Source organism: Neorickettsia findlayensis, assembly GCF_009856525.1.
GTDB lineage: Bacteria > Pseudomonadota > Alphaproteobacteria > Rickettsiales > Anaplasmataceae > Neorickettsia > Neorickettsia findlayensis.
Genome location: NZ_CP047224.1, coordinates 286,473 through 747,845 on the forward strand (window position 1 = coordinate 286,473; position 461,373 = coordinate 747,845).

The window sequence follows — 461,373 nt, forward strand, 5'->3', positions numbered from 1 at the left end:
GGTATCATGCTCTTGTTTTGAATCTACGTCACGATTATTAAGCTCTTCTTCTGACATAAAAAATGCATTCCCTTACACGATATATGGGTGCTAGAATTTTGTATTCAAGCTCACAGACGGTCATTATACAAATTAATTCCTGCAATACCAACTTTTTGCCCAGCTTCTCTCAGTTTCCATATATTCGCTTTTGTTATGCCCCCTAATGCAAAAACATTAATTTTTCTTGTGAAAGCTTGGTATTTAATGAATTTTACAGCTCCCATTGCATTGGAGTTAGTTTTCTTGCTGTGAAAAACTGGTGAGAAAAGTGCCGCATCAAAACCAGCTGCTTGTATTTTTAGATTTTGTTTTACACTGTGTGATGCACAACTTATAAACCACTGCTTTTTGAAGTACCGCCACTTTCTCATCTTGCTAAAACTTGACTCCCTTACATGTACTCCTGATGCACGTGTTAGAAGTGCGACAAATGGATCGCCAGCAACGAGAAAGGTCAAACGCAACTTCCTACACATTCTTGAAAGCCAGTGTGCCAAGCTTTTTCTTTGTAAATGTTCGTAACACCGCAGCACAACAAAACTTCCCAGAGGCAGCTGTTTCAAGATAAACGCAACTTCAGACAGCGAATGTGCCGCCTCGATCACGAATAACCATCTAAAAAGGTGTGCGTAGCGCTTGAAGAACATTAAAATGGTTTTGTCACTGCAAGTATAACAACTGCAATAAAAGCAATTGTGACTCCCTCATTTGCAAACTTAAAAAATGTGCTTGAGTATTTATTACACCCTCTACTAAAAGCGACGGAACATCGCCAAAAGAATATGTGCAAAGACACAAGTGCAGCCACAAATAGTAATTTTAGATGTAGCCATGCACTTAGAATGTGACCTGTATCCACTGCCAACAGCAAGCCAAGCGTAATACTTACTACCATAGCGGGTGTCATAATATAGCAGAGGAGACGTTTTTCCATCACACGAAAAACAGAATCGGTTTCAGTGCCAACATCAACGTCAGCATGATAGACCATGATTCTGGGTAGGTAAAAAAGGCCCGCCATCCACATTGTCACAACAATGATATGAAGCGCCTCCATCCAATCGGTTCCAATACTCATACGATTCTAGACGTTATAGTACTTTATAAATTCAATTGGCACGGGATGTTTTGATAACTCCTCGTAGTCATCACGTAGAAGCCCTACATAGGTATCAAGCTGATCATTCGTGAACACACCACCCTCTGTCAAGAATTGTCGATCGGTTTCGAGTGCAAAAAACGCCTCTTCTAAAGACTTAGACAGAGAAACCTCCGAGGATTTTTCGAGTTCCAAAGCATCTCCCGGGAGTAGTTTTTCCTGTATACCTGCTATACCTGCCATAATTAAAGCAGCGGTTCCGATGTATGGATTAGTACCTGCATCAGGAAAGTTAACCTCTATTCTCTTTCCGGAAGAATCACTTTCCCTACAGTGCGGAATCCTCACTGTTGCTAGACGATTTCCAAGCAAACAATTCGGCCCGTAAGCGGCATCATCGATGTTTGCCAGGCGTTTGTAGCTATTAGTTAGCGGGTTCAAAATGGCATTTAGCGCTTTTCTATGCTTTATTATTCCGCCAATGTAGTATTTGCATAATTGTGAAACTTCCTCTCCTGGACCCTGCGGTACAAACAAATTTTGCTCATTTTCCCAGAGCGATATGTGAAAGTGCATCCCGCTGCCATTGTAGTCCTTGAACGGCTTAGGCATGAAAGTAGCCGATTTTCCATAAGAACTAGCTACGTTACGTGTAATGTACTTGCATTTTTGCACATTGTCAGAAGTCTCTAAAGCTTCTCCGTGGTAAAAGCCTATTCTGCATTGCGACGATGCAGCTTCATGATGGTGCATCAATGGTTTTACTTTTACCTCTCTGAGTGTTTCCAGAATTTCTGCCCTTATGTCGTTTAGAGAATCTGAAGGCTGACTTGTTAGATAGCAGTTTCTGCTGCCTTCCCTGTGAGCGTGATTATTATACTCGTACCGTCTACCAGAATTGTAGATTCCCTCTGATGAATCTAGCTCAAAAAAGGCACCGTTTTCTTTGACGGCAAACCTCGCATCATCCAGTACGAAAAATTCCATTTCGAGACCAAAAAAAGCCCTATTAGCTATTCCGGTGCTGCGTAAAAATTCCATCGCTCTTTTCGTTGTTGCGCGTGGACTATGTTCATAAGAACTACATCCACGTGGTTCCACGATGTCACAAATAACGCACAATGTCGGCTGTGCAGCAAAGGGGTCTAAGAAAGAACTGCCCGACTCAAGATCTGGTACGAGCACCACATCGGACTTATGCATGTCATTCCAGCCCTGAATCAGCGAGCTGTCGCACGAAATACCATGTGTAAGAACGTCTGTAGTAACACTATCGCTGTGACGCGTGATGTGCAAAAATTTCCCGGTGATCGAAGTAAATCTGAAATCAATAAGCCTAATCTCATTTTTAGCAGCGAACTCCAATATAGAGGCAGCCCTGTTATTTGTCACTTGTGTAGTAAAAAAACCAACGGTAATTGTATTATTCGTTCATTGATTGTGCAATCTGTTTAGGAGTTTCTTCTAAGGTGCTTTTGAGAAAAGCATTTGGTTAATAACATAAGCTATTTGATTGATAACGCAAGTGATCCTATCGAAATTGTCTTTACCTTATTTGGGTAAATCTGTATTCTATGCGATTAGCTCTTAGAGCTGATCGTTTTTAATAGTCGCGCAAGAGTTCATTTTACATTTTCCATTCGATTTATATGAAATGTCCATTCTGTGGTAATCGAGATACTAATGTCAGAGACTCACGTTCTGTGAATAAAGGTGCCTTCATAAAAAGAAGGCGTTTTTGTGGTGAATGTGGTGCTAAGTTTACTACTTCTGAAACTATACAACTTAAAGAAATAAAGGTTATTAAAAAGAACGGTAGTTGTGAAAGTTTCGACAGAGAAAAAGCGGTGCGTTCGGTGGAAATCGCATTACGTAAAAGACCTGTTACACGGGAAAGAGTAGATGAATTAATGAATTGCGTCATTTACAAGATTGAACGCATTCATGATACAAAGATCACTGCAAAGCTTATTGGGGAACTGATTATGGAGCAGCTTGCTACTCTCGACAAAGTTGCTTTTATTCGGTTTGCGTCTGTTTATATGAACTTTGAGAACGAAGAAGATTTTATTCGGGTAATAGGCAGTATCACTTCCTAGCTATGTGGCTTTGGCATGTGAAGAAAACAATTGCAATGCTTTTTCGTATTTACCTAAAAATGGGGATTTTTACCATTTGGAATTGTGAAAAGCGTTTCTGATTTGTTCATGACTTTTTCCTGCATTGGGCAATACGTTGGGATATTAAGTCTTGCACCCAAGTAGGAAGGTGGTGGTCTGCTTTTTATGCTTGCTGGGTGCAGGGTTTATCTTTGGCCAGGGTATAAATTCACTTCTGCCTACCTGCGAACTGAGCTGTTATTTTATTTTTCTGCTAACTCTAATATGAATCTCGATTTTACAGTGTTTTGCCAAGAGTTTCTTATTAGCCTTCGATTAGCGCTCGTTATTGTCAAAAACCTCTTAGCCCTTGTTATTCCCACATAGGCTAAACGACGCTCTTCCTCAATTTGCTCAGTACTAAATAGTGATCTTGCATGCGGAAACGTTCCATCTTCCCAGCCTGGAAGAAATACTTGTTCAAATTCTAGTCCTTTAGAAGCATGCAAGGTCATCACATTGACAGCATCGCTATTATTTGTTTGTGTATCGCTTTCTGTCAAAAGTGACACATGTTGTAAAAAATCTGTGGCATTGTCGAATTCCTGGATTACCCTGAAAAGTTCGTCAACGTTTTCAATCCTGCTCTCGTCCTGCTCCTTTAATGCGGATATGTACCCGGATTCCAGTGTAATTTTTTTTAGCAAGTCATGCAAACTGTGATTAAGAGAGTCTTCTTGCCATTTTTTAACTTGTTTCACAAATGTCAGAAGCGCTGTGCTTTTAAGTTTTTCGTTTTCCTCAAGTTTTCTAGCTGCTTCAAACATCGAGCAACCTTGTTCAAGTGAGTAGTTATATATCTTGTTCATGGATGCTTGCCCTAGACCCCTTTTTGGAGTGTTTATTATTCTTTCAAAGGCTAGGTTATCATTTGGATTGGTAACGAGTCTTAAATAAGCAATAATATCTCTTACTTCTTTTCTCTCGTAGAACTTTAGTCCTCCCACGACGCGGTAGGGAACGTTTTCGTGAATGGCTGCTTCCTCGAAGGCTCTCGTCTGAAAACCTGCCCTAACAAGGATTGCCGTATCGCTGTAGGGACACACTAATTTTCTTTCCTTTATCTTTCTGATAATTGCTCTTGCTTCCTGTTCGCTGTCTATGTAAGTAACAATCTGTATTTCCTCACCACTCGGGTATGCTGTCCAAAGCTTTTTTGTTAGTCTGGACTGATTATTTTTTATGATATTGTGCGCGGCAGTGAGAATTTTATTCGTCGAGCGATAATTTTGTTCCAGCTTGATAACTTTTGCTCCTTCAAAATCTTTTGCGAACCTCAGGATGTTACCTACTTCTGCGCCGCGCCACCCATAAATTGATTGATCATCGTCCCCAACGCAACAGATGTTTGAGTGCTTCTGTGCTAATAGCCTCAGCCATAGATATTGACATAAATTCGTATCTTGATACTCATCCACCATGATGTATCTGAATTTTTCTTTGTATTTTTCTAAAGTTTCCGCGTCTTTGTTGAAAAGGGTAACGTTGTGCATGAGCAAATCCCCAAAGTCCATGCTATTGTTTTCCTTTAGTTTTTCTTGGTAAGCATCGTATATAGAGAGTGCTTGCTTTTCAAACCATGTGTTTGCCGCATTGTTGAATCTCACCCTACTTGGAGTGAAGGCTTTATCTTTCCATGCCGAGATCAGGCTTAGGTACTTCTTGAGTAGAGCTTTATCTGTTTCGATTTTCTTTTCTTGTGCAACTTTCTGAAGCATTCTGACTTGGTCATCTACGTCTAGTATTGTAAAGTCAGGTTTAAAACCAAGTTTTTCCGCTTCTATTCTTAGGATCTTAGCTGCTGCTGCATGAAATGTTCCAATCCAGTGGAACTTCATTTCTCCAACGATCTCGTTGATGCGCTGGATCATTTCATTTGCAGCTTTATTCGCGAAGGTAACGGCCATAATTTGATTTGGGTGCGCATACCCTGACTTAATCAAGTGGGCTATTCTATGTACCAACGTCTTTGTCTTGCCTGTTCCAGCACCAGCAAGTATCAAGACAGGACCATTTACGGTTTCTACGGCAAGTCTTTGCTCATAGTTCAGATTCATAATTGTCGGTTGTACAATGTGCCCAGATCGTACCACATATTCTTTTCTTCTACATGTTTTTTAGTGGTATTGCACCTTGTTTGCCTAAGTGTCTCTTCAAATGAGGTGCTACTCCGAGTGATGCCTCAAGCAGCATATCATGTTGGTCGAACGATCTTTGGAAATGCCCTGAGGAAATTCTCCATTAGCTTTGTCGACAATTCCTCACTTTCAATGCCTCTAAGTTTGCTTATGTACTTCAGTACGTGCACAACATACGAGGGATAGTTTGTTTTGCCTCTAAACGGGACAGGAGAAAGATACGGTGCATCGGTTTCTATGAGCATCCTCTCTAGTGGTACTTCAGAGGCTATTTTTTGTACTTCTGTAGCGTTTTTAAATGTTACGATTCCAGAAAATGATACGTACCAAGAATTTCTTATTGCCGCTTCGAAAAGTTCTCTAGATGAAGCGAAACTGTGCAGGATTACTGATGTTTTACTATTGCTCAACTCAGTTTCCAGTATATGTGCTGTATCAGTTTCAGCATTTCTCGAATGCACTATCAGTGGTAGGTTTGATTCCAATGCTGCCCTTATATGCTCTCTAAATGATTCCTGCTGAGCCTCTTTGGTAGTGTAGTCGTAATGGTAATCTAATCCTGTTTCACCTATGCTTATCACTTTTTCGTGTTTTGCCAATGATATGAGTGTTTCTCTTAGGGATTCACATTCTGCGACGTGATTTGGGTGTACACCTACTGAGCAGTAGACATTGGAGAGTTGGTCAGAAAGTGAAAGCAGATCTTCAACTTCACTTAACTTGGTTGCGATATTATGCAAGACTCCTATGCCGTTTCTTTTTGCCTCTTCGACGATATCTTTTATTTCTTCTTTTTTGTAGAAAAGGAGATGGCAATGCGAATCAAAAATCATTTGGCAATCTGATTTAGAAAATGGATCTAAAAGCTTCAGGTATCATGACCGAGAGAGTAGGGTGAGTAAGGCATAAGATGAAACTTAGAGGCAAAATCGTTCATGAGATACACATCAAACTTCAACTATAAGGCAGACGAAAGGCGTGCAAAGAAAGTAAGGAAGAGCAGTGTATACCATCTTTTAGCGCACCGCTATGCGAATCTGCACCCAGCACAATTGGAACGAAAGAACATATCAAAATGTGTGGAAGCAGAACGCAAACTCGGAAAAAGAGTTAACTCTTTTGACTCTCAGCGTATTTTTGAGCAAAGTTTATAGGTGCAAGCATTAGAGGTGGAAAACCTGCATCAGTTGTCGCTGTAGCTATGATTCTTCTTGCAAACGGGAAAAGCAACGTAGGTGCCTCGACAAGTAATGTCTGCCTCAGTTGTTCCTGAGTGAGATTCTTTATCGTAAAGACACCGCAGTACTTCAACTTACAAACGAACGCAACCCGTGCTTCATCTGAAGAGTCCTTATCTTTTATGCGCGCTTCAGTTTTTAAATCAAGGACCACCTCATATATATCGTTTCTCTCATCTATTGTTCTGCTGTCTATATTGCACTGCACATCGACTTCCGGAGGATTTTTCATGATACTAAACACTTCCGGAGAGTTAGGTGTATCGAGAGCTATTGACTTCATGAATTGACCCTCAGGTCGTGCTAATGGGAGGTTTTCTTCGTGATCAGATTGCACATCGTCGTTGGTAATTTCGTCTTTGTTGGGCATTTTTGTATTCTTTACAAATATAAGTGATACTGTAGATGTAGCTTAGAGTAAGTGTGGCCTTTTGTCCACCTGTTTCATGTTTTGGTTTAGTAGTACTATTTTTTTGTTAGTCTCTTTGGTGGTTTATGGAGTTGATATTGTACGCGATATTGGTTTTTTTTATCTTTAACAGGCTTTATGCATCTTTTGGTAGGATCTCTGTCGAACGCGAGCTTGGTTTTAGGGCCGCGGAAGTAAAAGAAATTCTCGAAAAAAAGGTTAAGACGGTCGATCAATTTACTTATGTTGCTCCAAGTGATCTTCAGGATATTGTGTCTGCGAAAAAAGAGATCGAATCTTTATGGAAACAAGATTTTTCAACAGATCGATTTATGGAAGGAGCTGAGCGTGCTTTTGAAATGTTCACGAAGGCTTTTGCTGATTGCGACCTAAAGGTTTTATCAAAGTTGCTTTCCAAAAAAGCCTTTAGCGTTGTCTCCGAGAAAGTAGCACAGCGCAAGATCCGTGGTAATACTCTTGAGAGGACTTTAGTTGCTTTGCGGTCGAAGAATTTGATTAAGCTTAATGTGATAAAAGGTGTTTTGTACGCGACCGTACGGTTTGTTTCCGAGCAAATTAATGTTGTACGCGATGATACTGGGCACATACTGTCTGGGGACCGCGACACAATAGAAGTAATAGAGGATAAATGGGTATTTGAAAGATCATTGAAGTCGCCCCACAATAGCTGGGTTGTATGCGAGTTTTCCTAGATCATAATCGGATTATTCATTTGTTTTGCTACCATGGTATTTGCTTAGCTTGATTTTTGTTTGAGTGTTTGATGTGCTCTGTTTCTACAGTGATTTTTTTTCGTTGTAGATAGAAAAAGTGTCTGCTGTGCAATTTTATCGTCTGTGTGTCCTGCACACTCTACAGGAAGGAGTCAAATTTGTTAAAGTTAACTTTTTCCTACGAATTCTAAAGACGCGTCGCTTTCTTGAAGTTAGTTTATATCCGCTATACAAGAAAGCTTGGAAAGTTGCTCGGGGTTAAGTTCTTCTATTCTCATTTCAGGACTAGCTCCTACTTGCGCTAGCGCTGAATGTAATGCTCCGGGATCTTTAAAAACTCTCGATAGGCTTTTTTTGATCATTTTCCTTCGTTGAGAAAAACATTCTATCAGGATCTTTTCTAAAACAGATTTATTTTGGGGCCATTTTTCTTCTAGTGGCGTAAGCTTCATAACGGTAGATGTTACCTTTGGTGGTGGTGTAAAAATTTCTGGCGCAAGCGTAAATTGTGGTTCTACTTTGCATTTGAGTTGCACCAAAACAGACAGAGCGCCATAGTTTTTGTTTTTAGGTTGCGCACAGATACGGTCTGCCACTTCTTTTTGAAACATTAGTACCATCTCACGGACGTACTCTACTTCATTTATCCAGCTTAGCAATAGATGTGTCGCAATGTTGTACGGCAAATTTGCAATTATGGTGACCTTTTCTTGTTTATACAAATCGCTTAGTCGAATGAGTAAAGCATCACCTAAAGTGTATTTATAGTTCTTATACTGTTTCATTAGGGAAGATAGTGGCTCTGCAAATCTCTTATCTTTCTCGACTGATATGAGTGAAGCTGGTTCTCTAAGAAGTATTGCGGCAGACAATGTCCCTAGTCCAGCACCTACTTCGAAGATGTATTCACCCTTTACTGAGGTTGCCGTGTCGACTATTTTGTCGAGCAATTTCTTGTCGTAGATAAAGTGCTGTCCAAGCAGTTTGTTGTATCGTCGCACCTTTTTTACTTGTTCTGATAAATGAGTTTGCTATTCACAGTATAGCCGGAGTACTTTGTACGAAGCAAAACACGATTTCTGTTTGCTTGCCTATTTTTTTGCAAATCTCCTTTCTTGATTGTTGGGTGAATTGACGCGTAATCTCAACTTTCTTTTTTGATAGGCCAAGGATTATTTTTGGATAAATGTGGAATTCTATTAAATATGCAACTTACTACTTGCAAATTTTTATATAAAATCATTCTAGTTTGAGGATTTATATTATTTTCTGCTATTATCTTGCAGTTGATCATGCCAGACTACATTGCAAATACCATCTTTTTCACTGTATAGCGGCCTCTATTTAATCCTAAGTGCTATTTTTTGCGTTGTAATCTTTTCTTTATCACGTGAGGCGGTTGAGGCGTCCCGGGTACAGGTTGTAATGGAAGGGTATGCAGCAAAAATGGAGGTCCTACTCAATCAATCCACTGAGTGGGCGTATCACAAAATCACAGACCTTTGTAATAAAATAATCAACAGTGACTTAGTGGAAAGGGAAATTGAGGATTTCAATCAAAAGAATGAGAAGATATATGTGTACTGGTCCAGGAGTGATAAAACTGAAAAAGTGACCAATCAAGTAGGAAGTGATTTGTTTCCTGCTATTTCAATAGGTAGATCACTGCTCCAAAGAGATTTTGGTTCTTCTAGAGGGGAACAAGTTTTGCCGATCACAGTTATCGTTAAGAGCCCTAAAAACACTGGGCGGTTATTGTTTTACTTGTCCCTTAATGACTTGCTTGCAGCAATGGAAGATTTGGTGAAAGGAGATCCACACATGCAAATAGCCATCTTAAAGGAGAATAATGAAGTGTTACTTTCTGTTAATCTTGATCGGAAGGTTGAATTTTACGATTTAAAAAATAAAAGGCTTTCCAATTTTCTCAATCTTATAAAGGGCAAGTATTCGTATGGTTTTATTAGGGCGAACGAAATGGCTCCAATTAGAATATGTTATTTTTATAGGAGTGATGTAAACATGTTTTCGATCATAAATTTTGGCGATTTTGCTCTTCTATTCTCTGCTTGGTTGTGTTTTTCGTTTTGCTGTTGTTTTTTTGTTTGGAAGGAGATCTCAAAATTATTGAATAGCATCGCAGGCAAAGATACGGTATATCATTTCTACACACGCGAACTCTGTGAAGTGTATGCTGGTATAAATTTTCTTTTGGGGGAAGTCGAAAAGGGCAAAAATAAGGTGGCACAATGTACGGACGAAAACAATAAGTTGAAAGAGTTAAACAGCATCTATGCCTTTGAAAGGGCAAATATGAATGCAACTATAGATGAATTGGCAGCGGAAAAAGAGATTTTGCTTATAGATAAGATGGTGTCGGAAGAGAAGATAGATTATCTAAAGCGAAAAGTGAAGGAAAATGAAAAGTAGATACATAGATGGTATCAAAAAGAACAAGTTAAACTTTGTCATCAGGTATCCGAGAAGATTTTTCTTAGTTTTCATTTTGATGTTACTGCAGTTTCTCTGCGGTGCCCCGATTATTTTTGGATTCAATTCGATAGGTCTGTTAGGTATTTGCGAAATTAAGGGGCTTGTTTATGTATTCGGGATTATTGTATTTCTTCTCCTTATTTACAACTTAAAGAAGCTTCACTTAGTACTTGCAGCAGCGGAATTTCAAAATATGTTCTACTCGAATGCTGCAAAGGCACTGACCGAATTCTATTTGATTATCACCAATGATGGTGAGGTGGTATACAGAGATGAGAGAACAAAGATAAAAAATCTACAATCTCTTTTAGGAGAAAAATATGCAAAGTTCATTTCTGATATCAAGGATGGGGTACTATATCACCATTTTCCTTGCGATGGTCAGGTGATAGAAATTATCCCTATGATTCGTCCAAAAGGGTATTTCATTGCTGCGGCCAGGAGAGTTGGTGAAAGGGAAATTTATGATGTACTTTTACAAGAAGCAGGGATTTCCTTGTATAGCGTTAAAGGTGACTCATTGAAGTGCAGAGGCGCTTGCTATTTCGAAGAAGTAAGTTACAGAAAAACTTTTCTCGAGGACGAGCTTTACGCACTAACAGAGGTTTATTTAACACAACGAAACCGTAAAGGTCTCTTCCTACAAAATTACAGAAGGTATTTCAACGACACACATTATGGAGTTTTAGTGCCAAAGTTGAAAGAAATTAGAGAACTAGCGGACAATGCATCCATTGGTATTGTTTTGATGAGCAATGACTTAGAGATAATTAGTGCAAACAATGCTTTTTTTGACATATTCGAGAAGGGAGATCAGATAAAGCAGTTTCTTCGCGATAGATTGAGTGATTTTAAATGTGGAGATAGGCCATCTATATTTAACTTCTCCATGGAGAACGGTGATAGTGCACGACTTTACCTTTCAAGTTATGGTACTCTTAATGCGGGTTTTCTTGTTGATCTAAGTGAGTTAAGTGACTTGCAGAAAAAATTTCAGCATTCTCAGAAGATAGTTTCTTTGGGTGAATTGAGTGGTGGTATAGCTCACGATTTTAATAATATTCTCACCGCTATAATGGGTTTTGCAGAGATTTTACTTGAAGATGTTCGACTGGAAAGTAAGTACTACTACAATATTGCTCAGATAAGATATAGCGCAAAAAAAGGTAGAGATTTGGTGAAGAAAATTTTGGCTTTTTCTCGAAAACAAACTCTACATCCCGAGGTTCTGAGTATGGCAGAAGTTGTGAAAAGTATGAGGCAGTTTATAGAAAGGCTTGTCCCAGAAAATATCAAACTGACTTTTGTCATTAGATCGGGTCTGAAAAATGTAAGGGTCGACAGGACAGAGATAGAGCAAAGTCTTGTCAATCTCATAGTCAATGCGCGTGATGCAATAGAAGCTTGTGGGGAAATTACTGTTGAAATTGCAGAAATTTTAGTAAACAGAAAATATGCAGTTCTTCGCGGTACTCAAAATGAGGAGGTTGTTTTAAAGGGAGAGTACATAAGCCTTGTAGTTCGAGACAATGGTTGTGGAATGAATGAGGAAATACTATCTAAAATTTTTAATCCTTTCTTTTCAACAAAAAGTGTAGATAAAGGCACAGGTTTAGGTCTCTCAACTGTTTATGGGATAATGAAACAGATGAAGGGTTACATAAATGTCGAAAGTACCGAAGGTAAGGGTTCTGCTTTTACACTGTTGATCCCAGTTTCATACGAAGATGTCAGTAGTGATGCAAGAAAGGTTGATGAAGATTTAATTCCTTCAGAGAAAAGTAGAGGTGCTAGGATAATTCTGGTTGAGGATGAAAAAATTGTCAGGAATTTTTTAGTTAAAGCTTTAAGTCGTCAGGGTTTTAGTGTCGTCGAATATGAAAGTAGTAAGTCAGCTCTTGAAAAATTTGAAGAAGAAAAAGATACCGCTGCTCTACTAATTACAGATGTCGTAATGCCAGGTATTGATGGTCCGGAAATGGTTAAGGAGATGAGAAAGCAGAAAGCGGACCTAAAAGTTCTTTTCATGTCTGGGTATACGCGTGACAAGTTGCATTTAGACAGTAAAAATCGTGATGAGGTTTTTATAGCGAAGCCTTTCGGGATTAATGAGTTGATTTCTAAGGTTATAAGCTTAACTGAAGGTAGGGGTTAGAATGCATGAAAAATAAAGTAAGAGTATCCGAGTACTATTTACCCCTTATGAAAAATGTGTCGAGTGAAGTTAAGTTGCGCTCGCACAAATATTCTTTGCGTGCTGGACTTGTAAAGCAGTGTGGGGCCGGTCTGTATAGTTGGCTACCTTTGGGTCTCAAGGTACTAAGAAATATCGAAAATATAATCAGGCAAGAGCTTGATTATATGGGAATGCATGAAATGCTAATGCCCTGCATTCAATTGGCTAAGCTCTGGGAAGAGTCCGGAAGGTATGCGGATTATGGTAAGGAGTTGTTGAAGTTTAAGGATAGACATGACAACGAGCTTCTTTTTGGTCCGACGAACGAAGAAGTTATTACAGCGATAGTTAGAGATGATCTTGCTAGCTATAAGCAATTGCCTAAGATTCTTTACCACATTCAGTGGAAATTTAGGGATGAGATCAGGCCAAGATTTGGCCTGATGCGTGCACGTGAGTTTCTTATGAAGGATGCCTATAGTTTTGATATAGATCAGCACTCTGCTAGAGTCTCTTACAACAAAGTATATCAGTCTTATTTGCGCATTTTTAAGCAGCTTGGGCTCAATCCAATTCCTTGTAGAGCAAATGCTGGAGTGATAGGTGGTAGTCTGAATCACGAATTTCACATTACTACGACTGAAGGGGGAGAAGGTAAAATTTTTTATCCGGAGGAGATGAAAGAGCTTGTAGATACGTTTTGCAAAATTGATCCTTCCGATGAACATGCAACATCTGTTATAATAGAGAGATTACAGAAACTGGATTGTTTTACTGAAGAGTGTAGCAGCTCTAGTGTAGAAAATGGTACTAGGATCTCTACAGCGCAAGGGATAGAGGTTGGGCATATTTTTCTATTCGGGGAAAAATACTCCGCTCCTATGCAGGCTCGCTTCTCTGATAGAGGTGGAAACAAAAAAAATTTTTATATGGGGTCCTACGGTATTGGAATTTCGAGATTACTTGCTGCGATAATTGAAGTACACTCGGACGACAAAGGCATTATTTGGCCGGAGTCTATAGCGCCATTTAAGGTTGGCCTCATTAATTTGCATGAGGAATCTTATGGTTTTGCTAGCGAGATTTTTTCTAAATTGGATAACGTCATATATGATGATACGAGTGATAGTCAAGGTGTGAAGTTTGCCAGGATGGACTTAATTGGAGTGCCTTTCCAAATAATTGTCGGTAAAAATGCTCTTGTCGATGGGACAGTTGAGTTGAAGTTTCGTCTTGATTCAAAGAGAGAAAACCGCAATTTTAATGAGCTTGTTTCGTTTTTTAGTCATATATAGATGTGCATATTTAATGGAGCAGTCGTGTGAATACATCTGAAAATGAACAAATGCGGCTTTTGCGAGTATCTGTCCACTTGTTAAAGAGTGAGAATGCGTACTTAAGAAAAAGAGCTGCTTTGAAAGAAATTACGTTACCGTTTCTTTTTTCAGGTGTTGCTGCTGCTATTGGTTTCTTTGTAAAAGTTGGTATTCCGGTAATATCACAAGAGTGGTTCTCTTATCAAAATGAATTGGCAGCAAGGGTGGTGATGTATGTGTTCGCTCTGTGTATAGTATTTCCAATTCTTGGTTGCGTACTTAGCAACAGCGTAAGAAATATAAGAGTGCTAAAGGCTTTGGATCTATCAAGGTATGAAGAGACAGAACCACTGCAAGGAGAAGGAAATGCTGTTCAGAGATGGTGGAAGAATTTCACAAGTCCAGAGAACTTTGTTGTAAACCTGTGTTACTATTCTATTTCTCTTTTAACTGCAGGCTTTCTTTGTTTTGTTCAATATATTGCAATTAAAGGAATAAGAGAGCTTTTCTCTGATATCGAACAGCATAGAACAGAAATTGTCGTTGGTATTTCGATAGTTATTGGTATACTAACCGCAACTTTGGGTATTATGTTTTCCGTTGCGCTCCAAAACCTGCTTTATCACAGGCAGGCAAGATTTTTTCCATCTACGTGTTTTTCTGTGGATAAAGTGAAGGATATTGAAAGTCAAAGTGATTTTTCTGTTATGCAAGACTTGCGTGTGTGAAAATTTTCCATAGTCTAAATCTCACTGGATATTGCATATGTTGCCTCTTGTTTTTAATATATGGGGGTGGCCTTTCCTATTGTCTTTCTAGGTGATTCTAGGACCTCCCGATGTCAGAGAAGCTTGTATATCATTTTTCCTCTTCTAATACGGACGGGGATGCCTCAATGTTGGATGTGCTCGGCGGCAAGGGTGCGAATCTTGCGCAGATGTGCAGCATGGGGTTGCCGGTGCCGCCAGGATTTACAATTTCTTCAGGTGCTTGTCAGCTTTATCACCACGATAAGGGTCTCTTCCGCAAGATTTTAGAAAAGGAAGTGCAAAAATCCTTGCGAGTACTTGAGGCTTCTACTGGTAAGGTATTTGGATCAAAAGTAAGACCGCTCTTGGTTTCAGTGCGCTCAGGTAGCAAGTTTTCTATGCCAGGGATGCTTGATACCATTCTTAATGTAGGGCTAAACAGTGAGATTGTTGGCTCTTGTGGTAGCAGGTTTATCCTTGATAGCTACAGAAGGCTCATTCAGATGTATGGGGATGTGGTTTTAAAGGTGGAGTCCTATCATTTTGAAGAGGCGCTGTACAACTACAAGAACGCCAAGGGTATCTTAAGCGATAACGATCTCAGCACAAGCGACTTGCACGAGCTAATAGAAGTTTTTCACGAAGTTGTAAAACGGAATTCTCATGCTTCTTTACCGGAGAATGTTTATGTACAGGTCATGGCTTGCATAGAGGCTGTTTTTCAGTCCTGGGGGAATGAGCGTGCAAAGACGTACAGGAGAATTCATGGTATTCCAGAGAGTGTGGGTACTGCGGTTAATATACAAAGTATGGTCTTTGGGAATTTCAATGAGAATTCTGGTTCTGGTGTTTTGTTTACAAGGAATCCTTCCAGTGGTCACAAAGTGATGTTCGGTGAGTACATGAAATGTGTACAAGGAGAAGATATTGTTTCCGGTGTTAGAACACCTAAACCTATTACCGAACTGAAGTCTGAGAATCCAAGATTGTATGAAAAGCTTGAAACAATTTGTCAAAGTTTGGAAAAGCACTATAGGGATGTGCAAGATATCGAATTTACTATTGAGAATGGTGCGTTATATATACTTCAAACGAGGAGTGCAAAGCGTTCTATAGAAGCGGCAATAAAGGTTGTTGTCGATATGGTAAATGAAGGATTGATAACAAAGGAAGAAGCTGTTCTCAGAATCAGCCCAAAATCGCTAGAGAGCTTACTTCATCCTAGAATTGATGATGAAGTAAATCATCAAATAATAGGTAGTGGTCTACCCGCATCACCAGGTGCTGCTTCCGGAAAAATAATTTTCTCCACTGAAGAGGCAGTAAAGCGAGCTCAAGGTGGCGAGAAGGTGATTCTCGTAAAAAGTGAGACCAGTCCAGAGGATATAGCAGGTATGCATGCTGCAGTTGCAATTCTTACGACTAGGGGTGGTATGACTTCGCATGCAGCCGTTGTTGCAAGAGGAATGGGCAAGCCTTGTATTTGTGCTCTTTCCGGCGGAAGCATTGACCAATACTCTCAGATTCTACGTATTACTCCAGGTGTTACTTTGAACAAAGGAGATGAAATTACAATTGACGGGGCGAGTGGTAATGTCATCTTAGGAAATGCAAGTACTTCTGAGTTTAGTTTTTCCGATGAATTTAGTGTTTTCATGGGTTGGGTTGATGAGTTTAGGCAAATATCTGTGAGGGCAAATGCTGAAACGAAAGAAGATGTCGAAGTGGCGTTAAAGTTTGGTGCGGATGGGATAGGGCTCTGCAGAACTGAGCATATGTTTTTCTCCGAGGATAGGATTCATATAGTCCGGGATATGATTGTTGCGGAGGATCCACGGCAGAGAAGTGTAGCTCTAAAAAAGTTGCTTCCTATTCAACAGGACTGTTTTACGGCAATCTTTCGTGAAATGCATGGTAAGTGCGTCACAGTGAGACTACTTGATCCACCGTTACATGAATTTTTGCCAGCTGATGAGGCAAGCTTAGAGAGTTTTAGGAGGCATTCTGCTCTTGAAGAGTCTTTCATACAGAGAAGGATAAAGGCGCTTAAAGAAGAGAATCCGATGCTTGGACATCGTGGGTGTAGGCTAGCGATATCTCATCCTGAGATATATGAGATGCAGCTTCATGCGATTTTTGGAGCGGCACAAGAAGTTGGTGGTGTAAAACTGGAGATTATGATCCCGTTTATCATGAACGCAGATGAGCTGTGTGCCATAAAACAGCTTGTAACGTCGGTTGCGCAGGGGTATTCGGCTGATTATTTATTAGGGAACATGATTGAGTTGCCTTCCGCTGCAATTCTTGCCGACAAGATAGCCGAGAATTCAGACTTTTTTAGTTTTGGAACTAATGATCTCACTCAAACAACTTTGGGCATTTCGAGAGATGATTGCGGAATGTTTATGAATATCTATAAGGAAAAGGGTTTGTTCAAGGAAGATCCGTTTATCTCTATTCAGGTTGAAAGTGTTGGTTTCTTGATCAGGGAAGCTATCAAAAAGGGTAAAAGTGCGAACAAAACACTAAAGGTAGGTATCTGTGGTGAACATGGTGGTGACCCATATTCTGTAGAGTTTTTTGCGTCTTCTGGTGTGGACTATGTTTCTTGTTCACCTTATAGGGTTCCGGTTGCGAAAGTCGCGGCTGCACAGCATTCCATCAAGACAAAGCAAAACAATTAGACTCTTTAGTTGGGTCTTACGGAAAATAGTGACTTTTCAATTTTGTTAATTACCACGCTTAGCACATAGAGGAGTGGAACTGACCTAGATTGCACGTTTCCTGGTCAACGCAATCCTTTCTTGCCAAGTGACTCTCGCTTTGAACGCGCCTTCCTTACCTAACGTTAATTTCTCAGTGTATATCCTTCTATATCTGAAACAGCTATGGATACAGCCTAGAAATTTTCCACTTTCCATCCGATTGAAGAAGATATAGGTACCTTTTGTTCAACCTATGTTCGCCGGCAAGAAAAAACTCCATAGTGTGAGGCTTTAAACGGAACCCTACCCAGTGTTTTGGTCGTCTTATCGGGTCACTTGAGTTTTCTAACTTTTCCACCTCACTAAGAAAGAGTGTTTCACTTACTAATTCTTGAGACTGCTTGGAAATTGTAGTGACAGCTCTACTTTTTCGGGGGCGATAGGCAAAGTTTGTGTCTGCTTCCTTTTCATCGACAAGGAAGATATCTCCACGCCCGATAACCTGTCTTTCGTTCCAGTAAAACACGATCGCTGCTTTTGGATTATCGAACAGGTTTTTACCTTTGGTGCTATTCGCGTTAGTGTAGAATGTAAATCCGTCTGCGCTAACATCCTTTACTAAAACCGTCCTTGCATAAGGAATATTATTCGTACATGTTGCAAGCACGGCAGCAGTTCTATCATAGGCATCAGCATCCTTTTGCCATAGCAAAAACTGTGTGATTGGATCTGCATCCATTAAAAAGCTTACCAAGCTCACTATACATCAATTGTGATGCAGGAATCATACATTACTTTTTCACGCAAGGAAATTTCCATAAAAAGAGGAAGTTGCAAACGCAACTGAGTCACTTATATACCTTGTGTTGATGGTAAAGGAGGGTTTATGGATTAAGACTTCTTTATCCGAACCGCAAAGATATATACAAACCAATGTCAATAGCTATGCGAGATAGGCTAAATCGTTCCATTGACATTTTTTGCAGGGTGACTTGATCTGTTTCCGTGTATATGATGGGCAATTCAATTTACGTGACATAACCGTCTTGTTTGGTACAGTCTATTCTTATGTTAGTTTAAGCTTATAATCTCGATATACATAAGTATATATAATCTATCTTAGATTTAGCCTTTTTTAAGTTCCTTATCTTAGCCTTGAGCTTACAATTGGAATTATCGGTTTATGCCGCGTGTCTTTAGTGGAAGGGAGAAGGGTAAGATTATTCAGTTTCTGGGTCATCCGAATCTGTTACAACTTTTCAGTGATTACATTTTCATTAAAGATGATGTGGTTGAGAAGTTAGCAATTGAAGAGAATGATGAGAGTATAAACGCGATTTTTCTCCTCCTTTTTGCCGATGTTTTTGTAAAGCAGAAAAATGGTATTTGTGATGTTTTCTCCATGACAGTGCTGAATTATGCAGGGCCCAAGAATGAGGGATTTTTTGTGGGGAAGGAGAAATATCTTTTTAAGGGTCTCCTTAAGCTTGTTGCCGAAGAATTTTTTCTTCCTCCTATGGGTGTGGTTCTGCATAAAAAAGTTCGTAGTTTTGCTGAGTTGTTTGATGTTGTCTTGGGAGATGACCCAACAAGCGCTGGTGCATCTAATGATAAAGAAGCTCCCGTGCAAATTTGTTTCAAGGTATTGAGTCAACTATCAAGATACCAAGATGCTGTTGATACCTCTGAAGGATTCGATTATACCGGTACGCTACACAACTTGACTAAGTTGTATGAAGCTATTAGGGAGGGATCCATATCTTTACAGGAATTCTATCTCTGTTACGAGAACGGCATGCTAAGTACGTTGCACAGTTCTACATTGCTCAGTGAAACAAAAAACTTTTTGCACAGAATCCCCGGTTCTAAGTTGTTTATGTATGGTGTCAAATATTTTACTAACTGGATTAAGAGTATTTGGTAATTTTCTTTGCTCTTCATCTAGTTATGAATAGAAGTAATGACTCATGTGGTGTACTTGTATTGGTGGTCTACTGAATGCGGTTATTCTTTTTATTTGCGTCATTGACACTTTTGATGGGGTGTAAGTTACTGTTGCGGTAGTTTGGTGGTACAGCAAGCTGAACGAAAGAACTCTTCCACCCTTTTGAGAAGTTTTTTTATGCATGTTTCTTGGCATATTTTTTGCCGGAATTCGGTGGAGTTTTTATAATTTGCGCTATACCAGAGAATATGCTTCCTTGCGATTCCTATACCTGTTTCAGTGCCATAGTGAGAGAATATTGAGTGAATATGTTTCAGTATTATCGGAAGTTTTTCCTGTGGTGTAGGTTCTTGTAATTTTTCGCTTGTCTTGAGAAAGTGCAACATATTTCTTATAGACCAAGGTTTTCCGTAGGCTCCGCGGCCGATCATAATGCCGTCTGCGCCCGACTCTGCCAAAGCTCTTTCTGCATCTTCATACGTTTTTATATCACCGTTTGCTATTACCGGGATTTTAACAGTATTTTTTACTGTCCGAATGAATTGCCAATCCGACTTTCCCTTATACATTTGTGCTCGCGTTCGTCCATGTATGGTGATCATTTTTATTCCAAGGTCCTCCGCGATTTTTGCTAATTTTGGAGCATTCCTATTATTTTCATCCCAACCGGTGCGCATTTTTAGTGTCACTGGTATTTTAACCGCATTTACCGTTGCTTCGAGGATTTTTGCTGCGTGACATTCATCTTTCATTAGGTAGGAACCAGCATATCCATTGACGACTTTTTTAACAGGACATCCGAAATTAATATCAATAATTTTGGCGCCCATATCTTCATTGATTTTTGCTGCTTCCGCCATTACTTCTGGTTCGAATCCGGCTAATTGGATAGCAGTGATATCTTCTCGAGGAGACAAAGAAATTTTTTTCATTGTATCTTTTGTTTGCAGTATCATAGCTCTGCTTGCAATCATCTCAGAAACCACAAGTCCCGCGCCAAAGCTTTTCACAAGATCCCTGTAGGGCATATCAGTTACGCCAGACATGGGTGCTAGAATTACGTTATCAATGCTTACGTTATTGGTCAGATTGAGTTTCATTGATTTTCCTTAAAATGATAAGATTAGCAAATTCACCAATTAATTTTGTATACAGCCGTTCAATTTGCCCTTTTATACTAAAGATGTCATTCTGGCGCTAACGTTCGAAAATGTAATAGAGAGACCTCGAACCCTCTTCTACCCTGAGTGTTCTTTATTACATTTTTCCACACGAAAAGTACTACGCGAAGCTAAGACGAACTATCAAGGAGCTTCAGTGCCGCATAGTTTGTGAGGTCGCAACCAACTGGGGTTACTGTCACGTAACCACTTTTGAGAAATTGGCAAAACTGCGGAGAAGATGTTGTTTCGATCGTAATATACTTTTCGTTACCTTCTTCATGTGGTCTAGTTTTAATTACAGATTCCTTTTTTTTTAGGACATCGATATTCATATATTGCGGCACGTGTTTTACGCCTATAACCTTGCACTCAGGAATGTTTATGTTCAGCACGCAATTTCTTAGGATGTCAACTTTTTCAAGCATTAAAAGTATGTATTTTTTTATGTGTTGACTGTCTATGTTCCAGGTCATAGTGTTGGGAGTCGAAGAATAAAACTGGCTAAAAGCAAATGCAGCTGTTCCAAATAGCATGCCCTGCATGGCCGCGGCTATCGTTCCTGAGTATAGAGTGTCTATTCCTAAGTTTGCACCAATATTCACACCAGAGAATACAACATCCGGTATACCACTTTTCGTAAGCCTGGGTTCATAGAAAGCTGTTATAACGCAATCTGCCGGGGTTCCATCAACCGAGAATACATTTTCAGCAATTTCTTCAATTTTCAGTTTTTTACCGAGGCTTACAGCATGACTAGACGCACTCCTATTTGTTCTGGGTACGACCGTGACGGTATCCAGGAAGCCAATGCCTAGGACAAATTCCCTGAGAAGTTTCAGTCCTGGTGAATCAAATCCATCATCGTTTGTTATAAGTGCACGCATTCTAGCAGTTTTAGTCGCTCCATGTGATTCCTAAGTGTATACAATTGTGTTAGTTCAGCAAATAGCTTTCATATCTTCATAGTCAAATTTTGCTGATCTTTCAGAAGCCCCCTCGCGAGTGATACCTGAATCCTATAATCACGCTCTTTTGTTGATTACTTGTGGATCAATGAATATTGCAAGTTAACTAATCTCCTTATACCGTGCTTTGTTTCAGGTATTGATAACTTTATTCAGTTAATATGTGCAGACACTATTTGTAAATGAGGTAATGGATTTCCTCAGTTGCCTGGACTACAATTTGAGCTTGATCGTTGTGTCTTTCGCACGTGGTTTATGACTCTCCATAGTTATCCAATTGTTGAACATGAATATGATGTTGTTGTTGTAGGAGCCGGTGGTTCTGGACTGAGAGCCACCTTGGGTATGGCAGGTCAAGGTTTGCAGGTTGCGTGTCTTTCCAAGGTTTTTCCAACTAGAAGTCACACTGTAGCAGCTCAAGGAGGAATCAGTGCTGCATTAGGGAATATCAGTGAAGACGATTGGAGATGGCATGCCTATGATACTGTCAAGGGTTCCGATTGGCTTGGTGACCAGGATGCAATTGAATACATGTGTAAAAATGCTTCCAACGCAGTAATAGAATTAGAGAATTTCGGTGTGCCATTTTCGCGGACATCCGAAGGTAAAATTTATCAACGTCCATTTGGTGGTATGACGACCCATTATGGGAAGGGTCGTGCTATCCGTACATGTGCTGCTGAGGATAAAACGGGCCACGCGATACTACACGCTCTCTATCAACAGTCTATAAAGCTGAATACGGAATTTTTTGTGGAATATATAGTCCTTGATTTACTCATGGATGATGAGGGTTGTAAGGGAGTTATTGCCTGGGACCTAAAAGATGGCTCATTACACAGGTTCAGGGCGCACATCGTAGTGATAGCAACCGGTGGCTACGGTCGTATTTACTTTTCGGCCACAGGTGCACATACCTGTACTGGTGATGGTAATGCATTTGTTCTTAGGGCAGGCCTGCCGCTCCAGGATATGGAATTTGTACAATTTCATCCAACTGGTATTTATGGGGCTGGTTGTTTGATAAGTGAGGCGGTTCGTGGTGAAGGAGGCTATCTGATAAATTCAGAAGGGGAAAGGTTTATGTCTAAGTATGCTCCTTCTGCGAAAGATCTTGCATCCAGAGATGTTGTGAGTCGTGCAATCGCTATGGAAATCCGTGCTGGTAAGGGTGTGGGTCCAAAGAAAGATCATGTCTACCTTCAAGTTTCACACTTAGGTTCCGAGGTTATAGAACAGCGGCTTCCCGGTATAAGTGAAACTGCACGCATCTTTGCCAACGTGGATGTAACGAAAGAACCTATTCCGGTACTTCCAACTGTTCACTATAACATGGGCGGGATCCCAACAAATTATCGTGGAGAGGTCCTTACTATAGATGCTGAGAATGTAGAGAAAGTTGTTCCGGGCTTGATGGCCATAGGTGAAGCTGCTTGTATCTCAGTGCATGGCGCGAATAGACTTGGCTCAAATTCTTTGTTGGATCTTATTGTTTTTGGTAGAACAGCTGCTATTAGGGCTAGAGAGATCATAAAGGCTGGCACAAAGCACTCTCCTATTGATGAGGAGTTAACAGAGCGTGTTCTAGCGCGCTTTGATAGGTTTCGTTATGCAAACGGGGGGCTTTCTACGGCCGTGTTAAGAAAAAAAATGCAGTTGATTATGCAGGAGCATGCCGCTGTTTTTAGAACTCAGGAGGTCCTAGATGAAGGGTGTAGAAAAATGCAGGAGCTCCTCCATGAAATGGATGAGATCAGTGTGACTGACCGTTCACTTATCTGGAATACTGATCTAGTCGAAACACTTGAGCTCGATAATATGGTGTGTCAGGCCATTGCAACAATAGAATCGGCTGCAAATAGGAAAGAAAGTAGAGGTAGTCACGCTAGAGAAGATTATCCCGAAAGAGATGATGAGAACTGGCTCTGTCACACGTTATTTTGGTTCTTACCGGAGAGTAACGAGGCAAAGTTTGCCTACAGGCCAGTATGTCTACAGCCAATGACTGATGAGATAAAGTCATTTCCTCCTGAAAAGAGGATCTATTAGGCTGTTTTCTGCTCACATGCGGGTTTTTATGGATAGTTTTGTTGAGTTAGGCGCCTCACCTGAATGTCGTTTCGTGTGTTTGCTATTTGCTAATTTAATAGGAAGAGGCTAAAGCTCTTTTGTAGTTAAAGCAATTCTTAGTAGGTATTTTTTTTCCACGTAAAGCTCCTCAGGTGTTGAGAGGACTTTGCTCATTTGCAACCATCTGTTGTGCCAGAAAATAGCCGATTGCCCTAATTTCTCTAATAGAATTTTTTCACCAAAGAAGCTTTCTTCTTCCAGAACTCCATGATGAAATTTGATGATCCGGTTGAATGTAAAACACAGTAATTTCTTTAATGACGCTTCAGGAAATTTTTCTGCTATCTGGAATTGTTTTATTGGACCCTGAATTAGTATGCAGTTGTTTTGAAAAGAACCTTTTGTTTCTTCCTCTATAGATTTTTCTAAGAGATTTCTATACTGTGCAATTAATTTCTCTATTTCCATGTTTTCTTTCAAGGGAGGAAAATAGATGTGAAAGCAACGCGAGCGGACTGTGGCTGCAATTTGCTGTAAGTGTCCGGTTATAAGCATGAGTGTTGCTGTCTGTCTTCCTTCCTCTAGTACTTTCAATAGGGCATTTGTTGCACCGTCTGTCATTATCTCGAAATGACTGATGATGATAATCTTCTGATTAGAGAAATTGCTGGTTAGATTCAGAAATTCATTTATTCTCTGTATGTGAGCAACTTTGATAGATTTTTCTTGAATGATCATTAAATCCCCAATCGCTTTGTCAGATTGAAGGATCCACTTTGCATATTTAACTGCGATCCCAAAGATGTTGTCTAAGCTGGGGCCGGTAAGAAGCCACGCACGAGACTTTTGGTACCCAGATAGTAGAACCTTTTTTTGAGCCTTGTACATGTGGGAACGGTAGTGGACTGAGGACTCGAGTTCTATACAACTATACAATATTGTTATTAGTTCATGCCTTGTCAAGGCAATTTGTCTAATCCAGTCTGAGATTGTGTTTAATGCTTTTGTACAATTTGAGAAGTTTAGATTTGTATATGAGGAATAAGTTAGTTGCTAAAAGTAGTATTTGTTCGTGTGGTACATACTTATTTGCTAGTAGTTTATTAAAGTATGCTGATGTAGAATCTCCTCAAAAATCTAGATGATTCTATGACAAAAGCGCTTCTTATAGAGAAGACAGGTGGTCCAGAGGTTTTTAAATCGGTGGACATCAATTTTAGGGTGCCCAGAAGTGATGAAGCTCTTATTAGACACACAGCTATTGGAATAAACTACATAGATATTGAACAAAGAAGTGGCTTTTACAATCTGCATGAGAATACTAGCAGACGGAAGTTGCCGGCGATTGTGGGATGTCAGGGAGTTGGTGTGATAAAGGAGTTGGGTGAGGGTGCGGTTGTGGATGTCCAGCCTGGGGATAGAGTCTGCTACGCCACGATACCATATGGTGCTTACTCTGAAGAACGTGTAATAAAGCTGAAATATCTTCATAAAATTCCAGATTTTCTTTCTGATATTGACGTGGCGGCATGCTTATACAGTGGGATGGTATCCTTCTATCTTACGTGTAGGGCCTATCTTGTGATGAATGATTTCACAGTGATGGTTCACGCTGTAGACACAGATATGGGAGATATGTTGTGCCAATGGATTAAGGCGCGGGCTCCTGGGTGCAAGATAATTGGTACTGTGGGTTCGATGAGAAAATTAGAATTACTTAAGGATATACGCTGTGAGTTGTTACTGAACTATTGTGAGGATCCAGAAGTTCTTAGGGAGAGAGTACATCAATTTACCCGTGGGTATGGTGTAAATGCCGTCTATGACTGCATTGGGAAGGATACCTATATGCTTTCCTTGAACTCTCTTGCACGATTTGGCATATATGTGCTCTATGAACAGAGATCTGGTGAGATTCCTCCTATATCTTGGAAGGCTTTTCGTGCGCGTTCTTTATTTTTTACGCATCCTTCTTTGTTTCATTATGCACGCAATCATGTAGATTCGGTGCTTGCAGTTGCTGAGGTTTTTCATTACATGCGAATCAAAAAAGTAGTACCTAATATTGCTCTTCGGTGCAGAGGCTTGGATGAGATACCAGAGGCCCACAGGCAGATTGAAGCTGGCAACGTAAGTGGCGCGTCTGTCGTTATCTTTTAAATAGTGTGGTTTTTAGTTTAGCTCACGTGACTCACTCAATCTAGAAAAAGCTGTTTTAGGGTCTTTTCTGTGTTGTCTTGAAAAAGAGCTTCCATATCACATGTCCCACCACTATTGTTCCGGTTAGACACCAATGTCGTAGGTCTACAAGTGCCGGCCTATTTGTATGGTATTCGTAGAAGGACGTACAATTTGTGAAATCTGTTGGTCTTATTGCGTTACCACAAGTTCAAATGGGTGTGTGTCTGCTATTTCATTTTATTTCACTGTCCACATTCGAACGCACAGGTTGGAGTTCTATTTGCTTTTATAGTATAAAATGAGTGTTGGTTTTACTGTAGTCTGAAATTTTGTCTATTACAAATAAACGAGCCGTAATATACAAACCCACCAGGGCTATTACTCAGTCTGGGTATAGTGACCAGAAGTGGGTGCTCAAGTTTTATTCTGATGAACCGAAATATGTAGAGCCATTAATGGGTTGGGTAGGTAGTCGTGATACAACCACCCAGTTGGTGCTCAAGTTTAGCAGTAGAGAAACGGCAGAGGCTTATGCTAAAAGAAATGGTATTGACTATACTGTTATTATGCCGCAACAGGTGAAAGTAAGACCAAAGTCCTACGCGGATAATTTTCAATGACTAAATTTTACGATTTTATAATTTCTGGTGCAGGTCTATCCGGAGTTTTGGCGGCGCATTTGTTGAAGAATCTTGGTTTATCTTATTATATCTTTGATAAAAGCAGCGAAGCCTGTGTTGACTTTAGAACTAGCGCTATTAGTTGTGAGTCCGTGCGTTTCTTTGAGACGCTTGGTCTATGGCAGATGATGGAGTCATTCGCTGTACCTATAAACGATATATACACTTTTCAGGAGAAAAGTGGGTCCTTTCTGCATTTTGAGGGTGACAATGCTGCTCTGGATTTCTCAATGAGTTATGTAGTACCAAATCTGGTGCTCCAGGATGTTTTATATAAAGGAATCGATATTAATTACGGTTGTACATATAAAAGTGTATGTCACTCCCATGATAGGGTGCGTGTGGATTTTCCAGATAAAGTGATTACAGGAAGGTACATGCTTGTTGCGGAAGGTAGATACTCTAATACCGCAGGACTACTGGGCTTCAAGATGATACGGTCGAGCTACAGACAGAGTTGTCTAATATGCAATTTGCGAAGCACTGGTAGAGAGCACTCCAATGTTGCGGTGGAGCTGTTCTTAGAAGGTGGTCCGTTTGCGTTGTTGCCGTTGCGCAAAGGTACTGAATTTTCTCTTATCTGGACGGTTAAGTTTCCTTTTGGTGATACACTTGCAAAAATTGATGAGAAGGAATTTCTTTCTGAGGTACGAAAAATCTCAGGTATTGAGTTCGAGAAAATTCTCACGCCGCGGATGGTTTATCCTATTGTGTTAAACTTTTGTATGAATCCACGTAAGGGGCCAGTTATGCTAATAGGCGATTCGGCACACGGGATACACCCAGTGGCCGGTCAAGGATTTAATTTGGCTATATATGATCTAAAAGATCTCCATGACGTGTTGAATAAGTATGGGCTAGACAATTTTGATGAGTTGGCTGACGCATATTTGAAAAGAAGAAAACGCAGTGCTCTTGCTATGGTTGCTTTCACTCATTTTCTTGTTAAATCTTTTTCTTGTGCTTCGCCTTCGTTACGTGCTGCTAGAAGCTTTGTATTGGATGTAATAGAATCGAGTACTCGGTTGAAACGTTTTTTCATGGAGCGTGCTGCCGGAAAAGGTCTGTAGTAATCGAGGGGATATGTTGTCTCTAAGAGTTGGGACGCGTTGTTCGCCATTGGCACTGGCTCAGGCACGTCTTGTCGAGAGAGCGCTTGCACCCTATTGTGCGAAAATCGATTTGGTTGGAGTGAGAACCTCTGGTGATATTGTCAGTGACGTTCCTTTAACTGAAGTGGGTGGTAAAGCTCTTTTTCTTAAGGAGCTGGAAGAAAGACTTCTCACAGGGGAAATAGACATAGCAGTCCATTCGATGAAAGATGTACCCGCGTTTTATCACGGTGATCTTGAAGTTGTTCCTGTACTAAAGAGGGCTATTCCTAACGACGTTTTTATCTCTTTCCGATACCCGAATATGTTATCTCTGCCGAATGGTGCAGTGATTGGAACTTGTGCTCCACGTAGGGTGATACAGCTAAATCAAAGATTTCGAGTTGTTCCTTTGAGGGGTAATATTGCTACCAGAATAGAAAAAGCTAAAAACTTAGACGGAATAATCCTTGCCTTCTGTGGTTTGGAAAGACTCGGTCTGCATAGCATGATTTCAGAGGTTATAGATCCAAGTGTTATGATCCCAGGTGTAGCTCAGGGTGCGCTTTGTGTTGAGTTTAGGAAAAAAGATCGTTTCCTTAGAGAATTGATTCTGAAAATTGCTGATAGAGAAACTATGATTTGTACCGCAGCTGAGCGGGCTTTTCTGGAAGAGATCAATGGTGATTGCAAAACTGCTTTAGGTGCACTCGCTGTAGTGAAAACCAATACTTTACATTTCACAGGGATGCTTGGTAGAGATAGAATACCGCGTTATTTTAGGACTTCTGGACCTTGTTTGCATGCGAGACAAATTGGTAGAAGCGCTGCTCTAGCGCTTTTGCGCATGTAAAATATTATCTTCGTATTTGTTTAGAGCTCATTCTTGCGAGTGTTGTCATTCTTATTGTTCTGAGTGATTTTCCGGGAGAATGTGTTTGTTTGTAAGAGCTATTCCTATTCGTCAAGTGATGCCAAGTGTTAATGCATGGAATAGATTTTTATACTACTTTGCGTGCAAATTTTGTTAAAAAATTATCAGATTTTGTAATTTTTGGAACGTTTTCGGTTATTTTTGTTGGTTGTTTTGTTAGAGCGCAGTCAATAACGGATGTTCATTTCGCAATCCTCTAAATAGCGAAGCAATTTTTTTAAACTCAATAAAAAATTTACTCTTGTAAATGAGAACTTATTGAACAAGCTACATGTATTTCAGAGTGAAAAGGTAACAAGCTCAATTTTCAAAAGAGAAGTATTTAAATTGTCTTGATATAGGAGCAAAGTTTCTCTTCGAGGCTAGTTATAGGAACATCAAACTCCTGTAAAGCGTTTTCATCTGAGACACTGCCGTACTTCAGCATCTTAACTTGCTCGCGTGTTATAATCGGTGCGGTTCTACCTGAGATAAACTTATTTATAGGTTTTAGTAAAAAGCATTCAAGAACTGCAGCTTCGCAGAGCGCCATCCAATAAGGAATTGGTACACATATCACAGTTATGCCAAGAAGCTTGCTAACCAGTGAGCAAATCTCCTTTAGTGTATATCTTTTTGGTCCGACTACTCGATAGGTCGCACCTTCTAATGTTTCGTTCTGCAATATTTTGGCGACAAGGAGGGCCAGGTCGCCAACATAGACTGGTTGTATTGATGCAGTTTTGCAGGCAGGTAGAAGCAAAATACGCAATTTTCTGCTCAGTTTAACGAAGAGATTTATGAAGCTGTCTTCCTCTCCGAAAACAACTCCTGGTCTAATTATTATGCTTTCTGGGAAAGCTGATCTTACCGCTTCTTCCCCATTGATCTTGCTTTTACCATACTCGGTTGCACCCTTACAACCTAGTAGTGCAGAAAAATGAATAAAACGCCGTACGCCACGTTCCGCAGCTATCTGCGCAACCCTCGCGCATGCTAAATGATTAATCGTATCAAAAGAAGTGCTTGGTGTTTCTTTTAGAATACCAACCATGTTTATCACGATCTCAGAATTTCCGATGCCTCTAATGATATCAGCGGTACACCTTATATCACCATATATCACTGAGATCTGGCCTAGATTTCCAGAGAGCTTCAGTTTTTTCTCGCACGAAAAGGAGCGGGAAACAACGGTAACCTGGTAGCCGGACTTTACCAATTCTCTTACTACATAGGAACCGATAAATCCACTGCCACCAAAAACAGTGATCTTTTTCATAACCAAACCAACCAAGGCCCAAACCACCGTTTTCGATATCTAGAAACTTGAGACCCGTTTGTACAGGTGGAGACAGCATTCATCCAAACTACGCCGAGTACGGACGTTTTAGCCTCCTTCAAGTTCTTCTGTAGCTCAAAGTTTTGATACCTTCTACGCATGGCCCAGGCCAAGGCTAGTTTTTCACAGGATAAGAGGAAAAGCAATACATGCATTTATCTCCAATTTTGGTGTTTTCCCTTTGTTAATTTAATCGATTCTACGCTTTACTCTGATTTGGAGTACGTACTTTGATAGTAAAAAAGCAGTCATATATTTCTGAGATTTCACTTTGGAATCAGCTTTCTATACAAATATGCACTCTGCTAAGTCACCGAGATTAATACGTATAATTAAAAGAGTCTATTGAGAGCCCTTTTACTAAGTAAGTTAAATAAACTGATCATAAAGTAAGGAAACTTCATTTCCTATTGTTCTTGTTATTTTTCCCTCTATTTCGAGTTCGACTATTGCCAACAGGAGAGTCTTTTCCGGGATTTTAAGCTCATATGCTAACTGATTTATCGGTACAGATGTACTATCAATTTTTTTGAGGATCTGAGCTTTTATATGGTTCATTTTGTCAGAGTCATAATTGAGTATGGAGAAGGGTATAAACTCTTTGTCTTCGACATCCAAAAGGGTCTTATAAGCAAAATCGTTACGTTTTTTCTTGTTAAGGCTTTGTATCACATCGAGGGCATTTTCGATCAGCATGGCACCCTGTTTTAGGAGTCTGTTACTTCCCGAAAATCTTTTGTCGTATGGTGCTCCAGGTGAGGCAAAAAGATACTTGCCTTGTGCCAATGCGTACTGGGCAGTAAGTAGAGAGCCAGAGTTCTCTGAGGCTTCGATAATGATAACGCACTCGGAAAGACCAGAAATTATTCTGTTCCTGCGTGCAAAATGAACAGATTGTCCTCTCTTACCGAAAGGAACTTCCGTAGCCACTAAGCCACCTCTTTCGATTATTTTTTCTTGTAACCTTTGATTTTCGGCAGGATAATACTGATCTATACCAGTTCCTATTATGGCGATGGTTGGTAGTGTGCTATCAGTGATTTTTAACGCTGCTGTGTCTACTCCTGTAGCCAAGCCTGAAATGATTGTATATCCTTCTTCCGCTAGTTCACGCGCAAGTGAGTAAGCAAAGTTGCAGCTATTAATTGTGGCATTCCTTGAACCTACTATTGCTATGGAAGGGGTGTTAAGTAGTTCTATATTTCCTTTTACTGTAAGTACTGGGGGCGGGTCCCTGATGACTCTTAGGGTCTTACTGTATTTGTTTTCGCAGGAGGAAAGAATACTGGCATTAAATTTTTCGGTTAGCTCAAGTTCTTTGAGTGCATCGGCCTTAGAAAGAGATCTTATCTTTTTCGTGCCTTTTTGAATAGCGGCAAGTTGTTCTAGAGCGTTTTCCGCCGTTCCATATAGCTGAATTAATGAGTGAAAAGTCACTTCTCCAACTGTTCTGGATAATTGTAGCCAGAACAGCAGTTCACTTTTAGATAAATTCTTAATTATCATAAGATATTTCTATTACATCGCGCCTGTGATGTAAACCGTGGATGTAATTTTGGTAGTTAGGCTCTTTTTAATTGCTATAGACTAAAACTAATATCTACCTGGGGGTAATATTGAATATGGAGCAGAATTTTGTAGAAAGGCGTATAATGGGTCAGTTGTGCGAGTATTGGAAAGGTATCCAAGGTGGAAATAAAGTTCCAAAGAAAGCTGATATAGATGTTGATGAGATAGCTCACATAATGCCTTATTGTGTGATTGTCGATGCAAATCAGGAGGATGGAAGAATTAAGTACACCCCCAGTTACGTTGGATTCAAAGTGAAACAGTTTGAAGAGAGTGGTATCTTTCATGAGACGTTTATCCAGTTTGTTTCTCCGAGCACGGATACTTTCCAGGAGTACATAGACGAAGTCTTTCAGACTAAGGAACCTCTTACGGATTCTGGTGAAGTCGTTAATGGTAATCAGGAAGAAGTCAGGTTTAGGCAGTGTGTTCTTCCTTTAAGTGAAGATGGAAAAGACGTGATTTCCGTGATTTGTGCCATAAACTGTAAAGTATACTAGGTAATGAGAGGGTGACACTCTTTCGTCGAAGGGCCATGTGATAATAGCTATCAAGGCCATCTATTTGAACACTCTCATGTGTAGTTCCGGGTGTACAAAGCAACAGACCTGCGCTGCGATGGGTTTCATGGATACAAAGACACCCATCTCAATCAAAAACACGAAAATGACTCCTACGGGAATCGAACCCGTGTTTCCACCGTGAAAGGGTGATGTCCTAGACCGCTAGACGAAGGAGCCTGAAAATGAAAGACACATGCTAGAGCTTAAGCTAGCGAATTTTTATTGTCAACGGCATTGGCAGAGGGTACTTGCTATTAGATAACGCTTCTTTTTATTACTCTGGTTTGTCAACGTATGAAAGTTAGGAGATGACGTTTAATATGTATGATGTTTCTTTGTTGTATTTTTGAAATCTGCATCTCTGGAAGGGCCTATCAAACGCACTGTTCATTATGAGTGGAAAGAGTGGCGGTTATTGAGCTCTTTCTTGGTTGTTTTTGCGTACTACTGGAGTTTTTTTCAGAAGTCGTATTATCTAACTGTGTGCATATATACTTGTTTAATAACATTGCCTTTCTTCTTTTTAGGGAATTTTAATACCATTAAAAGCATATATAAAAGGATAGCTTGTGAAAGAGCGTTTGCTCTGCTAGATCTAAGGCTTATTGTTTTCACTCTTTTTGCAAATGGCGTTACTTAAGTTGGTCATAGAACCTGACCCGATATTGCATGAAGTTTCAGAAACCGTGATTGGTGTATCAGATGAAAAGAGAGAGTTTCTTGGTGATATGCTAGAGACAATGTACCACTATGGTGGTATGGGATTAGCTGCAGTTCAAGTTGGTGTACTTGAGAGAATGATTGTTGTGGATGTTCCACGAGACAAAGAATGGAATTCAAGTCCTCTTAATCATGTAGGATATGAAAGCTCAGGAGGTCCACACTATTTTGTTAACCCCGAAATCATAGAGTTCTCACAAAACTTGGTTTTTGCTGATGAAGGGTGTCTTTCGCTTCCAGAACAGGATTATGAGGTAATGCGCCCGGATACAATAGTAGTTAAATATCTGGACTACAATGGACAAGAGTGCTTACTTAAGGCAAATGGCTGGCTGGCGCGCTGTATACAACATGAGGTGGATCACCTGAATGGAAAATTATATGTGTCGCACCTGTCGAAGCTAAAACGTGATCTTGCAACGAAAAAGGCAGCTAAAATAAAGAAGCGGAACTCCGCATCGTAGGCAAAACCACACCCAGGATTTGCTAGAGCAAAACCAAAAGAGCAACAGAGGAGAAAAGAAAATGGTGGGTAGTAACGGGCTCGAACCGCTGACCTCCTCGGTGTAAACGAGATGCTCTACCAACTGAGCTAACCACCCAACGGTCTACATTGTATATTTTTTCTTGAGTAGATGTAAAGAAGCTGCGATCCTACCTTTAAAAAATTGTATTTGATATTTAGTGGTAGTCACTTGTGTAATCAATCAGTTATAAGAAGTATTGTATTTACTGAGTCGTACAATACGCGAACTAATTTGAGCATCATTGCGTATGGTGGTAGTATTCCACTTGTAAATCCAAGGTATCAAGGATGCAATCTGGCTCTTTTGTCCGTCTTAGAAGGACTCGTGGAAATAAAATTATCCGAGACTTAGTTGCTGAAACTGCACTTTCCGCTTCGCAGCTTATATTACCACTCTTTGTTGTAAATGGTTCAAACATTGAGTTGCAAGTGGATGAGATGCCGAGTGTGTGTGCATATTCTATCGATGTATTGAAAAAAGTAGTAGAGAGCGCAATAACAGTTGGTGTCAGGAGTATCATGCTTTTTCCTCGGGATCCCGGTAAGAGAAGTTCTGAAGCAGAAGAAGCTTATAATCCAGAAAATTTGATCTGTCGCGCGGTTAGAGAACTCAAAAGAGATTTTGGAGGTGATCTTGTTGTAATTACTGATGTCGCAGCCGACCCGTATACGATTGATGGCCACGATGGGTTTTACAGAGACGGAAAAATTCTTAATGACGAAACATTAGAGCTCTTGATAAAGCAAGCCTTAGTTCAGGCTGCAGCTGGAAGCGATATGCTTGCTCCGTCGGATATGATGGACGGAAGAATTTTTGCAATCAGAAATGCTCTCGATCTCGCTGAATTTGGTGAAGTACCAATTATATCGTACTCTGCTAAATATGCTTCAAATTTCTACGCGCCTTTCCGAGACGCATTAGGTTCTACGAATATCATGTTGGACAAGCGATCCTATCAAATGGACTATAGGAATGCAAAAGAAGCCATGCGAGAAATAGAAGTCGATGTTAATGAGGGTGCTGACATCGTTATGATCAAGCCGGCTAATTTCTACCTTGACATAATAAGGATGGCAGTGGATCGGTTTTGTGTGCCTATTTTTGCATATCAGGTTAGTGGTGAATACAAAATGCTAGTTCAATATGGAGGACCTGAAGTGTTGTTGGAGTCGCTAATTGCAATGAGAAGGGCAGGTGCAACTGGGATAGTTACATATGCTGCTGTTGAGGTTGCAAAATATCTAGCATCGTAGCTATTCTTTCGGTCTGTTTCATTATTTTGCTAATCAAAGTGTGAATCGAGCCGGTGACACGATAGGTAAGAGCCTTCTTCTTGAGTCGTCTCTTACTTCACGTTGGTGCGGTCTTTGTAAGTAAAACCAAACTATCAGCAAGAAAATTATGTTGATATGTAACGGACAGGAATTCTCCAATTGAGAATAAAGATTTTCCTATTTCTGACTAATTCGTTTATTCAAAGCATTGATCTCTGCTCCATATATGAAACACAGATTGAGCAAGTAAAAATACAACATAACTACGATTATTCCTGCAATACTTCCATAAATTATGTTCATCTGTGCAAAAGAATGTAAGTAGAACGAAAACGCAATTGAGGTAAGAATCCACAGTGACACGACCATTATACTTCCAGGAATAACATCGCAAAATCCTTGCTTCTCTTTTGGGAAAAAAATATACAAAGCCGATACAAAACAAAAGACGCAGCAGGTCGTGATGGCGCTATATGGTAGCCAATTTGGTCTCTTAAGTGCGTGAAGGAAAGACACATTCTTTGTGAAGAGCGGATATATCGTCGGAAAAAGAAGAAAAGCAAGTATGATAACGGAAATTAAGAGAAATTGTATGACGCTGACAAAACGCCTGAGTATGTACTCTGAAACTAGAGCTTCAGTTCCGAAGTTGTATGCTTTGTTTACTGCTGCCTTTAGCCCTTCTACAATAGACGAAGCTGTCCATACTGCGCCGAGGATGGTAAGTGTGAGGAGGCCATGTGTAGGACCCTCAAGAATCTCCTTGATGTATGGCATTATACCTTCGATGATGTTTTCTGGCACGTTCTCTATGAAAAACGACAGCAGTTTTCTCGTTATTTCATACGAAGAAGCTCCTATTATGTTTGCTATTTGACCTGCGACAGCGGTGAAGAAAAATAAAAATGGAAAGATCGACAGAAGCAGTAAGAAAGATAGGTATCCGGCATACTCCGAGCCGCCATGATACAGCATGTTGTACAATGAGATTTTTAATACCGCGAAAATTCGCTTCATTTTTTACGAGCTTTGTAATTTCACAAGCGACAAGTATCAATACTAGCCATATTATTTGACATTTCTATAATTGTGAAAGAATATCCGATTGTAAGAGCTACCTCGTTATATGAGTCCTTTAAAACAGTTTGAGGTTTTTCCATTAATTCGACTCCCAGAATTTTTCGGTTGGGACGTCAGTTTCACTAACTCCTCATTATACATGGTACTTACAGTTGTATTTGCCTCTCTCTTTCTTTTTGCTGGTGTTTTCAGAGGTAAGGTGATACCAGGACCAATGCAGTCTTTTGTTGAGGTAGTGTGTAATTTTGTGTTGGGAATCATTAAGGGTAATTGTGGAAAGGCCGGTTCGGACTATTTCCCTTTGATTCTGTCAGTGTTCTTGTATGTCCTGTTTGCAAACCTTGTTGGAATGTTACCGCTTCCTATGAGCTTCACGGTCACAAGTCATATAGTTGTGACACTTGCACTTGCAATGGTCGTCTTCATTTTTGTGACCCTCATTGGATTAAAAAAGCAAGGCATGGGTTTCTTTGCCATGTTTCTTCCTGATGGAACTCCTAATTGGATAGCTCCACTGATGATATTTCTTGAGGTGTCTACCTATCTCTTTAGGCCAATTAGTCTTGCCATCCGACTGACTGCAAATATGATTGCCGGTCATACAATACTTAAGGTCATTGCTGGATTTGTATATCCGGTCTCTGTTTTGATAAGCCCTTTATCTTTTTTGTTTGTGGTGGTACTAATAGTGTTTGAGGTGTTCATAGCCATGTTGCAGGCTTATATTTTTGTCATGTTGACCTGTGTCTATTTGAATGACTCACTAGTGAAACACTAACGTGGTTATTTTGTAACGGTATATGGAGTTAGAAGGTCTGAAATTTTTGGGAATTGGTCTCTCTGTCGTTGGTATGTTAGGAGCTGCTATTGGCGTGAGTAATATATTCTCCATGATGCTTAATGGTATTGCTAGAAACCCTGAGTCCGAAGAAAAATTGAAGAAGTACGTCTATGCAGGTGCTGCTTTGACGGAAGCAATGGGGCTTTTCTCATTCGTTTTAGCATTGCTACTGATTTTTGTTGCGTAGATGCCTCAGTTTGATATATCTACCTATTTTGGGCAGGTATTTTGGTTTTCTATTTCCTTTCTGTTTTTATACTGCTTTGTCAGTTTTGTCTTTGTTCCTAAGTTCAATGCTTTGCTAAATGTGCGAGCGTCTGTGTTGAAAGAGAATCGCAAGCTAATAGCTAGAATGAAAGAGGACCTAGAGCGTTTAGAAAGCGTGTGGAATGCTGCTCTCTCAGATGCCCGCTTTGCTGCTGAAAATATCCTTCGTGATGCAGTTATCTCTGTTGAAGAGTTAAGAGGTGGTGTTGCCGAGCGCTTAGCTGTTTTAAATAGTGAGTTAAAAAAGGAAAATGAGGTCCTAATTGACGCTTTTTTTGCTCAGAAGTTGCATGAGCTTGAAGAATTGTTTGTAAAGTTAGTGGAAGACTATTACGTGGTAATCTATACTCCGTTTGTGGTTGGTTCTGGTGATGTTCATGTGGGATCTGTGCGTAAAAAAGCGCTAGAGGATTTTGCCTGTCTTTATGAGAGATTAAGGGGATGTCGGTAGAAAGTGTAGTCATAGGTTTCGCGTTTTTTACTGCGTTTGGTGTACTTGCTAAACCTGTTGTTGGCGCATTTATGCGCTCCCTTGAAGGTCATTCGGGTAAAATAGAGGATGAGATATCCTCGGTTGAAGAAGAGCTTTTGAGAACCAAAAGTTTGCTTGCGACCGCGATGAAGCGTAATTCATACCTTAATAATGAAGTAGAACGAATTATCGCTGATGCGAAAGCCCGTGCCGCAAAGGTATATGAAGAGGGTAAATGCAAAGCAGAAGAGGATTTGTCAGTTGCAGTTGATAGGGTACGCGCTCGTATTAAGAGAGATAACCAAGATCTCATGATGAAGGTAAAGCTCTCAGTATTGGATGGGGTGTTCGAATGTTTGGCTGGCTTTGGCGGAAAATCGCTTGAGAAAGCAGAGCATGAGGCATTGGTGTTATACATGGTTGAGAAGCTTTCCATGGATATTTCTTCTTGCAATGAACAATGAGGTTTCTTTTTCAAAGATTTCCGTACTTGTCTTGGATAGAATAGTAGAACTTGCCGGACAGTCTCCTCTCTGCGATGAATATGATTGCAACGAGGGAGTAGTTGAGTTGTTTCTTCGTCAGGGTGCGTTGTTGATTATTGAGAAAGCGGATCTTGGTGAGATATGGGTTTCTGGCTTATCTATAGGTGCTGAGCGTTTTTATTTAGACAGTGGGTGCTTTGTCAATAAAAGTGGCGAAGAGATAGTTAGCTGGATTGAGAAACTTCTTCAACTTTAGCGGTTCTGATATCTCTATGATTGCTGTTCTCTTGCAAGTCAGTACATCCTGAATTTTTAGCAAGGGATCCCGGCGAACGTATTGAGAGAATAAATCTAGTTCCTGCAATACTTATAGATCTTTATCTTCGAAGAAATCTTCTTCCAACAGTGTTGAGCTTCTTTCTTTTAACTTGATCATTGCCATGCAGGCATTTACAGCGGCAGTTCCATAAGAAACAGATCGCTCATTTGCTTGCTCCATGTTATTTGCCGTTATAACGCCAAAGCCTATGGCAAGGTTATTCTTGATTGCGACATCCATAATCCCGTGACAGACTGTGGATGAAACATAATCGAAATGTGGGGTAGCAGATTTAACGATGCATCCTAAGAGGACATAACCAGCAAAATCTTTAGAATGCAAAATATTAAGTGCAGTGGGCAACTCGAATGCGCCTGGTACGTAAACTGATTTACAAGCTATTTCTTGCTGTTTAAGGTGTTTTACCGCTGTTTGACATAACACCTTGCAGATGTCAGGGTTGACCTTGCTGCAAATTATTAAGATCTTTTTTTGCATTGTACAGTTAGTGATAAATCAAAAGACCGCGCGATTCTAGCATTGGCCAGCCAAAAATGAAAGCAAAGCAGATTCTGATATAGAGCCACAAGGCCAAAGATTAGAGATACCATGAGAAAAGTGATTTCATGACAAAAATGTGGTAAGAACCACATGTGTATTATGGAATCGTTTCCCTAACGTTAAACTTGCCTCAAGGAATGCTCTCTCGGGTTTCCGCTACAGCATTCAATTTTTTAGTAATTAGATATCTACCTATCATAAACTGTTGTATTAGCGAGAGAATATTGTTGAACACCCAGTAAAGCACTAAACCTGAAGGAAAGCTTGCAAATAATATCATAAAAACATATGGCATAGCCTTAATCATAAAAGCCTGTGTACCGTCCTCATAGTGTGAAGGGCTGAGCTTCTGTTGAATGACCATAGTTAATCCAAGTATTATAGGTAGTATTCCTATTGAGAGAAGATCCGGACAGTTCCAATTAATCAAGCCAAATAGAGTAAACAGGTTTGTAGGATCTGGCAGCGAGAGATCAGTAATCCATAGAAAAAACGGTGCCTGTCGCATTTCTATAGTTATAAAAATTACCTTGTAGAGCGCAAAAAACACTGGAACTTGCAACAGAGTTGGTAAACAGCCGGACATCGGTGTGACTCTGTGCTTTCTAAACAGCTCGACACTTGCTTTGTTTAGGGCATCCTTATCATTTTGGTATATTGATTTAATCTTCAAGATTTCAGGTTGCAACTCCTTGATTTTAAACATCGAGATGCCAGATTTAATTGATAATGGCAACATTAGCACCCTAATGAACAAGGTTAACAGTATGATTGCAACACCGAAATTCCCAACAAGTTGATAAAAAATCTGTAGTAATTTTGAAATGGGTTTTGTTATAAAATACAAAACACCAAAGTCTACAGCTCTATCAAAGAGGTAAATTCTCATATTTTGTGCATACTGTTCCAATAGGGATAGCTTTTTTGGCCCAGCGAAGAGCATAGTTTCCTTTGTAATAGAACCACCGCCACGCACTATTTTTTGTGTGTCAAAATTCGTAATGCGGAAGATGTCATCACTTTTGTCTTCGACGTGGCTGACGTAGACTTTTCCGTCCGATGAATTTTCGAAAATCTGAGATACAAACCAATACTTATCTGAAAAGCCAAACCATCCGCGTCGGTTCTGGGTTTCCTCATCGAGTGCTATACTCTTGTTCTTTTTTGTTATTTTTGAGTATTTGAGTTCTATTAGCCGATCTTTTATTACTCCTACAGGTCCTTCGTGCATTATAAGCATGCTCTTATTTGTTTCAGGAAGCCTCTTGGTAATTGTGAAATGTGAGCCAACACTGAGATCATTTTGTGACTTGTTCTCAACGATTTGCTTGAACGTAAACATATAGTTATCGTCGAGACTCATGACTACTTTAAAAAGCAGACCGGACTCGTTGTCCCAAGAAAAAGTGACCGGATTGTTAGGAGTCAAAATTTCAGAATCAGCCTTCCATTTTGTTTTGGAAGAGGGAATCTTAAGGCCAGAATCACCGGGTATTGTCCAGCCTGGATTAACGAAATATGTACCTTTTGTTTTGTTCGGATAAAGGAGTCGATACTGATTTTTTAAGTCATCAGATTCATAATCTTTTAGGACTAGATCATCGAGAGCAAGACCAGTTAATTGAATACTTCCCTCGAGCTTATTACTGCTAATTCTGATTCGTTCTGTATTCAAGGTGCTTTCTAAAGACTCATACACTTTAACACTTTCTCTTTCTTGGACTTCATGCAAACTTTCCCTTTGTGTGGGATTATAGAATACTAGGTTCCATCCGATGATTACGAGAAACGACAATAGAGTTGCTATGAAAACATTGTATGTTTGCTGCATTAAGGATGTTGATGAATGATGTTCAAGTAGTGATAATAACACAAAAACACTCGACATCTAGAAACTTTCTCGCTATATAATAAATGAGACTGTCCCTGAGAGGGTAGACTGAAGAAAATAAGCCTGCTTGTGTCCGTAGCTACTTCTATTAAGACTTCCGTTGGTATGAATATTCAAATTGGGGTTTTTGTTTGTGTGAGCGTATCCATGCTTTCTTTCTTCACTCTTGCTCTTTGAACTGTTCTATGCGCGGTGTTAGTTCTTGATGTCTGGTTTATTGCTTGCATTGCTTGCTGCACTGCTCTTCTTAGCTCTTCTTTTGTCCTGTGTATTTTCGGGTGGTGAGACCGCTATAACAGTGGTGAACCCAGCTAAGTTGATTCAACTTAGGGGTAAAAATGATAGAAGAGTTGCGCTATTGCTTGATCTACACAACGATAGGGAACGTGTCATCAGTACGATATTGTTATGTAACAATGTCGTAAACATACTAGCTTCATCCATATCAGCTTTGCTCGTGATCAATTTCTTTGGGAGCATTGGTATCTTAGTTTCCACTTTTGTCATGAGCATAATAATAGTGATTCTTGGTGAGATATTTCCAAAGACTTATGCAATTAACCACCCTGAAGCACTTGGAATGTATCTTGCCCCTTTCATGGTCATTCTGGTTAAGCTCTTTGGATCACTTGTAAAGTACGTGAACTTAGTAGTAGGTGTTTTAGTGAAGTGGTTTGCTCCATCGAGTGACTCAACTAAGGTTTTTTCTCCGTATGATGCTATTCGTGGTTTGATAATGTTGCACAAAAAATCGTATGTGCAGCAGAATACGCAAAAAAATTTGGAGGTCATTAATAACATGCTGGATCTTACAGAACTGCATGTTGATAAAATTATGACGCACCGTAGAGATGTCTACTCTTTGAACATAAATCTTCCAAAAGATGAGCTCATCCAGTCGGTACTGGGAACGACATATAGGTGGATACCTTTGTGGGAGGAAAGAGATGATAATTTTGTCAAAGTTCTTAATGCCGCCCAACTCAGGATTGCTTGTGCAAATGATCGGGAAATTAAGATAGAAGACTATTTGACTGGCCCTTCTTTCATTCCGGAAACAACCCTTGTAAGCGTTCAATTGCACAATTTTAAGGTGGACAAAGCAGATTTTTCGATTGTCATTGATGAATATGGCAACGCAATAGGAATAGTGACTTTCTTTGATATTATTGAGGAGATCATTGGCGAGGCGATTTATACCCATAATTATAAAGACATAAAAGACAGTGGAGATGGCGGATACATAATAAACGGAAGGATCCCAATAAGGGATCTTAATAAAAAGATGGGTTTCAATTTTCCAACAGACCACAACCGCACGTTTGCGGGAATGATAATTGATGAGATAGAACGCATTCCGAATGAGGGTGAGCTGTTTGAAATGTTTGGTTGCACGCTTGAAATTCTCAAAACGAGGAATAATAAACTCATTTCTGTGAAAGTGAGAAGAGTAAAAGACGTTTGAGAAAGTATGAGTGATGAAGGTTCGCACGTAAGTGTGAAATAAAAGTTTTGTAGTATCGATCTGTCCATTCTGTTGTCTTGATGATGTGTGAAAATAAATTTTGTGCGTGTTATAACTTTAAAACTGCCAGTAAAAGGATTTAGTTTAGAGCGTTATAAATTTATAGGGCTAGCAAATCTTAAGGAGGTTTATGGATAATCTTTGTGGAATTCTGGAAGAGATTCTAAACAGATACACGTACCTTGCAGATAGGTTACGCTATCCGGAAACTATAGCTTCTCAGGAGTTTTCAAAGCTTTCTAAGGAGTATGCAGAGCTTAAGCCAAAAGTTGAATTAATTGCTAGATACAAAAAGTTGAAGGAAGAACAGGTTTATCTAGAACTGTTAGTAAAAAATCCACTAGAGGATCAGGAGATACGCGAAATAGCGAAGTCCGATCTGCAAGCAATTCAAGATATCATCCCAAAGCTCGAGTTGGAAATAAGAAGGATGCTGCTTCCAAAGGATAAAGATGACGCTTTGAATGTCATGCTGGAAGTAAGGGCCGGTACCGGCGGTGATGAAGCCGCGCTTTTTGCGGCGAGTCTCTTCCATATGTACCAGAAATATGCAGAGCGTATGAAGTGGCGGTTCGAGATCATTAGTATTTCGCATAATGAGATAGGTGGATACAAAGAAGCGAATGCTAGCATTAGTGGGTCTGATGTCTTTGCAAAATTAAAGTTCGAGTCTGGTGTGCATAGGGTTCAGCGCGTTCCAGAAACGGAAAGTGCTGGACGTATACATACTTCAACAGCGACCGTTGCCGTGCTGCCAGAACCGGAAGATGTGGATATAAAAATCAACGATAAGGATTTACGTATCGATGTGTATCGTTCTAGTGGTCCTGGAGGACAGTCTGTTAACACAACTGACAGTGCAGTTCGTATTACGCATATTCCAACTGGTATAGTAGTGATACAACAAGATGAGAAGTCCCAACACAAGAACCGCGCTAAGGCAATGAAGGTGCTCAAAATAAGATTGTATGAAATAGAGCGTAATAAAGTTCAACGAGAGATTTCATCGATGAGAAAGTCACAGATTGGGTCGGGTGAACGGTCTGAAAAAACCAGGACATACAATTTCCCACAGGGTAGGATAACTGATCACAGGATCAATTTGACTACTTATAGGATCAATGAAACGGTAAAGGAAGGCGAACTGGAGCCAATCATTGATGCGCTTATGAGGGAAAATGAAGCTCGCATGTTAGCTGGTGTTGAGGCAGGTTTCAACGAAGATAAGTCTTGAGTGTCCTTAAAATCTGTCTTGCAATGGGTCTTGTTCCAGCGAATGTAGTTTTTCGGGTGGATCTTTTTTGTTGTTCGTTATGTGCTACGAAAAATGAGGAAGAATAATGGGAAATAAAGGTTTCTTTACTGCAGCAGTATACGTAGTTGTGAATTTTCTGTTTAATGTTTCCATTATTCTGTGGACCGCCTTATATGGTGTGGTCGTCCTACCTGCGCTTTTTTTGCCTCCAGAAGACATAATAGAAGTGCGTAGGGTGTGGATCAAGGGAATTTTTGTTCTACTGAGATTTTTTTTCAATATTGAGTTCGAGATAAGGGGCAGCGAGAATATACAACTACACAAACAGTTCATAGTTGCATCTAAACACCATTCTCCTTTGGACGTGGTTTTATTGGCTGATCTTTTTCAGAAGCCGGCCTTCGTACTGAAAAGAAGTCTCATCTTTATTCCAATCTTTGGGCTGTACATGATCGCGACAAAAATGATTACAGTTTCCTATTCAGGCAAGTCAAATGGTTTAGATGTACTGAGAAAAATGCTTAGGCAGGCTAAAGTGCTTTCTAAAAATAGGACAATAATTCTGTACCCGGAAGGAGGAAGAACTAAAGTTGGTGAGGAAGTGGAATACAAAAGAGGTATACTGGCTCTTTATAAACATCTAAATCTTCCTGTGTTGCCAATTGCGTTAAATGTTGGTCAAATTTGGCCAGTTGGCTATTTCAGCAATAAACGAAATGGCAAGGCTGTGGTCCAAATATTGCCTCCAATTATGCCAGGCCTGAGGGACGATGAGTTTCTGCAGATGCTACGAGATGCAATAGAAGACAATACAAAACGCCTTTTGAAAAGTGAGAACAAACACCTTCGGGCACTACAAAAGAATTAAGTGAAAAGGTTTCAGTTGCATATTTGGTTATTTCTCTTTGGAGTCTTTTGTATTATCATCAAGCTTTACCCTCCAGGAGCGAAGTAGTATACACTCAGCCATGAATAAACAGCAATTCTACATTACCACCAATAAAGCGTCTGAGAAAAGGTTTTACTCAGAGGTTCCTGATTACAATGAGGAAGATTTTACTACAGTTCTCGAAGAGCGGTTTTCGGATTCTCTGATAAAAGAGGGCGACATGGTTGAGGGCGTAGTGAAATCCATAAGTCCGCACTTTGTTTTAGTAAACCTAGGTCTTAAATCAGAGGGGAAAATTCCTGTTCAGCAGTTCCACGATTTATGTACACTAGAGGTGGGTTCTAAAATTGTTGTGTATGTTGAAAAGACCGAGACTGGTAGTGGTAACCTTGTCCTGAGTTATACTAAAGCACTAAAACAAAAGGTCTGGGACAGGCTTTACGAGATGTACCTCAGTGGCTCCGATGAAGATATAATGGGAGTTATCCTGTATACGATCAAAAGTGGTTGCATTGTTGAAGTTGAAGGGCTGAATGCTTTTTTACCAAACAGTCACCTAGATGTGAGACCGGTCTCTGATCCGGCAACTCTCGTGGGAGTGAAGTTGAAGTTTAGGATTCTGAAAATGGATCCGAAAACGGGAAAGATTTTTGTCTCTAGAAAAAAAGCGCTTGGTGCAGTACATGAAGCCGCTCGTTTAGAGTATATTTTGACAATCAAAGAAGGTGATATCATTGATGGCCGTGTTAAGAGCATTGCAAGTTATGGTGTTTTTGTACAGATACACGAGTCTGACAAAGTTGGTGTTGTTGATGGTCTTCTTTACGTGAACGATATTTCTTGGGCGCGTGTCACTCATCCGTCTTCGATCTACTCTGTTGGGCAAGAGGTGCGTGTGAAGGTGATTGCTGTAGATGCGGAAAAGGGTCGTATATCGCTTGGTGTGAAGCAACTTACGGAGAATCCATGGAAGGATATTTCTAAAAAATATACTCCGGGGAACGTGTATCCTGGAGTTGTTACTTCTGTTGAGGATTACGGTATTTTCGTTAGGTTAGAGGAGGGTGTAGAAGGATTGGTGCATAGTGGTGAAATCTCTTGGACTAGGGAAAAGCCGTTATTCTTACCCAACAGTAAGGTGAACGTTATGCTCCTCTCAGTTGATGAAGAGGGTCATAAGATTGCACTGAGCGTGAAGCAATGTAGTGAGAACCCGTGGAAGAAGTTCTTGGATGCATATGGCCTGGGCGTTGTCGTGAAATGTAAGGTTGTCGAGATAACTGATTCTGGAATAGTGCTGACACTTCTTGATTCTGGATACTCCTACGTTAGGGGATATGTGAGGCTTGCGAACATTAGTTGGTCACAAAATCCTAGAAAAGAATTGAAGCGGTTTACTATCGGCGATGAAGTGGACGCGAAGCTGGTACATGTAAATCCCGATCGTGGTCGTGTGATGTTTAACATCAAATATGTCGAGTACGATCCTTTTGAAGAGTTCGTCTCTAGGGTGAATGAAGGAGACATAATTAACGCAAAAGTAATACGAGTAGAGGATGATGGTATTTATATCGAGGTCAGGGAAGGTTTGGAGTTCTTCACGGCGCAGTCTGACGTGAGTCGTCTTACTGTTGGGCAGCACGTTTCCTTTGTCGTGTGTAGTAAAGATCGTTATTCGGTTAAGCTGGAGATCATCACAGATGAGAAGGCTAGTGGAGCTCCTTCTAGAGAAGAAGAGTGAGGTGTGGTCGTTAGTACATGAATTTTTTGGGTGATGCGTTTGTCGAGAATCTTAGCTTGAGGAAGAGGTTGACTTTTTGGAGGGTGATCACCTTTGTGGTGGTTGGTGTCCTTCTAGTTGTTCTAGGTTCTTCTTTCCGTGGTGGTTTTTTCGATAGTTTTTCTACTCCGTACATAGCAAGGGTAGTTTTTTCTGGGATTATCGATCAGGATACTGTAAGAAATAGCCAGTTTGCTTCTTTTGCAAGCAATCCTAAAATAAAAGCGGTGATCCTTCATATAGATAGTGGAGGTGGAGGGGCCGTTGCTTCTGAAGCACTTTACAACGTTGTTAAGAGTGTGTCTGAGCTCAAACCAGTTGTGGTTGTGGCAAACGGAATAATGGCCTCTGGTGCATACATGGTAGCAATGGGTGCTGAATACATCATTGCATATAATTCCAGCATTATTGGTTCAATCGGTATGATATTACAAGCCCCGAATTTTTATGAAGTCGGAAAAAAAATTGGGGTGAAAATGGACGTTGTTCGCTCTGGAAGGTTGAAAGCTTTCCCATCTGTTTTAGAAGAATTCACGAAAGAGGCGAGATCAGCCATGGAGCACTCTATCAGTGTCGCTAACGAACACTTTTTATCTATGGTACGGGAGCGTAGAAAGATTACAGATATGCGTGTGATGTCAGAGATTGCGACAGGGAAGATTTTTACTGGCAAGGAAGCGCTTGAGTTTGCGCTCATTGACGAGATAGGTGATGAGAGAAATGCAATAAGGTGGCTAAAGGAGAGAGGAATTACGGGAAAAATACGTGATCTTGGGTTTATCTCAAGTAGGGGTTTTCGTGTAAATGAGATTCCTCCCTCTTCTTATCTTTCTGTTTTAAATGAGTTTTTCCGTTACTTGTATTCCCCAGGGCTTCTTGCTGTTTTTTGGGGTGCCCACAGTTAGCTTGGTTTTTCTTTACCAACTTGCTTCCTACTTTTCTGTTTAAATATTGATTTTGTCGTTTCTACATTTCATTTGAGTTATGCATAGTGGTATTTTGTGGTTTCATTTGAAAAAAGCGGGTTTTCTGCTTTTTTTATCTTTCTTCATGGTTTTTGTATCTGGATGTGCTGCTCTTGGTTTAGGAAAGGTTATTGGGCATTTCGTTCAGCTTTTTGCAGTGGAGCAGGTCCCTAGTACGCTATCTCTTGGAGTTATCCTCTTTGCACTTTTTCTTTCTTTAACGGTTGCACTTCGTAGTATTTTTTCCGGGTTGCTTGGAATGAAAGTGGTACAGGGTGTGCTACTTGATTTATATGAAGCCCTCTTAGGGGCAAAGATTGAGACAATTAAATCTAATTCTGTCCAGATTCCAATCATTCTCAGTTCTGATATGACATTTTTGCAGAATTTTTTTGGTTCTGCAGCGCCGGTTTTACTAAGGAATCTAATTACTTTTCTTGGATCGCTCATTGCACTTTTTTATACAGAAAGGCAGCTTTTCATCTATCTCATTCTGGCTATTCCTGTTCTCCTAGTACCGCTCTTATTAGTTGGTATAAGAGCAAAGAAATTATCTTCTCTTTCCGCAGATAAAAGTGATAATTTTTATGCTGAGCTCAGAGAAAATATCACTAATATTCAAATGATAAAGTCCTTTTTAAAAGAAGCGTTCTTCTTGGAAAGATTGAAGAGTTTATCTAAGGGATGTTCAAGTAGCTTTATTCAATATGTGATCACACGTTCTTTCCTTGTAGGTATCGTTGTCGCGCTTGCCTTCCTAGGAACCGTATTTTTTATGAATTTTGGTCTAAGTTCCGTCTACGCAGGTGAAATAAACATTGTTACTCTTTCTGAGTTCGTTTTTTATGCGTTATTTGGATCTAGTTCCATAGGGAGGGTAATGGAGCTTTATCCGGATCTGCGACAGTTTTTGAATGTACGCACCAGGGTTGAGAATTTATATAGCACCATTCTTGCTTCAAGTGAGGAAGAGGAAGTTGGAAAGAAATTGAAGCGTTTTGAAAAGCTCGAATTTAAAGATGTGGGCTTTTCGTATACCGCTGATGGTACAGATGCTGTTTTTAAAGGACTTAATTTCACTATAAATCGCGGAGAAAAAGTAGCCGTTGTAGGTGCTTCTGGAAAAGGAAAAAGTACAATTTTTTCTCTTATTTTAAGGTTTTATACTGCTTGTAGTGGCAGCATACGTATTAATGATATTCCGGTTTCTGAATTATCTCTTGCTTCTGTGCGAGGACTTTTTGCATGGGTTCCACAAGAGTTAAGCATAGTTTCCGGAAGTCTCATGGAAAATATTTGTATGCAAACTTCAATAGAGCAGAAAGAAGAAGCCCGATATAAAGGTGTGTGTATGGCTGCAAATATCCATCAATTACCTAAAGATACACACGTTACAGACCTTTCTAGGGGACAAAGGCAGCGTATTAATATTGCTAGAGCACTGTTTGCTGACAGGCAGGTAATTTTACTTGACGAAGCAACATCTTCTTTAGATACACAAAATGAAAAGGCGATAGAAGCCGTAATTTCGAATACGTCGCGTGACAAGACAGTGATTATTGTCGCGCATAGATTCTCCAGTATTAAATGTGCGGATAAGATAGTTGTTATAGAAAATGGAAAGGCGACCGCTGTGGGAACACACGATGAGCTTCTAGCAAGCAGCCCGTTTTATAAGCAGATGGCGGAAGAGTAGCTCTTATGTGAGGAAATCATCTTCTTATAGATAGGATCCATAGCGTGAGCTATTGGCACGCTATGCAATCATCTGGTCCACCAACAGGAGAAGAACTGTCACTTTTATGTTTATATTCCTGTGATATTTTATATGTACGTTGTATGGACTTCGACCGGCAATAGTAGAGGCTTTTTAGGCCTTTTTTCCATCCGAGAAAGTGTAGATTACTTAGTTCTTTTTTGTGTATATCAGAGTGTAAAAAGAGATTTACCGATTGGGATTGGCATATGTAAGGTGTACGGTCAGCGGCGAGTTCGATAATCCACCGTTGATCCATTTCATATGCTGTTCGGAACACCATCTTTTCGTTCTCATCGAGAAAATCTAAGTGCTGTATAGAGCCCTCATTAGAAATAATAGAAGACCATACGCCATCCGTGTCCTTACCCTTGCGTCGGAGCAAGGCAACTAGATGCTTATTCTTGACAACGAAAGACCCGCTTAGAGTTTTTTGTGTGAAAACATTTGCTGCGTATGGTTCAATACCTGGAGAGGTATTGCCCGCAATGATCGAAATGGATGCAGTCGGTGCAACGGCTATCTTATGGACAAATCGCTCCATCACATCGCAATCCATTGCATCTTTGCAAGGCCCCTTCTCTAGCGCCATTTCCTTTGAAATCTTATCTGTTTCGTGTTTGATTTTTTTAAAAATTTTCAAGTTGACACTTTTTGCAATTGCCGATTCGAACGGAATACTCTTACTTTGTAGGAAGGAGTGAAATCCCATCACACCCAAGCCTATACTTCTTTCCCGCATAGCAGAATATTTTGCTCTGTGCATACAATCAGGCGCTTTTCTAATAAAGTCCTCAAGCACGTTGTCCAGGAAATGCATCACATCGCGTATGAACTGATCATCATGCTCCCATTCATCGAATTTTTCTAGATTTAGGGAAGAAAGACAACAAATAGCAGTTCTATGATTATCGAGGTGATCTTTACCAGTTGTAAGTGTTATCTCGCTGCACAGATTTGACATTTTGACGTCAAGATTAAGAGTTTTGTACACCTCAGGCCTTAGTTTTTGGACCGTGTCAATAAAGAGAATGTATGGCTCACCGGTTTCGAGACGGGCTGTGAGTATTCTTATCCATATACCCCTTGCTCCGACTGTTGCTATAACGGAACCATCCTTTGGACTGACAAGATTCCACTCTTTATCCTCAAGGACAGCTTTCATGAAATCGTCATTTATGACGACTGCATGATGCAAGTTAAGTGCTTTTCTATTCGGATCGCCACCTGTTGGCTTTCTAAGATCTATAAATTCAACGATTTCTGGATGGTCTATTGGTAAGTAAACGGCTGAACTTCCGCGTCTAAGTGAACCTTGCGATATCGCAAGAGTTAGTGCATTTTGTACAACAATAAATGGAATAATTCCCGAAGTCTTGCCACTACATTTCACTCTCTCTCCTATTGAGCGTAAGTTCCCCCAATAACTTCCAACCCCACCACCATGTGATGCAAGCCACACATTTTCATTCCAAAGCCCGACAATTCCCTCTAATGAGTCTTCAGTTTCATTGAGGAAGCATGAAACAGGGAGCCCACGACTTGTACCACCATTACTAAGAATAGGTGTAGCAGGCATGAACCATAAGTTGCTTATATAGTCATATAATCTACATGCATGTTTTTGGTCATCAGAGTAATATTGAGCTACTCTTGCAAAAAGGTCCTGATAACTTTCACCATTCTGTAAATACCTATCTTTGAGAACTGCTTTTCCGAAATCCGTAAGAAAAGAATCCCTTGAGGGCATTATACGGACTTTTTTCTCGTCTGGAGCACCATGACTACAACGAGAAAGTATAGAAGGATCTAACATTTTAACTTCTTTGTTCATACGAGGTGACATCATTTCCTCAGACCAGTTCCGTAACTACGTACATGGTCATAAAGTCTACATATAGTGAAAGGATTGACAGATCCTACCATATTTATAATGGAAATCAATATCGGGTAAGCATGAAAAATTAGTAGCATGAGAGTGTGTTTGTCATCTGAAGCGACGCACATGATAAAATTATTTTGGTTCTTTCTTCTATAAAGAGATTAGCAATTTGAGCTTAAATAAGCAGCGTGTCTAGAGGAAAATTGATTGATGTGCTACGTAAAAATTATCATTGAAGAATAGTTATTGCTGTTGACAATCTAATCACTTATGAGAGATAATCGCTGTAATGTCCACTATCGCGGAATGGAGCAGTTTGGTAGCTCGTCAGGCTCATAACCTGAAGGTCGCTGGTTCAAATCCAGCTTCCGCAACTTGTTTTCTTAGAAGTTTAGCTATTTTTTCCAAGCTAAATCGTTCCTCTCTTTCGTTTTAGGTATATGTACGATCAACAGAATGTTTTCGCGAAGATATTGCGTCGGGAGTTACCTTGCAGGGTTGTCTATGAAGATGATGAGGTTCTTGCTTTCTATGATGCCTTTCCTAAGGCTCCAATACATGTTCTTGTAATACCGAAAGGGGAGTTCATTTCTTTTGATGATTTTATATCGGCATCGCCAGTTGGGGTTGCTTCTTTTTTTTCGAAGGTTGCTCATGTTATCGACCTTTTAGGTGTGAAAGAAGCTGGATACAGACTTGTTACAAATCATGGTAAAGATGGCGGTCAAATAGTAAAACACTTTCATGTGCATATTTTAGCTGGCAAGCGAATGTCTGATGTAGCTTAGCTACTCATGATATGGAGCCACCAGAATTTTCTCAATCCGCATATTTCTCAGGTGCCGGGTTAGCCAAGTCTTTTAAGAAGATAGGGAGCTGCTTTTAGTAGCGTTGCCTAATTTGTTCTTGGTGATGTCATTTTCAATACTTGGGGTGATTGTAAAGCTTCAGGGTATAGTTTGCCGGATGGTAAACCGGTCCAGTTGCTGCGTTCGCAAGGCTCATGTACAATCTTGACTTTCTTTATCTCTTATTCTGCCTTTGAATATTCATAGGATACTGAAAGTTGCTACCTGGAATGTTAATTCCATAAGGCAACGTGCTGAGGCTGTTTCAGCCTTTCTTGTTTCAGAGAATCTCGACGTACTTTTTCTACAGGAGCTTAAGTGTCAGGAGAGTGATTTTCCATTACACATTTTTCACGATCTTTCCTATAACGTGATTTTAAAGTGTCAAAAGGGATATAACGGGGTTGCGATAGCGTCCAGATTACCAATTACCAAGGTCTCGGATGAGATTTATATGGATGGTGAAGCGCGATATATAGAAGGAGTGATAAGTTTTTTTGGTAAGTGTGTAAGGTTAATAAGTGTATATATACCTAATGCCCAAGCAGCAGGTTCACCGCGCTTCGAATACAAAATGCAATTCCACGATGCACTTGCTAGAAGGATCCACGGCTACCTTTTAGGTAATAGTGAGATCCTACTCTTAGGCGGTGACATGAATGCCGCACCAGAGGATATAGATGTGTATGATCATGTTAAGCTCGATGGATGTACAGGCTTCCATATTGAGGAGCGTAGCAAACTCAGGGAGTTACTCAATCTTGGACTATTTGATACGTTTAGAATGAAATACCCAACTAAACAAGAGTTTAGTTGGTGGGACTACAGAGGTGGTGGATTACAGAAAAATGAAGGAATGAGGATAGACCATATTCTTGCTTCTGCCGAAGGTATGGATCATCTTTTAGATTGCTATATATTGAAAGAACTGCGTCACATAGCAAGACCTTCCGATCATGTTCCTGTGGTGTGTGTCCTTGATGGGTTCTGAGAAATATGGCCAGAGCCATTTTTAGCATTGTTTTAGTGAATAGGGATTTATTTTTTTACAGACTGAATAAATGAAGTTTCTTCGCACTTTTTTATGGAGTTCTGCGCTTTTTTTTTATGTGGAGCAAGCGGGTGAACTTTTTGCTATCAAGGAATGATTTTTGTAGGGTAGTTGGAAACCCTATGTCCTTTAGATATTTCCTAACGCAGGATCGACCTCGCTATGGCAATAACTATTATTTTTCTGGGATTATATTGCAAAAGTGCCTCTGCACAACACGAAACTGTGGCACCCGTAGTTATAACGTCATCAAGTAAGATGATGGATGCATCCTTTAGTGCAGCATGGTTTCCTATTCTAAATGCGTCCTGTAGATTTGTTTTTCGTCGATATGTAGACAGGTTAAGTTGTGGTGGTGTGTTTTTTATTTTGTGGAGGATATCTAGTCGCACTTTTACGTGTATTAACTTTGCCAGTTGCATGGCGATCAATGCTGATTGATTGTACTGTCTTTGAAGCAATCTAACGCGGTGTATCGGTACCGGTATGATAAAATCACATTTTTCGAGATCTTCCTTAAAATGCCGCAGGATTATTTTTGCCAAAGATTTTGCTATAAATGTCCTATCATGAAATTTTATTTTTTGTATGAACACTGAAACGTAAGCATTATAGACAAATACAGCTTTTGCTTCGTCAAACTTAGGCTTCGATGCGGCACATGTGATGCATAAATTTGAAGTCTTCATCTTTCTACCGCAACAATAGCAGTGTAAGTGATTCTTCAAGAGATGGACTTTGTTTCTACAAGGTTTACACATACCATATTCTGCCAGTTCTTCTTTACTGGAACATATTATGCAGCAATCTGGGAAAAGAAATGTAAGAAAGCTTTTAAAAGTGGATTCTATTACTCTCAGGGCTTTTGTAAAGCTATTTTGTTTTAAGATAAATCGTTGGTTTTTGTATAGGTTGCTCAAGATAAGCAAAAACCGTTCACTAAAGAGTTTCATAGCTTATAACAGTAATATGAGTCTCTTAAAGCCTTCTTTTATTGTTTGAGAAACTATTATAAAGGCAAGAATCTACTTCAGCTGATTGCATTGAAGATAGTCTCACACATACAGCACTTAGGTCGCTATCTTTGTTTATGAAATGCTGACTTCTCCAACTTAATGCAGCGAGCTACGCAGAGTGCATTATATCTAAAATTACGAATTCTCATAAGCCACTCCACGTGCATTCTTTCCTAGAAGCGCTAGCGGCGCCGCAATGAAAATCGAGGAGTAAGTACCTATAGCTATACCAGCCAGTATTATCAAGGAAAAAACTTGTATATCTCCACTAGAGAGGAATGCTACCGGAGCTATTGCAAGCATTGTCGTTACAGATGTAAGGATTGTTCTAGAGAGTGTAGTATTGACGCTTACGTTAATGCGCTTGGCTATGTTTTTTATGCCAGTGTTCTCACGCAACTTATCGAAAATAACCACTGAGTCATTTATAGAATATCCAACTATTGCCAGCACTGCAGCCACCGAAGAAGTATTGAACTCCAATTCGTAAGCAGAATAGAGACATACAAGTAAAGCAATATCGTGCAATGTCGTCAGCACACCGGATAGCGCAAAAGCAGGGGTAAACCTAAAAAACAAATACACAAACATCGCAAGCACCGAGAATACAATTGCTATGCCACTCCTATATATTAAAGACTTGCTTATTTGTGGGCCTACACAATCTATTTTGTCGTAGCGAAAGTTATACGGTTTGAGAAAAGTTTTTATTTTCGCTAGGCCATCCTGAAAATCTTGCGACCGCACTTTTATCATTAAGTGATTTTGGTCTTCCAAATAATGTATAGATGCTGTAGGTAAACTATGATTCTTCGAGAAATCATCCCTGAGCTGTGTTATATCAATGCTTTTCTCGGAATATACCTCGAGAACCATCCCACCCGTGAAATCAATGCCAAAGCTCAAGCCTTTTGTTTCAAGAGATATGAACGTTGACACAAGCAGAATCGAACTTATAAGGAAGGCGACCTTCTTATACCTAGCAAAGTCAAAACTGCATTCATCTAAGAGGCTGCTTATGATGAATCTCACCTACGATACCCAAAAACAGAAATACTATTACCGATGTGTTCAAATTGCAAATTCACGCTCCATTAGGCGCACATAATGAAAATCTTGAATCACCCAAATCGAATTAGTGCTCTTCTTATTTGTGCTAATTCTAAGAATGTGATGAAACTTCTGGTTCAATACATATGTACAATTCTTTTTAAGATTTTGATTGAGACGTTGCGTTTTGCCTCACCTTTTTTTGCTTGTGTTCTCTCATTCATGTGACAATGCGTATCTGATTCAGTGTCTAAAAACAGATGCTTAGATTTTAGCCCGTTTTTAACTTCATATAATTTATCTTCGTATCCCAGCTTTTAGATGGAGCGGATATATAAAACAAGTTTTATCCGTGAAGTTAAATTTAACTTTTGATGCGACGGAGTTTTCTCTAGAGTATAGAGTAATTCTTAAGGTGAAAGATGCGTTCCATTTAGGTATACAGAACGCTTTCTTTATTCCAAGAGAATATCTTGTATGCTATAAATTGGTGTGATCTATGTACATTGAGCTATGGAAGAGGAAAGAGACGATCTTGGTATACAAGCGTTGCGGTATCACTCTAAGGGCAGGCCTGGTAAATTAGGGGTTCATGCCACAAAGCCTCTTCTTACGCAGGAAGATTTATCACTTGCTTACTCGCCTGGGGTGGCTTATCCATGTTTGGAGATAAAGAAAAATTCTCTGGATGCGTATAAGTACACTTCTAAGGGTAATTTGGTTGCAGTTGTTTCAAACGGGACGGCTGTTCTTGGTTTGGGAAATCTTGGAGCGATGGCCTCTAAACCCGTCATGGAGGGGAAGGCTGTACTATTCAAAAAGTTCGCTGATATAGACTCAATCGATATTGAGGTTGATACTCAGAATATAGAGGAGTTTATCCTTACAGTGAGGAACATAGCTTCCACTTTTGGTGGTATCAATCTTGAAGATATTAAGTCACCAGAATGTTTTGAAATAGAGGAGCGTCTAGCGGCAATGCTAGATGTTCCAGTTTTTCACGATGATCAGCACGGTACGGCAATTATCGTGTGCGCGGGTCTTATAAATGCTGCTGACGTTACAAAAAGAAAGGTGGAAGAGCTTAAGGTAGTCGTAAACGGCTGTGGCGCAGCAGGTATAGCATGCATCGAGTTAATGAGGAAGATCGGGGTTAGTGACATAGTGGTCTGTGACCAAAGTGGTGTTATTAAAAAGGGCAGAGATTTTCATGAAGGTGACCGAAAAGCTTTTTATGCTGTTGATGTAGATGCGAACACGCTTGAGGAGGCGCTGGTTGGTGCAGATGTATTCATTGGTTTATCCGCTGCGAACGTTCTGAAGCCGGAGTGGTTAACTGGGATGAATGTGGATCCGATAATTTTTGCTTTGGCTAATCCGGATCCCGAGATAAAGCCCGAGTTAGCAAAAAAGGCGCGTCCGGATGCAATAATAGCAACTGGCAGATCGGATTATGATAATCAAATTAATAACGTTATGTGTTTTCCATATCTGTTTAGGGGAGCGCTTGATGTTGGTGCGAGCAAATTCAATACTGAGATGAAGCTTGCTGCTGTGCATGCGATTGCTGCAATAGCGAAAAAGCCAATCTCGATGGAAGTGATGGATGCTTATGGGAATTCTCATATGCAGTACAGCAAGGAGTATATACTTCCAAAGCCTTTTGATCAGCGCCTTATTGCCGAAATTGCTCCGGCAGTTGCACGTGCAGCAGTTGAGACAGGTGTTGCAAAGAAACCAATTCATGATTTTGATGCGTACAGGGATGATTTAATCAGACGGTTAGCTTCGGGTGCAACGACCCTTTTCGGGGTTGTGAGTAGTGTGCTCAGGGAGAATAAAAAACGCGTCATTTTTGCAGAGGGTGAAGAACTTAAAAGTATTCGGGCTGCGCTTCAGTGGCGTGATATGGGGTATGGTACCCCTATTCTTGTCGGAAGAAGCAGTGTTATAGAAGCAAAAATGGATGAAATGAATCTTCGCAATCGTGAGGGTTTTGAAGTGATAAATGCAGTTGTTTCACAGAGAAGTGGTGAGTACGTGGAGTACATGTATAGCACCTTAAAAAGAAAAGGCTTTCCATATGAAAGATGTGTCAGTGATGTGAACACAAATAATGATGTGTTTGCCGCTTGTATGCTTGCGCTTGATGATGGAGATGCAATGATCACCGGCCTGACATCCAGTAATGCTGAGGATCGTCTTAAGGGTATTATGCCAATCGTTGGTGCTGCAGGTGTTGTTTTTGAAATGTCGATTATTGTCACTGATACAGGTACCCTTTTTATCTGCGATGCTGGTATTAATGATGCACCAAATGCAGAGGATATTGCGGAAGTAGCTATAAAGGCTGCCGAAATAGTTAAAAGTATGGGATGTGTTCCGAGGATTGCTGTGATTGCAAATTCGAATTTTGGGAGTGTAGATAGTACGAGTGCACTAATAGCACGTGAAGCAATTGAGATACTGGATGATTTTGGTGTTTCGTTTGAATACGAGGGTGAGATGGACCTGGATGTAGCTTTAAACGGAAAATCTAGAAAGCGTTATTCTTTTTCTAGGCTTACGGATCGCGCCAATGTTCTTATCGTTCAAAATGTGGAAGTTGTTGATGCAGTGTGTAAGTTCTCCAGGGGAGTTACTGGAACAAGTGTCATTGGGCCTCTATTATTTGGATTGAAAAGATCCGTGCAGATAGTGCGTTCATCTGATGATGCTACAGATATTCTAAATCTTGCTCTGATTGCTGCGAAGACAAGTTCCCTATAAGTCGATCTTTGTTTGTGGGTTTATAGAGTTGACTACGCATGACACGATCTCATCGCTTTCGGTTCTTCTTCGTGTTTTTTCTATGGTAAATGTCCGTCTCACCTTTAGGAGAATGGTTATTCGAGAGAATAGGTGAGACTTTTTTATCTAAATCAAATGTCCCATCTCTTTGAAAAATCTTAACTGAGCTACGGTTATATTTTCTGCCATGAGTATTGCGTACAATCTATAACCGCTTTTTAGTAAATGCTTCTCCCTTATTTGGTGAGCAAAAGCCCCTAAAAAGAAAGAGGGGATTCCTGTCAGAACAAAAGATGCTGATGGTTCCAGTACTGTTGAAATCTTGTACACTAACGCCTGGAATAACATGAAGATTGCCAGGAAACCCCACATCCGATGAAAAGCAAGCCAAAAATGTGAGAAAAAAAATGCTGAAAACGAAAACGATGAGCTCAGGTAGATAAACTCTCCCTTTTCCGGAGGCAAGTCTTCGGACTTTATTTTATGGTAAACGTAAAATGCCTTCATTCCTTGTTTTCAGTATCAAGATCTGACTCCAATTTTTCTAGTGTTTCCCTGTCTACTTTGTCATCTTCAACGTCTAATGAAGATTTAGAAACAACCTTTTTATCATCAGAAGCCTTTTTGAGGAATGGCTTCCCTTCAAGTAGGGTTGATAATTCCTCTCCTGTAAGGGTTTCATATTCAAGCAATGCTTTCGCTATCCGATGGAGTGAGTCTAAATTCTCATTGAGAAGTCTAGTAGCTTCTTTAAGGGCGTCTGTAATAAGTTGTTTAACCTCATTATCAATGAGATTAGACATCTCAATTGAAAGGATATGATTATTTGGATCATTCTGTTCACCATAAAGGAGTGGACCGACTTTTTCACTCATTCCCCACTTTGTAACCATTGACCTTGCTAGGTTAGTTGCTTGTTTTATATCTGAAGCAGCACCGCTGGTTGTTTTATCATCTCCAAAAATTATCTGTTCAGCAGCTCTTCCACCCATTGCAACAATTAAATCAGCGTGCATCTTTGCTCTGGTGAAGGAAATACGATCATGTTCAGGAAGTCGCATTACGAGTCCCAGAGCTCGTCCGCGAGGGATAATAGTTGCTTTGTGTATTGGATCTGATGCCTCAAGTTTCAAGCTAGTGACAGCATGTCCAGCTTCGTGATAGGCAGTCAATAACTTTTCTTCTTCTCTCATGACGAGAGATTTTCTCTCCATTCCCATGAGTATTTTATCTCTTGCGTACTCAAAGTCGTCATTGGTTACCACTTTCTTGTTCCTGCGAGCCGCGATAAGCGCCGACTCATTGACTAGATTTGCAAGATCCGCGCCAGAGAATCCAGGTGTACCTCGTGCTATAATTGAAACCTCAACATTTGGTGCGGTAGGAATCTTTTTTAAGTGAACTTCCAATATTTTTTGTCTTCCTGCTATATCAGGAATAGAAATTGTTATTTGTCTGTCGAATCTACCTGGGCGTAATAGAGCGGGGTCAAGCACATCTGGTCTATTTGTGGCAGCGATAATGATTACGCCTTCATTTGCTTCAAAACCATCCATTTCGACTAAGAGCTGATTCAGAGTTTGTTCGCGTTCATCATTGCCGCCACCGAATCCAACTCCGCGGTGACGTCCAACTGCATCAATCTCGTCTATGAATATCAGGCATGGGGCATTTTTTTTGCCCTGCTCGAACATATCTCTGACCCTACTTGCGCCAACACCGACAAACATCTCAACGAAATCTGAACCAGAGATGCTGAAAAACGGAACCTTCGCTTCTCCAGCAATTGCTTTGGCTAGCAATGTTTTTCCAGTACCTGGAGGTCCTATTAGCAGACATCCTTTAGGGATTTTTCCACCTAATTTTTGAAATTTCTTTGGTTCTCTTAAAAACTCAACAATCTCGGCTAGCTCTTCTTTCGCTTCGTCTATCCCTGCGACATCATGGAAAGTTACTTTGTTGCTCCTGTCACTCAGAAGTCTTGCCTTTGACTTTCCAAAAGTCATGGTCTTGTTACCTCCGGCTTGCATCTGCTTCATAAAAAAGATCCAAACACCGATTAGAAGAAGCATTGGAAACCAGGATATGAGAATGTTGAAGAGTAAACCCAAGAAGCTGTCTCCAGAAGCTACCTGAAAGTCAACATTATTTTTTCTTAGAAGTGGAATCAGTTCGGTGTACTGAGTAGCTTTAGTATAAAAACGCGTCCCACTTTTCAATACGCCCGATATGTCATAGCCCTCTATTACTATTTTTTCTACTTCTCCTTTCTCCACGAGGTCCAAAAATTCTGAAAACTGAATTTTCTCGTTTCTGACTCCAAAACCAAAGTTCAGTGCGACCTGTCCAAACAGAAGAGTTACAAGGATTATTATCCCCATCCAGAGAGAAAGGTTTTCTAAAAATTTTTTCATCGAGTTTTCGGCTTAAAAAGGAAGGCGTAACACTGATTATAAAATTTTTCTCTTATTTATCAATTGTGCTGGTGTCGTGGTTTTGATCGTAATCTCTGTAGTTATACATGCAAAGCAACTTTATCGATTTGGGTGATAGTGAATTTTGGTGTTATAGCAATTTCTCCATACAAAGAGGGCTACTTTTCAGATCGGTATGTCCAATGGAGTGATGTTTGACATAAAAAACTTTTCATAAATGTGTCAATATCATGCTATCTTAATAGTTCTATTATCCTTTCCCCTTTATGAAATTCACTTTTGGATGGTTATTAGAGCATCTAGATACAACACTTTCTTTAGAGCAAATTGTTGAAGCACTGATATCTTTGGGTTTTGAGGTGGAGAATTGTCATTCGATAGGGAGAGGTTTCATCGTAGCACAAGTTACTGAGTGTAATAAGCATCCAGGGGCAGATAGATTGAGTCTCTGTAAGGTTTTTGATGGTGTGCAAGAACTACAAATTGTTTGCGGTGCACCAAATGTGAGGGGTGATCTTAAAGTTGTACTTGCGCAGGTCGGTGCGATTCTGCCATCTAATATGATGAAAATTAAGAAGAGCAAAATCAGGGGATGCGAAAGTCTAGGAATGCTCTGTTCTCTTGGGGAGTTAGGACTTCCTGGCGAGGATAATGGAGGTATTATTGAGCTCTCTGATGATTACAGGGTGGGGGATACTTTCACAATTGATCCACTCATTGAAATTGCTGTTACACCTAATAGGGGCGATGTATTAAGCGTGCATGGCGTAGCAAGGGAATTAGCTGCAGGAGGATATGGCGTTCTCATTAACACGTGTAAAGCATCCTTTGACGACTTGTACACGGAATTTAACTATGAAAACGGGTGTCATGACTCTGGTAAGGTAATGGACGTTACAGCTGATCACGATAGGACCATGTCTCATTCTCGTATAGTTTATTCTCAGAGCAACGCAATGATTGACGAGTTAGCTAACAATCCCTTTGAGAAGAGTACGAATGCGGAAAGTAATGCAGATACTCTATTTAGCGTTTGTAACCCAGCTGCCTGCCGAAGATTTTCTGGATTAGTGATCAGAAATGTAACGAATTGTATCTCTCCAGAGTGGCTTAGGAGTAGGCTGGAAAGAATAGGTGTAAAATCGATTTCCGCCCTCGTAGATATAGCGAACTATATAATGATCTCATACGGGTTGCCACTGCACATTTACGATCTGGATAAAATTGCTGGTGAGATTTTACAGGTATCTGTATCAGATGAGGAATATCACTTTGCTGCCTTAAATGATAGGGAGTATCGAGTACCAGCTGGGTCGATAATCATTAGGGACCGAGATATGCAATTACATGCAGTTGCCGGAATCATAGGAAGTAAATTAAGCTCTTGTACATTATTGACACGCAATATTTTTATCGAAGCAGCTGTGTTTGATCCAGTAATGGTTGCTTCTACAAAAAGGGCTATGAAAATCAGTACAGAATCTGCTTATCGATTTGAACGTGGCGTGGATCCAGATTTTACGGAAAAAGCGCTAGGACTTGCCGCTCAGCTGATATCTGATGTTTGTGCCGGAAAACAAGGAAAAATAGAGAGTTTTTTCACTAAAGATGAGAGAAAATTCATAGATTTTTCTTTATCATTTTTTACCAAACTTACTGGTATAGAGATCGACTCAGATAAGGCAGTTCAGATTCTTAAAAGACTTGGATTTGCAGTACATATACTGGATCAGTGCGTGCAAAAAGAAGTGTATTATGAAAATCCTGATCTTAGAAATAAAAAAAGCTTAGCTACTGAAGACTCTGTGCACGACACCAATATGCCAACTGATCAGTTTGGGATTGGTTCAAAAGAGGATTTGCAGATTTTCAGAGTTGTTCCTCCCAGTTGGCGCAACGATATTACCACTCAGGCGTGTATAGTTGAAGAGCTTCTTAGAGTATATGGTTATGCTCAACTGCGCAGTGTCCCTCTGAAAAGTAAGATTCCAGTAATTTTTAATACTTCCAAGGAGGATAGAATTAGGGAATTATTGCTGAACAGAGGATTTTCTGAGGTGGTAACATGGCCGTTCATGGCAGAGAAGAAGTGTTCTGCTGATGAAAACCTCTTGCTTATTAAAAATCCGCTAGGTGCTGAGTTCAATGTTATGCGACCTAGTATCATTCCTAACTTGGTTGAAGTTGCGCAAAGAAATATCAAAAACGGGGTTCAGATCATCAAGATTTTTGAAATAGGTAAAATTTATTCAACTATCCGTGAAGAAATGATGGTTGCGGGTCTAGTCTGTGGTGACTCATTTCCGAGAAATATGCATGAAAAAGCTCATAAGATGGATTTTTTTGATGTAAAAGCCGATGTAGAAGCACTTCTAACTTCTTTAGATTTAGAGGGGAGATACTCTTTCGAAAAATGCGATGGGCCGTCCTTATATCATCCTGGGAAAGTGGCTAACGTAAAAATTAAAGATAGAGAAGTTGGTTTTGTGGGTGAATTGCATCCAAGAGTTGCTTCAAATAGGCAAATTATCGTGTTTGAGTTATTTTTAGCTAAACTTGCCTGCAGTCTTCAGTTGAAGGAAAACACTTTTAGCAGATTTCCAATTGTCGAAAGGGACTTTTCCTTCGTATTTGATCTAGACAAAGTGCCACTTTGGGGTGATATTGAGAGGGGTTTGCACTTGATCAGTGGTTCCATCAAAAATGTGACTCTCTTTGATAAGTATGAAGGTGATTTTAAGGGAAAACGGATGTTATCATTAGCCTTTCTCGTAAGTATGGAAAACCAAAGACATGGTTTATCCCAGGAAGAAATCAAAAATCTCAGTGATCAAATTATACGTTTTATAGGGGAAAACTTTTCGGGAACCTTGCGTTTGAGTTGTTGAATACCTCGAGCAGCCTAAGTGTAAAGTTAATTCAAATATGGTACCAGGGGTTCTGAGATAAATTTTATTAGAGTATGGAAATAAGATTGCAGTCATTGCACGATGGAGCGCGCTTTACGATTCTTGATTTGGGTAGTGATAGGCTTAAATGTGCGACGTTTAAGTTTACAAATTCCGGTGAGCTCGATTTGGTTGGTGCTGCCGAAGTACCTACGGTTGGTATAAGGGGAGGCGCTGTAATCAACATAGAAAAGGCGAAGCGCTCTATAACGGATGTTTTGGAGGCGGCTGAGAGAGTGTCAGATGAAGCAATAGATGGTGTGTATGTTATTACTTCTGACACCAGTATCGCTGGAAGGCACTATGGAGAAAAAATCGAAATCAAGGATAAGAAGATTTCTGTTGCAGATGTAGAGCTTATTAAGAAAAAAATTGCTGATAGAGTGAGTACTCCAATAATACACATGTCTCAACAAGAGTGCTTTATAGATGGAGTACAGAGTGTTTCTAATCCGGTTGGAATGTATGGCAGATGCTTAAGTGCGTCGTTTTATGTTGTGAGTGGCATTAAAACTATGATGCTCAATTTGGAGAATCTTATCTCTCAGTGCAACTTGAGATTTTTAGGGTGCTCATTTGCTCCATATTCAGGTGGTTATTCTGTGTTATCCAATGATGAGAAGGAAGTTGGTGCGCTTGTCGTCGATATGGGCGCAGTTTCAACAACGAGTGCTGTCTTCAAAGATGGTCGTGTGTGTCATGTTGCTGGAGTTCCTATTGGTGGATCACACGTTAGTAAGGATATAGCTTTTGGACTGAATATTGGTGTTTCAAGTGCGGACCTACTAAAAAAGGATCGAGCAGCTCTTTTTTTGGATAAAAATAATGAGAATAATCGCGTAGATCTTTCTCTTTTTTCTGATGTCTCACACCTTAAAGAAATTAGCATGCGTGAAATCGCAGATATGGTGATCCCACGTTTGGAGGAGACTTTTGAGCTGCTCAACGAGAAAGTTAAAGACGTTAACTTTTCTACAGTTGTGCTTACTGGAGGCGGTAGTAAAATAGGGAATATTAAGCATATAGCAGAAAAAGTTTTCTCAAAAAAGGTGCGTACTCATGGAAATACGAAAGCGCGTAATACACATTATGGGCCTGAATACAGTGCTATTTTTGGTTTGGCAACAATGATTCTTGATTTGCGCAAGGAAGCATTGGAAAAGAAATCGGTGGGTTACATAAGAAGAATTTTAAACGCTGTTTACATTAAGGGTGACTAGTAGTGGGTATTAAATTTTCCCGGTGCGAATTTGCGTGCGTCGGTTACGCTTAATGCTGTGATTCCACTTGATATAATTTAGTGCAAATTCATCTAGAGCTTACGCGTCGTGCGTTTAATGATGATCGGTATGTGGGATCATGAAATGTTGCTGTGTATATAAGTGTGGGAGTTTTTCCTGCATACGTTTGTCGCAAGAGGTTTTTAAATAGTGTAATTATCTGAATTGCCGCATATTTGGTGTATGGGTACCCGTCCCAGGGGTAGGCATTGTGTCTGCACGTGCACTGCTAAACTGCTCGAACCACCAAGCAGAGCTTACATCACCCACTTTGCAGGGAGGAAATAGCGTCTACGGCAGTAAAAAACTGCGTCCTGTTTCTTTTTCTCTCGAGAGAAGCAACTGGGAAAAACTAAATCCAAAAAGCGCAAGAACACTTCCGGCGACCAGCAAATGAAAATACTCCGAAAGACCGCTATAGGAGAGATAAACAATAGTGGTTGCAACAAGCATCTGGAAGGATGCCACTCTGCTTAGGAGTCCAAGGCCAACTAAAAGCGCTGATACAAAGTCGCTCGCTGTGCATAAGACCGCCCATAGAACACTTCCCAGCAGTGAAAATTTGTACTCACACAAAGCAAGCAGAAAGCAAGATAACAATCTTGACAATCTTGAGAGACCGCAATAGAAAAAAACCCCAACCATCCAGAGCCTTATAGTCAAAACCAGTAATGGGACAAAATACTCTTCGAGAACGACCGGTACGCATCTGAGGATGCTAAAAAGAAATCGCGTTTTGGAGTCCAATCTTAAGAAGCGAGAAGCATAAGACGAATGGCAAAAATTGTATACCTGTTTTTCCATTAAAGCAAGAGAGTTAAATTCTATCCACACTTTAGTGAGCATTGAAATTGTATTTTAATTGCCGTTACACAGCGTAAACTATATACTGTCTGGCCCTATTTATGCGCTTGCAAAGATGTTAGAATCCCTACTTGTTGGCGTAAGTAAGTTGATGATGGAAGGCTATATCTTCATTGGCCTCTTTTTTCTTGTAGCGTGCTTTATTAGCTGTGTGATGCTTATTTTGCCGGTTTTTATCGCACCTTCTTCGCATGAAAGGCACAAGGGCGATAGCTACGAGTGCGGCTTTGACAAATTAAGCTCCACTGGTGAGAGGTTTAATGTTCGATTTTATTTAGTGGGGATACTGTTTATTGTCTTTGATCTGGAGATAATTTTTCTTTTTCCATGGGCTGTAACTGCTAGAGAGCTCGGTCCTACGGCTTTTGTTTCAGTGGTAGTCTTTCTTGCTATTTTGACCGTTGGTTTTGTTTACGAGTTTATTTCGGGTGCACTAGATTGGAGGTAGATACTCTGGTTGAGAGATTTATTGTGTTGGTAGATCTTTTTATGTGCAGAGATTTTTTTTGTTCGTCTTGTGTAGTGCTTTGATGTTAGTAATTTTGCAGTGAGTAAGTATCGTTTTTGTCTTCCTGGTCGAGTTGCGTCAGTTTTAGTGGTTTGTGAAAGTAAGCTAGACTGTTTTTGCTTAATTACTTGATGGATTATGAACAATAGTTTGAGTGGTGTAGATACTCTCCCTAGTGGTGGCAATAGTGGTTATCTCGTTGCTAAACTTGATGACCTTATAAATTGGGCCAGATCCGGTTCTTTGTGGCCGATGACTTTTGGTTTGGCGTGCTGTGCGGTTGAGATGATGCATTTTACTGCTAGTCGATATGACATGGATAGATTCGGAATGATTTTCAGGCCGAGTCCGAGGCAGTCTGATGTCATGATCGTTGCTGGTACCCTAACTAATAAGATGGCACCAGCGCTTCGCAGGGTGTACGATCAAATGGCTGAGCCCAAGTATGTAATCTCAATGGGAAGTTGTGCTAATGGTGGAGGATACTATCATTACTCTTATTCTGTCGTGAGAGGTTGCGATAGGATTGTACCCGTCGATGTATATGTTCCTGGTTGTCCACCTACCGCAGAAGCGCTTTTGTATGGTGTTTTATGCCTTCAAAAAAAGATAAACCGTCAGAGAAACTTTATCAGGAGATAAACCGATTTACCGAATATGGCTATTGACACAAGTAAAGTTGATGCTCTAATTAATGCACCTGGGCAGTGTATTATTAATTCCTCCCTGGAGTCCCTGGTTGAGCTTATCTCTTATTTGTCTTCCTGTGGCTTTGAGCAGCTGGTTGATATTTTTGGGATAGATTACTTGGAGCGAGAAAAAAGAATTGAAGTTGTTTACCTTTTACTCGATTTAAAGAGTAACAGAAGGTGTTGCGTGAAGGTATGTGTGGATCCAGTCTCTGAGAAGGTACCTACATGTTGTGGTGTTTTTTCAGTCGCGAATTGGTTCGAAAGAGAGGTTTATGACATGTATGGTGTGGTTTTCGAAAGCCATCCCGATCTTCGTAGGATACTTACAGACTACGGTTTTGAAGGTTTTCCGATGTTGAAGGACTTTCCTCTTACAGGTTATAAAGAGGTAAGGTACGATCTCGAGTCGAAGGAAGTTGTTTATGAGAAGGTTGATCTTTCTCAGGATTATAGGTCGTTCGATTCTCTTACTCCATGGGAAGGGGTGGTGGGTCACTTAAGTCTCCCACTTGATGAGAAAAAAGAGTAGTTATGTGCCCTTGTGGCGGAACGGTAGACGCGGCAGACTCAAAATCTGCTATCCTCGTGGATGTGCTGGTTCAAATCCAGTCAAGGGTATTTAGAGTTTTTCAGGATTTTCTGGCTTTTTTATTTCGTGATTTTTTGCCTGGCTCTGTGATTTTATCCCTCAATTGAACAAATGAGAATAGCAATTAATGGTTTTGGTCGCATAGGTAGAGCGATTTTGAGGATATTAATAGGTTCTCCGTGCGGTGAATTGGAAATAGTAGCAGTAAACACGCCTAGCTCCATTGAGAATTGTCTACACCTTTTGAGATATGATTCTGTACACGGAAAATTTGAGTGTTCGATGTCTTTAGTTGGCGACAATGTGGCTATGTTAAATGGTGTACCAGTTCAATTTTCTAGAAAGACGGATATATCGCTTCTTGATTGGCGTGCTCTAGGTGTTGACATCGTTTTAGAATGTAGTGGGGTTTTTAATTCTCATGCTAAAGCGTCGGGTCATCTTCGAGCTGGTACGAAAGCTGTTTTAGTTTCTGCACCTGTTTCAGATGCAGATTCTATCATAATTTATGGGGTGAATCACCATTCTTTCACTCCTTCTGACAGAATAATTTCAGTCGGTTCGTGTACCACTAATTGTCTCGTACCGCTAATCGAAGTAGTACATAAAAATTTTGGTGTTGAAGCTGCTTTTATGACTACCATACACTCATATACGAACGACCAAAATGTTGTTGACAATAGTCACAGGGATTTGCGTCGTGGTAGGGCTTGTGCGACATCAATTATTCCGACTACAACGGGGGTGACAAAGATTATAGGGAAAATATTCCCTGATTTGGATGGAAAAATTGATGGCGTTGCAGTCAGGGTACCGACACCCAATGTTTCAATGGTGGATTTGACAGTTACTACTTCTAGAGCGGTTACTGTTGATGAAGTAAACAGTGCATTTATCAAAGCAGAATCTTCTTATTTAAGTGGTGTTCTCTCAACTTGTGCTGAACCACTAGTTTCAGTGGATTTCAATAAAGATTCTCATAGTGCGATAGTTGATCTTACTGGTACTTATGTCGTTGATGGTGGGTTGCTACGTTTGAGTGCCTGGTATGATAACGAGTGGGGTTTTTCTGCGCGTATGTTGGATGTAGCTAGATTTATTAGTACTAACTTATAAAGTTATTATATCTTTGTTCCAGCGATTCGCGAAATAGTATGAGTTTTACTGTACGCTGGTGTAGCAAAAAGATCTTTTTTATACGTCCAAGTACTTTGGTGTCTATATTTTTTATGTAGTTAGTTTGGATTGGAAAGTCACATACTGTATTACGGCGTCAAAATTCGTTATGTTTACGGGAACGGTTTGTGGTGTGATTGCATGGGTTGCTTTTCTTCAAGTCGAATATTGCAGTTGCATTGAGCACTGCAGATGTGACATGACTATCTGACGCAAAATAGTAATGAACGTTTTCAAGTTATCTGTAAATGATTGATATAGAAGATGTAAAAGACTGCAGAGTAGTTCTTCGGGTCGATTTTAATGTTCCGGTTAATCAAGAGGGTTCAATAATTGATTTTTCCAGGATTGCGGTAGTTTTGCCAACTATAAATCTACTTTTAAAAAATGGTTGCAGTATATTATTGGTCTCTCATTTTGGTAAACCAGCTGCTGCTATTAAGGAGAAATTCTCATTTGAGAAAATTATTGGACAGATTTGTCGGTTTACTGGCTTGAATATACGTATTGTATCGGATCCAAGTGATGAACTTCTGCTCAAACATGGGGAGATTGTACTCTTAGAAAACATAAGATTCTTTACTGGTGAGGTGGAGAACGATTCTAAATTTGCAATGCTCATTGCAAGACACGGTGATGTGTATGTAAATGATGCTTTTTCTGTTTCGCACAGGGAACACGCATCCATAGTGGGACTACCACAATTTCTTCCATCTGCTATGGGTTTGGCATTTTTACGGGAATATCAAGAGCTAGACAATGCAGCTACAAGGAGTACCGTCGCAGTGATTGGTGGTAGCAAAATTTCAACGAAGCTTCCATTAATACGAGGTCTTCTGAAAAAAGTAAAAATGGTAATATTGGGTGGTGCTCTAGTAAATATGATATTGCGTTCTAGGGGTTATAGCATAGGCAGATCCATGTGCGAGGATTGTCACTGTGATATTTCATTACCTGAACTTTTTATACCATTTGATTTCGTTACCTCACGTGGGGTTGAGGATCAAAATTTCCACCTTACTGATGCCAGGATGATCCCTCAAGATGAAATGATTTTGGATGTAGGGCCGGCATCGCTCATTGCAATGAAGAGCATTCTTTCAAAAGCAGAGAAGATTTTATGGAATGGTCCAATTGGTGCTTTTGAATTTGAGCCGTTTTGTGCTGGTACAAATGCGTTAGCTCAATTTATTTCTTTCCTAACAAAGAATGCGAATATCAAGAGCATAATAGGAGGAGGCGATACCTTAGCTGCAATTAAGTCACTCCAGGAGCCATGTTTTTCCTATATTTCTACATCTGGGGGTGCTTTTCTTAAATTTCAGGAGGATGGTACACTTCCTGGGATAAAAGCCATCAAGACGAGCCCTAACCTTGGTTAATTGGAAAGAGGGGCGTGTATAGGAAGCATGAAGTTGTATATGATAACGAAGGCGGGAGCGCTATAAATCAGATATGAGTTGAAGTTTCATCTCATTTCTCTATATATCCGGGAGCTTGAATTGTACCCTCTCTTTTTTGAATTTAAAGTCTGAAACTTCCGCAGAAGGAAATCTTTTTTTCAAAAATGACACGAGATCTTGCACAAGTATTTCTGGAGCTGAAGCGCCTGAGCTAATTCCGATTTTACCCACTCCTTTAAACCAATCGAGTTGGACTTCATTGTAATTATCTATGAGAAATGCTTTTTGGCATATTTTCGATGAAACACGCATTAGATTCCGTGAATTAGAACTGTTGGTAGAGCCAATTATCAACATTAGGTCTACTTTTTTTGCAAGTGCTTTTACAGTTTCTTGTCTGTTTTGAGTTGCGTAGCATACATCGGACTGCCCGACCACATTTGGGAATTTTTTCTTTATCTTGTTTGTCATTGTTGTCACGTACTCAAGCGCAAGTGTGCTCTGTGTGACGTATGCTAATTTTCCAGCTATTGTGGGGAGATTATCTATATCTTCGGGCTCTTGGACAACGTAAGTTTGTGCCCTGGTTCTTCCAACTGTTCCGATTATTTCAGCATGATTTCTGTTTCCTATGACTAGAATAGTAAAACCTTCTTTTTCAAATCTCTGGACCTCACGATGTATTTTTGAGACCAGAGGACAGGTTGCATTTACGAGTACTAAATCTAGTGACTTTGCGTATTTTTCAATTTCTTCAGAGACACCGTGCGCGCTGAAAATCAGTACTGACTCTGGTTCTACTTTAGTGATGTCTTCTATAAAAGCCACACCTTGTGCTTCGAAATTCTGGACAACACTGGAGTTATGAACTATTTCATGGTAGACAAAAATTTTTTTTCCTGGATACCTTCTTATTGCTATCTCCACTGTTTCTATTGCACGTTCAACACCTGCGCAGAAGCCTCTGGGGGAGGCAATAAATATTTGCATCTTAGTTTTTGTCTTTACAGTTGTGGCCTGTGTACCCGGTAGCACTCAGCAAGGAATTTGTCAATTCTGACAGGGTCTCTGTACATTGTAGTATTAGCATTATTATGCTCCAAGTAAAATTCTTTGACCGGCTTTGTGAATGTTTCAAACAGAGATATACTTGACTTGGATGCCTTTTTAGTCCTGTTAGCAGTGTATCTTTGAGGATTCTTCTATCAAATGAAAAAGTTTGGAACGGCGCTGTGTCAGTTTGATCGGGATTTGATTCTGCAATACGGCGGTGCTAGATTCCTTATCTATTATCATTGGGGGGAAATCATCGGTGAAGATGAGAGATTTAATGGTGTGACGGTCAGGCAAGTTTCATATAGCGGCATTGGGAATATTATTACAGTTCACGTGCGTGCGAGAAACTCCGGAAACGCAGTGAAACTTCGCCACTGCATCGAGGAATTGGAGGAACGCATAAAGTTATGTGCTAAAATTGACTGTGCAATCAAGATAGTGTTGTCGCTATGATCTTGATAACTAGGCCAGTCGAGGATGCGATATATCTACAGCAGCGGCTACGAAGTTTGAACATAGAAAGTCTTATGGAACCACTCTTTGTTCTCCAGCCGCTTTGGTTTGATGTTGCCGAGCTCATTGCTGCAAAGATTGTTGTTAGTAGTAAAAACGCGATTAGAGCGCTCACTTGGGCTAAGGCAAGTAGAGATTTACAATTGTATACGATGAGTGACAATATTGCTGAGTTTGCAATTTTCAGTAGATTTTCTAATGTTGTTTCCTGTGGTTGTGGTACAGCTAATGAACTAGAAGCTTATGTGCTTTCCCACTTTAGTAAAGATGAGAAAGTTATTTATCTTTCTGGAGCGGAGATAACGAGGGACATTGTTTCTTCATGTTTAGAAAGGGGTTTCAAATCAGTAGAGCGTCGAATCTGTTATATGATGTGCCCGGTGAAAGAGTTTTCTAGTAATGTCTATGCTGCGTTAATGAGAAGAAACATTAGTGGTGTAATCTTGCTTTCGGTTCAGGCTGCGGTTTTATGCAAATCACTATTTCTTAAATATGGCATAAGTCCAAATTTTTTTTCTTACTTTGTTATGAGTCCCAGGATAGCATCTACTTTGAGTTGTGATACAGTTTACGTATCTAGTGTGCCCACTTTGGATGCTCTTGTTGATGTAATAGAAAGGCATTACTATGTTGAGCGGAAAACTTAACTCACTAGAGTTATACTTACTATAGGTTTGTGAGATGGTGTGTGATCGATTGTCTTACTGTTTAGGCGTGTTGTGTTTAAAGGATTTTTGCAATGTTTGAGGGGTGTGACTATTTAGTAAAGAAAAAGATCTTGCAGTCTAAATCGGGTACTTTTCTTGTTGCGAAAATATCGAATCCTCTTTCTTACAGAGTTTTTTCTTATGATCAAAGGAAATGTGAGGGGTATCTGCTTGAGTTAGAAAAACGGATGCTTGCGGCTGGTTTAAATATCGTGGCATTTAAGCCACCAGTTATTCTGATTCTTGAGAGTAGTGCAAGTTCTGTGTGGAGCATATATGAAAAGATAACAGAGATTGCTTCTTCCATATTTCTCGAGTACGTGAGCTTTGCTGTAGGTTACTATGTTTTTTCGTTTGAGGCGCCAAGTGAAGTGATAAGAAAAGCCTTCGCGGCTGTTTCTTTTGGTGAAAAGGAGGGTAGTGGGGTTGTCGATTATGCAAGTTGTACTTCGCAGTTGCAAGAATTCTCGGATGCAGTTGCAAAAGCTACGGTGCTGCACAGCGCACTGAGAAACAACGAGTTACTAAACGTCTTTCAGCCAATTGTTGATATAGAGACTTCACGTGTAATTTTTAGTGAATTCCTATTGAGGGTTAAGGGCGAAGAAAGTATCAGGAGTTGTATAGTTGCAGCGGAAAAAACGCATTTGATTTCTGTAGTGGATAAATTTGTTTTCAAGCGCGTTGTTGAACTTCTTGAGCGTCATAGTGATTTAAGATTGTCATTTAATCTTTCCATGCTAAGTGCAAGTGACGAGTTACAGATAGAGGGATTTTTAAAATCCTTTGCTACACTGCAATTCGTTGCAAAAAGGCTAGTTGTAGAGATTACGGAGGGAATATTATTGTCTAATACAGACAAGATGTTTGACTTTATCTTTAAATTAAAATCTCTTGGATGTGGTATAGCTCTAGATGATTTCGGAAAGAATTTCTATCTCCCTTTCTCGCAGCTTGAGAAATTACCGATAGATTATCTTAAGCTTGATAGAGAGTTCGCTGGGGAAATTAAAACTAGTAAGAATGCTTCTATTTTTATTAAAAGTATTCTTGAAATTGCAAATAACTTGAACATTAAGGTAGTTGCGGAGTTTGTTGAAGACAAAAGTGTCTTTGATTTGTTCAAGGAATTAGGAATCAGATATATGCAGGGTAACTATCTATACGAGGCCAGTTCGGAGCTAAAAGATTCTGTAAGTGCATGAAGAAAATCTCCATTTTGGGTTCTACTGGTTCGGTTGGTTGTCAATCTGTTGATGTGGTCTCTCGTTTCTATAGAGATGCAATTAAGGTTGACGCACTGAGCTGTCATAGTAACCACGCATTGTTAATACAGCAGGCGCGTTTATTATCTCCACAAAAGGTTTTTGTTGCTGATGAGTCTTCTTATAGGGAAGTCAAAACTGCTTTATGTTCACAGAATATAGAAGTCATACTTGATCGAGAGATCGAAATAGGCAATGCACTTTGTGACAATGATATGCTTATTGTAAGCATTTCTGGAATTGCTGCCTTAAACCCGATATATAGCGCGATAAGTCGAGGGATTAAAGTTGCGACTTCCAATAAGGAAAGCCTTGTGTGTGGAGGTAGTCTACTCTTACCCTTTGTTGATAAGATCATTCCTTTGGACTCCGAGCATCATGCTGTAGCTAGGTTATTGCGTTCCAAACCTCCTGCGTTTGTCTCAGGAATTACTTTAACTGCTAGTGGTGGACCGTTTTTTCGGAAGAGAAAGAGAAATATTACGGTTGCTTGTGCTCTTGCTCATCCAATTTGGAAGATGGGTAAGAAAAATTCAGTGGATTCTGCCACTATGATGAATAAAGTGTTGGAGGTCATAGAAGCACACTACCTTTTCCGAATACCTAAAGAAAAAATTTCTGTTCTGATACATCCAGAAGCTCTAATACATGGAATGGTTGATTTTTTAGATGGTTCTCAGCACGCTTTTATATCCCTACCGGATATGAGAGTTGGGATAAATAATGCCCTTGCTGGATTGGTTGAAGGCGGTTATGAGAAGACCTATGCCTACGGTAAGGTTCCTTTGGCAACGAGAAAATTTACATTCTATGCCGCAAAAGAGGAGGAATTTCAAGCGCTAAAATTTCTTAAAACTGATCAAGAAATTGTGCTGAGTGCGGTAAATGATCTTGCTGTAGAAGATTTTCTTGCTGGGAAGCTAGATTTTCATAATATACCGGACTTCATTTCCTCTGGGTTGGACAAATTTCAGTACAATAAAGCTGATGTTAAGAACATTGGTGACGTCTTTTCTATTTATGATAAGGCTCAGTGTGTATGTAAGAGTGACAACAGTGGCTCATTTTTCAAGAAGTATCACCCGTTAGTATCAGGCGTGTAAACTTGTGTTGTAGATGTTTGTACCTACTGATTTTCCAACGTGTCTTTCTATTGCAGCGAAAACCGGTTGACCCTATTCTGTAAGTGCTGTCGAACACAGGATTAACTAACTTTTTTTTTGTGTGTAGAATGCTACGCTTTTTATCCTCTAACAGTCCACGCGAGGGCTCTAACAAGTTATTGCCTCGTATACTAAGGGCAGGAAAGCTATACTTTTAATGGGTCATACTTGCTAGGTGATTTGTTGTTCGATTTGTGAAGTTCAACAAGTTTTTGAGCAGCCTCCAGAGGAGACTCAATTTCCTGATCAGTACCTGTGTGCAATGTAAGCTTTCCGCTTCTTTCCTGAATATATTTGCACTTTTCTTGTACTTCATCTTTGGTAAGTAGATCGGACTTTGTAAGAAGAATAAAGTGCTCTTTTGTTTCTAGATTTTTACTATAGAGAGAGAGTTCCTTCAATAAGAGTGTATAAACCGAGTAAATATCTTTTTCTGTTCCGTCTACAAGATATATCAATGCCTTGCAGCGTTCTATATGTTTCAAAAATTTGAATCCCAATCCGAGGTTTTTATGAGCTCCTTGAATAATACCAGGAATATCCGCTATGACTATTTCACGGTTGTTTATTTCCGCTATTCCTACAATTGGCTCAAGCGTTGAAAAAGGATAGTCGGCGATTTTTGGTTTAGCGTTCGAACACCTAGACAAAAACGTAGATTTTCCTGCGTTCGGGAGCCCGACTAAGCCAATATCTGCTAATATTTTTAAATTCAAAATTACGATCTTTTCTTCGCCAGGTTCACCATAGGTAAACTCGGTTGCAGCGCGATTTAATGAATTTTTAAATGTTGCATTACCACGACCACCTTTTCCACCGAAAGCAGAAATGAAGCTTTGTTTAGGCTGTTCCAAATCAGATAAGAGTACTCCATCCTGTGTAAGTATCTGGGTACCTACAGGTACCTTACAAACCAGGTTAGAACCACTTTCACCACGTTTATTAGATTTTCTGCCGGGTTTTCCGTTTTTAGCTTTGAGGTGAGCCCTATGCCGGTAATCCAGTAATGTATTGAGATTCTCGTCTGTGACAAAGACCACGTCTCCTCCATTTCCTCCGCAACCACCATCCGGTCCACCAAACTCAACAAACTTCTCTCTTCGAAAGCTTGAACAGCCGTCTCCACCGTTTCCTGCCTTTAAAAAAACTTTTACTTCGTCTATGAATTTCAAATTTCACTCTCCATTTAAGGTGTGTTTTCTATACCAGTTGTATTTTGAAAATTGTCTTCTGTCAGGTTCATTGTATAGTAATTTTCGCTTTTACCTAAATATAGCTCAAAAAGGTAAATAGCGCTTTTTTTAGGTGTGTGAAGTGATAATTGCTGTCTATTTAAATGTTACAAAATTTATTTTACTGCCTAAGTACACAATGATTCCACCTATAGATGTAAACAAGGCTCGTTCATTTTATCTAATATATCTAATAAAGGGACTTCTCTTGATTGAGTAAGGATAAGTACAAAAAATTTTTACACAAAATAATGAGAATGAACTCTAATCCATGTAATGAGGTGACTTTTTTAGATTTGATAAGACAAATGGTATAGGTTTTAGAAGAACATTCTTTCTATAATTTTGCAAGGAATATGACTCAGGATTGAGGACCAGCATGGCTCTTATACATGTAATAGTCCATTGTACAAAGCCACGGTCCCTATTATAAGATCTTGTACGAGCTTTTTTTTGAAGAGACTTTTATGATGCAGGGAAAAATAGTCTTAGTAACTGGTGTGTGTAACAGGATCGGCGCATCTATAGCGCGAAGATTTGCTTCGGAAGGGGCTTCTCTCGTTTTGCCTGCAGCAGATCTATCGGATCTTGATGAGTTAAATCAAGATATAAAAAAATTGGGAGGAGAGTCAGTTCTTGTGCAAGCAGATGTGCTGGATGTTTTTCAGATGGAATCGCTTAAGGATGCTATCTCAGGTACCTCAAAAAAGTTAGACGTTCTCATCTCTGCGCATTTTTATACAAGTGAGCCCAATCTCCTAGTAGATTATGAAGTTGATGAGTGGAGAAGAATAGTAGAAGAAAATTTTTCTTTAAATTGGTATATGCTCAGAAATTTTGATGGGCTTTTGAAACGTTCTGAGCATGGTAGGGTAATTTTTCTTTCTCTTGAGAAAATTGTTGGCAAAAACCCTTTGTATTTTTCCCCGTATGTTGCAAGTAATGCAGCTCTTGCGCAGCTTATGAAAGGATATGCCAATGATGTTCTAAATTATGGTATGTGCGTAAACATGGTTGCCTTAGAAGGATACGAAGAGGGTATTGCTGTGGAACCTCAGCCTGAATGTGTGGAACTTTTTCTTCAGTTGAGTTCAGCACACTATAAGATCTCTGGTAGGAAACATTATGTTTCTTATAGTTAAATTGGAATACTAGTCTTACTCAAATTGAGCTTCTACTTAAAGCCTATTTGCTCTTTTTAAAAGTGTGTCAGTGCTGGAAGTTTTTTCTATGAATTGTGGAGTATAGAATTGATCCCTCGGTTTACGCCATTCTTGATGAGTGGACAAGATGGTTAGGTGGTGTAAAGTGCTTTTCTAGTAATACATTGGTTGCCTACAATAGGGATGCTATTGCTTTTTTGGATTTCCTTTCTACTTACAGAGGCGAATCTGTGTGTTGTGCTAGCCTGAAGTGCATAGATGATAAAGATTTACGCGCCTGGCTTGCTAGTAGAAGAAAAAATTCTATTTCTTTCCGCACAAATGCAAGAGCTTTGTCTTCAGTAAAGAGCTTTTTTAGATACCTTGCGAAACATAAGGAAGTTGTAAATGAAGATGTCTTAAGTGTTGTATTGAGGTTTAAGCCGAAGATGCTGCCACGTTCTTTAAGTTTTAAGGAAATAATAGAATTAATTGAAAAATTTTCTTCCTTGAAGATAAGTTGGATAGTAAAGAGGAACATTGCTCTATGCTATTTGTTGTATGGTTCTGGTTTGAGGATTAGTGAAGCGTTGAGTCTAAGAGTTGATGATCTTGCTCATAGTGAGATCAAAATAGTGGGTAAAGGTGGTAGGGAAAGAATGATTCGGTTGTTGCCTATAGTACGTGTTGCATTGGCAGATTATATTGCTTTGTGTCCATTCGAGTTGGATGAGGGAAGTTTTCTTTTTTTGGATCGGAACGGAAATAAGTTGTGTAGGACTGCTGTAGCAGGGGCTTTCCTCTCAATTCGTAGACAATTCAATCTTCCAGAGCATACTACGCCACACGCGCTTAGACACAGCTTTGCTACACATCTACTACAAGAGGGTGTTGGTGTTCGTAAAATACAGGAATTGTTAGGGCACGCCTCACTTGCGAGCACTGAGATCTATGCAAAACTGAATGCTGAGTCACTCATGGAAAAGTATAGGCAATTCTCTGTAAGAGATAGGGATGATTGAGCCCTATCTAAGAGGAGTTGAGTTGCCGTAGAGTTAGCAACAATGAGTGTGCTTCTATTCTAGTGTCCTACACTTTTGAGCTTGTATCAGGTTGATGTAGGGGAGTAAAAAGGTTTTTCGAGCGTGATAATATTGAAACATACGCCTCAGTCGTGGTTTAGCTGTGAGAGACGTAAAAGCGTGAAGAAAAGCCAATGCCTTAAAACACTGAGGCGCCGAAGCAACAAAACCGAGATAGCTAGGTTAACGAAAGTAATCGTACGCGTTTTTAAAAATTTGCATCCCAGGCCCATCTCTAGGGATTGGTACATTCTCTCTTCTGCACTTCTCTCGAACCATATAGTAGTCGTCAGTTTGTACGAGAGAAACCGCTCTCTCTGGATGGGGCATAGTAATCAGCATCTTTCCCTCATATGCAGTAACAGCAGCAATCCTGTCGTAAGAACCATTCACATCCTGGGTGTACCGCATGGCGACATCGACTTTCAAATTGCCCATATCTAGGGGTACTAATTTTCCCTCGCCATGAGCAATTGGTAAACGGATTCTATGAATACCCCTCATCCAAATAGAACCACTCTCAGGCACTTCAACGTCTTGCCACTCACATTGATACTGGTTCGAGGTATTTGCCTCAAAAGTGACCTCCAGATCTTTGATTAAACGTACAAGTATCTGTGCACCATTACATATGCCTATGACTAGTTTATCTTCTTCTAGGAAGTTCTCTACTTTTTCTAGCAAGGGAGCAGTTTTACACGCGAACGCGTTTCCCGCGCCTGTATTATCAGCAAAAGAGAAACCCCCAGGAATCGCAAGAACTTGGTAACTGCGAAGTTTGCCAGGGTTGCTGAGCAAATCATTTAGATGCAAGATGCTCCCTGTAAAACCGGAAAGCTCAAACGCACGAAGTGTCTCGTCCTCGCAGTTAAGCCCATACCCAGACAGCACAAGTACACTAGCCATCTTTTTTTCAAAACCTTAAATGTAGTGTAACACACTCACGTGTAAAATACATGTCGAAATATCCAATATCATTGTCCTCACTCCCTTTATCGGGAACCGCTTTGAATTTTAGTAACGCATGTATAGGCAATACAGGATATGAGTGCACCAGTTAGGATACTACCAACAGCTTGTAGTGCCACAGGCATATTTTCGAATCTTGGTATTAGGGGAATCAGCAGATAGATTATAGCTGCCAGCACCACGGCTGTAGCTACGGCAATGAACATGTTTTTCATACGTTCAGACAGTGCTTGTTCAGTTTTCTTTGGTGCTGCTGGACTTTTACCTCTGCTTCGCGCGAAAAACGAACTAACGTTCCTTGAGAATCTCTGTAACACTCCCGCTTCGCATTGCTCTACGGCAGTTTTATCTTCAGGTGCATCTTTTTTTGCAACAGGTTTGCTTGAGAGACTTTGCGAGGAATCCGGTTCAGGAACTTTTTCCTCTACGGTGACTTTTAATTCACATCTTATTTCCTCCACTAGTGCTTTAACTGTCTCACTCTTCTCAGTGAGTACTGATAATGGTAGTACTATTCCACTATCAAAGCAGAGCGTACCAGCTATCTGAGCGGGTTTTTGTAGTTTAGGTTTACACCCAGTTCCAATAAATTCTTCACCCCATGAAAGTTTTACCGCTGCTACAGGCGGACTATCTTCTTTCATCTGGAGAGTAGTTTGAGAGGGTGTTAAGATCGAGAGAGGATCTGTGTCTTTTGCTGTCAACGGTAATGCAGCCATGATTGCCTCGGTGACTGAGCGTACGTTTTCCTGAATTATTGGGAACCGAGTTGCTGCTCTTACTACACTGCGTAATCCTTCTTCTGTTACTTTTACAAGCTTGTCAGAAGCGATAATACAACTCGACTGTCCCTCTGTAATGTGACATCCCCTTGTGAAGATTGTCTGAGCTGGAAGTACACCTACGGTTTCTGCATTGAGTACCATTATTGCCACGGAGACTATGTATGTGCTGTCGGTTCCTATACTTACACTGCAGAATGATCCAAGATGCGGTTGGGTTACAGCACCTGGAGTGAGTTTACAACACTCATCTGAGCATTGGTATCTCTCCAGTGCTTCTTGTAAAACTTCCACCAGACGTGGGAGAAGGCGCTCCGGATGAGGCATGCAAATAGCCATGCTGCCTTTTCCCTCTGTGGCTGATTTGCATATTTTGTGGTAGCTGGGGTCACCGTAGACAGTTTCGTTTCTAGCGCAACGTTGGCTCTCTGGGGGAATCGTGTCCACTAAAGCGGCTGTAGCTTTTAAACTGCTGCAGAGATAGTGTACTAAGGTTCTACTCCAAGTGCCCTGAAGCAATTCAGTCGGACATTGAAGAAAGCATTGCCTTGATGTTAGATCGAATAATACTTTGAACTGTGGTGCTAGAGTACTTGATAAAGGTAAATCAGTAGTTTGCTCTATGATTGTCTTGAGTAAGTTATTGGCAGCTTTGAAGTATGGTGTACATTCCAGCGAAAGTGCGCATATTTCTTGAATGAAAGGGAAGCACGCACTTTGTCCGCCAGGGAAATGACGTAGCACTAGAAATGTACCATTATCATTCCCTTCTACTTCTATTTTTTGGTAAGGTATGCGTAATCTTGGGTCTACAATAGATGTCAAACTTGCGCAAAATGCACGCAAATCCTCTATTTGAGATTGTGTTAGGTTGCCTATCTTGTAGGTAAGTTGTGGCCCTGTTTTCTCATGTTTGTTTTTCTGAACAACCGATGACGCTGTAGCACCTTGCACTATGCTGGTTGTTTCTACGGAAAAACCAGCTATAGTGTTTCCCTCAAAAGTGGATGAAGATACCGGAATCACTGATGGAGTTGCTCCAGTAACGTTCATTATTGTTCTAGCTAGGATCTCTGTTGTCCATGGATTTGAAGCTCTTGCTGCAGCTAGCCATTCATGTACGGCTCTAAGAGTGCCGAATGTGATGCTATCTGTGGATATCTCCTCAGGTTTTGGTTTTCCTGGATCATTGAGATGGCTTAAAAAATCTGCAGTCCCATCCAAATAGTGTGCTTTGACAATTATTCCGCCTTCATCCCCATTTTCTTCATCCCCATTTGATGATGTGACATCCACGTTTCGCAACCCAAAGGCATCAGATATTTCTGATGCATACATGTTTGCCAGCTCCATGCCAGGCTGGACTTCCTCTTTGAGGGTTTTAGCTTCTTCAGCTTTTAGAAGCCTTAGTTGGAGTTCTTCTGTACTCTCTCCTGGAAGGATTTGGTCAAGTTTTTGAGTTACTCTCTTAATGCTTGCTTTGGCCTTTTTCTTTAGTGCACTACTGCTGGCTGTAAGAGTCTGTGACCAACGTTTCAACAGCTTTTTTCGTGTTCCTTGAGGCTGTTCTCCTTGTTGCTGTGAATCTGGTACACCCTGTTGAGTAGATGCATTTGACTGTGCGTCTCCTTGTTCTTGAGGCTGTTCTCCTTGTTGCTGTGAATCTGGTACACCCTGTTGAGTAGATGCATTTGACTGTGCGTCTCCTTGTTCTTGAGGCTGTTCTCCTTGTTGCTGTGAATCTGGTACACCCTGTTGAGTAGATGCATTTGACTGTGCGTCTCCTTGTTCTTGAGGCTGTTCTCCTTGTTGCTGTGAATCTGGTACACCCTGTTGAGTAGATGCATTTGACTGTGCGTCTCCTTGTTCTTGAGGCTGTTCTCCTTGTTGCTGTGAATCTGGTACACCCTGTTGAGTAGATGCATTTGACTGTGCGCCTTCCTGTTCTTGAGGCTGTTCTCCTTGTTGTGTGTCTTGCATTTCTAATCCATCTTTCTTATGTGGCAACATCGATATACTTCCCGTTCATCTAGATCACAACGAAAACCTACCAGCAGTACAAATCTCCTGGAGAGTGAAACAGTAAAATTACACTTTCTACAGTTTATCTGTAAATTTTTTTGCTTCTAGCATAACCTGGTTATTTTCACACGGTAGAGGAATTGTTGATTTTAGCTATTCCAATGAAAGTGTGATGCAGATCAGACTGAGGCAAACCATTTGTGCTAAATTTTAACATAGAATTTTGTTTCATGCTCACACAATAAAGTAAATTTTAAATTTTCTTTATAAATTAATTTTAAAGAAAATTTATCAAATTTTGACGCGCTAAAGGGAAAACCTTACTTTGGCAAAAGAATAAAGGTCCTGTAAAAAAGAAAATACGAATGATTGCAGTAGGATTTTCATTAAGATATATTTGTCCTGGATCTAGCGTTTTGTTTTAATGGAAGCAACACAGGAAAAATTTAGGAGGATCGTTCTTGAGCACACAGTTAAGGTCTCTGTTATGCGTGCTTTGAGCCTTTCGGATGAGAAGTATGACGAAATAAAGTTGGAAACAGACCTTGGCTCCGAGCTTGGTATAGATAGCCTCGATGCTGCTGAAATAATTATGCGTGTTGAAGAAGATCATGATCTTGAGGAGATTCCTGAAGATTATGCGAGGAAGGCAAATACGGTTAAACACATTTATGATTATGTGCTTGAACACTGTACTAAGCCGTTGGATAAGTTAATCGATTTCAGCAAAAAAGATGCTTTTTTTAATAGATTTTTGGCTAATACTTCTGAGGCGTTTAATTGTGAGCTTTCTACACTTGAGAATGTCTCCAGCATGAGTGATCTAGTCTCTGTGCTTACTTCCGCTTCAACAAAGTAGATGCAAAAGAGAGTTGTAGTAACCGGATTAGGGTTGCTTACTTGTCTGTCCAGCAATAGAGAGGGGTCTTGGGCCCTAATCCTTGAGTCAAGGTCTGGCGTGCGGACGCTTTCTACTGTGGAAACAGAGGGCCTTCCAGTTACTATAGGTGGGGAGGTGTTGGAGTGTGGAGAGGACGGCTTTGAATATAAAAAATTCGGTGATCCCCGAAAACACGATCGCTATATACTGTACGGTATAGCTGCGTCTAGAGAGGCAATACGACATTCGCAGTTACTGGAATATCCTTCCTTAGACAAGAGAAGGGTTGGTGTATCAATAGGTTCGGGCATAGGAGGGTTACCACTTATCGAGAAAAACTCAATTCTTCTCCGTGAAGAGGGCATACGAAAAGTAAGTCCGTTTTTTATTCCGGCGAGTTTAATCAATCTTACTTCAGGTAATGTTGCAATTGAAAATGGATTTACAGGGCCAAATGATGCATTGGTCACTGCATGTGCAACAGGTGCTCACGCAATAGTTAACTCTTGGCGCATAATTGCGAATGACGAAGCTGATGTTATGATAGCTGGCGCTTCTGAAGGGGCTTTATGTCGAGTCGGGATAGCTGGGTTTGCTAATATGAAAGCTCTTTCTAGACGTAATGATGAGCCAGAGAAGGCATCTAGGCCGTGGGACGTTGATAGGGACGGTTTCGTAATGAGTGATGGTGCTGGGGTTATGGTGCTCGAAGAATATGGCCATGCAAAAAAACGTGGAGCGCGAATTTATGCTGAATTAGTAGGTTTTGGTGTTTCTGGAGATGCTTACCATGTCGCCGCTCCTAATCCGAGTGGAGATGGTGCACTTGCTGCGATGACGTCTGCAATAAAAATGTCTGGAGTCGGACTAAACGAGATCGATTATATTAATGCGCATGGAACATCCACACCTAATGGTGATGCTGCTGAACTGAATGCTCTAAGGCGTTTGTTTGGTAATTCTTTGGGAATGGGTGTATCTTCAACGAAATCATCTATAGGTCATGCTTTGGGTGCCGCTGGTGGTATAGAAGCGGTTCTCTGTGTACTTGCTATGCGTGATTCGGTAATGCCCCCAACTATTAATTTGGATAAACCTGACGATTGTACTAGTGGATTTAATTTGGTGCCACACACGCCTCAAGAGAAAATTCTGCGGTATGTACTCTCAAATTCTTTTGGCTTCGGGGGAACTAATGTATCATTGTTGTTTGGACAATGTTCATAGTTGGAGGTCTGTGTGTTAAGTGAGAAAAAAGATATCGCAGCTGCCTGGTTTAGAGAGCTAAGAAATCGTATCAGGGATGAATTTGTTGCCATAGAAAAAGAGTTTGATCCGAATTTTCAGTCGGGCTTTACAGTGGAGTCTTGGGAGCGAGAAGATGGCGGGGGCGGCGAAATGAGCCTCATGTACGGTACTGTATTTGAGAAGATAGGTGTGAATATATCAACCGTGCATGGCCTCCTTAGTGAAGAGTTTGCATCCAAAATTCCTGGTGCCGCAGAAAGTGGAAGAAAGTTCTGGGCGAGTGGTATTTCACTGGTGGCGCATATGAGTTCCCCCCTTGTTCCTGCAGTGCACATGAATACGCGCATGATAGTTACCGATAAATACTGGTTTGGTGGTGGTGCAGACTTGACTCCTATGTATTACAACGAGGAGGACGCAAAGACCTTCCACGCCGAGTTTAAAGAGGTGTGTAATAAACATGATAGTAACTATTACGATAAATTCAGCAAATGGGCGGATGAATATTTTTACATAAAGCATAGAAATGAACCTAGAGGTATAGGGGGAATATTCTACGATTACTTAAGAACAGATGATTGGGAGAAGGATTTTTCTTTTACGAAAGATGTTGGTAAGTGCTTCCTTTCGGTATATCCAAAGATAGTGAGGAAAAATATGCACCTCTCTTATACAAATGAACAGAGGCAGTTTCAGCTTCTCAAGAGGGGTAGGTATGTTGAGTTTAATCTTCTATATGATAGAGGTACCGAGTTCGGTCTCAAGACGGGTGGTAATGTGAAGGCAATCCTAATGTCTTTACCTCCTGTGGTAGAGTGGAGAGATTTTTAAAGGTGCTTTATTATCCTTTCATGGGGTAGTTTGGTCTAATACATGGAGTTTGTTTACCTGCTTGTTATTCTCGCTGTTTTTTTCTTTATTTATCAGCGGACTTCAAGCAGGTTAGGTTCTGGTGGATTAGCAAGTCTCCTTGTTTGGGGCATTGTGATATGTGTGGTGGTCTCCATATACAATGCTGGGGACAGGATTTTTCAAAACAAGCTGCTTGGTGAGATCTATGAGAAAGTTCAAACTGGAATATCAAATGAGCAGGTTGGTTTTAGAAAAGCGAGAGATGGGCACTTTTATGTCGATATTATCGTTGGTGGTGTGAAGCTAAAGTGTCTGGTTGATACAGGTGCTTCGGATACGGTTCTATCACAAAAAGATGCTATGAAACTAGGGATCGATCCTGGTGTTCTCAACTACAGCAAAGAGTATAGCACCGCTAATGGAAAGATAAGGGCAGCTCCTGTGATCTTGCGAGATGTCTATCTAAGCAGTTATTACATTCCTCATCTAGAAGTAAGTGTTTCGGCAGTGAGAGAGCAGGAAAAGTCTTTATTGGGGATGTCATTCTTGAAGCATTTTGATTTTTTTATAAAAAAAGATATCTTGTTTTTGCTGCAAAAATAACTTTCTAATTATCTAGTAAAAATTAGAAAATTGTATTATTCTTGCTCCAGGATTATTTCTAATTTAGTGTAGATCTCTTTTAGGATTCCAATAAGATTCATTTATGCGTTAAGAGATTTGCTGAAAATTAAAACTTTCCTGAAAGAATGTGCGAAATTTCTTGTAGTGCCGTTATTGATGAAAAATTTCAGAAGTGTTTCTAAGGCAAGATTGTTGCTTTTCCTCTCTGGTTTTTGTTTTGCAGTTCCTACTCAGCTGAAAGCGTCGGATCTGAAAAATCATGGTGAAATCGTAACTGAGAATAGTTGCTTGAATGGGCGAGGTGTGTGTTACAAGAGGGTTAATACTACAGGGCTTTTGAACAGTATAAGTACGACTTTCAGTGAATTAAAAAATTCCAGGACTAGTAATGAGAAACGCTTTGTTAACAGAGAGGGTAATAATATTCGGTTTAATCGTGAAGCGCCTGACTTGGAAGGAGATTCTTTTCAATCAAAGGGCAAAGTAGACAGTTCACAAGGCGGGTTGTCAGAACTGATAAAGAACTTACCTAAAGCGGAAGGACTAAAGGTAAATACTCGAGCAAATGTCTTTGGGCTGGAAAAGGTAGCAACACAGAGTGGTCTAAGGAATAAAAGTCGTTATGCGGGTGGTGCGCGCTTCACACTTACTCACGAGTTTAGCGATTCCGGCAAGCAGGTTGTAAAGATGTCCGAGTTTGGTGCTCTTTTACCGCTATTATCTAGAGAAGATGGCCTTATTTACATTGATCTTAAATCGAAGCTGTACGATGCCAAAGCAAGTGAGATTAGTACGGGAGTTGTTTTTCGGAGAAAAATGTCTCCTTTCCTTACAGGAGGTATAAACCTCTTTACAGATGTACGCTTTTTACCTGAGGGTAATTATGGGTGGTATTCACTGGGTGGGGAGATATTTTTCAAATCTTTCTCTTTAAACGCTAACTATTACCGTTCAAATAAAAGAGGTAATCTTTCGCTTGTTAAGAAGCTGGATTTAAATCCTACAAGCTTAGGGAAGTCAACAGTTGTGCTTCATGAGAGGGTTGCCGGTAACGGTTGTGATTTAGGTTTTGGTTTAACTCTTAATGAATACATTCATGTTCGTGGTGGTGCGTTTTTATTCAATAGTCCTTATAACAAAGAAGAAAAGTTTTCGGGTTATAGGGCTGGAATAGATTTTTCTCTTTACCTGAACGATCGCTTCAGTGTATTAGTATCACCAGAATTTGTGACTGATAATAAGAAGAACTCATTCTCAATAAATGTTGGGTTTGATTTACCAGTTGGTAAGGATTACACAAAATTGTTGGGGCATGTCAGGAGAGACAAAGATATAGTACTGTTTGATACTGATAATTCGTATGATGTTAATGCGGTTTTCTTGAGTGGAGAGAAAGAGCATAAAGTTGAGGAGATAATTGAAGTTTCTAAGGGGAATGAAATCAAAACCGCTGAGAAGCCTACTACTGAAGAGCAAGTGCAAGCAAGCTCAGGTACTTCCCTTGCTAGTAGTAGTCCAGGTGCAAAGAATGTGGAAACTGTGCCGCTAAGAAAGTTGTACATTATCAAAGATGTTGAAAAGGAGAACGCCGAGGGGGAAAGTGCTGAAGGGGCTGCTGAAATAACTTTACCAAAAGAGCTTAAGTCTGTAATTGTTTCAGATGAAACCTTATTGAAGGTACACGTATCATACCCAGGTGGAGAAAAAATAGTAGATTATCTCATTCCTAGGAGTAAGAGGACGCTTAAATTCAGCCCTGATGCGGATGGAAGTATCTCGCATTCAATGATCAATGGTGCGACAGTGGATTTAGGTGATTCTAGCAAATATACTCTGACGGATGTTGTGTTCAATGCAAGCCTTATCAAAAGTGATAAAGAGCACCCGTTCCAGGATGATAAAAATGTGAGCATATTCAATTCTGAATTGGAATTCTCGCATGATAAATTGCAGTCTGCATTCTATTCAACAAAGAATGATGTTCGAGATGGAAAACCGGATGTAAGCTATTCTCTAAAAGATGTATATATAAAATTGCCTACAGTTGAGCATGATCCAAAGAATCCAGCTAAGGGTGATTTTAAAGCTCTCTTTGCTGGTGATCTAGATAAGACGGGCAAAATTGATGTCACACTTGCAGGTGAGATCAAAATAGATACGAAGCCGTCAATTGAGGCAAAACAAAAAGCAGAGAGAGCAAAAACTGCTTCTGAGACTCAAACTACTAGTTAAGTGTTACAACTACAAGTTAGGATAGGTCAGGTTTGTTCAGTGATGTACTAGAATAAAAGCCCAGCTTAGCATTCAAGGTGAATAAGATATACTAATCCAAGTGCCGTGAAGACCGCAGATCTAGGAAAGATTGATTGAGGTCTTTTTGTCTTGGTCATAAGATTTTGGTTTTCGAGTTTGCTTCTTGGATTAGTGATTCTTTGATTCCTAAGCTTTTATAAGATAAACGAATTCTGCGAAGCAAGTGCCGTGCTTGCTCCACTTTTAGGTCAGTTACCTTGCAAGTCCATCGTTTAATGAAAGTCTTTTATATGCCAAAGCTATTCCCGCAGCTGCAGGTGGATTGCGAATTAGGATTTTTTATAACAAATTTTTCTCCGACGAGTTCTCTTACATAGTCAAGTTGCGCAGAGCACATCAGTTCGAGTGATGTGTTATCTATCTCTAAGATAATTCTTCCGTTCCAGGTAACATAGTATTTTCCTTCTTTACTTGTGTGAATCATCTCATCTTGAGCAGCACCTGCAGAATTTTGGTCGGAGTGTGCTTCATTTTTGTGCTGAGAACAACTCATTATGCTCTGAGCTGCTTCCATACCATGTTTGGAGATAATGTTTTGCTCATGTGTTATGGGATCGAAAGTATTTAAAGTGCCATTCTCCTCGAGAATGTTCTGACTCGGGCATAACACTCTATTGTCGCATCTCTTGACCTCAAATTTATATTCAAAACCGTTACAACCGCCGGGCTCAACGGTTATGCTCAAGCACTCTGCATTTCCTGTAATCTCTAGTATTCTTTTCAGTGCTGCATCAGTGAGTGAAATTTTTTTTTCTGCTTTCACTGGAAGGATAGATCTACATTATTTGAAAGGTCTAAGTATAACATTTTTTTTGCTTGCAAGATGAAGATTATCTTATTCAGAGTTTTAAGCCAGAATTTTTTTTAAAGTGATAGTTTCAAGTAATTCGCACATGATTTTGCATGAGTCACAATGAGAGAAATTTATCAAATATATGAAGATTCCCTTATCTGGGTAGTTAATTTAGTTGGTGTGGTTCTATGGGCAGAATGTTATCTATTGAGAAGCAATATCTTTTGCTGTAGCTATATGAAGATTCCCTTAGCTGGGTAGTTCATTTAATTAGTGTGGTTCCATAGGCAGAATGTTATCTTCATATTCGTCATTTCCAGAAAGGTCTAAGGGAAGGTTATTTTTAGAAAAAGAAGATCCTCAACGAGATTGTTATCAGAGGGACAGGGATAGGGTGATACATTCTTCAGCTTTCAGGCGCTTGATGTATAAAACCCAGGTTTTCAGCTATTGTGGTGATGACCACTATAGGACCCGTCTTACCCATAGTCTTGAGGTGTCACAAATTGCGCGCTCCATGGCTAGGCTGCTTGGGATTAATGAAGATTTAACGGAGACCATCGCACTGGCTCATGATATAGGGCATCCACCATTTGCTCATGTAGGTGAAGAGGCTCTTCAGGAAGTTGCAGCTGAGCACTACAGATTTGAACATAATGCTCAGGTTCTGAGGATCTTAGGAGAATTCGAGCATCAGTACATGGATTTTAATGGGCTCAATCTCACCTGGGAAACGATAGAAGGTTTAGCAAAGCATAATGGTCCGATACAAAAGCCACACCAAATCATAAAAGAGTATGATGAATTGCTTAATCTAGAGCTTGAGAAGCAACCTTCTTTGGAGGCCCAAATAGTATCGTTAGCTGATGATATCGCTTATAGCTCGCATGATATAGACGACGGGCTTTTATCTGGTGTGATCACTTACCAAGATTTACGACATTTGCCCATCATCGGCGAGAATATTTTAAAATTCGAAAAGGCTTTTCCTGAAGCAAGTAAGAGTCAGGTGATGTATAAGGCCCGGAGACGAATGATAAGGTTTTTGATTCATGATGTGGTTGGTGTAGCACAGGAGAATATAAAACGTTATCTGCTAAAAAGTGTAGACGACATAAGAGAGTTAGGATTCCCGGCTGCGAACTTTTCAGAGAAAGTGTGCAACGAGATGAAGGAAATTAAAGCGTTTCTCTATAACAACCTCTACTTTTACTACAGTATAAGAAAGAGCAGGGTAAAACTTAAGAGAATAGTGAAAGAATTATTTGAAGTTTTTTTTCATGATCCTCAGTGCTTGCAGAAAGATTACTACGAAAGATTTCGTGTAGCTGACTCTATGAATAAAAAAGCTCAGTTGGTATGTGATTTTATTGCAAATTTAACTGATAGCTCTGCAATGAGAGAACACAAACAATTCTTCAGTACATGTGTCCTAGAGAGGGATTACTGATTTTTTTCGCTAAATAGGTAACAATTTCTAGTTAGTAGTGCGTTATAAATCAATGCAGTGGGAGAATGAAGGTATAGTTTTATCGAATAAAAGGCTCGTTGAAAACAAAGCCATAATGACTTTATTCACCAAGGACTATGGGTTAAAACGTGGTCTATGTAGCAGGAAAACAGCAGTTGATCTAGGGAACGTAGTTTACTGTAGATGGAGCGCTCGGTTGGAAGCACAGTTGGGATACTTCAGATTGGAGGCAAAAGAGATAATTTCGCCGTTTCTGTTCACCGATTACAAAAAGCTAAAGCTCCTTAATGCAGTTTTAAGTATTTTGCTTAGGGTTCTTCCGGAAAATGAACCACAAAGGGAAATTTATAAGATATTTATCCAATTGTTGCAGGCATTTAAGTCAAACACTCTTTGTTACTATAGGAGGTATATAGAAGTGGAGTTATCGATATTACGGCATTTGGGGTTTCAATTGGATTTGTCTCGTTGTGCGGTAACTGGAGAAACAAAAAATTTATTTTATATTTCGCCAAAGACTGGCAGAGCTGTTACGAAAGCGGTCGGTGAAGCATATAAAGACAAACTACTTCTCTTGCCACCATCACTATATAAGATTGCCAACGGCTTATCGATAGAAGATGAGATATCTCAGGAAGAGTTCTCGGATTGTATCAGAGTGACAACTTTTTTTCTTCGGACATTCTTGTTTTTCTTACTACATTTGGACCTTCCATATCATAGGAAGTCTGTCTTAGAATGTGTATGAACATTTTTTTCTGGCAGTTATGCAGAGTTGTGCATAGGGATGCGTAGGAATATAAACAAGGTGCGTTTTGTGATTGTAGGTGCTTCTCATGGAGGGATGTATCTTTAGTAAGAAGGGTTATTATCAGAGGAGCTCTGGTATACGATAAGGCAAAAGGTAACAGTTGAAGTTATTGTGTTTGTTTGGTACAATATACCGCGCGTTATTTTGCGCTATGACAATAAATGGTTTTTCGTAATAAGTATCTTGGACCCGAAGGCAGAATTCGGCACCTCCACCGTTTTGCGGGGGTGTATTAGTTTCGACAGGTATTAAAAGCTAAACTTTTGTTCGGTTGAGTGATCCCGTGATTCACGACACTTTTTATAAGTGCAAACGACAATTTTGAAGCTGGTTTTGCTGAAAATGCATTAGCTGCCTAGTTTATAGGTAGTACAGCGCGGCTTGGGGCGGCCGGTCAACAGAACGCCTCAGTTTTGTTTATGAAAGAGATTAAGTATAAAGCATTGGTAAACGCCGCGATGCTCGGTGTTGTTCGCTCTGTGATGAACGATGTCTCCGCTGGAGAAGCAGCAAATTTTTTTATTACTTTTTCTACACAAAATGCCTCCTTGTCGGATGGTCTGAAGAAAAAATACCCACGTGAGATGAGTATTATTTTGCAAAATCAATTTAGGAATTTGCAAGTTTCTCATGAGAAGTTCAGCGTGGTGCTCAGTTTTTCTGGTGTTGAAGAGTGTATTGCTATACCCTTTTCGTCAATTTTGTACTTCCTTGATAGGGAGTGCAATTTTGCTTTGGAATTTCATGATTTGGCCAGCGGGGGTGGTGTAGATGAAGTTGATTCTTGTGATGCTGGTGGTACTTATGTTTCTGGGACCGGTACTAAGTGGGAGCAACAGGGGAAGATAATAGATATTACTGGTATGTTGAAGAAAAAGTAGCTTCTGCGTAGATTTGTTGATTGTCAGTGCGTAGGACTATATACAGCCTCCATCAGGCTGTCTTCCATTTTGTGAGTGAGAAGATATGGGGTTGTGCGGCTTTTTGCTTTGTTTTGTTCATCCTTTCTGTATTCAGTCAGGCCTGTGTGGCTGAAATAAAAAATGAGTTGTCTTGTGTCGGTTGGATTTGGCTTTTAGATGAGCTGGGTGGCATGATTTGAAGTTGGTTTTGACTCTCTATGTACGACGTTATAATAGTTGGTGGCGGTCCGTCTGGGTATCCTGCAGCGGTTCGGGCGAGTAAGAGTGGTCTTAAGGTTGCGCTTGTTGAGAAAAATAAATTGGGGGGAGTGTGTCTTAATTATGGGTGCATTCCAACTAAAGCGCTTTTACACGTCGCGGAGAAGTATCACTTTATAAAAACTGGAGCGGCTGAACTAGGTATAAATGTTTCTGGTGTTTCTCTTACCTTTAGCAGTGTAATCGCATATGCTCAGGAGAGAATTAAAAAACTTGCTGCTGGCATTTCCTACCTTATGAAGAAACATAAAGTAGAGATTTTTTACTCCAGTGCGAGGATTTTGCCTGGTAAAAGGGTCGAGTTAGAGGATTTAGGCAGGACTATAAATGCAAAAAACATCATTCTTGCAACCGGGAGCACTCCAAGAGAGATTGCAGGTCTAGAATGTGATCATGAGCTAATTTGGAATTATAACGATGCAATAACGGCAAGTAAGATGCCTGAATCGTTGTTAGTAGTCGGAGCTGGTGCGATAGGTGTCGAGTTTGCATGTATTTACAATGCCTTTGGTAGTAAAGTGACTGTCATAGAAATGCAGAACCAAATTCTTCCATCTGAGGACGCTGAAATCAGTAATCTTGCTGAGGTTGCGTTTAAAGAGAGTGGAATCACTATACGGAAGGGTACCACTATTCAATCCTTAAAGAAGGATAAAGATAGGGTCCTTGTAACATTAAGTGATGGGACTAACCTAGTGGTTGAAAGAATTTTAGTTGCAGGGGGTGTAGAGGCGAACTCTCAGAACCTTGGTCTTGAACAGATTCCAACAATAAGTATGAATAAGGGCTTTGTTTCTGTTGATGAGTACTGCCAAACAGGTGAGGCTGGTGTATATGCGATTGGTGATTTAAGGGGTTTCCCTTGTGTCGCCCACAAGGCAATGTACGATGCGTATGTTTGTACAGCAAAAATAGCTGGAAAAGACCCCATTCCTTTGGAAAGAAATAGCATTCCTAGTTGTATTTATTCTTTTCCTTCAATTGCAAGTATTGGGTTAACAGAAGAAGCTGCTCTAAGAATGGGTTATAACGTGAAAATAGGCCGTGCAAGAGCTGAAGGAAACGGCAAGTCAGTTGTCCTTGGTAAGGATAAAGGCCTCGTCAAAACGGTCTTTGATAGCAAAACAGGAGAACTTTTAGGAGCCCATATAATTGGTTATGAAGCGACGGAAATGGTAAATGGTTATATTATTGCAAAAGCTTCGGAAGCAACTGTTGAAAGTTTGAAGGCTGTTATTTTTCCCCACCCGACTGTTTCTGAGATGATGTACGAGGCGGTACTAGCGGCAGATAATGAGGAAGTTCATTGATAAAAGGTAATTTTCTGTTTCCTGCAGTGAGTATATCAGTTCTCTTTTCAGAAAGTGGAATTTTTTTACATATAAAGTGAATGTTAAAAAGGTCGTGCCGTAGGTCATTAAATAATTTAGTGGGCCGTTTGGCGGAGATGATAGTGGCACTGCATCTCTCGATAAAGGGATATATGCTCTTGTGTAGGCGTTATAGGAATCCGCATTGTGAACTTGATTTAGTCTGTACCAAGCATGAAGTTCTACTTTTCGCAGAGGTGAAATTTCGGAGCTCGCTTCAGGCGGTTGAAACCACGGTTGATTACGCTCGTATGGAAAGGATGTATCCAGCTTCTGAGAGTTTTTGTAGTGAGTTTGAGTTGTACTACCGCTTTGAGAGAATCTTTAAAGTCTTCCTTATCACTCCGTCAGTGTTGCAAATTATAACGCTATAAGAGCTGTGTGTAGGTGCTAGCTTTTATTAATATTACGCGATTCCGAGTTGTTGTTAGTAGAGAATTTAAAAATTTTACAATTTCTTTAAGTAGGTGAGATGATTGTTGGAAATAGAGGGTTTGTAAAAATCGCACCACTCTGTTTTTTATTGAGACAAAGAAATACTCGCATTACTAATTAGACAAGGATAATGCTCGCAGTTGAAAGTAGCACTACAAATGCCAAAATATCCGTAAAGGAGCTAGTTATGATCGAAGACGAAAGAGCGGGGTCACCACCAAATTTCTCAATTATAAACGGAATTGCAGCACCAAAAGATGTGGCAAGCGCAAATACGAGGGTGATAGAGATAAGAAAAGTTGATTCTAAAGCCAGATTGTGAAAGCGTAAGGCTATTATTATTACCATTAGTGCTGACATTACAAGACCGTTGCACAGGCCTACAATCAACTCTTTTACAAAAAGACGAAGAGCATTACCTTGACAAAATCTCTTTGTAATTAGCGCTCTAACTGCGACCGTAGATGCTTGTATGCCTGCGTTGCCACCCATTGCGGCAATTATTGGCATAAGAATTGCGAGCTCCACGTGTTGTTGTAATGTTAGCTGGAAAAAGCCAATTATGTAAGAAGAAAAGTTAATACTTAAGAAAGTAACTAAGAGCCACTTAATTCTACGCATTACTGTGTTTGTAACATCCGAATTGATGTCTGATTCTGAGACCTTACCAGCATGTAATATATCTTCTTCTGCCTCTTCAGAGATTACGTCAACTACATCATCTATTGAGATTACACCGACAATTCTTTGATTTTTATCGACCACAGCGATTGAACGTAAGGAATAATCCCTAAAAAGGCGAGCTACTTCTTCTTGATCTTGACCTGTCTCTACAGTTTTTATATTGGTCTGCATCAGTATTCTTACCGAGGATCTGCTCTTTGCACATAAGATATCATTAAGAGAGATACTCCCTATTGGGTGGTTTTCCTCGTCTACAACAAAGATTTCGCTTATATATTTTGGCAGCTGTTTTTGAATACGAATAAACTGTAAAACTTGTTCTATGATCCAGTCTTTTGGGATAACGATGAAGTCCTTATGGATCAATCTTCCTGCACTTTCTTCAGGATAGGCGAGAATTTCTTTGATCACTTTTCCCAGTTTTGATGGGAAAAATCCAACGATTTTTTTTACTAAATCCTGCTCAATTTCCTCAAGTATATCAACTATTTCATCTACCGGAAGAGAGGTAATAATTTGTGCGAATCCTCGGACGCCAACTGTTTCGACTATTCTTCTCAATAACTCAGTTGGGATCTCCGCCAAAATATAAGTGTGATGAACTAAGTGCTTGTGCATGAAGTGTTCCTGAATCTCACTCCTTGCATTTATAAATGCATCTATGAGTTCTTTTTGATTCTGCACCCTATCTTGCTCAGATATTTCCTCAGTAAGCTTCTTTAGGATAAGAGGGATAGTATCAGTCATCTGCTTAACATTTACATCAGAATTCTCTAAAAAAGCTTATCTATTAACGAAGCTTAGAGCGCCCACACCTAGAGGAAAGTGTACACCAATACTATACTTGGTGTACACATCGAGTTTTGGTCCAATAAGATTCAGTTTCCGGTAAGATAGGTAGGATAGTCAAGTATTTAGTTAGGATTTCATTTCCAATAAAACGAAAGCCTTTGGGTTGATTACTTTTGCGCCAACCCTCTTAGTGATATAAAATGAAACATAGGGTTTTGCGGAATATGGATCTCTTAAAACACGCATTTCGCTTCTATCGACAATCTGATATCCGCGTTTAAAATCTCCAAAAATGATTGGATATTTCTTTGTCGAGCTCTGAGATTTATCAGATGTAGCTATTATGGGCATTTCTGAACATTCAATAACAGGTATTCCCATCAACGTGTCGGGTTGACCTATTGAAATTCCTGGTTGGAACATATAATTTCCCGTCTGTTCGTACTTTAGACCTCTTATTAACTGGATACTTGCACTGTGCATGAGAAATGTTCCATTGACGGAAAACTCTCTTTGTAGGGAATAATACAGATTCAGAATGTCTTCAGGGGTTATTCTGTTTTTTTCCTGGCTCGTGATCTTACAAATCTGGGTTCTATTAGAATCCGTATTATGTTGAAGTATTCCATGTGGTTTACCTTCTCCATTACCGGTAATGAAAGTTTCGTTTTCGAGTTGTGTAAATGCCAAAGCAGCCTGTTCAATTAACCACCTTTCTACATCTATAGACGGGTCATCAAGGACTTTTTGAGTAGTTCTTGGTTGTGTATAGAGTTCATAGGTATTTATCTCTGTTGTGATTACATGTTCTTTTGCATCACTGTTACTTATCTCATCCTCAGAAACCCATTGTGCCTCTAATGCATCGCCATTGCTGATATAGGTTATGCAGTCTGTTGAGATCGTATTAACAGATGCTATTTGCCTCATTGGAGAGAGCTTCTTCATTTCTTCATGGAGCAAATTAATCAAAGTATCTGTAAGTGGAAAGCCATTACTCTTTATCTCAATGGAGCTCGTCAATCCTTTTTTGAGATAACTATTGAGTTGCTTCTTATACAGGCAGTCTTCAGCTATTTTGCTTGAAGTAAAAGGTCGTTTTATAGCCAAGTCATAACCATCTTCTAGATTTTTCAACCTTTTTTCATAGTTCTCCAATCTCTCGCTTTCTTTTTCTTTAAAAGATTTTATTTCTGTTTCTAGGCTTAGAAGTAAATTATCTACTGTTGTATCCATTGAGTTATTTATGAATTAAAAATTCAGTTTATTTCGTTTAGCCACTTATGAGGAAGCAGAACATTATTACTACATAGGAATTGGATTCTCACAGTCAAAAGCAGGCTTATAAGTTAGAGAACTGATTGCAGCATTGGTGCTGTTTAAGAAGTCCTTCGGAAGATTTTTATGCCTATTTAAAGCCAAATTATTTCAGTGATTATATTTTTTTCTGGATAGATTGCTTGCATAGCTTCCTTATATAGACGCATTTGTTTTTCTATGCTGGAACTAACCCGCTTATCTTCTCCAGTTTTATAATCCCTAATTATTATTGTGTCTTTTCCGAACTCCACGTTATCCATTCTGAGTAGCTTGCCATCGAAATAGACCTCCACTTCGTTTTTGCCGCCCACTTTGCGATTTTTTTTAAGAAAAAGCAAAACCGTTCTTTTGATTTCATTTTTTTGCTCGTTTGATAATTCTGGGGAGTGTTCTTCGAGGAACAAATCTATCCATTTTTCAGTTTTTTCAATTTTCGAAATGTATTCGAGAATCTTGTGTATTAATTCACCGCGAATAATCTGAAACGTCCTCTCAGAGATTTTTGTCGCATAATCTTCTAGTATCATTTCCCCCAGTTTTTCCTTTTCTTCGTAATAAACTTCATTTGAGTTTTCTGAATTGGGTTGCTTATTTTTTCGTGCTTTTATGCTTCTCTCTGTGTCATTTTTTGTTCCTCTACTCAGCCTGTCATCTTTGTAGAATTTATTTACCCTTTCCTTTATCTCCATTCGATACGAGAGATCATCTGTATAGTAATATGATCCATCTTGATCTTGGGAGCCTATTTTTGCGATTCCATTACTGCATGCTTCATACCAGGAATTTTTTTTACTCTGTTTGCCGATACCCATGATATACAATTCATCCTCTGCACGTGTTAAGGCAACGTATAGCAGTCTCAGATGTTCATATCGAATCGATTCCTTCTTCACATTTCTAATTTCTTGCACGACCCTAACATGGTTTTCTGATGAGAGAAGTGGTATTCCATCTTCGGTAAAGAAGAAAATATCACGATTTTGTGGGACGTAATTACTATCCACTATAAACACGATGGGTGATTGTGTACCTTTGCTTCCATGAACGGTTGAGATAGTAACACCGTTTTCGTTGTTGCTTTTGATTTTTAGACTCGCGTCTTCCACAGAAAAAATATAAATAAAATTATGGATACGTTCGTGTTCGAGCGTGTTGTCTAAAAAGACGTCAATATAATACGGGGTTTCGCTTCCATAGTATTTGGCTAATGTAGTTATAGTCCTCGCATCAAGGATTTGTGAATATATCTCAAAAGTCGTGCCGTATAGTTTAAGCCATTTCTTGAGCACTTTTCCTGCATTTGTATCACAAATCTGTTCGAACATCCGTTCCTTTTTTTTCTCAGTTCTGAGTTTTAATAGAGCATTGTCACTCCAGGCAAAGATAGGAGATTTTAAAAGTGCAATCAGAGCTTCATCATCGTGTTTATAGATCAGAAACTTCCCCAGATTTATGAAAAGCTCAAACAGAGGGTTGTTCTTTACTGCTAATTTACCAGTAAAGTTGACTGGGATGTTAGCGGCGTTAAGTTGTGTGTAAATGTGATCCACTAAATTTGTTCTGTGCGCAACGAGGATCAGTATGTCACTTCCTTTTACGGGTCTGCCCTTTGCTTTAAGTATTCTGCCAGTTTGAAGCCAATTTTGTACAGTTTTCCTGATAGAAATTGCCAGCCGAAGTTCTGCATCAACTTCTTCTCCTTGTAGTAATGGTATCACTTCTATATAGCCTGGCGCTTCAGCCCTATTCGTAGTATGGCTAATTCTCTCATAGGATGTTGCGCAGAGGTGGACATTTTCAAAGACACTATCAACGAATTGTAGAATAGCTGCAGATGATCTATAGGACTTTGATGTCGTAATTTGGATAAGCTTATTTTGTGGATCTCTTTGTTTCAGTATGTCGTAAAACGCAAGATATATATCGGGACTCGCGCCCTGAAAGCCATAAATGGACTGTTTGTAGTCACCAACTACGAAAATGCTCTTGTTATTTGTTTCGTCTATAAGAAAATCCCTACAGAGATGAGAGATGATATACCACTGTTTTAGGTTGTTATCTTGTGCTTCATCGAGCAGGATGTGATTTATTTTTGTGGCAACTTCATAAGTATTCCATATTTCTATGTTTATTGCAGTTTCTATGATTCCGTTATGGGAAATATAATACCTTGGAATGTTTTGATTACTTTCCAAAAATTCAGCGAATGCCGATAATACATCTATGCTCTCCGTTGCTAATTGTTCAAGTGGATCATTCTTAAGTTTCTTGATAATTTGTCTGTAATCTAGGTGAAAGTTACTTAGCAATGATGCTAGCATTTCATACAATTTTCTCTCGGTTGTGTTTTCTGCAGTTTTTATGGAAAGTTGACATCTTTCCCAAATAAATTGTGCTAGCAGTCTGCAGAATGTGTGTTGGTTCTCCTCGTATATTTTTTTCGAAAGATGTTGTGGGTCACACATTTTGATTGATTGCCAGCAGAACGAGTGTAGTGTCTGTATTTGGATAAGTGTGTCAGCTGTGTATACTAGTTTCCGGACATAATCCCGATCTTTTACTGTTCTGTTAATCGTGGAAAGCAAATACTTGTCCATCTCTGCATCATTCATTACAGAGAGCTTTCCTAGTATGGCGAAAATGCGGTTGTGCATTTCCGCTGTTGCTACTTTTGTAAAGGTTATGCACAGTATATTCTTCTCTTTGTTAACCAATAATGATACAGCTCTCTTTACAAGCAACGCGGTTTTGCCACAACCGGCAGATGAGTTGATCCAGATTGAGAAGTGAGGATCAGTAACTTTTTCTATCATTTGTGATAGCTATGCAACCAATACGTTCAGATAATCGTGACAGGGCCTGGGGGAACATATCATAGCTAACAAACGATATAAAAAGAATCTTGATGCGAGATGCGATCATACAATCCAACCACCACCTAATACTTTACTTCCATGATACATAACGCAAGCCTGTCCAGGTGCTATAGCACATTGGGGTTCCTCAGCTAAGGCGACTTTTACTAGGTCACCACTTGGATAGAGACACCCTTTAACTGTATCGGTCCCAGAACGCAACTTCACCTCACATTCTAGTCCAGTTGTTAATTCCTTTGCATCAAGCCAATTTACTTCTTTCACGTAAAGTGAGCGTTGTTGCAGTTTATCACGTGTACCAACGATTATGATATTATTCCGAGCATCAATTTTTACGACGTATAGTGGCGTAGGAGAAGATAACTGCAAGCCGTGTCTTTGTCCAATGGTGTAATGAATTGTTCCATTATGTGTGCCAAGAACTTCTCCATTAGTTGAGAGTATTTTTCCTGGTTTCTGTGCATCTGGCCTGAATTTTTTTATCACATCCGCATAAGACTTTCCATTTACAAAACAAATGTCCTGACTTTCCGGTTTTTCGGAAATATCCACACTTAGTTTTCTGGCTAAGTCTCTTGTTTCGCTTTTTTTAAGATTTCCTAAAGGGAAACGGAGAAATTCCAATTGTTCACGTGTAGTGTTGAAAAGAAAATAGCTTTGATCTTTTATGGGATCAGCTCCTCTATGCAGTTCTAGACCATTTTCTGTTGATACTCGCCTTACATAGTGACCTGTTACAAGTGCATCGACAGAGAGATTTTTAGCAATTTTCATTAGGTCCCTAAACTTGACTGTCTGATTGCACTTTATGCATGGTATAGGAGTCTCTCCTCTAAGATATGAATATGCGAAGTCTTCTATTACTTCTTTTCTGAAAGTTTCCTCCATATTGACCACATAGTGTAAAAAGCCGAATTGTGCTGCCACCCGTTTTGCATCAAATATGTCCGAACCTGCGCAGCAAGTTTTTTTATTTGTTTGCGTGGAAGTAAAATTACTATGAAGTTGTAGTGTCACTCCTATGACCTTGTAGCCAGCTCTGTGCAGATAAGCTGCAACGGTTGAGCTATCCACACCACCCGACATAGCAACCATTACTTTTACGTCATTAGATGCCCTTCCTGGGATGATTTCTGCGAGGTCTTGCATTAAATTTTACAAATACTTAACAGGTCATTATAACAGGATCAGGATCTTGCTTAACAGCTGATTGATATGTTCTTGTTTTACAATTGAAATTCGTTCTTTATTGTATGTGCTGTAGCAATGATGAAATCATTTGTTATAAAAGAGAATTGAATATGGAGAAAATTATTCACTATACATCGAGCACTAGAGTTGCATGCCACGCAGAAGAGGATTCAATGCATCCACTTGTTTATCTAGATCTGCAAAGGGATGGACGCGTTACTTGCCCTTACTGTGGTGCTATATTCGTTCACAGAGGTACAGCTGATGACACAGAAACGTAAGATTATTCTAGATACTGAGACCACAGGTCTTGATATGAAGAATGGGGATCGTGTAATTGAAATTGGCTGTGTTGAGATGGTGGATTTTCGTCTTACGGGTGAAATCTTTCATATTTATCTGAATCCTGAGCGTGAGATTTCAAAAGAGGCAACTCGTGTACACGGTATCACTTTGGAACAACTTGCTGATAGTCCAAGGTTTATTGATATAGCAGACGATTTTCTGAAATTTATAGATTCATCAGATATAGTTGCTCACAATGCAAGTTTTGATATACGTTTTCTCAATTCTGAGTTAATGCGTGCAAGGCAAAGAAGATTGATCAAACCGGAAAATGTTATAGATACGCTTGCTATGGCAAGAAAGATATTTCCCGGTTCTCCGGCTTCGTTAGATGCATTATGCAAGAGATTTAAAATTTCACTAGAGCAACGTGAATTTCATGGAGCCTTGCTGGATGCACAGCTTTTAGCGCGTGTTTACATAGAATTGAGTAAGGGTAGTCAGGTTAGTATGAGCTTTTTAGAAGGATCTGGTACAGGTTCTGAGAAAAAAACGCTCAAAGAACGTGAGAAGCTCATCATTACCCTTGAAGAGTCGCTTGCACATGGTGAACTTATCAAGCGTCTTAAAAATCCTCTTTGGGACGAGATTTTGCTAGAAGAGTAAGACTCCTCTATAAAAGGGGCCTGCTGTAAGGAAGATTTCTTGACCATATATGCTACTTGTTTATCGGTACGGACCTTATCTGTTATTATCTTTTGGAAAATGGTCTAGAGTTATTTTTTTAACAAGACGGTATTAGTTTCTATGACGTGCATATCCAGGACTGGATGTTAATGCTAAAACACTTAGTTTAATTTTCTGTGATTAGTGTGATAACGCCCGAGGAAAAACTATCTGCTCTAAGGAGAATAATGAAAGATAACAGGATAGAAGCTCTTCTTATAACTGTTACTGATGAATTTTTACTTGAATCTCCTCTTCCTTGTAATAACCGCCTTAAATGGCTTACTGGATTCTGTGGATCATTTGCCCTAGCTCTTGTTACATCCGATAAGGCATATTTTTTTACTGATTCCAGGTATTTGATTCAGGTTAAGCTTGAAGTTTCTGAAATATATACGTGCCTACAATTTAGTTTAGGTGAAATTGAGCGCGTGATAAATAAAAATCGTATTCACAGAATTTATTACGATTCACGATCACTTAACCGTATTATGTTGAGGTTCTTCCCGAGTCAGATGGAGCCTTTGGATTGGAATCCAATTGATTTTCTCTGGGATAGAAAGACAGCGACTGTTGGAAAGGTTATGGCTCACCCGCTTTGTTATGCAGGGTTGTCTAGTCAAGAAAAGTGTAAACAAATTATTGAGGTAATAGGTGGCAATGACTATTTTTTTTCTAATTCAGAATCTGTGTGCTGGTTAGCAAATATACGTGGTTCGGATCTTGAATATACACCTGTAGTTTGTTGTAGAGCTATTCTTTATTCGAATGGGTTGCTTAGAATCTTTCTACGGGGCCCGGTAGACGATCTACCTTCGTTAGAAAGCCATATAGAAGTTTTCCGCTTAGAAGAATTAAAGTTTTACTTGACCCAGTTAAAATCGGTAGCTCTAGATGTGCAGAACGTAAACATTTACTATTTAAACTTAATGAGCGGTGTGCAAATTACTAATTTGCAGGATCCATCGATCATTATGAGAGCTTGTAAAAACGGCACGGAACTTGAAGGTAGTATAGCAGCTCATAAAAGAGATGGTTTGGCTCTAACAAACTTCTTAAACTGGCTAAAAGTAAACGACTCCTCAGATGAATTAACATCAGCAGAGGTATTGCTAAGTTTTAGAAAAGAGCAAGATCTGTTCTTTTCGCTCAGTTTTCCTACGATTTCTGCATTTGGTCCACACGGCGCAATAGTGCACTATACTCCTTCCAAAAAGAGCAATCTGCGGTTTGCGCCAGGCAACCTGTATTTAGTCGACTCCGGTGCTCAATACCTTGATGGTACCACGGACGTAACACGTACTATTGCAATAGGTGAGCCCACTGAAGAACAAAAGTTTCATTATACTCTTGTGCTAAAGGCGCATATTGGGCTTGCTAAATCTGTATTTCCAGCTGGAACTACTGGCAGACAGTTGGATGCACTGGCTAGATCTCACTTGTGGAGTTACAAGCTTGATTACGCTCATGGTACCGGTCATGGTGTTGGAAGCTTCCTAAATGTTCATGAAGGGCCTCATTCATTTGGAAGTGATGTTCCGCTAAAAGCAGGTATGATTATCTCAAATGAACCTGGTCTCTATTTCGAGGGGAAATATGGCATAAGGCTAGAGAATCTTATGTATGTAAAGAACGCTGGAGATGGGTTTTTAAGTTTCACTCCCCTTACCCTTGTTAATTTTGATGAGAAGCTAATACTGCTTGACATGCTCTCCGATTGTGAATCACAATGGCTGGAAGATTATTCAAATCTAGTGAGAAAGACGCATAACTCTTAGTTCTTTTTTCCGAAAAGGTCTCAGTACATCAGAAAAGAACAAGTTAGGCCCATGATGATGCGCGGCTTCCTATTTTTTGCTAATGGTACTTTTTTGAGGATGAAAAGAATTAGGCTTACGCATCTGAATTATCGCCTCCTCTAAAACAGCTAGGCTAACAGGGTCATTCATCCTATGGTCAGCACCACGAAGCAAGCGCACCTCCCCGTATGGAGCATCTAAGTGCTCAAGTAGCCTAATAGATTTCTGATATGAAACAATGTCATCAGCAAGACCGTGTAAAAGAATAACAGGACAAAAAATAGTTAATTCCTTGTCTAATATGAGATTTTTTTTACCATCCTCTAAAAATGCCCTTGTGACTAGGAGTTCCCTGCCAGTATCAAACGAAAAAATAAAATAACCTTGTTCTATGAGCTTCTGACGCGTTTCAGGGGTGAATTGCCTATCGAGATCTTCAGTAAAATCAGGTGCAGCAGCAACCCCAATTAGACCCTTGACTCTTTCAGGCAAGGACTTAGCCAATGCAAACATCATCCAACCACTCATGCTCGAGCCGATTAGAATCTGCTTACCAATGGTCACATTTTTTAGCACCTCAAGTGCGTTTTGAGTCCAGATACTTATGCTGCCATCTTGGAAGTCTCCATCTGATAGCCCGTGGCCAAAGTAATCAAATCTAGTAAAAGTAATTCCATTTTCTTTGCAAAAAAGTCTTAGATGTTCGGACTTAGTGCTTGTCATATCTGATGCACGACCGCACATGAAAAGAATTCCATCCTCAGAACGCCCTGCAAAGGTTTGGTAGGCTATTTTTCCAGTTGGTGTAGACAAATACTGTGTAGACATGAAATATCCGATCTGCAAGAATCGCGTAATTTTAACTTGTCTTTTGCAGAATGAAAACAACAGAATAGAAGAACTGCGACACTATCAACTTCTTGTTTCGAGTTCATGCATAGGAAATGCAAAAGGGCCCGAAAACACACTACTCAACCTTCAATAGCATAAAAATTCGGAAAGGACGTTTACTCTGGCAGCGGAACGGGCGAATCAGAGAGACTACGCAGGTACATTATTAAACTTGCTATATCCTGAGGGTTGGAAAGTCCTGCAAAAGACATTTTAGTCCCCTTGATGTACGAAGATGGTTTGTATAGTAGATATATCATTGAGCTATAATCCCAGGTACCACCTTTTTCTAGTAAAGCTTTAGAGTACTTAAATGCATCTCCCAAGTGAGCTTTATTTTTTCCCAAAATATCCCAAAGATTAGGACCAACTTTATTGTGCCCACCTTTTTCGAAGGTGTGACAGGCGACGCACTTTTTAGATAATTTTTTACCTTCTTCTAGATTCGCATCTTTGAAGAAGGTAGCCATATCAACGGTTGCTGGGTCAAATTTGTTTTTTTGTGGGTCTAGAGTTTCGGCATTCGCAACCACATATTGGTAATGCGCAACTTCTTTGGGGTGGTAGAGAACGTCCACTATGTTACTTACGGATAGAATTGTTATTCCAAATAGCAGTACAGATGCAAAAAGCTTATTAAATTCCAGATCTTTCATAAGGAAAAGTAATGACAACAGGCGTATCGCATGCGGAAATGATACACGAATTAACCACCTTTCTTCAATGGGTACAAAAACCAGGTTTTGTATTCTTTATGCAGACAATTTGTAGTTTTATTTCTTCATTTGCATTTCATTCTTGTAAAAAAATGAAGTCTGCCCGTATATTGTCAGTCAGCACCTTTTCAAGAGCAATCGGAAAGCATTTGTGCTCAGCTTTTAGTATTCTCTTGCTTAGTGAGTCGACGGTGTCATTTTTAAACACCGGAACAGCACCTTGGATAATTATCTTTCCTGCGTCAACCTCGGGTGTAACATAGTGTACGGTGCATCCAGTGATCTTTACTCCCGCTGCCAGTGCTTTTGCTTGGGCATTTAATCCTTTGAATGATGGTAGTAGAGAAGGGTGAATATTGATGATGTTACACCCAACGCTTGATATGAAATCCTTACTCAATATTTTCATGAACCCAGCAAGACATATAAGATCCACCTTTGTATATGACAATACAGTGAGTATCTCTTCTTCTGAGGTGCAAATTCGAGTTTCTATACCATAAGCATTGGCTATGCTTACGCCACCGGCATTTGACTTATTTGAAATTACAAGATCAACAGAGAAAATTTCCTTTCCTTCATTTTTCGAGAAATCCAGCAGGGATTTCATATTTGAACCCCTGCCTGAAATAAAAATGGCAACCTTCTTTTTCATTCAACCCTAAAAACACAGAGCTTTATTTTCCTTTGCGGGGATGTAGATAAAGCAAAGGTTCACTGAGAAGACTCTTTAGCTGATTCTGATATAAATTCGGTTAGGAGTCGTACACCAAATCCGGAAGCTCCAGTGGTAGAAAAATGAGAAGTACTGTTATTCCACGCAACGCCGGCAATATCCAGGTGAGCCCATTTTGTTCCGTCATTTATAAATCGTTTGAGGAACTGAGCTGCTGTTATGCTGTCTGCACCATGATTTTCTGTAGAGATGTTCTTCACGTCTGCGACTTCGGAATTCATGAGACCATCGTAGTTTTTTGACATAGGCATTCTCCACAGTTTCTCACCAACCTTTTTTCCGATATTTACGAGGTTTTCTGCAAGTACATCGTCATTCGAGAATAATCCAGCATGATCATGTCCTAAAGCAACGACTATTGCTCCTGTGAGTGTAGCTACGTCTATTACTTGGTTTGCTTTTAAGTGTTCTTGTGCATACCACAGTGCATCTGCGAGCACCAACCTACCTTCTGCGTCTGTGTTGAGTACCTCAATTGTTTTCCCAGAGGCTGACCTCACTATATCTCCTGGGCGTTGTGCAACTCCTGAAACTGCATTCTCAACAATTCCGAGTACAGCCGCAACATTGGCTTTTACACCTTTTTTTGCTACAGCATGAATTGCACCTAAAACTGTCGCAGAGCCAGCCATATCAGATATCATATGCCACATTCCCCGTGCTGGCTTAAGCGAAATACCACCACTGTCGAAGGTAACGCCTTTTCCAACAAGGGCAATGTAAGGAGCATCCTTATCTGCTGCGCCATTGTATTTCACCACCGCTAGTTTTGAGGGGTATGTGCTTCCTTGACCAACACCTAAAAGTGCATTCATGCCCAACTTCTGCATGATCTTTTCATCGAGGATTTCAACTTTTAAGTTTGGAGCCGTTTTAGTAATTTCTCTCACAGCATTAGCATAAGTTTCTGGATTGAGGTGGTTTGCGGGCTCGTTCACCAGATCCCTGGTTAACTTAATTGACTCGATTAGTGGCTCGACTTTGTCCCTGAAAACAGAAGAGATATGCTCATAGTTCTCAATTCCAATGACAAGTTGCTCCAGTGTTACGCTTTTATCATCGGATTTTTTCGTTTTATATTTCTCGAATGAGTAGTCCTTTACTTTTGCACCGAAAGCCAGATCCAAGGCATAGTCGTCTTTCAAACCGTCTAAGAGCACTGTCGAAGAAGAAATATGATTCTTCTTCATGAGCGAAGCAATCTGTGCACCAATTTTCTCTGCGGTTTGAGCATCAAACTCCTTTTGTTTACCAAGCCCAACGAGACACAGTTGTTGCAACTTTGGATAACCTTCAACAAGATCACTAAGAAAAATACAAACGTTCTCGCCGATTTTCCCAGTGAATGAACTCGCAGCAACGCTTTTGGAGATAAACGCTGAGCTTTGTTGATCTAAAATGGAAATTCTTCCAAAGAACTCAGAATTCTCATACAGTCCGCTAAATAGAACTGGCTCACTTTGCATTACCTCTACCGGACTCAAAAAAACTACTTCCATAAAAACTCCTAGAAAAAAGAAAAGCGCAGAGCTCCAAAAAAGGGCGGGCGAACGACCAGATTCGAACTGGCGACATCCAGTACCACAAACTGGCGCTCTACCAACTGAGCTACGTCCGCCTCAGTGCACGTCACGGCAAGTGAGGATTATACTTTAACATCTTTTGCATAGCAAACTGCATTTTCATATCACTTCGATGCCATGGGTGCCTGGAATCAAATGCACTGCAGCAGTGTATGCTTTGTGTATTGATGTCATTATCCAGGTGAGGGTCTCTTCTTCAACCGCAGAAGTATCACACAAACCTTGCCGGGATACGGCTTTGAGATTGAGTTTCATCAGGAAGAAGATATAATCTTCTAGGCTGTGCGTTGGTGGACAAAATAGAATATTTTTGTACTCGTGTAGGTATTTCAGTTCCTGCAGCAGGGGATGATAAGAGCCTTTCATATGGAGATTGGATTGCTGAAGTCAAGTTATAGAGATTGTGGAATTGGTGAAATATCAGAGAGCCATGTTGGCAAGGTTGTCAAGCTTGCTGGATGGGTTTTTAGAAGAAGGGATCATGGTGCGATTCTTTTCATTGATCTGAGGGACGTTTATGGTGTGATACAACTTGTTATCTCAGAAAGTATTGATGGATTTGAGCAGCTTAAATGTGTTTCCTGTGAAAGTGTGATCACGGTTCAGGGTGTGGTTTCGGCGAGATCGCCTGAAACGATAAATGATTCGCTTCAAAATGGTAAAATAGAGGTTATTGTTAGCTCTTGGAGTGTAAATTCTTATGCTGCTTCGTTACCGCTTCAAGTGGATTCTGAGTTTTCTTATCCCGAGGAAACACGCTTGAGGTACAGGTATCTAGATCTTAGGAGGGGTAAACTCAGGAAGAATATCATACTCCGTTCAAAGATTATTTCTGAAATACGAAGCTTCATGGAAGCTGAAGGTTTTACAGAATTTCAAACGCCAATACTTACTGCTACCTCACCGGAAGGGGCACGTGATTATATTGTGCCCAGTAGGATTCACAAAGGTAAGTTTTATGCTTTGCCTCAGGCACCGCAGCAATTTAAGCAGTTGCTTATGGTTGCTGGTTTTGATCGATACTTTCAGATAGCACCATGCTTTCGCGATGAAGATTCTCGAGCAGATAGGTCTCCCGGAGAGTTTTACCAATTGGATGTGGAGATGTCCTTCGTGGGACAAGAGGAAGTATTCGAATTGATGGAGCGTCTTTTAAAGCACATCTTCTCGAAATACTCAAACAAAAAAGTTTCTGAAACTTTCGAGCGTATTCCATATGGAGAGTCGATGCTTTTATATGGGACGGATAAGCCTGATCTTAGGAACCCAATCAAAATTGCTGATTTTACTTCTATCTTCAAGGAATCTGGACTTGCAATTTTTGTAGAGCAAATAAAAAAAGGAGCTGTTGTTCGTGGGATTCCCGCTCCAAATTGCGGAAATAAGGCAAGAAGGTTCTTTGATGAAATGATACAATATGCTACCAAAGAGGTCGGTGCTTGTGGGTTAGCATATATATGTTTTGATGAGGAAAATCCTAGGGGACCTATTGCGAAGTTTTTATCTTCTGCAGAAATAAGTGAGATTGCAAAAAAGGCTTGTCTTAGCAGAGGTGATGCAATTTTTTTCGTATGTGATGTTGCACAAGCAGCTACAAGAATTTCTGGTGCTATTAGGAAAAAACTTGGGCTAGAACTTTCTTTGGTTAATAATGAGGAGTACAGGTTTTGTTGGATTGTTGATTTTCCGTATTTTGAGCTGAATGAGACAACTGGGAAATTAGATTTTTCTCATAATCCTTTTTCTATGCCCAAAGGTGGTCTGGAAGCTCTGAATGGAGATCCGCTGAAAATTGTGTCACAGCAGTATGATATTGTCTGCAATGGTGTGGAATTATCAAGTGGTGCTGTGAGAAATCATAAGCCAGAGATAATGTACCGTGCTTTTGAGATGCTTGGCCTGGATAGGGAATATGTAAATCGTGTTTTCGGCGCTCTAATTGAATCGTTTCAGTATGGCGTGCCGCCACATGCTGGGATAGCACCTGGAATAGATAGGATGGTGATGCTTATTGCAGAAGAGGAGAATATAAGAGAGGTAATTGCATTCCCAATGAACCAGAGGTGTGAAGACCAACTCATGAGAGCTCCTTCTCCTGTAGAGACAGAAAGGTTACTTGAATGTGGGATCAAATTGGTAGAGTAGTGAGGTGGTAACACCCGGTATTTGAACCAGATATGGGAGTACAAGAATGGACTTTCTTTTTGATTTTTTTATTAAATCAGCTGGCTTGCTAGTTTTGCCTTTCTTGCTGTTTCAAAAGCGTTTTTGCGAGGCTGCCCGGATAAGAGTCCTGAAAAATAGCAATTGTGACTACATTGTTACAGTCACAAGATTCTCCTTATTAAAATCTCCTATTAATTCTTCTTTGTACTTCTATAAAAGAGAGTCCTCTATGTAAGGTCATTATCGATAGCACTTACTGGATCTACACCTGGGCAAGGTGAAATTGTTCCACTCTTTCAATATGTCCAGCAAGCTTTTTATGTACTTCTTTTCTCGTTTGTCTGGTTTTTGTTACAACAAAGAATTACATTTTTTGCTAGTATATGCCCTTTATGGAATCTATTAGAGCATGTAACTGGGTCGTAGTTTGTGTTTCCAGTGCCATTGAGATAGCAGGTATCTATTTCATCTATATGGCGGTCATATTGTTTCCAATTCACTTTTGGATTGAAAAACAGAGAGAGTATTATTTAGAACATTATGAGTAACCTTTACTTTTAAAGCCTTCATTACGCATATTGCAGGAAGTATAGCGCCTCTAAGATGTTGGCTAGAATCGGATAGTTTATATATTTTTTGTGACTTACCTATCTTCACTGCAGAAGTGTGATTTGAATAGTTAAGCAATCTGACATCGCAATTTTCCTTTCTCCCAAACGAGATGATTGTTGATTTGCTTTTTCTTGCTTCCTGGATGAGTAATTCGGTGTAAGAAGCATCAAAGTTAAGAACAGCTGTACACCCGTTTTGGAAAATTTTTGCTTTTTCTCTTATAGTGGAGCCTTTCAAGTCTATCGACCTAGCTGTGTGGCATCTGATGTCGGTTATTACTCCTACTTTTGGAAGTGTGATTTGATTAAACAGATCAACGTTTCCACTTTGAATTGTATCAACTTCCAAAACTAAAAACTTACATGGGAAATCTGCGTTTAATATACCTAAAGTAAAACCCGGAAAATCTCCAGCACCATCTTTGTTGTAGCAGGTTTTACCGTAGTTGTTGAGTAGTGCGACGACAAGGTTTTTTGTTAAAGTTTTGCCGCTACTGCCAGTGATGCCTATAACAATTGGTTGATAATTTCTTATTAGAATTGCAGCTAATTTTTCCATTGCTCGCAACGGGTCATCAACTTTAATGATAGGAATTGGAACTTTTGGGCATACGGCATCTTTTCTCGTAATTATTGCCAATGCTCCATTCAAATATGCGTTCTCTATAAGACGGTGGGTATCCTGGTTCTTTGTATCTGTCGCAATAAATATTTCATCCTTTCCAATTTTTTCATAATCCACTGAAAACTTGCTTCTTGAGATATCAATTTTTGCTTGGTATTCGCAAATCAGCTCTGCCTTTAGAATGCTTCTAATGAGATCCGCAGTTAGTAACATAAGCAGTACCTATTGGCCACGTACTGGTAGCAGATATTAGGTATTTTGCGATAAAAGTAAAGCAAAATAATTTATTTTTTTTATATTTAACATAATATTTGCACAACAAACTAACTTAAATATAGAATCAAAGGTATAATATGTAAATTTTACTAGGAATATTTATTTTATGTACTTTGGAAAGGTGGTATCACGTGTTTTTTATTGATTAAATTTGAGTTCATTTCGTTTGTAAAGCTATAATGGAAGTCCTAGAAAAATTTGTCTGTAATGAACATAAGTTACCTTCGTTTGAGGCTTAATACGCGTAGTTTTATCAACAAGTTTTTCTCATTTGTATGCGTTTTTTGCGCTTTTCTGCCAGTAGTTTTTCTCTTTGTACTCCTCTTTAATACTTTTTCCGGAGCGTACAAAGCTCTTCAGCAAACAAAGTTCGAAATTGACATGGAGAAGGTAGGCATTGCATATGGTGACTTGCGTTACGAGATACGGGAAAAGCTCGTAAGATATTTGAAAGAGCAGCTTCCATGGGAAGAAGACCCTTTTGTGGTAATGAATTTTTTTAGTAACTACGCGGTAGACGAAGTGCTAGGAGCATTGAATATTGGGGAAAAAAAGGTTTGGACGACAATTTCCGGTGAAGCGGACACAGTGCATAAATATGGACTTTCCGGTAGTCCGGGAATGAAAAAGGTTGTCCAGTATTTTTCTGAGCAGGGACTTTTAAAAAAGGTACTCAACTATAAACTTTTCATTAATCCTGATTCTAGAGACAGTAGCCAAGCTGGTATAGTAGGTGCGCTAATCGGGTCTTTGTATACCGTGTTCGTGAGCTTGGTGGTTTCTTTTCTTATTGGAGTTCTAACGGCTTTATGGCTTGGTGAATACAGTAGTAAAAGCAACATCACGAGAGTTCTTGAAGTGAGTATTAATAATCTTTCATCCACTCCACCGATTGTATTTGGTATACTTGGCCTAACATTTTACATAAATTTTCTTGGCTTGCCTCGATCTTCCTCTCTGGTTGGAGGACTGACATTAGCATTTATAATGTTTCCTATTATAGTGACTTCTTCTTTGCATGCGATCAGGAGCGTACCTGGTAATATAAAGCAAGCCGCGTTTGCTTTAGGTGCATCAAAAGTGCAAGTCATCCTACATCACGTGTTACCGCTTTCAATGCCAGGTATAATGACTGGAACCATCTTAGGAATTGCGAGAATTTTAGGTGAGTCCGCACCTTTATTGATGATAGGAATGGTTGCGTTTGTGGGTAGCATTCCAGAAAGTATCAGGGAGCCAGCAAATGTTTTTGCGGTGCAGATTTATATATGGGCAACTAGTCCTGATGTTTCAACTAACGAAAAGACTTCCATTATGGTGCTTGTGCTTTTACTTTTGCTTCTGATGCTGAACTTTATGGTTCACTTTATTAGAAAGGTATTTCATTACGATTTCCACTAAAATATTATGAGTTTGTCTCTGAAAGACATTTCGCATCGCTATGAGCATTTTTCCATAAAGAAAGTTTGTTTTGAATGTTCTAGAGGAAAAATCGTTTGTTTGGTCGGTGAATCAGGAAGTGGAAAGTCAACGCTTTTGCGGTTAATAGCTGGTCTGGAAAATCCTTCTTTTGGTGTCATAAAGATTTTAAACAGAACAGTCTTTGATCACGTGGGGAGAATTTCTGTCCCGACTGAGGATAGAAATATTGCAATGATTTTTCAACACTCTTCGCTTTTTCCGAATAAGACTGTACTTGAGAATGTTCGTTTTGCTTTAAAAAAGACGGGAAAGGGTAGGGTTGCTGAAGAAATGATTGAGTTAGTTGGAATGACAAGGTACAGTGGCGCATTGCCTTTTCAAATCTCAGGGGGACAGCAGCAACTTGTCACACTGGCTAGAGCTTTTGCACAGTTTCCTGACGTTCTTTTGTTGGACGAACCATTTTCGAATTTAGATACCACGCTACGGGCAAAAATAAGAGAAGATATGATTTCTCTAATCAGTAGCAAAAATCTTACCACCGTTATCGTGACGCATGATCCCTATGAAGCGTTAGAAATTTCTGACAGCATAGTTGTGATGGATGAAGGAAGGGTGGTTATGCAGGGTGTCGCTGAAGAAGTTTACAATAGTCCTACGGATAAAAAGACGGCTGAGTTCTTTGGTATCATCAATGTGGTAGAAGGGCAAATTATTAAGAATAAGTTTTGCTGTGATTTTGGAAGTTATCAATTAAAAGGAGAATTTCCTGATATTGAAAGAAAAAATGCTTATATAAGACCATGCGGTATAAGAGTGTGTTTGTCTGGAGAAGGGCGTGAGGCAACAGTCTGTAAAGTAAGAAGTTTTTCTAAAATGTTCAATGTTGAATTAGCTGGAAAAAATTACTGGGTACAGGGCTCCGTTGATATTTTGCCAAAAAAGTATGATAAAATCTTCCTCCAATTAGATCATAAAGGTCTAATTTTTTTTGATTGATAAGGAGGTTGTATGTCATTAGGGCCCTGGCAGATATTGCTTGTTTTTCTTATAATTCTTGTTCTTTTTGGAGCTGGAAAGTTGCCTCAGGTCATCTCAGACATAGGTAGAGGACTTAGGACACTAAGAGAAGAGCTTAAAGATTCTGAGAAAAAAGCGGAACGTTAGCGTCTTTGTTTTTATCCTGGTGGCAGGGCGACTTTTGCTTTGCCACCACGAAATACGTTTGGGCTTTTTGCGACCGGTACTTTTTATTGCTTGATTGGTTGCAGTTGGTTCTTTCATTCGGACCGTTTAGTTTGTTGATGCCGGTTAACGGGTTGTTCATTTTTCATTCGCTATAAAATTGCCTCTTCTAGCCTATCTAAGTAGCCAGGTTTTGAAAAAGCTTGTCTTAGATCTAATTTAGTTGATAATCTTGTGAAATCACTAAGTTAACTAAATTGATTTGAAATCCTAGCGTTTATGCTTGACCATTTAGAAATTGCGGGAAGAAGTTTCGCTTCTCGTTTGATCGTTGGTACTGGTAAGTACAAGAGCTTCAGTGAAACTGTTGAAGCAATAGAGGCTTCTGGTGCTGAAGTGGTCACGGTTGCTCTAAAAAGGGTGAACATTACTGATAGTAAACGTGAAAGTTTACAAGATCATCTCGACCCTAAAAAATATACTTATCTTCCTAATACCGCGTTCTGTTTTACGGCGGAAGAAGCACTTCGACATCTAGCTCTGGCAAGAGAAATAGGTGGCTGGAATCTTGTTAAAGTAGAGGTTTTTTCGGAGAAGGAGTTTCTTTATCCAGATATGCAGGAAACGCTAAAAGCGGTCAAAATTTTGGCTAGAGAAGGATTTCATGTTATGCCGTACTGTAATGATGATCCTATAATGTGTAAAAGGCTGGAAGAAAGTGGTGCGGTTGCGATTATGCCGCTTGCAGCGCCGATAGGCTCAGGTTTGGGGATACAGAATCTTTTTAATTTGAAAGTTATTGTAAGGCAATCTAATGTTCCAGTAATAGTCGATGCTGGGGTCGGTACGCCATCAGACGCTGTAATAGCAATGGAAGCTGGTTGTGATGGGGTTCTTATAAATACTTCAATAGCAAAAGCGCGTTTTCCAGTTCAGATGGCAAAGGCAATGAAATATGCTGTTCGTGCCGGCAGATTAGGTTACCTAGCTGGCAGGATACCGCTTCAACAATTTGCTTCTCCCTCATCAGACAGCTCAGCTGTAGTTTGAATTGTTTGTTGAATGTATTCCTTGTTATCCAGAAAAGGATTTAAGCTCCTTTGAATAGTGAGATTGGTACACTGTCCCTAAAAACGTTGCATGGAACGATCTACCGTCAAATTTCAATCCAGAGCATTACTGATTTTAATGTATTTCGCACTGCTATTTTTGAAAAATCAACGGCTCTTTCATTCCGGTACACCTTTTTTTTGAGCAGCTTTCCTCAGGCAAGGGTGTTTTAATGCAATGATTCAAAAAAAGTGCGAACGCAGCACGTGATGTTCTTTTACTAGGTGAACCCTTATGTATTCAACCTTTTTTGCAAACAAGATAGCAGATATAGGAAGTGTGAAATTCACACCAGGACACTGATCATTTAGGTACCTAACAAGTCTCTTATTTGAGTGACCAACAAAAATTGGCAAGACGAAACATCTTAGACTTTCTATATTCTTCACAATAGTATAGCACTGCTGATTCGTTTTCCCAAAACCTAAACCCGGGTCAAGTAGGATGCTTTTTCTTGGTATACCTATCGATTCTAAAAGTGCTAATTTTTCTTCAAACCATACTTTTAAAGTCTCAATGACATCCACATTATCTGGAAGGTTGAGATCCCTTTTTACTGGGATAGTTAATGCATGAGCCAGCACCAGTGGAAAATCTATCTTGTCCTTTTTAACAAGCAGTTTTGCTACTTCCTCTACGTTTTTCTGACTGTTGATAAATGTAACACCGTTTTCTACAGCAAATTCCACCGTTTCTGGATTGTAACTATCAATCGCTGCGACGGTACCATGCTTCTTACACAGCGCTACTACTTCCTGCAAAGTTCCGTCCAGACGGTTTATTTCTTCCCTCTGTGAAATTGGCTCTGCATCGGGTCTTGTTGACTCCGCACCCATCTCTATTATATCAGCACCATTTCTTATCATGTGCAGTGCATGCCTTACAGCGTCATCCTTCTTAAAAAATTTTCCTCCGTCAAAGAATGAATCCGGGGTAATGTTTAAAGTTCCAACGATTTTTGATCTCACCACTCCAAATTACAACACAAAAACCCTACTAAGAGTCCTAATTTTATATGTCCTGATCAAGTTGAATTAACAATTGTGCTTCGTCGAGCAAAAAAAAATCTATAGATTCGGATCAGACACAATTATAACTATATCTATGCTTATAGCATATTTCCTTTAGATGAAATATTTGGATCAGTGAAATGAACTACTATTGTGATAGTAAATCTGAAGGTTCAGGGGATATGACAACGTCATATATGCTAAAATTAATATTCTTTTAGCCGACATACAAACGTTGTATCTTCGATTCATAGACTAACATGATCTTAAGAAGTGAAATTCCTTCTAGTGGTTCTATTGTGATTAAGCAAAGCCTGCCTCACGTTTATTTTGTGGATCGGATGAAGCAGAAATGGAACTATTTCTGCTGCTGGTTTGAGCGTAAAGTAGCGATTCAGAATTTCTTTGTGTGGGATCCTGAGTTGCTTGTCGAGCAGTATAGCTTTGCCCCAAAACAAGATGTCTATATCTATAGTTCTTGGAGAATACTTACCTAATTTGATCCTTTTCATCTGCTTTTCTATCTTTTTGAGACGATTTAGTGTCTCGAATGGCCCGAAGAGTGCTCTTCCGATAACAACAGCATTATGATAATCCATGTTCCATTCTTTAGGGGCATTTTTTGTGAGAAGTGCTTTTGTTTTAATTATTGAAGAAAGTATTTTTCTTGTTACGGGCAATCTTTTTACTGCAGACAGGATGTTTTTTTTTGTATCCCCTATATTTGAACCTAGACCGAGTACCACTAAATTTCCCTGAAGTGTCATCAGTGGACCATGATGGAAAAGCGCAGAGCGGTATTGTATAATGCATCCTTGAAATATGAAAGATTTTTCTATATTTTTATGCACTTTGGGTTCAGATATTTTAGCAGTGAGGCGGTTTTACCTGGTCATCCTGATAAAATAGCTGACCAGATCTCAGATTTGGTTTTGGACACCTATCTTCAAAAAGATCCTTCGTCTAGGGTAGCAGCTGAGACAATGGTAACTCCGGATAAGATTATTGTAGCGGGTGAAGTGTCTGGTCCAGAAGTTACCGCCGTAGAACTGGAGGAAAAGATTCGCTTGTTTTTAAAAAATATAGGATACGAAAAACATTTGCTGGACTGGGAATCTTTGGAAATAGTCAACCTTTTACATGAACAGTCTCCTGAAATTTCTGCGGGTCTCCGACGTTCAGCTAAGTTAGGTGCTGGTGATCAGGGTATCATGTTTGGATACGCAACTGATGAGACATCAGTTGGTATGCCAGCCCCAGTGTATTATGCGAGAGAAATCGTTCGTGTTGTAAGAGAAAATCCCCTCTTTGGGCCAGATGGAAAAAGTCAGATTACTCTTGAATATGATTGTTATGGGAGACCGGTTGATGTTGCTAATGTGATTGTATCAGTACAGCATCCAGCAGGGATGTCAACAAAAGATGTTAGAAATATATTGTTGGAGAAAATAATTTCTACTTTACCTAAAGACTGGTCTTTATCAGCAGATAAGGTCATTATTAATCCTGCTGGTCCATTTACAATAGGTGGCCCTAAAGGCGATTGTGGCCTGACTGGAAGAAAAATAGTCGCGGACACTTATGGAGGTATAGTTCCGAACGGTGGTGGTGCATTTTCTGGTAAGGACGCAACAAAAGTTGATCGTTCTGCAGCTTATCTTGCACGCTACATTGCAAAAAATATAGTTTTTTCAGGTGCAGCAAGCAAATGTGTTGTACAGTTGTGTTACGCAATTGGTATGGACGCTCCATTAAATGCGCAAATTTCTATACCTGGAGTTACTACCCACGAAAAGGAACAGATTTTTTCTTTGGTCAGCGATAGAATAGATTTTTCTCCTTTAGGGATATCTATGCTTCTTCATTTAGATAGGCCGATATATTTAAAAACATCTGTAATGGGCCATTTTGGTCATTCGCATAGTCCTATGGATATGTCTTTTAAATGGGAAGATCTTGATTTAGTTCCTCTAATACAAGAGAGACTGAAAAAAGTAAAAGAAGAAGTAAGTTAATCTAATTTCCCGCCGATTGGCTTGCGTAACGTGACACAGATTAGTCCTTCACTGATGTGTGTGAGTATGACCTCTGTCTCGCTACCTAAGTCCGCACATACTATTTCTAGGTTGCTTCTTTCTGAAGCACCTGAGGTTTTCCTGGGAAAGTTCTTGCCAAATAATTCACTGAATTGATGAACCCACCGCATTATCGTTGGTGGAGACACTGAGAATATCCCTGCAACATAGTTCATTGAAACGCCAGAAAGATAAAGCTGCACAGCATGCATTTTTAGGCGCAGCTGTGCCCCGTATTTCTCATTCCTAGTAAACTGACACCCACAGTTCAAGCACTTATATCGCTGCTTTTCTTTTGTTCTACCGCTTTTGATAAATTTTATGCTATCGCACTTTGGGCAATGCACTGCTGCAATCTTGAAAAATTCAAAAAGGTGGCTTTTTCATATCGAAAGGCAGCGGAAAACCCTTGAGCAGATTCTCTTCAATAGATGTGTCATCTTTAGTAGCGATTTCTTTTGCGTGATTATACGCAACGATTATAAGCTCTGAGAGGATACACATATCTTCTTCCAGGTTTTCATCTATTATCACTTCTTTAAGGTCAAAGTGTCCATCGATTGTAACCTTGACCATCCCACCAGCAGACTCACCTGTGTAACGAGCATTATCTTTTTTTTCTTTGATATCGCTCATTTTTTTCTGCATTCCTTTGATCATTCCCTGAATATCCATGCAAATTACCCCGCAATAGTGATCACTCTTCCTCTGGGGCGATGGTAGCATTCATTTTTTAATTTTGCCAGCTTTGTGTTTTGTTTGAGAGTAATGCATTTGAAGCATGAATAAGGCTGCCTAATACAGGAGGACTATTGGCAAGTACCCTAGTTTTATTGTAGAGGTTCCTACTGGGAGAACAATCTATCCAATCAGTATACAAGCTGTAAAGAAAGCCGTTGCAAGTTTCCTGTCTTCATCATATTACTCTGTGATTGCCATACACATGCTTTTATCCATCTCCTCTAGAAGACTGTCCGGCTGATTTTTTCATAATTGTAGAGTATAGACGCTAATTTATTTACTCATATACTTGAGAGTTGCAGCTTCTATACCGTGTTATTAGTCTAACAATTTTGAACCATCAAACTCTTTGAGTATATAGCCGATCAACTCAGAGGGATTTGCATCGTTGCTTTTAGATATTCCAGAATCGGTGGATGCTGTTGTACATGTCTCATTTGAGAAAATCTTTACAATCTCCCCTGGAGAAGGTAAGTCAGCCATGTATGACATTCTGATCACAGCAAGCTCGGCAACATTATAATCGCAATTAAAAGATTTAACTTCCTCAATACTGGAAAGCATGCACTGCGCAAGTCTGCAAAAAAAGCTGGACCGACTATCATCTTTGGCGGTGAGTTTATCCTGGATCTTTTGATTTGTTAGTGCTAAGAGCTCCATAAAAATGGTAAGCACCTCGTGTCCTCTAGAGTACATATCATTTAATTTATCAAGCGAGGTTTTGCAGTTACCAGCGATGATGGAGTCCAATAAACTATTTATTTCAGATAGATCTGCGAGGCCCATTTTGTTTCTCAAAACGTGTATTGTGATTTTTTCTTCAGAGGGATGAAGGGCAACTTGTTCCAAAAGAGATAAAGCATCTCTAAGTGAGCCATCTGACTTTTCTGCAATGAATTTTACTGCATCTTGAGTGATTCCAATTTGTTCTTTCTCGGCAACTTGGGTGAGTCTTTCCGTGATTATGCTCATACTAAGCCTTGAAAGTCGATAATGTTGACATCTTGAGATAATAGTCGCAGGGATTTTTTGCAATTCTGTGGTTGCAAGAAAAAATTTTACATATTGTGGTGGTTCTTCAAGTAGCTTCAATAGTGCGTTAAAGGCACTTTGAGAAAGCATATGAACCTCATCAACTATATAACTCTTGCATTTCGAGAGAAGTGGTTTATAAAGTGCACCTTCTACTAACATTCGAATGTCTTCAACGCCTGTATTGCTTGCTGCATCAATTTCTAAAACGTCTGGATGGGATCCATTCATCACTGATACGCAAGAATCACATTTTAAACAAGGCAGAACATCTATCCGATTTAAGCACAGAAGAGAAAGCGTCACTGCTCTTGCGGTTGTTGTCTTCCCCGTTCCATAAGGCCCTGAAAGCAAAATAGCACCAGCAACTTCATCCTTCGCTATTGATGCGGAAAGGCACTTGACCAAAAAATCTTGTCCAACAATTTCATTCAGTAGGCGCGGCCTATATTTGTTTGCAAGTCCTATATAACCCATCTGAACAGCGAGATAGAGCCAGTACAAACAATATACGGAAAAACAACACCTATGCAACAATTGAAAGTCATTACCGGATGTGTTCAAAATTAGATTCAGCTGAACTACGGCAAAGAGGCAGAAACACTCATCTTGAGGAAAAAGTAACCAACACCACACCAAATCCAGATGCGGCAGTGCGTTTCCCTGGAGATGAAGAAGACCGCAAACTCAAACGTTCAGATGACCCCCTTTCAACCTTATTTCTTCCATCCCATCCAGGAATTTCCACAAAGCAGAAGCAAGCTCAAGAGCGCCTTTTCTTGCTGCTTCCCTTTCGTGTTCGTCCATTTCTTTGATGAGATTTTCACATTCTTGAGAGTGCCACTTATCAGCCTCTTCATGCACGGAGAAGAACTTCAGCGCCTTCTTATCATCCACAGAATGAAATTTCTTCAGACTGGCTATTTTTACACGAGCTACTTCTGGGATTTGTCTTTCATAAGCATACAAGGCACCTACACCTTCTGCTAAAGAGCTATTTGACAATCTGAAAAATGCCCTACTTAAGTTCTGGGTTGTCTCAAGTAACTTTGCATTTTTGACTTTTTCACTGTTCAATCCAATGAAGGAACAAAAATCTAACCATAATTTTGGATGATTTTCCTCTCCCTTTTCCTCATCAATCAAATTATCAAGCAATACTTGTCTAGTCTTTATATCAGAACATTTTGAGTGAAGAGTGCTGAGGTATCTAGGTGTCTCATTGACGTGATTAAAGTACTGGCAAGCGTATTCCTGTAGATCTCTTTTAGACAATTCACCCCTTTCCCAAGCTTGATAAAAAGAGTGTTTCAGCAGGGATTTAGATTCTAATTCTCTTGCAAACATTGGAGGACAGAAAAAGGTATAAGCAGAAGTAAAACATAATATTAAACTCTTTGAAAGTGCTTACCTAGCATCAGAGAAGGGATTAACATTCAACTATGTACGAATTAGATGAATAGCTGCATTTTCGAGTATACGGTTTGTGTAGCATAAAGATCCTCTGACTGCAAAAAATCTCAATAAATCTACTATCCCATAGTAAAGTGGTGCTGTATTGTAGTATAAGGCTTCCTTTATTGTCTTGTGTTTTTGATCCAATTTTTGAGCCAATGCTAACGTGTTTGGGATTGAAATTGTGAAATAAGACACTTATATCTTCTGCAGTAGACTTGGGACTTGATAGCTAACTCATGGAGAAAACAGAGCATAAGAACACTTATTCCTTTGGTGCGGACGCATCGAAGGTTTTAAATTTGGTCATACATTCTCTTTACAGGCATAAGGATGTTTTTCTTAGAGAGCTCATCTCCAATGCATCTGATGCTCTGAATAAACTGCGTGAAGCATCTTATTTCGACCAGGAATTACTTGAAGATAACCCTGAGCTTGAGATTCTTGTCTCTCTTGATAAAGAGAAAAAAATATTAGAGATCTCCGATAACGGGATCGGAATGGACGAAAAAGAACTTGTGGAAAACTTGGGGACGGTAGCTAGATCTGGGACTGAGAAGTTCTTGGCATCACTTAAAGATAAAAAAGTCGATTTGATAGGGCAGTTTGGGGTTGGATTTTATTCAGTCTTCATGGTGGCAGATAAGGTTGAAGTGGAGACAAGAAAGGCAGGTACAAAAAAAGGTTATATTTGGGGATCCCGTGGAAGAGACAGTTTCTATGTTGATGAACTTGGTGGGGAGGTTCCTAGGGGAACAAAAATCAGAATCTATCTTAAAGACAATTCTGAAGAATTCTTGGACAAGTTCAAGCTAGAGCACGTTATTGTAACAAATTCCAATCACATTGCCTTTCCAATATACCTGATTGATGAGAAGGGCGAGAAAGATCAGATTAATTCTGCGAGTGCTATATGGACGAAGAACAAAACTGACATTACTGATGAAGAACATCAAAACTTCTTCCGCGATGTTGCACATGTTGGAGGAAAGCCGTGGATGATCATCCATAATAAAAATGAGGGAAGCATTGAGTATATAAACTTGCTCTACGTACCGTCCATAAAGCCGTTTGATCTTTATAATCCCGATAGGAGAACTTCCGTAAAACTATACATAAAAAAGGTTTTCATAACCGAAGAGAATGTACAGTTAATTCCTCAATACTTGCGGTTTTTAAAGGGCGTGGTGGACTGTGCTGACCTCCCGCTCAATATAAGCAGGGAAACGCTTCAATATAATAATGCACTTATTAAGATAAAGAAGTCCTTGACCAATAGAGTGCTTAATGAGCTTAGAAAAAGAGCAGACAGTAATCCTGATGAGTATATCTCTGGGTTTTGGAACAATTTTGGCGCTGTTTTAAAGGAAGGCCTCTGCGAGGCTATGCCAACGGATGAAAGGGAGCGTTTATTTGCTTTGTGTCGTTTCTATTCCTTAAAGAAAGAGAAGCTTATCAGTTTAGATGAGTATATACAGGATATGCATCCGGAACAGAAAGAGATTTACTGTCTAGGTAGTACAAGCTTGGAGAGTGCTAAAAATAGCCCTCAGCTCGAAGGCTTTGTTAGTCGTGGGTTGGATGTGTTGTTTTTTACTGACCCGGTAGATGATTTTTGGGTAAGTGTTTCTCATGAGTATAAGTCGCATGATATTAAATCAATTACTAGATCTAGCATTGACCTTGATGCCTTTGCTGAACTCGAAAAAGCAGAACAGGAAGTCCAACAGCATCATGATAAAGAGATAGATCGTTTGATAGCAAAAATGCAAGAAGTCTTGAAAGATGAAGTTGAGTCTGTGAGAATTTCGAAAAGACTCACTGAGAGTCCTGTATGTCTTGCTGTTCCGGATGGTGCAATGGATATAAGAATGGAGAAATTTATGCTTGAGCAAAAGCAGCTTCATTCTAAGGCTAAGAAAATTTTGGAGATCAATACTTCTCACCCTGTGATTGCAAAAGTAATCGGGAAAGTCGATCTTCCTGAAGTAGAGGAATTAATATTTCTCCTCTATGATCAGGCATGTATTCTACAAGGTGAGGAGGTGAGTAGTCCCATGAGAATGTCTAAGGCCCTAAACAAGCTGCTTTTGCTGACCTGAAATGAGGTGGCCGCTTTGCGAGTATAGTCCAGTAGAAGCTGTTAGATACTGAGTTTTCTGGTAGCATTTTTTTAAGCTATTTTAAGTATAATGGCACTTTGTCTTCTGGGTTGCCGTTTCCTTCTGGAGAGAGACGTGTTTGGCTGATTTGGTGTTTTGTTTTTCGTATCCAGGCGATTTTTTTTGCTTTATGGTGAGCTATGCAGGGTCTATACAATAAACTTTTGGATGCTATCAGTGGTGGCAACTACTCTCTTTTTTCTCAACTCACTAAACGCGTTCAATTTGATTATTCGGGGGCTGCTTACGATGAGATGCCTCTTTTTAATGCAGTAATTTCTGCTATTTGTGTAGAAACTCCAAAAGACGAGAAAAGCATTACCGATTTGTCTGCTATACAGACACAAGAATCAGCCGCTGCGATTGCAGGATTAAGGGCAAGAATAGGCGGTAGACAAGAAATTTTTATGGATTTATGTAAACACCTTCGTGTGAATAGCCTAATAAATTTTGCAGATTTTAAAAGTGGCCTCACACCGGTGCAAATTGCTTTAGATGCTAATAATCCTTCTCTTATAAATCAATTATTCGCGAATGGTGCACTGAGGACTGCTAAGTGTGATATCGATGGAGTTCCTGGTTGTACTTTGTTCATGAAAGCGCTGAATTGCGCCCATACTGGGGATTCTGTGGAAATGTTGAAAGCAGTTGCTCGTGGTACAGCTGATCTTAAATGCTTGGCTACGACGGGTAAAAGAGATAAGCAGATAGTAGGTGACTTATGCAACTATTTCCGCTCTCTTGCACTAAACTATGAAGAAGCATTAGCAGTGTTGGTATCCTCAAACTGCAATGGGGAAAACATATATCATATGATGCTTCAAAAAAGTGATAGTGAGGCTTTGCAATGGTTAAATAATCTTCTTTTATCAGAGAAACCGCTCATTGAAGAGGCGCAGGAGCTTCTGAATGGTCTAAATCTTTCAAGTAAATACAAAACACAAATTTTGCAAAGTGCTCGTTATGCGAATGATAAGTTTGTTCGTAGAAGGAAAGCAGTGGGTGCAGCGGATGTGATATTCAATATGCCATGTGGGGGCCTTACTCCGATGGAATTTGTAGTGAGCAATATACCTTCTCAAAATGCTGAAGGGTTTGCTACGAATGCAATGATTAAAAGCAGTACAGGAAGTTCTTACGTCTCTCTTGCGGAAATAGTTGATGGTGGGGTGGATCCGTCTGGATTAATTAACCTCGCTGATGCAGTGTTACGTTGTGCTCCAGAGGCTATATGTGCGAAATTTTTTGATACTTGCTCTGGTCATGCTTTTTTGACAAAGCTTTGCGATTCTTATGAAAAACGTGATGGTGCTGTTACTGAAAAATCATTTATTGCTTTCTTAATCAAACATCGCTTTCCCTAGCTTCCTAAAATTTGTCGAAGAAGGTAGGCTCAGTGTTAAGGATGTCTTGCATGCGGTAGTTGAAAACCGTGATTCGAGCAAAATTACTGATTTTGTTAAGTACGTTCCGGTACAGCTTTGGGAGTCTGAAAATGGAGAGGGGTGTACTCCGTTGGAGGTCGCTATTGCAAATGATGACGCTGCTTGTGTTGCTGCGATTTGTCAAAGCTTAGAAGGTGCGTTAGCGTCTGCAAGCACTCAAGAGGAAATCGACGCCACCCAGGAGTGTATAGATAGGCTTCTTTCAAGGGTTAGTAAGCTATCTGGAGGAACGGTTTTGCACTTTGTTGCTGAAAAAGTTCCGCATCTGAGGGATGTAATTTTTAACTTGTCTTCCAATCTTGAGGCGTTGTTGAATATTAAGGATCGAAAGGGGCTCCTACCAGTTCACCATAACAAAAACCTTGGCGTTTTTTATGGACCTTTGTGTAAGCAGAAATACGGGGTGTCGGTTGCAGAACTAACAGCGAGTCAGATGAGTGATTTAGAAGAGAGTGTCGTACTTCACAGAAAAATCGCCGATGGAGATAAGTCTGTCCTAGAAAGGCTATTTTTAGAAGATGAATCCAATGTATACAAACGTATAGATACTGTTGATGGTGCGAAAAGCATTCTTGAAGTGGCTGCTGAAAGCGGTAATTCGGATTTAGTCAAGTTTATTCTTCTTGAACATAGGAAATTGCAGGAAAAAAGTAAAACTCAATGTGAAGAACTTAAGGCTGAAGTTGAAAAAATTACAGCTCTCCAGATTCCTGAAATGCAAGCAATGGTCAGTGATCTGGAAGCTAAAAGGGTCCTCCAAGAGGGGGTACAGCGTGCTAGATCTGATTCGATGTGTAGCCATGCTAATGCAACGGTATTGAGGGTGCTTAGTGTACAGGAACAGCAAGGTTGGCATCAAGATGTGCTAGATAGTGCTGATTTGCGTGAAGAAACGCTTGTTGCAGCACTTTTGGATAATGGTATAAATCCGCTAGTTACAGCTGTGCAAAGTGGTAACAGCGCGGTTGCACAGAAAATATTGTCAGAGACCAAAGGATGCGTGAATGATGACCTCAAGGACAAGCTTATCGAAAAGCAAGATGTTGCTGGACTTTTAAAGTATGGCTTTGGATCAGCTGTCCTATATGATGCTGAATATAGTCTAACTAGGGATCTTGGAAAGTATAAGGCAGAGTTTGATCCTTCAGCAGCAACTGTTGCGCTTGTACGTGAGGAAATGAATATTCTTAGAAAACAGGTTACCTCAAAGTTTGCAAATAAAGGTGCTCTGCTTACATATGCCCATGCTATCTCTATGGATACATCTGAAGCAGATAACATAAGAGATAAATTGAGTGGCTTTGAAGATGGAGACAAAGCGCTTGTTTCGGTATGTAGCCCAGATGGTCATAATATAGGCACCCTTATTGCTGCCTTTGGTAGCATTGCACAATGGCAGGCCTATGCAAACAAGTATAGCAAGCTAAAGGCTGCAGATAGTGGTGGTGTTTCTCCTGCAGTAAACGTGTCCGCTGAGGTGGGTAGTCCCCTACAGGTTGCGCTTCTGGCGAAGCACTTTGCAAATAGTGCCACGGAAAAAAGAAGGAGGGCATTTTTTTTTGATTATTTGGTGCAGCATTATTTAGATGATCTTTTTATTCCAAATGTGAATGGGGAGAATCTTTTGCACACGGCTGTTAGATGTAAGGATGCAGAGGCGATGGAGTCGATTCTGACGCATGCTGCTTCTGTAAGCACTCTTACTTTTTCCGCATTGAATCAACGTAATGGGGCTGGTAGGACTGTTTTAGAGCTTGCTGTTTATATGAATAATGCTTCAGTGATTAAAGCAATACTTGCTACTGTTTTGGCACACCACGGAGCAGATGCTGCTACTAGCCTACTTCTTCGATCTCGTCTTTTACACACTGCTGTGGCGATGAACAATGATGCGATGCTTAAGCTGATTGCAGGCATGCAAAAAATGCTTAATGCGATTACTGCTCCAGAGCAGGTGCTCTTACTAGAGAATCAAAAAGACTCACAAGATAGGGATCCGTTTGTTCTTGCTGTCGAAATGGGAAATCTTTCTGCTGTGAGAGTGATGCAAAATGCTGGACTGCAAATGAATGTAGAGAGTGTTAAAAAGGCAATTTTAGCTCTCCCGGCCAGCTTTGATCAGAATGAGTTAAAGGGATTCATTAAATGTCTCAAATTGAGTAAAGAAGATGCGGGTACGCTTCTTACTGAGCGTGAAAGACATTTAAGAGAAGCTCTTCCTTCGAAGTCAACTCCTGCTGTGGAAGTCAAAAGCGATAAAGAAAGAGAGGAGATTGTAGCTCAAGTGCGCCATTATGCAGAATCTGAATCCAAACTATTTAAAAAGCGGTCTTGTCACACGCATAATAGTGTTCTTTCCGAATTTCAACAAGGGTACAACGAGAGGGCTGCATCTTTAAAAGACGATATTACGAGTGGTAGGGTGGATGCTGCCATTGCTAGCGTGCGTTCACATCCGGGTCTTATAGACTCTTCAGATGAGAGAAATGAAATTGTAAATGCAATACTGAGATCCAAGAATGTGCAATTGGCTAAGATTGCCGTGCAGAGTTCGAATAAGTTCATAAGGAATTCTAATGGTGACAACTTGCTCGATTGTATTATAAAGGGAGCTAGTGATGAAACTTTAAGGGAATTGGTCACCGAATGTATGGTAACTGGTTATGGTATTGCTGAAGTTTCAGGTCAAGGTACAACTTCCTTTCAACTGCTGGAAGCGAGAAATCCTGTTCTTGCAGCGGAATTAAGAAGCACTTATGAGGAAGAAAATGCTAAAACAGGGGCTCTCATGCGTTGTTTGGAAGATGTTCTGCAATCCGCAAATGTCGGTGAGAAGTCGCGTGCAGCTTCCTTATTACTAGGGGAAATGAATTCTCTTCCCAAAGGTTATCATTTTCCTGTTTTTTCGCAGATGTTTTCACAAATATCTAGTGAAAGTGTGCCTGGTGAGCACTCTTTGCTTACAAAACGTTTTGGTTTGCTCTGCTATCTTTTGAAGGGGGTTTCATACTTTGGAGAGAGAAACCCAGAGAACGGGGATACAGTTTTGCACATGTTGTTTAAGGTGCTTAGAACCGCTCCCTCAGCTACCACCGAGGTGCATGATGCTCTTAGTGCCATCCTTGCTAATAAGCATTTCTCTCCCGAATTGTTACTGGAAAAGAATTATTACGGTGTTTCAGCTTTGGATGTATTAGCAGGCACGAAGGGATCCGGGCAACTTTTAACTATTATTAGGCAGGCCGTTCCAAGTTTTGCAGACAAAATTAGCTTTTCGAGAATGTTAATGCTTTCTGTGCTTGGGGCAGATTCAGTCGAAACTAGAGAGTTTTTGGAACATCATCAAGGTCCCCTACTAGATATTAATGCTGAGGATGAAGATGGTTATTCTAGCCTTGAGTGCGCCATCCTAAACAATAATATTCCTATGTGCAAGCTTCTCCTTGAATATGGTGCGGAAATCAATACCGTCGATTCTTGTGGTCGCAATTTTCTTGATAAGATACTCGATCGTTCTCTCGAGACAGGTAGTCGACCTAGTCCTGAGATGGTGTCTTTCCTTGTAAGTAGAGGTATAGATTTGATCCATTCTAGTGGAGGTTTGAGTACTTTAGAACGATTCGAGAAGTTTGAGCGAAAAAGAGATCTTTGCCGCGCTCGTTTAGCTGTTCTAATGAATAAGACTGACCTCTGTCAGAGCGATTATACCGAACTGCGCTTTCTAATGAATGCGCAATTGGAGAATAATTACTGTCAAACTCTTCTTCAGGCTGAACTCGAGCGGGAACGAGTTAATAAAGAGGTAAGCGAGCAGGTTGCGAGTGCTCTATATACCGCAAGTGACAATATCTTGATCCGGAATGTTAGGTCACTTGTAAGTGCTCCATTCAGATTATCGAAAGAAAAGAGTACTGCAAGCATTGTTGGAGGTCTGTTGTGTGTCAAGATTGATGGTAATGCTACCGTTGATACTGATCAACTTTTTTCTTCTGCAAAGTCCAACGGGATACGGTGCAGTAGTTTATCGTTCAATAATGGTAGGAATATCGTTAAGGTAGAAAGAAGAGCGGATGGTTTGACAAACTATATTCCTCAAAGTGGGTGTGTTGTTGTCTCGGTTGAGGCGGCAATAAAAGGGAGCTACAAAACAGTTGACATACTCATGAGTAGTGATGGTTCCGTTTCTTTTGGTTCTAAAAAAAATGCTGATAAGTATGCTTCTCTTTTAAGGGAGGGTAAGCTTGATCTTTCTTCTTCAGGTGTATACGTTAATGGTACGCCACTTGAAAAAGCCATTGGTTCAGCGTCTCAAAAACCTATAGCATCTCAAGGAATTCATGAGGCGGCAAAAGCTTTGAAAGAGGCCGGTGCTTCAAGTGCGGAAGATGTTCATGCCCATCAGGGACAGGTACCGACTGGTGGAACGCAGCACGCTGCTGAGCGTGGGAGCGATATATGAAAATGTCTAGGGTGGATAGTGTAGTATGTTGTGCATGGCAGGGCATGCAAGCCTTCTTACTCGAAAAGAGGAAGTGATATTTTTGACTGAGCATTGCCGTGTGGAACGAGCTTCTCGAGCCTGCTGAACTCGTTACTTTAAATAAGGTGGTAGAGTGTATAAGAACGGGGTTCTGTTTTAAGGGTCGTTGTTCGGGATTTCTGCTCCTTACATAATTGCCAAGATTGCGCTTTTATCTTATTTTTCCATCACGCTTTTAAAAATTATTGTTATCCGATCGTTTGCTGTAATTAAAAATCATAATTATCAAGAACAAAATCTAGTAAGGTTGTGGATGAGCGTACTATAAAGTGTCTTTTTTGGATGTTTTTTAGGTATCGCAATGTCTAGCACCCCTTCTGAGGAATAATCTATTTTTTCCAGTATTCTTCCATATGGGTCGATAACTGCGGAAATACCAGTAGTGGTTGATCTGACAAGTGGAAGTCCATATTCTATTGCTCTGATACGTGCCATTTGTAGATGTTGGTACCGTGCAGTGCTGTTTCCAAACCAACTATCATTTGTGAGGTTGACTATCCATTCAGCAGGCTTTTTTCGAGCAATAAAAGTGCTAAAAATACTTTCATAACAAAGTATTGGTGCTGCCTCGATGCTATCTAGCACTTTAGTATTATCGTGACCCGGAGTAAAACTGCTCATTCCATTAACAATCTTTTTTATTGGTATTATATTTTCAAGAGGTACGTACTCTCCAAATGGAATAAGTTTGACCTTATCGTAATACTCTGCGATGAGCCCGTTGCTAAGTACAAAAATTGAATTAAATAATGAATTATTATCTCTACGTGTTCCGGCAGCTATTAGAGGTTTTCCAAGAGCTTGGCTCACATAAAGCGTTATGTCTGTTTCAGGTCTCGAGAAAAGGAACGGCAATGATGATTCCGGCCACACGAAATAGGTGATTTTGATCGAAGGTCTAGACATACTTAATTGAAGGTACTTCTTGAGTACCATCTTTTGAAATTCGGTTGTCCAAACTTGCTGATGAGAGATATTTGCCTGTACTATCCTGACGATTTTTGATGAGTATTGTGTTGGGTAAGTGCTCAAACGTCTAAGACCAAAGCAAAAAACCGATATGAATAAAATAATTGAACAAATAAAGTAGAGTCTGGCTTTTTTTGAATCCTTGAAAAGAAGTTCCCCAATCGAGCCAGAAAGAAATGTTGTAAATGCTGTAAGTCCAAAAATACCAAAAAGTGATGCTAGCTGAAGAAACTCTATATGATCCCATGAATAACCGATTAAATTCCATGGAAAACCACTGAAACACACTTCTCTTAGGTATTCGGATCCTGTTATTATGAGAGAGAAGGTGAGTGGATTTTGTATTTTGATCGCCTTAAACAGCATAAAGGCGCAGGTAAAATAAAGAGAAAGAAAAATGGAGAGTACAATAGGAACTGGTATGATTAGCCACCATAAATTTTGTATATCTGTCGCTAATGCAAAAGCAATCCAATATAAAGAAGTCAGGAAAAAGGCACTTCCAAAATAGATAGAAAACAAGAAGGTTTGTCTTATAGAGGAAGACAGCCTTAGTTGTTTATATACAAGTGCAAGTACAAAAATAAGAACGAATGTCAAGTGAAAGGGTGCAAACCCAAGCGTCATACACACTCCAAGGAGTATTGGTAAGTATTTTTCTGATACCTTCATGTGTAATTTGCTTTTGTTCCCTTTAGAGTCTCGAATATTGTTTTATTATCAAAGAAGATTCTTGGTTTCCACAGACTACCTTCAAGATTAATGTCAACCGCAATTGGACTGTCGTTAAGATTAAAGAAAACACGTGCAATAGACGAATTTTTCATATCAACAAGACTGAAATGTGAAGAAAAAACGCCACTAGTCGCCTTAGTCATAAAACTAAGTGATGTACCTATAATGCCGTTAGTAATGTTTCCTGAACCGTCAACTTGAAATAGAGGAGTGCTCTTTTCAAAGAAACTGACTCTGATAACCTCATCTAGTTCTTTTATTGAATTTACTTCAACTAGCTTTAGTGGAAGTCCATCTATATCGCCTCCCTCTAGTAAAATATTAGGAGAGTTAAAAGTGATTTTGCCATTCAGATTTTTGACTATTTGAGCAATACTGAAACCCTTAGAGGAAAGATTACCCTGGACGCTTGCTTTGCCAGAAATATAATCAATTTTAAAATATTTTTTAAAAAGTTTTCCGAGATCTAGGTTAACGGCTGCTACTGATGCAATGATACCATTTTGTCCTTGGGCAAAAGTGAGATTTGCAACCATTTCAAAAAGTAAATCTTCTCTTTTGACAGAGAACTTAGTTAGTTTAAGTATTCTATTTTCTGTTTCTGCTGAAATCGCAAGATTCAAATGGGGCTCTTTGTTATTTGCATCAAAAATATTGTTACAAATAACATTGAATTTTCCACTGAGATTATTAGGAATATAAGGGAAAACATCCTCGTTCCATTGTATTTTGAAATCTTTGTTGTTTTCTTTGAAAACGTTAAACAGGCTCGGGAACTCAATGATGCTTTTATCAAATCTATTTCCATCAAGATCTATTTCTAGAATATTTGAATCTTGAATAAATCTTATCCTTCCTGTGAAGCTCATTCTATCTGAATCTACAGATATATACGAAGCGTTATTCCTCTGTTTTATGTGGTGAACAAAATCAATATGGGAGATTTCATTCTTCCCAACTTTTGTATTTTCTAACTCGAACCTGACTGCCGCGTCCAATTCAGTAAAGCGATCCACAAGTGAATGAACATTGTCTTTGGTAAGGGTTTTTAATTCCAACGAGCTGGCTTTGAAATCAGTCCTTATTTTCTTTAAGAGTCGATTGTATTGAATTGTTCCATCAATTGCTATTTCATCTGTGAGAAATCTACCACTATTAATCAGGAACATATCTGGTCCAAAAACAAAATTAACTGAAAAGTTGAACCGCTTCCCTATTAAATTTGTAATATCTATATACTTCGCCGATAGTGGTGTAATAGTGATCCATTCGGGAACCGTGCCAACACAATTTGCCTCTGCACGTAGAATAGGATGTCCTCTCAAATTTCTTTCAACAATACCTTTTGCAGTGAATGTTCCATTTTTTGATTGAGCAGAGAAATTATCAATATAAGAGAACTTACCTTGATCAAGGAAATCAAACTGGACTTTTGCGGTTTTGTCTCCTCTGAGTTTAATTTTGTGCGCAATAAATTTGAACTCTTCTCTTCCAAGAAGCCCTCTTTGGATATTTAGAAGTGCTAAAAAGGTCCCTTCGAGGGAACCATTTGTTACACGGCTCAGGTCAATATAGCTACTATTTATATCAACTTTATTTTTTTCGTGATCTTTGAAAATATTGACTACCGACTTCACTAAGTCCGAGTCAATAGTTACCGAATAGCTATTTTTGATCTGGTCATAATGAGTACCAATGATAAAGTAACTATCTTCTCTTGGTTGGTAAGCAATATCTGTGAATGTAGAGAAAAGTCTAAGGAGATCTTTCCCACTACCCGAAATATGCTTTTCTTTTTCTGAAAGAAATATTTTTAATTTCTCTTTCTTACTTGAGAGTTTTACAAGCGATTGGTTTTTCCTTTTGTCTAAGCGTATGAGAATGTCGTAAGGCACTTTATCAGTTCTACCAACTTCACCAGAAAAGAAAAATTCTTTCTCTGAAGCAGAGAACATCCCGTTTTTTATGTAAGTGTTAATTGCATAATCAGGAACAATGAGCTCTGTATTTTGAAAATGTAAATTGTGAAATTTCAGTACAGGAAATTCATTTGCATTGCTCAGTACGACTTTCCCATTTTTAAGTACAATTTTTGAAATCCGAGGTTTGCTGAAAATGAGCGAGCTGAGTTCGAGGTCTATATCAAGTTCTTCGAATACATATCGCGACCCAGAGGTATGATGAAAAAAATTTAAAGATGTGATTTTCAGCCCTGGATTTAAAAAACTAATTGATATATCGCCATGAACCTCAATATTGCCACCAAATAGATGGCTGATTTCATCAAGATATCCTCTCTTATCAGCATTAAGTTTTATAATAAATCCACCAAGAAAGCATAAAATTGTCATTAAAATAAAAAAAACGACAATCTTAGGAAAGCGGTAAGAAACCATACTTGGAACCAAGGATAAAACTAAAGAATATTCACAGAAAAACGCTGTTTCAGGATTAAAGTTAGCAAATAAAATACTAAAAATCGTTGTTCTGCAAAGAGATAGATGATAGCTTTGTTGCTGTAATTCCGCTAATTACATGAGTTCCCCCAAAACACACGGCCGTATTGTATATTACATGGAAGCAGCAGTAAATGCCTCACGTTTTGGACAAGGTCTTACTGCGGATAATCCATCTGTTGGATGCATTATTGTGAAGGATGACGAGGTAGTTGGAAAAGGCGTCACTGGGATGAATGGCTCCCCTCATGCGGAAGCAGTTGCTCTCAAAGTCGCGGGTATAAGGGCAAAGGGTGCCGACTTATACACAACACTTGAGCCATGCGTACATTACGGGAGAACGCCACCTTGCACGGATCTAATTATTGAATCCGGTATAAAAAATGTCTTTATTGGAGCTAGGGATCCAGACATTAGAGTTAATGGTAAAGGTATACAAAAGCTTCGGGAAAGTGGAATTGTTGTTACTACCGGAATTTTAAAAAGGGAGTGCTGTCTTAGCAATATAGGATATTTTTACCGTCAAGTTTTTGGTAGACCATTTGTTACTCTTAAGACTGCAACTACCCTTGATGGAAAAATTGCTTGTTCTAATGGAAAAAGTACTTGGATTACAAGTCCTGCTACGAGGAAAATATCTCACATGCTAAGATGTATCTCTTCCTCTATTATGATTGGCTATTCGACTCTTAAACATGATGATCCGCAGCTTAGCTGCAGACTACCGGGCGTGAAAAAAGAGTCGATTAAAGTTGTACTTGATACTCGAGGTGAGATTTCTTCTCCTAATTTTAAAATCTTCAATGACGGTATTGTGTGGTCATTCGGTAAAAAAAATACATTCAAACATAAAAATTTCTTTAATTTTGAAGCTAATCTAAACGGCGAAATATTGGATCTGGAAGACGTGTTGCAGCAACTCGGAACGATGGGTATTAATAGTGTGCTCGTAGAGTGTGGAAGTAAACTATTTTCATCGTTTGTAACTGAAAATTTATACGATCAGATCATCTGGTTCAGAGCCAATAAAGTTGCCGGTGATGATGCACTGGGTTGTTGCAGTAGTTTGAACTTCGATCATCCTTTGAAGTTTATTAAATTAAGAAAAACCAACGAAATAAAAATTCGTGGCGAATCGTTGGAGTTTTTTGCCAACGATAATTCTAAAAGATTCAATACTCTTTTGGGAATTCTGTAATTACTGTACTTTGAAAAAATCATTTTATCTTTGAGTTGGAGTTTGTATCTATCTCAAGGGCAGGTGTGTTGTTTACGGCCAATTCCATGAAGGTTTTTTCCTCTATGATTGTAATGCCAAGTTCATTGGCTTTTGCTAGTTTCGAGCCTGCTTTTTCTCCAGCTACAACATAGTCGACCTGCTTGGAAATACTATTCACGATTATACCGCCAGCCTTTTTTACGATCTCTTTTGCTTCTTCCCTACTAATTGAGAGGAGTGTACCTGTAAAAACAAATTTTTTCCCGCTAAGTAGACCACCCATACTAACGCTGTGATCGCTTACAATAACGTGATCAGACAAGCTTTTTATCATATCGCAGTTATCTGGATCACTGAAAAAATCCACTAAAGAGTCACATACACAACTTCCCATACCATCAAGATTCCTGATTTCATTTTTAGTTTGGGCGTCGTCTTTGAGCGTAGACATTTTATTAAACCAGTTGGCAAAACTTTTGAACTGCTGTGCAAGCGCATAAGCAGTCTTTTCACCTATATTTTTTATTCCAAGGCTAAAAATGAACTTTTCTAAACTTATTTTCCGAGAGTTCTCAATGTTTTTGAGAATATTCTCTACCGACTTTTCTCCCCAACCATCATATTTTTTTATTTCATCTCCGTGCTTATCTAAGCAAAAAATATCTGCCGGTTCTGAAATAAATTCCTTCTCGATAAAAAAAGCAATATGTGATGTTCCTATACCATCTATATCGAATGCTTGTGCTGAGACAAGATGTTTTATTTGCTGTATTAGCTGTTCAGAACATTTTTTCCGATTATTGCAGCGAATCACCGCTTCGTTATTTTTTTTTATCAGTGTAGAAGAACAGGAGGGACATTTATCAGGAAAAGTAAACCTCTTCTGACTAGTTCTATACGATGTGTCTACTTCAAGCACTTTTGGAATTACGTCTCCAGCTCTTTCTACTGTTACCAGATCTCCTTCGCGGATGTCTTTTCTTTTGAGTTCGTCTTCGTTATATAGGCTTGCCCTTGATATGACAACTCCGCCTATGGTAATCGGTTTTAAGTGAGCAACCGGTGTGATGATGCCAGTACGTCCAACACTGAGCTTGATTTTTTCGAGTATAGTCTTTCCTCGATGTGAGGGAAATTTATGTGCTATGGCCCATCTAGGTGCATCTGATAGCGTGCCCAACCTTGTGTGTAACTTGAGACTGTTTACCTTATAGACTAGCCCATCTATATCGTAGTTGATTTGTGAGCGTCTACGATAAACTGAATTGTAAAAACCCATAATTTCTGGAACTTTTAATGAAGATAGTCTTAATGGATTTGTCATAAAACCGCGCTCACTTAGAAAGTGCAACACATCTTCTTGACGTTTTATTCCATCGATTTTGCTGGCGCTATAAGCGAAGTATTGCAGATTGCGTTCCTTGGTTATTTCAGGATTAAGTTGCCTAAGTGATCCCGCAGCAGCATTGCGCGGATTTGAAAAACCTTCAAGCGTTCGAAAGGCGTCATGGTCAAGAAAAACTTCTCCGCGTACTTCCAAAAGATCTGGTACATCTTCAATTTCTATGGGAAAACCATTGATGACTTTCATGTTATCAAGAATATTTTCTCCTACTTTCCCATCTCCTCTTGTTGCACAAGAGTAAAGTTTTCCCTTGACATAACGTGCAGAAAATGAAACGCCATCTATTTTAGGCTCACATAAAAATTCAAGGTCATCTTTGAGATTCAGGAATCTCTTTGTTCTTTCTATATATTCTATTAACTCTTCTTCTGAGAAGATGTTACGTAATGAAAGCATAGGAGATAAGTGTTCGACTTTTTGGAATTTCTCAGAAGGTGGGTGACCAACAACTACTGGAAATCCAAGTCCCGGATTTGCATCTAAAAGCTTAAGATAACGGTCCTTAATTGAATCATACTCAGCATCCGTTATTTCCGGACTATCATCTTGATAGTACTTCCTGTTATGTTGCAGAAGCTTCTCGTAAAGCTCTTGAATTTCTTTTTCTACTTTCATCGAATATGGTTCTTTTAAGAATCGCTTCCACTATCATATTCAACTTGCACGGATGCAGACTCAAGTACTTTGAAGAAAGACGGTTTCTTTACTTCAAGTGATAATTTAATAGGAGCAAAACAACTGATCAGTGTTGCAGCAAGTGTCTTTGCTAGGTCCTCAATATACTCGAAGTGCACATCAGTAACGGACAACCTAAGGCGTTCAAGAACCATGCTATAATTAATCAACTCATCCGACTGAAGAACAACATCAAGTAAGACCGTTCTTTTCACAACCCTTTCCCAGGCTCGGATTCCTAATCCTGTGTGTAGAGCGACTCTATTGAGAATTAATTTCATCAAAAAATTTAGTAAAAATGTAGTGGGAGTCATGTGTCCCTGGTGAACCTTCAGGATGATATTGAACAGAAAAGATTTTTCTGTTTTTTACCTTAATTCCCTCTACAGAACCGTCAAACAAAGATCTATGTGTAACAATAATATCTTTATTATTTAATGTGGACTCATCTAACACAAAACCGTGATTTTGACTAGTGATTTCTACTTTTTGTGTCTCGAGATTAATAACAGGATGGTTAGTTCCTCTATGACCTACAAGCATCTTTTTTGTTTTACACCCAAATGCAAGAAGGAGTAATTGGTGTCCTAGACAGATGCCTAAGACTGGCAAATTAGATGCAAGAATTTTTGAAAAATCCTCGCGCAATTGTAAATATGTTGCAGATGGATCACCAGGACCATTCGATAGAACAACGCCAGAAAAGTTCCCTGGCTCCAGAGCAGACGAAAATCCTTTTTTTCCATCTACTACCACAACTGCGAAATACTTTTTGAGATTTCTGAGGATGCCATCCTTTATGCCAAAGTCAACCACACATACCTTTCTTCTCTCATCGCCAGCAGGGCAGGGTAAGAATCGTGCATTTCCACTTGCAGATGTAGCCAACTCATTTCCATTCATATCCCCAGCTTCTCTCAGAACCGAGAGAGCTTCATTCATCCCCATTTCATTAACGGGAAAAATAATACCGCTCTGGTTACCCTTTATGCGAATCAACCGAGTAATTGCACGCGTATCAACTCCGTATATTGCTGTGATACCATTATTTTCTAGCCAGCCAGAAAAATCCTTTGTCCGTAAGTGATGCAAGAAATCCTGCGGCTTTTCTCGAAAAATCAGTCCCTTAGCAAGAACACGGGAAGACTCGTTGTCGTAAGAATTAACTGCAACATTCCCAACATGGGGAAAAGCAAAAAGGATAATCTGATCGGAGAAAGACGGATCTGTGATGACGTGCTGGTAGCCTGTCATCCCAGTAGTAAAACAGATTTCACCAACTGCAATGCCCCTTCTACCATATGAAAACCCAAAAAAACACTCGCCACCGGCAAAAGCAAGACAGCTATCGTATGATAAATTCTTGTCCATCCTCAAGCAAATCACATGAAGTCTTCCCCAAACTTCTCCTTGAATTTATTGACTTTACTAGTGGACCTGATGCTCGTAGAAGCAGACTTTGTCCAAGCCGGGTGAGTTTCAGGAGGCCAATCGCCGGCATTGTGAGTAACAACCTCACCCTTTTTACCCATAGTCGACTTTACTTTGAGTTTCATTCCATTAGTAAACTCAAGGATGACATCATATGTTTCTGGATGGATATTTTTTTTCATGAGCTAAAAGTGTTTGGATGACCAACGGAGTAATATTCTAACCGAGTAAAGAAGTTTCAGCAATAAAACTGGGCCACTCCAAAAAATCAAAACCCAAAAAACTATAAATTTGAGTATGGCACTCGCCGCCGTCGTGAGTAATCTCGGCTAGTTCTTTGTGAATCGATTCTACCACATGCTCGGTTCCATCTGAGCACCGAAAGACCATACGACACACGTTAGCAGGTCCGATCGCTCCTTCGATATCCTTTCATATAGCGCCCTATAAACTACTCTTCTTAAAGATCAAGTATACGAGGACAAGAACCTTCTGGTATATGGTATATCTTACTATCAATATTGCGTTTCATATACCAAAATCAGTAAGATCGACAATGATAAATATTTTAACCGAATAAAGAGGCCAAAACAACTGAACCCGCCTGCCCAAAAATCAAATGGGCAAACGGCACACACTCGCGACCATCTTTAAGGAAGCTCTCTAAAGACAAACCATAATCGCGCAATGAGAAAAAAGCAGCTTAAGTATTCACATTATATTGAATCTTGCATACTTTCTTCGATCTCACGAAGGCGCTGCTCACTTTGCTCTGAAATCTTTACTTTAAGCAAGGCTTCATCTAAGTCCTCCTGCGAGTAGAGATTGAACAAAATTGGATCACGAGGTTTTAAATTTTCATAATTCCAATAAGTCCTATCTCTGATAGATTTTACAATTTTCGCAGTAGTCCCTATAAGGGAGACTATTTGCGCATCACTTAACTCAGGATACTTGTTGATAAGCCACAGAGCAGCATCTGACTTAACCCTGCGTTTGACAACTGGGGTATACGCCCTGCCTTTTCTCTTACGTTTATCGACAATAGACTTAATAGACAACTTCCTATTTGGATCGTTTTCACAAGCCTCTATATCAGCCTGTTCCACCTCTCCTGTGATACGAGGATCACACCCTATTAGACCATGTGCAACAGTACCATCCGCGATACCTTCCACTTCTAAAACATGCAAACCACAAGCTTGTGCAATTTGTTCAAAAGTCAGAGCTGTCTTATCCACCAACCAAACAGCGACTGCTTTGCGCATTAAAGGCGAAGCCATAATCAGTAAACCACCATAGTGAAACTCAACTGTAATTCTGCACAGCAGAATATACTATAAAGCATCTTAAATTTAACGTTCTAAACATTTGGTTAACCAGGATTACTGCAAAGAAAATTAACCATCTTACCAGGAACATATATAACTTTATCAACTACAGCATTCTTGATCAATCTTTTTGCTAGGGAAATTATCTCCTCTTCAGAAGAATCTTCCCTCACCTCCAATGATTCTATAAATTTCCCGTTCTTCCGAACCATCAATTTAATTGTATCGCTTCTAGGAACTGCTTCGCTATAAGTGACCCAAGGTGAACTATACAAAAGGACATCTCCTTCGAGTTTTGAAGCCAAATACTCGGCTAAGTGTGGTGCAAGTGGTTCAAGTATCCTTAAAAGAATGAAAATCGTTTCTCTAGATAATGCTCCGGACGTACTTAACAAGTTGACTAACTCGTGAATCTTTGCAACTGCACAATTCAATTTTATTTCATCCATGTATTTTGTCATCTCATAGATAATCCTGTTAATCTGGATTTTAATTTCCCGGTCTGTTTCGACTTTACCACTGGTTTCATTAGATAGGTACCTTTCGACAAGATTTTTGATTCTCTGCAAAAATTTAAACGACGCTTTTATACCCCTATCCGACCATCCAAAACTGTTCTCTGGAGGATTATCAGAAAGAATGAAGAACCTTGCTGCATCAGCACCATATTTTGAGACTATTTCTTCAAGGTCCACAATATTCTTTTTAGATTTGCTCATCTTCTCCATTTTACCAACTAGAACTTTTTCACCTTTTTCCAGTAGTAATTTCGCCTCCTCAGGGTATAGATACTCACCGGAAGAGTTTTGATAGCTTTCATGACAGACCATGCCTTGTGTGAGTAAATTACGAAATGGCTCTGTTATCTCTATGTATCCACACTTGTTCAGGGCACGCATAAAGAATCTAGAATAAAGCAAGTGTAATATTGCATGTTCTATTCCCCCAATATACATATCAACAGGAAGAAAATGTCTGCAAGACTTCTTATCTATTCCTCCCTCTTTGCTGCAAAAAGCCGCGAAATACCAAGAAGATTCAAAAAATGTATCAAAAGTATCTGTGTCCCTTAGTGCAGGACCACCACATTTTGGACAATTTGTGTGTTTCCATGTTGGATGGTGTTCTAGTGGATTACCCTGTACCGCAAATTCTACTTCTTCTGGAAGGGTGACAGGCAGATCTTCAACGTTTACTGGTTGCATTGAACATTTTTCACAGTACACAACCGGAATCGGACACCCCCAATATCGTTGCCTTGATATTCCCCAATCTCGCAATTTGTATGAGTTCTTTGCTTCACCGATACCAATTGAAGAAATCTTTTTAATTATAAATTTTCGTGCTTCTATTACCTCCATCCCGTCTAAGAAATTTGAATTACACATTACTCCCTCTTCTAGGAGGTAGGGTAGTGTAGTGTTTGTACATTTTGGTGAGATGACTCTTAAGCAAGGTAGATTATGTTTCTGTGCGAATTCAAAATCTCGTGTATCATGAGCTGGACAACCAAATATTGCACCGGAACCGTATTCTGCAAACACAAAATTTGCGACGTATAAAGGAAGCTCATCGCCAGAAAATGGGTGCTTCACGCTTATTTTTGTTAGAATGCCAAGCTTTTGTTCGTGAACCTTCTCAAAATTTGCCTTTCCGGAAAAATTTTTGTTATCAGTGCAATGATCTGTCTCATAGGTAGTTTGGGTGCACAGTGTTTCTTTTTCTGCATCGCTCAATAAATCCAGTTCATTTACCAAAGGATGATCCACCGAAATAGCACAAAATGATGCTCCAAAGATCGTTTCGGGTCTAGTACTGAACACTTCAATGCATCTTCCCTCGTATCCGCTTATACGAAATTTTATCAGTGCTCCTTCGGATTTTCCTATCCAATTTGCTTGCATAATTTTAACTTTTTCTGGCCAGCCAGTAAGTGTATCTAATCCCTTAAGGAGTTCTTCGGAAAAGTCGCTAATTCTAAGGAACCATTGCGGAATCTTTCTCTTCACAATAACCGCACCCGATCTCCAACCACGCCCATCAATGACCTGTTCATTTGCAAGGACTGTTTTGTCGATAGGATCCCAATTTACTTCGGAATTTTTTCTGTATGCTAAACCAGCTTTTAAAAAGGCCAAAAAAAATCTTTGTTCGTGTTTATAATACTTAGGAGAGCACGTTGAAAGTTCTCTGCTCCAATCATACGATAGGCCTATACTCTTGAGAGAGATTCGCATTTTTGCAATATTTTTTTCCGTCCATATTCTTGGGTGAATATTGCTATTTATCGCTGCTTTTTCAGCAGGCAGACCAAATGCATCCCAACCGATAGGGTGTAATACATCGTATCCCTGACTTCTTTTATAGCGCGCTAATACGTCTCCGATGACATAATTTCTCAGATGTCCCATGTGTAGCTTCCCTGATGGGTATGGAAACATACTCAAAACGTAGTACTTTTTTCTTTGAAAGTCACAACTGGAAAAGTTCCATAGAGATTGAGCAAATTGTTCTATTTTTTTAAAATCGTAACTTGACATGTAGTCCAACCGTAAACAGTCTGAACGGGATTCTAGCACAAGACAACTTACATGACACAATACAGATATATGTTAATTGTCTTCTGTTGTTTTACCTTGTAGCGTTTCTTTATATCCAAATTTAAGCAATATTTGTAATATTTTTTGTATAAAAATAGAGAATTAATATGGGGAACTTTAATATTAATAGAATCATAACTTGCCTTATAGTCGGAACCATACTGTCTGGCTGTATGAGCTTTAACCCGGTGTATAGCACATCATATAGCTTTATTCCTCCAAAAAGTCAGAGTGGAAGAGAATGCGCAAACAAGTGTCTGCTTGCGAAACAAATGTGTCAAAGTGCTTGTGAGAAGATTCATGATACACGGACGGCAAATATCCTCATAAATATAGGAAACAAAGAAAAAAAGGAAAAACATGATTCCTTAGATGAATTCCACGAACTCAATAAGCGAGAGATGGCAGAGTATCGCAGAGAAATCAAAGAAGAGGCGAGATATGAAAGATGCCGGGACTCTTGTAATGACGATCACCGACTATGTCACACGAACTGCGGTGGTGAAGTAATAGCAAAAACAATGTGCATACGAAATTGCGATGAGGAAAAAAAATAGCACCATACTGTTACACCATACTATTCATAAATCTTGTTTCTTACAGAGCAGTCAGACTGTTCTATAAGAAACTTAAAGTGTTACAATCTCCTGAGCGTAAAGATTACTTTACCTATTATGTCAATTTCATCAAAGTGTTTGATATAGGTCGAGTATTTCTCATTATCCGGGGTTATCTTAACGTCTTGGCTTCCAAAGATATGTTCAACGCTTCGCACTATACTGTTGAACTTATCACGTATAAGAAAGACCCCGGACTTCATTCTATCACCCTGAACAAACTTTTTAATTATTAAAGTTTCATTCGGCATTATGCTTGGTAACATGCTGTCGTCATACATAGTGCAGGAGTATAGTTCGCATGCCTCGCTTATGTTTTCTTCGCAAAAAGCCCTGTTCAAAAGAAAACTAACACCAAGATGATTATCTAAGCTGTGTACGGGTAGATAATTTTCGTAATCTATTGAATCTGGTGATACATTTATAAGATAAGAGATCGAGATACCTAATTCCCTTGAAATGGAGTTAAGCTTTTTTGAAGTAGGGTTCTTTGACTTACCATTCAATATGTCGTATACAAATGATTTTCCAACCCCAGCTCTTTCAGCGAGTTCTCTTGCATTAATGCCGATCTCTCCCATCCGCTTCCTGATTTTATATGCCATTACGTTTGTTATCTGGTCAGCGATTTTTGTCATGTCTGCTGCTCAATCAAAAAAAATATATCGTGGATGTATCACAATTTAAAATTGTGCACAATCTTCTTTGTACAATTATTCACAATTATTTATTAAAATAGATGTAAATTATCAACTTTAAGCAGAAACATAGTAATCCCTATTTTAGACTTGATCGGCACCAACATTTAGTTCTATTGGGTTTTAAGCGATTCTATTCAATTAATGTAACAATTTCACTGCACGATGAAAAAATTTTTTTCTAGCACTAGTATATCAAAAAAGTGTATTTTTGGCTTGATATTCGCTTTATGCGTTTTATATCCATTCGCTTTTTATTTTGTATTTTCGTCTCCTATTGACCAATTACATGGTAATTTAGTGCGAATCATGTACATTCATGTTCCCGCAGCTTGGCTTGGTGTAGGCTTGTACTGTGTCATTGGGCTACTAAACTTGCTATATTTGTCTTTTTCTATATCGAGGCTTGGCGTAATTGCCTATGCATTAGCGCCGATCGGTATAGTTTTCTCATTAATCTGCTTAATCACCGGAAGTCTTTGGGGAAAACCAATATGGGGAGCATTTTGGGTATGGGACGCCAGATTGACATCAATGTTGGTCCTCTTTTTTTTATATTTAGGTTACTACATACTCTGGGATTACAAAGAGTATAACATCAAATTAGCTGCTATACTTAACTTGGTTGGTTTAGCAAATATCCCCGTTATTAAACTCTCTGTTTATTTGTGGGCAACATTGCATCAGAAATCCAGTTTTATAAGAAGTGGTGGCATATCGATTCATGCATCAATGCTTATGCCTTTATTATTGATGTTTCTGGCATCCTTTGTGTTGACGCTAGTATTATGGTATTTTAATGCTCGTGCGGTGCTGAGCTTAAAGAAAATAGAGAAGCTGCTTTTGTATGAGAAGCCTACTGAGTAATAGGGACATTACCGTTGATGAGATTTATGAGATCTTCGATCTGGCTGCTTTCTATTTGAAGAATGGAATTAAAAGTGATCTAGCTGGAAAAGTGATTTTCTCACTTTTCTTTGAAAGCTCAACACGTACTGAGACTTCTTTTTCGCTTGCCGCAAGTAAGCTTGGCTGCCTAGTTGAAAAAGTAAATGTGGAAACTGTCGCACTAAAAAAGGGCGAGCACTTAGTCGATTTTTTTGCTTCCTTAAATGCTCTTTTACCTAATGCATTCGTAGTACGACACAGTCAAAGTGGTATTCTTCACCTCTTAGAAAAATATACTGATTGTTGTATTGTTAATGCAGGCGACGGGACAAACGAACATCCGACACAGGGATTAATAGATGCCTTTACCATTCTTCTACTAAAAGAAAAGATAGAGGGTTTGAACGTACTTGTCTGTGGAGATATCATAAGGAGTAGAGTTGCTCATTCTACCATACCCATACTTCAAAGACTTGGAGCAACCGTTGCGATTTCTGGACCATTGAGTTTCATGCCTCTAATACAAGTAGAAGAAGTTGTTTACCACAGCAACTTTTCCGCAGCGGCTAAATCTGCTGATGTTATAATAATGCTGCGCACTCAGACCGAACGTACAGGGCAAAAAGTATTGGCTGGTACTACGGCTCCTTTTCGTCTTGATGAAAATGTTTTGAAAGATTTGGGTCGTGACGTGCTCATAATGCATCCTGGACCCGTTCATAGAAATTGTGAGATTTCAAATGCCGTCCTTGAAGACTCTAGAAATGCAATATTGACACAGGTCAGAAATTCTCAATTTGTGAGGGCAGCTGTATTGAATTTTCTCATCAAAAGTTAGTGCCTTTCGCTATCAAGAAAATGACTTTGGAGTAGTGTGGTTCCTCTCTGGGTTACTATAATGAGTTCGCTTTAACCCCGGTCCTGGGTCATGTCGTGAACATACAGCGTAAAGGGTTCCAGCGCTGATATTCTTCTCCGCGTTTTATATGATTATAGAACGCTTCTTATGCTGTAATTCATTGAGGTTTTCGTGAAACATTGAATGAAGTGCTTCTTATTGCTTAATGTAGCGATAATACGAATGAATTCTAACATGCTTTGCTCTTAAAGTATCTTCTACATCGCCTGAACTAGAGTTCGAAAGGTTAGTAGTCTATCGATGAAGAGAAAATTTCAGAATTCCTACAACTCAATATTGCTATCACTATAACTTGTATTTCCTTCCCGATTAGGAGTTTTGCAAATTTATTAAAAATTTTTTTAGAAAATAAATTATTTTATATCTATAAAAGTCACCGCGTTTATTGTTATAATTTATTAAATAATTTACAAATTCTTTATGCAAGCGCAAGAGACTCACCTTATGGGTTATCTTACCCACGGGGGATGTACATATAAGTTAGTCAGAGAAGGAGACAGACTAATTCTAGAAGTCGAAAATCCATCTGGCCAAAAAGCTGCCACAAGCCTAAGTGCTGTTGATTGCTCATCATTTGCACCAAAACTTGATCCACTCTCCAAAAGTAGTACATCTCAAGTTGCACTGACATTCAAAGAGATTTCTGGACGATTTAAGAGCTGCATTTATTCATTCGATAGTAGCAGCGCTGAATTGACTGAGCAGGGTAGTGGGTATGAGCACAACGGAAAGCTTTTAAATATAAATGCCTGTGGCTCTGTAAATCGTGAAAAACTCTGTGCAGTATATGAAGAATCAAACGTTGTAAAAGTTCAGGTCCTTTCTGTAAATAGTGATACAGGTGTTATTACAAGCAGCGCTGTTCCAAAGACAATAAGTGGCTTGGAGAGTAGTACAGTGACAGCGATTTCTGCCGCAGAAGTAGGGACGCATCGTATTGTAGTGCTCGCAAAGGATGGCACTACCTTGAAAAAGGGTAGTTCTACAGGAAGTAGTATTGCCATGTCCACATTTACACCGACTGGTGGATTAAGTGGGAACGAGGTAGACAGAATTATTGTCAATGCCTGCAAAGAAAGCAAAGCTTGTGCAATTGTAGGTTGCACAGATGGAAAGCTATATTATTTGAAATCCAATGGTAATACTCTCAGTAGTACCGCGACTGAGATTATGAAAACCTCAAGTGAGGTTATAGACCTGAGTGTAGAACCAGAATACGGAAGTGGTAGTAGCGTATCAAGATTTAATCTCTTTGTAACTAATCGCAAAGGTGAGGTTACAAAGGGTACTTTCGCCATTAGTGGAAATCAATGTGAGAAAAGTAGTAGCGTTACTATTACAAAAGAAAGAAAGACAGCTACAAATACACCAACAAATCAAGCAAGACGAAAATCTACAAGCACGACTCAAGTAACAGCCGCACCCACTCAGAAAACAACCACGCCCATCGCAGTGAGAAGAAAAAGCATTACTTCTCGCACTGGCCATAGTACAAAAGCTACACCCAGAACCACGATGAGGAAAAAAGGAGCGACTGGAATTGCAGATACGTCCACTCAGGGAGTTATTCCAACTGTAGTAGATAGTTCAAGTAGTGCTTTTCATATTCAACATGCTGAACGATTTATTGGTAATACTACTGTTCAAAGAGGAAACAACTCAACTACGGTTGCACCTTCCGATACGGCTGTTATTGTATTTGCTACAGCGGCTGGAGGTATATTTCTTCTTCTATTGCTTGGATTCCTGTATCTCGTATACCTTGTATATCAGAGAAGAGCCAGAATAAGACGTGTTTTAGAAAGTGGCTTTCCAGAACTCAGAATGGAAGAGTTGCGTCATTCCGATGAGGATGTTTCCGATGATGAAATGCCTGGCCCGTTGGAAGAAACAAGAACAGAACGCGAGCATAGGCGCGGCAATAAAGAATCGAACATATGACTCATTTTAAAAATTAGAAAATTTTTTATCACCACAAAAGACAGCAGCGACATCAAACATCTTGTCTCACCTTTACTTATGCACAGCAGAAAAACGATTATGTGTAATGCTGATAAATATATAACTCTGATATCTAGAGCTATACCATAAGTAGGTGACCAAAACACATATAAGAACTCAGTATTGCTTCACGTATGCTAAAAGTTTCTCTCTGTAGGTCAGCGGGCAGGGCGAGGTCCATCAACCCGGAAGGCAAAACCTTATCTATTTTATGCCAGGAAAGTCAAATAGACTACCTCAATAATAGATTCATTTGTGACAATGATCAGACATGACCACTCGGTTTCTACCTTTCTCCTTTGCAATGTAGAGGTTTGCATCAGCCCTTCCTATTAAGGTTTTTGCAGTATCTCGAGATTGATATTCGGACACTCCTATACTAACAGTCAACGGAACCTTTACTTCGTCATTAATAGTGCTAAATTCAGTTTTCTCAACAGTTTTTCTGATCCTTTCAGCGGTAGAAAAAGCCTCTTTAAGCCCGACATCGACAAGAACAACTACTATTTCCTCTCCTCCAAATTTGGCCACCAAGTCATTAAGCCTGAGACACCCCTTCAAGCATGTAGCAAGTTGCTTTAATACGAGGTCACCAGAAAGATGTCCACAAACATCATTGATCTTTTTAAAGTAATCAATGTCTATCATCATCAGAGAAAAGGTCTTATTTTGTGACTTTGTTACAGTTGCTAGAAGCTCATCCATGTATTTTTCAAAATAGTACCTGTTGTACAACGATGTGAGTGGGTCTATGATGGCCATCTTAAGACTATCTTCTACATTTTTCTCGATGATATCTTGGTATTTTTTTCGCTTGATCTGTGTAGTTACTCTGGCAATGAACTCGCTTTTGTTAATAGGAACACATATATAATCATTGATTCCAAGTTCTGTTATCTCAGCAATTAAACTTTCATCATCTTCATCATCAACTATTGCTATAATCGGTATAGACCTCGTTTTTAATTGACTTTTGATTGCAGAACAAAGTCTAAGCAGATCCTTAGATACACTGATATTTACTATCAAGACATCAAAGGGCGTATATTCTGCTTCCTTTTCAGTAAGATAAAGTACATGCGGAAATGTTGGCTTGAGTATTTCCTCTAGCTCTTTGGATTCAGAATACTGTTGATTAACTATTGCAATCACTCCAGATGATACATCTTCCACATAATTTATAATTTTACTTTCCGTACCGCTGGTAATTTGAGACTTAGTGCTTATTCTGAGACGCACCTCATCCAGGACAGTTTTGAATCGCAATAGAGACTTTATTCTTATGAAAAGGGTAAAATCTTTCGCTGGTTTGACAAGAAAATCGTCGGCCCCACTACTCAGACCTTCAACTTTATTTTCAATATCGTTGAGCGCAGTAACAATGATCACTGGGATGTGCATGGTGGAGTAATCACTTTTCAGACGTTTACACGTTTCAAATCCATCCATTTCTGGCATCATCACGTCCAGCAAAATTACATCTGGCTGATGCCTCCTAGCAAGCTCTATTGCAGCAATTCCAGAGGAAGCAGTAATCACTTGATAATACTTTGCTGTTAATTTGATCTCTAATATCTTAATGTTGCTTGGGATATCATCCACAACTAGAATTAATGCAGTCATTGTTTTTTACATTCAGGCAGCAAAACGACGTATAGTACTATACTGTTACTCACAATCCTTCTTTTCGATTTTCTCTACATCTTTTTCTTCTACTCGCAAATCGAGTGGAGCTTCATAAACCTCGTATACCCGATCATCATCTCCGGTAATAGATTTAGAAGATACAGGTCGATGAAGATAATCTATCCATTCTTTTTTTAGTAGCTCAAAGCGTTCATTAAGGCTTCTAAGGGTCCCAAAAATTTCTCTTATGGATTCCTTGTCCAAGAAAAAAACTGCTATTCCAAGAATGACAAGGAGCTCAAAAAAGCCCACCCCTAACATAATACTAATACTCCTTCAACAGCATTGAACGTAAACGCTTCACAAGGACCATGAACTTATTCATATCAAGTTCTCCAGAAGACGCAACCTCGTTATAAAATGACTTATAGCGCTCAAGTTTTGCAGAGTACTTACTACTCCACTTTTCAATTGATGCACTGTAGTCAACGTCTTCGGTGACATATTTTGCAATTTCACGAGTAAATGCAAACTGCTCTTTACAGAGTTCATCTAGCAGACAATACACGGACATTCTTTGCCAGTAAGAACCATTTTCAAACTTTTCGCATGCCATTTCCCTTAAAGAGGAAAGAGATAAAGCTGCACCTACATTAAAATAAATCCGTCCGACAGTCAGACAATCTATTTTGTGATCATCATTCTCAAGAATGATCCTACGGGTCTGTACAATTCCCAAAGCAGCTTCAATAAATCCCAAGCTTGCTAATTTAGCACTCAGTTCAGTTGGTAGACCAATAGATTCAAATACACAAAGCGAGTCTTGATACTTTTTAAGAGAAGCAGCGTCAAGGATTTCCACTAATCTTTGACTTATTTCTCTAATTTCTTGAGAGAAATCTTCTACAAGTGAGATAATGTTTATTGGATTCAGACAATTTTTGAGCAACCAATGCACTGAACGGTTTAAAAATTGCACAAAGATCGAATCAATACCATGAAAAGAATGAATATCCACTTTCCCAATAAAATTCTCGAGCTCATCAAAAATTGGGGAGAGTTCATATATTTCCATAACTGCAACAAGCACATAGATTACCTCTTTAGATGAGAAACCAGTGTTCTGAACTATGTTTTGAACAAACGTACATCCAAATCTGTTAATGATGTCGTTAGCAAGCTTCGTTGCAATGATCTCACGTCTAAGAGGATGATTTAAGATCTCACTCATGAACCTTTCCCGCATCAGGGTTGGAAAATAATTTATAAGATAGCGATTCAAAATCTTTTCATCTGGCAAGTTAGAAGTTATAATTTTTTCATAGATGTACATCTTGCTGTAAGCTGATAACACAGCTAACTGAGGTCGCTCAAAGCTTCTACCTTCTGCGAACAGGCGTTTTATTTCGTCATCGGAGGGTAAAAACTCTACCTTCCTATCTAAAAGACCCACTTTAACTAGCTTGTTTAGCAAATTCTGATACTGTTCAAGTTGTCTACCGGATCTCATTATCTCCATCGCCATCATAAGAGACTGAACCCTGTTTATATTCAGAAGTATTAATTTAACTACTTCTGGCTCTATTGCTACCAGCAGAGCATCCCGTTCTTCAAGCGTAATCTTCCTCGATTTTACAGCGCTGGAAAGGGCAATTTTTATATTGACCTCCATATCGGAACACGACACACCAGCACAGTTATCTATAAAGTCTGTGTTTATAATTCCACCCTTCGCAGCATATTCTATCCTACCGAACTGCGTGCAACCTAAGTTTCCACCTTCAATAAAGATCGAAGCTCTAATATTTTTCCCATCGACCCTTACATTATCGTTAGACTTATCTCCGACTACATCGTTACTTTCTTGAGAAGACTTAACATACGTTCCTATTCCACCATTCCAAATAACATCTACATCTGCCTGAAGAATATGTTTAATCAACTCATCTGGGGTAAGGATATCCTCGGATATCTCGAAAAGCTCCTTTACTTCGCTACTGACCCGTATGGCTTTTTCACTACGCAAAAAAACGCCTCCACCTCGTGAGATAATGGAAGGGTTATAGTCTTTCCAGGTTGATGCAGGCATATTGAAAAGCCGTTTCCTTTCCTCGAAAGAGGCCTTTGGATTAACTGGATTCGGATCCACAAAAATATGCACGTGGTTAAATGCAGCAACGAGCTTCAGTTCGTCTGAAAGCAGCATCCCATTTCCAAATACGTCGCCAGACATATCACCTATACCGACAACTGTAAACTCTTTTTTCTTTAACTCACCAAACTTCTCCCAGAAAGCCATCTCAAGAGAGATCCATGCACCACGCGCAGTAATTCCCAACTTTTTATGATCATATCCATGTGAACCACCCGAAGCAAAGGCATCACCGAGCCAGAAACTATACTCTGCAGAAACATCGTTTGCGTAATTTGAAAAATTGGCTGTACCCTTATCTGCAGCAACCACAAGATAGCAGTCATCCGCATCATAAGTGACAATATCCTTCACTTTTTGACACTTCCCGTCGACAATATTATCTGTAAGATCGAGCAAACCCCTTAAGAAATCCTGATAATATCGAATTGCCATCTCAGCCATAAGCTTCCTATCTTCTATACTTTTCTTGATAACGAAGCCTCCCTTTGAACCAACAGGGATAATAGCAGTATTTTTTGCCATCTGAGCTTTCATAAGCCCGAGAATTTCAACACGGAAATCTTGAATTCTATCGGACCATCTGATGCCGCCACGTGCAACCTTTCCGCCTCTCAGATGTATCGCTTCGAATTGACTGTGGTAAACAAAAACCTCTACAAAGGGCTTAGGAAGAGGCATGTCAGAAACTTCCTTGGAGGAAACTTTAATTGAGATATACTCTTTGTTCATGTAATAATTTGTCCGCAGTATCGCGAAGCATAGTCCTGCAAGGGCCCTAATGATATTATCATAAATTATGTTAGTCACTGACGACAGAAGCTCCTCAAGCTTTGCCTTCAGAATTTTGATTTCTTCATTTCTCACAGCGTCATCTATTTCCTGTGAAAAACGCATGTGAAACATCTTAATAATCAACACTGCAGCTTCCGGAACATGCGACAGTGCTGCTTGTATATATGCGGGATTATACTTAAAAGATACCTGCTTCAGGTATCCAGCAAAAACACGTAATAGAACAACTTCACGCCAAGATAAACCTGCCAAGACTACCAGAGCATTGTAACCATCATTTTCCAACTGCTCATTAAGAATTCTTAGCAGTGAATCCTCAAACTTATCTTTTATTTGAGAGAGAGGAAAAAGCATCTCTTCACCGCTTTTTAGGAGAAAATGGTGTATCATCACTCCAGGTGTGCATTTAATCCTATAGCAATTATGCTCCACCACCTCCATTGCCATATTTTCGATAACTAATATCAGCTGGTAGAGTTCTAATTTCCCTTCAGGAAAATATATCTTTAAATAGCGATGTTTTCTTTCTTCATAGAGTTTAACTTCTATAAGTTTCTCTCGCGTGACATTGCATATTTTTCCAATATCCCCATAAGCCGAGGCGACATCAAAAGATTCTTTATAACTTTCTGGAAATTTTCCAACGTACTCCCTGTATTTTAATTTTTCCTCTTTTTTAAGCACAGAATCTGTAATCAATTGTCCAAGCTCATCTTCCCAGTCCTTTGCCATTGAGGTCAGTCTTTCTTCTATTTCTTCATCCGTGCACGAGGAAATAAAAGAACCGACATTGAAGACAAATTGCAGTCTAACAAGCCCAGACTCGCCAATTACAACATATTCATCTGCTAGAGTACCATTAAAGGTTTTTGTGAGGAAATCTCTGATCTTGTAGCGCAGTTTCATACTAAACTGTGCATTTGGAACAAAAACAACACAATAAATAAACATCCCTACTTCATCTCTTCTGATGAAAACCCTCAGACTTGGCTTAACGGCCAAAGAGATCATACCTTTGCAAATCTTGTGGAGTTCCTCACTTGAAGTCTGAAACAGCTCCCCTTTGGACATGCCCTGCATTAATGCTAGTAGGGATTTATGATTATGCCCACCCTTCACGAAACCTGACATTCTTTCGATATTCTCTATTTTTCTACGCAAGATAGGTATCAACCTTACATCTCTATAGTGTGCTAGAGACGTAAATAGACCGAGAAATCTCTTTTCTCCGATTACTTCTCCATTTTCTGAGAGACACTTGATTCTTATACAATCGGCATTGACGCGTCTATGGACACGAGAAACATACCTAGATCTGCCAATATGTAGAACTCCCTTATACTCTCTAAACTTATCGTCACCGCCGAGCTCTGTTTCAAATTTTGAAATACCAAGAGAAAAAGTAGGCTCTTTTTCAAGTTTTTTACCCACCAATCTATATTCGTCGTAACCTAGGAAAATGAAATTATCGTCGTTTAACCATTTAAGAAACGCAGTAACCTCATCACTGAGCGAACAGCTTGGATTTTTTTGCTTTGCAGGATCAGAAGAATCAATTCTCTGAATCTCATTTTCCAAAACAGTAAGCATTCTTCCCCAATCAGCAACTACATTTGCAACAAGCCTACTTACATCTTCAAGCTTTTTCTGTAGTTCGGAGATTTTTTCAGGTGATGCAGAACTAACAAGAAAGTAAATGAAAGACTCATTCCCAAAGTTAGCAGGACTCTCCTTCTTATGTATTTTTGTTAATTCTCCGTCTTGGTTTCTTTCGACTGATAAAACAACGTTCAAACGTCTGTATACAGTAAAACCATTCGCCTTAATTTCTCCGGTAAAAGAGTCGACTAAAAATGGAATATCAGGATTTAAAATGAATATTGCTACCCGGTCCTTCTGTAAAATATCCGGTACTTTCGATAGGGTAAAAATCTCAATTTTCCTTTGATGCGGCAAACGTTCCTTCAAAAAACTATAAGCCTCATTTGCAATCTCAGAAAACAACTTTATTTCTGCATACTTTTCGGTTGGTAGTGTTGCATAAAACTGTTCCACAAATGATACGAAATTTTCGGATAACCCATTCTCAACACTCGAGACTATGGTTGCGATAAATTGCGAATATGTGTTTTTTTCCATGTTACTCTGATGGCTGCGAACCGAACTACGTCATTGTAGCACAACTTTTGTTTATTTTTGGTTGTAAAAACGAGGCTTATATTTTGTCTTATACTAAAACAAAATATATTCTAGACTGCAGCGTGATATAGTTAAGTTGCTCATTTTGGATTGTCTTTTTTTACAAACTAATGTTAGAATCCGTCCGGGTTTAAGTAAGATGAAGTTTTAATTATGCAGGACCACATTCTTCTCAGGAGCGGAGCTCTTGCTGGGGTTGTTCTTTCAGAAGATGACTTAAAAGAATTCTCACCGCAAGTAGAAATTCTTCTTGGTTGGGAAAAGGGAATTTCAAAAATGGCAAAGCAAAGAAAGAGTAATCCTCGAGTAAAGTTAATGCAAGAGAAGCTCTTTACATTCAGCTTTGAAGAGGAGTCTCGCTGCGATGAAATACGGTCGCACGTTAAGACTGAGCACGGATATTTTGTCGTCCCGAAAGTGATTGGCTAATCTCTTTCTTTGTCCTGATTAATACGGAGTTGGGTTCGCTTTTTTTCTTATTTGTCTTTAGATGTACACTCTATAGCTGCCCTATCTAAATATAAGAATGGTCTCTTTCATATACGGTATGACCTCTACACTCACTGAGCAGTCATCTAGATCCATTCTTATTGTTTTTGGTGTAACTACATCCTTAAGCTCGGGCTTCTGTTTATTGATTGCCTTATCGAGCATTTTTTCCTTCAGATACGCCCTAGAACACGCTATCTTGCGCATATTATGATCAAGTATCACGATCTTTTCCGACGTATTTTTCAATATAATCTCTGTCCTTTTGTTATAGAGCTCAACAACGGCACTACTTGTTCTAAGACTTGTATTATCCTGCCCAAAGAGCGCAATCACGTCGCTATTGATCCTGGCATCAATAAGCAGAGATTTAGTATCCATTTCAACTTCCAAAACACAACTTTTACTCGGTAAAGTAATGAACTCCTTCCAGTTCAAATATTCTTTATTGTAAACCTCATGAGCTGCGCTCTTCCAGTATAATAAAAAGGGCGAGCAATCAAGCATCTGCTGTGTACACTCTACCTTCTTGGTGAGATATGTGTTTTCTTTTTCCAACCTACTAACACTTTGCAAACTCACAGAAAGATCTAAGAATAATATTGCGCTCTTACCCCCTTCTACTTTACAGAGAACAGCAATCATAGAAATCTCATCATTTTTTTTACTTCTCAAAAAGAATTTTCCATTTTCTACGTGCTTTCCAAGCGCTTTCTGAAGCGCATCACCATTCGTAAAATTTTGTAAAAATTCCGCCAGTGAATAGTATTGCTGTTTATCTAGTTCAAGCTTGAAAATTTCCGTATCAGATGCAGAGTCCCGGATATAAAAGTTATCACAACTTTTGACTAAGCAATCAGTAAAAGAGTCTTTACTTTTCGCACGAAGCTTTATCTTACTGCTTCGAAAGAGTACGATCAATAAAATGGATAGTATTATTAACTCAAGCATCAGCTAAGTAAATCGTTCAGTCTGATCAATATTCTCTTTCTACCTATGAACGGAAGAATATTTGCCATTTCTGGACCACCTCCTTTTCCAGTTAATGCAAGTCTCAGATTGATATGAACCTCTTTCCTATTATATCCGCACTTTTCCACGATTAGACCAACCCACCGTCTATATGTCTCGGGAGAGACTTCTTCCTGAGGAAGTAGCAATATAGCATCTCTGATAAGTTGTGTATTGCACTCGGTACCAGAGTAAATTTTAGCCTCAGTAGTACATATTTCCCACCAATAATTTACATCAGAAATAAATTTTACGTTATTTTTAACAGCATCCCAGAAAGGTTTTGATACACCTCCCAAACGTTTTGCAAGATCTTCATAGGTAGAAAGACGCAAAAAATCAGCATTAAGAGCATAGACTTCATCTTCTAAAACAGTCACGGATGAAGACGAAGAATAATTTTCCAAATTAAAATTGCTATAATTCTTAAAATTCTCAAAAGTAGCTTGAGACTTGGCGCCCAGATTTAACAAGTATAGGCATACCACTTCAGGCTCTATGTGATTTTCTCTAAATGCTTGTATTTCGTTACCGCCAGCTCTTTTAGACATCTTCCCAGTACGCATTTTCAGCAGTGGCATATGAGCAAAACTTGGAATTTCAGTGCACCCCAGTGCTTCAAAAATCTGTATCTGCACAGCAGTGTTAGAGATATGATCCTCACCACGAATAATAGTACTAATTCTGCACTCAATATCGTCAACAACCGAAGGCAACATATATGTGTAAGTACCATTTTCCCTTATAACAATTGGATCACTCGTGCTATGTAAATCTATTACTATTTTTCCTCGAAGCTTATCCTCCCACGTAACCACCTGATCAGGATTGAGTTCAAAACGATAGTATGGAGGCCGGATTGAATGCTTAGGTTCAGTTTTTTTTCTGTATACGGGTGGAAGACCGCGAGCTAAAAGTGCTCTACGTTCTATCTCAAGCTCTTCAGGTGTCTCATAACAGGCATAAATCCTTCCACTTTCTTTTAGCTTAACTACTGCATTTGCATAAAGCTCACATCGCTCAGATTGTTTGATACAGAGATCTTCCTCAATCCCAAGCCATAACAAGTCTGTAAAAATCTTGTCTACGTATTCACTCTTGATTCTTGTGACATCCGTATCATCGATTCTCAAAATAAATTCGCCTCCAGAAGATCGAGCTGTAAAGTATGCAATTAGTGCTGTTCTTGCATTTCCTAAATGAATGAGTCCAGTTGGACTTGGTGCAAAACGGGTAATCATCTGAGAAGAGAATCGGAAATACGCTTCTTCATCTCAGATATCCCAGAAGTAAATTCTTTGCTGAAACAATGAAAACAAATACGCTGATTATCCATCATAACCGTCACTGTGCCTGGAGTAAGCGTAACAGAAAGTCCAAAAATGACGTTAATTACATCATTCTCGAATAACTCCTCCTCAGTAACGAATTGTCTACTGCAATTAAGATGCGGTATATGACTGGAGTAAACAAGCTTTAAAAGTGAGAAGGATGACAAAAAGATCTGTGCTATGAGCCACAACACATATCTCAAGAAGCGAAAAGAAAAAACAACGGAAAAATCAAATGAAGATCGCAAGAAAAACAAATAAGAAACATAAGAAAGCGCTGCAGCAGACAATCCAAAAACAAAAAGAAACATCGACTTTTGACCTGAAAGAATCAGCCAAAATGCAATCAGAGAAAGTATCGGCAACATGAAACCTTTATGCATCACTAAAATTGAACGCCTCATCCCAAGTACCCTTTGTTGCAGCTTTAGAGTATTCAGTAGCTTTATTTTCAAAAAAGTTGGTGTGCTCGACCGTATTCAACACTGCCTCTAACCAGAGTAAAGGATTAACTTTTTGCTCGTATATCTCCGAAAAACCTAACTGCTTCAGCCGTAGATTTGCAATGTATCTGATGTACTCCTTTACTTCAGATGCCTTTAAACCTTCTACGTCCCCCATCTCAAAAGCAAGATCTATGAATGCATCTTCATGATGAACCATAGCATCGCATATCTCTCTTATCTCTGCCTCTAATTTTAACTTGTCGATATCATTCTCAAGCAGAAAGGTACGAAAAAGTTTAGTAATTGAGTTAGAATGCAGTGTTTCATCACGAACAGAATAGGCAATAATTTGACCCATACCCTTCATCTTATTGAAGCGTGGAAAGTTTAACAGAATCGCAAACGATGCAAATAATTGAAGTCCCTCAGTAAATGCGCCATATACAGCAAGCGTCTTTGCTATTTCAGTTGGAGTGTCCATCTTGAAAGCCTTCAGATACTCACATTTTTCCTTCATTTGTCTGTACTTTGTGAAGGCAAGATATTCTGTTTCTGGCATACCAACCGTATCCAGTAAGTGCGCATAAGCAGCTATATGTATGGTTTCCATATTTGCAAAGGCAGTAAGCATCATACAGATTTCCGGCGGCTTAAAAACACCAGCATAATGCCTCATATAACAGTCATGAACTTCAACATCTGCTTGAGTAAAAAAACGAAAAATCTGAGTTAGTAAATTTTTTTCCGTACTACATATCTTATGATGCCAATCCTGCACATCATCAGCCATAGGAATCTCTTCTGGCAACCAATGAATCTGCTGTTGTATTTCCCAAGCTCGGTACGCCCAATCGTACTGAAACGGTTTGTACGAGAGACGGGGCTCTAGGAGAGACATATCACACCTCAAATAAGGGAAGAAAAGAGGAGTGTCATTGTCTCAAATTGATCCATAAAATTCAAGGGATCATGTGCGCAATAAGAATTGCCAATTCAAGTGATACTGTAAACCGCTACGGCAGTTCATATTGCCTTTTAAAGTGTTTAAGCGTACCATGTCTTACTCAGGGTGTAAGAGCTTCTATCCTGGTATCAGTCTTTCGTTTGAATACATTAGGCAAATTTTAGTCAGTTATGTCTTTTTTCGGTAATGGACCCAGTAATCTCCAAATTGTGGAATCCATAAATTCTGTTGCAGAAAAAGAAGGACTCAATCCTGATACTTTGTTTCGCGCGATAGGAATCGAGTTAGCACATGAAATAGGAAAAAGGCAGTATGGCGACCATAAGATTTTTGTTGAGATAGACAAAAAAAATGGCGAGATAATTGTATCAAAGCGACTTCTTGTAGTCGAAGATTCTGATAAGGCTCATATGCTTGAGCAGCTGGAGATGGCTACTGAAGAATCCACTGATTCGTCTTCATCATTTGCTGTACAAGAGAAGATTCACTATGATGGTGTGATCGATCTCTCGACTGCAAGGCTCAAATACCCGGATGTTGAACATAAAGCTGGTGATATAATCACAGAACGTTTACCTTCATTTTCTTCTGGATACATAATTGCTAAGGTCATGAAGGCAAAGCTTGAGCGCCTCATTACATCCTTAGTAAGGGAAAAGCAATACCACTGCTACAAAGGCAGAGTTGGAGAGATTGTTACCGGCATTGTGAAAAAATCTATCGACTTTAAGGCTGGTAGTAGGAGCATCATCGTCGATATCGCAGGAGTGGAAGGCCTCTTACCTTATTCGTCATTAGTGAAGGGCGAGAGTTTTAGGCCCGGTGAAAGAGTTAAATGTGTGATACAAAAAGTTGAATATTCAGTCGTCAGACCTCAAATTCTACTCTCTAGGTCCAGCGGCAGTTTTGTTGCTCAGCTTTTTGCCCAGCAAGTACCAGAAATATATGATCGTGTAGTGGAAATAAAAAAAGTTGCCAGAGATGCTGGTTCTAGAAGCAAGGTTGCTGTTTTTTCGTCAGATAGAAACATAGATCCAGTTGGAGCGTGTATTGGTATGGGTGGAAGCAGGATAAACGCCGTGGTGAACGAGTTGCATGGAGAAAAGATAGATGTAGTTGAATATTCGAATGACACTGCCACCTTTCTGGCTAATGCTCTTAAACCAATTAGACCGGTTAAAATCACTGTAAATGAAGAAGCGAAGAAAGTAGGATTAGTTGTTCCTGATGAAAGTGTCAGCCTTGTCATAGGGCGCGGTGGACAGAATATATACTTATTATCTTCTCTTCTTGGATATCGTGTAGAGGTACTCAGTGAAGCTGAAGTTTCCAAAAAGAAAATGGAAGAGTTCATCTCGGGAACGGCGCGCTTTGTAGAAGCTTTAAATGTCGAAGAAGTAATAGCTCAGCTATTGGTTACTGAGGGATTTTCAACGGTTGAAGAAATTGCTGACTGCAATACATCAAGACTAGCATTTATTGAGGGATTTGATGAGGATATCGCTGAAGAGATAAGGAGCAGGGCAGTTGAATATGTAAATGAACAACCTAAAAGAGTCCAAGCATTGTTAGAAAAGTATAAAGCAAATCCGGATATGCTTGCCCTTTCAGGCTTTGACACGGAATTGCTTGAACTGCTTTTCTCATCTGGACTGACAGATCTTGAAAAGGTTGCCGAGTTGTCTTCTGATGAATTAAAAGAGGTTATCGGAGATAATAGATTTGCTGTGCCGTTGCTAGAACAGCTTATCATCAGATCAAGGGAAATTCTGGGGTGGTTGTAGGGCAGACGTATGGATACTAAAAAAAGGCTCAGCTTGAATTTAAAAAACGGAAAGGAAGAGTTGTCACGCAGGGCGCTGAGGGAGTTTATAAACAAATCTGCTACCAGTGGCGGTCCTCCATCTTCGGGAGGCAGTGAGAATCGCACAAGTCATCTGACCAGGCAAGAGGAGCGAAATAGGTTGGATGCGCTTCACAGATATCGGAAAGCGAATATAGAGCTGGCTGCACAAGAAAATTCCGCGAAAGAGAAAGAGGTAGTAGAGACATCTACAGAAGCTAATCCAATTTTACCAGATGAGGCAAAAGTATCTTCGACCCGAATTAGTGATCCGCGTTCACCAAAAGCACAGATACAGCAAAATGCACAGGAAGGTCCTCTATCGGTTTTACAATTAGATGGGCCAGAAAATAATAATAGCTCTTCTTTGAAAAAGGATAAAAAGGGACATAAGGCTTCACAGCACAAAGATGGATGGAAGAACCAACAGATGAAAAAGCGGAAGGATCCATTAGCGCCAGAAATAGACTTGCAGAACATTGATGGGAAGGAGCGTATTGAGAAGACTCTTTCCAGGCAGCCAAGCCACAGAAAAAGGACATCTAAGGGTTCCTATGCTTCACGAACAAACGTGAATCCGAAGCTTGGGCAACTCATAACGATAGATAAACGTTTAATAACACTACGAGAGCTTTCTGTCTTACTCTCTGAACCCATGGTAAGGATGAGGATGATCCTCAAGAAAATGGGTGAGAGTTCCGGAGAAGATGATTATCTTAAGCAGGAAACTGTTGAGTTATTGGCGCTCGAGCTTGGTCATGAAATAAGGTACAAACCCTCTACAGCTGAGATCCTTGCTGCAACAAGAAGAAATACTAATGAATCTGATCTGAAGCCAAGAATTCCAGTAGTAACTGTCATGGGACATATCGACCATGGGAAGACAACCTTGCTCGATGCACTCAGAAATACAAGCCTCACAGCAACCGAAAGTGGTGGTATAACACAACATATAGGGGCTTACCAGGTTCAAGTAGGTGATAAAAGTATTACTTTTATAGACACACCGGGGCACGCTGCCTTCACTTCGATGCGGATGAGAGGTGCAAAAGTTACCGACATAGTGGTTCTTGTGGTCGCAGCGGATGATGGTGTAAACGAGCAAACTGTTGAAGCAATTAAGCATGCAAAAGCAGCAGAAGTGCCAATAATCGTTGCGATAAATAAAATTGATAAAGAAGCTGCAAACATTCCGAAAGTTTTAACTGAGCTTGCACAGCATGGAGTGATAGTCGAAGAAATGCATGGGGATGTTATGAGTGTCAACATCTCTGCAAAAAATCATATCAATCTGGATAAATTGAAAGAATTGATCTTAATTCAAGCCGAATTTCTTGACTTAAAATATGATCCTAAACAGCATGCAGAAGGTGTAATTATTGAATCTAGGGTTGATAGAAAGCGCGGCGCTTTCTCTACTCTGATAGTAAAAGAGGGTGAGCTGAAGACAGGACAGATAGCGGTCCTGGGGTCTTTTTATGGGAAAATAAGAAGCATGATGACCTCTTCAGGGGAAGTTGTTGGAATTGCAGTCGCAGGAACTCCGGTTGAGGTGATGGGTTTGAGTGAAGCCCCAGAGCCCGGCACATCATTTTTTGTTGTTAATAGCGAAAAAGAAGCAAAAATGGTTGTTAATAGCCATGAGCATATAAAACAAGATCTCTATAAAAGGCCTTTGCGGGATTCATTTGAAAGCGATAAGCACAAGCTGAATTTCATAATCAAGGCCGATGTCAACGGTTCTGCGGAAGCACTTGTGCAGTCAATAAGTGGGCTTTCTCATCCAGAGGTCGATGTTGCCATCATACACACTGCTATCGGTGATATAAGTGACTCTGACGTGTTGCTTGCACAAGTTTCTGGTGCATACATTATAGGATTCAGGGTTAAGACAGAAAAAACTGTAAAGGATTACCCAAAGATTATTTTTCAATCGATCATATATGACGTGATAAAGAAAGTTCAGGAAATGATCGAACTACTCGTTTCACCAAAAACCCGAGAGGTTATCTTAGGTTCTGCAGTAATCAAAGAAGTCTTTACGCTTTCAGATAAATCTAATGTTGCAGGATGCCAAGTAAAGTCTGGGGTAATAAAAAAATCTGCTTCTATAAGACTTGTGAGAAACGGAGAAAATATAAAAGATCTTTCGATAAAATCACTAAAGCGCTTCAGAGAAGAAGTAAAAGAAGTAAAATCTGGTTACGAATGCGGGATCTTGCTTAATGGCTATAGCGAGATTAAAGTTGGTGATGTCTTAGAGTCATTTGGATTGCTTTCGAATGAGGAATAGGAGCCTATATGAACCCAATCAAAAAATTGCGTGTTGAATCTTTACTTAGAAGAAAAATAACCGAAATTATCAATAAAACCTTTGGTCCGGTTGCTGCAGTATCGGGTGTGGAAATAACAAACAATTCTAGATTTGCGATGGTATCGCTTCAACTATTTAGTGGGGCTCCGGAATCATGTTATATCGAAAATGGTATAAGGGCAAAATTAGGAAAGTCTATTGAGATGCGTAATACACCGAAGCTAAATTTTGTTAGCATAAGAACGCCTCTTGATGCTTTACAACCTGCATATCAAGAGTAGCATCTATGATGCAATAGTTAGTTACCTCTGCTCACGAGAGGATACTCCAGGTGATTACTCGCACTGCTTGGTTTTGACACCAAATTATTCGTTTTCCTATTCACTAAAGAAATCTTTTTCCAAGCCGTCTATTTTGCCTAAAATAGTCAGTCTCGATACCATTTTTCGAGACTTTGCAATTAAAAATAGCTATTTTGAATATCTGAATTTTAGCAAAAAAGCAGTGCTAACACTGTACAGTCTTATGAAAAACGAGAAGCACTGTTCAATAGATGAGGCTATGTTCCTTTTTACTTACTTTCAGCAAGGTGAGGTGGAACATAATGATTTCATCCACAACGAAATCTACAAAAAGTTCACCTATTATCACGAATATAAGAAGTTCCAAGAGCTCGCACTAGATCTGACTTTCCGGGATTACAAAGAGGTGATAGTCGCAGGGATATATATCACCGATGAAATCTCCAGGTATATTTACGAGAAAGCGGTTGCAAATAATTGTCCAATTTTTATTTATGGCTTAGAACCAACCTATAAGGCTGCACCAGAACATTTTCTCTATCACACCTTAAAATTCCAAAAAGAAAAGGATCTTGAAATCATCTCTCTAGGAAAAGACAGAGCAATATCACAACTGAATACTAATCCAGATCCAAACTTTTTCCCTGGAACAAAAGAGAGTAAGCAAAAACCTCAAGTCAGGTACAATCTACTCTTCTATGAAATGAGTAATGAACACCATATGGTAAAATCCGCTGTAACATATTTAACAGATTTCTACCCAGATGTCGCACTTGTAACGGCCAATTATTGCTTACTTAAAAAGGTTGGAGCAATACTGAGCAAGGAAAATATCAACCTCATATTTAAAGAAAAATATACAGCCCATCCGGATGGAATTTTTCTCTTAACACTTTTAGATACAGCAATACTTGGTGAAAGTGATATCAGCTTTATTGCACTGTTGAAACATCCTTATATCTATGAAGAAAACAGCGATATCATTGATTGTATAGAAGATTCCACTATAAGAACGACAAAAAGTAAGCAAATAACTCAAGAAGCACGCCTTTTCTTAGAAAACATAAAGAGGTGGAGCAAAGGCTTTCACCATGCAAAAAACTTTGCCGAGTATCACATCAAGTGGTCAGATGCAATTACAAATCGTCTTACTTCTGAAGGAAAAAGAATCCTCGAATTTATAAAGAAACATTCACCAAGGTTTACTGACATATATGAGTATAGACAAATATTGTTATTTTTTCTGGAAAGACAGTATTTTTACCCACTCACAGATAATAAACGGATCGTTAATGTTTTCTCACCAAAAGAAGCATCATTTCTAGCATATAGGAATATAGTTCTCCTTGATTGTACTGAAGAGGACTTTCAGATAAGAGATCCACTAATTATGTTAAACATATTTCACACGCTTAGCACGAAGAAGAGTATTGTTATTTTTAACAAAGAGAAACCGCTCTCAAGGCTATTTCTACAAATTCGTCACTCATGCGCAGATAATTGTGAGATAAAAAAAGAATTAACTCAACCAAAAGAAACGGTAGCAGTAATTGCAAAAGAGAAACTTTTCGTACCCATAGAAATGCTTCCTAAAAAGCTTTCTCCGACTATGATAGAGTTACTCATGAATGATCCTTATAAATTTTATCTACGCTACATATTGGCAATCAAAGAGACAAACTCAATGTTAGTGAAGCCAGGCCATAAAGAATTTGGCTATATCATGCATAAAGTCTTTCAGGCTGCAAATAAAACTTACTTTTCTAAAGAAGAATATACAAGAATCCTAGAAGACGAACTCAAAATATATTCGACGCGGTACCGATATGTAAAAAATTTGTGGCTACCACGGGGATTAAAAATCCTAGAACAATTCGCTACTTTTCACAATGAAAGATTAGAAGAAATCGATAAGCTCGAGAACGAAAAAGAGCTAAGTATTTTCATTGCAGATGGATTAGAACTTTTTTGTAGATTTGATAGGATAGAATCCTTAAAAGATGGCACAGTAAACATCGTAGAATTCAAAACTGGTACCATACCAACTTTTAAGGAGATAAGCAGTCTTGCAAAACCACAACTTCCTCTTCAGGGAGTGATATTAGAAAAAAATAGAAACGTAAGATTCAATGCAATGATGTATTGCAAACCTTCAACCGAGAAAGTGATTGTGAAAAAACTTCAATCACCAGAGGAAACAATAGCAGAGACACACACAAAGTTAAAGATACTAGCACAAATATATCTTTCCGGAGGGTTTGATTTCCTTAGCAATATAATGAAAAACTAAATTAACCAGATGGAATCACTAAAACCACTCAGCTAAGTTAATGAGAAGAGAAATCCAATTCAAGAAAAACACTTTTGAAACAAAATTGCTTTAGGACCGCTATTCATGAAACTATCATGTATTTGAACTGTAAGATAATACCAAAAAAGTGAGGTAACTATGCTTTTATTTTTTTGATAAAAATGCTAGGAGTTAGTGATGGAACAGGGATACACATTCGATGACATACTGCTTGTCCCTAAATATTCAGAAGTTCTGCCGCGGGATGTAAGTACAGAGACATATCTCACGCAAGAGATAAGGCTTGGTGTGCCTATTGTCTCATCTGCGATGGATATGGTAACGGAGGCTCGTCTTGCAATATGCCTAGCGAAACATGGGGGAATTGGAATAATCCACCGAAATATGACTCCGGAGGCTCAGGCTCTAGAAATTCGTAAAGTAAAGAAGTATGAAAGCTGGATTGTTTCTGATCCTGTAACAATTTCCCCAGATGATAGATTGGAAAAGATCTCAGCACTTAAAAGGCAGCATGGCTACTCTGGTTTGCCTGTTGTTGATGAAAAAAACAAGCTTATAGGAATACTAACAAATAGAGATGTACGTTTTGTTGAAGATGGTTCCAGAAAAGTCTCGGAGCTGATGACAACAAAAAATCTGATCACAGTAAAAGAAGGAATAACCTATGATGAGGCTAGATTGTTGTTTCATAGACACAAAATAGAAAGACTGATCGTAGTTGATGAGGAATTTAGGTGTGTTGGCTTAATAACAGTCAAAGATATCGCTAATACTAATGCCCATCCAAATGCTTGCAAGGATTCCAAGAGTAGGTTGAGAGTGGGTGCAGCGGTTGGTGTGACGGGCAGCTTCTTGGAAAGAGTGGATTTATTAGTAAAGGAAAATGTGGATGTCGTTGTGATAGATACGGCCCATGCACATACAAAAATTGTTGGGGACGCAATAAAACAAATAAGAAGCCACTTTGGAAATATACAGCTTATTGCTGGAAACATTGCAACTGCCGCAGCCGCAGAATACTTGATTGAAATGGGCGTGAATGGAGTCAAGGTTGGTATCGGTCCTGGATCGATATGTACAACACGTGTAGTTACAGGGATTGGGATCCCTCAGTTTACAGCCATTCTGAACGTCGCGAGTGTATGTAAAAAAACAGATGTTAAAGTCATTGCAGATGGCGGTATACGGTATTCAGGTGATATCGCTAAGGCGCTTGCAGCCGGAGCGGATTGTGTGATGATTGGCTCCTTATTTGCTGGGACCGATGAATCTCCAGGAGAAGTAGTATTATATAAAGGGCGTTCATACAAGAGTTACAGAGGAATGGGCTCCGTGGGTGCTATGAGTACTGGCTCTTCAGATAGGTATTTCCAGAATTCCTCAATGAAGCTTGTACCTGAAGGGGTCGAAGGACTAGTACCGCTTAAGGGGGCACTCAGCGAGACAGTATATCAGCTTGTCGGCGGTGTCAGATCCTCGATGGGCTATACTGGCTGCAAGGATATCTACGAAATGAGAAATCATTGTAGTTTCATTCACATAACCACTGCTTCAAATAGCGAAGGACATCCACACGATATCGTGATCACTCACGAGTCTCCTAATTATTCAAAAACTCACTAAATAAAAAAGCATTTGGTGGTATTTGAGCGTAGCTTTCTTTGGCACGCGTTTTTATACTATATTAAAAATTTTTATACTATATAACTTGTATCTATGTTATATATAGTTAATATACCAATTGTAGAGCTGTCCTGGTAAGTATATTACAAATTACTCTAAATAGGATGGAGAAAATGCGAGAAATGCTATTTTTTCACTTTTCTACGTATGCTATATATAACATATAATATGATAAATGGTTAATTTTTGTGCCTAATTCATTCAATAATAATCGGCTTTCAATGTCAGCTACAAAGCCATACGGCGAAATTGCTAAAGCAGTTCCTGACTCTCTAGAAGTTGCTAAATTGAAGAATCAAGATGCTTCCTCTATTGAGTCACTGTTTATAAGCTCAAATTTGCAAGAACTATTAGATGATCTTTATGCACAACAAGATGTCAGTACCGCTGATAACACTCCTGTAAATGAAGAAGATATAAGTACCCCTGATGACACTCTTGTTAATGAAGGGAGCACTGACACAGACAAAGAACCTGAGATGATCGTCCCGCTTCATGATGTTCAATCTGTTCCAAGTCAGGAGCCTCATTCTTATCTAAGTAGTCTTTTTTATGGCACAACGCAGAATGCTTCTGCTGCACTGCATAAAGTACTGGCTTACGTGCAATCCTCTTCTTATGCCTTTGGGTACTTAATGCAAGGTACTTCAAGTGCTTTATTTAGCGCAGGAAACTACCTTTACAACAGTTTCGCTCCTTCCGTTAATGAAGGGAGCACTGACACAGACGAAGAACCTGATCTGCTCATCTCGCTTGATGATATCCAATCTGTTCCAAGTCAGGAGCCTCATTCTTATCTAAGTAGTCTTTTTTATGGCACAACGCAGAATGCTTCTGCTGCACTGCATAAAGTACTGGCTTACGTGCAATCCTCTTCTTATGCCTTTGGGTACTTAATGCAAGGTACTTCAAGTGCTTTATTTAGCGCAGGAAACTACCTTTACAACAGTTTCGCTCCTTCCGTTAATGAAGGGAGCACTGACACAGACGAAGAACCTGATCTGCTCATCTCGCTTGATGATATCCAATTTGTTCCAAGTCAGGAGCCTCATTCTTATCTAAGTAGTCTTTTTTATGGCACAACGCAGAATGCTTCTGCTGCACTGCATAAAGTACTGGCTTACGTGCAATCCTCTTCTTATGCCTTTGGGTACTTAATGCAAGGTACTTCAAGTGCTTTATTTAGCACAGGAAACTACCTTTACAAAAGTTTCACTCCTTCCGTTAATAAAGGGAGCATTGACACAGATGAAGAACCTGAGATTATCGTCCCGCTTGATGATGCCCAATCTGTTCCAAGTCAGGACTCCCGCTCTTACCTGAGTACTATTTTTCATAATATGAAAAATGGAGTCACCAAAACTGGGAGTAGGGCGCTCTCGTCAACCGTACGGGTTGCCCTTAATGGAGCTTTTCCTGAATCCATAACAACCTACAAGAACGTCGCTCAGGCTGCAGAAAATGCAAACATAATGCTACAAAGCATCCAAATTTTGGCGTCAAGAGCGGGTAATACAGTACCACACGTAGAGGATATGCTCATACACATGGAGGATACAGCTGATAATCTTTCAGCTGCTGCAAGTGCAGTATTTGCATCGTTCAATGGAAATTCGCTCTACGTAAGTCGTATATTCAGTGCATTTATAGAGTTGAGCGATGCTATTAAGAGTAATGATTGTAGACGCACTATCCGCCCACTTGAGGACATGCTTAGACAGCTGAAGAACCTTAGAGCTTTCTGTCTTTTAGAGGCTGACGCTCAACTAGTTAATGACGAAAGGCTCAGCTATTTGACTACACTTTCTCAAGAAGTTGAGAGTGTTTTATTCAGCGTGAGAAAAACTCCTACCATTTTTCGCTGGAAAGCTTATGAACTGTACACCGACAAATTTAAATTAAACAAACTTAGAGAATATTTTCCTCTTTCCAATAATATCCAAGAAATGGTCGGATATATGCATGGTGTCATCCCTCGATTTGGGACAGCCTGTGTTAATACATCCAACTCTGCAAATTCGATCTCTGATATTTCGAATAATATAAAACTTTTTAGTTTGATCGGTACTATTCAGGTTTTACCACTTGCAGCATTTGTGCTTCGTTGCTCAGTAAATCATGATAACACTGTTGCTTATGTAACTTGCGCAGTACTTCAATCTCTTGCTGTTATCGTAATATTCGCCATCATAGGTAGATATTTTCAAGAAGCAAAGCTTTTTAAAACAGCCGACAACGCACATCATGTGAACAACCACGTCCCAGTTGAAAGAGTCTACGGTGCGCGCACAATGATGATTGCTGGATTCTCAGCTTTGCCTATAGCATTGGCAACACTTGGTATTTACACGGCAGATACTGTAACCACGACAAAGAGTCACGTAGCACTCTTATCTACACTTTTTGTCCTTTCATTAGCTCTGAGCATAGTTTTGCCCATAGTGTACAGGGTATACCCATCATACAACCAGAGAGAAACAGCAGACCCACCTACACTTGATCATGCTCACAAGAAACCAGACAGTACAAGACTGCCATCCGAGGTTGAAATTCTAGCTAACAACAATATTAGTGTTGCTGCTCACGTGCACAGATAAGGATCTACCTAAGATTTAAGCTTTAGACTTATTATCGATCTCAAGATTTTTTCCACATCCAGTGCGGAGCGTGTAGTCTCAAACGCTCCGTCTGGTGGGAGTATCTCGTCGCTGATGCCTGGGTCTATACTAATGTGCTTTGTCGTAGACAGAATGTTTCCCGCTGAAACTATTGCTACACTATCACTTGGTAGGCGGACTTTTTCATTAACACACATTCTTACGTGCACCCTAAATGAATTCTCTATCGAAATTTTAGTAACCCTGCCAATCTTTACACCAGAAAGGAAAACATCGCTACCAATTGAAAGACCCATTGCATTATCAAACGTGGCATTCAATTCATAACAAGGATTCTTTTTTAGAAGAGAGAAGTCACTACTCAGGAAAACAAAAATAAGAGCTGAGACCAAAAGAACAAGCGTCCCTGAAAAAAACCTTACATCCATACTATAAGCGACACTACTCCGGCTTCCATGCTATATAAGGCAAAGTATCCCTTTCATTCCTTGCTGAAACCTCATTTAACTCACGACACCGTGACACTTCAGTAGAGCATGAACCATCCGGAACAAAATCAACAGCATGGTGGAGCCAAAGATGCCACTCAACGGCAACTCTGCTTGGATCACACATGCCTGCCGCATATCGAACAAACCTGCGGTTACCACGCTTGTAATAACGATTTCCTGCATTATCAACACCAACAAGCGTGTCATGACAAAACATATAAACCTCAAACTTTATGGCTGAATATATCCTGATTCTCCCACCCAAGTAAATCCAGTTCTGCTCTATAGGGTAAAAACTGGAAGCACGCTTGTGCGAGCTCAACCCTTTTTTCTCTCTTCAACATCACATCTAGAGCTTCTTTTATTGCATGTAAATACAGCACATCAGAGGCAGCATAGCTCATTTGTTCTCTCGTTAAAGAAGTTGAACCCCAATCCGAACTCTGTTTACCCTTGTTAAGCTTCACGCCCAGTAGATCTGAGCAAAGCTCCTTGAGGCTATGATGATCTGTATATGTTCTAACAAGTCTGGAAGCTATCTTTGTGCAGTAACAATTATTCGTCAAAACACCAAGATAGTGCCGTAAAATCGCTATATCAAACCTTGCAAAATGGAAAATTTTTACTACCGCAGGATCAGTAATTAAACCTTTGAGCCGCGGAGCAGAATAGTCTGTACCATTAAACCTCACCAGATGAGCTGTACCATCACCCGTAGACAATTGAACAAGACACAGTCTGTCTCTTCGATTTACGAGTCCCATAGACTCTGTGTCAATTGCAATTGCGCCAGATGCAGCGAAGTCAGCGGGCACATCACCCTCATAGATATAGTACTTGTTCACGTTCGCTAAAAAAAACTAAAATATAAATCACAGTGTACGCTACGTTGCAATAAGTAGCATAGAATCCCTCACTTTTCTCTCTAATTCCGCCGCTAAATCCTTATTCTCTTTTAGGAACTGCTTCACATTCTCCTTACCTTGACCAAGTTTAATGTCTTCGTACGAATAATATGAACCTGCCTTCTCTATTATCTTATTTCGCACCCCAATCTCGATTATCTCACCAAGCTTTGAAATACCCTCGGTATAAATAATATCAAATTCAGCTTGTTTAAATGGAGGTGCTACTTTATTTTTGACCACCTTCACCCGTGTCTGATTACCTACAACATCCTCTTTGTCCTTAATTGAACCAATTTTACGAATGTCAATCCTAATAGATGAGTAGAATTTCAGTGCATTACCCCCCGTTGTTGTCTCGGGACTACCAAACATGACACCGATCTTCATCCGGATCTGGTTAATAAAGATCACAATGCAGTTACTACGGGACACGGAAGCTGTGATTTTTCGCAGTGCCTGACTGAGCAACCTAGCTTGAAGCCCAACATGTAGATCTCCCATTTCTCCTTCTATCTCTGCTTTTGGAGTAAGAGCAGCAACAGAATCGACAACTATAACATCAACTGCACCAGATTTAATAAGGCTGTCTACTATCTCCAAAGCTTGCTCACCAGTATCCGGCTGCGAAATCAATAGCTCCTCAATTTTGACACCCAACCTTTTTGCATAGACGGGGTCCAAAGCATGCTCAGCATCAACAAAGGCACATGTCCCGCCGTTTTTTTGAGCTTCAGCTATCACGTGAAGCGTAAGCGTCGTCTTTCCTGAACTTTCTGGTCCAAAAACTTCAATAATTCGCCCCTTTGGTATACCACCACCAAGAGCACTATCCAATCCTATGGAACCTGTAGAAATGCACTCCACTGAAGCTGGCTCCTGACTAAAAGTCATTATAGAACCCTTCCCAAACATTTTTTCAATCTGAGCTACAACGCCTTTAAGCGCACTTTCTCTGTCCATTAAAACCGGCTCACAACTCTTTAACCCAAGACATTGTATGACACAATTTGACTAGGAACAATGACATTATTATTAAACCAACATCAGCACATGAATCTTTTTTACTCTGCTGGGTCTTTAAACTACATAATTTAGCAAACTATCTATATTTTTCATTACATTTGGTTATTATAAGCATAGGAAGCACCATATGCAGTGTATACAAAATGATCTTTCACAAACATGACCTTAAACCTGAAAGATGCATTCGGTACGTTAAATTCCTTCTTTCGGCTCTTGCAGTAGTCAGTTTTTATTTTTCTTTGAACCACAATAAAGACGCCATCACAAACTATAATACAATCCGTTCCATTGAATCCTCTGTCATATTTAGTGTTGCACAGAATACAATAGAAAGTTTCTATTCGGCGGTACAGAACGAGATTTCTATCGTTCGCTTCCTTGTTGAAAGCGGAACGCCTATCGGCTCAGATAGCAAGTACTTAAGCACCCTTCTTCAATATGGTGAATTCATCAAGCTTGGTAAAAGCGGTAAAGTAACTGACTATGAGGTTGGTTCAATACAGACGGAACTCTTTAAAGACATGCCAGGTGAGTTAGTTACAATTGAGAATATTTCCTTGAAAGGCTCTTCGTGTCTTCAGCATGAAAATTTTGATCAATTAGATGGTGAAGTACGTCGTATGGTATATTATCTCCCTGCTGGGGCTCTTATGGAAAAACTAAAAGAAGTATTAATTGGACTTGAAGGAAAACAGAATTTCTCTATTGTAGACAAAAACTATAACGAGATATATCGACCGGCTCACACTATTCAAGATAAGAGCATAAGAGAATGCAGAAGCATTTATTCTTCTTTAGATAACGAGCTATACTTTTGCCAATACGGAGCTAGTCACGTAACATTTGGTAGTGTCATTGCAAGGGTTATTAGCATCCTGCTGCCTTTGTGCATTGTTCTCTGGATATTTATCTTTCTAAAAAGGCTCGAGTTTGTGTTTGTAGATAGCAAACCGCTTGGTTCAACCAGGCAGGACACAAAGAACCCTTCAATTTTGGATCAAATAGCAACGAATTCAAGTCATTTTATTTCTTGCATCACGCATGAATTACGCACACCTCTAAATGTGATAATCGCATTTTCGGAGATGATAAAAGACGAGTGTCTTGGAAACATTACAAATAAAAAGTACGTATGCTACGGACAGGAAATCTATAAATTTGGAACTAGCTTACTCAGAACCGTTGATAACATAATAGATATAACAAAATCAAATAGCATGCTCATGATTCCAAAAAAGGATTATGTGGGTGTTCAGCAAATAATAGCGGAAGCCGTAAGAAATTGTAAAACCTTTGCATTAACAAAAGAAATCTCTCTGTGTAAAAGTATTGATGCAGATCTTCCAGAAGTTTTTTTAGACCGTGAGCAGGTCAAAAAGGCTATTACTAATATCCTAAGCAATGCAATTAAATTTAGCGAAAATGGTGCGACCGTTTCAATAAGGGCGTGTCAAAATTGTGAGGAAGGAAGTATTTCTATCACAATTGAAGATTCAGGAAGCGGTATGAAAGTTGTCAATGGTGTGCCACAGTTAGAAAATTCACTCACAAAGAAGGCAGATGGTTTGGGAATAGGGTTGTTATTATCAAGAAATATCATTCATCTCAACAACGGTTCTCTTGAGATATACTCTCAAGTTGGAAAAGGAACGAGAACCACAATTACCTTTAAGCAAAAGCAGGCGGATTAGGCAAAAAATTAGCCCATCCCTACAGCACGAATAGCAAAATGTGCAAAGGTATTATACAATCTACGCGGAAGGGTGGCCGAGTGGTTGAAGGCGCACGCTTGGAAAGCGTGTTCAGGTGTAAACCATCTGACAAGGGTTCGAATCCCTTTTCTTCCGCCGCTGCTTGGAGTGTAAACCCTCCTTTAATAGCTACAGAGTTTGACGTCAAACACGCCTAGCTTGCTGTGACGGACAAGGATAGTCCTTAGGAAACACCGATCTCAAAAACAGAAATTATGTCATGAACGACACAAGCTTGCCCCGGACAACCTCATGATATGGAAAAAAACAAAAACCCTAACCCGTCACGTTTTCTGTCTTTTAACAAAGAACAACAGAGACAGCCACTATACGATCGACACCACAAAGCTAGACGACGGTAATACAACGCAAACAGGCTACCGGAAATTATCCCAACACAATCATTTTCTTTATTTCTGCAATCGCCTTGGCTGGATTCAGGCCTTTAGGACATGCCTGTGCACAATTCATGATCGTGTGACAACGATACAACTTAAATGAATCCGCTAAAAACTCAAGTCTCTCCTTCTTTTTTGAATCTCTATTATCAACCAACCAACGATAAGCCTGTAGTAAAGCGGCAGGACCAAGATACTTATCACCATTCCACCAAAAACTTGGACAACTTGTTGAACAGCATGCACATAAAATGCAGTCATGTAACCCAGTCAGCTTTTTCCTTTCCTCAGGCGTCTGAAGATGTTCTCTCCCATCATTACTCTTTTCGGAATGCAACCAAGGCTTTATGGAATGATAATGCTGAAAAAACACAGTAAGGTCGGTAACTAAATCCTTTAACACCCTCATATGAGGAAGAGGATAAATTCGAATTTCACCACTGATCTCATCCATTCGTTTTGTGCACGCAAGCGTGTTACGCCCATCAATATTCATAGCACATGAACCACAAACCCCCTCTCTACAAGAGCGTCTGAAGGTTAACGTAGGATCCACTTCATCTTTCACTTTTATAAGAGCATCTAAGACCATAGGGGAGCAGTCCTTCGGGTCTACGTAATATGTATCTCTCCTTGGGTTATCATCACCAGGAGAAAACCTGTATATGACTAATTTTCTTGCATCAGCAGAGGGAGAATGATGAACTCTTCCCTCAACAACACGTGAGTTCTCGGGTAGCCTAAACTGTGCCATGCTATAAAAAGTGATGAATCTGAACGAGATCCTAACATTTTATCAGAAACAGGTAAATAAAGCGCGATTTGAAAAGTAAGGTCATGGTTACGTACAGTTTGCACAACCGTATGGATTAGGATGGGGATGCTGCTGCATTTTTCGCTTTAACATTTTTTGGAAATACAATGCAAAACTCATGAGCTCCCTTTTGCTTTTCATCTTGTTTTTTCTCATTACTATCCTTACCTATTGTAGGGTTGTTGTTTACACTAATAGGTCTTCTTAGAATGCCAGAAAAGAAAAAAGATTACTATGAAACACTCGGCGTTAGTAGAAATGCTTCCACCGAGGAAATAAGGAAGGCTTACAAAAAGCTTGCACTTCAGTACCACCCAGATCGTAATAAAGGTGACAAGGAGGCGGCAGAAAAGTTCAAAGAAATTGGTGAAGCATACAGTATCTTAAGTAATCCGGAGAAAAAGGCATCCTATGATCAATATGGACACTCGGCGTTCAATGGAGGCGGTTTTGGAGGAGCAGGAGGTTTCTCCGCAGACTTCTCTGGTATGGATTTCTCAGATATTTTCAATGATCTCTTCGGAGGAGGAAGAGCACGGAGAACAAAGGCCGACTTCAATGAAGTCATCAAGGAAGATGGCTCAGATTTGCGATATGATGTCTCAATCACTCTAAGGGAAGCGTTTGAAGGTAAGGAAGTAACAATCTCCTACACAAAACTGGCGGAATGTGAGCAGTGTGGCAACACGGGATGTGAAGGAAAAATTAAACCTGTACAGTGCAGCACGTGTAATGGTGCGGGCTCAATCAGGTCACAGCAGGGCTTTTTTACGGTAGAAAGAAGCTGCAACACCTGTAACGGCATTGGGATGATTATTGAAAATCCGTGCAAAAAATGTGGAGGCACAGGACGCATTAGGAAAAATGTGACCACTTGTGCAAAAATACCACGTGGAATAAGTGACAGTGCAAAAGTATTACTTAGAGGTCAAGGAGAAGCAGGCTCTAGAGGAGGCAAACCGGGTGACTTGTATATGATTGTCCATATTAAACAAGACGAATTTTTTACACGTAAAAATAATGATCTTTATTGCGAAGTTCCAATAAGAATGTCTCTTGCAGCATTAGGCGGAGAACTAGAAGTTCCGTCAATAGAAGGTAAAAAGTTCAAGATCAAACTTCCAGAGGGATCCCAAACGGGTGATAAACTTAAACTCAAAGGGAAAGGTATGTATCTTCTTAATTCTGAATACAGGGGTGATATGTATGTTCGACTCACTGTAGAGACACCGGTAAAACTGACGAAAAAACAGAGAGAAATACTGGAAGAATTCGAGAAAGAATCACTCGGATGTAGTCCAAAATCTGAGAAATTCTTTAGCAAGATTCGCTCTATGTTTGGCCTCTAAGAAAATTTGGACCAGTTTAGTGCCCTATTAATCACCCGATGCTACTTATATACACATACTTATGAAAACTTTCCTACGCTACTCCTAAAGCGATTGGATTTATTGGAATGAGACGTCGATCCTCTTTTGGCGATTGATTGTGTGTTTTTTGGTTTAGAAGATCCACTTCCTACGTATGGGTTATCGTTCTTTTTCAAAATAAGGGTTACTGGAATACCATAAATCCGAAAATTTCTAATAAGAGAGTTCCTTATGTAATTTAAATATGATTCGGCAACGAGTTCAGGATGATTTGCACTTAGCACAAAAACAAATTTATGTAGGAGTTTTTTTATATACTTAAGCTTTACTGGCTTCGAGTTCACCATTGGATGCGGATGACGACGTACAACTTCTTGGAGCCACGTATTCAATCGATGTGTCGGAATGTTTCGTTTTGAGTCGTCATATAGCCTCACGCATTCGTCCAGTATAAAGGAAAAGTCACTCTCATGCAGACAGGAAATAAAAAATATCGGTATCTGCGAAGCAATTAATTTTTGCGCTTGCAGACTAATAAACTCCTTGACGCTTTCAAGTTCGGTCGCATTGACTGCATCTTTCTTGTTTCCAACAAGTATTATCGGTTTACCTTGTTCTAGGATCCTATTCATAAGAAGAAAATCCTGTCGCTCCAGCGTGAAATTGGATATATCACACATGAAAAGCACCACATCACTCTCCGCTGAAGTGCGTAGCGCACTTGAATTGCATATTTTTTCTAATCCATCAGTGACTCTTTGTTTTTTTCTCAAACCAGCAGTGTCAACAAGCTCGAAGGTTGTACATTTCCATTGAAACTCATCACTTATTGGATCCCTTGTAGTACCTGCTATTGGTAGCACAAGGACACGATCTTTACCTATAAACTTATTCATTAAACTAGACTTGCCAACATTTGGCTGACCTAAAATAGCAACTCTAATTCTTCTTTGTTGTTCATAATCATTTTTCGGAATATCTAATCGCTCCGGTACAAATGACTCGATATAAGAAATGAGTTCCCTGAGACCTAACGAATGCTCAGCAGATATTGGAAAAATATCTCGAAACCCAAAAAGTGAGCAATCATCTCTATCTTTACGGTCACTTTTATTGCAAACCAGAAGTATTTTACTGTTTCCAGCATTCCTTCTAATCCAACTGGCAAAAAGCATGTCCTCGGAATCGATTTTGTCATCAATCACAAAAAGAACCATATCGCTTTCTTTGATTGCGTACTCAGTCCTTTCAATCGTTTCTGGATGTTGCGGATTGAAGCCGGCAGTATCAAGTAGAAAAAATGATTTTCTGTCGTTTAGTAAAATTCTTCTTATAACCACATCACGAGTGACTCCTTTTCTGTCCATGGTAATTGAACATCTTTCCTTGGCCATCTTATTGAATAACGTTGATTTACCAACATTTGCCTTTCCAACTATGGAAACTTTAAAGGTAGACTGCATGTTAAAGACAACAAGGAAGAATAGTAGATGTCAATTTGTATGGAATACATCTAGATAGCAATATAGCCGAATAAAGCTCAAAGAAGGAGAGGGTGGTAAGACAAGAGGCTCTAACTACACGTAATAAAACCACCGAATAGCATAGTAATGTACCTTCCCTCAGGAATCTCAACTGTTCAATGTGCCATGCTTTGTAAATAAGCCGTAGAACATTTATTAAATCATCTGCTTTGTAGACAGTCATTAAACTCGCAAACAGAAGATAACGTTTTCTCAATCAACCACTTAGGATTACAGAACTTTGAGTGAGTGAGGAAAAACACAAGCAAAAAATAAAAATACACCAAGCACAGAGAGAACTGCATTAATAAAATAGATCCGTTTCATGCAAACATGCTTTTCAAACAAAGACACCGCAACACCAGCTCTCTAAAAATGATCAAGGTAACTACGTTATGAATTATGAATGAATATAAGCAACCATAAATGTTTTAAATATGAAAGTCCGATTATAAAAGGAGCGATCTTCTGGTATTACAGCCTAATTGTGCTGCTACAACCAATTAGCTAGAATTCTATGCAAGCATTACTAGTCAAAATGAGTAACTCTTCTTACCCAGAAATTTCCCAAAATCTTTCTTTTGCCAAAATAGAAGAACAGATTCTGCAATTTTGGGAGAAAAATAGAGTTTTTGCTCATTCCGTCTCATCAAAAACGGATAATGGAGAGTTCGTTTCTTATGATGGACCACCTTTTGCAAATGGATTACCACATTATGGACACCTACTTACCGGTTTCATTAAGGATACCGTAGCCAGATATCAAACGATGCTCGGCAAAAAAGTGGAAAGAAGATTTGGATGGGATTGTCACGGTTTGCCAGCAGAGATGTACACCGAAAAAATACTTAAGATCTCAGGAAAAGAAGCGATAAAAAATTTTGGAATAGATAAATTCAACGCGGAGTGCAAAAAATCAGTTTTACTTTTTTCATCTGAATGGGAATACTACGTCACTAGACAAGGCAGATGGGTTGATTTTCACAACGACTACAAAACTATGGACCTTTCCTTTATGGAATCCGTAATTTGGGCATTTAGGGAATTGTATAAAAAAGGTTTAATTTATGAATCCGTAAAGGTAGTTCCTTATAGCTGGGCATGCCAGACACCGTTATCAAACTTCGAGACACGCCTTGATAATGCCTATAGGGAGAAAAAAAGTAAGTCTGTGACAGTCGCTTTTGAATTAGAAGGGGATTTATTTGGTGATGGCAAAACATCCTACCTGCTGGCATGGACCACAACGCCTTGGACCCTACCTTCAAATATGATGCTTGGTATATCGAAGCATGTTATCTATACCCGCGTTGAAAAGGATGGTAAGTACTATATCTCCTCTAAATCTTCAAACAAGGAAGTAGCTGGAACAATAGTTCCAAATGAACTCCTGGTTGGTAAAAGATATAAGCCACTCTTCGAATTCTTTACGCACGAAAAAGAAAACGGTGCCTTTGTTGTACAGTATGCAGACTTTGTAACAGATGAAGATGGAACTGGAATAGTACATATAGCACCTGGATTCGGTGAGGAAGACTTTGAATTGGCAAAGCAACACGGGATAACAGTTGTTTGTCCCGTCGATGATGGGGGTAGATTTACATCTGAGGTAGCACAATTTGCCGGCAGGCACGTCTTTGAAACAAATGAGGATATCATCCTCATACTCAAAGAAAAAAAACAGCTAATTAAAATTGAAGAGTATATTCACAGTTATCCACACTGCTGGCGTACCGATACACCACTCATATACAAGGTAGTTCCATCATGGTATTTGTGTGTCAGCAAAATAAAGGAGCGGATGCTCGAACTTAATGAAAGTATTAATTGGATCCCTTCACACCTTAAAGAAGGCTTAGTAGGTAAGTGGCTAGAAAATGCAAAGGATTGGGCAATTTCAAGAAATAGATTCTGGGGGACACCCGTACCAATATGGAAATCCACGGATCCCTCTTATCCAAGAGTTGATGTGTATGGAAGCATAACTGAGCTTGAAAAAGACTTCGGTGTAAAAATTACCGATCTACATAGACCTTTCATAGACACGTTAACAAGAAAAAATCCGGATGATCCTACAGGGAAGTCATCTATGGTAAGAGTGGAATCGGTTCTAGACTGCTGGTTTGAATCGGGTTCAATGCCCTTTGCGCAAGTGCACTATCCTTTTGAGAACAAAGAATGGTTTGAAAAAAATTTCCCGTCAGATTTCATCACAGAATATGTTGCGCAGACACGTGGTTGGTTTTATACGCTCATGGTCCTTTCCGTGGCCCTTTTTGAAAGCGTGCCGTTTAAAAATTGCCTTGCCCACGGTGTGATATTAGACAAGGACGGAAAAAAACTCTCTAAAAGACTGAATAATTACAAAGATCCAAAAGAATTATTCGATGAGTATGGAGCTGATGCATTGCGCTTCCTGATGTTATCTTCTTCGGTGATGAATGGCGGTACTCTGCTGATAGACAAAGGTGGCGAAACAATCAAGGATGTTGTTAGACTCATCCTAAAGCCACTCTACAGCGCATACAACTTTTTTGCAACGTATGCAAATTATCACTCAATACGCATCCTACATAGAACGAGCGAGTCTACTAATTTACTCGATAAGTACATCCTCTCAGAGTACATAGTATTCTCGCGAAAAATGAGAAATGCAATGGATGGGTATCATATACAATCTGCTTGCAAAAATGTACTCAGTTTCATTGATACGCTCAATAATTGGTATATTAGACGGTCTAGGGAAAGGTTCGTGGCGAGAGAACAGCAAGCGTTCGAAGTATTATATTTTGTGCTTTCAGAAGTACTTAAGATAATCGCGCCTCTCCTTCCAATGACTGCAGAAAAGATTTGGATGGCGTTACATAATAACAAAACCACATCTATACATCTGGAAAGATATCCAGAGGCTAAAACCTCGCCTGAAGACGAAGAAATCATACAAACAATGCAATTAGCAAGAGAAATATGCAATACAGCGCTTTCAATAAGGAACAAAAACATCGTTAGAATAAGGCAGCCATTAAGACATCTCGAGGTTATAGGTAGAGTCAGCCCAACATTTATGGAAAATACTGAACTGCTATCTATCCTAAAGGATGAGGCAAACGTGAAATGCATCATCTTTAAGGAAAGTGATCCTCAAGTAAGACAGTCACTTAAGCTAAACTTCCACGTTTTAGGCAAAAGATACCCGCAAGAAGTAAAGCGCATGATCGATGAACTCAAAAGTGGAAATTGGAAGAGTCTACTCTCCGGTGAAGTATACCTAGGCAATAGACTTTTGAAAAATGATGAATACGAAACCTCAATTGGATCCGAAGACAATGATACTGGACAGATTGGTTCGTTTTGCTTGGCTGTAAGGTTGAACCTAAAACTAGACGAAGAATTAATATCTGAGGGAAGATTTCGAGACATAGTACGCATGATACAACAAGCTAGAAAATCAGCTGGTCTAACAATAAAAGAGAAAGTGATAATAAAAATATATGCTCCACCAGAATACCTCGTTACAATTAGGCAATTTAAAAGCGCAATAACATCGGCTACATATGCAAGTCAAATAATTGCAGACAGATCAAATGATTTTTCTAATTGTTCATTTGTTGAAGATGTTTCACAGGAAATAAAAATTGGTATAATGAAGGAGAATAGCACGTGCGGGCATAGTGGCAGTTTAGGTGTCTAAGAAAAGCCAGGTGGAAGAAAAAGTATTACTTGATGAGCTTTACGCCTCTGGTGCCATATTAAAGGGGCATTTTCAGCTCTCTTCAGGACTACGAAGTGATACATATGTTCAGTGCGCTCTTCTGCTACAAAATCCACAGCGTACCTTTAGATTCGCATCGGCCTTAGTTCAACTCATTCCCGAAAAAATAAAGAGCGCTATCGAGTTGGTTGTCGCACCGGCGCTTGGTGGATTAATCATTGGATATGAGGTGGCACGCTTATTAGATAAAGATTTTGTGTTTTTTGAGAGGTTCAATGGAGAACTCACTCTAAGACGCGGTTTTCAAGTCAAGAATGAACAAAACATCCTGCTCATAGAAGATGTGGTCACAACGGCCGGTTCTTCTATAGACGTTATACAAAAAGTTCATGACCGTGGTGCAAAAGTGCCCTTCGCAGCTTCGATAATAGACAGATCTGAAGGAGCTGCAAAAAAACGTTTTGAGAAGTATGGTTGCGAGTTTCTTAGTGTCGTGAAGTTAAGTTGTATCACATTTGATGCAACAAATATCCCAAAAGAACTGATTAATGTTCCTTGCATAAAGCCTGGTTCTAATAATCTCAATTAACTTGCAAACAAATATTGAACAACTCTAGTCAAAAATCTTGGTCTGTGTAGGAATCTGTTATTTGTTTTCCATAAACAAAATTATGTGTGCAGATGTGTAAAATAGGCTAGAAATAATATCAGTGTTAGTTTAGAAGATTGATATGTTTCGATAATGCTTATAAATATATGGATCTACAAGAAATACAAAAATTAGAAACCTCGCTCTTTAAGTTGCGCAAATCCCACGGAGAAAAATGGAATTTTAGGTTGTTGAACTGGTCTCAAAAGCGCGGCACTTTAAGTACGGAGTTCACAGATACCGACGATGAACACCTGGTTGTAGCGGTCGAGAGGATTAGTGGTGGCGCTGTTGCTACCGGCAAGATTTTCATAAAAGTTCAAGAAAATATTAACTTGGGCAACAATTATGCTTCCATACTTTTCTATGATGGTCCTACTGTAGCTCTGATAACTGAGGGAAGACCATTTCGTCCTTCTTCTTTTCTCGGTTACCTTGGCACTTTTTTTCAAAGCGTCAATCGCAATGCTTCCCAGGTGAATTATCACGTCTTTAGTGGCACGCTCTGTCTTTGTTTAGCAGGAGCAGTTCGCTCCCCTACAGTTGATGGGAGGTTTTACGTATGGAGCGTCTCAGAAGCTGAAATAAATGTGACAAGGGCACCAGGATCATCGAAATGCGTCTGCACTGTTATAAAAATGAGCTCAACTGAACGTAATGCACATGTGCATTACAGATTCAAGATTCCTGGCGCTTATCTGGGTTTTGATAACAGGGAGACGCAGTATTTCATAGGCGAGCGTGGAATACTACTTTCACATGGTGAGTTTTCAGACTTTGCAGATCAGTTAAAGTGTTTTGCTGCCCCTCCGGGAATGTTAGGTAGCTTATTTACCTATTTGGAGAGGAACTGCACTTTCAAAGAAGTACGGTCATGGGCCTTCAGCGGTAAAGAATCTTCAGCTTTTACTGCTGCACCTAGACCTAGTGGTGAAATTTCTTCACGCGAGTGTAGCTCCAAGAACAATCCATCAACTAGTCAAAAACTAAATAGTAAAGATGAGAAAAAACTGGTATACAACGTACCGACATCTCAGATGAACGCCGCTTCGACGATAACTGAGTATTTCCCTAAAGTACGTAGGTGAAACGCGCAATTTACTCTTTTCTGGTCCCTTATTTTTAGGGACTTATACGCGTTTCTAGGGGGCAATAGGCCCCCTCTCCCCTCTTTTGTTATTTTTTGAGCAATTCGTTGAGATCATGCATAGATTCGTCGTTGGTTGCACCTATTTTCCCCATCTTCAGAGCAAGCAAACGGGCTTTTTCAAAGTTTTTTATGAGCTTGTTCACTTCATAGACCTTGACTCCAGCCCCGCTAGCTATACGTGATTTGCGTGACTGATTAATAGAATCGAGACAGGCCCTTTCCCTTTTCGTCATACTATTTATCATGGCCAGATTTTTCTTCAAGGTCGAATCATCTACAAATTGCTCTGATGGGACCTTATTAATTCCAGGGATAAAACGTAAAAGCTTAGCTATCCCACCAAGCTTATCGATACTCTTCAGCTGTAGGACAAGATCATCATAATCAAACTTACCAGCTTCGATTCTTTTCTTCATAGAATCTATTCTTTCTTCACCAACCTCAGACGAGGCATATTCAAGCAGAGAAGCAATGTCTCCAGAGCCCATTATTCTCCCAGCCATACGTTCCGGGTGAAATTCTTCCAAATCGTTAACCCTTTCTCCAGCACCACAAAACCTAATAGGAAGACCAACAGCTTGCCTTACTGAAAGCACCGAACCAACACGCGCATCGCTGTCTAGTCTACTCACTATTACCCCAGTTGTACCGATCTCTGAGTTAAATGTCTTTGCAACATTAAGTGAATCCTGCCCCATCATTGCATCCAGAACCTGAAATATTTCAGAGGGCTGCAAGCGATTCTTAATCACTCTCAGCTCTTCCATAAGAAGAGAATCAATTTGCGAGCGTCCGGCAGTATCAACTATGAGTACATTATAGTTCTCATTACTATTATTGAATAAATCCAGTGTTTTCTTTACAATCGCATCGATATTCTCACCTTCAACTATAGGAATACTATCAACGTCAATTTGCTTTGCGAGAATTTCAAGTTGTTTCCTCGCTGCAGGCCTATAGATATCTAAAGAAGATAAAAGAATATTTTTCTTAAATTTTTTCCGAATCAGTAGAGCTAACTTTGCTGCGGTTGTTGTCTTCCCAACCCCTTGTAACCCAACAAACATAAATATCTGTTTTCCAAATTTTGGGAACTCAAATTTTTGCGATTCACCCCCCAAAATTTTAATTAATTCTTCTTTTACAACACTTCCAATTATCGCTGGTGTCGAGATCCCTTTCAGACGTGACTTTCCAATAACCGATTCCTTCACATTTGCAATAAACTGTTTAGTTACAGGAAGACTGACATCTGCTTCAAGGAACGTCAGACGCAATTTCCGAACAAAATCGTCAAATTCCTTTTCTGTAATCACCCCTCTGTTCTTTATCCCATCCAGTGCACTACCAATTTTTTTAGAAAGTGAATCAAACATAACAAATCAAACCCCCGCAAAGAGAAACAATACAACAACAATGCTCATTAAAAAAATCACAATACTGAGTGACAAGGAATCTAAACAACCACAGGCAATCGGAATCACTGATCCAAATAAAGCGCACAGTCCTCTAACAGCAAAGTTCCAAAGAAAAAACAAACGCTTTTTCATTTTCGAAATAAGTCGATTAAGTGCCAGTAAACCCGATCGTATTAGTGCATCCAGTACCAAAAGTGACGTACCTATCTTATCTAAGAAAAAAAAATACAAGACAGCAGTACTAAGCACCACTGCTAGCACTACAAAAAACTCAACAAGATTATTAAGCCAAGTAGCGAACGAAAGAAAAAAATAGACACAAATACATGCAGTACAAAGCCTTTCACCTAAGGAAGCTTCGAAAGTTTTGTTATCAATCCTTCTATTATTGGTAGCATAGCAATAATAGAACAATCTCGCTGGTATCATAGAAATGAAAAGGGCTTGCAAAAAGAACACTATGATTTTTGCTCCGTATCCAGAGAACTGCAAAAAAAGAAAATCGGAGTTCAGAAGAGAAATAAAACTCGTGGAAATTAAAATAAAAGATGCAAATGCAAATAAAGGAGCTGGCAAAACAAAGCCAGATTTTGTCACTTTTGTAAATGTATCTACACCCGACTTCAAAAAAACTGAACAAATAAAATACATCACTAGCTGGTAAACAGCAGATATATACACATAATGATATGCGTCACTCATAGAACAGTGCAGTATGATACCTATTAAACCCACCTGCCCTATCTGACTTGCTATAAGTGCACTGAGTAGCTTCCTCTCTATTGCCATTCGATAAAATGCGTATAGCAACATGAAAAAACTTAAGATGAATAAAAATTCACTGTGGCCAATGCCGAGTTTTCCAATTAATGCTAACGGCAGTGTGTATGTGAAGATACTAAAAAATGGAAGAAAGAGTGATCCAGCACTTGCATACGCACCATTCATTACTGGTGCCATGACAAATCCCACAGCATATAGAAAAAGCAAGCTTCCAAATAACTTCCCTCTTAAATCATCAACATGTAAAAAATCAATATTATCTGCCGTAAAAGAAAGCTCGTGAGGTATGAGAGCAGCCATAACAGTAGCTACAGCAAAACTGCATGCTGCATATGCAACGGCTCCTTTTACATTGCTTTTTGAAGCAATCAATGTCGAGTATATCAGTGAAAGAGTCTCAAGGCTCAGTAAAATATAAAATAAGTTATTCTGAAAAAATGTAAAAAGACAAACAATTAAAATCAATATGATACTAACTTTTTCGAAAGTGTTCAGCTTAAAGAAAAAAAATGCACAGATGCAGAAAAAAATAGAAGCTGGAAAAAGAAAAAAGAAACTGCTCACAGTATCAGACACCACAGAAGCATCCCTAGATAGTACCAGGGAAAAAGGATTTACTAAACCGTTTTTCCACAGAGAAAGAACCCTTCAATCCGTTACACGAGTTGCACCTTCGGTTTTGTCTTGATAACTTGTGTGACTATAAGCGTCTTTTCTAAAAATTTCAGCACTCTTCGATACAACAACGGTTCCAGCAAAAATATCATGCCAGGTTCTACTTTTTCTATCAAAAAGGCTCCAGAATATGCCAAGGAAAAAAATAAGCAAAGAAAAAGGCAATATAATTAATCTCTTTATACACGCAGAGACCGAGGGCTTTTCCAAGGTCTCGTCATCAAGAAGCCTTAACCTTAAAATCCATTTGCCTGGCGTACAGCCAAATCTGTGCCAACATATAACAAAGAGTGTTGCTAAAAGTATCAGCTGAAACACTTGTACTACTAGAACACTCTTATAGAACCCTATAGTAAGAGCCTTTTCCGCCTGACTTATAGGAAGACCAAATCTGTATCTCTCAAGAACTTCGACTGGAAACTGCAAATCCACTAAGAAAGAAAGTAAGTACCCACTAACCTTCAATATCAGAACACAAAAAAGAAGATCCGTAATGGTACTGACGGAGCGTTTAAATTGACTAGCGTAAATGACTCCACGGCTATCGGTCTTGTTTTTGTGAGGAAAAGAAAAAAGCCTATGAGGAAAATCAAATATTGATTTTATAACACCAGGAAATAATGAAAAAAGCTTATTCATAAGAGCTTAAGAAGTAGCACAATCACCCTTGACATAGAAAGCCATGATTCCGCTGCACGCACTTTTGAAAGTACACTTTCTGACTATGCAATTTTTCAGAGCAAGATCTTCACCTAGATTTTTCACATAGTCGTAAGAATAATAAAACAGAGATTTATTAACATCAAAGACATAGTCATGGACCTTTTGCTGTTTCGCTGCACGGACCAAAAGTGCCAGAACACCTCCATCTTTCAAGATAGTGATACAACTCGGTATAACATCCGATAAGTCACCAAGATAAGAAAAAGAATCAGCCGCAATCACAAGGTCATACTTATTCTCTTGAGAAAGAAGAAATGACCTTATGTCCTCACATACAACTGAATCAAAAACCGGCTTTCCATCAACTAAACATCGTTTCGCGATTTCTAACATGTTTTCTGAGATATCAACACCTGTCGCTTCTCCTACCACGCCATTCAATTTTAGAAAATGTGTGCAAACACCTGTTCCACAACCAAGATCTAGAATTGAAAGCTCAGCAGAAGTGAGCCTAGCCCCGATAATCGCTCTTAACCCTTCAAAAACAAGCTTATGTCCAATATACCTTCTACCTATAAGGAACCTTTCAACATATTCCTGTGCCAAGTGTTCATATCTTTCTTTGACGATAAAATTCGGGATCCTAGCTATTTTTTGACCATTAAGAAAATTCAAGAAGAACTTCACTTCCTCATATTCTCTTCCTTGCGAGATAATGGCATCAAATATAGCCCTGGCTTTCTTTGTTTCTCCGGAGAGCAAAAAGCATCTAGCTAGATTATATGGAATCAATGGTTTATTCCGGTACAAACCATTAAGCATCTTAAAACGAAACTTGGCATCACTAATATTACCTCTGTAGAAATGATAAAGACCTAAAGAGACATTATTCTTATAAAACTCCCTGAAATTGGAAGAAGAGTGAAAGTTATCTTTGATGACTTCATAGACCTTCTCTTTCTCTCCAAAGAGAGCACAAAACCGTGCGAATAAATCAGAAATCTCCTGGTAGATCCGGGACAGGAAGAGAAGAAACGAATTAAACACCGAACCAAATATTCAAAGAAGCTAAACTAAAAATACAGGAAAAACACTTCTCCACAAGGGCTATTAATGCAAGCAAGACTTAACTATTAGTTTACCAGAGAAATTTCCTACATACATTCTATTCACACATAACTGATTAGATCATCCAATATGTCTCTTACCGGACGTTCGCCTTTGACTAATCCTACAACCTCACCTGCCATCACTGAGCCACGTTCCGTATCACCTTCTATTACAGCCCTGCGCAGACTTCCAGCCCAAAATTTTTCTATGGCAAGCTGCGCTTCTTCCTTAGAAATATGACCAGAATCAAGCTGCCTAATTATTTCTCTTTGAAAAACTTTAAATTCTTCAGTCGCATCGTTCTTGAGCAGACGAACTGGAATAACGGCAAGCCTAGGATCAAGCTGTTCTGAAACAACCGCATCATGAGAAGATGCTGCTACACACTTTGCTTTAAATCTTGGGTGCGCAATGGATTCTTTTGCACAGGCGAAAAGTGTCCCAACCTGACAACCAGCAGCTCCCATCTCTAGGTAACTTTTTACAATAGCTCCAGTACCTATTCCCCCGGCAACAAAAATGGGAATGTCGCGAATCTCCGGCAAAATTTCCTGAGCAAGCACAGATGTACTCACCCTAGTAATATGGCCCCCAGCCTCTCTACCCTCTATTATCAGCGCACTTGCACCGATTCTACACATTTTTTTCGCAATCGAGAGGGAAGGTGCAAATGCAATAACCTTAATCCCATGATTTAAAACAAGGCTTAAAATCTGTTTCGAGGGAATACCGCCCGCTAAGATCACATGTGTAACACCAGAATGAATGCACACATCAATAAGCCCAGGCAACTGAGGATGCATTAAAACGATGTTCACACCGAAAGGATTAGAACCAACAAGTTCCTTTGTAAGAGATATTTCTCGTTCCAGCTGATCTGGAGACATCGCAGAGCAAGCTAGCACACCAAAAGCACCAGCATTGGAAATAGAAGAAACCAAGCGGTGCTCAGAAATCCAACTCATCGCCCCTCCCATAATGGAATAGCTAGTACCAAGAAATTCCTTACCACGGTTCCAGCAGTCTATAAGGGAAAACATAAACCGAATTTCTGTCTCTATGTGCGAAGATTCTCCTATAACACCTTAGGTATTGCAATACCAACAAAACACACTTCACTGACTACTTGAATAGGAGCTGCTGTTTCTGAATCTCGGAAAAAAATATCCTTATGCAGAAGTTTCTATGCTAGAGTGAAGTTTCATAAAGTCAATTAGATTTATAACCGTGTTCAAGAGTGTCTTTTCATCAATCAGAAACTCAATCACAAAGAGTAGAGATTACTTATCCAGTGGAATTGATAATATTTTTACAAAAGAGAAAATAACTGAATCCACAATTGAAGAGTTGGAAGAATTACTTCTTTCCGCTGATATTGGTCCTACTGTGACAGAGAGAATCATTAAAGCAGTCAAAAAAATTAAGGTAAGAGATGGCGAGTCACTTGAACAAGTGAAAAGAATTACACACGAACAAATAAAAAAAGTACTCGACCCCACCTCAAAAAAATTAACTTTCCCACAGATTGGACCACAAGTAATCGTATTTTGTGGAGTGAATGGTAATGGTAAGACGACCACTATAGGAAAATTGGCATATAAATTTATCAAAGAGAATAAAACGGTCATGATTGCTGCATGCGATCTTTTCAGAGCAGCCGCAATAGAACAACTGCGTTTCTGGGCGGAGCGAGCATCTGCAACGTTTTTCTCAAGTGAGACAAGTAAAAATGCCTCTAGTACTGCTTATAAAGCCTTAGAAAAAGCTCTAGAAGATAAAGTTGATGTGCTCATAATAGATACTTCCGGCAGGTTGCACACACAGAATGACCTCATGGAAGAGCTCAAAAAGATATGCAGGGTACTTTCGAAGCTTGTGCCCTCAGCACCTAATGAGGTCATATTAGCTTTGGACGCTAGTACTGGGCAAAATGCTCTCAATCAAGTACAAGTTTTTAAAGATGCCGTCAATCTCACTGGATTGGTTGTGACAAAGCTAGACGGAACGTCAAAAGGAGGAGTGATCGTGGCTATAGCCGAGAAGTATCCTAATCTTGGTATATACTTTATTGGAACAGGAGAAAAAATAACCGATCTGGAAGAATTCTCTCCTTCAGAGTTTGTAGATGCTTTGCTTGAAGTAAAAGCTGCGTCTTGAAAAAATTTGTTACCACAAATCGGGATTTCAAAAAGAATCTATAGATTTTCGTAGCCCACAATCGAATAGTAGGAGTCCCATTTTATCCATCAAAAAAGAAATTTCACCCTATATAGAAACAGGCTAAGTAAGCTTACTAAGTAAAATAAGATATATTTCACGAGAAGCCTTTCTACTGGCATCCGGTTTAAAATACTCTACTTTTTTAAACTCTTTCTTTAGTAAATTAACAAATCTATATTCGTCTTCACTACCTCTAAGAATCTTGATTACTACTGCACCAAACTTCTTCAAACTGCTTTTCGCATACTGAAGAACTAGCTCAGCCAATCTTATGGATGAAATACTATCTGTAGCCCTACTTCCAGAAGCACTTGGCGCAAGATCCGAAACAATAACATCTAACTCAACACCACCAATGTATTCATACAACTCTTTACGCTGCAACTCTATATCCAATTTTACGACCTCAACCCCAGGAATAGATTCCATATCAGCTAAATCAACTGCAATTACACGACCGGTACCATTCAAAGTATTTGCGATTACTTGGCTCCAACCACCAGGTGCACTTCCGAGATCAAGCACAACTGAACCTTCTCGAATGAGATTAAACTTCTTATTTATCTCAAGAAGTTTATACGCCGCTCTCGACCTATATTGCTCAACTTTTGCCTTTTTCACAAAAGGATCATTAACGTGCCTATAAAGCCATCGACTTGAAGAAGCAGTGCGTCTACTTACACGACGAAGTTTGTTTTTCACCTATTTTGCCTTGCACTATCTTAATAATCTCATTACTCGTACGACCTACTCCCATGCGTTTAATAGTATGAACATTCGAATACGTACGCGCAATCTTCTCGTATCCCATACATACATCTAAAAGGCACTCTTCGGACATACTTTCAAAATTATCACGACCTAGTTTTTTACGGCCCGATCCAAAAAGAAGAAGCGTTAAATCAGGTTCAACTAGACAGCCGGAAAGCCTGTGTAAATTTAAAATTGTCTGCAGGTCAATTTTCTCCCCATATCCTTGATATGCTAAAGTCGAATAAATGAACCTGTCGCAAATGACAATCTTACCTTCTTTCAGCGCTGGCAGTATCACTTTATTGCAATGATCAACACGTGCGCTGACTATAAGTAACAACCGCGACATAGTCTCCATAAGATCATGGAGTATCATGGGCCTCAAACTTTCGGCAAAGGGAGTACCACCAGGTTCCCGGGTTACAACACAAGCATAACCATTCTTCGTAAGAAACTTACTTAGAAGTTTCACTTGTGTACTCTTACCAGACCCGTCAATCCCTTCTAATACTATAAACACACCACTAGTATAAATTCACATGAGAAAAACAAATCTTCTTGAGCACATATTTCTAGAAGGTAATACTTTTGCATACCACATCCAAAGTCTTGGTGCAGCTAAGAAACCCTACCTTTCCCAAGAAAACGGAATATAGCTAAGTAACCAAACAAATCCTTCCAAGGAAAAAGCTCAAGTAAAACTTGAACCACTGTTGGAAACACAACTAGACCTTGAGCAACAACCTCTCAGGATTTTCCAAACACTCTTTCACCCGAACAAGGAAGCTAACCGCCTCCCTACCATCAACTATACGATGATCGTAAGAAAGAGCAAGGTACATCATCGGCCTCACAACAATCGCACCATCAATAACAACAGGCCTTTCTTTTATCGCATGCATCCCAAGTATGCCAGATTGCGGAGGATTAATAATCGGCGTTGACATGAGCGAACCATAGATACCACCATTAGAAATCGTAAAAGTACCGCCCTGCATATCATCTGGCTCTATTTTGCCATCTCTGGCTTTTTTTCCGTATTCAAGTATTTGTCTTTCAATTTCTGCGAACGAGAGATTCTGTGCATTTTTTATTACTGGCACGACGAGCCCATTCTTTGTGCCAACAGCAACCCCGATGTTATAATAATCCTTATAAATTATTTCCTTTCCACGAATCTCAGCGTTAATTTCCGGAAAAGCCTCAAGCCCATAAATAACAGCCCGTACAAAAAACGACATAAAACCAAGTTTTAAGCCATGGACCTTCTCAAATAAGTCTTTATGACGCTTTCTTATTTGGATGACATTCTCCATGTCTACTTCATTAAAAGTCGTTAAAATTGCAGCTGTATTTTGCGATTCTTTCAACCTTGACGCGATTCTTTGTCTTAATTTAGACATCGGCACGGTCCTTTCGGGAAATTTAAGACCCATAGAACTACTAGCAACCGCAAGTTGCTCTGATTTCGAACCTTGTTTTTGGACTGGATCACCAGAAAACAGTCGACTTAGTACATCAACTTTCCTTATCCTATTATCTTTTCCCGTACCAACAATATCACTTGGAGATAACAACTTCTCTTCCATCAAAATCCGTGCAGATGGCGCATCCTGTCTGGTATACACCGGCTCAGAAGATTCTATTGATGAAATATTCTTTCCTATTTCTACGCCCAATTCTACTCCACCTGCAATGGCAACAGACGGTGGAACAACACTACCACCATCAATCCCGGATAAAAGTGGGCTACCATCTTTGGGAACAATAACATTTTCATCAATCAACCCGAGCACATCGTCTACTTTTACTGCTTGACCTACCTCAACATTAATTTTGCTTAGGACTCCAGAAACAGGAGCAGATACCTCTACAGCGGCTTTGTCCGTTTCAAGCTCAAAAAGTAACTCGTCCTCTCTTACAGAGTCACCAACATTTTTAGTAATTTTCACAACGGATGCTTCCGCAATCGATTCACCCATTCTTGGGACGAGAACTTCTTTCATGGTTTAGTTAGTACAAATTTAAACGTCTATACCAGCACTCGTGTGCAATTATAAACCCACTCTAACTGAATGGACATAGCTTCTACTATTTTCGTTTTCATTTTCACATTACATAAGTGATGGAAGAAACAAAACCATTACATTTATAATGTTATCTGTTGAACATTATAAATGTAATAAAACCCGCAAAACATTAGCATATGTAATAGTGACGCATTGAGAATTGTAGGCAAGATACTTAAGATCTCAAAAATAGCAAAATGAAGGTCATGAATTGTATAGAACTCATATTAAGCGAAGCACAAAAACGAAACTGCCAAGCAGATTTGTTAGTAACTCAAACCCAAAACACAACCGTAAATGCAAGAAACTTTGAGATAGAAAAATTAGAGGAATCCTCATTTTCGAGCGTTACGTTTAGACTAATAAAAGATAAGAAAACAACTTCTGTAAGATGTGATCCTTCTGCAGACATACGACGATTAATTTTGCAAGCATACGATGCATTGGCACATATTCCAGAAGATGAATATGTTTCACTACCAAAAAACGCAGCAGTGATCGATGATATCTATAGCACCCATACTAACTATAATTTTCCCGATAAATTAAAGGAGTTGGCAATCGAAACTGAGCAAATAGCTCACTCAAATGGGAAGCTAAAAACCACAGAGACCATTGAATTTGGGAAGAAAATCATAAAAAAGATAGTCGCAAATACAAATGGGTTTTTTGGAACTTTCGAAAATCAACTATTCTCTGCCGTAGTAAGCGTAGTTGCAGAAAATGAAGGCAACCTAAATTCAGGTTACTCATATATTACAAGCAACTCACTTCAGGACCTCAGCCCGACGGACTTAGCAGCTGAAGCAGAAAAAAGAGCTATAGAAGGTCTAAGACCACGAAAAGTACCGACATGCAAACGAGAAGTCATATTTGATGCAAGGTGCGCTTCGAGTTTCCTCGACAATTTTAACAGCTTCCTCAGTGGCAAGTCCGTTATCCAATCAGCAACTTTCTTAAAAGGAGATATAGGTAAGGAAATACTTCCACGCAGTATAAGCATATTGAATAACCCAGAAGGTGCAACATGTAAAATCGAGACAGCAGCCTTTGATGATGAGGGAAACTGCACGACTAAGCGTCTTCCATTAATAGAAAGAGGTATATTGAAAAACTGGATACTCGATCAGTACAACGCCAACAAGCTCGGCTTGAAAGCAAACGGTTTTGCGAAACGCACCTTGAGCGGAAGTATCTTTCCTTCAACAACAAACATCTACTTAGAAAGTAGTGATACATATTCTGAAAAGGAGCTTATAAGTAAGATCAAAGAAGGATTATACGTAACAAGTTTATTTAGCTGTGGGGTCAACCCAATAACTGGCGACTATAGCCAAGGAGTTCAAGGGCTATGGATTGAAAATGGTGAACTTTCCTTTCCTGTGAGCGAGATTACCATTGCTGGGCAACTAAAAGATATTTTTAAAGAAATTATCGCGGCTGATAATATAAAGTTTTGTGGTAGAGCAAATTCACCTTCACTGTATCTTGGGTGTATGTCTATCAGTGGAACATGAAATAAAAGCATCTCCTACTTTAAAATAGGCCCTTTAAAAACCTACTTTAAAGTAGGTTTTTAAAACCCCATTTGAAATGGGGTTTTATCTTTACTTTGTAATTGAAACTATTCGATATCACAATGTTTGCAAAGCTCGATCTCCAAAGGATATTTATCTTTACAATTAAAGTATTACTTTAATTGTAAAGATTCACGCAATAATACTCTAATGTATTACTTTAATATACTCAAATAAAGCCCCTTTTCACCTGCATCATCAATACTGCTAATATTCTTTTACTTTTAGAAAAATCTCAGCTATAAAGGAAATAATCTATATACGTATGACAATAAAAAGATGAGCAGTAAAATCGACTTTATTTTCAAATTGCTGAGCTTTACCTTGCTTATTGGAACCTCATATCAAGCAGAAGCCTTCACAAAAGAAATTACGACCTCACAAATAGAAATAGGTGGAACCTTCAAACTAACTGACCAGAATGGCCATCAAGTCAGGAATGATATACTAAAAGGAAAATATACCCTCGTACTTTTTGGCTTTAGTAGATGCCCACATATTTGTCCTGGACAATTAGCTCTACTGGAAAAAACGCTTGATGCGTTCCCAAAACTTCAAGCACTTTTTATTACTCTAGATCCCACAAACGATACAGTGGAAGTGCTAAACAAATTCAGTCAGTCGTTTCATAAGCGAATACTCATGCTTACAGGCACAAGTGATATGATAGAAAAAGTTGTCAATGACTACAAAGTTTATGTGGCAGCAGATGAAGATCCTGAAAAATTTAATCATTCAGCCCTCATCTATCTCATGGGATTAGATGGTCGTTATATCAGTCATATATCACCTCGTAGCGAGGATGAACTACTCGCATTTGTGGGTCACTATACGAAATGATGCACTCTGGTGTAGTTTGAGTTGTTACATAGGCAGTTGAGCTTCTATGTGTGACACAGTTATCCATTTCATCTTTTTAACGACTGGGTTTGTGAGTTGGTCGACAAAATTAATGTATGAGCTACTGAATTGACTATAAATAAGCTTTGATTTAGAATCTCGAGCTGTGTGCGGAGTGTAGCACAGCCTGGTTAGTGTGCTTGGTTTGGGACCAAGAGGTCGGGGGTTCGAATCCCTCCACTCCGACACTTTTCTGTATTATCGAGAAGCATTGAGTAATCTTTCCGCTGAACTTCCTAACAATATTGAAGCAGAACAGCTGATACTCGGCGCTCTACTCACTAACAATGATGCTTGCGATGAAATAGAAGAGGTCATTTCGTCATCTTCTTTTTACGCCCCAGTGCATAGAAAGATCTTTGAAATTGTGCTTCACCTTAGATCAAAAGAACTTGTCGCCAATCCTGTAACCCTAAAGAATTATCTTGAATCAAGTAATGAATTGAGCGCCATTGGTGGTCAAGAATATCTGCTCAATATCATTGAAAAAGCCAGTATTGTAGTGGACGTATCAAGTTTGGCACGTGTGATACAAGAGCTTTATATAAGAAGACAATTAATCATTTTGGCACAAAAAATAATTTCTAGTGCCACAGGTGAACAGAGCAGTACAACTACAAATGAGCAGATAGAAGAAGCTGAACGTTCTTTGTTTCAACTTGCAAGCTCAGGTGAACTTGATCCATCCTGCTTACATATTTCTAAACCGATTGAAATCGCAGTTGAACGAGCAAAAATTACTTTTAAGGCAAAGGCTCCGTTTCAGAATACTTCCACTGGTTTCAGAGACATAGATAACCTTTTAGGCGGACTGCAAAATTCAGACCTCTTAATAATCGCAGGACGTCCATCTATGGGTAAGACATCTTTAGCCATAAGTATGGCTCTAAGGGTAACTAGAGAGCTACAGAAGAAAGGAATGTCCGCGTGCTTTTTCTCTTTAGAAATGTCAGCTGATCAAATTGCTTCTCGAATGCTATCTGTGCATTCCGGAGTCGATGCATTCAGTATTAGAACAGGTAAAAAGTTTTCTGAAGAATCACTGAAGAAAGTTATTGAAAGTAGTAAAGAGTTATCGGAATTACCCCTTTTTATAGATGATACTGCTTCTGTATCAATTTCAGCACTGCGCACAAAATTACGCAGACTACATAGAAAGGCAAAACTTGGAGCTGTCTTCGTAGATTATTTGCAACTTTTGAGAGGCTCCAAGGGTACGGAGTTCAATAGGGTACAAGAAGTCTCCGAAATCACTAAGGGGCTAAAATTAATCGCTAAGGAACTCAATGTGCCGATTATTGCCCTATCGCAGCTCTCTCGCCTGGTTGAACAGAGAGAAGACAAGCGTCCGCAACTTTCTGACTTGAGAGAGTCGGGCTCAATAGAACAAGACGCAGACGTTGTAATGTTTGTTTTTCGCGAAGCCTACTATATGATGCGCAAACAACCTCCAAGTGATGATGAAAATTATGAGAATTGGCAATTCAAGATGGATGAAGTAAGAAACAAAGCCGAGATAATAATAGCAAAACAAAGGAACGGTCCAGTTGGGACCGCCCTACTTTTCTTCGATCAGTCAACTACAGTCTTTGATGATCTAGCGCTTTTTTCGGATAATTGACAGACACTGTTGATACACCTTTTCGTGTTACCCCATAAACTACTCCTTGAAGAGTTCACTTCTTAAAACCATAAGGCGTAAAGCCAAAAGAAACACGTGTGGAGACAACAACGAAGTTTTAGGCAAACTCATTTCTTGTTGTTTCTATTAGTCTTACTAATCTTGCCTTTAGCAACTGATCCGCGTCATGTCGACTTTTCACAGAGCTTACCCTTGCATACTTGTTTGCCGGGAAAGTCACAAGGCTTACCTCCATGAGTTTCACAGCCGTTATAATTCTTGCTCCCGTATGCTTATCCATCTTATATTTTTGTGGTACGTATCCAATTGACAGCCCGTTTAGGACTCCTGCCTTGAGCAACTTGTATGCTTCATACCCCTGATTTACCTCCATAATTATGTGACCTTTTAAATAAAGTCCTTTCTCAGTTTCCTGCATTTCAAGAACTTTCCCAATAGGTTGATCTTGCCTGTGCTGCCACAAAAGTGGTACACACTTCGTCAAGTCAAAAGCACCTCCACTGATAATATCTCCTTGTTCATCAACTACATCAAAGACACTAGCGTAACCATAAAAAACACCTTCTTCGTTGAGGTTCTTTGTATCAATGTCGAAAATAACTTTTTTTTCAATCACAATTGCGCGTGTATAAGAAAAGCATCATTTTAATTGAAGAACTTTCTCAAGGTAAGCAAATCACGTGAATCGTATTCCTGTAGATCGCGATTAGCATCGTCATTATGCATAACCGCTTTCATAGAAGCGCACCCTTACAACGGACGTTTTCACTCTACTTTTGCGCGATATTGTTATTGCTCTACGCATGCCGTAAAGAATACTTACCCGTTAATGGGACCTTTTCAGGGCTAACTACCATAAAAGGTGTTTTAAGTGAAGATCTCCAAATATACGAATACGACATATGTATGTGTCACATTGTCGTGAGATTTTCGGCAAAATGAACTGGCAGCTCTGCGGTTACTTTTATAACTTTTCCAAAAATCTCAAACTCTATCTCGCATGCATGGAGACATAGTTTCTTATTCACAGAGCACCCTAAGAATGCTTCTCTTCTTCCATATTTTCCATCATTTAATACCGGATGCCCAATACTTGCCATTTGGCTTCTAATCTGGTGTTTTCTTCCAGTTAAAGGAAAGAGTTCCACTAGTGACGCATTTTTGAATTTCTTGATCACGTGAAACTGTGTAATAGCATGTTCACCTTTGCTAATATTGTTGCACTGCATCACTTCTTCACCCTTAAAAAGGACTTTGTTTATGTAGCAATCAACTTCACCTTTTTTTTCTTTCAACTCCCCGATCACTATAGCAAGGTACCTTTTTTTGACGAGCCTATTCGAGAACAATCGCCATAACTCTCTAGCTGCATCCACGGTCTTTGCGAACATAAGTACACCAGTAGTATATTTATCAAGCCTATGAACAACACGATATTCAGGATTGAGAGATTTCATTGCATTATCTATGCTTACTGTAATCCCGCGACCTGACTGAACAGGAAATCCAAATGGCTTATCTATGGCTAATACATTTTCGTCCTCGTATAACACACGTGACGCAATAAACTCGACAAACTTACCGTCAACTACATTTGGGTTATAACTCGGTATTTCTCTGGGTGAAGATAAAATTTGCAGAAAATTAGCACTAAGAGTCAGTGAATCGCCTTTTAAAACAGCAGTAGAAGCTTTAACCACAGTATCATTAAGCTTGACTGCTTTCTTTCTCAATGCTTTTTGAAGCGCAGACTGAGGAAACGAACCAAATACACTTCTTAGATATTTATCTAATCGTCGACAGTCATTTTCGACAATAAAACTTTTCACTAGACTGAATTACCACCCAAAGGACTATGATGCTACTCAAAAAGTAGACACGCTAAAGACAAAAACACAGACACGGGTTCCACAGCTTGCACGCATACTTTACAAGTTAATGCACAAGGGACACAAAACTATACGCAGTCGAGAAACTTTATGGCATCAATGGCAGCCATACAACCGGTGCCAGCTGCGGTAACAGCTTGTCTGTAGATGGGGTCCTGAACATCGCCGCATGCAAAAATGCCGGACACACTAGTCGAAGTACCTGAACCGGACGTCTTTATGTACCCAGCAAAATCCATCTCTAGAATACCACTGAACAGTGCGGTGTTTGGTGCATGACCAATGGCAACAAATACTCCAGAAATAGGTATCTCCTTAAAAGTACTATCTATCAATGAGCGGACGCGCACACCCGTTACCTCAGGTGGCGAATCGCATCCAAGGACCTCATCAAGAACAGAATTCCAAATTAACTCTACCTTCGCATTTGCAAAAAGGCGCTCCTGGAGAACAGCATCTGCTCTAAGACGGTCCCTACGGTGAAGTAGGTAAACCTTTTTAGCATGCCTTGTAAGATAGAGTGCCTCTTCTACAGCGGTATTTCCACCACCAACAACAAGTACGTCCTGATCGCGAAAAAAAAAGCCATCACACGTCGCACAGCCAGAAACACCATAACCCTGGTATTTCTTTTCGCTTTCAAGACCCAGCCACTTAGCCTGCGCACCAGTCGCGACTATAATACTTCTAGCACGATATTGATTTCCGCTCTCCCCACGAAGAATAAATGGAGAACTGTATGGAGCCTCAATTTGCGAGATGTGGTCATTAACAAAACTGCACCCAACATTCGCAGCTTGCTGCTGCATTTGCTCCATGAGCCAAGGCCCTTGTACGGGTAAAGCAAAACCCGGATAATTTTCGACCTCGGTTGTGGCGCTAAGTTGCCCACCCGATTGGTTTCCGCTGACGACAATAACACTAACGGATGCACGTGCCGCATATATTCCAGCCGTACACCCAGCTGGACCAGACCCGATTATTAATACATCGCTTTCAAGAACATCACGCATCTCTACTCAAAGCTCATCCCTATTGGAAGCCAGATAATCAGAAACACTCTCATGCGTCGCTTTTATCGCTTCCTTGCCCTTGCTCCAACCCGCCGGACAGACCTCACCATTTTCGTCACTATACTTGAGCGCATCCAAAGTACGAAGAACCTCATCTACGTTCCGCCCTACGTTCAGATCATTAACATGAGCAACTCTGATAATAAAATTTGGATCTATAATAAACGTACCACGAAGAGCAACTGCATCGTCTAGCAAAACCTGGTAGTCACGTGAAATAGACTTAGTTATGTCTGAAACCAGAGTGTAACCAATACTCCCTATTCCCCCGTCTTTTACAGGCAGGCTGCGCCATGCAAAGTGCGAAAAATGAGAATCAACACTAACACCTATGACAACCGCGTTTCTCTCGATAAACGCAGGAATCCTATTACTGAAGGCAATAATCTCCGTTGGACAGACAAAAGTGAAATCCAATGGATAAAAGAATAGCACCCCATACTGACCAGACAATTCACGCTGAAGATTGAAATCATCACAAAAGGAACCATTCTTGAGTACAGCTTTTGCTGTGAAATCAAATGCTTTCTTACCAACTAAAGTAGACATATCAATAAGACCACCTATAAGAAGTGGATTGTATACCATTTACCATGAGGCTTAAAGTATCCTAAAAGTTTTTTGTTTCACACACCAGTAATGCGAACCCAAACCATCCCACACTCGAACTTTCGCTCAAAATAGGAATATCACTCAGAATAATCGTGATATCACCTTTCGAAGATCTCGCACCGACTAAAAAAGAATGCAATTTCAGCTTCAGCATTCTCCTCACTGTCCGAGCCATGAACGCAGTTTGCATCTATACTCTCAGCAAAGTCACCACGAATCGTTCCCTTAGCAGCCTTCTTTGGATCTGTCTCGCCCATAAGCTCTCTATAGCGATTAACTGCATCATCTCCAGATAATACTTGAACCACAACAGGAGCAGATGTCATAAAGTTAACCAGGTCGTCGAAAAAAGGCCTAGCCCTATGGATCACATAAAAAGCTTCGGCCTGCGCACGCGTCAGATGAAGTTGCTTCATCGCAATGATCTGTAGACCCGCAGCCTCAATACGGGCATTAACCTCACCTATTATATTCCTGGAAATAACGTCTGGCTTGAGAATGGACAAAGTTTTTTTCATAACTAGTGCTAAAACGCTCTTTTTGACAACCAAAGGGATCGGACCTGATGAATCAACAAACCCACAACACTTTTGTACACTACTATACTTTACTCGCGATACTCTACTAAACCATCAACCGCGCATCGAAGAATTAGATGAATTTGTATAAAAACACCCGCTGGAACACGCAAAATATATGAGCATACCAGCGTATCTTGCAACAAAACTGCCCTCAATGCAACAGTAGTGTAATTTAACATATCAAATGCTACACATATTTATCAAATGCTACACATATCTTGTGTACAGAGATAAAGAAATGGTTCATCACCTTTTTCGTAAAAAGTCCACCTGTTAAAAGGGCAAAAAAAATTGAACAATTTCCTACTCACGTTATCTTCTTTCTTTTGAAAGAAGATTTTCGTCCACTCAGAATGAATTATGAGAAAATATTTTTCAATTCCAGGTATCGTAATTTTCCTATCGAAGGCCTTGCACTTGATTAGGGATATGCTAATCGCGGTAGTCTTGGGAACTTCACTTTTTGCAGATGCTTTCTTTGGAATATCAAAAATCCTAAGTCTAACAACCTCTCTATTTGCAAATGGTGTTTTCTCTGCAGTTTTTTCTCCGATCTTTTCGCAGCTCTTGAAAGAGGATCGTAATTCAGCATTGCAATTTTCACATGAAATTCAACTGATACTTGCTTTCATGGGAGCTGTTCTATTTATAGCTGTAGAGATATTTACAGAGAAAGTTTTGTTTTGTCTGATGCCAGGAATGCTTTCTTCTTCCGTAAGAGATTCCTTTATTACAACTGCGAAAATTGCCTTTCCACTGATTCTTTTTATCCCGCTTACATCACTTTACTACTCAATGCTATGTGCACGAAGAAATTTTACCTTCGTAACCCCACACACGCTTATAACGAATACCATCTTAATTTCAGTAATCCTTTTTACAGGGAACAATAATGTCCTTCTCTTACCTAATATGGGCTGTGCTATCGCGTTATCTGGGATGATACAGATGCTTATCTTTTTATATCAACTTGAAAAAAGTGATCTCATCCCCGTTCTTAAACAATTTTCACTCAGTAAGAATGTAAGGAACTTTTTCAAATGCTTTATCCCCTCAGCACTTGCATCAGAAGCACATCAAATAAATGCTTTAGTTAGCATTTTTTTTGCCAGCAAGATTCCACAAGCAATCTCCTCGCTATGTTACGCAGAGGGAATAATTCAGCTGTTTTTCATTCTCACCAATACATCACTTCAGAAAATAACTCACTCTTCAATTGTACGTACACAAAATATCAAGGAACTACTAGAAATACAGAATAAAACCTTTAAAACGAGGATTACCACATGCATCCTCGTGACAATCATATTAGTTTTCATGGCAGAGCATATCACTACATCATTGTTTTTACTTAGAGGAAAATTTGACATTCAATCTGCAAAATACACGACGCATCTGTTACAGATACTTGCTTGTGCCATTCCGGCACATCTTTTGAATAAAATCTTCTTAGAACCGTTTCTTGCTCTTAATAAACTAAGAGCTCCAATGAGCTTTATAATTGCTTCAGTGGTCTTAAACACCATTATGAACATACTCCTAGTACCATACTATTCGTATATCGGAATAGGAATAGCCTTGTGTACCTCAACATGGCTAAATACGCTTTTAATCGTCGTTTACTTAAAGAAAAAGCAAATATTCATCCTGAGAGAGAAAATTCCATATTTACTGACTACGATTTTTCTTCCGGCTTCCATAACAATTTTCTTCATACAGATTTGCGAAGCATTCATAGAGAGCCATCCGGGCATATCAACAATCTATCCGCTAAGGCTGGCTTCTTTAGCAATCGTCTGTACATCAAGCATATTCATCTACTATTTTTCGCTTTCGCGGCTTAAAAAAATTGCATGCAAAGGAAAGTGATTATTGAACACAATCATTTCGCAAACGTCTATTACCATAGAACGCTTTGAAAGTACGGACTGAAAAGCAACAGAATAACTTCAAATAAAGCGAACAGCATTATAATGGAACAACAAAACTGTCAATCGTTCAAAAACGTGCTACATAACCTTTTCTATTTTTGGTAATTTCGCCACATAATTTTATTTGCTCTTCACACAAAACCTACCTTACAGTAGGCAATTCACAAAATTTCCATATGCTTAAACAAATAGATAAGTTACAAGCGAGAAATGAGCGAATCGTGTTTTTTATGGGTTGCTGTGCTGGCACACTTGTTCGCATTTTTGCTATATTCCACAGCAGGACGCCACAAGCCCGTTTTTTATTATACAATTAGCACCCTCACCGCGATACTAAGTTTTATTGCTGCAGCAGTGCTAGCAATAAAAGGTAAGCCACTTATTATTGAAGTATTTCAAATCACACGTCACGTAGGAATCGCCTTCGGGTTGGACAAAATTACACTGATGTTTGCCCTGTTATGCTCGCTACTCAGCATACCAGCGACAATATACGCAATCAGTTATATGTATGCAATCAAAGGGAAAAGAAAGGCTAGATTTTTCGCGCGGATTCACCTTTCACTTGCCATTACTATGCTTTTAGCATTCTCAGGAAACTTGCTGACAATGTTTATTTTCTATGAGCTACTTACCCTCGCGACCTACACACTTGTAAATCATGACAACACAGAAAATAGCTTCAGAGCTGCACGAATCTACCTAGCTTATTTAGTTCTTCCATCAGTCGGATTACTACTACCTGCAATTCTTATCACATACAAAATTACCGGCAGCTTCACCTTTGATGAAAGCTTACATATCAGCATTGTTGGACTCCCGAGGTTAGCATTATTCTTGATGTTCGCATACGGAACAGCAAAAACTGCCATCTTTCCTTTACATGGTTGGTTACCAAAAGCAATGATTGCACCAACTCCTGTAAGTGCGCTGTTACACGCCGTTGCAGTTGTCAAAGCTGGAATATTTTGCATGCTGAAGGTGGCGAAATACGTTTTTACAATATCCGACCCGGCAAATGTGATTCTCATGACACCAATAACTTGTATTTATGCCTTTACAATTATCTTCGCATCTGTCGTTGCACTGAAAAAACACTCCCTGAAGGAGATCTTAGCTTATTCGACTGTTAGTCAACTCTCGTATATTGGAATTACTTTAAGTATATTCACTGAAAACGCATTCAATTATGCAATTTTATATATGGTTCTACATGCCTTTGCAAAAATAACCCTTTTTTTTACTGCAGGAGCTATGTACGCAAGAACCGGGAAGACAAGCTCAAAACAACTTCATGGAATAGGAAGAGAGATGCCTGTGGCGATGTCCTCCTTTTCAATAGGAGCATTGACAATGATAGGACTCCCACCTACTGCAACCCTTTTATGCAAGGCCGACATTTTATCAGAGGCGTTGGCACAATGTAACTACATACTCATTGTCACCTTAGTTATCAGCACTGCACTTAATTGCGGATACTTTCTACCGATTATCTTCAATGCATTTTTCTGTGAACCTATAGTGGCCCCTGCTACGGGGAATACTATGACTAGACAGAAATTGGATCCGCTTGCCCTGTCATATTTTTTTACTGGAAGTATCTGTGTCGTTCTTTTTATATACAAATTTTTTTAAAAACAACAGTGCTTATGCAACAGCAAAATAAACATCAAGACCTTCTACCGAGTAGCTGTAAATATTCATTTAACCAGGTAGTTATATGATTTCGGTTACTTAAACAACAAGATGCTTTTTTACAGGGTACTTTTATTTTCGTATCTGATCGATTCACTGCTTACATTAATCCCAAAACTGATACTAACAGTAGCATACCTTTTTTTCTCAAGTGTGATACTTATTGCATTTCTCACAGCTAGTATTTCCACTACTAAATATGCAATTCTGAATCCAGGTGAGAGCCTTCACTATCTACTTGGGTACCTGAAATGGATTTGGCTCAATAATAGACATATCAGCCTTGAGCACTTTTTTTATACACTTGTTTCATTTACTACACCTTATTTGAGTTGGAAATGCGTAAAAAAAATAGCCAACACAACAATAAGAAAGCTCAGAAAAAGTGGAAAACAATACCTGAAAAGTCTAAAACCACAAATATTAAAAAAGCTATTATATAAGTGTGCGCAATATCGTATGAAGCAAGATACACCCACATGGAAAAAGAGCGTAAACCATGAGAAAGATCGTAGTAGAACACTCAGTGAAACACGCTCTTATCTTTCGTACACTCATGATGATGCACCATCAACGCGTCCGTCACACAAAAACAGACATGTACATCAGCAAACAGATCTGCAAGGAATAAGTAACAATACTGCTCCAAGAAATACAAACCCACTGAATACAAGTAAAGAAAAACAGGGTCACGAATCAGATACAGAACGCTCATAAGAAAGAGCGTCTAAAAGCCTATTAGAAAGGCTCCTAAGATACAGATTCACATCAACAGATGCTCCTATGTTACCTAAAGACATCTCTGCATTATCCACTTTGCCATCTAAAAATTGTATAACCGCATCCAAAAACTGTGAGGTAGAGGTATAGATAAGATGATTCTCGACATGCCGATTGAGCAATTCGAGGTTCAACTTAGAAAATTCACGAATGTACACATAAGGTGAATTGAGGTAAACAAAGTTGTACAACTCTTTCCTCTTCGAATCATCTAAATACTCAGGTGGAAGCTTAGCAAGGTGGATAGCAGCAATACTTGCATAGGGCTGATGCTTTGCAGCCACGATACTCTGTAGTTTTCCTTTCAAATCATGCAGATTTTCTGTGCTGAGAGCATTGTAAAGCAGTATACTTTCCCTCAGCGCTGGAGCTTTGTCAAAATGTTTATATAGAGCAAAACTACTCAGGCCAATAGCACACACAAAAAGCACTAGCGACACCAAATAAAAACTTTTGCTTCTCTCAAAAATCATGCCGTACCAATCGATCATCTATCCACCTCACCAAAAACAATATCCAATGACCCAAGAATAGCAGGTACATCAGCAAGAAGATGTTTCCGAGAAAGAGTATCAAGAGCTTGTAAATGAACAAACCCAGGTGCACGGATCCTACAACGATAAGGCCTATTCGTGCCATCAGAAACAATGTAAACTCCAAACTCCCCCTTCGGAGACTCTACTGCAAAATAGGCCTCTCCCTCTGGAACATGATAGCCCTCCGAATAAAGCTTGAAGTGATGAATAAGAGCCTCCATAGAAGTTTTCATCTCAGCACGACTCGGTGGGGCAATTTTCCTATCATCCACGACAACTGGCCCTTCTGGAAGCCTCTCTATACACTGCTTGATGATTTTAACTGACTCATACATCTCAGCCATTCTCACCAAATATCTATCGTACGAATCACCGCAATTTCCTACCGGGATCGCAAAATCCAATGACTCATACACTTCGTATGGCTGACTTCTGCGTAGATCCCAAGGTATACCAGAAGCACGCAAAACCGGTCCAGAGAAACCAAGCGCAACTGCTTCCTTTTTACTTACTTTACCTATGTCAACCAAGCGTTGCTTAAAAATCGGATTATCTGTAAGAACATCCGCCACATCATCAAGCTTATGTGGGAAACTTTCTAAAAAGGAGATTATCTCCTCATCGAGACCATCCGGTATATCTGCAGCAAGCCCACCAGGACGTATATACGCAGCATGGAACCTCGCCCCAGAAGCCTTTTCATAGAAAGAAAGCATCTTTTCACGCTCCTCGAACATCCAAAACAAGGGGTTCATAGCACCTACATCGAGTGCGTGAGTAGTGACATTCAACAGGTGATTCAAAATACGGGTTATCTCAACAAAGATTACCCTTAGATACTGTGCTCTAGGGGGTACAGTAATGCCGAGCAGTTTTTCCACGCAAAGCGAATAGGCATGCTCCTGCGCCATCGGTGAAACGTAATCCAGCCTATCAAAATAGGGTAAAGCCTGAAGATATGTTTTATGCTCTATCAGCTTCTCAGTTCCCCTGTGCAAAAAACCAATGTGCGGATCAAGGCGTTCAACTGTTTCTCCATCAAGCTGCATAATCAGACGAAGCACCCCATGCGCAGCCGGGTGCTGAGGCCCAAAGTTAAGCTCCTTTATTACGGTCATACCTAATACAAATATGAAAAAGAAAGGGCACTGTGTAACCCGGATACCAACTGTAGCTCGAAACCAGCAGAATCAGACGCTCCTCGGGCCGGGCTCGAACCAGCGACCCTGTGGTTAACAGCCACATGCTCTACCAACTGAGCTACCGAGGAAACTCCCAGGATTCTACTATAAAAGCCACGTTGAAACAAGAGGAAATGCAAAACGCATTTCAGGACTTTGCTCCACATCCATAAGTGTGAGAACACGTTTCTGATCAAATATTTAATAATCTAAATCCCATGAAACACACTTTATTCAACTGATTTTTGTAAAGCTAAACAGCTCTCTCTGAACGCCGCATCTCAATAACATTAACAAATTTAAAATGCACCCCTCATCTCACAAGCAAGTATTACAGCAAACAACTTACCTACCTGATAAAATCAGTACCGAAACTGCTTCTCAAGACTTCTGGAACTTCAATAGAACCATCATACATCTGATAATTCTCCAAAATTGCAACGATAGTTCTACCAATAGCAAGAGAGCTCGCGTTCAGTGTGTGCAGAAAGCCCTTTTTCTTCTTGAATTTATACTTAATTGCTAATCTTCTAGATTGAAAATCTCCACAGTTGGAACAACTAGAAATCTCTCTGTAACAGCGCTGAGATGGAATCCAAACTTCTATGTCATATGTTTTTTTTGAACAGAAGCCGATATCACCCGAACATAAATTGACAACTCGGTATGGCAATTTCAGCTTCTGTAATAGACCCTCAGCTATACATAACATTCGCTCGAGTTCCTCATCCGATTTATCTGGTTCTGTTATCGACAAAAGTTCTACCTTGCCAAACTGATGTTGCCTTATTATACCTTTAGTATCCTTGCCACTGCTCCCTGCCTCAGAACGGAAACATTCACTGTAGGAAGTCATCCTAAGTGGTAGTTCAGCCTCCCCAAAAAAATGATCAGACACAAAGTTTAGCAGAGTAACTTCACTTGTTGGAACCAATCGCATCCCGCCATCTACCCTAAATGACTCTTGGGAAAACTTTGGTAACTGTCCAGCTTTATACATAGCATCTTCTTTTACTAGGTACGGTAGAAAATATTCACGGTGACCATGCTCTATATTGTGCTCAAGCATGAAATCTTTGAGCACTCTAAACAGTCTCGCCCCTTTACCAATGAATCCAGAAAACCTTGCCCCTGAAACCTTCGCAACGTTTGAAAAATCCAATATACCCAGAGCAACACCAAGTTCATCATGGGCTTTGGGTTCAAACCCAAGATCCCTAACCACACCCCATGACTTTACTACAACATTAGAGCTCTCATCTTCACCTATTGGGACGTCTTCAGCCAAAATGTTAGGTAAATCTAACATGATCAATTCAAGCTGCTCACAAATTTTTTGGAGATCCTCCTTAACCCTCAGAATTTCCTTATCTATCACTTTGGCTTTTTCACAGAGCTCATTTTTGTCCTGCTGAATAAGCTGAAAAGATCTCGTCAATTCGTTTTTGCTCGCTTGGAGATTATTAAGTGAAGTTAGACAACTTTTTCGTTCTTCATACAGCGTAACTATAGGTGAAGGATCAAACCTTAAGCCACGCCTCTTCATTGTTTCAGTAAACCCTTTCGGATTAGAGATTATATATTCGAGATCATTCATTATTCGTTTGTCTGTGCAACTCAATGAGAATATACAGCTTAACGTAGTCACTTTGTACTCTTCGGACACGATGTACAGTAACACAGCACTTCTTCTAACAACTTAGCACTCAGAAAACCGCAACAAACCACTAGGGAAGTGCAAATAAGACACTCAAGTGGCTGATTCCATGGGAAACAACTTTTCTCAATAATTCTGTTATTTAGTCCGGTAAACTATCCGCTAGACGCTAGGAAAGTATTTCCATTAAAATATATCTTTCGGCGTCCTGAGGTTGGTTAAAAACCTTAATTCCACTAAACTTATTCCTAAACCAGGTTAACTGCCTTTTAGCATAATTACGAATGCTCTGCTGGCTCATTGCAACCATGTGCTCGAAAGTGATCTCACTCCTTAAATAGGAAGCTATCTCTCTAAACCCGCATATGGTTGTTACCGCACGATTTTTGTGAACCGCCTCATTTTCAATAACTGAAGCTACCTCATCTATCGCGCCTGAATTCACTGCTTCGAGAAATCTCTTATTGATTTTAGAGTAAAGAGAGTCTCTATCTGACGGAACAACGGATATAACGTCAATGCAATCATACGGGATCTTGTATACGGAAGACTCTCGATACAACTCCTGAATCGTCTTACCAGTGTATAGAAAGTATGCAACATCCCTCACCATCTTATATGAATCGCATGAAAACTCCGACAAATCCCTACCTGCTTTACTGACAAAACGCTCAAGAAAACCAGAGGGACCAAGGGAATTAAGCTCTACAGAAAGATCCTGTAAAAGAGAATCAGGTAATGAAGGAAGAAGACTAATTCCATGCATCAAGGAATACACATACATTGGTGTCCCGCCAACAATCAAAGGTACACCTTTCTGCGCCCAGATACTTTGGAGACAAGAAGCACAATCACGCATCCAAGAAGCGACTGATGGAACAAAATCATCAAAAACTGACAAGTACCCGTAAAGCATACCGCAAGAAGCTTGGCTTGTTAAAATGGGCAACTCCCTATAAACCTGTTTTGAATCAGCATTAACAACCACAAGCCTATCAGACACCTTACTGATAGCACACGCAACAGAAGTCTTCCCAGAAGAAGTGGGACCTGTAAGAACGAGAACCCTCCGACTTGTATTGTGCATAGGCAAAGTATTCCTACTGCACCAGCTCCTCTTCCTTCTGCTGAATCTCTTCTTCAGAGTCGCACCCTTCCTGATGAGAATCTCCTTTATTCTTTCTAACACCACGCATCACACCAGTAGGAATCTTCTCAAAGGCCTGAGTCCTGCGATTCCAAAAATACTTTCTCATGATCAACTTAGATTCAAACAAAATAACCTGATCATTACTATCAATCAACATATCTTGATCACCAAGAACAACAGCATTGTAGTACATCTCCTGCAATTTGTTCCTGAAAGCCTGTCTTATCGAATAATCCTCTTCGAATCCTACTTCTTCATTCATACTATTCCTACGATCAAATACAAAAATATAAAGGGCACACTCTATTATAATAAAAGCATATTATCTCATGAATGTAAACATCTATTTAATTAGATCAATTTAATAATTAAGAAAACAACTCTTATCAGAAATATCAAGAGCACCCAAAAGATACCAACAAACCAAAACTCACTCCTATAAAACGCAGAAAGATGCGGGAAAGAGTAGAGGTCCGTACAAATCTTCGGTAATACCTTAAATAACATAAGTTAATATTGAATAAACTAGAAATTCTCTTTATTCTAATAGAGAATGCTTTACTATAGCAACCAACGCATCTTAAAAAAGCCGCTAGACCTACACGAAAAATAACTTATCTTTTTTTAACAGCTGGTCAACTATTTTAGTTAAACAACTTAAATGCGTCATGTATAATTCATAAAGAATACCCCATCGTCCACATTGATGCTGACAACAATCCACTACTATCTTGGAACAACATTACTTTTTCTCGGTTTCCTATCAAGTCTAATGAGAAAACCTGGGATATTATTCCTCTTGAATTCACTTACTTTCATCACTCTTTTTCATGCATATTTATCAGATAATTTCCTCCTTCAGAGCGTATACTCAAGCTCCCATACAAACCTTCCATTTTCTTACAAACTCGTAGCAGGCTGGGCGACCCATGAGGGATCCATGATCCTATGGATCTGGGCACTTTCACTGTACCTATTTGTATTCTCTAAAAAATATAGAGACTCACAAATTTACCAAGCCGTTATAACAATACAATCCTACATTGTATCTATATTCCTGTTATTCACAATTTACTCAAGTAATCCATTCGCACTCTTCATTCTTGCTCCCTCCGAAGGCGGTGGGCTAAACCCGATTCTACAAGATACAGCTCTCATGGTCCATCCACCGATTCTCTATCTTGGATATGTTGGAACTTCAATCTGTTTTTCAATTGCAATAGCAATCTTATTGACGGGAAAATCTGGAAAAGAAGAGTTTCAACTGTTGAACTTCTTTCTTCTACTTGCATTCAGCTTTTTGACATTTGGTATAGCACTCGGTGGATGGTGGTCATACAGAGAACTCGGATGGGGAGGGTTCTGGTCTTGGGACCCGGTAGAAAATATATCACTATTCCCATGGTTACTTATCTTGGGTGCAATACATTCATCATTTCTATCAATCAAAAAAGGAAAATCTCAAGCTCTTTCTGTAGGACTTTCAATCCTTGGGTTTGTTACAGCAACATTCGGTACATTTATCACTAGAATGGGCCTTACAGATTCTCTTCACACATTTAACACAAGTACAGAAAGTGGAATGTACTTACTAACAGTAACTAGTCTATTATCACTAATCTCAGCAATTATTTTCATTGTAAAATTCCGTACTCTTGGTAAAAGTGGCACAAGCAGCAACATCGATAGAGATTCAAGAGACTACCTAATGTCAGCACAGAGTATTCTGTGTCTTGGATTATTTATAGTGTTATTTTTGGCAACATTTGCACCAAAGTTCTCTAAGACATTTGGCTACGATTCCGTTTACATAATGCAATCTTTTTACAACACTGTTTCCGGAGAAGTTGCTGGAACCTTAGCGGTCTGCGTTTGCCTGTTTATTACATTGAAAAGTAAGGAAAGGTACACAAAATTCATCGTGTTAACCCTGGCTGCTATAACGCTTTCATTAGGAAATTTTGTAGACATTCTTACTGCTTCTCTCTCGGTTTCAGGAATGATGACAATGCTTAGCACCCTGAGCAAACATGTAAAAGACCTACAGCAAGAGCGTAGCATAAGAGAACTCTTCACAACAAAAAGGAATGCTTTTTTTCTGACACACTTTGGCTTTGGACTATTTCTTTACGCAGTAGCCGGATTTGGATCAAATTCACTGGAAAAAAAACAATACTTTCAGGTTGGAGAACATCTTACAGTAAAAAACCATGTTATAAAGCTCATAGATTACAGCAAAATCAACAACGATCTTTTTTCCGGTATAAGGGCTGCTTTTACCATTAACGGAAGAGCTAAATTGGAACCAGAATTGCGATTTTATAAGCATGAAAATGCCCTTAACGCGGAGTCAGACACTTTTCACCATCTGTTGAGCGATATACAAATCCTAATAACTGGCATAGACGAAACCCTAGGACTCGCAGTAGAAATTTATTATAGGGACAAAATACAGCTAATCTGGCTGGGACTAGTGCTCATTATATTGGGGACGACACACAAGTTACTAATTCACTGATCTGAAATCGATTGCACTCCAAGAGTTTCTGCACAATCACACTTCTCGATAGCACGTCTAACATCACCGTTTTCGATCTCAAACCGAGTTTCTACATTCACATATTCAATAACAGCGGAAACAGCTTTATGAACACCAAGACAAATCACAAGGGCAACACATACTGCTTTAATAGCAAACCCGAGGGGAAAAGTACCATGAGGATCTTTATCGATCTCGATTACGGCATTTCCTTCCATACCTTGAAGCACTTTAGCAACTGTAGAACAGATTCCTATAAAAAGTGAGAACAGAGGAAGAGAGATATATGAAAACACACCAGCAACTTTGTGTTGCGACTTTTTACTACTGGTAGTGAGATCTTTGCGGCGCCTCTCGTCGGCTACAATTACCCTCAAAACGGAGGCAGCAAGTAATATGGCCAGAGCTACAAGATCTATAAGACATTGGGCACTGAAAGGCATTCCCCAAGATTTATGGAGCGTTCTAAAACCGTAAGGATGAAATATCTCAACAATTATAAGAACCTGGCTAGCAAGGAAAATTGAAGTTGCAAGAATTTCCAATGCAAAGCTCCCATTAACAATTGAAGAAGTACCCTCAGCACAATGCCTTACTGCACGGGAAAGTTCTGTATCAGCGATCTTGTCATGGGAGTTTTCTAATAGCTCGCGTAACTTTGCCTTTTTACGACCGATATACGCAAAAGATACAGCACCAAGAACAAGTGATGTGCACACTAATATGAGTGCTGCGAACTCAACAAAGGTCCAGATTTTACCCTTCAGTTCACTTCTAAATAAACCCCGCTGATTCACTATCGATACAAACGAGACGAATATAAGAGAAGCTATACTCTGAACAACAGCGGAAACCGCAACAACCGCTTCAGCCTTTTTTATCTTTACGTACTGATAAAGTAATTCCGTAGACTGAGTACTCTGAAGACACTTATATTCACTCTTCTTTTTTCTACTATCACTAAACATCAAAACTCTCCAATGAAAGGAAGGTAAATTAACTAACCAGCAAACAGACAGTATGGGAAAGGGTGAAAATCCAAGCCGGATTACTACACAGCATAACAGACACAGATTACAGTCTAAAAGAAAGACCTCTTAGCTCTCCAGCGAAGAGACTTAAAATTTGGTTGTAGTGCCAACTGTAAAGAGTAAGCGAAAGGAAACCTGCAGCTCCTGAACACCCATTAGGTTAATTATAGCATATTTATAAGAAAATAACTCCATAGAGCCATCTTCTACCCCGTGCGGCAATTTTATAATGTGTATGTATAGCCACTAAAACACTAGGATAGGAGATAAATATCAAGATCTATTAATCCTCATTGTACACACGGAGATTAGGCTTGCTATAAATCTACAAGCGTTATCTATGTCCTCTATATCCTCAGCAAAGTTTCAATTTTACTCTCAAAATATAAATTTATCATTCAATTATCATATGTTTTATACTATTATTTTTCAGAACCAAGAGCTTTATAATAAGAAATCTGCTTTATCGCTTGTCTTTTATTGTTCAAACAAATAGAATCGACACATGTTAGAACGTGTGGGTACAGTCCCCATGTATCGTTATTGGCACTATGAGTACCTTTCAGGTTCAAGAAGTAGTGTAAGCGGCTTCTACACTTAATCTGATGGTAAAGTTTACTCTTTATAGGATCACGTCTCTCGTTTCGCTACTGAAATCTTTTCTTCTCATATGATAGGTAAACTCACAGGTATGGTAGTAGACCTATGCCAAGAATCTCTTATCTTAGAGGTAGGTGGAGTAGGATACAATGTTTTTACAACACGTAGACTCATTGACAGTCTTCAGACTGGACAAAACTTATCTCTATACATAGAGCATTATTTCTCGGAAAACGCAAACAAACTTTACGGGTTTGAGTGCAAAAAATCGCAAGAAGTAGCGAGAATGCTGAGTAAAGTAAAGGGAATAAACTATAAGATTGCTCTGAGTCTGCTAAATCATCTCGAACTAGGAGAACTGATCCTAGCAATTCAAAATAAAGATGAATCTCGGTTGAAAATTAAAGGTATAGGAGAAAAGCTAGTAAAACGCATAATCACGGAAACATATGAAGACTTTTCAAAGTTAGGCACATACATTCCTGGAACTGTTTCTTCCGCAAATATAAATAGAGCAAGCGAAGCCGTATCCGCACTAGTAAAGCTGGGTTTTCAACACAAACCCTCCCATAAGGTTGTCATGGAGATTATAATGAACCATCCTACAATTGAAATAGCTGAACTAATAACACTAGCGCTCAAAATGCTGTAGCCTTTGTACAACCAAGCCACCTGCAACTCTTATCGAACTGCACCGCCTTCAACAAAAGCAATGGATAAGATGCTTGGAGAGAAAATGTCTCTATGACTTTAATGATACAGCGAAAAATATAACTCCGCTCAGCAAATTAGTAACACAATTTCATTGCAAAAAAGAATGGTAGCCGCCGATGAAAACCCAATTCTGATTCAATTGGAGTTAGTTTAGCTCAGTATCATTGATATATTACACTAAGGTACCATAGTTATATCGAAAGATGCCTTAATACATCCTAATTCAGCCAAACGTATCAGAAATCCAAGCAAAATAAGACTACCATCACCACTATGTTGCTGATGGAAATTATAGTAAAGTTACGTTAGCTGCTGGGCCTAACGAAGAGAAAGTGCGTAATAGTACATTTGAGCAAGAGGAGACTTTACAGGACCTGTCCATCAGACCGAAGTCTATTAAAAATTTTGTTGGACAGAAGCGCGTCATAGAAAATCTACAAGTTTTTATAGACTCCGCGCACAAAAGAAATGACTCTCTCGACCATGTTCTTTTCTGCGGTCCACCGGGTCTCGGAAAAACAACATTAGCACACATTATAAGCAACGAACTGGAAAGTAGAATACATACAACCGCTGGACCACTTCTTTCAAAGGCAGGTGATATTGCGGCAATACTCACAAACTTGCATAAAAATGATATCCTCTTCATAGATGAAATACATAGATTACCTTCAGCTGTAGAAGAAGTTCTCTACCCTGCTATGGAGGACTATCATCTTGATGTCATTATCGGGGATGGAGCAGCAGCAAAGAGTATTAGAATAAATCTGGCTAAATTCACACTAATAGCGGCAACCACGCGCATAGGGATGCTCTCCAATCCGCTTAGGGATAGATTTGGTATTACCCTTAGGCTTGACTTTTATACTATAAGTGAACTGCTTCAACTTCTTCAACAAGCAGCAGAAAGGTTGTCCATTAATATAGAAAATGCTGCCATCATAGAGCTTGCAAAACGCTCTAGAGGAACACCCAGAATCGCTCTCAGATTGCTTAAAAGGATGCGCGACTTCCTTGAAGTCAGCGATTCTGACGTAATCACTCCCGAATTTGCAGACCTTGCACTGAATAAGATGGAGATAGACCACTTTGGTCTAGACAAGTTGGACTACACCTACATGAACTTCATAGCAAAAAATTATTCTGATAATCCAGTGGGTGTAAAGACTATTGCTGCGGCAATCTCAGAAAAAGAGGATTCAATAGAAGAGTTAATAGAACCATACTTGATAAAAATAGGCTTTCTCAATCGTACACAACGCGGTCGCCGTTTAACTAAAAAAGCATTAGACCACTTATTAAACAATTAACCCCCTAAGGTTACCCCGGCAAAAGGATCAGTATGAAGTACAAACAGATCCTCGGTCTTGTTCCGCGAGCATAAATAACGCATTCGGGGTTCTTCTTAGAAAAGGTCTATACAAGAGGCCCCTTTACAATAAAAGAGCTTGTGTATGAGTAAAACTATGTCTGTAAACTGCAGTTAGACCAACCCACCAAGCCATGAACACTCAACTCAAAAAAACTGTCTTTCCTTCTCCTAAAGGGTAATAGCTTCCCTCACTATAGCAGCTTGGTTAACTATATGATTGTCCATGAAACCTTCTGACGGAACCGGATAGTAATCCCGGCCAATATACCTTAATTTCTTTGAATAGCGCTCCTCAAATACCTGAAACATGAAAGACCAGCCACCCATATTTTTGGGCTCCTCTTGACACCATACGAACTCTGCATCCCTGTACGCATCTAAAATATTACGAATTTCCTGATCCGGAACTGGGTAAAGTTGCTCTACTCTCACGAGTAGTATGTCATGTGACTTGAGTTCTGCCCGAAGGTCATAATAAACCTTACCACTACAGAAAACTACCCTACGGATTATCTTAGCATCACCACAATCACTAATTACGGGCCTGAAGCTCCCTTCATAGAATTCTTCCAATTTTGAAACGGCCATTTTATGTCTAAGAAGTGACTTAGGGCTGAAGACTATCAAAGGCCTTACTATTTCACTAAGCACTTGTCTGCGCAGAACATGAAAAAAATTCGCTGGGGTTGTACAGTTAACTACACGCATATTATTGTCAGCAGCAAGTTGTAAGAACCTTTCAATTCTTGCGGATGAGTGCTCAGGCCCTTGACCTTCATACCCATGTGGAAGCAGCATAACTAAACCACTTCTACTGAGCCATTTTGACTCAGCAGAGGAAATAAATTGATCTATAATAATCTGCGCACCGTTTGCAAAATCACCAAATTGTGCTTCCCATAAAACGAGTGTCTTTGGATTAATGAGGCTATAGCCATACTCAAACCCCAATGCAGCATACTCAGATAATGGAGTAGCAACGACTTGCATTTTTGCTACATCGGAAATGTTATTTAGCAGGCACAGCTCTTCCCCTGTAGACTGAGATGTGAGAACAGCATGCCTATGCGAAAAAGTACCCCTTTTACAATCCTGTCCGGCAAGCCTTACTGACATCCCGTCATGCAGTATCGTGGCAAAAGCAAGATTCTCTCCATTTCCCCAATCTATATCACATTCAGCCATAATGGTTTCCTTCCTCCGTACGAGCAACCTCAGTACCTTGGAATTAACATCAAACCCTTCAGGAACACGGTTAAGTCTTTCAGAAAGAGAAAGAAGAACTTCCTTAGGCACTTTCGTTTCCACTCGAGGCTCATCACTACCTTCTTGCCCAACATATCGCTCCCAACCTTTCTGGATCAAACCCTCATAGCTAGGTTTATAAGTCTTAGCTTCCTTCAGCTCCCTATCAAGAAGACCTCTGAAATTTTGAGTAAGCTCTACAAATTTATCTCGTGAAATAATACCTTCCTTTATAAGCTGCTCAACGTATATATCAACCGACCGCTTATGCCTCTCAATCACGTCGTACATTTCTGGCTGAGTGAACTTTGGTTCGTCTATCTCATTATGTCCATAACGACGGTAAGAGACTATATCAATTATAGCGCTTTTATTGAATGCATTTCTAAACTCCGCAGCAAGCAAGGTGACATAGAATACTGCTTCTGGATCATCTCCATTGACATGAAAAATAGGAATATCAAACGCCTCTCCAATAAAGGAAGGGTAACACTGCTTTCTTGCATCCCGTGGTGGAGTAGTAAAGCCTATTTGATTATTAAGTATAATGTGGATCACACCTCCTGACTCATAATTAGGTAACTCCTCCAAGAGCATGGATTCATATACCACTCCCTGCCCAGAAAATGCAGCGTCACCATGTAAAAGCACAGGGAAGACTACCGCACCGAAATCCCTAGAACCACGCGCAGCACCAATAAGCACAGGGTCAACAGCATCTAGATGAGATGGATTATGCAATAACCTCACAAATATAGTCTTTTCGCTCAGGAAGGACTTCCGCTCACAAGAAAAACCATAATGATATTTCACATCACCGTGGATTTGACATTCTTCCGGGAATGGTGACTTACCCTCGAAACCACTAAATAGAGCCCGATACTTTTTCCCGAATGTATTAACCAAGGCATTCAGCCTCCCCCTGTGAGACATCCCGACTGTGACATCCGTACACCCAGCATCAGCTGCAGCTTCTATTATGGACTCTAGTGCAACTAGAGCAGTATCACATCCCTCAACAGAAAAGCGTTTAACACCTCTAAACTTGGTGTTAAGAAATTCCTCGAGCCCATTTACCTTTATCAGGACATTTAGAAGAGCAAGCTTATGTGATGTATCCAAAGCTATGCGGCAAAATGGTCTCCCTTCAAGCTTCTCTTTGAGCCAAGTAACCTCATTATTATCGCTTAGATGCATAAACTGCACCCCAATATGTCCACAATAAACAGCACGCATTTCACGTGTGACCTGTTCCACTGTAAGCCCACTTTGAAGAACACGCGATACATCACTCAATCCATGAAATTCGGGATGAAGTTCTGACCTCACTACCGGCTCAACCAGCCCAAGAAGATCCAAATCAGCGGCGAGATAGCCAAACCTTCGGTAAGCATCCTGTAATTCTCTGATTTTTACATCAAGTAGAAATTGCTTATTAACCGTAATTTCTCCAACAGCACCCTTATCTTTCGGGACAAATGGTACATTCGAGGACACATTTTGACTCTCAGAACGCTTTGTACGATCTACTGAGCTGAAGAAAGCTCTCCAACTTGGATCAACAGAATTCGGACTATCAAGATAGGCTTGGCGAACTTTTTTCAATAACTCATCATCTGCGACTTTCATGCACTTTCCCTTTATGCACCCTAGAGGTGCTACTCCAGTCTGATATTAGACTATAACTTTTAAAGGTGAGCAATATTTTAGTGAATGAATACACCAAATAGAATTTCATTCAGTGAAATCTTCTACATTCTTAAGATTCTCAATGAGCAAATGCCGAGTCTATATCATAAGAAAGGTCTGAGAAGTATAAAACACTCTATTCTATAAACTCAGACTTTCCAACAAACCGTATGTTAAAGGCGCCTTTTCGTACTAAAACTGGTCTTTCCCCAGAAATATCAACAATAGATGAAACGATACCTTTAACCCCGCGATTATCACATATAATGTGACTGACCCTTTTCTTTATGTAGTTCCCTATTTGAGTAAAATTGCTCACCGCTGGTCTACCTGAAAGATTTACACTAGTCGCAAAAACTGGCCGTTTGAATATTCTAAGGATTTTAAGCGCCACCTTCGAGTCCGGAATTCTCACTGCAACTTTCTCCGGAAACCGGAACCTGAAATGAACACTTTTCTTACGCCTAAATATGAATGTCACTGGACCGGGACAACATTCCTTTATCAGACTCGCCTGAGATTGATTGAATAACGTAAATTTTTCCAAATGCGTAATACCTGCCACCATAACAGGTAAATTCTTTTTGATATTTCTTTGCTTAATATCATATATCCGCAACATGGCACGATAATTTGATGCATCACAAGCGAGTGCGTACACGGTCTCAGTTGGAAAGATAACAATTCCACCAACGCGTAGAAAACTAACCGTCTCAAAGATCATATCTCCAAAGAGAGACCATCGTATGCTGGCATCACATGATTAACACCACTGACTTTTAGCTTGGTAACCAGATCGTCATACGCTAATTTATGTGTCATATGGGTGAAAAAGGCACTTTTTGGTCGTATGAGATTTATATATTCCAGAGCTTCGGCAAAATTAGAATGAGCATAGGAACTTTCATAATCAAAGCACTCAATAATAAAAACCTCTAGCTCGAGGGAGTGCAGAATATCAAGAGCACGAGTCGGTATTAAACGAACATCCGTACAATATGCAAACTTTCCATTTAGAATAATTCCACAGCTGTTTATGTTGCCATGTGTTTGAGGGAAGATCATGCAAAACATATCCCCAACAGCAAACTCTTTATAATATGGAACAACCCTTGCACTAAGGTAGCATCTTTTCCACATTGCATTACTTAAATGTTCTGACTTGAAAAGATATCCATAAAGAGTCTCTATATGAGAGATAGTAAATTCGTCACTGAACACGTGAATACAATTTCCCTCTGAGGTGGCAAAGGAAGAAAGCTCATGAGTTCCACCATGATGATCGAAGTGTATGTGTGTGTAAAAAACCTGATCTACACTCGAAAATCCTTCCCGCATTGCCTGGGCCCGCAAGTCCGGTGACGCGTCTATGAGTAAGCAGGTAGAAGAAGTCTCTACAAGAACAGAACACCTTGTTCTTCTATCAAGTGGATTACTTGACACACATACCGAACATGCACAACCTAATACCGGCACACCCGAAGAATTGCCACAACCCAAAACCGTAATCTTCATTCCTGATCTTCCCGCTCAGATATCCAAGCTGCTTGTATGGATTCTAGTATTCGCTCATTACAAGCATCGGGATGATCCTCAAAACCCTCTAGTGAGAGAATCCATTCGCGCAAATCAGTAAATCGAATATTAACATTATCTTTATCGGGATAACGCAACTCCAGTGCACTCGCTATATCCTCAAAATCGTTCCATTTCATTCAACACAACAAAAATAACAGAACCTGTATTAGACGCAGTACACTTAACTTAATCCCACAAGTTCCAGACACCGGCCTAGATTTTAGCGCGCGCAGGCTCGCCTTACAACAGGCTTAATGCAGGTTATTTTGAAGCATTCCTATTTACTATTTACGGAAGACAGGATATTCACCAAACCCACTGACAAGCGCGCAACACAGCACATATCAAAGCCCCCATACAAAATAAACTCAGGGAATACCCATGGGGAGAGTTGAACTCCCAAGGCCAAAAGGCCCACGGATTTTAAGTCCGCTACGTCTACCATTCCGTCACATGGGCAGAAGAATCTTACATCTTACTGGAAAAATATTCGGTTACCAAGTTCGGCTCCATTACAACAGGATATGGGACATCCTCAAACTTCGGCAAAACCAGCAATTTAACAGATCTCTTTTCTCTATTCACTTCCAAATAGTGTGGAGTTTCGGAATTTGAAGCAAGCGCAGCAACAACACAAGGAATATTGCTAGCCCTATCCCTTATCTGGACAACATCTCCCTCCTTCAACGTGAAGCTGCAAATGTTTACTATTTCCCCATTCACGGTAACGTGCTTATGCGACACCAACTGCCTGGCAGCAAAAATCGTCGGAACCATACCGGACCTGTATAAAACTGAGCTAACACGGCTCTCAAGAAGAGAAATTAAATTATCATTCGTATTGCCCTTACCCCTATAAGCCTTACCGAACACGTTCGCGAACTGCTTTTTTCCAATAACATAGTAAGTTCTAAAAGCACGCTGGGCAGCGTTCTGCTTATAAAAATCCGAAATCTTTTTTACTGGAGCTCTTCCATGTTGTCCCGGACCATAATTCCTTTTATGAACTGGATCCTTCTGCGACCCCCAGAGACTTGCTTTCATCTGCCTGCTTACCCTGAACTTTCTTCTTATCGTAGTTGTCATGGTCGTATAAAATCACCAGTTACTTCTAACATGTCACGACCTTTTGAGCAACAAAGAAACGAATATTTCTCTGACTAAAGAAGACACAATCTTGTAGTGATCGATAAAATACGAAAAATCTGAGTAAAGTAGTACTATGATCTGTCTCGTAGAAATGCACTTACAGTCATGAGGATCGAGATATCAAAGGAACGAAAATCAGGTGGCTATACAAAAGCAAGATATTGTCTATACACTTCCTCTAAAGAAGTGTGCTGAAGAGATTCTTTTTTGATTTTGTTGAATGAGCATTACTAACCCTGTTCATTTTATACGCCTGCCAGGATTGGTTCCGGTACTCAAAGTACTATGAGTAAAAGAATTAGAAAATCCTTTATTTTGCTATCTTGTTTGCTTTTTTCCTTGATCGTTATATTCGGAGGAATAAACCTTACCTATAGATTAAAGTACTTCTTTGATACTCTGCTGATAGAGAACGGATACACAGTTAGTAAAGTGGAGACTAGAGGTTGTAATTATGTGGATAAACAACAGATATTCTCATTTGTTGAACCATATGAAGGTAGGAATATACTCTCAGTTCCACTTACTGAAATAAGAAGTAAAGTTCTTCAAGAAAAATGGACTGCCAAAGCATATGTAATAAGAAAATTACCCAATACGATCATTATCATTGTAGAGGAATATAAACCGCTTGCACTGTTAAACGATGAAAGCGTACTAGCTGATGATCTAGTTACAGTCATTCCGTTAAAAACTCCACAGGAAAGGGAACGTTTCCGCAACCTCTTGAAAATCGACGCAAAAAGTTTAAACAAAGGGACAAAACCGCTGTCAGAGTTGCGCAAAAAAATGTAGAAGAACGACTTTAATCAACTTACATAAATCCGAGATCCAATAAACGAAAAACCGCAATCTGATACTCAAAATCGATGAGATGATGACTCCTAGATGAAAAGTATGGATAGACAAAGCACTAAAGAATATGAAAATCCATTCATGAGTAGGAAGAAGGAAAAGTGTAATGCCACAGATGACAAATTACCTTAAAATACCTCTGCAACCCTATCAAAAGATGCACCACTTAATTTAGAGTGTGACGCAACGCAATTCAGAAAGTATCATCCTTAAAAATTTCCAATTAATAGGCTTGAGAGTCTATTTTAAGATAGAAAAAAATTCTTGAACTTCTCCTTTGGTGTTAGCAGCGAAAGCGCCTCTTTTTGCTACGGACTCAAAAATTGATGTACTATGAGCCACACAGGCATGCCTGGCCGAAGCATACACTATTACTCCTTTTGGGGACAGAGATTCCTCAATTGCAAGTGCAATTTGAGCACAAATCCTCTCTTGTAACTGTAATCTTTTGGTACAAGCACTTACCAATCTTCCGAGACTCCCAAGAGTTGTGATGGTCTTATCCGGGATATATCCGATGGAAATATATCCAGAAATAGGTAAAACATGGTGTTCACACAAAGAAAGAAAGGGAATCCTTTTTAGCACCAGCAAAGATTCACCTCCATCAGGATTCTCCATTCTCATAATAAGAGAAGAGAAGTCACTGCACGCGTAACCAGAAAAATAGTTTGCAAGTATCTTAAGAAACAAGTGTGACGCGCCGCGCAGTCCTAGGTGATCAGTCTCACCTACCCCGAGATCGAAAAAATCTTTAACATCGCCTTCAGATAACTTCTGCACCACTGACAACCTCTATTAATTCCTTTGTAATCTTCTCTTGTCTTGCGCTGTTATAGCGACGTCTAAGTTTATCGCCTACTTCCTGGGCATTCTTAGTTGCACCATCCATTGCAAGCATTCTACTCATATTCTCACTTACCTTTGCTTCCCTCAGGCAGACATAAAGTTGTGCACACACATACTGGACGTAAAGATAGGTAAATAACTTCTTATGTTCTGGCTCAAGATGTGAAGTACACACATCATGAAAGAGAAAATCACTAGCAGCAGGTATCCTAAGTAACACAGAATGCATATTCATCGCACTCTCACACTTAGTATAGAGACAACGAAAAACAGCCTTACTACCTAAGCTGGTAACCAGCTTATTGAAAAAATAGAAATCCACCCCCTCGCTGCCTGAAGTATTTGTTCGGGCAGATGGAAACTGCTCAGCAAAAAAAGAAATTTTCTTTCCGATAAAATAAAACGTAGCGCCGCTATCCTTAAATTCATCAGCAAGACTACGTAAATGCCTAATCAACGAAGAATTATAGCCCCCACATAACCCTCTGTCCGCGGAGAAAGCAACCAACACATCTCCTTGGGCTGGGACATCCGAAGAAGATACTTCTTCACGAAATTTGCCAAATATCTCCAAAGACCGCAGTACCTCGTCCCTATAACGGCGCGCAGCTACCAGCGAAGTTCTTGCCTGCTTTAGCTTCGAAGTGGCAATCATTTGCATCACTCTGGTAATCTTTTTCGTAGAATTTACACTGTTAATTCGGAGTAAAAGGCTTTTCAGATCCGACACTTGACGATACAAAAATAAGCAGTAGGCCTATAGAATCATAGCAGCTCCGTGGATTTTTTAAACACCAAAGGAATAAACTTTTTCTCCTTTTCCATTGCTAGATTGTTCATGAAGGTGCTCAAAGCGACACTCAGCCTCACTTTCACAAAGACAGAAAACCAGTAAAATCACAAAAGGCTGAGCAACTAACTTTCACATTTCTGTACGTTTCTATGAATAGATGGTAAAACCAAGGCAACCTACTTACTTTTCAGCACTTATGAAATTTGGTCAAATCGATGATTCCGTACATTAAACGAATCTTCCGGTACTCACACGTACTGCATACTCATCACTGAGCTGAAGCGCACATTTTTGCACATTAAACAAAACGTCTAAAACAACGTACACTGAGCACATCTTACATTCATCGCTATGTGAAACGGAATCACGTAGATGAACTTTTTCGTTATACGCGCTTATTATCTGTTCATGAGTAAAATCTCATATGAAAACCACCGAAAAATCCAAGGTAACTCCCAATCTATTCTTCACCCCATTTCTTACAACGTAACAAAGTTCTATAAGTGGATCAGCTGTTTTGCACCCCCCATTTATGATGAAGTTGTTGTACTTTTCGGAAATTCTTGCACACCCTACAGAAAACCCTACATATCCAGCCTTGGCAACAAGCTCACAGGCCTTTTGTTCCGGTAGATCCTGAAAAACCGCACAAGCTGCCTCAGAAAATGCAGGTTGGAAATCCTGGCTTTTTCTTAACATCTCGAGCGTCAGCAATTTTATCTTCTCCTTCTCCATCCTGCAGCTAGCATCAAAAACTGCTTCAACACAGATGTAATTCTTTGGCAGTGAATTACCTCCATTTTCAAAACCTATTTCCTCGCGAGAAAGTGTGAGTATCTCTCCGTTCTCACAAATAAAAGTTGCAGCCACTAAAAGGTCTGCGCTCCTTCGATTATAAGCACTTGCATTCATTGCAATGGCACTTCCGATAGTACCGTGCATAACCGCAAAAAACTCAAAAGTACCAATCTCATTATCAAGCGCAAATCTCGCCAGAGTCGATTTCAGCACTGCTGCTCCGACTTTTACTTTCCCATCTGCGTATGATATGTACTCGAAACCTCTCCCCAGTTTCAGAATAGGTTTATCTAGTACCTGGCCTGCAAGAATATTGGACCCAGCACCTATAACGTGAAAATCGTGATTCTTAATAAAATGCACAAGTTCATTTGTATTGGTCGCACAAAGTAACTTGCCCTTACCTCCAACTCTGAGCCGAGTATACCTACTTAATTCAACTTCTTTCAGCTTATACTTCGCGTTACGCAAGGTTCATAGAAATAAAACAAATATCGTGATATCTTAGCAATCTCTGCTGCCATATTCCAAGCAGCGGACTTTTAGTTTGCGAAGTTATAGGATAAATGTTGCGGATCCGTTTTGTTGTACTCTCCATCATACTACTTCTCTGTTTGCCGTCCTGCGGAAAAAAAAGAAGGGACTTTGCATCTTATCCGCTCCAGAACCCTCAAGGAATCGATTTTGAAGGCGATCCTGACTTTGTATCAGCTTACATGAGATATGTGGGCGTCGCAAAAGATCAGAAAAATGTGGGAGAGAGTGCAAGCATATTCGAGTTGGACAGTGTTGAAGAATTAGAAGAGTTCGACCCCGTTGATGCAGGCTGGGAAGTCGAAAAAATCCCTCCGGGAAAAACAGAATTTGAAGAGTTCCTTACCGATAATTTGGATACCTTGAAAAGCAATGTCGTGGACACTTTCAAACAGGCAAAGGAGTCGTTTGATGCAGTCGTAAACGTAACAAAAAAGTCGCTTCCCAAACAACCCGATGGTCGTGCCAAAAAGCGTGCTAGTAAGCGCGCTAAAAGCACCTTCCGAAGCACCACTCCTCAAGCCAGATCCAGTAAAGCAAAGAACAATCAGAGTATTCCAGAAATAGCAGATACCACTAAAGAAACAGAAACCGACGATTTAATCCAAGATAGCACCCAGGAAAACGGCGTAGCTTTTGAAAACACTGATCCAAAAAGCGAGCAAAATGCTAGAAACATTGGAGAGCCTCCGAAAGCTTCAGTTGTTGAGCCACCTGAAGTAAATGAAAGTAAGAGAGAAGAAAGTAGTGCAGATGCTCTCCAGGAAGAGCAGACAGTCACCAACAAGGAGGAAAACTTAGATCCAAACAATCGTGGTGACGACCGTGTAAAAGGGAAACTTGATCATGATAAACTCGACCACGAAATCATAACAAATCAAGAGAGTTACGGAGAAAGAGCATCCCAGCAAAATACTCTCAAGCCGGATGCGATAACAGGTGCAAAAGATTCGCTTTCCAGTCATACATCCACGCTGAACGCAAAAACAGAGAATTCGAGTCCAACCGGATTTCCTCACTCAGAAAGCATGGATGATGAAAAAAGCAAAACAGCCAAAGGTATTCAGCACGAAAATTCAACTCCACAGACTGACTCCACGCTGAACGCAAAAACAGAGAATTCGAGTCCAACCGGATTTCCTCACTCAGAAAGCATGGATGATGAAAAAAGCAAAACAGCCAAGGGTATTCAGCACGAAAATTCAACTCCACAGACTGACTCCACGCTGAACGCAAAAACAGAGAATTCGAGTCCAACCGGATTTCCTCACTCAGAAAGCATGGATGATGAAAAAAGCAAAACAGCCAAGGGTATTCAGCACGAAAATTCAACTCCACAGACTGACTCCACGCTGAACGCAAAAACAGAGAATTCGAGTCCAACCGGATTTCCTCACTCAGAAAGCATGGATGATGAAAAAAGCAAAACAGCCAAAGGTATTCAGCACGAAAATTCAACTCCACAGACTGACTCCACGCTGAACGCAAAAACAGAGAATTCGAGTCCAACCGGATTTCCTCACTCAGAAAGCATGGATGATGAAAAAAGCAAAACAGCCAAGGGTATTCAGCACGAAAATTCAACTCCACAGACTGACTCCACGCTGAACGCAAAAACAGAGAATGTGGCTCAACAACAAGACGATTCTGTCGTTGGTTTTTGTGACTGTATCCCTTCTTGTAGCTGTATGCATCGGAACAACACACTTGCTGCAGAGGAGAACGCATCTCAACGAAATGATTTTGCTATCAATCCATGTGACCCCTCTCATTGCAGCAAAAGCGATGAAGCAAAGGAAGAGATTCAAGAAAGTATTCCTTCCACGGAAGGAGGTGGGGCCGCGCAAGTCACGACTGTTCGAAGTGGTCGCGCAGACTGCAGTATTGGAAAAGGCATAGGGCATACTCTTAAAAGTAGTCAAGCCCTAGCAAAAATTCTGCCAAGCTTGCCATTTTGTAAAAGTGAATGTGCCAATACGGTCATATACTCAAATGACCCAATAATAGAAAACGCCCGAGACGGCCAATCTGATGAAGAAAATTAGCAAAGAACCTATCCGTGTAATAGTTTCACAGTAGACCGTATGCCTTATGCAGAAGTACACCTGCAGGTGAACGACAACCAGAGTTCCCCATTCTACTTGCAGACATGAATAGTAGAACACACTTTACTAAACGACCCGGGCAATATAACTAGCGACTCACAATAAGCTGGATGTTTAAGACTACCTTTCTTGACACCACCCAACAATTTCCCTTCTGTGACGCCAGTTAGAATAAGTATCGCATCCTCCCTTATGAGCTCGTCATGTGAATAAGACCTCTCAAAATCTGTAATCCCAAGTTTTTGTGCACGCTCCCTCTGCTCACCACTCTTAAAGAGCAGTCTACCCACCATTCGTCCTCCAAGATTACGTACAGCCATAGCTGACAAGACACCTTCTGGAGCACCACCACTGCCCATGTATGCATCTCCAGCATTCCCGATAACCATTGAGACAATAGCTGAAATATCTCCATCGGTCACAAGTTGAACCCTTGCACCAACATCCCTAACTTCGGTAATAAGCTTCTGATTACGTTCTCGCTTGAGGATTACAACAATAAGCTCTTCGGGTCCTTTAACTCCCTTAGCAGAAGCAATTTTCTTCAAATTTTCAGCAACCGTATTGCCAAAACTTATATCACAGTCATAAGGCGTGTATATCTTTTCCATATAAACATCCGGAGTAGAAATGATGCTTCCGGGCTTACCAAAACCAAGCACAACAAGCGAACCATCCATAAAAGATGCACAAACATCGGTTCCCTCTAATGGATCTACAGCTAGCTCTAAGAGTGGTCCTCCCTTACCTAGCACTTCTCCTATATGTAACATTGGCGCACAATCTCTTTCGCCTTCGCCTACCATAACATTAATAGTTGCATTGACCTCATTCAGAGAATTCCGCATCACCTCTACAGCGACACGATCTGCCTCTTTACTATCACCCAGACCAGCCATGTCATATGAAGAAATCGCAGTTCTCTGTGCTACAGATAAAAACTCTAAAATATATGAATGCAGCATCTTAATTACTCATCGCAAACACACTCCAGGAAGGTTACCCGAAATCCAGAAATTGGGCAAATTGACTCTCACCCATTGAAGAGATGAGCAACATGATTAAACTTATGAGAAATACGAAATATTCTTTGGATAAACACCAAGCGATACAAATCTAACGCTCCATTTACGACACACGTCATCACAGCTATCAGAAGTCACAGCACATAAATTATTAAACAGGCATAAAGAGCGCGCGTAAGCTAAAAATATACTTCCGAGGAAACAAGAAAAAACTAAACTTCTCTACACTCTAAAAATTGCTGCATTCATCTTGTCGTTAATCTTGAAATGCATGTAAAAAACGCTATTTCTTCCCTTTTGCGGAGGCCTTTCTTTTTGTTGTTACTTTCTTCGTAGATTTAGAGGTACTCTTCTTTTTCTCAATTAGAATGATTGCCGCTTCAAGAGATAACGACTCCGGACTTTCTCCCTTCGGTACTGGAACATTCATCCTACCACACTTAATATACGGACCGTACCTCCCATCACGAATCTGTATCTCTTCACCTTCATAGGATCCAAGCACGCGGAGTAAACTCTTGTCATGAATAACATAACTCTCTATGAAATGGACGGCTTTATCTAGTGTCATTTCATCCATTTGGGAAAACTGCAAGTTGTAATACTTTGCATTCCAAAAAAGATATAGACCATACGGGCCAAGCCCCATTTTGATTTCTTTACCATCTGCCGGGTGTTTACCAAGCATTTTTGGTAAAGAAGCAATTTTATGAGCAAATTCTTCGTCTATAGAAACGGGGTCAACATCTTTTGGTATGCTACTATTTTTGCCCTTGTATTTAAGATAGATACCGTAAGGACCTTTATGCAGACTGATATCCTGAGCAATTTGCTTAGGATATTCGGCATCATCATTGCTATAACTGTTCACTATAAATCTACAAACCGGATAATCTGTGCAACCAAGGAAAACTCCATAACGACTTACATTCAAATGCATGTACCCTTTTTCACATTTTGGACACTTATCACCCACCTTCACTTCTGCTGATACAAGCTTTTGTTTTGCAAGGGCACCGTTTACAAATGCCAAAACCTCAGTAATCGGAATTTTTTCCACCTCTTCCACATTAGAATGAAAGCTATCCCAGAAATCCCGAATTACATCTAGCCAAAAAACTGTTCCATCTGCGACTTTGTCCAGTCTATCTTCTAGTTCAGCAGTAAAATGGTACTCAACATATTTGCTGAAGAAATGCACCAAAAACTCAGAAACTAACCTTCCCCTGTTCTCTGGAATAAACGACTTGTTGACAATAGAAGCATATCCTCTCTCCTGTAAAACAGAAACTACGGTAGCGTAAGTTGAAGGACGCCCTATACCAAGCTCCTCGAGATGTTTTACCAACCCTGCTTCTGAGTAGCGATGCGGCGGCTCGGTAAAATTCTGCATAGGCAACACATCACCTACCTTTACCTGAGCACCTTTTGTCTGCTGGTTCATGAAATCTATAACATCCTGATTTTTATTTTTGTTCTTTCCATGTGAAAACGCAGCATTAAAACCATCAAAAACAAGCAGCGATGCCGACGCAGAAGTTCTAAACTTCTCGTTTTGAGAAACAAATGTAATGCTCTGACTACTCATAATGGCGTCACTCATTTGACAGCCAAGTGTTCTCTCCCATATGAGCCTGTAAAGCTTGTATTGATCTGGTGTGAGATAAGACTCAATTTCTTCGGGCGTACGAAAGATACTTGTCGGCCGAATAGCTTCATGCGCTTCCTGAGCGTTTTTCACTTTTTTCTTGAATAAAACAGGAGACTCAGGCAAATACTCTTGCCCAAAATTTTTCTGAATAAATTCTCTTATTGCATCAACACTTTCAACAGAAAGATGAGTAGAATCTGTCCTCATATAGGTGATGAGCCCTTCAATTGCACCACCTATCTCGATACCCTCATACAGCTTTTGTGCTAGACTCATCGTTTTCTTTACACTAAACCCAAGCACAGTTGAAGCCGTTTGTTGCATAGTGGATGTAATAAACGGTGGACTAGGCTTCTGCTTGAATTCCTTCTTCTTGATTTCTTCAACAAGGAATGGAATTCCCATAATTTCCTCAACAATCTTTTCAGCTTCCTCCACCACTCTTATGGACATTCTCTCGAGTTTTTCACCATTTATGTGTGAAAGTTGGGCAGGAATGACAAGATTTTCACCATCGATCATATTGACAATCACCGTCCAATATTCCTCTGGCGTAAACAGGCCTATCTCATTTTCTCTATCGCATAAGATCCTGAGGGCAACAGATTGAACTCTACCGGCAGATTTACTTCCAGGTACTTTTTTCCACAAAACCGGAGAAATACTAAACCCAACAAGATAGTCAAGTGCCTGCCTTAGCCTTTGCGCACGAACAAGATTTTCATCTATTTTCCTCGGAGAGGCGATAGCATTTTGCACAGCGGTTTTCGTAATTTCGTGGAACACAACTCTATGTACATCTTTAGGAAGCACATTGTTCTCTCTGAACACTTCGACAAGATGCCAGGAAATTGCTTCCCCCTCTCTATCAGGGTCCGTGGCAAGGTAGAGTGCTGTCGCGTTTTTTACATCCTTAATTAACTGAGGCACCACCGTTTCACCGGTATCGGTAAGCTTATAGACCATCTCGAATGAGTCCGTTACATTTACAGATCCCTTTTTATTGGGAAGAGCTCGCACGTGACCAAAGGACGACAGTACCCTAAAGTCTTTACCTAAATATTGGGCAATGGCCTTACCTTTAGTGGGTGATTCTACTATGAGGACATTCATCTCTAAGGGACTTTTTATGAATGAAAATAACAAAAACTCAGAAACAACGTGGTGCTTCAGATAAAGAAATAAATCACCCCAAACAATTCAGCAAGTGTCATTCAGAAAAACAGTTTCCCCTCATCCGAAACAAAAATGAACCGATACCTGTGCAGTCTAATAAAACTACTGTGAAAACAAAACCCCTCGCATGGGGCAACCAACAAAAAAGGTGCCCCAAACAAAAACCTAATTTAACCTGTCATTCAGAAACCCAAGCATGCTACATAGAAGCAGCAACGTTTGCACCAGACTCAACAGCTGCAGACTCCTTCAATAGACTCGGAACAAATTCTAAAGAAGAGTTAGCAGAGACAAGTGAAGCAGACTCGCGAATTACAGAATGAGCTCCCGAAGAAGTTGAATTCTTTCCTGCGAGACAAGCACCAGTATTCCCCGCACAAACAATTACATCAGTCAATGTTCCCGCACGCGAACCAACTTCCGCACATATAACCCTCTCCGACGAAGAAGTTGACGCTCGAGTTTCACACACATCTGAAGAAACTTCTCCTGCACCAGACCCTTTTCTCTCATGACAAGAGTCATCTGCACTCGATGTTGTGTGATATTTTTTCCATTCAGTTATACTCGAACCCACGGTACGTTTAGGAAGATAAGCAAGTTCTTCCTCGGCAACAAACTCAACATCACTAAGGTCAACATCCCACCTTACTCCTGCATCACTAGCCAAAAATTCATTGGCAATATACAACATTTTTGCCTTCTTATATTCGCTTGCATAGGCGCTACCAGTTGGAGCATCACATTCTGTGAGACGCAAACCTTCGTAAGATACTTTCGCACCTCCACGCTTAAAAATGCTCCCCTTAGTTACAACCAGAACAGAAAAGAAGTCTATTAAAGATGACAAGAACAAGAGCAACATTGTTGTGTTAATCTCTCTCTTCTGTGGAATTTCTCTTTTGAAGCGAAAGAAAACGGAATGAAAGCGCATACAGGAACCACTTGAATCGCTTTCAGAGTATCCTTCTTTCGGTGCACCGACCTTTACTGCATCCGCACCCATTATCACATTTATACTCATGTAGATGGGACGCTTATCGAAAAACTGTTTAAACCCCTCTACCACTGCTACTATGCTGCTTGGTCCTAGTGGTAAATTGCGCTTTTCGCAGTCTGAGACAAATTCACAAAGTGCATATTCAAAAAGCCCAAGAAAAAGGTCTCTGCTTTGCTCATCTACAATACAGAGATCGCACATTAACCTGTTTGCATCCCCAATTTTTTTAGCCTCATAAGACGTCCTTCTCATAACGCCTTTGTACACGTTCCCGTGCACCGCAACCCTTTCTTTTATCGCTGCGCTATAAGGTTCTATAGATTCTGGACCAGTCCGCCAGAGCTTGTTTACCAAATACGCGGGATTAGTTTTGTCAAAAACTAAGAGATTACGAATTCCAGTTATAACACCTTCGTAAAAAGGCTGATAATCAACCAGAGAGTTGGAACCTTTCAACCCTATCTCAACAACTGCTCCATTATGCATAACACACTTACTTCTCAAGTAATAAAAACAAAATATTCTGCCTACGATTAGCTACATGCTGTATGTGACAGTTATCAAGATTTAAAATAGAGTATTGCTAATTATGCGTTAATAGGCATTACTTCGCCGAATGAAAAAGCTAACCTTCTTAAAATGAAAAAGAATAAATAACTAGGCTTCTATTGCTGAAAACAGTGCAGGTAACAACTCCTATTTCTGAGAGACTTCTTTCTCCACTCAAAAATAAAAATCAGAAAATGAGACACCCATTACAGTAATAAGGTATATAAACAACAAGACGCACTTCAGTTGGAAAGGATATAAACATATCTCCTCTTTCAACTCCGCCAACTTACTTCTTTATAGCAACAGTGAGACCGTTCGCGGTTGGTAGAATAACAGAGTCGTACTTATCTGGATCACTAATCATTGTGTTGAACCGCTCCATAAATTGCCAAGCTCTACTATTGCTAGAGGGATTATTTTTTCCAAAGCTAAGTGTATTATCAGCTATAATAAGTCCGCCAACTCTTACATTTGTCTCTCCCCATTCAAGATAAGTTGGATACCCCGACTTTTCCGCATCAATAAACAGCATATCAAAAGGACCAGAAGAGCTAAGTTCTAAAAGCTTCACCTTTGCATCACCTGTGAAAAGCTCTATCTGTGGAAAAGTGGAAAAATTTTGTAACGCGATTTGCGCGTATTCGGGATTCTTTTCAATTGTGTATACTTTACCGTCATTTCCAACTGCCTTTGCAATGCAAATCGCTGAATAACCGCCTAATGTGCCGACCTCAACAACAGTCTTTACCCGATTCATTCTTATGAGAAGTGCTAGAATTGCTCCTTCTATTCGCCCAATTTGAACAAACCGCCTCTCATCAGAAAAAGTTTCCTCCCTAATTTTTTTCATCAACTGACATTCCACCGGTAACTTGGAAATGATGTATTCTTCAGCCCATGAATCTTCAAAACGCATTATTAATACCGACTAAGATGACAATATGGAAAAGTGCTAACATGAATATTTACATTGCTTCATCAACATACTCACATCATAGAGAAGTATCACTCCATTCGGAACATTAGAAGCATGCTTGAAATCTAGCCGTTTTGACTATAAACCCGTTAGCACAAATCAAAGCTAACCTAAAAAGCAACACAAGCACTTCATTCAATCAGCACACTCAGTGGCTGTCATTCAATAATTTACCATATTACCTGTTGATGCATTTGACACTTTTGCACAAAAAAAGGAAGTACACATGGTAAGAGACGACAAAAACAACATCCGTCTTGCATTTTATCCATATATGCAGAGAATAAAACTACCTTTGCACGATACTTTTCCTCCGATTTTGCACGTTAGTCTGGACTCGTAAATACACAGAAAATGAAGAAGAAACTAAAGTCTGGAATAAGCTACTTCGATATAAAGCTTGAAGGGGGTATCTCTAATCTTCCCTGTGTAATGAAAATCCTGATAGAGAATGCACTGAGAAATGGACAGAAGGATTCGATTGTGAGGGCGTTGTGCGATTACAAAAAGCACATTGGAAGGCTCGCTGTGGATTACTATCCCTCTCGTGTGCTAATGCAGGATTTCACCGGCGTACCTGCCGTAGTGGATTTAGCAGCATTACGTGATGCCGTTTCTGAAAAACAGGGAGACCCAAGAGATGTAAATCCAAAAATCCCGGTGGATCTTATTATAGATCACTCAATTCAGGTTAATTCTTACGGCAAAGCAAGCTCAGCTACGGAAAATAAGACAATTGAATTTCAAAAAAACATAGAACGGTACAAACTCTTAAAGTGGGCACAAAAGTCCTTTCAAAATTTTAGAGTAGTTCCTCCAGGAACGGGAATTTGTCACCAAGTCAATCTAGAGTACTTGGCACAAGTCGTATGTACAGAACTAAAAGAGACGGAGATATTGGCTTACCCAGATACCCTTGTGGGTACAGACAGCCATACTACTATGAGCGGGGGTCTCTCTGTGCTTGGATGGGGTGTCGGTGGAATAGAAGCCGAATCAGTGGTATTAGGTGAACCCATTTCGATGGTAATTCCTGAGGTAATTGGGTTAAAACTCGAAGGAAAATTAAAAGCTGGTCTTACTGCAACTGACCTGGTTTTACACATTACACACTTACTTCGAAAGCATAAAGTCGTAGGAAAATTCGTTGAAGTCTTTGGTGAAGGTGTAAGGAACCTTTCTGTCGCAGACCGAGCAACAATAGCAAACATGGCACCTGAATGCGGTTCTACATGCAATTTCTTCGCGCCGGACCAAAAAACACTAGATTACCTCGACCTTACAGGAAAAACACAAGAGCAAATTGACCTAGTGGAAGATTACACAAAAAGTCAAACTATGTGGGCAGATTACGCACGTGTAACAGATTTTGTGGACGTGATTAATCTGGATCTCTCTGAGGTTCGTACAACCGTTGCAGGACCAAAAAGACCCCAAGACAAAATATCTCTCCACTTAGTACCAGAGAGCTTTAATGAGATATGCATCCCTCAAGAAGAAAATGTGAAAACTCCTGCGCCTAATGAAAACCATGTTCAAGTACCGCAAACTTCTGTGGACAAAGAGGCAAATCTGCATACGGATTTGCCTAGGCTCGAGAATGGATCCATAGTGATTGCAGCAATCACGAGTTGTACAAATACTTCTAACCCGTCTGGAATGATTGCAGCGGGTCTATTGGCAAAAAGAGCCGTACAATCGGGGTTGAGGGTAAAGAACTGGGTGAAGACATCTCTTGCGCCCGGATCTCAAGTTGTCTCGGAATATTTAAAGCAGTCTGGACTACAAGAGTATCTCGACCAGCTAGGTTTTAATATAGTGGGCTTTGGTTGCACAACTTGTATAGGTAATTCAGGTGAATTGAAAGAGGAAATCTCTGAAGAAATTGATAAAAAAGACCTGATAGTAGTATCCGTCCTTTCAGGTAACCGTAACTTTGAAGGAAGAATTCATCCAAAAGTAAAAGCAAATTACCTCGCTTCACCGATGCTTGTGGTTGCCTATAGCATTGCCGGAAACATAAACGTAAACCTGGAATCTCAACCTATTGGACACGACAAAACCGGTAAGGAAATATATCTAAGAGATATCACCCCTTCAGATGATGAAATTGATACTTATGTTCGTCGCTTTCTCAGAAAGGAGATATTCTTATCAAAATATCAGGATGTTTTCTTAGGTGACAGGAACTGGCAAGAATTAGAGTGTAACAGCTCAGTCACGTACAAATGGGATAAAAACTGTACCTACATTAAAAGGCCGCCATTTTTTGGTAGTGATGACCAGATCAGCTTTCGTGATATGCCTCCTCAAATCGATGAAAAAGCAGACCACCACTCTGCAACATTTGATATATCTGTAAGGGCCGCACGAATACTTGCTGTCTTTGGGGATAGTATCACAACTGATCATATCTCTCCAGCTGGGACGATTCCAGTCAAAACCCCCGCGGGGGAGTACTTAAAGAAATTAGGCGTAACTCCGCAGCAATTCAATTCTTATGGTGCACGACGAGGTAATCACGAAATCATGATACGTGGCACCTTTGCGAACACAAGGATCAAAAACAAGATGCTCAAGAATATCGAGGGAGGATATACTCTTCATTTCGATTCTAATAACAAAGGAGAGATCGTGAGCATCTACGAAGCAGCGATGCGCTACAAATCCTCTGGAACTAGTCTTGTTATTTTCGCAGGCAAGGAATATGGTACCGGTTCAAGTCGTGATTGGGCAGCAAAGGGCACATACTTGCTTGGCGTCAAGGCAGTGATAGCAGAAAGTTTCGAACGTATCCACAGAAGCAATCTGGTTGGCATGGGTGTTCTTCCGCTTGTTTATTCCGATCCTGAAGAATACAGTCGCTTAGCACTCACCGGCGAGGAAGTCGTCAATATAGAATTAGAAGGCAATCCTTCACCAATGTGCGAAATGGAATGTAAAATTACCACCGAAACAGCTCTAACACGACGCTTAGCCATTACCCTGATGGTTACAACAGAAAAGGAGATGAATTATATAAGAGTTGGCAATATACTGAAACATGTACTCAGAGAGTCTTTTCTGGAACAGAAGCACTAAATACACAGTTCAATAGGGTGCACAACCTGCTAAAATCTTAAAATATTGGGAGCTCAGTTTGCTTTTGTTCTGGCTCACGATAGGCTTCCTATTTTTACTCGCGATGAACTCTGTGTTCGAGTCTTATACCTATTCTTTCAGAGCAATTGTGACTAACAAATCGCAGCTTAAATGAGACTAATTGATTCAATTTAAATGATTGCACACTTAAACAATCTGCCCATTTTTTCTTGGTCTACAAGCCTGGAAAGCGTTTGCTCAACTATAGCAGTATCGTTAATGTAAGACCTCCTTGCAATTTCAAATATACCGTAGATGGATAAAAAATCTCCTTGTGTTATCAGTTTGAAGCTGGGAAATAAAGAAGAAAAATCAACTTCATGGGTTATGTCTGATTCGCCTATGTTTTCGAAAATATCAATAAATCTATGTCCCTTTACTGCTTGCACTGTGTTCCTTCGCGTACAAGTTGCATGTCCGTAATCGATTACTAAACCACTTCCACCATATTTTGCAATTCTAGCAAGTATTGATGAGGCAATCTGTCTCCCGAGGGAACTTATCTCTATTATATCTCCATCACTAAATTCACCACTAAATTCTTTTTGACTTTCTTCTTCATCTATTTGAAAATCCTCAGTTATTTTTCGTTCAAAAAAATTTCCCCCTAAAAAAATAAATTGATCTATCGGAAGTGCATCAAAGAACTCGTTTGCCAAAACCACTATTTCACCTTTCGGGATCTCATCTACACTACTACACCAACGAATCTTACAGATATGAGAACATAATTTTTCCATCTGTATACTTCTGAGAAACGGACTTATCTCTACCATGTAAACAGTAACTGCATCATAAAAAGATTTAATACCTCTTATGGTATTGAGAATATCAAACATCATCATCCCACTCCCAGGACCCAATTCCACGATTGCTATTTCACGTGGTTTCCCGAGCTTTTCCCACTGCTCAAGTAGCCATACTGCCACCGTCTTTCCAAAAAGAGACGAGATCTCTGGCGCAGTAATGTAATCCCCATTTTTACCTATTGGGTTTCTTGTCATATAGTATCCTTTAGTTGGATGGTACATGCTCAGCTCAATGAATGTTGAGAATGAGATGGACCCCTGTTCCCTAATAAAATTCTTGATATAAGATCTCATCTGTACTTAATAGAACCCGCTAATAACACATCACTCGAGCACCTTACGTAGAAGAATCAACTTGTAACCCAGCCTCAAAAAGATATAGAAAATCTACTGCACATGATCTGGGTTGTGATTAATACATAAAATCTGCGTGACCATAACCACAAACTGTACCAGTAACCCTAATAAATATCATAGCACTTAAAGAAAATGGTCTGCTGTCTGTGAAACACACTATTCCCCAAGCTGTATAAAAGATAGCAAAGCAGACTATAGAAAAATTTTCACTTCCAATCCATTTGGCACATCATCCATTATCCATGCAATACGCGCGCTATTGGTAGCTGCCTTAATGTCGTATTCTGCTTCCATCATCTCAACTGCAGCTGTTCTTATCTCGACCAAGCTAACCTCTTTCTTCATAGAAATGGAGTGTTCTGATTTAAATTCCCTGACTTTTGCAAGAATTTTTATAAAATCACTACCAGCAAAAGTTATCTTACGACCTAAAGAGATTTCATCAGGCCAAGTAAAACCGCTATGTAAGGATACAGCACCTGGAAAGAGTGTCGAATATATTGCATCTGTCACATATGGGAGAAAAGGCGCAAAAAGTTTTAAAATCACTGCCAGAGATATACTTAGGGCATGCAGAACACTTTCCCGCCCAAGGACGTCATTATATGCCCGAGATTTGACAAGCTCCAAGTAATTATCACAGTACTCGTGCAAGAAGAACCTTTCTATTAGGGCTTTTGCGTGGAAATAATCACAGCTTTCAAGCGAGAGTTCCACACCCTTTACTACCTCGGATAACCTACTAAGAATCCATAAATCAGTTACGTAACTTACCTTGAACAGTTCTGGAACACTTACAAGGAACTGCTCGATAAACCTAGCAGCGCTCCATATCTTATTAACAAGCTTTTTACCTATAAGTAAGACGTTCTCACTAAAACATGTATCACAGCCGAGTCCTGCACTAGCACTCCAGTACCGAACAACGTCAGCACCATGTTCAGCGATCAGCTTTATTGGATCAAGCGCATTACCCTTGGACTTACTCATTTTGCTTTTGTCGCTTGCAAGGCACCAACCACTGACCATGACTCTTCTCCATGGAACTGTTCGATACTCTAAAAATGATCGGAGAATTGTATAGAAGGCCCAAGTACGTATTATTTCATGTGCCTGCGGCCTAAGCGACATCGGCTGAAACTGTGGCCGTTTTTCGTCCAGTAATGTTGAGCACACCTCTGTTACTGGAACAGTATCCATTTGGTTTACTCCTCTTGAGTTACGCATACTCTTCATAAGTAGCGAGTAATTAATTTGCGGCGAAAGAGAGCTAGTTGCCCACGTATCTAAGACATCTTTATCCTGTATATACGTTTTTCCATTCCTAAAAATTACATCACTCTCCACAGGTAATTCAGAGAATTCAGGTAGCAGGATACTGCCTGTTTCTTTTTCGTAATAAACCGGAACCCGCACACCAAGATACCTTTGCCTGGAAATACACCAATCCCATTTGAGCCCCTCAATCCACTGCTCTATTTTGACTCGCATTTTCTCAGGTAACCAATCAATCTCTTGGACCTTATTTTTCAGCTCTTCCTTGTGCTTTAGGATTTCAATGTACCACTGATATGTCGAGATAATCTCCAACTTTCCACCCGATCTTTCTGCACACTTAACACGATGAGTGATGTCTTCCTGTCTTGTTAAAAGACCTTCTTCCACTAACTTTTCCAACACATACTCGCGCGCATCTTCAACTTTTTTACCATCAAGTAGGTCTATTCTACCGTATCTATCAATTACCTCGACTAAAGGAAGATCATATTTTTGCCACCACTTGATATCCATTTCGTCACCAAAAGTGCAGCACATTACAAGACCCGTTCCCTTTTCAACTATAACGTCTGGATCAGCGATAATAGGAACTCTTTTGTTGAAGATTGGAGTAATAGCATACTTGCCTTCGAGATTTTTATAGCGCTCGTCAGAAGGATTATAGAGAAGCGCTACACATGCAGGAAGAAGTTCTGGTCTTGTTGTACCAACCTCAAGTTTTCTCGAATTTGTACAGGATGACAGCATACTGGACCACCTCTGCTCATGAGAATTGTCCCGGGTGAAATCACCTTTGCACGCCTCATTGACTTCTAAAGCATTGTCATCAGGGTTACCAACGACAGCGGAAACATTACCACTTGTCTTCTCCGAAGTTTTAATTGCAACCTCGCACTTACCCTGAATATCGGATTCTATACTAACGTCTCCATTCTCCTCACATAGGAAAAGAATGTAGTTCATCTTGGAGTTAAATTCTTTCTCCTCAACTTCGGCTTGCGCAATTGCTGTCTGATCCATTACATCCCAAAGTATTGGCATCTTCTTTCTATAGAGCAAGCCTTTCTCATATAGATACAGAAAGGACTCTTGTGATAGACGCTTACAGTCTTCACTGTTCGTTTGATAACTAAAATCCCAGTCAATACTTAAGCCTATGCTATCAAAAAGATCTTTGAATTCTTTAATCTTTTCTACTGAGATGGTCTCACATAGACCTATAAATTCCGTTCTATCAGACTTATAAGCTTTGACTTTACAGGACTTTTCAACAAGTCTCTCCGTTGGAAGACCATTATTATCGAATCCCAAAGAGTAAAAGACATTTTTGCCACGCATTCTCTGGTATCGAGCTATAAAATCGGTATGGCAATAGCTAAATACATGCCCAATATGTAGAGAGCCAGAAATGGTAGGTGGAGGTGTATCTATTGAGAAAATGTCCTTACATTGCGGAGAAAACTTGTATATCTCTTTCTCCTTCCATCTCGTCTTACAGTCACATTCGATCTGAGAAAAGTTATACCTATTTGCCAGCTTTATCATCACACTGAACTTGCCTCTCTTTCTTTCATGTTATCCAAGAAAGGAGAACTATTAAATCACCCTCTCTCCAACAACTCACTGAGTACACTCAGAATAACACGAGAATTTTCTATATTCTTGAGCAAAAGCTCTTTCTTTAAATGCAAAACTCGTGACTTAACAGCATATATAGGAAACAAAAATAGGTAACTGCTGTAAAGTATCATCTCCTAGGATAAGGTATTTCGGATAAAACAACACACAACAAAACCACCCTTTGACTTGAGAAACACCTGAAGTACAATCGTTTCGTACGATAAAAAAGACAATGGATTTTGAAACACAAGTAGTACTGCATAATCTAAAGAAGTCCGTCGAGGTAATCAGGAGGCAGCTTTGACATCGAAAAGAAGCACGCTCGCTTGGAAGAGATTCAAGCTCTGGTTGATTCCCCCACACTCTGGGAAGATCAATCCAGTGCGCAACTCTTACTAAAAGAGAAATCACAAATAGAGACAAGCCTGAAAGAATTCAAAGAACTCTCAATTCAGCTTGATGATCTCATCGAAATGATTGAGCTCGCGTCGAAAGGGGGTGAAGAGGAAGCAATGAAAGATCTCGAAAGAGATCTTCTGTCACTCAAAGAAAAAATACAAAAAAAAGAAATAGAGTGCCTTTTTTCAGGCGAGGCAGACGGTAATGATTGCCTTCTGGAAATACAATCCGGCGCAGGCGGAACAGAGAGTAATGATTGGGCAATGATGTTACTGAGAATGTATACGAGATGGGCAGAAATTTACCACAAATTTCAGGTACAGATTGTAGATAAAGTTGAAGGAGAGGAGACTGGAATAAAATCCTGCACGCTTAAGGTAATGGGAAAGAATGCTTACGGCTGGGCTAGAACAGAAACAGGAGTACATAGGTTGGTAAGAATTTCCCCATTTGACGCGAATGCAAAGCGCCACACAAGTTTTGCTAAAGTTTTTGTTTCGCCGTGCATTGAGGGTGAAATAAACATCAATATAGATGAAAAAGATCTAAAGATCGACACTTACAGAGCTTCCGGGGCAGGTGGACAGCATGTAAATAAAACTGAAAGCGCTGTTAGAATTACTCATTTGCCGAGTAAAATAGTTGTACAATCACAGAGCAGCAGGTCACAGCACCAGAACAAGGCGGAGGCAATGCAAATGCTAAAGTCCAGACTATATGAGATAGAGCTTCGTAAAAAAGAAGAGAAACTCAACGCTGCACGTAATGTGGAAGATTCTATTGGTTGGGGCTACCAGATTAGATCATACGTACTACACCCGTATCAGATGATAAAAGACCTTCGTACTGGACATGAGGTAGGAAACATCACCTCAATTCTTGACGGCGATCTGGACTCTTTTATTATCGCCACCATATCTAGCAATTTCTGAAGATTCACCTCCTAAAGGTCACTCCAGCTCTTCTCGATTCACTCACCTGAACCCAAGCTTGCAAAACTCGAGCCCGCAAATCTCTTAATAATTTTTACCAATAAAGCAAATTCTTTCTATTAGTTAGTACATGATAAGTATATTTTGCCATATTTGACATGTATATTTAATAATATTCTAATTAAAAAATATAGATAATATTCTTGTATATACTTATCTACACATGCTGGACCGTAAATTTAAAAATCTTGTAGAAACCCTCATCCAAACTGATATTTTCGGCTTGGATACAATAGTTGAGCTAAATCTATCCCTAAAAGAGCAGAAAGCGAAACTAAAATCCATGACCATGCAATTGAAAGAAGCAGAAAATTCATTCAACAGGGATTTTAGTGGAGAAATGGGCACGGCAAATGATCCTGAAGGACTCATACAAAGCGGGATAAGTTCACTGCTAGAAACACTCCAAGTCATCGTATTGTTTGCAAAACCTAACAAGACCGGAGATCCTATGATCCAGACAAAATATAGAGAAAACATTACCATACAGCTAAAAGAGGCTCACGAGAAATCTCTTAACGCACTAAGCAGATTACATCTATATAATGAAATTCCAACACACGAGAAAGCTGCTGAATATATACATAACATCTTTCAAGATTCAACAAGACTCGTAACTGATATCTTAGAAGAACCAAATAGAGAAAAACAAAGGGAACGGTACAAACAATACGAAAAAAAGGCCGAGGATAATCCCTTAACCTCCTTTCTTGCAATTACAGCACCTAACATCTATAGGACAGCAATAACAAATACACTTACTGAGGCAAATTCTACACTAGAAAGTAGAGACCTTCAAAAACTTATTGAAGACACAATCGAGGGTGAGACAGCCAAAACAGAAAAAGTAGTTCAGATACTTGGAGAACACGCAGAGAGACATGGTAAAAAAGGAAGCACAACAAAAGAGCTGGGTATAAATGTAGTAAAATCAATAACTCAGATTGAGGCTTTAACCAGAACAACTGTAGTACAACACATCGCAGCGCTTATCCGGGTAAACCCAAGATTCTCAGTTGAGCCAGTCAACCGTAAACAAAAAAGTGAGAACAAGTCAGAATGGTTATTGAATTTTATTAAGAAAAAAATTGTTCAGTTTAAAGAAGTAATTTTTACTACAAAAAAGCCCATCTCCCCGCACGAAAAACTAGCCAAAAAAGAAAATCTTTTCTATATTGAGTTAAAAAAGCAACTTTTATACGAAGAACCAACTAAAACTACATCAGAGGGCAAAAATATCCTTAAAGAAGAAATCATACCATCTCTCACTGCACCAGAAAGAAATCCCTTAATAGAAGAAACAACTATTACTGCACCAAAAAATGGTGGCGTTTCTGAAAATCAAGAAACGTCATTTTCTAGCACATTAAAAAGGGAAGCTTCTACGCAAAGCACTAACAACTTTGTGCAACAGAAAAAGGATACTGAAACTCAGACAGAGAATAAAAAAGATGCTTCAACTCAGACAGAGAATAAAAAAGATGCTTCAACTCAGACAGAGAGTAAAAAAGACGCTTCAACTCAGACAGAGAGTAAAAAAGATGCTTCAACTCAGACAGAGAGTAAAAAAGATGCTTCAACTCAGACAGAGAATAAAAAGGATGCTTCAACTCAACCAAGATCTGACATTGTCGCTTGCAGCATTCGGAAAGCAGCAGAAACTTTACAACATCAGAAGTAAGCAATACTTCTCTGGTTTTTAACTTCTGCTCTAGCTCGGGCAGGATAACATAAAGAGGATATTTACATGAAAAAATAAAACCATCTTTTCTTCTGCAAGGACTTTTTGTGTACCTATGCTTAATTAACATCTAGACAAATTAGTAAATATCTATATTAGGATACTATATTTTTATTAAGAATTTTATCCTAGTATGTTAGGAAATTTACTGATTTAGATACGCGATGCAGAGTGTTCGTTATGCACCTTTCCTAACTGGAGAATTTTCAGAGGCACTATACTCAATAGCACAAATAAGCTCCTTATTGATTCGAGCCATACAGCAAAGGAGAGCACCCCTTGCTGAACAGCAGGCTCTATTAGAGGAAGCGCTTGCTCTCCACAGTGAGTTTGCTGCTGAACAGTCAAAACTCAAAGAGTTAGGTAATCCTGATAGGCGAGAGATTGTTAAGTGTCGTGATGGACTTCTCAAGTGTCTTAAACAATGTGTAAAACACATTAAACCAAATGAAAACGGTACTCCTCCTCTTTCCAGGAAAAAAGCGGCACACATAGCAGATATGCTTCAAGGGACCTGCTTCCAATTTGTAGGGACCTTAGCACAGGGCGCGCCCCATCTACCAAAGGTTGTACGTGAGATATTAAGCGTCATGCTACTAGATCATGCAGGGCTTGTGCAAAGGGCTGTAAACGCAGAGACTGCTTCCGAGTTAGCGACAATAATGGAAGATGCCGTACGTGGAGCGCTGATGACGACGAGGGCGGCGATGTCAGGCCATTTCGTACTTGCTCTGGAGCAACAGGTAGCAACTACTCCAGGCCTCACTCCAACACCAGGCCATGGCCATGAACGCGAGAGAGCGCTGCTCTACGATTTGCTTACAAATACCAATGAATCGCTGAGGCAGAGTGTCACTGCCTCTATTCACATGGCGCGCCCAAATCTAGAGGAGGAGGTAGCACAGGAAATGGAGAGAAGTTCGGAAGAACAGCAGGAAGTAGAAACATCTGCTGAGCAGGAATCCAGTGTGGAAGAACTTACCTCCGATGAAAGAGCTGAGATTGAGACAGATCCAGAAATGCCTCCCCTTGAGGGGTCTGAGGAGGATCTTTCTGCAGACGTAGAAGCTCAAGCAACCGAAGCTAGTCCAACCGAAGGTGCTGAACAAGAGGAATCAACACCTTCAGAACCTTCAACACCTGAGGATCAAGAGGTGTCTGAGATACTCTACGCTGCGGAAAAAGCGGTTACGCAGGAAGACAAAAAAGCAACACCTGATCCGGAACAAATACCAGAAAATAAAAAAAGAAAGCTTGCCACGAAACGCGCAGTACTACCTTCAGAAAAAAAAGGTGAAGAAGAGAAGCAAAGAACAGAAGGAGAAGGAACTCAAACACCTGGCTTTCTTGACAGCTTATTACTAAGGGCTCTCGACTTGGCCGGCGCCATTACGCGCACCCTACTGAATTTTATACAGCAAGTCGTAAGTGGGGAGTTTGTTAGGAGAATGTTTCAAAGAAGTAGTTCCTCCGAGCCAGAGTCACAAGCTACTAAAGAGGGACAAGACCCTCAACGGGAACAATCAGCTCAACTTAAGCCTGACACAGCAGAAAAAACATCACACACTGCAGTACCTGATCCCCAAGCTTCCACTAAATCACCTAAGACATTCACATATGAAAGAACTAGGCTGACTAGATCCTTCTCCGAAAGTGACCTCACGAAACATAGTAAACCTGCAACGCTGGATGAATTATTAAAATCAATACCAGTTCAGGAAAGAGTATCTGGTAAAGGTACACAAGAGCAAGCAACTAGCAAAGGTGATAGACCTATCCCTCCTCCACCTCCATTACCTGATCCCATTGCTACAACAACACCTGAGGTGGTTGTACGCCGTCCAATAACGCAAGAGCATAGACCATCACCTGTTGACCAGATGATGGTCGAACTGCAAGCACGACTTCAGGCAGGAAGTGGGCTAAAACCAGCAACGCCACGTGCTCCTTCACCGAAGGCGATTGAAAGACAGATAGCTCCTACTCCGCGAGAACAACTGATGCAGCAGCTTTCTCAAGTACTCGCACAAAGAAGTTCTAGGTCGCCAAGTCCAACTCGAGAAAGTTCTAGCACTCCTTCACCAGAGCCATGCACACCACCAAGCGCTGACTCACCAGCAGCCCCATCCGAGACACAATATCACACACCTACTCCACCAAGCCCTGAAACTATCCCAGTAGCACAACTAGCTGTAGCGGCCGCGGGTTTGGAAGGCGTCAAATCACATGGAACAGCGCCAGAAGGCTCAGTCAAAGCGCCTGGAACTGGAGGCACAGATGTGAAACCAGAATCACCTCAAAGGTGATTCTGGATGTATTGGAGGCGAAACATTTGGCCTCCAATAATAGCTACGGCGCACGTATAAACAATGTATATTTACAGATTATTCGATAAAACAAGGCTTACACTTAAAGAGCACGCAAACTAGCAGAGAGTCTGGTACACTGAAATGGATTCGCGTTCGCACAACCGATAAGCTGCTAAAATATCCAACACAAGCAAAGTGAATTTGCGTTGGAATACCATGTAAACTAGCAAAATATCCAACACACTAAAGAGTAGAAAAATTATTTCTGTACTATGTATGAACAATAACGTTTAAAATAAGGGTACGATTATTCCCTCGGAATTATAGAACGCACTTTCATAAACGCAGTGAAGATACAGGTACTTCCAATAGAAATAATAAATGAGATCGCCGCGGGTGAAATCCTCGAGAAGCCTGCCAACGCTGTTAAGGAACTCGTTGAAAATGCCATAGATGCGGGCTCGACAAGTATCAAAATTGAGCTAGAAGAGGTAGGCAGGAATCTCATTCGTGTCACCGATAATGGTTTGGGAATCCCAAAAGAGGACCTACCTCTAGCAATAGAGAAGCATGCAACATCAAAACTGAATACAAAGGATCTTTATGATATTAATTACCTAGGTTTTCGAGGAGAAGCCTTACATTCAATCGCGGTCACTTCCGAGATGAAGATTGCCTCCTGTTTCAATGGAGACGGGTACGTCATCGATGCTCAGACAAAAGAAATAAAACCTCATCATATAAAATGCGGTACGGTGGTTGAAGTAAGGAAACTTTTTCACAATATACCGAATAAACTGCGTTTCTTGAGAAGTGAAAAGACAGAACTCTCGTCCATAACTGAGCTCTTAAATAGGCTAGCCCTAGTAAACCCTAGTATTGCGTTTGAACTCATATCAAATGGTAGGCAGGTACTGGATTACCAAGCTACAACCCCACTAAAACGGATGGAACAGCTAAAAGTCTTGGGCAAGGAATTTGTCGAGAACATGATCCATATTAAGCACACAAACGATGGCATCTCCGGTGAACTATTTTTAGGGTTACCTACTCTCACTCAAAAGAAAAATAACAGTCTTATTTTTGTGAACGGTAGGCCGGTAAAGGACGGCCTAATTTCGTCTGTAATGAGGCATGCATATAACGATTACATCCCAAAAAATACATACCCAATTGCTGTTGTTTTCATCAGGATTCAGAACAACGATGTAGATGTCAATATCCATCCCAATAAATCTGAAGTAAAATTCCGCGACCCTCAGGTAATTAGAAAATTTCTCCTTTCAGTGACCAGTAAGAACCTGACACAATGTAGCCATAGTACCTCCACAACCGTTGCAAACCGTGCATTTGAGAGATTTAATCAACTAGTCGAAAAGCAAAGCAATTTTCACAACGAAACTGGATCAAAAATAACAAGAAATCATTCGCTTTACCTACCTGAAGAGAGAAAAGTGACTGTACAGCCAGAAGAATGTGCAAAACAATTTGAGCATAAAACAAATCTGGATTTTGATCATACGCAAAACAACCAAGAGCCATTTCACTTTTCAACGGACCCATTGGAGGAATCACTCTCCATGATAAATAACAAAAAAACTCCTGATGGGTATCCGAACAAACTTCCGTTAGGACAGCAACAAAGCCCTTCCTCAAGCTCCTTACATGAAAAGCAAAACACTTCGTTCTTGCAGCAACAAGTAAGGAAGACAAACCGTTGCGAGCAGCTGCAAGATGAGAAGCACTTCGAAACTTTCGGAAAGTTTAAGTGCCAGATACACGGGACTTTTATAATCACAGAAACAGAGAACGAAATGATTATAATAGATCAGCACGCAGCACACGAACGTATACTGTATGAACAGATGAAGAATAGCATTACTTCACCTGGGCAAAACTTACTAATAGCAGAGTTCATACCACTTAGCGAAAGAGTAGTCGAGATACTGTCTCTCAACGGAGAAAAGCTCAAGGAAATCGGTTTAGTAGTCGAGCGCGTCAGTCATTGTGCCGTCATGGTAAATTCGCTACCTGAAGTATTTAAAAACACACCCACAAACGAACTAATAGAAGAAGTCGCTTCCCTGCTAGAAGAAGACATTGAGCCCAGGACGCTTCTTGAAAGAATATATGCAAATATAGCATGCAAAAGAGCTATAAAGGCAAACCATAATCTCACAAGAGAAGAAATAGAAGAGCTATTAAAACTTATGGAGAATATTCCACATACAGGCCAGTGTAATCACGGACGCCCTACGCATATTCGTCTTCCGAGGAAAGAGATTGAAAAACTATTTCTCCGTTCTTGAAGTACGCAAAAAAAACTTGTCAGCAAATCATCCGCTATAGTGACACAAGAATGAAAGAGTCCGAAATTGCACTTAACCACAATTGATACATGCGCTTTAAGACCTTCAAAAAGAAAGAACGGCTTCCACTAAGCTGTATCATAACGTTTCTTAGAATGGATCTATTTGTCGTATGACCGAAACATATGAATACGTAGCATCTATACCGGGAACAATCCGTAGACGAGAGACTTTCTCTATAATCCTGAATTAATGGCACAGTCAACAGCTGTTTTACTCTTCTCTCTAAGGAGACCTAATTTAAAGAAGAGTTTTTCGTCTCTCTGTGGGTCAGAGTTGGCAGATGTAAGAAGCTTTTCGCCATAGAAAACGGAATTTGCACCTGCAATAAAACACAAAGCTTGTAATTCATCCGACATGCTTTCCCTCCCTGCAGAGAGCCTTACATAAGATTTAGGAAACATAATCCTGGCAAGCGCAATAATCCTTACGAAATCTAAAGGATCAACGGCATTCTTTCCCTCTAGCGGGGTCCCTGGAATTGGGATGAGCTTGTTTATGGGTATTGATTCAGGCGGAAAACTCAGGTGGGAAAGCTCAACAAGCATCTTTATACGGTCTTCATTGCTCTCACCCATCCCTAAAATACCCCCGGAGCAAATCTTCAAACCAGCTTTAGCGACATTCTTTAAGGTTTCTATTCTGTCGCCGAAGCTTCTAGTAGTGATTATTTTAGAATAGTATTCTTGTGAAGTATCAATATTGTGATTGTAAAAATCCAAACCAGCTGCTTTAAGAGAAACAGCTTGCTCAAGAGAAAGAAGACCTAGCGAAGCACAGGTTTCTAATCCGAGCTTCTTGATTCCGGAAATCATTTTACAGACTATGTCCAAATCTTTTCCGCGTGGACCGCGCCAGGCAGCGCCAATGCAGAATCTCGTAGCACCGAGCTCAACCGCTCTCTCCGCTGCTTCAAGTACTTTTTCAACTTTCATTACAGGCTCCTTTTCCAGTCCTGTTTTATAGTGCGCAGACTGCGGGCAGTAAGAACAATTCTCTGGACATCCACCAGTCTTAACACTAAGCAACATAGAAAGCTGGACCTGATTATGCGGGAAATTTTCTCTATGCACACGCTGAGCAGAATAAAGAAGATCTAAAAAAGGAAGGTGGAATAACTCCTCAGCTTCGGAGAATTGCCAAACTTTCGTCATAATATCCGCAGAACTCGGCACCATTGTACCACCCTCGTTAGAAGAAATGAATCCTCGCTGTGTTTGAGGGTGTACAAACAACTAGTTCAATATTTCTAGATATTATTTCTATCACGTAAACCAGTTTCTATACAAAAGTCTAGTTTGAACTATTCAGAACACCCTATTAAACTCGCCTAAAAGCAAAGGGCCCTGATCCTAATTCTTAAAGATCACACTATTATCTTTACCTACATCAATTCCCGATTACTTAGACTGTTGCCATCAGAAACTGAACCTAATAAAGCATTAGAGCTTCCAACCGTTCCACATAGCACCAACAACACTCATCATTGCTAATCGAAACACACCTTTTAACCGTCTCTTTGCCAAGGAAGTGAATCTGTAAATTGTAAATAGTGTATTATCCCCTCAGATGACAGAGAGCATTTTTAAAATTCACCTCCTACAATACAAGCAGTCCAGTGCTGCCACAGTAAATTCATTTTATGAAAACGTATCATGTGGTCGCAAAACGATCATAAGTAAAAGTGACATTTGCGAAGAAACGACTGTAGAATTACCCAAATCAATTGAAAATCTCTAATTCTTTATGGGAGAGGTTTCAGACAATATATTATCTTGCTACGCAGATTTTCTTACACAAAGAAGGACAAAGAATCTTTATCGCAAGCTTGAGACGTGCACAAATGAAAGGGATTACATTAATTTCTCATCAAACGATTACCTTGGCTTGAGTAAATCTAGGGAGGCATTAGAGGCTGCCTACTTGTATGGTTTCAAGGGTGGGATCGGTGCAACTGGATCAAGGCTTCTCTCAGGAAACAACGAAATTTTTAAAGAACTTGAAGAACGAATCGCAAAGGACAAAAATACCGAAGCTGCTTTGGTAATGGGTTCAGGTTTTCAAACAAATGTAACGGTGCTTTCCAGTCTTCTCGATAAATCTGTTCTTGGTCAAAGAGCAATTGTTTTCTTCGATAGGTTGAATCACTCCAGCCTGTACCACGCAATACTTCTTGCTGGTGCAGAAATGGTCCGCTATACGCACTGCAATATGGAAGATCTTTCCCGATTAATGGAAAGATACTCTACGGACAAACGCCCAAAATTCGTAGTGACGGAGACATTATTCGGAATGGATGGCGATGTGCAAGATATAGGACGCATACTTACTTTAACACATCAACACAAGGCGGTGCTGTACCTAGACGAAGCTCATGCTACAGGTATCCTTGGAAAAAATGGATACGGTCTCTCAACTAACTTTGACCTTTCGGGGATCACGCATGTCGTCATGGGAACATTTAGTAAAGCAATTGGGGTCTTCGGAAGCTATATCGCATCTTCTACATTGATAAAAAACTACCTAATCAACAAATGCCCTGGCTTGATATATTCAACCGCACTTCCACCCATGTTGCTCGGTGCAATAACGAAAGCATGGGAAACAGTAGCACTCTTAGATGAAGAAAGAAAAATACTCCTAGAAATGGCAGATAAAGTAAGAGAGTTTCTCAACCAAGAAGGATACAATACCGGAAATTCAACCAATCACATAATTCCCATTATACTTAGAGAAGAAGAAAAAGTACTCGAAGCAAAGAAAAAACTTCTCGAAAAAGGAATAATTGTTTCTGCTGTGCGCCCACCAACTGTACCTCTGAACACGTCGAGAATTCGGATAGCACTATGTACATTCCACACTAATGATGACATTGCTCGCCTTATTCAAGGCATAAAAAGCATTAAAAACCTACTCGAGGACACTACATGAGTAAGAAAGTAATACTCTTATGTCACGGTTGGGGTTTCGATCAAAAATTTTGGTCACCGATGATACAGCTCTTTGCAAAAGATGAGATCAAACTACTTAACTTAGGATACTTCGGGACTGAGATCACTGACCAAGTGATAGAAACAGATACAAATTACGTGGGAATAGGCCATTCGCTTGGGATGGCAAAACTCATCCTGCTTTTTGGAAACAGACTCAACCGCATCATAGGCATCAACGGTTTTGTAAACTTCCTAGGAAAGAACACCAAGTTACGAAATAAGAGAACATATGAGCTCACAAAGATGCTTCAAGCTTTCAAACACGACCCACATGGTACGTTGCAAAATTTCCACATAAGGGCCCTTAAAGATGCTAAAGACATTCAAAAGCAACTCCCAAGCGGCAAAATGGATATACAAAAACTTCTTACCGACTTAGAGAATTTGACGTCGCCTATCTCAGTACCAGAGATACCAACACTTATTCTAGGTAGCATCTCGGATCGCATCGTGCCGGTGGAAATTCTATATGACAACTTTTCCAATCACGAAATAATACTTTTTGAAAGAGGCGGACATAATTTAATAGGCTCACTACCGTCTTCAACCTATGGCTTGATAGAGAGATTTCTGCGAATTTAACGTAGGTTTCACTTTTAAAACTGCACCGTCGCATCGCTGACTTCTACGACAGTTGCTTACAGTTTTACAATATCAAAGTGAAGTAGAAAGCTAGATCACATTTTTTACGTGTCTAGAGATAACTAAAAACGTGACCACGAAACTATCCCAAACATTACTGAGTATTTTGAAAAAAATTCACCATACGCATGTTTTAAAACTTTCCTCAAGTGATATGCGTTGAACCCAGCTGGCGAATAGTTAGAACCAAGTTGTCTCATATACCTTATAAACTCCTTTGGTGAGGCAAACCGCATATCGAAATTGCACACTTCCCAAGTAAATAATGTCGGGGAAGTATCCATTATCGCTAACTCTACTTCTTCGGATGAAAGATAGTGTAATCCTGGCGACGGTAAAGAAAGTTCGTGAAAGAGTCTACTCCACTCGTATAGTGAAGGCTGAACAAGTATCGAAAATGCAAATGCTTTGCTCAGTCTACAGGCACTCTTCAAGACTGTTACGGGGTCTGAACTCCAGTGTATTGCCATACTGGAAGCAATGAGATCAAATACGGAAAATTTGACTTTCAACATATCACCCAAGATTGTAGATACATTTTCTCCGACCGTTTCTCTCGCACGATCAAGCATGGCATACGATATATCATTCATCGTATAAGTAGCATAAGGAAACTCCGAGAGTAACAATCTTGTCAAGCAACCAGTCCCAGCACCAATATCCAGCACGGATGCCGGTACGAAATGCGGGAGCCTCTCTCGTAGCATTGCAACCAACTTGTAACAACACTCTTTTTGTATTTTTGCCACGAGGTCGTAAGAACAACTTGCTCTACTAAAGTTTGCTGCTACTTTATCGTTCTGTATGTCTGGCATCTACAATCAGTAAGTGGCATATGCAATCATATCACTTGATCTGTTTTCTATGTACTTGGAAAAGCACTACACAGAGCAGCAACCGTAAACACCGTGCATAACTCCAGTGAGATCCCTTCATCTTCATATACCAATTACAGGATGTACAGTTGGGTAATAAAGTTCAAATGCAGAGAAATACAACTCACTCCTCACGATTGTCAGTGAATTAGCATTGCGTGAAAAAACATCATAGCACGTCTCCACACATTGGCATCTTAAACACAAAATCGCTTACGGAAGCCAAACATTTACAAATTCAAAAAGCAACAACTAATATCGCTCGCTTGTGAGTGCATAAAATATATAATATAGATCTACGAAGCCTCACGTGTTTCGGCATCAACCATTACGGCATGAGAGAAAGTAGATATATGTTAGGACGTCCGAAACAGCTTTAGCGAATCACAAGCGAGGACATATTGAAGTACTAACACAGTGTAATTTATATAAACAAGCGATTCTCTGTATTAGCTGAATGAAACATGGCTATCTTTGTCACTGGAACAGATACAAATGTTGGCAAGACAATAATAAGCAGTTGGATATGTTTGCACCTGGGCTGGGATTATTTTAAGCCGATACAAACCGGAAATAGTAGCGACAACGGATTTATTTTCAGTATTACGGGCGTGCCAACCTATGATTCGATTTTTTCCTTCCCTGAGCCAATTGCACCACATGTCGCGGCTAAGATAAACGGAAGACCAATTGATATTTTTAAGATTCAGCTACCTAAACACAGGAAGGGCCTTGGCGAAAAAATACACTCTATTCCAACCATAGAGCACGAGCAAAGCAAATTCATCAGCGCAGCTACTCAAGTAAAGGACCGGGAAAAGGAAAATAACAACGTTGTTATCGAGGGTGCTGGAGGAGTCCTTGTACCATTACAGGAAAACGGAATTAAAATGGTGGATCTAATTCAACACCTAAAAGTACCAGTAATAATTGTATCGCGCTCTACTTTAGGCACAATTAATCACACTTTACTTACTCTTGAAGCACTGCGGGCTAGAGAAATAAAAGTTCTCGGCGTAGTAATAAACTCAACGTGCGAGGACTTTTTGGAATACAATTCGAAAGCAATAGCAGAATACGGTTCGACCAAGATCTTAGCCACTTTTCCGCACTTAAAAGAAGTAACCAGAGATAGCATCCTCAGCATACAGATGCATGATTCGATGAAGGCACTGCTGAAATCACACTAAAACGCAAAAATTTTTCACTGCTTTAATGACTCTTAAAGCGAGATATTTTTGCATGCATCATACAAAATTCGAGCCACATGAATTATTACTTCAAACGAACAAATTTTCACTTCTTTAAAATATTAAGCTAACTTGTGTTTAAACAGTGACAGTAGTAGAATCCGTACGAAACCACCTGCACAGCCATATTTGAGATATGCATCAACATAATAAAACAGCCACCTTAGCTGGAAGGGATAAGAGCATCATTTGGCATCCACTTACACAAGAAAAAACTTCTTCTCCATCAATAGCAATAATTAAGGGAGAGGGTGAGTACTTATATGACGAGCAGAACAAAAAATATTTGGACCTTATATCGAGTTGGTGGGTAAACCTACATGGCCACGCTAATCCAGTTATCGCACGTGCAATATATGAACAGGCTCTGAAACTTGAACAAGTAATTTTTGCCGGTTTTACGCACGATCAAGCTGTCCAACTATGCGAAAACCTTAAAGTAGAATTACCTGAGAACCTTACGAGATTTTTTTTCTCTGATAACGGATCTACATCGGTTGAGGTGGCGTTAAAAATCGCATTGCAGTTCTGGAAAAACTCAGGTGAAAAGCGACGGGATATTTTTATCTCATTTGATAAGGGCTATCATGGGGATACTGTCGGTGCGATGAGCCTGGGAGCCTCATCTGGCTTTTTCGATCAATATAAGAAAATTCTATTCGAAGTAGCTCATGTACCTTTCCCTGCAACCTGGGAAAACGACCCAGATGTAGAGAGAAAGGAAAAGGCTTCATTAAACGCAGTCCGAAACCTTCTAGAAAAAAATTTAAACCGAGTAGCAGGTTTCATAGCTGAACCACTAGTACAAGGGGCTGGAGGTATGCGGATGTGCCGACATAAGTATCTAGAGCAGTGTGTAGAGTTGTTCAGAGAATATGGGGTACTCATCATATTTGATGAAGTCATGACTGGCTTTTATCGTACAGGCAAAATGTTCGCTCTGGATTACATTCCTACCAAACCAGACATTTTATGTCTCTCAAAGGGCTTAACAGGTGGCTTTTTGCCACTTTCACTCACAATTACAAGTGAGAGAGTATACAACGCATTCTTATCTGATGACTTTAGCAGTGCACTAATTCATAGCCACTCTTATACTGCAAATCCACTAGGCTGCGCAGCTGGTATTGCCTCCCTAGAATTACTAAAAAGTACAAGCACGCTCGACAAAATTGCTCACATTGAACAACTACATAGGAATTTCATTTGTGATCTGAAACTTGCGTTACGAGAAGTGATTAAAGCAGAAAGGGTTTGTGGAACCATTGTAGCATTCAATCTCTTTTCAGAAGAGTGCAACTACAGTCACGTGATCGCAGCAAAACTAAAAGAAATATTCATGAAAGAAGGACTACTGATAAGACCACTCGGAAATACGATTTACTTAATGCCGCCTTACTGCATCTCTGAGAAAGTCCTTAAAGAAACATATTGGAAAATCATAGAGCTAATTAGCTCTGTTACAGCCTCTTTTGCGTAGTTGCATCTTTCATATAGTTGCGCTGGTAACACTGCAAGAACTTACTTTTTTCACATTTAATGGATTTGTCTATTGCGATTTCCATTTATACGTCACACAGTTGTCTTCCTAACATAGCTGCCGAATCGCCATCCATAGATACTTGGACTTCCCTATAACGAAAATTTTGCGTACTATTAAGTCTTATTTGGGTGGTTAGCTCAATTGGTTAGAGCACTTGCTTGACGTGCAAGAGGTTGTTGGTTCGAGTCCAGTACTACCCAGTCGCATTTATTTGTGAGGCATTCATACGTTCAACAGAAGATAAAGTGTAGAGCTTTGTTTTCTGCTTTGTTGCAACAAAGCAACGTACCTTTTAGGTGAGGAGTAGTTTTGTTTGAAATCGTTAACAAGGCTTTTGAAGATATTGATAAGATAGAAATCCTCTTACAGTTGGGCGTAAATGTGATGGAGCAGAGTCAAATCAAAAATCAGCTCTTATCATTGGAGAAAAAGATCGATGAAATATGTCGTTTGGATCTTCCGGAGAAGCTCAAGCTTGATCTAATAGCAGCGTTAAAAAAGTTGCTAAGAAAAATACATTTATCTTAAATAATAAAAAATAACCCCTTATGTTGAGTGTAGGTTTTTGTTCTTGTGCAGGAGAGAGATATGATAAAAGTAAATTTTGTAATATTATAAATTAGTAAAATAAGAATATTGTTTCATTAATCTTACTTTTACTCAACTTATCTGCGAGTATTACCATTATCAGTACGTTTGTGATATTAAAAATCTTCTATTCGTGTTGTATAATAAGCCAAATCTTTAGGATCGACGTTGTTTTATGCAGAAGCTTGTTTTAATACTCATTTTTCTGTTTCCAGTTTTCGCTTTTGGTGAACAACTTGGACAACCCCATGAATGGCAACTTGGATTCCAGCGATCAGCTAGCCCTGTGATGGACTATATCAATGACTTCCATAATCTGATGCTGATAATCATGGTTTGCATTGCCGCTGCGGTTAATGCTCTTCTTCTATATACTGTCATCCGGTTTAATAAGAAGAGAAATCCGTCTCCCTCTAAGACATCACACAACACTTTGCTGGAGATTGTGTGGACGGTGATACCGGTGCTTATCGTGTTAGGTATCTCTGTTCCTTCCTTGAAGGTGCTAAAGTACGAGGAGCATATTCCAGATGCGGAAATGACAGTCAAAGTTATTGGACATCAATGGTATTGGACATACAACTATCCCGATCACAATGAAATTACTTTTGACAGCAATTTGAAGCATGATTTAGATGAGGGTGAGCCTCGATTACTAGCTGTGGATAATAACCTCGTCTTACCTATTGATACGACAGTAAGGATTCAAATCACTTCTGATGATGTAATACACAGTTGGGCAGTACCATCACTTGGAATAAAAAAGGATGCGGTCCCTGGAAGACTAAATGAGACCTGGGTTCGCATTAACAAGGAAGGTACTTATTACGGACAGTGCTCTGAGCTTTGCGGTATACTCCATGGTTTTATGCCTATAGCTGTGACTGCTGTAAGCAAAGAAGCATTCGAGGAATGGGTTACTCAAGCGAAGGATAGTTTTTAGTTTTGGAGATTAGTTAAGGTTAATTATTGTAATTGTTATGGATAAACACTCAGAGGTCCCTAGGGGCATAAGGCGCTGGCTTTTTTCGACAAATCACAAAGACATAGGTACGTTGTACATTATTCTTTCTATAGTTGGGGGAATTGTAGGTGGGCTTTTCTCGTTGATGTTACGTGCACAACTTGCACACCTAGATGTCTTTATGGGTAACTATCAACTCTATAACGTATCTATAACTGCTCATGCAGCGGTTATGGTGTTCTTCATGCTTATGCCAGCACTTATAGCTGGATTTGGAAACTGGTTCGTTCCACTCATGATCGGAGCACCAGATATGTGTTTTCCAAGGCTGAACAACATCAGTTTTTGGATACTCTTTTTCTCATTAGTGATTATCGTCATGTCTGCACTTATTGGCGAAGGACCGGGTACAGGTTGGACATTTTATCCACCACTTTCAGGAATTCATTTTCACCCTGATGTATCCATTGATTTAGCAGTTTTCGGTTTGCATTTAGCTGGTATTTCATCAATTCTCGGGGCTATCAACTTTATTGCAACTATACTAAACATGCGTGCACCAGGCATGACATTGTTCAAGATGCCGCTTTTTGTGTGGTCCATTTTCGTCACATCTGTACTAGTGCTCATAGTGATGCCGGTTCTAGCTGGTTGTCTTATGATGTTGCTCACCGACCGTAACTTAGGTACAGCTTTTTTCGAGGTCGCAGGCGGAGGTGATCCACTTCTTTTCCAGCATTTGTTTTGGTTTTTTGGCCATCCAGAAGTTTATATTATTATCCTTCCTGCGTTTGGTATTGTTAGTGAAGTTGTGTCCACCTTTTCGCAAAAACCGGTTTTTGGTTACAAAGGTATGGTCGCCGCAATGGCAGTCATTGGCATAATTGGTTGTTTTGTATGGGCTCACCACATGTTTGTTACAGGTATTAATTTCAACGCCCTAGCCTACTTCACCATTGCAACAATGCTAGTTGGTGTTCCCACAGGCATAAAAGTCTTTAGTTGGATAGCAACAATGTGGGGTGGCTCAATAGATCTTAAAGCACCTATGCTTTTCGCTATAGGATTTATGTTCTTGTTTGTTATTGGCGGTGTTACAGGTATTGCACTTTCGAATTCCGCGTTAGATAAGGCTCTGCATGACACATACTATGTTGTTGGACATTTTCACTATGTGATGTCAATTGCAGCACTGTTCGTCGTATACAGCGCCTTCTATTACTGGATTGGTAAAATGTCAGGGAGGCAATACAATGAGTGCTTTGCCAAAATCCATTTTTGGATTACGCTCATTAGCGTAAATGTGATATTCATACCACACCACTTTTTAGGTCTAGCAGGTATGCCAAGAAGGATACCTGATTATCCGGATGCATTTATTCCATGGAACTATGTTTCTTCTTTTGGTGCGGTGCTTGGGTTTGGATCAGCATTGTTTTTCGTGTTTATAGTTTTTCATACACTTTACAAAGGAAAAAAATGTGAGGCCAATCCTTGGGGTGGCAAGACTCTTGAATGGACTGTATCATCCCCTCCTCCGTTTCACTCATTTAAGAAGCAACCTGTAATAGAATAGCGTTGGCAAGGTGTTTCGGATTGTATCTAAGATTGATTGGCTGACTGTGAGGGCGTATTTCGCCCTCCTAAAGCCTCGTGTTGTCAGTTTGGTCACTTTTACAGCAGTGGCTGGTGCTATGCTTGCGTATTTTTCTGGATATTATGCACCTTTTTTTTCGGTATTCACTGCTATTTTTTGCACTGCTGTAGGTTCTGGCGCGGCCGGCGCATTGAATATGTATTATGATCGTGATATAGACGCGATCATGAGCCGGACAAGCAGAAGGCCTATCCCCCAAGGTAAGATTTCACCAGGAGCGGCATTAATCTTCGGACTAGTGCTCTTTGCGTTGTCTGTGCTACTAATGGAGTTAGCAGTGAATCACTTATCCGCCGTTCTCTTGTCCATAGCAGTGTTTTACTACTCTGTGATTTACACGGTCTACTTGAAGAGACGTACACCTCAAAATATCGTCGTAGGGGGTGGAGCTGGAGCATTTCCGCCGATGATCGGATGGGCAGCTGTAACTAATCATATCGGCGTAGAAAGTTTAGTTCTTTTTTTAATAATATTTCTCTGGACGCCCCCGCATTTTTGGGCATTAGCATTAAAGAACTCAAGTGAATATGAGGCCGCTGGAATCCCTATGTTGCCGGTTACCTCTGGAGTCAAGGCAACAAAAATGCAAATATTGTGTTACTCTATCCTTTTATTTATAACCTCAATCTTACCGTACCTTCTAAGATTCTCTGGTGTGACCTATGTGATCGTGACCCTCATACTTGGATTTGTCTTTTTGTATTATGCGATTAATGTTTATCTAGACGAGAAGAAGTGTATGAAGTTATTCTATTACTCCGTGTTATACTTGTTCCTGCTTTTTGGAACATTGATTCTTGATGCTGCTTTGTCCACGGCATTTGGTGTGGTTATTTAATTTTCTGTAGACAGATGGTAGATAAGAAAAGAAGAGATTTCATAGTTACAACTACGGTTGCTTTTGGTGCTGGCGGCGCTATTGCTGCTACCTGGCCCTTACTTAAGTCGTTTGGTCCCTCCGCGGATGTGCTTGCGACAGCAACAAGAGAAGTGGATATAAGCAGTGTGGAGCCTGGTCAGAGTGTGAAGGTTCTATGGCAAGGGAAACCGGTCTACATAAGGAACAGGACAGAAGAAGAAATAAAAATAGCGCAAAACGCCGATCTTGCTTCTCTTAAAGATCCTGAACTTGACGCCGTACGTGTAAAACCGAACAAGGAAAATTGGCTTGTAGTAGTTGGCGTGTGTACGCACCTTGGGTGTGTACCTCTTAGTAATGCCAATGGAACCTTCTTCTGTCCTTGCCACGGATCGCACTATGATACTTCTGGCAGGGTTGTTTCCGGCCCAGCACCAACCAATCTTATTGTGCCGGATTATTATTTCATCAACGATACAACAGTGATAATAGGAGCAAAAGAAAAAAATGTCTGATACTGAAAGTACCCTAAAGGAAAATTCTGGTGTTATAGGATGGATAGAACATAGGTTACCTGTCTTCTCGTTCTTGAGGGAGTTTCTTGTTGATTACAGAGCACCAAAGAACCTAAGTATTTTTTGGAATTTCGGTATATTGGCTGCGTTATCATTGGGAATCCAGCTTCTTACGGGAATATTTCTAGCTATGCATTATGATCCGAATGCTGCCAATGCGTTCGCAAGTGTGGAACATATAACCAGAGATGTTAATTTTGGATGGCTACTTAGATACTCACACCAAGTTGGAGCATCAATGTTTTTCGCCGTGGTATACATTCATATCTTCCGGGGATTGTATTATGGTTCATATAAAAACCCACGAGAGCTGCTCTGGATAATTGGTGTCGTAATATACTTATGCATGATGGCCACTGGCTTTCTTGGATATGTTCTCCCATGGGGTCAGATGAGTTTTTGGGGAGCAACCGTGATAACTAATTTCTTCTCAGCGATCCCTGTTTTCGGAGAATCAATAGTGCAGTGGATTTGGGGTGGGTTTGCTGTGGGAAATCCTACCTTGAATAAATTTTTTGCCTTACATTACCTTTTTCCGTTCATTATAGTTGCACTAGCGTGCCTGCATATGGTTGCCTTACATAAGTTTGGTTCGAATAATCCATCTGGAATAGAAGTAGCATCTATAAAGGAGACCGTCCCTTTTCATCCGTATTATACTGCTAAGGACTTTGTGACAATTGTACTGTTTTTCCTTGTATTTTCGGGATTTGTATTTTTTGCGCCTGATTATCTAGGACACCCGGATAATTTTATTGAGGCAGATCCACTGGTTACTCCAAGTCATATAGTCCCAGAATGGTATTTTCTGCCTTTCTATGCAATTTTACGCGCAATTCCAAGCAAACTCGGAGGAGTGATAGCTCTGCTTTCTTCAGTTCTAATACTAGTAGCAGTACCATGGCTGGATACTTCAAAAGTTAAAAGTGGTAGGTACCGTCCACTTTTCAAAAAATTCTTTTTTGTCTTCGTGGTGAATTTTCTATTTTTGATTTGGTTAGGCGGTAGAGAAGCTGTGGAGCCCTACATAAGTATGAGCAGAGTGGCAACACTGTACTACTTCAGTTATTTTATGCTTGTACTGCCTATATTAGGGAAGCTTGAAAAAACACTACCGTTGCCACAGAGTATTGAAGATAGCATCAGGGAGAGCAACAAAAATTAGGTCCATTAAATATGAAAAAATATTTTTTTATTGCTCTTTTGCTTTGTCAAGTTTCTGCACTTGCAAGCGAGGGGAATTTTAAACCGGAAGAGCCAGTCAAGATGCCTTGGTCGTTTGAAGGACCGCTTGGTACATTCGATAAGCAGAGTATAAGGCGCGGTCTGAAAGTGTATCAACAGGTCTGTGCGGCTTGCCACTCACTTAATAGAATATCGTTCCGCCACCTTCTGGGTGCTGGTTTTACGCTAGAAGAGGCTAAGTCAATAGCATCGGAGTATCAGGTGAAGGATGGTCCTAATGATGATGGTGAATATTATGAACGCCCGGGTGTGCTCTCGGACTACTTTGTTCCTCCTTATGCAAACAGAAAGGCAGCAGAGGCAGCAAATAATGGTGCATATCCACCGGATTTATCGCTCATTGCACGTGGTAGAATGGGCGGGGCAAATTACTTATACTCTCTTTTGATTGGATTCACAGATGAGGAAGCACCTGAAGGACTATACAGTAACCCATATTTTTCCACTGGTAAAATTGCTATGGCGCCACCTCTGTTTCAAGATATTATGTCCTATGAGGACGGTACACCAGCTACAGTCGAGCAAATGGCTTTTGATGTAGTACATTTCCTCCACTGGGCATCCGAATACGAGATGGAATACCGCAAGAGACTCGGATTGAAGGTGATGGGATTTCTTTCGATATTGCTAGTGCTCTCGTGGGTTTCAAACAAACGCATTTGGAAAGATATTAAGCAGGCAAGTAATGATGGCACATCATAAATGGATTTCTCATATTATAATAGCCAGGTTTTTATCGCTTTTATTATATTAATCCAATGCGTTCGTTGCGCGTAAGGTATTTCCTTCTGTTGTTTCTTTTTCTGGCTTCTGCCTTCGTTGTTTGGGGTAATTTTTCTTCTGGACCAAATAAAAAAATTAATCTTGGATTAGATTTGCGCGGAGGTGTAAGTATTACGATGTCTATAAATCGCACCGAATACATTCACGAGAAACTGCGCAGGCTTGTCTCTGAAATCTTAGAATTTGCAAAAGAAAAAGGTATAAAAATCAAAAAAATTGGGATTGATGACTCAAACCAAATAATTTCGATCTCGCTTGAACAGTCGGAAGAAAACAATATCGCGGTTATAAGGGATTTTTTTAAAACTTCTGACGAAATAGTGTTTGATAGCATCGATCAGAAACGTGCGTATATGCAACTTTCGTATTCCGAACGCTACCTCAACGAAATAAATAAGAAATTGCTTGAAGATTCCATAAATAACCTTAGGAGACGAGTAGATGAGTTCGGTGTAAGAGAGACATTGATTTATTCACTCGGTGGAGACCGTATTGCAATAGAAGTCCCCGGTCTGAACGATCCAGAAGAACTAGTAACACTACTTGGTAAAACAGCAAAGCTGAGTTTCCATATGGTCGTCAATGACACTTCGACGATCCTGGGCAAATTTTTTCTGAAGGATAAATTCGGTAGGAGTTTGCCACTTGAGAGAACATCCTCTCTTACTGGGGATCTCCTGGACGATGCTAGCGTTGCGTTTAGTCAAAGGGGTGCACCGGTAGTGCGATTCAAATTCAATGCCTATGGCACAAAAAAACTAGACCAACTATCAAGAGCTAACGTAGGAAGAGCAATGGCAATAGTACTGGATGACGTTGTCCTGACTGCACCTATAATTCGCGATCCGATCATCAATGGACGTGGTGAAATATCCGGCAATTTCAACGTTAAGGAAGCCAAAGAACTTGCGCTACTGCTCAAGTCTGGTTCTTTACCTGCAGAACTTACGGTAATCGAACAGAGAGCTATTGGACCTTCACTTGGCGCGGAGGCAATACTTTTAGGAAAAAGGGCTAGCGTCCTTGCGATATTGTTAGTAGTAGCATTCATGTTATTTGCGTATGGGTGGTATGGTGTGGCTGCAACTATAGCACTAATAGTAAATCTGACACTACTGGTGGCAAGCTTGACATTACTAGAAGCAACACTCACTCTTCCAGGAATCGCTGGATTAATACTTACAATAGGCATGGCAGTCGATGCAAATGTACTTATTTTTGAGCGGATGCGGGAGGAATTCAAAAGGACGGGTGTCCTAAGAAATTCATTCATGAATGGCTTCGAAAATGCAAAAGCAACAATTTTTGACGCAAACATTACCACAATGCTTGCTGCACTTATGATGATTTTCGTTGGTTCTGGTCCCATCAGAAGTTTTGCTGTTACACTGTCCCTTGGAATCATCACTTCAGTTTTTTCATCAATTTTTGTGACGAGAGTATTACTGGAAGCGTTTATGGTATTCAAAAAACCATCCAAGTCAAACTATGGCGGTTCTCCCTAGATTATAGATTTGATGTTAAGATACCGAGCCATCTTTCTATAATCATGAGCAAAGTCAGGACGCTCTCTCTGGTCGTATGTGTGCACTTTCTTAACAGGAGAACTCTAAGCACGTGACCATTTGTACAAACGGTGCCACACAATATACGTAAAAGAGCCATGGTAGTGTCAAATTCCCAACAACCTCAAAGATAAAGTTACACTTTATTTTTTGCGCATTGCAAAACCCATATAGTTCATTGAAACATCACTGCTTGAGCTCCAGGAGTCGGATAAAATACAATAAGTTAGACCCCTGATACCGCTTATTTCTAAGCCAGAACATTCAAAAAATTTGTTCAATTCAGAAGGGCGTAAAAATCTTTTCCAGGAATGGGTATGCTTTGGAACAAGCCCAAGGATATATTCTGCTGTAAGGATACCAAGTAAAAACGATTTCACGGTTTTATTTAAAGTAGAAAAAAAGACTTTCCCTCCTGGAAGCAAGATTTCTGCAGAAAGACGTATAAACTCCTCGAGATTATCAATGTGCTCCACCACTTCCATGATACATATGACATCAAACTGACTATCATTTTGTTGCACATAATCTTCTAACGACGTGGCAAAATATTTTACTTCACCTCTACCATGATTGGCAGCAACATTTATGCTCTTGCTACATGGGTCTATTGCTGTCACAATTCCCCCTAGACTCGCCAAATCTTCAGAAAGAATTCCACCCCCACAACCTATATCGAGTATTCTCTTACCTACTATATCTTCATGACCTAGTATGTATCGCACTCGCATTTTATTCATTTTGTGAAGCATCCCAAAACTGCCATCAGCAGTGTGCCACTCATCGGCAAGAGCCGCAAACTTTTCTATTTCTTTTTTATTTACAGTCGTCATTTATTCACAGAATTACTCTTTCTCCTTCAATTGGCATCATAACGCATGGTGTGTATTCAAAGAAGTGACAAAACATTCTACTTAAATACGTTATGAAGCAAAAGCAATAACTTGCAATGCCTCTCTTTCAAGTTTTACAAAATGTAAGTTTCCTTTATACTTTAGACTGGGGTCCCGTAGCTCAGTAGGATAGAGCAACAGATTCCTAATCTGTGTGTCGTGTGTTCGAATCGCACCGGGATCATTAGTTTAAAACAGAATTTTGTCATTCTCATTTAAAGGAACCGTACTGTTTATCATTCTTCACTTTCCTGAATGTAGTCTTACACGTCTATTTACGAGAGGAATATTGGTAACTTGCTACTTTGCTCAGTTCCTTTATTTCGCCTGGGTTTTCACTATCAATTCCTAGTGAATTGTCACGAAAGCTACTTTCCTCCAATAATGCATTGGAGATCTACCCCGCTATATGCTAGTAAGAAAGCCGTACTAACATGAACAGTGAGTCTTTTAATACTCAAAAATTGTTACACCATAGGTAAATCCAGCACCCATAGCCGCAAAAAGTATTTTAGTACCCTTTTTTAGCGGTGCTTGAGAATTCATATAAGCTAGTGTAATTGGTATTGACGCAGCAGAGGTGTTTGCGTAGCGATCCACAGTGACAACAACTTTAGAGCGATCTATACCTATTTTCTCACCTATAAGCTCTATAATTCTTATATTAGCCTGGTGCATTACAAAATAGTCTAGGTCCTCAACCCTAATAGCACTTGTTTTGAGCGCCTCACCTATGGCAGAAGTTAATCTTTTGACAGCCGCTTCAAACACACTTCGACCATTCATTTTAAGCATTCCACCCACTTCTGCCAAAAGTGCTTCTCCAATGGAAGAATCACAAGCCATTTGCTCGTACAATATCCCACCAGAATTACCAGCTGATACCAATACGGCACCTGCACCATCACCAAAGAGAACACAAGTATTTCGATCATTCCAATCAATGATTGTGGACATGGCTTCTGCTCCAACTAAAAGTACTTTAGAAACCTTCTCAGACGCGATCATTGCATCAACAATTGAGAGAGCATATAGAAATCCAGTACATGCAGCATTGATATCAAAAGACACGATATGTCTCTCTATGCCTAATCTTGCCTGTAACATATTTGCAACTGCAGGTAACCTTTTATTAGCAGTACACGTCGCGACAATTATCGCATCAATATCTTTTTGGGAAAAATGCATCGCCTTTTCAAGACAGTCCAAAGATGCTCTCAAGGCAAGTTCACATACATCTTCTTCATCGACTATATACCTGGTTCTGATCCCAGTACGCTTAAGGATCCACTCATCAGATGTATCAACCAACTCCTCAAGGTCAAAATTAGTAAGCACTCTTTTTGGTAAATAGCAACCAAAACTCAAGAAATTAGTTTTCTTCATTATAATCCTGTGTAAAAATCCATGAACACATGTCAAATGCCACTCATCTCTTATCGTCTAGGGTCGAGTAAAACTACAGTAGGGTGCAAAAAAGCATATGTCTAACGCAATAAAACAACATATCGCAGGCACAAAAAGTCGTATTCGTGTAGATATAGCAAGTCCTTTTCTCGCAACCTCTTTGACAGAACGAGATTCACAGCCCTCTTTACCACCTCTTTCTGAAAAATACACTTACCTATTGCAAGATCAAACAAACATTGCAGAAGTTTTTCTCACACGAATTACGTAAAAGCCTCATAAAAAAACACACTACCAATAGGATACACAACCTAAACACAGACGTATGCAACCATACATTTCACACTCGTTTATGACAAGACCCCAATGCAAGCTCAAGCTCTTAGAGTGACGGCAAGTACAAATAGTACTTTCTAATCAATCGTGCAAATACTATCAATAATTCTGGAATTAAGATTATTTGTTACGAGTTTCACAGCCGCTCCTATTGCGTTAGCGAAAGCAATACTATCAGAACTTCCATGGGCTTTTACTGCCACTCCATTCACACCTATTAACATCGCCCCATTTCTGAGATCAGGATTAAACCTAGATATTGATTTCTTCAAGCTTTTTGCTAGAATCAGTCCCATCAATTTAGAGAGCAAAGAAGTCCTAGTCGTACCGATAATACTATCCCTAAGCAGATGAAAAATGCTCTCAGCCGTCTTGAGCATAACATTCCCTGTGAAACCATCACTGACAACGACATCTACATTACCTCCAAGTACATCAGAAGGCTCAGCATAACCTATAAAAGTAAAGTCCTCATCACTCCTTTCATTCAGTAAATGAAAAGCCTCTTTCACAGCATCAGTACCTTTGTTTTCTTCAACGCCAACATTCAAGAGTGCCACCTTGGGATTTTTCACACCCAGCGCTGCCCTTGCAAAAGCAGAACCCATAAAGGCAAATTGATATAAAACATCTGAGCTGCAATCTAGGTTCGCACCAAGATCCAAAACAACCACTTCACCCTTTTTTGTTGGAAGGGTTGTAACAATAGCCGGCCTATATATATTTTCTAGCATCCCTAACAGTATCTTTGATATCCCCATAAACGCCCCTGTGTTTCCGGCAGACACAACACAGTGAGAAGCCTTTTCTCTCACATCTTGAACAGCTTTATACATGCTCGAGCCTTTCTTTCTCACTGCAGAAGAGGGCTTATCATGAGACATCACGACATCATCAGCATGGATAATTTCACAACTTTCCACTAAATGAGCGTTAGCCTTAGACGACAAGCAGCGCTCAATAGACGGAGAGTTGCCAAAGAACCTAAAGAAAACCGAAGAGGGATTTTGCCGAAGATATAAAGAAGCAGCACGAAGAATCTCATCAGGTGCTCTATCCCCGCCCATAGTATCAAGGGCAACTATAACCTTGCGCCCTACCTGATCCATCACATAAACCGGTACTGCCACAGCAAGAGCCCCTCAATTGAGAGAATCAACTAGAAACGGCCTTCCCTTTTGGAGAAAGAACCCGCCTACCGTTATAAAAACCATCCAACGACACATGGTGCGGCCGCTGAAACTCTCCTGTAGTTTTATTAACAACAATATTCTCAGGTCGGAGGGCATCATGAGAACGTCTCTTACCACGTCTCGCTGGAGTGGTCTTTCTCTTTGGAACGGGCATAACAGAGTTAAAAAGTCTTCACGTTGAGAGGATTATATTACGAGGTGCACCCTAAAACAAGACTTTCCTCTTTAAGTGAGGTACGCTACAAGAAAACAAAAATTTAACAAATACCCTCATGTCAACAACAGCGTAAAAAATTCCACTAAAAACTGCAATTCTTGCAAACAAATGGTCTGACAACTTAAAAGCACAAAGTCAAACCAAGCATTAGCTGTGGTAATGAAACAACATTATGCCACTACCTAAACATGTCAAAGACTTAGGTGTACTTCTGAACCTTTTTGAGGAGTGATCGATACAGAGTCTAAAACCAAAGTGCTGCCTAAATCACCGTGAGCACTAGCGGCTTTTCCAGCACCAAAAGGAACTGATAATGGAATAGATGAACTAACTCCATACCTAGAACAATCAAGACAGTTAAATACCACAGCTGATACAATTGAGAAGAGAACCCCAACAAAAATACAAAGTCTCTCTACGCACAGTCTCTGTGAAGCATCAGATATCGTTAATAAATCTCCTGCGACTAACCTCAGCATCGCTACAATAGCCGCCGCACAAAATGCGAGCCCAGGGATTAAGGCATAAAAAACAGCACGACAAAAGTCCCGCGATTTTAACTGCCCAGAACAATCACCACTTCGCCTACAAGTTTGAGTAAAAGCAGCTCCAAGAACGATTATCCCACCACAAAGCATAATTATTGAGAGCACTCCACTAAAGCTAAAGGTTTTCACCCCAGTGATTCCAACAGATGCAAGGGCACCCAAAATTATTCCTAAAATGACAAAGATACGGAAGAGACTTCTGGCTCCAAACAGCGAGGTTACTTTTCCTGCAACAGCACTAACATCAACAACCGCATCAACAATTTCACGCATACCATTGGCTGCTGTATTAAAATGCTTTTCCTTGATGCGGCTTACTGAATACTCAAAAGTAAGCACTTGTGCGCGAGCAGCAGACACCGCACCAGAAATATCTGCACTTGTGCTCCCAGGATTTTCTAGTATATCAACTAGCAAATAAACAGCACTTAAACTATTGATAGGCCGATTAGCACTCTCAGGTAAACCACCAAATAGATTACTAAAAGCATCTGCAAGAACAGCTTCTGCAACACTCCGTGAGTCACCACTGACCATAATGCCACTCTCTCGCCTCATCTGAGCGCAGGATTTAACGACACTTGGACTAGCTGCAGCAGCCGCAACCTTAACAAGTACGCCACTAGCAATCTTTTGCATCGTACCAAGCACTTTTTTAAGTGACGCAACTGTTCGTACAGGACTTTCCTCTGATCCCAATATGACAGAGTATAGCGTGCCAGCACAATCGACCAGATCCTCCACGAACTCGTTTGTACCAAGGGCTTCATTTGCAGCCTGTAGCACGCTACCAGCACTAGCAACCACTCTACGCACCCCACCGGTAATATCACCGATATCCTCAGGAATTCCATTTATAGCTGCCTGCCGCTCCCGCGTCCTTGCTATGCATCCCTGAACCTGTTCTTTGGTTTGCGAATTGCATATCCCAGCTGCAGCTTCGCTTGCAGCTTCCAAATCACCTGTACTACATGCCTCCAATACAGCTCTAAGTGAACCAGCATCACCTGCATTGCGTTGATCATTTATAAGACGCTTCATAGTCTGCAAATCCTGAGGTGAAAGCCCTGCTCCAAATACAGCAGCAGCAGCACCAACGACATCAGAAGCACCAGTCGCAAGACTAGACACGTTGCTAATGGCACATGTAATATCTCCAGGAATTCCATTTATAGCTGCCTGCCGCTCCCGCGTCCTTGCTATGCATCCCTGAACCCGTGCTTTGGTTTGCGGATCGAAGATCCCACTTGCAGCTTCGCTTGCAGCTTCCAAATCACCTGTACTACATGCCTCCAATACAGCTCTAAGTGAACCAGCATCAGCTGCATTGCGTTGATCATTTATAAGACGCTTCATAGTCTGCAAATCCTGAGGTGAAAGCCCTGCTCCAAATACAGCAGCAGCAGCACCAACGACATCAGAAGCACCAGTCGCAAGACTAGACACGTTGCTAATGGCACATGTAATATCTCCAGGAATTCCATTTATAGCTGCCTGCCGCTCCCGCGTCCTTGCTATGCATCCCTGAACCTGTTCTTTGGTTTGCGAATTGCATATCCCAGCTGCAGCTTCGCTTGCAGCTTCCAAATCACCTGTACTACATGCCTCCAATACAGCTCTAAGTGAACCAGCATCACCTGCATTGCGTTGATCATTTATAAGACGCTTCATAGTCTGCAAATCCTGAGGTGAAAGCCCTGCTCCAAATACAGCAGCAGCAGCACCAACGACATCAGAAGCACCAGTCGCAAGACTAGACACGTTGCTAATGGCACATGTAATATCTCCAGGAATTCCATTTATAGCTGCCTGCCGCTCCCGCGTCCTTGCTATGCATCCCTGAACCCGTGCTTTGGTTTGCGGATCGAAGATCCCACTTGCAGCTTCGCTTGCAGCTTCCAAATCACCTGTACTACATGCCTCCAATACAGCTCTAAGTGAACCAGCATCAGCTGCATTGCGTTGATCATTTATAAGACCATTTATAATCTGCAAATCCTGAGGTGAAAGCCCTGCTCCAAATACAGAAGAAACAACACTAACTAAAGCAGAAGTAGCAGTCGCAAGATCAACACAATCACTTCCCAGATTGCCTAGGACATTAGCACTACTTCTGACTACGGGATAGCAGCTTAATGCCCAGACACACCTATTACATCTAGCCACGTACTCAACAAGCTGCTCCGATGTTACTCTGCCCACCTCCCTACTTCGAAGAATATCGGTAATATTGTAGAGATACGAAGACAGAACAGTAGCCAAAGAAACCGCTTTCTTATCCTTAGTACGCTCAGTATCCTCACCACCGGAAGGAGTAGCAGCCGGAGCACGCCCTGGAACTCTTGCATAAGGATCCATAAGAAGTATGGCTGCATTAAGTAACTCCACAGCAGCTTTGTAATTAGCAGCACCCCTGTCCTTCTTAGCAACTTGCTGATCGTCAGAACTCTTTTCATTCGCAGCAGCGTTCAGATGCAATGCAGCCTGCTGAAGCTTTAGAACTATACCTTCAACAACAACCTCAGGCAAAGATGAATTTTCGGTAAACGCTGCTAAAAGTGCCGCTGCGAACCCTGGGGAAACGATAGCCTGAAGTACCTGATGACCTTCGGCAAACGTATTCTTAATACCACTTAACACTTATTTCTCCTACGTATAATAAAAACTCTATATATGGGAAAACAAAAACATTCTTTTGTGCAGAAGGCTCAGTTAAACTAGCTGCTACAGAATTATCAACGGAACCGTTACTAAATCCACTGCCACCATAACCAAGAAACTCGCTACCTAGGGACGAAGACTCAGCATTATCAGTAAAAGATGCACAACCACACGCAGCAACAGAGGTTCTATTTTCTTTTCAGGAAAAAAGTAAGAACGGACGCGCGCCAAGGGCTCGTGCTTCTTGTTCAAGCTATGCCCCCAAACTGTTACACAGTTACCACATCAGTTCATAATAACAAGAGTATTATTCCGGTAGTATATCCCATCCACACCACATTCTGCAAAGAATATAATTATTCAAAAACCGGGACAACTTAAGCAAATCCCACTGATAAGTCTAAGCTTTGTTCAATTAAATTCACCTAACCTAGAAAACCATACCAGGCTTTCATTATAACATTAAACAATTAATAAATCACCAGGATTTCAAGATAATCGGTTATTTGAGCCTGGATAGAAGGTCAAGAAAAGACTTTTCGTCCAAATTTTCAAAATAGTCGTCGTTAATTTGTACGACTGGGGCATTAACACAGGCACCGAGACACTCTACTTCATCTAAAGAAAATTTATTGTCATCGGTTGTATGACCTACTTTGATCCCTAATTCTCGTTTCGCAGCTTCGGTTAAACAATCCGAACCTTTCAACCAACATGGCGTAGTCCTGCAGACCCGTATAGTATGCTTCCCAACTGGGGCAGTATTGAACATACTGTAGAAAGATGCCACTTCATATACTTTAATAGCTGGTAGTCCAAGTAGTTGCGCAACGTGATCCATTGCAGCGATAGGAATCCAGTTTTCATGCTGTTTTTGCACAAGGTGTAGCAACGGAAGAACAGCACTCCTCTTACACGATGCAGGATATTTAGCAAGGATCCTAGCTACTTCTTGTGAATTCTCGTCACTAAACCAAAATTTGTCCGGTTGAATTGATGTGTGAGCAATACGTTTTTTCATGAAAAGCAAAACTAAAAAAACCTGCAAGCAAGTATGACAAATAAATTGATAACTGAAGCAAGGCAGACCCAGAAAAATACCTCATGCCGTAAGGCAGCAATTGCACGATACTTGCCCCTCTTATTGTCCTCGAATGACTCTTTTAAAACAACCGCTATCTTATGGAGTTTTTCCCTAATTACAACTGTCGGGCACATCCTATCTTTATACCACTTCCTTATCATCGGCCCTATTATTCGCCATACGTTTATTTCTGGATCAAGTTCCGCACAATTTGCCTCGAGAAAAATTAAATTCTTTTGCATTAGAATGAGGTTTGGGTTGATCGTAATCCGAAAATCCCTGGAGAGCTTTAAGAAATCACCAAGAAGACGGGATAGGGAGATCTCCTTCAACGGCTTATCTACTATAGGCTCTGCGAGAGCACGACACGCAGAAGCAAAATCTGTTTGGGATCTGTCCACGTATCCAGACGAATAGTGTAATTCTGCCACGCGGTCATAGTCTCTTTCTAAGAATCCTTTAATCAGTTCCAAGATATAAACTTTTGTCTGTTCATCAATCCTTCCAATTATTCCAAAGTCCACTAATCCAACTTTGTGCCCAGAAACGAGGAATATATTTCCCAGATGCATATCACCGTGGAAGAAACCATTTACATAAACCTGGATGAAAAATGTCTCAACAAGTCTTCGTGCAAACTGTGGATCACGCAGCTTACAGTGCGTAAGTGGTATGCCATCAAGCCAAGACATGGTAAGAATTTCATTGGTTGTCAGACCCCAATAAACTTCGGGTATCACAACTGTTTTGTTTGCACGAAGCTTATCCTTCATCTCCGACAATGCAGCTGCCTCCATTTTGAGGTCCAGCTCATTTTTTGTAGAAGCGGAAAACCTCTTCAAAATTGGGATAAGGTTGAAACGTTTTGGGAGAAAAAATGATAAAGTATACACAATCGAAAACGCGATTTTGATGTCGCGCCTAAAAATCTTTTTTACTCCTGGTTTCAGAATCTTTACAGCCACAACTTCACCTGATAGCGTGATCGCCTTGTGCACTTGCGCAATCGATGCAGACGCAATTGGCTTTTCATCCATCCACTTGAAGAGCTCATTTATTCTTTTCGAGAATTCTTTCTCTATAGACGCTTTTATTTCCGCGTAGGAAATTGGTTTCACGTTATCACACAGCTTCCTCAATTCAGTAGATAAATCAGAGCAGATAAAATCGCCCATACTGGAAAAAAACTGCCCAAATTTTATAAATGCTGGACCCATCTTCTCCACTTCAGACACAAGAACAGAATAATTTTTCCTGTATAAGAGCTCGAAATACGCGTAAAAGATAAAGTACGTTATTCTCAATATCCTAAAGAACAAATACATGCACAAACAATTTTTCTACTAAGTACAAGACCAAAAGGAAGTAAGTGCAATTTCAAGCAACTTAGGGGTTAAGATCAGACCGCTAACCTAACCCAACACTCAGCACCAAATAATACCAGGCACAATTCCCAATCCAAAGAGGGTGGAAAGCAGGTAAAAAATACATATACCAGGAAGTCTCTAAGATTGAAACATCATTGCTCTTATCATTTTAGACTTATATACTTTCGATGTAACATTCCCTTGTTCCACATAGTCCCGCAGCAATGAAAAAAGCGCTTTGCGTATTATTTTTCCTCTTCGTGCCCTTTCTCACTTTAGCTGACGGTACCCCGACTAAGATACAAACTTTTGAGCGCTGGACTTTCTACAACCAAGTTGAGGATGGAAAAACCATGTGTTTTATTGCTTCCGAACCATTCTTTATTGCAGGACACCAAACCGATCATGGGGCTTCGTATCTCTGGGTAAAACATATTACTGCAAACATCGACGAAGTCAGTATTACTTCTGGTTATGAGTATGGAAACAGTCCACTACCTCAGCTCGCAACTTACAGGAAAAGAGATGAATTTTTAAAGCACAAACAGGCAATGATAAACAGCGCAAGAACGGGTAATTGCAACAAAGGAAAACCATCCGACATATATATCTTCGACCTGATCGAAGGTGAAAGAGCCTGGTTTAGGAAAGTCGAAAACGATGAAAATGCCGTGCGCTCGATGAATGGAGATCTTTACGCAGTCGTGATAGCAAAGTCGAGCCAAAATGGTTGTTCGCTTAACTTTTATTCACTGCGAGGTTTCGCAAAAGCATATTCAGAAATGAAAAAAAACTGTAGCTAGAATCTTTTTCTAGACCCACACTGCTTGTACTGAAAAGATATGCTGGCAGTGCGTCCTGAGGCCACATGGAAGATTAATATGTCAATGTTTTGTACATTCCCTACGGCAGCATCCTTCTGTGGCTGTACATTGCTAAAGGTGATGAAGGAATTTCAGTTAGTTTTCTTTGTAAGAGAAACGATCCCAAAGAAGAAAAAGATTTATTAATTGTAAAATCCTTAACGCACAACTCAAAATTTCCTGAAGTTGCGCCTCGACATTCCCATTTCCTCTTGATTTCTTTGGGTTTATGTCATAATCTGCAGTTTTGATTGTTTCGAGAGCTTTTGATGACCAAAGAAGTAGTGAAAAATGTTGACTTGATCAACGTTGTTGCTGAAGGTGCTTCGATTTCTAAAGGCCATGCCAAGCGTGCTATAAACACCTTGTATGAGTATATATATGAGTCGCTCAAAAACAAGAAGTCTGTTAGAATCCCGAAAGTTGGAACTCTCTCAGTGGTTAAGAAAAAGGCCACAACTTACTGTGATCCTAAGACCAAGCAAATGGTAAGACAGGCTGAAACTGAAAGGGTAAAATTCACTATAAGCAGTGTTGTGAAAGGTGATCTTAGGTCGGGAAGTTAATTTTAGCGATTTTGCGTCGAGGTGGTGTTTTCTCTGATTTATGGCTGGTCACTCTCAGTATGCCAACATAAAGCATAGGAAAAATGCTCAAGATGCAAAGCGTGCGAGAAAATTCACCAAATTGAGGAGGGAGATTCTCGTTGCAGCGCGTTCTGGCCTTCCGGATCCTGAGTTTAACCCTCGTTTGAGGTCTGCTCTTGCGAATGCACGGCGTTGTGGTCTTCCTAAGGACAAAATCGAGTCTGCAATCAGGAGTTCAGCTGACAAAACAGAAGGAGATTATCAGGAGGTGTGCTATATGGCCGCCGGGTCTGGTGCTGTCTGGCCTAGTGGTTTTGCCGTTGTAGTCACTGCGTTGACGGATAATAAAAACAGAACTGCGTCGAATATCAAGCATATCTTTTCTAAATCTGGTTTGGTCTTAGCCGACGTTTCCTTCATGTTTGAGAATTTTGGAGTTTTTTCGTACCCGAAATCTACAGATCTCGACACACTAATGGAAGTCGCTCTTGAAGCTGGCGCGTTAGATGTTAAAACTGGAAAGAATTGCTTTGATATCTATTGTAGCAAGGAGAATTTTGCTGCAACTTCGGCAGAACTGAGAAAAAAGCTCGGAGAGTACGAGCACTCAGGGCTGGTGTGGATTGCAAAAACACACCAAGAAGCATCTCAAGAGGTGCATGCCCGTCTAGAAAAACTAGTGGATACTCTCGAGGAAGACGACGACGTCCAACGTGTTTATACGTCCATACTTACCGAGCAAGAATCGGAGAAATAAGAAACCTCAATCACAAGCAAAAAGGATAGTGAACCCACCTTTAGCAAGGTACCAACAAAAGGAAATCAAGCAGTCAAGTAGAACGTACAAACTGGACGATGCCAAACGCATAAACAGGAGGGATATTCCATATCCCTCCCTACAAGCAATTAAAAACCGCCCATTCCACCCATGCCACCACCAGGCATCATTGAAGAAGAACCGTTATCTTTAGTTGGTAGATCAACTATCAGGGCTTCAGTAGTCACTAGAACACTAGCAACAGAGACAGCACTCTCCAAGGCGACACGCACTACCTTAGCTGGATCTATAATGCCCGCCTTGAAAGCATCTACATACTTGAGCTCGCGTGCATCGAAGATCTTATTAGGATCTTTTGATTCCAAAAGATTATAGGTGATCACAGAAGCATCTTCACCGGCATTTTCAACAATCTGAGAGATAGGTGCCTTGAGCGCAGCTTTCACGATGTTAATACCAGCTTGTTCATCATCATCATCAGAAGAGAGCTTTTCCAGAACAGCGATTGCACTGAGCAATGTAGCACCACCACCAGGGACTATACCTTCCTCAACTGCAGCACGTGTAGCATGTAGAGCATCTTCCACACGATCTTTACGTTCTTTAACCTCAACTTCTGTAGCACCACCGACTTTGAGAACAGCAACACCTCCAGCAAGTTTAGCAAGTCTTTCTTGAAGCTTCTCCTTGTCGTAATCGGAAGTAGTCTTTTCTATCTGCGTCTTGATCTGCTTAACCCGCGCTTCGATAGCTGCTTTTTCACCTCCACCGTCCACTATAGTCGTGGAGTCCTTAGATATGATAATGCTCTTTGCAGTACCAAGATCTTCTACTGTAAGGCTCTCCACAGTTACGCCCAAATCATCACTCACTAGCGTTCTAGCACCAGTAAGTATTCTAATGTCTTCGAGCATCTCAGACCTACGATCACCGAAGCCTGGAGCTTTAACAGCACAAGCCTTTAAACTACCTCTCATCTTGCTAAGAACAAGAGAAGTAAGAGCTTCCCCCTCAACGTCCTCAGCAATTATGACGACCGCTCTATTCGAACGAACGATTGTCTCCAAAAGAGAAACCATTGGTTGTATGCTGGAAAGCTTTTTATTCGCAAGAAGAACATAAGGATTGTCAAATTCAACAATCATTTTCTCCGGATTTGTTATAAAGTAAGGGGAAACGTATCCTCTATCGAAGACCATACCTTGGACAACAGAGACAGAAAACTCATCTAGCCCTTTGCCCTCCTCGACAGTAATAACCCCTTCTTTACCAACTTTATTCATAGCTTCAGCAATCTTATTGCCGATTTCACTATTGCCGTTAGCAGAAATTGAACCAACTTGTGCTATCTCCTCTTCCGAATTTATTTTCTTGGCAACTGATTGAATATACTTAACAACCTCGTCGCGTGCACGTTTCATACCGGATTTAAGCTTCATCCGGGATCTTTGAGCAGCGATATGTTTATGAGCATTTTTGATCATGTTGCCTACCAAGATAGTAGCAGTGGTAGTTCCATCTCCGGCCTTTTCATTTGCCTGTGAGGTAGCTTGATTTAACAACTCGACTATTTTTGCCACCTTCTCGTCTTCCGGTTTAAGCTGATTGATTACCTTATAACCATCCTTAGTTACTTCTGGGCCACCATAGGACTTACTCATTATTACTGGTCTACCTTCAGGCCCAAGTGTGACACCAGCACTGGACACAACCAAGTCAGCTGCATCACGAATAACTTTTTGCAACTGCTCACCACTTATTACTTCGTTTGCCATTATTTACCCTCCTTAATAGCAATAATATCAGTTTCCTTCATCACTACGTATTCAACACCGTCATGCTCCACTTCGCTGCCCGCCCATTTCCTATAAAGGACAACATCTCCCTCTTTGACACACATAGGATCAAGAGTGCCGTTCGAATTCTTTGCACCTGCTCCGACAGCCACGACAAGACCCATCGTTGGTTTCTTCTTTGCTGAATCAGGAATATATATTCCACCAGCACCATCCTTCTCTTCATGAGGCCTAATAAGGACCTGATCATGTAACATCTTTAATCCAACTTTCATAAGTATCTTCTCTCCTATCAATCTCGATTAACTATTCTAATGACCTACAGAATCAAATATCGTAATCGCTGTGATATTTTTCAAGACCTACGTTACATGCACAGATGACTTTGCCAAGTTCTATTCTCAGTAGAATGAGTTATTTAGCTATAAACAAACGGGTTATTTCATTTGAGCAAATAAGATTGATAACCCTGCCACAAGGAAGGTGAATCTTCTCTCAGAGAAAAGCTTATATTGAGTCTCTAATTTTGGCAGCGCAAGTAACATTACATTCGCCCTATCCCGATAGGAAAAATTTTTCACTGCCTGATCAATAATCTCTAGGTCATAGAATTGCTTTTTGCGTAAGTTCTGAATAATTTCATTTTTTGGAATACCACGTACGGTACTTGCAACAACATCGAGAACCGCATCACAGTACTTCATCAAACTGCGAATTATTAACATCCCTTCAGTTTCCGAGAACCGAGCTATACTATCGTAAAAGTCATGCACCTCTAGCGCAAAAATACTACGACAAAACTTATTCACCGAAGGCGACGTAGGCTCACATAGAGTAAGCACATCATCTACTGTGATATTACGCGAACCAAAGTAGTGCTTGAACTTTAACATTTCCGCATCTATTGCAAAAACACTTCTCTTTAGGTGTTGAACAAAAACCCTGACTGCCTCTTCAGAGAAATTCAAACGATATTTGCTTGAATAATATGTAATCAACTCTCCTAGTGTTGCATCCGAAAATGATATCTTTACCAAATCATCCCTTTGTGGACAAATCTTGAAGCCGTCTCGAGAATATAGGCAAAGATAATTCTCTATCTTTCCTATCTTTGATAGAGGAAGTCTCGGATCATCATAGGTGAAAAATATCCTTCCAAAACAAGAGGGAGAGTGTAACTTCTCCAACAAAAGTGCATGTGAACAGTCCTTGCCATAAACACGTTCTACCAATAACTGCCCGCTCTTCCTGAAGATTTCCTGTATTTCCTTGACATAGGCCAAATAAATCAACTCGAGCTGACCCTCAAAAAGGAAAATCCGCTTTGAAGCCAAATCGCTAGATAGGAAAGTGGTTATACCACACATTACAAAAGGTCTTTTACGAGATCCGAATTTACCTTTACCTTGAACTGCTTCATCGCAGCTTGGGTTAATTCACTTAGGATCGAAAACCCAATCTCTTCATGCAGTTTAGCCTCAATTTCCGCAACTGTTGACTCATCTAGCTCAGGATTTCTATTACCTAGAACCTTGCCACAGAAAAATTCCTCATCCGATTCAAAAACTTTCGTTGTGCCTCCAGAATCAGTCTGAAATACTTCTGCTATGAATTCATCAGGATAGTGGTAACTCAGCTTTTTGCGCTTCGCAACCTCTGGTTGGTATAGAAGCACTTTTTCTGTTCTTTCGCCGTTTTCCCGCCGTTTTTGTAGAAGTTCAAGTGCAACCTGCATTTGCCTTTTTTTAGACAATGCTTTTATCACTTTGCCCCTAACTTTATTGAAAGGTTGCTTAGCCACTGGTTCAATAGAAGTAACACGAAACAGTATAAACTCATTTCTACTAGTTACAGTCTCCCCTACAGTCCCTTCGTCACTTGCAAAAACTCGCTCTAATAGCTCCTCACTGACTTCAACTTTCCTCCCCTCCTTATCCAAGAAAAGTCGACACACATGGGGAAGGTAATCTATTTCACCCCCATATTTTTCCACTATTGCTTTCCAATCTTCACCTGAATGAACCTCACTTCTTATTTCATCGATTATTTGGTTTAGTTTACTCAAACGCATGAACTTTCGGAGCTCATCGAAATTTTTCTCCTTCTCCCCGGGAGAAACCGAAACTATTTTCACGACTGTATAAACGTAGAACTTGCCCATATACTTCGCAATGAACCACTTATTCCCGTCCCATTGAATATTCTTCGGTAGAAAAGCTGGTAAATCTGCCTTGACTACACCTTCTACGTGCGTTAGGTCGTTTGCATAAAACTCCGGATTTGCAGCGACGGATTTTTTCATGCGCTCCGCTTCATCACGTGAATCGAGCTCTACGTAATTAACATAATACCTTTTACCTAGTTGCAAATCATCAAAATTTTTCTGCACATCTTCATCTGCTATCTCGATCAACTCGGGCTTTACAGTGCTCTCTGAAATAAGAACATACTCGGCAGCTCTGTACTCATCACTGAAAAACTTGTCCTTATTTTCTTCATAAAAAGATACGAGCTCACTCTCAGTCGCTACAGGAGGAGCAGGCAACTCATTTTTGTTAACTTTCGTAACACTGACTTCCCTCAATCCATATTCAAAATTGTAAAAAAGTTCGGCTAACTTCCCATACTCACCTTGAATGTGAAAAAACGGCCCAAAAACAAAATCTTTGCCTATCTCACGCTTCACTTTCTTTATATATTCTCTCTCCGTAAGATCGTTACGATCAAGAAAATCATCAAGTTTAGCACGATCAAATTTTCCATTTTCATTAAAAGCAGGATTTTTCTTGATCTTTTCAATTGCGATTGAAGTATCAATATGGAGACCCATCTGCTTAAAAAGTTGTTCTATAACCTTATCTTGGATCAGGGTTGTGAGAACAATTCTACCAACTCCAATATCTTTAAGCTGCTTATCTGTGAGACCAAAGCCAAACATACTTTGGAAATACCGCTCGTGCTTCTTGTACTCAGAAACAAAATCGTCAACCGAGATCTTCTCCGCTCCAACCGAAACTACTACGTCAGACCTGCTGCTCATAATAGACGCGTTTATTGCAGTAACCAACAGTGCTAGAATCAAAAGTATGAGGATTAGCCATTTCGGAGAAAAAAACTTCTTTATTCGCATAGTCAATGAAGGTCGAAACAAGCTGGACTGAGGACCCAAAGACCCTCGTCCAAATAATACGTAATAATGGCGGAGAAGCAAGATTTGTTGGTGGATGCGTAAGAGACCAGCTCTTAGGAAGAAAAATTAGCGATATTGATCTAGCTACAACTCTCAAACCAGAAGAGACAATTAGGGCACTCAAAACAAACGGATTAGTAACAATTCCCACTGGGCTTAAGCACGGGACCCTCACCGTTCTGATCAATTCGAGACCGATTGAGATAACAACGCTAAGACAGGATCTACACTGCGATGGACGTCACGCGACAGTTTCATTCACAGATAACTGGAAAAATGATGCTCAAAGACGTGATTTCACGTTCAACGCAATGTACATGGACATTGAAGGTAATATCCATGATTATTTTTCCGGGTTAGAAGATTTACGGAACAGACGATTAAAATTCGTTGGAGAACCTCATCAACGCATCAAAGAAGATTATCTACGCATACTGAGGGCATTTCGTTTCCAAGCATCCATTTGTGAGACACCGCTATCAGAGGAAATTCTTCATGCTTGTACAAAGCATAGAAAAAATATTTCTTCACTTTCGGGTGAGAGAATCCAAGGAGAAATGTTTAAGCTACTTTCCTATACGGACTTTCTTAGCACAGTTTTCACAATGCAGGAAGCAAAAATAATAGACGAAGTTCTCAGTGCAAAAGTGTCCTTCTCAAGATTAGATTGTGAAAAAAGTCGGCTTATACAGGATCATATCGCGGCTTTGGCGCTACTAATAAGGAATACAGAGAGTCGCTACAATCTAGAATGGCTGTACTCTCGATGGAAGATCTCAAAAAAGGTATATCAAGCTATTTCAATTCTTTTAGAAGAAAAAGAAATGCACTGCCCAAAAAAGACCCTGGCAAAACTTGGTAATGAACTCACAAGAAAATTAATCAAAATTCTGCACACAGAAAATAAACTGACCAGCATGCAACATAATGATTTTATGTCGGTCATAAATAATTCTGAAACTCCAATTTTCCCGATAATGGGCAGGGATCTTATACCACTGGGTTATACCGGACCCGAGATAGGAAAAAAATTGAAGCAATTAGAATACCTATGGAGAGAGAGTAGTTGCACTCTTTCTAAAGACGCGCTCCTTTTGATGGCAATCAAGAAACAAGCAAACTAATCCCGTCTTTTCAGATAACAAACTGAAAAATCTTACCTACCCTTGAGATTAAAAAGAGCGAAATCCAGCGAGTCTACCACACTAAAGCGCCAATTACAGTAGAATGCACTAGCATTCCCCACTCGACTAGAGATACGTTTACTCGACACAGGGTGAAAGGCCCAAGAACACTTTCCTACGTGTTTATAAACAACAAACGAGATATAACCTCCGATAGAACCGATATCTGCAATCATGCACTCACCTACCCCGCTCACTTTCCTTAGATTTCCTATCAACAAAAGGTGTGAATCCAGCACTGACGTTATTCCCAACACTGAGATTTGAGGCTTTCTCAGTAAAAATACCAAGACTATTATTAACGTTGGCTAAGGTAAGCAATCCCTGAGACTTATTTGGCACTCTTGTTGCAAGTCGTCCGAAATTTTCCCCCCTAACCAGATTAATAATGGATTCAAATTGAGTAGCAATAAATGATCGAATTTTACCGACAGAAAGACTTGCATCACCGGAGATTCCTTGAGCATTCAATCTCAATAAAACGGCTGAACTAACAACACCAGCCCTAACAAGATCTTTAAGTGAAACTTGCCCCTCCCTCCCGTATATCTTCGCGCTTCGGGCATTTGATTCTATACTTTCACCAGCCCTACGTCTTGGATCCATCCTCGCTGCAATCATGCAAATGAGCAATTTCTTTAAAATTTCCTTTGCATCTTGCTTCTGCTTTCTTTCAGATAGCTTTGCAAACAAATCGGTTCCAAGTTCTTCTTCAAGTTTCTCTTCTACTTCCTGTTCTTCTTTCTTTTCCTCTTCTTGTTCTTTTTCTCTAATTTTAAGCTTGTCCCTCTCTCTTGTATCTGAAGAATTGAGATTCTCGACAATATACTGGACATCTTCTTCAAATAATTCCTTTCCAATTGGCAGAATCCTTTCCTTACCAACAAGCATAACTATCTCCTCGATAGTACATAGGGGAAGACCAGCTATTTTGGCAATCTTCTTTTGTTGTTTGTAAAAGTACTTGTAGAGTTCTTGATAGTATCTAGAATCGGCACCATCGAAACTTGCTAGCGCTTCTCTGATGGCACGCTTTATCTCCTCAACAATTTCTTCAGCTACTTTCTTTTCCACAAAAACGAGAAACCGATCTACAATATATATGGTAAAAGAAGTAAAAAAATTGCAATACCCACGCGATAGCACTAAACCTGCTACGCAGAAGGAACCTAAAGTAGAGCACTACAACAGTGCTTCACAAACCGCCCTAGAAAGAACACACAGACCCACGAAGCTGGAGGCAGACTTACTGGAAAGGCTGCATTACAAGAGTAAATAAGTGATCACAGACAAACGAAGGAACTCAATAAGACAACAAAAACACCACCCACAAAGCAGAGGTAAACCGAGCTATCGTCTGACTAATCAAAAGAGAATGCTAGTGCCTTTCTCTTTCAGATAAGAAATTAAAAGATCTATGCTAGTAAGACAAAGATCATGCTTCTTTGCAAACTCGCTTAAATAGGGCAATCTAGCTGCATCACCGGTTTCATCAAGTATTTCGCATATCATAGATTCTGGCTTAAAACCAGCTAAACAAGAAAAAGTCGCAGCACCTTCAGTGTGCCCGGAGCGAATCGCCAACCCCCTTTCTTCTATCATCAATGGAAAAACATGCCCAGGTGAAACAAAATGATCCTTTCTAACATCATCATCTACCAATAGACGCATGGTATGCACACGATCACGAACAGATATTCCCGTGCTCACACCTTCTTTTGCTTCGATGGTAGTGACAAATCTAGCAACATTGGATGAGTCACACGAACCAGACCGCTTAATGAGCTCCAACTCGAGTTTTTCGCATAAACTTTTGGTTACACAGACACATGGAAGACCACGACAGTGGGTAACTACAAAATTCATGATCTCGCTTGTGAGTATTTGAACCGGTACTACTATATCACCCTCATTCTCCCTATCGCCGGAGTCAACAAGAATAAAGGGCCTATTTCTTTCTCTAAGTTGGCGTATTACCTCTTCTATTGTGGAAAACATTTATATAGCAAGTTAGGCAATGTATAGAGTAAAGCATGTTCCTATAAAAATCCAATGTCTAGGCCCACTGCAATACAAAAATAGTATACCTCTATACAAGTACAGCATTTACCATAGCATTCTCACAATTCACACGATAACCTCCTCCATGGTTGTTCTAAGGCCGTTTTATCGGTGCATTTTCGGTATTTCGCTCTCTTAAAGTGGCCTTCAATCGATGCTACACTGCTAGCCCATATCAAAGAAAGGTCTTAGTGAGGATGGCAAAAAAAATCAAACACTTTCTTTATGTACTTTTATCAATAATGTGCAGACTTGGATTGGTTTTCCTAATGGTTTGCAGCTTAAAAAGTGGTCAGGACATACCTTCTTTTACCACTGCAGCAGAGTTAGAGAGCAGCAAATTCGTATTTTTTGGTCGGTCAGCAGCAACCTATCTGATGACTCTAATTGGAGTTGGATTCTACCCACTCTGTACACTATTTGTATGCAGTTTCATTCTTTCCAGAGAAAAAGTCATTCTTTTAGGGATGTTAATTCTTATATTGATCACATTATTATCAAAGGTCCCACCTTCGGATGAATGGCTATTTGGATCATATGGGGGAATCGTAGGTTCGTTACTCGCGGGTTATTTCGACCACCCACACGTATCATACTTCTTGATAGCATTGATAATCATCCTGAACCTATGTATCTTCAATCTTCTCACGATAAGGAAAGTAAAAAAAGTTGCAAGAAAAGCATTTAGCATTGTGAAATTACTTGCCTCTTTACCGCTGTTGCTGCTTAAGAAGAAATTAAAACTCAAGTCACACAACAATAAGAAAAACACTGTCGTACGAGAGGTCCATATATACAACGAGACGCGGGAAGAAGATTTTCCGGTCAAATACACATACAACCTCATCAAAGAGAAAGAACCACACGAAAATGAAGAAGATAAAACTCGAACCTCTTCTGAAATTCAGGAGAAAGCTTCTCATAAAGTCTTAGCCCCTATAATTGAACCCGAGAAAAAATCACTCAACGATAAAATAGAGCCATCGGGCACAAAATCATTTTCACAGAAGAAGTCTATTCCGGCCGCTGAAGAACATGTCAAAACCGGGAAAACAAACAAATTTTCCTCTTTCAAAGAAAGCTCACTTGTGGAAAAGTTTGCCTCTCACAAAATCAGAAAGAAATCCAAACCCCGGACTTTTCCTATCAAGACAAACACAATACCCCCGCTAGATCTACTTAAGGAACATAACTCTGAGCCTAAACAACCGGAAGACACGCAAAAAGAAGGTGAGAATCTGAGAAAAGTATTAGAGGACTTCAAAATAGAGTGCAAAGTCGTCGAGATCACAGTTGGACCTGTAGTAACACTATACGAACTACAGCCAGCAGCTGGAATAAAATCGTCCTCAATCATTGCTCTTTCAGCGGATGTTGCAAGAACAATGAGCGCTATCTCAGCAAGAATCTCCATCATACCAGGACGGAACGTAATTGGAATAGAACTTCCAAATAAGCACAGAGAGGTTGTACTCTTGCGAGAAATCTTAGAATCACATGAGTATCAAGCACATAACAAAGTCCTCCCCATAGCACTTGGTAAAAGTATCAATGGTGAACCAGTAGTTGTGGACCTTGCAAGAATGCCACATCTTTTGGTTGCTGGCACAACGGGATCCGGGAAATCCGTGGCAATAAACGCAATGATCCTCTCATTGATATACAAGCTTGAGCCTGACAAATGTAAACTCATAATGATAGACCCTAAAATGCTCGAGCTGTCTATCTATAACGATATTCCCCATTTACTTTCGCCTGTCGTAATAAATCCCAAAAAGGCTGTAGTCGCACTAAAGTGGGTAGTCAAAGAAATGGAAGAACGCTACCGACTCATGACAAAACTCTCTGTGAGGAATATTGAGGGCTACAACAAAAAAGCCGAGGAATTTATAAAGGAAGGAAAGCTTTTTGAGTATGAAGAAACAATTGGGATAGATCCTACAACAAAAGAAAAACTCACTCGCACACGAAGTATAGAACTCGAGAAGTTACCCTTCATCGTAGTGATAGTTGATGAGATGGCAGATTTGATGCTTGTTGCAGGAAAGGAAATTGAAACATCTATACAAAGACTAGCACAAATGGCTAGAGCTTCGGGAATTCACATAATAATGGCAACACAGCGCCCGTCGGTGGACATCATTACTGGTGTGATTAAGGCAAACTTTCCAACTAGAATCAGTTTCGCAGTTACGTCAAAAATTGACAGTAGGACTATCCTTGGTGAACAGGGTGCAGAACAACTTCTTGGGCGCGGTGATATGCTGTATATGGCCTCTGGTCAAGTACCTGTGAGAATACACGGACCCTATGTAAGCGATGCCGAGGTAGAAAAAATTGCAGAATATCTGAAAAAATCCGGCAGTCCGCAGTATAACGAAAATATCATGCTTGAAGAAGAATCAGACGAAGATACGGCGATCAGTGTTGCTGGTGGCGATGATTTCAACTCTCTCTACACACAAGCAATAGAAATAGTAAGGAAAGATAATAAGGTCTCAATTAGTTATATCCAAAGACGACTCTCGATTGGATATAACAAGGCTGCAAAACTTGTTGAAAAGATGGAAGAGGAAGGCATTGTTAGCCCGCCAAATAATGCGGGCAAGAGAACCCTCCTTTAGCAAATTTAGGACCGCCCACAAGAACAAACTTCACAGGATCAATAACTAATCCTCTATTTAGAGACAATTACGGCAGTCATAACAGTCCGTTTGTTCTGTTAGAAATTGATATTGCTTTCAATTCTAATAAATTAATAATATAATCCTTTATTTACTTTTTTATAAAATATTTAATATTAATGCATAATCCATTTGAACAGGGCAGTCCGCAGCCAAGTGATGAAGAGCCAGGTGCTGTAGGAGGTCAACAACAAGACGATCCGCAGCCAAGTGATGAAGAGCCAGGTGCTGTAGGAGGTCAACAGCAAGACGATCCGCAGCCAAGTGATGAAGAGCCAGGTGCTGTAGGAGGTCAACAGCAAGACGATCCGCAGTCAAGTGATGAAGAGCAAGGTGCCGCAGGACCTCCTGATGATCCCATTCGCGCCGCTAGGAGATTTTTACTCAGCGGTCTCACTATCACAACAGAGGTGGCCAATATTCTCGCCTTTGGAGGTGGACCATGGTTCGCATTCTTAGTTGCTGCATGGGCCTATCTCAGACACCCTCTTTCACGACGTGCTGTTTGCCATCTTCTACAGGAGACAGGATATGTTACCCAACACCAGATTGCTATGGTGGAAAGCACACGACAACACTCTAGCAGGAGGGAATCACTGCTTATGGATCTCGTACGAATTGTGATGTGCACCACTTTAGTAGTCCATTTAGTACTCGGACTATGGACTGAGACTGGTATGGGAAGCCCTTTTGCAAATCCAAGAAGAGATAACAGCGGCGATGGGCCTCCTCAAGGACCACTTCAAGACCCTGACGTAAGCGGAGACGAAAGAGATAGGGAATTTGATTAAGTTTTAAGTGATGTATATAGTGACAAGGTAAAAAATATTAAATATGTTAGGTTCAGGTGAGAATGGGTCTAATCAAGACAATGGTGACTTAGGCAATAATCAACACACACAAGATTCGGGGAGAGGAACACAGCAAGATGATCCGCAGCCAACCGGTGAAGAGCAAGGTGCTGTAGGAGGTCAACAGCAAGATAATCCGCAGTCAAGTGATGAAGAGCAAGGTGCTGTAGGAGGTCAACAGCAAGATAATCCGCAGCCAAGTGATGAAGAGCCAGGTGCTGTAGGAGGTCAACAGCAACAAGGTGCCGCAGGACCTCCTGATGATCCCATTGACAGGGCTGCCTTGTTTGTATTCAACACTGCCGCCTTAACAGTAGAGGCATGCGATCTTGCGGCCCTTGGATGTGAGTTAAGATTCGTATTCTTAGTTGCTGCATGGGCTCATCTCAGACACCCTCTTTCACGAAGGATTGTTCGCAGCCTTATGGAGAGGGGAGGATATATGACGTCAGGGCAGCTTGCCCAGGCGGAAAGCAGACGATCGCCTGCTTCCGGGAATGAATCACTGCTTGCAGATCTCTTGCAACTTATTCTGAGCGTCTTTTTCGTGTTGTATTTACTACTTGGACTATATCTTGCAGCTGGTACGATAACTCCTATTGCAGATCAAGAAAGAGATAACAGCGGCGATGGGCCTCCTCAAGGACCACTTCAAGACCCTGAGGTAAGTGAAGAAGAAAGAGGGATAGAGTTTGATTGAGTTTTTAAGTAATATATATCGGCAATATAAAAAATATTAAATATGTTAAATTCAGGTGAGAATGGGTCTGATCAAGACAATGGTGACTTAGGCAATAATCAAGGCGCGCAGGATCCTGGGAGAGGTCAACAGGAGCAGAATTCCGATGGTGGAGTTCGGAGGAGAGGCGGACGTTCTAACTCTAATCAAGACGGTGGTGGCTCCGGCAATAATCAAGGCGCGCAGGATCCTGGGAGAGGTCAACAGGAGCAGGATTCCGATGGTGGAGGTCATAGGGAAGACGCGGGTAATGGGGAAGCTGGTCGATGGAACCCACGGAATTTCATTGTGGTTACGTGCACATTACTAGGTAATTTTTGCTTTCGCGAAGCAGATACAAGAATTCGGCAACAAAATCAGCGTGGTCGTGGGAGTGGGACAGACAAAGACGGTGGAACGCCTACTCCTGAACTGATAGCTCCTGAAGTATTCGTGCTACTGGCCGGATTCCTATGGTTTTTTGCGATATTCGTAGCGATAAGTGGTGGTCTGGGAAATGGAAGAGATGGAAACGAAAATCTGGGAAATATAGGAGAGCTTGAGGAGGCGAGTGTAACTGGAATGGAGGAAAGACAACAGAACCGTGGCTAAGTTTTTAATCAGGATCTGCCAATATAATCTGGTCATACGAAATAGTACATGTACTGAATTCAGGTGATGGAGATCCTCATGACGATGAAAGTGTGGATATGAAAGAGAACAAACAGGATCAAGCTCGAGGTGCCGGAGGAGAGCAGGAGAGTCACCAGGAACAAAATGGTGACCAACAGGCAGCTGGGAGAACCCGAAGAAGACGTGGCGTAAGAACAGCGGTAGGGGATCAACACAACGCTGCTGGGGAAGAGACAAGCAGCGCAGGAGGAGAGGATACCCCTCAAACAGATGGAGTAGAACGACAAGAAGACGTTCCAGAAGATGATGAAGCAAAACAACTTCAGTGGGTTTTCGTCCTTCTTGTTTTTGCCTTTTGTGTGAATTATCTGCTTCGGGCATCGCTTATTAGAGTCAGAGATCACGCTAGAGGCATGCAGGGTGAAACAGAAGAGGAAGGAAAAGAAAGCCCTCTCCCACAAATCAGTCCCTTAAGCATGTTGATGGCAGGTTGGTTCTTGTATGCTTCACTAGCACTCGCAACAGCAATGTCAGGCTTCCTTGGTGAATCGGGCAGACAACTGAGAGGATTTCTACAGAGTGGAGGTTTAAATACAGAAGGAGGGGCACTTACAGGTGAACTGGATGATCCAGAAACAGAAGAACATGATAAAAACCGTGATTTTGGCTAGATCTTGAGTACAAATAAAAGACAAAATGTGGAATCCTAATGACCATCCTGATTTAAGTACATCAGAAGACGAGTCGGATGTTCAAGAAGCAAGAGCGGCCATACAACAAAACAATCATGATTCTGCACAAGAGACACCTGCAGGAGATATTGGGCGTACAAATTCCCCTCATGTACCTCACGCGGGTGTTATTACAGCTTCACCTGACACCTTTATCATTGCCTTTACTGCCCTATTCACACCTTGTGTATGTTTTTTATTGCATCACATGATCTCGTCTTCCATCAGTCCAACCATACGTACTCAGGATTCAAAAGAACTAGATCAAGAACGCGGAATTGACTCTCCCGGGAATGGGGAAATTGGGCTACATCTTGTGCTATTCCCACTTTCCATGTTGCTCTGCTTTTTATGCACGTGGTGTATTCTAGGATTGGGAATTGATATACAAGAAGCAGAGCAACCACCACGGGGAAATATTAACTATCCCGAATCAGAGGAAAGAGAGCAAATGCACGATACAGGAGCACCCTAATACTTCAAAAAGCACTATCTAGCCAACTAGCAGCATGGGTACTCTAAAGACGCTTTATCACTCAGCAATATAAGTGTGACCTTAAGGTGCCGAAATCATGATTAACTGAGGAATTTTTCCGGTAGCACTCAATAAAATAGTAAAAAAATTAATTTACTTTTGATAAATTAAACCTCATAATAGGATTTGTACACAGACAGTATATATTATGCCTAGACCAAAACATCTAAAGCCATTGCCGTTACTACATTTCATGACTCCACAGCAGCATGCTTGCATTAAAAATATGGAAAAATCACATGAACGCGAAAGTCAAGGCCAAGGTGACTCAGGCGTCAGGGAAGGAAAAGGTGATGCACACGAAAAGAGCGGTGCTGCTAACCAGCAAAGCCTGAAAACTGAACCGCTGATATTCCTAAAAAAACTCAGAGGAGCGGCGAGAGTTGAGAATCCTTTTGGACCTTTTCCTCAGAGCGGAAAGCCCTATGTTCCATCAAGTGAGCAAGCACCAGCGGCGCAATTAGAAGGAGAAGTAACGTGTACGGATTGCTGTAAAAGTTGTTTTAAAAACACATAACAGATTTATGGAAAATGTGGGATCACGTGGTGCACCTAATATATCAAGCTTATTGATATATACTTATTGGGCCTAATTGCAGCCCACTTTTTTACTTCTCTAGAAATACTTTTCTTAGCATCATACGAAAAAACGCACCGAGTTTTGTTTACCAAACGAGATCCAGTCACAAGTGCATTTTCTCATTTCTGTGAAAATATGGTTCTTGACGCTACATAATGAGTAAGTAGATGTAAACTCGATGTATACTCAATAACGCCTAATTGGAGATTAACCTGCTCGCTCCAACGAAAATATAACACCCAGAACAATACAAAGGGCAAAAGCGCGTACAAATTTATTAGAAAAACGTCGGAATATATTCAGAGACACCTTGAGTAGTATAGTCCAAGTCCACCAAGCATCCTGAAACCCATTTTTCTGTATAAGCTCTCAGAAATTGGATTGATACAATGCGCAATTGCTGCATCGCAACCTAGTTCCTTCACCAAGGCGAGCCGCTGTAGAACCAATTGCATTCCTATACCACACTGTCTATACTCCTGGAGCACGCCATCAGCATAAAAACACGCCACGCGTTCATCAAGATAGAAACCACATACACCCACGATTTTGCTATCTAAGGAAACAAGAAAGAACCGAAGTCTATCCGGATCAGCTTCTCCTATACCTCGAAATGATGGGACCAATATTCCGGGCCTATGCCAGAAGATTCTCGACGATAACTCATCAAATAACTGTACTTCTTCTAGGGTAGAGATTGGCTTAAATTTTATAGAAACATTACTCTTACTAGAATGTATTGTATATCTTGAAAGATCTAGGAAAGCTTTTTTCGGGTTACTTGTGCGTCTGATATTATACTTACCAAGGTACATTTTTAGAACACTCATACTTGGCTCGACGGCCCAGGACATGTCCCAGCCCCTCTCATTAAGATGTCCCAGGATCGTTACAAATTCAGACTCGGTTACTGCATTTGAGCAGAACACATAGTTGAATAAAGAATCCTTGACACCATTATAAACGATAATATGATCCCCCACCGCAATAGTTTCCCATTTGGAAACCTCCGCTAGATAGCAAACATACTGCCGAAGGTTACGGGAATGAAGTAAACCACTCATAATTCACGGAATTCAGCTGCAGCATTAATGATCAATACCCCGGCCTGCGCTCGGTCCCAAACTAGGTGTAGAATCAGGTGACAAAACCGGACCCTCACTTTGAGGAGCAGGTGGAGAAACACCCTCAAGCCTCAGCACACCAGCCACCCTTTGGGCCTGCTGGGCTAACTCTGATTGTAACTCTTTAGCTTGACCCACCACATCTGGTAAACCAAATGTACTCAGATCAGAGAGTTTTAGCATCCCTTCACAGATATTCCCGGACAAAAGACCCATTGCACCACTACACTGCTGCCCAGCTTGATCGATATTACCAGTCTGTGCAGAAACAACACTCGTGTTAAGGCCCTTTACTGCTTCAGCAATGTTTACAACACCTCCACTACCACCTTCTTTAGCCATTTTGGATTGAATCATTGCCTGCTGCACTGAACCCATGCCACCACCATCTGAGCCTTCCATAATCCTTAACTAAATTTTCAAAAACGCCTGCGTAAATTTTATCACAGTGACGATAAAAAATCTCCTAAACACGCCCTTTTTTTGCGCTGAACACCTTTAAGGAATACACTCTAGAGCATATACATATGGAGGAATAAACCGAAATTATCCTCCATGATCGGGTTGTGCGTGTAAAAGTAAGCTACCACTTCTTACTGAGTATAGATGAGAAAGATAAGAAAATTTTGAGCAACCGATCTACCTTCAACGGCGGCTAATAACTATGCACAATACGCTATCTCGCGTTCAACGGATCCTGGAACAGGAGGAATATGCACACTATTTTTCCCACCCAAGCATTATAATGCAAATTTTGCATTTGACAGACCACACAAAAGAAGTACAACGCTATTTTTGCTCCATCTGGGACTTACAATACAAGTAATTTAATTTTTCTGTTAGGGAATTCTGTTTTAGTCTTTGGGAGAGAAAGTGAAAGTCCGTAATCTCCATATTCTGATCTTGGTTGACACAACTATATACGTACTCTTCTTTCCCATTGATGTATCTCCTCTGTATACACTGAGCACATATACCTTGCATCATACATTGCATCGGCGAGTTAATCGATGCAATCGCTTTTAGGGTGGGTTTGAGAATGTGTCTATACTTAGCAACAAACCTTTGTACAGCAGACATCAACGAATCTGAACCTATTGTAATAATACGGTCAAGTGCTTCAGCTTTTATAGGAAGCAATATTTCTCTTCTGACGTACTTTTCAAGAGCGATTATCATGTTACCCATAAGAGAAACATCGCAAGACCTATTAGAAGGAAATTTCCCTTCATCGCAAACCCAGACAACACAATCTGAAAAAGTCTCTATCATGTCCACTTTGAAACGATCGCTCAACTTTTTGTAACCAGAAAAATAAAGTACATTACAACCATTTTTTTTCATTGCTTCAGCTACAGAGAATAACACTGCATTACCAAGTCCCCCTCCAATGAGAAGAACATTTTCATTTGCAGGAATCTCAGTAGGTGTGCCTAGTGGACCAGTGAGAACAACACTTTCGCCCACTTTAAGGAACTTACATAAATACGAAGATGCGCCTACCTCTATCACAATGAGCGAGATAACACCGTTGGTTTTGTCAACATAGGATCCGGTCAAAGCTATAGCTTCTATCTCAAAAGGGTAATTAAAGTTCTGCAGTTTGTAGAACTGTCCGGGCATGAAATTCTTAGCAGGAAGTGGCGCACAAATACGGAGCTCATAAATATTATTTGAGAGAGTTACTACTTCCAGCACCTCTGCCTTGAGCAGATGCTCCATCATCCTTAGAAATCTTTCGTTATCAATCTCGGGAGAGTAATCATTAACAACGTGCCTATCAACAGTAGACTCTTTTGCGGAGATTTCACAGTAGTTATTGGTCTCACTACAATCCAAGGTGTAATTATTCTCCTCGACCTTATACTCACCTTGATTAGCATCACTTAATGCTCTCTGAAAACCACATGGACTAAGATCTGATATGCCAACACTAATATCATTAGATATATGCAGAGCGCGAGATCCTATCATAGAACCTACGGATCCATAACAAGATGGATCTCCCGTTTTTGATTTACTAGAAACCTCACCATTGCTACACGTATTGCTGGATTCATAGTAAGCGGATAGAGTTTCACACATTTCTAAAGGAGGATTTTTCAACAGCTTCTCTGTTATGAGATGATACTTATCTTTTGCACTAGCCATCGCACCAACAACGCTCCCAGCATAATTCTGATCTAGATCACCAAAAAAAGTGATATTAGATTCTAGGCCACCGTACCATAGGGGAAATGCGTCCTTCAGAGCTGTACTGGGTTTAGTCCCTGCTGCTACAATAATACTCCTTGCACTTATTGTAATTCTCTTACCCCTTTGAAGACAGACTACCTCTTTTGCGGACGCATATTGATCTAGAAGAATTTCTAATGGTTCAACTTCTTCGATGAACTCCACTCCCTCACACAACGCATTATTGAGTTCTTCGTAATTTATACGATATGCTGGACTGTCCTCTATTCGCTTACGATAAACTATCTTCACACCGCCAAGCGATTTAAGAAATTGTGTCTTATTTTGGGTTTTTCTGAGCTCTCTAGCATGTGAGACAAATTCATATGCTATTAGCTTTTCCTCTTCGTTCCAATTTTTTTCTACTTCTGGAACACCGTATATACTGACTAAGTAGTCATATCTTTGTAAAAATTTCTCGACCTGAACCTTGTAGTAAACAAGAGCCTCTGTTGCGGAATCTACAGCAGTAAGTCCCCCACCTATGACAACTACAGGCATACGCATTTGCAGGCAGGCAACTGAATCCTTTTTAAATGCTCCACTGAGTTGTAGTGTCATTAAAAAATCTGAGGCAAACCGTACGCCTCTAGCGAGAATATTAGTTATATTAGGAATATTGGGACTACCGCTACCAACACATAAAGCAACATGCCCAAACCCTAATTTGTTACAATCCTCAATAGTAAGGTTGGAGCCAAATCTCACACCACCAAAAACATGAAAGTTCTCCCTTCTCTCAAGAAGTAATCTTATCAGCTTGAGATAATTCTTATTCCATCTAACCGTAATACCGTATTCTATAACTCCGCCAAACCCTTGAACAACTCTCTCATCAAGATTCTCGTAGAGCTCATGAATATCCTTGATCAGCACAAAATCCTTCTTACTTCTGACTGAACACCCATCTGTAAGGGAAACAATCTCTGCTGAACACGAATCCTTCCCTGCTGGATCAGGATCCTCTGTGCCGTTTAATATTGGGGTCCCGGATAAAGCCTGCTCAGCTGAGCAAGAACTTTTGTATTCCCAATCCAATCTTCCTGTATACTTTGATGGTAAAGACTCTATTTTAACACCATCTACCAAAACTACTGTGTGTCCCTCATTGAGGAGATAATGTGCTAGAGTGAAACCAGCTGGACCAGAACCAGAAATGAGCACCTTTTGACCCGAGAGTTTCTGGGGAAGCTGCTTGTTAGGACGTAAAGGATTCCACCTTGTTAGAAGGCTATAGATTTCAAAGCCAAACGGTAACTCTAGAACAGCATCCAGAATTGCAGTTTCTATTCCCGGAATATTAACTGGTTCCTGCTTCTGATAAATACATGAACGCATACAATCGTTACAAATTCTGTATCCCGTTGCAGCACACATAGGATTATCGAGTGTTACAACAGCTAACGCGGCAACAATTCTACCCTCGGAATACAACTTGTTCATCTCGGAAATCCTCTGCCCCAAAGGACATCCCTTTTGTGCTATTCCCAATGCTGATTTTCTATACCCTACCCCTGGTGAGGAAAACCCGGTTCTGCAGGTATCCTTTTTGCGAACATGACATATCAAGCAATAACAAGCTTGATCCACGCTGGAAATTTCATCTAATCCAGAATCAGCTAATTGAAAACCATTACGCGATTTATACACACTCTTTTCTAGGATAATCAATCCATCCCTTTCAACACGCTCGAATTGTATAAGTGATTCAAAATCAAGCTTTTTAGGCAAATGAAATAAACCACCACGATATTCTTTGGGAAAACAGTGTGATAAAGCTGCACCAGCACGACACCGGTAAGTTTTCTCTGGACCATGGAAAGTGCTATCCGTCTTGTCTACAGCTTCAACCATATATAATGCATACTGAGCAGCAAGATCCAACTCTACTGAATATTTTTCTCGCTCCTTGAGCCATTCAAGGACTTTTTCTGCATACAAGACTTCATCAAACTTGGGTAGGTTCAGAACGGTTTTTAGTTTTTGTTCTACCGTAGGGAAAGGTATTGTTTTTGTATATTCTCTTAAAGCGATCCTCTCAATAAAACTCCGCTTGCAGAGATGTATTGCGTTCGCTCTTCTTATGGAATTAGCTTTTTCCTCAAATACCTCTTCTATGCGGAAGAGTTTCACTATGAAAGCTTCTACAGCAGATGCAAGTGAAACTATGTCTCTCACCGGCTCCTTGAGTGAACGTAAAAAATTTGCATGTAGCACTCCCAATTTTTCGATATCATACAGTTCCTCAACCTTTGGAAAACCGCGCCCAACAGACATTACAGTTAAAAGAAAAAATCCGCGCTAGTCACAAAACGTCTTCACATTTTTTCACTATAGCACTCCTAAAAACTCTAACACAGCGCTTACTGTTTGAGGCAAGAGAACAACAATCATATAGGAAAACCTGCACATCTCTACCAACAAGGTCGCTAAAGGAAAACCCAGGTCAGACACCTGTGAAAAGCGTACACAAACAACATATTCACTTGTTCGAATGAGCAAGAAAACAGACAAATATTTTACCCATTATTCTGACTGGATTGTCGCCATAATTGTCGCCTCTACACAGAGCTCATCAGCTACATAAGCTCCAGCTTCAAACTTCCAGAAACTCATTGATTTCTTTAACAAAGTTGCACTTAGGAGAATCTGAGTATCGGGCAAAACAGGCTTTTTGAACTTCGCTTTTTCAATAGAGGCAAAAAAGAATGGTTTCTTATGGTACTTCTCTTCAACACTCATCATGGCGTATACACCAGCGGCCTGGGCAAGCGCCTCAATGAGCAACACACCCGGAGTAATCGGAAAACCAGGAAAGTGCCCTTGAAAAAACCAGGCATCAGAACCAGGCTTCCATCGGCAAACTATGGACTGAGATTCCCTGTCAATCTTCACTACCTCATCCAAGAATAAAAAAGGATCCCTATGAGGAATCTTCTTTTTTATCTCTTCACGAGATAACAAAACGTCCCTAGCATCCATCAAAACTTACTTTTTGTTACCTCTAGATGATTTCTTTTTCGATTCACCTTGCTGAGAAAGACTACCATTGGAATCAGATTTTATTTCAGAGGACATAGAATTAGACTCAATACGGCTTTCATCAGGATTCAGTCTCGCGACAAGCTCACCCGTGATGTCAACAACTGTAGCAGAATGGTACAACACCTGATTTGCATTCAGCACCAAGTCAAATTTCTCTTTAACAGCATAGTCATCGACAAATGACTTTACTTTCTTCCCTATCTCCTCCACACGCGACATATAGTCATTCTCGATCTCGGAAGCACTCTTTGCAGCATCCTTTTCAGCCGAAGAGACCTCAGTTGAAAGAGCCTTTGCCTTCTCATCAAATGCCTCTTTCGAAAGAACATCTCTTTGCTTTTCAAGCTCTTTATACTTTTCCTCTATCGCAGTCCTAGTAGAAATAAACTTCTCCCGTACAACGGCCTGCCTTGCCTTTATGTCTTCCATAAGCGCAGACGCTTCTGAAGAATTTTCAAAAATGACATTTACATCGGCCAACGCGATCTTTAAATCAGCAGCCGCCAAGTTACTAGACAGCAGAAGAGCTGCAAACAAAAGAGGGAGCTTACGCATCACACAAGGGATATCCAAAAACAGGTGGAAGTATACACGATAATGCCATTCAAAACCACTCATAATAAAAACTTCACCTGAGAAAGCCGAGGATTCTCCAGTGTAAAAAAAGCAGCTCATCCGATAGAAAGACAAGCCCGCTTATACACAAAAAATTAGAGATATTTTCAGATATATAAAAACTATACCATTAACATTCCACCGTTCACGTGGAAAGTCTGTCCTGTAATATAGCTTGCCATATCACTAAGGAGAAACGCGACAATGCCACACAGTTCCTCCGGTAATCCGACCCGCTTCATCGGAATAGTAGGAAGCACTTGAGCAATTTGTTCTTCTGTGAGTTTATCTGTCATGTTAGTCTTTATAAAGCCGGGTGCAATGCAATTCACAAGTACGCCCTTCGACGCAAACTCACGAGCAAAACTTTTTGACATACCTATGATCCCAGCTTTTGCTGCACAGTAATTTGCTTGACCTGGGTTCCCCATTACCGCGACAACCGACGAAATATTCACTATTCTCCCATATTTTTGACGCATCATTAGTGCCGCAGCACCCTTATTAAGGATAAAGCTCGCTGTCAGATTAACATCAATTACTTCCTGCCATGAGTCCAGCCCCATACGCAGAGATAATTTATCGTTTGTCATTCCAGCATTACACACTAACCCATCTAGGCCACCCAGTTTTTCTTTACAACTCTCTATGAGCAGGTGCACATTCCCCAAATCCGAAAGGTCCTGCGTGACAACATGCGCACCGCCATCAATACTTCCGTTCAGGGCATGTAATTTTGCCTCTTTAGTACCTGAGATAACAAGTCTGGCCCCAAAAGCATGAAGAGACTTAACTAATGCTTCTCCTATACCTCCAGATGCTCCAGTAACCAGTATACGCTTATCCCGGAGACCAAAATCCATATCAAGACTGCTAAAATAGAATCAGGAGGCAGTTTAGCACCATGCGTAAGTAAAAAACAAGAACAAATCAAGAATTGTATACAAGCAAAAGCTTCCAAACTTTCACACTAGTAAACCATCGGAAAAGCAAAATAGCTTTTTTGGATGAATTCCGGTCACATAAACTCACTGCCCACAGCTACGTCAGACCGCCAAATTCATTTTTAGTGCTCTGGACTATTTGATGTCTAAAATGCATGTCTTGCACTTTGCTTATTGTGAAGCTTTGCTTATTCAAAGATCACACAGAGGGGATAGCATTGAAAGACCGTTTCACTCGACACCAAATAAAAATTAGGTTGCAATTCTTAGTACTGGGAAGTCCTAATAAGACACCGCGGTTCTTTCATTGGAAGAAATAATCACTAATGACCATATATAAAACATGTAATAAAAACTTTATTCAGGGTCGCAATTCGTAAAAGAAGCAGCTTCTTTTCTCGCCGCTCTATCAACAATTTCGTTATAATGATCACCGTTATGAGCTTTAACCCACAACCATCGTATAGTATGTTCGGCCGCAACTGCATGTAGCCTGACCCACATTTCCTTGTTTTTCACAGCTCCCCCTGAGGAGTTACGCCAGTTGTTTTTCATCCAACTCTTTATCCAAACAGTGATACCTCTATAGACATAAGTACTATCCGTGTACACAGTGACTCTTTTTCCTTTTTGATCAAACGACTCCAGAGCTTTTATTACAGCAAGCAACTCCATCCTGTTATTTGTGCTATCCGCTTCTCTCCCAGAAATTATCTTTTCGCCAACACCTCTCTGAATTATCATGGCAGCCCAACCACCGGGACCCGGATTACCCAAACATGCACCATCGGTGTATATCACGCATTCTTCCATACTGAAAACCTTCGATCGTCAATATCTTATCAATTTGAAATGAACAATGATATCGAATTACTTCTTCTACCGCGCATAACTTGCTAACTACCTATAACACAACAAGTACACAGCTTTTGCGGCACTGACAAAATATCGTTTGACATGAAGCATACCCTCCCATATCATATGGTGTCTAAACACATTTACAGCCCATTCCGACTAGATTATTTATCTGACTCAATGGATAGTAGCTATACACTATCTACTTCTGTACCGTCTAAATAATACGTTGTCTCATTTGAGTTAAACTATTTATCTGATTCAACTACAGTACCAATGCTGACCATTTCTGCATTGGCTTAACATATTTCGTCTTATTTAGGTGAAAGCACCCAATATGACCTCACTTGAACAGCGCAAATACAAAAAGCACAGACTCAAGCACCTTTCATTGCGACAAGTACCAGCACCTCAAATGTGGCTTTGATTCCATCAGGACAAAGTCTTTTATATTCCGTTATGATTTTTCTGAGAGTGCTCATGGTAGTCATACCATAATTGATCCCTAAAATTGCACTACTTTGCGCAGTAGCATGTATATCAGTGAAAAGCTTATCTACGCTCGAGTATTCAACGACTACTTTTTCACTCGTCACAACAGGAAGCGCAAATCCAACTCTTTGTATGAGCCTTCCTGCGTCCTTAATATGAATAAAAGGAGACACTCTAGGCACAAAGCCATCATCCCTGTCTGCATTGAAGATAGCTTGCTTTAGTTCTAGCAATGTTTCAGGACCAAAAAGACTGACAAGACATATACCACCAACCTTCAAGGATTTGTATATAGCTGAAAAAGCATTAACTAAATCATTCACATGGTGCATAAACATACCACTTATGACGAGATCGAAATTATTTTCCCCGAGTTCAAAGTTGTCATCTTCGACGACAATCTTCTTACCAAAAATGGATTCTAGCATTTCGTGACATACATCCAGGTGGACGATATTCTCAAAAGAAAGACCTTCAAACTCTTTTAAGCTTATGAGAAGCTCCCCCCTGTGGGCACCAAAATTGAGGACGTCACTGAAGGTACCATTTATCTTCTCAAGCAGGAGTGCATATATCTCCAGTAAAAGGTAATAGTGGGATGCATTCACCCTAGCAAAGCGCTTCCTACGCGCAATTATGGCTCTTGTATTAAAGAGACGCTTCAACTTTACCTGAATTCTACACTTAGGATTTTATAGGTTTTCCTACCGCTCGGGAGATCTATTTCCACGATTTCACCGACTTCCTTATTCATTACTGCCTTTCCTATTGGCGAAGACACAGATATTTTTCCTTCCTTTATATCAGACTCGAGGTTACCTACGATCTTGTAGATTAGCACATTCTCACTTTCCATATTTTCTAGCGTCACGGAAGCACCAAACTTTACCCTTTTGCCGGTAAGCTGGGAAACATCTATCACCTCTGCCTCTGAAAGATATAACTGCAATTCCCTTATTTTTCCTTCAACAAAACTTTGCTCCTTTCGGGCCTCGTGGTATTCAGCATTTTCAGAAAGATCACCTAACTCCCTTGCCTGAGCGACTGCGGCTATAACTGATGGCTTCACTACTTTGACAAGGTTGTCTAATTCTTCCTGAAGTTTACAATACCCCTCCTTAGTGATAGGTAACTTTCGCATCCTGTACCCTCCAAAAGACAAATTTTATGCCAACAAAACAAAAGTAAGCGCCGTGATTCTACATCAAAATCCCATAAGAGTACACAAACCACAATTTCACTATTGGCTAAAATGTTTAATAAAGGGGACAGTACACAGTTTTTTTCTCAGTGATTTTGCCCCTTATCAAGGCAAGTCTGTGCAGCAGAAAACTAACCAAAAAGGAGTTGCGGCGTAAAACAAAAAATAGCAAAAGATTTTCAGCATAAAATTTTTGTAATACCATTCAGACTTGTATCACTTTTTTGTGAAAATGTCTGAGAAAGAGTTTGATGTAGTTGTCATAGGTGGTGGTCCTGCTGGGTATGTATGTAGCCTAAAAGCAGCACAACTCGGTATGAGGGTTGCGTGTATAGAAAAACGCGCTTCTCTAGGCGGAACCTGTTTAAACGAAGGATGTATTCCTTCTAAGGCTCTACTTCACTCATCCTACGCTTACTACTCTGCTAAAAAGCACTTCGATGTTCTCGGAGTAGAATGCTCTGATGTAAGGTTGAACCTAAAAAAGATGATGGGAAATAAATCCAGAATAGTAATGGAATTATCGCAAGGCATCGAGTTTTTATTCAAGAAAAATAAAGTTACCCGGTTTACTGGAACGGGCCGCATATCAGTTAAGGGTGACATGGAAAAAAAGTCCGTCATTATTGATAAAACTGAGACCGTACACGCAAAGTACATTGTTATTGCAACAGGGTCTGAAGCAGCTGAGCTTCCATTTGTGAAATGTGATGAGAAAAATATCTTATCATCACGTGGAGCACTACAACTAGACTCTGTACCCGAAAGCATGATCATCGTTGGAGGTGGAGCGATAGGGCTGGAAATGGCTTCCATCTGGTCAAGACTTGGCACTGAGGTCACTCTCATAGAATACGCGGATAGGGTCGCGGCAGCCTCAGATGGGGAAGTCAGCGTTTATCTTTTGAAATCACTAATAAAACAAGGCATCAAGTTCCATCTTTCCAGTAAGATTACGGAGGTAAAAAAAGAAAAGTTCATTTCCGCAACCTTTGAGAAAGATGCAAAAAGAGAAAGCATATCAGCAGAAAAAATTCTGGTCGCAATTGGCAGGAAGCCACACTCAGCCGATATCGGTATTGAGCTAGATAAGAACCCCTCTGGTTTCATAAAGGTGGATAAGAATTTTCAAACCAGCATTCCTGGAATATACGCCATAGGGGACGTGATTCCTGGTGTAATGCTAGCCCACAAAGCCGAGGAAGAAGGGGTAGCTGTTGCAGAAATCTTAGCAGGTAGAACGGGACATGTTGGATGGATTCCGTCTGTAATATATACTCATCCAGAAGTTGCAAGTGTAGGAAAAACCGAAGAAGAATTAAAAGCCATAGGTATAAAATACAAAGCCTCTAAATTTCCGTTTGCAGCGAATAGTAGGGCCAAAACAACTAACGACACAGAAGGTTTTGTAAAGATGCTAGTTGATGAACACGATACCATACTTGGTGTCCACATAATTGGACCATCTGCCTCTTCACTTATAGCTGAAGCCGTGCTGGCCATGGAATATGGCGCTTCAGCAGAGGATATCGCAAGAACCTGCCACTCTCATCCAGATCTAAACGAAGCAATGAAAGAAGCTGCCCTAGGAGCATTTTTCAAACCACTACACTCCTAATGATTTCTACTCCAGAGTTGGGTTGATATGGATTTTACAGTCCGTTCGCCCGCTGTACCTCTACTTGTTGCACATCGCAGTACACTTTCTTTGTTTTCTCTGTCATCGTAGAAAGTGTGTCGGTCGTAGAGCTTTGCCTTGCAAGCACGTCATCTAGAACTGCATTCAGTTTAGCAACATACACTGATGATTCTCTACGGTCCACAACCGAAGATAAAGAAGAAAGTGATCCTAAAATGAAGAAAAAAAGCATCAGAGTGGCATAGCCTGAGATTGCAAGTCTTCCCTCTTTGTAAAAAAAGGTAACGACTGTAACACCAACACCGCTGGCCATCTGAGCCATTATCTCAGCAATGAAAGTAGGCCGAATGCGTTTTTTCTGCTTTTCAAATGGAGTATACCCTTCTCTTGAAGAAGACAAGATCATACAGCTTTTTTCATAGGCAACTTTGATATGATTACACGTGCCACTTCTAGTGTGACTCACATAGAGTACAGAAGAAGAAATAACCATCTGCAGCAAAATGCTCATTGCCAGAAGTATGTACGTAACTTTTTTCTGCCCTCGCAGCATGCTTAGAGCCATTGCTGCACCCCTCAATGCTGCTATAGATAAAATCTCTAGGAGCACTCCACAATGCTTACCGCGTACATTTTCCTTGGCTTTTGCGCACTTCATCTTAGACGTTCTTTTTTTTCCTCATATTGGGATCTAATATTTTTTTACGCAACCTCAGAGATAACGGGGTCACTTCAACAAGCTCATCATCGTTAATATAGGCCATCATTTCCTCCAAGGTCATTATCAGAGGCGGACTAAGTTTAACCGCCTCATCACTACCAGCAGCACGAATATTGGTGAGCTGCTTACCCTTGAGGACATTCACATCAAGATCATTACCCCTGCTATGCTCACCCACTATCATCCCACAGTAGACTGGATCCTGTGGCTTCACAAACATTATGCCCCTATCCTGTAGATTGAAGAGCGCATAAGCAACAGCTTCCCCTTGTCCATTCGACACCAAGACACCATTAGACCTACTCTCTATTCTCCCCGAATAGGGCGCATATCCATGGAATACTTTATTTAGTATACCACTTCCTCTAGTGTCTGAGGAGAATCTCCCGTGGTATCCAATTAATGAGCGTGCAGGAATATGATACACCAGTCTTACTCTTCCTCCCGGATAATTTTCCATCGCTTGCATGATTCCTTTCTTTGCGTTTAGAGTTTCCATTACTATCCCTGCATATTCTTCATCCATATCGATTGTAAGTTCCTCGATCGGCTCCATTTTTTGACCATTTTCGTCAATTCTTATCACTACCTTTGGCCGTGAAACAGATAATTCAAAACCCTCTTTCCTCATGTTCTCGATCAGAACACCAAGCTGTAGCTCCCCGCGCCCCATAACTTCAAACTGCCCTTCTCCTTTTTCTTCCATTTTTATCGAAACGTTCGTTTTTACCTCTTGTAGAAGACGCGCCAAAATCATACGAGAAGTTAATTTATTTCCTTCTTTACCAGTAAAAGGAGAAGTATTGACAGAAATGTTTATGGAGATAGTTGCAGGATCAATTGGCATAGCATTGATTGCTTTATCCACGGATGGATGACATACGGTATCAGTTACTGATGTATCAGCCAAACCAGCAATAGCAATTATTTCACCGGCTTCTGCATTCTCAACAACCTTCTTCACCATGCCGTCAAAAATTTGCAATTTTGTTATGCGAGAATTCTCTAGCAATTCCCCATTCAAATTTATCGCCTTTACGGATGCATTCACTGACACAGAGCCTTGTTCTATCTTGCCAATTAAAATCCTTCCAAGGAAATTGTCATTCTCAAGCATTGTAACAAGCATTGCAAAAGGTGCCTCACTGTCATATTTTCGGACAGGTGTATACTCTATTATCGTCTCTAATAGTGGTACGAGGCTTTCTCGCTGATCGTCAAGGTTACGAACACACCAACCATCTCTACCAGAGGCATACAGAACCGGAAAATTTAGTTGCTCATCATTCGCCTCTAGAGCAAGAAAAAGATCGGATATTTCATTGATGACCTCTTCAATTCTCCTATCTGGACGATCAACTTTGTTTATTATCACTATAGGTCTCAATCCTACCTTAAGCGCCTTCGAGAGAACAAACTTTGTTTGCGGCATAACACCCTCTGCACTATCAACAAGTAGCATAACAGAGTCCACCATTGACAGAATGCGCTCCACTTCGCCTCCAAAATCTGAGTGTCCTGGTGTATCTATAAGGTTGATTTTCACATTCCCGTAAGACACAGAAGCAACCTTTGAGAACATTGTAATACCACGTTTCTGTTCTAACGGATTTCTGTCCATACCGACCTCATCCAAAACATTGGCCTGCCTAAGCAAATTATTAGTCAAGGTTGTTTTTCCGTGATCCACGTGAGCAATTACGGCTATGTTTAGAGTGTTGTTATTCATATAAACCCAGGGCTACTCGTGGGATTATAACATAAATAAAATAATATTGAGGACATGAGGTTCCATATAAAGATGCCATTTTTTACAAAAAATTACATGAGCAAATACAGTAACCCAGAAACACAGCAAATCTCGAAAACCACACACAATTCGTCACCGCAAAGAATAAAATAATTGAAAAAGAAATAAAGTCTTTTCAAAATTGAAGAAATTGCACCAGGTGAGGAACAGACAGTATGAGTTACTAACATGTAAAGGGTGACTAACTATTCGTATGTAGTACAATTCACACTCTAACACTAGGGAAAGGTACTCAATGTCTAAAACCTTAATGATAATAGACGCATATAACTTCCTCTTTAGCGCGTACTTTGCTCTCCCAAACCTAACACACGACGAACTGCCAGTGGGAGCGGTATATGGTTTCTTAAATATATTGCTAAAGCACCTTCGAAACAAACCAGAATATCTGGTCGTTGCACTGGATAATGGCAAATCGACATTTAGAGAAAGTATATACGGCAACTACAAAGCAAACAGACCGCCAGTTCCCGGAAACCTGACCCCACAATTCGCTCTTCTTAGGGAGTGCGTAGATGTTTTAAATCTTAATCCACTCGAAATTGAAGGGTTTGAGGCTGATGATATCATAGCAACTCTGGTAAGGAAGTTTTCTAAAAGTGACATAAAAATAAAGATACTTTCGACCGACAAGGATCTTATGCAACTTGTCAGTGAGAATGTACATATCGTAAATCCAATAAAAAACAGGATTATAGGAATTAACGAGGTTAAGGAAAAATTTGGTGTCTTTCCAACACAAATGACAGATTTTCTCTCCCTTGTTGGTGACGCATCTGACAATATTCCAGGAGTGCCTGGAATTGGCGTAAAAACAGCTGCAAAACTTCTTAATACATTTGGCACAATAGACAACTTTAGACTTAATGAAGTCTCACCAGCAAGAATTAGAGAAAGTCTTCTTAGACACCAAGATCAACTTACTCTATCAAAAAAATTGGTCTCGCTTGCAGATAATATACACATTCAGTGTTCTCTCGATTGTATACGCTATCAGCAACAAGATGATACAAAACTATTAACCTTTCTACAAAAATACGGCTTTAAAAACCTTATTCCAAAACTAGTTAAGAGTACTCCTAAACAGTCACTGCATATTATAAAATCGACAAATAAAATCAACGATTTTATTCTTAGCGCCAAATATGGAGGCCAGATTGCCATTTATAAAAATGCTCGGGAAACTATTTTTAGTACACAAGAGAGCTCGATCATAAGTGATCTCAACACACTCAAAGATTTGCTTACAGATCAGTCAATAAAGAAAATTTTTCATAGTGACAATATACCCCATCCCGACCCTGCAAATGAGTCTTTTGAGGATTTAAAAGTAATTGCTTATCCTCTGAATACTTTGAACACAGATCTTGAGTACTTATTCTCACACTACCTCGGAGAAACTTCCACGGAAGCGTTTCATAAAAGGCTAAATGAACTTTATGCAAAACTACGCAATGCAATGTTCACAGAAAAGGTACTTACTCTGTACTATAAGGTGGACAAACCTCTGATTAACGTCATAAAACACATAGAAAAGAATGGTATATCGGTGGATGTAGAACAACTACACTCACTATCCACGCAAATATCAAGCGAACTAGAGGAAATAGAAAATAAGATCTTTGATACTGCTGGAAAGACTTTTTCTCTGCAATCACCAAAACAACTTGGAAAGGTATTATTCGAAGAAATGCAAATACCCATTCAGAAAAAGTTGAAAACTGGCTTACCCAGCACAGACAACGAAGTGTTGACTAAACTAAGCCTTCAGGGCTATGTGATTGCAGACGATCTCCTATCGTGGAGACATTATATTAAACTGAAAACTGCATACATAGATCCACTTCTTCTGAAGGTAAATCCGAGTGAAAAAACACATCGTATCTCCACTACTTACTCCACAACACTTACACTTACAGGAAGGTTGAGCTCATCGAATCCAAATCTTCAAAACATACCAAGAGAAAAAAGTATACGAAAAATTTTTACAGCAAAAGAAGGACATCATTTTTTATGTGCGGATTACTCTCAAATCGAACTAAGAGTTCTTGCGCACATCGCGAACGTAGAGCGTTTGCAATGCGCTCTAGCAAGTGGCTCGGATCTACACACACTTACAGCAAGTCAAATTTTTAAAACGGATAAAATTACGCCAGATTTGCGCAACAAAGCCAAGGCGGTAAATTTCGGCATAGTCTACGGAATAACAAACTTCGGATTATCAAAACAGCTCGCGATCTCAAAAGAGGAAGCAGCCTCATACATACAGAAATATTTCGATGAATATCCAGAAATCAAAAGCTATATGAATCGCATAAAGAGTCAAGCAAAAAAGGATACTTACGTCAAAACAATAATGAACCGTAAATGTCCCATTCAGAATATAAATAGTGATAATCATTTGATCTCACTCGTAGCAGAGAGATCTGCCATAAATGCTCCTATACAGGGCACAGCCGCAGATATCATACGTGCAGCTATGGTTCGAATAGCACAAGAAAAAGAACTACTCTCACACGTGGTAATGCAGGTACATGATGAGCTTGTATTCGAGCTCGAAACAACTGTAATCCAGCAATTGGCAAAAAAAATAAAACGAATAATGGAAGAATTCCATGAAATACCACTCTTGGTAGAGCTGAAACACGGACCGAACCTTGGAGAACTCGAGGAATTAAAACTTTAGCAAAACACACTAGCCAAAAAGAAGTTAAGCCCTACAACACGTAGGGCAAACGAAACTCACCAAAAAGCATGTGCTTAGTACCTAGTGTAGCGGAAACTAGAAAGCTACGCTCAGCCAGTACAAAAATGCAAACAGCAAAAGCCAAACCACATCGACAAAGTGCCAATACCAGGCAGCAAACTCAAGCCCCAAATGATTCTGAGGAGTGAACTGTCCAGCTCTGGCACGGAAGTAGCAGACCGCAAGAAAAACTGTACCAACAATCACATGAAGCCCATGAAAACCTGTGGCTATATAGAAATTAGATGAGTAAATAGCCTTGTAACCCTCCTCGGCAAGTGCAAAGGTAGAGTGATAATATTCGTAGCCCTGTAAGCAAGTAAAAATTAACCCAAGCACCACGGTGTATAAGAGTCCTTTGATTACACCATCGTTATCACCCTTAAGTACAGAACGATGCGCCCAGGTCACAGAAGCACCTGAGAGAAGAAGAATCATTGTGTTAAGAAGCGGCAAATTCCATGGATTAACAGCCGTGATACCTTCAGGAGGCCAAGTTAGTCTTACTCCAGGCCAAGGACCTTCCATAATGTATGCCGGATCAAGCCAAGCCTTGAATATCGACCAGAAGAACGTAAAGAAAAACATCACCTCCGTAAAGAGGAACAATACCATTCCTATTCTCAATCCCCTCTGAACAAGAGAAGTATGCGCCTTACCTACAACGCCATCAGCAACGACATCCCGCCACCAGTAAAACATACAAGCTAAAAGGAGTACCGTGCAAGAAAAAAGGGCAAATCGACTATAAGGAAACGAATGCATAAAAAACGCAGCCGAAGCCAGCATTCCAAAAGAAGAAGCGGCAGTAAAAATAGGCCAAGGACTAGGATTCAAAACATGAAAACCATCTTTACTCATACTCAACTACACCTCGAAAAACAATAAACAGTATACTAAACAGAGGTCATATCACCATCTACTCCAACAGATACCTGTTTACCTCGCTGCTCGCCAGTAAATTCGCGCTTTAACTTATCGATAAAATACCCAGCACCAACAGGCAACAACCTACCTGCTATGATATTCTCTTTCAGACCTCTTAACCTGTCAACCTTACCGGCAACTGCAGCTTCTGTTAACACCTTAGTAGTCTCCTGAAATGATGCTGCCGAAATAAACGACTCTGTTTGCAAACTTGCTCTTGTAATGCCCAATAGGATCGGTACATAAGAACAGCATCTCAACCCCTGTGATGCCATAACTTCATTAATCCGCTCTACACGAGACTTATCAATCTGCTCCCCAATTAGGAAAGTTGTATCACCAGCATCAGTGATCTCAACTTTTTGTAGCATCTTACGGATTATAACTTCAATGTGTTTATTATTGATTTTAACACCCTGCAACCTGTAGACACGCTGTATCTCGCTAATCATGTACTCCGCAAGAGCTTCCAAACCAAGCACCCTGAGGATCTCGTGCAAATCCGGGTCACCATCCATAAGGGGCTCACCCTTTCTAATAAAGTCGCCCTCACTAACAATCAAATGTCTACCTTTTGGTACAAGGTACTCATAAATTCGCTCTTTATCTTCACGAGATCTGACAATAACTTTTCTTTTTGATTTATAGTAATCCTTTGCGAATTCGACGTAACCATCAATTTCACTAATCACCGCATTAACTTTAGCTTTTCTCGCTTCAAACAGCTCGATTACACGAGGTAGACCACCAGTAATATCACGTGTCGTTGTTGACTCTTTTGTGATCTTCGCAATCACATCTCCAGCTTCAACAACATCGCCATTTGATACACTTAATATTGCTCCAAGCGGCAGCAGATAAACCGCATCTTTGGACTGCTGACACGTTGCAATTGAACCAGTTTCATCAAGTATTTCGACGCGTGGACGCAAACCTGACGAAGACTCCGCCTGACGCCAATCAACAATCATTCTATTTAAAATCCCGGTGCTCTCATCATGAACCTCATTGTATGAGACACCCTCTATCATATCCGCATAAGACACCTTACCGGACGCCTCTGCTATTATCGGAACAGTGTACAAATCCCAGTCAGCCAACTTCTTCCCAATTGGAACGACTTCACCTTCTTTTACATATACAGTCCCACCATACTGCACCCTACCTTGGAAGTGTTCTATACCAAGAGAATCGATCAATAAGATCTCAAACGACCTACTTAAGACAACATAGTTGCCATCACGGTCCGTGATCAAGTTCGCGTTTGTAAACTTAACCTTACCCCCACAAAACGCGACCATACTCGAGTTTTCCACCCTGCGCGTTGCGGCACCACCAACGTGGAATGTTCTCATCGTTAGCTGTGTTCCAGGTTCACCTACCGACTGAGCAGCAATCACACCTACTGCCTCACCAAGGGCAACCAACTTCCTATTCGAAAGATCTGCACCATAGCACTTGCGACATATACCGTGTTTACTCGTGCATGTGAGAACCGAACGAATCCGAACCGAATCTATACCAAGCGACTCTATTCTCTCGATAGACTTATAATCGAACATCTCTCCCGCACGCACTATCACGGAACCATCCGATGGGTCTATAATATCGGCTGCAGAAACCCTACTGAATATACTGTCACTGAGCGGTATAATCACCACACCGCCCTCAACGGTGGCACGAACCACCAGCCCCTCAGAGGAGCCGCAATCCTCCTCAACAATAATAGAATCCTGTGCTACATCAACTAACCTACGAGTCAGATAACCAGAGTTCGCAGTTTTTAATGCCGTATCTGCAAGCCCCTTACGCGCGCCATGCGTAGAGTTAAAGTACTCTAACACACCCTGTCCTTCTCTCAAATTTGATATAATCGGATTCGGGATAATCTCACCAGATGGTTTGGCCATCAGTCCTCTCATCCCAGCAAGCTGTTTTATCTGCGCGGCGGAACCCCTAGCACCGGATTGTGCCATCATAAAAATGGAATTCATCTCTGCAACGCTTTCGTACCCAGAAATTCCATCCATCATGTCTTTTGCAACAAGGTCTGTACACTTTTGCCATGCATCAACAACCTTATTGTACTTTTCGTGTTTGGTAATCAAACCCTCTTGATACTGAAATTCGTACTCCTTGACCTCTTCGTTTGCTCTTTTTACATGCTCTGCTTTTGTCGGTGGCACAACCATATCATCTTTCCCAAAGGAAATACCCGAAAGCGTAGCATACCGAAAACCCAATTCCATGATGCCGTCTGCAAACTCAACAGTTTTACCATGACCACAAGTCCTATACACCAAATCAACCAGATTGCTTATATCTCTAACAGTAAGCACCATGTTTATACTCTCAAACGGCACGCCTTTTGGAAGAATCTTAAATAACTGCAATCTACCAAAAGTTGTTGTATAAACCTTGACCTCACCCTCTAGTTCAACACCACACCTGATTTTAGTGTGAAGCCTAATATCACCATTCCCAAAAGCATACTCAGCTTCCCATGCAGCACAGAAAGTCACCGGGTGAACAACATCTCCTTTCTCCTCGAGGCTTAGATAATACACACCTAAGACTATATCTTTAGATGGGATAATAATCGGCCGTGAATTCGCTGGATTCAGGACATTATTCGTCGACATAACAAGCAACCTAGCTTCAACCTGTGCCTCAATAGACAAAGGCACGTGAACAGACATCTGATCACCGTCAAAATCGGCGTTAAAAGCAGTACAAACCAACGGGTGCAACTGTATAGCCTTACCTTCAATGAGAACCGGCTCGAATGCTTGGACACTCAACCTATGAAGCGTAGGTGCTCTATTCAAAAAGACAGGATGCTGATGAATAACCTTTGCAAGTACATCCCAAACTTCCGGCTGTTCATTTTGCACCATTCTCCGAGCAGTCTTGATCGTTGGCGCAATCCCATAAAGCTCCAGTTTAGAGTATATAAAAGGTTTAAATAATTCTAGCGCAATTTTCTTAGGCAAACCGCACTGGTGGAGCTCTAAAGCTGGACCAACAACTATCACGGATCTTCCAGAGTAGTCTACGCGCTTACCAAGCAGATTTTGCCGGAACCTACCTTGTTTTCCCTTAAGCATATCACTAATGGATTTGTAAGGGCGCTTGTTACTACCTTTAATAACCTTTGCACGACGCCCATTATCAAAAAGTGCATCTACAGCTTCCTGTAACATGCGCCTTTCGTTATTTATGATGATATTAGGCGCTTTCAGATAGATCAGACTTTTCAGTCTATTGTTCCGGTTGATCACTGACCTGTACAATGCATTCAAATCAGAGGTCGCAAACCTTCCTCCATCCAACATTACAAGCGGTCTAAGATCAGGTGGCATTACCGGTATGACATCCAAAATCATATCAACTGGCCTACTATCTGATCCAAGAAACTGTTCTACTAGACGCAACGTCTTAATGATCTTTTTCTTCTTTACTTCAGAATTTGTTGCAGCCGCTTGAGAGCGCAATTTCACTGCCATCTTTTCCAGATCCAGTGAGGCAAGCATATGCCTGATAGCCTCGGCACCTATCATCGCAGTAAACGAGTCAGGACCGTACTCACGAACCGCATTCATATAGGTTTCATCAGTGATGAGCTCGTGCTTAGTAAATGTAGTAACACCCGGATCGATCACTATATATAGCTCAAAGTAGAGCACCTTCTCCACGTTTTTAAGCGTCAAATCCAGCAAGATGCAAATCTTCGATGGAAGAGATTTCAAGAACCATATATGTGCAACAGGACTAGCCAATTCTATATGGCCCATACGCTCACGGCGTACCCTAGAGGAAGTAACTTCTACTCCACACCTCTCACAGATTACCCCACTATACTTAATCTTTTTATATTTTCCACAAAGACACTCGTAACTCTTCGTCGGACCAAAAATTTTTGCGCAAAAAAGACCATTCTTTTCTGGCTTGAACGTCCTGTAATTGATAGTCTCAGGCTTGGTGACTTCCCCATAAGAGAGAGAGCGTATCTTATCAGCACTCGCAAGGGAAATCTTGATACCATCAAAATCAACCGAGCCGCCACCACTCTGGCGAAAACTCCTAAAATCTCCCATAAACAAAAAGGACCACCCCTATAGAAACCGAAAGCAAATATTCTCTTTAACTAACTACTGTTCCGATGCCGCTAATGCAAGACCGCCAAAATCTTCTTTTTTTTCTAAGTCGGAACAAAACTCCACATTTAAACACAAAGCCCTCAACTCATTCATCATCACATTAAAGGACTCGGGAACACCATAGTAAAAATCATTATCACCACGCACTATTGAATCGTACACATTGACACGACCTACTACGTCATCAGATTTGATGGTAAGCATTTCCTGCAACGCAAATGTTGCACCATAAGCTTGCAATGCCCAGCATTCCATTTCACCAAAACGCTGTCCACCAAAATGTGACTTTCCTCCAAGTGGCTGCTGCGTTATCAAACTGTAGGAGCCAATAGAGCGTGCATGAATCTTATCATTCACTAAGTGATGCAACTTCAGCATATACTTGCACCCGACAGTAACCTTCCTATCGAACTGCTCACCAGTTACACCATCATATAAGACTTCCTGACCCGAAGGATCCTTGCCTGCAAGAACCAACAACCTTTCTATCTCATCTGTCTTAGGCCCCTCAAAAACCGAAGCCGCAACTGGAACACCGTTTCTTAAGGAGCGCGAATACTCAACTATTTCAGCATCCGACATCTTCTTAAGCCTCGCCATCATTTTCCTATCGTTCTTGTAAATCTCGAGAATCAACGACTTCACCTCAGAGTAGTTACCTTCATCAAGTAATTTCGAGATTTTCTTACCCAAATTGTACACAGCCCAACCAAGATGTGTCTCAAGAATTTGTCCTACATTCATCCGCGAAGGCACGCCCAGAGGGTTAAGTATGATATCTACAGGTGTACCATCAGCTAAGTAAGGCATATCTTCCACCGGAACTATCCTGGAAATAACACCTTTATTTCCATGCCTACCCGACATCTTATCACCCGGTTGAAGCGTATGCTTCACAGCGACAAAAACCTTGACCACCATCAGAACGCCCTGTGCCAAATCATCGTCACCACGAATTTTTTCGAAATTCTCTTCGTAGGTCTTATTAATTTCATCAAAGCGATCAACGAACCTTTGTCTCAAGAGCTTTATAGAAGAGATTCCATCAACACTAAGCTTCCACCAATTCTCCCTATCTATCTTTCCAAGGGCATCCTCCGTAATCACATCACCCTTCGAGATAGGAGCCAAATTATTAAGGGCAACCTTACCAACCAGCATTTCCCTAAGAAGCGAGTAGATATAGTTCGTTAACACCGCAAGCTCATGGTCACGTCTTGCTTTTTCAGCATCAATGGCCTGTTTTTCTATCAACAACGCCCTACCAACCTTTTCTATACCTCGACGTTGCAATACCTTCACATCTACCACACAACCGGACACACCCGGTGGTAAGTATAGAGATGAATCTTTCACATCAATCGCTTTTTCTCCAAATATGGCACGTAGTAATTTTTCCTCAGGTGTAACAGGCGAACTGCTTTTAGGCGTCACCTTTCCTACCAGAACATCTCCAGCCTCAACGTTCGCTCCAACACACGCTATGCCAAACTCATCAAGACAGTGCAAAAACTCTTCTGCCACACCGGAAACATCCCTTGTTATCTCCTCAGGTCCCAATCTTGTATCACGAACAACGCATTCGAACCCTTCTAAATGTACTGAAGTAAAAAGATCGTCACGAACGACATTACTCGAAATGACAACAGAATCCTCAAAGTTATAGCCACGCCACGAAAGAAAAGCTACCACTAAATTCCTTCCCAGAGCCAACTCACCCTTTTGAATCGCTGGTCCGTCAGCAAGAATATCACCCTTTTTAACGCGCTGTCCCTGATGGACGACACACCGCTGGTGTATGCATGTATTGTGATTCGACTTTCTAAACTTACATAACGTATAAGAATCAACCCAGAAATCGTCCTTGGACTCCGATGCGACAACTATATTCCTGGCATCTATATACTGTACAACGCCTGCACGCTTAGCAACTATTACAGCACCAGAACCACGTGCTACATAGCCCTCCATCCCAGTCCCGACTAATGGTGCCTCAGGTACGATGAGTGGTACAGCTTGTCTTTGCATATTTGAACCCATGAGAGCTCTATTCGCATCATCATTTTCCAGAAACGGAATCAAAGAGGCAGCAACTGAGACGATCTGTTTAGCTGATACATCTGCAAATTGGACCTCGCTACGCGGAATAAAAACATTTTCATAATTCCTGCGACAGTATACCAGATCATCGAGTATATACCCTTCCTCATCAACACGAACACTGGCCTGACAAATATTCGCCTTTATTTCATCAATCGCAGAAAGGTACGTGACTTCATCTGTGACACGGCCATCACGTACATAGCGATATGGGGTCTCTATAAAACCATATTTGTTGATCTTCGCATATATAGCGAGACTATTTATTAGTCCAATAGTCGCACCTTCTGGTGTCTCCGTTGCACAGATTCTACCGTAATGCGTGGTATGCACATCCCGCACCTCAAATCCTGCTCTACCTCTATTCAACCCACCTGGACCCAAAGCTGATATACGACGTTTATGTGTAATTTCTGAAAGCGGATTAGTCTGATCCATGAACTGTGACAGTGCAGAAGACATGAAAAATTCACGAATGACAGCTCCAAGGATTTTAGAATTTATCATTTCACACGGCATCACCGTATCAAAGTCCGCAGTTGCCATATTTTCGACAATAACCTTGGCCATTCTGACAAGTCCGATGCGAAATTGATTGTCCATAAATTCCCCAACAGACCTAACGCGCCTATTGCCAAGATGATCTATATCATCAACGTCCCCAACCTCCCTTTGCAAAATGGCCAACTCTTTTACCGTGCAAAAAATGTCTTCCTTCGTCAAAACAGTCAAACTTTCGTCATGATTTAGATTAAACTTAGCATTTAACCTGATCCTACCTACATTCAGGAGATCGTATCTTTCAGGAGAAAAAAAGAGCGACTCAAACAATTTCTCCGCAGACTCAATAGAAGGAATCTCACCCGGTCGAATAACTCTATATATTGAGAGCATCGCCTCTTCGTAAGAGCAATCGTACTGCAAAACGGTACCGAATATGTAATTACCCTTGAGCTCGACTAACTTAATAGAATCTACATCAAGAAATTCCAACTTCGCAACATGTTCTTTTGTCAACTTTGTACCATGTGGAAGAAGAACCTCCCCTTTAGTCGAGACAAGATCATCAGCGAGGTACATATCCTTCATGACCTCCAAATCCATATAGCAATAGCGCAATCCTTTCGCATATAGATTTCGCGCCAACACTATGGAAATCCTGTTACCCTTTGCTAAAACCAACTCGCCTGTCTCGGCATTGATAAGATCGTATTGAAGACGGACCCCCTTGAACTTTTCCGGAACAAAGCAAACTGTCCACCTACCATCTTTACTCAAACGACATTCCGAAACTTCACAAAATCGAGTGAAAATATCCTTGTTTGATAACCCTAAAGCCCTAAGCAAAAGAGTTATCGGAAGTTTTCTCTTTTTATCTATCCGAAAATATAATACGTCTTTGGCATCAAACTCAAAATCCAACCAAGAGCCCCTATAAGGTATGATACGTGCAATATAATTGAGCTTGCCGGAGATCGACCTGGCTTTGTCATTATCGAAAAACACCCCAGGTGCACGGTGCATCTGGGATACAACAACCCTTTCTACACCATTTATTATGAATGTCCCGTTCTTAGACATAATGGGTATATCACCCATGTATATCTCCTGTTCTCTTACATCCTTTACTGCCTGCTCATTCGACACCTCCTCATCATCTTCGGCAGACGTCTCATCACCAAAAACAACTAGCCTAAGTACTGCCCGGAGTGGCGCCGAGTATGTAATACCTCTTTCAACACATCCATATTCATCATGCTTAGGCTCACCTATTCTGCAGCTCACAAACTCGAGAGAAGCTCTACCATATCCATCATTCACTGGAAAAACGGATGCAAAAATATCGTTGATTGAAGAGACAGCACCGCCTCCACCTATAAACGAAGCGTAAGAATCTTTCTGCACTTTCACTAGATCAGGAAAGTCAAAAAGCAGCTCATCAAAGTATAACCTGTGAAATTCAGACATAAGAGAAGAAACAAGAAAACGATCTACCTAGAAGACTTATTCTCCTTTTAATTCAGGTTCACATTCAGCTTCCTTCAGGATCTTTGCATATGCATCAGCTTTTTCTTTTGTGAGACCGGAAAGAATATCTACAGGAACCGCCTCAACCTTGTCTTTAAGCTCCTTTAAACCCAGATCTTGACCTAACTCTTGCTTGAAGATCGTCTTCAACGCTTTGATGGCGCTTGTCTTCTTCTCACCATAACCCTTTAAAATTAATGTAAACTTGGTTGCTTCGCTCTTTTTTTCAACAGGCTCAGACGGCGCAGGTGCAGCAGCTGCAGCAGGAGCCATAGCAACATCGGGTAAATTCAAAACCCTTTTCAACTCAGCAGCGAGCTCAGCTGCTTCAACAAGGCTCAAAGACAAAATCTTTTGAGCAATTTCAGAACACTCAACTTTAGACACAAAAACCTCCAAAAAAAACAGGTAAAGACAACGACTTTTTAACTAGCAATTAACATTAGCACCTTTCACATAAGAATCAAAATAACCCGCTAAAAGCCTTGCGGGGCTATCCAAAGAGTTCACCAAGGCAACAGGAATAGAATTGATGGTATTAATAAGCGATAAGTATATATGCATTTCATCAGGCAGCTTGGAAAATTCATCGATCAACCGAAGATCAAAAAGCGCTTTCTCATATTTTCCACCGAGAATTTCTAACCTATCTCTCCCGTATTCACCCGAAAACCTCAACACACAACGTAGAAACTCGGGAACATTTCGATTGCAATGCAGAAAAGCGACACTTGTAGAAAAATACTCAGATAAAAAAGATAAACAAGAATTTTCAACAGCAATCTTAGCGAGTGAATTTTTCACAAAACTAAAATTACCTTCAAAATCCCACAACTTTTCACGAACACTAAAGACTTCCTGGGCACTAAGCGAGGAAACCTTAACGACAAGCACAACCCTCTGCTTAAGTATCATCTCAAGCTTCGCCAAAAAAGCTGTTTTTCTCTCATTCATAATAAATTCCACTACAAAGCCAGAAAATCTACAAAGCACCCATCTCCCATGGTGCTACTCACACTAATGCTGCGCACATAACCTTGCAAGCCAACGTTCTTCGGTCGAGTTGCAAAAACAGATTCACAAAAAACCTGCAGATTCTCCCTAAGCTTATCTAAGCCCATACCTAAATTCCCAATTTTAGAGTGCATAACACCCGCCTTGTTAGTTTTAAAGAGCGCCTTGCCTCCTAATATGGCAGCAACCGCAGCAGCAACATCATGTGTTACCAAACCATACTTGCTATCAGGCATCAGACCCCGAGGACCCAGAATGCGAGCTATCTTGCTTAATTTCGCCATCATCGAAGGAGTAGCAAGGGAATATTTATATCCTTTAACAAAATTTTTCTTGGCTTTAATCGTTTCTATAAGATCTTCACCACCATACGTTACATTCTCGTCAAGGAGCTCAGCCATCTGCGGTTCACCACAAAAAACAAGAATGCGCCCAAAATAAAAAGGGTGCCTAAAAACACAACCTACTTTGACAGAATCCTTCGAAGAAAAATGAACCGCAACGTCAACTGATTCGTTAAACTTGCATGCTTTTCCAACTAACTTTTTCAGAGCATCATCTGCACTTATCATCTCTCTCATTTCAATCTCCAGTCACTTTTATGCCCATTGATGCCACTTTTCCCGCAACCATCCGAACAGCAGCGTCAAAATCCCTAGTATTCATATAACCAATCAACTCTTTCGCAATTTCAGATATCTTACTTTGTCCAACCGAGGCTATAAAACTTTTTCCGGGAGCAGCAGAACCCTTACTAAACTGCAAAAAAGATTTTATGACATCTGTAGAATTTTTACCCTTTACAACAACATCAAAGGTTTTATCCTGATACACAAGAACCCTCACCCTTACATTACCTGCAAGCGAGGCAGTTAATTCATTGCACGCCTGACAGAACTTCATAAGGTTGACCCCCTTTGGTCCAAGCGACGAAGCTATGGCAGGGGTCGGAGAAGCCTTACCAGCTGGAACACGCAACTTTAACCTAGCAACAACTTTTTTCATACAGTAATACTAAACACCAAGGACAACATTATTCAACCAATTTCAGCTGATCCAAACTGAATGACACTACCACATCCTGGCCACAAAACACTATCTTCACTTTAGCCTTCGACGTCCTTTCATCAATCTCATCAACTTCACCTACACATGCCTCAAAGTATTCACAGAGAATAGCAACACGCGAACCAACCGATATCTTTCCAGATTCTTGTACAACCTCAGGAGAAAGCATAAAATTTCTCATTTCGTCGATATCTTTATCCGACAAGTACTTAGGTGAACCGGCCTGACTAAGGAATCTACAAGGAATGCCATACAAACTGCGCATCACAGAGACCTCATTTAAAAAAGTTGAACCTGGAGCAACTTTGACAAAAACATAACCAGGAAGAAACCTTTTGGAAGCAGAGGTATCAAACTTCACAAGAGCGGGCGAGAAGAGATCAACGACCTTATCACTACAACGACTTTTGATAAGATCGCATACCTTCGACTCACTGCCCGATCTTACGCGCAGAACACACCAAGTATGATTGGAATTACTACTCATACAAGCCAAAAGTTTAGTAAAAAAACCGGACCATCAAAAAGATAACATAATCCGTAAACGCAAAAAGCAGAGCAAAAACCGAAGTGATGGAAAGGGCAAAAAGGGAAAAAGACACAACTTCCCTTCTGGACGGCCAAGCTATACTCCTAAACTCTGCGAAAACGCTGCGAAAAAAATTCATCTAAAACACATATACAAGAACAGGAGCGATAGGACTCGAACCTACAACCATCGGTTTTGGAGACCGAAACTCTACCAATTGAGCTACGCTCCTAAGATTCAATTCTTCACGCCCTTCACAATCCTGAACATCTCCGCTATTTCGGCATCACTCTTAGAATCCATAATTTCTAACACTTGACCAGCACCTACCGTCACTCCTCCTTCTCTGATTGCAAATCTGGATCCTTTCTCCATTGCGATCGGATTCAAGAGCTCTACAAAAATCTCCAAGTCATCACCCGGCATGACGATTTCGGCACCATTCACAGGCAAGTACGCCGTACCAGTAACATCTGTAGTACGGAAATAAAACTGTGGCTTGTATCCAGAAACGAATCCAGTTCTTCTACCACCTTCCTCTTTTGTGAGGGTTACAATCCGCGCTCTCAACTTTCTATGAGGAGTAATCGAGCCCGGCTTACAGAGAACCTGTCCCCTACACACATCCTCTCTTTTCGAACCACGGAGAAGGATACCAACATTAAATCCAGCCTCACCTTGTTCAACAAGCTTGTTAAACATTTCGACACCAGTACAAGTAGTTTTTTGCGTGTCTCTTATACCAACAATTTCAACTTCATCACCAACTTTGATACGACCGCGCTCAATTTTTCCAGTAACAACAGTCCCACGTCCAGAAATGGAAAAAACATCCTCAATAGACATTAGGAAATCACCATCAACCGCCCTTTCAGGAAGTGCAATATATTTATCGCACGCAGCAAGCAACTTGCGAATAGAACCCTTACCAAGTTCACTTTCTTCACCATTAAGTGCCAACAACGCAGAACCCCTTATGATTGCCGGATTGCTTCCATCATCATTATCCTCCGGCAAATCAAACCCATGCGATATCAAAAGATCCTTGAGGTCACTCTCAACAAGCTCCAGAAGTTCCTCATCAAGCTCAGAAGAATCACACTTGTTGATGTAAACAACGATACTAGCAACACCAACCTGCTTTGCCAAAAGGATATGCTCCTTTGTCTGTTGCATGGCACCGTCTGTACCCGCAACCACGAGTATAGCACCATCCATTTGCGCAGCACCCGTAATCATATTTTTGATATAATCCGCATGCCCCGGACAGTCTACGTGTGCATAGTGACGCTCCGGAGTCTTATACTCAACATGCGCAGTGGAAATGGTAATACCACGCTGCCTTTCCTCTGGAGCTTTATCGATATTATCATATGCCCTAAAATCAGCCTCGTAGCCACCACCTTCCTCTGAACAAAATTTGGTAATCGCAGCAGTCAAGGTCGTCTTTCCATGATCGACGTGTCCTATCGTACCTATGTTTAAATGCGGTCTATCATTCACGAAGACCTGCTTCTGTTTAACAGCCATTTCTATTTCTCCTTATTATCTCACAACATCTAATTAGCAACACGCTTGTCAACCAGCTCAGCAGCTATATGATCGGGCATTTTTGCATATTCTTTGAACTCCATCGAGTAGCTAGCGCGCCCCTGGGTAGACGAACGCAAATCATTGACATAACCGAACATTCTAGACAACGGCACGACACCAGAGATAACGCGTGCATTACCTTTAGCCTCCATTTCGGCTATTTTTCCTCTTCTGCTATTCAGGTCACCAATAACCGTACCAGTATACTCTTCAGGTGTAACGATTTCAACACTCATAAGGGGCTCCATAATCTTGAGTCCTAGCTTTTTAGCTGCTTCCTTAAACGCATCTCTCGCTGCAATCTCAAACGCAAGCACACTAGAATCTACATCGTGAAAGGCTCCATCTAGCAATGTCACTTTAAATCCAATGATCGGATAATTAGCCAACAGTCCCTTGTTCTTAACGGAAATCAAGCCTTTTTCAACACCAGGAATATATTCTTTAGGTATAGCACCTCCCGTAATCTTGCTCTCAAAGAGAAATTCTCCCTCAGTATACGGTTCGAACAACATTTTCACACGAGCAAACTGACCCGCACCACCGGTTTGCTTCTTATGAGTATAATCTATCTCATAGGACCGCGTGATGGTTTCTCTATAAGCAACCTGAGGATCACCAACATTGACATTAACGTTAAACTCGCGCTTCAGCCTGTCTAAAATGATCTCTAAATGCAGTTCCCCCATACCTCTAAGTAAGGTCTGCCCCGTTTCCTCGTTACTTGCAACTTTTAAAGAAGGATCCTCTGCACATAATCTAGCTACAGCCAGTGCCATCTTCTCCTGCTCAGCCGTGGATTTGGGCTCAATCGCAATCTCAATCACTGGATCAGGCGCAGAGATCCTCTCTAAGGTTATCACCCTCCCAGAGGCACAAAGTGTATCACCAGTACTTGTATTTTTAAGCCCCGCTAACGCAACAATATTACCAGCTGTCTCACTTTTCACATCTTCTCGTGAGTTAGCATGCATTAGGAGCATTCTCCCTATTCTTTCTTTATTACCCCCATGAGAATTAATCACCACGTCTCCGCTATTCAGAGTGCCCGAATAAATCCTTACAAATGTCAACGAACCAACATAGGGATCGTTCATCACCTTGAATGCGAGTCCCACAAAAGGAGCCTTCGGATCCGGCTTTACGTTGATCTTCTCACCTTTTTCATTTTCACCAACAATATCCTTCGTATCAACCGGAGAGGGAAGATAATCCACAACCGCGTCAAGCAATGGCTGCACACCCTTATTCTTAAACGCAGAGCCACAGAGGACAGGTACAAAGTGATAGCCAATTGTTCCAGCTCGGATTGCCGCCTTTATCTCCTCCTCAGAAATCCTCTCTCCGCCGAAATACCTATCCATGAATTTATCATCTGTCTCGGCAATCTTTTCCATTAATTTTTCTCGATACAATGTAGCCTGCTCGACCAAATCTGCCGGGATCTCTCTATACTCAAACTTCGCACCAAAATCATCACCTTGCCAGTAGATAGCCTGCATTTTTACAAGATCTACAACACCAACGAATGATTCGGACACACCGATAGGTAGCTGTACTACCACAGGATTTGCGTTGAGCTTACTAACGATCATTTCGGCACAACGATAGAAATCCGCCCCCATTCTATCCATTTTGTTAACAAAACACAGACGCGGGACATTGTGCTTATCAGCCTGCCTCCAAACCGTTTCAGACTGAGGTTCCACACCTGCTACACCATCAAAAACTGCAACAGCACCATCCAAAACCCTGAGCGAACGCTCAACTTCGATTGTGAAATCAACGTGACCAGGCGTATCAATGATATTAATTTTCGCACCCTTCCACCAACATGTGGTCGCAGCAGAGGTGATAGTAATACCACGCTCCTTCTCCTGCTCCATCCAGTCCATCGTTGCAGCACCTTCATGGACTTCTCCAACGGTCCTATTCACACCAGTGTAAAGGAGTATCCTTTCTGTCGTGGTGGTCTTACCAGCATCAATGTGGGCCATGATGCCTATATTTCTTATTTTTTCTAACTCAATAGACGAAACCGACACAAAAACACCTACCTATTACCAGTAACATTGTTACTAGGATTGCTTCTTCTAGCACCCCCAGTATTGAAAAACCTAAAATGCGAGAACGCGCGCCCAGACTCGGCAACCTTAAGATTCTCTTCAAACTTCCTAAACGCACCACCGTGACTAGAATGAGCATCCAAGAGCTCTAGCGCTAGCCTATCCCTAGAACACATACCTTTACGCTTGCGCGCCTCAGATAGCAACCACCCGAACGCAATAAACCGGGATCTATCCTCCTTTATTGGGACCGGGATTCTATAATTCACACCCCCAGCCCTAAAGGAACGCAACTCGACAGCTGGAGAAATATTCGTTAGCACACCTGTCAGTACATCCATTGCTGGAACACCAAGCTGTTTCTCAGCCTTCTCCATAGCACCATAGACTATTTTCTCCGCCAGCGCACGTTTACCCTTTTTCATCACATGATTTATAAGCTTCGCAACGATCTTGCTGTTATACTTCCTATCCGCAGAGACCTCACGCTTTTTGGCTACATTTCGCCTAGACATCTAAACTCCTGTCAACTTTTCTTAGCACCATACTTAGATCTTCCTTTTTTTCTTCCTTTGACACCCTCGGTATCAAACACCCCTCTGACTATGTGATAACGCACACCAGGCAAGTCCTTCACGCGTCCACCACGTATACAAACAACAGAGTGTTCCTGAAGATTGTGTCCTTCACCAGGAATATACGCAATCACCTCAGCTCCACCAGATAATCTCACCCTGGCAACTTTCCTCAGCGCAGAGTTCGGCTTCTTAGGTGTTGTCGTATAAACCTTAGAGCATATTCCTCTTTTCAAGGGATTCCTATTAAGTGCTGGAACCCTATTTATCCTGGCAGGAGCCTTCCTGGGCTTCCTCACCAACTGATTGATTGTAGGCATCAAATATAATTTAGACCGAAAACAAACCTTTTCCGAAAACAAGACACAGCGCGGACTAGAGCCGAGCTACAGGTAATAATTATTATCTGAAAAAAATACTTTTATCAACACCTCATATTGAGCTATCCTGCCCATATGTATAGCATCCTGTGCTTCCCTTGATGCACTCTCGAAAAATGAGTGTTCAAAAGGTCTATCTAAAAACTTAAACTTGTAAAATCCGGATTGCTTGACCCCGAAAATATCACCAACACCACGCAGTTTAAAATCTTCTTCCGCTATGAAGAAACCATCGCTAGATTCTCTAAGTATCTTTAGCCTTTTCTTTCCGTTTTCAGTGATTTTGTGGGAATCATACAGAAGAATGCAAAAAGACTTTTTGTTTCCGCGACCAACTCTGCCTCTAAGTTGATGGAGCTGAGCTAGTCCAAAATGGTCTGCATCTTCAATAACTATTACGTCTACGTCCGGAATGTCTACACCAACCTCAACAACGGTCGTAGCAAGTAGTATTCTCGTTTTACCGTTGCGAAAGAGAGTGAGTTTTTCCTCCATTTTCTGGGCTGACAACACGCCATGAACACAATCTACTTCATCGGCAAAGTGTTTCTTGAGCAGTCGAAACCTTTCCGTTACAGAAACGACACTTGAATTTTCGCTCTCCTCAATCACAGGACAAATCCAGAATACTTTGGACCCTTTTCCGAGAACCACTTTAATCCTATCAATGAGCTTTGTAATTTTGCTTTTTGCTACTGTAGAGGTAGTTACAACTGGTCTAGACCTGGGTTTTTCCTTAAGGTTCAGCAAGGTGATCGAACCAAACAACACTTGCCCTATTGTACGAGGAATCGGGGTAGCACTTACGAGCACTAGGTCAACCCCGGGATTCTCTCTGACCAACTTCGTCCTTTGATTTGCTCCAAATCTGTGTTGTTCATCTATGACCAAGAGCCCCAGATCAAAGAAAGGCACCTCACCAGCTAAAATCGCATGCGTGGCAACAATGACTTTTGCATCCCCAGATCTAATATCTTGTAAAAGTTGCTCCTTAGAGCAAGCAATCTGTCCACCGATTAGAAGCACAGGTTTTACTTCCGGGACCAATTTTTGCAGAACCTCAAAATGTTGCTTAGCCAATACAACAGTTGGTGAGAGTAAAACGACTTGCTTACCCATCTCCACTGCATTAAGCATGGCGAAAAGCACAACAAGTGTCTTTCCACTTCCAACATCACCTTGTAGCAGCGCTATCATTCTTAGGGTTTGCCCCTGTAACGCATAGATTTTTTCTATCACCTCTTCTTGACCCGCTGTTAAACTGAATGGCAATCGTGAACGCAAAAGAGCAGTCATGCTGCCATCACCTTTTATGCGCTCCTTCTTCTGATTCAAGACTCGAGTATAGAGACTGTTGTTCACCAAATGCATTGCAAGAATTTCATCATAAGCAAGCCTTTTGCATGCCTGTTCGAACTCCACATCCGATGATGGATGGTGCAACTGCTTGATTGCTTTCTCCCATGATATTAGGCTGTTCCTTCTTAGGGACGTTTTCTCCAGCCACTCTTGAGGGGGTTCATATGACTTGAGCAATCTATCAACCAAAGACGAGAACTGGTAGTTAGTAATACCATCTGACAGACGGTATTTTGGCTCAAATGCGTATAGATTAGCCAGCTCACTACGTTTTAATATCTTGTCAGGATGAAACATCTGAGCATTTGCTCCTATTCGCCCATTTACAAGGTACCATTCTCCTATTTTGAGCTTCCTCTGTAAGTGAGTTTTTGCAAAAAAAATCACTTCTAAGGAATCTCCATTTTTGTCTTTGAAGAAAAACTTGTGGAATCGCCTTACTCGTCTAAATTTGTGAAAGTGCTCTTTTGATCCCTCATACTTTGCCTCAATTGTTACAAACTCTCCATCTATTGAATTTGCAACCTCCTTAAAATTACGCCTATTAATAAATCCCCTTGGCTTGGACAGTAATAAATCGACAACTCTACTCCCAGAAACGAGGTTACGTACCACCTCAAGCATTTTCTCCTCAAGTAGCAAAATCTTATCTATTGGATCAAACAACTCGGCCATGTGGTTCGCCACCTACAAATAGATTGAGACATTATATCGCACTCAACATCAAATCTACGAAACACTTTTCCCGAAAAATGAGTGTCTGCTCACGCCCCAGAATTAATGGCTAAAGACCAAACAAGACTTAGCTTTAGATGACAGAATTTATTTACTTGCGCTGTCAAGGATGATACAACTTGTGCTCGCTCGTTGTTCAGAAGGGGTTATCCATAGCAAAATAATGACACCACTGTTCTTGCTGCTTCCCTTGTTTGCATCGTTGATTGTGTTGTTTGCATCAAACAGTAGATACTATCTTTCCATTCTGTTTTCTGCCTCCACATTTTTGATTTCTCTTGTTTTAGCTGCACGTGCTGGTTCCGAGTTTGTGGTCTTTCAAGTGGGAGCGATCATACTCAAAATGGATGAACTTTCCTGCATAATGCTGCTTTTGACGTCCCTGCTTACGATGCTCTGCATGGTCATGGCAAAGGACAGATCTTCTGGCTATCTTAGCATGCTATTCTTGCTTGAATTCGTGCTCGCGGTGTTTTTTTTGGCAACGGATCTACTTACCTTCTACATAATGTTTGAGCTTTCGCTCGTCCCAATTTTTTTCATTATTGGTCTCTGGGGGGGCAAGAAGAGAGTACATGCAGCATTTAAGATCTTTTTATACACATTGTTTGGATCGGTTGGATTTTTAATATCGATTTTATACCTATTTACAGAACTCGGTACGCTTGAAATTAGCTCCTTAATCTATTTGGTAGAAGAGACAATCCCGGTTGCAGCACAAAAACTTATTTGGATTGCGTTATTCTTTGCATTTGCCGTCAAGATACCAATGTTTCCGTTTCATACATGGCTCCCAGACGCACATGTTCAAGCACCAACAGAAGGTTCAGTAATACTTGCAGGCGTGCTGATAAAACTAGGGGCATATGGAATGCTCAAAGTTTTGTTGCCAATTCTTCCATCGCTCAGCAGAGAGTTCTCTACTTTAGCACTTTCGCTCAGTGCAATTGCAGTAATTTACACCTCGTTGGTCGCACTCGCACAGACAGACATGAAGAAACTAATCGCATACTCATCGATTGCACATATGGGAATCGTAACTGCCGGTCTTTTTGCCTTCAATATTGAAGGATACAAAGGGGCTATATTTCAAATGGTAAGTCATGGTTTGGTTTCCTCAGGATTATTTTTCTGTATAGGCTCCATTTACAACCGCAGTGCAACAAGACAAATTGCTGACCACTCTGGCATAATGAATTTCGCTCCCAAGTTAGGGTTTGCATTTGTGCTCTTTTCACTTGCGGCGATTGGCCTTCCTGGTACCGCAGGCTTTGTGGGTGAGTTCCTTGCACTTGCGGGATTGTTTCAGAGCACAGAGGTGTTTGCAATACTCTGCACTACTGGTGTAGTTCTAGGAGCATGTTATATGCTCTACCTTTGCAGACGCATTATCTGGGGCTCCCCGACGGGCAACATCTTTCAAGATATTCAACTACATGAGGCCATACCAATCTTTACTTTAACCATCTTGGTTATGATTTTGGGACTTTACCCGAACTTGCTTCTTAATTTTTTGAGATGAATCAGTATCTGTTTTTACTACCTGAAATCACACTTTTTACTCTTTCCTGTTTGCTGCTTTTCTTAAAAGGCAAGAATGAGCTTGGACTGGTTTCTGTGTTGATCACTTTTGCAGTGACGTTTTTCAGTTATACTCGCACATCAGTTGAAATCTTAAATGGGATGCTACACATCTCTCCTTTCACACAAACTGTTAAGCTTGTAATACTTGCTTTTGCCTGTATCTTTTTTGTACAGGCTGTCGCAGTAAAGCAATCATACTCAAAAAATTTTTCAGTCTTAGTGCTACTTTCGCTCCTTGGAATGCTACTTTCTGTTTCGTCAAGCACTTTACCGTCCCTATACCTAGCTGTAGAACTTCATAGCATAGGACAATACATACTGGCTTGTATAAAGCATAAATCGATTAAAAGCACAGAAGCAGGTGTGAAGTATACACTTCTGGGAACATTCATGTCGGCAGTAATGATATACGGAATATCATTAATATTTACGGTTTCCGGTGATCTTTCGATAAAAAGCCTTTTTGTAGCAGACAATAAAATCCACTCTATAGGAATTCTGTTATTCATTTCAGGACTAATGTTTAAGATTGCTGCCGCACCCTTTCATGCATGGATAGGTGATATCTACGAAGGATCTCCTACGATTTCTACAACATTTTTTGCTGTGCTGCCGAAACTTTCCCTCATTGTAGTATTAGTCTCGCTCATCTCTAACGTGGAACCTATTGCGTACGATGAATCTGCCTACCCTATTGAGCTGATGAAAAACTCTCAATATCTTAGGAACATACTCTTTATCTGTGGTATTTTGTCCATTGCTTTTGGTACGTTTTCTGCCTTTGGACAAAAAAATATTAAGAGATTTATAGGATTTGCATCCATTACACACGTCGGTTACATGCTGCTTGGAATAAGCAACTCAGCAAGTCTATCGTTTGGAAATCCAGGAATTGCATATGCACTAGTGTATTCTTTCACAAATCTTGGCATTCTGTCTGTCGTATTGATGCTCAAAGATAAACATATCAGTTCTCTGAAAAAGCTCAGGTGCTCGAATAACCTTGTTGCCCTTGCATTTGTACTCTTGCTTTTCTCTTCCGCTGGAGTGCCACCGTTTATAGGGTTCTGGAGCAAGGCATATATAGTGAAGACTCTCGTTGAAACAAACCATATTCCCACTGCCCTTTTTTCAATGCTTGCTGGCATCATCTCAGCTTTTTACTACGCAAGAATAGCCAAGGAAACCTATTTTATAAACACAACAGAACAGAATACTGAGGCAAGCTTGAGACATAATAAGCTTCTCAGTTCGGTAGTAATTTTGTGTGCCCTGTTCTCAACATTCGGGTTTATACTTCTGGTTTACTGATCCCTGCATTATTTGATTTCTAATGTTATTTTCTAGTGCATGGATAGGTCTTCGCCGTGCTCACACATTCTCTCTCAGGACTACGATCATATCGCGTGGATATTTAAGTGCGCATGTTTCATTGGGACCAGCTCCTCGTTGCAGCAGTACCGATTCGATATTAAGCTACTCTACAAAATGCTCTGTAGATATGTTCTGTTTCGCTTGTTTGCATACCTATAATGTTCTCGCGTCCTCTTAGCTTAATACGCCTTAAATCTCCAGAAAACACGAATGACGCTGTAAAAGATTTCATCTCGAAGGGCAATTGTACACTCCTAATTGGAGAAAAACCGCTTTTTGGAAAAACAAGAAATGGAAAAAGTGATTGGAAAATCATGGAAGGCAATCTTTTCATGAGTATTGGGCTGTTCAACGAAGATGTAAAAACAGGAGAAATTGTTTTTAAAGTAGTTGTTGCAGTAGGTGAATTGCTCTCAAATTGGGTAGAGAATCTTCAGTACAAGTGGCCTAATGATATCCTGGTTGGGGGGAAAAAAATTTGTGGAATATTACTGGAATACAACTCCGGCAAATTAGTCATAGGGATAGGAATAAACGTACTACATTCACCGTATGAATGGACCACCTGTTTGGACAAGTACCACCTGATTTCTCTCAATGAACTTCCACTCCAGATCCTAGCCTCACTTAGAAAGCACGAAAGCAAACCAATTGAACAAATCGTTGCAATATGGAGAAGCAAAGCATTCTTGTTAGGAAAGGAAATCGACTTTAATGCAAATGGAAAATTAGAAAGAGGCGTTTTCATTGACGTCGCACTAGATGGCGCTCTTGTACTAGAAGATCTGCATACTAAAGAGCAAAAAAAATTTTATTCGGGGTCTATATGTACTACGTAATTACCGCATACCTTGTATACATTGGATTATTAGGCTGGTGCAGCTGGAGAATCATACAGCGATACATTGATTCTCAACGAAAGTTACGTGATCTTGGTCATCGAAGGTAAGACGACGTTGCAGGATCATTCTACTTTTCACATTTTTTATTCGTAATAACCATCAAAAGACCTAATATGACTGTTCAAAAAAAGTTGCAAAAAGCATCAAGACTGATTCATGAAACTCTAAAAGAGAGTCTAGCTCTCTTTCCAAGTGAAGATGAACTTTTTCAAGCAATTAGATATTCCCTTCTTGCAGAAAGCTCACATATTCGTGGCTTTCTAGTGCTAGAACTTGGCACACTATTTAATATCCCATATGTGGATACCATAGAAGTTGCCGCTGCAATTGAAATGATTCACTCCTTTTCACTCATACATGACGATCTCCCAGCCTTAGATAACTCAAACGAAAGAAGGAATCAGCCTGCATGTCATATCGCTTTCCGAGAGAGCACCGCCATACTCGCTGGAGATGCTTTGTTGGTTTTGGCTTATCAGATGCTCAGTCGTTACGGTGCACCGCTTGTGCAAAGGACTTCCAAATACATATTAGAAATGATTGCAGGACAGGTTCATGACGTGGGAAGTGGTTCTACACTCACAGCAGATGAAATCAATAAAATGAAATCTGGCTCACTTTTTGCATTGAGTTGTTCTAGTGTTGGTCACATTGCAAACGGTGCACAAAGCGAGCTTACTGTATTAGAAGCATTTGGGTACGAAATAGGCGTCATTTTTCAAGCTGTGGATGATATAAAAGATGGAGACGCAAAAAATGACCCTCAAAATACTATCACTATTTCCCTCAAAAAGGTTAAGGAAATTGTTAGCACAACATTTCTGCTTGAAAAAAAGACACTTATAGACGAATTAGTCACTTTAATCATCAATGGATCGCTCTAGGAGTCCACAGAACAAAACATCTGAACCGGTAGAATCGGTTTATGGGCTAAATGAGTGACCAAAACATTGTTGAACCAATTAAAAATTGCAAATACTGAACAAACGCTCAATAGAAAGTACGTAAACTTCAAAATATATTTTTGAAGATGAATTAGGCATTTTCATCACACACCTCAATTTCTCTTATCAAAATTAGTCATTACAGCTTAAGAGGTTAGTATTGTCTGTACAGCAGGATTGTAGTAAGATTCCAAGTGCTGCCCGCGTGGCTCAATTGGTAGAGCAACTGACTTGTAATCAGTAGGTTGGGGGTTCGAGTCCCTCCGCTGGCACGCGTTTCTCTGTGTTTATGAAACTAGTCTCGACACTGAACACTGCTAGCTGCATCCCGCTCATTGTGGCTTCGCTTGCCGGTTTTGTTTCAGGAAAAACGCACCTTACAACTCAAGTTTGCTTATAGTCAATTCTGAGGAATCTAGCTAGTGACAGCATAAACACTTTTCGACACCAACCTTGCCTGAATGATTCTGAATTCCAAAACTATTCACACACATTGCGCCCGCAAAACAAGCGTGCTCACCACTGTAAAGTATAGCTTCAGAGTATGAAAGTGGCAGCCTATCATGGAATGCATCTGCATACTGACTTTCGCCAAAATTTGGCGCTCGCGGAACGACTTCATTGCAAATTCCATACTCAATCGCACGCATTACTTGTCCTAATACTTTTGAAGGCACTGCATCTGCCCCTGCTACTCTGTGCTCTATCGTATCATATGTAACTCGTACAGCATTGGTTTTGTTCTCTTCAAAACCCCAATTTATAAACCTGGGCGTGAATTTATCGTAATATTGGAAACGCTTATAAGATTCTATACTGGGAGCAAAACAAAGCATCGAAGAACGCATTAAATGACAAAATCCACCGACGATAAAACTTCTTAGTTTAGGCTCAAGTCTGGTTATATTCTTTTGGGACTCTTTATCGTGCAAACTGACATGAACATGCAAAGCACTTCCGGGTTGGTCCATGCGTGGTTTGGCTGAAAAGTCTGCTATTTCACGCACAAGAACCTTAAAATTATTTACTTCACTTAGAAGAAGAGAGATGTTGTTGGTCGGGAGTGTTGAGATTTCATACTGCCCATTCCCTTTTTCTTCGGCAATACGTTCGATCAAACAAAAGTGGTGAGAAATCAACTCCTTAAAGAACTCGATCTTTTCGTTACTATAGAATTCTAACTCGATTCCCAATGTTATCCCAAAGTTGAATCGGTCGTTTAGAGTTTCTAGAGTCATATCAGTTACGTTTTCCAATCATTATCACCTATATCTTTCGAATCTGAAAGTTGAGCAAGAACACTGTGAACTTGATTAGCTTATCTTGAGTTGGTATAAGAGCAGGACGATCCCCTCCACTTTTCCGATTAGGAAAGAGCATTCGTATTTAAATGTGCGTTGCACGATGTATAGTTATATTAAGAATACAATTAGAATCGTCGGTGATTTTACACTTTTCAACCTAAGCGTCCTCCTAAGTAGTAGGAAGGTGTATTGTGTGGAAATAGTAAAACAGCTGTTTCTGATAGGATATTACTCGGTGCCAATCGTTGCATTTTCTGCTGTGTTTATGGGAGCCATGCTTGCACTCCATACCTATTCTGGTCTTGACCTTTTTCAATCACAAACGATGGTTGCGCAAGTACTAGCAAAATCGATTACTCGTGAAATAGGACCTGTTGTTGTTGGCATAATTGTTGCGGGGCGAGTTGCTTCAACAATAGCAGCAGAGATTGGTACAATGCGAGTCACAGAACAAGTGGACCTCTTAAAATCACTCTCGATCAATGTACACGCTTACCTTGTATTTCCCAAAATCATCGCAGCATTGATTTCTTTCCCTGTGTTGTCGATAATCTCCGCACTGTTTGGAATGCTGGGTGGTTACCTTATAGGAACGTATAAATTTGCGTTTAGCGAAATGCTTTATATATCGGACACACTTACCTTTGTTACGTACAAGGATCTTATGTCTGGAATGACAAAATCGTTCTTTTTTGGCTTTATCACAGCAAGTGTAAGCTGCTTTAATGCTTTGAGAGCTACACATGGCGCAAAAGGCGTCGGAATAGCAGTAACAAACTCAGTAGTAGCATCCTTTGTACTGATACTGCTGTCAAACTATCTGATTACATTAGCTATATTTCATGGAAAGTAAGATCAGTGTTCGTGACCTTTCGGTATATTTTTATAATAGAAGCATCCTAGATAACATAAACCTCGATCTCTCTCCTGGGGAGAATTTATCCGTTATCGGTAAGTCTGGTGAGGGCAAGTCTGTTTTACTCAAATCAATTATCGGACTTATACCCAGAAATAGAGGTATAGTCCTTTTTAATGGTAAGGAAATCAAAGAGAACGTGGAAGAAATTGTGAGAAAACACAATATAGCGATCTCTTTTCAGAACGACTGCCTTTTTGACGACATGACAATCTTGGAAAACTTGTGTTTCCCGCTGACCAAAAGCAACGGAGTAAGCAAACAAGCAGCAATTGCATTATCAAAGGAAATCCTTTGCAAAACCGAGCTACCGCTTAGGATTTTGGCATCATATCCATCCGCACTATCTGGAGGAATGAAAAAGAGGATAGCCGTTGCAAGAACGATTATAACACGGCCAGAAATCATCTTCTTTGATGAGCCCACAAGTGGACTCGATCCAGTAACTGCTCACAAGATAACAGAGATGATCAGGGAATATACTATGCAGGAAGATGTATCTAGTATAATTGTGACACATGACCTTAAGTGCAGCAGAAAAGTTTCAGACAGAGTTGCAATGCTGCACTTGGGAAAGATCATATGGCAAGGACAAACAGACTCATTAGACACCAGCGACAATCCATACGTAAAAGAGTTTCTATCATATGCTTAGAGTAGATGGAAAAAATATCGGTTTTGCTAGGGAGGGAATACGGATTCTCTCAGATGTAAACTTCTCAGTGAAAAGTGGCCAGATTTTGTGGATTAAAGGTGATAATGGCACTGGGAAAACAACATTGTTGCGTATTATTGCAGGAGTGCTCAAAACCTTTTCTGGAAGCATATCATTCTATTCACAGGGAGACGCTAGAAACAATGAACCAGAAGCGATTTGGAAAGAGGAAGCAAAACAACAGGATAAGACACTCACTACAGAGACAATTAAAAAAGAGAAAAACTTGTGTGGACACCATCTTACAATAGAAGACAGGTCAGTTAGACAAGCAGGATATGAACACTGTCTTCATAAAACTGCCAACAATCAAAACCTAGATGACGCATACAACAAGTTAGAAACTGCAAGTGTTGTAGGTAGCACTTTGTGCAACAAACACAAACATGAGGAAAAAAAAGAAACCAAGAAGCTTATGATCAACACAAGTATTGGAGAAGATTTTACTCAAAAAATTCAACCTCATAGTGAAATCACTTATATTGGAGAAAAACTAGCCTGTGATGAGGAGCATACTGTACTAGAGAATCTATATTTTTGGGCGAAGCTGAGGAATTGCACCCATTTACTCCAAGCTACATTAGAATTTTTCGACCTGGCAAAAATATCGAACATAGAAATAAGAAAACTCTCTAGTGGCTGGAAAAAAAAAGTGAGTCTATCGAAACTTCTGCTATTCAACTCAAAGATTTGGATACTTGATGAACCCTTTATTCACTTGGACAAGAGGAGTATAAAACTATTCACAGAACTCTTTGATTTAAGATTAGCGCGGAACGGAATTATCTTTCTCGTACACCATGATGAACTGGATATTGATGATGACAAAATAACGAGATTAGAGCTAGGTTGATGCTCTAGTAAGCCGGACTCAGAACATATCACCTCATATCCTGTATTTCAATTTTTAAAATTTAAAAATCGAAATAGCAACATTTTGCAGTCATCACAAGTGCGATGGCCAATAGCATCACCAGAACCGGGCTTGTAGTACCAAAACGGGGCACTTTTGTCAATTCAGATGGAGTATTCTCTTATCATCTCCTATCACAGCGATTGTAATATGAAGAACTTCAGATGCATTGATAAAAGAATTTTTCATCACTTCAGGCCATTCTATTAGACAAAAATAATTTTTAAGGATCTCTTGCAATCCAAGTTCATATAATTCTTCTGTACTCTTCACCCGGTAGAGATCAAGGTGAGCTATATCATAACCATCAGATCGATATATGTTTACGATACTGTAGGTCGGACTTCGCACAACTAAATCCATCTTTACGAAAAGACATCTGATTATTTCAGCAGAAAGATGCGTCTTACCAGCACCAAGCTCTCCACGTAATAAAATAGTTCGCTTGCCGTTTAATATGGAGACGATCATCCTGGCAACTTGATTTATCTCATCAAGAGCATATTTTATTTCCATTTTCCCGGTGTAAGCCAACCAAAATGATACTATAACACTGAAGGTTATCTAGCTTACCATTTTAAAAGCACACTTTGGAAAGTAAAATCATAAAGTTCCTATACTTTGAACACTCACAAATTTGTCATTGAAAAAACAATTCAATACCAAAATTTAGCACATGGTATACAGAAAATCGGAAAATACACTCATTGCTGGGATAGACGAGGTGGGAAGAGGTTGCTTAGCTGGACCGGTCGTAGCATGTGCAGTTATTTTAAAGGAGAATCTCGCTATCCCAGGAGACTCAAAAGCCCTTTCAAGTGCTGCAAGGCTATCATGGTATGACAAAATTATGAGTAACTCATACAGCGCTGTAGGAATGAGCACTGTGAAAGAAATAGAAACAATGAACATCCTAAATGCAACCTTGCTAGCCATGGAAAGAGCGCTAGAAAGACTTCCTGTAATGCCCACAACGGTACTCATAGATGGTAGAGATATTATTCATAATGCCGAAAAATATAAAGAAGTAAAAAGTATAATTTCGGGCGATAAAATTTATGAGGAAATAAAGGCCGCTTCGATTGTTGCAAAGGTTACTCGGGATAGATTGATGGAAGAATTAGACCATGCATATCCGTATTACCGCTGGAGGTTTAACAAAGGTTATGGAACAAAAGCACACCTTGAGGCGCTAGCAAAATATGGAGTTACAGATCACCACAGAAGGAAGTTTGCTCCAATAAGGAAGCTCCTTCTCAGATAAAATGAAAGCAAAAAGAAAAAGAGTGATGCTGCATGACCTTACCTAAAAACACATACCAATCGCAAAAATTGAGTGGTTACACTGTTTACGGTAGAGTTGATGTTAATCGTAGTATCTGAGATGGATTGGACACTCTATAGAACTCAATAAACGGTAATATTTCGTAAGGTAATACGGCTTGTAAGATATGAGAAAATTTCTTGTTTTTGTAAAAAAAATCCTTGTACATTTCTACGATTCTGTTGCACCATCGAAAATATCTTCTGTGAAAATTGAGGGGAAGAAGAGTTCTTTTTCCAAAGTTCTACAGTTAATAAAGTATGAAAGAGAGAAAATACCTCTCCCAAAGGTTACTTTACCTGAACTGCATAATGAGAAAGACAAAAAGCTAAGTGGAGCCGATGAGGAAAGTGCATTCCAGCATTACTACTTGTATCAGTTTATAAATACGGAAAAACAACAAGAATTTGAGAGAAGACGCAAGAAAACCGGAAAGCAGCTAGCACACGTGATAAGTTTTATGCACTTCTTGTCAATGACTTATCCAACATCAAAAGCTAGATGTGGTCCGGCAATGAACGTCCGTCTGTATAATCCGACCATTCAGTCAGTCACCTTTAATTTAGACAAGTCAGAAAATCAGCTTGGCAGGTAGGGTCGCGCTAACTAACTCGTTTGCAACGATGCTCCAAATAGAAATCTGTCCTTCAATTACGACTCAAGGAGCAGAAATACAATATTCGCATAACGATCGCTGACAATTTCTTCACATTAACCTTTAACACAAATGGCAACAAAAAAAGGTTGTATACACATGAACACCACTAATATCAAAACTAAGGATTCACAGACTAGTATGTGTTATAATGCACGTTTTCTCGTGACTAGCTCAAACAACAATGAGAAGAATGTCCGCAGCAATACGTGCATTGACTATAGATGCGGTGAGCCGTGCAAATTCTGGGCATCCTGGGATGCCCTTGGGAATGGCAGACGTCGCAACTGTCCTATTTACAAAGTTTCTCAAGTTTTGTCCTAGCGACCCCGACTGGCCTGATAGAGATCGTTTTGTATTGTCAGCAGGCCATGGCTCGATGCTATTGTATTCTCTATTGTACCTAACCGGTTACCCAGACTACACAATTGAAGAAATCAAAAATTTCAGGCAGTTGCACTCGAAAACACCTGGACATCCTGAGTACAGGATTGCAAAAGGGATAGAGAATACGTCTGGACCTCTTGGACAGGGTCTTGCAACGGGTGTAGGAATGGCATTGGCAGAAGCAACCTTAAACAGCCGCTTCGGGGACATCATAGACCACTATACTTACATCATTGCTGGAGATGGATGTCTTATGGAGGGAATCAGCCATGAAGCAGCATCTTTTGCAGGTCATATGAGACTCCGTAAGATAGTGCTTCTTTTCGATGATAACGGAATTTCAATCGACGGGAGCACATCATTATGCTCATCAGATGACAATCTAAAACGTTTTGAAAGTTACGGGTGGGATGTACAGCAAATAGATGGCCATGATTTTGCTGCAATAGAAGGTGCGATAGCAAATGCCAGATCATCTGATAGGCCGTCTCTAGTTGCGGCAAAAACAGTGATAGGCAAATTCATGCCAAATGAAGGTAGCAACAAGACCCACAGTGGTGGCCTTACACAAGAAGAAGTGATTGCATTTAGGAAAAGGTTAGAATACCCATTAGAAGAGTTCTCTATCCCCGAAGATATCTTACAAAAGTGGCGCTCATTGGCCAGTCTAGCAAAATATAAGGAATGGCAACTTGCTTACAATAATCTTCCTACAGAAATTTCATTGGCTTTCAAAAGAACAGGAGCCGGCTGTAGTACTGATTTTCTTCTGAGCAGTGGTAAGGCCTCAACCGGCAGTATCACTTCACATGAGAAAGATCACATCTTTGCATCAGGAACACCTTATCCAGAGGGTATGTGGAATTCACCTGAACAACCACAAAAACAGAACAACGCAAACGGTGGTGCGTGCGATAGTCCCGAACTATCAACATCTAGGGATAAAAAAGCATTGTGTCATACTACATCGGACAGCAATATTGGTAAATGCAATTTGAAAAGCTCAACACAAGATTTATGCATTGAGCCACAAGAATATCATCTACTGAAATACACAGAGATATTCAATGAACTGAAGACCCGCAGTCAAGCAGTTTCCTCCGAAGCAACAAGACAATCTTCTGGAAGAGTGGTACAATTTCTCACAAGTAAAATACCCGAAATGCTCGGGGGTTCGTGCGATCTTACCGGCTCTAATAACGTGATCCCGGAACCATTTAAAGCGATAAGCGCCAACAATTATAACGGGAACTACATACACTACGGTGTCAGAGAGCATTTTATGGGAGCGTGTATGAACGGTATGGCACTACACGGAAACATTATCCCATATGGTGGAACTTTCCTTATCTTCTCAGACTATATGAGGCCCTCCATTAGGATGTCTGCATTGATGGGTCTACAAAGCATATATGTGATGACACACGATTCAATAGGCGTTGGTGAAGACGGACCAACTCACCAACCGATTGAACAACTAGATAGCTTAAATCTCATTCCAAATTTATACGTTTTCAGGCCATGTGATTATATAGAGGTAGTAGAATCCTGGCAGGCCGCCTTGAACATTACAAATGCACCGTCAGTAATAGTTTTGTCTCGGCAGAAAGTAAATTTTTTACAAAGGGAATTCCCAGAAGAAAACATGTGCTGTAAGGGCGCATACCTAATAAAAAAAGCATCTAGAAAAGCAAAAGTCTCCCTTTTGGCAAGCGGGTCCGAAGTTAGCATCTGCGCTGAAGTTCAAAGTGCGCTAGAAAAATTAGGCTATCCAACAGACCTACTATCCGTGCCCTGCATTTCCGTTCTAAAAAAGAACTCTACTGACCACAATAGGAAGCAACTAATTGAACCTGGGAGCATACCATTTGTTGTCGAGGCGAGCTCAGGTTTAATGATTAGTTCCATGTTTGGTGTGGATTCAGAGTTCCTTCTCAACATCAAGGAGTTCGGTTTATCCGCACCGTATGATAAAGTGTATAATCACTTTGGTTTAACTGTTGAAGCTGTATTAAAGCGTTGCCTGGAAAAGTTATCAAGGTCTACATGAACAGATGGTATGTGTGCATTCTCGTATTACATAAACGGACTAATTGGGACAAATTCTATGGGCGGGATTCGTTCATACGATCTCGTGATTGCCTGTATGGAGATGGCTATGTCAGCTCTTTTTTATCTACGCTATAGTAGGTGTAACTAGTTTTGTGGAGGTGCAGCAGTGAAGACAAATAGGTTGCCCACCAAAGTTGATTTAACGTATCACACATATATGAAGAGTTGATCCAAGAATGTACAAAACTCTTTTAATCCTAGAGGTGATCTCGCCACTGCTTGCTGCGCTCTCATTAGTCTTTTCAAATAGGAAAGTCTATAAGCGTGCTCTCTTACTTATTGCACAAGCATTTGGTATTGGTAGCTCAATCGCGATATTTGCATATACCTCACAAAGAACAAAAATATCGCTCACAGTTGGTGGATGGGATTCCATCTACGGAATCGAAATTGCAGCTGATCACTACACGGCAATTATGCTGCTTCTCCTCAATACGGTTACAACGCTGACAGTACTACACTCTTTCCAGAAAGATAGGGAAAGTTTTTTCTATAGCATCTTAATGCTGTGTCACACCGGCCTTTCTGGGATGGTTATATCAAACGACTTATTCAATATTTATGTCTTTCTCGAACTATCCTCGCTAGCAAGCTACACACTCGTTGCGACTAAAGGTACTCAAGAATCGTACAAAGCGGCATTTGAATATCTAATAATAGGAACGATTGCTGCAACGTTCTACTTGATTGGAACCGGACTCATATACGCAGTCACCGGACACCTTAATATTGGAATCATCACTTCCATGTCAGATATAGTGTTAAGTTCACATGCCGGCAGAGCAGGTGCAACACTCGTAATACTTGGCATAATAGGTAAATGCGCTTTATTTCCTTTACATTTCTGGTTGGTACGTTGCTATAGTTCTACAAGCACAACCGTAGCAGCATTTTTGTCGGGAGTGAGCTCAAAAGTTGGGTTGTATCTACTAGCTAAGTTTATCTACACAATATTTGGTACACGTGTCCTGGCTCTTTCTGGATTTCCATTGAACATGATGATATTGCTTTTAAGCACACTAGCAATTTTTGTATGTGGTTTACAGGCAATTACAACACAAGATATAAGGAGAACACTTAGCTATTCCAGCATTTCACAAATTGGCTACATTTCTTTGACACTTTCACTTGGCTCTGATTATTCTGTTTCAGTTGCAATGCTTCAAATGCTTGCACATGCAGTGACTAAATCGGCACTTTTCATGCTAGCTGGAGGATCAATACATCACACCGAAAAAAGGCATAAACTGTCACCCATAAAAAACATTTATCTTCTCGTAGCAACACTTAGTTTGGCTGGAGTTCCTTTTACGGCAGGATTTCTGGGAAAGCTCGAGCTCCTTCTTCTGGTGATACACACGCAGCACTATTTAACTTTGTTGATTCTGGTAATGGGAAGCATCATCACTGCGATTTATAGCTGGAAGATTTTCAACATGCTGCACAATTTTGAAGTAGAGAATTCGGTCCTACATCACATACCAATGTCAGTGCTTTCTTTGATAAACGTTGCTATCCCACTCACGAGTAGGTTCTTCTTAAAACTAATCTAGCTGTTCAAGAGCTGGGACTCAGATCCAAATCTTCAGGAAAAAGTCAAAACCTTTCAGTACCCAATCCCCTCAAATGAATCAGAATTGACACGATTGCAGCAGGTGTAACACCTGAGATCCTCTTAGCCTGAGCGAGCGTTTCCGGACGTACCGCTTCAAGCTTTTCTATTACTTCCGATGAAAGAGTCTTTATGGCACCAAAATCAAAGTTTGAAGGAATAGCAACCTTTTCATTACTTCGAAGTAGTTTGATATCCTGCTCCTGCCTGAGCAAATACGGCTCATATCTAGCATTGATCATAAGCATTTCCCTATACTCTTTCGGCAACTCAGATAACTCAGGCCAAATTCTCAACAAATCTTCAAAAACAAAAAGTGGTTGTGTCATAAGATTCCAGGCACTTTTCCTTACCCCATCTTGAGCGACAGAAATACCTTCGATCTTTGCCAATTCATAAGGAGTGGCTGAAAGTTCATTGAGCTTGTTTTTGTACTTGTGAAAAGTTTCGTATTTCTTCCTGTACGCTGCGTAGCGTTCCTCATCAACCAAACCTACTCCATATGCTTTTTCAGTGAGTCGAAAATCCGCGTTGTCAGAACGCAGATTAAGCCGATACTCTGCCCTGGAAGTGAATAACCTATACGGTTCACCATTGGTACCAAGCGTGATGAGATCATCTATCATTACGCCAATATACCCTTCGGATCTACCAATTATCAGACCTGCACCTGCGGCGTTACTTCCAGCAACAATACCCTGACCAGCTGCTTCTTCATAGCCCGTCGTTCCATTTATTTGACCAGCAAAATAGAGACCTTTTACTCGCTTGCTCTCCAAGGTAGAACGTAATTCTCTTGGATCAATATAATCGTATTCTATTGTGTACGCATATCTTGCCACTCTTGCCTTTTCAAGACCCGCGATACTACGGATAAATTCGTCCTGTATCTCCTTAGGAAGCGAGTTGGAGATCCCATTTGGATATATAAGCTCTGAGTCCAGACCTTCTGGCTCTAGGAAGATTTGGTGGCTATCCTTTTCGGCAAAACGGACAACTTTATCCTCGATAGATGGACAATAGCGTGGCCCCCTAGCAGACACGCCATTTCTAATTGCAGAAAATTTAAGTGAATTTCTTATGATCTCGTGAGTCTTACCGTTTGTGTGAGTTATATAGCAAGAGACCTGCGGCACCGTTACTTCAGCATTCATATACGAAAATGGTGTAGGCGGAGAATCACCGGGCTGTTCAGTAAGTGAAGAGTAATTAATAGAGTCTTTATAAAGACGCGCTGGGGTTCCAGTTCTTAACCTAGAAATTTTAAAATGTTGCCGCAGTTTATTTCCCAAACATTGTGATGCCTTTTCACCAAACCTGCCCCCTTCTACCCTCTCCTTACCAGTCTGAATAACACCATTTAAAAAGGTCCCAGTGGTTAAAACAGCAGCACTACATTGAATAGTCCCGGTTTTTTCTCCGACCACACCAGTGAGACGATCATTTTCAATAATAAGATCAGTGATATGGTCTTCAAGAATACTGAGCTTCTCATACTTTGTAAGCAGCTCAAGCACTGCACACTTATAAAGTTTCCTATCCGCCTGAGCACGAGGACCCCAAACGGCAGCACCTTTACTCCGATTGAGTATTCTGGAATGTATACTAGCCCTATCTATCGCCAGAGCCATAACACCTCCCATAGCGTCTATTTCTCTGACAACATTGCCCTTCCCTATACCCCCTATCGCAGGATTACACGACATCTCACCGATGTTCATCACACTGTTTGTTACTAAGAGAGTCTCAACTCCAAGTCTTGCAGACGCAGCAGCAGCCTCAACTCCAGCATGCCCTCCGCCAATCACAACGACGTATTGCATCAATCACGAGGAAGAATACGCAACATAAACTCCTTAATCTCAAACGCAGTATTGATACGCAACCCTAAGGCAACTAAAAGCCCCTTTATATAGTACAAGTGGGATCTATAGTGCTCTGGAAGTGCTATTTCATCTTCAGAGGAAGAAGTAATACGGTCAAACAATTTGAGTCGCTCCTCATCGATTGGGACATCACAAACTACACTGAACTTCAGTTCCATATTGGTTGCGAAAACGTCGATTTTAGCATAGTCAGTAAGCAACCTACTTAGAAGTAGCAACGAATGCAACATCAGCATGAAAAATTCGTCCTGAATAGATTCGATACCAAAGTGAAAAACTACTTTTTTCCCTTTATAAAGCAAATACTGCTCAATATCTGCTAATGCTCTCGCACCTTTACTGCCTTGGAGGAACATATATTGTAGGACGCGTAGATTTATTAGCATTCGAGAATTTACCTCAAGCAACTCATTAAAATCAAAGGCCTTTGGGTCATCTCTATTGACCTCGACCAACAAACTCAATAGAGAAACACAATTACCAAGATCGTGAAAAACACTAGAGATTAATAAATTCAATGTATTTTGAGTCTTACAATCCTTGTTAAATATAGACATCTGATTGACTAGTTACCTCTTGAGAGGTTAACATGATCAGAGGGTTTTTGATACATAACAGCTCAAGCAGTGTAAATATCAGGGGGGTTTTATGGCTGATAACGTAAAAAATGAAGACGCAGACTTAGATTTGGATCTCGAAAATTTGTCCGAAGAGTATATGCAGTCTGTACAGGAGCAAATTAAAAAATTTACGGAGAATCCAGAAGTCCTCCAGAAAGCTTTGGCTCCGTTTATGAAGCTCCAAAGTGAATATATGAAGGACCCTGAAAAGCTTGGCAATCTCATGTCTGGTATGGAAGGGACAGGTGAGGATGCATTTAAGACTGAGGTTCAGGAATCGCTGAAAAAGCTGCGCGCGCGTCTTGCAAAAATGGATAGAAGACTTGACGAGATTATGGCGCTCTTGTCTAACAAATAATGCTGAGAGTTTTAGTTCCTCTCTTTAAGTAGGTATGCAGTGTCAGTAAAGGAGTTCGCAGTTTTGTTCTGTGTCTTCCTTTTCTCCTGTGTGCGGGTGTCCCACGCCGTTGATAGTGCTGCGCTGGTGAATTACCTAGCCTCACTCAGGACGTTTTGTGCTACCTTCGTTCAGCATAACCCTGACGGCACACTAAGTGTTGGAAATCTTTTTCTTTCTATTCCCCATAACTTCAGGATTGACTATCATGGGGAAGGTGTCTCTGTGGTGATGAATAAGGGCATGGTAACTTATTATGATGCCGCATTAAAGGAATCCAAGAGCTTCTTTGTCGGTAAATCGGATCCTCTATTATTGGTAATGTCGGATCTTGGAGCTTTACATAAATATGAACAAGCCGTTGCTGGTGGGCTCTTTTATCTTGGAAGATCTTCGAAAAATAGGAGATATGTCCTTGTGCTTAGCCATTCTCCACCTGAAATAAGAGAAATACTTCTTGAGGATGAATCTAAACAAATAACAAGAATGGTTCTTAGTGATGTGTGCTATAACGGTACTCTTGATAGGAGCGTTTTTGATATAACTAGGTAACTTTTTGCCTCAATAGACACACAATTTAAGGCACACACTACCAACAGAAAGAGTCCTTATTCATGCCAAAAAATATGGGACAGTTCTGAGCACTTCAGATACCTAAAAAATGAACATCAATTGTGTGCTTACTCTTTGATATCTTTACGCAGTACACGGACCCTATTCCAACCTAATGTTCATTACTCATTGTCGCTAAAAAAGATTTGACAAAAACAGACTTTCGATAATATTCTCCGCTTTTGATCACTTACCTATTGTTTCCGATGCCACTGAAAATAGGACTATTAGGGGGATCTTTCAATCCACCACATGCTGGACATTTATATATTTCTTTGGAGGCACTAAAACGTCTGAATTTGCACCAAGTTTGGTGGCTCTTTTGTAGGAAAAATCCACTCAAGCAGATTTGTTATATTCCCTGTGACATTAGGGTTGAAATGGCTCGTACATTGATAGGTATTAATAAGAAAATTAAGCTCATTAATAGTGATGACGTATACACCTATAAGACTCTCAGGAAGTTAACTTCTCAATATCCGCATCATGATTTCACATGGATTGCCGGCATGGACAGCATAATGACAATTCATGCATGGGAAAATTGGAAAGAAATTCTTCGAAAAGTCAGATTTGCAATTTTTGACAGAGAAAACTTCCTCCACAAATGCATGAGATCAAGATTTATTTTATGTGTTGATAGAAAACGCGTTTCACCCGTACTAATTAAGAAAAAAAATATTTCGTCAACTTTACTCCGCAGTAAAAACGAATGGTACAAACATGTTTCCGAATCTAATTGAAACAATACGATGAATATATAAGGATTCAATCCTATAATCCAAACCTCAAAATTAGGATTATAGCATCTATAAGCATTTACCCTGGTACACAACCTATCATGATGCTATTTAGAGTCTGCATAGCTGACTAGGTAAGTGTGAAGTATAAATAATTCAAAGAATGATGACACGGCACAATAAAACCATGTCCAATAATGTGAGAATAGACACTGTAATATCAGGTGTTCAATAAACAACTTCAGCACAAAACTATGTACACGGCAAACATAAAATGCTCTGTGAGATACCCACACGTAAGAAGTCGGTGTACCACAATAAAGGATACTATCACCTTAGAAAAAGCCGAACTGAAAAAATGGAAGAAACTCGCATAAACCTCTCCTAGCACCCGGAACCTGAAAGCATCGAAAAGCCTACAAGATCCCTGTAGAATATACATGAAAACCACTTCATCGAAACAAATTGTAGAAGAATGATGCAAAACCTCAGGACATCAATTAAGGGAAGTATTTGGGTTCACAATCCCATACCATATAAAGAACTACTCTTCCTAAGACAAAAATTTGGACTGTCACTAACAGTTGCATCAGTTTTGTACAATCGTGTCGAAGCAGATGATGATATAGCAAATTTCCTTGATCCGAAACTCAAACATACTTTACCGGATCCATTTAGCCTGCTTGGAATGAAAGAAGCAATAGAAAGGATACTGGAAGCAATATCTGAAGATGAGAAAATTGTTATCTATGGTGATTACGACGTTGACGGTGCAACCTCATCCGCGCTTTTGAAAAATTACTTCAGAGAGATAGGTAAAAAGGTTGACGTATATATTCCAGATAGAATTACTGAGGGTTATGGGCCAAACAAAGCTGCATTTACTCAACTGAAAAAAGAAGGATACACACTATGCATTACAGTAGACTGCGGTACCCTAGCTCACACTGAAATAGAAGTGGCAAACACAATTGGCCTGGACGTAATAGTTGTAGACCATCACATAAGTGCAGATGTAATACCTCCAGCCACGGCTGTAATTAATCCAAATAGAATTGACCAGCCTAATGTACCGTATACTGAGCACTTAGCAGCCGTCGGGGTATCGTTCCTGCTCCTTATAGGATTAAATGTTATCCTCAGGACTAAAGGCTTTTTTGATAATAAAAGCGAACCTAACCTTATAAATTATCTAGATCTCGTCGCATTAGGTACAGTCTGCGACGTCGTTAGACTTACCGGAATCAACAGAGCTTTTGTTAAACAAGGACTGAAAGTTATCAATCAAAGAAGAAATTTGGGATTACGGACACTTACTCACGAACTCAAGCTCTTCAATACATTAGATACGTATCACTTAGGCTATATAATAGGACCACACATAAACGCAGGAGGGAGAATATCTCAATCTTCGTTAGGAAGTAGGTTACTATCGACACAAAATCCTGCTGAGGCAGAAGAGATAGCTACAACTCTCTGTGTTTTAAATCTCAAAAGAAAAGAAATTGAAAAGACAGCACTCCAGGAAGTTATTACTCAAGTAGAGAAGACAAACAAGAAGATCATTCTTGCAGCAAGTGCGAATTGGCACCAGGGAATAATAGGAATAGTCGCTTCCAGGATCAAAGAGCGTTACCATCTTCCGACAATTATTCTCAGTATTGACGGAAACATAGCTAAGGCAAGCGCACGATCAATAAAGGGCGCAAACATAGGAGTGGCAGTGATAGCTGCAAAAGAAAGTGGCTTAATAATAGAAGGTGGAGGTCATAAAATGGCAGCTGGCTTCTCATGTGCGGTAGAAAAAATTCCAGCAATAAGAGAGTTTTTTGAAGAGTACTTCAAAGAGGTAGACACACAAGAAAGCATCCGTATTGATAGCGAGCTTTACATCGATACAATTACTAGTGACCTTTGTGAGGACCTGAAAATTTTAGCACCTCACGGTTCGGGCAATCCCGAACCCAAATTTGTGCTAAAGAATGTGAGAATCGTCACTAGCCGGATTATTAGTGAGGATGGACATATCGCCTGCACACTGAGAGATGCAAGGACACACACAAGCATTCGCGGGATTGCGTTTAGAGCAGATCCCGTGCTAAAAGAGGCAATCCTAAATTGTGAAGTTACAAGCCTTCTTGTAAAGATAAAAGCTGACAGTCTTGGATATAGCAGCAAACCCCAGGTGATCATAGAAGATGCGTCGACTTAAATAGCCAAGTACTGCCCTAAACCCAGTGCACTTCTCTGGAAGAAAGAAATTATGAAAATTTGACAGACTGAGCAGTAATACCTGGGTACATATCTACCACATCATTTGGTCGACCTGCATCACACTCCAGTTGAACTTGTGAGAGTGATGTCTACATGGAAATGCTAAGCTTGTATAACATGAGTGTTGCAATAATGTGTTCGGTATTTGGAATGAAGTTATGCATAAATGCTAACACTCACACAGCAGAAACTCTTCAAGTATACATGCAGCAAGTATTACAAAAGGATCGACCGAAAATAAATCACCTTGTCTACTTAAACACTAAACATAAAAAGGACATTCAATATTATGACTTTCTCTCCAACCTTTTGTATAATTTCGCTTTAAGACAGAGAGAACCATGCTCAAACCAAAAGATAGGATCTTTAGCAATATACAAAGAAGAGAAGGCATCACATTAAGTGAGGCGCTCAAACGCGGTGATTGGAAGGACACCAAACAATTTCTTGATAAGGAACCTGAATGGATCATAGAAGAAGTTAAAAAATCCGGCCTAAGAGGAAGAGGAGGTGCGGGTTTCCCTACAGGAATAAAGTGGAGCTTCATGCCAAAGGAGAAAGAGACTGGCAAACCGTCTTATCTAGTGGTCAATGCAGACGAATCGGAGCCGGGCACATGTAAAGATAGGGACATAATACGTTTCGAGCCACACAAACTCATCGAAGGAATAGTATTAGCAAGCCATGCGATGCGTATAGACGTATCGTATATTTACATACGTGGGGAGTTCTATAACGAATCTCTTGTTCTAGAAAGGGTTATACAGGAAGCGATGGATGCACATCTTATTCCTGAGCAACTCAAGATTTTTGTTCATAGAGGTGCTGGAGCCTACATTTGTGGTGAAGAAACAGCCTTGCTAGAATCACTTGAAGGAAAGCGAGGCATGCCAAGAATGAAACCCCCTTTCCCAGCTGGATGTGGATTGTACGGTAAGCCCACCACGATAAATAATGTGGAAAGTATCGCTTCGGTCCCTACAATACTGAAAAGGGGTGGCGATTGGTTTGCAAGTCTCGGCGTCAAAAACAGCTGTGGTACAAAAATATTTTGTATCTCCGGTCACGTAAACAAGCCATGTAATGTCGAAGAGGCATTGGGAGTACCACTAAAACTTTTGATTGATGAGTACGCAGGTGGTGTCATAGGTGGCTGGGACAACCTTCTCGCAGTGATACCGGGAGGATCATCAGTACCAATGATTACTAAGGAAGTTGCAGAAACAGTCACAATGGATTTTGATTCCCTAAGAGCGGCAGGCTCTGCACTTGGAACTGGCGGCATCATCGTAATGAATAAAGAAACTGACATAATACGTGCCATAGAAAGACTTTCACACTTTTATATGCATGAATCATGTGGCCAATGCACACCTTGCCGAGAAGGTACAGGCTGGCTGTGGAGCATAATGAAACAATTAAGTGAAGGTAAGGGAAAAAAATCCGATGTTGATTTCTTATTACAGCTTACCAAACAAATTGAGGGAAACACCATATGTGCATTAGGTGACGCGGCTTCCTGGCCTGTACAAGGTCTTATAAAGAACTTCAGGAGCGAGATAGAAGCGCGTCAAAAGGAATGACATACCTGTTTTGCTCAGGGGCGATAAAGGAGCGGTCACTTGATTCGAGGAGAGCAGCTTAAGAGAGACAGACCTCGATCTCACCGTAACTAGCAATGTCACGAAAAAGAAATAGTGATCCACATAACAAAATCTTTTTGCTAGCTGAATCTCTACCAAGAATATGCCGGAACGCATCTTCAAGAGAAGAACTTTTTCTACATTCCAAGCCTAACTCAAGAATAGGCTGTTCAATTTCTTGAATCGTCTTACTCCGTGGTTCACCCTGCACACACACTACTGAGATGCTTTCGATATTCGGAAGGAGATGAGATACAAATTCTTTTGTATCCTTATCTCTTGTCATACCAAGAATGATATGGACCTGCTCTTTATTCAACCAAGCAGAAATTGTACTAGCTCCAGAAGGGTTATGCGCTCCATCCATGTAAAACTCCCAGCCTTCTGGAAGCATATTAACAAGCTTATTGCTTTTGCCACGTATTAACTGCAATCTAGCTGGCCAATTCGCATTTCTAATACCAACACTGACACTCTCAACACTAATTGCATCGTAAGTGTACCTACTACTCAAGATAGTTGCTGCAGCAATTGCATTACCTGCGTTCCCAATTTGGTGTAAGCCTCTCAAATTAGGAAGTGGATATTCCTCTACATGTGAACCAACACTAAACTGTAACGTTTTCCCAGCACTTACGACTTCCCACTCGTGGCCTTGCCTAAAAACAGGAGCTCTTTTACTCTTTGCAACATCCTGTATAACTTCCATGGCTTCACTATGTTGTTTTGCAATAACACAGGGAACTCCTTCCTTGATAATACCAGCTTTTTCATATGCAATTTGAGCAATAGTTTCACCTAAATAATGAGTGTGATCAAAATCTATTGCCGTGATAATCGTCACTAACGGCTTAGGAAAAACATTTGTTGCATCTAGCCTACCTCCCATTCCCGTCTCAATCAGGCAGCAATCAGCATTACTACGCGAGAAGGCCAAAATCGCGGCAAGGGTTGTCCCTTCAAAAAAAGTTAGCTTTTCACCTTCGGAAGCAATTCTCACATCCTCCAGTACATTATATAGAACTTTATCACTTATTTCCCTGTCACGGAGAACTATACGTTCGTTAAAGTACCTCAGGTGTGGTGAGGTACAAACATCTACTGAATAGCACGAAGCTTGGAGTATTGCTCTAAGAAAAGCTATCGTAGAACCTTTACCATTCGTACCAGCAACATGCACGACCTGTTGCATAGATAAATGAGGATCACCAAGCTTCTTCAAAACACTTACTACCCTGCATAATCCCAAATCAATTTCAGTAGGCCTAGCACCTAAAGGCTTAGGCCAATGTGGCATATACACACTCATCAGCTACGGGAACCAGACAAAAAAGAGCCAGAGGAGTCTAACACAGATACAGTCTTCGTACTATCAATTTATCTTATCTTAATGTATTAACCAATGAGCAAAATACTTTTCTGACATCGGTGTATTTCGCGCAAAGAACATTTAAAGCTCTCTGTGGTGCTTTAAATATCAGGTTACATCCTCCCACATCAAAAAGCTCTCTGTAGTGCTTTCACCAGTACATAAAAGATATCCTTAACACTAAACGTCAACCATGCAAAAACAGCTCGAACTCTCTATAGCAACACAGACTAAAGGACAATTTGTAAAACAGAAAAGAAATATGTTGTTTGGCATGGCAATGTTTTTGCAGTAATACAGACAATCTACCAAACAAATAACAAAATGACCTCATTTGCCTATGCAAAACGAGGAAAAAATCTCATCCAAGACATCATCCAACTTGATCTCACCTGTGATGGATGCAATATGATTAGCTGCAAGTTTAATCTCCTCTGCAGCAAGCTCGATTGGAAGATCCGTATTAAAACGTCGCAGATGGTCTAAAGCGTTCTCCAATGCCAATCGGTGCCGCGCACGTGTAATGATGTGAGCTTCAGTATTTGAGGACGAAACAATATCAAATATTCTGTCAAAAAGAAGCTTTATACCTTCTCTTTCATACACGGATATACATATGTACCCCTTTTCTTGCCAGAATGACAATTGCGTAGGTGCGATGTCAGCCTTCGTCACAACCTTTACTATAGGAATGTCTAGTCTTTTTGCTGCCGTAAATAATTCACTAAATTCTCTATATATGTCCTCACTACACTCACTGCCACCTGGATTGTGCTCTCGTATCGTATCGTGACACACAAAACTACGATCTTTTTCACCATGCCGCTCGTCAAGAATATCTTGCAAGTTGAGATCCATTTTTCCTATATCCGGATAGCTCATATTCTTACTTCCAACACCTGACCTTTCAAAGCGCATTTCGTGAGCCCATCCACTTGAATCCACAGGTTTATCTACACGTCTTTGATCACTTTGCATGTGCTCTTTACTTTCCAGATCCACCAGTTGCATATCAAGATGTCGGGCAATGACTGGGTCTACCACATCTTCGCCTCCTTCCTTTGTCACACGCAACTCGGTGATATCTTGAAGAAAGACAATGACATCCGCTTCTGCCGCCTTTTTGAGCGCTCTAGCTATACCCATTTTTTCTATTGCATCACAGGTCTCCTGGATTCCAGCTGTATCTGATAAGATCAGTGGGTAACCATTGCAATCTAGTCTTACTTCAAGTACATCCCTCGTAGTACCTGGAATATCAGTAACTATTGCAAGATCTCTCTTCGCAAGATAGTTAAAAAGAGTCGACTTACCTACATTTGGCTTCCCGACTATTACAACTGAGAAACCTTCTCTAATTTTTTCCCCGATTTTACCGTCAGCAAGATAATGAGAAATGTCGCATTGTATAGCAACGATCGATTGTTGTATCTCCGCAAGCAGGGTTTCTGGTATTTCTTCATCTGGAAAGTCTATATATGCCTCCAAATACGAAAGCACTTTGATTATTTTACTACGTAGGGAATCATATCCCTCAGCCAACTTCCCCGATAAATGACGAGAAGCTTGCTTTAATTGTTCGCGCGTCTCAGCGTTAATTAGATCTATTATGCCTTCTGCTTTTGTGAGATCCATTCTGTTATTCAGTACTGCTCTCCTTGTAAACTCACCCGGCTCAGCAGGTCTGAACAATGTAGAAAGCTTCTCACTGATATATCGCAGAACTGCTATACTACCATGTGAGTGCACCTCAACAACGTCTTCACCAGTAAAACTCGCAGGGGAAGCAAAATAAATAACCAATACCTCATCTATTAGGAGGTGCTCATCAAAGAGTCTTGTAAAGTACACAAACCTAGGGTGCGGCTGCTTTACTTCTAATCCAAGGATTTCTAGAGCTAGCAGAGCATCTGGACCGGAAATTCTAAAAACAGCCACACCCGACTTTCCAAAGACAGTAGAAAGCGCGTATATCGTTGACATTCTCTAGAATGGGGATACTATACCGAACCTTACAGTCTTCACTCTATCTTTCTTTCCTTCTATCAAAGCCTTTGCGACATCCACTCTTAGGACACCAAACGGACTATTCCATACCAAACCCGCGCCAATGCTACTTCTTAGTGCATGCGAGTCATAAACTTTTTCCGTAGTAACATCCACACCAGTTAAAGTGCCAACCTCATAAAAAAAAGCAGCTTTCAAATCAAGCTCCACAGGCAGCCTCATTGGCATCTGCACTTCTGCAGTACCAAGAATAAAAGAGTTCCCACCTAATGCATCGTCTGTGTCAACATCGCGTGGACCAATGCCAAGATTGTCAAACCCACGCATTTCGTTAAGGAAAAACCTATTAGCAACGTCAACACCCTGCCCAGAATACCCACATATATTGCCTGCACGTACAACGAGGCTCAATACAGCACTCTGATCAAAAACGGAGGCAAAACCACCGACTTTAACATCAGATCGTAAGAACTTAACGTCTCCGCCAATGCCAGCAAGTCTGTTACCGAATCTGATTCCGTAGCCGTACCTAGGAACAAAGTAATTATCCAGTTTATTCAGGAAGAGCGAATAACTAACCACGGAAAGAATTTTAGTTCCGGCGCTTTTCTTGACAGATTCAGGCGCATCAGCATCAACATCGAAAATTCTATCAAAGCTCAATGAATAACCAAGGTGTAAATGCAGATCATCTGTTAAATAGTAACCTAGCGAGCCATCACCCCCAACGGATGAAAATTTATATAATTTATTCGCCTTCTCATTACGGTTCTTAAAAAAGATAGACGCACCTGCTGTGATGAATGTGTCGAAGATTCGTTTTCGCTGAAACTCCATGGAGTAATTGCTTCCTAAGGAAGCTCTTTGCAAATCAACCACTAAACGATCGGATGTGCCAAAAAGGTTATTCTCAACAAAAGAAAAGTTTCCGAAAAACCCAACATCCGATCCATAGCCACCGCTCAGATTCAGCGTCCCAGTAGGGCGCTCTTTTACTCTTACCTCAAGTATGAGATTTTGATCATCAATTTTGTGTTCCTCTATGTGAACCTCATCGAAAAAACCTAAATTCAGTATTCGTCTGCGTGAATCCGCAACTTTACTAGGTTGGTACAAGTCATTCTCACTCACAAGCATCTCACGTCTGATGACTGTATCGTTGGTCCTTGTGTTACCACTTATGTTAATCTTCCGAATTCTATATTTCTTCGTGCTAACAATATGATATGTAAGATCCACCCTACCATTTGCATCAGGCTGATACTCAGGAACAACATTGACAAACATATATCCCCTTTTATTCAGCACACTTAGCAGCATCAAGGCATTTTCCCTTACAGCACCTATATTGAAAACAGTACCTTCCCTTATCCTAACCTTTTCTTTTAGATCACCTACCTTTATCTCGCCTTTCTCTGAAACAATACTTACCCTGCCGAAGCTGTACCTAGCGCCTTCTTTTAGCTTGAAAACCAGGACAACACCATCTTCATTTTCTATCTCCTCGAGACTCTCTAATGAATAATCGAAATACCCCTTTCCTTGATAAAAATCGGACAATAAATCCTTGTCAAATTCTAATTTCTCCCTTGAGTAGTAGTGCGCCGTACTAAAAAGTCTGAGTACGCTATTTTCTCTACTCCTGATAACATGCTTGAGAACTCTATCGGAATACCTTTTATTGCCCTCAAATTGTATTGCTCGAATCACAGTAGGCTTGGCTTCCTTTATCGTTACCTCCACATCCACATTATTTTCATCTATTGGAACAATTTTGTAGCTGATAGCTGTTTTCGCAACAACAGAGTCTCTATAGTAGCCTTTCAGAGCAGTTACACTGTTCTCAAATTCGTGAACATCAAAAACCGCATCTTTTTTGTACACAAGAATCTTATCAATCGATGCCCTACTAAGAAGCTTATTCCCTTTAACTACAACATTACGGAGTATTTGATTCTCACGCAGTCTTACCTCCAGGATGCCAGCTGTCAGATCCAGCTCTACACTGCTAAATAGACGTGAATCTGTGAGCCTTTTAAAAACTGCATTTAACTCATCAGAAGCTATATCCTGCCCTACCTCAATATGCAGCAATCCACGGACGGTCGCCTCGGTGACTCTTTTATTACCAGAAATTCTAATTTCAACTACTTCATCCGCAAAGCAAAACCCTGACAAAAAAAGAAGTAAAACCAAAAAAAGTTTTTTTCGCATCAACTACCTGAGAATAAAACGAATATCGTTAAAAACGGCAAAAACAAGGATAGCTATCAATAACAACATCCCTGCTCTTCCTGCCCATTGCTGAAAGCCAATCGCTACTCTACCACCCTTAATCCACTCAATCAAATAGAAAAGCAGATGCCCACCATCAAGCATCGGTATAGGAAAAAGATTAAACAAACCAAGATTGATCGACAACATTGCCATGAACCACAAAAACATAGTGAACCCCATTCGCATTGACTGTCCAGAGTATTTAGCAATTTTTATTGGACCGCCTATGGCATCAGTTTTGGCCCTCCCAGTAATTGTCTGCCCGAGGAGCTTTAACGTTGAATAAACAACATTACCAATCTCAATCAAAGAAAACCGCATTGCATCCAGGACACCAATCTCTCTACGCTGAATCTTTGACGCCTCTATTCCGAGCTTTGGTACCTCTTCATGATTACCGAATATATCTTGTCCAATCTCAATCTTTGGAGTTACAGACATGGATATTTCATAACCATCCCTTAACACAGTAAAAGACACCGCACTATTGCGATTCAGGTAAATGAATTTTTTAATTTCATCGAAACTCACGATAGGCTTATTATTCATTGTTAAGATCCTGTCTCCAACCCTGAATCCTGCATTTGCCGCCGGACTATCGATAATCACAGATGCTACTACTGGCTCAACAGTGACCTTTCCAAAATAACCATATAGGAAAGACAGAACCAAAAACGCAAAAACAAAATTAGCAAGAGGACCACCAAAAATAACAAGGGCTTTCTGATAGAGAGGTTTACAATTCAGAGTCTGAGCTTTCATGCAATCATCCATCATACGGATTTTCTCAAAATCCGCAGCGCTACTCTCATCTAAGTCTCCGAACATTTTCACGTACCCACCAGCTGGAATCATAGAGAGCTTCCATCTGGTTCCCGACTTGTCATTGAAGCCGAATAACTCTTTCCCAAATCCAATCGAAAACTCTTCTACTTTCACCCCAAACATTTTGGCAAAAATATAATGCCCAAACTCATGTGCGAAGACAATCACAGAAACCACTAGCACAAAAGAAGCGAGATATAAAAGTAAGCCACCCATTAAACCTTAAAATTAAACTCAGGACCAACTAAACCTTACACCGAAGTGTCATTCTATGTATAGGGCAGAAATGATAATTCTCTAACACTAAATAGACAACACATGACGACTTCCCTACCAAAAGTCTGAGATCAGCACTACTCACTGCAAAATACCATAAGAAATATCGAGAAACTGCTGATACGCAAACAAAATAAACATTCCCAATTACAGGGAAATATGTGCAATCCTAACCCACCATTTATGATGGCACACTAATTCTGAGTGGGCAGCTCTTAGATTTTCCACAGTGTCGAACATGCCCATACACGTAGGACCACTCCCACATAATTTGGCAACCTTATTGCCTTTGCAACTCTTAATGTTTTTCAGTACATCACTTATCACTGGAGCAATTTCGATAGCAGCATCAGTTAAGTCATTCGGAAGAGAGAGCATATCTTCAAATGTCCGATGAACCTTAGTAAGATAAGACTCGGCTGAAAAAATAGTTCCCCTTTCACGAAAATTTTTATAGACTTCAGCAGAACTAACCGGAAAGTTTGGACAAACCAAGAGTATTGGACAGACAAGCCTCGACTCTGGTAATGCAACGACTTTTTCACCCATTCCTGTCACGTAGCACGCGCGCCTATGAAGACAAGCTAACGTATCAAAACCGATAGACAAAGCCATTTGATTAAGTAGGGCTGTTGAGATATTGTACAGTTCTCCAAAATATCTTAGCAGCGCAGCTGCATCTGCTGAACCACCACCTATACCAGCAGCGACAGGAAGATTCTTTGCTACAGTAACGTCGAAATGGCACCTTGCATAATCCTTGAAAAAACTGAGAACACGACTCACTGAGTTATCAGAATCTATTGCTTGGGATGCACCAATGAATTTGACTGAATCCTCGGTAGCAGACGTAGGAACAAGTCTTATCTCATCGTACAGATCATCCGTGAAACAGAAAACACTATCAAGCAGGTGAAACCCGGACTCATTTCTTCCCGTAACGAGCAAAAAAAGATTAATCTTCGCCGGCGCTCTGAGGGTCAACATAGTAACCCAAAGATAACAAGAGAGGGATCACACGTCTATATTGCTTGCATTGAGCGCATTATTAACAATAAAGTCCCTACGCGGACCAACAGCATCACCCATCAACATGGAACACATCTGATCAGCTACGGCCGCCTCTTCTATAGTCACTTTAAAAATTGTTCTGTTAGAGGGATCAAGGGTGGTGGACCATAACTGTTCCGGATTCATTTCCCCCAAACCTTTAAATCTTTGTAAGACCATACCAGCTCTGGCTGCTGAATCTGCATCCTTAACAAAGGTAAGAATAGAGTAGTAATCTTTATTATTGAACCTTGCAAAACCAGGATAAAAAATCTCACTAATAGCCTCACGGATTTTAGCCATCTTCTCGAGATCTTCAGGCACAAAAAGTGGAGAGTATTCATATCGGTTTCTCAACCCCTGGAAAGTGCGCTCAAAAAACAATGCACCATCCTCGCGAACAACAGTCCATGTACCAAAAGATGCAAGAGCAACTCTTTCAGCGAGAAGCTTAGGGTCAGCCGCTTCGCCGCACAGAAAAACCACCTCCAAAATTTCTAATGGTATCCTATAGTCGAACTTTTCAAGAATTCTAGAAAGAACCAAACATTGCTGTACAATGCGTTTCAGCGCTTGACCGGTATACACATCACCATTCGCACCTATTAACTCTTTACCTTTTACAATACGCTCCAGGAGGTATTCCTCAAGAGCTATATCATCACGGAGATAAACATCTGTGCCCTTTCTCATCACTTTATACAGTGGCGTTTGAGCAATGTACAAATATCCACGCTCAACGATTGGTCGCGCATAACGGAAAAAAAACGTCAGCAAAAGCGTCCTAATATGTAGTCCATCAACATCAGCATCCGTCATGATGATGACCTTGTGGTACCTGATTTTATCAATGTTAAACTCCTCCTCTCCTATGCTAGTACCCAAAGCAGCAATCAAATTTCCTATCTCTGCCGAACCTATAACCTTATGGAATCTCGTTTTCTCAACATTAAGAATCTTTCCTCTTAATGGTAAAACAGCTTGAGTTTTTCTATCTCTACCTTGTTTCGCCGAGCCTCCTGCTGAATCACCCTCAACAATTAACAATTCTGAGAGCTCAGGAGATTTTTCTTGACAATCGGCCAGCTTTCCTGGAAGTGTTGTTATTTCCAGCCCGCCCTTTCTACGTGTGAGTTCTCGTGCTTTTTTTGCTGCCTCTCTCGCTAAAGCAGACTCGACTACCTTCTTTGCAATCACCCTTGCAGCACTGGGATTCTCTTCAAGCCAACTCGCCAGCGAATCACCAACTATTTTTTCTATTACAGGCTTGACCTCAGAACTGATGAGTTTCTCCTTAGTTTGAGAGGAAAATTTTGGGTCCGGAAGTTTAATAGAGAGAATTGCAGTCAGACCCTCTCTTACATCCTCACCGGACACAAGAACTTTTTCCTTCTTAAGCAGATTCTCCTTGACAATGTAGTTGTGCATAACTCTCGTCATCGCGCTCCTAAGCGCAGCAAGGTGCGTACCACCGTCTCTTTGCTTTATGTTATTTGTGAAGCAAAGTACATTCTCGTAATAAGAATCATTCCACTGTATTGCTATATCCATCACAATGGAATCAACTCCTCCCGTGATTCTGATTGGACTCGTGTGAATGGGTTGCTTGCTTCGGTCCAGATAAGTAACAAATTCTTCGGTACCACCAGAAGAGAAAAAAATTACCTTCCCTGCACTACCACCACTCTTTCTCAGATCAAGCAGAGAAACTTCTAATCCAGGGTTCAAAAACGACAACTCTCTAAATCTATTCTCAAGAGTAGTAAAACTCACCTCTATCGTGTTTTTAAACGTACTCCTCGATGGAAGAAAATGAACTAATGTACCAGTTTTATCACCACACTCCCCAATAACAGACAAAGAGTGCACTGTTTCACCGTTCTTAAATTCCGCGAAGTGAATTTTACCATCTCTGTAAATCGTCAGCTTCAACCAATCAGAAAGGGCATTTACTACCGACACACCAACACCGTGCAGACCACCAGATACCTTATAACTGCTCTGATCGAATTTCCCACCAGCGTGCAATTGCGTCATAATTACCTCTGCTGCGGACACGCCTTCTCCATGCATATCTGTAGGCATGCCACGTCCGTTGTCCTTAACAGAGATCGACCCATCAACATCAATGACAACCTCTATCGCAGTGCAATAACCAGCAAGGGATTCATCTACGGAATTATCAACAACTTCATACACCATCTGATGCAACCCTGACCCATCGTCCGTGTCTCCGATATACATCCCGGGCCTTTTCCGAACGGCCTCAAGACCTTTTAATACCTTTATCGAATCTGCTGTATAATCCGTGTTACTCAATGTGATCGTAAATAGTGCAAAAGCCGTAGGAATTGTATCAGAAAGAACGTTACAGTGAAACATCAGGCTATAGGAAATCCATACAGCAACCCACAAACTAGGTAAAATATTATTTTTACTCTATAGAAAATATAAATTTAAAAATAGCTCAGACATCTTTTTCTGACTTTACTAGCTGCAAGCAAAAGTTTTTTGCTCCGCGGTGTTTTTGTTACAACCCAAAACAAAGTGATAGTCTGTAAATACAAAATCGTTTGGCAATCGTGAATAGCTTGGGGCAACTCTCTTGCAGGAACAAAATCTCCTTTTAGCAAGAAAATAACCACTAAGAAGCCATTGCAGGGTCTTTCGTTCTACTACGACCAGTGATACAAGTTACCTGTTAGACATGATAAAAATCCCTTATGAGTACTTTGGAAGTAGATGATCTAGCTCCTTCTTTTTGTCTTCCTTCAAGTATGGGTGGAATGGTAAGTCTACAAGATTTTCTAGGGAAGGCTAGTTTTGTGATCTATTTTTACCCGAAGAATGACACTCCTGGCTGCACTCAGGAAGCAAAAGATTTTAAAGAACGCATTGAGGAGTTTAAAGAGCTCAATGTTGTTGTTTTTGGTATATCAAAAGATAGTCTCAGGGCACATAAGAATTTCTCTACAAGGTACGACCTACCTTTTCATTTATTGTCCGACGAATCAGCAGAGACCATACAGAAGTATGGGGCTTGGGTGGAGAAATCAATGTTTGGGAAAAAGTATTACGGCATAGAACGCAGTACCTTTGTTGTAGATCTGAATGGAAAGATTAGAAAATTGTGGAGAAAAGTACAGGTACCAGGACACGTTAAGGAGGTGCTGGACTTTTGCGGAAGTGACGAGTTTAGGCATGCATCTTGAATTTCCCCGGTTATTCGCCTGAAGAACAAGCTAGACTTGTTCTTAGCCTTATAGTGATGGGCAGATTTCATGAGGGTAAGTATTTTCTTTGTCCCATGTAATTAATATATTTAGTTTTGTTTAAATTACAGCCTGAAGCTTGCTCGCTGGGATTACATTATAGATGTTTTACACTCACCTACTCGCAGTAGGATTATACTTTCTCTGTATTTTTTTCTTTGGGTTCGTTCGTAAGAGAGTTAGTGCATCATTCAAAGAGTATATTCTTGCAAATAGGTCGGTCCATGAAATAATCACAGGGATAAGTCATGTTTCTTCTGAAATCAGCGTAGGAACCTTCACTGTAGTTGCAAGCATGATTTACACAATTGGGCTCTCGCGACTCTGGGTTGATCTGGGATTCTTTGTGTTTAGCATACTTTCTTGGCGAATCTTGGCTGGACGCTTAAGAGTGCAGAGTGAAGAAAGCAAGGATGCACTTACTATTCCACAATATCTCGCAAATAAATTCGACAGCAAAGCAGTTGGAGTTCTTGCATCACTGATTATCACTCTTTTCACCGTGACATATATTGGTGCAAATATACTTGGTCTTACAAAAGTTCTTTCGAAAGTGGTGAGCCTTGAGTCCAACTTGGTAGCGTTAGCGGTGCTTATCGTTACACTGTTCTATACTACCATAGGCGGTTTTAGATCTGCTTCGCACGTGAACGTTCTTCAGGGAGCAATAATGGTTTTAGCAACTTGCATATTACCTTTTTCACTGCTGGCAAAGTTCGGCCTAGAACCACTAACCACTTTCTTGAAACAGAGTGGCTCAAATGAAATTAGTCATTCTGACATTACACAAGCAATATTGTACTTCAGCTTTGCTTCAGTAATGTTTGGGACACCACATACAATTGGGAAATTCCTAGCTATAAAATCTCCGGACAAATTGAGCATAGCTCGGAATACAAGCATTATTATAAACATCATAATCTACCTTGGAATCACAATATCTGCAGTGTACGGAAGAAAACTACTCCCATCTATTAGAGATACAGAAATGTTACTTTTGAACCTAAGCGAAGTGTTTACCAGTCCACTTTATAGTAGCATGATAATAATCGCGATTTTAGCCGCCGTAATGAGTACGATAGATGCTCAACTGATATCAAGTGCAAGCTGTATAGCTAACGATATCTATAGACACATTACACGAAACAGAAGTGATACACATCTCATTCTCGCCACAAAACTTATGACAATCCTTGTAGGCGCATTAGCACTTTTGATCTCGTTAATTTTCAACCAATCCGTTGGAAAATTAGCAATCTTCTCTTTGACAGGATTGGGTGCTTCAATAGGACCGGTTATGTTGTTCACTTTGTACACAAAAACTAGAAACAAAATGCCAGCAATTCTTGGCTTGACTTCTGGAACAACGGCAACAATACTTTTGACAATCTTTAATACCTCTGACATTCACTACAACATGTTACCGGCACTATGTATCGCGGCTGCTACAATACTAGCTTCGTCCTGTGTAACTGGGCGCCCGGCAAAATGTGTTGGGTCTAGTAATTAGAGCTATTATATCTAGCCTGAATTGATTGCCTATGGGAAATTTAATCTCGTTTTTTTTGATCGCTATCCTTTTTTTTACTTCCTCTGGTTGTTATGGTGCCTCACCAACCAAAAAGGAAGTAATAGAATTTCTCAAACTACAAAACAAAGATCGCAACATTGTGTTGGATTTTAAGGAACGCTTTGGTGATAGACTGACAAATGTTGATTTCTCTGGACTAGACCTCGGCAAAGTAACGTTCGATGGAATGGTAATAGAGAATTCTTCTTTCGATCGTGCAATTTTCACTAGTCTTACGATCAAAAACAGCGTCATAAATAACTCTACCTTTTACAATACAATTATCTACAAAGGACATGTCATAAGTAGTCAGATGGATGATGTGTATATCGTTGAGTCTGATTTAAACAACACACAAATAGAAAAATCTGAGCTAAAAAATGTCAAAATCCTAAAGACACACGCTCCCTCCCTTGTACTAAATGATAACAAGCTAAGCAACATCCTGATCAGAAACTCCGATATTTTGGAGGCCAAGTTTGAGAGTACTCTTCTTGCTGAAAGTGAAATTTCTGAAACTAACCTCTCCAACATAAAAATAGAAGATTCGAAAATTACCGATTCCCAACTAACAATCTCAAAACTTGTAAATGCAGAGATCTCTAGAAGTACACTTGTAGACAGCTCTTTGCACGGAATAGAGTTATCAGGTTCTCGCATACACGATACTGAGGTGTTTTCGTCAGAGATAACTAACTCCGACCTGCACCAAAGCAGACTATACAACTGCTATCTGGAAAAGGTAAGCATGCTAAACACAGATCTCAGCTATGCATCGGTTGAAGGTACTTCATTCATCAAAACCGACTTCTCCTCAGCATTTCTAGAGGGATTACACATAGGAAACACAACTTTTTCAGAATGCTGCTTGTGTAACTTTAGCTCACAGAACATTACGATCGATTCATCAGCAATAACACGGTCGTCCATAAGCAACGTAAAATTGTATGACAGCGAAATTGCAGATGCCTCGCTGAAAGATTGTATTATTACAAATCTTATTATCTCTAACTCAGGACTTCTTGATACCGTACTTTTGGACGTCAATGGCAAGAGCATTGCAATTAAGCATACGCAAATAGATTCCCCACTTCTCCAAGGGGATCTTTCAGATATAACAATAGAGAACTCGCGGATCGTAAAGGCTTCTTTAAGAAATCTCAAATTACAACTGCTACAGCTGCTGCATTCCCATATAAGTGAAACACAGGTCTTAGGTGTAACAATATACAAAAGTCACTTCTTTACTAATACCTTTATAGACAACTCGGTAAACAATTTAACGATCGTTAAATCGAGTTTTTCTGGAAACGATTTTTCTGGAACAAATATGGAAAATACGCTATTTACAAAGACGCTTTTCACGGAAAAGTTTACAGAAGACACTTCTTCTCAACTTGATAAAATGGGAGCGGTTGTCGGATTGTCGAATTTTGAAAAACTCATTGCAAGTGGAACGTACGATTTTGCAGATGTAAACTACTCAAATATCGACTTCAGTAAAATTGCCCTAGGAAAAGTAAATTTTAGAGGTGCGACGTTAAGAGGAAACATTTTTAGCAAAAATAAACTACACAATGCAGATCTCACAGAAGCTGATCTAGAAGGAAGCACCTTCAATAGGTAAAAGTGAGTACGAGATACAATTTAAAGGAAGATTTCGCATGCGAAAGGGAATTCTGTTTATTATCTCCTCTCCTTCCGGTGGAGGGAAAACAACAGTAGCGGATTTCTTAGTCAGTCAAGATCCGTTCATTAAGCGGTCTGTTTCATTTACCACCAGACAACCACGGGGAAAAGAAAGGGATGGTACAGACTATTATTTTGTAAATGAGGATGACTTTCATCGATTACTACAAGAAGGAGAAATGCTTGAACATGCAACAGTTTTGCAGAATCAATACGGCACCTCACGTAGATATATAGAGAAAACTCTGGCACTTGGTACAGATGTGATTTGTTGTATAGACTGGCAGGGAGCTGACCAAATTCGCAAGAAGACTAATTGTGTTTCCATATTTCTTCTGCCGCCCAGTTTAGAAAAACTAAAGATGCGTCTAACCAACAGAGCCACAGACACAGCTGATGTTATTGAATACAGACTAAGAGCGGCACTTAAGGAAATCCAACATTTCTCAGAATACGACTACGTACTAACCAACGATAACCTGACAGAAACAAAGCAAAAGGCACTATCAATCATCATTGCAGAAAGAGAAAAACTTGCACAAAACCGCCAGGCAGTAGAATGCTTCGTGACATCACTACTCAAACAAACTATATGATACACGCCATGTAAAGTGGCACTCATTGTGAAGGAGCGAACTCGCACTTTCTAGCTGGCTATCTATAGCAAATTGCTCCCGCTCGTCTATTTTCCTCTTCCCTTGTGCATACCGTGAGAAATCAGGGATTGTGCCTTTACTTTCAGTTGCCATATACCCATCTTGGAAAAGTTAGATCCCATAAGGTTCTTTAAGGTCGTGATATATAGCATGTTCCTTTTTATTACCATACTGGTCCACTTACCTTGAGGTTTTGCTATTCCAACAATCTTGGGATCTGAACCAAAATGCCTATTAAATTCCTCTAAGTCTATGCTTCTGTAGTATTGATCTTTTATCCTCCGCTGCTTCTCCTTGTGGTATTCTTCGTGCTCATCGTCTTCAACCGTATAAGAAAACTCCTCTTCACGATTAGCACCAAGAAAAAAAAATAATCCCAGTACACACAAGGTTACCAACAAGACTAAGCCAGAAACTATATAAAGCATCACACCCCCTTATGGTAGATTACGCGCAGGACCAAATCACAAACTACACAAAGCATTATGCTCCCTTGTAGAACCCAAGTTCACTATAATTGATCTCTCCTAAGAAAAGAAACTTGACAAATTCTCTAGATTGATTAATCCCTTCATTTTCCAAAATAGTGATGCTGTACCAGATCTCCGGATACAATTCTTGTGGCACCTCAAACAACCTATTAAGGCCAGCACTCTCGTGTTGGATAGCAATACTTCCCGGAAGAATAACAAAGGCACCACTCTCAATAGCCGCACGACCCAAATTCTCGAAATCTTTCACTTTTACTAATCTGCCTGCGCATAATTTTAACACAACATCATTGATTATGTTTCCCATCACATTGTCAGGGGATGGTACAATAAAGGCGGAATGCTTTTGTGCAATTTTTAAGACTGTATTCAGACTATCATGTTTGCCTATTAATTCTCTTATTGGACTACTTTCTGCAATACAAACGTATAACTTATCGGATGCGAACGGTACGCCGCTCAGCTCCGGCTTTTGCCCTAAGTGAACAACTGAAACGACAGCATGATGCCCCTTTTCTGGATCTGCGGACAAGAGGTCTGAGTTCTTAAAATCAGCAGTAATGATCATTAACCTTTTCTGAGCATAATCTTTAATGATTTTCCGAAAAGGAATACTTAGACTGCTATCAACTGCTATGTGTAAATCCGATATTGCAAACGAATTGATGGGTACACACAAAACTAGAGCACAAAAACTGAGAGCGAGTATACGAAACATATGAAAGGAATAGCGATATAATGTCACTTTTTGCCAGCACAGCACATTCCCCTTTGCAAGAAATTGTTCTTGTGCGAGAATTGGAACCCTGGGGATCGTATAGGTACTGTACCTGCATACAAAATTAGAAAAATACCTGTAGAATTTTATTAACCACGCAGCAAGAGCCATTATAGTACTCAACTGGAGAATATTGAAAGAAGATGAATTCTGAAAAAGTAAAAGTAAATGTGGAGGAATTTTTAAAAAGCACAGCTGGTCCCTTCGGTGTCTCTGTCTCTCTGGAGCCAAAGGGATTTTTCTATGATCCGGGGTATGCAAAAACTGCTCCATGCAAATCTAGCATTACTTTTATAGATGGTGAAAAAGGGATACTTCTGCATAGGGGCTACTCAATAGAGGAATTAGCACGAACTTCTAACTTCTTGCAGGTCGGCTATCTTCTCATAAACGGTAAACTCCCAGATTCAATTGCTACACAAGAGTTTGAAGAGGAAATAAAGCACGTACCACAACTTCCTGAGTGCGTCCTGAAAAATATCCGTTCTTTCCCAACAAGTGTACACCCGATGGCAGTTTTAATATCTGCATTTGCTTCGCTCGCCTCAGTACACGGAGAAACTGACTTTCATGAGAAGAAGCTACTTCTAGTCGCCTATACACCGTGGCTCGTAGCATATATATACCGACATATCAATTCGCAGGAGTTCATCGAACCTGATACTAGACTTCCTTATGCTGAAAACTTCCTATACATGATGTTTGGGGAGAAAAAGCCCGAAGATGCGGAGATCTTGGACAAAATCTTTATCCTACACGCAGATCATGGTCAAACCGCTTCTACCTCTGTTGCACGGATGGTTGTATCCTCAGGAGCAAGCCCAATTGCCGCCTGCTCTGCTGCTGCAGGTAGTCTATGGGGACCATTGCACGGTGGTGCAAATGAGCGGGTCCTAGAAATGTTGAGAGGTATCATTGAAAACGGCGGGAACGTAGAGAACTTTATTGAGCGCGTTAAAAAGAAAGAAGAGAGACTTATGGGGTTCGGGCATAGGGTGTATAAAAACTACGACCCTCGCGCAGCCATATTAAAACAAAAAGCTCATAGTGTGCTAAAAGCCGATTCACCTGTCCTCAATATTGCAGGTAGACTTGAAACGATCGCAGCAAGCGAGGAATACTTTCTGAGTCGTAAACTATATCCTAATGTAGACTTCTATTCAGGAATAGTACTGGACGCATTAGGAATACCATCACGCATGTTCACAGCGATTTTCGCACTTGCTAGAACGGTAGGTTGGGTTGCACAAATCGCAGAATTCTTAAGTGACAGTGAACAAAAACTTTGCAGACCTAGACAAATCTACGTAGGCGAACCAAAGAGAAGTATACACGATTAATCAGTTTTGAGATGGTTCTCCACATGTACGGAGAACCGTACAAATACTCATGAAGAGCACTACCCTTTGGTATCGTGGAGTCACACTCTGTGATTCGCTAAACCTAAACTAGTTTCTCTGCACCAGGCGAGTGTATTCAATAAGGATAGTATTACTACTCACCTGGATATTTGACAACGCGTATATTTTCCCTCAATTTCAGAGAGAGCTCCTTCAATGCTTCTGCGATCTTCTTCGAATATATGAATTTGATCAATTGTCCACGTAAGTGATCAGGGTCCAGTGTAAGATCAAGGATAATACGCTCATCCCTTTTTACTTCTATATCTTGCTCCATAAGAAACAAATCCTTGCGATCCTTTGCTTTCAACTCAGAAAGTTTTCCAGAATAAAGAGTCTGATACATACCTACAACATCTGACTTAGGGGAAACTAAGCCTTTATACTCAACTGAAAGAATAAAATCATTTTCTTTATCAAGAACCTGAAAACGACTCCCATCCACTTCCTCAGAGACCTTGCCCACAGCAAGATGAGAAACCGCGTCTCTAATATTAGGTTGCAATACATCAAGTCCTAACCACCCAAGCTCCTCCGTAGATCCATTACTGTTAATCTTCTTCAGTTTGAAAGTATTCTTTTTCTTGACCAACTCACGTTTCATTACGTCAAAATCCCTATCATCGATGCGAACTCTAGGCCTGATGATAAGGTCAACAACTTCAGAGAGAAAGACCTGCTTTTTCAGATATTCTTCAAGCAATGACGTGTGCGCTGTACGATTGATTCCTAACGCTTGAAGATGTTTAAGTGCTGCATCATACTTTTGATTAGAAAACGGAAGTCCAACGTGTCTTGCATACTGGTAATACACTTCCAAGTCTATCATCTGCTCTAAGGCCACAGAATAAGAGAGATCAGACTTTTCTCCAAGCATTACAAGAAGGTTTTGATAGTTGTGCACATCTTGATTCGAGATGATCACACCTCCAACCATAGCAGCAGCTTTGATTTCAATGGAGTAAGACAGCAAAGGAAACAAAGAAAAAAGAAAAACAACGCAAACAACCCTAAACATCACAAAAAAACCTCCTCCAAACGAAGTACCTCATTGTACTTAGCAACTCTCTCTGAGCGACTTAAAGAACCAGCCTTGAGAAATGCACCACCGCAAGCAACAGCCAGATGTGCTATCGAAACATCCTCGGTCTCCCCGGAACGGTGTGATATGACCACTTTATATCCGGCTTTCCTAGCCAATTTTATGCCCTCAATCGTCTCTGTAACGGTACCAACTTGGTTAATTTTCACAAGCACCGCATTAGCAACACCAGTTCTTATTCCCCTTTCTATCATCTTAGGGTTAGTAACAAAAATATCATCGCCAACTATGTAGATTTTATCAGAGAGTTTTTTTGTAATTAGCTGCCAAGAATCCCAATCACTCTCTTGTAGGGGATCCTCGATGGAAATAATATTGTACCTTTCTATGATCGCAGTGTAGAAATCGATCATCTCGTTAACATTCAACAATTTTCCATCGATACTGTATTTTCCATCTTTGTAAAAAGTTGAAGAAGCCGCATCAAGAGCTATTTTAATGCATTCTCCATCATCACCAATGGCCTCAGAGAGAAGTCCAAGTGTCTCTTCAGTGGAAGAAAGATCAGGCGCGAAACCACCTTCATCACCAACATTGGTACTCTTCCCATACTGTTTTAGAAGCACCTTCAAACGGTGAAAGACTTCCGCTGCCTTTTCCATACTTTCTCTAAAAGAGTGACAACCAACTGGACAAATCATGAATTCCTGGATTGCCAACATATTATCGGCATGTAAACCGCCATTTATAACATTCAACATTGGAACAGGAGGAACATACACAAAATCCTCAGTCTCACTGGTGAGTAAGTTATGAAAAACAGTACATAAAGGAACACTCCTAACACTTGCATTTGCCTTCGCAACTGCAAGAGAAACGGCTGTAATTGTATTAGCCCCAAGCACAGACTTATTTCTTGTGCCGTCTAATTGAATCAACAGAGAATCTATCTCAGTTTGGGCAGCAACACTCTTCCCTATAAGGGCCGGAGCGATAATTTTGTGGACATTTTCTATAGCACGCAAGACACCCCTTCCAGATAAGCGCTCCTTGTCATCATCAAGCAACTCACAGGCTTCGAGGACACCCTTTGACGCTCCAGAAGGCGCTATTGCACACCCTACTTTGCCACAACTCGTTGTAACCTCAACCTCGATTGTGGGCCACCCTCTACTATTGAAAATCTCACGGGCCTTTATTTTTTGTATGCGGTGCATAAACTAATGGGATGCAGGTGTGCTTGTTTGTTCTTAGTACTTCTGTTAAACATTCATTCTAGCAATTCGTGGGAAGGATATGAAGTGTTATAGCCGTGTTAAACAACCAGAAAATTTTCCCCTAGAAGCAAACGTAATTGTTGAGATTCCGGCCGGAAGCCATGGTGTAAAGTACGAGATCAATGAGGATGGACTTATTTGCGTCGATCGATTTATTCCTGTAAGCATGAATTATCCATGCAATTATGCTTTCATCCCGAATACTCTCGGGGGAGACGGTGATCCCCTTGATGCGTTGGTAGTCACCAGATCTCCCTTGATGCCAGGATCATTAATCCGTGTCAAGGTAATAGGGGCATTCGTAATGCGCGACGAAAAAGGAGAGGACGAAAAATTGCTCACTGTGCCAACATCCCAAATCGATCCATACTATATCAACTTTAATGAACCGGGAGATTTTCCCAATATTTTCCTTGATCAGATCGAGCATTTCTTCCGGCATTATAAAGATCTTGAGAAGGATAAATTTGTCGAAGTCGTGGGTTGGATTAATGCTGAGGCTACACATAAAGCTATAAGTAAGTCATGTAAGACCTAGACGTACATCAGTTGCAAAGACACCTGCTCTGTATCCAATATCATTACCCAAAACTGTGGGTCCTAGTTTTTGTCACAGAAAATGGAAGGTACTAGGACGCCTGTGAAAGTTGGCAATCTTCTTGTCGTGTTTCTACACTGAGAACACACAAATGCTTTGGTTAAGTGTGCCATCCAGTCTCACTCTTCAATATTACCGGCTTTAACGATGCACCAGTGAAACTAGTAGGCAATTATTTCCACATTGCTTCCCCGGAAAGAAAACTGCAACACACAGCCATAGGATTTAAAAACGCACTATCTGACTCGCCCTAAGAGATCGCAAAAAAGGTACATAACTAGGGTTGTCCTTTTCATTTCTTTCGAGATAGGACATCAACTCACCCAGGTTCCTTGCATAGCTCTCCTCTGAAACTGTCCCCTGGTGCCTGAGTACAGTTAAATAGAGCAAGTAGGTATTCAAAACATCTATCTCGCAATAATGTCTAATTTCTGTGATTCTCCCTGCATCATACATGGGTGTAACCTGTGCACCATCGATACCAAGTTTTCCGGGCAATCCAAGCGCTGCACAGACTTCGCTCATCTTGACTCTTGCTGAAACTCCATACTCAGACAGCAAATCAATCAGGTCGGTGTGCCAATTCACGCTGTACCTGTTATTGTAACTGTTCCATTTATCACCGGAATGATAAAAATTGCGCGCAACTACACCGTAGCGCATCGCACGATATTTTAAGACAGGAAGATCGAAAGTCCTACCGTTAAAAGAAACAAGCCTAGGTAGTGACTTACATACATGATCAAAAAAGAACTGTACTAGTTCTTTTTCGCTGTAGCACTGAATATCTCCAGAAGCAATTTTTCTTAGCTGAAAGAACTCACAATCATTTTTACAAGTAAGGGTCGCCTTAAGTAGCGATATTACGATAACCTTGTGAAAGGGCTGCCTGAGAAATGGATTCTTACCATCCGTAATATCTAAATGATAATCCTCCATAGCCTTTCTCATCGCGACAACATCTTTACCTTTAAAACCGGTAAGTGCCTCACACAGAGCAGTATCAGGAACGGTTTCTATATCGAAGACAACTATTGAATCCATGCCATTTAAGCTAAGCAATTTTCCCTGAGAAACAAGCTCCTAAACATTGCCCTAAGCAAACGACAATTTTTAAAAAGGCAATCTACACACAGATACTTACTAACGAAAGACTTATTTGAGAGAGTCGTGCAACTTTTGAAGAACAATGTCCTTACCAAAGATTTGCATAATTTCCACTACCGAAGGGGAGTGTTCCTGCCCTATTAAGGCCATCCTCAGATTCGTATAGACCTCTTTTGCAGGAAATCCAGAAAGAGAAATATACTCTTTCAAAACTTCCTGTAAACCAGAAGTCCAATCAGTATTTTCCAGTAGTTTTAATAACTCTTGTAACAAGATCCTATTCATCTCTGGACGCAAATAAGTACACCAACAAAACCGGAGACTATCCTTCAATTCAACAATCGAGGAACATTTTTTCCGAAACAACTCAACAAATGCAACGAATGCACTATCAGAAACTACTATTTTTTCTCCAACAAAACTTCGAACCTCTAAGGCTATTCTCTCAGGTGGTAAGGCACTGATATAATGAGAATTAAGACTATAAAGTTTCTCACGGTCAAAGCGAGCAGGAGACTTACCAACTGCTGTAATATCGAAAAGGTCTATAGCCTCCTGCATGGAGAATATTTCTTTATCACCATGACTCCATCCTAGCCTAAGCAAATAATTGAACATCGCTTCAGGAAGTATACCCATCGTTTTATAATCTACTACATCGACAGCACCGTCCCTCTTTGAGAGCTTAGCACCATGTGCATTGTGTATTAGCGGTATATGAGCAACATAAGGTAGAGACCAACCCATGCCCTCATATATTAGCTTTTGGGTAAAAGTATTCGTAATGTGATCAGAACCCCTTATTATGTGAGTTATACCCATATCATGATCATCGACAACCACCGCAAGCATGTAGGTTGGACTCCCATCCGACCTGAGGATCACAACATCATTAATGCTATTACCATCAGTTGAAATCTCTCCTAAAATCAAATCAGAAAACTTTACTGGTTTATCGTGATTTACCTTAAGGCGCACCGCACCCTTATCGTGATAAGCTTTGCCCCGGTTCAACAGCTCAAGTGCAACTTCTCTATGCCTATTAACATTCGCAGATTGGCAGATAAGCACATCATGATAAAGCGAAAGCCACTTCAGACCCTGCAAAATCGACTCTAGATAAGCCGCATCCGACCTGGCGAAATCAGTATCTTCAATTCTAAGAAGGAACCTACCACCATGTCTTTTAGCATAGAGAAAATTAAACATAGCAGTCCTGAGACCGCCAATGTGCAAATTACCTGTGGGAGACGGCGCAAACCTTGTAACAACGTCCATTCACGAAATGTGTTCACTCACTCTGGAAACATTAACATCCGACCTAACACTAGACAAGATAAAGAGCCATGGGTCTGCCACTACCTACCTAGCCTGTAGGAACTCACGAACATTGGTCATATGCTTTATAAAAACAAGCACTGTTCCGGCGAGTATCGGCAAAAATACGAAGGACTCTAGCAAAGTGTAAGAACAAACAGCACCGATGAAACAGGCAGTCAAGGACGAAATAAAGGGCTGCCTGAACAGAACAAAAAAGACCACCCATATACATACAATAACAATGAAAACTACCGGAAGCAAAACAAAATAAACACCCATCACTGGTGCAACTCCTTTACCACCCTTAAATGCCATGTAAACAGAAAAAACATGCGCAAAAACGGCAACAAAACCCACCGCAGATGCAAACACATCACTGTAAAACCGCACTGCTAAAAAAACTGGGACCGCTGCTTTCAGAAAGTCCAGAACAAAGACAACAGAACCAAAACCCAACCCCATCACTCGGGTCATATTTGTCGCACCAATGTTACCTGATCCCCTATTACAGATATCAACTCCAAAACAGGCGGATATACATCGACCAAAAGGGATCGCTGCTATAAGGTAAACAAAAACTATAAAGGCAAGGTAGTCCATTTCGATAGCGAAGGGATAGCCACTATTCTAACGCACCTAAAATTGACATTGAACCCCTTTCCCATAAAGTCTGAAGGTTTATAAGCACTGAAGAGGACTTTCTAGTAACAACAACGTGCAAGCAGAATCACCAAACCAACCTATTATGCTCGTACTTTCTTGCTATACCAGCATAAAGAAAGAAAAACACCAGTAAGAGCCAAATCTTGGAAAACACACCACCTCATGCCATGTTTTCTTCGTTCTCTTCCTCTGCATCATCTAGAAAATCGGACAAATCCTCTTCTTCATCTAGATCTTCAAAGTCTCCATCTTCATAGTCGGAATCATCTAAAAGAGACTCGTCTTCGAGAAGCGCCTGATCTTCATCTATAGCCAATGGAGCATTCTCTTCTAATTCTTTAGCCTCCCTTTCCCTGCGCATCTTCTCTTCAAATTTTTTAGGATCAAACGGTTCCTGGATCGGGATAGAAATAGGATCGACGATCTTTTTCGTGAAAAAACTATCTTCGTAATACCGTATCTTTTTCGATTTGATAGGATAGGTAGATTCAATTAACAGAATCTGTTGATCGCGCGGTAACATTATTACCTCTTGAGGCAACAAAAGCGCCCGCTGAGTCTCAGAAATATGCAAAGACCGTGATGCAGGGTTCAAGTCAAGAAACTTCGGTTTGTTGAGCGACTCCTGTGCAACCGTCTTATTTCCCACCAACTGTGAAATTAAATTTGCCGTTTCTATATTGTTCGCAGCGAAAGTAATTCTGTAGGTAGAGTTCGAGAGAAAAGAGTTCATTCCTGCTTCTTCATAGATACCCTTTAACTGCTCCGTATCTTGAATAATAAGAAACAGACGTACGTTATATCCACGAAAATAGGCAATACCGGTCTTAAACTGTTCCATCTCACCAAGGGTGGGAAACTCATCCATCATAAAGAGAACACCATATGGTTCGTCCTTCTGTGGAAGATGCCTACACAAAAACTCAGTCGCTTGTTGATAGAAAACTTGCATTAGTGGCTGTAATCTCGTTAAGTTATCCGGTGTAAGACCGACGTACACGGTAGTAAGCTCTTTTTTGAACTTCATAAAATTAAAGTCACTAGTAGCTGTTGTGGTATCAATAAGCGGATTCGCCCACAACTCAAGTGAAGAGTTCATTGTCGATATCACACCAGATCTCTCCTTGTCTGCCTTTTGAAGAAAGGCCGCAATGTTCATATAGGCAACTGGATGAATCTTTTTACCCATTGTGTCCAACGCAACAGCGAGGCTATACGTAACATCATCGCTTCTCATCACCCTTACTACCTCTCCAAAGGACTTCACCTTTTCGGGTACAGCAAGAATGTACAGCACTACTCCAAGAAAAAGACTCCGAGCCTCATTGACCCAGAAATCTTGTTCGGGCATTAGGAGGTTAGCAATTTTTTGAACATCATCCACCATCTGCCCAGGTTTCGAACTAACCCAATCCAATGGGTTATAACAGTGACTCTTACCATCTGGATCAGCTGGACTCCAACAGTAGACCTTCTGCCCTATTTTTTTTCTGTAGCCGCTAGTTAAGCTAAAGTTCTCAAGTTTAATATCGTGAACAACAACAGAATCCTCCCAGAAGAGAAGATTTGGAATCACAAAACCAACACCCTTCCCAGAACCAGTTGGAGCAAATAATAGAGCATGCTGAAATCCCCCGGCAATAAGGAAACCTTTCTTGTCTTTACCAAGCAGTATTCCCTTACGACTTCTAAGCCCGATTTTTCTTATTTCCCTTTCTGTTGCCCACCTTGCATCACCATGCACAGATTCTTTCTTTTTGAATGGACGCCACTCCATAATCGGTGCACGGAGCATATAAAAAACAACTCCAAGTATTCCAAATGGAATGCCTAATGAGACGGCAAGTTTTATCTTTACAGCTGGGGCCCAAGCATCCCAATTCCTGAAAAGATCACTTACATAGACGAAAATCGTAGGCCAGAGACGTGTAGGAAACCTGTCCAAAGATGGCTGCAAATCACGAAAGTTGAGGTGTTCTATTCCCCAAACTGCAACCACAAAGATAGCTGCTGAAATGTAAAAGGCCAGTGCGAAAATGAACGCCAGCAGAAAAAATATCGTTACAATATTCCTAAGTTGTCTCATAACGCACTCTGACTCACCTAATGCCTATAGCTCAATCACCGATCTCAAGCAGATCCTTGGTAAGCAAGATCTCAGAAACAAACCTCTTTCCATGACCCGCTCTTTTGAGTTGAACAATAACATCTATCACATTCATTATATATTCCTTAATTTGCGCAGGAGGAATTCCTAAACCAGCCTGCATTACCATAAGCTTCAGTTGCTCTATAGCCATCTTCGGAGCATCCGCATGTAAAGTAGAAATTGAACCTGGATGCCCTGTATTAATAGCCCTAAGAAAACTAAAAGCTTCTGCACCCCTCAGTTCACCAACTATAATTCTGTCAGGACGAAGGCGAAGGCATGCTTCTATCAGATCTTGAGTTGTGACATTGGCACGACCTTGTCCGCCCTTTGAAGCAACTAAATGCACCCTATTCGGATGCTTAGACAACACTACCTCTCGAGCATCTTCGACAGTAATAATCCTCTCATAAGTTGGTATTTCACGAAGCAGACTATTGGTGAAAGTAGTCTTACCAGTCGATGTGCCACCGCTGATGATGATGTTCTTTTTTTCTTTTATTGCAAGTTCAAGAAAACTTTTTATATCGCCACCCTTCAAGAGCTCACGGAGACGATTATCTGTATCAAGTGGAACATCATGATACTTAAGTTTCTCAAATGCGCCCATTGCCTCATAATCACCAAGAGACAATTGTATGCTGCTAGGTTTCCTTATTGAAATTACAACCGTCCCCGCTTCTGCAACAGGTGGCAAAACCAGCTGAACCCGGCACTCATTTGGTAGAGCGGCAGAAAGAAGTGGGAACTCACCACTTACATTTTGTTCGGTCGCCTGAGCAACTAATTTCGCGAGTCCTTTAAGATGCTGAAAGTCGAGCTCAGGCATTTCAGACCTTAAAACCTCACCCTTCTTCTCGATCCACACCTCACCGGGTTTATTAATCGAGATCTCGTTGATATCACTATCCTGAAACAGCGTCTCCAAGGGCTCCAGATATTTATTGAGAGCTGTGTATTGCATATGACATCAATTAAGCACTTTGTACTCTTGGAACGCAGCTCTCGGAAAAACTATGTCTTGGCCTACGAATACCTTAAGCCTCGTGCCCTGGTTTACGGTAATGGTTGGGTTCACGTCAGCCGTACGCTTGACATAATCCGTCACTTGCTTTGAAGCATCTTGAATAGCTTGCACAGCAATAATCGCACCCGGAGAACCTTTTACCTTCGAATCGTCTTCGTTGTCTTCTTTCAGTGGCAGCTTTCTCTTATTAACATTCATCTGACTTTTACTCGACCCCATTATCCTATCCACTATCATACCACTTGCTACCCTAGCTGTAGCGAGTAGGATGGACGTACTCATAACATTAGAAACTTTGTTATTCACAGTCCCTCTAACCCCGGCCCTACCAAGTGAATCCACACCATTAAAACTACCCAGATTTATGTCTATGCCGTTCGGGAGAATGATGCGCGACCACATTATATCAATTCTGGATTGCGTAAAGGAAATATCCGTTGAATACGAGCCTATCAGTCTTGAGCCTTTAGGAATCAAAATCTGGTTACCTGATTCAGAAAAGACGTCCCTACTTACAATCGCCCGCACTTTAGCTTTCAGATCGGTGTTCACAGCTGTCTCAAGAACCACATCCAGCATTTTGCCTTCAGTCAACACGTAATCCAAATCCCCAACGTATCCGGCAACTATCTGCCCAGACGTCCTGGTTAATTCCTTGTCTTCAGGAGCAGTCATATCCCTCTGTTGAAGCGACCTTCTTAACTCACCCAACTTACTTGGATCAAGAAGAGAAGCTGGATCGGAAAGACTAATCCCACTAGATTGTCCTTCCGAAGAGGTAACTCCACCCCCACCAAAGGCAATCATGGGAGTGCTTCTATTGTACTTGTTCACCCCACTACTTACCTTGCCAGGCGGATCCATAGCGCTAGACGCAGAGCTAGGGGGCGGAGGAAAAAATGACGGAAGAGACGGCCCCACAGCTGGAGGCTTAGGTGCAATAACAGAAGGACTCTCTGGTACAGTAGGAACGGGTATTACTGGCAACTTCGGAAGATCAGACACCTTTGGTGGAAGAAGTACAGGCGCAACATCTTCCCTTTTAGTAAGAAAGTCTTCCTTCGTACTGATTTTTATCTCCTTATCAGGAACAACCCTCTCTTCAATCTGAGTCTCCCCTGTTGAAACATTGCTATCTTCCCTCTGCGACTCGCTGGAAAAGAACTTATAAGCAAAAAAAAACACAATCCCAACAATCAGAACATAGAGAAGCTTTCTCTTAATGCCTCCCCCTTGTATTCCAGAACCTCTATCACTAACCTCTACAGGCTCATCACCTATACTAAACTCTTCTAAATCGTTGTTTTCCTTATTCCCGTGCATAACCAACTACTCCAAATCATTATTTACCACTTCCAACATGGAATCTTTGTAACGCAGATGCAATTTTTTATGCACGCCTTCTATCACCACATAATCCCGAAATCGCCACATCTTAGCTCGGCTCTCGCTCCGATCTGAATTCACGATGAAGACCCTAGGAATATTGCTTCCCTCAAATCTGAAAAAAGTGAGCCCAAGATTATTCATCACTTCTTTAAGCTGAAAATCTGCCTTCCCGCCAAAAGAATAATTTCGACGAAGAGAACTGTAATCTAATTCGTATAATCTACCCCCTACAGAAAGCTCACCCATATTCGAAGCATCGGAAGAGATCTCATCAGGATACTGAAACCGTACCATATAGTTAGTCTCACTTGCTTTTCTTTTTTTCTCGTCATCTTCAGAGGCACTAAGTAGGTCAAATACGTAAGTACGCTTATCAGTAACTACAACCATGTTGGTTGAAAGTCCCTTTTCAAGAGGTCTTAGGAATATTTTTTCACCCACAGGATTCACACTCCAACCAACACTGTTGCCAAGAGCTATTGTTTTGATTTGCTCCCTATCAGAAAACTTTATAAAAGACTGATATCCGTAACTCGTATCCACCCTGAAGACTGCGCTCTCGGAATAGACAAGAGTCCGCATACGGGGATCATGCTCGATGGCATGTGCTTGTATGCAGAAAAGTGCGAAAAACACAATAAAGAACAACTCACGAATGGTCATCATCTACCTGATAAGAAACAACAACAAAACCAAGAGGATTGAGACGCCTATCCTCTTCTGAAAGGTCAAGATCCATATAACTGTATCTGACAGACACAATCTTATTTATGACGCTCACCCCACCATCACTACTTACGAATCTTACAGTAATTCTCATCTGAACTGTATCACTGTCTAGATGTCTTATTGAGCGAACTTCGTACTTGGAATCCGCTACATTAGCATGCAAGTTGAGTGGACTCGTAGGGTTACTTAGAGAGAGAGATCCCTTAAACAGAGCGTAAAGGTGAGGATCCGAGAACACCCTCACTGTAGTGTAGTAATCGTAACGATACGTTGCAGGATGGAAAACTTCCCTTGCTTTTACATACTGCGTAACAAAATAATTTGTTATTGCTCTGTTTGCAGAATATTCCTTTACCGTAGCGGGATTGACACGTGCTATGGTCCCGGTTTTCTTAGAAACCTCGATCACAAAAGGCTCTATGGTTCTCGAACTGCTAACGGCAAATAGAGCAAAAACAACCAACATAAGAGCCACTATGACCCCTAAGTTCATCACTACGAGAAAATTCCTTTGTAGAGTAACCCGTCCTATATGCTCCTCATACCAGTGCGCCACCTTTTGTTTCGCTTCGCTTTTGCTTTTGAAAAACCTCACCATAGACCCATCAGAAATACAGAACACAAATCACATTAGACAAGATCTAACAACAGTTCCTTAGTAAAATATCAACTCCCGTAGGCAGAGCAACAAAAAACAACACTGCAACCAAAAAAGCGAAGGATGCGAATCAATAATATGAACAGCACTCAGATATACTACAGTATCCAGCAAGATGCTATATAAGCAAAGAGATAAGTGGCAGCAACCCACACAGGAAAGACCACAATAAGCTGTAAAATAACCCCAACTTAATTTCAAAAAGGTTAAAAACCTAAGCGATAAAGATATGCCCAAGCTTCTCAGATTTCGTCTGAAGGTATTTGCGGTTATAGGGATTGCTCTTCATCAAGATTGGCACACGAGAAGCAACATCCACCCCCGCGAAACTGAGTCGACGAATCTTCTCTGGGTTATTTGTAACGAGCCTAACTCTTTGGATACCAAGATCCTTCAGGATAAGCTTTACCACTTTAAAATCACGCTCGTCATCCTTAAAACCAAGACAAAGGTTTGCCTCAACTGTGTCAAGACCCTTATCCTCTTGAAGATTATATGCACGTATTTTGTTCGGTAATCCTATACCTCTACCTTCTTGTGAAAGGTACAGTATTATCCCACCCGCTGGATTCTCAGCCATCTTCTTGACTGTATCGTGCAGTTGATCTCTGCAATCACACGATAAACTACCCAGCAGGTCCCCTGTATAACAGGAAGAGTGTACCCTAACAAGTGGCTCCTGTGAACTTAAAGGATCACCTATGACGATTGCATAGTGCTCTTTCAAGATTGACCGGTAACACACCATGTAGGAATCGACGTTCTCTCTTATTCGTATTTTTGCTTCCGAAACGCGAGTAACATGTTGCTGCACTAGTCCCTTCGATATTTCGTCTAAGTCGATTACTTGCAACCCGTTGGAAACCGCAAAATTCAACATATCTGTCCGTCCAGGGAATTCGAGTGTAGAAACAAGGACTTCTGGCATAAGCTCGGCTATTTTTGCAAGCACGATTAGAAGCTCCTCTTCCCTACTAGCAGGAGTAGTATCTGCTAACCTCATCAACAATTCCAACCCCAACCTGAGTTCCTCAACCACTTTTAGAGATAGACTCATACTCTGCTTATTTGAACCGCCGGAATGAAAACCAACGCGCTCCGCAGATAAAACAAGTGAGACTCCTGCTTTTCCATAACTCCTAAAGAATCCCTCTACATCACACGAATCACGTGGAGCAGCAACGACGACCTTAGAGGAACTACAAAAAATGACCGGAATACCGGCTTTGAACGCGCACAAAGTAAAAGCTACTTGACGCTCAGGGGACAAAGACATCGGAAACAAAAAGAAAGGCTAGAACGAAGAGAAATGATTTCATCTAATATACTACCCAGAAACACAACTCTAGGGACCACTGATCAACAATGGGCACAACGCAAATATTACCGCACAACCAACCCATTTGCAAAACTCATATACTACAATGAGCTCTAATTTAAGAAAAAAACTAGCAAGGTAACATCAAGTGGACTATTATACTTTTCTGTTAGCCGATCTTTGAAAGCACAGTGACAAAAATCACAGTAAGGGAAGCAATAAGAAATGCAATGGCCGAAGAAATGCGACGTGACTCCGACGTTTTCATTATCGGTGAAGAGGTGGGTAGGTATCAAGGCGCATACAAAGTAACACAAGGACTTCTGGAGGAATTTGGCGAAAGGAGGGTCGTAGATGCACCAATAAGCGAACATGCTTTCGCAGGCATAGCTACTGGAGCAGCTTTTGCAGGCCTTAGGCCGATAGTTGAATTCATGTCATTTAACTTCTCATTACAAGCGATGGACCAGATTCTTAATTCTGCTGCAAAAACGCATTATATGTCTGGTGGACGTTTGAGTTGCCCTATCGTCTTCAGAGGGCCGAATGGAGCTGCTGTTCAGGTGGGCGCACAACATTCACAATGTCTTGCCGCGTGGTATTCTCACATACCCGGTTTAAAGGTAGTAGCTCCATACTTTGCATCCGACTGTCGTGGATTGTTGAAATCAGCAGTGAGGGATAATAACCCGGTCATCTTCTTGGAAAATGAAAAGACATATGGGCTTGCACACAATCTTACTGCTGAGCAGGAAGCAGAGGACTACTTGGTTCCGATTGGAAAGGCAAATATTCTGAGAAATGGTAGAGACATCACCATCGTGACGTTTTCGATTTGCGTAGGACTAGCACTTGAAGCGGCAGAAGTGCTAGAAAGCGAACACAACATAAATGTTGAGGTAATAGATTTACGTACACTCAGACCACTAGATTTCGAAACGGTCATTAAATCCCTTAAAAAGACGAGTAAATTAGTCACACTCGAACAGGGTTTTCCCGTCTTAAGTTTCGGATCTGAAGTTTCAGCAAGAATCATGGAAGAAGGCTTCGATTTGCTAGATGCACCTGTGGTTAGAATTTCGGGCAAAGATGTTCCAATGCCATACTCTAGCGCACTAGAGGAGCTGGCTCTTCCACAACTACCTGAGGTGATAGAGATCGTAAAAAAAGTTGCTACCTCTAGGATCTAGTTAGTTACTCCAGCTTCACTTCACGCTAAAATGCATCACAGCTGGTGGAATCTGTCCTGAGGTTTGCAGCGTCCGTGCTGTGAGTCGTGAGCAGAATAACTTTTCAGGAAGCTTTGTTCTACTCAACTAGCTCGAGAACTGACAAGGTATATTGCTATGCACGTACTCAGGAGTAGTTTCTTGGAAGAACTGGGTGTTTGCATGATGAAAATTGGCGAAGAAGCCCTTCAGTGCTATTGTACATTTACACAAATCGTGGGAAATTCCCTGGTTTGTGTAGCTAGGTGAATTACTTAATCGGTGATAAAGGAAGGTATGACGAAAAAAAATCCGGTTTCGTTTCAAAAACTTGACTTTGTACTGAAACATCTCGAAACAACGCTCCAGAGAAGGATTCAACTAGAAAAAATAAAAAAACAGCAGGAATGTGAAAAATTATCGACTGAAATAGCAGAGCTGAAAAGACAAATAAGCATGCAACTGAACGAAATCAAAACTCTGAGAAGTATAATCAGAGAGACTGCTGCAGGAATTAGTGAGGTCATAGAGATTATTGAAAAGATCAATCTTTAGCCATAATTAGATGGCATTTTGATTGAGCCGGATTCGGATACATTGGATAATCTCAGTAGACTTATGGTAAGTTTCCAGGTTGCACTTTCATTTACCTGAGTTACGCTATAAGAGACCCGAAGAGATAAACCTCATTTGAATACCTACCTTTCTCGGAGTACAGAAAAATTCCCATGAACACACTCGTAACAAAAAATATCACTATAAACGGCACGGAGTATAAGGTAGCCTGCCCTAAGGAAGACGAAAATCGTATAGAGTATGTTGGAGAACGATTAAATCAACGGGTCAAAGAAATTGCAGCAGCATCACATTCTACGTTAAACGATGCTACTCTACTGCTTTTTGCCGCCCTAGAGCTAGAAAGCCTGCTCTTGGATACTGCTAATGAAGATATAGCTTGCACTGGAAATACACAACATCAACAGGAAAAAGTTATCGAGTACGCTACAGCGACTATTGAAAATTTTATCAAGCACGTAGAGAATATGGGTTGACGCGTGCGGACGTGGCGGAATTGGTAGACGCGCTAGACTTAGGATCTAGTGGACACCCCGTGGAGGTTCAAGTCCTCTCGTCCGTACCAAAGTGCTTTAGGCTTAGGTCTATCTCTATGCTATTGAAAGAAGTTTATAGTCACGGTTTAAAAAGAAAATACGAAGTCGAGATACCGGCATCTGCCATAGATGCAGGTTTCAAAGAAGCCATTGAAGATAAGATAAAGAGAAATGTTTATCGGGGTTTCAGAAAAGGCAAGACTCCTTTCGACATCGTTGTAAAACAAGAGGAGGGTCTGATAGAGAGTGTTATCGTAGACCAAGTCTACAGACATTGGTATGACATTAAGCAGAATGAAAAACTCGTTCTTTTTAATGATCACGAAGAAATTACAAGTATAGACACTACAGGGTACAAAGAGAGTAAAACTGCTGTCAGGTTCACTGTTGAGTGCGAGCTTCTCCCGCAGATCCCAAAGATAGACTTTTCCCAGGTGAAGCTCAAAACCAAAACATTTGAGATATCTGAGGAAGACGTGGAAAAGTATAAGCAGAAAATGAAAGAGCAGCTCGTCGATTGGATTGATCTTGCTCAATCTGAAACAATAGAGAAAGGGGATAGGATCGTTGTGGATCTACGCGGTAAAATTGGCGATGAAGCATTCAGAGGTGGCCAGCTTGATAACTTCGAATGTCAGATCGGCGATGGAAAAGTAATTACCTCCTTAAGTGACGGGCTGATTGGTATGAAAATCGGCGAAGAACGATTCATTCCGGTGCTGTTCCCAGAAGACTATCATGATGTTGCGGTTGCAGGTAAAAACGCTGTTTTCCGTGCTTTAGTAAAGAGTGGAAAGAGATCGCAGAAAGTTCCAGATCCAGAAGCTGCACTACTTCAGTGCTTGTCCTGCAAGACAGATGGTGAAGCTAATGAGAAAGTGAGAAAACTCATCGGCTCGGAATGCTCAAAAAGGATTAATGAACTTCTCAGGAGTCAGGTCGAAGACCAATTAGAGCAATATGATTTCCAAGTTCCAGAGTCGCTTTTGGAAAGACAAGAACGTTATGCCAAGATTGATCATCCGAGCATTTCTGCAGATGACATCAAAAAGGAGGCTATACGAAGAACCAAGCTTTCACTTATCCTGGCTGAGTTCGCAGCAGAGAGAAACATATCGATTGATAAGAGTGACGTTGCCCGTCATCTGTTAAATGTCTCTATGGCCGCTGGTCTGGATGCAAGCTATCTGGCAGAGATATACAAAAACAATAAAGACTTTGCAGGCTCGGTGACCCTTAAGTTAATGGAAAGTAAGATATTTGCTGTATTACTAGAGACTGTACAAAAGGAGGCTGAACCTTCGACAGTTGATGAAATACTCGGCCATGTGCAAGAAAAAATTGGGACATAGGTATAGGCACGGATGAAAATGGACACTCTTATCAAAGAAAAAATGAACCTTGTTCCGATGGTGGTTGATCAAACACCTAGAGGCGAGAGGGCATACGATATATTTTCGAGGCTCTTGAAGGAACGTGTTGTCTTTCTCACAGGACCGATAGAGGATGGGATGGCTAGTCTCATAGTCGCGCAGCTCCTTTTTCTCGAAGCGGAAAACCCCGAAAAAGATATTTTTATGTATATCAATTCTCCGGGTGGTGTCGTGACTGCTGGCCTTTCAATATATGATACAATGCAGTACATAAGGCCGTCTGTCTCAACTGTCTGTGTTGGTCAAGCCGCTTCTGCTGCTTCTCTGATACTTGCTTCAGGTGCAGAGGGGAAGCGTTTTGCTCTTCCGCACTCGCGGGTAATGGTACATCAGCCCTCCGGTGGAGTGCGTGGCCAGGCGACTGATATGGAGATTCACGTAAAGGAGATATTGAAACTCAAGAGAATGATCAATGAGATCTACCGGAAGCATACAGGTGAAACAATAAAGAAAATAGAGACATTGCTTGAGAGAGACACCTTCTTGAGCCCGGAAGAAGCAAAAAAAGTTGGCTTAATTGATGACATAATCACACAGAGGAAAGAGGGTAGTGGTAAACAAGAGTGATCTACTTCCGAAGTGCTCTTTTTGCGGTGAGACGGAAGATAAAGTACGGAAACTTGTTGCAGGTATGTCCGCATTTATCTGCGACAGGTGTATAGCGTTATGTTCTAACGTACTCAGTGAAGAAATTACTCTTGAAGCAGCTTCTGCGGAAAGGTTCACTCCGAAGGACATAAAGAAATACTTTGATTCTTTCATCACGGCTCAAGAAGACGCAAAAAAAATACTGTCTGTTGCGGTTTATAACCACTACAAATCCTTCGTGGGTAGTAGACCTAATATGAAGGATGTTGAAATCACAAAATCTAATATTCTCATTATTGGACCCACTGGTTGTGGAAAAACCCTCTTTGCGAAGACATTGGCACGTTTTCTGAATGTACCATTCGCAATTTGTGATGCTACAAGTATTACTGAGGCTGGATATGTAGGCGATGACGTAGAAAATATCTTGAGGATGCTTCTACAATCTGCTGACTACAACGTTGAAGCAGCACAAAGAGGAATAGTTTACATTGATGAAATTGATAAAATTTCCAGAAAATCAGATAGTCCGTCCATAACAAGGGACGTTTCTGGTGAAGGCGTTCAACAAGCCTTGCTCAAAATTATGGAAGGAACAATTGCATCTGTTCCTCCTCAGGGCGGGCGCAAGCACCCAAACCAGGAAACAATACAAATCGATACAACTAACATATTGTTTATCTGTGGTGGTGCTTTCGTAGGACTAGACAATATAATTGCAAATCGTCGAAGCAGTAATACAATGGGTTTTAAATCTGAGCTTCAAAGTAAAGAGGTTTCTCCAAAAATACTGAAGAAAGTCGAACCTGAGGATCTGGTCAAATTTGGCATGATTCCTGAGTTTGTTGGACGATTGCCTGTAATCGGAGTACTTGATGAATTAACAGAAGAAAATTTGGTGGAAATACTGTCGGTGCCAAAAAATGCCCTAGTAAGACAGTATGTATGCTTGTTCGGAATGGATAATATACAACTCTCCTTTAGTGATGAGGCACTCAAAGCAGTAGCTCGTGCAGCAATCAAAAGAAAGGTCGGTGCTAGAGGGCTGAGATCAATTATGGAGTCTGTGCTACGCAATTACATGTTTGAACTCCCGAGTAACAAAGATGTTAAAACTCTTATTATCACAGAGGATATCGTACGTGCAGAGATGACAAACGATTAGTTCTGTTCCATCTACTTGACATCACGCAATTAACTGTAGAGGATCTTTTTGCCTTGGTAGCGTTATTTTTCCTTCGGAGAAATTTTCGGGCAGTGTAAACAAGATTCAGCGCCAATTTACAAACTGACAGTGTGTTTCTCGGGTTTTGTATTTTTGTTTCTAATCCCATGACCAGAAACTCGGTTCGGCACCAATGTTAAGGTCGTAATATATGGAAAATCTTCAAACCTAAGAGAATGACACAATAACAGTTTTCTTATATTTTTGTAAGTTCGCACAGTTTAACGAAATTTCTATCTCATACACCGTCCGGGATAAACTGCAATTAAAATAGATAAGTTCAAAATTTATTGCTGTAGAACTAGCTTAAATTTCAACTCATCAAATGAAGTGCCCACTTCTCTCAATACATAACGATCATATACACAAAATTTTTCTATTCAAAAAGTACCCAGGTACATCAAGACATAGGTAACCTACTATAGCAAGATAGTATTAAATACGGATTTCTCAACTTTTGCTTCCACTGGTTCAGCATTTAAGTTAAGTAATATGGCATTCGTTAATAGTAAAAGAGTGTATGGTTAACAAATATACTTTTGAAGTGTTCTGTAACACTAGAAAAGAGCCAACTTTATTGGTCTGCCGGATATCTTTTAGAGCAGCATAAAACCATACCCCACAAACGGATTGCTAACCGGAGATTCAGAAAATGACCGACGAATTCTTTCTACGGAAAATAATTGAGACAAATAGAAATAATGCAGAAAGAGCATTATGGCGGGCTGTAATACTTCAGGCCTTCATGGACTCCCTTACAGAAAGCAAACGCACCGAGGATCGTCTAGCAAGAATTTCAGCACGTGGATGGCTTCTCGGAATGTGCCATGACTTTAGGATAGTCTGCGCACTGGCAGGATATGACCCATACTACGTAAGGAGAAGAGCCCAAAAATTTATGAATGAAAAAAAACAACTTAATCAGCTTCTTAGAAAAATAAAAGACTCATGAAAAGTTTCTAGATAGAACCTTGAAATCACACAATTCATCCAGGGTTTCAGTTATTGATAGTAACAACCCAATGCGATTCTTCTTAAGTTCATGATCTTCAACATTAACAAGCACACTATCCATAAAAACCGTGATTGGTTTTAAAAGACCAGTGCATTGTAAAAAGACCATTTCAAAATTACGCTCCTTTACGGCATTACTAAAAAGTGGTCGAAAAACCTCAAACTCTTGTATAAGGCTCATCTCTTCTGGTAGGACGAGTACTTTTTTACTAAACTTTGCTTTGGCAGAATCAGAAAAGCCCCTAAGGATACCCATCATCCTTTTGTAAAGCTGCACGAACTCAATGCCTTCAGCTTGCTTAAGCCACCTAGAAATAGCAATGCACTTCTCTGTTAGTACTAGAGGACGCGTAATTCCATCACTGACCGAAGCGAAAACTGCTTGACTCACCCCCCTTTTGAATAGAAGCGCTTTCAGGCGTTCGGAAAAGAAATTTAATGTAAAATTCACCACATCATCTTTCTTCTGCTTCTCCTCATCAGAACCGGCACCAATCTTCTTAATAAGAGAAAAAAACAAAGACGATGGATACAAATCAATTGCCTTCATTAAGAAAACCTGGAGTGGAACATCCAGCTTATTTTCTATGATGATACGTAACACACCAATAGCTGAGCGCCGTATACCGAGCGGATCCCGAGTAGAAGTAACTTTCTCTTTTACACTAATCAAACCAACTAAAGTATCTATTTTATCAGCTAGCGCAAGCGTCACCGTAACGGGAGCAGTCGGGCAAAAATCCGCCGCATCGACAGGTAGATACTGATCCCTAACTGCATCAATAATTTCAACATCTGTCTCACCACACAGGCTTAAGTAATGAGAACCCATAAAACCAGCTAGCTTGGGAAAATCACGAACAAACGTTGTCAACAAATCCAGCTTAGCAAGCTCAGCGGCTTCCTCCACTTTTATAATAGAAGCGTTCGGAACCCAAAACGCAATAAACTTCGCCAATGCCCTAACACGTTGTACTTTCTCACTAAAGCTACCCAATCTCTTGTGAAAAATTAGCTGTTTCAGTTTTGGACCCAGTTCGCACAAGGGATTTTTAGAATCAATCAGAACCATTGACGCTGCATCAGCCAATCTTGCTGTAATCACGCGCTCATATCCCCTAATTGGTGCATCGCTAGCAATCGAACTCACAAATACAAATTTATTCAGAAGCCTACCATTCTTTGACACCGGAAAAACTTTCTGGTGAGAAACAATAACTGTTTCTATTATGCGTTCATGGAGCCCCAGAAATGACTGCGGGAATGAGCCCAGGAGTACATTAGGCGATTCGGTAATTCCAACAACTTCATTCAATGACTCCTCCGTCACGCAGACAGAAAATCCATGCTTGGCCTCCAGCTGAGATATTTGCTCTTTTACAAGGTTCTCTCTTTCAACCTGGGACAGAATAACACCACCTTTCATCAAAATGGACTGATATTCCTCAGCAGATGTGATTTTGATTTTTTGCAAAGCAGGATCAACATAAGGACCCACTGTTACCGCTCCCGCAGTATAATGATGGAACTGCACAGGAATGATGGATTTTCCAAGCATACAAACAATGCTTTTTATTGGCCTGATCCAGTTTAGAGAATAATTTCCCCACCGCATTGACCTAGGCCATGAAAAACTCCCAAGTATAGCCTCGATCCGTTGTCTCATAATGTCATCTATGCAGAGCACTTTCCCTGCAACTGGAGCAAAATAATATTCTTTATTTCCAATACTCTTGATATATAAATCCGAAGTACTAGTACCCATTGAAGTGGCAAACCTCTCCACAACAGAAAGATCTGAACCAACACTTGGACCCTTTTTATCAACTTTTTGATTTACGAGGTCGCTGTTTACATCATCTATGAGTACTGCTACCCTCCTGCAACTGGTAAAGACTTCTATCTTTCCAACACTTAGGTCCGTAGTAGCGGATGAAAAAAGGTCAAAGAAACTTTTCTGCGCATAACTTTGCAGAGCTACAGGCATTTCTTCAGACAAAATTTCTAGAAGAAACTTAGGCACAAGACCCCTCCTGCTCTATAAAAAGCTCACAACACTGCTTCACCAAGCCCCTGATGTCCAAGATGTACTTAGCTCGTTCACTGACACTTATGAAACCCCTAGAATCGATAAGATTCAATATATGGCTTGTCTTAACACAATGGTCATATGCAACAAGCGGCAATTTTCTCTCTATAAAAATTTTTGCTTGGGCAACATTATCGTTAAATTGATTCAATAAAAGCTCATAGTCATAGGATTCTAGCGATGCAATAGAAAATTGACGCTCATTCTCGCCATAGACTTGCATATACTTCACAGTGTCCTTGGAGTAGAATAGGCTTCCTACGTTGTCAACATCCTGCAAGTACATCGCAATCCTCTCCAAGCCGTAGGCTAACTCTCCAGGGATACTACTTAGCGAAATCCCACCAACCTGCTGCATGTATGTAAATTGCGAGATCTCCATTCCATCACACCAGACCTCCCAGCCCATCCCCCATGCACCTACACTAGGATTCTCCCAATCATCTTCGACAAAACGTATATCATGATTACGTATATCGATACCAACGTGCTTTAGACTCTCTAGATAAAGGTCCTGTAAATTATCTGGGGAAGGTTTTATAAGCACCTGATACTGGTGGTGCTGATATAATCTATTTGGGTTCTTTCCATACATACCATCAGCCGGACGTATTACAGGTTGAACATAAGCAATCTTTACATCCTCAGCTGAAATAGAAGAAAAAATTGTTGCAGGATGCAGAGTTGCGGCACCAAGCTCACTTGTATAAGGAAGCAAGATAGAACAACCGTATCCGCTCCAGTACTCTTCCAATTTTCTTATAAGACCGTAGAAACTACTTATGGACATCATAAGCCCAAGTATTAAGAGCTCAGTATAAACTAAAGGTAAGGAGATATTCAATTACCTTACCTCGGGAAATCGACGATGGATGATCTTTATCTAAGCGCTTTAAATGCATTCACTATACGCGTACAAGCTTGCTCTAGTAGATCCATTGACAAAGCATAAGAAATCCTAAAATACCCTGGTACTCCAAACTCTTCCCCAGGCACAACCGCAACAGCGTGCTCCTCAAGAAGATACTCTGCAACATCGGAATCCGTTTTCACTTCGAAGCCACTGGGACTTTTCTTTCCGAAGAAGGCAGAACAAGAGAGAAAGAGGTAAAAACCACCATCTGGCTTATAACAGCACAACTCAGGCAACATAGAAAGCACTTCGACAGCCTTGTTTCTCTTCCTTTCAAAGATAGCAAGCCTTTCAGAAAGAACCTCTTGTCCCGAACGTAGTGCCCCTAAAGCAGCGGCCTGAGCTATTGTACATACACCGAACGTACTGTGCTCCTGTAATCTACACACCAGAGAAATGACTGCTTTATCTGGAATGGCCGCATAACCTACCCGCCAACCGGTCATAGCATAACATTTAGAAACACCGTTTACTAAAATTATGCGCTCCCTCAACTCTGGTGCAACATTCGCGATATTGAGAAAGCTAGACTCCGCATAAGTGATATGCTCGTATATGTCATCGGATATGATATAGACCTGAGGATACGCTCTCAAGACACTAGCCAAATCCCTGAGTTCACTTTCTTGATAGCACACTCCGGATGGATTATTAGGTGAGTTGATCAGTATTGCTTTGGTTTTTGTGCTAAGTGCCTCCCGTATTGCGGGAATATTTATCTTAAAGTTTTTTGTACTTGGCACGACAACAGGCTTACCCGAAAAGATACGCACCATTTCACAATAAGAGACCCAATAAGGAGCAATAAGCACCACCTCATCCTCTGGATTAAGAATCGCACCAAGGATGTTATACAACACTTGCTTTGCTCCATTACTCACAACAATCTCATGCGGTGAATAATGCAATGCATTATCACGGACAAACTTCGCAGCAATCTCCTCGCGAAGCACCATTGTTCCAGCAACAGGAGAGTAATTATCATCACAATCTTTTATGGCCTGTATGGCCATTTCCTGACCTAGAAAAGGTGTAGAAAAGTCAGGTTCCCCTATGCACAATGATATTACATCTTTTCCACGCGCCCTCAACTCACGCACCCTACGTGTAGCCTCAGCCGTCGCAGAAGGTTTAATGCTCTCAAGCTTTTTTGACAACATAAATCAACACTCAATTAAACAAGCCCGCTCCTTCGGCAAAACACGGGCTCTTTAGTCCCTTGTCATACTTGGCAGTGCACGAAGTAAGCAACAATAACAGACATACCGATAAGACTCGCATTGTACAGCATTTTAAAGACAGCTCAATTCTAAGTCAGCAGAACTGATCTTTCAATAAATGTAAATGAAAAACATGCCTTGATGAGTCTTTCATGTAACATTGATTGAAATTCTAGTTCATGGAACTGTTTTGTGATATCCTTTCAAGCCGTCCGGACATGTAAAAGATGCAATATGATTAACAAAGTTATTTTGGTCGGCAACCTTGGTAAAGATCCAGAGGTACGTACCATGTCGAATGCAAAGCAGGTGGCCACTTTTTCATTAGCAACAACGGAAAATTGGAACGACAAAAATACGGGAGAGCGTGTTTCAAAAACTGAGTGGCATCAAGTGGTTGTGTTCAACGAGCCTCTAATCAAGGTGATAAGCAACTACGTGAATAAAGGCACCCGCTTATACATTGAAGGTTCACTCCAAACAAGAAAATGGACGGATAACAATGGCATCGAAAGATACACAACCGAAGTTGTGTTAAACCCATTCAATTCAGTTTTAAAAATACTTAGTTCTCAGGGGAATGGTGAAGCTAATTACGCCGGAGCTCAATCCAACAATATAAAATCTGATTTGGGAACAGCAACAAATCACGTTGAAAATGTTCTAGATGACGATGATATACCCTTTTGATTGGTGAGATTTCTGCAGTACACAGTTTTGGCTTCGAATTCTGTTGCCCGAACTTTGCGTGCAGGCTTGCTTACGCCTCCCAGGAAGTATAGCAGAACGAGAGTCGTCTAGTGTACCTTCATCGAATATGTATCAGCCGTGCCTTTCCATCTTTTCAATTAGTCTCGCCTTGATCTTTGCGAGCGTAACAATGTTCTTTATTCTTCTCCTCAAAAAGTTCCGACTTTTTTCGAAGCCATCTGAGTAATCATCAGCAAACTTAACCATAAAAAGCGAATTCAAAGCCATGAGCGTCGCTCTTTTGCTGTAAAAAGAAAAACCTGTTGCGACATCACCGACGGCATGCCATAGAGAATCAGATAAATAAAACGAGCATTGCAATGATTCAATAGAGCTTCCTGGTTTGAGTGCAAAACAAAATTTTGCTTTTATAAACTGTCTGTAATTTTTAAATTCCGAGTAAACGAGCGCCCTATTCCATAGAACAGATTCTATCTTTTGCGAGACTTTCCCAACTGTGTAGTCAGAACAGAGCAGAGCTTTTTGCGTGACATAATCCTCAAAACATTCGAGAAATTTAACAACATTCTCATTATAGCAATACAGAAGATCCTCCGTTTGAGTTTCCTTTGCTGCAAACAACAACGTAGAATAATTCAACCCCATGAAATGGACAACGTCGACAAATTTGCTTGCCAACTCTACAAACCTATCATCTTTCATGAGCAGCAAAAGAAATTACCTACCATATCTAGCCTCTTTATAATCTCTCATAAAAATCTCCAGACCCTTATCAGTAAGTGGATGCTCAAACATCTGTTTCAGAATCTTTATTGGCACGGTTACCACGTGTGCGCCGAGTTTCAAAGATGTGAGCACATGTTCTACGCTTCTGATAGAGGCAGAAAGGATCTTCGTTTCATATCTATTCTCATACAACTGGGCAATTTCATCTATTAAAAGCACGCCTTGGTGACCAATATCATCGAGGCGCCCAATGAAAGGCGAAACGAAATCAGCACCTACACTAGCAGCAAGAACCGCCTGAGCCGCAGAAAAACAAAGGGTGATATTCACCATACATCCATGGGCTTTCAGTTTGGAAGCAGCTTTTATACCATCTTGAGTGCACGGAAGTTTAACAACTACGTTCTTTGCAATACTAGAGAGGCGTAAACCTTCATCCACCATTTCAGATGAAGTAAGAGACACAACTTCAGCACTGACAGGACCATGCACAATACTACAAATTTCTCTAATCACATCATCATGTTTACGCCCTGACCTACTAATAAGAGTCGGATTAGTTGTCACACCACTCACCAGACCAAGATCCACGGCTGACCTTATCTCATCTAAATTCGCTGAATCAATAAAGAACATACATTAGGCCTCCATTTGCTTAACTACGCGAGCAACTACTTCAGCATCGCGGTAACGTTTTAAAAATTCTTCATCTACTAGTTCAATATCTAGTACAGTCTCAGCCGTCAGGACATATGCCTTATCCTGGATTCTAAGGATCGCACCTTCAACAAAAAATTTCTTCTTTATCCCATCAGAAAAAACTGCGAAGATAAGTCCATTTTTTAATGCGAAGACAGATGGTTCATGCCCTAAGAGAACAACAAACCTTCCATCATCTGTATCACCCCCCAAACTCATGACGTGCAACTTTCTGGACTCAAGAGGAGTAAAAATACTAAGCTCAAAAGTGGACATCTATTTCTCCTTTAGACTAGCGGCCTTCTCCCTCGCTTCGTTCATGTTACCAACCATATAAAAGGCAGCCTCGGGCATATCATCGCACTTACCTTCAACTAGTTCCTTAAAACCAGCTATAGTATCTTTAAGACTAACAAATCTTCCTGGCTGACCTGTAAAGACCTCTGCTACATGAAACGGCTGAGATAAGAATTTCTCAATTTTTCTCGCTCTGTAAACCGTAAGCTTATCTTCCTCAGAAAGCTCTTCCATGCCCAAGATCGCAATTATGTCTTGAAGGGATTTATAACTTTGAAGAATTCCCTTCACCTTTTGTGCAACCTCGTAATGTTCTTGACCCAACACTTCCGGAGAAAGAATCTGTGCACTGGAAGCAAGCGCATCAACTGCAGGGTATATACCGGCTTCAGCAACTTGCCTTGACAGAACAGTTGTAGAGTCTAGGTGAGCAAAAGAGGTAGCTGGAGCTGGGTCAGTGATATCATCTGCAGGAACATATATCGCCTGTACAGAAGTAATGGAACCATGCTTAGTGGAAGTAATACGTTCCTGCAGCCTTCCCATATCCGTAGCAAGCGTTGGTTGATATCCCACTGCTGATGGGATTCTTCCCAACAAAGTAGAGAGTTCTGCACCGGCTTGAGTGAATCTAAAGATGTTATCCACAAAGAAGAGCACATCTTGCCCCTCTTTGTCACGGAAGTACTCAGCCATGGTGAGGGCACTCATCGCAACTTTCGCACGCGCGCCAGGTGGTTCATTCATCTGACCATAAACCAAAACAACCTTAGATTTTTCAGCATGTTCCTTGTCGATCACTCCTGACTCAATCATTTCGTTGTAAAGATCATTTCCTTCTCTGGTTCGCTCACCAACACCTGCAAACACAGAAAAACCGCCATAGGCCTTTGCGATATTATTGATAAGTTCCATAATAAGGACAGTCTTTCCAACGCCTGCTCCACCAAATAGACCAACCTTACCTCCCTTAGAATAGGGTGCGAGTAAGTCGATTACCTTAATCCCGGTCTCCAGAATTTCGGAGGAAGTACTCTGCATATCAAACTTAGGAGGCTCTGCATATATTGAAGAAACCTTATTGGGTTCTGGCACAGGGCCACCACCATCTATAATTTCCCCAACTACATTAAAGATTCTACCAAGAGTCTGCCGACCGACCGGCACACAGATTGGCTTCCCAGTGTCTTGAACAACTTTGTCTCTAGTCAAACCATCCGTCGAGTCCATCGCTACAGCGCGAACTATCCCATCTCCCAATTGCTGCGCAACTTCTAAGTATAAGGTCTTTCCGTTATTGTCGCAGATGAGAGCATTTTCTATTTTTGGCAATACGCAATCCTCGAACTTTACATCAACTGTCGGACCAACGACGCGAACTATTTTCCCGGTACTTACTGGCATCAAAAGACTTACTTAGAAATCACTCAGGATCACATTGTAAGGCATGCACAGACTTTTTCAAATCCCTGGTACGTATAGCAACTTTACAAGAAATTCCACAGGCGAAACAAAAAATAGTCAGTTGAAAAGCGCAAGCGTCTTTACTTCTTAAATGTCTGACAACGTACACGAATCACACCCGCACCACCACTCTGTTGCACATTATCGGAGCCATTCTGAGGACCATCAGACTTACCTCGGACACAGTATCTAGCTGGACAACCACCTCTACCATATTTGGCAGTTTTCTTACATTCAAGCCAGCGTTCATCGAAACGTAAATCCGCTTGTGCCGACCCACCTTTTTTCCGTGCTTCACTTTCATATTCAAGCACCGTACACACTGCTTCCTCTGGTGCTGTGTAAGCTGGTTGACGTGTCTTTAGATCGTAATACGGAACAGAGGAGACACACGACGAATCTTCTACCTTTCCGATAATAGACGGCTTATAGACTTTATTTATAAACCTATCCTCAAATTCACTACCAAATCGAGTAAATGTATCCTTTCTTTTAGGTACCTGGCGCACCTTACCACCGCGCGCAGCAACCAAGATGCTGCAGTGCTCTTTGAGATACTCTTGATCATGAGGATTTACTTTCAAACATCCAGAACCACCATCAGCGGAAGACCCTGAATTACACTTACTGTCTTTATCACGATTTACATTGCCATCATAGCTCTCTTCAAAATTATCCTTATCGCATACATAAAGGATCGAATCCCCACCATCATTTTTGTCGTCCCTTATACTACCCCCAAGACCGACTACAGGTAATAAAACCTTGTCCGAAGCCAAGATATTCATAAAATCCTTCGTGATCATTCTGACTGACACATACTCACCCGAATTACCACCTTTAGTATCAGTACCAGCAGAGCCGGCACCCACTACTTCTATTTCGACTATATCACAATTCGGGCGAGGTTCATTTTTACCATCCCAGAACGGATCAATAACGGTGTCTTTATGTGCTTTTTCCTGAACACGCAGTGCTTTTTCTTTCTGTCCCCCACCCTCATGGGGAGAATTAACAACAGCCCTATAATCATAACAAGGGCCATTTTCTTTTTCGAAGAAACATAGACCCTTGTACAGCGGCGTAACAGGAACATAACATGGACCATCTCCACACTGATTTAATGAGTACTTGTTATCGTCATGATCATCAGGCAGAAAAAACGCCTCTCCCGCAAAATTAGAAAACCGTGTAGCAGCATACTGAACACCTTGGGAAAGATGTCCTAGAAAATGGAAGGGTTTACTACAAGCACCTTTTCCATCTAGATCCACCTTAAGGCAGTATATTGACTGTTCTTCATACTTGTAGGGAATAACACTATTTTTAGACTCCACTTTGTAGAAACCCGTTCGCTTATCAAACGTTAAACTGTCCAACAGTGATTGCTCCGTGTGCGGAATGTCTAATGTGCGTTCGTCGGATGGCACATTCTCACCATCCTTTGTGTGATAGGGAACGAACTTTTTGATATTTTCTCTAAATAATTTTACTCTATCATTGACGACAGTCATATATTCCCGAGGTAGGGAAAATACATTCTTTGGACAGAGCACATTTCCATCCGGATCATCGAGGTAGCGTAACCTTGGTAGGTAACCAGATGGACATATATTAGCTCTTTCATCTTGGCAACGTAGGGTACCTTCATTGCCTATAAAGAACCTTCCATCACCACAAATAGGACATTCTTTCTCGCGACCAGAATCTGCAGATTCACTCTCTACACAGGCGTACCCTCCAACAAAAGCCCCCTTTTGGCAAAGCGGACCCCCACACTTGGACCGCTCTTCTTTCTTTACAATAAGTGGTCTAAAGTATGGAATTGGTTTCTTACCAATACACAGACCAGAGCCACTTTCACAGATTCTTAAACCCGAATAATCTACCGAAGTATACCTATTGAAACAATGTTCCTGTCGAGCCTCAGTCTCTCCACCAAAAACTTGGACAACCCTTGCACATACCTTATTCCTTGTAAGCCTTTTTTCGACTAAAACCGGACCCCACTTACCTCGTTCACTCTGAAGCACTTGCCTGTGGCTTCTATAATCCATCGGATTTGGATAGTCTATATTATATGCGCTCATGTCATTTAAAGTTGAGATCACTACACGCAGCTTAGGATGCATATAATCAGAAGAGCGTACCGGGACAACAGTGACCCTAGGCAAGTAGCAGAGTGTATCAAAAAATGGTGGCGGCATAGGAAGTGGAAACGATATCACGCACCCAAGTTCCATCCCATTGATTGCAGTTTTTTTATCACAAACCGTAACCTGCCTTGCACATAGACACTCCTTAGTGTAGTTTGCGCTTTCTGCACTGCTCCAATTTGTGCAGACATCATCTAGGTTCTTAAAACAGGACTTATCACACCAAGCAGCTCTTGCACGAACGTTTGTCGGAAAAATATACTTACAATCATCAGCAGTGAGAGTCACAAAGTCAGAACTCGTCGTTGAATAAACGTTAATTGCTGGTTCTAGAAAGACATCTGGATCGTGTTCAGGCAAAGAAACAGGCTGCTTGGCCTTACAGAAAGCATCCTTTGGGCAGCAACAAAGACATAGAAAAAACAAAAGCAAGAGAAACTTTTTCAGTTGCATTTGCGGCAAAATATTGGTAACCAGATAGCAGGATTATTGCCTGCTTCCCGCATAGCAGCCTTCATTTTCTCAATCTTCCCGCGGGATGACAAAATCTTCATCTCCTCAACCAGCGAGGAATCAAACTTAAGAATCACAGAGTCACCATTTTGACTGAGGAAGAAACATTTTCCAAAAAGGGATGCATCATCAAGTGTACGCATGATAGAAGCAGAGATAGCGAAAAATCTATTGTACTCCGCTGGCAAAGTATCACTCAACGGCAGGAACATTCTCGTAGCAACGTATTTTTTCCCTACCTCACCCAACCTTTCGAGGAAGGCCGTGTTCTCAGCCGAGAAAAGAACCATACCACCATATTCACTCACTTTACACAAAAACGACTCCCACTTTGATAACGAAGAAAAAAGCCTATTAAAACGAGCTGGGTTCTGTATCACAATTATAAATGGCTTCGCTGATTGGTGACGCACTTCAAGATACTTTGCAATCATGTAAGATGTGATAGACGAGATAACTCTTTCAGGCAAAGACAATCCACCTACCGAAAAACCAAGTCTATCACCAAGGAACCAGCTACTCTTAGCATCACTGGCAAAAAGGTATCCATAACTTTCTTGCAACACCGAAAGCTCACCAAAAATGGACTGAAGATGTACAGCACAGTCGGTCAGACTTCTTTTGTCCGGCGGGATCTTAGATATTCTTTCTACTGCACCAGCAATTTCCTCGGTTTTGGCGTCCTTTGAACAGAACCCCAACAGGATATCATGTAAAACACTGGCATCAGTTATATCAAGCAAATTGCACTTAAATTCCTCACCTTTAACCTCCAAGTAGGACCCTTCCAACGCGCGTACAAACACCTCCGAAAGACATTGATCATCCACTATCAAGAACTCAGCACCGAGCCTCACAACTGACTCTAACAAGAGGAAATTCTGCAACTCAATGCTACTGGATTTCTCTTTACCAAAGATAACGGCGTGGCTTTTAGTTCCGGGAAAACTAAAGTAGTGTAACTCCCCTTCAAGCGAAACAAATTTGGTAAGACATTTACTCACATCAGCCAAAACAGAGCGAAAATGCGCATGCGTAAAGGAAAATGAATTGGCCTCCTTTAGTAAAGCTATCTCCCATTTTCTCATTCTGGAGAAACTTCCAGGTAGATTACCCCAGAAAGTATCCTCCAAAAGTAGGTCGTCACGTACAATCATAAAACCCTGCTGCGAGAAAAGCTTTTCACAATTCGCGACAGTAAGACCAAGTTCCTCTAAAGAATCAGCAAAAAGTGTCACCTTGAAGGAACGCTTACAGAACTCTTCCAGCCTCTTCTCCTTTATATGCTCCGCAACAACGTCCTTGAAAGAAGCACTTTGATAAACCGAATCATTCACAACTGCTATTAGTTCAAGACTTTCCTCAAAGACACCCCTAATATCCTCTTCTGTAGTCCTTGCTATAACCTCTGTGATTACCATCCTGCTTTGGATGCCCAGGAATTTTGCTATAAATTGGGCATTCTCAAGATTTCTAAAACTCTTTACCGAAAAGCTCGCACCAAAAGTTCTTTTGTCTCCATGTATCTCAAAAGTGTTGAAACCGAAAAACACTTTTCTATCAGAAAGCAGTTCTGTTGATATATCTCTAACACCACTATCAAGACCAGCTTTTGAAAGCCCAAGCAACGCGGAAAAGAAATCCATCATCTCTGCTTCACAAAGCAACACAGGATTGTAGTCTGCCAATTCAGTGCAAACTACCGCGACCGCATCTTCTAAACCTTTTATGACTATTTTAGAAGCAAACTCATGAAATCTTTTAAGCAAGGTTTTCAAGAGAAAATCGACCCGCCCAACCGCACATTCAAGAGCCGATTCCGATACAATCGATATGAACAATTCATTCGAAAATTTATTCTCTTTTTCTACCAATCCACGATAGGCATCAGATAAGCTCACTGCAAACTCGGCCATGCTCACAGCTTCAGCGCGGGGCGACTTAACAGACGAGCGCACCACATTGACCCAGAGAGCCAAACAACCGAATTCACTCGAATAAAGCACCTTCTTAAACAAAGAACGCATCCTCTCCAAGGAAGATGTGGTGAACCTAAAATCTGATAGCTTCACCACCCTTACCAGAGTACCATTCGTGTTTAGAACAGTACTCGAGTCGTAAAAACAAGAGGCCTGAACATTCCGTGAGACTTCCTTTGTATACAAACCACCTACCATGATCTATCACACAAATGAGTGAAACAGACACATCTTCAAAAAGGATTAAGGAAAAATCACTCTACACTTTTGTGGACATTAACTTTTTCCTCCACCTGCAACTTCGCCCCCCGTACATTTGTATTCCGTTCCTAAAATCCAACCCATAATTGTTTGTGCGCGCCAAAAACAAACATCATTCCGGCTGCAACGATAATAACATACCTATCGATACCTTCCCTACAAAGAAGCTGTACCCAGTAATAATAATTACGAGCGTTGCTATAGCCTGCGAAATCGGGCCAGAAAGTTGAGTTACTATATTACAAATTACACGGGACACCGTACTATCACTATCTGTAGAAGCACCTGCTGGACCAGCATACACTGGGGCTACAAGCACAAACATACAACACAAAACCAAGCACCACAGAAACGTTTTCTTCATTCTGAAACCTTTTAAAACCACCATTCATGGGCATTGTATGTTAGTAATGCTAAAAAATCTATGATCACGAAACAAGCAAAATGTCCAAAATGGTTATAATTTTAACTGATGCCAACTCACTGAGGAGCCATACATCCTCCAGGGAGTGATCAGAAGAAGGTAGTCAGGCATTCCTTAATCTTGGAATGGTGGCAATATAACTTAGGAATAACTCAACAAATTATTTAGACGCACCACCTGCGAGAACACTTCCACCTTTACACTGATAAGCTTTTTGACCAAGTATCCAACCCATAATTGTTTGTGCACCAAAGACAAACATCATTCCGGCTGCAACGATAAATAACATACCTATCGATACCTTTCCTACAAAGAAGCTATACCCAGTAATAATAATCACAAGTGTCGCTATGGCTTGTGATATCGGACCAGAAAGTTGAGTCACTATGTTACAAATCACGCTTGACACTACATCACTGCCTCCGCTACCGCTTTTTTGCGCTTCTGCTGGCTGCACAGAGAACAATATGCAACATAGTATCAAACAGAACATTGTTACTTTATTCATCCTTTGTTTCCTCCTCAGCAAGGATCTCAGGGGATTCTATAATAAAATTATTAAATCACTACTTACCTATTAGGATAAAAAGGTAAATTCTTAGCACTTAACTGTAGATCCAAAGGAAATCATCCAGCAAAAGCGATATCAGATAAAAGTAAGATCAAACTGATCCCTATAAAGGGGCAGCCCAGTATCATGGTTTTACTTTCAATGCCTCTATAAAGGCCTTCTGCGGAATGTCGGCCTTCCTATACTATGCATTCTCTTTTTACCCTTCTTCTGCTTCTCAAGAAGCTTCATTCTTCTTGTTCTGTCACCGCCATACAATTTTGCAGTAACGTCTTTCCTATATGGATTAACAGTTTCCCTTGCGATGACTTTTCCCCCTATTGCAGCTTGTATTGCGATTTTATACTGCTGTCTAGGAATTAATTCTTTCAGGCGCGCACATATTTCCCTCCCGCGCCTTTCAGCATTTGGACGGTATATCATCACTGAGAGAGCATCTACCTCCTCACCGTTAATGACAATGGAAAGCTTCACAAGCTCGCTCAAACGATAACCATGAATCTCCCAATCCAGACTAGCATAACCCTTCGATACAGATTTCAATCTATCATAAAAGTCAAAAACTATTTCAGAGAGCGGTAAATGTATGTGAGAATCGCTTTGTTATCTACATAACCCAGATCAATTTGTTCACCTCGTTTCTCATTGCACAAATTTATCACTTCCCCTATGTAATCCCCGGGTAACATTATGGAAGCCTTAATCCAAGGTTCTTCTATATGATCTATTTTGCTTGGGTCAGGCATTTCCGTTGGATTGTACAACTCTAAAACGGAACCATCTTTCATGTGGATCCTGTACACAACACTTGGCGCCGTAAGAACAAGTGCAAGATCAAATTCTTCATCCAATCTTTCAGTGATTACTTCTAGATGCAACATACCTAGAAACCCACACCGAAAACCATGCCCTAAAGCTGATGAAGACTCTGATTCAAACGTGAAACTCGAATCATTTAGATAAAGCTTTTCTAAGCCCTGACGGAGCTTTTCAAACTCATCTGAACTAACCGGAAAAAGACTACAAAATACAACTGGCCGAAGCTTCTTGAATCCAGGCAAACATTCTGTACACGGGTTTTTCGCATCTGTTATCGTATCACCGATATTACAGTCCCTAGCATTCTTTATCGATGCAGTAAAAAATCCTATTTCACCTGCACCGAGCTCAGCTACGTTTCTTTTCTCTGGAGTAAAAATTCCAACCTTTTCAACACAATACTTATTCCCATTTGACATCATTTCAATTGTCATACCGCTCTTTATTGAGCCATTTTTCACACGTACGAGTATTACAACACCAAGATAAATATCGTACCAGCTATCAATAAGTAGTGCTTGAAGCCGTTCACTTACATTACCCTCCGGTGGTGGTATGTATTTCACAATGCTCTCAAATAAATCCACAATGCCCAGGCCCAATTTAGCAGAAACCTCAACAGCATTTTCAGTACTTATACCAATCACATCCCTGATTTGAGCCCTCACCCTTTCTGGTTCAGCCGAATCCAAATCAATTTTGTTAATTACAGGTATAATTGCATGATCGTTGTCTATCGCTTTATAAACATTTGCGAGGGTCTGAGCCTCTAAACCTTGCGTGGCATCCACAACTAGCAGAGAACCCTCACATGCTGCAAGCGATCTACTTACCTCATATGAAAAATCCACGTGACCCGGCGTATCAATCAAATTGAGCACATAAACCTCCCCATCCTTGGCGGTATACTTGAGCATTACCGTCTGAGATTTGATTGTGATACCTCGCTCTCTCTCTATTTTCATTGAGTCAAGCAGTTGTTCCTTCATTTTTCTCGGATCTACAGCTTTGCACTCCTCCATTAATCTATCAGCAAGTGTAGATTTACCATGATCTATGTGAGCAATAATTGCAAAGTTCCTAATGTTTTTCATGAAATCTTTTTTAGTACAGACATTCAGGACAACTAATCAGAAGAGACAAGACATGCACCCCTACTATCTACAAGCCACACACATTCTAAACAGTCAGGCTTCTAAAAGGTACTATAACAACCCTAAATCACCAGGAGTATAACATTGGAGCAGCTAAAAGTACCCACCCACCTAACTAAGCTTCATCTTGTAGCTGCACTTTCTATCATAGTGATGGCGTTATTCAAGCCATATAGAGCAAAAAACGATCCTATTCTTGGTCCTTCGTTCTGACCAAGCAATATCTGGTACAGCACCTGAAACCACCCTTTTATGTCTGAAAATACCCTTCTTCCTTACCAACAAGATATACGACACGCTGTATGTCATCCGCTGTAGCATCGGAAGGGATTTTACTCAATTCCCGAGATAAGGCTAGCAAGGCCTTGGCTTCGCACTCAGTTGGTACTCTATAAATCTTATTTGAAGCTACGAAGTCTTTATAATATGCAATTGCATGATCGACCAACCTCCCCAGTAGGGGATCATTTTCAGGTGTTACGGTTGGACTATAACGTCGTATAAAACCCCAAAGTACTGGAATTCTCGGGATTACATGCAGAGGCAAGATTCAGAAGCAACGAATAGCTAATTCCTTTTGTTACGTTTCGATCTTTTGCATCAATGAAGCTGAGAGGATTTGTCAGATCACCCTCCTCGAAAGACTCAGAAAAACGCAGGTAATCATCAACACTCCGCGGAATAACATCAAAATACAGACGCTTCGCCCTTTTAGGATTCTGAAACATAAAAAACGCTAGACTCTCCCAGGGAGCATATTTAAGCCATTCCTCTATCGCGAGACCATTACCTTTAGACTTCGAGATTTTTTTACCTTCTTCATCGAGAAAGAGTTCATAAACAGAAAGTTCTGGAGGTTCAGCACCCAGTATGCGGGCGACTTTTGCGGACAAAACCGCAGAAGGAGTTAAGTCTTTTCCATGAAACTCAAAATCCACATTAAGTGCCGCCCAACGCATACCCCAGTCTACCTTCCATTGCAACTTACAGTTACCCCCAATCACAGAAGATTCAACTAATTTTTCCGCATTCCGGATCTTCATAGATAATGCTATCTTCTTTAAGCTCGACAACTTCCGCTTGAAGCACCTTACCATCTCTAACCGGAAGAAAAGGACTGTATGTTTGCTGTCTTTCGTCACCAAGGGTTGGCCTTATTAAGTCCAGGAGCTCTTGGTTATGCTTTAATGCAAGGAGCAATTGTTCATCGAATATCCCAGATTTATAGCACTCAGTTGAGCTTTTAAATTCATATTCAAAGCCAAAAAGATCTAAAAAAGACATCAGCCTTGCATTCATGTGCGCACCATAACTCTCATGCGTACCGAAGGGATCTGGAATTGAGGTCAACGCGTACCCAATGTACTGACGCACCTCATCAGGATTTGGAACATTATCAGGTACCTTCCTCAGTCCATCCATATCATCGGAGAAACAGATAAGCTTCATTTTTACATTAGGAGAAAGATATTGCAGCGCTTTCATAACCATTATGGTTCGCACCACTTCTCCGAATGTGCCTATATGAGGCAAACCTGAAGGACCATACCCAGTTTCAAAAAGTATTATCTTGTCATTTTTCACCCTTGGCAGTAGTTTTTTTGCCTCTTCTATTGGCCAGGCAGTTTGTATTTCCATTTCCAATCGGTAAAGAGCTTTCGGACTGAAGCGTTAATGTTAGCACAAAAAACGGTAACCGCATCTATTGGGCACACCTTTTAAAATTAGTTAGAAACTTATTGGAAATAGCATAGTTATTATATTTTTATGCGATAATTAGCAAAATTTAAATAAAAAATATTTCTCTGAATTTCTTTACCTTCATTGAACCCTGTGCTACGATGGGGCGGTGTGTTTATTTATTCAATTTTTTATGAAGCATAGAGCAAATAAAAGCTGCGTAACTCACGCTAGTTGGTGGTCTAAAATTTATTCAGGAGCTTTTTTAGTGCCTCAAAACATGCGAGGCGCGTCATGTCTTTGCAATACCCAATTTAAACATGTCAGAGATGACTAGCAGCATAAGACATAATTTTATTAGGAATTTCATAAATAGCTTAACAAACCAACTTTACCAGGAGGAATCGGTACCATGTTAAATACTCGTACAATATTATCGCGGCTCCGCGAGGCAAGAAGAATTATCCTTGCATCCCCAGGACTAGATCCAACTCAAAAAATACAACAATTTAGAGCGACACTGTTTCAGCAACTTAGTACCGCACCTGAAGTAATATCAGGAAGAGTATCCCGAGTAGTAGAGACAGTAGATAAAGCAATCCAGAATAGTGGAACATCTGGTGCACACTCTTTAGCATCTTCCTATCTCGGTAGCGGTGAAGTCAGCCGTAGAGCAGCGCGCGCCGCATGTATAGATGTAGATTACGCATCAGCAAAAATCTTAGTATCCAAGGAAGCTGCATCAAATAGTCCAGCCAGTTGCATTGCTAGGATGTACTGCACTTTCATAAAAGAAGCTGTTGAAGGAGGTACGCAGAATCAACTAACTCCAGACACGAAACTGACCTCGTCAGCGTCTGAGAGTGCCAGCAGAAGCGGTATCCAACAATAACTTTAACAGAGATCTAATTGCCAAGCTGCCATTTCTACTACTATAAGATAAGAAACATGGCAGCTGGGTTCAGCTAAACGATTATTCCACTACATTTGAGTTCGTAAAAATCTGACAGAGCTGCTTTTCCCTTTCTACAGAAAAAACATGGCAGCTGGTACTACTATTAAGCTGAATTACCATTCAAGTGCATCTCTGCCCACATACATCGCAATACGGATCCCTCATGATAACTGCATTTCTGAAACGGTTATTAAGAATATCGCAAAAAACAAGTTTGCCTGCTTTTTCTGGGTTAATATGCAAAATCTCCTGAATTACTTTCATTGCTTGAATACTTCCTATTGCATTGGCTGCAGCACCAATCACTCCACCTTCCTCGCATGAACCTTTAGAACAGGCTTTCGGCTCTTCTGGACAAAAACACCTATAACAGGGTGAGTCCTCAGAGGCAAAAGGCTTTAGGACAATAACATACCCAGAATATCCGGTAACTCCCCAGAAACCAAAACTTTTCTTTTTAAAAAACACAATTCATTAAGATAGAATCTAGTCTTAAAATTGTCCGTACAATCAACAACTACTTCACATTCTTCGATCACTTCCGGGCAGTTCTGTATTCGCATTGGATAGCAAGAGATCTTGCAATCCGAATTAAATGCGTTGAGCCTTCTTTTGGCCGCATACACTTTAAGCTGTTGTACCGATAAATTATCAAAAAGAAACTGCCTATTCAGATCAGACTCAGAGACCCTATCGAAATCCACAATGACAATTTCACCCAACCCGGCGGCAGCAAGATTGTACAAAACTGAACACCCAAGCCCTCCTGAACCAATGACTGCAACCTTCGAGTCAAGAAGTGCATACTGCCCTTCTTTACCAAAAAGACCAAAGTGTCGTAAATACCTACGATTCACAGAACAGCCATCTACCAAAGTGCATTATCCTCTCACCACAAACAGCGGCAAATCAATTATTCTCCGTACTGATGCAAGAAACAACCACGGAACAGCGCACTTGTTCAAGTAGGACACTCACTTCACTAAAAAGCTAAAAATCCGAAGAAAGCGAAATAATGTTCAAACAATTGATAACCTGCTATCATACCTAGAGTTGGGACTCTAATTAGGTGAACACTGACGTTATCATAATAGGGGCTGGTCCTGTTGGAATATTTGCAGCTTTTCAGGCTGGTATGTTGGGCATGCAGGTGCACGTGGTTGATTCACTATTTCCATCGGTGGACAGTGTACAGCACTTTATCCAGAGAAATTCATATACGATATACCTGGGTACAAACAGATCACTGCTGCCGCGCTTATTTCGAATTTAGCTGATCAGGCTGAGAGATTTAATCCAATGTACCACACCAGTCAATTTGCAACGCATATGGATAGGTCGGACACATCCTTTACAATAAGAACAAGTAAGGGAATTGAGATCACCGCCAGAGCAGTCATCATAGCAGCGGGAGCAGCAGCGCGTTCGAGTACAACAGAATTCCAATAGAATCGAGCAACGTTTACGAGGGAAAATCACTTTTTTATAGCATAAAGGATCCAAGTGTTTTCGCTGGTAAGGTTGTTGCTATAGCCGGTGGCGGAGACTCTGCTGCAGACTGGGGTATGATGCTGTCTAATATAGCCAGAAAGGTGTACTTGATACACAGACGTTCGAAGTTTAGATGTTCGGATAGTACATTTGGAAACCTCAAGTCCCTAGAAGAAAGAGGAAAACTTAAGATACTCACTCCGTATCAAATTACTAGTTTAAGGGAAACAAAGGCCAAATCACTCATGTCGAGCTTAGTGGGCTTACCGGTGAATCGGTCACCTTAGAGGCTGATTACCTTTTAGCCTTTTTCGGCCTCAAGCCATCGTTACGACATCTCGAGGAGTGGGGCCTAGATATCACTCACCACCGTATTAATGTCGATCCACTTACTTGCAGCACAAATATCAATGGCGTGTACGCGGTTGGAGATGTGGCGTATTACGACTCAAAATTAAAACTCATCCTTTCTGGATTTTCCGAAGCGGCAACTGCGTGTCATCACATCCGCGAAAAATTATGGGCGGAGATGTATACAATTTTCGCTACTCTACAAACATGCACGAAATCTTCAGATGAGAAAGACATGAGCTCCATCCCGGTGGCAGAAACATGTCTTCTAACTGTTCTACCACCAGTGCAAATCGAGGATTAGGGACTGATAGTCCATTGTGAGAAGGGAGGCTTGCAATATGATATCAGGAGTTAATATCAGGAACCGTCAAAGAAAAAATCTATATTGATACCCCTATAGGCAAAACCCACACCAATCAAACACTAACAGACCAATTCCTTCAACGTGGATAGGAGTTTTTTGTGTGCAACCGTCATCTGTTGACCAGTCTCCATTATTTTCACAATTAACTCCTTCTTTGAGAGCTCTTCCTCACCAAGAATGACCGCAACTGCGCTTTTTTCGGCACGTTTCATTCTTGACCTGACACCAAGCCCATAGCACATATCAACACATAATCCCTCACTGCGTAGGTAAAATAGTAGTTTTAGCGCCTCTCTTTCTGCAACCTCCCCAATGGGAACAATCGAGATAATCCTCTCATTTGCAGGTGTCCAAACCGTCATCGCATCAATTAAGCGTTCAATTCCCGCAGCAAACCCGACTGACTGCACTTTTTTTCCGCCCAAATTCTCTGAAAGTTGCTCATATGCTCCACCTCCCAAGAGCGCATCCTGCGCACCAAGATCAGGACTGGTACATTCGAAAATTAAACCAGAATAGTAATCTAATCCTCTGACCAATCTATGATCTATAGAAAACTTAATATTGAGGAGTTTTAGTGTATCACAAATTGATTCGAACTCCTTGAGAGCATCACTAGTATGGTAATCCAGAATTCTTGGTGCACCCAGGACAATTTCTTTCTCAGATGGATCCTTTGAATCTAATATTCTCAATGGATTTTTTTTCAACCTGAGTAAACTATCAGCCGAAAGGTGGTCTTTATATTGGAGAAAATACTCGATAAGTGCAAGCTTATACTCCTCCCGAGTTCTTGTACAACCAAGTGAATTAATGCGTATTTCACATCCTATTCCAATTTCTCTAAGAAACGATGTTGCCAAAACTACAGCTTCAACAGTCCAAAGATAATGCCTTGATCCGATCCATTCAAAATTCACCTGATGAAATTGCCTATATCTCCCTTTCTGTGGTCTCTCATATCTGAACAGAGGACCAAAAGAAAATAACCGAACAGGTGATTGAACATGCTGAAAATTCTCTACAAATGCCCTGGTTACGGCAGCTGTAAATTCTGGTCTTAGGCAAATATTGTGATCGCTTTTGTCTTGAAATGAATAGATTTCTTTATTTACTACATCTGACGTTTCACCAAGGTTCCTAATAAAGAGCTCTGTATACTCAATGATCGGAGTATCAAGTTCGGTAAACAAATACCGAACCGAAAGATTCTTAGCCACTTGCTCAATGAGATGCATCTTTTCTAGCTGCTCACCAAACAGATCCCTGGTCCCTTTGACGTTACTGATTTTTATACTCATCTTCTGTCCATAGTTTCATAGATAGTGCATGCAGGCCAAGTTTGAAGTGCTCCTCAAGTATTTTGAAAATCATCCTGTGTCTAGAAATTTTTGATAGACCTCTAAAAGAAGGTGACACAACAACTATTTCGAAGTGAGAATCTTGGGAATGATCAACGTGGCCTCTGTGACTTTCCGAAATATTTTTTACTTCACAGTAAACAACATCCAAGACATTATATATGGAAGTCTCAATTTGTTTGGATCTAGTACTTTCATCAACAGACATAGCTTTCTCAAACAATTGCTCGATATATAACTGAAAAAGACTACATGAAAAAGAACATTAGCTGCAATGCAATATTGTAAGCTCGCGGTCTCATATTTTTGAATAACAACACAGAGAACCTAGAGTCAAAAATCCAACAAGAACCAAAGGAATCGCCGCTGAAAGATTATTACCTGTCGTTGCAATAAGAAACATTGTAAAAGCAGGCGCCATACCTCCAAAAAGTGCACTGGAAATATTTCGTGAGATCGCAAGTCCTGTATAAAATCTCAGAAGGAAATATTTCGTACACAGCAGTACTCACGGGACCTAATGAGAACCCTGTTATTACTACAAATAATATCTTCGCAATAATCATATAACCCAGGCCACCACTCTCTATAAGAAAAAAGATTGGATAGGCAGAAACAATCGCAAGTATAGCGGCCAGTGAAAGTATCAATTTTCTACCGAATAAATCAGATAGCAGCGCCGAAAATAACGTTAATACACCAAGCAAAAGCAAGAACAGTAAATGTACTAATCCAGCGTTTGTGCCAGATAAACCCACTTTACCCACAAAGTAGACATCTAAGAAAACAAGAAAAAGATACAGACTTGTTTCTTCCAAACTGTCTATTCCAATAGCAACAAAAAACGCCTTCTTATACTTCCTGAAGAGCATCGCTATTGGTAGGATGTCGGCTCTAGTGGCATTCTCAAAGATTGGTGTGTCACTAAGTGTGTTTCTAAAGACCGCACCTAAAACACCCATAAACGTCCTATAAAGAAAGGTACTCTCCAACCCCAACTTAAGAATGCTTCTTCAGGAATTACATTCTTACAGAGTAGAACTACAACACTGCTCATTGTGGCACCTATCACTGCACTGAGTACCTCAAAACTGCCAAAAAATCCCCTATATTTGGGAGGACTGCATTCTATCAAAAAGAGTACATTACCAACTTCCCCTCCAAGAGCAAATCCTTGAATTAATCTAATCAAAATGAGCAAAACAATCGCCAACGTACCAATACTATGATACGTCGGCAAAACCGCCAGCAGGCCCACAGGCAAGAATCATCATCAGAGATAGCAGAACCCCAATTTTTCTACCGTATTTATCTCCTATGTGGCCAAAAAAAACCGCCCCTATTGGCCTCATCAAGAAACCAACAGCAAACGTTCCAAAAGATGAGAGGAGTTGTGCTACTGGGTTAATTTCAGGGAAGAATAAAATATTGATGACGCCTATAAGGTGACCATAAAGTGCATAGTCGTACCACACAAGACTATTACACAGAAGGGTTACGGCAATTTGTCTAACAAATCCAGACTTCTCGGACATGGCACACTACCACACAGTAGATCGGACAAACAAGCTACAATCTAGACTCTCCAGATACAGCATGTTACTAAAGCGAGTCAGAACAAAGACTAAATAACGAAATGAGAAACCACTCTTTTCTTAAGCCAAACTCTAGACTCTAAAAATCCTCGGACTAGAAAGTAGCTTAAAAAGCTTCACATGTCCATTATTACGTAGAGACAAAGCATTGGTTGTTCCTCTCCGGACACACATTGTGGCTGTCCCCGTTCAGGGTGGATGTGAATTGACTAGAGTATAGATAGTCTGCTATCAGTAGGTAAGGCTCTCTTCCCAAATAAATGCCACATTCATCAAAAATCCTACGCACACTTAGGGATGCTTATAGGAGTAAAACACTTTGGCTGATAATAGGTCTGATACTGGTACGCAGTCTGCTTTACGAACCGTTCATCATACCTTCGGGTTCAATGAAAAAGACACTTTTGGCCGGAGACTACATAGTCGCTTCTAAGTATGCCTATGGATATAGCAAGTACTCTTTCCCATTTTCCCCACCTTTTATAAGAGGAAATCCAAGAATTTTCTACGAGCCTCCAAAACGCGGAGATGTAGTAGTTTTCAGAAACCCCCACAAGGACAGCACAAATTACATAAAAAGAATTATCGGACTGCCAGGAGATAAGATCCAACTCATTGGCGGCAGAGTGTATGTGAATCACAAACCCATAGAAAGAGCAGAAGATGGAGTTTTTATGGACTCTAGTACACCAGAAGTACAATGCTTCGTAGAAATCCTGGATAGTAAACTTACATATCCAGTACTACAGAAAACAACTGAGGGACCGGCAAATAATACCGGCACATATCATGTACCACAAGGGCATTTTTTCGTCCTTGGTGATAATAGGGATAATTCGACTGATAGCAGATTCCTCGCATCTGTAGGCTTCATTCCAGCAGAGTATTTAGTTGGCAGAGCAGAGCGTATTATGCTTTCATTTGGTACAACAGAAAACAGCTTCATACCAAAAAACTACGCTTGGAAAGAACGTGGAAATCACTTCGTCCAGAAGAACTGGCCCAAAAGAAAAGATAAAACCATCCAGAATGGGACTAACGGCTCAAATAGTAAACTTTTGGAACCGTCCCTTTTTTATACTGTGCGACCGACGGAGTCACGTCATACATTAATCTTAGAGCCGGGCATTTAACACAAACATTACACTATAACCTTCCCCGACAGCATTTCTGCATCACTGCAACCCATTATCTTGGTACGTATGATGCCAGCATCATTACTTAACGCGCTATCTAGTTTCACTAGACAAAAATTTTCACTCCTTCCAATATCATCTCTCTCAAGTACAAGGTTGTGTATACTACCAAGTTGCGCGGCATTAAATATTCGCAAGTTCTCCTTTCCCAATTCTATAAGCTGCTTTGCACGTCTCTTTTTGACTACTCCATCCACCTGAGGCATTAAGGCAGCCTTCGTCCCTTTTTAGGCGAAAAAGGAAAAACGTGTAGGTATGGAATAGCAAGTCTTTTGATTAATTCGTAACTATTGCGGAACATTTCTTCGGTCTCTGTTGGAAACCCTACGATTATATCGGCACCAAAGCCAGTTTCCGGACGAACAGCTAAAATCTTCGAATGAAATTCAACAACCTGTTCAGAGTGTGTCTCCTTTTCATCCGCTTCAGGATAATGGAATCGCCCGACTGTATACTTAAGCAAGTGTGGCATTAAGCGAGTCTCCATAGCAAATAATTCGACAAAATCATCACCAAGTTCAGAGACGTCAACAACAGAGATAAACGCAATCTCTTTAGCTCCGGACACCACTAAGAATTTCTTTTAACAAATAAACCAATGCTGGTTTGCCAAAGAAATCTTTTCCATAATCAGTTATATCAACCCCAGTAAGCACGACCTCATTTATACCAGCAGACCATTTTACGGACTTCCGAAACAATTTTCATAGCATCTGAAGAACGATTCTTACCCCTGGCAAGAGTGATTGCACAAAAGGCAATCATGATCGCATCCATTTTGAATCTCAAGAAAAGCCCGTTTACGCACAGTGGAAACCACAGGCATTATCGTGCCAGAAAAAGCAGTTTCAGATGCATTAGTTATATCGGCAACTGCTATCTTTTGCTCGGAAGCATAACTTTCAGCGTTTAACTTTTCGACATTACCAAGAACTTTAAAAACTCCAGGCATGTGAGAATACACGTTAGGATCAAGTTGGGGACCACAACCAACAACTATGATCTTTTTTTCAGGTTCTTCTTTGTGACATTTCCTTATCTTCTGCTTTACCTTACGTACAGCTTCATTTGTGACAGCGCAAGTATTAATGATGATAAAATCTCTTCTATCTCGGATACCTACAAGATTTTCAATGAGGTCGCTCTCATAAAAATTTAGACGACACCCAAAAGTGATAACTTTCACCATTAATTTATCGGAAAAGCTAAGTAAGTTAAAAGTTATCACCTTTATTGGGACAAAGGATACCCTTGTGAAATTTCATTTCACGCAAAGTCTAGTTTTGCTAGAATACTCAATTCCAGTAAGACTAACTAAATTTATCTACAGCCTTGCATTGTTAAAAATTCGACCAAAACTATAATAACTGTTACAAACGGAATGCTAGAGCAACACCAGGAAGCTTCATAGCCTGAACTATTTATTTACTCTTTGCTACTACTTTTACTTCAACGGAGCGATGAAAAACACAGACTATTAACAGTGTTAGATAAAGTAATTATATACGTTTCCGAAGAAAGCATTACGCTATTCGAGACAACCAGCGAAGATGGCAACATTATTTCATGTAAAAGCGTAGATCTACAAAAGATCGCGGAGATAGTAAACTTCAGCGACGCCACCTGTTATATTGGTATACTGTCCTTCAAAACCTGGTCAGAGGTTCTTTACAAGAGGCTTTCCCTTTATATCGTACATCAATATAAACTCCTTATTGAGAAGGACGATACTCGAAGAAGAGTGTGGACACTATGCTTTATGCGAATACTTTTCCAGCAGTAAGACTGCGAATAGATTGTTCTACTCCTTTGTATGTTCGAATATAAGCCCAGAGATCGAACGATTCATCGATAGTGCTGGTAAGAAGTGCAAGGGAATCTTTTTCCCCTTTTTAGAAATAGGAGAAATTTCAAAAAACATATTTGGCCCATTCAACAGGCTACAAAGGGAGAATGTAGTTCTCGTTTACAACCCTACACATACCTTGACTGTTGTTCGACTCACTAAAGAGCATATCCCCTTAGAAATAGTAAACATAAAACTAGAGCAAAATACCCCAACAAGAATTGGTGGGGAGATATTGCAGAAAATTGAAGATCTTGCCCTCAGGAAAAGCAGCAATATTGCTGTCATAGCAACCAAAACGATAAACCAAATCATAAAAAGCGAAGAAAAACTTGCTGATATGTTTTTTACTTACACCATACGAAGCAGCGATACTACTCAAAGTGGAAAAATTCTTTAGAGAAGATGAGGAAAGGGGTGAGTTACTTTCGCTACAAACATACTCCTGGGAAAAACGAAATACAGAACATTGCCAAGAAAACATGCACTCAAAGAAAGACAACGTTCTAAGGAAAAAAGCCTTTCTTTAGGGAGCCTTTCATGTTTCTGCTGGTAATCCTAATAGTCTTTTTCGGTGAAATAAAATTGCATAACTATGCAAACAAAAACCACGCTATTTCTAAAGAGCTAATCCACCTGGAAAAAGTAATAAGCAAATTGAGGCTAGATCTCGATAATTACGACGCACAGTCTAAAGAAAAAATAAAGCTCTACAAAGTATTTCAAAGCCCACATAAATCCCCTGTGGACTACTTAAGAAAACTAGAAAATCAAGTTTCTCTACAGAGAGTACGCATCGAATATGATGGAGAGAACATAGACCCTGAGAAGCGGATCACCCTATACATTGAAGGGAACGCATATGTCGAAACAGCTGCAATAGCGGAGGAGTTAAAGAAATACTATACGAATCATTGCTTAACTTTAAACGGTAAGGTGATAGCACCGTAGTATGGGAGGAACGCACCGTGTTCAGATGTTATCTAAGGTATAGTTTGCTTTTATTCTCGTTCCTTCTTTTATGCGGAGCCGCTCTGTACTACAACACGCGTATTTTGGAAGTTACACATCAGCTAAGACTGAATACGTGGGAAGCCATTAAGCAACAGTCCGACATCGAAAGGGCAAAAGCTGAAATCAGAAAATTAATAACAGAGGATTCCCTTGCAACACAGATCATCTTCGCAAAACAAAATAGAGAATTTAAACCTTTTGTTTGAACTTATCAGGGATGACTATGACCTTGAAAATTATAATTTTCTTATTCAACACTCCATCAGGGTGGATACTGTCAAGCAATCCTCATTCTATGACGTCATCTTAACTGATGTAACGCTCTCCTTCACCGCAGATTCTAGAATGAGATTCTATATGTTTCTGGATGAAGTGATCAGCAAGATACCAGGTCATGTACACATTAAATCGGTAGCCTTTACGATGATAGAAAACACATTATATGTGGTTCTAGACCTTGGAATTTATACACTTAGTGTAAAAAACCTTTAATCTACAAAGGGCCATAATTCCAGAAGCGTTAGTATACCAAGAAAAATGCTACAATTAGAAACTATTAAGTCCTGTTGTTTTGAAGTCTTCCTTATCCGGAATTAGTACCTCCGGTTTTGCTTTCCCTTGTTATTTAGTAAAAGAATGAGTTTTTTATCCGTAGATAATGTTGCCAACGTATAGGTTCAAAGGACGGTTTATATTTTTGATTACTGATACTGCGAAAAAAGTAGCAGTAACGGTTCTCAATGAGTATCTCGGAGAAATAGATCAACAATACATACGCATAAAAACACAAAATACGAACAGAATCTGTGTAGATATCTTAGCTCCTGATAGGAGCGTTCTCATGAAGGCCCAGATTGTCTTAGATACATCTGCTAAACACGTCCTGCGTGACCCAGAAAGACTACTTTTTGAGTTCTTGTATAATATAACAACCACTATCACTCCTTCAGATACACTTGCTGAATGGATTTTATCCAAACTCGCTTCACTGCAGGATGAAAACACACCTGGAATAAAAGATCGCTATGAAATGGCAACAAAAACCCTTAGAGAACTAAAGAGAAAATCGCAGATTTTTGGAATTTTCAGTATTGTTTTTTGCGTATACTTTATTACTGCAGCAACTGCATTAATTGGTGCCGCTCTAACCAATAATACTCAACTAAGGAAATACGGCCTACCAACTTTCATTACACTCACGTCTGTGTTTGTTTCTCTAGCAATTGCATTTGCAGTTGCAACGTTTTGTATGAAAAAGGAGATAAAGAAAGCAGATGTAGTGTTTAGCAACATACATAGTGAACTACTTGCACTTTGTGAGTTACCAGTAGAAGAATTAGCACAAATGTGTAATCAGTATCTACAAGAAAAAAAGATGGGAATAGAGCTAGTCAAACCGGTCACGGTACACGAAACCACGCCAGAAGTAACAAGCTTGGGCTCTCGACAGAACGAGGAGCAGTACGAGCGCCATTAGGATAATAAAAATATAAGGACTACTCAACTTTAGATCTGCAGAAACACATCTTATGTTTCATAGAACACTCTGATTCAGCCTCTCTACGAGAACTAAGAAGACATAATTCAGCCAGGCAGCGTATAAATTTCGGATGCGCAGAAAGGGTTGGAACTCTAAAATATCCCACCTTAGCTAATGATGCATATTCAACATCCAGCTCTACACGTGTCTCTGAATGCTCGGAAACGAATGCGATTGGTACAACTACTATAGGTCGTCCTGAGTGAGACCGTATAGTGCTTTCCGTGTCAGGACAAAGCCATTTTGCTTTACCAACTTTACTCTGATAGCATAATTCCCAATCCAAGTTTTCTATTTTTAAGGCTGAAACTATCCTTTTTACAGACTCTTCCACCTGAAATTTATACGGATCACCAGCCTCGATAACACTCAACGGCAGGCCATGCGCTGAGAACAAAACAATGGGTTTCCCTAAAGCACATGCGTTGGTATAAATCGGTAAGATAGTTTCCACATGCGCCTCTATGAAGAGTTGGTTATCGTAGTAACAACACACGATTTGCGTCGGGATACGCAAGATCTTCAAACACTGTTCTATCGACGACAAAGAAGTAGTAGTGGAAAACTGAGGATAGAGTGGTAGGAGAATAGCTTCTGTAAATTCTCCTCCATTGATTCTAGCTGCGCTTTGTTGAATAAAGGGATGCCAATGCCGCATAGCAACGAAAACCTCATATCGCGGACCAAGTAAATCCCCAAGAAGCTTCGCTTGCATATTCGTTTCGGGCAATATCGATGACTTGCCTCCCATCTGGCTATATATTTTACGAGCTTCCCGAAATCTCCTGCTAGAAATCCACCAAGCAAGACAATACCTCAACGGATTGGGTAGGTTAATAATCCTACGATCACAAAATAGATTAAACAGAAACGGCCGCACAGCCTCAGGGGAGTCGGGACCCCCAAGATTAAGCAAAACTATAGCTATCTTACTCATATAGCACCCCCAAAACCCAGCAGGACACAACAGCAAGAAGCGGCCCCGACATAACCCACACCGATCACATGCTTAACAACAAGTGGAAACAAGGGGAAACAGTTTCACACAAACTAACACCAGAAAAGGACAGCAATCACACGTACACTGCCTTAATGCTCTCTTGACCTGTACCTCCGAGCTTCGCTTCCTCTAATTTAGGCTCAGGATCACAATCTGCACCCCTTTCGCCAGATGAACCTAGGACGCTGCACGTAGCTCCAGCAAAAGCTTGACCAACCGCCAGTTGTGCCCTACGTGGCAAGAGACAGGTAACTGGCTCAGCAAGCTGATAGACGCCATACAGCATCTGGCACACAACATCACGGGAACCAGCAAAAGGTACTGCACGACCTTTTCTAGTGCATAAAGCCACACAATCTAAGAACAACACCAGAGGAAACTCAACACAGTTTAGCGCAAGCATCACAACCCATAGCGGAAAAGCTACTGCTGCTCCAACAGAGTGCAAAACCCTCTCCCCGAGACCACGATGGACCCTACAATCAGAGTGAGACGCCCCAGAAACATGCCGATCAAACGCAAAAAACGCGGAAGCCTTCTTACCAGGAATAAGCGTGCACAGCATGTTTCTATTTTGCTCGCTCTCAGGGACTGCAAAGTGCGTCCCGTAACCTCCCACCCTGGCATGGGATGACCGATAGTCGTAGTCAGCACAGCAGTCTTTGCGCTTCTCAAACACTCTAAGTAAGGTGCAGATCAGCATCATAAGCACCATACAAATTGCCATGGCGACTGCCATCCTTTGCCACGGATTAGCGACAACACCCTTGAGGACAACACGCTCTAGTAAGACGCACAAAACACCCATACACAGCAGCGTTTCAAGTGTCGGGACAATGTTATTGTACATACCATAGAGACCCTTATACCTCTTAGCTGTTCCCGCACCCCCATCTTGCACAGTAGCCCTAATAAGAGCACCGTTCGCCGCAACAACAGCACCAATACATAGATTAACCGCCCCTTTAAAGCCGCACAAGATGGACTTCTGCAGCATCTTCACACTCACATTTCTCATAGCACAAACCGAAACAATAGAAAAACTACCTAATTAAAACAACGATCAACGGATCCATCCTACAAAACAGTAAGAAGACAGCAAAAATACCACGCGAAAGCACAAGATCAAGCCATTTTCTTTATATGCCCAGAAAGCCTACTGACAATCCGAGCAGCCCTGTTCTTATGCAAAACACCCTTCGTGACACCTCTGTGAATTTCTGGCTGGGCAACCCGCAAAGCCTCAGCAGCAGCCGATTTAGGCCCAACAGCGATCGCCTGTCTCACCTTTCTTACGAAGGTCCTTATACGGCTCATACGCATTTTATTGATCAAAGTTCTTCGCTTGATCTTGCGAACCATCTTCCTCGCGCTAGCAGTGTTTGCCATTTTTTTGCATTATTTACTTTTCATTATAAATACTGAAACACAAACAGAGACACTGTCTGTGCGTCCGTTGCCGCTATGATACAACACCCAAAAGGGCATTTCAACAATCTTGCTTCCGATAAAACAGCTAGCAGTTATACAACTTTTACTTTCGGTAAAACCCTCTGGAATCAGCAATTGCGTGTCATGACCGGTTTTTATATACCCACCGGTGACTTTTTACACAACAAATGCAACAGTGCTCCTTTTAAACAATGGACACAGTGGTTCAGTAACTTCTTGGACAATGCCTAACACGGACAGGATTGACTGGAAAATTTGGTAACACTTCACCACTGTAATTGCAAACCTATGAAGTCGTACATACAAACACTTAACTGTGGATCATGTAGAAAATCGAGTACTATGTTACATATACCAGAGGATAAATGCAGCAAGCCATAAAAAGTGAAACCAAAAATCATCTGTGCAGTGGATAATCCCGATTTTGGATACTCGTACTCACTAGTGAGCAGCATATTGGAATACGTGCATGTTATAAAACTTGGGTTAGAGTTTTTTTCTTCGTGCGGTGTTACAGGTATTGAGAAAGTCGCTGCTCTTGGGCTACCAATTTTCCTGGACCTCAAATTGCATGATATTCCCAATACAGTCGCTAGAACTATTAGCGTTATCAAGCAGATGGAATGTATTAAGTTCCTTACTGTCCATATTACTGGTGGTACGGAAATGCTCATGGCTGCTAAGGAAGCACTTCAGGATACCGGAATACTTTTAATTGGAGTTTCTGTTTTGACAAGTCTCGTGCAAAAGGATCTCGAGAATAACGGCGTTGAGATTCCTCTACCAGAGTATGTAAAAAAACTGTCTGTATTTGCGAAAAAATGCGGTCTAGATGGTGTCGTATGTTCGAATCAAGAAGCCCATATGGTGCGACAAGTTTGTGGAAAGGAATTTACAATCATCACACCAGGAATCGTCAGTGCATACTCTGATGATCAAAAAAGGGTTTCTCAAATTTCAGCACTAAAAAACAGCGTTTCCGATTATATAGTCATCGGGAGAGCAATAACACGTGCATCGGATCCGGTAAAAGCGACTAAGGAAATAATTTCTTCACTGACGAACAAATAGGCCGCTACGAGATTTCGATATACACAGATCAGAAGCACTTAACTCCTTCCGGGAGTGCTTCTGCATTTTTGTGCAATATTGCACAGCTGCACAATCAGCGAGAAAGCAAATGCGAAATATAGGTATGACTTCCTAAACTCGATGTGCAACCCTTCCGAGAACAAAAGAGCTCCTATGGATATAACGAATACAAGTGCAAGTGTTTTCAACTCCGGAAATCGTTCTATCCATTTTGACACAGAGCCTGCCGTGACGGTCATAAAGATAATCGTTAAAGTAAAAGCCAACCCTATGAGAAAAATATTCTTGGTAATCGCAACCGCCGTAAGTATAGAATCTACTGAAAAAACGAGGTCTACAAACGCAACGTAACACACAGCAAGAAAACTGCTCTTCGCCTTGTAGTGAATATCTTTTTTCAACCTAACACACTGTGCAAGTTCTATTATACCCTTAAACAAGAGAAATACCCCACCAACGAGGAAAACCATATCCTGCACTGAAAGCAAATAGAACACCGGTTTTTTCAGCGTCAGAACAAACGAGACACAGAAGAGCATCGCCAGACGGAGTAAAAGAGCAAGTCCAAGCCCAATATACCTGACAGTGGCCCCATTACGCATTTTACCCGTGACAATTGCAATGAAAACAATGTTGTCTACACCGAGTATCACCTCAAGGAACAGGAGTACTAAGAAGACACCGAGCTCAGAAAACACATTGAAAATCAAACCACAAATCACAGAAAGTCTGGGAGCCCAATACCACTAAGCAAGGCTGCTTCATCAGCAAATTAGACTACCATACTCTAGCAAAGAGAAGAGGGCGCTATCAATACAGCAAAACGGTATGATATTTAAACTCAAAAGTGCCCAATTTCATATTGATTCTCCTCCAGATTCACTTCTTTCTGTCATATAAATCTGAAAAAATTGTTACGTAGCACTATATTTATTATTGCATAGCACCACGCCTGTATCTAAGAAAAATGAGATTGATAAAACACCAGTGGCAACAGATACGGATAATTTGCATTCACTATATATAGATAGAACACGAAACATAATTCAGGTATCACGCACTGCAAAACCCTACACGCCACTTGATTAGGGAAACACAAAGCACAGAAAGAGTTAATATTTATTGCATTGATCTTGATAACTTATTACTACACCTTTTAAACTGCCTTATTGACCGCAAACAGATCAATTAGATATAATACAGTCTACCAGTCAGGCACCTTTAGCATGCAAAAATCTCTTCAGCTTTCCCTGGGTGAGTCAACAAAAACGCAATCTCCAACTTCTAAGCTTACTGCCCGCGAAAGACTAGAAGTCCTGTTCGATGATGGGAAATTTGTGGAGATCGATAGTTTAGTTCGCCACAGATGTACGAATTTTGGACTTGAAAAAAAATCTATAGACGGGGATGGTGTCATTGCGGCGCATGGACAAATCAATGGGAGGAGTGTCTTTGCGTATTCGCAAGATTTTTCAGTCTTTGGCGGCTCACTCAGCGAAAAGAATGCTTCGAAAATCTGCAAAATTATGGACCTTGCAGCCAAGACTCGTGCCCCAATCATCGGGATAAACGATTCTGGTGGTGCAAGGATACAAGAAGGTGTTGATTCTCTTGGTGGATACGGTGAGATATTCTTGCGCAATGTACAACTCTCTGGAGTTGTACCACAAATTTCCCTGATTATGGGACCGTGTGCTGGCGGTGCTGTATACTCACCTGCACTGACTGACTTTATTTTCATGGTTAAAGACACGAGCTACATGTTCGTTACTGGCCCAAAAGTTGTGAAAACGGTTCTCAAGGAAGATCTTACGCAAAACGAGCTTGGTGGTTCTGAGATACACACGAAAAAATCAGGCGTATGCGATAAAGCATTCGAAAACTCTGTCGAGATGCTTATTATGGTGAGAAATTTTCTTGATTTTCTGCCACAAAACAACATCGAGGCCCCACGTCAAAAAGAATGTACTGATTCCGTGTTCAGACAGATCGAGTGGCTAGATCGTTCTACTCCAGTAGTGTCAAACTTACCATATGATATGGGTAATATCATACGGGCAATAGTCGATGATGGAGAGTTCTTTGAACTTTCGCCTGATTTTGCGAAAAATGTATTGATCGGTTTTGCTCATATTGGCGGAATTTGTATAGGTGTTGTTGCAAATCAACCTTCCATCTTAGCAGGCTGTCTTGATATCAATTCTTCTAGAAAGGCGGCACGCTTTGTTCGTTTCTGTGACGCTTTTAACATCCCGATCCTTACGCTCGTTGATGTACCAGGTTTCTTACCTGGATCCTCTCAAGAACAAAATGCAATAATAAAACACGGAGCAAAACTGCTTTACGCGTATGCTGAAGCAACAGTCCCAAAAGTGACACTCATTGTAAAGAAGGCTTATGGTGGCGCCTATATAGTGATGGGATCAAAACATCTTGGTGGAGACATAAACTTTTCCTGGCCAAATGCAGAAATTGCTGTCATGGGACCGGAAGCAGCCGTGGAAATCGTGTTTAAGCGAGAAATAGATACACCAGACAGAACAGATAGGATCAGGGAATTGGCATCAGATTACAGAGCACAGATTGCAAATCCGAGAATACCTGCCGCACGCGGATATTTGGACGATATAATAAAACCTTCGGATAGCAGAAGAAAAATAGCAGAAGCCTTCAGAATGCTGACTGGCAAGACAATGGAAAGACCTTGGAGGAAACACGATAATCTTCCGCTCTAACCAACGCTATAGATCGAATACGTCAACGAGACTACACCAGACATGACGGTCTATGTGGAATTGCAGTTATACTCTGGTTAGTTTTTATGTGTTAGCATTGCAGAGACTTGTCCGTTTCGCCTATGCGTCTGCCTTTCTTACTATTCCTTGTTCTAGCGGTAAGTACCGGATTTGCTGCTGCAAATCCTATTATGGAGTATTTTTTAACAATGAGTTACGTGGAGGGTGGCATGGAGCCTTGTGCATCCGTTGTTGAACGCCTTGGTGACTCAAACAAAAGGACTCAGTTTTTACGTGTGCTTGCATCTATACAATCAGTTGGGAAAAATTCCCTAAACATGGACCAAATAGCTCAAACACTTGAGAGGGCAATCACGTATTGCAACGCCTGTCCTTCCTCGACCTTTGGTATGGCTCTAGTTAATGCTGTAAGAAATTCTGATTCAACAAAATGGTGCAAGGACCAGTCTGAAAACAGACTGTATGAAAGCACTAGCAATGCTAGTACCAGCACAACAAGTACAATCCTAAATTCAAATGTAATTAAGAGGAAAAGTGATATCCAAGTGCACCAATACGACGGTAGTAATAACTCAAACAACAAAAAACTTAGGCGTTCTCAAACTGGATCAGACAGAAACGATGGCGTACAAATCATTGAATAGCGCACTAGTCTGATTTCGGAAACGCGAATTCATAAATATCCACAATTGTTATAGCGGAAGTAAGGTAAACAACCATTTCGCAGCATTCGAATTCTAAAAGCAAGACAGATTCCTATGGGAACATTTTGAAATATAGGCTTATAGGTGCTACTATTGCGCTTTGTTCTTTGCGTGTGAAGATGCGCCTTTTGGTTTTTTTACTGCTATGGCTTTCATTCATGGGTTTTGCATACCCATACAGCCTGGAAGATGCATTTCACGACACACTGCTCAATAACGACACAGTAAAATCTTTATCAAAGCAGCACGAGCTTGCATCTTTAAGAAGAAAGATGTCTATCTCGGAACTCCTTCCAGTGGCCTCACTTGGACTGCTACACGATTTTGACAGAGAGTTTTGGTCACCCGCAATAAGCACTAAAGCAAACCCAGTAATTGGGCTGACTGTGACGCAGAATATTGGTAATCCATTTGCCCCACTGTCTAAATTACTCCTAGCAAAGCATGACTATCTCAATGCGACCTTCCTATACGCCGATGCCATTCACAATGTTATGTTGCGTGTAATACATGCCTACCTCGAAGCAATCAGAACAGAGGAGGTCCTCACTCTCCATAAGGAAACCATACGCGCACTGGAAATGAATCTGGACGCAGTGCAAAAGTCGCTGAAACTAGGCGAAAGTACAAAAGGAGAACTAGCATACGCAAAAGCGAAGCTCCTGTCGGCACGATCTCAGTTTTTGGAAAGCACAAATAAGGCCGAGAGTAGTAGAGCATCTCTCTACCACCTAGTTGGGAGGAAAAGCATGCAAACAAAGCTTGAAGATCCTATTTTGAAAGTGCAGTACTTGCCACAGACTCTAGAAGAGTGTGTTACTCTTGCATTTGCCAATAATGCTCCTATAAAAGCAGCGAGGAACGCTATAAAGTCAGCAAAATTGAGGGTAATGGAAAGTATGGGAAGGTGGCTTCCAGCAATGAGCCTTGAGACAACATTACGTTATGTGCCATCCAAAGAAAACATAGCTGGTGGATTGCAGAGAGTTGGTACACAAACGACAATAAGTATAGGTATGCCGCTCTTCACAGGAGGCAGAAACACTTTGGCCGTAGCAATAGCATATGAAGATAGGTCTCTTAAGGAACACGAGTACCACGCAAAAAGCAAACTTCTAGAGGAAGAGGTCCAAAACACGTGGAACGATTACCACAATGCTTTACTCTTGGCATCTGCATTAAAAGAACTTGTAAAAGCAAGCAATATTGCTGCCGATAGTATCAGGCAGGAAGCACAGCTTAATCTTAAAAGCAACCTAAATGTGATAGATGCTGAATTAGATTTGTTAAAAGTCAGGACGCAGCTCAGACAGGCAGAAGCGGCAAAGGTAGGTGCGTTCTACAAGCTTCTTTTTATGATATACGGAGACAGGGCACTAGACATATTGCTCATGGAAGATTTCAGCACATCCGCACAGCAAAAGTCGTGATTCCCATGAAAGTAGATCTAGTCTAACTTTATAGTTTTCGATGTGTTCTAAAACAACACGCTTTGATTCCTCAATAGTGGTTCGCCTAACTTTTTGGGGTATATTTGTCCCTGATATACTCTAAAACAATTCGCTTTGATTCCTCGAGAATGTTTGTGCCGGTAAGTTTTGCTGAAAGTTTTCCGTCAACAAAAACCGCTGCTACCATATTCTCATTATAACCAGGTAGACTAATGCCTACATCCGCATGTTTGCTCTCACCAGGACCATTAACAATACACCCCATCACCGCAAGTTTGAAGTTCTCAACACCTGGATAAAGTTTCTGCCAATCAAAAAGATTATCGCTTATAAAATCATTCAGATCATTGCTAAGCTGCTGAAAATAATTTCCATTCGTCCTTCCACAACCAGGACATGAAGTAACCTGAGGGGCAAAGACCCTTAAACCTATTGACTGCAATATCAACTTACATGTTTCCACCTCTATTACTCTTGATTCGCCGGGTTTCTGTGTTAGAGAAGCGCGTATTGTATCGCCAATACCCCTATTAAGAAGTACCGAGAGTGCTGCAGTCGTTTTTATTATTCCTGAGGTACCTATACCTGCCTCTGTCAGTCCCAAGTGCAGCGGATAACAACATTGCTCGGCCAAGGAAGAGTAAACAGCTACTAAATCTTGAAAACTGCTTACCTTGCAGGAAAGTATGATTTTATTTGGTGATAGCCCAACCTGCTCAGCACGCTTAGCACTGGACAAGACAGACTGAATCAATGCACATCTCAGTACTTCATTGTAGGAGCTTGGTTTCTCCTTTTTCGCATTATCATCCATTATTTGACGCAACACCGACTGGTCTAGACTCCCCCAGTTAACACCAATTCTAATTGGAAGATCGTGTTTGCAAATCAACTCAATTACTTTGTCAAAATTTGCATCCCTTTTTGAACCGAATCCTATATTACCTGGATTAATTCTTATCTTACCTAGTGAGCTGATCGCTTCAGCTTGGGTTTCAAGCACGCGCTTAATCTCATACTGACCACATCCAACAAGCGGAACTTTTTCAAAGCCAGACTTATCCAGATTTTCTCTTATGTAAGGAATCGCTGCTGCAGCCTTCTCACTGTCTATTGCAATCCTTATCAACTCAGAACCAGCCATAGCTAAAGCCACAGCTTCTCGGGATTCATCTACAGCTATTGCTGATACATCATCTGGATTTGTTCTGCCTCCAGAGGTCATGGACTGCACGACTATCGGGTTTCCTCCACCTATCTTAACGCCAGCTACGTTAACAACAAGCGACTTCCTATCGAGTTCAGACATCACAACCTCAAATTTACTGATTATAACCTTACCTGAAAAGCGGGTCGGCCTTTACCGAGGCACACCCAGCAATTGCTTGAATTTTTCACATAAATCCAGGTGCGCAAATAACACCATATCCCGAAACCACAACTCTTTTCCCCCACTTTCTGCTATCAGCAATCTTATTAGCAACAACAACTCCGGATTAACATCTCCTACTTTTAAAAGTAAAATATCTCCCCTGCCAGAAGCAACATAACAGGCGGCCAGACTATTGCAACCTAACATTCTGCGTCCTGCAAGACTCAATTGATTTTCCACACAATCAAGAAAGACTACTGCCTTAGTGATATCCAAAGTCACACAGTTCTTTATTTTCAGACGCATCGTCCCTCCAAGATCTTCAAGATAAGCTCCTGAAGTTAACTCCGCGTAAAACGTGGTATGAGTCATAGGAAGCTCAACAAGACAAGCAAATGCCTTACCATCTTTTTTTATCAGCACAGAAACCGTAAAGTCCGGTATACCGCGGAAAAAATTTTCCCTTCCATCTATTGGAAAAACAACAAACTCGTACCTGGATCCGGTAGCAGCGTTATAACTGTCGAGCTCGGACAATAACTTTGATCGTACACGTTCATGCGTCACCTGAACAAACGACGATAAATTTTGGTAACCTTGTAAACGCTGTATCTCATGGAAATCTCTGACAAGTGAATTACACACCCTGCGAATTACTTCGCTTACCTTCCTCACAATGCTCGAGCGCATCATCATCATTCGATTCCACACGGGAAACACCGAAATGCTAACACCACGAAAAAAAATTGCAAGCCATATGAAGACTCACAACTTTCTCATAGAAAGCCACTCTTACTCTGAATAAATATCTGTCATGAGACTCGCCTGACAAGGAAAAGTAGAAGCGCGAGCATAAGCTACACTGCTTGATACCTGCTCCTTAACTACTTTCTGTATACGCTCCAGCTCACTGAACAACACACCTGCCTGCAAAAGCAAGGCCTCAACACTTTTGAGAGGATCTCGCTTCTTAAAAAAGCAAACCTCCTCTTTCGATCTGTAAGAAGCTGGATCAGACATTGAATGTCCCTTGAATCGATAAGTTTTATACTCCACAAGAACTGGACCATTGCCGTTCCGTACATACTCAACCGCATTCATTGTGACACGAATCACATCCATAAGATCCATACCATCAGCTGAGTAGCCAGGTATCCCAAACGATTCGCCCCTGTTAGAAAGTGAAGGATTAGCACATACACTTTCAACGGAACTACCCATAGCGTACATGTTATTCTCTACAACATAAAGGACGGGAAGTTTCCATAAAGCAGCCATATTAAAAGATTCATAGACCTGCCCTTGATTAACCGCTCCATCCCCAAAGCAGCTTGCAACAACAGCTTTAGATCCCCTATACTTCTCTGCAAAAGCAATTCCTGTACCAAGAGAGACTTGCGAACCAACAATACCATGACCCCCAAAGAAATTTCTTTCAGGATCAAACATATGCATTGATCCACCTTTACCAGCAGAGCAACCAGAAGACTTTCCCAAAAGCTCGGCCATCATAACATCGGGAGAAGAACCTCGAGCGAGCATCATACCATGATCTCTATAACTGGTAATGATAGAGTCTCCTCTATTCAAACAATACTCCAAACCAACAGCAACCGCTTCCTGCCCTATATAAAGATGACAAAACCCGCATATCTCACCCATGCTGTAAAGCTGCCCAGCCCTCTCTTCGAAGCGCCGAATCAAAAGCATTCTCTCATAAAGAGAAAGAAGAACCGACGAATCTAAAGGTTCGAGCAACATACGTTCGAGACATTAACCAAATATGCAGCCATAAAAGATGTCTGTGATTTCAAGGACCTAGCAACCACCTACTCTCCCACATAAGCAGTACCATCGGCGCAAAAAGGTTTCACTTTCGAGTTCGGAATGGAGTCGAGTGTTTCACTTTCGCTATTATCACTAGACCCATGAAATCACAGAAAGTAGGCTCAGTCCTGTACATAAAATCCAAGACTAAACTGTAAATCGATCGGGCTATTAGTACTGGTAAGCTCAACGCGTCACCGCGCTTACACACCCAGCCTATCAACGTGGTAGTCTCCCACGGCCCTATAGGGAAATTTCGTTTTGAGGTGGACTTCCCGCTTAGATGCTTTCAGCAGTTATTCCTTCCATACGTAGCTACCCAGCGGTGCCCCTGGCGAGACAACTGGTACACAATTGGTATGTCCAACTCGGTCCTCTCGTACTAGAGTTAGCTCCTCTCAAATTTCCAACACCCACGGCAGATAGAAACCGAACTGTCTCACGACGTTCTAAACCCAACTCACGTACCACTTTAATCGGCGAACAGCCGAACCCTTGGGACCTTCTACAGCCCCAGGATGTGATGAGTCGACATCGAGGTGGCAAACAGCGTCGTCGATATGAACTCTTGGACGCTATTACCCTGTTATCCCCGGCGTACCTTTTATCCGTTGAGCGATGACCCTTCCACGCGGAATCACCGGATCACTATAACCGACTTTCGTCTCTGCTCGGCTTGTCAGCCTCGCAGTCAGGCAGGCTTATGCTATTATACTCGACGACTGATTTCCAACCAGCCTGAGCCTACCATTGCACGCCTCCGTTACTCTTTAGGAGGCGACCGCCCCAGTCAAACTGCCCACCATACACTGTCCTCGCTCTCGATAAGAAAGCGGAGTTAGATATCAATAACAGGAAGGTTGGTATCTCAACAACGACTCCACCCAGACTAGCGCCTGAGTTTCACTGTCTCCCAACTATCCTGCACATCCTGTCATTAATACCAATGTAAAGCTACAGTAAAGGTGCACGGGGTCTCTTCGTCTGACCGCAGGTACCCCGCATCTTCACGGGGAGTTCAATTTCGCTGAGTTAATGTTGGAGACAGCGGGGAAGTCGTTACGCCATTCGTGCAGGTCGGAACTTACCCGACAAGGAATTTCGCTACCTTAGGACCGTCAGTGTTACGGCCGCCGTTCACCGGGGCTTCAATTCAAAGCTATTCACCTCTCCTATTAACCTTCCGGCACCGGGCAGGCGTCAGACCCTATACTTCCACTTACGTGTTCGCAGAGTCCTGTGTTTTTAGTAAACAGTCGCTACCCCCTGGCTTGTGCCACCTTATCGTGGTTGCCCACAACAAGGTCATCCTTCTCCCGAAGTTACGGATGTAATTTGCCGAGTTCCTTCAACATCATTATCTCAATCACCTAAGTATACTCTACCCACTTACCTGTGTCGGTTTGCGGTACGGCCTATATGTAAGAGCTATTTCTTGGAGCCACATAAGCAGCACTCCCAATCCAATAAGAGAATACCACCACAGCAACCCGTCACTACTTACAGGTCAAGGAATATTAACCTTGTTTCCATCGACTACCCCTTTCGGACTCGTCTTAGGGACCGACTAACCCTGCTCAGATTAACTTTAAACAGGAAACCTTAAGTTTTCGGTGGGAGTGTTTTTCACACTCCTTACGCTACTCATGTCAGCATTTGCACTTCCAATACCTCCACCCGACCTCACGGTCGACCTTCAACGGCTTATGGAACGCTCCGCTACCATTGCTGCGGGGATACCCACAACAATCCGCATTTTCGGTATGCAACTTTAGCCCCGGTACATCTTCGGCGCAGGAAAGCTTATTTAGACTAGTGAGCTGTTACGCTTTCTTTAAAGGATGGCTGCTTCTAAGCCCACCTCCTAGCTGTCTTGGCCTTCCAACATCCTTCCACACTTAGTTGCAATTTGGGGACCTTAAATGGCGGTCTGGACTGTTTTCCTCTTCACCACGGATCTTAGCACCCGTAGTGTGTCTGCCGCAGAACTATTACTGGTATTCGGAGTTTAGCTGAGCTCAGTAAGATTTTACTCCCCCTAACCCATCAAGTGCTCTACCCCCAGCAATATGTATTATGCGACGCTCTACCTAAATAGATTTCGCGGAGAACCAGCTATTTCCAGGTTTGATTGGCCTTTCACCCCTAGCCACAGCTCATCCCCTGGTATTGCAACACCAGTGGGTTCGACCCTCCAGTACGTCTTACCGCACCTTCAGTCTGGCCATAGCTAGATCACCTGGTTTCGGGTCTAATCCATTGAACTAATCGCCCTATTAAGACTCGCTTTCGCTACGCCTACACCTGATACGGCTTAAGCTTGCTCAATAAATTAAGTCGCTGACCCATTATACAAAAGGTACGCCGTCACCCGCAGACACCGCCCCGAAGGACGATGCTCAGGCTCCGACTGTTTGTAAGTGTCCGATTTCAGGATCTATTTCACTCCCCTAACAGGGGTTCTTTTCACCTTTCCCTCACGGTACTAGTTCACTATCGGTCGCCAAGTAGTATTTAGGCTTGGAGGGTGGTCCCCCCACGTTCAGACAGGATTTCACGTGTCCCGCCTTACTCGAGGACCTGAACAAGCATTACCTATACGGGGCTATCACCCTATCTTGCTGCCCTTTCCAGAGCATTCTAGTTTTCTTGTTCAAGCCACTGGCCTGGTCCGCGTTCGCTCGTCACTACTAGCGGAATCTCGGTTGATTTCTTTTCCTCCAGCTACTTAGATATTTCAGTTCGCTGGGTTCGCTTTACATACCTATGAATTCAGTATGCAATGACTAGCAAGCTAGTCGGGTTTCCCCATTCGGAAATCCACGGATAAACGTTTTTTGGCAACTACCCGCGGCTTATCGCAGCCTAACACGTCCTTCTTCGCCTCTTGGCACCAAGGCATCCATCAGACACTCTTAGTTTTTTACAGTATACATCTTAGGTTATGTACAGAACAAAACCTACTTATCATACTTCTGTTTTATTTGAGACCTATTAATCTTTCAAACTTTTCAAACAACACGCTGCGCAAACAGCGACTGTTGTGCAATCCACCGAAATCGGCATTTTTTGAAGCACGTGCTCCCAGGTTACATGCAAAGAAAAACAATGTCAACGGTTCAATTTTTTTGGATTTCACTGAATCCATAAAACAACAGACTCACTTTGAACCTCGAGTGTTCACAAATGCGTATCTTATCTTCTTACTTTACACACTCGAATTTCACTCCTTCGCGTGGTATTACAAAAATGAACTTAAATTTACAACTTCCTAATAGAACTACCTTGAAAAATGAAAATTAAAAAGTATGCTTCCCTCATCCGGTTCCAGAGTCTTAGCGGAATGTGGTTGTGTTTTTTTCCCGCTTTGTTCGTAGTCGCACTTCTTGGAAATAGTTTCTACTCGTTTTTGTGGATTCCGTTTTTTCTTTTGGGTGCTTTTTTGGTAAGATCAGCAGGTTGTATTGCAAATGATATTGCTGACCGCAACATCGATGGAAAAGTCAAAAGAACTGCTGCAAGGCCTTTAGCATCTGGAGAAATAAGTGTCACCGAAGCAATCCTATTGTTCTCGATTCTAGTTATACTAGCAACAGCATTATTGGCTTTTCTTCCTTTTGAAGCAACTGCACTTGGCGCACTCACGATTGTAGGAGTGGTGGTTTATCCATTTTCCAAAAGATATTTTGCTTACCCTCAATTGCTCCTTGCAGTTGTCTTCAACGTTGGAGCCCTTTTCGCATCGATTGTAGTTGTAAATTCCATTCATGCCTCAGCACTTTTCGTTTATTTTGCTTGTTTTTTCTGGACACTTTACTATGACACAATCTACGGACACCAAGACAAACGATATGATGCGGCCCTCGGATTACATTCTGTATCACTTGGGAAGTTTGGCTCAAAAGTATGGCTGAAGAAGTACGCGAGGCTAGCACTTTCCTTTCTTGCTTTCTCTGCTGTATTACCTGGACTTAACCTTCTGTATTACATTGGCTTAGCAGCTCTCTTCCTTATGGAGGAAAAATTTACGGAATCTATAGACTTAGACGATCCAAAAAGCTGTGAAATGACATTCAAGCGAATGAACTTTGTTGGCGTGCTAATTTTTCTTATTATCCTACTAGGCAGACTATGAGTGATGAAGCCCTGTTCAAAGAGTGTATGAGTCGATTTGCTACAGGAGTATCAGTTGTGACAACTGAGTTCATGGGAGAAAAGTACGGAATAACTGTTAATTCACTCTGCTCAGTTTCATTGAAACCCCAGTTAATCTCATACTGCCTAGATAGAAATTCAAATAGGTTTGACATCTTCTTTCCCGCAACAGAGTTTGTGGTGAACGTATTAGACGAAACAGCTGAACAAACCTCAGTTTCATTCTCACAGAATAATATCAAAGCGTGGGAGAAGGAATTTTCAACAAGCTTGGAATTGAAAAGAGCATTGTGTTGGATGCATTGTCGTACTAAGTATAGGTACGATGCCGGCGATCACAAAATCATTGTCGCCACGGTAGAAGAAAAAAAGCTTAATGTTTCAAAATCCCTTCCTTTGGTCTACTATAGGAAGGGTTACTGCTCGATTAGATAGACATAGCAGTTAAAGACCCGGAAGGAATCGCCTTTCTCCTAAAATAGCAGTGGGGTGTGAACGCGTCTTTCGTAGTAGTTAATAGATCTGGCTCTTATGTCTTTAGATAAAAAAATCAAAGCATCCGTAAAGAATCTAAACGTTTTCTACAAAGCAAAACATGTTCTTAAAGATATAAACTTCGATATCTACTCAAAATCGGTAACTTCGCTTATAGGCTCGTCCGGATGCGGAAAAACGACCCTTTTGAGATGCTTCAATAGGATGAATGACTTCTTTGATGATTGCAGGATCACGGGTGAGCTATTGATAGACAATTACAATATCTATGCTCCAACAGTAGATGTGGTAATGCTACGTACCAGAGTTGGAATGGTATTTCAAAAACCAAACCCTTTTCCAAAATCAATATATGATAATGTCGCTTACGGTCCACGGCTCCAAGGAATAACAAACAAACGTGGCCAATTAGACGAAATTGTTTGTAAGAGTCTCCTAAGGAGCGGACTTTGGGAAGAAGTGCACGAGAATCTGCATCAAAATGCAATGGAACTTTCAGGTGGACAGCAACAACGGCTTTGCATAGCTAGAGCTGTAGCAGTTAAGCCAACTATACTCCTAATGGACGAGCCTTGTTCTGCTCTTGACCCAAAAGCAACAAAACTCATAGAGGACCTTGTTATAGAATTAAAAAAGAAGTTCACCATCATAATCGTGACACATTCCATGAAACAAGCACGAAACATTTCCGATTCAATCGTATACCTAGAAAAGGGAAAAATTGTAGAATACGGACAGACAGAAAAAGTGTTCCAAAAATTGAAGGAAGATTCTGTGAGGAACTACTTTAGTACAAATGACTGACAAAAAATGACGATAAGTTCAAAGACACACCTCGTAAAAATGTAACTCCGCGCGATACAGTAAAAACTTCTAGTCTTCTTTTCTATATTGAATAGTTAATGGTGCACTTGATAGGAATCGAACCTACGGCCTTTGCTTCCGGAGAGCAACGCTCTATCCACTGAGCTACAAGTGCGTACAGCGATCCTAGCACATCAATTAGCTACTTAGAACAACTTGATCTTCCATACTGATGGTAGAACTATATCTCTTGTATTGCTCTCTCATAAGGATCTAAGCTTTGCAAAATAAAAACCATTTGGTTTCAACACACGTGAAAAACAACCTGTGACTGCTATTCAAAATACATGCACGCAGGTAATGAGCTCTATTTGTTCAGTACCAATACAACAAAATACAGAGACGTGAACGGAAAAAAATCAGAGGGCCACATCCGTGTTTCTATGTTGTTACAGAAATGATCAATCCAAACAAATCAAAATACGCATCTAGCTCTCAGGGATCTTATACGCATCCTAACTGCTCAGCCCAAAAACCCGGAAATATCTACTCTTTCGCATTAGTATAGAAAGCAGAATGTTCGTGATATAGAGGAAAATTGATTCATCTGCGCATAGAGTCCAAGCAATACAAAGTAAAGTGATTACCTCACAAATAGATAGACGCGTGCATGACTAACTGAAATCTTGCCGGGCCTGCTTTCTTGCCCAATCACGATCCTTGATATCCTGACGCTTATCATATTTTTTCTTACCTTTTGCTAAGGCAAACCTAACTTTTATAAGCCCATTTTCGTTCACGTATATAGATAGTGGAACTAGAGTTAATCCTTTAGTTCTTACTGCACCGGATATTTTGTTTAACTGCCTTTTGTGAACGAGTAATTTACGAGACCTAGTAGGAACGTGATTGAACCTACTTGCAGGCTTATAGGGTGGAACATGCATGTTATTAAGCCATAGCTCAAAACGCCTGAAGGCAACAAAGGCCTCGTTTAATGAAGCTGAATGATACTTTAAAGCCTTAACTTCCGTTCCAAGTAAGACAATCCCGGCTTCAAACTCATCAACTAATGAGTAATCAAATCGGGCTTTTTTATTGGTTGCAATGACTTTCATTATGTAGATGCTACCTGCATGTAGATCCTAACACTCTATTACTTGACGAGAAAGTGAGAACATTTTTACAGCATCAGCAAAACAAGATTTGCATGAAACTTCATCCCGTAATTGCAATCTCCAGAATCAAGATCGATTAATAGTATAAACGAAGATTGTCCTCACATTGACCCAGCCATAATAAAGCGATTTAATCATGACTGGTCCCAAGTATAAGGATAACAAAGTAGTAGACGTTTTCAGGCAATGCAGGCAATCATAGAAGTTCGTAAACCGCACTCAGATCCAAGAATCGCGACACTTGAAAGCGATGGTGTTATCAATATTCGGGAAGTTATTGATGTGTACCGATTCCATTCCACAAATCACGCTTCTAAGGAAACTCTATTGGAGATCGTGCACGCATTAACTAATCATGTCTCAGAACAATTCAGGTGCTTCATTTACAACGCGGATCGCAACAAAATAAAAATTCTTGAAACCAGTAAAATAAGTTACCACGAAGGCAGTAGTATTCTATGGGATTTCAGAAGATGTTATACAAGCGACTTCTGGGTAATAGAAAAACAAACCCTCCGAGGAGTAAAGAACTTATTAGCGGAAGTAACCTTGGATATTGTGACCACATTACTGAAGCAAAGGGACATCAACACAATAGAACAAGACATACAAGTAGAAACAAGCACACTCATGATAGGAAGAGGTAGGTTACCCGACCTTAATCTGCTGTACAATCCCATGATTGAGGAAATCTCACTGAAAGCCATCCATAGCAAGAGAGTGACATTCTGCGACCCTCACGAGAGTGTAAATATCATTTCTTCTGGTAAGACAAAAAATCTCACTCTAGAGGAATTAGATGCTTTCAATCGTCAGAACGCACTCAACCTCAATGAAATTCAGCTATCCAAAATAGCTGAGCACTTTAGGTCAAAGGAAGGCAGGAGCTACCTGCGTGACATAGAACTTGAGACTATTGCACAGACTTGGTCTGAGCACTGTAAGCACAACATCATGTCTTATCCTATAGATGACCTACAAGAAGGAATATTCCGGGGATACATAAAGAAGTCCACTGAGACAATCATAAGAAATAATCCAAACCATATCTGTGCCTCCGTATTCACTGACAACGCAGGTGCAATTTGGTTCGATAAGGATCATCTCATCTGCGTAAAGGTCGAGACACATAACAGCCCTTCTGCATTGGAACCCTTCGGAGGTGCAATGACAGGAATTCTTGGAGTTAACAGAGATATTCTGGGTTTTGGGCTGGCAGCAAAACCTATAGCAAATTATTATGCTTTCTGCGTTGAAGACCCAGACACCGAAAGACAAGATTTGTATCACGATATACATAAAACAAAACCCAAACTGGATTCGCGAAGCATACTTAAGGGAATAATTCAGGGTGTCAACACTGGAGGCAATTGTTCTGGTATTCCGACTCCACAAGGCGCGCTTTATTTCAGCAACGCATTCCAAGCAAAACCACTCGTGTTTGTCGGATGTGCAGGCATAATCCCAGCAAAAATTGCAGAGAAAGAATCCTGGATAAAAGGACCAGAGGATGGGGATCTGATTGTCATAGCGGGGGGAAGAACGGGACGGGACGGCATACACGGAGCAACTTTTTCTTCAGCTGGGATAACAGACTCAAATGTCAAAGGTACTGAGATTCAATTAGGCGACCCTTTTACACAGAAAAAGCTTTCCGATGCAATAATACGTGAAGTAAGAGACACAGCACTTTATAACGCTATTACTGACAATGGAGCCGGTGGGTTATCTTCGTCTGTTGGAGAAATGGGAAGAGAGGGATTTGTAGTGCATCTCGAAAAAGTGCTTTTAAAGACAAGTGGGCTTGCACCGTGGGAGATATGGATCTCTGAATCTCAAGAAAGAATGACATTTGCAGTTCCGCGCGGAAAGTTAGAGACCTTCGGGCACATTATGACCAGACATGGTGTTGAGTTTGCTGTCATAGGTGAATTTAACAAATCCGGCAGAGGACTTATCACTTTCGAGGGCACAACTGTTTTTGATTTGTCATTGCACTTTCTACATGATGGAAACCCTACGGTCCACTTACAAACTAAAAAACCAAAAGAAATGCCAGGAAAGCCTCATGTGACCTTCTCATCCCTTGAGGAAACAATTAGAGATAAAAATGTCTGCAGCAGAAAATTCATAGCAAAGCAGTATGATCATGAAGTTCAGGGAACATCTATTCTCAAACCACTACAAGGAAGAAATAAAATTTTCTCAGAGGTAACAGCAATAAAACCGTTACACAACTCTAAGAAGTGCATAGGGCAAGCGCAAGACTTAGCAATTATGACACGCGATCCATATTTAGACACATGTTCTTCGATTGAACAAGCAGTAAGGAACTTAGTAACAATTGGAGTAAACCCTCAAAAAATTGTTCTTCTAGATAACTTTTGTTGGTCCGACTCGAATGATCCAGAAAAACTATGGCTACTCAAAGAAGCCGGGAGAGCTTGTCACGATATCTCTATAGCTTTAGGTACTCCTTTCATTTCGGGAAAGGACAGCATGTTTAATGATTTTAGCGGATACACTGCCTCAGGTGCGAAAGTCAAAATCTCCAATATCCCCTCATTGTTAATAACCGCAATTGGAATAGTGGATGATTACGAAGATATAGTTTCGCTAGATACAAAATATCCAGAGGATTTAATATACCTCATTGATATGAACGTGGAAGCAAAAAGAGCCTTTGAAGTTTTCAGACGCTATCACTTGGCACTGAAAAATAAATTAGTAGCTTCTGCTATTCCAGTAGGGTCAGGTGGAAGGCTTGTATCAATCGCAAAAATGCTTATGGCTAACGGCCATGGTGGAATGATTTCCCTTGAAGACAACAAAGAAAATCTTGAAAAATCACATGAAATTATTGTCACTGTCGCCCCGAAAAACGAGTTGGCTTTCATGGACACATTTTTGGATACAGAGATTACAAAAATTGGTAAGGTTACACAGGAAGCTGTACTGGAAATGGGGAAATCCAGTAAAGTGAAGATTGATGCATTATTGTCAGCATACAAGGGCACCCTACTCTAGTTTGGCTTACAGAGGCACGGCATTGAGAGAAAGAAGTATTAATGTAGGCCACCGCTTGCAAACTTCCCTTAGTTCTAATGAACTACTGTTTGTTTGGAGCGCATTACGCTCATGAATGGAAGTATAAACGCAACTTCAGCGCCACAAATTCTTGCAGATCCACGACTTCCATAGAAAAAACGGTTCCTATCCTCCTACCGAGGTGACAGAAGATTCTCAACAGTACCAGAAAGGGCACCAAAGCCGAGAATTTGATATGTCTCCAATAAACCTATTCCTCTAGGTGTAACAAAGACTTCATATAGTTTATTGCAGATGCCATGAAACCAGTTTGAGCTAAATTATCTGCTTGTGTTGTTTTGCTAGAGTCAGTAGAAATAGCTGGAAACTGAACAAAGCCAGATAAGTCCAATGATAAATTCAACTCAAATTCCATAGGTTCCTGCAGATACTCATAACAAGAAGAACAGCAATCTAGCGATTCGTTGATCATAACGTATACTCTCGCCCATATAATTAATTTTTTAAGTATTTACATAAAATAAAGAATTTTTCAATACTGATAATTTTTAAAATTTAAAATTTTTATAAAATGCATCGATATTGCTTGTGATAGATCACACCAACACTTTGCAAAATCATTTTCACCACGTTGTAAGTCATAAGAAGTAGAGAACTTTCTTAAGCTCAAAATTATACTACCATTCCTCTACACACATCACAGACAACTCTCCAAGCAAAAACGCCCTCCTGGGAGACAAAAAGAGCATTTATCAGCTACAAGGTTCTAGCTAAATATTTAATAAATTCAAAAGGTAAGCTAATGACGCAAATTAATCACAGCAGCATCACAGAGTAAAAGCAAATGACACATGCTCATCCCGAAGACTTTTCGATTTTGGCGTATTTCTCTAGAAACAAGACCAAAAACAATGCTGGAAGACCTGAGACAACACTTGTAACAAACAAAACCGTCCACCCAAAATAGTCAGCAATTAGCCCTGCAACAACAGGTAAAACCGAGCGATCTACTATAAAGAGGGAACTGAAAATTGCATATACACTCCCAGAAAAGCGAGCTTTGCTTGCAAGTCCCGAGATATATCCAATAATAGCCGTGGTAGCAATACTCCCACAAATATTTTCCGTTGCTATGGTCATGTACAGCAATGGAAGATTGTACCCTACCTTTGACTGCACAACGAACATCACATTTGAAAGCATCTGCACTACGGCTCCAAAAACAAGCCCCTTGATAATCCCATACCTATAGACAATTTTTGAACCAATAACACCCCCACCAATAAGAAAAAGCAAACCAAATGTTTTTGCAACAACTGCAATTTCAGTCAGTGAAAAGCCGATGTCTAAAAGAAATGGAGAAATCATCGTCGCTATGAGTGAATCACAAGAACGATATATAACAACCAAAATGATGATATAAACACTCTTCTTTATTTGTAGAATCTCTCTAAGTGGTTGGATGATTGTTTCAGGAAGGAAAGATCGTGAATTGGTACTCATTTCCTTTTGTGAAGCTTTCAGTTTTGGTTCACCCATGCACAAAACCGTTACACTAGCACTCAAGCTTAAAAAGGCTGAGAAGATATAGAGTATCCTCCAATTAATAAAATCCTCACACAATCCGTATGAGTTACAAAGATAGTCAACTAAAAAAAGGGTTAGAGCACCACTGATTAAATGTGCGACCCTCCATCCAAGTAAAACGTTAGAAGAACCTATTAATTGCTCCTTTGTTCTCAAAATAGAAATTCGATAGTTATCAATCACAACTTCCTGAAGGGAAGAAAAAAATGCGACGACCAAAGCAAAAAAGCCCATAAGATATATATTTTTTAAGGGATTCATGAAGCTCAGTCCGACAATTGAGAAAAAAACACACTGCTGCAATAGCAGTATCCACCCTCTTTTTTGCCCGAAGCACCGACCAAGTATTGGGACAGTATAGAGATCAAAAAATGGTGCAAATAGGAACTTTACTATGTATGGTATACCCACGAGGGCAAACAACCCAATACTTGAACAGTTTACACCAGCCTTTGCTAGCCACACACTTAGAGTGGGCGCGACTAGGACAGTTGGGACACCACAGGAAAACCCAAGAAAAAAGGTAGCGATGACTTTGATGTAGAAACTTAGTAACAACTTCCTTCTTTTCACTCTGTACAGGAATCACACACTCAGAAACAAATCATAGAAAGGCTTCTTGCAAGCACCTATCCGCAGACCGACTACCCTTGGAGCCAAATAAAGTCTAGGTCTCTATCTATACTTTTAGAAACCTCAATAATAAATCACCCTCGCTCACATTTTGCTCTTGCACAACGCAGACTTCTTTCACAGTACCAGCCCGTTCAGCAGTGATAGTATTCTGCATTTTCATTGCTTCGAGTAAAAATAACGGATCACCCGGTCTAACTGTGTCACCAACACCAACATAAATGCTTACTATGACTCCTGTCATTGTAGAAACCATTTTGTCTGCCTTTTGTATACCTGAGGTATTCTTCTGCACAGATAACCACTTCGTATACACTTCCTTGGGAAGAGCAAGACACAACTGTGAACAACCATCATACTCAACTCGTTTGCTTAACTTATCAGTATTGAAAAACCTCGCGGCGAATGCCTCACCATTGATTTTTGCAAGAAATAAGCCCTCCTTTGTTTCTCTCAGAATCTCGACTCTATATTCCTCTTTAGCAAGGACAAAGCTAAATTTACCACTTGCAATGGAAACATCAACTTCATATTCCTGACTCCCAAGTCTTACAATGAAAGTACGACTTTCCTCAAATGAACCACTCCATATATCCATCATGGTATACAAAGTCACTGCAATAAAACGTAGGGTCGCACATTTGTCCAGGGACTCATACCAACCCACCCCTTGATACTGCTTTTCTACAAAATGAGTGTTTATATTTCCATTAATAAAGTCGGTATTACGAAATAAAGATTCCAAAAACACTAAGTTATTCTTTACACCCACTATGCACGTCATCTGGAGCGCCTCACACATCCCTTTTAACGCATCAGAACGCGTTTTACCCTTAACGATAATCTTTGCCATCATCGGATCATAAAACATACCAACCTCGGAACCTGTACTTACACTACTTTCAACCCTGACATTCGTGGGAAAATCAGCACGACGTACAAAACCACTCGTTGGCATAAAGTTATTCATGGGATCCTCACCATATATGCGTGCTTCAAATGACCAACCGTTGAACTTCGTAACGCTTTTCTTCTTTGAGAGATCATTACCCTCAGCGATGCGGATCATCTCTTCGACTATATCAATACCAGTAATCATTTCGGTTACTGTGTGCTCAACTTGGATGCGGGTATTCATCTCCATAAAGTAGAAATTTCGCTCCTGGTCCAGTATATATTCCACCGTCCCAACAGAAGTGTACCCAACTGCACGAGCTAATCTAATAGACTGTTCATACATCTTTTCTCTGAGTCCCCGATCAAGTACAAGGCTTGGAGCCTCCTCAACAACCTTTTGATGCCGTCTCTGTACCGAACATTCTCGTTCACCCAAACAAATAACGTGGCCATTTTTGTCAGCAATTAGCTGTACTTCTATGTGTCTAGGATTTTTGATATATTTCTCGATGAAGATTCGTTCATCTGCAAAAAAATTCAGCGCTTCATGGCAAGCAAGCTGCATAGCTCCGCGCAATTCATCTTCCCTATTGACCAACCGCATTCCTTTACCTCCTCCTCCTGCGGCAGCCTTTATCAGAACTGGGAAACCTATTTCTTTAGCAATAGAGACAGCCTGTCCATAATCAGAAATTTCCCCGAGATACCCGGGCACAAGATTAATTGAGGCTTTCTGAGCAATCTTTTTTGCCATCACCTTATCACTCATCATAGAGATGCACTCTGAGCTGGGACCAATAAAAGTAAAACCAGCTTGCTCAACAGATCGGGCAAAGCTAGAGTTCTCAGATAAAAAACCATATCCAGGATGCACAGCATCTGCACCACTTTTTCTGACCGCTGTGAGTATGGATTCCACATTGTTATAGCTCTCACTAACGGTAACACCGCCTATATGAACTGCCTCATCTGTATGCTGAATATAGCCCGAATTAACATCAAGATCGGAATAAATAGCGACACTCTTTTTACCCAATTTTTTCAAGGTGCGTGCTATTCTTGATACGATCTCGCCGCGGTTAGCAATTAGGACTTTTTGTATTGACATCTAAGTACACTGAACGAATTTTTCTCGCGAGCAAGTCTGCAGCACTAATAACCTCTATTTTTCCTTGAGTCTCACCCCAAGGTATGCTATCAGTGACAACAATCCTATCTACCTGTGAGCCCATAATTTTCTGCCTCGCACTGCCAGAAAATACACCATGAGTAATAAATGCAACAACAGATCTTGCACCGAGTTCCTTAAGTTTAGCAGCCGAATTGCAGAGGGTTCCACCACCACAAACAATATCATCAACTATGATGCAGTCTTTACCATAAATTTCTCCGACCACCTCAGTAACCTCGGATAAACAGGCTCTAGGTCTGCGTTTATTCATGATAACAAGACTCGTGCCAAGCTCTTCAGATAGAGGCTTCAACTTTTTTACAGCACCAACATCAGGTGCGACAAGCGCCATATTGTGATCCACATGCATACTTTCTTTGAGCAGCGACCACGGAAGAACATTATACACCGGGATCTCGAAAAAGCCCTCAAACTGAGGAAAGTGTACATCAAGCACCAAAAGCGACGAAATCCTTTCTCCAACAATGCGAGCGACTACTTTTGCTGCAACAGCCGAGCCAGGCGTAACAATCCTATCAGCGCGAGCGTAACCAAAATATGGAGAAACCAAAGTAATATCGCGCACCCCTAACCTGTTCAGAGCATCCACGATGAACAAAAACTCCATTATGTCGCCATCACTACAGAGACTCTGCAGGACAAGGACCCCGGTTCCAGGAACAACATCTTCATGATGTATAAGAACATTGCTCTCACCATCAGGAAATCTACTTACTTGTGCACGAACCATGGCCAAGTCAAGGAGTAAAGCTATTTCCTGGCCAAGTTTTCCAGCTTTGCTACCCATGAGCACTTTCATGTTATTAGCGCAACAGCCACATTAAATTGACTAGGAAAGGATATAGGATATGGAAGAACAAATCCACCACAAAAAACCACGTTTTAAAGAAATGGTAGTACAAAAAGAATGCCACACTGACGCACAAGCTTGAAAGAATACTCATCTAACAAGAAGAACCCCTTCATCAAACCTGCTGAACCTCTCTAACTTCAGGAACATAATACTGAAGCAGGTTCTCTATACCATCCTTGAGAGTCACAGAAGCACTGGGACAGCCAGCACATGCTCCCTGAAGTTTCAGATATACAACCCCGTCTTTATAACCTTTAAACACAACATTACCACCGTCTTCGACAACAGAAGGTCGGACCTTGGTATCTATAATTTCCCGTATTTTCTTAGAAACCTCATCTACACATTCTACTTCCTCGTCTTCTGTTACAGGTCGAACAAGATCAGAGCCAGCAGTAAAATACTCAACTATCACGCTAAAGATCTGCGGCTTCAATATATCCCACTCTGCATCTGCAGTTTTACTCACAGATACAAAATCCACCCCAAGCATCACACCAGAAACACCTTGTATTTGCCAGAGCATCTCAGGAAGTTTATGACCAAAAGCGTCACCAGCTGTAGAAAAATCGGCAATTCCACTATCAAGTATTTTCACACCAGGAAAAAATTTTAGTACATTTGGGTTCGGGGTGTGCTCGGTTTGTATGAACATACTTCAAGTGTATTGAACAATCACTTATTAACTACGGCGAGATTATAATATACAATGCTTCGTAGTTTCAACGCTCGTAAATGTTCTCGATAATCTTGCTGATTTTGTTACTGGTGATTCTCTTGCCGATATTATTTCTACTAGTAGTTGCGTTTATCTACAGGAAGAAATTTCAACTTTCTGAAAATTTCTCGCAGATATACGATACTGTTTACGAAATGATGAAAAGCGGAAACTTTAGCTTCGAGAATCTGCAGCAGTTTCAGCAAGGAGTATCATCTTCCAATTCAGCGGAAAAGATGTCTAAGGCGCAGGCCAGAGAAATTCTTGGTGTACCTGTGAATGCTAGCAAGGCAGAAATCAATAAGGCATATCACGCTCTGGTACAAAAAGTACATCCTGATAAGGGTGGTTCACATTATTTCGCACAACAACTCAATAAAGCCCGAGATACACTTATAAAAATAAAATAGGATTGAAGATTACTTAACGGTGACATGTGATTACTGAGATTTCAGGTGTCTCTTGCACCTTTCTATGCTTTCAGTCAATTGAAGGCCAGACCACCTTCCACATAGAACACCACCCGAAAACCACTTCATGTACGGCGTTATGTTTTTAGAACACGCATTTTACTTAACAAAGCACATATGTTAGCATTGCGTCGTTCTTGGTCGGTGTATGTTTAAGTTCGTAAGACAGATGCAGCTGACCCGCTTCTTTGTCGGTTTCAAGACCGTCCTGCGGTACTTTTTCGCACCAAAGGTTACGATAAAATATCCGCAAGAAAAGGGACCTATCAGTCTGCGTTTCAGGGGTGAACACGCGCTCAGGCGCTATAAAAACGGGGAAGAGCGTTGTATAGCTTGCAAATTATGTGAAGTGATCTGTCCTGCACAGGCAATCACAATTGAGGCAGCTCCCAGAGGCTCTGACGGAAGTAGGCGGACCACAAGATACGATATAGACATGACCAAATGCATTTATTGTGGATTTTGCCAAGAGGCTTGTCCCGTGGATGCAATCGTCGAGGGTCCAAATTTTGAGTTTGCAGAAGAAAACCGTGAAGATTTGCTCTACAACAAGAAGAAATTACTCGACAATGGTAGTAAATGGGAAAGTGCATTAATTAGAATGCTCAATAGAAATGACACAACTCATTGATGGTTTCGGAATTGCCTCGGGTATCTGTGAATCTATTGCAACTTCTGTAGCGCACCTCAAGAAAAATAATGGCCTAGTACCCAGTCTGAGAGTCATCATTGTTGGTGAAAATCCGGCAAGTCATGTGTATGTTCGAAGTAAACAGAAAAAAGCAGAGTTGCTTGGTATAAACGCAAGGACTATAGCACTACCAAAGGATACGAGTGAGGCAGAACTAATACGATTGGTGGAATCTTTAAACGGCGACATTAGTGTTAATGCCATACTCGTTCAACTACCACTGCCTTCACACATCAATTCGAGCAGAATTTTTGAATCGATTGATTCAAAAAAAGATGTTGATTGTTTCCATCCTGAAAATGTTGGCAGACTAACTCTCAGTAAAGATGCATTATTAAAACCGTGTACACCAGCAGGCTCTCTATATCTAATAAAATCAGTTCTAGGGAACGATTTATCTGGTATGGATGCTGTTGTTATAGGGCGTTCAAATATTGTTGGTAAGCCCATGGCAATGCTTCTTTTGCATGAGAATTGTACTGTTACGCTTACACACTCTAAAACCAGAGATATACAGGAAAAAACCATGCAAGCAGATATCGTTGTTTCAGCTGTTGGTATACCACACTTTGTAAAAAGAGACTTCATCAAGCCTGGTGCAACTGTTATAGATGTCGGAATAAACAAAGTGGATGGTAGATTAGTTGGCGATGTCGATTTTGAAAACGTTTTTCAAAAAACAAAGTTCATTACACCTGTACCAAGAGGTGTTGGACCAATGACAATCGCTTTTCTCATGCTAAACACAGTAATTGCCACCTGTATACAAAACAAACTGGATCATCAAGACGTGATTAGGGTTGTCGTCTAGATACCCCAGTACGAGAAGGTCAACTCAAGCCTAAGAATTAAAACGGCAAGGAACCGGATGGGGTGGGATTCGAACCCACGGTATGCTTCCACATACGGCAGTTTTCAAGACTGCTGCCTTAAACCGCTCGGCCACCCATCCACCGAGGAAGTTAACATAAAGCAGATTATCTTGCAATCTATGCGGATAAAAGAACCATCACAGTCCTGTGCGGAAGTATAGGAATTATCGATATTGATTAAAATCTTTACTATATTATAAAATAGTGAGTGTAATTTTAATCAAAATCTAAAAATGCAAAATCCTACGGGGTCAGATCTAGAAAATCCTGGTAGTCCTAGAAGTCCTGCTTCGGGAGTACCTAGCACCCCCATACCTTCCCCTGCTGCATTTGTTGTCGTTGAAAGTGAAGGTACAGCATCTTCCATCTCTGATGCCCTGAACTCTCCGGTAGGCTTTAATCTTTTTCTAGAAGAACCTAGTGCTTCGCCATCTTCACCTTCCACGTCTACTTATACTGGAAGTGAGGAAAGCGACGAAGAGAGTACCTCATCACAAGAAGGAGAACAAACACCTGGGTCTGGAGGAGTATCTCCACTTTCACCAGCACCTTTTCCACAACATCAATATTCTCCTCTGCTTACCCTTGACGCATCACAAACAGCAGAATCAGGTTCATCTACTGACACTGCAACTTCTCCCTTATCAGAATATATCTTATCTCCCACGTCTACTTATACTGGAAGTGAGGAAAGCGACGAAGAGAGTACCTCATCACAAGAAGGAGAACAAACACCTAGGTCTGGAGGACCATCTCCACTTTCACCAGCACCTTCTCCACAAAATCCATATTCTCCTCCGCTTGGATCTCCTCCTCTACTTACTATCGAGGCGTCACAAATAGCAGAATCAAGCCAATCTACTGATACTCCAACTTCTCCCTTAGCAGAAGATGTTTCACCTTCCACCCCTGTTTCCGCTGAAAGTGGTGAAAACTCTGGAGAAAAACCCAACTCCCCTGGCCCAAGTAGGCCCTGGGGACCTTTTACACCAGAAAAACCTGCTACTCTATCGCTACCTTTACCTTCCGCATCGACTTCTGCTAAAGACCTTGGGGGCTCTAGAGGTGATGATGAATGTTCACATGAGTCCGAATCTTCATCTTGCGCCAACCCTGAGGGAAAAGCATCTAGCAATTCTGAGTATGAAGATCTAGATCTTAGTGAGGTTTTTGATTACTGTAAAACCCTCCTGACTTGCGAGGAAGATGGCGATGTGAATAAAGCGCGGGACTGGCTAGATAATACGTACAAGCTTGTAGCTTCATCAGAAGAATTCCAAGAAGCCTGCGAGGAGATAGATATAGTTCTTCCGGGGAATGAAACCCCCCCACAGCGCGCTCAACCACATCGTGTAGCGGCAGAAGGTGTACCTGTACCAATACGGGCCATGAGTGGAAAGGACGATTTTCCGGAAAGTAAACACAGAAAACCGGATACAACCCCTCAAGACGACGAGCAGCCGAGTACATCAGGTGTTGGCTCTACTGCTGGTGGATCACGAAGGGGCCGCCGATTAAGGCAGTCTAGTGGAGCTTCATCTTCTCCTTTATCAGAAGTTCAGCCTCATGAGGATTATCAAACAAATCCGTCTACCGAAACAGACATAATCCGCAAACAGAGCAACTCAGAACAAACCAGCACTCCAACACCCTCAGATCCTCCGCGCACTCAACCACGTCGTCGCGCGGCACAAAAAGTACTTGAGATAGTGCGTCTTCTTGCTCAAGAAAATCTCGTCTCCACGGGAAGGAAACGCAGAAAACTGGATACAACCCCTCAAGACGACGAGCAGCCGAGTACATCAGGCTTTGGCCCTGCCACTTCTACATCGCAAGGAACATGGCCGGGCAAATCCGATAGCACTTACACCGTAGATTCTTCAGAGGAATCTGAGCCCAGCCCTAGCAGCCTATTATCCGACCCCCGAACTCAAGGTAGCTCAGGGGCAAGAGGAATGCACTGATACAGATGACAAAATAGGTAACGGAAAGATCCAAACAAATGCGCCCATGCTTTTCGAAATCACGTTTCACTTACTCGCCACTAAACGAAGTAGGGCAGGAAATGTGGTTTTGGAAATATGGAGCTAGTCATTCGCTTCCAAATACGTGGACATCATTTCGTTATTGAAGCGATCGTAGCTGGTAATCTTCGCACTACCATTTAGGAGATCAATAATTCCAAATCCATACTCCAACTGCGAATCACTGGCCGTACTGGTCTGCCAATGCGAAAGACGCGTTCCACCGTTACCCGAGATAAACTGTACGTGTCCATCTAACCTAAGAAACTGTGCAACATGGACGTGCCCAGACATTATTAATTCTATTTCTTTCTTTAGATCTTTAAATATTGTTGTATTTCCTACATATAGGTCCTCTTTATTTTTAAATACGAGCGGTCTATGTGTCACAATCCAAGTCCTTTTGCCATTATTAACATTATTGACATGTGCAACATCTTCGTAAAGTTTCCTTTCAATCGATGAATCCGTTACTACGATATCACGGCCATTAACCGAAAATGTATATGGGTCTTCATGAGCCAAACACTCCTTTGCAATACTGAGGAAATAGGCCCAGCCTTCACCACCCCTGTTACAGTTTTCATGGTTTCCTCTTGCCAAAAGCAATGGGATGTTAGAGTTCAGTAATGCGGTAGCTGGAAGAAAAAAATCTTCCTTCCATGTAGTCCAAGTGCTTGCTTGACTTCCCCTTCTGTAAACGTAATCTCCAACATGGATAACCATTTCTGGAGAATGTTCCAGCATAGCGTCTATTGTTTCTTTGAAAAACCACTCTTTCTTACAATCTTGTGGAGAGAAAAAATGATTGTTACGGCAGCCCGTATCGCCAATTACGGCTATTTTCCTCACTTCATCCTTCTTGAATCGCGGCAGAATCTCCCTATTGTCAAGAATAAATGACTGTGGAAGAGCCTCAAGATCCAATTTATAAACACAACTCAATGGAAAAGAGCCATCTGCAGCATGATGCTGATCCATTAAGTGCTCAACACCATCGACCACAACATTTGGGCAAATATCTACCTCTTCAACTACAAAACGGAACCACAATTGATTACCACCCATAAGTTGGAACCAGTGAAAACTCTCACCAGATGCGCTTCCAAATAATAGAAGGAAAAGATAACTAAAACTTATTGTCCATTTCATCCCTAAGTTTCGAAATAGGGAGCCCCAAAATGAAAGAATATTCTTTGCGAAATCCATTACTCTTTTCCACAGAAACAGTTTCACACACGTGAGAACTTGACATCACCAAGATAATAAACCCGCTGCACACAAAAAAGCAAAGGCGCGCTCACATAGAATTGCCAAGTATAGCTGCAGAAAGTATGAATATAAGTAGTAAAGTTTTGTATAATCTCAATCACGAGAAAACAATACTCTTTTAGAACTGCATCGTTATGTAAGCAGGGTTTTTCTTCAATTGACCGAAGAGAGATCAATGGTAATACATCTACCAACTCATTAGGAAAACTATTCTCGCCATATCAATTGGTAAATGTAAGAGAAACGTATTGAAGTTGATAGACAATCTTCAAATCATATTGAATTACTTTTGATACAATCAACATTTCGCTGCGTGTTTTGTTCAGCAGAAAATATTTAACATACAGGCATGTTTATTACGCCAAATGGATTGTTGCACTCTCACAGAAGTGCTACAATCCCGATGTATTGCTTTGCTCAATTCTAAGCGGAAGTAGTTCAGTTGGTAGAACGCAACCTTGCCAAGGTTGAGGCCGAGGGTTCGAGTCCCTTTTTCCGCTCCCTTTTCTTTGCGCATGTCTAACTATAGTGGTGTCTTTGCCCAAGCTCTCGATACGATCAAAAACGAGAAACGTTACCGTGAATTTGTTAACCTCGCACGAATCTCTGGTGAGTTCCCTTGTGCTATAAACGAGGAAACAAACGAAAGAATAGTCATATGGTGTAGCAATGACTACCTAGGAATGGGGCAAAACTTTACAGTTTGTGACTCTATGAAAGAGACCATTGACAGAATGGGTGCCGGAGCTGGTGGTACTAGAAATATATCCGGAAATAACAAGGAAGTAGTTCTCCTCGAAAAAACAATTGCGAAGTTACATCAGAAAGAGGCTGCTTTGTCCTTCGTTTGTGGTTACGTTGCCAATCTTGCTTCAATATCCACAATTATCTCACTTATGAAAGACTGTATTGCGTTCTCCGATCAGTATAACCACTCGTCGATAATAGAAGGTATTAGAAGCAGTCGTTGCGAGAAGAGAATCTTCCGCCATAATGATATTGATCATTTAGAAGAATTGCTTTCACAGGTTCCCAAAGAAGCTTACAAGATAATAATCTTCGAGTCGGTGTACTCAATGGACGGGGATGTCGCACCAATAAAAGAGATTTGCGATCTTGCAGAGAAGTATAACGCTTTGACCTACATTGATGAAGTACACGCCGTAGGAATGTACGGTGAACACGGTGGTGGAATCACAGAAGAAATGGGCCTGATAAATCGAGTAGATATAATCCAGGGAACACTTGCAAAAGCATACGGTGTCGTGGGAGGGTATATAGCAGCTAAAGCTGATATAATAGACGTCGTCAGAAGTCACGCATCTGGATTTATTTTTACTACAGCGCTTCCACCTGTGATCGCAAACGCTGGTAGGGCAAGCATCACACACCTGTACAACAGTGACGAAGAAAGAAAAAAGCAAAAGGAGAATGTTGCAAAACTTAAGGCAATGTTCAAAGCAAATAACATCCCATATAAAGATGCCCCAACACACATAATACCAGTCATAGTCGGGCATCCAGAAGAATGCAAATATGCATCTAAAACTTTACTGGAAGAATTTAAGATCTTCATCCAACACATAAATTACCCAACGGTTCCCCGCGGCACAGAACGTCTGAGAATCACACCAACACCGCAGCATACGGACACAATGATGGAAGAACTTGTATTCGCACTAAAAGAAGTGCTTGGAAGAATACAACAGAGAAAAGGCGCGAAGAGGGCAACGTAGGCCGTACACCTGGGCGAGACACCAACTAATCAGTACGGTACCACGCGGAGCTTCTGTTTTCTTATCTTGCGTCTAGTTTCCACAACTCTCCTGTGCCTCTTTTCAGAAGGTTTTTCGAAAATACGCTTCTTTCCTGGCGTTATCCCTTCCCTGGATAAATGTTGCTTTAATCTACGAAGTGCCTGTTCAACATCTCCATGATGAACCATAAAAACTTGTCCCAAACTATGCCTCCTATTCAAGATGACACCCGAAATTCTACCATATCAGAACTAAAAAACACCATCCCATCAAAGTTATTCACTTTCCTCGGAGAGGTTTAATAAAGTCTTCCGGAGGATAGTACCGCTCATCATGCTTGACTAAGACTTTTTTAGCAAAAAGTAACCCATCCTCAAATCTAGCAATAACTACAACATTCATTCCATCCTGTACAAGTGCAGGTAGGATACCCTCATAAAGTACTTCTATTTCGGCTGTATCGTCAGAGAGCAAGAATCTCACACCACCCTTTGATTTTTTTATACCCCCGACCACTCCCCCTACTTTTATTTCCCTGTTTGAACCAACAGTGCGTTCAATATCACTGGGCAAATAGAAGAAGGAGATACTCTCACCAAGATTAAATAACAGCAACGAAACAGCTCCAGAAAAAAGCAGAAGGCCTAATGATAAAAACCAAAACTTTTTCCACCGGAGAAGTAGCATATTACACCCTTTCTATTTGCACTTCTATCAATGGAATTTTTATCCTGCTAGTTAGTGAGCCACGCACAATTTTTCTTACTGCCTTTGTGATTGTCCTGAAATCACTATTTTTATCTGTTTTCAAGCTCCTATCGATGGAAGCTAATGCATTTTCTTTCCACCCTCCTTCCTCGCTATAACCAAACGCAACAATGGTAGGCCTCTTTAGTGATTTTCCCTTTTTGTTCATCACGAGAATTACCAAAATCATTCCGCTTAATTGCAATCTCTTCCTTGTTTTGATAACGTGACTGTCCGGATGTTGTAACCTGTCATTATCCACGCACCAGAAGCCAACTTCTGTCTGATCGATCTTTCGTGCACCCGATGCTGAAGATATCTCAATTATGTCACCATCCGCTGCAATTAAAGTGTTTTCCACACCGCATTCCAGCGCAAATTTTGCATGCTCATGAAGATGTAGATTTTCTCCGTGCACAGGAATAAGAATCTTTGGCTTAAGCAACTGATATAGCTGTTTCAACTCGTCTCTATACGGATGTCCCGACACATGTACGGAATGTGTTCTTTCTGTGACAACATTCACACCCATAGCAATAAACCTATTAATCATCTTTGCTATCCTCTTTTCGTTTCCTGGAATCATTTTTGAGGAAAAGATGATGGTGTCATCAGCGTTGATGGTGAAACTTTTATGCGTACCTTGTGAAAGCCTATTAACCGCGGCTAATTCATCTCCCTGACATCCTGTTGCAAGAATAATCAACGACTTTCTGCTCCCGTTATACTGAGCTAATCCTATTTCATCGATGTAATTGAGATCTCCCAAATAACCACTCTCCTTTGCAGCAGAAATGACAGAAAGAAGAGACCGTCCTAAAACAACAACTGTCTTTCCGTATTCATTTGCTATCCTTGTCACAGTCTCTATTCTTGCAATGTTCGAGGAAAAAAGCGTCACAACACACGCTCCACTCGCATTGGAAATCACTTCCTTCAGTGGCTCCCTCAATGAGGATTCAGACTCAGACTTCCCTTGAGAAAACACATTAGTTGAATCACACACCATTGCCAGAACTCCCTTCTCAGAAAGTTCTTCGAGTCTTTTAAAATCACACGTCTTTCCAACAACGGGATCATCGTCTATCTTCCAATCTCCACTATGAATCACTACTTCATCGGCAGTATGAATCGCTATCGCGCTCATTTCGGGTACCGAGTGGGTCATGTTAATAAATTCGAGCGTAAACTCGCCCAAATGCAATAACTTCCCTGGTTCAACAACGTGGATCGGAAATTGCACCTTATCACGACCAATTTTTTTTAGTAGGAAATTAGCAGTGAACTGAGTGGTATATATAGGAACAGCTAATCTATCCCATAAATATGGAAGTGCACCACAGTGATCTTCGTGAATATGGGTGATAATTATAGCTAAAAGGTCATCCCTGCGCTCTTCAATAAAACTGATATCTGCAACAACGATGTCTATCCCAGGCAATTCTGCGTCCGCAAAACCAGCCCCACAATCAACCATGATCCACCGTCCCTTGTATCCATACAAGGTGACATTCATTCCTATTTCACCAGTACCCCCGAGAGGTAAAAAAATTAAATTATTATCCGTCATTTATCACTAACAATATCTACTTTCTAACTACATTTGTGTCTTAAGCGAGTATTCGCAGAACAACCGCACCACGAAGTTTCCTTATAAACCTTTCAGTAAACGCGATTTTTAACACTTTCTAAATCCACAGGCGCGGAAAACCAGGTAAAAACTCTCGGGCCCACCATGCAGATGGACTTCTTTGCTACAGCAATCCCAGGATACCTGCATTATAACAAAATCTCTGGAAATTGCACACAATGAAAACTGCGGAAAAAAGGGAGAAGTACAGATTCAGTGCTATTTGAACAATCATAAAACAATCAGCTAGTCTACAGTGAACTAGCACAAACCAAACACCTTAAAGAGTTGTACTTTGCTGTTATACTTAGCGTAAGTAGTCATGTTTTCTCACACGAAGGTTTGCATGGAAGAAATAGAGAAAAAAAATAACAGCTTGAAAAAGTTCCATATTAAGACTTATGGCTGCCAGATGAATGTTTACGATTCAGAAATGATCGGGAAGATCGTTGGCGGATTAGGGTTCACACTCTCAGAAAGAGCTGAGGATGCAGACTTAATAATTTTAAATACGTGCAACATTAGGGAAAAAGCAGCCGAAAAACTTTACTCCGAGCTTGGACAAATAAGACTTCTACAAAAAAAGAAGCAAGAGAGAATCCTCACTGTGGTTGCTGGGTGTGTTGCACAAGCCGAGGGCGAAGAGATAATGCGTAGAGCAGAAAATGTTGACATAGTTGTTGGTCCACAGAGTATCCACTCGCTGCCTGAACTTATTGCAAGAGTCAACAGACAATCTGGGAAAGCAATAAAAATAGAATTTGACCCTATAGAAAAATTTGACTACTTAGCAGAAGAAACTAGTAAAAGACAGGTACATCAATCTTCAGCTTTTCTCTCTATACAAGAAGGCTGTGACAAGTTCTGTGCATTCTGTGTTGTTCCGTACACAAGGGGAGCTGAGTATTCCAGACCAATAGAAGACGTCTATCGCGAGGCACTAAGCCTAACAACCAAAGGCGTTAAAGAGGTCACCTTACTTGGACAAAACGTGAATGGCTATCATGGACCATTGAACTCCGGAGATAGGGTATTCAATTTAGGGCAATTGATTTCACACTTAGGAAAGATTCCCTCACTAAAGAGAATACGCTACACCACCTCGCATCCTGTCGATATGCATAAAGAGCTTTATGATGCACATGCTAATGAAAGCAAGCTTATGCCGTTCGTACATCTACCGGTCCAATCTGGATCAGACAAAATCCTGAAAAAAATGAACAGGAAATACACCACTGCAGATTACCTTAAAATAATCCACGAATTCCAGAATGCGCGAAACGATATCGCTTTTTCATCTGATTTTATAGTGGGATTCCCCGGCGAAAGTGATGACGATTTTCAACAGACACTCGCATTGATAGAACAAGTAAATTATGCACAATGCTATAGCTTCAAATACAGCCCAAGACCTGGCACCCCGGGTGCTGCTTATACACAAATTGCCGAAGAAACAAAAAATACGAGACTTCAAAAACTACAACAACTGCTTAAGGAAAAACAATTAGAGTTCAACCAAAAAATGATTGGGAAAACCGTCACGGTCCTATTCGATAAAAAGCACCCAGAAAAAATCTCTGGCAGGACCGAATACATGCAACAAGTTTTTTCTTGTGATAGCAGTCTGCTTGGTAAAATAGTGAGTATGCGGGTAGAAGATGCATCGATTTTCACACTAAAATGCGTTGTAGAAAATATCATTTCGGCCTAATGGGCATATTTTGCATGCTACAAATGCGTGCAACAAATCTTGCGCTACAGTACCAATCCGCTTGGCAAAATGGATAATACCTCAGCAGAAGGTGCACCGGTATTCACACCAGAATAGAATGGGGAAAATGTCAGTGTATTATACGGTATGGTTTGCGTCGTGCTTTTCATAGAAATCTGTCGGCAAGCTGCTCTCCTCCAGATATTATTTCGATTGACCGGTGTCACTCTTCGTACAAGATTTTTATTTTACTAAATTTTCCTGATGCTCATTGCACTAGTGACTCCTGGAACAAGTCAGTTGTATTTGCCATCAATGGTGATTTCAGTTAGAGTTACACAAGAAGCAGTTTTGGAGAGGTGGCCGAGAGGCTGAAGGCGGCGGTTTGCTAAACCGTTATACGACCAAAAGTCGTATCGAGGGTTCGAATCCCTCCCTCTCCGGGTGTGATTCGTTTGGCTCTTGTCGTTTATACTAGCCGTTAGTAGGTAGTCCTTTTCTGCACACAAAATTGAAGAGCACGTTTTTTACCAGCGTCCTAGCGAGGTTCTATTCCTGTATCAATCCCTCTGCTTTCTATGGATGGATATTTGATTCAAATCCGCAGATGTGGACCGGAGACATACTCGTAAGAGTGCCGGCGTCATTTCTTCTATGACAAGTTCAGCATATGTGAAAGAGTATCATCATAAACTGTGCTTATTCTGGATAATACAGAAAACCCAAAGCTTTCGAGAAAGTGCCTTTCTATACCTCAAGATTAAAACAATACATAACTCAAACGGGTAGGAGCCCATCCATAGGATGGAGCAAAGCTGCATGGAGTCGCACTCTTCTATGAATTGCAGAAATTATGTGGATCTCATGCAAACAACTGAGTTCTCACACCTGACGCTTTTCTAGCTCAAGCATCTTGAATACTTCCACCATAGCAAATCAATTCACACCATTACTTGGACATCAGTTTTCGTATAAACAACAAGATTATGCTAGAACAGATAAAAACAGGACATCTCACAACAAATGAGCGTTTCTCAAATAGCAATAGTATGGTTTCGGAAAGATTTTCGCACTGACGACAACCCTGCATTATCTGAAGCCACAAAAATTTGGAATATTCTTCCTGTGTATATAATCGATGAAAATAATTGTAGCACTCGAAAACCCGGAAAAGCGGCTAGAATTTGGATCGCAAGAAGTCTAACCGATTTAAATAAATCCTTGGACCATCATCTGAAAATTTATAGCGGTGATACGATAACTATCCTAAAGACTTTGTTATCTTACCATAAAGCAGAAGCACTATACTGGAACACCACATATGACCCCAAACAAGACAAATATGATGAACAAATAAAAACAGAGATTCTAAAGTATTACCCGAATATTATCGTTCGGAATTTTAATGCTAGGTTGTTATGGGACCCGTCTGAACTCCGCAAGAAGAATGGAGATACATACAGACTTTTCACAGCATTTAAAAATAAAGTCATGGGAGAACAGTTGGAACCTCGTCTTCCCATTCCTTCTCCTGTAGAAATACGTTACTGCAAAGAAATAAAAATAGCAGAATTAGTTTCAGTTACACCGAAAAACATCATTAAAGATAAAGACCACCGTTTTGAGCAGGGAATATATAGAAAATGGAAGATAAGCGAAAAAGATGCACACACTTTGTTACAGGACTTTGTTGATAAAAAACTAGAAAATTATCACATCGATCGCGACTATCCGGCGAAAAATGGTATATCAAACCTTTCGCCTTACATAAATTTTGGACAAATTTCACCAAACCGAATTTGGTTTGCTATTGCGCGATTTTTTCCTCAATCAATGCAATTTCTCACAGAACTGCTTTGGAGAGAATTCGCTTACGGCATTCTAAGCACAAACCCAGAATTAGGTTCTAAAAATTTACAACAAAAATTCGACTATTTCCCATGGGAAAATGATAAAGAAAAATTCAAATTATGGTCTCAGGGAACAACTGGATATTCAATCGTAGATGCTGGTATACGGGAACTCCTGAGCACCGGATACATGCATAACCGAGTGCGAATGATAGTTGGATCATTCCTTACAAAAAATCTCTTGATACACTGGAAATATGGAGAAAAATTTTTTTGGGAACATTTGGTGGATGCTGACCCTGCAAGCAACACGTTTAACTGGCAGTGGATTGCAGGCTCTGGTTCAGACTCTGTACCATATTTCCGAATCTTTAGTCCAACCACACAAATAAAAAAATTTGATCTACAACTACAGTACATACACAAATGGCTCCCTGAGTACAGCAGTATGTGTTCCACTCCTGTTCGCTTACAAAAAAAACGCCAGACACCAGTTGAGCTAGTGGTAGATGAAAAAGTGTCAAGGAAAAAAGCCCTAACAGCATTTAGAATTGCAAATATCAGGTATAGAAAAAACTTATTAATTCCATGACCTTTTTAAGGCAAGCACAGTATTATTTTTCTTTGAGTATCAAAGAAGTCACACCAGAAGCCCCAACAACTGATCCCGGGATTCCTAGAGATGCTGGAAAGAACAACCCTATGCTACCTAAAAATTCAGATAAAGAGACTTCCCCCTCCACGGAAGTCGGTGATCTTACTTGAATACTCCCAAGCAGATCTATACGTTGTCTCGTTAGCTCAAGAATCCGTAAATCGGATGAATCACCGAACTTCAATGAGAGACCAGGATCATCCGCAGGCATATCTACCTGTTGGGCAGTAATCTCAAAATAGAAAAACCGCTCCGACCCTCTTTGGGAGATAATCAATGTGGCTCCGCTCTTTGGCTCGAGAGGCTCGTGTGTAACTACATCAAAAAGAGAAGGGTACTTCCCAAGATTTTCTTTATAAAGAGGGCTACTCTCAGAAGGATTGTGCACAACAACTAATCGGACATCTTTTTCTAAGAGTGAAGTTAAAGACCTCCTACGTTCACGAAGTGATTCCAGATCTTCACTTATTCTGAGAGGACTCGTCTCTCTAGGAGTGTGAACGATATAGAGCACACAACATTCCGAAGAAGAAGCGACATCAACTGTAGCGAATTCGACCGCGGCCTGAATGCTTGCGGCAAAAACCCTATCGGGAGTAGTGAGCTCATTAAAACTAGGAAGCTCGCTTCCAACAGAGAGCGTGGCAAGATATGCACAAAACTTAGGTAGAATAGAAAGCACAGCAACAGCCTCTGTAACATTTCCAAACCACCACTACCTCTTGGAAAACTGAAAGCTCTTACGCGCCTTCTTCCTACCGTATTTCTTTCTTTCAACTACACGAGGATCCCTAACCAAGAAACCACTCTCTTTTAGGGGACCCCTGAAATAAGGATTGAAATTTTGAAGAGCCCGGCTAAGACCAAGTCGCAGTGCACCGGTCTGCCCTGAAATTCCACCACCCTTAACGGTAGCAAAAACATCAAACTTTCCCGCAACATCACAGACACGCAACGGGAGATACACATCCTGGCAGAGATACTGGTGTCTAAGATAGGACATAAGATCAGACTTTCCGTTTACACAGAAGCTCCCCGTACCAGCCTTAACCCAAACTCTAGCAACAGACGCCTTCCTGCGTCCTGTACCATACGCACGGCCCTGTCTATCCACAACCGGCACTCTCTTTACCTGAGATTCACCATCAAGCATAGTTACCTTCTATTTTTTCTATTTAACGACGCAAAATCCACAACGCTCGGTTTTTGAGCCCCATGCTTGTGCTCAGGACCAGCATAAACATAGAGATTCTTAAACCTTCTACGTGCCATCGGACCATCATCTAGCATCCTCTTAACAGCAAGCTTGACAACTTCACAAGGCTTTTTTCCACAAAGCACTTTAGCTGGAGTTGTACTCTTGATCCCACCAGGATACCCGGTATGCCTATAATAAACCTTATCGGACATCTTAGAACCGGAGAACTTAACCTTAGAGGCATTGACAACAATTACGTTATCCCCGCAGTCCATGTGTGGAGTATATGTAGGCTTGGTCTTGCCCCGCAAGACAGTAGAAATAAAAGCAGCAAGCCTTCCAACAACGGCATCTGTTGCATCCACAACAATCCATTGCTTTTCTATCTGCGCTTGCTTTAAAAAAAACGTACTCATAGGGGTGATTCTAATATCACGTAGAATGCCAGTCAACTAGCAGCTTGTATACTATCTTTATACTCGTTTCTCTCGTCGAAGTCTTACTTCTCGTCAAGAAGAGAGTCTAACAGCCCTGGAAGAAACACCCTCTCATCGCTTCTACTTGATTCGGGGGAATTGTTGTGAAAAGTCGCTGAATAGGTACGCAAAGAAACAAAGACTTCATCTGGAATAACCGAATTAACGGCACTGTCCAGATAGTTAAGTGCACTAAAACTCTTAGCACTTTTTAACCATATGGGAAGATAATACCCAGGCTCTCTCGAGCTATCTTCTATCTCATCCCCGTTCAGGGCATAGTAGAAGACGTTGAGCATAGCAAACAGCAAATAGCAATACGCAATCCCCCGAAGAACACCAAAAAAACCGCCCAATACTCTATCTGCAGGCCCCAATCTTACCGGAGCAATAAGATACATAACCCAGCCATTTATAAGGCCCAGAATAACAAAACTAGTGATAAAAACAGATACCCCTGAAAGCGGAGCAACTATCGGCCCAGGTTTGACGTCAAACAACTCGAGAAAGACATTGGCATTATGATAAGTGAACATCACGGAAATAATGATAACAGCAGCACTGAAAACTTCCTTAATTGCACCCCTCAGTACACCAACGAGAACTGTGAGAAGGAAGACAAATAACAATACTAGATCGAACATTTAGGACACTTTACGCTTCCTCTGGCTCAGAAAAATACAAGAAAATAGTAAAAAAGCTGTAGCGTATACGACCCACTTTGGCATCTGCGGTTGTGACACCATAATTTGTGCAATCTTCATAGAGGTATCAAATGTGGCACATTGAGCTCTTGCATTTTGATCGACTGATATAACATTCAGCATACGGTCCCCGTCATATGCTGCTACTACTCCACAGGAACGAAGCTTTTGTTCTATCGTACTGTCAACACCGCTCTGTATTGTGACCTTTTTTACTTCAGGGTTGCCAAAAAAACTTCGTTCTTGCAGCACAACCATAATCCTTTTAGAGTCACTGGATCTTTCTAAGATATGTTCATTCATTTCGAGTGGCAGGTATTCCGGTGTGACAAGATTCACAAAAATGGAAGGAGCTAAAAGGGCGATTCCCACGAAGAAAAGTATAACCGACTCGTAAAACTTGCTCTTGATGAGAAAGTAACCTTGTGATCCTGCAGTTACGGATATTATTCCCAGTATGCAGAAAACAACAACCTGGAACAAATCCAAAGGACCTGAAAGGTTAAATCCTAAGATTTGAGGGTCTAAAACAAACAAAAATGGAAGTAACATGGTTCTAATGTTGTATAAAAATGCCTGCACTCCCGTCATGATTGCGTTGCCACCCGCTATAGCTGCAGCTGCATATGAGGCTAAACCTACCGGGGGTGTAACATCAGCCATAAGACCAAAATAGAAGACAAATAAGTGAACCGAAAATAGTGTAAGTACTATCCCACTCTTATCTGTCACATACATTAATACAGGGACCATCAAAGTTGAAACAATAATGTAGCATGCTGTAGTAGGCATCCCCATTCCCAGGACTATACACATTACTGCTGTAAGAAACAGGGTCAATAAAAGGTTTCCATTAGAAACAACATCTAGTACGCCACCAATTTTCAATCCTATGCCCGTCAAAGAAACCGAACCAACAATTATACCTGCTGCTGCAGTTGCAACTGCAACCACTGTCATGTTCTTTGAACTCATTATCATTGCATTAATGCAGTTAACGAAACCAACACGCAGTGCAGAATAAAACCCATACCTACGCTCAAGAGCATTCACAATGATTTCTTTCGTAAGTAACTCAAAAAATAGAAAAAGTATCGTCCAATAAGCAGAAAGCGCCGGAGACATTCGCTCCACAAGAAGGCACCATACCAGAATGATCAGAGGTAAAAAGTGATGTAAGCCCGTTTTTAACTTAAAGGCCACACTAGATCTATCAACATCCGCCGCCTTGTTCAGCGTGTATTGGTACCACAGGAGAAAAATGTATACTAATCCACACAACCCACCCATGACAAGCGTAACGTAAGGACCGGCAATCATTTTCAGACCTGAGAAATGTAGAAACCCCTCTATAAGGACGTAGAGACCGGAAACAAGAACTGCAATGGATGCACAAACAAGCAACAAATACCAAATCATGGTATAGAGCTTCATCCTCTTGGCATCTGGAATAACTTGAGGCATGGCACCAAGCTTACAGGCTTCAATGTGAACAATATATAGAAGCGCTATATACGTTAAAATTGCGGGTAAAAAGGCATGTTTTACAACTTCGATATAGGGAATAGAAAGGTACTCTGCCATCAGAAACGCAGCAGCTCCCATTACTGGAGGCATAATCTGACCATTTATCCCAGCAGAAACTTCTATAGCAGCAGCCTTTTCAGCGCTGAAGCCCATTTT

At 40.5% G+C, this 461,373-nt stretch carries 375 protein-coding genes, 18 tRNA genes, 2 rRNA genes, 1 other RNA gene and 7 pseudogenes (2 of these 403 running past the window's edge); 188 read left to right on the plus strand and 215 right to left on the minus strand.

The genetic code is table 11. The features are described from left to right. The 4 genes in view from lon to GP480_RS01430 are tightly spaced (at most 53 nt apart) and all read right to left on the minus strand, a layout consistent with a single transcriptional unit that may run on beyond the window. Positions 1-57, minus strand: partial view of an endopeptidase La gene (gene lon, locus GP480_RS01415; protein WP_160095202.1) — the beginning only. The gene continues 2,424 nt to the left of window position 1, outside the view; 57 of the gene's 2,481 nt are visible here — the first part of the coding sequence; the start codon lies at positions 55-57; its stop codon lies off the left edge, out of view. Positions 58-110: 53 nt separating this feature from the next. Next, the gene (locus tag GP480_RS01420; protein WP_160095204.1) at positions 111-689 is read right to left on the minus strand and encodes a thiamine phosphate synthase; all 579 of its coding nucleotides are present in this window, start codon (positions 687-689) and stop codon (positions 111-113) included. Beyond that, positions 689-1,120: a CopD family protein gene (locus GP480_RS01425; protein WP_160095206.1), complete on the minus strand. Its 432-nt coding sequence runs from the start codon at positions 1,118-1,120 to the stop codon at positions 689-691. The genes GP480_RS01420 and GP480_RS01425 overlap by 1 nt, the downstream gene beginning before the upstream one ends. Before the next feature lie 6 nt (positions 1,121-1,126). Next, positions 1,127-2,533 (minus strand): glutamine synthetase beta-grasp domain-containing protein, encoded by a 1,407-nt coding sequence (locus GP480_RS01430; RefSeq protein WP_160095208.1) that lies wholly within the window; start codon positions 2,531-2,533, stop codon positions 1,127-1,129. Positions 2,534-2,790: 257 nt separating this feature from the next. Here GP480_RS01430 and nrdR point away from each other — a divergent pair, with 257 nt between their 5' ends. After that, on the plus strand, positions 2,791-3,240 hold the full coding sequence (gene nrdR, locus GP480_RS01435) for a transcriptional regulator NrdR (RefSeq protein ID WP_160095210.1): 450 nt from the start codon (positions 2,791-2,793) through the stop codon (positions 3,238-3,240). A 263-nt stretch (positions 3,241-3,503) separates the two neighbouring features. Here nrdR and GP480_RS01440 read toward each other — a convergent pair whose 3' ends face one another. From GP480_RS01440 to secB, 3 genes are all read right to left on the minus strand, one after another. After that, the gene (locus GP480_RS01440; protein WP_160095212.1) at positions 3,504-5,357 is read right to left on the minus strand and encodes an ATP-dependent helicase; all 1,854 of its coding nucleotides are present in this window, start codon (positions 5,355-5,357) and stop codon (positions 3,504-3,506) included. 137 nt (positions 5,358-5,494) lie between these two features. Beyond that, the gene (locus GP480_RS01445; protein ID WP_160095214.1) at positions 5,495-6,271 is read right to left on the minus strand and encodes a TatD family hydrolase; all 777 of its coding nucleotides are present in this window, start codon (positions 6,269-6,271) and stop codon (positions 5,495-5,497) included. 277 nt (positions 6,272-6,548) lie between these two features. Next, positions 6,549-7,046, minus strand: a complete 498-nt coding sequence (secB, locus tag GP480_RS01450) for a protein-export chaperone SecB (RefSeq protein ID WP_160095216.1) — start codon at positions 7,044-7,046, stop codon at positions 6,549-6,551. Between the two features lie 125 nt (positions 7,047-7,171). On the opposite strand from secB, the gene GP480_RS01455 reads away from it, so the two are divergent. Further along, positions 7,172-7,798, plus strand: coding sequence for a Tim44/TimA family putative adaptor protein (locus GP480_RS01455; RefSeq protein WP_160095218.1), 627 nt, complete (start codon positions 7,172-7,174; stop codon positions 7,796-7,798). A gap of 233 nt (positions 7,799-8,031) precedes the next feature. On the opposite strand, the gene rsmA is transcribed toward GP480_RS01455, so the two are convergent. After that, on the minus strand, positions 8,032-8,820 hold the full coding sequence (gene rsmA / locus GP480_RS01460; protein ID WP_160095220.1) for a 16S rRNA (adenine(1518)-N(6)/adenine(1519)-N(6))-dimethyltransferase RsmA: 789 nt from the start codon (positions 8,818-8,820) through the stop codon (positions 8,032-8,034). A 424-nt stretch (positions 8,821-9,244) separates the two neighbouring features. Here rsmA and GP480_RS01465 point away from each other — a divergent pair, with 424 nt between their 5' ends. The 5 genes from GP480_RS01465 (at position 9,245) to ppdK (ending at position 17,237) form a co-directional block, all read left to right on the plus strand. Next, positions 9,245-10,249: a hypothetical protein gene (locus GP480_RS01465; protein WP_237111376.1), complete on the plus strand. Its 1,005-nt coding sequence runs from the start codon at positions 9,245-9,247 to the stop codon at positions 10,247-10,249. Then, positions 10,239-12,467, plus strand: a complete 2,229-nt coding sequence (locus GP480_RS01470) for an ATP-binding protein (protein WP_160095224.1) — start codon at positions 10,239-10,241, stop codon at positions 12,465-12,467. The genes GP480_RS01465 and GP480_RS01470 overlap by 11 nt, the downstream gene beginning before the upstream one ends. A 5-nt stretch (positions 12,468-12,472) precedes the next feature. Further along, on the plus strand, positions 12,473-13,783 hold the full coding sequence (gene proS / locus GP480_RS01475; RefSeq protein WP_160095226.1) for a proline--tRNA ligase: 1,311 nt from the start codon (positions 12,473-12,475) through the stop codon (positions 13,781-13,783). A 26-nt stretch (positions 13,784-13,809) separates the two neighbouring features. After that, positions 13,810-14,532: a hypothetical protein gene (locus tag GP480_RS01480; RefSeq protein ID WP_160095228.1), complete on the plus strand. Its 723-nt coding sequence runs from the start codon at positions 13,810-13,812 to the stop codon at positions 14,530-14,532. Between the two features lie 110 nt (positions 14,533-14,642). Then, entirely contained in the window at positions 14,643-17,237 is a 2,595-nt protein-coding gene (ppdK, locus tag GP480_RS01485) for a pyruvate, phosphate dikinase (protein ID WP_160095230.1), read from the plus strand. A 202-nt stretch (positions 17,238-17,439) separates the two neighbouring features. Here ppdK and GP480_RS01490 read toward each other — a convergent pair whose 3' ends face one another. Further along, positions 17,440-17,997 (minus strand): pyridoxine/pyridoxamine 5'-phosphate oxidase, encoded by a 558-nt coding sequence (locus GP480_RS01490; protein ID WP_160095232.1) that lies wholly within the window; start codon positions 17,995-17,997, stop codon positions 17,440-17,442. A 444-nt stretch (positions 17,998-18,441) separates the two neighbouring features. Between GP480_RS01490 and GP480_RS01495 the strand changes: the two genes are divergently transcribed. Then, a complete protein-coding gene (locus tag GP480_RS01495; RefSeq protein WP_160095234.1) occupies positions 18,442-19,182 on the plus strand; it encodes a hypothetical protein in 741 nt (246 codons plus the stop codon). A gap of 125 nt (positions 19,183-19,307) precedes the next feature. Here the strand turns inward: GP480_RS01495 and dusB are convergent, their stop codons facing one another. Next, entirely contained in the window at positions 19,308-20,303 is a 996-nt protein-coding gene (dusB, locus tag GP480_RS01500) for a tRNA dihydrouridine synthase DusB (protein WP_160095236.1), read from the minus strand. Positions 20,304-20,494: 191 nt separating this feature from the next. Next, the gene (gene surE, locus GP480_RS01505) at positions 20,495-21,250 is read right to left on the minus strand and encodes a 5'/3'-nucleotidase SurE (protein ID WP_160095239.1); all 756 of its coding nucleotides are present in this window, start codon (positions 21,248-21,250) and stop codon (positions 20,495-20,497) included. Between the two features lie 336 nt (positions 21,251-21,586). On the opposite strand from surE, the gene sdhA reads away from it, so the two are divergent. Further along, positions 21,587-23,380, plus strand: coding sequence for a succinate dehydrogenase flavoprotein subunit (gene sdhA, locus GP480_RS01510; protein WP_160095241.1), 1,794 nt, complete (start codon positions 21,587-21,589; stop codon positions 23,378-23,380). A 108-nt stretch (positions 23,381-23,488) separates the two neighbouring features. On the opposite strand, the gene GP480_RS01515 is transcribed toward sdhA, so the two are convergent. Then, positions 23,489-24,289, minus strand: coding sequence for a hypothetical protein (locus tag GP480_RS01515; RefSeq protein ID WP_160095243.1), 801 nt, complete (start codon positions 24,287-24,289; stop codon positions 23,489-23,491). Between the two features lie 261 nt (positions 24,290-24,550). Here GP480_RS01515 and GP480_RS01520 point away from each other — a divergent pair, with 261 nt between their 5' ends. The 4 genes from GP480_RS01520 (at position 24,551) to hemC (ending at position 28,206) form a co-directional block, all read left to right on the plus strand. After that, the gene (locus tag GP480_RS01520; RefSeq protein WP_160095245.1) at positions 24,551-25,561 is read left to right on the plus strand and encodes a quinone oxidoreductase family protein; all 1,011 of its coding nucleotides are present in this window, start codon (positions 24,551-24,553) and stop codon (positions 25,559-25,561) included. A gap of 431 nt (positions 25,562-25,992) precedes the next feature. Then, entirely contained in the window at positions 25,993-26,202 is a 210-nt protein-coding gene (locus GP480_RS01525) for an NADH dehydrogenase ubiquinone Fe-S protein 4 (protein ID WP_336603233.1), read from the plus strand. Further along, positions 26,199-27,332: an FAD-dependent monooxygenase gene (locus tag GP480_RS01530; protein WP_160095249.1), complete on the plus strand. Its 1,134-nt coding sequence runs from the start codon at positions 26,199-26,201 to the stop codon at positions 27,330-27,332. The genes GP480_RS01525 and GP480_RS01530 overlap by 4 nt, the downstream gene beginning before the upstream one ends. 13 nt (positions 27,333-27,345) lie before the next feature. After that, complete coding sequence (gene hemC, locus GP480_RS01535; RefSeq protein ID WP_160095251.1) at positions 27,346-28,206, plus strand: hydroxymethylbilane synthase; 861 nt, start codon at positions 27,346-27,348, stop codon at positions 28,204-28,206. Between the two features lie 403 nt (positions 28,207-28,609). Here the strand turns inward: hemC and GP480_RS01540 are convergent, their stop codons facing one another. Both GP480_RS01540 and dprA read right to left on the minus strand, forming a co-directional pair. Continuing rightward, positions 28,610-29,545, minus strand: coding sequence for a complex I NDUFA9 subunit family protein (locus tag GP480_RS01540; protein ID WP_160095253.1), 936 nt, complete (start codon positions 29,543-29,545; stop codon positions 28,610-28,612). Between the two features lie 429 nt (positions 29,546-29,974). Further along, complete coding sequence (dprA, locus tag GP480_RS01545) at positions 29,975-31,111, minus strand: DNA-processing protein DprA (protein ID WP_160095255.1); 1,137 nt, start codon at positions 31,109-31,111, stop codon at positions 29,975-29,977. 146 nt (positions 31,112-31,257) lie between these two features. Between dprA and GP480_RS01550 the strand changes: the two genes are divergently transcribed. Then, positions 31,258-31,674: a PAS domain-containing protein gene (locus GP480_RS01550; RefSeq protein ID WP_237111377.1), complete on the plus strand. Its 417-nt coding sequence runs from the start codon at positions 31,258-31,260 to the stop codon at positions 31,672-31,674. Between the two features lie 167 nt (positions 31,675-31,841). On the opposite strand, the gene GP480_RS01555 is transcribed toward GP480_RS01550, so the two are convergent. Beyond that, positions 31,842-31,914: transfer RNA gene (locus GP480_RS01555), tRNA-Glu, on the minus strand. A gap of 449 nt (positions 31,915-32,363) precedes the next feature. Here GP480_RS01555 and def point away from each other — a divergent pair. Further along, on the plus strand, positions 32,364-32,921 hold the full coding sequence (gene def / locus GP480_RS01560; RefSeq protein WP_160095259.1) for a peptide deformylase: 558 nt from the start codon (positions 32,364-32,366) through the stop codon (positions 32,919-32,921). 62 nt (positions 32,922-32,983) lie between these two features. Here def and GP480_RS01565 read toward each other — a convergent pair. Next, positions 32,984-33,059 (minus strand) — tRNA-Val (locus tag GP480_RS01565). A 212-nt stretch (positions 33,060-33,271) separates the two neighbouring features. Here GP480_RS01565 and hemB point away from each other — a divergent pair. Further along, complete coding sequence (hemB, locus tag GP480_RS01570; RefSeq protein ID WP_160095261.1) at positions 33,272-34,237, plus strand: porphobilinogen synthase; 966 nt, start codon at positions 33,272-33,274, stop codon at positions 34,235-34,237. A gap of 198 nt (positions 34,238-34,435) precedes the next feature. On the opposite strand, the gene GP480_RS01575 is transcribed toward hemB, so the two are convergent. Further along, positions 34,436-35,275, minus strand: coding sequence for a YihY/virulence factor BrkB family protein (locus GP480_RS01575; RefSeq protein WP_160095263.1), 840 nt, complete (start codon positions 35,273-35,275; stop codon positions 34,436-34,438). A gap of 109 nt (positions 35,276-35,384) precedes the next feature. Here GP480_RS01575 and GP480_RS01580 point away from each other — a divergent pair, with 109 nt between their 5' ends. The 5 genes from GP480_RS01580 to GP480_RS01600 are packed head-to-tail and all read left to right on the plus strand — an operon-like array spanning position 35,385 to position 37,659. Beyond that, positions 35,385-36,116: a F0F1 ATP synthase subunit A gene (locus GP480_RS01580; RefSeq protein WP_160095265.1), complete on the plus strand. Its 732-nt coding sequence runs from the start codon at positions 35,385-35,387 to the stop codon at positions 36,114-36,116. 22 nt (positions 36,117-36,138) lie between these two features. After that, entirely contained in the window at positions 36,139-36,366 is a 228-nt protein-coding gene (locus tag GP480_RS01585; RefSeq protein WP_011451790.1) for a F0F1 ATP synthase subunit C, read from the plus strand. Continuing rightward, positions 36,367-36,897 carry an ATP synthase subunit B family protein gene (locus tag GP480_RS01590; protein ID WP_160095267.1) on the plus strand — a complete coding sequence of 177 codons (531 nt, stop codon included), beginning with the start codon at positions 36,367-36,369 and terminating at the stop codon, positions 36,895-36,897. Further along, a complete protein-coding gene (locus GP480_RS01595) occupies positions 36,888-37,382 on the plus strand; it encodes a F0F1 ATP synthase subunit B family protein (RefSeq protein WP_160095269.1) in 495 nt (164 codons plus the stop codon). The genes GP480_RS01590 and GP480_RS01595 overlap by 10 nt, the downstream gene beginning before the upstream one ends. Further along, positions 37,372-37,659: a frataxin domain-containing protein gene (locus GP480_RS01600; RefSeq protein ID WP_237111378.1), complete on the plus strand. Its 288-nt coding sequence runs from the start codon at positions 37,372-37,374 to the stop codon at positions 37,657-37,659. The genes GP480_RS01595 and GP480_RS01600 overlap by 11 nt, the downstream gene beginning before the upstream one ends. A 111-nt stretch (positions 37,660-37,770) precedes the next feature. Here the strand turns inward: GP480_RS01600 and ribH are convergent, their stop codons facing one another. After that, a complete protein-coding gene (gene ribH / locus GP480_RS01605; RefSeq protein ID WP_160095273.1) occupies positions 37,771-38,220 on the minus strand; it encodes a 6,7-dimethyl-8-ribityllumazine synthase in 450 nt (149 codons plus the stop codon). Between the two features lie 193 nt (positions 38,221-38,413). Further along, positions 38,414-40,171 (minus strand): membrane protein insertase YidC, encoded by a 1,758-nt coding sequence (gene yidC, locus GP480_RS01610; RefSeq protein ID WP_160095275.1) that lies wholly within the window; start codon positions 40,169-40,171, stop codon positions 38,414-38,416. A 208-nt stretch (positions 40,172-40,379) separates the two neighbouring features. Between yidC and GP480_RS01615 the strand changes: the two genes are divergently transcribed. From GP480_RS01615 to GP480_RS01640, 6 genes are all read left to right on the plus strand, one after another. After that, positions 40,380-41,639, plus strand: coding sequence for a CNNM domain-containing protein (locus GP480_RS01615; protein WP_160095277.1), 1,260 nt, complete (start codon positions 40,380-40,382; stop codon positions 41,637-41,639). A 190-nt stretch (positions 41,640-41,829) separates the two neighbouring features. Continuing rightward, positions 41,830-42,933 (plus strand): peptide chain release factor 1, encoded by a 1,104-nt coding sequence (prfA, locus tag GP480_RS01620; RefSeq protein ID WP_160095280.1) that lies wholly within the window; start codon positions 41,830-41,832, stop codon positions 42,931-42,933. Between the two features lie 106 nt (positions 42,934-43,039). Then, a complete protein-coding gene (locus GP480_RS01625; protein ID WP_160095282.1) occupies positions 43,040-43,822 on the plus strand; it encodes a lysophospholipid acyltransferase family protein in 783 nt (260 codons plus the stop codon). A 100-nt stretch (positions 43,823-43,922) separates the two neighbouring features. Beyond that, positions 43,923-45,584, plus strand: coding sequence for a S1 RNA-binding domain-containing protein (locus GP480_RS01630; protein ID WP_160095284.1), 1,662 nt, complete (start codon positions 43,923-43,925; stop codon positions 45,582-45,584). Positions 45,585-45,601: 17 nt separating this feature from the next. Further along, positions 45,602-46,528: a signal peptide peptidase SppA gene (gene sppA, locus GP480_RS01635; protein WP_160095287.1), complete on the plus strand. Its 927-nt coding sequence runs from the start codon at positions 45,602-45,604 to the stop codon at positions 46,526-46,528. 106 nt (positions 46,529-46,634) lie between these two features. Continuing rightward, on the plus strand, positions 46,635-48,284 hold the full coding sequence (locus GP480_RS01640; protein WP_237111379.1) for an ABC transporter ATP-binding protein: 1,650 nt from the start codon (positions 46,635-46,637) through the stop codon (positions 48,282-48,284). Between the two features lie 49 nt (positions 48,285-48,333). Here the strand turns inward: GP480_RS01640 and GP480_RS01645 are convergent, their stop codons facing one another. Continuing rightward, positions 48,334-50,160, minus strand: coding sequence for a ribonucleoside-diphosphate reductase subunit alpha (locus tag GP480_RS01645; RefSeq protein ID WP_160095291.1), 1,827 nt, complete (start codon positions 50,158-50,160; stop codon positions 48,334-48,336). Between the two features lie 366 nt (positions 50,161-50,526). Between GP480_RS01645 and GP480_RS01650 the strand changes: the two genes are divergently transcribed. From GP480_RS01650 to GP480_RS01660, 3 genes are all read left to right on the plus strand, one after another. After that, a tRNA-Met gene (locus GP480_RS01650) sits at positions 50,527-50,600 on the plus strand. Between the two features lie 66 nt (positions 50,601-50,666). After that, the gene (locus GP480_RS01655; protein ID WP_160095293.1) at positions 50,667-51,014 is read left to right on the plus strand and encodes a histidine triad nucleotide-binding protein; all 348 of its coding nucleotides are present in this window, start codon (positions 50,667-50,669) and stop codon (positions 51,012-51,014) included. 253 nt (positions 51,015-51,267) lie between these two features. Further along, positions 51,268-52,065 carry an exodeoxyribonuclease III gene (locus GP480_RS01660; protein ID WP_160095295.1) on the plus strand — a complete coding sequence of 266 codons (798 nt, stop codon included), beginning with the start codon at positions 51,268-51,270 and terminating at the stop codon, positions 52,063-52,065. A gap of 200 nt (positions 52,066-52,265) precedes the next feature. On the opposite strand, the gene GP480_RS01665 is transcribed toward GP480_RS01660, so the two are convergent. Continuing rightward, the gene (locus GP480_RS01665) at positions 52,266-53,078 is read right to left on the minus strand and encodes a ComF family protein (RefSeq protein ID WP_160095297.1); all 813 of its coding nucleotides are present in this window, start codon (positions 53,076-53,078) and stop codon (positions 52,266-52,268) included. A gap of 198 nt (positions 53,079-53,276) precedes the next feature. Next, positions 53,277-54,173, minus strand: coding sequence for a protein translocase subunit SecF (gene secF / locus GP480_RS01670; protein ID WP_160095299.1), 897 nt, complete (start codon positions 54,171-54,173; stop codon positions 53,277-53,279). A 531-nt stretch (positions 54,174-54,704) separates the two neighbouring features. On the opposite strand from secF, the gene GP480_RS01675 reads away from it, so the two are divergent. After that, on the plus strand, positions 54,705-56,960 hold the full coding sequence (locus GP480_RS01675; protein WP_160095301.1) for an NADP-dependent malic enzyme: 2,256 nt from the start codon (positions 54,705-54,707) through the stop codon (positions 56,958-56,960). Between the two features lie 147 nt (positions 56,961-57,107). Here the strand turns inward: GP480_RS01675 and GP480_RS01680 are convergent, their stop codons facing one another. Together GP480_RS01680 and ftsH are read right to left on the minus strand one after the other, a co-directional pair. Further along, entirely contained in the window at positions 57,108-57,488 is a 381-nt protein-coding gene (locus GP480_RS01680; RefSeq protein WP_160095303.1) for a DUF2628 domain-containing protein, read from the minus strand. Then, complete coding sequence (gene ftsH, locus GP480_RS01685) at positions 57,485-59,395, minus strand: ATP-dependent zinc metalloprotease FtsH (protein ID WP_160095305.1); 1,911 nt, start codon at positions 59,393-59,395, stop codon at positions 57,485-57,487. The genes GP480_RS01680 and ftsH overlap by 4 nt, the downstream gene beginning before the upstream one ends. 287 nt (positions 59,396-59,682) lie before the next feature. Here ftsH and ytpR point away from each other — a divergent pair, with 287 nt between their 5' ends. Together ytpR and ftsA are read left to right on the plus strand one after the other, a co-directional pair. Next, a complete protein-coding gene (gene ytpR / locus GP480_RS01690) occupies positions 59,683-62,304 on the plus strand; it encodes a YtpR family tRNA-binding protein (protein ID WP_160095307.1) in 2,622 nt (873 codons plus the stop codon). A gap of 74 nt (positions 62,305-62,378) precedes the next feature. Next, entirely contained in the window at positions 62,379-63,584 is a 1,206-nt protein-coding gene (gene ftsA, locus GP480_RS01695) for a cell division protein FtsA (protein WP_160095309.1), read from the plus strand. Positions 63,585-63,935: 351 nt separating this feature from the next. Here the strand turns inward: ftsA and GP480_RS04085 are convergent, their stop codons facing one another. Next, positions 63,936-64,289, minus strand: a complete 354-nt coding sequence (locus tag GP480_RS04085) for a hypothetical protein (RefSeq protein ID WP_237111380.1) — start codon at positions 64,287-64,289, stop codon at positions 63,936-63,938. Between the two features lie 274 nt (positions 64,290-64,563). Between GP480_RS04085 and GP480_RS01705 the strand changes: the two genes are divergently transcribed. From GP480_RS01705 to GP480_RS01730, 6 genes are all read left to right on the plus strand, one after another. Beyond that, positions 64,564-64,956: an NADH-quinone oxidoreductase subunit A gene (locus GP480_RS01705; RefSeq protein WP_185147409.1), complete on the plus strand. Its 393-nt coding sequence runs from the start codon at positions 64,564-64,566 to the stop codon at positions 64,954-64,956. Between the two features lie 198 nt (positions 64,957-65,154). Continuing rightward, the gene (locus GP480_RS01710) at positions 65,155-65,658 is read left to right on the plus strand and encodes a NuoB/complex I 20 kDa subunit family protein (protein ID WP_160095313.1); all 504 of its coding nucleotides are present in this window, start codon (positions 65,155-65,157) and stop codon (positions 65,656-65,658) included. 15 nt (positions 65,659-65,673) lie between these two features. Continuing rightward, a complete protein-coding gene (locus tag GP480_RS01715; RefSeq protein WP_160095315.1) occupies positions 65,674-66,237 on the plus strand; it encodes an NADH-quinone oxidoreductase subunit C in 564 nt (187 codons plus the stop codon). A 6-nt stretch (positions 66,238-66,243) separates the two neighbouring features. Next, a tRNA-Leu gene (locus tag GP480_RS01720) sits at positions 66,244-66,326 on the plus strand. Positions 66,327-66,408: 82 nt separating this feature from the next. Then, positions 66,409-67,413, plus strand: coding sequence for a type I glyceraldehyde-3-phosphate dehydrogenase (gap, locus tag GP480_RS01725; protein ID WP_160095317.1), 1,005 nt, complete (start codon positions 66,409-66,411; stop codon positions 67,411-67,413). A gap of 308 nt (positions 67,414-67,721) precedes the next feature. Continuing rightward, positions 67,722-68,855: a phosphoglycerate kinase gene (locus tag GP480_RS01730; RefSeq protein ID WP_160095319.1), complete on the plus strand. Its 1,134-nt coding sequence runs from the start codon at positions 67,722-67,724 to the stop codon at positions 68,853-68,855. Between the two features lie 99 nt (positions 68,856-68,954). On the opposite strand, the gene ispH is transcribed toward GP480_RS01730, so the two are convergent. Next, the gene (gene ispH, locus GP480_RS01735; protein ID WP_160095321.1) at positions 68,955-69,866 is read right to left on the minus strand and encodes a 4-hydroxy-3-methylbut-2-enyl diphosphate reductase; all 912 of its coding nucleotides are present in this window, start codon (positions 69,864-69,866) and stop codon (positions 68,955-68,957) included. Positions 69,867-70,085: 219 nt separating this feature from the next. On the opposite strand from ispH, the gene GP480_RS01740 reads away from it, so the two are divergent. The 4 genes from GP480_RS01740 to GP480_RS01755 all read left to right on the plus strand — a co-directional run bounded on the left by GP480_RS01740 (position 70,086) and on the right by GP480_RS01755 (position 73,520). Further along, positions 70,086-70,385, plus strand: coding sequence for a hypothetical protein (locus GP480_RS01740; protein ID WP_160095323.1), 300 nt, complete (start codon positions 70,086-70,088; stop codon positions 70,383-70,385). Beyond that, on the plus strand, positions 70,382-71,092 hold the full coding sequence (locus GP480_RS01745) for a uroporphyrinogen-III synthase (protein WP_160095325.1): 711 nt from the start codon (positions 70,382-70,384) through the stop codon (positions 71,090-71,092). The genes GP480_RS01740 and GP480_RS01745 overlap by 4 nt, the downstream gene beginning before the upstream one ends. Before the next feature lie 92 nt (positions 71,093-71,184). Continuing rightward, on the plus strand, positions 71,185-72,357 hold the full coding sequence (locus GP480_RS01750; protein ID WP_160095327.1) for an EAL domain-containing protein: 1,173 nt from the start codon (positions 71,185-71,187) through the stop codon (positions 72,355-72,357). Continuing rightward, positions 72,354-73,520, plus strand: coding sequence for a 1-deoxy-D-xylulose-5-phosphate reductoisomerase (locus GP480_RS01755; RefSeq protein WP_160095329.1), 1,167 nt, complete (start codon positions 72,354-72,356; stop codon positions 73,518-73,520). The genes GP480_RS01750 and GP480_RS01755 overlap by 4 nt, the downstream gene beginning before the upstream one ends. Before the next feature lie 206 nt (positions 73,521-73,726). Here GP480_RS01755 and obgE read toward each other — a convergent pair whose 3' ends face one another. Continuing rightward, positions 73,727-74,752: a GTPase ObgE gene (gene obgE / locus GP480_RS01760; RefSeq protein ID WP_160095331.1), complete on the minus strand. Its 1,026-nt coding sequence runs from the start codon at positions 74,750-74,752 to the stop codon at positions 73,727-73,729. Between the two features lie 527 nt (positions 74,753-75,279). On the opposite strand from obgE, the gene GP480_RS01765 reads away from it, so the two are divergent. Then, positions 75,280-75,954, plus strand: coding sequence for an SDR family NAD(P)-dependent oxidoreductase (locus tag GP480_RS01765; protein ID WP_160095333.1), 675 nt, complete (start codon positions 75,280-75,282; stop codon positions 75,952-75,954). Positions 75,955-76,049: 95 nt separating this feature from the next. Next, a complete protein-coding gene (locus GP480_RS01770; protein WP_160095335.1) occupies positions 76,050-76,976 on the plus strand; it encodes a tyrosine-type recombinase/integrase in 927 nt (308 codons plus the stop codon). Between the two features lie 243 nt (positions 76,977-77,219). Here GP480_RS01770 and GP480_RS01775 read toward each other — a convergent pair whose 3' ends face one another. Together GP480_RS01775 and GP480_RS01780 are read right to left on the minus strand one after the other, a co-directional pair. Then, positions 77,220-77,942: a phosphoribosylformylglycinamidine synthase subunit PurQ gene (locus tag GP480_RS01775; protein ID WP_160095337.1), complete on the minus strand. Its 723-nt coding sequence runs from the start codon at positions 77,940-77,942 to the stop codon at positions 77,220-77,222. 86 nt (positions 77,943-78,028) lie between these two features. Next, positions 78,029-80,797: a hypothetical protein gene (locus GP480_RS01780; protein WP_160095339.1), complete on the minus strand. Its 2,769-nt coding sequence runs from the start codon at positions 80,795-80,797 to the stop codon at positions 78,029-78,031. Between the two features lie 436 nt (positions 80,798-81,233). Here GP480_RS01780 and GP480_RS01785 point away from each other — a divergent pair, with 436 nt between their 5' ends. The 5 genes from GP480_RS01785 (at position 81,234) to GP480_RS01805 (ending at position 86,645) form a co-directional block, all read left to right on the plus strand. After that, positions 81,234-81,668 carry an acyl carrier protein gene (locus GP480_RS01785; RefSeq protein ID WP_160095341.1) on the plus strand — a complete coding sequence of 145 codons (435 nt, stop codon included), beginning with the start codon at positions 81,234-81,236 and terminating at the stop codon, positions 81,666-81,668. Next, on the plus strand, positions 81,669-82,916 hold the full coding sequence (gene fabF, locus GP480_RS01790; protein ID WP_160095343.1) for a beta-ketoacyl-ACP synthase II: 1,248 nt from the start codon (positions 81,669-81,671) through the stop codon (positions 82,914-82,916). It abuts the gene before it with no gap. 12 nt (positions 82,917-82,928) lie between these two features. After that, on the plus strand, positions 82,929-83,768 hold the full coding sequence (hemF, locus tag GP480_RS01795) for an oxygen-dependent coproporphyrinogen oxidase (RefSeq protein ID WP_201798659.1): 840 nt from the start codon (positions 82,929-82,931) through the stop codon (positions 83,766-83,768). A gap of 42 nt (positions 83,769-83,810) precedes the next feature. Next, the gene (locus tag GP480_RS01800; RefSeq protein ID WP_160095347.1) at positions 83,811-84,392 is read left to right on the plus strand and encodes a retropepsin-like aspartic protease family protein; all 582 of its coding nucleotides are present in this window, start codon (positions 83,811-83,813) and stop codon (positions 84,390-84,392) included. Between the two features lie 177 nt (positions 84,393-84,569). Further along, on the plus strand, positions 84,570-86,645 hold the full coding sequence (locus GP480_RS01805; RefSeq protein WP_237111381.1) for an inverse autotransporter beta domain-containing protein: 2,076 nt from the start codon (positions 84,570-84,572) through the stop codon (positions 86,643-86,645). A gap of 307 nt (positions 86,646-86,952) precedes the next feature. Here the strand turns inward: GP480_RS01805 and GP480_RS01810 are convergent, their stop codons facing one another. Further along, positions 86,953-87,489, minus strand: a complete 537-nt coding sequence (locus GP480_RS01810) for an iron-sulfur cluster assembly accessory protein (protein WP_160095351.1) — start codon at positions 87,487-87,489, stop codon at positions 86,953-86,955. A gap of 322 nt (positions 87,490-87,811) precedes the next feature. Between GP480_RS01810 and GP480_RS01815 the strand changes: the two genes are divergently transcribed. The 7 genes from GP480_RS01815 to GP480_RS01845 all read left to right on the plus strand — a co-directional run bounded on the left by GP480_RS01815 (position 87,812) and on the right by GP480_RS01845 (position 92,726). Continuing rightward, entirely contained in the window at positions 87,812-88,969 is a 1,158-nt protein-coding gene (locus GP480_RS01815) for a deoxyguanosinetriphosphate triphosphohydrolase (protein ID WP_160095353.1), read from the plus strand. 52 nt (positions 88,970-89,021) lie between these two features. Further along, a complete protein-coding gene (recO, locus tag GP480_RS01820) occupies positions 89,022-89,738 on the plus strand; it encodes a DNA repair protein RecO (protein ID WP_160095354.1) in 717 nt (238 codons plus the stop codon). A 159-nt stretch (positions 89,739-89,897) separates the two neighbouring features. After that, positions 89,898-90,213: a transfer-messenger RNA gene (gene ssrA / locus GP480_RS01825) on the plus strand. A gap of 7 nt (positions 90,214-90,220) precedes the next feature. Next, positions 90,221-90,682 carry a ClpXP protease specificity-enhancing factor SspB gene (locus GP480_RS01830; RefSeq protein WP_160095356.1) on the plus strand — a complete coding sequence of 154 codons (462 nt, stop codon included), beginning with the start codon at positions 90,221-90,223 and terminating at the stop codon, positions 90,680-90,682. A 71-nt stretch (positions 90,683-90,753) separates the two neighbouring features. Further along, a complete protein-coding gene (locus tag GP480_RS01835) occupies positions 90,754-90,903 on the plus strand; it encodes a hypothetical protein (protein WP_160095358.1) in 150 nt (49 codons plus the stop codon). Between the two features lie 18 nt (positions 90,904-90,921). Next, the gene (gene lpdA / locus GP480_RS01840; protein WP_160095360.1) at positions 90,922-92,292 is read left to right on the plus strand and encodes a dihydrolipoyl dehydrogenase; all 1,371 of its coding nucleotides are present in this window, start codon (positions 90,922-90,924) and stop codon (positions 92,290-92,292) included. 80 nt (positions 92,293-92,372) lie between these two features. Beyond that, positions 92,373-92,726 (plus strand): YraN family protein, encoded by a 354-nt coding sequence (locus GP480_RS01845; protein WP_160095362.1) that lies wholly within the window; start codon positions 92,373-92,375, stop codon positions 92,724-92,726. 178 nt (positions 92,727-92,904) lie between these two features. Here GP480_RS01845 and mgtE read toward each other — a convergent pair whose 3' ends face one another. From mgtE to mnmA, 4 genes are all read right to left on the minus strand, one after another. After that, positions 92,905-94,218 carry a magnesium transporter gene (gene mgtE, locus GP480_RS01850; RefSeq protein ID WP_160095364.1) on the minus strand — a complete coding sequence of 438 codons (1,314 nt, stop codon included), beginning with the start codon at positions 94,216-94,218 and terminating at the stop codon, positions 92,905-92,907. 171 nt (positions 94,219-94,389) lie between these two features. Beyond that, on the minus strand, positions 94,390-95,499 hold the full coding sequence (locus GP480_RS01855; RefSeq protein WP_160095366.1) for a phage major capsid protein: 1,110 nt from the start codon (positions 95,497-95,499) through the stop codon (positions 94,390-94,392). Positions 95,500-95,675: 176 nt separating this feature from the next. After that, positions 95,676-98,396, minus strand: coding sequence for a UvrD-helicase domain-containing protein (locus tag GP480_RS01860; RefSeq protein WP_160095368.1), 2,721 nt, complete (start codon positions 98,394-98,396; stop codon positions 95,676-95,678). A gap of 105 nt (positions 98,397-98,501) precedes the next feature. Continuing rightward, complete coding sequence (gene mnmA / locus GP480_RS01865; RefSeq protein ID WP_160095370.1) at positions 98,502-99,608, minus strand: tRNA 2-thiouridine(34) synthase MnmA; 1,107 nt, start codon at positions 99,606-99,608, stop codon at positions 98,502-98,504. Between the two features lie 215 nt (positions 99,609-99,823). On the opposite strand from mnmA, the gene GP480_RS03975 reads away from it, so the two are divergent. The 3 genes from GP480_RS03975 (at position 99,824) to GP480_RS01880 (ending at position 102,439) form a co-directional block, all read left to right on the plus strand. Next, positions 99,824-99,931, plus strand: coding sequence for a zinc-finger domain-containing protein (locus GP480_RS03975; RefSeq protein WP_231861876.1), 108 nt, complete (start codon positions 99,824-99,826; stop codon positions 99,929-99,931). Continuing rightward, a complete protein-coding gene (dnaQ, locus tag GP480_RS01875; RefSeq protein ID WP_160095374.1) occupies positions 99,915-100,601 on the plus strand; it encodes a DNA polymerase III subunit epsilon in 687 nt (228 codons plus the stop codon). The genes GP480_RS03975 and dnaQ overlap by 17 nt, the downstream gene beginning before the upstream one ends. Before the next feature lie 206 nt (positions 100,602-100,807). Next, positions 100,808-102,439, plus strand: a complete 1,632-nt coding sequence (locus GP480_RS01880; RefSeq protein WP_160096090.1) for an aminopeptidase P family protein — start codon at positions 100,808-100,810, stop codon at positions 102,437-102,439. A 69-nt stretch (positions 102,440-102,508) separates the two neighbouring features. On the opposite strand, the gene GP480_RS01885 is transcribed toward GP480_RS01880, so the two are convergent. The 6 genes from GP480_RS01885 to GP480_RS01910 form a co-directional block, all read right to left on the minus strand. After that, positions 102,509-103,288, minus strand: coding sequence for an alpha/beta hydrolase (locus GP480_RS01885; RefSeq protein ID WP_160095376.1), 780 nt, complete (start codon positions 103,286-103,288; stop codon positions 102,509-102,511). A 179-nt stretch (positions 103,289-103,467) separates the two neighbouring features. Continuing rightward, positions 103,468-104,007, minus strand: a complete 540-nt coding sequence (locus GP480_RS01890) for a c-type cytochrome (RefSeq protein ID WP_185147410.1) — start codon at positions 104,005-104,007, stop codon at positions 103,468-103,470. A gap of 136 nt (positions 104,008-104,143) precedes the next feature. Further along, positions 104,144-104,722: a phosphoribosylglycinamide formyltransferase gene (gene purN, locus GP480_RS01895; RefSeq protein WP_160095378.1), complete on the minus strand. Its 579-nt coding sequence runs from the start codon at positions 104,720-104,722 to the stop codon at positions 104,144-104,146. A gap of 59 nt (positions 104,723-104,781) precedes the next feature. Further along, on the minus strand, positions 104,782-106,302 hold the full coding sequence (locus tag GP480_RS01900) for a leucyl aminopeptidase (RefSeq protein ID WP_160095380.1): 1,521 nt from the start codon (positions 106,300-106,302) through the stop codon (positions 104,782-104,784). Positions 106,303-106,348: 46 nt separating this feature from the next. Beyond that, positions 106,349-106,421: transfer RNA gene (locus tag GP480_RS01905), tRNA-His, on the minus strand. 64 nt (positions 106,422-106,485) lie between these two features. Next, complete coding sequence (locus GP480_RS01910) at positions 106,486-106,752, minus strand: hypothetical protein (RefSeq protein WP_160095382.1); 267 nt, start codon at positions 106,750-106,752, stop codon at positions 106,486-106,488. Between GP480_RS01910 and aspS the strand changes: the two genes are divergently transcribed. Then, a complete protein-coding gene (gene aspS, locus GP480_RS01915) occupies positions 106,735-108,531 on the plus strand; it encodes an aspartate--tRNA ligase (RefSeq protein ID WP_160095384.1) in 1,797 nt (598 codons plus the stop codon). The two genes, GP480_RS01910 and aspS, sit on opposite strands and share 18 nt — an antisense overlap. Before the next feature lie 501 nt (positions 108,532-109,032). On the opposite strand, the gene GP480_RS01920 is transcribed toward aspS, so the two are convergent. Next, entirely contained in the window at positions 109,033-110,001 is a 969-nt protein-coding gene (locus GP480_RS01920) for a Mur ligase family protein (protein ID WP_160095386.1), read from the minus strand. 270 nt (positions 110,002-110,271) lie between these two features. Between GP480_RS01920 and pstA the strand changes: the two genes are divergently transcribed. The 4 genes from pstA to GP480_RS01940 all read left to right on the plus strand — a co-directional run bounded on the left by pstA (position 110,272) and on the right by GP480_RS01940 (position 113,721). After that, entirely contained in the window at positions 110,272-111,465 is a 1,194-nt protein-coding gene (gene pstA / locus GP480_RS01925) for a phosphate ABC transporter permease PstA (RefSeq protein ID WP_160095388.1), read from the plus strand. Positions 111,466-111,471: 6 nt separating this feature from the next. Further along, on the plus strand, positions 111,472-112,485 hold the full coding sequence (locus tag GP480_RS01930; RefSeq protein ID WP_160095390.1) for an ABC transporter ATP-binding protein: 1,014 nt from the start codon (positions 111,472-111,474) through the stop codon (positions 112,483-112,485). Positions 112,486-112,497: 12 nt separating this feature from the next. Then, positions 112,498-112,653, plus strand: coding sequence for a twin-arginine translocase TatA (gene tatA, locus GP480_RS01935; protein ID WP_011451871.1), 156 nt, complete (start codon positions 112,498-112,500; stop codon positions 112,651-112,653). A 297-nt stretch (positions 112,654-112,950) separates the two neighbouring features. Continuing rightward, positions 112,951-113,721: a thiazole synthase gene (locus GP480_RS01940; RefSeq protein WP_160095392.1), complete on the plus strand. Its 771-nt coding sequence runs from the start codon at positions 112,951-112,953 to the stop codon at positions 113,719-113,721. 242 nt (positions 113,722-113,963) lie between these two features. Here the strand turns inward: GP480_RS01940 and folP are convergent, their stop codons facing one another. Continuing rightward, complete coding sequence (gene folP, locus GP480_RS01945; RefSeq protein WP_160095394.1) at positions 113,964-114,749, minus strand: dihydropteroate synthase; 786 nt, start codon at positions 114,747-114,749, stop codon at positions 113,964-113,966. Positions 114,750-115,057: 308 nt separating this feature from the next. After that, on the minus strand, positions 115,058-115,558 hold the full coding sequence (gene folK, locus GP480_RS01950; protein WP_160095396.1) for a 2-amino-4-hydroxy-6-hydroxymethyldihydropteridine diphosphokinase: 501 nt from the start codon (positions 115,556-115,558) through the stop codon (positions 115,058-115,060). A gap of 9 nt (positions 115,559-115,567) precedes the next feature. On the opposite strand from folK, the gene metK reads away from it, so the two are divergent. After that, positions 115,568-116,806, plus strand: coding sequence for a methionine adenosyltransferase (gene metK, locus GP480_RS01955; protein ID WP_237111384.1), 1,239 nt, complete (start codon positions 115,568-115,570; stop codon positions 116,804-116,806). Here metK and GP480_RS04055 read toward each other — a convergent pair. The 4 genes from GP480_RS04055 to GP480_RS01975 all read right to left on the minus strand — a co-directional run bounded on the left by GP480_RS04055 (position 116,803) and on the right by GP480_RS01975 (position 119,986). Then, positions 116,803-117,213 (minus strand): IS1/IS1595 family N-terminal zinc-binding domain-containing protein, encoded by a 411-nt coding sequence (locus tag GP480_RS04055; protein ID WP_336603235.1) that lies wholly within the window; start codon positions 117,211-117,213, stop codon positions 116,803-116,805. The two genes, metK and GP480_RS04055, sit on opposite strands and share 4 nt — an antisense overlap. Before the next feature lie 19 nt (positions 117,214-117,232). Beyond that, complete coding sequence (locus tag GP480_RS01965; RefSeq protein ID WP_160095400.1) at positions 117,233-117,541, minus strand: YbaB/EbfC family nucleoid-associated protein; 309 nt, start codon at positions 117,539-117,541, stop codon at positions 117,233-117,235. Between the two features lie 384 nt (positions 117,542-117,925). Beyond that, positions 117,926-119,116 carry a DNA polymerase III subunit gamma/tau gene (gene dnaX / locus GP480_RS01970; protein WP_160095402.1) on the minus strand — a complete coding sequence of 397 codons (1,191 nt, stop codon included), beginning with the start codon at positions 119,114-119,116 and terminating at the stop codon, positions 117,926-117,928. A gap of 210 nt (positions 119,117-119,326) precedes the next feature. Then, positions 119,327-119,986: a CADD family putative folate metabolism protein gene (locus tag GP480_RS01975; RefSeq protein ID WP_160095404.1), complete on the minus strand. Its 660-nt coding sequence runs from the start codon at positions 119,984-119,986 to the stop codon at positions 119,327-119,329. A gap of 347 nt (positions 119,987-120,333) precedes the next feature. On the opposite strand from GP480_RS01975, the gene htpG reads away from it, so the two are divergent. From htpG to GP480_RS01990, 3 genes are all read left to right on the plus strand, one after another. Next, positions 120,334-122,196 (plus strand): molecular chaperone HtpG, encoded by a 1,863-nt coding sequence (htpG, locus tag GP480_RS01980; protein WP_160095406.1) that lies wholly within the window; start codon positions 120,334-120,336, stop codon positions 122,194-122,196. A 200-nt stretch (positions 122,197-122,396) separates the two neighbouring features. Next, entirely contained in the window at positions 122,397-123,620 is a 1,224-nt protein-coding gene (locus GP480_RS01985; protein WP_160095408.1) for a hypothetical protein, read from the plus strand. 46 nt (positions 123,621-123,666) lie between these two features. Further along, positions 123,667-128,160, plus strand: a complete 4,494-nt coding sequence (locus GP480_RS01990; protein WP_237111385.1) for an ankyrin repeat domain-containing protein — start codon at positions 123,667-123,669, stop codon at positions 128,158-128,160. Positions 128,161-128,466: 306 nt separating this feature from the next. On the opposite strand, the gene lnt is transcribed toward GP480_RS01990, so the two are convergent. Further along, entirely contained in the window at positions 128,467-129,882 is a 1,416-nt protein-coding gene (gene lnt, locus GP480_RS01995) for an apolipoprotein N-acyltransferase (RefSeq protein WP_160095410.1), read from the minus strand. Then, positions 129,879-132,341 carry an AsmA family protein gene (locus GP480_RS02000; protein WP_160095412.1) on the minus strand — a complete coding sequence of 821 codons (2,463 nt, stop codon included), beginning with the start codon at positions 132,339-132,341 and terminating at the stop codon, positions 129,879-129,881. The genes lnt and GP480_RS02000 overlap by 4 nt, the downstream gene beginning before the upstream one ends. Positions 132,342-132,519: 178 nt before the next feature. Between GP480_RS02000 and ribD the strand changes: the two genes are divergently transcribed. Continuing rightward, complete coding sequence (gene ribD, locus GP480_RS02005) at positions 132,520-133,599, plus strand: bifunctional diaminohydroxyphosphoribosylaminopyrimidine deaminase/5-amino-6-(5-phosphoribosylamino)uracil reductase RibD (RefSeq protein ID WP_160095414.1); 1,080 nt, start codon at positions 132,520-132,522, stop codon at positions 133,597-133,599. A gap of 19 nt (positions 133,600-133,618) precedes the next feature. Here the strand turns inward: ribD and ligA are convergent, their stop codons facing one another. The 6 genes from ligA to leuS all read right to left on the minus strand — a co-directional run bounded on the left by ligA (position 133,619) and on the right by leuS (position 141,002). Continuing rightward, positions 133,619-135,640, minus strand: a complete 2,022-nt coding sequence (gene ligA, locus GP480_RS02010; protein WP_160095416.1) for an NAD-dependent DNA ligase LigA — start codon at positions 135,638-135,640, stop codon at positions 133,619-133,621. Between the two features lie 14 nt (positions 135,641-135,654). Beyond that, positions 135,655-135,981 (minus strand): dihydroneopterin aldolase, encoded by a 327-nt coding sequence (locus tag GP480_RS02015; RefSeq protein WP_160095419.1) that lies wholly within the window; start codon positions 135,979-135,981, stop codon positions 135,655-135,657. Next, positions 135,962-137,071, minus strand: a complete 1,110-nt coding sequence (carA, locus tag GP480_RS02020; RefSeq protein ID WP_160095421.1) for a glutamine-hydrolyzing carbamoyl-phosphate synthase small subunit — start codon at positions 137,069-137,071, stop codon at positions 135,962-135,964. Before carA ends, GP480_RS02015 begins: the two co-directional genes overlap by 20 nt. 11 nt (positions 137,072-137,082) lie before the next feature. After that, positions 137,083-137,313, minus strand: coding sequence for a 50S ribosomal protein L31 (gene rpmE, locus GP480_RS02025; RefSeq protein ID WP_160095423.1), 231 nt, complete (start codon positions 137,311-137,313; stop codon positions 137,083-137,085). 534 nt (positions 137,314-137,847) lie between these two features. After that, entirely contained in the window at positions 137,848-138,414 is a 567-nt protein-coding gene (locus tag GP480_RS02030; RefSeq protein WP_082784584.1) for a DUF1013 domain-containing protein, read from the minus strand. A gap of 92 nt (positions 138,415-138,506) precedes the next feature. Further along, positions 138,507-141,002, minus strand: coding sequence for a leucine--tRNA ligase (leuS, locus tag GP480_RS02035; RefSeq protein ID WP_160096098.1), 2,496 nt, complete (start codon positions 141,000-141,002; stop codon positions 138,507-138,509). A 233-nt stretch (positions 141,003-141,235) separates the two neighbouring features. On the opposite strand from leuS, the gene GP480_RS02040 reads away from it, so the two are divergent. Continuing rightward, the gene (locus tag GP480_RS02040) at positions 141,236-141,619 is read left to right on the plus strand and encodes a hypothetical protein (RefSeq protein WP_237111386.1); all 384 of its coding nucleotides are present in this window, start codon (positions 141,236-141,238) and stop codon (positions 141,617-141,619) included. A gap of 80 nt (positions 141,620-141,699) precedes the next feature. On the opposite strand, the gene GP480_RS02045 is transcribed toward GP480_RS02040, so the two are convergent. Next, positions 141,700-142,317, minus strand: a complete 618-nt coding sequence (locus GP480_RS02045; RefSeq protein WP_160095427.1) for a helix-turn-helix domain-containing protein — start codon at positions 142,315-142,317, stop codon at positions 141,700-141,702. Between the two features lie 225 nt (positions 142,318-142,542). Here GP480_RS02045 and ccsA (GP480_RS02050) point away from each other — a divergent pair, with 225 nt between their 5' ends. From ccsA (GP480_RS02050) to GP480_RS02060, 3 genes are all read left to right on the plus strand, one after another. Continuing rightward, entirely contained in the window at positions 142,543-143,244 is a 702-nt protein-coding gene (ccsA, locus tag GP480_RS02050) for a cytochrome c biogenesis protein CcsA (protein WP_160095429.1), read from the plus strand. Then, a complete protein-coding gene (locus tag GP480_RS02055) occupies positions 143,225-144,103 on the plus strand; it encodes an aspartate carbamoyltransferase catalytic subunit (protein WP_160095431.1) in 879 nt (292 codons plus the stop codon). Before ccsA (GP480_RS02050) ends, GP480_RS02055 begins: the two co-directional genes overlap by 20 nt. A gap of 501 nt (positions 144,104-144,604) precedes the next feature. Next, entirely contained in the window at positions 144,605-146,125 is a 1,521-nt protein-coding gene (locus GP480_RS02060; protein ID WP_160095433.1) for a hypothetical protein, read from the plus strand. 309 nt (positions 146,126-146,434) lie between these two features. Here the strand turns inward: GP480_RS02060 and GP480_RS02065 are convergent, their stop codons facing one another. Genes GP480_RS02065 through GP480_RS02075 form a run of 3 tightly spaced genes read right to left on the minus strand, consistent with a single transcriptional unit; the run spans position 146,435 to position 152,897 of the window. Further along, positions 146,435-147,808, minus strand: coding sequence for a PleD family two-component system response regulator (locus GP480_RS02065; RefSeq protein ID WP_160095435.1), 1,374 nt, complete (start codon positions 147,806-147,808; stop codon positions 146,435-146,437). 45 nt (positions 147,809-147,853) lie between these two features. After that, a complete protein-coding gene (locus GP480_RS02070) occupies positions 147,854-148,132 on the minus strand; it encodes a hypothetical protein (RefSeq protein WP_160095437.1) in 279 nt (92 codons plus the stop codon). A gap of 4 nt (positions 148,133-148,136) precedes the next feature. Beyond that, on the minus strand, positions 148,137-152,897 hold the full coding sequence (locus GP480_RS02075) for an NAD-glutamate dehydrogenase (protein WP_160095439.1): 4,761 nt from the start codon (positions 152,895-152,897) through the stop codon (positions 148,137-148,139). A 213-nt stretch (positions 152,898-153,110) separates the two neighbouring features. Here GP480_RS02075 and GP480_RS02080 point away from each other — a divergent pair, with 213 nt between their 5' ends. Further along, on the plus strand, positions 153,111-153,386 hold the full coding sequence (locus tag GP480_RS02080; RefSeq protein WP_160095441.1) for a glutamyl-tRNA amidotransferase: 276 nt from the start codon (positions 153,111-153,113) through the stop codon (positions 153,384-153,386). 81 nt (positions 153,387-153,467) lie between these two features. On the opposite strand, the gene GP480_RS02085 is transcribed toward GP480_RS02080, so the two are convergent. From GP480_RS02085 to GP480_RS02100, 4 genes are read right to left on the minus strand one after another with little or no spacing between them, the layout of a single operon-like run. Beyond that, complete coding sequence (locus GP480_RS02085) at positions 153,468-154,397, minus strand: hypothetical protein (protein ID WP_160095443.1); 930 nt, start codon at positions 154,395-154,397, stop codon at positions 153,468-153,470. Further along, the gene (locus tag GP480_RS02090) at positions 154,397-155,698 is read right to left on the minus strand and encodes a glutamate--tRNA ligase (protein ID WP_160095445.1); all 1,302 of its coding nucleotides are present in this window, start codon (positions 155,696-155,698) and stop codon (positions 154,397-154,399) included. The genes GP480_RS02085 and GP480_RS02090 overlap by 1 nt, the downstream gene beginning before the upstream one ends. After that, positions 155,695-156,171 carry a Na+/H+ antiporter subunit E gene (locus GP480_RS02095; protein ID WP_160095447.1) on the minus strand — a complete coding sequence of 159 codons (477 nt, stop codon included), beginning with the start codon at positions 156,169-156,171 and terminating at the stop codon, positions 155,695-155,697. Before GP480_RS02095 ends, GP480_RS02090 begins: the two co-directional genes overlap by 4 nt. Then, positions 156,164-157,132 (minus strand): ribonucleotide-diphosphate reductase subunit beta, encoded by a 969-nt coding sequence (locus GP480_RS02100; protein ID WP_160095449.1) that lies wholly within the window; start codon positions 157,130-157,132, stop codon positions 156,164-156,166. The genes GP480_RS02095 and GP480_RS02100 overlap by 8 nt, the downstream gene beginning before the upstream one ends. A 275-nt stretch (positions 157,133-157,407) precedes the next feature. On the opposite strand from GP480_RS02100, the gene nusA reads away from it, so the two are divergent. From nusA to GP480_RS02130, 6 genes are all read left to right on the plus strand, one after another. Beyond that, entirely contained in the window at positions 157,408-158,982 is a 1,575-nt protein-coding gene (gene nusA, locus GP480_RS02105; protein WP_237111298.1) for a transcription termination factor NusA, read from the plus strand. A gap of 9 nt (positions 158,983-158,991) precedes the next feature. Further along, positions 158,992-161,334 carry a translation initiation factor IF-2 gene (infB, locus tag GP480_RS02110; RefSeq protein WP_160095453.1) on the plus strand — a complete coding sequence of 781 codons (2,343 nt, stop codon included), beginning with the start codon at positions 158,992-158,994 and terminating at the stop codon, positions 161,332-161,334. Between the two features lie 8 nt (positions 161,335-161,342). Continuing rightward, the gene (locus tag GP480_RS02115; protein WP_160095455.1) at positions 161,343-161,636 is read left to right on the plus strand and encodes a ribosome-binding factor A; all 294 of its coding nucleotides are present in this window, start codon (positions 161,343-161,345) and stop codon (positions 161,634-161,636) included. Positions 161,637-161,880: 244 nt separating this feature from the next. Next, a complete protein-coding gene (locus GP480_RS02120) occupies positions 161,881-163,947 on the plus strand; it encodes a RecB family exonuclease (protein ID WP_237111299.1) in 2,067 nt (688 codons plus the stop codon). A 198-nt stretch (positions 163,948-164,145) separates the two neighbouring features. Then, positions 164,146-165,591, plus strand: coding sequence for an IMP dehydrogenase (gene guaB, locus GP480_RS02125; RefSeq protein WP_160095459.1), 1,446 nt, complete (start codon positions 164,146-164,148; stop codon positions 165,589-165,591). 248 nt (positions 165,592-165,839) lie between these two features. Next, complete coding sequence (locus GP480_RS02130; protein WP_160095461.1) at positions 165,840-168,248, plus strand: hypothetical protein; 2,409 nt, start codon at positions 165,840-165,842, stop codon at positions 168,246-168,248. Positions 168,249-168,256: 8 nt separating this feature from the next. Here the strand turns inward: GP480_RS02130 and GP480_RS02135 are convergent, their stop codons facing one another. Genes GP480_RS02135 through recA form a run of 4 tightly spaced genes read right to left on the minus strand, consistent with a single transcriptional unit; the run spans position 168,257 to position 170,628 of the window. Next, entirely contained in the window at positions 168,257-168,697 is a 441-nt protein-coding gene (locus tag GP480_RS02135) for an MlaD family protein (protein ID WP_160095463.1), read from the minus strand. Positions 168,698-168,710: 13 nt separating this feature from the next. After that, positions 168,711-168,977: an NADH-ubiquinone oxidoreductase subunit NDUFA12 family protein gene (locus GP480_RS02140; RefSeq protein ID WP_160095465.1), complete on the minus strand. Its 267-nt coding sequence runs from the start codon at positions 168,975-168,977 to the stop codon at positions 168,711-168,713. 7 nt (positions 168,978-168,984) lie between these two features. Continuing rightward, positions 168,985-169,590 carry a ribonuclease D gene (locus tag GP480_RS02145; RefSeq protein ID WP_160096100.1) on the minus strand — a complete coding sequence of 202 codons (606 nt, stop codon included), beginning with the start codon at positions 169,588-169,590 and terminating at the stop codon, positions 168,985-168,987. A 54-nt stretch (positions 169,591-169,644) separates the two neighbouring features. Next, the gene (recA, locus tag GP480_RS02150; protein ID WP_160095467.1) at positions 169,645-170,628 is read right to left on the minus strand and encodes a recombinase RecA; all 984 of its coding nucleotides are present in this window, start codon (positions 170,626-170,628) and stop codon (positions 169,645-169,647) included. 206 nt (positions 170,629-170,834) lie between these two features. Between recA and GP480_RS02155 the strand changes: the two genes are divergently transcribed. Together GP480_RS02155 and GP480_RS02160 are read left to right on the plus strand one after the other, a co-directional pair. Then, complete coding sequence (locus GP480_RS02155; RefSeq protein ID WP_160095469.1) at positions 170,835-172,382, plus strand: sensor histidine kinase; 1,548 nt, start codon at positions 170,835-170,837, stop codon at positions 172,380-172,382. Between the two features lie 66 nt (positions 172,383-172,448). Then, positions 172,449-172,538, plus strand: a tRNA-Ser gene (locus GP480_RS02160). Positions 172,539-172,829: 291 nt separating this feature from the next. Here the strand turns inward: GP480_RS02160 and GP480_RS02165 are convergent. Then, positions 172,830-173,594 (minus strand): succinate dehydrogenase iron-sulfur subunit, encoded by a 765-nt coding sequence (locus GP480_RS02165; RefSeq protein ID WP_160095471.1) that lies wholly within the window; start codon positions 173,592-173,594, stop codon positions 172,830-172,832. Positions 173,595-173,863: 269 nt separating this feature from the next. On the opposite strand from GP480_RS02165, the gene dnaJ reads away from it, so the two are divergent. Further along, the gene (dnaJ, locus tag GP480_RS02170) at positions 173,864-175,003 is read left to right on the plus strand and encodes a molecular chaperone DnaJ (protein ID WP_160095473.1); all 1,140 of its coding nucleotides are present in this window, start codon (positions 173,864-173,866) and stop codon (positions 175,001-175,003) included. A gap of 59 nt (positions 175,004-175,062) precedes the next feature. On the opposite strand, the gene der is transcribed toward dnaJ, so the two are convergent. Continuing rightward, complete coding sequence (der, locus tag GP480_RS02175; protein WP_160095475.1) at positions 175,063-176,487, minus strand: ribosome biogenesis GTPase Der; 1,425 nt, start codon at positions 176,485-176,487, stop codon at positions 175,063-175,065. A 598-nt stretch (positions 176,488-177,085) separates the two neighbouring features. On the opposite strand from der, the gene ileS reads away from it, so the two are divergent. From ileS to GP480_RS02190, 3 genes are all read left to right on the plus strand, one after another. Continuing rightward, entirely contained in the window at positions 177,086-180,238 is a 3,153-nt protein-coding gene (ileS, locus tag GP480_RS02180) for an isoleucine--tRNA ligase (RefSeq protein WP_410522091.1), read from the plus strand. Next, a complete protein-coding gene (gene pyrE, locus GP480_RS02185) occupies positions 180,231-180,848 on the plus strand; it encodes an orotate phosphoribosyltransferase (protein ID WP_237111301.1) in 618 nt (205 codons plus the stop codon). Before ileS ends, pyrE begins: the two co-directional genes overlap by 8 nt. A gap of 167 nt (positions 180,849-181,015) precedes the next feature. Then, a complete protein-coding gene (locus GP480_RS02190) occupies positions 181,016-181,996 on the plus strand; it encodes a hypothetical protein (RefSeq protein ID WP_160095477.1) in 981 nt (326 codons plus the stop codon). Positions 181,997-182,084: 88 nt separating this feature from the next. On the opposite strand, the gene GP480_RS02195 is transcribed toward GP480_RS02190, so the two are convergent. The 5 genes from GP480_RS02195 to GP480_RS02215 form a co-directional block, all read right to left on the minus strand. Continuing rightward, positions 182,085-183,434 carry a signal recognition particle protein gene (locus GP480_RS02195; RefSeq protein WP_160095479.1) on the minus strand — a complete coding sequence of 450 codons (1,350 nt, stop codon included), beginning with the start codon at positions 183,432-183,434 and terminating at the stop codon, positions 182,085-182,087. Between the two features lie 6 nt (positions 183,435-183,440). Then, the gene (locus tag GP480_RS02200; protein WP_160095481.1) at positions 183,441-184,838 is read right to left on the minus strand and encodes a hypothetical protein; all 1,398 of its coding nucleotides are present in this window, start codon (positions 184,836-184,838) and stop codon (positions 183,441-183,443) included. Between the two features lie 69 nt (positions 184,839-184,907). After that, complete coding sequence (locus tag GP480_RS02205) at positions 184,908-185,573, minus strand: RDD family protein (protein WP_160095483.1); 666 nt, start codon at positions 185,571-185,573, stop codon at positions 184,908-184,910. A gap of 6 nt (positions 185,574-185,579) precedes the next feature. Continuing rightward, positions 185,580-186,644: a methyltransferase domain-containing protein gene (locus GP480_RS02210; protein WP_160095485.1), complete on the minus strand. Its 1,065-nt coding sequence runs from the start codon at positions 186,642-186,644 to the stop codon at positions 185,580-185,582. 122 nt (positions 186,645-186,766) lie between these two features. Beyond that, entirely contained in the window at positions 186,767-187,747 is a 981-nt protein-coding gene (locus GP480_RS02215; RefSeq protein ID WP_160095487.1) for an NAD(P)H-dependent flavin oxidoreductase, read from the minus strand. A 187-nt stretch (positions 187,748-187,934) separates the two neighbouring features. Between GP480_RS02215 and ftsY the strand changes: the two genes are divergently transcribed. Further along, entirely contained in the window at positions 187,935-188,864 is a 930-nt protein-coding gene (gene ftsY / locus GP480_RS02220) for a signal recognition particle-docking protein FtsY (protein WP_160095489.1), read from the plus strand. 123 nt (positions 188,865-188,987) lie between these two features. Here the strand turns inward: ftsY and GP480_RS02225 are convergent, their stop codons facing one another. The 3 genes from GP480_RS02225 to odhB form a co-directional block, all read right to left on the minus strand. Next, complete coding sequence (locus GP480_RS02225; RefSeq protein WP_160095491.1) at positions 188,988-189,629, minus strand: RlmE family RNA methyltransferase; 642 nt, start codon at positions 189,627-189,629, stop codon at positions 188,988-188,990. Then, on the minus strand, positions 189,601-190,200 hold the full coding sequence (gene tmk / locus GP480_RS02230) for a dTMP kinase (RefSeq protein WP_160095493.1): 600 nt from the start codon (positions 190,198-190,200) through the stop codon (positions 189,601-189,603). The genes GP480_RS02225 and tmk overlap by 29 nt, the downstream gene beginning before the upstream one ends. A gap of 205 nt (positions 190,201-190,405) precedes the next feature. After that, positions 190,406-191,686: a 2-oxoglutarate dehydrogenase complex dihydrolipoyllysine-residue succinyltransferase gene (odhB, locus tag GP480_RS02235; protein ID WP_160095495.1), complete on the minus strand. Its 1,281-nt coding sequence runs from the start codon at positions 191,684-191,686 to the stop codon at positions 190,406-190,408. Between the two features lie 260 nt (positions 191,687-191,946). On the opposite strand from odhB, the gene GP480_RS02240 reads away from it, so the two are divergent. The 4 genes from GP480_RS02240 (at position 191,947) to GP480_RS02255 (ending at position 195,847) form a co-directional block, all read left to right on the plus strand. Next, positions 191,947-193,266: a TldD/PmbA family protein gene (locus tag GP480_RS02240; protein WP_160095497.1), complete on the plus strand. Its 1,320-nt coding sequence runs from the start codon at positions 191,947-191,949 to the stop codon at positions 193,264-193,266. A 339-nt stretch (positions 193,267-193,605) separates the two neighbouring features. Next, on the plus strand, positions 193,606-194,166 hold the full coding sequence (locus tag GP480_RS02245) for an SCO family protein (protein WP_160095499.1): 561 nt from the start codon (positions 193,606-193,608) through the stop codon (positions 194,164-194,166). A 171-nt stretch (positions 194,167-194,337) separates the two neighbouring features. After that, a tRNA-Pro gene (locus tag GP480_RS02250) sits at positions 194,338-194,412 on the plus strand. A 25-nt stretch (positions 194,413-194,437) separates the two neighbouring features. Further along, positions 194,438-195,847, plus strand: a complete 1,410-nt coding sequence (locus tag GP480_RS02255; protein ID WP_160095501.1) for a replicative DNA helicase — start codon at positions 194,438-194,440, stop codon at positions 195,845-195,847. Positions 195,848-195,965: 118 nt separating this feature from the next. Here the strand turns inward: GP480_RS02255 and GP480_RS02260 are convergent, their stop codons facing one another. From GP480_RS02260 to ndk, 5 genes are all read right to left on the minus strand, one after another. Further along, positions 195,966-196,484 carry an HK97 family phage prohead protease gene (locus tag GP480_RS02260; RefSeq protein WP_160095503.1) on the minus strand — a complete coding sequence of 173 codons (519 nt, stop codon included), beginning with the start codon at positions 196,482-196,484 and terminating at the stop codon, positions 195,966-195,968. A gap of 295 nt (positions 196,485-196,779) precedes the next feature. Next, positions 196,780-197,697, minus strand: coding sequence for an RluA family pseudouridine synthase (locus tag GP480_RS02265; RefSeq protein WP_160095505.1), 918 nt, complete (start codon positions 197,695-197,697; stop codon positions 196,780-196,782). 128 nt (positions 197,698-197,825) lie between these two features. Beyond that, positions 197,826-198,770, minus strand: coding sequence for a thioredoxin-disulfide reductase (gene trxB, locus GP480_RS02270; RefSeq protein ID WP_160095507.1), 945 nt, complete (start codon positions 198,768-198,770; stop codon positions 197,826-197,828). A gap of 6 nt (positions 198,771-198,776) precedes the next feature. Then, entirely contained in the window at positions 198,777-199,379 is a 603-nt protein-coding gene (locus GP480_RS02275) for a peroxiredoxin (RefSeq protein WP_160095509.1), read from the minus strand. Between the two features lie 161 nt (positions 199,380-199,540). Next, positions 199,541-199,960 carry a nucleoside-diphosphate kinase gene (gene ndk / locus GP480_RS02280; protein WP_160095511.1) on the minus strand — a complete coding sequence of 140 codons (420 nt, stop codon included), beginning with the start codon at positions 199,958-199,960 and terminating at the stop codon, positions 199,541-199,543. A 423-nt stretch (positions 199,961-200,383) separates the two neighbouring features. Between ndk and murJ the strand changes: the two genes are divergently transcribed. The 3 genes from murJ to GP480_RS02295 all read left to right on the plus strand — a co-directional run bounded on the left by murJ (position 200,384) and on the right by GP480_RS02295 (position 204,366). Beyond that, on the plus strand, positions 200,384-201,892 hold the full coding sequence (murJ, locus tag GP480_RS02285; RefSeq protein WP_160095513.1) for a murein biosynthesis integral membrane protein MurJ: 1,509 nt from the start codon (positions 200,384-200,386) through the stop codon (positions 201,890-201,892). A gap of 272 nt (positions 201,893-202,164) precedes the next feature. Then, positions 202,165-203,589, plus strand: coding sequence for a proton-conducting transporter transmembrane domain-containing protein (locus GP480_RS02290; protein ID WP_160095515.1), 1,425 nt, complete (start codon positions 202,165-202,167; stop codon positions 203,587-203,589). 111 nt (positions 203,590-203,700) lie between these two features. Continuing rightward, positions 203,701-204,366, plus strand: a complete 666-nt coding sequence (locus GP480_RS02295; protein WP_185147407.1) for a hypothetical protein — start codon at positions 203,701-203,703, stop codon at positions 204,364-204,366. Here GP480_RS02295 and GP480_RS02300 read toward each other — a convergent pair. The 6 genes from GP480_RS02300 to GP480_RS02325 all read right to left on the minus strand — a co-directional run bounded on the left by GP480_RS02300 (position 204,339) and on the right by GP480_RS02325 (position 209,215). After that, positions 204,339-204,920, minus strand: coding sequence for a hypothetical protein (locus tag GP480_RS02300; RefSeq protein WP_160095517.1), 582 nt, complete (start codon positions 204,918-204,920; stop codon positions 204,339-204,341). The genes GP480_RS02295 and GP480_RS02300 overlap by 28 nt on opposite strands. Beyond that, a complete protein-coding gene (locus GP480_RS02305) occupies positions 204,917-206,083 on the minus strand; it encodes an NADH-quinone oxidoreductase subunit D (RefSeq protein WP_160095519.1) in 1,167 nt (388 codons plus the stop codon). The genes GP480_RS02300 and GP480_RS02305 overlap by 4 nt, the downstream gene beginning before the upstream one ends. Positions 206,084-206,162: 79 nt before the next feature. Next, positions 206,163-206,235 (minus strand) — tRNA-Asn (locus GP480_RS02310). A gap of 260 nt (positions 206,236-206,495) precedes the next feature. Then, positions 206,496-207,743: a serine--tRNA ligase gene (serS, locus tag GP480_RS02315; protein ID WP_160096102.1), complete on the minus strand. Its 1,248-nt coding sequence runs from the start codon at positions 207,741-207,743 to the stop codon at positions 206,496-206,498. Between the two features lie 229 nt (positions 207,744-207,972). After that, positions 207,973-208,890, minus strand: a complete 918-nt coding sequence (locus tag GP480_RS02320) for a tRNA (adenosine(37)-N6)-dimethylallyltransferase (protein WP_160095521.1) — start codon at positions 208,888-208,890, stop codon at positions 207,973-207,975. 13 nt (positions 208,891-208,903) lie between these two features. Further along, positions 208,904-209,215, minus strand: coding sequence for a hypothetical protein (locus GP480_RS02325; RefSeq protein ID WP_160095523.1), 312 nt, complete (start codon positions 209,213-209,215; stop codon positions 208,904-208,906). Positions 209,216-209,659: 444 nt separating this feature from the next. Here GP480_RS02325 and ccsA (GP480_RS02330) point away from each other — a divergent pair, with 444 nt between their 5' ends. Then, the gene (gene ccsA, locus GP480_RS02330; protein ID WP_164500979.1) at positions 209,660-211,471 is read left to right on the plus strand and encodes a cytochrome c biogenesis protein CcsA; all 1,812 of its coding nucleotides are present in this window, start codon (positions 209,660-209,662) and stop codon (positions 211,469-211,471) included. Here ccsA (GP480_RS02330) and GP480_RS02335 read toward each other — a convergent pair. After that, on the minus strand, positions 211,465-212,460 hold the full coding sequence (locus GP480_RS02335) for a hypothetical protein (RefSeq protein WP_160095525.1): 996 nt from the start codon (positions 212,458-212,460) through the stop codon (positions 211,465-211,467). The two genes, ccsA (GP480_RS02330) and GP480_RS02335, sit on opposite strands and share 7 nt — an antisense overlap. 733 nt (positions 212,461-213,193) lie before the next feature. Between GP480_RS02335 and ruvA the strand changes: the two genes are divergently transcribed. Both ruvA and ruvB read left to right on the plus strand, forming a co-directional pair. Further along, on the plus strand, positions 213,194-213,775 hold the full coding sequence (gene ruvA / locus GP480_RS02340) for a Holliday junction branch migration protein RuvA (RefSeq protein WP_160095527.1): 582 nt from the start codon (positions 213,194-213,196) through the stop codon (positions 213,773-213,775). Between the two features lie 394 nt (positions 213,776-214,169). Next, positions 214,170-215,147 (plus strand): Holliday junction branch migration DNA helicase RuvB, encoded by a 978-nt coding sequence (ruvB, locus tag GP480_RS02345; protein WP_160095529.1) that lies wholly within the window; start codon positions 214,170-214,172, stop codon positions 215,145-215,147. Positions 215,148-215,377: 230 nt separating this feature from the next. Here ruvB and GP480_RS02350 read toward each other — a convergent pair whose 3' ends face one another. The 6 genes from GP480_RS02350 to rpsD all read right to left on the minus strand — a co-directional run bounded on the left by GP480_RS02350 (position 215,378) and on the right by rpsD (position 220,807). Continuing rightward, entirely contained in the window at positions 215,378-218,083 is a 2,706-nt protein-coding gene (locus tag GP480_RS02350) for a 2-oxoglutarate dehydrogenase E1 component (RefSeq protein ID WP_160095531.1), read from the minus strand. A 196-nt stretch (positions 218,084-218,279) separates the two neighbouring features. Then, positions 218,280-218,867: an L-threonylcarbamoyladenylate synthase gene (locus GP480_RS02355; RefSeq protein ID WP_160095533.1), complete on the minus strand. Its 588-nt coding sequence runs from the start codon at positions 218,865-218,867 to the stop codon at positions 218,280-218,282. Further along, a complete protein-coding gene (locus GP480_RS02360) occupies positions 218,864-219,658 on the minus strand; it encodes an MBL fold metallo-hydrolase (protein WP_160095535.1) in 795 nt (264 codons plus the stop codon). Before GP480_RS02360 ends, GP480_RS02355 begins: the two co-directional genes overlap by 4 nt. Further along, entirely contained in the window at positions 219,655-219,858 is a 204-nt protein-coding gene (iscX, locus tag GP480_RS02365; RefSeq protein WP_160095537.1) for a Fe-S cluster assembly protein IscX, read from the minus strand. Before iscX ends, GP480_RS02360 begins: the two co-directional genes overlap by 4 nt. A 239-nt stretch (positions 219,859-220,097) precedes the next feature. After that, a tRNA-Leu gene (locus tag GP480_RS02370) sits at positions 220,098-220,180 on the minus strand. A gap of 9 nt (positions 220,181-220,189) precedes the next feature. Further along, positions 220,190-220,807: a 30S ribosomal protein S4 gene (gene rpsD, locus GP480_RS02375; RefSeq protein ID WP_067979593.1), complete on the minus strand. Its 618-nt coding sequence runs from the start codon at positions 220,805-220,807 to the stop codon at positions 220,190-220,192. Between the two features lie 348 nt (positions 220,808-221,155). On the opposite strand from rpsD, the gene GP480_RS02380 reads away from it, so the two are divergent. Continuing rightward, the gene (locus GP480_RS02380) at positions 221,156-221,665 is read left to right on the plus strand and encodes a cell division protein FtsQ/DivIB (RefSeq protein WP_160095539.1); all 510 of its coding nucleotides are present in this window, start codon (positions 221,156-221,158) and stop codon (positions 221,663-221,665) included. 300 nt (positions 221,666-221,965) lie between these two features. Here the strand turns inward: GP480_RS02380 and GP480_RS02385 are convergent, their stop codons facing one another. The 3 genes from GP480_RS02385 to GP480_RS02395 form a co-directional block, all read right to left on the minus strand. Further along, entirely contained in the window at positions 221,966-222,511 is a 546-nt protein-coding gene (locus GP480_RS02385; protein ID WP_237111302.1) for a GTP cyclohydrolase I, read from the minus strand. Beyond that, entirely contained in the window at positions 222,492-223,235 is a 744-nt protein-coding gene (locus GP480_RS02390) for a F0F1 ATP synthase subunit gamma (protein WP_237111303.1), read from the minus strand. Before GP480_RS02390 ends, GP480_RS02385 begins: the two co-directional genes overlap by 20 nt. A gap of 552 nt (positions 223,236-223,787) precedes the next feature. Beyond that, on the minus strand, positions 223,788-224,636 hold the full coding sequence (locus GP480_RS02395; RefSeq protein WP_160095543.1) for an FAD-binding protein: 849 nt from the start codon (positions 224,634-224,636) through the stop codon (positions 223,788-223,790). Between the two features lie 95 nt (positions 224,637-224,731). On the opposite strand from GP480_RS02395, the gene GP480_RS02400 reads away from it, so the two are divergent. After that, entirely contained in the window at positions 224,732-226,744 is a 2,013-nt protein-coding gene (locus GP480_RS02400) for a hypothetical protein (RefSeq protein WP_160095545.1), read from the plus strand. A gap of 92 nt (positions 226,745-226,836) precedes the next feature. On the opposite strand, the gene GP480_RS02405 is transcribed toward GP480_RS02400, so the two are convergent. From GP480_RS02405 to GP480_RS02420, 4 genes are all read right to left on the minus strand, one after another. After that, positions 226,837-227,769 carry a fructose-bisphosphatase class II family protein gene (locus GP480_RS02405; RefSeq protein WP_160095547.1) on the minus strand — a complete coding sequence of 311 codons (933 nt, stop codon included), beginning with the start codon at positions 227,767-227,769 and terminating at the stop codon, positions 226,837-226,839. Positions 227,770-228,112: 343 nt separating this feature from the next. Then, complete coding sequence (gene topA, locus GP480_RS02410; RefSeq protein WP_160095549.1) at positions 228,113-230,593, minus strand: type I DNA topoisomerase; 2,481 nt, start codon at positions 230,591-230,593, stop codon at positions 228,113-228,115. A gap of 262 nt (positions 230,594-230,855) precedes the next feature. Beyond that, positions 230,856-232,142, minus strand: coding sequence for a hypothetical protein (locus GP480_RS02415; RefSeq protein ID WP_160095551.1), 1,287 nt, complete (start codon positions 232,140-232,142; stop codon positions 230,856-230,858). A gap of 352 nt (positions 232,143-232,494) precedes the next feature. Further along, complete coding sequence (locus GP480_RS02420) at positions 232,495-233,124, minus strand: O-methyltransferase (RefSeq protein WP_160095553.1); 630 nt, start codon at positions 233,122-233,124, stop codon at positions 232,495-232,497. A gap of 414 nt (positions 233,125-233,538) precedes the next feature. Here GP480_RS02420 and acnA point away from each other — a divergent pair, with 414 nt between their 5' ends. Next, on the plus strand, positions 233,539-236,265 hold the full coding sequence (acnA, locus tag GP480_RS02425) for an aconitate hydratase AcnA (RefSeq protein WP_160095555.1): 2,727 nt from the start codon (positions 233,539-233,541) through the stop codon (positions 236,263-236,265). Between the two features lie 191 nt (positions 236,266-236,456). Here the strand turns inward: acnA and GP480_RS02430 are convergent, their stop codons facing one another. Then, entirely contained in the window at positions 236,457-237,428 is a 972-nt protein-coding gene (locus tag GP480_RS02430) for a class I SAM-dependent methyltransferase (RefSeq protein WP_160095557.1), read from the minus strand. A gap of 255 nt (positions 237,429-237,683) precedes the next feature. Further along, positions 237,684-240,314, minus strand: a complete 2,631-nt coding sequence (locus GP480_RS02435) for a valine--tRNA ligase (protein WP_160095559.1) — start codon at positions 240,312-240,314, stop codon at positions 237,684-237,686. A 307-nt stretch (positions 240,315-240,621) separates the two neighbouring features. On the opposite strand from GP480_RS02435, the gene prfB reads away from it, so the two are divergent. The 4 genes from prfB to mutL all read left to right on the plus strand — a co-directional run bounded on the left by prfB (position 240,622) and on the right by mutL (position 248,139). Continuing rightward, positions 240,622-241,720, plus strand: a protein-coding gene (gene prfB / locus GP480_RS02440; RefSeq protein WP_160095561.1) for a peptide chain release factor 2 whose coding sequence is annotated in 2 segments (ribosomal slippage) — positions 240,622-240,690 and positions 240,692-241,720 — 1,098 coding nt in all. Because the reading frame shifts where the segments join, the coding sequence is not laid out codon by codon here. A 223-nt stretch (positions 241,721-241,943) separates the two neighbouring features. After that, positions 241,944-243,461: a hypothetical protein gene (locus GP480_RS02445; RefSeq protein WP_185147408.1), complete on the plus strand. Its 1,518-nt coding sequence runs from the start codon at positions 241,944-241,946 to the stop codon at positions 243,459-243,461. Between the two features lie 224 nt (positions 243,462-243,685). After that, positions 243,686-245,827: a hypothetical protein gene (locus tag GP480_RS02450; RefSeq protein WP_160095563.1), complete on the plus strand. Its 2,142-nt coding sequence runs from the start codon at positions 243,686-243,688 to the stop codon at positions 245,825-245,827. A 350-nt stretch (positions 245,828-246,177) separates the two neighbouring features. Beyond that, positions 246,178-248,139, plus strand: coding sequence for a DNA mismatch repair endonuclease MutL (mutL, locus tag GP480_RS02455; protein ID WP_160095565.1), 1,962 nt, complete (start codon positions 246,178-246,180; stop codon positions 248,137-248,139). Between the two features lie 236 nt (positions 248,140-248,375). On the opposite strand, the gene bioB is transcribed toward mutL, so the two are convergent. Further along, the gene (bioB, locus tag GP480_RS02460) at positions 248,376-249,356 is read right to left on the minus strand and encodes a biotin synthase BioB (RefSeq protein ID WP_410522092.1); all 981 of its coding nucleotides are present in this window, start codon (positions 249,354-249,356) and stop codon (positions 248,376-248,378) included. Positions 249,357-249,945: 589 nt separating this feature from the next. Here bioB and GP480_RS02465 point away from each other — a divergent pair. After that, complete coding sequence (locus GP480_RS02465; protein WP_160095567.1) at positions 249,946-251,130, plus strand: aminotransferase class I/II-fold pyridoxal phosphate-dependent enzyme; 1,185 nt, start codon at positions 249,946-249,948, stop codon at positions 251,128-251,130. Then, a complete protein-coding gene (locus GP480_RS02470; RefSeq protein WP_160095569.1) occupies positions 251,127-251,774 on the plus strand; it encodes an alpha/beta fold hydrolase in 648 nt (215 codons plus the stop codon). The genes GP480_RS02465 and GP480_RS02470 overlap by 4 nt, the downstream gene beginning before the upstream one ends. A gap of 122 nt (positions 251,775-251,896) precedes the next feature. Here GP480_RS02470 and bioC read toward each other — a convergent pair whose 3' ends face one another. After that, on the minus strand, positions 251,897-252,649 hold the full coding sequence (gene bioC / locus GP480_RS02475) for a malonyl-ACP O-methyltransferase BioC (protein WP_160095571.1): 753 nt from the start codon (positions 252,647-252,649) through the stop codon (positions 251,897-251,899). 524 nt (positions 252,650-253,173) lie between these two features. Here bioC and bioD point away from each other — a divergent pair. The 11 genes from bioD (at position 253,174) to secD (ending at position 263,678) form a co-directional block, all read left to right on the plus strand. Further along, positions 253,174-253,899: an ATP-dependent dethiobiotin synthetase BioD gene (bioD, locus tag GP480_RS02480; RefSeq protein ID WP_160095573.1), complete on the plus strand. Its 726-nt coding sequence runs from the start codon at positions 253,174-253,176 to the stop codon at positions 253,897-253,899. Positions 253,900-254,095: 196 nt separating this feature from the next. Further along, positions 254,096-255,439 carry an adenosylmethionine--8-amino-7-oxononanoate transaminase gene (gene bioA, locus GP480_RS02485; RefSeq protein WP_160095575.1) on the plus strand — a complete coding sequence of 448 codons (1,344 nt, stop codon included), beginning with the start codon at positions 254,096-254,098 and terminating at the stop codon, positions 255,437-255,439. Positions 255,440-255,628: 189 nt separating this feature from the next. Further along, positions 255,629-255,702 (plus strand) — tRNA-Val (locus GP480_RS02490). Positions 255,703-255,811: 109 nt separating this feature from the next. Next, positions 255,812-256,030 carry a hypothetical protein gene (locus tag GP480_RS02495; protein WP_160095577.1) on the plus strand — a complete coding sequence of 73 codons (219 nt, stop codon included), beginning with the start codon at positions 255,812-255,814 and terminating at the stop codon, positions 256,028-256,030. A gap of 235 nt (positions 256,031-256,265) precedes the next feature. Next, on the plus strand, positions 256,266-257,033 hold the full coding sequence (gene coxB / locus GP480_RS02500; protein WP_160095579.1) for a cytochrome c oxidase subunit II: 768 nt from the start codon (positions 256,266-256,268) through the stop codon (positions 257,031-257,033). Between the two features lie 37 nt (positions 257,034-257,070). Further along, positions 257,071-258,630 carry a cytochrome c oxidase subunit I gene (gene ctaD / locus GP480_RS02505; RefSeq protein ID WP_160095581.1) on the plus strand — a complete coding sequence of 520 codons (1,560 nt, stop codon included), beginning with the start codon at positions 257,071-257,073 and terminating at the stop codon, positions 258,628-258,630. A gap of 10 nt (positions 258,631-258,640) precedes the next feature. Further along, complete coding sequence (cyoE, locus tag GP480_RS02510) at positions 258,641-259,549, plus strand: heme o synthase (RefSeq protein ID WP_160095583.1); 909 nt, start codon at positions 258,641-258,643, stop codon at positions 259,547-259,549. Positions 259,550-259,563: 14 nt separating this feature from the next. Then, positions 259,564-260,085 carry a ubiquinol-cytochrome c reductase iron-sulfur subunit gene (petA, locus tag GP480_RS02515; RefSeq protein ID WP_160095585.1) on the plus strand — a complete coding sequence of 174 codons (522 nt, stop codon included), beginning with the start codon at positions 259,564-259,566 and terminating at the stop codon, positions 260,083-260,085. Then, a complete protein-coding gene (locus GP480_RS02520; protein WP_160095587.1) occupies positions 260,078-261,310 on the plus strand; it encodes a cytochrome b in 1,233 nt (410 codons plus the stop codon). The genes petA and GP480_RS02520 overlap by 8 nt, the downstream gene beginning before the upstream one ends. A gap of 11 nt (positions 261,311-261,321) precedes the next feature. Continuing rightward, the gene (locus GP480_RS02525) at positions 261,322-262,092 is read left to right on the plus strand and encodes a cytochrome c1 (RefSeq protein WP_160095589.1); all 771 of its coding nucleotides are present in this window, start codon (positions 261,322-261,324) and stop codon (positions 262,090-262,092) included. 56 nt (positions 262,093-262,148) lie between these two features. Continuing rightward, entirely contained in the window at positions 262,149-263,678 is a 1,530-nt protein-coding gene (secD, locus tag GP480_RS02530) for a protein translocase subunit SecD (RefSeq protein ID WP_160095591.1), read from the plus strand. A gap of 203 nt (positions 263,679-263,881) precedes the next feature. On the opposite strand, the gene ubiG is transcribed toward secD, so the two are convergent. Then, entirely contained in the window at positions 263,882-264,571 is a 690-nt protein-coding gene (gene ubiG / locus GP480_RS02535) for a bifunctional 2-polyprenyl-6-hydroxyphenol methylase/3-demethylubiquinol 3-O-methyltransferase UbiG (RefSeq protein WP_160095593.1), read from the minus strand. A 170-nt stretch (positions 264,572-264,741) separates the two neighbouring features. Between ubiG and GP480_RS02540 the strand changes: the two genes are divergently transcribed. Next, a tRNA-Arg gene (locus tag GP480_RS02540) sits at positions 264,742-264,815 on the plus strand. A gap of 266 nt (positions 264,816-265,081) precedes the next feature. Here the strand turns inward: GP480_RS02540 and GP480_RS02545 are convergent. From GP480_RS02545 to GP480_RS02570, 6 genes are all read right to left on the minus strand, one after another. Next, positions 265,082-266,017 (minus strand): beta-ketoacyl-ACP synthase III, encoded by a 936-nt coding sequence (locus GP480_RS02545; protein WP_160095595.1) that lies wholly within the window; start codon positions 266,015-266,017, stop codon positions 265,082-265,084. Positions 266,018-266,451: 434 nt separating this feature from the next. Further along, on the minus strand, positions 266,452-267,483 hold the full coding sequence (gene plsX, locus GP480_RS02550) for a phosphate acyltransferase PlsX (RefSeq protein WP_160095597.1): 1,032 nt from the start codon (positions 267,481-267,483) through the stop codon (positions 266,452-266,454). 46 nt (positions 267,484-267,529) lie between these two features. After that, the gene (gene rpmF / locus GP480_RS02555) at positions 267,530-267,721 is read right to left on the minus strand and encodes a 50S ribosomal protein L32 (protein ID WP_160095599.1); all 192 of its coding nucleotides are present in this window, start codon (positions 267,719-267,721) and stop codon (positions 267,530-267,532) included. Positions 267,722-267,975: 254 nt separating this feature from the next. Beyond that, positions 267,976-270,972 (minus strand): hypothetical protein, encoded by a 2,997-nt coding sequence (locus tag GP480_RS02560; RefSeq protein WP_160095601.1) that lies wholly within the window; start codon positions 270,970-270,972, stop codon positions 267,976-267,978. 523 nt (positions 270,973-271,495) lie between these two features. Then, positions 271,496-272,014 (minus strand): NADH-quinone oxidoreductase subunit NuoE, encoded by a 519-nt coding sequence (gene nuoE / locus GP480_RS02565; protein ID WP_160095603.1) that lies wholly within the window; start codon positions 272,012-272,014, stop codon positions 271,496-271,498. An 11-nt stretch (positions 272,015-272,025) separates the two neighbouring features. Then, entirely contained in the window at positions 272,026-273,402 is a 1,377-nt protein-coding gene (locus GP480_RS02570; RefSeq protein WP_160095605.1) for an ABC1 kinase family protein, read from the minus strand. Positions 273,403-273,668: 266 nt separating this feature from the next. Between GP480_RS02570 and GP480_RS02575 the strand changes: the two genes are divergently transcribed. The 3 genes from GP480_RS02575 (at position 273,669) to GP480_RS02585 (ending at position 275,651) form a co-directional block, all read left to right on the plus strand. Next, positions 273,669-274,247: a hypothetical protein gene (locus GP480_RS02575; RefSeq protein ID WP_160095607.1), complete on the plus strand. Its 579-nt coding sequence runs from the start codon at positions 273,669-273,671 to the stop codon at positions 274,245-274,247. Positions 274,248-274,576: 329 nt separating this feature from the next. Continuing rightward, entirely contained in the window at positions 274,577-274,873 is a 297-nt protein-coding gene (locus GP480_RS02580; RefSeq protein WP_160095609.1) for an HU family DNA-binding protein, read from the plus strand. A gap of 40 nt (positions 274,874-274,913) precedes the next feature. Next, a complete protein-coding gene (locus tag GP480_RS02585) occupies positions 274,914-275,651 on the plus strand; it encodes a YebC/PmpR family DNA-binding transcriptional regulator (protein ID WP_160095611.1) in 738 nt (245 codons plus the stop codon). Between the two features lie 149 nt (positions 275,652-275,800). Here GP480_RS02585 and groL read toward each other — a convergent pair whose 3' ends face one another. From groL to GP480_RS02605, 4 genes are all read right to left on the minus strand, one after another. Continuing rightward, positions 275,801-277,447: a chaperonin GroEL gene (gene groL, locus GP480_RS02590; protein ID WP_067979729.1), complete on the minus strand. Its 1,647-nt coding sequence runs from the start codon at positions 277,445-277,447 to the stop codon at positions 275,801-275,803. Then, positions 277,447-277,743 carry a co-chaperone GroES gene (locus tag GP480_RS02595; protein WP_015816477.1) on the minus strand — a complete coding sequence of 99 codons (297 nt, stop codon included), beginning with the start codon at positions 277,741-277,743 and terminating at the stop codon, positions 277,447-277,449. Before GP480_RS02595 ends, groL begins: the two co-directional genes overlap by 1 nt. Before the next feature lie 162 nt (positions 277,744-277,905). After that, positions 277,906-278,802, minus strand: coding sequence for a DNA polymerase III subunit delta (locus GP480_RS02600; RefSeq protein ID WP_237111304.1), 897 nt, complete (start codon positions 278,800-278,802; stop codon positions 277,906-277,908). Between the two features lie 32 nt (positions 278,803-278,834). Continuing rightward, positions 278,835-280,598, minus strand: coding sequence for a SurA N-terminal domain-containing protein (locus tag GP480_RS02605; RefSeq protein ID WP_237111305.1), 1,764 nt, complete (start codon positions 280,596-280,598; stop codon positions 278,835-278,837). A 5-nt stretch (positions 280,599-280,603) separates the two neighbouring features. Here GP480_RS02605 and GP480_RS02610 point away from each other — a divergent pair, with 5 nt between their 5' ends. Next, positions 280,604-281,782, plus strand: coding sequence for a CCA tRNA nucleotidyltransferase (locus GP480_RS02610; protein WP_160095615.1), 1,179 nt, complete (start codon positions 280,604-280,606; stop codon positions 281,780-281,782). Positions 281,783-281,814: 32 nt separating this feature from the next. Here the strand turns inward: GP480_RS02610 and GP480_RS02615 are convergent, their stop codons facing one another. The 3 genes from GP480_RS02615 to GP480_RS02625 all read right to left on the minus strand — a co-directional run bounded on the left by GP480_RS02615 (position 281,815) and on the right by GP480_RS02625 (position 283,840). Continuing rightward, the gene (locus GP480_RS02615) at positions 281,815-282,018 is read right to left on the minus strand and encodes a hypothetical protein (protein ID WP_160095617.1); all 204 of its coding nucleotides are present in this window, start codon (positions 282,016-282,018) and stop codon (positions 281,815-281,817) included. A 4-nt stretch (positions 282,019-282,022) separates the two neighbouring features. Next, a complete protein-coding gene (locus GP480_RS02620) occupies positions 282,023-282,916 on the minus strand; it encodes a hypothetical protein (RefSeq protein ID WP_160095619.1) in 894 nt (297 codons plus the stop codon). Positions 282,917-283,207: 291 nt separating this feature from the next. Continuing rightward, positions 283,208-283,840, minus strand: a complete 633-nt coding sequence (locus tag GP480_RS02625; protein ID WP_160095621.1) for a 3,4-dihydroxy-2-butanone-4-phosphate synthase — start codon at positions 283,838-283,840, stop codon at positions 283,208-283,210. 530 nt (positions 283,841-284,370) lie between these two features. Here GP480_RS02625 and GP480_RS04090 point away from each other — a divergent pair. From GP480_RS04090 to GP480_RS02660, 8 genes and pseudogenes are all read left to right on the plus strand, one after another. Beyond that, positions 284,371-286,278: pseudogene (locus GP480_RS04090) on the plus strand (DNA translocase FtsK); the annotation flags it as partial. Positions 286,279-286,356: 78 nt separating this feature from the next. After that, positions 286,357-286,527 (plus strand): annotated as a pseudogene (locus tag GP480_RS04100) (DNA translocase FtsK); the annotation flags it as partial. Positions 286,528-286,706: 179 nt separating this feature from the next. Beyond that, positions 286,707-287,378 (plus strand): hypothetical protein, encoded by a 672-nt coding sequence (locus tag GP480_RS02635; protein WP_160095623.1) that lies wholly within the window; start codon positions 286,707-286,709, stop codon positions 287,376-287,378. Between the two features lie 43 nt (positions 287,379-287,421). Beyond that, complete coding sequence (locus GP480_RS02640) at positions 287,422-288,138, plus strand: hypothetical protein (protein ID WP_160095625.1); 717 nt, start codon at positions 287,422-287,424, stop codon at positions 288,136-288,138. A 42-nt stretch (positions 288,139-288,180) separates the two neighbouring features. Beyond that, entirely contained in the window at positions 288,181-288,768 is a 588-nt protein-coding gene (locus GP480_RS02645; RefSeq protein WP_160095627.1) for a hypothetical protein, read from the plus strand. A 98-nt stretch (positions 288,769-288,866) separates the two neighbouring features. Next, positions 288,867-289,460 carry a hypothetical protein gene (locus GP480_RS02650; protein WP_160095629.1) on the plus strand — a complete coding sequence of 198 codons (594 nt, stop codon included), beginning with the start codon at positions 288,867-288,869 and terminating at the stop codon, positions 289,458-289,460. A gap of 25 nt (positions 289,461-289,485) precedes the next feature. After that, positions 289,486-289,995, plus strand: a complete 510-nt coding sequence (locus GP480_RS02655) for a hypothetical protein (protein ID WP_160095631.1) — start codon at positions 289,486-289,488, stop codon at positions 289,993-289,995. 286 nt (positions 289,996-290,281) lie between these two features. After that, a complete protein-coding gene (locus tag GP480_RS02660; RefSeq protein ID WP_160095633.1) occupies positions 290,282-290,572 on the plus strand; it encodes a hypothetical protein in 291 nt (96 codons plus the stop codon). Between the two features lie 362 nt (positions 290,573-290,934). Here GP480_RS02660 and GP480_RS02665 read toward each other — a convergent pair whose 3' ends face one another. From GP480_RS02665 to greA, 9 genes are all read right to left on the minus strand, one after another. Next, entirely contained in the window at positions 290,935-291,618 is a 684-nt protein-coding gene (locus tag GP480_RS02665) for a GNAT family N-acetyltransferase (RefSeq protein ID WP_237111306.1), read from the minus strand. Between the two features lie 105 nt (positions 291,619-291,723). After that, on the minus strand, positions 291,724-292,161 hold the full coding sequence (locus GP480_RS02670) for a hypothetical protein (protein ID WP_160095637.1): 438 nt from the start codon (positions 292,159-292,161) through the stop codon (positions 291,724-291,726). A gap of 387 nt (positions 292,162-292,548) precedes the next feature. Continuing rightward, positions 292,549-296,271 carry an FAD-dependent oxidoreductase gene (locus GP480_RS02675; protein WP_160095639.1) on the minus strand — a complete coding sequence of 1,241 codons (3,723 nt, stop codon included), beginning with the start codon at positions 296,269-296,271 and terminating at the stop codon, positions 292,549-292,551. Positions 296,272-296,520: 249 nt separating this feature from the next. Further along, the gene (fabZ, locus tag GP480_RS02680) at positions 296,521-296,976 is read right to left on the minus strand and encodes a 3-hydroxyacyl-ACP dehydratase FabZ (protein ID WP_160096114.1); all 456 of its coding nucleotides are present in this window, start codon (positions 296,974-296,976) and stop codon (positions 296,521-296,523) included. A 6-nt stretch (positions 296,977-296,982) separates the two neighbouring features. Then, complete coding sequence (locus tag GP480_RS02685; RefSeq protein WP_237111307.1) at positions 296,983-297,714, minus strand: OmpH/Skp family outer membrane protein; 732 nt, start codon at positions 297,712-297,714, stop codon at positions 296,983-296,985. Positions 297,715-297,776: 62 nt separating this feature from the next. Further along, positions 297,777-298,517: a 3-oxoacyl-ACP reductase FabG gene (fabG, locus tag GP480_RS02690; protein ID WP_160095641.1), complete on the minus strand. Its 741-nt coding sequence runs from the start codon at positions 298,515-298,517 to the stop codon at positions 297,777-297,779. Positions 298,518-298,955: 438 nt separating this feature from the next. Further along, positions 298,956-299,411, minus strand: a complete 456-nt coding sequence (gene rnhA, locus GP480_RS02695; protein WP_160095643.1) for a ribonuclease HI — start codon at positions 299,409-299,411, stop codon at positions 298,956-298,958. A 419-nt stretch (positions 299,412-299,830) separates the two neighbouring features. Next, complete coding sequence (locus GP480_RS02700) at positions 299,831-300,610, minus strand: class I SAM-dependent methyltransferase (protein ID WP_160095645.1); 780 nt, start codon at positions 300,608-300,610, stop codon at positions 299,831-299,833. A gap of 2 nt (positions 300,611-300,612) precedes the next feature. Beyond that, the gene (greA, locus tag GP480_RS02705; protein WP_160095647.1) at positions 300,613-301,086 is read right to left on the minus strand and encodes a transcription elongation factor GreA; all 474 of its coding nucleotides are present in this window, start codon (positions 301,084-301,086) and stop codon (positions 300,613-300,615) included. A 292-nt stretch (positions 301,087-301,378) separates the two neighbouring features. Here greA and lpdA (GP480_RS02710) point away from each other — a divergent pair, with 292 nt between their 5' ends. Next, positions 301,379-302,764, plus strand: coding sequence for a dihydrolipoyl dehydrogenase (lpdA, locus tag GP480_RS02710; RefSeq protein ID WP_160095649.1), 1,386 nt, complete (start codon positions 301,379-301,381; stop codon positions 302,762-302,764). A gap of 34 nt (positions 302,765-302,798) precedes the next feature. Here lpdA (GP480_RS02710) and GP480_RS02715 read toward each other — a convergent pair whose 3' ends face one another. Both GP480_RS02715 and typA read right to left on the minus strand, forming a co-directional pair. Then, positions 302,799-303,443 carry a hypothetical protein gene (locus GP480_RS02715; RefSeq protein WP_160095651.1) on the minus strand — a complete coding sequence of 215 codons (645 nt, stop codon included), beginning with the start codon at positions 303,441-303,443 and terminating at the stop codon, positions 302,799-302,801. Between the two features lies 1 nt (position 303,444). Next, positions 303,445-305,235 (minus strand): translational GTPase TypA, encoded by a 1,791-nt coding sequence (typA, locus tag GP480_RS02720; protein ID WP_160095653.1) that lies wholly within the window; start codon positions 305,233-305,235, stop codon positions 303,445-303,447. 316 nt (positions 305,236-305,551) lie between these two features. Here typA and GP480_RS02725 point away from each other — a divergent pair, with 316 nt between their 5' ends. Beyond that, positions 305,552-308,002 carry a DNA polymerase I gene (locus GP480_RS02725; protein ID WP_160095655.1) on the plus strand — a complete coding sequence of 817 codons (2,451 nt, stop codon included), beginning with the start codon at positions 305,552-305,554 and terminating at the stop codon, positions 308,000-308,002. Between the two features lie 96 nt (positions 308,003-308,098). On the opposite strand, the gene GP480_RS02730 is transcribed toward GP480_RS02725, so the two are convergent. The 15 genes from GP480_RS02730 to GP480_RS02800 form a co-directional block, all read right to left on the minus strand. Beyond that, entirely contained in the window at positions 308,099-308,923 is an 825-nt protein-coding gene (locus tag GP480_RS02730; protein ID WP_160095657.1) for a cytochrome c oxidase subunit 3, read from the minus strand. 35 nt (positions 308,924-308,958) lie between these two features. Next, positions 308,959-313,086, minus strand: a complete 4,128-nt coding sequence (gene rpoC, locus GP480_RS02735; protein WP_160095659.1) for a DNA-directed RNA polymerase subunit beta' — start codon at positions 313,084-313,086, stop codon at positions 308,959-308,961. Between the two features lie 54 nt (positions 313,087-313,140). Further along, on the minus strand, positions 313,141-317,217 hold the full coding sequence (rpoB, locus tag GP480_RS02740) for a DNA-directed RNA polymerase subunit beta (protein WP_160095661.1): 4,077 nt from the start codon (positions 317,215-317,217) through the stop codon (positions 313,141-313,143). 36 nt (positions 317,218-317,253) lie between these two features. Next, on the minus strand, positions 317,254-317,664 hold the full coding sequence (locus GP480_RS02745) for a ribosomal protein L7/L12 (RefSeq protein WP_160095663.1): 411 nt from the start codon (positions 317,662-317,664) through the stop codon (positions 317,254-317,256). Positions 317,665-317,706: 42 nt separating this feature from the next. Further along, on the minus strand, positions 317,707-318,231 hold the full coding sequence (rplJ, locus tag GP480_RS02750) for a 50S ribosomal protein L10 (RefSeq protein ID WP_160095665.1): 525 nt from the start codon (positions 318,229-318,231) through the stop codon (positions 317,707-317,709). Positions 318,232-318,242: 11 nt separating this feature from the next. Continuing rightward, complete coding sequence (locus GP480_RS02755) at positions 318,243-318,872, minus strand: ribosomal L1 domain-containing protein (RefSeq protein ID WP_160095667.1); 630 nt, start codon at positions 318,870-318,872, stop codon at positions 318,243-318,245. Position 318,873: 1 nt separating this feature from the next. Then, positions 318,874-319,296, minus strand: a complete 423-nt coding sequence (locus GP480_RS02760; RefSeq protein WP_160095669.1) for a 50S ribosomal protein L11 — start codon at positions 319,294-319,296, stop codon at positions 318,874-318,876. 28 nt (positions 319,297-319,324) lie between these two features. Then, the gene (gene nusG / locus GP480_RS02765; protein ID WP_160095671.1) at positions 319,325-319,846 is read right to left on the minus strand and encodes a transcription termination/antitermination protein NusG; all 522 of its coding nucleotides are present in this window, start codon (positions 319,844-319,846) and stop codon (positions 319,325-319,327) included. Between the two features lie 13 nt (positions 319,847-319,859). Next, complete coding sequence (secE, locus tag GP480_RS02770) at positions 319,860-320,027, minus strand: preprotein translocase subunit SecE (protein ID WP_160095673.1); 168 nt, start codon at positions 320,025-320,027, stop codon at positions 319,860-319,862. A 20-nt stretch (positions 320,028-320,047) separates the two neighbouring features. Beyond that, a tRNA-Trp gene (locus GP480_RS02775) sits at positions 320,048-320,120 on the minus strand. 5 nt (positions 320,121-320,125) lie between these two features. Further along, positions 320,126-321,418, minus strand: a complete 1,293-nt coding sequence (gene tuf / locus GP480_RS02780) for an elongation factor Tu (protein ID WP_067979822.1) — start codon at positions 321,416-321,418, stop codon at positions 320,126-320,128. 29 nt (positions 321,419-321,447) lie between these two features. Then, a complete protein-coding gene (fusA, locus tag GP480_RS02785) occupies positions 321,448-323,526 on the minus strand; it encodes an elongation factor G (RefSeq protein WP_160095675.1) in 2,079 nt (692 codons plus the stop codon). Between the two features lie 8 nt (positions 323,527-323,534). Further along, positions 323,535-324,062, minus strand: a complete 528-nt coding sequence (rpsG, locus tag GP480_RS02790) for a 30S ribosomal protein S7 (protein WP_160095677.1) — start codon at positions 324,060-324,062, stop codon at positions 323,535-323,537. Positions 324,063-324,073: 11 nt separating this feature from the next. After that, entirely contained in the window at positions 324,074-324,442 is a 369-nt protein-coding gene (gene rpsL, locus GP480_RS02795; RefSeq protein WP_067979827.1) for a 30S ribosomal protein S12, read from the minus strand. A 66-nt stretch (positions 324,443-324,508) separates the two neighbouring features. Next, entirely contained in the window at positions 324,509-326,536 is a 2,028-nt protein-coding gene (locus tag GP480_RS02800; RefSeq protein WP_160095679.1) for an ATP-dependent DNA helicase RecG, read from the minus strand. Between the two features lie 169 nt (positions 326,537-326,705). On the opposite strand from GP480_RS02800, the gene GP480_RS02805 reads away from it, so the two are divergent. The 5 genes from GP480_RS02805 (at position 326,706) to GP480_RS02825 (ending at position 331,672) form a co-directional block, all read left to right on the plus strand. Next, on the plus strand, positions 326,706-328,118 hold the full coding sequence (locus GP480_RS02805) for a complex I subunit 4 family protein (protein WP_160095681.1): 1,413 nt from the start codon (positions 326,706-326,708) through the stop codon (positions 328,116-328,118). Beyond that, entirely contained in the window at positions 328,115-329,491 is a 1,377-nt protein-coding gene (locus tag GP480_RS02810) for an NADH-quinone oxidoreductase subunit N (protein WP_160095683.1), read from the plus strand. Before GP480_RS02805 ends, GP480_RS02810 begins: the two co-directional genes overlap by 4 nt. Positions 329,492-329,712: 221 nt before the next feature. After that, positions 329,713-330,393: a biotin--[acetyl-CoA-carboxylase] ligase gene (locus GP480_RS02815; RefSeq protein ID WP_160095685.1), complete on the plus strand. Its 681-nt coding sequence runs from the start codon at positions 329,713-329,715 to the stop codon at positions 330,391-330,393. 176 nt (positions 330,394-330,569) lie between these two features. Then, positions 330,570-331,340 (plus strand): polyprenyl synthetase family protein, encoded by a 771-nt coding sequence (locus GP480_RS02820; protein WP_160095687.1) that lies wholly within the window; start codon positions 330,570-330,572, stop codon positions 331,338-331,340. 259 nt (positions 331,341-331,599) lie between these two features. Then, positions 331,600-331,672, plus strand: a tRNA-Thr gene (locus GP480_RS02825). A 147-nt stretch (positions 331,673-331,819) separates the two neighbouring features. On the opposite strand, the gene GP480_RS02830 is transcribed toward GP480_RS02825, so the two are convergent. Further along, positions 331,820-332,656 (minus strand): type I glutamate--ammonia ligase, encoded by an 837-nt coding sequence (locus tag GP480_RS02830; RefSeq protein WP_237111308.1) that lies wholly within the window; start codon positions 332,654-332,656, stop codon positions 331,820-331,822. A 148-nt stretch (positions 332,657-332,804) separates the two neighbouring features. On the opposite strand from GP480_RS02830, the gene GP480_RS02835 reads away from it, so the two are divergent. From GP480_RS02835 to GP480_RS02845, 3 genes are read left to right on the plus strand one after another with little or no spacing between them, the layout of a single operon-like run. Beyond that, positions 332,805-333,557, plus strand: coding sequence for an MlaE family ABC transporter permease (locus GP480_RS02835; protein ID WP_160095689.1), 753 nt, complete (start codon positions 332,805-332,807; stop codon positions 333,555-333,557). Then, the gene (locus GP480_RS02840; RefSeq protein WP_160095691.1) at positions 333,547-334,275 is read left to right on the plus strand and encodes an ABC transporter ATP-binding protein; all 729 of its coding nucleotides are present in this window, start codon (positions 333,547-333,549) and stop codon (positions 334,273-334,275) included. Before GP480_RS02835 ends, GP480_RS02840 begins: the two co-directional genes overlap by 11 nt. Continuing rightward, positions 334,268-335,188 (plus strand): ABC transporter ATP-binding protein, encoded by a 921-nt coding sequence (locus tag GP480_RS02845; RefSeq protein WP_160095693.1) that lies wholly within the window; start codon positions 334,268-334,270, stop codon positions 335,186-335,188. The genes GP480_RS02840 and GP480_RS02845 overlap by 8 nt, the downstream gene beginning before the upstream one ends. Positions 335,189-335,347: 159 nt before the next feature. Here the strand turns inward: GP480_RS02845 and tsaE are convergent, their stop codons facing one another. Further along, positions 335,348-335,764: a tRNA (adenosine(37)-N6)-threonylcarbamoyltransferase complex ATPase subunit type 1 TsaE gene (gene tsaE / locus GP480_RS02850; protein ID WP_160095695.1), complete on the minus strand. Its 417-nt coding sequence runs from the start codon at positions 335,762-335,764 to the stop codon at positions 335,348-335,350. Positions 335,765-335,924: 160 nt separating this feature from the next. Between tsaE and GP480_RS02855 the strand changes: the two genes are divergently transcribed. From GP480_RS02855 to GP480_RS02870, 4 genes are all read left to right on the plus strand, one after another. Next, positions 335,925-336,512 carry a ribonuclease HII gene (locus GP480_RS02855; RefSeq protein ID WP_160095697.1) on the plus strand — a complete coding sequence of 196 codons (588 nt, stop codon included), beginning with the start codon at positions 335,925-335,927 and terminating at the stop codon, positions 336,510-336,512. Between the two features lie 187 nt (positions 336,513-336,699). Beyond that, positions 336,700-337,167, plus strand: a complete 468-nt coding sequence (locus tag GP480_RS02860) for a hypothetical protein (protein WP_160095699.1) — start codon at positions 336,700-336,702, stop codon at positions 337,165-337,167. A 244-nt stretch (positions 337,168-337,411) separates the two neighbouring features. Then, positions 337,412-339,664, plus strand: coding sequence for a transketolase family protein (locus tag GP480_RS02865; RefSeq protein ID WP_160095701.1), 2,253 nt, complete (start codon positions 337,412-337,414; stop codon positions 339,662-339,664). Between the two features lie 238 nt (positions 339,665-339,902). Further along, positions 339,903-341,279, plus strand: a complete 1,377-nt coding sequence (locus GP480_RS02870; RefSeq protein ID WP_160095703.1) for a proton-conducting transporter transmembrane domain-containing protein — start codon at positions 339,903-339,905, stop codon at positions 341,277-341,279. Positions 341,280-341,322: 43 nt separating this feature from the next. On the opposite strand, the gene mnmG is transcribed toward GP480_RS02870, so the two are convergent. Both mnmG and GP480_RS02880 read right to left on the minus strand, forming a co-directional pair. Then, entirely contained in the window at positions 341,323-343,161 is a 1,839-nt protein-coding gene (gene mnmG / locus GP480_RS02875; protein WP_160095705.1) for a tRNA uridine-5-carboxymethylaminomethyl(34) synthesis enzyme MnmG, read from the minus strand. Further along, positions 343,161-343,781 carry a hypothetical protein gene (locus GP480_RS02880; protein WP_160095707.1) on the minus strand — a complete coding sequence of 207 codons (621 nt, stop codon included), beginning with the start codon at positions 343,779-343,781 and terminating at the stop codon, positions 343,161-343,163. The genes mnmG and GP480_RS02880 overlap by 1 nt, the downstream gene beginning before the upstream one ends. A gap of 91 nt (positions 343,782-343,872) precedes the next feature. Between GP480_RS02880 and GP480_RS02885 the strand changes: the two genes are divergently transcribed. From GP480_RS02885 to nuoF, 5 genes are all read left to right on the plus strand, one after another. After that, a complete protein-coding gene (locus GP480_RS02885) occupies positions 343,873-344,202 on the plus strand; it encodes a hypothetical protein (protein WP_160095709.1) in 330 nt (109 codons plus the stop codon). A 39-nt stretch (positions 344,203-344,241) separates the two neighbouring features. Further along, on the plus strand, positions 344,242-344,793 hold the full coding sequence (locus GP480_RS02890; RefSeq protein WP_160095711.1) for a LolA family protein: 552 nt from the start codon (positions 344,242-344,244) through the stop codon (positions 344,791-344,793). Positions 344,794-345,059: 266 nt separating this feature from the next. Continuing rightward, complete coding sequence (locus GP480_RS02895; RefSeq protein ID WP_160095713.1) at positions 345,060-345,596, plus strand: nicotinate-nucleotide adenylyltransferase; 537 nt, start codon at positions 345,060-345,062, stop codon at positions 345,594-345,596. Positions 345,597-346,068: 472 nt separating this feature from the next. Then, positions 346,069-347,805: a single-stranded-DNA-specific exonuclease RecJ gene (recJ, locus tag GP480_RS02900; protein WP_237111309.1), complete on the plus strand. Its 1,737-nt coding sequence runs from the start codon at positions 346,069-346,071 to the stop codon at positions 347,803-347,805. Positions 347,806-348,208: 403 nt separating this feature from the next. Then, positions 348,209-349,450, plus strand: coding sequence for an NADH-quinone oxidoreductase subunit NuoF (nuoF, locus tag GP480_RS02905; protein ID WP_160095715.1), 1,242 nt, complete (start codon positions 348,209-348,211; stop codon positions 349,448-349,450). A gap of 58 nt (positions 349,451-349,508) precedes the next feature. Here nuoF and GP480_RS02910 read toward each other — a convergent pair whose 3' ends face one another. The 6 genes from GP480_RS02910 to gyrB form a co-directional block, all read right to left on the minus strand. Then, positions 349,509-350,807, minus strand: coding sequence for a bifunctional folylpolyglutamate synthase/dihydrofolate synthase (locus GP480_RS02910; RefSeq protein WP_237111310.1), 1,299 nt, complete (start codon positions 350,805-350,807; stop codon positions 349,509-349,511). A gap of 402 nt (positions 350,808-351,209) precedes the next feature. Further along, positions 351,210-352,862: a tRNA uridine-5-carboxymethylaminomethyl(34) synthesis GTPase MnmE gene (mnmE, locus tag GP480_RS02915; protein ID WP_160095717.1), complete on the minus strand. Its 1,653-nt coding sequence runs from the start codon at positions 352,860-352,862 to the stop codon at positions 351,210-351,212. A gap of 3 nt (positions 352,863-352,865) precedes the next feature. Continuing rightward, on the minus strand, positions 352,866-355,100 hold the full coding sequence (gene bamA, locus GP480_RS02920; RefSeq protein ID WP_237111311.1) for an outer membrane protein assembly factor BamA: 2,235 nt from the start codon (positions 355,098-355,100) through the stop codon (positions 352,866-352,868). 3 nt (positions 355,101-355,103) lie between these two features. Continuing rightward, the gene (gene rseP / locus GP480_RS02925) at positions 355,104-356,204 is read right to left on the minus strand and encodes an RIP metalloprotease RseP (protein ID WP_160095719.1); all 1,101 of its coding nucleotides are present in this window, start codon (positions 356,202-356,204) and stop codon (positions 355,104-355,106) included. Positions 356,205-356,411: 207 nt separating this feature from the next. After that, positions 356,412-357,251 (minus strand): 4-(cytidine 5'-diphospho)-2-C-methyl-D-erythritol kinase, encoded by an 840-nt coding sequence (locus tag GP480_RS02930; RefSeq protein WP_160095721.1) that lies wholly within the window; start codon positions 357,249-357,251, stop codon positions 356,412-356,414. Between the two features lie 27 nt (positions 357,252-357,278). Continuing rightward, positions 357,279-359,696, minus strand: a complete 2,418-nt coding sequence (gyrB, locus tag GP480_RS02935) for a DNA topoisomerase (ATP-hydrolyzing) subunit B (protein WP_237111312.1) — start codon at positions 359,694-359,696, stop codon at positions 357,279-357,281. Between the two features lie 341 nt (positions 359,697-360,037). Here gyrB and GP480_RS02940 point away from each other — a divergent pair, with 341 nt between their 5' ends. The 4 genes from GP480_RS02940 (at position 360,038) to gmk (ending at position 364,441) form a co-directional block, all read left to right on the plus strand. Continuing rightward, on the plus strand, positions 360,038-360,526 hold the full coding sequence (locus GP480_RS02940; RefSeq protein ID WP_160095723.1) for a peroxiredoxin: 489 nt from the start codon (positions 360,038-360,040) through the stop codon (positions 360,524-360,526). Positions 360,527-360,689: 163 nt separating this feature from the next. Beyond that, the gene (locus tag GP480_RS02945; protein WP_160095725.1) at positions 360,690-362,096 is read left to right on the plus strand and encodes a sodium:solute symporter family transporter; all 1,407 of its coding nucleotides are present in this window, start codon (positions 360,690-360,692) and stop codon (positions 362,094-362,096) included. A gap of 31 nt (positions 362,097-362,127) precedes the next feature. Continuing rightward, positions 362,128-363,783 carry a pentapeptide repeat-containing protein gene (locus tag GP480_RS02950; RefSeq protein ID WP_160095727.1) on the plus strand — a complete coding sequence of 552 codons (1,656 nt, stop codon included), beginning with the start codon at positions 362,128-362,130 and terminating at the stop codon, positions 363,781-363,783. A 37-nt stretch (positions 363,784-363,820) separates the two neighbouring features. Continuing rightward, the gene (gene gmk / locus GP480_RS02955; protein ID WP_160095729.1) at positions 363,821-364,441 is read left to right on the plus strand and encodes a guanylate kinase; all 621 of its coding nucleotides are present in this window, start codon (positions 363,821-363,823) and stop codon (positions 364,439-364,441) included. Between the two features lie 86 nt (positions 364,442-364,527). On the opposite strand, the gene GP480_RS02960 is transcribed toward gmk, so the two are convergent. Beyond that, a complete protein-coding gene (locus GP480_RS02960) occupies positions 364,528-364,929 on the minus strand; it encodes a hypothetical protein (RefSeq protein ID WP_160095731.1) in 402 nt (133 codons plus the stop codon). Between the two features lie 55 nt (positions 364,930-364,984). Next, entirely contained in the window at positions 364,985-365,710 is a 726-nt protein-coding gene (locus GP480_RS02965) for a hypothetical protein (RefSeq protein WP_160095733.1), read from the minus strand. 203 nt (positions 365,711-365,913) lie between these two features. On the opposite strand from GP480_RS02965, the gene GP480_RS02970 reads away from it, so the two are divergent. After that, entirely contained in the window at positions 365,914-367,110 is a 1,197-nt protein-coding gene (locus GP480_RS02970) for a citrate/2-methylcitrate synthase (RefSeq protein ID WP_160095735.1), read from the plus strand. 154 nt (positions 367,111-367,264) lie between these two features. Here GP480_RS02970 and GP480_RS02975 read toward each other — a convergent pair whose 3' ends face one another. Then, the gene (locus GP480_RS02975) at positions 367,265-368,188 is read right to left on the minus strand and encodes a hypothetical protein (protein WP_160095737.1); all 924 of its coding nucleotides are present in this window, start codon (positions 368,186-368,188) and stop codon (positions 367,265-367,267) included. Beyond that, positions 368,188-369,429: a phosphopyruvate hydratase gene (gene eno / locus GP480_RS02980; RefSeq protein ID WP_160095739.1), complete on the minus strand. Its 1,242-nt coding sequence runs from the start codon at positions 369,427-369,429 to the stop codon at positions 368,188-368,190. The genes GP480_RS02975 and eno overlap by 1 nt, the downstream gene beginning before the upstream one ends. Positions 369,430-369,508: 79 nt before the next feature. Here eno and ppa point away from each other — a divergent pair, with 79 nt between their 5' ends. Continuing rightward, complete coding sequence (ppa, locus tag GP480_RS02985; RefSeq protein ID WP_160095741.1) at positions 369,509-370,027, plus strand: inorganic diphosphatase; 519 nt, start codon at positions 369,509-369,511, stop codon at positions 370,025-370,027. 285 nt (positions 370,028-370,312) lie between these two features. Here ppa and GP480_RS02990 read toward each other — a convergent pair whose 3' ends face one another. The 9 genes from GP480_RS02990 to ribA form a co-directional block, all read right to left on the minus strand. Next, positions 370,313-371,131 carry a 3'-5' exonuclease gene (locus GP480_RS02990; RefSeq protein ID WP_160095743.1) on the minus strand — a complete coding sequence of 273 codons (819 nt, stop codon included), beginning with the start codon at positions 371,129-371,131 and terminating at the stop codon, positions 370,313-370,315. Between the two features lie 111 nt (positions 371,132-371,242). After that, entirely contained in the window at positions 371,243-372,472 is a 1,230-nt protein-coding gene (locus tag GP480_RS02995) for a glutamate--tRNA ligase (RefSeq protein ID WP_160095745.1), read from the minus strand. Positions 372,473-372,556: 84 nt separating this feature from the next. Beyond that, a complete protein-coding gene (locus GP480_RS03000) occupies positions 372,557-373,114 on the minus strand; it encodes a glycerol-3-phosphate acyltransferase (protein WP_160095747.1) in 558 nt (185 codons plus the stop codon). Positions 373,115-373,337: 223 nt separating this feature from the next. Further along, positions 373,338-375,263, minus strand: a complete 1,926-nt coding sequence (locus tag GP480_RS03005) for a type IV secretory system conjugative DNA transfer family protein (protein ID WP_160095749.1) — start codon at positions 375,261-375,263, stop codon at positions 373,338-373,340. Positions 375,264-375,294: 31 nt separating this feature from the next. Further along, complete coding sequence (gene virB11 / locus GP480_RS03010) at positions 375,295-376,290, minus strand: P-type DNA transfer ATPase VirB11 (protein WP_160095751.1); 996 nt, start codon at positions 376,288-376,290, stop codon at positions 375,295-375,297. A gap of 6 nt (positions 376,291-376,296) precedes the next feature. After that, positions 376,297-377,676: a TraB/TrbI/VirB10 family type IV secretion system protein gene (locus GP480_RS03015; protein ID WP_160095753.1), complete on the minus strand. Its 1,380-nt coding sequence runs from the start codon at positions 377,674-377,676 to the stop codon at positions 376,297-376,299. Positions 377,677-377,682: 6 nt separating this feature from the next. Then, a complete protein-coding gene (virB9, locus tag GP480_RS03020; RefSeq protein WP_237111313.1) occupies positions 377,683-378,408 on the minus strand; it encodes a P-type conjugative transfer protein VirB9 in 726 nt (241 codons plus the stop codon). Then, entirely contained in the window at positions 378,392-379,069 is a 678-nt protein-coding gene (locus GP480_RS03025) for a VirB8 family type IV secretion system protein (RefSeq protein WP_160095755.1), read from the minus strand. The genes virB9 and GP480_RS03025 overlap by 17 nt, the downstream gene beginning before the upstream one ends. Before the next feature lie 274 nt (positions 379,070-379,343). Then, the gene (gene ribA / locus GP480_RS03030; RefSeq protein ID WP_160095757.1) at positions 379,344-380,405 is read right to left on the minus strand and encodes a GTP cyclohydrolase II; all 1,062 of its coding nucleotides are present in this window, start codon (positions 380,403-380,405) and stop codon (positions 379,344-379,346) included. A 233-nt stretch (positions 380,406-380,638) separates the two neighbouring features. Here ribA and GP480_RS03035 point away from each other — a divergent pair, with 233 nt between their 5' ends. From GP480_RS03035 to GP480_RS03070, 8 genes are all read left to right on the plus strand, one after another. Then, positions 380,639-381,637, plus strand: coding sequence for a pyruvate dehydrogenase complex E1 component subunit beta (locus tag GP480_RS03035; protein WP_160095759.1), 999 nt, complete (start codon positions 380,639-380,641; stop codon positions 381,635-381,637). A gap of 300 nt (positions 381,638-381,937) precedes the next feature. Next, the gene (locus GP480_RS03040) at positions 381,938-382,210 is read left to right on the plus strand and encodes a hypothetical protein (RefSeq protein WP_237111314.1); all 273 of its coding nucleotides are present in this window, start codon (positions 381,938-381,940) and stop codon (positions 382,208-382,210) included. Between the two features lie 173 nt (positions 382,211-382,383). Continuing rightward, a complete protein-coding gene (locus tag GP480_RS03045; protein WP_160095761.1) occupies positions 382,384-382,707 on the plus strand; it encodes a cell division protein ZapA in 324 nt (107 codons plus the stop codon). A 5-nt stretch (positions 382,708-382,712) separates the two neighbouring features. Next, a tRNA-Leu gene (locus GP480_RS03050) sits at positions 382,713-382,796 on the plus strand. A gap of 27 nt (positions 382,797-382,823) precedes the next feature. Next, positions 382,824-384,119, plus strand: a complete 1,296-nt coding sequence (tig, locus tag GP480_RS03055) for a trigger factor (RefSeq protein WP_160095763.1) — start codon at positions 382,824-382,826, stop codon at positions 384,117-384,119. A 42-nt stretch (positions 384,120-384,161) separates the two neighbouring features. Beyond that, complete coding sequence (locus GP480_RS03060) at positions 384,162-384,767, plus strand: ATP-dependent Clp protease proteolytic subunit (protein ID WP_160096132.1); 606 nt, start codon at positions 384,162-384,164, stop codon at positions 384,765-384,767. Continuing rightward, entirely contained in the window at positions 384,751-385,953 is a 1,203-nt protein-coding gene (gene clpX / locus GP480_RS03065) for an ATP-dependent Clp protease ATP-binding subunit ClpX (protein ID WP_160095765.1), read from the plus strand. Before GP480_RS03060 ends, clpX begins: the two co-directional genes overlap by 17 nt. Before the next feature lie 712 nt (positions 385,954-386,665). Continuing rightward, on the plus strand, positions 386,666-386,965 hold the full coding sequence (locus GP480_RS03070) for a hypothetical protein (protein ID WP_011452136.1): 300 nt from the start codon (positions 386,666-386,668) through the stop codon (positions 386,963-386,965). Here GP480_RS03070 and glyS read toward each other — a convergent pair. The 3 genes from glyS to GP480_RS03085 form a co-directional block, all read right to left on the minus strand. Continuing rightward, positions 386,960-389,050, minus strand: a complete 2,091-nt coding sequence (gene glyS, locus GP480_RS03075; protein WP_160095767.1) for a glycine--tRNA ligase subunit beta — start codon at positions 389,048-389,050, stop codon at positions 386,960-386,962. The two genes, GP480_RS03070 and glyS, sit on opposite strands and share 6 nt — an antisense overlap. After that, positions 389,043-389,906, minus strand: a complete 864-nt coding sequence (locus tag GP480_RS03080; RefSeq protein WP_160096134.1) for a glycine--tRNA ligase subunit alpha — start codon at positions 389,904-389,906, stop codon at positions 389,043-389,045. Before GP480_RS03080 ends, glyS begins: the two co-directional genes overlap by 8 nt. An 89-nt stretch (positions 389,907-389,995) precedes the next feature. Then, positions 389,996-391,189, minus strand: coding sequence for a pyridoxal phosphate-dependent aminotransferase (locus GP480_RS03085; protein WP_160095769.1), 1,194 nt, complete (start codon positions 391,187-391,189; stop codon positions 389,996-389,998). 294 nt (positions 391,190-391,483) lie between these two features. On the opposite strand from GP480_RS03085, the gene ssb reads away from it, so the two are divergent. After that, positions 391,484-391,939 (plus strand): single-stranded DNA-binding protein, encoded by a 456-nt coding sequence (gene ssb, locus GP480_RS03090; RefSeq protein WP_160095771.1) that lies wholly within the window; start codon positions 391,484-391,486, stop codon positions 391,937-391,939. Between the two features lie 132 nt (positions 391,940-392,071). Here ssb and GP480_RS03095 read toward each other — a convergent pair whose 3' ends face one another. The 10 genes and pseudogenes from GP480_RS03095 to GP480_RS03140 form a co-directional block, all read right to left on the minus strand. Beyond that, positions 392,072-392,662 carry a COQ9 family protein gene (locus GP480_RS03095; protein ID WP_160095773.1) on the minus strand — a complete coding sequence of 197 codons (591 nt, stop codon included), beginning with the start codon at positions 392,660-392,662 and terminating at the stop codon, positions 392,072-392,074. A gap of 15 nt (positions 392,663-392,677) precedes the next feature. Continuing rightward, positions 392,678-393,322 (minus strand): fructose-6-phosphate aldolase, encoded by a 645-nt coding sequence (gene fsa, locus GP480_RS03100; protein ID WP_160095775.1) that lies wholly within the window; start codon positions 393,320-393,322, stop codon positions 392,678-392,680. Between the two features lie 3 nt (positions 393,323-393,325). Next, the gene (locus GP480_RS03105; RefSeq protein ID WP_160095777.1) at positions 393,326-393,661 is read right to left on the minus strand and encodes a hypothetical protein; all 336 of its coding nucleotides are present in this window, start codon (positions 393,659-393,661) and stop codon (positions 393,326-393,328) included. Next, positions 393,662-395,086, minus strand: coding sequence for a F0F1 ATP synthase subunit beta (atpD, locus tag GP480_RS03110; protein WP_160095779.1), 1,425 nt, complete (start codon positions 395,084-395,086; stop codon positions 393,662-393,664). It abuts the gene before it with no gap. Positions 395,087-395,226: 140 nt separating this feature from the next. Further along, entirely contained in the window at positions 395,227-397,755 is a 2,529-nt protein-coding gene (locus GP480_RS03115) for a hypothetical protein (RefSeq protein WP_160095781.1), read from the minus strand. Then, complete coding sequence (locus tag GP480_RS03120; RefSeq protein WP_160095783.1) at positions 397,746-399,992, minus strand: VirB4 family type IV secretion/conjugal transfer ATPase; 2,247 nt, start codon at positions 399,990-399,992, stop codon at positions 397,746-397,748. The genes GP480_RS03115 and GP480_RS03120 overlap by 10 nt, the downstream gene beginning before the upstream one ends. A gap of 175 nt (positions 399,993-400,167) precedes the next feature. Next, positions 400,168-400,380, minus strand: coding sequence for a TrbC/VirB2 family protein (locus GP480_RS03980; RefSeq protein WP_237111315.1), 213 nt, complete (start codon positions 400,378-400,380; stop codon positions 400,168-400,170). 259 nt (positions 400,381-400,639) lie between these two features. Continuing rightward, positions 400,640-400,987: a TrbC/VirB2 family protein gene (locus GP480_RS03130; RefSeq protein ID WP_160095785.1), complete on the minus strand. Its 348-nt coding sequence runs from the start codon at positions 400,985-400,987 to the stop codon at positions 400,640-400,642. A 187-nt stretch (positions 400,988-401,174) separates the two neighbouring features. After that, a pseudogene (gene lepA, locus GP480_RS03135) lies at positions 401,175-402,963 on the minus strand (translation elongation factor 4). A 182-nt stretch (positions 402,964-403,145) separates the two neighbouring features. Then, positions 403,146-404,661, minus strand: a pseudogene (locus GP480_RS03140) (lysine--tRNA ligase). Between the two features lie 454 nt (positions 404,662-405,115). Between GP480_RS03140 and GP480_RS03145 the strand changes: the two are divergent. Next, the gene (locus GP480_RS03145) at positions 405,116-405,595 is read left to right on the plus strand and encodes a hypothetical protein (RefSeq protein WP_160095787.1); all 480 of its coding nucleotides are present in this window, start codon (positions 405,116-405,118) and stop codon (positions 405,593-405,595) included. A gap of 183 nt (positions 405,596-405,778) precedes the next feature. Here the strand turns inward: GP480_RS03145 and GP480_RS04095 are convergent. Next, a pseudogene (locus GP480_RS04095) lies at positions 405,779-406,515 on the minus strand (HesA/MoeB/ThiF family protein). 212 nt (positions 406,516-406,727) lie between these two features. Between GP480_RS04095 and GP480_RS04065 the strand changes: the two are divergent. Beyond that, positions 406,728-407,728 (plus strand): annotated as a pseudogene (locus GP480_RS04065) (NAD(P)/FAD-dependent oxidoreductase). Between the two features lie 198 nt (positions 407,729-407,926). Here the strand turns inward: GP480_RS04065 and hisS are convergent. From hisS to GP480_RS04050, 5 genes are all read right to left on the minus strand, one after another. Continuing rightward, on the minus strand, positions 407,927-409,168 hold the full coding sequence (gene hisS / locus GP480_RS03160; RefSeq protein WP_160095789.1) for a histidine--tRNA ligase: 1,242 nt from the start codon (positions 409,166-409,168) through the stop codon (positions 407,927-407,929). After that, entirely contained in the window at positions 409,149-409,436 is a 288-nt protein-coding gene (locus GP480_RS03165; protein WP_067979997.1) for a BolA family protein, read from the minus strand. Before GP480_RS03165 ends, hisS begins: the two co-directional genes overlap by 20 nt. A gap of 169 nt (positions 409,437-409,605) precedes the next feature. After that, entirely contained in the window at positions 409,606-410,190 is a 585-nt protein-coding gene (locus GP480_RS04010) for an MFS transporter (protein ID WP_237111319.1), read from the minus strand. Further along, positions 410,178-410,486 (minus strand): MFS transporter, encoded by a 309-nt coding sequence (locus tag GP480_RS04045; protein ID WP_272898931.1) that lies wholly within the window; start codon positions 410,484-410,486, stop codon positions 410,178-410,180. Before GP480_RS04045 ends, GP480_RS04010 begins: the two co-directional genes overlap by 13 nt. Further along, positions 410,452-410,763, minus strand: coding sequence for an MFS transporter (locus GP480_RS04050; protein ID WP_272898932.1), 312 nt, complete (start codon positions 410,761-410,763; stop codon positions 410,452-410,454). The genes GP480_RS04045 and GP480_RS04050 overlap by 35 nt, the downstream gene beginning before the upstream one ends. A gap of 320 nt (positions 410,764-411,083) precedes the next feature. Here GP480_RS04050 and lepB point away from each other — a divergent pair, with 320 nt between their 5' ends. Then, positions 411,084-411,956 (plus strand): signal peptidase I, encoded by an 873-nt coding sequence (gene lepB, locus GP480_RS03175; protein ID WP_237111320.1) that lies wholly within the window; start codon positions 411,084-411,086, stop codon positions 411,954-411,956. Between the two features lie 8 nt (positions 411,957-411,964). On the opposite strand, the pseudogene mtaB reads toward lepB, so the two are convergent. Continuing rightward, a pseudogene (gene mtaB / locus GP480_RS04105) lies at positions 411,965-413,208 on the minus strand (tRNA (N(6)-L-threonylcarbamoyladenosine(37)-C(2))-methylthiotransferase MtaB). A gap of 526 nt (positions 413,209-413,734) precedes the next feature. Here mtaB and GP480_RS04035 point away from each other — a divergent pair. The 3 genes from GP480_RS04035 (at position 413,735) to GP480_RS03195 (ending at position 416,356) form a co-directional block, all read left to right on the plus strand. Then, the gene (locus GP480_RS04035) at positions 413,735-414,265 is read left to right on the plus strand and encodes a hypothetical protein (RefSeq protein WP_237111324.1); all 531 of its coding nucleotides are present in this window, start codon (positions 413,735-413,737) and stop codon (positions 414,263-414,265) included. A gap of 140 nt (positions 414,266-414,405) precedes the next feature. Further along, positions 414,406-414,816, plus strand: coding sequence for a hypothetical protein (locus GP480_RS04040; protein ID WP_237111325.1), 411 nt, complete (start codon positions 414,406-414,408; stop codon positions 414,814-414,816). 721 nt (positions 414,817-415,537) lie between these two features. Continuing rightward, positions 415,538-416,356: a hypothetical protein gene (locus GP480_RS03195; protein WP_160095791.1), complete on the plus strand. Its 819-nt coding sequence runs from the start codon at positions 415,538-415,540 to the stop codon at positions 416,354-416,356. A gap of 19 nt (positions 416,357-416,375) precedes the next feature. On the opposite strand, the gene hemH is transcribed toward GP480_RS03195, so the two are convergent. From hemH to rpsT, 3 genes are all read right to left on the minus strand, one after another. Beyond that, a complete protein-coding gene (hemH, locus tag GP480_RS03200; protein WP_160095793.1) occupies positions 416,376-417,356 on the minus strand; it encodes a ferrochelatase in 981 nt (326 codons plus the stop codon). Positions 417,357-417,492: 136 nt separating this feature from the next. Further along, the gene (locus GP480_RS03205; protein WP_237111326.1) at positions 417,493-418,416 is read right to left on the minus strand and encodes a hypothetical protein; all 924 of its coding nucleotides are present in this window, start codon (positions 418,414-418,416) and stop codon (positions 417,493-417,495) included. 128 nt (positions 418,417-418,544) lie between these two features. Continuing rightward, on the minus strand, positions 418,545-418,808 hold the full coding sequence (rpsT, locus tag GP480_RS03210; protein ID WP_160095797.1) for a 30S ribosomal protein S20: 264 nt from the start codon (positions 418,806-418,808) through the stop codon (positions 418,545-418,547). A gap of 447 nt (positions 418,809-419,255) precedes the next feature. Between rpsT and pyrF the strand changes: the two genes are divergently transcribed. Beyond that, complete coding sequence (pyrF, locus tag GP480_RS03215) at positions 419,256-419,942, plus strand: orotidine-5'-phosphate decarboxylase (RefSeq protein WP_160095799.1); 687 nt, start codon at positions 419,256-419,258, stop codon at positions 419,940-419,942. Positions 419,943-419,980: 38 nt separating this feature from the next. Here the strand turns inward: pyrF and GP480_RS03220 are convergent, their stop codons facing one another. Beyond that, entirely contained in the window at positions 419,981-420,661 is a 681-nt protein-coding gene (locus GP480_RS03220; protein WP_160095801.1) for a TerC family protein, read from the minus strand. 528 nt (positions 420,662-421,189) lie between these two features. Here GP480_RS03220 and GP480_RS03225 point away from each other — a divergent pair. From GP480_RS03225 to GP480_RS03235, 3 genes are all read left to right on the plus strand, one after another. Beyond that, positions 421,190-422,698, plus strand: a complete 1,509-nt coding sequence (locus tag GP480_RS03225; RefSeq protein WP_160095803.1) for an acyl-CoA carboxylase subunit beta — start codon at positions 421,190-421,192, stop codon at positions 422,696-422,698. A gap of 122 nt (positions 422,699-422,820) precedes the next feature. Continuing rightward, positions 422,821-423,363: a hypothetical protein gene (locus tag GP480_RS03230; RefSeq protein WP_160095805.1), complete on the plus strand. Its 543-nt coding sequence runs from the start codon at positions 422,821-422,823 to the stop codon at positions 423,361-423,363. A 125-nt stretch (positions 423,364-423,488) separates the two neighbouring features. Beyond that, a complete protein-coding gene (locus GP480_RS03235; RefSeq protein ID WP_237111327.1) occupies positions 423,489-424,853 on the plus strand; it encodes a TolC family protein in 1,365 nt (454 codons plus the stop codon). Positions 424,854-424,938: 85 nt separating this feature from the next. Here the strand turns inward: GP480_RS03235 and ispG are convergent, their stop codons facing one another. From ispG to GP480_RS03260, 5 genes are all read right to left on the minus strand, one after another. Continuing rightward, the gene (ispG, locus tag GP480_RS03240; RefSeq protein ID WP_160095807.1) at positions 424,939-426,183 is read right to left on the minus strand and encodes a flavodoxin-dependent (E)-4-hydroxy-3-methylbut-2-enyl-diphosphate synthase; all 1,245 of its coding nucleotides are present in this window, start codon (positions 426,181-426,183) and stop codon (positions 424,939-424,941) included. Between the two features lie 51 nt (positions 426,184-426,234). After that, on the minus strand, positions 426,235-426,945 hold the full coding sequence (locus GP480_RS03245) for an inositol monophosphatase family protein (RefSeq protein WP_237111328.1): 711 nt from the start codon (positions 426,943-426,945) through the stop codon (positions 426,235-426,237). A gap of 93 nt (positions 426,946-427,038) precedes the next feature. Beyond that, on the minus strand, positions 427,039-428,007 hold the full coding sequence (pdhA, locus tag GP480_RS03250) for a pyruvate dehydrogenase (acetyl-transferring) E1 component subunit alpha (protein ID WP_160095809.1): 969 nt from the start codon (positions 428,005-428,007) through the stop codon (positions 427,039-427,041). A gap of 55 nt (positions 428,008-428,062) precedes the next feature. Next, a 5S ribosomal RNA gene (gene rrf / locus GP480_RS03255) occupies positions 428,063-428,171 on the minus strand. Between the two features lie 52 nt (positions 428,172-428,223). Beyond that, positions 428,224-431,002, minus strand: a 23S ribosomal RNA gene (locus tag GP480_RS03260). 363 nt (positions 431,003-431,365) lie between these two features. Here GP480_RS03260 and GP480_RS03265 point away from each other — a divergent pair. The 3 genes from GP480_RS03265 to pstB all read left to right on the plus strand — a co-directional run bounded on the left by GP480_RS03265 (position 431,366) and on the right by pstB (position 433,527). Then, positions 431,366-432,208, plus strand: coding sequence for a 4-hydroxybenzoate octaprenyltransferase (locus GP480_RS03265; RefSeq protein WP_160095811.1), 843 nt, complete (start codon positions 431,366-431,368; stop codon positions 432,206-432,208). Beyond that, the gene (locus GP480_RS03270) at positions 432,205-432,663 is read left to right on the plus strand and encodes a flavin reductase family protein (RefSeq protein WP_160095813.1); all 459 of its coding nucleotides are present in this window, start codon (positions 432,205-432,207) and stop codon (positions 432,661-432,663) included. Before GP480_RS03265 ends, GP480_RS03270 begins: the two co-directional genes overlap by 4 nt. A 96-nt stretch (positions 432,664-432,759) precedes the next feature. After that, the gene (pstB, locus tag GP480_RS03275; protein WP_160095815.1) at positions 432,760-433,527 is read left to right on the plus strand and encodes a phosphate ABC transporter ATP-binding protein PstB; all 768 of its coding nucleotides are present in this window, start codon (positions 432,760-432,762) and stop codon (positions 433,525-433,527) included. Between the two features lie 99 nt (positions 433,528-433,626). Here pstB and GP480_RS03280 read toward each other — a convergent pair. After that, a tRNA-Arg gene (locus tag GP480_RS03280) sits at positions 433,627-433,702 on the minus strand. A 499-nt stretch (positions 433,703-434,201) separates the two neighbouring features. After that, entirely contained in the window at positions 434,202-434,645 is a 444-nt protein-coding gene (gene smpB, locus GP480_RS03285; protein ID WP_160095817.1) for an SsrA-binding protein SmpB, read from the minus strand. Positions 434,646-434,891: 246 nt separating this feature from the next. Between smpB and GP480_RS03290 the strand changes: the two genes are divergently transcribed. Further along, positions 434,892-437,732 carry an AIR synthase-related protein gene (locus GP480_RS03290; protein ID WP_160095819.1) on the plus strand — a complete coding sequence of 947 codons (2,841 nt, stop codon included), beginning with the start codon at positions 434,892-434,894 and terminating at the stop codon, positions 437,730-437,732. Positions 437,733-438,003: 271 nt separating this feature from the next. Here GP480_RS03290 and GP480_RS03295 read toward each other — a convergent pair whose 3' ends face one another. From GP480_RS03295 to GP480_RS03315, 5 genes are all read right to left on the minus strand, one after another. Beyond that, complete coding sequence (locus GP480_RS03295) at positions 438,004-438,168, minus strand: hypothetical protein (protein ID WP_160095821.1); 165 nt, start codon at positions 438,166-438,168, stop codon at positions 438,004-438,006. 440 nt (positions 438,169-438,608) lie between these two features. Beyond that, the gene (locus tag GP480_RS03300; protein ID WP_237111329.1) at positions 438,609-439,913 is read right to left on the minus strand and encodes an AmpG family muropeptide MFS transporter; all 1,305 of its coding nucleotides are present in this window, start codon (positions 439,911-439,913) and stop codon (positions 438,609-438,611) included. A 106-nt stretch (positions 439,914-440,019) separates the two neighbouring features. Next, complete coding sequence (locus GP480_RS03305) at positions 440,020-441,978, minus strand: ATP-binding protein (protein WP_160095823.1); 1,959 nt, start codon at positions 441,976-441,978, stop codon at positions 440,020-440,022. Further along, on the minus strand, positions 441,950-442,861 hold the full coding sequence (locus GP480_RS03310; protein WP_237111330.1) for a ribose-phosphate diphosphokinase: 912 nt from the start codon (positions 442,859-442,861) through the stop codon (positions 441,950-441,952). Before GP480_RS03310 ends, GP480_RS03305 begins: the two co-directional genes overlap by 29 nt. A gap of 166 nt (positions 442,862-443,027) precedes the next feature. Continuing rightward, positions 443,028-443,570, minus strand: coding sequence for a NifU family protein (locus tag GP480_RS03315; protein ID WP_160095825.1), 543 nt, complete (start codon positions 443,568-443,570; stop codon positions 443,028-443,030). An 80-nt stretch (positions 443,571-443,650) separates the two neighbouring features. Between GP480_RS03315 and GP480_RS03965 the strand changes: the two genes are divergently transcribed. The 3 genes from GP480_RS03965 (at position 443,651) to GP480_RS03330 (ending at position 445,605) form a co-directional block, all read left to right on the plus strand. After that, entirely contained in the window at positions 443,651-444,043 is a 393-nt protein-coding gene (locus GP480_RS03965; RefSeq protein ID WP_160095827.1) for a J domain-containing protein, read from the plus strand. Positions 444,044-444,251: 208 nt separating this feature from the next. Continuing rightward, positions 444,252-444,734: an NADH-quinone oxidoreductase subunit NuoI gene (nuoI, locus tag GP480_RS03325; RefSeq protein ID WP_160095829.1), complete on the plus strand. Its 483-nt coding sequence runs from the start codon at positions 444,252-444,254 to the stop codon at positions 444,732-444,734. Continuing rightward, positions 444,718-445,605 carry a bifunctional 5,10-methylenetetrahydrofolate dehydrogenase/5,10-methenyltetrahydrofolate cyclohydrolase gene (locus tag GP480_RS03330; RefSeq protein WP_160095831.1) on the plus strand — a complete coding sequence of 296 codons (888 nt, stop codon included), beginning with the start codon at positions 444,718-444,720 and terminating at the stop codon, positions 445,603-445,605. The genes nuoI and GP480_RS03330 overlap by 17 nt, the downstream gene beginning before the upstream one ends. A gap of 54 nt (positions 445,606-445,659) precedes the next feature. Here the strand turns inward: GP480_RS03330 and GP480_RS03335 are convergent. After that, positions 445,660-445,746: transfer RNA gene (locus tag GP480_RS03335), tRNA-Ser, on the minus strand. A gap of 153 nt (positions 445,747-445,899) precedes the next feature. Between GP480_RS03335 and GP480_RS03340 the strand changes: the two genes are divergently transcribed. After that, on the plus strand, positions 445,900-447,630 hold the full coding sequence (locus GP480_RS03340; RefSeq protein WP_160095833.1) for a hypothetical protein: 1,731 nt from the start codon (positions 445,900-445,902) through the stop codon (positions 447,628-447,630). Positions 447,631-447,753: 123 nt separating this feature from the next. On the opposite strand, the gene GP480_RS03345 is transcribed toward GP480_RS03340, so the two are convergent. Beyond that, entirely contained in the window at positions 447,754-448,926 is a 1,173-nt protein-coding gene (locus tag GP480_RS03345) for a metallophosphoesterase family protein (protein ID WP_237111332.1), read from the minus strand. Between the two features lie 463 nt (positions 448,927-449,389). Here GP480_RS03345 and GP480_RS03350 point away from each other — a divergent pair. Both GP480_RS03350 and hemA read left to right on the plus strand, forming a co-directional pair. Then, positions 449,390-449,462 (plus strand) — tRNA-Gly (locus GP480_RS03350). A gap of 15 nt (positions 449,463-449,477) precedes the next feature. Continuing rightward, complete coding sequence (gene hemA, locus GP480_RS03355) at positions 449,478-450,698, plus strand: 5-aminolevulinate synthase (protein ID WP_160095835.1); 1,221 nt, start codon at positions 449,478-449,480, stop codon at positions 450,696-450,698. Between the two features lie 29 nt (positions 450,699-450,727). On the opposite strand, the gene rpsU is transcribed toward hemA, so the two are convergent. The 3 genes from rpsU to GP480_RS03370 form a co-directional block, all read right to left on the minus strand. Then, a complete protein-coding gene (gene rpsU / locus GP480_RS03360; protein ID WP_160095837.1) occupies positions 450,728-450,922 on the minus strand; it encodes a 30S ribosomal protein S21 in 195 nt (64 codons plus the stop codon). Between the two features lie 76 nt (positions 450,923-450,998). Further along, positions 450,999-451,406 carry a cytochrome c maturation protein CcmE gene (locus tag GP480_RS03365; protein ID WP_160095839.1) on the minus strand — a complete coding sequence of 136 codons (408 nt, stop codon included), beginning with the start codon at positions 451,404-451,406 and terminating at the stop codon, positions 450,999-451,001. A gap of 1 nt (position 451,407) precedes the next feature. Continuing rightward, a complete protein-coding gene (locus GP480_RS03370) occupies positions 451,408-453,036 on the minus strand; it encodes a ribonuclease J (protein ID WP_160095841.1) in 1,629 nt (542 codons plus the stop codon). Between the two features lie 436 nt (positions 453,037-453,472). Here GP480_RS03370 and miaB point away from each other — a divergent pair, with 436 nt between their 5' ends. The 3 genes from miaB (at position 453,473) to GP480_RS03385 (ending at position 457,249) form a co-directional block, all read left to right on the plus strand. After that, entirely contained in the window at positions 453,473-454,807 is a 1,335-nt protein-coding gene (miaB, locus tag GP480_RS03375) for a tRNA (N6-isopentenyl adenosine(37)-C2)-methylthiotransferase MiaB (RefSeq protein ID WP_164500989.1), read from the plus strand. Between the two features lie 353 nt (positions 454,808-455,160). Beyond that, positions 455,161-455,250: transfer RNA gene (locus GP480_RS03380), tRNA-Ser, on the plus strand. A 580-nt stretch (positions 455,251-455,830) separates the two neighbouring features. Further along, the gene (locus GP480_RS03385) at positions 455,831-457,249 is read left to right on the plus strand and encodes a cryptochrome/photolyase family protein (protein WP_160095845.1); all 1,419 of its coding nucleotides are present in this window, start codon (positions 455,831-455,833) and stop codon (positions 457,247-457,249) included. Between the two features lie 22 nt (positions 457,250-457,271). On the opposite strand, the gene GP480_RS03390 is transcribed toward GP480_RS03385, so the two are convergent. The 5 genes from GP480_RS03390 to GP480_RS03410 all read right to left on the minus strand — a co-directional run. Beyond that, positions 457,272-457,994: a hypothetical protein gene (locus GP480_RS03390; RefSeq protein WP_160095847.1), complete on the minus strand. Its 723-nt coding sequence runs from the start codon at positions 457,992-457,994 to the stop codon at positions 457,272-457,274. 33 nt (positions 457,995-458,027) lie between these two features. Further along, entirely contained in the window at positions 458,028-458,465 is a 438-nt protein-coding gene (gene rpsI / locus GP480_RS03395) for a 30S ribosomal protein S9 (RefSeq protein ID WP_160095849.1), read from the minus strand. A 2-nt stretch (positions 458,466-458,467) separates the two neighbouring features. After that, entirely contained in the window at positions 458,468-458,926 is a 459-nt protein-coding gene (gene rplM, locus GP480_RS03400; RefSeq protein ID WP_160095851.1) for a 50S ribosomal protein L13, read from the minus strand. Positions 458,927-459,009: 83 nt separating this feature from the next. After that, on the minus strand, positions 459,010-459,630 hold the full coding sequence (locus GP480_RS03405; RefSeq protein ID WP_160095853.1) for a CvpA family protein: 621 nt from the start codon (positions 459,628-459,630) through the stop codon (positions 459,010-459,012). After that, positions 459,631-461,373, minus strand: the 3' portion of a protein-coding gene (locus tag GP480_RS03410; protein WP_160095855.1) for a TRAP transporter permease. The gene runs 825 nt beyond the window's last position; 1,743 of the gene's 2,568 nt are visible here — the last part of the coding sequence; its start codon lies beyond the right edge, outside the window; it ends in the stop codon at positions 459,631-459,633.

Coding starts and splice junctions, on each gene's coding strand:
- GP480_RS02245 (WP_160095499.1), top strand. CDS start 193,606: ATGAGCAGTAAAATCGACTTTATTTTCAAATTGCTGAGCTTTACCTTG.
- ileS (WP_410522091.1), top strand. CDS start 177,086: ATGAGTAACTCTTCTTACCCAGAAATTTCCCAAAATCTTTCTTTTGCC.
- GP480_RS02215 (WP_160095487.1), bottom strand. CDS start 187,747: ATGTTTTCCCTTATAGACTGCTGGAACCGTGGTAAGGAATTTCTTGGT.
- GP480_RS01520 (WP_160095245.1), top strand. CDS start 24,551: ATGACAAAAGCGCTTCTTATAGAGAAGACAGGTGGTCCAGAGGTTTTT.
- GP480_RS02570 (WP_160095605.1), bottom strand. CDS start 273,402: ATGTATTTGTTCTTTAGGATATTGAGAATAACGTACTTTATCTTTTAC.
- GP480_RS03145 (WP_160095787.1), top strand. CDS start 405,116: ATGTTAAATACTCGTACAATATTATCGCGGCTCCGCGAGGCAAGAAGA.
- plsX (WP_160095597.1), bottom strand. CDS start 267,483: ATGGATCAGGTAGGGCGCAAGGTTATAGTTGCCCTTGATACTATGGGC.
- GP480_RS01445 (WP_160095214.1), bottom strand. CDS start 6,271: ATGATTTTTGATTCGCATTGCCATCTCCTTTTCTACAAAAAAGAAGAA.
- GP480_RS02030 (WP_082784584.1), bottom strand. CDS start 138,414: ATGGCTTCGCCTTTAATGCGCAAAGCAGTCGCTGTTTGGTTGGTGGAT.
- fsa (WP_160095775.1), bottom strand. CDS start 393,322: ATGTTCTTTATTGATTCAGCGAATTTAGATGAGATAAGGTCAGCCGTG.
- GP480_RS02960 (WP_160095731.1), bottom strand. CDS start 364,929: ATGCTTTATATAGTTTCTGGCTTAGTCTTGTTGGTAACCTTGTGTGTA.
- GP480_RS02945 (WP_160095725.1), top strand. CDS start 360,690: ATGTTTTACACTCACCTACTCGCAGTAGGATTATACTTTCTCTGTATT.
- GP480_RS01455 (WP_160095218.1), top strand. CDS start 7,172: ATGGAGTTGATATTGTACGCGATATTGGTTTTTTTTATCTTTAACAGG.
- GP480_RS01740 (WP_160095323.1), top strand. CDS start 70,086: ATGAAAAAGTTTGGAACGGCGCTGTGTCAGTTTGATCGGGATTTGATT.
- ndk (WP_160095511.1), bottom strand. CDS start 199,960: ATGAAAAAAACTTTGTCCATTCTCAAGCCAGACGTTATTTCCAGGAAT.
- GP480_RS02870 (WP_160095703.1), top strand. CDS start 339,903: ATGTACAAAACTCTTTTAATCCTAGAGGTGATCTCGCCACTGCTTGCT.
- GP480_RS02190 (WP_160095477.1), top strand. CDS start 181,016: ATGGATCTACAAGAAATACAAAAATTAGAAACCTCGCTCTTTAAGTTG.
- yidC (WP_160095275.1), bottom strand. CDS start 40,171: ATGTCGAGTGTTTTTGTGTTATTATCACTACTTGAACATCATTCATCA.
- GP480_RS01575 (WP_160095263.1), bottom strand. CDS start 35,275: ATGAAGCGAATTTTCGCGGTATTAAAAATCTCATTGTACAACATGCTG.
- bioC (WP_160095571.1), bottom strand. CDS start 252,649: ATGCCAGACATACAGAACGATAAAGTAGCAGCAAACTTTAGTAGAGCA.
- GP480_RS02445 (WP_185147408.1), top strand. CDS start 241,944: ATGCTGGACCGTAAATTTAAAAATCTTGTAGAAACCCTCATCCAAACT.
- GP480_RS03205 (WP_237111326.1), bottom strand. CDS start 418,416: ATGCTGCAGAAGTCCATCTTGTGCGGCTTTAAAGGGGCGGTTAATCTA.
- GP480_RS02085 (WP_160095443.1), bottom strand. CDS start 154,397: ATGCTTGAGTTAATAATACTATCCATTTTATTGATCGTACTCTTTCGA.
- coxB (WP_160095579.1), top strand. CDS start 256,266: ATGCAGAAGCTTGTTTTAATACTCATTTTTCTGTTTCCAGTTTTCGCT.
- virB9 (WP_237111313.1), bottom strand. CDS start 378,408: ATGATGACCATTCGTGAGTTGTTCTTTATTGTGTTTTTCGCACTTTTC.
- GP480_RS01860 (WP_160095368.1), bottom strand. CDS start 98,396: ATGATAGAAAAAGTTACTGATCCTCACTTCTCAATCTGGATCAACTCA.
- nuoE (WP_160095603.1), bottom strand. CDS start 272,014: ATGAAAAAACGTATTGCTCACACATCAATTCAACCGGACAAATTTTGG.
- secE (WP_160095673.1), bottom strand. CDS start 320,027: ATGAATTTTTTTCGCAGCGTTTTCGCAGAGTTTAGGAGTATAGCTTGG.
- GP480_RS02090 (WP_160095445.1), bottom strand. CDS start 155,698: ATGATTACCCGTTTTGCACCAAGTCCAACTGGACTCATTCATTTAGGA.
- gap (WP_160095317.1), top strand. CDS start 66,409: ATGAGAATAGCAATTAATGGTTTTGGTCGCATAGGTAGAGCGATTTTG.
- GP480_RS01465 (WP_237111376.1), top strand. CDS start 9,245: ATGGAAGGGTATGCAGCAAAAATGGAGGTCCTACTCAATCAATCCACT.
- hemB (WP_160095261.1), top strand. CDS start 33,272: ATGCAATCTGGCTCTTTTGTCCGTCTTAGAAGGACTCGTGGAAATAAA.
- GP480_RS01745 (WP_160095325.1), top strand. CDS start 70,382: ATGATCTTGATAACTAGGCCAGTCGAGGATGCGATATATCTACAGCAG.
- GP480_RS01630 (WP_160095284.1), top strand. CDS start 43,923: ATGAATAAACAGCAATTCTACATTACCACCAATAAAGCGTCTGAGAAA.
- GP480_RS03005 (WP_160095749.1), bottom strand. CDS start 375,263: ATGAGACAACTTAGGAATATTGTAACGATATTTTTTCTGCTGGCGTTC.
- GP480_RS02575 (WP_160095607.1), top strand. CDS start 273,669: ATGAAAAAAGCGCTTTGCGTATTATTTTTCCTCTTCGTGCCCTTTCTC.
- GP480_RS04040 (WP_237111325.1), top strand. CDS start 414,406: ATGTTTCTGCTGGTAATCCTAATAGTCTTTTTCGGTGAAATAAAATTG.
- rpmF (WP_160095599.1), bottom strand. CDS start 267,721: ATGCCCGTTCCAAAGAGAAAGACCACTCCAGCGAGACGTGGTAAGAGA.
- ispH (WP_160095321.1), bottom strand. CDS start 69,866: ATGCAAATATTTATTGCCTCCCCCAGAGGCTTCTGCGCAGGTGTTGAA.
- ispG (WP_160095807.1), bottom strand. CDS start 426,183: ATGTCTGAACTCGATAGGAAGTCGCTTGTTGTTAACGTAGCTGGCGTT.
- GP480_RS03120 (WP_160095783.1), bottom strand. CDS start 399,992: ATGGTAGGTGGTTTGTATACAAAGGAAGTCTCACGGAATGTTCAGGCC.
- ftsH (WP_160095305.1), bottom strand. CDS start 59,395: ATGAAAAAATTTTTAGAAAACCTTTCTCTCTGGATGGGGATAATAATC.
- GP480_RS03130 (WP_160095785.1), bottom strand. CDS start 400,987: ATGAATAAAGTAACAATGTTCTGTTTGATACTATGTTGCATATTGTTC.
- sdhA (WP_160095241.1), top strand. CDS start 21,587: ATGACTCTCCATAGTTATCCAATTGTTGAACATGAATATGATGTTGTT.
- GP480_RS01975 (WP_160095404.1), bottom strand. CDS start 119,986: ATGTTTGCAAGAGAATTAGAATCTAAATCCCTGCTGAAACACTCTTTT.
- GP480_RS01885 (WP_160095376.1), bottom strand. CDS start 103,288: ATGTCTACACAGTATTTGTCTACACCAACTGGAAAAATAGCCTACCAA.
- GP480_RS01775 (WP_160095337.1), bottom strand. CDS start 77,942: ATGGCTAGTGTACTTGTGCTGTCTGGGTATGGGCTTAACTGCGAGGAC.
- ribA (WP_160095757.1), bottom strand. CDS start 380,405: ATGTCTTTGTCCCCTGAGCGTCAAGTAGCTTTTACTTTGTGCGCGTTC.
- GP480_RS01965 (WP_160095400.1), bottom strand. CDS start 117,541: ATGGATATTCAGGGAATGATCAAAGGAATGCAGAAAAAAATGAGCGAT.
- bioA (WP_160095575.1), top strand. CDS start 254,096: ATGCATCAACATAATAAAACAGCCACCTTAGCTGGAAGGGATAAGAGC.
- serS (WP_160096102.1), bottom strand. CDS start 207,743: ATGAATGATCTCGAATATATAATCTCTAATCCGAAAGGGTTTACTGAA.
- GP480_RS02275 (WP_160095509.1), bottom strand. CDS start 199,379: ATGTCTACTTTAGTTGGTAAGAAAGCATTTGATTTCACAGCAAAAGCT.
- fabF (WP_160095343.1), top strand. CDS start 81,669: ATGCAAAAGAGAGTTGTAGTAACCGGATTAGGGTTGCTTACTTGTCTG.
- GP480_RS02975 (WP_160095737.1), bottom strand. CDS start 368,188: ATGTTTAGGGTTGTTTGCGTTGTTTTTCTTTTTTCTTTGTTTCCTTTG.
- GP480_RS02615 (WP_160095617.1), bottom strand. CDS start 282,018: ATGATTGCAGATATCGGTTCTATCGGAGGTTATATCTCGTTTGTTGTT.
- guaB (WP_160095459.1), top strand. CDS start 164,146: ATGGAACAGGGATACACATTCGATGACATACTGCTTGTCCCTAAATAT.
- GP480_RS01920 (WP_160095386.1), bottom strand. CDS start 110,001: ATGTTACTAACTGCGGATCTCATTAGAAGCATTCTAAAGGCAGAGCTG.
- topA (WP_160095549.1), bottom strand. CDS start 230,593: ATGAATGTCCTCATAGTAGAATCACCCACTAAAGGTAAGGCCATTGCC.
- GP480_RS02390 (WP_237111303.1), bottom strand. CDS start 223,235: ATGCAAATGATTGCCACTTCGAAGCTAAAGCAGGCAAGAACTTCGCTG.
- GP480_RS02755 (WP_160095667.1), bottom strand. CDS start 318,872: ATGAGAGAGATGATAAGTGCAGATGATGCTCTGAAAAAGTTAGTTGGA.
- GP480_RS02015 (WP_160095419.1), bottom strand. CDS start 135,981: ATGAAATTAATTCTCAATAGAGTCGCTCTACACACAGGATTAGGAATC.
- GP480_RS01425 (WP_160095206.1), bottom strand. CDS start 1,120: ATGAGTATTGGAACCGATTGGATGGAGGCGCTTCATATCATTGTTGTG.
- ruvA (WP_160095527.1), top strand. CDS start 213,194: ATGATAGGTAAACTCACAGGTATGGTAGTAGACCTATGCCAAGAATCT.
- GP480_RS03015 (WP_160095753.1), bottom strand. CDS start 377,676: ATGCACGGGAATAAGGAAAACAACGATTTAGAAGAGTTTAGTATAGGT.
- pstB (WP_160095815.1), top strand. CDS start 432,760: ATGTCTTTAGATAAAAAAATCAAAGCATCCGTAAAGAATCTAAACGTT.
- GP480_RS02205 (WP_160095483.1), bottom strand. CDS start 185,573: ATGAATAAGCTTTTTTCATTATTTCCTGGTGTTATAAAATCAATATTT.
- rpsL (WP_067979827.1), bottom strand. CDS start 324,442: ATGCCTACAATCAATCAGTTGGTGAGGAAGCCCAGGAAGGCTCCTGCC.
- GP480_RS01855 (WP_160095366.1), bottom strand. CDS start 95,499: ATGGATACAACAGTAGATAATTTACTTCTAAGCCTAGAAACAGAAATA.
- GP480_RS02645 (WP_160095627.1), top strand. CDS start 288,181: ATGTTAAATTCAGGTGAGAATGGGTCTGATCAAGACAATGGTGACTTA.
- GP480_RS03115 (WP_160095781.1), bottom strand. CDS start 397,755: ATGCAACTGAAAAAGTTTCTCTTGCTTTTGTTTTTTCTATGTCTTTGT.
- trxB (WP_160095507.1), bottom strand. CDS start 198,770: ATGCGTGATGTTCTTGAAAGCGATGTATTAATAATCGGGTCTGGTCCA.
- GP480_RS03085 (WP_160095769.1), bottom strand. CDS start 391,189: ATGTTGTCAAAAAAGCTTGAGAGCATTAAACCTTCTGCGACGGCTGAG.
- bamA (WP_237111311.1), bottom strand. CDS start 355,100: ATGCGAAAAAAACTTTTTTTGGTTTTACTTCTTTTTTTGTCAGGGTTT.
- hemC (WP_160095251.1), top strand. CDS start 27,346: ATGTTGTCTCTAAGAGTTGGGACGCGTTGTTCGCCATTGGCACTGGCT.
- rpsD (WP_067979593.1), bottom strand. CDS start 220,807: ATGACAACTACGATAAGAAGAAAGTTCAGGGTAAGCAGGCAGATGAAA.
- GP480_RS01785 (WP_160095341.1), top strand. CDS start 81,234: ATGGAAGCAACACAGGAAAAATTTAGGAGGATCGTTCTTGAGCACACA.
- GP480_RS02240 (WP_160095497.1), top strand. CDS start 191,947: ATGAAGGTCATGAATTGTATAGAACTCATATTAAGCGAAGCACAAAAA.
- GP480_RS02605 (WP_237111305.1), bottom strand. CDS start 280,598: ATGCGAATAAAGAAGTTTTTTTCTCCGAAATGGCTAATCCTCATACTT.
- GP480_RS02295 (WP_185147407.1), top strand. CDS start 203,701: ATGCTTTTTTACAGGGTACTTTTATTTTCGTATCTGATCGATTCACTG.
- GP480_RS02115 (WP_160095455.1), top strand. CDS start 161,343: ATGAACCCAATCAAAAAATTGCGTGTTGAATCTTTACTTAGAAGAAAA.
- lpdA (WP_160095360.1), top strand. CDS start 90,922: ATGTACGACGTTATAATAGTTGGTGGCGGTCCGTCTGGGTATCCTGCA.
- rpsT (WP_160095797.1), bottom strand. CDS start 418,808: ATGGCAAACACTGCTAGCGCGAGGAAGATGGTTCGCAAGATCAAGCGA.
- virB11 (WP_160095751.1), bottom strand. CDS start 376,290: ATGCAATACACAGCTCTCAATAAATATCTGGAGCCCTTGGAGACGCTG.
- GP480_RS02465 (WP_160095567.1), top strand. CDS start 249,946: ATGGGAGAGGTTTCAGACAATATATTATCTTGCTACGCAGATTTTCTT.
- fabG (WP_160095641.1), bottom strand. CDS start 298,517: ATGGATTTTGGTCTCCGGGATAAGCGTATACTGGTTACTGGAGCATCT.
- GP480_RS01550 (WP_237111377.1), top strand. CDS start 31,258: ATGGGTCAGTTGTGCGAGTATTGGAAAGGTATCCAAGGTGGAAATAAA.
- GP480_RS02140 (WP_160095465.1), bottom strand. CDS start 168,977: ATGTTTTGTCATGACACGCTTGTTGGTGTTGATAATGCAGGAAATCGT.
- rseP (WP_160095719.1), bottom strand. CDS start 356,204: ATGGGTGGCTTACTTTTATATCTCGCTTCTTTTGTGCTAGTGGTTTCT.
- GP480_RS03965 (WP_160095827.1), top strand. CDS start 443,651: ATGTTCTCGATAATCTTGCTGATTTTGTTACTGGTGATTCTCTTGCCG.
- dnaJ (WP_160095473.1), top strand. CDS start 173,864: ATGCCAGAAAAGAAAAAAGATTACTATGAAACACTCGGCGTTAGTAGA.
- mnmE (WP_160095717.1), bottom strand. CDS start 352,862: ATGTCAACGATATACGCGCTTTCTACTGTCTTTGGAAAGTCGGGTGTG.
- GP480_RS01710 (WP_160095313.1), top strand. CDS start 65,155: ATGAACAATAGTTTGAGTGGTGTAGATACTCTCCCTAGTGGTGGCAAT.
- htpG (WP_160095406.1), top strand. CDS start 120,334: ATGGAGAAAACAGAGCATAAGAACACTTATTCCTTTGGTGCGGACGCA.
- murJ (WP_160095513.1), top strand. CDS start 200,384: ATGAGAAAATATTTTTCAATTCCAGGTATCGTAATTTTCCTATCGAAG.
- GP480_RS01490 (WP_160095232.1), bottom strand. CDS start 17,997: ATGGATGCAGATCCAATCACACAGTTTTTGCTATGGCAAAAGGATGCT.
- dusB (WP_160095236.1), bottom strand. CDS start 20,303: ATGAAACTCAATCTGACCAATAACGTAAGCATTGATAACGTAATTCTA.
- GP480_RS03305 (WP_160095823.1), bottom strand. CDS start 441,978: ATGTCAATACAAAAAGTCCTAATTGCTAACCGCGGCGAGATCGTATCA.
- GP480_RS02585 (WP_160095611.1), top strand. CDS start 274,914: ATGGCTGGTCACTCTCAGTATGCCAACATAAAGCATAGGAAAAATGCT.
- GP480_RS04050 (WP_272898932.1), bottom strand. CDS start 410,763: ATGTCCGAGAAGTCTGGATTTGTTAGACAAATTGCCGTAACCCTTCTG.
- lnt (WP_160095410.1), bottom strand. CDS start 129,882: ATGAAGGTATCAGAAAAATACTTACCAATACTCCTTGGAGTGTGTATG.
- nrdR (WP_160095210.1), top strand. CDS start 2,791: ATGAAATGTCCATTCTGTGGTAATCGAGATACTAATGTCAGAGACTCA.
- GP480_RS01805 (WP_237111381.1), top strand. CDS start 84,570: ATGAAAAATTTCAGAAGTGTTTCTAAGGCAAGATTGTTGCTTTTCCTC.
- proS (WP_160095226.1), top strand. CDS start 12,473: ATGAAAAATAAAGTAAGAGTATCCGAGTACTATTTACCCCTTATGAAA.
- GP480_RS02835 (WP_160095689.1), top strand. CDS start 332,805: ATGTATAGTTATATTAAGAATACAATTAGAATCGTCGGTGATTTTACA.
- GP480_RS01705 (WP_185147409.1), top strand. CDS start 64,564: ATGTTAGAATCCCTACTTGTTGGCGTAAGTAAGTTGATGATGGAAGGC.
- GP480_RS02820 (WP_160095687.1), top strand. CDS start 330,570: ATGACTGTTCAAAAAAAGTTGCAAAAAGCATCAAGACTGATTCATGAA.
- GP480_RS01985 (WP_160095408.1), top strand. CDS start 122,397: ATGCAGGGTCTATACAATAAACTTTTGGATGCTATCAGTGGTGGCAAC.
- GP480_RS02165 (WP_160095471.1), bottom strand. CDS start 173,594: ATGGCACAGTTTAGGCTACCCGAGAACTCACGTGTTGTTGAGGGAAGA.
- GP480_RS02380 (WP_160095539.1), top strand. CDS start 221,156: ATGAGTAAAAGAATTAGAAAATCCTTTATTTTGCTATCTTGTTTGCTT.
- GP480_RS02860 (WP_160095699.1), top strand. CDS start 336,700: ATGAGAAAATTTCTTGTTTTTGTAAAAAAAATCCTTGTACATTTCTAC.
- GP480_RS02970 (WP_160095735.1), top strand. CDS start 365,914: ATGAATTCTGAAAAAGTAAAAGTAAATGTGGAGGAATTTTTAAAAAGC.
- GP480_RS02055 (WP_160095431.1), top strand. CDS start 143,225: ATGAGAAGCCTACTGAGTAATAGGGACATTACCGTTGATGAGATTTAT.
- pstA (WP_160095388.1), top strand. CDS start 110,272: ATGAACATAAGTTACCTTCGTTTGAGGCTTAATACGCGTAGTTTTATC.
- carA (WP_160095421.1), bottom strand. CDS start 137,071: ATGGACAAGAATTTATCATACGATAGCTGTCTTGCTTTTGCCGGTGGC.
- rpsG (WP_160095677.1), bottom strand. CDS start 324,062: ATGTCTAGGCGAAATGTAGCCAAAAAGCGTGAGGTCTCTGCGGATAGG.
- GP480_RS02940 (WP_160095723.1), top strand. CDS start 360,038: ATGAGTACTTTGGAAGTAGATGATCTAGCTCCTTCTTTTTGTCTTCCT.
- GP480_RS01680 (WP_160095303.1), bottom strand. CDS start 57,488: ATGAAGGCATTTTACGTTTACCATAAAATAAAGTCCGAAGACTTGCCT.
- GP480_RS02990 (WP_160095743.1), bottom strand. CDS start 371,131: ATGGATTCAATAGTTGTCTTCGATATAGAAACCGTTCCTGATACTGCT.
- GP480_RS01590 (WP_160095267.1), top strand. CDS start 36,367: ATGCCTCAGTTTGATATATCTACCTATTTTGGGCAGGTATTTTGGTTT.
- GP480_RS01595 (WP_160095269.1), top strand. CDS start 36,888: ATGTCGGTAGAAAGTGTAGTCATAGGTTTCGCGTTTTTTACTGCGTTT.
- ftsA (WP_160095309.1), top strand. CDS start 62,379: ATGGAAATAAGATTGCAGTCATTGCACGATGGAGCGCGCTTTACGATT.
- GP480_RS02045 (WP_160095427.1), bottom strand. CDS start 142,317: ATGACAAAAATCGCTGACCAGATAACAAACGTAATGGCATATAAAATC.
- GP480_RS02885 (WP_160095709.1), top strand. CDS start 343,873: ATGGCTGATAACGTAAAAAATGAAGACGCAGACTTAGATTTGGATCTC.
- GP480_RS02855 (WP_160095697.1), top strand. CDS start 335,925: ATGGTATACAGAAAATCGGAAAATACACTCATTGCTGGGATAGACGAG.
- surE (WP_160095239.1), bottom strand. CDS start 21,250: ATGCGTGCACTTATAACAAACGATGATGGATTTGATTCACCAGGACTG.
- gyrB (WP_237111312.1), bottom strand. CDS start 359,696: ATGTTTCACTGTAACGTTCTTTCTGATACAATTCCTACGGCTTTTGCA.
- GP480_RS03045 (WP_160095761.1), top strand. CDS start 382,384: ATGAACACACTCGTAACAAAAAATATCACTATAAACGGCACGGAGTAT.
- GP480_RS02865 (WP_160095701.1), top strand. CDS start 337,412: ATGAGAAGAATGTCCGCAGCAATACGTGCATTGACTATAGATGCGGTG.
- GP480_RS03000 (WP_160095747.1), bottom strand. CDS start 373,114: ATGGACTACCTTGCCTTTATAGTTTTTGTTTACCTTATAGCAGCGATC.
- dprA (WP_160095255.1), bottom strand. CDS start 31,111: ATGATAATTAAGAATTTATCTAAAAGTGAACTGCTGTTCTGGCTACAA.
- GP480_RS02610 (WP_160095615.1), top strand. CDS start 280,604: ATGAAGGTCGAAACAAGCTGGACTGAGGACCCAAAGACCCTCGTCCAA.
- GP480_RS02595 (WP_015816477.1), bottom strand. CDS start 277,743: ATGAAAGTTGGATTAAAGATGTTACATGATCAGGTCCTTATTAGGCCT.
- lepB (WP_237111320.1), top strand. CDS start 411,084: ATGCCACATTCATCAAAAATCCTACGCACACTTAGGGATGCTTATAGG.
- petA (WP_160095585.1), top strand. CDS start 259,564: ATGGTAGATAAGAAAAGAAGAGATTTCATAGTTACAACTACGGTTGCT.
- GP480_RS02895 (WP_160095713.1), top strand. CDS start 345,060: ATGCCACTGAAAATAGGACTATTAGGGGGATCTTTCAATCCACCACAT.
- GP480_RS01530 (WP_160095249.1), top strand. CDS start 26,199: ATGACTAAATTTTACGATTTTATAATTTCTGGTGCAGGTCTATCCGGA.
- ccsA (WP_164500979.1), top strand. CDS start 209,660: ATGCTGACAACAATCCACTACTATCTTGGAACAACATTACTTTTTCTC.
- GP480_RS02950 (WP_160095727.1), top strand. CDS start 362,128: ATGGGAAATTTAATCTCGTTTTTTTTGATCGCTATCCTTTTTTTTACT.
- smpB (WP_160095817.1), bottom strand. CDS start 434,645: ATGAAAGTCATTGCAACCAATAAAAAAGCCCGATTTGATTACTCATTA.
- GP480_RS03165 (WP_067979997.1), bottom strand. CDS start 409,436: ATGTCTGTTGATGAAAGTACTAGATCCAAACAAATTGAGACTTCCATA.
- GP480_RS03310 (WP_237111330.1), bottom strand. CDS start 442,861: ATGAAAGTGCTCATGGGTAGCAAAGCTGGAAAACTTGGCCAGGAAATA.
- GP480_RS03225 (WP_160095803.1), top strand. CDS start 421,190: ATGCAAAAATCTCTTCAGCTTTCCCTGGGTGAGTCAACAAAAACGCAA.
- recJ (WP_237111309.1), top strand. CDS start 346,069: ATGATGCAAAACCTCAGGACATCAATTAAGGGAAGTATTTGGGTTCAC.
- GP480_RS02660 (WP_160095633.1), top strand. CDS start 290,282: ATGGAAAAATCACATGAACGCGAAAGTCAAGGCCAAGGTGACTCAGGC.
- GP480_RS02430 (WP_160095557.1), bottom strand. CDS start 237,428: ATGAGATCTTATATCAAGAATTTTATTAGGGAACAGGGGTCCATCTCA.
- ppa (WP_160095741.1), top strand. CDS start 369,509: ATGAAGTGTTATAGCCGTGTTAAACAACCAGAAAATTTTCCCCTAGAA.
- GP480_RS01750 (WP_160095327.1), top strand. CDS start 71,185: ATGTTTGAGGGGTGTGACTATTTAGTAAAGAAAAAGATCTTGCAGTCT.
- hemA (WP_160095835.1), top strand. CDS start 449,478: ATGTCTAACTATAGTGGTGTCTTTGCCCAAGCTCTCGATACGATCAAA.
- GP480_RS02800 (WP_160095679.1), bottom strand. CDS start 326,536: ATGGCCGAGTTGTTTGATCCAATAGATAAGATTTTGCTACTTGAGGAG.
- GP480_RS02400 (WP_160095545.1), top strand. CDS start 224,732: ATGTTGCGGATCCGTTTTGTTGTACTCTCCATCATACTACTTCTCTGT.
- ytpR (WP_160095307.1), top strand. CDS start 59,683: ATGAAATTCACTTTTGGATGGTTATTAGAGCATCTAGATACAACACTT.
- lpdA (WP_160095649.1), top strand. CDS start 301,379: ATGTCTGAGAAAGAGTTTGATGTAGTTGTCATAGGTGGTGGTCCTGCT.
- GP480_RS02640 (WP_160095625.1), top strand. CDS start 287,422: ATGTTAGGTTCAGGTGAGAATGGGTCTAATCAAGACAATGGTGACTTA.
- iscX (WP_160095537.1), bottom strand. CDS start 219,858: ATGAAATGGAACGATTTTGAGGATATAGCGAGTGCACTGGAGTTGCGT.
- rplM (WP_160095851.1), bottom strand. CDS start 458,926: ATGAGTACGTTTTTTTTAAAGCAAGCGCAGATAGAAAAGCAATGGATT.
- atpD (WP_160095779.1), bottom strand. CDS start 395,086: ATGCCAGTAAGTACCGGGAAAATAGTTCGCGTCGTTGGTCCGACAGTT.
- purN (WP_160095378.1), bottom strand. CDS start 104,722: ATGAAAAAGAAGGTTGCCATTTTTATTTCAGGCAGGGGTTCAAATATG.
- GP480_RS02095 (WP_160095447.1), bottom strand. CDS start 156,171: ATGCATAAAGGTTTCATGTTGCCGATACTTTCTCTGATTGCATTTTGG.
- GP480_RS02450 (WP_160095563.1), top strand. CDS start 243,686: ATGCAGAGTGTTCGTTATGCACCTTTCCTAACTGGAGAATTTTCAGAG.
- metK (WP_237111384.1), top strand. CDS start 115,568: ATGATGGAAAAGCGCAGAGCGGTATTGTATAATGCATCCTTGAAATAT.
- GP480_RS01665 (WP_160095297.1), bottom strand. CDS start 53,078: ATGAAACTCTTTAGTGAACGGTTTTTGCTTATCTTGAGCAACCTATAC.
- hemH (WP_160095793.1), bottom strand. CDS start 417,356: ATGAGTAAGATAGCTATAGTTTTGCTTAATCTTGGGGGTCCCGACTCC.
- GP480_RS01580 (WP_160095265.1), top strand. CDS start 35,385: ATGAGTCCTTTAAAACAGTTTGAGGTTTTTCCATTAATTCGACTCCCA.
- GP480_RS03315 (WP_160095825.1), bottom strand. CDS start 443,570: ATGTTCATACAAACCGAGCACACCCCGAACCCAAATGTACTAAAATTT.
- GP480_RS02435 (WP_160095559.1), bottom strand. CDS start 240,314: ATGATAAAGCTGGCAAATAGGTATAACTTTTCTCAGATCGAATGTGAC.
- GP480_RS02840 (WP_160095691.1), top strand. CDS start 333,547: ATGGAAAGTAAGATCAGTGTTCGTGACCTTTCGGTATATTTTTATAAT.
- GP480_RS02000 (WP_160095412.1), bottom strand. CDS start 132,341: ATGGTTTCTTACCGCTTTCCTAAGATTGTCGTTTTTTTTATTTTAATG.
- ribD (WP_160095414.1), top strand. CDS start 132,520: ATGGAAGCAGCAGTAAATGCCTCACGTTTTGGACAAGGTCTTACTGCG.
- ligA (WP_160095416.1), bottom strand. CDS start 135,640: ATGAAAGTAGAAAAAGAAATTCAAGAGCTTTACGAGAAGCTTCTGCAA.
- GP480_RS02040 (WP_237111386.1), top strand. CDS start 141,236: ATGAGCTTTAACCCGGTGTATAGCACATCATATAGCTTTATTCCTCCA.
- leuS (WP_160096098.1), bottom strand. CDS start 141,002: ATGTCAAGTTACGATTTTAAAAAAATAGAACAATTTGCTCAATCTCTA.
- greA (WP_160095647.1), bottom strand. CDS start 301,086: ATGCGAAAGTTACCTATCACTAAGGAGGGGTATTGTAAACTTCAGGAA.
- GP480_RS01940 (WP_160095392.1), top strand. CDS start 112,951: ATGCTTGACCATTTAGAAATTGCGGGAAGAAGTTTCGCTTCTCGTTTG.
- GP480_RS02965 (WP_160095733.1), bottom strand. CDS start 365,710: ATGTTTCGTATACTCGCTCTCAGTTTTTGTGCTCTAGTTTTGTGTGTA.
- GP480_RS02155 (WP_160095469.1), top strand. CDS start 170,835: ATGATCTTTCACAAACATGACCTTAAACCTGAAAGATGCATTCGGTAC.
- GP480_RS01420 (WP_160095204.1), bottom strand. CDS start 689: ATGTTCTTCAAGCGCTACGCACACCTTTTTAGATGGTTATTCGTGATC.
- GP480_RS01765 (WP_160095333.1), top strand. CDS start 75,280: ATGATGCAGGGAAAAATAGTCTTAGTAACTGGTGTGTGTAACAGGATC.
- dnaX (WP_160095402.1), bottom strand. CDS start 119,116: ATGGGTTATATAGGACTTGCAAACAAATATAGGCCGCGCCTACTGAAT.
- GP480_RS02075 (WP_160095439.1), bottom strand. CDS start 152,897: ATGGAAAAAAACACATATTCGCAATTTATCGCAACCATAGTCTCGAGT.
- nuoI (WP_160095829.1), top strand. CDS start 444,252: ATGTTTAAGTTCGTAAGACAGATGCAGCTGACCCGCTTCTTTGTCGGT.
- GP480_RS02520 (WP_160095587.1), top strand. CDS start 260,078: ATGTCTGATACTGAAAGTACCCTAAAGGAAAATTCTGGTGTTATAGGA.
- GP480_RS02580 (WP_160095609.1), top strand. CDS start 274,577: ATGACCAAAGAAGTAGTGAAAAATGTTGACTTGATCAACGTTGTTGCT.
- GP480_RS02655 (WP_160095631.1), top strand. CDS start 289,486: ATGTGGAATCCTAATGACCATCCTGATTTAAGTACATCAGAAGACGAG.
- GP480_RS02815 (WP_160095685.1), top strand. CDS start 329,713: ATGTTCTCGCGTCCTCTTAGCTTAATACGCCTTAAATCTCCAGAAAAC.
- nusG (WP_160095671.1), bottom strand. CDS start 319,846: ATGAGTAGTAATTCCAATCATACTTGGTGTGTTCTGCGCGTAAGATCG.
- GP480_RS02760 (WP_160095669.1), bottom strand. CDS start 319,296: ATGAAAAAAGTTGTTGCTAGGTTAAAGTTGCGTGTTCCAGCTGGTAAG.
- GP480_RS01495 (WP_160095234.1), top strand. CDS start 18,442: ATGCCGCGTGTCTTTAGTGGAAGGGAGAAGGGTAAGATTATTCAGTTT.
- GP480_RS03290 (WP_160095819.1), top strand. CDS start 434,892: ATGCAGGCAATCATAGAAGTTCGTAAACCGCACTCAGATCCAAGAATC.
- sppA (WP_160095287.1), top strand. CDS start 45,602: ATGAATTTTTTGGGTGATGCGTTTGTCGAGAATCTTAGCTTGAGGAAG.
- GP480_RS01440 (WP_160095212.1), bottom strand. CDS start 5,357: ATGAATCTGAACTATGAGCAAAGACTTGCCGTAGAAACCGTAAATGGT.
- GP480_RS02325 (WP_160095523.1), bottom strand. CDS start 209,215: ATGAATGAAGAAGTAGGATTCGAAGAGGATTATTCGATAAGACAGGCT.
- GP480_RS01470 (WP_160095224.1), top strand. CDS start 10,239: ATGAAAAGTAGATACATAGATGGTATCAAAAAGAACAAGTTAAACTTT.
- GP480_RS02360 (WP_160095535.1), bottom strand. CDS start 219,658: ATGAAGATTACGGTTTTGGGTTGTGGCAATTCTTCGGGTGTGCCGGTA.
- GP480_RS01655 (WP_160095293.1), top strand. CDS start 50,667: ATGTACGATCAACAGAATGTTTTCGCGAAGATATTGCGTCGGGAGTTA.
- GP480_RS03365 (WP_160095839.1), bottom strand. CDS start 451,406: ATGCTACTTCTCCGGTGGAAAAAGTTTTGGTTTTTATCATTAGGCCTT.
- GP480_RS03070 (WP_011452136.1), top strand. CDS start 386,666: ATGACCGACGAATTCTTTCTACGGAAAATAATTGAGACAAATAGAAAT.
- GP480_RS02810 (WP_160095683.1), top strand. CDS start 328,115: ATGAATCAGTATCTGTTTTTACTACCTGAAATCACACTTTTTACTCTT.
- mnmG (WP_160095705.1), bottom strand. CDS start 343,161: ATGCAATACGTCGTTGTGATTGGCGGAGGGCATGCTGGAGTTGAGGCT.
- GP480_RS02300 (WP_160095517.1), bottom strand. CDS start 204,920: ATGATCGATTGGTACGGCATGATTTTTGAGAGAAGCAAAAGTTTTTAT.
- mgtE (WP_160095364.1), bottom strand. CDS start 94,218: ATGACTGATACTATCCCTCTTATCCTAAAGAAGCTTACTGAGGAAATA.
- GP480_RS02100 (WP_160095449.1), bottom strand. CDS start 157,132: ATGTCTCTCCTAGAGCCCCGTCTCTCGTACAAACCGTTTCAGTACGAT.
- gmk (WP_160095729.1), top strand. CDS start 363,821: ATGCGAAAGGGAATTCTGTTTATTATCTCCTCTCCTTCCGGTGGAGGG.
- odhB (WP_160095495.1), bottom strand. CDS start 191,686: ATGAAAGAAGTTCTCGTCCCAAGAATGGGTGAATCGATTGCGGAAGCA.
- GP480_RS01645 (WP_160095291.1), bottom strand. CDS start 50,160: ATGTTAGATCCTTCTATACTTTCTCGTTGTAGTCATGGTGCTCCAGAC.
- GP480_RS02195 (WP_160095479.1), bottom strand. CDS start 183,434: ATGTTTGATTCACTTTCTAAAAAAATTGGTAGTGCACTGGATGGGATA.
- nuoF (WP_160095715.1), top strand. CDS start 348,209: ATGCTCAAACCAAAAGATAGGATCTTTAGCAATATACAAAGAAGAGAA.
- GP480_RS02725 (WP_160095655.1), top strand. CDS start 305,552: ATGTCTAAAACCTTAATGATAATAGACGCATATAACTTCCTCTTTAGC.
- GP480_RS02070 (WP_160095437.1), bottom strand. CDS start 148,132: ATGTTAGGGGTGGGCTTTTTTGAGCTCCTTGTCATTCTTGGAATAGCA.
- GP480_RS02350 (WP_160095531.1), bottom strand. CDS start 218,083: ATGAAAGTCGCAGATGATGAGTTATTGAAAAAAGTTCGCCAAGCCTAT.
- recO (WP_160095354.1), top strand. CDS start 89,022: ATGCAGTGGGAGAATGAAGGTATAGTTTTATCGAATAAAAGGCTCGTT.
- GP480_RS02730 (WP_160095657.1), bottom strand. CDS start 308,923: ATGAGTAAAGATGGTTTTCATGTTTTGAATCCTAGTCCTTGGCCTATT.
- GP480_RS01585 (WP_011451790.1), top strand. CDS start 36,139: ATGGAGTTAGAAGGTCTGAAATTTTTGGGAATTGGTCTCTCTGTCGTT.
- GP480_RS02470 (WP_160095569.1), top strand. CDS start 251,127: ATGAGTAAGAAAGTAATACTCTTATGTCACGGTTGGGGTTTCGATCAA.
- GP480_RS03385 (WP_160095845.1), top strand. CDS start 455,831: ATGAGCGTTTCTCAAATAGCAATAGTATGGTTTCGGAAAGATTTTCGC.
- GP480_RS03975 (WP_231861876.1), top strand. CDS start 99,824: ATGCATCCACTTGTTTATCTAGATCTGCAAAGGGATGGACGCGTTACT.
- GP480_RS01910 (WP_160095382.1), bottom strand. CDS start 106,752: ATGAAAGGCTCTTATCATCCCCTGCTGCAGGAACTGAAATACCTACAC.
- rnhA (WP_160095643.1), bottom strand. CDS start 299,411: ATGGAAGAATGCGTGATATACACCGATGGTGCATGTTTGGGTAATCCG.
- GP480_RS02290 (WP_160095515.1), top strand. CDS start 202,165: ATGAGCGAATCGTGTTTTTTATGGGTTGCTGTGCTGGCACACTTGTTC.
- groL (WP_067979729.1), bottom strand. CDS start 277,447: ATGGCAAACGAAGTAATAAGTGGTGAGCAGTTGCAAAAAGTTATTCGT.
- GP480_RS02880 (WP_160095707.1), bottom strand. CDS start 343,781: ATGTCTATATTTAACAAGGATTGTAAGACTCAAAATACATTGAATTTA.
- rpmE (WP_160095423.1), bottom strand. CDS start 137,313: ATGAAAAAAAATATCCATCCAGAAACATATGATGTCATCCTTGAGTTT.
- eno (WP_160095739.1), bottom strand. CDS start 369,429: ATGCACCGCATACAAAAAATAAAGGCCCGTGAGATTTTCAATAGTAGA.
- GP480_RS01890 (WP_185147410.1), bottom strand. CDS start 104,007: ATGAAAGATCTGGAATTTAATAAGCTTTTTGCATCTGTACTGCTATTT.
- GP480_RS02995 (WP_160095745.1), bottom strand. CDS start 372,472: ATGGACGTTGTTACAAGGTTTGCGCCGTCTCCCACAGGTAATTTGCAC.
- mnmA (WP_160095370.1), bottom strand. CDS start 99,608: ATGCAAGACCTCGCAGAAATCATCCCAGGAAGGGCATCTAATGACGTA.
- GP480_RS03025 (WP_160095755.1), bottom strand. CDS start 379,069: ATGGTGAGGTTTTTCAAAAGCAAAAGCGAAGCGAAACAAAAGGTGGCG.
- secB (WP_160095216.1), bottom strand. CDS start 7,046: ATGCCCAACAAAGACGAAATTACCAACGACGATGTGCAATCTGATCAC.
- pdhA (WP_160095809.1), bottom strand. CDS start 428,007: ATGTTGCTCGAACCTTTAGATTCGTCGGTTCTTCTTTCTCTTTATGAG.
- GP480_RS01830 (WP_160095356.1), top strand. CDS start 90,221: ATGAAAGAGATTAAGTATAAAGCATTGGTAAACGCCGCGATGCTCGGT.
- GP480_RS03195 (WP_160095791.1), top strand. CDS start 415,538: ATGTTGCCAACGTATAGGTTCAAAGGACGGTTTATATTTTTGATTACT.
- GP480_RS02065 (WP_160095435.1), bottom strand. CDS start 147,808: ATGACTGCATTAATTCTAGTTGTGGATGATATCCCAAGCAACATTAAG.
- typA (WP_160095653.1), bottom strand. CDS start 305,235: ATGAATAACAACACTCTAAACATAGCCGTAATTGCTCACGTGGATCAC.
- GP480_RS03060 (WP_160096132.1), top strand. CDS start 384,162: ATGAACCTTGTTCCGATGGTGGTTGATCAAACACCTAGAGGCGAGAGG.
- ctaD (WP_160095581.1), top strand. CDS start 257,071: ATGGATAAACACTCAGAGGTCCCTAGGGGCATAAGGCGCTGGCTTTTT.
- GP480_RS03230 (WP_160095805.1), top strand. CDS start 422,821: ATGCGTCTGCCTTTCTTACTATTCCTTGTTCTAGCGGTAAGTACCGGA.
- rplJ (WP_160095665.1), bottom strand. CDS start 318,231: ATGAATGAGAGAAAAACAGCTTTTTTGGCGAAGCTTGAGATGATACTT.
- dnaQ (WP_160095374.1), top strand. CDS start 99,915: ATGACACAGAAACGTAAGATTATTCTAGATACTGAGACCACAGGTCTT.
- GP480_RS01600 (WP_237111378.1), top strand. CDS start 37,372: ATGAACAATGAGGTTTCTTTTTCAAAGATTTCCGTACTTGTCTTGGAT.
- rpsI (WP_160095849.1), bottom strand. CDS start 458,465: ATGCTTGATGGTGAATCTCAGGTAAAGAGAGTGCCGGTTGTGGATAGA.
- GP480_RS02910 (WP_237111310.1), bottom strand. CDS start 350,807: ATGCCACATTGGCCTAAGCCTTTAGGTGCTAGGCCTACTGAAATTGAT.
- secD (WP_160095591.1), top strand. CDS start 262,149: ATGCGTTCGTTGCGCGTAAGGTATTTCCTTCTGTTGTTTCTTTTTCTG.
- GP480_RS02670 (WP_160095637.1), bottom strand. CDS start 292,161: ATGGAAGGCTCAGATGGTGGTGGCATGGGTTCAGTGCAGCAGGCAATG.
- GP480_RS02355 (WP_160095533.1), bottom strand. CDS start 218,867: ATGATCTTTGAGACGGTTAGTTTTCTACGCGTTGGTGGAATTGTTATC.
- GP480_RS02420 (WP_160095553.1), bottom strand. CDS start 233,124: ATGCGTTTTGAAGATTCATGGGCTGAAGAATACATCATTTCCAAGTTA.
- tatA (WP_011451871.1), top strand. CDS start 112,498: ATGTCATTAGGGCCCTGGCAGATATTGCTTGTTTTTCTTATAATTCTT.
- GP480_RS01625 (WP_160095282.1), top strand. CDS start 43,040: ATGGGAAATAAAGGTTTCTTTACTGCAGCAGTATACGTAGTTGTGAAT.
- hisS (WP_160095789.1), bottom strand. CDS start 409,168: ATGAGTATAAAAATCAGTAACGTCAAAGGGACCAGGGATCTGTTTGGT.
- GP480_RS03270 (WP_160095813.1), top strand. CDS start 432,205: ATGAGTGATGAAGCCCTGTTCAAAGAGTGTATGAGTCGATTTGCTACA.
- ubiG (WP_160095593.1), bottom strand. CDS start 264,571: ATGACGACTGTAAATAAAAAAGAAATAGAAAAGTTTGCGGCTCTTGCC.
- GP480_RS03370 (WP_160095841.1), bottom strand. CDS start 453,036: ATGACGGATAATAATTTAATTTTTTTACCTCTCGGGGGTACTGGTGAA.
- GP480_RS02080 (WP_160095441.1), top strand. CDS start 153,111: ATGCAGGACCACATTCTTCTCAGGAGCGGAGCTCTTGCTGGGGTTGTT.
- infB (WP_160095453.1), top strand. CDS start 158,992: ATGGATACTAAAAAAAGGCTCAGCTTGAATTTAAAAAACGGAAAGGAA.
- ccsA (WP_160095429.1), top strand. CDS start 142,543: ATGAAAAAATTTTTTTCTAGCACTAGTATATCAAAAAAGTGTATTTTT.
- GP480_RS01515 (WP_160095243.1), bottom strand. CDS start 24,289: ATGTACAAGGCTCAAAAAAAGGTTCTACTATCTGGGTACCAAAAGTCT.
- ribH (WP_160095273.1), bottom strand. CDS start 38,220: ATGCAAAAAAAGATCTTAATAATTTGCAGCAAGGTCAACCCTGACATC.
- GP480_RS01900 (WP_160095380.1), bottom strand. CDS start 106,302: ATGGAAGTAGTTTTTTTGAGTCCGGTAGAGGTAATGCAAAGTGAGCCA.
- rpoB (WP_160095661.1), bottom strand. CDS start 317,217: ATGTCTGAATTTCACAGGTTATACTTTGATGAGCTGCTTTTTGACTTT.
- GP480_RS01715 (WP_160095315.1), top strand. CDS start 65,674: ATGGCTATTGACACAAGTAAAGTTGATGCTCTAATTAATGCACCTGGG.
- GP480_RS02635 (WP_160095623.1), top strand. CDS start 286,707: ATGCATAATCCATTTGAACAGGGCAGTCCGCAGCCAAGTGATGAAGAG.
- GP480_RS01845 (WP_160095362.1), top strand. CDS start 92,373: ATGTTAAAAAGGTCGTGCCGTAGGTCATTAAATAATTTAGTGGGCCGT.
- GP480_RS01615 (WP_160095277.1), top strand. CDS start 40,380: ATGTCTGGTTTATTGCTTGCATTGCTTGCTGCACTGCTCTTCTTAGCT.
- prfA (WP_160095280.1), top strand. CDS start 41,830: ATGGATAATCTTTGTGGAATTCTGGAAGAGATTCTAAACAGATACACG.
- GP480_RS01730 (WP_160095319.1), top strand. CDS start 67,722: ATGATTGATATAGAAGATGTAAAAGACTGCAGAGTAGTTCTTCGGGTC.
- def (WP_160095259.1), top strand. CDS start 32,364: ATGGCGTTACTTAAGTTGGTCATAGAACCTGACCCGATATTGCATGAA.
- GP480_RS01930 (WP_160095390.1), top strand. CDS start 111,472: ATGAGTTTGTCTCTGAAAGACATTTCGCATCGCTATGAGCATTTTTCC.
- GP480_RS03405 (WP_160095853.1), bottom strand. CDS start 459,630: ATGTTCGATCTAGTATTGTTATTTGTCTTCCTTCTCACAGTTCTCGTT.
- GP480_RS02135 (WP_160095463.1), bottom strand. CDS start 168,697: ATGGATGTAAGGTTTTTTTCAGGGACGCTTGTTCTTTTGGTCTCAGCT.
- GP480_RS01540 (WP_160095253.1), bottom strand. CDS start 29,545: ATGAAAAAGATCACTGTTTTTGGTGGCAGTGGATTTATCGGTTCCTAT.
- GP480_RS02545 (WP_160095595.1), bottom strand. CDS start 266,017: ATGAAGAAAACTAATTTCTTGAGTTTTGGTTGCTATTTACCAAAAAGA.
- GP480_RS03330 (WP_160095831.1), top strand. CDS start 444,718: ATGACACAACTCATTGATGGTTTCGGAATTGCCTCGGGTATCTGTGAA.
- GP480_RS02805 (WP_160095681.1), top strand. CDS start 326,706: ATGATACAACTTGTGCTCGCTCGTTGTTCAGAAGGGGTTATCCATAGC.
- GP480_RS02525 (WP_160095589.1), top strand. CDS start 261,322: ATGAAAAAATATTTTTTTATTGCTCTTTTGCTTTGTCAAGTTTCTGCA.
- GP480_RS03095 (WP_160095773.1), bottom strand. CDS start 392,662: ATGAAAGATGATAGGTTTGTAGAGTTGGCAAGCAAATTTGTCGACGTT.
- GP480_RS03295 (WP_160095821.1), bottom strand. CDS start 438,168: ATGGAATTTGAGTTGAATTTATCATTGGACTTATCTGGCTTTGTTCAG.
- GP480_RS01780 (WP_160095339.1), bottom strand. CDS start 80,797: ATGTTGCCACATAAGAAAGATGGATTAGAAATGCAAGACACACAACAA.
- rpoC (WP_160095659.1), bottom strand. CDS start 313,086: ATGGGAGATTTTAGGAGTTTTCGCCAGAGTGGTGGCGGCTCGGTTGAT.
- GP480_RS03245 (WP_237111328.1), bottom strand. CDS start 426,945: ATGATGATGATGCGCTCGAGCATTGTGAGGAAGGTAAGCGAAGTAATT.
- GP480_RS03105 (WP_160095777.1), bottom strand. CDS start 393,661: ATGTCCACTTTTGAGCTTAGTATTTTTACTCCTCTTGAGTCCAGAAAG.
- GP480_RS02715 (WP_160095651.1), bottom strand. CDS start 303,443: ATGAAGTGCGCAAAAGCCAAGGAAAATGTACGCGGTAAGCATTGTGGA.
- GP480_RS02625 (WP_160095621.1), bottom strand. CDS start 283,840: ATGTTTTCCACAATAGAAGAGGTAATACGCCAACTTAGAGAAAGAAAT.
- GP480_RS01755 (WP_160095329.1), top strand. CDS start 72,354: ATGAAGAAAATCTCCATTTTGGGTTCTACTGGTTCGGTTGGTTGTCAA.
- bioD (WP_160095573.1), top strand. CDS start 253,174: ATGGCTATCTTTGTCACTGGAACAGATACAAATGTTGGCAAGACAATA.
- GP480_RS03980 (WP_237111315.1), bottom strand. CDS start 400,380: ATGTTTGTGCTTGTAGCCCCAGTGTATGCTGGTCCAGCAGGTGCTTCT.
- tuf (WP_067979822.1), bottom strand. CDS start 321,418: ATGGCTGTTAAACAGAAGCAGGTCTTCGTGAATGATAGACCGCATTTA.
- ssb (WP_160095771.1), top strand. CDS start 391,484: ATGATTAACAAAGTTATTTTGGTCGGCAACCTTGGTAAAGATCCAGAG.
- GP480_RS02305 (WP_160095519.1), bottom strand. CDS start 206,083: ATGACCGTAATAAAGGAGCTTAACTTTGGGCCTCAGCACCCGGCTGCG.
- GP480_RS02675 (WP_160095639.1), bottom strand. CDS start 296,271: ATGTCTGTTGGGCGCGGTTTTCCAAAGGTTGAGGAACTGTATGATATC.
- GP480_RS02845 (WP_160095693.1), top strand. CDS start 334,268: ATGCTTAGAGTAGATGGAAAAAATATCGGTTTTGCTAGGGAGGGAATA.
- aspS (WP_160095384.1), top strand. CDS start 106,735: ATGATAAGAGCCTTTCATATGGAGATTGGATTGCTGAAGTCAAGTTAT.
- GP480_RS02060 (WP_160095433.1), top strand. CDS start 144,605: ATGCAAGCGCAAGAGACTCACCTTATGGGTTATCTTACCCACGGGGGA.
- acnA (WP_160095555.1), top strand. CDS start 233,539: ATGAAGAAGAAACTAAAGTCTGGAATAAGCTACTTCGATATAAAGCTT.
- tig (WP_160095763.1), top strand. CDS start 382,824: ATGCTATTGAAAGAAGTTTATAGTCACGGTTTAAAAAGAAAATACGAA.
- ppdK (WP_160095230.1), top strand. CDS start 14,643: ATGTCAGAGAAGCTTGTATATCATTTTTCCTCTTCTAATACGGACGGG.
- GP480_RS02320 (WP_160095521.1), bottom strand. CDS start 208,890: ATGCACAATACAAGTCGGAGGGTTCTCGTTCTTACAGGTCCCACTTCT.
- GP480_RS01800 (WP_160095347.1), top strand. CDS start 83,811: ATGGAGTTTGTTTACCTGCTTGTTATTCTCGCTGTTTTTTTCTTTATT.
- GP480_RS04010 (WP_237111319.1), bottom strand. CDS start 410,190: ATGGGTGTTTTAGGTGCGGTCTTTAGAAACACACTTAGTGACACACCA.
- recA (WP_160095467.1), bottom strand. CDS start 170,628: ATGGACAGAGAAAGTGCGCTTAAAGGCGTTGTAGCTCAGATTGAAAAA.
- GP480_RS02120 (WP_237111299.1), top strand. CDS start 161,881: ATGAAAAACGAGAAGCACTGTTCAATAGATGAGGCTATGTTCCTTTTT.
- GP480_RS01815 (WP_160095353.1), top strand. CDS start 87,812: ATGTTATCTTCATATTCGTCATTTCCAGAAAGGTCTAAGGGAAGGTTA.
- GP480_RS01675 (WP_160095301.1), top strand. CDS start 54,705: ATGGAAGAGGAAAGAGACGATCTTGGTATACAAGCGTTGCGGTATCAC.
- GP480_RS02405 (WP_160095547.1), bottom strand. CDS start 227,769: ATGCTGCATTCATATATTTTAGAGTTTTTATCTGTAGCACAGAGAACT.
- GP480_RS04085 (WP_237111380.1), bottom strand. CDS start 64,289: ATGGTTGGGGTTTTTTTCTATTGCGGTCTCTCAAGATTGTCAAGATTG.
- GP480_RS02415 (WP_160095551.1), bottom strand. CDS start 232,142: ATGCATAATGGAGCAGTTGTTGAGATAGGGTTGAAAGGTTCCAACTCT.
- GP480_RS02335 (WP_160095525.1), bottom strand. CDS start 212,460: ATGTTTAGTGATAGTAGAAAAAAGAAGAGTGAATATAAGTGTCTTCAG.
- GP480_RS03340 (WP_160095833.1), top strand. CDS start 445,900: ATGCAAAATCCTACGGGGTCAGATCTAGAAAATCCTGGTAGTCCTAGA.
- GP480_RS03265 (WP_160095811.1), top strand. CDS start 431,366: ATGAAAATTAAAAAGTATGCTTCCCTCATCCGGTTCCAGAGTCTTAGC.
- der (WP_160095475.1), bottom strand. CDS start 176,487: ATGCAGTCTACCTTTAAAGTTTCCATAGTTGGAAAGGCAAATGTTGGT.
- fabZ (WP_160096114.1), bottom strand. CDS start 296,976: ATGGATGCTAGGGACGTTTTGTTATCTCGTGAAGAGATAAAAAAGAAG.
- GP480_RS02685 (WP_237111307.1), bottom strand. CDS start 297,714: ATGAGCTGCTTTTTTTACACTGGAGAATCCTCGGCTTTCTCAGGTGAA.
- GP480_RS03080 (WP_160096134.1), bottom strand. CDS start 389,906: ATGTCCATAAGTAGTTTCTACGGTCTTATAAGAAAATTGGAAGAGTAC.
- folK (WP_160095396.1), bottom strand. CDS start 115,558: ATGACACTTCAGGGAAATTTAGTGGTACTCGGTCTAGGTTCAAATATA.
- GP480_RS02930 (WP_160095721.1), bottom strand. CDS start 357,251: ATGTTGACCCTCAGAGCGCCGGCGAAGATTAATCTTTTTTTGCTCGTT.
- tsaE (WP_160095695.1), bottom strand. CDS start 335,764: ATGGAAATAAAATATGCTCTTGATGAGATAAATCAAGTTGCCAGGATG.
- GP480_RS02650 (WP_160095629.1), top strand. CDS start 288,867: ATGAAAGAGAACAAACAGGATCAAGCTCGAGGTGCCGGAGGAGAGCAG.